We start from the raw sequence: 461373 nt of genomic DNA on the forward strand, positions 1-461373 counted from the left end.
AATCTATATGGTTGCAGACGCCTCCGGCGGCACCACCAAAGAAGCCCACGATTACGCCATGCAGCGCATGATCCAGGCCGGCGTGGTACCGGTGACCTGGCAGCAGGTGCTGCTGGAATGGCAACGGGACTGGAAGAACCGCGACACCTACGACGCCGTAATGGAACTGGTAAAGGAACATTCTGGTGCATATGGCATGGGCGTCGACTACGCCTACACCATGGTGCACAAGGCGCCTGAGCGCGTTCAGCATGGCCCCACCTTGGCGCCTGTCGCTGCATCTGTCTGAGCCATCGCCAGCCCCTGCCCTGGGGGCTGTTCACAGACTTGCGAAGGGTGCGCAGTCGACTGAACCGAGTCAACGAGCCTGGCCTGGAACCTCTGAGGATTTCCAATGCCCAGCGCTGTTCGAGTCAGGCACTCGCATCCTGTTACCTGGATTAATGGATGTGTATGAACAAGGACAAATCTACCGTGCTGGCGACTCTCACACTGGCTTCGACAGGGCAGCTCAAATCCTGGCAGATAAGAACTGCCAAACAACTGATGCTGGACAGGCTGGATACCGGCATTTCAGTGACTGAACTAGCCGAAGCTTGCGCATTGTCGCGTAGTCATTTCTCACGCAGGTTCAAGGCAAGCACCCGGATGTCCCCGCAGCGATGGCTGCGTGAACAGCGGGTCATGAAGAGCAGAGAGTTATTGAAGGCTTCCACGAAGTTGCTCACAGAGATCGCGCTGGAATGCGGCTTCAGCGATCAATCTCACTTCTGCCGTACATTCGTGAAGGCTGAAGGCATGACACCGAAGGCTTGGCAGCAACAAGCAATCTGCCCGATTCCGGTCGTTGCTTGAGACGGTAAGGCATCATCAACGCGCGGGCGAGCCCAAGCAGATTGAGGTGTAACCCCCTTGAAAATCAATTTGTTACAGCTACAGACGATTTTTTAAAAAGTTTGCGCGCTAAATTTTTTAGCGGCAATTTATTGCGCATCGTTATAACGCAAACATTTAAATCGCTAACAGAATCCCCCGAAGACATTCAAAAGTGAGGAAAGCCATGAAAGTTCTCTACACCGCAGTCGCAACCGCAACCGGTGGTCGTGATGGCCGAGCCATCTCCAGCGACAAGAACCTCGACGTGAAACTGGCCACTCCGAAGGAATTGGGCGGTGCCGGTGATGATGCCACCAACCCTGAGCAACTGTTCGCCGCTGGTTACTCGGCCTGCTTCATCGGTGCACTGAAGTTCGTCGCCAGCCAGAGCAAACGCAGCATTCCAGCCGACGCCTCGATCACTGCGCGGGTCGGCATTGGCCAGATCCCAGGCGGCTTTGGCCTGGATATCGACCTGAACATCAACCTGCCAGGCCTGGAGCAAGCCGATGCACAAGCGTTGGTGGAGGCGGCCCACCAAGTGTGCCCGTACTCCAACGCAACCCGTGGCAACGTCGATGTCCGTCTGCACGTCACCGTCTAACTTCCCGCCTCACCAGAAACAGGAGATATGAAATGAACGTTTTGACCAAAACACTCGTTGGCTCGCTCCTTGCCTTGTCGATCGGTAACGCATTCGCTGACTCTGGCGTCGAACACAACACCCAGGCATTCCTCGATGCATTGAACTCAGGCAGTGGTAAACCCATCGAGCAGCTTTCGCCGAAGGACGCCCGCGCGGTACTGACCGGCGCTCAGGCCGGGGTAAAACTGACACTGCCCAAGGTGGATGTCAGCGAGAAGACCATCACCGTCGACGGCCAGGACATCAGCTTGACCATCGTGCGTCCGGCGGGTGTGAAGGGGGCCTTGCCTGTGTTCATGTACTTCCACGGCGGTGGCTGGGTGCTCGGCGACTTCCCGACCCATGAGCGCCTGGTGCGCGATCTGGTCGTCGGGTCCGGGGCAGTGGCGGTGTTCGTCAATTACACCCCGTCCCCTGAAGCGCACTACCCGACGGCGATCAACCAGGCCTACGGGGCAACCAAATGGGTGGCCGAGCACGGCAAGGAAATCAATGTCGACGGTAAGCGCCTGGCGGTAGCAGGCAACAGCGTCGGCGGCAACATGGCAGCCGTGGTCAGCCTGATGGCCAAGGATAAAGGTACCCCGGCCATTAAGTACCAGGTGCTGCTGTGGCCAGTGACCGACGCCAACTTCGAGACAGCGTCGTACAACCAGTACGCCGAGGGGCACTTCCTCACCAAGAACATGATGAAGTGGTTCTGGGACAACTACACCACCGACCCTAAGCAACGTGCCGAGATCTACGCCTCGCCGTTGCGCGCTACCACTGAGCAGTTGAAAGGCCTGCCGCCAGCGCTGGTCCAGACCGCGAGTGCCGATGTGCTGCGTGACGAAGGGGAAGCCTACGCTCGCAAACTGGACCAAGCCGGCGTGCCGGTCACTGCGGTGCGTTACAACGGCATGATCCATGACTACGGCTTGCTGAACGTGGTCAGCCAGGTTCCGGCGGTACGCTCTGCGATGCTGCAGGCTTGCGAAGAGCTGAAAGTTCATTTGAAGTGACCCCCACTCAAGACCGGAGATGTATGCCATGAACTGGTAATCACCGCCGGAAACGAAAAACCCGCTAAAACAGCGGGCTTTTTCGTTCCCGGTGTAGCGTTAGCAGCCCTCCGCCAAGGGCACCTATGGGTCGTAAGCGCTCCTTCTGGAAGGGCAGCTTTTGGCCGTTTTCAGCCTGCCCGCGACCGACTGAAAACGGCCCAAACTGTTCAGTCGTGACAGGCAGAAAACGCCCCAGGCTGTGAAAAAACGCGGGCACAGTCTTGAAGACTGCGTTGCTACGTAAAATTTGTCGGCGCTTGGTTGATCAAACAGACCAAAAATTTTCGTAGAAACGCGATTTTCGTCCCGATCCTGACAGTCAAACCTGCTCTTAGGCCCCATTGTGTGTCCGGGGCCGAGCGGCCAATTGCGAGCGGGGCGTCAAGATGGCCAAGACAACCGCCACGATGAAGAGCGCCGGCACGTCACCTGCCAAATGCCCCATTTGCCCCGGCTGGGTGAACGCCTGGACGGCCATGATTCCTCCGTGTAGGGCGCTAGACCACACGGTGAACCAGATTAGGCTTAGATTGGCCAATGGATCACGTGCGGCCAGGATCAAGAACACGCCAAGTGTGGCGTAGATGCCAACGATCATCATCGGGTAGTCCGAGTGACCGACGTGCCAGGCCCAGCCGGATGGCCAGAACAACATAAGTGGGTAGAGAGCAAGGCACGCGAGGCCAGCCAAAACTAGAACGACGCGCAAATACCTGAGGCGATCGACTACGGTCATGGCGGACTCCTCTTTGGGCCTAACTCTAAATTGACCCCAAGTGGGGTGATAACACCTTCACGGGCTTGGTGGATAACATTCCTTGTTCTGTCGTCTAACCCTGACTAGACCGGGCATTGTGACAGTCGGGTGACCGCTGAAGGGGTTTATACACCATGGATGGAAAGCCCAATCTGCTCAATCAGTTCCGGCAGTAGACCAAGCATAGCTACTCATTAGCAATCGCTCCGTCCACCGGCTGCTTTTGGCCCAGAGAGTGTAAAAACCCTTAGCCGCTTCCACTCCGGAATGTTTTGTCCTACTCAGCCTAGGTCAGACATCAGTTGCTCAGATTCAGTATAAGATTCCGGAGATCAGCAGGCACGGCGACAACGTGGGCTAGAGGCTAGAAATCTGGGGGTTGGATGATTGCAGGCAACGTTTCATATCTTTGTCCGGTTTGTGGATACGCCGGGCTTAAAGAGCCTCCATACGACGAGGTTGGTTGCTCTTCGTTTGGCATGTGCCCGTCCTGCGGTACGCAGTTTGGCTACGATGACGCGACATCTGCTCATGCTGATTTGCGGAAATTATGGATCTCTAAAGGAATGCTTTGGTGGAGCAAAGCTCAAGCGTCGCCGAGTGGTTGGGACCCGGTAAGACAACTACAGGCGGTCGAAAAACGCATCAATGTCTGAGCAAAACACCGCGGTTAGTCCTGCTATGATTTCTGAGGATTTCATCGCAGGGATCGCCCATGAAGCGCTTCATCCATGGTGAACATCGAGGCCAAGGCACCTTACTTCCCGAAAGCCTCGACGACTACGTCAACGATACCAATCCGGTACGCGTAGTCGACGTATTCGTCGATGAACTCGACCTGGTCAATCTGGGTTTTGACGGTGCTATTCCTGCTGACACAGGCCGGCCTGCTTACCACCCTGCAATCCTGCTGAAGATCTACATCTACGGCTACCTCAACCGCATTCAGTCGAGCCGGCGGCTGGAACGAGAAGCTCAACGCAACATTGAGCTGATGTGGTTGACCGGGCGTTTGATGCCGGACTTCAAGACCATCGCGAACTTCCGAAAAGACAACAGCAAGGCCATACGAGGCGTCTGTCGCCAGTTCGTTGTGCTGTGTCAGCAGTTGGGACTGCTTGGAGAAAATCTGGTCGCCATCGATGGTAGTAAATTCAAAGCAGTCAACAACCGCGACCGCAATTTCACCAGCGCCAAACTGAAGCGGCGAATGGAAGAAATTGAATCGAGCATCAACCGTTACCTGGCGGCACTCGATACTGCCGATCGGCAAGAACCTACAGCTTCCGAGCCCAGTGCGGTGCGGCTGGAAGAGAAAATCGCCAAGCTGAACATTCAAATGAAGGAGCTTCAAGCGATTGAAATCCAGCTCAACGAATCGCCGGATAAACAGGTCTCACTGACCGATCCAGACGCCCGCTCCATGATGACGCGCGGCACGGGAATCGTTGGCTACAACGTGCAGACAGCGGTCGATACTCAGCACCATCTGATCGTTGCGCATGAGGTGACCAACGTCGGTTCCGACCGCGATCAACTCAGCTCGATGGCCAAGCAGGCCCGCGAGGCGATGGCGTCAGAGACGTTGTTGGTAGTGGCTGACCGAGGTTACTTCAAAAGCGAAGAAATCCTGGCTTGTTACGATGCAGGTATCACCGCCTATGTGCCCAAGCCGATGACCTCTGGAGCCAAGGCTGACGGGCGCTTCAATAACGATGCCTTCATCTATGACGTGGCAAAGAACAAATACATTTGTCCGGCTGGAGAGGCATTGATTTGGCGTTTTTCTAGCGTTGAAAAAGGCCTGAAGATGCATCGTTACTGGAGTTCGAAATGCCAAGGCTGTGCCTTGAAATCGCAATGTACACCGAGCACGGAACGGCGAGTCCGACGCTGGGAGCATGAAGCAATACTTGAAGAAATGCAGGGCCGGTTGAGCAGCGCGCCGGAGATGATGCGAATCCGAAAACGGACTGTTGAGCATCCCTTCGGGACGCTCAAACAGTGGATGGGTGCAACGCACTTCCTGACGCGAAAGCTGGCCGGGGTGAGTACAGAGATGAGCTTGAATGTGCTCGTCTACAATTTGAAACGGGTCATGAAAATCATCGGCGCTCACGGTTTGATGAAGGCGTTGTTGGCATAAAAAGGCTGATTTGACCCATCCCAGAGGCGGTAAAAACAGCATTGACGTGTTCTAGGTCGCGACCGATGCGACCCGCCGCATTGACCGTGCGATCGCTCAACCAACAAAGGTCGATGTTCCAAGACAATGAGGTCAGAGCGTTTTTACACACTCTGGGCCGGTTGCTGCCTGTTGCGTCCACGGGTTGAATCCACACCCCTTAGCAGTCGTTCGACCTAAGCAAGAACTGACTGATAGAGTTATGTCTTCCCAGTGCGGGCAGTTCGGCTGGATTGATTCTATGGAGTCTGATGATGGGGTTCTCAACAACACTGTGGGAGTGGTACGGCCAGGATGAGTACAGGCGAGTTCTCGCCGTGTGTTAGGCAATCCCTGCCCTTCAATTCCTGGCACTGACCCCGGACTCGCAGCGTAACGCAATCCCATACTGTCCGGCATGTGAAGCCTGGTCCGAAATGATACTGCCGTTGAACGAGGTTCTTTCAATCTGCGGCAACGCGTTACCGACGGAGACCAGAACACGGCTACAAGGCATCTGGAAGCTATGCGATAGCCTTACTGAGGCTTCATTTCACTGTGATGATTGGTTCATATTTGATCATGACGAATGGTGGCCGATCAGAACTGCTGCTGAAGAGCTGGTGAGTCTAATGGAGTTGCTGGAAATCAATCCCTTCCGGGATGACTTGTTATTGGATTGTCGGAATGCTGTTCGCGGAATAAAGCGTTGATCTTTTGAGAAACCCTATTACGGTGTTTAGCGCGTATTTCGCCACACGTCCTATGTGACTGACCGCTTTTGGCCAACCCATTGCAAAGGCCCGCTCCACGGTACACAAGCTGCCGAATTAGCCCAGTCGCCTGCACTGCTAGAATGCACCTGTCTGCCCCATCCCCTGGAGAACCAAGATGATCAGCAAGAACACGATTTGTCTCTGGTATGACGGCACTGCGCTGGACGCTGCGACGTTCTACGCCGAGACGTTCCCGGACAGCGCGGTGGGAGCGGTCCTTCGCGCGCCTGGCGACTATCCGGCGGGCAAACAAGGTGATGTCCTGACGGTGGAGTTCACGGTGATGGGCATCCCTTGTCTCGGGCTGAACGGCGGGCCGGGAGTCAAGCACAACGAGGCTTTCTCGTTCCAGGTGGCGACCGACGACCAGGCCGAAACCGACCGTTTGTGGAACGCGATTGTCGGCAACGGCGGTCAGGAAAATGTATGCGGCTGGTGCCAGGACAAGTGGGGGCTGTCGTGGCAGATCACGCCACGGATCCTGACCGCCGCGATAGCCAATCCGGATCGAGCGGCGGCCAAGCGCGCGTTCGACGCCATGATGGGGATGGGCAAGATCGACATCGCAGCAATCGAAGCAGCTCTGAAGCGTTAACCAGCGCCGGCGGATGCGAGGGCATGCCGACGCGCGGGTTCAGACTAAGCCTGCGGTTGGTGACTGGTCACACAGTGGATACCGCCACCACCGGCGGCGATCGCGTCGATGTTGAGCTGTACCACCTCACGTTCCGGATAGAGTTCAGACAATAGATCAAAGGCCTTGGTATCGGCCGCCCGGTCACCGAACTCGGGCGCAATGATCGCCCCGTTGATGACGAAGTAGTTGATGTAGCCGGCGGCAAAGTCCGGGTTGTTGCGACTGAACTGACTCTTTCGTGGATTGAGCGGTGGCGACACTGTGTGCACCTGCAGCTTGCGGCCGTCGGCATCCGTGGCCTGTTTGAGAATTTCCAGGTGGGCCAGTGTCACGTTGTGGTCGTATGACTCAGGGTCGTTGTCGAGATTGGCGATCACCACGCCTGGCTTGACGAAGCGGGCGTAGAAATCGACGTGGGCGTCAGTGATGTCCTTGCCCTTGATGCCCGGCAGCCAGATGATTTTGCGCAAGCCCAGACGGGCTTTCAGTTCTTGTTCGACCTCGGCCTTGCTCCAGTCGGGGTTGCGGTTGCTATTGATCCAGCTGCTTTCGGTCATGATCCCCGTTCCGTGACCATCGACTTCGATACCACCGCCCTCTCCCACCAACTCGCTGCGCATGTGGCGGGCATCCACGGTGCGGGCAACCAAAGCGGCCAACTGTGCATCCTCGGCATGTCGCTGTTTATTGCCCCAGCCATTGAAGTTGAAATCCACAGCGCCGAGCCCGCCCTCCCCGTCGATGACAAAGTTGGCCCCGGTATCACGCATCCAGATATCGTCGAGTTCGGTGGTGACGTAAGTGATATTGACCGTGCCGCAGTGTTCTTCGGCCAGATCCCGCTCGCGCTCGCGACAAAACACCGTCACCGGTTCATATCGGGCAATGGTGCTCGCGATCAGGCCAATGGCTTCTTGTACATAAGGGGTGAAATCTTTCCAGATAGCCTTCTGCGCGCCAAAAGCGACGAAGGCGCGCTGGTGTTTGTCGGCCTCATCGGGCATACGCCAACGGCCCTGAGTGGCTGCTTGCACGCGCAAAGGTGTCAGGCCCAGTCCGAGGGACGCGACAGCGCCCAAACCGGCAACGATCGAAGCCTGCTTAATGAACTCGCGACGAGTCGACATGGGTTGATCCTTGGAATATGTACTCATTTCACGGTGGCCGTCTTGAACTTGGTCCAGGTTCGCATGCGCGCCCGCATATCGGGCTGGGGAATGTCCTTGCCAGGGATCAGCCGTTCGTACGCGGCCTCGTCGAGATAAATATCCGGGTTGTTGCGCATGATTGCGTCGACGCTCGGACGTGCCTTGGCGTTGGAGGTGGGGTAGCCGGTGAAGTTACTGATCGCGGCCATATTCTCCGGGCGCATGACGAAGTTGATAAACGCATAGGCGTACTCCGGATGTTTGGCGTCAACCGGAATCGCCATGGTGTCCATCCACACCGTAGTGCCTTCCCGGGGAATGCGGTATTGGAACGTGGTTTTCTTGCCCGCGGTATCCGCCGTCCGCTGCGCCTGGGTCATGTCCCCGCTGTAACCCAGCGACAGGCACAAGTTGCCGTTGACCAGATCGGTCACCGGCTGCGACTGGAACTTGCGAATGTATGGCCGTAGCTTGAGCAGCAACTCACTCGCTGCGGCCAGGTCCTCAGGCTTTGCGCTGCGTGGCTCCCGGCCCAGGTAATTGAGCACCACCGCCAACACTTCATCGGGCGAATCGATTATCGAGATACCGCAATCGGCAAACCTGGCGGCCAGTTCCGGTTTGAACAGCATGTCCAGGCTGTTGACCGGGGCATCCGGCATGCGCTGTTTGACCTGCTCGGCATTGTAGGTCAGGCCGATGGTGCCCCAGGTATACGGAACCGTGGCCTGGCTCGAATGCACATAATGGGTACGCAGCTTCTGCAAGCCGGGTTCGATGTCATCCAGAGCTGCGAGCTTTGAGTGGTCCAGCGGCAGCAGACTGCCGGCGCGCATCAAGCGTTCGGCAACGGTATCACCGGGGAAGATCAGGTCATAACCGCTTCCACCGGCGAGCATCTTGGCTTCCAGCGTCTCACTGCCATCCATGACGTCGTAGATCACTTTGATCCCGGTTTCGGCGGTGAATCGGGTCAGGGTGTCCTCGGCGAAATAGTCGGCCCAGTTGTACAGCCTTAAGTTTTTTTCCTCGGCGTGCAGCGATGGCATGACACCGCCAAGTGCCAATCCCAGGGTGCCGATCAACAGCTTTTTGCAAATGCGCATGTCAAATCCCCTGAGTATTCCAGCGTGCATGGATGTGACGACCGTCCTGGCTTAACAGCGCCCCGTACATCTCCGGGCGACGGTCGCGGTAGATGCCCCAGCTCTGGCGTTCTTCGCCCATCGCGGTCAAGTCCAGGCTGTGCACCAGCACACCGGTGCTGTCACGGTCGGCCTCGGCGAGCAATTTGCCCTTGTGGTTGCAGATAAAGGACGAGCCGTAGAAGCTCATCTGCAGGGTCGGATCGGTGGTCGCCACTTCTCGGCCGACACGATTGGCCGCCACGACCGGAAGGATGTTGGCAGCCGCATGACCGCGCATGGTCATTTGCCAGTGGTCCCGTGAATCCAGGGCTGCGCAGCCAGGTTCAGAGCCAATGGCGGTGGGAAACAACAAGACTTGCGCGCCCATCAACGCCAGGCAGCGTGCGGTCTCGGGGAACCACTGATCCCAGCAGATGCCCACACCGATGCGCCCAAACGCCGTGTCCCAGACACGGAAACCGGTATCGCCGGGGCTGAAGTATTCCTTCTCCTGATAACCGATGGCGTTGGGAATGTGGGTCTTGCGATACACACCCAACAAGCGCCCATCGGCATCGGCCACGCTCAAGGAATTGAAGTACGCATTGCCCGCCTTCTCGAACCAGTTCAGCGGCAGCACCACCCCCAACTCCCTGGCCAGTGCGGCAAAGCGCTTGAGTACATGGCTGTCTCGATATTCTTCGGCCAGCGCCAGGTGTTGGTGATTTTGCTCGATACAAAAATACGGTGTGGCAAACAGTTCCTGCAGCAGGATGACCTGGGCGCCCCTGGCCGCCGCCTCACGCACCAACTGTTCAGCCTGATCGAGGTTGTGTTGCAAGTCCCAGGTGCATGGCATCTGAGTAGTGGCAATCGTCAACAAAGTCATGACATCAACCCTCCAGTGGCCAGGCGGGCTGTTGCTGGGTGATGCAGTGCACACCGCCGCCGCCATGCGCCAGATGATTGATCCGCACCGGTACCACTTCGCGCTCGGGGAAAGCCTGAGCCAACACTTTCGCGGCCGCATGGTCGGCATCGATGCCGTAGGCCGGCATGATGATGGCGTTGTTGGCGATGTAGAAGTTGGTGTAGGAGGCACAGAACACTTCGGCGTCGGTGTCCACGGCATCACTCGCTTCATACAACTCGATCAGCTCAAACTGTCGGCCCTGGGCGTCTGTTGCCAGCTCCAAAGCACGACGGTTTTCCCGTACCACCTCGGCGTACACCGAGTGCTTGTCGTGAGTGGCGTCCACCAGTAGCACACCAGGGCGGGCGAAAGCGCACACGCCATCGACATGGCCGTCGGTCATGTCGCCGGTTACATGATCCGGATCACCTGGCAGCCAGATGGTCTTCTTCACCCCCAGCAGACGCGTGAAGATTTCCTCCATCTGCGCCTTACTCATGCCCGGGTTGCGATTGGCGTTGAGCAATACAGATTCGGTGGTGATCAACGTGCCCTCGCCGTCCACATGAATGGCACCGCCTTCGTTACTCAGGGGTGTGCCGAAGCATTGCACGCCTTGGTGATTGAGTGCGCGGCGCGCCAGGCTTTCATCCAGATCATGGGCCGACTTGCCGCCCCACGCGTTGAAGCGCCAGCTCACACCGCCCAACCCTTGTTGCGGGTGGCAGACGAAACTTGGACCGGAGTCTCGACACCAACTGTCGTTCACCGCCAATTCAATCAATTCGATGTTGGGCCCACACAACGCTTGGGCACTGGCGACAGCAGATGGGTCGACGACCATTTTCACCGGTTCGAAACGGGCGATGGCGTTGGCCACACGAGCAAAGTCCTCTTGCACCAGCGCCAATGTGACGCCCCAACCCGACTCCCAGAGTGCCTTGTTGTGCGGCCAGACCATCCAGGTCGCGGCGTGCCGGGCCCACTCTGCCGGCATCCACCAACCACTGTTTCGAATTTCATTCTGCTGCATGACAAAAAGCCCTTTTAGTTAAGTTATTGTGTTCACTAAAACTGCCTTGGCGGTCTTGGCATGCATGCTACGGCTGTAAAAACGGGCAAACAAACGATGGATTTTGTAGATAAATGATTAGAGGAACTTATCAGTATGCTCAAGCACTGGCCGCCTCTCAGCACCCTTCGCGGCTTTGAAGCCGCTGCCCGGCTGGGCAGTTTTCACAAGGCTGCTGCCGAACTGAACCTCACCCAATCGGCAATCAGTCAGCAAATCCGCAGCCTTGAGGCGTACCTTGAACAGCCCTTGTTCTTTCGCAGTGGCCGCAGCGTCAGCCTGACCGATGCGGGTCACGATCTGCTCAGTACCACCCAGGCGCTGTTGCAACAACTGGCCGTCGGCATACGCCGGCTTGGGCAGTATCAGAAACCCAATCAACTGGTGCTCAACACCACTCCGGCGTTCGCCCGTCATTGGCTGCTGCCGCGCCTGGGGGATTTTCGCCGTCAACATCCGGAAGTCGATCTGTGGATTTTCAGTACCGATGAAGTCCCGGACATGATCAGCCAGACCATCGACCTCGCCGTGCGTGACGACATCAGTTCTCAAGCCGAATGCAGCTTCAAGGTGCTGCACGCAGACCGCCTCTACCCGGCTTGTCATCCGAGCCTGTTGGCGGTGCCACGCGAGCAACGCACCACCCTTCATGGCGAGCGAGAAATGGACTGGAGTCACTGGGCAGTAGAAGCCGGCATCGATGTCGGCCAGAAAGATCAGGGGCTGAATTTCTCCGACCCCGGCCTGCTGCTGGATGCCGCGTGCTCGGGGCTCGGTATCGCCCTGGTCAGCCAATTACTGAGTCGGCAGGCGCGCGCCAACGGGCTGTTGCAACCTTTGGTGGAGCAAACCATTCGCGGCCCGAACTGGGCCTTGCTGACCCATCGCGACAGTGAAAACAATGTGCTGGCGCGAAGCTTCAGCGAGTGGCTGCTGAATAATCTGGAGGTTGCAAGTCCGACAGTCTGACGACTGGCGGCGATTTTCACTTCCGTTGCAGCAACCAGTGCAACAACCCGCTTTTCTTGATCTCTACGGGCTTTTGCATGACCACGGCCTGACGGATTTCCAGGCGCTTGTCTTGTAGAGTGCTCAGGGCAGACTTCAAATCGCTGAGGTGTTCCAACTGGTTTTCGAGCGTGGTTTTTTCAATCCTGAAAAGTCGGCCACTGGTGATACTGCGAAACTCCGCTCGCGAAGGACCTGCGGCGAGAATCCCCTCTTCGCCCATGACCTCCCCCGGCCCCATACGCATCGCTTCAATCAGTTTTTCGCCGTCGTGAATCGAGACGGAGACCACCCCGGTACTGATGACCATCAGGCAATCGGCAACCTCACCGATAGCCAGAATCACCTCATCAGCCTGATAGTCCACCGGGGTCATGTCACTGGCGAGCCGTTCACGCTCATCGCTGCTCAGCGAGCGGAAAATACGCACGTCCTCGAGCAACTGGCGTTGACGGTTCCAGGGTTGGTTTTCCTGACCGGCATCCCAGGAGACACCCGCCGCTTCGAGGTGACGGTGGGCGAGGTCGAACATCAGGTTGCACACTTCGGTCTTGTTCTGATCCGACGCTATATAGCCCTTGAGTTCGTACTCGGTGTACTCAAGATGAGAGCTCTTTACCGAAACTTTAGCGGACAACCCGGGCAACAAAGCCTGAGTCCCACGCAAGGTTTTTTCCAGGGCATCAATGACGCGACGCGGACGCACGCTGCTGGGTACTGCAATGATCACACTGACCCCGTGCACATTTCCGGGACGACTGAAATTGATAATTCGCGCTTTCGCTGCCAGAGAGTTGGGGACCACCGCCATGCCGCCCATCTCGGTGATCAGATGCGTCGAGCGCCAGTCAATCTCAACGACCTTTCCCTGGGTGCCATCAATGGAAACCTGGTCATCCAGTTGGTAAGGCTTGGTGGTGTTGATCACGATGCCTGAAAACAGATCGCTCAATGTGCTTTGCACCGCCAGACCGATAATGACCGCCATCGCCCCGGAAGTTGCCAGCAAGCCCTTGACCGGCAGCTGCAAGACATAGGCCGCGGCGCCGACAATGCCGATCAGGAAAATCAACGCCCCCATCAGATCGTAGAGAAATCGAGCATTGTGACCGGCGCGAGAGATCAGGCCATTGCCCAGGATCACGGTCAGTACTCTGGCCGCAAACAGCCACCAGCTGATGCCCAACACCGTGGCGATCAGGTTCAGTACTGGATCCTCCGGCCAGAGTGGTGGCTGCAAGGGGCTGATACCGACAGACAGCATGACCCAGCAGAACAGCACAAAAATACCGACGCGCACACACATCCGCAGGTTGCGCCGCGAGGCACCAATGAACTGCCAGAGCGCCAGTTCAATCACTATCAGGGTGGCGGCGCAGATCAAGGGGTGAGCCTGCAAGAACGTGAACATGGATGATTCTCCTTTATTCCGGCAGTCCCGCTTTGCGTAGACCGTCCACCAGTGTGGCGAGATTCTCCGGCCGGTGGATCGGTAGCCAATCAGAGATATTGCTGAGGCACAACGCAGGATCGAGCTTACGCAAATGGTCCATCGCACGCTGCGCTTCGGCCATCCGTCCGGCAAGCGCATGGCTCGCTGCGAGGATGGCGACGGCCAACAGAAAACCTGGCAAATCCCGAAGTGCTTTCTCCGCCCATGACGACGCCGTATCGAAGCGCCCCACGAAGAGATTCGCGACTGCCATTCCGGCTTGCATTCTGTACAGCTCCGGGTCGAGGGGACTGAACCGCATGGCGTGCGTAAAGTACTCGATGGCTGCATCGGTTTCGCCGTGCCAGAGCCTGAGGAACGCGCCGAGGAACCACGCGGCGGCGAGGTTCGGATTGAGCACGAGTGCCTTGTCCAGCAATGCAATGCCACCCCGCAGGTCGCCGGCAAGATAGCCAAGCGTATGGCCGCTTCTGGTGAGAGCGACCGCATCGCCCTTGTCCAACTCCACTGCCCGGCGAGCAAGTCGGATACCCTCCGCGACCTCCCGCGGGTGATCAGTCATCCAGCGATTGGCTTTGCGCCAACTATGACACCAGGCCGCCATCGCATAGGCCGATGCAAAATCCGGGTCGAACTCTATGGCCCTATGGAAGAGCGGCAGCGCCTGGTCGATGGCCTCCCGGGTGCCATGATGAAGCTTGGCCATTGCGCGCAGATAGTAATCGTAGGCGTCGAGGCTTTCGGTGGGCGTGTGCCTCGCACGTTCGATCTCCGCCCGCTCAAGCTCTGGCGCGATCGCACCAACCACGCTTTCGGTGATCTGGTCCTGCAGTTCGAAGATGTCTCCCAGCACACCTTCGAAACGACCCGCCCAATGGTGAGCCCCGGTTGTCGCATCGATCAGCTGGGCGGTGATGCGCACGCGATTGTTGGCTTTGCGCCAACTGCCCTCCAGCACATAGCGAACGCCCAGTTCGCGACCGACTTGTTTCACGTCCACCGTACGGGTCTTGTAGGTAAAGCTCGAGTTGCGCGCGACGACAAACAGCCAGCGATACTGCGACAGCGCCGCGATGATGTCCCCTACCACGCCGTCGGCCAGGTAGTCCTGCTCTTCGTCCCCGCTCAAGTTCACGAACGGCAAAACCGCGATGGACGGTTTGGCTGGCAGCGCCGGCTCGGATGCAGAGGCTTGAACCGAGGGGGCGGATTCGGTGCCTGGAAGGCCAACGCAATCCAGCGACTTGACGTCGGCGACGAACCGGAATCCCTTGCGGGCCACCGTTCGAATCACACGCTGCTGCTGACCGTTGTCACCGACCGCCTTGCGCACCGCATTGATGTGGCTGGCCAGGGTCGACTCCGAGACGATTCGGCCAGTCCATATCGCATTGATCAGGTCGTCCCGGCTAACGACGTGCTCGCGGTTCTGCGCCAGGTAAACCAGCAGGTCGAAAACCTGGGGCGCAGTGGCAACGACCTGGGAGGCCCGAAGGAGTTCGCGCCGGTCCAGGTCGAGCACGCAGTCATCAAACACCAATAGCATTCAGGGCTCCTGTCCCGTACTCACGCGCCGGGCACATGCCCGTGGTTACCGGCCGACGATTGGCGACCAGGTGACGTGATTTATAACACGGGTTCCTGGACAAATAGCCAAGCCAAATTCAATGGAAACCCAAGGCTTCGACAAAGTATCGCGCCCGGCTGGCGAGCATGCTCCCTACATCGATCACTGCAACGAATTTGATCGACACCCAACCGAGGAGCGGGACATGAAAATTGTCGTTATTGGCGGTAGCGGACTGATCGGGTCGAACATTGTCAGCAGGCTACGTCTCTATGGACACGAGACGGTGGCGGCCTCGCCACGTACGGGCGTGAACACCCTCACCGGCGAGGGGCTGGCCGAAGCGCTTGCCGGTGCCCAGGTCGTCGTCGATGTGGCGAACTCCCCCTCATTTGAAGACCGGGCCGTCATGGAGTTCTTTCAAACGTCCGGTCGAAACCTGCTTGCAGCCGAAGCGGCCGCTGGGGTGGAGCACCATGTCGCGCTCTCTGTCGTAGGCCCCGATCGTCTTCCGCAAAGCGGTTACTTCCGGGCAAAAGTCGCCCAGGAAGCGTTGATCAAGGTGTCGAAGATCCCCTACACCATCCTGCGTTCGACGCAGTTCTTCGAGTTCATCGAAGGCATTGTCAATTCGGGTGCCGACGGCGACACGATTCGCCTCTCGCCTGCCCTTATCCAGCCCATCGCATCGGATGACGTCTCGGCGGTGCTGGCCGATCTTGCGGTCGGGGCACCGGTCAATGGCATCGTCGAGGTGGGCGGCCCCGATCGCTTTCCTCTCGACGAACTGGCACGCAAGTTTCTTGCCGCGCACCACGACAAGCGGCAGGTCATCGCCGACGTGCATGCGCGCTACTTCGGCGATGAGTTGAATGATCGATCCCTGGTCGCGGGCGACGACGCGCACATCGGTCCGACACGCTTCCTGAACTGGCTCAGCCGCACATCGGCTTAAGGACCGCGCCAGTCAGCCAGGCAGGACGCTATCGAATCTCCACCTACGTATTTCTCACACAGAGGATTCACCATGACCCAGCGCATCGATTACCAGAAGCAATCCCCCGAGCTGTTCAAGAAGTTCGTCGAGTTCAGCCTTGCCTTCAAGCAATGCGCCATCGAGGAGTCGCTGCGCGATCTCGTGGATATCAGGGCATCGCAACTCAACGGCTGCGCCTTCTGCGTGGACATGCACGTGAAGGAAGCCACGATCCATGGCGAGCGGCCGCTCAGGATGCACCATGTCGCCATCTGGCGTGAGTCAACGCTGTTCAGCCCACGCGAACGCGCGGCCTTGGCATGGACCGAAATCCTCACCCAGATTCCCGCCCATGGCGTGCCTGATGAGCTCTATGAGCGTGTTCGTATACAACTGTCCGAGAAGGAGATATCGGACCTGACCTTCCTGATCATGTCGATCAACGCCTGGAATCGCATCAACGTGGGCTTCCAGGTCGTGCCCGGCTCGTACGACAAGGCATTCGGCGTAGACAAGTCCGGCCTGTCCTGATCAGGCATCGGCACACAGGCGCAGCCCCGCCAGGGTGCTGCGCCATCTACTAATCGACAACGAGGAACACGCCATGTCCATTTTCAGAACCTTCGCCATAGGGCTCCTGTTGACCACCGGCACCGCCGGCGCACAGGAGGCATTGCCACCGGCGCAGGTAACACCGCTGATGACCAAAGCACTGGCGGACTATCCCGGCAAGGAAGCGGTGATGATCACGGTGGAGTTTCCACCGGGTGGAGGCGATCCCGTGCATCGGCACAATGCACACGGATTCATCTATGTGCTGGAGGGTTCGATTGTGATGGGCGTGCGCGGCGGCGAATCCGTCACGCTGACACCGGGCCAGACCTTCTACGAAGGCCCGGACGACGTCCACACGGTCGGGCGCAACGCCAGTCTCACCAAACCCGCCAAGTTTCTGGTCGTCCTGTTGAAGGACAAGAGCAAGCCCATTTTTACTCCGGTGCACTGACAGCACCGCCCGCACACGCGGCCAGCTGCGTGCTCGGTGACGCCCTGCTCGGCCGACATCATCCGATATCGGCCTGGGGCGATCCCTTCCTCGACAGGACGCTGCAATGACTTCTCAACGGCTGCTTTCACAATTTCGGCAGTGCGCAATCGCAACCCTAGGCGCAGTTTCGCTGGCCGGCTGCATGGTCGGCCCCGACTTCGTGAAGCCTGAAAACGGTCTTCACCAAACGGTGCTAGCGCCCAGACAGGACTACCCAAACGCCGCCCTGACTTCCGACGCCGCAGTGCCCTCCCAGTGGTGGTTGTTGTTCAACGACGCCGTGCTCGCCGAGCTGCAATCACGTGCGCAGGCTGACAACCTCGATCTGCAAATAGCCTCCGAACGCATTGAACAAAGCCGGGCACAACTGGGCATTGCCTCCTCGCAGTTGCTGCCCAGCGTAGCAGCCAACGCCAGCTACGCGCGTGAGGGGCTCAGCGAACATGGCAAGTTCGCCGCCCTGGGAGCGCCTACTGCCCCCGATAATTTCTGGCAACTTGGATTCGATGCCAGTTGGGAACTCGATCTGTGGGGCCGAGCCCAGCGCACGCGCGAAGGTGCTGCGGCGACCCTGGAAGCCACGGTGTATGACCGCGAAGCGGCACGGGTGGCTTTGTCCGCCGAAGTGGCGCGCACCTATTTGCAGTTGCGCGGAACGCAGGCACAACTGGACATTGCGCAGCAAAATCTGAGGATTGCCGAACGCACCCTCGGCCTGGCCGAAAGCCGCGAGCGCAACGGCGTCGCTACGCGCTTCGAAACCTCGTCCGCTCGCGCGCAATTGGCGACGATCAAGGCCTTGGTCCCCGAACTGATCCAGCGTCGCAACGCCCTGATGAATGCGTTGGCGTTGTTGTTGGGAGAACCGCCTCGCGCACTCGATGCGCAACTGCGTGACGCCATGCCCTTGCCTTCGCTGCCGACCCGCGTACCGGTCGGTGTCTCTTCGGAATTGGCTCACCGGCGACCCGACATTCTGCGTGCCGAAGCGCAACTGCATGCCGCGACAGCCGCCATCGGTGTGGCCAAGGCTGATTTCTACCCACGCATCGGTTTGAAAGGAAAAGTCGGTGTGGAAGCTTTTGAAAGCAGCGATCTCGCGAGTTGGGACTCGCGCTTCTTTTCCGTAGGCCCGACGGTTTACCTTCCGATCTTCCAGGGGGGACGGTTGATGCAGCGTCTGGCCCTGAACGAATCACGGCAAAAAACCGCCGCGCTGGCTTATCGGCAAACGGTATTGCGAGCCTGGCATGAAGTGGACAACGCCCTGGATGCCTGGGCGGCACAACAACGCCGGCACGCTGAATTGCTGGATTCGTATGAACAGAACAAGCAAGCACTGCAGTCTGCCGAACGCGGCTATCAGCAAGGTGCTACGGACTATCTGAGCGTACTGACGGCGCAGCTCAATGTGCTTGCCAGCCAAACCAGTCTCAACGACAGCGCGACCAACGCCACGCTCACCGTGGTCAACCTCTACAAGTCGCTGGGTGGCGGTTGGGACCCGCAGGCTGGTATCGATCATCCGACGGCACCTTCATCGGTTGCCCTCGCGTCTCCGGTCGTTTCACCTTCGAAGGCCGACCAATGAACGGAGTCGCATTGTCGCCAGCGCACGTCCCTGCTACCACAACGCCCGTGGCCAATCCCTCGATACGCCCAATGGCAGGTCTCGTCGGGATTTTCATCGCAGCCATGATGGCGGGTTTGAACACCCGCGTCGGCGCATTGGCGTTGGCCGATGTACGCGGTGCACTCGGTTTTGGCCTCGACGATGCCTCCTGGCTGACCACGGCGTACAGTGCCGGGGAATTGATTGCCATGCCCTTTGCGGCGTGGTTCGCCATTACGCTTACGCTGCGTCGCTTCGAACTGTGGATGCTCGGCAGTTGTGCGCTGTTGGCGGTGATCCTGCCCTTCATCCACGATCTGAACCTGCTGCTGACCTTGCGGTTTGTGCAAGGCATTGCCTGCGGCACGACGATTCCGCTGCTGATGATGGCGGCGCTGAAATTCCTGCCACCGCCCATCCGGCTGTATGGGCTGGCGTTGTATGCGATGACCGCGACCTTCGCGCCCAATCTCTCGATCTGGCTGGCCGGGTACTGGACGGATGGGCTGTTTGACTGGCGCTGGGTGTACTGGCAGATCATTCCCCTGACCCTCATCGCCGGATTGTTGGTCGGATGGGGACTGCCTCGGGAGCCCATCCAGATCGCACGCTTTGGGCAGGCCAATTGGTCCGGCATGGCCTGCGGTGTGCCCGCGCTCGGCTTGATCACCGTTGCATTGGATCAAGGCGTACGGCTGGACTGGTTTCATTCGCCCTTGATCACCTTATCGCTGGTGGCCGGGCTGGCCCTGCTGGCCGTCTACCTGCTGACCGAGTGGTATCACCCCTCACCGTTCATCAAACTGCAGATTCTCGGACGCCGCAACCTGGGGCTGGGCTGCATTCTGTTCGTCTGCCTGTTGGTGGTGCTGATGTCCAGCTCACTCTTGCCGGCCAGTTATCTCGGCCCTTTGCAGAACTACCGGCCCTTGCAAATGGCATCGATCGGTTTGATCGTCGCCTTGCCGCAATTGGTCCTGGGGCCAGTCGTGGCGCTGCTGCTGTATCAGAAGCGGGTCGATGCGCGCATCGTGTTCACGTTGGGGTTGTTGTTGATCGCACTGGCATGCTTTTACGGCGCGCAATTGACCTCCGACTGGAACCGCGAGCAGTTCGTCGTGGTGCAAACGCTGCAAGCGTTCGGCCAGCCAATGGCGGTGGTATCGATGCTGTTTCTGGTCACCAGCGTTGTGCAGCCCCCCGAAGGACCTTATGTGTCCGGCACCATCAACACCCTGCGCGCCTTCGGTTCACTGGCCGGTGCGGCAGTGGTCGGACAGCTGATGACCGTGCGCGGTCGTTTCCATGGGGAAATGCTGCTGGACCATGCAGCCCTGGCAGATAACGCCCTGGCGCTTGAGCCGTCCCAATTGATGGACCTCATCGGACAGCAGTCGCAGGTGCTGTCGATCGCCGACGCCTATCGCGTGCTGGGCATTCTGGCGCTGGTATTGATTCCTCTGGTGCTGCGGCTGACCTACATCCCCGCACCCGACGTGCGTGTGGCCTCGCCCTCTTCCTCTTCTTCATCTTCCTCACACGGATAACCCATCATGGCCTTGCCAAAGAAAGCCAGGATCATCAGCGCGGTGCTACTGCTTGCAGTGACGATCGGCGGTGTTCTCTATCTCAATCGCCCCGAATCCAGCGCATCGACCCAGTCCACGGATGATGCCTACGTCCACGCCGACTTCACCACGGTCGCACCGCAGGTGTCGGGAACGGTCGACTCAGTGATGGTCGAAGACAACCAGCTGGTCAAGAAAGGCGATCTGCTTGCGATCATTGACGACCGTGATTTCGTTGCGGCCCTGAACGCGGCGAAGGCCGAGGTCGCCAGTGCCCGGGCCGGCATCGCCAGCCTGCAAGCGCACCTGATTCAGCAGGAAACCGCCATCCGCCAGGCCCAAGCGGCCGTTGCCGCAGATGATGCTGCGCTCAAGCTGGCCAGCGTCAATCAGACCCGTTATCGCAACCTGGCCACCGACGGCTCGGGAACGGTGCAAGCGCGGCAACAGGCCGAAGCGCAACTGAGCATTCAACAGGCCCGTGGGGAAACGAGCCAGGCGGGTTTACAGGCCGCTCGGCAGCAAGTGGATATCCTGAAAGCTGATCTGGAGAAAGCCAGGGCGGCTCTTGCCCACGCGCAAGCCGCACAAGGCACCGCAGAGCTGAAACTTTCCTATACCCGCATCACTGCGCCGATCGGCGGCACGATCGGGCAGAAATCGGTACGTATCGGCGCCTTCGTCAATGCAGGGAAACCCTTGCTGGCGATTGTTCCGCTCGATGCCGTCTATGTCACGGCCAACTACAGGGAGACGCAACTGGCGCGCGTACAAAAGGGTCAAGCCGTGGATATCGAGGTGGATGCCTTGCCCGGCGAGACGCTGCAAGGAACGGTGGACAGCCTGGGACCGGCCAGCGGAGTCACCTACTCCGCCATTGCGCCACACAACGCCACTGGCAACTTCACGAAAATCGTCCAGCGCTTGCCTGTACGCATTCGCATCGATCCCGATCAGCCCGCGGCGGCGAAGCTGCGAGTCGGCATGTCCGTGACACCGAAAATCCGTATCCGGTGATATGACGCCGGCGTGTCTTACAATGCTCCAAAAGCTACTCCCAAGAATGAGAATGACCTTGCAGAGCCTAACCCCGATACCCGCCCTCACCGCCCGCGAAGTCTGCCAACGCCTGCGAGACGCCGCCCTGGAAGTCCTCCCGTTGCGGCGCCTCCACGAACCGAGTGAACCCGGTCAGGTACAGGTCGATATCGAAGGCTGGCGTCTGACCCTCGACTTCGACGGCAACCGCTTGCACCACTGCCAACACTGCCGAAGTCCGGACGGTCGCGAAGGCACGCTCCAGGCCTGGCGTTACGGCACTGACCCGGTCAGTTTGCTGAGCACCTGGGAGTTGGCACAGGTTGAGCGACTATTGAGATAGCGACGCCCCGTCCACCGGCGAGGAGCGAGTTGGAATATTGGCCGTAACGTACTGGATCACCTCTTCAAGCGAGTCTATGTCTGGAGCATTGCTCACTAACGCTTGCGGGCAGCACCATGGGTAATCCAGATGCGATAGCCACTCCATGATGCAGTGCAGATCAGTCGCTGGCAGGGTTTTCATGTGCTCGATGGTGATAGTGAGCCTCTGGACAAGCCCCGACTCGGGGCTGAACTGCCATTCATACAGACCGCAACCGACCCGGGCGTCGCCGGAGTGCTTGTCGGACATGCCGACCAGCCATTTGCACTGAAATGTTTTGGCCTGCGGTTCAGGTGGGTGTCCCAGGCAGAAGGTATAGACGTTTTCGAAGGTCTGGCCGAACCGCCTGACCAGCACATCACCGATAGGCCCAAGGCCTTCGACGTGGGGTGGAAACGAGATGGATCCGGTGCGCACGACCATGTCCAGGATCGCGTCCGGCGCAAAGGCCTGGTCTAACAAATGTGGACGGTTGCCGTCCTTGGCTTTGATGTACTGTCGAATCGATAGTTGAGCAGTGTTCATTGTGTGTCCGTCGCATCCATACTGGGTTGAGAGCCGCCTCATGCGGGGTTCACATGACTATGACACATGAGCCCGTACGCCTTTACAAAGCACTATTTCATAAGTCCGTCACCCGCATACATCGGTTTGATTGCGGCACTGCTTGCGCAATATGCCTGGCTTATTCATCCTGCCTCTAGCTCATAGGCGGCCGTTCAAGGTGGCCATATCCGTTGTCTGACTGCCTCACTACGTGAAGCTGCCTCTGATCAGAAGCGGTATCAAAAGTGCGACTAGCAGCTAGTTATTTGACCCGCATCAATCCTGTTGATGCGCCCGTTGTCCGACCGGGTCCACAGCCAGTTATACACGTCGTATCCGCCTTCGCACTTGCCTTGCTTTCTGCCCTGGAAGTCGAAAGTCCGCCATGCGCCATTCTGATGTGAAGGCATCCCGAGCACTCTTTGAATATCTATATCTGTAGAACCTGGCCATAGGTGATTGGCAAATGACACAGGATGCAACGGTGCCGGTAACGCAGGACAGTCACTGCTCGGCTGTGCAGTCTTGAGTTTTTCGGCGACGACACTGGTCACATAGTGGCTGTCCCCGCCCATCTCGGCATTCGAGATGATCCATATCCGCACGCCGACACTTGGCTGGGTGAAGCACAACCAATACACACTTGCACCTGCATCGCCTCGATGTGCGAGGGTGCCAACGGAAGCTTCGCTCATCACCTGCGCTAGCGTTGTTTTCTCGAATTGAATGACGAACGCCCCAAGTGTAGCGCCTTGCGAAGGGGCCTCCTTCAGAGTGGCCGGCCATTCGATCACATCGAATGGGCCCATGGGCGGTGGAACAGCGGCTGTCGCGCTAAAGGCGATGCTGAACGATCCGAAAAATAGCGATGACCGATTCATTGCGCGCCTCCGTTTGACTACCAACACCTCAGATCTTAGTGAACGCGATGAATTTCTGCCCTTCGCGACCGGCTGCAAACGGCCAAAAGCGGTCCGTGGGGCGCGCCTCGTAATTCCAGGGCCACTCACAATTTTGACTCGATACGACTGACTCACTCGGGCCGGTAGTGGTATCGACTTTCCGACGCAGAATCATCATTCCCGCAGGTACAAGGCGAGTTGCACTGCGGCTCGCGGATGGCCGCCGGCCACCCGCGAGCCAGTGCCATCAAGCCAGCAGCTTAAGCTCGTCTTTACCGTACTTGAGCGATTTCTCGTCTGGAATCATCAGGCCAGTGTGCTCGTTGCGCCCCTGCAGGATGAAGCGGGCGTTCGGGGTGCCCAACTGGGTAGCGGCCTGCTGGCTGTCGGCGCCGATCTCGCCCTTCTTCATGCGGTTGACGATCACCCCCACCGCCGTATCGTTGAAGTCGCGCAACATCCAGGCATCGCCATCGCTGTCGCCAGCCACCAACACCGGGCCATAGCCCTTCTGTTTAACCAGCACGTTCTTGATGCCGACGGTCTTGCCCGGCCCGTAGTTGAAGTGCCAGTCCGGCTGATAACGAGTGGTGTACTTGCCGCCTTCCATCGCCATGCGCAGGCCGATCACGTTCTCAGGCGGCACGCCGTATCCGTAATGAGGATTGCCCGCGAACACGCGTACCACATCGTCGATCGAGGCGGTGCTGACATAGACGTCGATGCCGTTGGCGCGCAGCGTGTGCATCAGGCCGCGGATTTCCTCATGGATGCGGATGCCATGAAAGTGCGTATCCGCCACCACCCCGGCCTTGCCCGGCAACGTGCGTGAGCTCTCGTACTTGACCTTGCGCAGCGCGTCGCCGATGGCGTAGTTGTTGGAAGCCTCGGCCATCGCCTGCAACTCAGCCGTGGTCATGTTCTTGTAGAAATACAGAATCCACTTATAGCCGATCTCCACCGGGTAACTGTCGCAGATCGCGTCGTACATAAAGTAGAGCTTGGCGAGAAAATCCTTGTACTGCTCGCTGGCCTGAATCTCTTCCAGGCTCTTGTCGCCGGCGAGTCCCTTGTAGTTGGCGTGCAACCAGCGGTAATCCGCTTCCACGTCGCTGGCGATGTCTTCCATCTTGACCGGCTTGCCGTCCACCGTGGTGTAGTCCTTCATGAACGCGCCGTTCGGCACGTCCTGACGCACCACCTCAGCGAACTCATCGGGCGTCAGCTTGTACTGCAGATGATTGATCTGGTAGACCAGCAGCGCTTCTTCACAGTCGTTCATGATGCAGGTGTTGTCCCAGTCGAACACCGCGTACGGGCGCTGGTCAGGGCGGTAGGACGCGCTCTTGACGCCGTGCTCATCGATCACCGCCTGCAGACGCTTTTGGTTGAGCGGCGACCAGCGCGCCGGGTCCAGCGCACTTGGTGTGGCCGGGGGCGTGGCGGCTTGCGTTATGCGGGATGACAACAACAGCGGACTGACAACGGAAACGGTGGCGAGGGTGTTCAGAAACTGGCGACGCTGCATGGCATAGCTCCTACTTCTAGATGAGAGGTTGCAACCGAGGCGATGGCGAAAGCGAAAGCGTGTTTCGAAATGCGGACGAGGGGAAGAAACCGCCCGGCCACGAGGCTAGCTCCAAATACACAAAAAAACAATAATGCCTTAACATCGCACAAATATGACGCGCAGGCTGCGCCAGCCCAATGATCATGAGGCCGCGCCAAACTTGACAGCGACTGACGCCCCTCCACAATGCGTGCTCGGACAGCGACTCGAACAGCAGGGACACCCGGTATGTGGCAAGAAGAGCGTTACCAGCGGATCCGAGCACTACTATCGACTTTGCAGCGCGTCACCACCGACCGCATCGTCACGGAGCTGAACGTTTCACGCGAGACGGTGCGACGCGACCTGGTCGCTCTGGAAGAACAGGGGGAGTTGAAGCGGATACACGGCGGCGCCATCCGCGTTGAGGACGAAGCGCCCATCGCCGAGCGGGCGAACATCAACGTCAAATTCAAGCGTGACCTCGCGCGCGCAGCGGTCAGTCTGCTGTCGCACGGACAGACTGTGTTTATCGACGCGGGCACCACCACCGTCATCCTCGCCGAAGAGCTGGCCAAGCTGGGAGGGCTGACCGTGATCACCAACTCGTTCAACGTGGCGCTGCAATTGCGTAATCCCGCTGTGCCAGGCGGCCAGCACAACGAGGTGATCGTACTGGGCGGTTCGCTCGCCGACCGTGCTCCCGCTACGGTTGGCGGCACCACGGTGGCGGAAATTGGCCGCTATCGGGCCGACCTCGCGCTGTTATCGCCCGTCGGCATCGACGCCCAGCGCGGTGCCAGCAACTACGACCACCGCGAAGCCGAAGTGGCGCGCGCCATGGCCGACAATGCCGAAGGCGTGGTCATCCTCGCCGACTACAGCAAGATCGGCGTGGAGAGCCGCGTCGCTTTCTGCCCGCCAGAACGCATCGACGTGCTTATCACCAACCACAAGGCCAGTACCGAAGCGGCGTTCGCCGCACTGAACGCCAAGCTCAAACGTATTGTCCTGGCGTAGCAGTGGCTCGGCGGTTGCAACAGGCATTGACGCAGCGTGATGCTCTAGTGCGTCGACCGGTTGAATCCACAGCCGATTCGGGATCCTGCCAACGTCCGCGATGGGCCGTATGCCGCCCTTCGCAATAAACAGCAATAGCCCAAAAGCAGTCAATTTCGCTCCATTTCGGCTACCCTCACAAAGCGCCACGCAGCAATCACCTTGTGCCAGGCGCCTCGACATTCTTCCGTAAATGCACCGGAGATCTTCCATGCTCAAGCGTACCCTGGCACTGGCCGTCGGCTTGTCCTTGTCTTTTTGCACCCTGCTGGCGCAAGCCGCCGAGACCCTGAAAGTCAGCGCGATTCCCGATGAGGCCCCTACCGAACTGCTGCGCAAGTTCAAGCCGCTTGGCGCCTATCTGGAACAACAATTAGGCATGAAGGTCGAGTTCGTACCTGTCAGCGACTATCCGGCGGTGGTCGAGGCGCTGGCTACCGATCGCATCGATCTGGCCTGGCTAGGCGGCTTCACGTTCGTGCAGGCACGCCTGAAAACCGGCAATGCCATTCCGTTGGTGCAGCGCGAACAGGACGCCCAATTCACCAGCAAATTCATCACCGCCGACCCAGCCGTCAAGTCCCTCGCCGATCTCAAGGGCAAGACCTTTGCCTTCGGCTCGGTGTCCTCCACTTCCGGCAGTCTGATGCCGCGCTATTTCATGCTCAAGGAAGGCATCAAGCCGGAAACGTACTTTAGCCGCGTGGGCTACTCCGGCGCCCATGACGCCACCGTTGCCTGGGTCCAGGCCGGCAAGGTCGACGCCGGGGTGCTCAACGCCAGCGTGTGGGAAAAACTTGTCGCTGCCGGCAAGGTCGATACCACCAAGGTCAAAGTGTTTTCGACCACCCCAGCGTACTTCGACTACAACTGGACGGTGCGCGGAACCCTCGACCCGGCACTGGCAGCCAAGATAAAGGCAGCCTTCCTTGCACTCGATCCGGCGAACCCGAAAGACAAGGAGATTCTGGACCTGCAGGCCGCCAGCCGCTTCATCGAAACCAAGCCTGAGAACTACAAGGGTATCGAGGAAGCCGCACGCGCCGCCGAACTGCTCAAATGACATTGCATCTGACCCAGGTCAGCCTTACCCACGCCAACGGTGTCCAGGCGCTGCGTGGCGTGGATCTGCACATCGGTGCACGCGAACAGGTCGCGATCATCGGCCCGTCCGGCGCGGGTAAGTCGAGCCTGCTCAACCTGCTGGCCACCGCCCTGCGACCGGGCAACGGCGAGCTGCAGGTGCTCGGCGAGCGTGTCTGGCAGCTTTCTGCCCGTCAACGCCAGCGGCTGCGCGCGCGCATCGGCCTTATCCATCAGGCGCCTCCCCTGCCCCCGCGCCAACGCGTGGTCACCGCGGTGCTGGCCGGCAAGCTGGGTCAGTGGGGTCTGGGCAAGAGCCTGCTGAACCTGCTGCATCCGCTGGATGTTCCGGGCGCACGCGCGGCATTGGCCAGGCTGGATCTGAGTGACAAGTTGTTCGCGCATTGCCAGCAACTGTCCGGTGGACAGCTACAGCGCGTAGGCATTGCCCGCGTGTTATATCAAGCGCCCGAGGTGTTGCTGGCCGATGAGCCGGTATCGGCCATGGACCCGGTGTTGGCCCAGCACACGCTTTCGGTGCTGTGCCGCCATGCCCGGGAGCAGAACGTCACCCTGGTCGCCAGCCTGCACGCGGTGGACCTCGCCCTGGCGCACTTTTCGCGCATCATCGGCTTGCGTGATGGACAGATCCTGTTCGACCTTGCGGCCAGCGCCGTCGATCGCGAGCTGCTCGACAAGCTCTACGCCAATGAGCAGTTGCAATCCTCGCCGATTCCTCCGGCTCCCTTGAGTGTGCAGATCCCCCGATGCTGACGTCTGACACCCGCGATCCGGCCGCCCTGCCCCGTCTGCTGCTCACCCTGCTGGCCCTTGCCTTGCTGTGGCCCGGCATCCGCTTCAGCGAGTTGGACCTCCGTGTACTGGCGGCGAGTGATAGTCAGAGCGAGATGGGCCGGTTTGTATCCGCCTTCTGGCCACCGGCCCATGGCGACGAGTTCATCCAGTTGTTGTTGCAGGCCACCCTGCAGACCCTGGCCATCGCCACGGCCGGCATGGCCCTGGCGTTGCTGTTGGCTGTTCCCGCCGGCCTGCTCGCCAGTCGTGCTCTGTCGCTGTCTGCCGCCTCCCGCGCTGGCCACCCGAGCTATTGGGGCCAACTGCTGCGTTGGCCCATACGCGGTTTACTGATCTTCCTGCGCAGCGTGCCGGAAATCGTCTGGGCCTTGCTGTTCGTGCGCGCCGTCGGCCTCGGCCCGACTGCCGGAGTACTGGCCATTGCCATCACCTACAGCGGCATGTTGGGCAAGGTCTACGCGGAAATTTTCGAGTCGGTCGACCAGCGCCCGGTACACGCGCTACTGCAGTCCGGCAGTGGACGGCTTGCTGCCTTTTGCTACGGAATCCTGCCCAATGTCGCTGCGGAACTGCTGTCGTACACGGTGTACCGCTGGGAATGCGCAATCCGCGCCTCGGTGGTGATGGGCTTCGTCGGTGCCGGCGGCCTGGGCCAGCAAATGGATTTGTCGTTGCGTATGTTCGCCGGCGGTGAAGTGGCCAGTCTGTTACTGACGTTCCTCGTCCTGGTGCTGCTCGCCGATCAACTCAGCCGCCTGCTGCGCTGGAGGCTGACATGAATCGCCTGTTCAACCTGGCACTGCTTCTGTGCATCGGCGCAGCGGTCATCGCCTCGTTCAACTACCTGGGCATCGACCTCGGAGAGCTCGGCGGCGCCGGCAACCTGAAGCAGATGGGCGCTTATGCCCAGCGTTTTCTCAGCCCGGACCTGAGCTCGAGCCATCTACAAGCCATCGGCCACGGCGCCCTGGAAACCCTGGCCATGTCGGCCCTTGGCACCCTGCTCGCGGCGGTGTTCGGCCTGTTATTGGCATTGCCCGCAGCCGGGCGCTACGGCTGGCCTTTGCAGAGCGCGTCACGCCTGGTGCTCAACGCCTTGCGCGCGGTGCCGGAACTGGTATGGGCCGCACTGATGGTCCTGGCCGCCGGGCTCGGCCCCAACGCCGGCACCCTGGCCTTGGCCCTGCACACCACCGGCGTGCTCGGCCGGTTGTTCGCCGAAGCACTGGAAAACACCCCTCCGGAACCGGCCGACGCGATCCGCCTGCAGGGCGCCAATGCCGTATGGGCTTTCTGTTACGGCACCCTGCCCAACCTGTTGCCACAGCTACTGGCGTACATCCTGTACCGCTGGGAAAACAACATCCGCATGGCCAGTGTGCTCGGCTTCGTCGGCGCCGGTGGTTTGGGGCAAATGCTCTATGTCAGCCTCAGCCTGTTTCAGGAAGCTCAAGCCAGCACGGTTATCCTGGCGATGTTGTTACTGGTATTGGCTGTCGATACATTGAGCAGCTGGAGCCGTCAGCGTTGGGTCAAGGCCTGAGTGTTTTCGCGGAACGGATATATCTGCCCCCCTACAGCCCTGGGAAACGTCATGCCTGCACCGCTCATCTATTTGATCCATGCCACGCCTCTGTCCATCGCGCCGATAACCGAGGCCTTCTCTCGGCTTTGGCCTGAGGCCAGATTGGCGAATCTGCTGGAAGACTCTCTTTCCCGCGATCTGGCAGACGCCGGTGAACTCACTCCGGCGATGAGCCAACGGTTTTTGAAGCTCGCCACTTATGCCGCTGAGTCAGGCGCAGATGCCATTTTGTTTACCTGCTCGGCATTCGGCGATGCCATTGATTTGTGTAAACGCTCCCTGAGTATCCCGATCCTCAAACCGAACGAAGCCATGATCGAGGAGGCCATTCAACGAAGCCGGAAAATCTCCATCCTGTCGACATTCCCTCTGGCAATCACTTCCATGACCGAGGAGTTTCAAAGCTTCGCGCGGCAACAAGGCGTAGCGAGCGAACTCTCTGCACATGTCTGCCCTGAGGCATTCGACGAATTGCGCAAGGGTAACGCCGATCGTCATGACCAATTGATTACGGATATGGCTCGTACGGTCACAAACGGCGAACTGCTGTGCTTCGCGCAATTTTCCATGGCCCGTGCTGCGCAACAGGCAAGTCAGGCAAGCGGCCTCCCCGTTCTGACCACGCCCGACAGTGCCATCTTGAAACTTCGTAGCCTTCTGGAAGCGTGATGCTTGTGCAAAACATAAAATGAATAAATCGCCCGCGCGCCAACACGGCCGACGGGATCACCGCATCTCCCCTGCGTAACAACGAAAAATCCCGGAAACAGAAAATGTTTCCGGGATTTTTTTGTTCACATCAAGGATTGAGCCAGGAAGTCGGGACCCCTCTCACAATTTGTTACCGCATACCCCAGCCGGGCGTAAAAACTTGCTTGGGTAACAGCCTCACAGGCTGCCTCACCCCCTGCGCTCACCTGCCTGCCAAGCCCATCCCAGAGCGCTGTACGCGTTTTCTCAAACGCCCAATCGGCGAATTGGCCGGGTGATTGCATATGCTTGTCTGTACAAGTACTTGCGTGTGCATAGGACATTTCGCAACGCAGTACACGCGCTCTTGCGGCACAAGCGCTTTCGATGGTCCCTGGGAATAAAATAATGAAAAAAGCATTTCTCACTCTTTCTGCATTGGCTTTGTGTGTGGCTGCCGGTTCTGCGCTGGCCAAGGAGTACAAGGAGTTGCGCTTTGGCGTCGACCCCTCATATGCGCCGTTCGAATCCAAGGCCGCCGACGGCGGCCTGGTGGGCTTCGACATCGACCTGGGCAACGCGATCTGCGCGGAGCTGAAGGTCAAGTGCAAGTGGGTTGAAAGCGACTTCGACGGCATGATTCCCGGCCTCAAGGCCAACAAGTTCGATGGCGTGATCTCTTCCATGACCGTCACGCCGGCGCGTGAGAAAGTCATCGATTTCTCGAACGAGCTGTTCTCTGGCCCGACCGCGCTGGTATTCAAGAAAGGCGCGGCCATCGGCACCGATCCGGCCTCCCTCAAGGGCAAGAAAGTCGGTTACGAGCAAGGCACCATCCAGGAAGCCTACGCCAAGGCCGTGCTGGACAAGGCCGGGGTAGAGACACAGGCCTACGCCAACCAGGACCAGGTGTACGCTGACTTGATCTCCGGACGCCTCGATGCCTCGATCCAGGACATGCTGCAAGCCGAACTGGGCTTCCTGAAATCGCCACCAGGCGCCGACTTCCAAGTCAGCGAGCCGGTCGAAAATCCCCTGCTTCCAGCCAAGACCGCCGTGGGTCTAGTCAAAGGCAACGCCGAGCTCCAGGCCTTGCTGAACAAAGGTATCAAGGCACTGCACGACAATGGCACCTATGCGGCTGTCCAGCAGAAGCACTTTGGCGATCTGAATCTCTACAGCGGCAAATAATGACCCTGCGCCCATTTCCGGATGGGCTCTTTTTTGATTGACGTAGGGCTGCTCAATGCTAGAAAACCTATTGCAGATTCTTGGGCTGTCAGACTTTAGCCTTCAGGGTTTCGGCCCGTTGTTGCTGCAAGGCTCCTGGATGACTGTCAAATTATCCTTTCTGTGCTTGCTGGTGAGCGTTGGCCTGGGCCTGATCGGCGCCAGCGCCAAGCTTTCGAAATCGGCACTGCTGCGCGTCCCTGCGCAGGCCTACACCACGCTGATTCGCGGGGTGCCGGACCTGGTGCTGATGCTGTTGATCTTCTACAGCCTGCAAACCTGGCTGTCCTTGTTTACCGACTTCATGGAATGGGAATACATCGAGATCAACCCCTTTAGCGCCGGGGTCATTACTCTGGGTTTCATCTACGGGGCTTATTTCACCGAAACCTTCCGTGGCGCCATCCTTGCCGTACCGCGAGGTCAGATGGAAGCGGCTACCGCCTACGGCCTGACCCGCGCTCAGCGCTTTCGCCTGGTGGTGTTCCCGCAAATGATGCGTTTTGCCCTGCCGGGCATCGGTAATAACTGGATGGTGATCCTCAAGGCCACCGCGCTGGTGTCGATCATCGGCCTGGCCGATCTGGTCAAGGTGGCCCAGGACGCGGGCAAGAGCACCTATCAGCTGTTCTTCTTCCTGATTCTGGCCGCCTTGATCTATCTGGTGATCACCACCGTTTCGAACTACGTCTTGCGCCGGATGGAAAACTTCTACGCCGCAGGCACCCGGGAGGCCGTTCGATGATCGAGCTACTGCAGGAATACTGGAAACCTTTTCTGTTCCAGGACGGTAATCACATCACCGGACTGGCCATGACCCTCTGGCTGCTCAGTGCTTCGATCTTCATCGGTTTTGTGATGTCGATCCCGCTGTCGATCGCCCGGGTCTCAAGCAATGTCTGGGTGCGCTGGCCGGTGCAGTTCTACACCTACCTGTTTCGCGGTACGCCGCTCTATATTCAGCTGCTGATCTGTTACACCGGCATTTACAGCCTGGCCGCGGTGCGGGCTCAGCCAGTACTGGATGCGTTCTTTCGCGATGCGATGAACTGCACCATCCTCGCCTTCGCCCTGAACACCTGCGCCTACACCACGGAGATCTTCGCCGGGGCGATTCGCAGCATGAACCACGGTGAAGTCGAAGCGGCCAAAGCCTACGGGCTGACCGGCTGGAAGCTGTACACCTACGTGATCATGCCGTCCGCCCTGCGTCGCTCGCTGCCTTACTACAGCAACGAAGTGATTCTGATGCTGCACTCGACCACCGTGGCCTTCACCGCGACCATCCCGGACATCCTGAAAGTCGCGCGGGACGCCAACTCGGCGACCTTCCTGACCTTCCAGTCGTTCGGCCTCGCCGCGTTGATCTACCTGGCAGTCACTTTCTCCCTGGTCGGTCTGTTCCGCCTGGCTGAACGCCGTTGGTTGTCCTTCCTCGGCCCGGCTCACTAATTCAGGATGCTTGTTCATGTACAAACTGACCGTTGAAAACCTGCACAAAAGTTACGGCAACCATGAAGTCCTCAAGGGCGTTTCGCTGAACGCCAAGACCGGCGATGTGATCAGCCTGATCGGCGCCAGTGGTTCGGGCAAGAGCACCTTTCTACGTTGCATCAACTTCCTGGAAACACCCAACGACGGTGCCATGAGTCTGGACAACCAGCCGATTCGAATGGTCCATGACCGCCACGGCATGCGCGTGGCCGACGCCAACGAACTGCAACGCATCCGCACTCGCCTGGCGATGGTGTTCCAGCACTTCAATCTGTGGAGCCACATGACGGTGCTGGAAAACATCACCATGGCTCCACGCCGGGTGCTGGGTGTCAGCAAGAAGGACGCAGAGGATCGCGCCCGGCGCTACCTGGACAAGGTCGGTTTGCCGGCACGGGTTGCTGATCAATACCCGGCGTTTCTCTCGGGTGGTCAGCAGCAACGGGTTGCCATTGCCCGTGCCCTGAGCATGGAACCGGAAATCATGCTGTTCGACGAGCCGACGTCGGCCCTGGACCCGGAGTTGGTGGGCGAAGTGCTCAAGGTGATCCAGGGTCTGGCCGAAGAAGGCCGCACCATGATCATGGTGACCCACGAAATGAGCTTTGCGCGCAAAGTGTCGAACCAGGTGCTGTTCCTGCACCAGGGGCGGGTCGAAGAGCAAGGTGCGCCCGAGGACGTATTGGGCAACCCCAAGAGCGAGCGCCTGCAGCAATTCCTCAGCGGCAACCTGAAGTAACCGGAGCGCCTTCGAGCGATCGCAGGGTCGCTCGAAGGCGCTGGCTCAACCTGATAGTCCATCCCTCCTGCCCTCTGCCGAGCAGCTGGACTCATTCTTCCTGCAGCCCTGCCATACTGTTCAGCATGACCCGTGCAACTTTCCGCTTCTACGAGGAGCTCAACGATTTCCTGCCGGCCGAGCGACGGCGGCAGTCCTTCACTTGCGAGTGCGCGCGAGGGGCGACGGTCAAGCACATGATCGAGGCGCTCGGGATACCGCACACCGAAGTCGAGATGGTGCTGCTCAACGGCGAGTCGGTGGGCTTCGAGCGGGTGATCTTCGACGGTGACCGGTTGGCGGTGTATCCCAAGTTCGAAACGCTGGACATCAGTCCGTTGCTCAAGGTTCGTGCACAACCTTTACGGGTGCTGCGCTTCGTTGCTGATGCGCACCTTGGCGGGCTGGCCAGCCTGCTGCGCATGAGCGGCTTCGACACCCTCTACGACAATGGCTTCGACGATGCCGAGATCGCCGAAATCGCCGCGCAGCAAGGACGCATCGTGCTAACCCGCGACCGCGAACTGCTCAAGCGGCGGATCATCAGCCACGGCTGTTACGTGCATGCCCTGAAACCGTCGCTGCAGCTGCGCGAATTGTACGAGCGCCTCGACCTGGCGCGTAGCGCACGGCCATTCAGCCTGTGCCTCCATTGCAACCTGCCGCTGCACGAGATCAGCCCGGAACTGGCCCGGCCGCAAGTGCCGCCACGCGTTGGCGTCCTCTATTCGCACTTCCTGCGCTGCGATGCCTGCCAACGGATTTACTGGGAGGGCTCGCACTGGCGCGGCATGTGTGCGCTGTTGGCACCTCTACTGGACCGATAGTCGAGCGCATCGGCTCGGTTGCATGGTCAGGGACAACTGGCTTTTGCATCAGATGGATAACGGCCAGAAGCAGTCCTTCGAATGACAGTCAGCGCTGAGAATGAACGGCTTTGCTCGAACGAAAGACCAGGTAACTTGCCACCACCAGCACCCATGCAGCAATACCGCCATACAGCATCACCCAGCCAAACCCATGCGCCAAAGCTGCGTTGGCGACATCGACCGGAATCGTGATCCCTTGGCCAGTCGGCACCAACACGGCAGAGTTGCCGGCCGAAATATTCTCCGCCAGCCATCTCAGTTGCCCATCATCGGGCGAGCCAGACAACTGGTTGCGCAGGGAAGACAGGATACCTTCCACCAAGATGAATCCCATCAGCGCGATATTGATTGCAAGGCTGATCATGCGAGCGCTGATATCGATGCCCGATGCCATGCCGGCACGTTCACTGGGCACCGATCCGGTGGTGGTATTGGTCACAGGTGTATTGGTCAGCCCCAGTCCGATTCCGGCGATCAGACAGCCTGGAAGCATCGTCAGCCAGCTGGCGTGCGCGACACTGCTGCCCCATTTCATCAGCAGGAACCCCAATCCTATGGTGAACAAACCTGCGGGAATCACCACGTCAGGTCGATAGCGCAGCGCCAGCCGTTCACCTAACGGGGGAACAACCAGCGTCGGCAGCGTATAGGCCAGCAGTGCCAGACCGGTGCCGACACTGGCGTAGCCCAGGCTATTTTGAAAGTACAGCGGCAGGTAAATCATGAACGGCCAGAAGCTGAAGTTCATGCCTGCCGACCCTAGCAAGGCACCCGAGAAGCGACGGATGCGCAATACCGAGAAGTCGAACATCGGATCGACATAGCGTCGCTGCGCAACGACAAAGACGATAAAGCTGAGCATTGCCACAACCAGACAAGTGATGGCCGAACCGCTGGAGAAACCCTCCCCCGCGCCCTGGGTGATGAACCAGGAAAGGCCAAACACTGCCAGTGACAGCGAAATAATGCCCAACACATCCAGCCTGCGACGCTGCGGATCACGTGACTCATCGACACCGGCGATCACCAGCACCAGCGCGAGCACGGCAATGGGCGCATGCACCAGAAACACCCATTCCCAACTCGACAACGCCACGATAACGGCGCCGATTATCGGGCCAAACCCCAAACCGATACCGAACACGATTCCCCAGGCACTGAACGCTTTTCCGCGCGCAACTCCCGACTGGAACCGGTGAGACAGCACGGCCACCTGACAGATCAGCATGGCACCACCGGACATACCTTGCAGGAAACGGTTTGCGATCAACACACTGGCGCTTTGTGCCCATCCACAGCCCAGTGAGGTAATGCCGAAAAGCACCAGGCTGATGACAAACACTCGCTTGCGCCCATACCGATCCGCCAATGTGCCGGTGGCCATCAGCACCGTGGTGCAGGCGATGGTGTAGGCATTCATGATCCACTGCATATCTTTGAAATCGCTGTGCAGAACCGATTCAAGAGTCGGCAGGATTGCCGGCACGCTCGAGATTTCCAAGCCGAACATCAGCGACGCCAGGCACACGGCGGCGATGGTGAAAATATCCTTTTGCGAAGAAGAGAACTGCATCGTGATCTTCCAGATCAAGTTGATGGGCACTGGCAAGACCGCTCTGAACGCCGTCAGGAGTAGAGACGCGATAGCCTCGCCAGCGTCACCCGGCACAAGTCCAAGTGACCGGCCGCATTCTGGAAGCAATTAAAAAATGACAGAAATGATTTAATTTCGTAGGTTTTATTAATATTCGTCATGAGTTGACTTAATGGACTTCGACCCAGCTCTGTTGCGTGCTTTTTTCGCGATCAAGGACACCGGTAGTTTCACTCGTGCCGCAGAGCGGCTGCATTTGAGCCAGTCAGCGATCAGTCATCAGATCCGGCGTTTGGAAGAACAGGTCGGTACCACGCTATTGGTACGCACTACCCGACGTTTGACACTGACGGAAGATGGTGAAGATTTTCTGCGCCATGCCGAACAAATCCTCAGAGCACAAGACGCCCTCTCCCGACGTTTCGAAGCGTCGTCGGTATTCGGGGCCGTGCGCTTCGGTGTGCCAGAAAACTTTATCGGCGACGGCCTGCCGCCGTTACTGACTCGGTTCGCCAGACAATTTCCCGCCGTACGCCTGGATGTAACCGTCGGCACCTACCTCGATCTGCGCGCACTGGTTGATGCCGACGGGCTCGATCTGGCCGTGGTCATGGCATTGCCGGGCAGCCAGGCCGGCGGTACCGTGCTGCGCGAAACCCGGTTTGTCTGGGCCGCTGCGCAGAATTTCGAATTTACCGGCGATGCCCCTTTGCCACTGGCGTTTGCCCCAGCACCCTGCTTGCACCGCCAGGTGGCCGTAGATGCGTTGGAGAGTTCCACCGTAGATTGGCGGGTCGCCTTTACCTCTCCAAGTCAACAAGGACTGAGAGCGGCGGTATTGGCGGGACTTGCCGTCACCGCTCTACCGCTGGGCGATCTAGAGCCTGGCATGGTGGTCATTGACGGCCAACATGGCCTGCCACCGCTGCTGGATGCTGATTTCAGACTGATATGGAGTGTCACGGGAAAGACGCCCGCGGCCAATGCATTTGGACAACTGCTGGTGGAGATGTCTGAGTTGCCATCGATCTAGAACAAACTGACTACCATTGGCATTTCAGGTAAGTGCCCTGCTCTTAGAACACTCATTTGCGTAATGAACACCGTCCACAGGACTCGCGAGGAAACACATGATTGATGGTTCCGCCGTTTTGACGGTCTTTTTGGTCTACCTGGCCGGTGTCGTTATCCCTGGGCCAAATTTCGTTGCAGTGGTCCATAAAGCGGTAGCTGCTACACGGTCAGAAGCTCTGGCCTTGGTAGCAGGCATCGTACTGGTCAATTTGTTCTGGTCCACCTGTGCAATTGCAGGTCTCGGGGTTGTATTTGCTGCGCTCCCTTGGGCTGCGCTTGTTGTAAAAGTTCTGGGCGCCGCCTACCTGATGTGGTTCGGATTCCGACTGCTGATCAACGCGGGGAAGAATGCGCTTGGCCCGCTAAATGATTCCGTCGCCGGTAGTTGCCGGCAGTCCTTCATTCAGGGGGTGGTTACCAACATCGGCAACCCCAAGTCCATGGCCTTCTATGCCGCTGTTTTTTCAGCAGCAGCCCCCGCCCACGTTTCACCAGGCACGTTTTTGTCGATGCTGGCAGTTGTCGTGGTGATTTCAATGACCTGGTATGGAATGGTTGCAATCACTCTTTCGCAACCCAAGATTGCGTCCGCGTATCAAGGGAGGAAAAAAGCTATCGATCGACTGTGCGGCGGTTTGATTTTGTCTCTGGGGGTCCGCCAGTTGGTTTAGCAATCCCACGATTGATTCGCACTTCCTGCGCTGCGACGCCCGCCAACGGATTTACTGGGAGGTTCGCACTGGCGCGGCACTGCTGGCACCTCTGCAGGACCGATAGCCGGCTGCGTTGTCAGGGAAAACTGGCTTTTGCATCAGGTAGATAACGGCCAAAAGCAGCCATTCGGCTAGATACTTTCGACCCTTTCCGGTTCCTCGTGTCTGCGAGCTAACGCCATTTCTTAGCGTCCGAGTGAGGGCGGCCCATAGAGCTCAGTTTCCCAGTCTTCAAGAGGTGGCGTTACTTTGAAAGATGGGTCGCAGTATGACCTTAAGTAGTCAGTCGCTCTCCTTTGGGCGTAGGTGAAATTGAGCACGTTGCCTTCACTGTCCATCTCTATCACGTTCGCGAATATCGCGAAAACCATCTCAATTGCACTCGGCTCAGAGCCATAAATGTCGAGGTACTCAACGTTTTCAAGCATGTAATGGCTTCCACTTGCCATGAAGTATGCAAACGTTCGGAGTGCTCCACTGAAATCATTACTTAGCTTCTTCATGTACATTTTCTTTTAGTAAAAATTTTGGATTTAACTGCTTCATAATCAAGCATCTGCTTTTTTGCCGTTTTATTGCGGTCGAGACAGGCCGGAACCGGCCAGAAGCTGTCCCTCCTCTGACAAAATCCCCTACCCCGCACTCAATTCCCACAGCACATCCAGCACATGTTGCGTAGGCCGTTCGATGTCTCGACTACGGTGGGCAATACCCAGTTGCCGCCACAATAAGGGCTTTAATGGCCGCATGACGATCCTGGTATCGGGCAATGGCGTGGAGGCTTCATGCGGCAACAACGTCGCACCATAGCCAGCCGCCACCAGGCTTTTGATCGCATCGTTGTAGTTCAGTTGAATACGCGGCGCAGGCTGCGGCCCACCACTGGCGAACCACTCCGCAGTCAAACGCGAAAGACGAGTGGTGTTGTCATTCAGAATCAATGGCTGAGTGGACAGCCAGTCGGGGGTCACAACCTCCGGGGATTCCCAGCGAGCCGGCAGGAAGGCCATAACCGGGTCCCGTCGCCATGGCTCGATCCGCAAGCCCTTCACCGGGGACTGCGGCAGCGCGACCAAACCGATCTCCAAAGCGCCCTCGGCAAGCTTCTTCAAAGTCTCCTGCGACGTGAGCACCGCGACCTGCACATCGATAGCGGGATGGCGTTGGCTCAACGTCTCCAAAGCGTGCGGCATCAACTGTGCGATGGCCCCCGTGGAGGCGCCTAGCCGCACACGCCCGGCTAATCCCTGTACCTGACGTTCCACGTCCTCAAGCGCTTGCTCCGCATCCGCCAACAGGCGCCGCGCACGTTCCACCAGTGTGTTCCCAATCGCCGAAGGCTGAACGCGCCCACGCGTGCGCGACAACAGCTTGCCGCCCACGCGCGCCTCCAGGTCGGCGATATGCAAACTGACCGTGGGCGGCGCCAAGTGCAGCACACGGGCCGCCTCGGCAAACGAACCCAGGTCGGCAATCGCCACCAGCGTGCGCAGACGGTCCAGGCTGATTTCGCGCATGAGTGACTCCTCGTTCAGAAAAACTGAATTTCATCGTTTATAAATTCAACTTTTCCTATCTTAGCGCCTCACTGAAGATTGGAACTCCTGATTTCCAACGTCCGAGAGCATTCCATGGCAAGTCCCCTTGTATTCATCGATGGCGACCAAGGCACCACCGGGTTGCAAATCCATCAACGCCTACCCAACCGGAGCGATCTGCGGCTTATCACGCTCAGCCGCGAATATCGCAAGGATCCGCAACGTCGCGCCGAAGCCATCAATAACTGCGACATCGCGATTCTCTGCTTGCCCGACCAAGCCGCGCGCGACGCAGTAGCGACCATTGAAAACCCCGCCGTTCGGGTGATCGATGCGAGTTCGGCGCACCGCACCCATCCAGACTGGACCTATGGTTTCGCGCAGATGAATCCGCAGCAGAGCCAACGCATCGCCGCCGCACGACGGGTCAGCAATCCCGGTTGCTATCCAACGGGGGCGATAGGGTTGCTGCGCCCTTTACTGGAGGCCGGATTACTGCCCAAGGATTACCCGATGAACATTCATGCCGTGTCGGGTTATTCCGGGAAAGGACGTGTCGGGGTGGAAGAGCATGAGGGAGAAGGCGCAGCACAGGCGTCGGCGTTTCAGGTCTATGGGCTGGGGCTGGCACACAAACATATTCCGGAGATTCAGCAGCAAAGCGGTCTGACGGAGCCGCCGATGTTTGTGCCGGCCTATGGCGCTTTTCGGCAGGGGATCGTACTGACCATCCCCTTGCAAACCCGGTTGTTGGCGCCAGGTGTGAGTGCGGTGCAGTTGCATGCGTGTCTGATGCGGCACTACGTCGATGCGAGCCATGTACAGGTGATGTCGATGCAGGAGGCTAAAGGGTTGACGTACCTTGATCCTCAAGCACTTAACGGGACTGATGATTTGCGATTGTCAGTGTTTGAGAATGATGAGACGGGGCAGGTTTTGTTGGCTGCGGTATTTGACAATCTTGGGAAGGGAGCCGCTGGAGCAGCAGTGCAGAATCTGGATCTGATGCTTGCAGGAACATGACTCCGATTACCCGCGCGAATTAGCGTGATGCCCTCATCCCGAGCCAGGATTAGAGGTCAGGCCAGGTTCGCACCTGAAGCCGTGAGCCCATTTAACGGTAATACCCAGACTAAAACACCGACTTCAACTTGTAGAGAAAACATCTTGTTTTGGCATAAAAAATCGAGCAAACAGCTCGGACTGCGACTTGATATTTAATTTTGCATAAATGTTACGGCGATGAACCTTTATCGTTTCCACCGAGAGGGAAAGCTTTCCGGCTATCTCTTTATTAGAGAAGCCACTGAGCAACAATCTGAGCACATCGCTTTCGCGCGCTGTTATTTGCGTGCCAAGCTGGGTAATCGTTTCTGGCCATAGAGGTGGTTCAGTGAGATTTTTCTCTACATCAATTTCAAAACACATGCGCTGATGCATTAATGCAGTCACCCACGGCTTGATAATATCAAGCATCGTTATTTGCTCTTGATTAAAACGGACTTTGCTACCCACGGAAATGCATAACGTTCTATCGGCGTCGAGCTGAACGTTGTACTGAGCCTCATCCACAGAGATATATTGTGCAAAATATTGATGATAATACTCAGTTTCAAGAAAGTATTCCGGCGCAATATCCAGCAAATGAAAGAAACCGCTCTGGGGGTTTTCTCGATTAGCTATATAAAATGGATCCAGCAGGTAAAGCCCCTTCACATAGCGATGAATGAACGCGTCTACCTCTTCGACATCCGCGACCTCAGGAAGACTTACAACTTGCACTTGTTGATTGCTAAAGATCAATACAACCCAATTATCGATTTGCACGTATTCGTTTAATATACGAACAAGCGAACTCCAGAATTCTGGACGGTTCAACTGCATGATCAGCTTCCCAATCGATCGGTGCCAAGCCAGGCTATGAAGGTCGAACGGCATTTTCTACCCCTTTAGGGTTAGGGATTCGTAGGTCAGAGATAAGTATTCGTAGGTATTTACTATTCGGTAACGCCCGGTATATTCGCTAGCAGGACTTACGATGGCCATGAGGGCACATCGTCTTGACAAGGATGTTGCATGAGAAAATCACGTTTGCGAACCCTTTTTTCGGCCTCGCTTCTCTGTGCTGGGATGAGCACATCAGTGGGGGCTGTAGAGCCTGGGGTGTATCTATACAACTGGTTCGGGCTTCTCGCACCGGAGACCCCAAAGGAGTTTGAGCAGGCAACCGGCACCAGAGTGCATATGGATGCTTTCGACAGCGCCGAAATCATGCAGAGCAAGGTAATGGCTGGGCGCACGGGGTATGACGTGGTTGTGGCCACCTCCAATGTGTTGCCAAGCCTGATCCAGGCGGGAGTACTTCAGCCGCTGGATCGTAATCAACTGAGTAATTTGTCCCATATCGATCCTGATATCTTGTCCCAGGTCGCGGTCAATGATCCTGGTAATCGCTACGCCGTGCCCTATCTATGGGGCACTACCGGCATTGGCTATGACGTTGACAAAGTCAAAGCGGCATTGGGTGATAATGCTCCGGTGAATAGCTGGGATTTGATCTTCAAAGAAGAAAACATCAGCAAGCTCCAGTCGTGTGGTGTGGCAATGCTTGACTCTCCAAGTGAGATCATTTCGATTGCTTTGCATTACCTTGGGCTCCCCAGCAACAGCAGGAACCCGGATGATTACCAGAAAGCTCAAGCCCTACTGTTAAAAATCCGTCCCTACGTCCTCTATTTCGACTCCTCCCGAATTGACGCTGACCTGGCTGACGGCAATATTTGTGCAGTCGTGGGATGGGCTAATGGTGCCCTTGCTGCGCAGGCCATAAACGAGAAGACCAACACTGGACGCAAGATTACCTACAGCCTTCCTCGCGAAGGAGCGCTGGTCTGGTCGGAAAATCTGGTTCTTCTAAAAGACGCGCCCCACCCAAAGGAAGGCATGGCGTTTATTAATTACATGTTGCGGCCAGAAATTATTGCCAAGACCTCAAACCACACTCTCTACCCTAACGCTAACAAAGATGCCGCTGAGTTTGTCGAACAGAAGTTGCGAGACAACCCCTGGATTTATCCAGACAAAAAGACTGTTGCCACACTTATCCCACTTGAGCCATTGCCATTGAAGCTGGAGCGAATCCGCACACGGATTTGGACCAAAGTGAAGAGTGGTGTGTAATCTGACTTGATTTGTCACCTGTTGCTCCATGCATGTCTTTGTTTTATACGCGGACATGCTGTGAGCAGCAGGCTGAGGCTAATTATGTCCGGAAAGTAAGACGCAAACGCCGATATACAGGGGCGCCAAATTAGTGGGTTAGTGCCTGTTATAGGCTCTTGCCCTGAGCTGGGCTTACCCGGCTTCCTGACATTGACATCTGCGACAGCGCCGATTCAACACCTTATGCAAGAAGAGAACAGTGGATGTTCAGCCCAGCCAATCAGACGCCTTTCAGTTTGACCATCGACGGTTTTGCGCACGATTTTCAAGTACTCGCATTCACCGGAGATGAGGCGATCAGCAGGCCTTACCTCTTCAACGTGGAGCTTGTTAGCGAGCGGTCTGACCTGGATCTCGAAAGCCTCTTCGACGTAGAGGCTTTTCTGACCTTCGACACGAAGGGCAACGGCATCCACGGACGGGTTTATCACATCGCCCAAAGCGGTAAGGATCAGCGTTTGACACGCTACAATCTGGCCCTCGTACCGCACCTGTCCTACTTGCGCCACCGCATCAACCAGAGGATCTATCAACAGTTCTCGGTGCCGAAAATCGTCGCCTTGATACTGGAAGAACACGGGATTGTGGGTGAGGCTTATCGGTTTCATCTGGGGTCGACCTACCCCGAGCGTGACTACTGTACCCAGTACGATGAAACGGATTTGCACTTTATTCAGCGCTTGTGCGAAGAAGAAGGTATCCACTTCCACTTCCAACACAGCGCCCAAGGCCACGTGCTGGTCTTTGGCGATGATCAGGCAGTTTTTCCCAGGATTGGGCAACCCACTGCTTATGGACAAGAGAGCGATAGAGTGGCCAACGAGCCACTGATCAAGCGCTTCAACCTACGCCTGGGGAGAAACGAGCAACAGCCAGGCATGGAAAACGATAACAAGCTGAAGCCTTTCACAAGCCATGAGCACGGCAAGCAGATAAGTCTGCGTGCTATGGAGCGCCGCCACGCGGCTTATCGTCAAGCTGAAGGGCAAGGTGACCAGACCCGGTTAGTCAGTGGCCATGTTCTGAAGATCTCTGGCCACCCGCGCCAGGAATGGAACGACCTATGGTTACTGACTCAGGTCATCCACGAAGGCAAGCAACCACAGGTATTGAGCGAGAACGTCGCCAGTGGCAGCACAGACAACGAGGATGACTTTCATCAGGGTTACCGCAACCGCTTTATCGTTCTTCCGTGGGAGGTGTCCTATCGTCCGCCTTTGGCTCACAAGAAACCTCAGGCACCAAGCAACCACACCGCTGTGGTCATCGCTCTGGAAGACGAGGAGATCCAGGGTGATAGGCGCCTCGGAAGGGTCAAGGTCAAGTTCCCCTGGGACCGCGAAGGTAGATTTGACGACAAGAGTTGTTGTTGGCTGAGGGGGACCTCCAATTGGAGTTGTGAAATGACGCCCCCCCGAACGGGCATGGAAGTCATGGTTACATTTCTCGAAAACGACCCCGACCAACCGCTGATCAGCGGTTGCCTGTGCTGCCGCTAACCGCAAACCCTATAAGGGCAGCAACAGTCAGGTTGAAATAATTACTTAGTCAAGGGCACAAGCCAGCAGGTCGGTGATCCACCGGGCCTGCCGGGCGACGTCCTGCACCTTCTCCTCGGGCACGGCCTGCCGCGCCTTGGCGAAGTTGCTCAGGGTCCGCTGCTTCTCGCGCAACAGGCGCTGCCACTTGATCAGGAATGCCGAGCTGCGTGCCCGCATCTGCAGCGGACCGAAATACAGCTCCTCGGCGGTGTACATCACCGGCCCGGTGCGCTCGGCGACGATGATTTCGTAGTCGAAGCGGTTTTCCCGCAGCACTTCCTCGCAGAGGATGCAGTAACCATTTTCCATCAGCCATTGGCGCAGTGGCTGCTCGCCGCCGTTGGGTTGAAGGATCAGCCGCTCCTGGCCGCTCAGACGTGCCTTGCCGCTGTCGAGGATGTCGCGGATCGTCTCGCCGCCCATGCCGCAGATGCTGATTGCCGTGATCCCGTCTCCCGGCTCGATTGCCGTCAGGCCATTGGCCAGGCGCACGGTGATCCACTGGTCCAGGTCGTTCTCGCGCACGGTGCGTTCGGCCGAGCGAAATGGCGTCAATGCCAGCTCTCCGGCCACCGCCGCCACGATGGCGCCACGGCGCATCAATGCCACAGGCAGGTAGCCGTGATCCGAGCCGATATCGGCCAGGCGCGCACCTGCTGGCACATGTGCCGCCACGCGTTCCAGGCGCATGGACAATGTCTGTTGGTTCAACTGCTGCCCCTTTTCACCACGAGCGTCCGGCACCTTTGACCGGATCGGCCCGCGATTCTGGCGAGCAACGCTGTGCATTTCAAATTTATGCGACCAGGGTCATGGCTCGACCCGCACCTACCGCTTGAGTATCGGCCCAAAGCGACCCCTGGTAATGGACCGCTTTGGGCCGACCTGAGCCCTACTGCTGAGTTGTCCAAACGGCCAGTTCATAGCCATCCGGATCAATGAAGTGGAATCTGCTTCCACCAGGGAACGAGAATATTTCGCGGGTGATAACAGCGCCCAAGGCTCTGAGGCGTTGCTGCGCCTCATCGAGATCATCCGAATACAAAATGATCAAAGGGCCACCAGGTCGAACCGGCTCTCCCGTAGTGAAGCCACCGGTAAGGCGGCCATCACTGAATTCCGTATAGGTCGGGCCGTAGTCGATGAATGTCCAGCCGAACGCACTGCCGTAGAAAGCTTTGCTGCGGGCAATGTCGTCAACATTAAATTCAATATTGTCGATCTGCCGGTCTTTACCACGCACACTCATGGATGCCTCCTTGGCTGATTTCAAAGGAACAATGATATTGCAGCTGTCGGCAAGGAGCAGCCCCCTTCGGCGAAATGCAGACTTTAACGCTGGCACGCGGTTATGATCCGGGATAATCAGGTTCCCTTGGATCCACGCTTATGCCCACCTCGAAAATCCGCCCCTCACCCGCGCCGCTGCTCAAACCAGGAGAGACGGTGGTCTTGTTCGACGGTGTCTGCAAGCTGTGCAATGGTTGGGCGAGGTTCTTGATTCGCCATGACCGCCAGCAGCGCGTGCGGTTAGCGGCGGTTCAGTCCCCCGAGGGACAAGTCCTGCTCGCGTGGGCAGGTTTACCCGTGGATCAATTCGACACCATGGCGGTGATCCGCGACCGACACTACTGGGAGCGTTCGGATGCATTTTTCGAAGTCATCGCCCAGTTACCCGCACTCTGGCGCCCAGTGAACCTGTTGCGCATCTTCCCTCGCATGCTTCGAGATTGGGCATACGACCGCATTGCGCTTAATCGTTATCGGCTCTTCGGGAAATACGACACGTGCCTGTTGCCGGATCCTGATCATGAACAGCGCTTTTTGAAAGCGCCCCTATGAACACCCTCACACGTATTAACTGGATCGCCCGTGGGGGGCTGGCGTTCATGTTTGGCTACCACGGTCTGATTCCCAAGTTGCTGTGGCTGAGCCCTGGCGAGCGAACAATGATCCAGTCTCACGGGATCACTCAGGTTGAGCTGTTCGCCAATATTGCCGGGGTCGCAGAAATTGCGCTGGCCTTATGGATACTGATCGCGCCGCGCAGTGCCTGGCCTCTTGCCGTCGCCGCGACGGCGCTGTTTGGCCTGCTGCTGGATGTAGCAATTTTCAATCCATCAATGCTCAAGGAGGCCTTCAATCCAGTCTCGTTGAATGTGGCGGGACTTACCCTGTGCGCAGTGGCCTGGAACACCAAGACTTGAGCCAGCCGATCCTGCTATCCCAATAGCCCAACCAGTTGCACCGGCGTCATCTTCGTCACCATCATCAGCACAATCACAAACATCCCGACAAATCCGACTACCCCCATCCACCACCATTTTTTGTACACGGATCGGTATTCATCATCGAGTCCGCTTCCGGCCTCAACTGCGCACGACGCCATCAGGTACAGCCGCTTCTGCAACACCAGTACCGGCAGCCAAAGCGAACCCACGCAGAAGAAGATAATCAACGAAGTCAGCACCCACTCCGTGGTCATGGGAAGTCCGGCGAGCCTCATCAGCAGGTAACCCGTGATGATCTGTACAAAGCCTGCCGGCGTGGTAATCCAGGTGTCGAAGCGCACGACCATTCGGGCCACATGCGCGATCACTTGAGGGTTGGCCGTGCGGCTGGCGGCGATCAGGTAGAGGTAGGAGCCCATGCCGAATCCGAACAGGAAAATCGCGGCAATGACGTGGAGGTACTTCAAGCACAGATAGAGCATGTCAGCGGGGCCCGCCAGAGAACTGCACGGACAGGCTCAAATTGTCCGGATCGTTGATCGCTGCCATGTAATCATCGACGGTAATTTCGCCCACGCAAGCCCTGGCACCGGGTTGCGGCACATACCCCTGGGCCATTTTTGCGGCCAAGGCTACAGATGCGCAGCTTGGGATTTGCGGCCCCTTGTCATTCATGGCCGTCAGTTGCACCGTCATGGCCAGCGGTTTCCCGTCAACTCCCCTGCCCTGAACGTCGATGTACATCGCGCTTTTGCCATCGCCGAAACGTTCAAACCGGGTCCCCAGCCGATGCAGTCTGGCGGCCCAAAGGGCATGGTCGCGAACCAGCCCGATCTTCAACGCCTGAGCCAGCAGATAGTTGGCGACACCACCCAGCTTCAAGCCCGCGCCGGCCTTGAAGCTCAGGGTTTGCGCGCCATAGCGGCTGGCGAAAATATCCATGTCCGGCACATCAACGTTGGCCAGCACGCGAGTGCCCAGACGCGGCATCTTGCGCAGCGTCAGATCCTGCCAACCCGACACTTCATGCACCTTGCCATTCTTGAGTTGCCTGATCGGTTTACCTGCGTAGGCGAGTACGCCTTCGACAGTCGACAATCCCGGCATCTTCGCCGAAGAGGAAATGCCATGCTCGATCGAGTCGATACGACTGAAGCGATAGCGCTGCTGATCGATGATGGCTGACGATAGCGTCGGCACCGAACTGCAGCCACTGAGGATCGCCACTCCTGCCTGTTTCGCCAAGGCATCGAGTACGCCAACGCCGTTGACGAAGGTTCGGCAGTCAGACAGGTCGCAGTAGTTCACGCCAGCCTCGATGCAGCTCTCGGCGACCGCATAGGATTGCCCCTGAAACGGGCCGCCGGTATGGATAACCAACTGGATGTCCATCGAGCGCAAAACGGATTTGAACTCAGTGCCCATGGCATTGCCGCACCAACTTTCGGCGACAGTGCCCGATTGGCTCTTCAACTCATCGACTTTGCGCTGCAACTTGTGTGGATCGCGGCCCGAGATCACCAGTTCCACATCTGGCATCACCGCCAAATGCCTGCAAACGATGCTACCGAAGTTTCCGTAGCCACCGACCACCATCACCCTGAACACCATTCAACTCTTCCCTAACTGACAGGCTGCTTTCAGCCAATAATGACTGCTTTATGCCTGTTATGTCAGGCGGCTTCGCTACCCTTCAGTGAGCCTCTCCCCGCACCGACCGTCGAACCTCAGCCTGTATGGCATAAGCCGGCGCCTCCACAGCGTTGAAATCTTGTGTATAGCGCTGGGCAAATCCTTCTACCCCCCATTCCCGAAACTGCTGCACGTGCTTCAGTTCGTGAGCCCAGAGCGCGATGTCCTGTTCTGCGGTTTGAGTGTCCCGGAAGAGGATGATGTCGATCAGCGTCACGGCACCGACGTCGGGGTTTTGCAGCATGGAAGTGGCGGCGCTGAATTGGCCGTTGTCGCTCACTTTGTAGTGCGCGGCATCGAGGACGCTGGGGTCGTACCAGCGCAGCAGTTGCTCCCGGATGTGCGGTGGAATGGGTTGGATCTCGGCGCTGGCTGCTTCAGCGCGTGCCTGGGTCAGCCACAGCGCCAAGGCAGGTGCCGCGACCTGGTAGACGCCATCAGGCATCTGCCCCAAATCTGGCAGGCAGATGCAGCCGTTCAGGCACACTTGTTTCTCGCCAGGTGGGCAGGCGTTAGTCTGGGCTTGCACTACAGGAGTCAGGCCAAGAACAGACAGCGCCACCAAGCATGTAATGATGGGCGGCATCGGACCCTCCAGGGACGGAAGCAGGGCGGACAATCGACGACCCGCATAACTTTAGCGTATCCCTGTCGGGTCTCTTTTCGATGGATGCTTGGGGTCGTTTGCTGCCCGCCCGGAGAAGCCTCTCTCGAGCCTCGCCCTCTCCCCGTCCTAAAGGTTTTGATGGTCAAGCCGATCAGATGAACTCGATACTCAGATACCGACGAAGGACCGTCTCCCCTCGATATTTCTTGGCCTTCGACTACCACGGACATTGTCTCGACCACGTCGCAACAATGTCAAAACCTCGATCCCCTCACAAGATGCATCCGCTATCACGATGAATTACGGGTGCGCCAAGGAGCTGTTTGCAGTGAATCTTCTATTTCGCCTGGCGGGTGTTGCCATCGCTGTGACCCTGGCGGGTTGTGCCCTGCAAGGCAACGGGATGGCCAACTACTATAAGCGCGAGGCTGCCGAGCAGGAGGCGCAAAATCGAGCCATGGCGACCCGAGTACAATCCCGGCCGCTGCCGTTGGATAGCACTTTCAGACTCGACCAAACTGCCGTGCTGACGGTTGACGTACCGGCTGAAGGCACCGAGCCAGCTACCCGGGCCCGGCTTTTCGCGACCTGCGGTTCGTTGACATTGGCGATGGATTATCGACAGGCAAAGAGGTGGAGCAGTCCCTATGTTCTGCCAGCAGACAAGGCGCGGAACATCGCTCAGCAGATGTGCCAAGCGCTCCGAGACAGCGTTTGGAAGCAGCTTCCCGGTGACAGCGAAGACCTTTTGTTATTGGACCCTGGCACCCTGGGCATCGTGAATTCCCGACGCTCGATCTGGGCGGGCATCGACTTCAGGCGCACCCGTCTGGACGAAAGCGAAGGAAAGCCCTACGACCGCCAGTTCGAGCGTGTCGAGGTGGACTGTGCAACCCGCCAGGCCAGCACTCGCCAGGCTTATCGTTTAGGCGATCAGATTTTGCTGCCGCCGCCCGTTAAGCCAATCGACAGTGCATTGGACACTGAACAACGTGCCCGGCTAATTGGCGCCGTGTGCGCCGAGCCCACCAACCTGGCGAAACTCGCCACGCCAGTCACTCGGCAAAAATTGCCGCCGGACATGCGTACACCGGAGCTACCGGCGACATTGTTGACACAGGTCAGCGCCCTACCCCTGGGACAACCGACCCACACGCTCAACCATCTGCAATTCACCTACAACGCTAGCTCTCCGCTCGTGCCGCGCGCCGTGGTCAACGACCATCCAATGGACTTGTATTTGCAATCGGGCCCGGCCCGCGGCATATGGCGCGAGCAAGCGACGGGAGCACTGGGCAGCCAGCGTGTAAGCCTACGCTGGCGTGGGCTGATCGAACTCGCCGCGACGAGCAGCACTGAGCTCGCTGGCAAAACCGACCAGCAAAGCACCCTCACGAACATCGACCTGGATGGTGATTGGCAAAAACTCAAACCTGGGAGTGTTGTCACTTACAGCAAACACTTCACTCAGAGCACCGGCAAACCATTCGTGCAGAAATTTGAGTGTTCGGTAGGCGAATCCCTTCCCGCCACACATACAGTCGCCTCACTGCAAGGCATGGCCCGCAAGGTTACTTGCGTCACCAATAATGCCCTGCAGACAAGTAACGAATACCTCTATCTAGAGGCCTATGATCTGTTCGTGGAAACCGCCGATATTTCTAAACTCATAGTCCAGATCAACACACTCAGGGCGGCAGAATAATGCGCAATCACGGGCGTATTGGGTCGATTGCAGCCCTTCGCAACAGACGTCACCGACTAGAAACGGACCTCAACGATCAATACAAGCAGTAACCGCCACGCAGGTCACGCCCCCTTGCCAACCAGATACCGTGCAGATACTGTCCACTTTATGAATCAGCCACGCATTGCCTCGACCACCACGACCACGACCGCCCAAGGCGGGTCGTGAGAGGTGTCGTGAGCCAATAACGCACGAACTTCAAAGGCCCGCCAGCGATGGACAGGGCCTTTTCTTTTGCCCTTGTGTCGCTGGTCCAAACGCAAGGAAAGCACTATGTACGCACTGTTGATTCTCGATATGCAGGTTGGATTGTTTCATGGTCCGGATAAACCATGGGCTGGCGAAGCGCTGCTGAACACTTTGAATAACCTGTTGAGCAAGGCCCGCACGGCTGGCGCGCCAATTTTCCTTGCTCGCCACGTCGGCCCACCTGGCTCGCCAATCGAACCTGCAAGCCCGTTGGCGCAACTGGTACAGGAACTGCTGCTACAAGGCGACGAAGTAATCTTCGAAAAAAACCGACCCAACGCTTTCGCCATGACTGACCTGGCCGATCGGCTAAAGGCTTGTGGATCTCAAGGTGTGGTTATTGCCGGAATGAAGACCCAGTATTGTGTCGACAGCACCTGCCGCGCCGCACGCGATCTTGGATTCGATGCAGTACTGATCGCCGATGGTCATACCTGCACCGATACCCCTGAGTTGAAGGCCGAACATATCATCGCTCATCACAATGCGACCCTGGCGGGTCCATTCTGTCGCGTCGTTCGCGCTGAGGACTGGCATTTTTAACCGTTTACATCGCCGTGGAAGAAACCGCATCGGCCAACCCAAAACGTACCTTGAGCAAACGCGGCTAGGCGCGTTTACACCGTTATAGTCGATTCTATTGCCGACCGTACTTCCAGGAGCCTTTTCCCAGTGTCTGACATGCCGAGCAACTTCGCCTACACAAAACGCTTCAACGCCGTACTCGCCTACATCGATGCCAATCTTGAAGGTGACTTGTCGGTGAAGACGTTGAGTCATGTGGCGAACTTTTCGGTGTTTCACTTCCATCGACAATTCAGCGCGTTCGCAGGTGTGCCGGTCTCACGTTATGTGCAACTGATGCGGCTACGACGCGCGGCACATCGCCTGGCCTCCCTCGCTGATCACTCGGTACTGGACGCGGCACTCGGTGCCGGCTTTGAAAGCCCCGAGGCATTTTGCAGGGCGTTCAGGCGGGCGTTCGGTATGACCCCGAGTGCGTTCAGGAAGGAACCGAACTGGCAGGTCTGGAATGCGGTATTCGCAATCCCTCATTTTTCCAGGACTATCATCATGCAAGTACGAATCGTGGAATTCCCAGAAGTCAGGGTCGCAGCGCTTGAGCACTGCGGACCACCCGGGCTAGTCAATGAGAGCGTGCGCAAGTTCATCGAGTGGCGCATGCAGAGCGGACAGTCGCCGGTGGCATCGAGTCGCAGCTTTGGCATTCCCTATGGCAACCCCGACACGACACCTGCACAAGCATTCCGCTTCGCCATCTGCGGCGAGATTCACGAGGCTGTGGCGCCGAATGAGTTCGGCGTACGCGAGATCGTCATTCCTGGCGGTCGCTGCGTCGTGGTGCGACATACGGGGTCACCGGATCACATCGGCGAAACGATCTATCCGATTTACCGCGATTGGCTTCCTGCCAGTGGCGAGGAACTCCGTGACCACCCGTTGTTCTTCAATTACCTGAGCGTCTATCCCGAGACGCCGCAGGATCAATGGCAAACTGACGTGTATATTCCGCTTCAATAGCGGAGCAAGCAGCTTTCGACCCTGACGGACATTGACGAGTGTCCGCTCAGGGTTGGCATCCGCATCAACGACGACAGCTTCTTTGCCCGTAACCCAGGGCCTGTTAACGCTTCGCGACAAAGTCAACGAGGGGAAAGCGCAAACCCGCGAAATCCTCGACTGCAGAAAGCCATCCTGACCGGTCGCTTTCCAGTCCCATTGGCAAGTTTTCAAACCCTGTACTACTGTCATCTCGTGCTGGATGCTCGGGATCGCGGACGTTCGATCTCCCCCAAGGTCATGGAATGAAGACCCCATCGTGAACACACAAGTGTTCCAACCGCTGTGCATACGACGTGTACGACGAGCCCAATGGCTCCGGTTCACAGGGAGGTGCTTATGGTGGCTTCAGGTCTAAAGTCTCGGCAGCAAATGCTGAGTATTCACCAATGTATTGATATAAAACATTCTGCTTTTCTCCCCTACCTCCCCTCGCATCCTGGCTCCCTATTTCAGCCCGCTACGTACCAGTAATTGAGCATGCGCAGAGTGCACTGCCTGAGCATGTGCCTAGTGTTGTTGCCTGCCTGCCGGCATGGTTATGGCTGATGACATTCCATTTCCCGGAGGTACTGCTCGAGATGTACAGTCAATACTAGGCACAACCACCTTTTTCATCCCCCAAGGTGGCCCGATTCATGGACCTGTACTGTATGCACTCCCCAAGTACAGCGGGCAATGATGCGAAGAGAAAATGATGAATACTATTAAAGGCAGCGCACCAAAAACCACTATCAAAAAAATACTGCTTTGGATGCTACTACTCGCCACAACATCATACGTCACATCATGCATATTTATTTCAAAACAGAAAAGCATAGCTTTTGAAGCAATCAATATTGGCGATACACAAGGGGTTGTTATCAACCGACTCGGGATCCCTTCTCATGTAGAAAAACCAAGCACTTTATTTACCCGCTACGCATCGCACCACTGTCAACATCCTTGCGTTGAGCGACTATGGTTTGAAAACCGTTTATCCTTTGATATAGAAGCATGGTCGGTAGAACTGGATGAAGGTGGCCGAGTAGTTAAGAAAGCTTATTGGGCATCGCCATAACTGGCCATGTACTGCTCTTTGAAACGCGCTTAATCCTAGTGTAGGAACTGGACCATGAGTCAACTAGAAAAAAGGAGCAAAGTAGGACTCCGTATTGCATTAACTATTGTCTTGTTATTGACATGCATTGTTTTTTTTATTGGCATTGAGCTGTATTCTGGAATTGCACCACAAAAAGCCGTTGGCTACCCCAATTCCGGCCAACTTAAGCTTTATGTATTATTTCCAGCCGCATCAGTTCTTATTAGCGCTTTAATGCTGACCTTCTCAAAAAAGCTGCCGAACTGGTTGTTGATTGTTTTTATACCGATTCAATTCATCGCTATTTTTACGGTTTTTATTTTTTTTGGTGGTGGTGTGTAAGGGCGTCGCTTGTCGGGAAATGGAATTAACGCTACCGCTGGCTGCTGGGGGGGGCGTTTCTGATTCGTGGTCACTAGGTAATGGGTCCGCATCAGGGTTTGGATTCGTTTCTCCACAACTAGGTGCTAATTACAACTACTCCTTCCAGGCTGCATGGAAGATTGGATCAGGATGGTGAGAATGAAGAGTATTGGGCTGTTAGTTTTTATTATATCAATGTGCTTACTGGGAATAATGTGCTTGTTTTTTTCTGAGAAAACGCAAGGCATTATAATCAAGTTGATTGACCGGGCAGGCGCATCAAAAAATTACCCATTCAAGAGCCTGATCAGGTCAAGCAATTATCTATATATTCTTAGATCAGTTGGCGCATTAGCTCTTCTAATGTCTTTTTTCTTAACATGGGGACTGATAAATAACTTATAAAAAAAATACACACAGATGGAGATCACTCTTGGCATCTGCATGGAAATACCCCACCCCGGCGAGCTTCCAGATCAGAAAGCATGTCCGGCCCGGCCATTGGCTTGCCCGCAATTGGTGCGGTGCTAGCGGGCGAAAGTGAGCCATCAAAGTCAGGGTGTAAAAATGACCGACGGAAGCGAACACTTATTTATCGGAAGGCTGGCAATCCTGCCATTTGCCTTTGTTCAGTGGGGCGTTTTGCTTTGGTATGTGAGTTCATTGCGGCGATTACGTGACAATTTTCTGAAAAGATTAATAGGAGGAGCCGTATCTATTGCGACCATTTTCGCAGTGACATTCGGACAAATGGAAGCTTACACAATAATCACTTCTATGCCGCACCCAATGACTGACAACTTTTTCTTTATTGCATTCTCCATCGAGCACGCTGCGTCCATCTTCTTTATCTTCTACACTGTAATTAAAAGACGAAACCACCGAAGGAGAGGGATATACCGATAGCGGCTCACAAGATCAATCTGTAATCAGAGGCAATCTGGCGATACAAAATCTGGGAGGCGAGAGAATGAATGCACTTAAATGCGTCGTGGGAGTACTGGCCTTAGGCTTTTGGTTTTCTTCATTTTTTGCCTGGAATTACTTTGATGCTCACGGACTGAGAACGCCGGATCTTCAAAGTGGAAAAACCTACCCGCTGGATACGCACGGTTCGGTTGTATATCTAACGTCCCATGAGCATTACTTTTTGTACGGTTTGATCATCGCTGGCATAGTGTTTTTCCTGCTCAGCGCTGTTTTTTATTTTGTCGGGAGCAAGCGACCATAGTTTGTTGCCAGTGGACACAATGAAGAAGCACCATGGCGCTAACCAGCAAAATTTCACTCTACGACAGTCGATGGCCCACGCTCTTCCTTAGCGCCACGGTTTATGGGGGTCAGTCTCGACATCCGCTCGCAGTGACCACGTAGAGCCTGGACCAATCGGCTAGTCAGCGTGGCAATGCCGAGCGCCCTCCCTCAGCCCTCCTCGGCAAATGCATCCTTGATAAATGCCTCCAGCTCTTTCTCTTCAAGCAACTCAATAGAAAAATGCCCGAAGCGTTTCGGTAACCAGAGTATGCGTGTCCCACTTGGCGTCTGGAGGTTATCGCGAGACAGCGGCTTGCCGTTTTCATCTTCCGGCTGGACGCCTGCGTCGATCAATTCGTCGTAGGCTGCCTCGATGTCCGGTGTGGAATAGCAGTGCCGGTAGATGGTGCCTTCGCCGTTGGCGTCCATCAGAGCCTTGAGATTTCCGGTAAACGGTTGCACCAGCATAAGGCGCTCCGTACCAAACATGACGATCGCATAGCGCACATGCAAACCGTCGCGCTGCCAATCAAGTGTCTTTGAAATTCTGGCGCTGAAGACACGGGCGTAATACCTGCACGCTTCCTCGAGGTCTTTGACGAGAACATCAACGTGGCTGAACTTTAATTTCAATGGCCCCACCTTCTTCAGATATGCGATTTGATACCGAGATCTCTCCCTATGTATCACAGTGTGTCTGATTAGCCTCTCGATACATGGCTTTTCACTTGGCCTGCGATTCGACACAGGCCAGATACGTCGCCGCGTTCAAATGCAAGCAAGGTTTCGAGGGGATCAGCCAGAACCCCTGGCCAACGGCTTGCAACGGAGATATCACATGAAGATGGCACTGCAGAACAAAACCGGCAAAACCCGCCACCGCCTGCTCGGTTCATCGATCCTCGCGTTTACCCTGTTCGGTATTCTCGGCGCGGCCCACGCACAAACGACCGCCGCGCAGCCAACCGCGATCGATGCTGGCGCCACTCATGCAACACCCTCCCCGTTCGGCCCGCTCAAGCATGTCAACGCCGGCCTGCTGGACGTGGCATACGCCGAAACAGGCCCGGCTAATGGGCCAGTGGTGATTCTTCTGCACGGCTGGCCGTACGACATTCACAGCTATGACGAGGTCGCCCCGTTGCTTGCCGCGAAGGGCTATCGAGTGCTGATGCCGTATGCGCGTGGCTATGGCGATACGCATTTTCTGTCCGATAAAACCGTTCGCAATGGCCAACCGGCTGCGCTGGCCAGTGACGTCATCGACTTCATGGATGCGCTGAAGATCAAACAAGCCGTGCTCGGTGGTTACGATTGGGGCGCACGCTCGGCCGACATCGTCTCGGCGCTGTGGCCAGAACGGGTCAAGGCGCTGGTCTCGGTCAGCGGGTATCTGATCGGCAATCAGGCGGCCGGCAAGAACCCGCTGCCACCCAAGGCTGAATTGCAGTGGTGGTATCAGTTTTACTTCGCCACCGATCGCGGTCGCGCCGGGTACGAGAAAAACACCCACGACTTCGCCAAGTTGATATGGCAACTGGCTTCGCCGAAATGGGCGTTCGACGACGCCACTTTCGACCGCAGCGCCAAGGCGCTGGAAAATCCCGACCATGTCGACATCACCGTGTTCAACTACCGCTGGCGCCTGGGCCTGGTCCAGGGCGAGAGCCGATACGAAGCGCTGGAGCAGAAACTGGCCACGGCGCCTTCCATCAGCGTGCCGACCATCACCCTTGAAGGCGATGCCAACGGTGCGCCGCACCCGGCCCCCGAGGATTACGCCAAGCGCTTCACCGGCAAATACGAGTTCCGGCTGATCAGCGGCGGCATCGGCCACAACCTGCCGCAGGAAGATCCGCAGGCGTTCGCCAAGGCTGTGATTGATGCGGATCACCTTTGAGGTGATCTGAAATCCATGCACTTGCCCCGATGAACACCTTCACAGCAACGGCTCGTTTTATTTAACGAGCCGTTTTAACCAAGGCAGGCGCAACACCGTCTAATCTAAATAGAACACGACCACAAACACGCCTCCAGCCTCTTGATACAGGGGAAACGGGATGATCGGCAAAACAGCACGCCAATGCTCGTCATGGATCCTCCCTTCCCTGCTCGCCATCAACCTGGCCCTGACCGCGGGCTGTGCGGGCAAAACTTCCACGGCCCGCTACTCGGCCTCAAGTACAGACTCAAGCGCAAGCTCAAGTTGCTATGCAAAAGCGCTACCCACTGCTGGCGAGGGCGGCCTGGCCTGGGGCTCGACCCTGGACATGGCTCGCCAAAAGTCCATGGATAATTGCATACGCTATGCCGGCCAATCCGGTGGCACGCCGACGACCTGTCATGTGGTGATGGCGGAGTGCAAAAACTGATAGGAGCGGCAATTAGTACCGATACGTTGCCTGCACTGAAATTCCATTCGCACTGTTTTTGTAATGGGCACTGTATTCCGGTTGAAGACCGGAGTCGTTCGAGTGTGTTACGGAGGCTTTTGAATCCCAGAGATAACCATAGGCAAAGTCGATCGTCAGATCGGGATTCGGCAAATAAGCGCCGCCCAAGGTCACCGCCTGGCGATTGCCGACCGGAACACGCACGCTGCGATCGGCATTTCCAACAGGCGCCGGGTCATAGGCATAGCCTGCGCGTATCAGCCATTGCGGGTTCAATTGATAGGAGGCGCCAACCGCGGTGGACCATGTGTCGTGCCAGTTCATTTGTTCGGCCACATTCCCCAGGCCGGCAGCCTGGCCCATGGCGGAAACACCACTGTTGATTGCCTCGACCTTCTGGATCCGGCTCCAACGCGTCCAGGTGGTCCCCAGGTATCCGGTCCAGCGACTATTGAAATGATGGGTGATGGACGTATCCACTTTTTCGGGCATCGTCAGATCTATCCGGGTGTCATAGTTTCCGTCCAGCGGGATAACGCTCGGGGAGCCGGAAACCTCGGTATGCCCTTTGAGGTGATAGCTCACTTTCGAGTGATAAGTAATCCCCCAACGGGTGGCCTCGCTAAAGTCAACCAGGAGGCCGACGTTGTAGCCAATGGCCGTGTCATCGCCCTTGATGGTGACCAGAGTGTCCTGGCCGTTGTTCAAGGCGCCGGTTGCCATGTAATTCTGAAGCTTTGCATCGAAATGGTTCAGGGTCGGTCCGCCACCAATGGACACGTAATCATTGATCCGATAGGCCAGTGTGGGCTGCAGGGTTATCTCCTTGGTCGTGCTGTAGGAACCATGGTAACGACCCTGAAAAGTGCTCTCGTAGTCATTGATCAGACCACTCGGCGCATACAGGCCCAGCCCCATCGAAAAACGATCATCAAGCGGTGTCGACAGATAGGCGAAGGGCACGACCCCCAAAGGAACCGAATCCCCCTTGTTCGTTCCTGTGGCACTGCTCTGTGCATCACTGATGTCGTCGCTCACCGAGACGATTGCGGCCCCGCCGGAAATCTCACTGCGCCGCAACTTGGTCAGGCCTGCGGGGTTTCCGTAAATGGTGCTGGCGTCCAGCGCCGATGACGACCGTCCCGCATAAGCAGTTCCCGCACTGCTTGCACTTTGTTCGTTGAGACCAATGCCATTGGCGCCGGCAATGGTCGAGGCGCTGAGCAGTGCCATGGCACTGGCGAACTTAATCCAGACAGCACACTTTCGCTGAACAGAAAGACACGGAATCACACGGCTATTCAGTTTCATTTTCCACCTCTGTTTATTGTTTTTGTTGATTGCACGCAGGCAAGGCTTCGCCTTCCTGTGAACTTTTCAGCACCGGTTGGAGTTGAATCGAAGTTGTGTAAAAGACCCTGGCGGAACAGCGCCAGGGCATGGCTGCTGGACTGACAGATGCGAATCAGAGACTCAAGTAAGCCACTCGATCTGGAAGCTGTAGTGTCCCAAGAGCGGCGCCAGGATTTCCTGGTCGGCTCCGGCCCGGATGCAGGCGACAGGCCCACGACGAGTGTCCTGCACGACCTCGACAGCAATATCCGCAAGCCCCAGGCGCCCCGCTTCCTGCTGGACGACTCTGGCAATCTCCCGCTGCTGCAAAGCAGGTTTGAATATCTTGCCCACGGCCGTCAGTGGCAATGCTTCGAGGATTTCAATGCGCTTGGGAACGGCGGCCCGCTCACTGATGTGGAGATGGGCGAACGCCTCCAATTCTTCGGCCTTGCAAACTTGCCCGGGGCGCAACTGAACGTAGGCCACCGGCACCTCCCCCGAGTAGACGTCGGGGCTGCCGATTGCAGCGGCCAGGGCGACGGCGGGATGCGCCTGCAGAACCTCTTCGATTTGCTTGGGATCGATGTTGTGGCCGCCGCGAATGATCAACTCCTTCTTGCGCCCGGTTAGCCAAAAGTAACCCTGCGCATCCTGGCGACCCAGATCACCCGTATTCAGCCAGCGCTGACCGTCGATATCGATCCAGAGGCCCTGGTTATGACGCTCCTCCAGATAGCCATCGAAGAGGTTCGGACCACTGATCGTGATGAGCCCGATTTCATCCACGTTGGCATCGCGCAGGTATTCACCCGCGTCATTGAGCACGACCGCGCGCATATTCTGGTAGGCGATCCGTATCCCGATGGAACCGATGCGGCGCTCGCCATGGGGCGGATTGATTGAGGAAACGCAGGCGCCCTCGGTAAGACCGTAACCTTCAAGGATCTTTAACCCGGTCCGGCGCTCGAACTCTCGCAGAAGCTCAGCCGGCATGGGCGCCGCGCCACACATTGCGTAGCGAAGACTGGACAGGTCGCGACCCTGCCATTCATTTTGCAGAAGTGCGGCATAGACCGTTGGCACGCCGGAAAAGAAGTTGATACCGAAGTGCTCGACCATCTCCCAGAATCGCGGGATCACCCCCTCGCCACGATACCCTTGAGGCGTCCCGAGGATCACATGGTCGCCTTGGGTCCAAGGCATTAGTCCCGTCACCATTTGTCCATTGACATGAAACAGCGGCAGGCCACAAAAGATAACCTGGCCACTCGTGCGAGGTTGCATGTGAGCGGCCATGGCCCATGCATTGAATACTTCCGAGCCATGGGTTCGCGCAGCGATCTTGGGGAGCCCGGTGGTACCACCCGTACAGATGTAGGAAGAGCACTCATCCTGGCGGATTTGTCGACCGCTAATCAGGTGTGTGTGCGGCTGAGTATTCATCAACGATAGCCAATCGTGGATCGCGATACCGCTGTGTAAGTCTCGCTCCTTCAGTGCCATGGCTTGCAGGATCCCGCGCACCGGTTCGGCGACATAGGGCTCCATGCTGACCCAAACGACAGACCTGACCGCGGGCAACTGATCCAGCTGCGAAGCCAGTTTTGGCCACAGATCGCTACCCGGAGTCGGTGCGAGCGTCACCACCACGGAGGCCTTCGCGGCATTCAGCAAGCCGGCCATCTGCTTGGCCTCGAGCAGAGGATTGATCGCCATGACGATGCCAGCCGCCTCCCCGCCCCATATGGTGAAATGGGTTTCCGGCAGGTTGGGCAGGATGAAGGCAAGCACCTCACCCGGTTTGATGCCCAGGTCATGGAAGGCATTCGCCGCGCGGGTGATATCCGCGAAGAGCTGGGAGTAGTTCCACTCGCAGGTGCGCTTGAAATCGGCGGCATTGGCGAAGAAGCTCAGCGCCGGCGCCCGAGGGGTGCACTTGGCGGCCTGCCGCAGCGCTTCATAGGTGCTGGATGCCAGGCCACGCTCCGACAAGGGGACTTGTTCGAGACTTTCGATGTCACTCAGGGTCTGCACTGTCATCAGGCTTCCTCCACGACTCGGTTACGTTGCACGCCGAGGTCGATCACACCATCAGCGCTGCGAATGCGCGCCTCGACCACGTCACCTGGCTTGAGATACTGCATCCGGCTTTCCTGCGCCTTGAGGAACAGCTTCCACTTGGCAGCTTCTGGCATCAGGGCCGCAATCCGCTGTTTGGCAGGCGAAGGAACGGTCAGTGCACAGCCGGCGGGCGTACCGGTGGCAATCAGGTCTCCAACGGCGAGGTCTTGCACGGCGGAGAGTTCGGTAAGGGTTTCGGCGGGGCCGTAAACCAGGTTGGCCGTGCTGTCGTTCTGGCGCACCTGGTCGTTGACCGTCAGGCGCAACTGCAATGCCTTGAGGTAAGGCATGCTCTTGGCATCCAGAAGGCAGAGATACGGGCCGACCGGGCCAAATGTGCGGAAGCTCTTGCCCTTGTAGAACTGCATCTGAGGAATCTGAATGTCACGAGCCGAGTAGTCATTGACGATGACGACGCCTGCGATGAACTCATGCAGATTGGCGTCGGTAACAGCCACAGCGCCGGTGATCGCGCGTTTCATCACCAGCCCCAGTTCGATCTCGTAATCAAGGAAGCGCACGGTGCGCGGCTTGATCAGGTCGCTGTCCGCCGCCACCAGGCAACTGGTCGCCTTGGTGAAGATCATGTTGAATTTCTTCGCATCCGGGTCCATGCCCGACTCGATCATGTGCTGACGGTAATTGGCGCCCTGGCAGACGAACTGCTGGTTACGGGTGATCGGCGACAGCAGTTTCACTTCGCCCTCCGCAAGCTCCGTACCTTTTATTTGAGCAAGGTCGTCGAGGCTGTTCTGGCGAATGAAATCACCGGTGGTTTCAAAAACACCGGGGACAACCGTGATACGGCCCTGGCGTAGCACGCCCCAGTGGATACCGTTCTGAAATTCAAAGCGGACTACGTGTACAGCAGACATTGAAGGTACTCCTGGAGCAGCGTTTGTCCCGCCCGCGGCGGCGCGAGATCTGTGGTGTTGTTCTGTGGAAAGGCTGGCAGCCCTACCCGAACATCCGCATGAGTGTTACCAGCTTGCGAAGGGTCAGGTCGGGGCTGCGTCGCAGATTCCGGATCAGCGCACGCAGCTTGCTCAAACTCATCCTGGGTTTTGTAAAGCTCTTGGGCATGCGCTGCCCCCACTGCGCCATTGCCTCGGGGCTTACGGGATGAATACCCGTAGGCTGTGCGGCCGTGAACACATCCCCGTCGCAGTAATGCTCGTGCTTATCGCCCCAAGGGTCTTGCCAGTAATCGAAGATCTGACTGCCCAGAATGTGCCGGCCAATGCCCCATGAGTGCTCCCAACCGCGCTCGCGCAGGACGCGCTGCCCCATTCCCACCGCATCGGCATCGACAACTTCATAGGCGCTATGGCTATAGGTGGCCATGAACCCTTGTGCTATCGCGAGCGTATGGTGAGCGGCGGGAACTTCACCGAGGTCAAGGCGCATGAAAGTGACGATAGGTGTGCCATCGGGGAGCACCTGCACATCGCTGGGAATGAACCCGAAATGCTTGGTATACCAGGCACAGGTCGCCTGGTAGTCGGCCACTTCGATGACGATGTGACCGAGTCTGAGTACTTCAGGGGGAGCGATCGGCGGACGCTGCGTGGCGTTGACTCGCGGTTGCTCGTGCGCCAGATTCCAGGCAAGAGGCGCTCTGTGTACCAGCGTTTTACCTGGAATCTGCTCACAAACAGCTTCCACGATGAAACCGGAAGGATCGGTCAGTCTGACGTAATACCCCCCACCCGGATGTTCCGATTTCTCGACCGCTGACGCGCCCGGGATTCGCGTCAGTTTCTGCAGATCCTTGAGCGACTGGACTGCCAATCCGAACCCGACAAAACGTGCCTGTTCTGCACGATGGACTCGGTAACAGTATGCAGTGGGATCAGTGGCGCGCAGATAAAGCGTATCGGCGTCCTGCTGACTGACTGTCAGGCCGAAATCGGTCAAAAACCGCGCCGCCTCGTTCAAGTCCGGCCGCTGAAAGATCAGGTGAGTCAGCCCCTGGGCCTTCACCGTCGGCTGCGGATGCCGGGCGGGTTGTTGCGTTGCCAACCGGTGCAATTGGTTTTTGTTGTTCATTGTTCTTGTTTTCCGGGTTTTTAGGGTAAAGCCGTCCCCGCGCCCCTGAAAATCCAGAGGCGTTTAGTTGAATCGGCTTACGAACTAGTCGAGAGAAGGAAGTGTTGGCAGCTCTGTAGTCGCCAGCGCACGAGCCTCCTCTGGTGCCACACCCAATGCCCGCAGCACCAGCTCGGCCGTGTCAGAGCCCGATTCGCGCCACGTTCTATGCCCTTCCAGCACCAGGAAAATCGAGCCCAGCACACTGCTCGATATCAGCGTCAAAACTGAGAGCAATTGCTCCTGCGCAAACGTGTACCGCCCACTGGCAAGTCCACTCAGAAGATCGGTAGTCGCCTGGCTGCTGAACATTTCGCGCAACGAAGCATTGCTCATGGCGAACTTATGGATAAACGCCCCCCAATGGGAGTCCTCATGAGCGCGACGAATGAAGAGTCGAATGCCATTGGCAAGACGCTGAGCCGGATCGGTGAGAGCGTCGAAGCTCTTGTTGACGCGCTCATGCATCTCCCTGGCGAGATGGCTGGCAACTGCCTCGAACAGGTTTTCCATGCTGTCGATGTTGCTGTAGATCGTTCCGCGCGCTACTCCTGCCTCTTGTGCGAGGTCAAGGATGTTCACCTGGGAGGTACCTCTTTCAGCGAACAGGCGGAAAGCGGCTTGATGAATGCGGCGCTGTGTCGGATTCAGGGATTCCACGTTCTCTCTCCAAAATTACCTTATGGCTCAATTGAACACTCGTGTTCAGTCGCAGTCAACAAGGTTTTTTGAATCAAGAACGAATCCATCCAGGAAAACCGTTCTATGCCGCATAAAAACGGATTCCTCGAATGTTTTTTCAAGGTCCACGAAAAGATTTGGAGTTCTATTCACCAACAAAAATGAACATGAATGTTCAGCAGAAGGCCTGGCGAATCGAGAATGACATCAGGGGCTAAGGTAGCGGCTTACCGGCGATTTTCTTGGCTCTGGCCGGTGTTACGCCCAGCGCCTTGAGAATCATCTCGGCGACCAGCAGATCGTGCTCTGCCGCCGCACGCCCCTCGACAACCGAGCGCATGGCTCCGGTTGTGCACGATACGACCATGTCCAGGGCGCCCCCTTCGTCCTCGTAAGCGAAAGTGCCCGCGCGCAGACCGTCACGCAGGTCGCCCAGCACATGGTCAGCCAAGCGCGAACGCATGGCCTGATCGGAATGGATGATGCGCAGCAGTGCGTTAGCCCATTGATGGTCGTAGGCAGCCCGACGGACGAACATGCGCACGCCGATCGAAAGCCGCTGTGCGCCGCAATGCACGTCCGAGCTCAAGGCGGAAATGGCATCGGAGAACTCGGACGCCATGGCGATGCCAACCGCCTCGAGCACTTCGTCGCGCGTTCGAAAATAGTTGTAGATGGTGCCGTTGGATACCGCAGCCTCTGCGGCGACCTCGAGCAGTGCAATCTCCCCCACCTCCTTGCGCGCAACAAGACGCAATGCCGCGTCCACCAGGCCGCGACGGGTGCGTTCACGCTTCTTGTGACCTCGAGTGAGAGGTTCTTGCGCAGTTTCTTCTGAAGGAAAAGTGGGGGACGGCATCTTCACGCTCTTAATCGAGGGGGCTCGTTGATGGTAATGGAAACGCTATCGGCAGTGGAATCGACGCTGGCCATCAGGATCTGGCACTCTCGAACCAGACTGTCTGCCTCTGTGCCGGGAGCGTGGTGCATGATGATACGGTCGGGGCGAATCGCAACGAGCGTGCCTTTGCCAGCCAGCGGCAGGATCTCATGGTTCAGGTCTTCGATGAAGTCGCAACCGCTGTCGGAGCGCTGACCGCAGGGCCCGATCTGCAAGAAGTGACCGCCCATCTTGATCCAGGAAAAGACTTGAGCAGTGCTCAGCAGTGATAACGGGTCAACACCGAACCCGACCAGGGTCAGGTTATGTCCCAGCGCATCGTCACTCAGCTGGATCCGCTGTTGCGTGTTGCGCACCCAGGCCTGGGGAAACAGACTGCCACGAACCAGTTTGTCGCCACGACGATGCTGCATGAACAGACCCTGCTTGAAGATGTTCTTCGACTTGATGTCCAGCTGTTCGAAGTATTTTCTGGACGCGGGCGTCAACGCCAGCGTGCGCATCATGCCGTGGATGAAGAAAGCGGCGACCTTGTTTCTCGGCATCACCAGGCGGCCCATGAGTTTCGCCAGATTGATCATCGCCTGGGCATGGGGACGACGCTCCATGTCATAGGTATCGAGTATTGAAGGCGCGGCTTGCCCGTGAAGGACCCAGGCCAGTTTCCAGGCTAGGTTGGCGCCATCTCGAAGTCCTGCGACGAGACCTTGCCCGACAAAGGGCGGGGTGATGTGGGCCGCATCCCCTGCAAGGAAGACTCGCCCCTTGCTGAATCGGTTGCAGCAGCGCGCGTGGAATCGATACACCGCCTTGCGCTCGATTTCCAGCTCCTGCGGATTGATCCATGGCGCGATCAGCCGGGCGATGCTTTCCGGGCTTTCCGGGCTTTCCAGCTCTTCCCGGGATTCGCCGGGGTGCAGCATGAACTCCCAACGTTCCCTTCCGCCAGGAGCTGGCATGTGCGGTGTCGGGCGCCGTGGATCACAGATAAATTCAACGTGATCAATCGCTGATTGATGCCGGTTCCTGGTATCGACAATCAGCCAATCCTCTGCATAGGTTTGTCCTTCGAATTCCTGGCCAATCAACGCCCTGACCCTGGAACTTGCACCATCGGCACCTATCAGGTATCGGGCGCGAACGGAATGCACATGGCCATCCTGGTCCCGTACGGAGGCCACGACACCCTCCGACTCCTCGACCAGATTCTCAAGCTCGAATCCACCCAGGCTGGTCACTGTCTTCAGTCGGGAGACCTGGTTGCGCATCGCATGTTCAAGGTCGGGTTGATAGAACGTCACCAGTTTGGGATGACCGTCGATGCACCCTGCGGTATTGGCCCGACTGAATTGCCCGAGGACCGGGGAATGCATCTTCACTTCAGGGATAACGATCTTCTCGAAAGCATCCTCCGACAATCCGGCGAGTTGCAGGATGCGAAGCGCCTCGTTGTCCAGGGCAATGGCGCGGGGCATCAGCAGGACCTCATGGGACTTGTCCAATACCAGCGTCTTTACACCATAGCGGCCGAGCAACGCCGCGATTGTCGCCCCTACCGGACCGTTACCGACAACCAGCACGTCGACAGCGGTGGAAGGCAATTCGGAACCTTTCTTGTTGTTGTTCATCTCGAGCCCTTGTTGTGATTGAAGTCGTGAGACACGCAGGTCTCATCGTCAGGCAAGGTGAAGGTATGTAAAATTGAAACATTTTTCAATATTGAAATTCTCGTCATTAATTTTCCGGCACCAGTTTCCGACCGACGAGGCTTGGCTTCCGAGCCGATCAGCGTTGTTATTGGAGTGACCACGTGCCATGCCTCACGGCGCATAACTCTGTTTCAGTTCTCAGGAATCCAACGTGGCACGTCCGCAGTCCCATCCGAACCCGGTCCAGCTCCGCTTCGTCGAGTTCGAACTCGACGAAACCAACGCCTGCTTGTCTCGTAATGGAGAAGCCGTGGCGTTGGCGCCAACGCCCTTCATGCTGCTTTGTGCACTTGCACGCCAGCCGGGATCGCTGGTGACCAAAGATGCTTTGCTGGATGAAGTGTGGGGACATCGGTTTGTCAGCGATTCAGTGTTGAAGACGGCCATCAGCGATCTGCGCAAGGTGCTGGGCGACGACCCCAGGCAGCCCCGCTTCATCGAGACGGTGTCGCGGCGCGGCTATCGGTTCATCGCCGGGCCATCCCCTGCCCCTTCGATACCGTCTGCATCCACGACGGTGCCGGCGGTTGTTGCCTATCCGTCGACACCATTCATTGGTCGCACCGACAAACTCTCAAGACTGCAGCGGGTATGGGAGCGGGCTTGCGGCGGGCAGCGTGCAGTGGTTTGGCTGGCCGGAGAACCTGGGATTGGCAAGACCACGTTGATCGAGCATTTCCTCGCGAGCCTAGGCGGCATCGCCTGTGCCCGCGGCCACTGCGTGGAGCATTACGGCCCCGGCGAACCGTACCTGCCGGTGCTGGAGGCGTTGGCCGATCTGTGCCGCAGCGACCCTGCCCTGCCGGCACTGCTGCGCACCGTGGCGCCGACCTGGCTGCTGCAACTGCCGTGGCTGAGCACAGCGCAAGAGCGAGACGCGTTGCGGCGCGAGCTTGCCGGCATCGGCCCGGATCGCATGCTGCGAGAAATGGGCGAACTGTTGGACCGCTACACGGAGCAGCGACCGCTGCTGCTGGTGACCGAAGACCTGCACTGGAGCGATCGGGCAACGGTCCAGCTCATCGACTATGTGGCGCGGCGACGTGGCCGCGCGCGGCTTATGTGGCTGTCGAGCTTCCGTGTCGCCGAGGTGGTAGCGCTCGAACATCCGCTTAACTCATTGCGCCACGAACTGCGCCAACAACGTCTGTGCGAGGAAGTGGTGCTCGATCCGTTCTCGGAAACCGAAGTCGCTGACTATGTCGCGCTACGTTCGACGTCGCTGGCGCGCGATGAATCCTTCGTGCGTGCCCTGCACGAGCGCACCGACGGTGTGCCGCTGTTCGTGTCGTCAGTCATCAGTGAAGTGATGGACCCTGCGGACGACGACGCCACCATCGAAGCCCGACTGGCGGGAATGGCGGTTCCCGAAAACCTCGCGGCCATCATTGATCACTACATCACCAGGCTCGGGCACGAGCAGCGTGCGCTGCTCTCGGCGGCAGCAGTCTGCGGCGTCGAATTTCGGGTCGAGACGGTTTCGCTGGCCCTCGAGCGCGATCTCGCTTGCGTGGTCGACACCTGCGAGGAACTGGTGCGTGAGCAGATGTGGCTCACGCGGTCGCGGGTCGCCGAACCTGATGAAATGGCGGAGCTGCCCTACTCGTTCCGCCATGCCCTCTTCCGCCAGGTACTGTACGACCGCACGCCGCGCTCGTTGCGCACCCACCTTCATCACCAGGTTGGCGCTGCGCTCGAACACGAACGCATGGCCGGCGTGCCGGTGGCGGCCTCGGAACTGGCGACACACTTCGACCGGGCTCGGCAGCCGATGATCGCGCTGCGTTATTACGCCGAAGCCGCGGAAGCCGCGCTGCTGCACTTCAGCCCGGCCTTGTGCATCGGTCTCACCGAGCGCGCGCTGGTCCTGCTGCGGCAAGCACCGGAAGGGATCGAGCGCGATACGCTCGAAATTACCCTGGCGACGCTGCAGGGCGTATCGGCGTTCCATACGCTCGGTGTCGGCAACGAAGCCAGGAACGCGTTCGAACGCGCGTACACGCGGCTAGCGGAGCTACCCGAACATCCGATGCGCGGGCGCCTGCTGCACGGCTTCGGCTATCTGCTCGGGCTGCGCGGCGACTATGCGCAGGCGCTGGCGGTAGCAGAACGCGCCGAAACCCTCTCGTGCGAGGCGAATGATTCAACACTCATGCTGGTGGCATGCATCGTACAGGGCGAGGTGCATCATCTTCAGGGGCGTACACAAGAGACCCGCCAATGGCTGGAGCGCGCGCTTGCAATCGCCGAGCCGCTGGATATCGGGGCGAACGAAATCTTTGCGGCCGATCCTCAGGTCATGCTGCACGGTATGTTGGCCATAGAACTCGTGCGCTCCGGTCTTGTTGTGCAAGGCCGGGACCACATGCAGCAGGCGCGAACCCGCGCACAGGCGCTTCGCCAGCCCATGACCTGGCTGGTCGCCACCTGGCAAGAGGTGTTGATCGAGGTGCGGATGGGCAACCCTGTGCGGGTGGCAGCGCTGGCTGACGACATGCAGGCGCTGGTCGACGAGTATTCGCTGGCACTGGGGCGCACGGCTTGTCGCTGGTGGCGCGGCTGGGCCGAGGCGCGCAATGGCGCTCCACGTGACGGCTACCGCAGCATCCGCGAAGCCTACGACGAACACACCGGACTCGGCATGCGCTCCGGTGCCAGCGAAGTGCTCGGCTACGCCGCCGAGGCGCTGCTGCTGGCGGGTGATTTAAACGCTGCGCAAGTCGAGCTACAGGAAGCACTGCGAGTGGGGGAAGAACTGGGCGAGCGCGTGTACCTGCCGCAACTGTTGCTGCTGGAGGCAGCGATTGCGCGGATGCAGGGCCGGCTCGATGCCGGCAACACCGCAGCGCGGCGGGCAATTGAGGAAGCGCGCGCCCAGGCGGCACCGGGGCTGGAGCTGCTCGCGCTGGTCGAGTTGTGCGAGCACCACGACGCGGCTGCCGAGGACCGCCAGGTCCTGGCGGCGCTGGTTGAGCAATTGCCCGAAACCGATGGAACCGAGCTGGTGAAACGTGCGCGCTCGCTGCTTCAGGCTGCAAAGCCCGTGAATTAAAGACGCAAAACCTGTGGGAGCGAGCGTGTGTGGCGAGGGGGCTTGCCCCCGTTGGGGCGCGAAGCGCACCCGAATCCAGTCACCGCGATTTTGAGTTAGAAAGCGGCGACCGGTTTTACGACTGCTTCGCAGTCGAACGGGGGCAAGCCCCCTCGCCACAGAGGCAGGCTCCCACAAGGGCTGCAGTGGTCCCGACCGAAGTACGACCTTTCGCTTACGACTCGACCAGGGGGACGGCCTACGCTGTCGTCGAACTTTCTGATCCCCTGGTCTGCAATGAGCCTGAACCCTGAATCCAAGTACCCGAACCGCCGCTCATATGTCGTGAAGCTGCGTAGCGACGCCACGCCCGGGGCGCTCGTGGGCCGCCTCGAAAACCTGGTCACCGGGCGTCAAAGCGAGTTTTCGTCCGCCGAAGCGTTGCTGGAGTCGATTGACTCCGACCTCGCGTCAGCGACCGGCGAGCACGCGGCAGATGCCGACAGCGAATGACACCTCCAACCTGAATCAACACTCGATATGGCGACCGAACGGCGACGCTTCGCTGACGACTTCGCACACACCGGGCCCTACGCTGATGCCACCTCGAATCTACACGAGTCCAATGCGATGCCGCGACTTCCAGTTTCCTTTCCACTGTCCCTCCACACCGGTCGGACGACCTTGCAACGGACCGGGCTCGCCGTTGTAGCGGCCGCCCTTTCCACTTCGATCGCCCTTGCCCTGGCCGGTTGCTCCACGCCAGTCGTCAAGCCGTCGGTCGACCTGCCGAGCAACTACGCCGCGAGCACGGCCTCCGAGATGGAACCCGAGGCAGCGTGGTGGGAGGTCTACCACGACCCGATGCTGACAGATCTGGTGCGCCGGGCAGCGCGCGAGAACCGCGACGTCAAGATTGCCGCCGAGCGTCTGCGCGCCGCGCGTGCCGGCGAAACGGTCAGCCGTTCCTGGCTGTTCCCGAGCGTTGGCGCATCCGCCTCCGGCAGCGATCGCAGCAGCGGCTACAACTCGGCCACGAAACAGGGTTATCCGGATACCAAGACCACCAGTGTGGGCCTGGACGTCTCGTGGGAGCTCGACCTGAGCGGGCGTCTGCGCGCTGGTGCAGCAGCGGCCGACGCCGATGCGCTGGCTGCGGAGCACAGCATGCGCGGCGTGCGCCTGCTGGTGATGAGTGACGTCGTCAGCAACTACTTCACACTGGTCGGCGCGCAGCGCCAGGTCGCGACCCTGCGCGCCATCTCGGCGATGCAGGACGAGACGCTGCGTCTGGTCACCGCGCGCCAGCAGGTGGGGCTGGCATCCGCCTTCGACGTCGAGCGCGCGCAGACCGACGCCTTGTCGGCGCGGGCACAGATTCCGCCGCTGGAAACGCTGGCGGCTATATCGCGCCATCGTATCGCGGTGTTGATCGCCGATCAGTCCTTCAATACCGCGAACATCCAGCCCTCGAACGGCGATGCGGCGGTGCCCGAAGCCAAGCCGGGCCAGCCGGCCGAACTGTTGCAACGCCGACCTGACGTACTGGCGCTGATGGCGCAGCTCGACGCAGCCAACGCGCGCCGTCAGCAGGCCGCGGCCGAGTGGTTCCCGCGGCTCTTCCTCGGCGCGTCCTTCGGCCAACAGGGCCTGACCCTGAACGGCGCGAGTCTCGGCGCTGCGCGCTTCACCAACGTGGCGGGCCTGCTGGCGATGCCGATCTTCAACGCCGGGCGCACGCAAGCGATCAACGAGGCTGCCGAAAGTGCTCAACAAGAGGCAGTGCTGCGTGCCGAAGACGGCATCGTAAAAGCGCTCGAAGATGTGGAGAACGCCCTCGTCACGCTGGCGCAGGAACGGCGCCGCTCCGGGTCGCTGCAATTGGCCGCCGCATCCGCGGAGTCTGCGCAGAACCGCGCCCAGTCGCTCTATAACCGCGGGCAGATCGATCTGCTGCCGCTGCTGGATTCACAGCGAGCGCGTCTGGCGGCTCGCCTGAACGCCAACGAAAGCAACACCCGCCTGCTGCTCGACAGCGTGCAGCTCTACAAGGCTTTGGGCGGAGGCTGGCAGGTGTTCGAACACCCCGCTACTCCCACCGCAACCATCGAAGCCGACCGGCCACCACTTTCCTAAGAATCTGTCGTTTTCCAAAGAGGAACCGCCTTGAAAACCTCCCTTACTGCGGCCGGCGCCCTGGCCGTAGCCGTCATGCTGTCCGCGTGCAGCCCGGAGCAACCCACCGTGCAGGCACCACGACCGGTTCGCACCGCTGAAATCAGCTACGACAATGCCCGCGATATCAGTCGCTATGTCGGCACCGTACAGTCGCGGCACGAAGTCGACCAGGCCTTCCGCGTGGGCGGCAAGGTCGCCCAGCGCAAGGTCGATGTCGGCCAGTATGTGCACGACGGCGACATCCTGGCTGTGCTGGATGACAGCGACTACCGCCTCGCTGAAGACGCGTCGCGACAACAATGGACGGTTGCCGTCGAGCAGACGCACCAGGCCGATTCGGACCGCCAGCGCCTGACCGCGCTGAAGGCTGACGGCTCGGTCAGTGCAGCGGATGACGAGCGCGCGCAGACCAACGCCCAAACCGCGCATGCGACCGCCGAGGCCGAGGCACGAAAGCTCGAACTCGCGCGCAACCGGCTCAAATACACCGTGCTGCGCGCCTCGCGTAGCGGTGTCGTCACAGCTGTGCGCTTTGAGGCGGGACAGGTCGTGGCGGAGGGTCAACCGGTCGTCTCGGTTGCGAATCCGGATGAATCCGAGATCGTCATCGATGTGCCCGAGGATCAGCTGTCGGTCTTCAAGGAGGCGCGTTTCAAGGCTTCGCTGACCAGTGCGCCGAACGAAGTCTTCGATGTCACCCTGCGTGAACTGTCGCCGCAGGCTGCGGCGCAGACGCGCACCTATCGCGCGCGGCTCAAGCCGGTGCAGGCGCTGCCACTGGGCGCCACTGCCACGGTTACCGCCGAGCGGATGATGACAAATGTCTCCGTGGCGGCGGTGCCAGCCACGGCACTGACACAAATCGGCGCCCAGCCAGCGCTGTGGGTGGTCACGCCCGAGGGCAAGGGTCCGGCGGGCATCGTTGAACTGGTGCAGGTGGCGGTGTGGGGCTATCGCAATGACGAGGTGCTCGTCTCCGGACCGCAGGCCGGCGCACTGGTCGTCACCGCCGGGGTGCAGAAGATGTCCTCCGGACTGAAAGTCGCGCTTCCCGGCGCGTCGATTGTTGATGCGAACACCACGCAGCAGGCCGCCCGATGAACAACTTCAACCTCACCGACTGGGCGCTGCGTCACCGCGCCATCGTCCTGTTCATGCTCATCCTCGTCGCGGTGGCCGGTGCCTTCAGCTTCACCCGGCTCGGTCAGCTCGAGGACCCGAATTTTTCCGTGCCCTCCATGACCACCATGGTCATCTGGCCGGGCGCTACCGCCCAGCAGATGCAGGATCAGGTCCTTAACCGCATGGAGAAGAAATTCGAGCAGATCGACAACTTCGAGAAGGTGGTCACCTATGCACGCCAAGGCTACGCGGGCATGACGCTCACCGTGCGCGGCGGCACCTCCAAGGCTGACCAGCGCGAGGCCTGGTATCAGGCGCGTAAAAAACTCAACGACCTGAGCCTCGAGCTGCCTGACGGCGTGATCGGGCCGATCGTAAACGACGAGTACGGCGACGTGTATGGCCTGATGTACGCCGTCAAGGGCGACGGCATCGGTCACGCCGACCTGTCGGACGCGGCCGAAGACATCAAGCGCCAGATGCTGAAGGTGCCGATGGTCAAGAAGATCGACCTCATCGGCAAACAGGCCAAGCGTGTCTACGTCGAGTTCTCGCACGAGCGCCTGGCAGCGCTGGGCATTACTCCGCTGGCCATCGCCGAAAGCCTCAAGAGCCAGAACGCCCTGTTGCCCGCAGGCCAGATCGACACCCGAGGCGACCGCGTGATGGTGCGCGTAAGCGGCCAATTCGCCAGTGAAGAAGCTATCCGCAACGTGCCCATCACTGCGGGCGGTCGACTGATCAAGCTCGGCGACATTGCGACCGTTACCCGTGGCTTCGAAGATCCGCCCACCTACACGGTACGCCACAACGGCCAGCCAGTGCTGATGCTCGGTATCACGATGACCAGCGACGGCAACATCGTGGACCTTGGCAAGGCGATGAATACGGCAGTCGCCAAGATCCAGTCCGAACTTCCACACGGCGTGGAGCTGGAGCTGGTGGCCGACCAGCCCACCACGGTGAAGGACGCCATCCTGGACTTCGGTCATGCGCTGGCCGAGGCGCTGATCATCGTGATCGCGGTGAGCCTGGCCAGCCTGGGCTGGCGCGCCGGCCTCGTGGTCGCGACCACGGTGCCGCTGGTGCTGGGCGGCGTGGCGCTGGTGATGCTGGCGATGGGCTGGAACCTCGAACGTATCTCACTCGGCTCGCTGATTATCGCGTTGGGGCTGCTGGTGGATGACGCCATCATCGCCATCGAGATGATGGTGGCGAAGATGGAAACCGGCATGGACCGCGTGAAGGCGGCCGCCTTCTCCTATCAGTCCACCGCCATGCCGCGCCTGACCGGCGCACTCATCACCGTCGTGGGCTTCCTGCCGATCGGCCTCTCGAAATCCACCACCGGCGAGTACGCCGGAGGCATTTTCTGGATCGTCGGTGCCGCGGTGCTGTTCTCGTGGATCTGCTCCGGCATCTTCACACCGTACTTGGCAGTGAAGATGCTGCCCAACGATTTGGGCAAGCACCAGCACGGTGATTTGTATGACACGAAGTTCTACCGCAGCCTGCGCCGCCTGATCGACGCCGCCATCGAGCACCGCTGGGCGGTCATCGGTGCGACGTTTGGCGCCCTGGTGCTGGCGCTGGCCTGTATCAAGCTAGTGCCGCAGCAATTCTTCCCCAACAGCTCGCGCCCTGAACTGGTGATTGACCTGCGCGTCAAGGAAGGCTCCTCGTTCGCCGCGACGACCGAGCAGGTCAAGCACATGGAGGAAATCCTGGCGAAGGACGAAGACGTGCGTTTCTATACTGCCTACACCGGCGCCGGCGCACCGCGCTTCTATCTCTCGCTCAACCCCGAGTTGCCGAATCCTGGATTTGCCCAGTTCGTTGTGATGACCAAGGACCTGGATGCACGCGAGCGAGTCCGTGCACGGCTGATGACCTCGACCGACCAACAATTCCCGCAGGCGTGGGTGCGGGTGACCCGGCTCGAGTTGGGGCCGCCTGTCGGCTACCCGGTGCAGTTCCGCGTCGTAGGCCCCGATACCCAGGTGGTGCGCCGGATCGCTCGCAATGTAGAGAAGGTGGTGGCGTCCAACCCGAAGGTGCGTGACCTCCAGCTCGACTGGAACGACCCGGTGCGTACGCTGAAAGTGCAGCTTGATCAGGACAAGGCGAGCGCGCTGGGCCTCACGCCGGCCGACGTGTCGCTGGCGACCCAGACCGTGATGAACGGCGCAACCCTGTCGCAGCTGCGTGAGCACGAGGACCTGATCGACATCGTGGCCCGCGCCGTGCCTGAGGAGCGCTTGAACCTCGACACACTCAAAGACATCAACCTCTATACGCGCCAGGGCACGGTGGTGCCACTGTCGCAAGTCGCACAGGTGCGCTCTGAACTGGAAGAGCCGGTGCTGTGGCGCCGCAACCGCGACATGGCGATCACGGTGCGTGCCGACGTGAAGGATGGCGAGCAAGGTGTATCGGTGACGCAGGAGATCCAGCCGTTGCTCAAGGAGATCGAAGCGAAGCTGCCGTCGGGCTACCGCATCGACGTGGGTGGCGCGGTGGAAGAAAGCGACAAGGCCAACAAGGCGCTGCTGGCGGTGGCCCCGCTGATGATGATCAGCATCTTGCTGCTGCTTATGCTGCAACTGCAGAACTTCTCTCGCATGTGGATGGTGGTGCTGACCGCGCCGCTGGGCTTGATCGGTGTGGTGCCGGCGCTGCTGGTGTTCCAGTCGCCGCTGGGCTTCGTCGCGATCCTGGGCATCATCGCACTGGGTGGCATGATCATGCGCAATTCGGTGATCCTGATCGACCAGGTGCAAACCGAGATCGCCGAAGGGCGCGACCCGTGGAATGCCGTGCTGGATGCCGCCATTCACCGGGCCCGTCCGGTGATGCTGACGGCGTTGGCCACCGTGCTTGCAATGATTCCGCTGACGCGCAGTGTGTTCTGGGGACCAATGGCAATTGCGATCATGGGCGGCCTTACCGTGGCGACGCTACTGACGATCTTCTTCGTCCCGGCGTTGTACGCCGCATGGTTCAAGGTGGATCGCCAGACGGCCGCTGACCCCCGGCAGGAACTGGGGGATGCCGCGCTCGCTTCTGAGTGACGAGTGCCCCCGCCCATGTGATGGGTAGCATTGCGATCTTGATCGACCGTTCTGCTACCCATCGAATGCCTGCATTCAATATGCAGGAGCGAACCCTCACCCTCCGCTCAATAGTGTCAGGCGGCACCAGGGACATTCGTTCCCATGCCCGCCGGCAGGAACGGTCGAATTTCATCGATTTCCGCAGCGCTGAGGCGCAACTCCAGGGCTGCAATCAGCCCGTCTACTTGTGCGCGATGGCGGGCTCCGACAATGGCGCCCGTCACGACCGGTTTGCGAAGTACCCAGGCGATGGCGACCGCAGCAGCGCTCACCCCGTGCCTTTCTCCAATACGTGCCATGACGTCAACCAATGCCAGGTTCGCACTCAAACGGGGTTCCTGGAAATCAGCACTTCGGGCCTTGCGCCAATCGTCTTCGGGTAGTTGCGAAATGCGTTCGCGCGTCATGCTGCCGGACAGTAGCCCTGATTGAAGTGTGGAATAGGCAAGCACACCCATCCCGGCCTGCTCGCAGAATGGCAGAACGTCCTGCTCGATGTCCCGCATCAAGGCCGAGTACGGCGGCTGGAGCGAAACGATCTCCGTCACCGCCTGCGCCCGCTTGAGTTGAGCGACATCGAAATTCGATACACCGATCGCGCGGATCTTTCCTTGATCGCGCGCGGCGGCCAAAGCCGAAAGCGCCACTTCAATGCCTTCACTGCTGGCGTCGGCAGGAAAAGCAGGCCAGTGGATCTGATAAAGATCGATCGTCTCGACTTGAAGCCGGCGCAAGCTTGCGTCGATCTCGGCGAGCAAGGATTGAGGGGCCAGTGAATGCGAAATCTTCTTCGTGACCGGGTCCCAGACCAAACTGCCTTTGGTGAACACCAAAGGACGCCGTGACGCCGGCACCCGCCGCAGCAATTGCCCCACCAATTGCTCTGCATGGCCCAAGCCATAAACCGCAGCGGTGTCAATCCAGTTCACGCCGCGTTCGACGGCATATTCAAGTGCGCCCAGGCTGTCCTTGTCATCCTGCGCTCCCCAACTGTACTCCCAGCCGGTGCCGGCGATTGCCCAGGTTCCCAGGCCAATCGGCGAAATCAGAAAATCCGATGATCCAAGACGATTGTTTTGCATAGCGAGCTCTCCACCAATGATGGAGGAAGTATCCGGCAGAGGTCTCATGACGATAAGATAGGTAATCGTATTTGAACTACTGAATAAAACTCATGAGTTATCACCCCGATCTCTCTGAACTCGACGCCTTTGCCGCCGTCGCTCGCCATCGCAGCTTTCGCAAAGCCGCCGACGAGCGTGGCGTTTCAGCTTCCGCGTTGAGTCACGCAATGCGAGCGCTGGAAGCACGTTTGGGCATCAGACTGCTGAACCGAACCACTCGTAGCGTGACCCCGACCGAGGCCGGCCAGCAGCTATTGGCGACGCTGGTCCCGAGCCTGCACCAGGTTAACGATGCATTGGCGCAATTGACCTCAATGCAGGAAGTGCCCGCTGGCAAACTTCGCCTCAACGTGGCGCGCCCGGCGGCTCGCATTGTGTTTGCGAAAGTGCTCGCGCCCTTCGTGGCCAGGTATCCACGTATTCAGTTGGACCTGATCACCGATGATGGATTGACCGATATCGTCAATGAGGGATTTGACGCTGGAGTCCGCTTCGGTGAAAGCCTGGCCGGTGACATGATCGCAGTCCCTGTCGGCGCACCTCAATCGTTCGTGACCGTCGCTGCGGACGCCTATCTGGCCGCGAAGGGAACCGCGCACGTCCCCCGCGACTTGCTCGACCATGCGTGCATTGCCAGGCGTTTTCCCAGTGGAAAACTTTACGCTTGGGAGTATCAAGCCGACGGTCAACCGATACGGTTGTCCGTCACCGGCCCGCTGATTCTGGAAGATGATGCGCTGATGATCCAGGCAGCGAAAGATGGCGCTGGTATTGCCTATGTCTACGAGGAGCTGGTGCGCGACGATCTCCGGAACGGGCATCTCAGAGAAATACTCCAGGAGTGGAAAGCACCGCCAAGCCGATTCTTTCTTTATTATTCCAGCCGGCGGCATGTGCCACCGACCTTGAAAGCGCTCATCGAATTTATCAGAGCGGGCCGAGCTCGCGAGGCTGAGTAGCCGTCGTCAAATCAGAACTTTGAACCCACGATTTTTTCCAACAAACGGAGTCACCTACATGGAAGTCATCAATCAGTTGCAGCCCGCAGAGTGTGCAGGCATGGAAGATATCCGACGCGAAATCGACACCCTTGATCAGGCCGTTATCAAGCTGCTGGGCAAGCGTTTTCACTACGTGCTGGCCGCCTCGAAGTTCAAGACCTCGGTGACTTCGGTGCGCGCTCCGGAGCGTTTCAAGGCCATGCTGGCAACACGACGCGAATGGGCCGAAGCCGAGGGCCTGAGCCCGGATGCCATCGAGAAGATGTACAGCGACCTGGTGAACCACTTCATTGCCGAAGAGATGAAACACTGGGCGGCTCATCAATCCGAAGCCTGACGCTAGTGTCCTGACTGTCCGCCAAGGTCTATTTTTGTCAGCCATGACAGGCTGCGATAGGCCTGGAGCGGACTTGCGCTCGACTCACAGAAATCGCTGATGGCAAAGGAACTGCTATCGGCTGACTCTGTTGAAATACAGGCCAATTACACTGACGAACACTTTCTTCAAACATCATCCCCTATTAATACGTTATTTACCCTTTCACAAAAACTTATTACCCTACTGCATCGCGACAATATTCAGGCGTCATTTAAGTGACCGCTACAACCACCATTCTTCAGAGAGACAGACCCTTAACAGCGCCGACGCGACCGTTACAACCCATGAACAATTCATACGCACTGACGAACGGAGTAAGAATATAAAATAGCCATACAAATCAACAATATAAATCCTAAATAATACTTAAATAAAAACCTCATAAAATCATTAAAAACCATAAGTGACCGACCACGAATATAAAAGTTTCAAACTTTATAATTAAATAAAAACCCACACATAACGCTTTAAAATATTCACCTTTGATGCTAATAATCCGGCAGCTTCCGGGTTTCCAGGCGACGTCCCCTCTCACATGAAGTGAACATCAGCGCTCACGCTGACTATCCCGGCCTTTACTAAACTCAAATAACGCTAGCGTGGCTCAAGTTTCAATATAACTTGGGGCAGCTTTTGTGTTGCGCACTAGAACTGCGCGAGGAAGGCATCATCGTCCGCCATCATTCAAGGCTTAAAGTCCTTTCGATCTTCGGTACCCGTCCTGAAGCCATCAAGATGGCGCCTTTAGTCAAAGCCCTCGCTGCGGAACCTGGCATTCATTCGCAGATATGCATCACCGGCCAACATCAAAGCATGCTTAAACAGGTGCTGGATCTGTTCAACCTCAAGGCCGATTACACCCTCGATGTGATGACGCCGCGCCAGACGCTCAATTCGCTGACCGCGGCGCTTTACGAGGCGATTGATCCCGTGCTGGAAATGGCCCACCCGGACCGGGTGCTGGTACATGGCGACACCACCTCGGCCATGGTGGCCGCGATGGCTGCGTTCCATCGACGCATCCCGGTCGGCCATGTGGAAGCCGGCCTGCGTACCGGTGACATCTACAGCCCGTGGCCGGAAGAAATGAATCGTCGCTGCATCGACCTGGGTGCAGACATGCTGTTTGCGCCGACCCACGAGTCGCAAAAAAACCTGCTCGACGAGCACTTGCAGGGGCGCTCTTTCGTGACCGGCAATACGGTGATCGACGCTTTGCAGATGACCGCGCAGCGCATCGAACAGGACGCTGACCTGCGTGCAGGCCTGGATGAGCAATTCTCGTTCCTGCAACCCGGCCGCAAGGTATTGCTGGTCACCGGGCATCGTCGGGAAAACTTCGGCGAAGGCTTCCTCGACATCTGCAAGGCCCTGAGCCATTTGGCCCGGCGTGCCGACATCCAGATCGTCTATCCGGTGCACTTGAACCCCAATGTCATGGGCCCGGTCACCGAGCAGTTGGGCGACCTGCCCAATGTGCACCTGATCAAGCCACTGGACTACCTGGCTTTCGTGCGACTGATGCAACGGGCACACGTGATCCTCACCGACTCCGGTGGTGTGCAGGAAGAAGCCCCCTCACTGGGTAAACCCGTGCTGGTCATGCGTGACGTTACCGAGCGCCCCGAAGCGGTCGCGGCGGGCACTGTGCGCCTGGTCGGGACCTCGCCGGACTCGATCATCGCGAGTGTCAACGCGTTGTTCGATGACGAGTTGCTGTGGCGTCGATGCTCCCAGGCGGCCAACCCATACGGCGATGGCAGCGCCAGCGCGCGCATCGTCGACGCGCTGATGGGGCGTCCGGTCGATGAGTTCGTCGTCGCTCGGCAGTCATTGCCCAAGTTCCTGCATTACCCGACAGCGGTGCCTGTGCCCGAGGAAAATTACCCGGCTTTCACCTCTCTCTAAACCGAACCGCTCCTCCCCTTATCAGCTCGAGATCTACCTGAATGAAGTCTTCCGTTGCCATCCATACGGGTGCGCTCAGCGCCCTTGCCTGTGGCGTGAGCCTGCTCGCGCTCATGCCGACCTTCGCCTTGGCCGCGGACAGCCCGCTCACCCAGGCGATCAACCGACTCAACGCCGACACTCGGCAGGAGCGTGAGATCCGCTTGAGCGATCTGGGGATCGACGCCCCCATCATCCTGGGTTCCACCGATGCCCGGCGCGAATTGTATTTACCCGTGCCGGCGGGTGTACCACTGACCGATGCCACGCTGAATTTCGACGCCAGCTACCTCAACGGCGAAGGCGGCCGTAACACCTTGCTGCTGTCGCTGGACGGTTATCCGGTGCGCGCCGAAGGGCTCAGCGAAGCTCAAGGTGACGCCAGCGCCACGCTGGGCGTGGACAAGACCGCGCGTGACAGCGGTTCGGTGCGCCTGGGTATTGCCTGGTCGTCGATCGTGTCCCGCGTGTTGTGCGAAGACGAACGCGCCATCGGCAACGTATTGCGTATCGAACCGGACACCCGCCTCAACTACAGCTACGACGCCAGCCAGTTACAGGACGTTGGTGCGGCCTGGACGGCATTACCTGGCAAACCGGGGATCATGGTTGCGCCGGGCACCTTATCCGCCGAAAGCTACGACGCCGCCTGGCGTCTGGGCGTGGCACTGGAACGGATCGGCAAGCACAGCCACATCCTGCCCTTTCCCGCCGTACAGGACAGCGTTGACCTGACCGGCCTGCGCATCCCGGCCGAACTGCAAACTATTCCAGCGTTCGCCAGCCTCAACGGCAAAGGCCCGCACGTCCTGGAGAACCCGGCGCAAATCGGCGCGCTGCTGATGTTGGGGCAAACCCCGAACGTCCAGGCGGATCTGGCCATCAACGACCCGCAACTGCTCAAGGCCGTCAATGAGTCTCTGGATGCGCTGCAAAGTCAGATTCAAGGTCTCGACGCCACCGCAGCCAGCGCCTTCGCGCAATGGCGTGTACGGCATATCAATGCAGGCCTGGCCGCCACCGGCACGGACAATGTGCGACTGGCATTGCTGGGGACACGCCCAGTGCTGACGATCGCGCCGCAAGCGACCGGCAAGGCCTTGGCCTTGTTCAGCTCGGCCTGGAACACACTGGCACGCAGCCGCCAATTGACCGTCAGCGAAGCACAGTTGCCATTGAGCGCCGACGGCCGTGTGGCCTTGTCGCGCCTGGGCGGCAAACCCGGCGCGATCGACGTGCTGGCCAAATCCGACTGGAGCACCTCGTTCCCTCTGGGCAGCGTGGCCTACGACGGACGTCTGCCGGTGAAGGCGGTGATCGATGTGTCCGCCGCACCCGGCGCCTCGGACACCGCGCCGGTGGCCTCGCTGTTTCTCAACGATTATCTGATTGGCGCACAACAGCTCGTGGCCAACGGAGAAAAGCAACGCATTGAAGCGCGGATACCACGTTACGCCGTGGGCTCGACCAACGTGCTGCGTGTGTCGTTCCAGCGCCAGCCGGTCAGTGATCGCTGCCTCGAAACGCCACAAGCCTTCCCGGTCTCGGTGCTGCCGACCAGCCATATCGTGTTGGAAAAGACTGCGCTGGATGATGACTTTTCCGGCATGGCTGCACGCTTTGCCGTGAACGCGCAGATCCTCGTGCCGCAGGCCTACCTCGAACACCCGGCAAGCAGTTTGCCGCAGGTGATTTCGGTGGCTGACGCCGCCGGTGTTTCGCCGCTGCGTGCGCAATTGAATATCAGCGCAGACCCGAAAGTCTCAGTCACGCCAGACAAAGCCTTCCTGGCCTTCGAGTTGCCGATCAAGGACAGTAAAGAGTCGGTGCAGGTCGACGAGCAGGGCCGCCTGCGTATCAATCACAAGGATCAGGTGTTGCTCGACGTGCATCCCCTCAACCACCTGGCTTCGTTGCAAGCCGTGGAAAGCGGCGGCCAGCACGGTCTGGTCTATCGCACACTGGGCACCGACGCCCCCCGCTTCGCCAGGCAGGTTCTGCTGAGTCGCGGCGACGTCGCCATCCTCGGTGACAACGGTACGCTGACCACCTTCGACACCCAGGACCCCAGTGGCAGCCAATTGATCGACCACGAAGAACCCAAGGGGCTGGACGCCTGGCGCACACCGTCGCTGTTGTGGCTGATTCCCGGTGGCATCCTGTTGGTCCTCATCCTGTTGCTGGCCGGCCGTAACGCCCGTCGCAATCGCCAGTAACGGTAACCCTCGATGACGTCGCTTTATTGGCCCTATTGGCTGGCCCACTACTACAGCTTCCTGGAGACCTCGACCATCGTGGTCGCGGTGCTGATTCTGATTTCCAGCCTGGACGATCTGTTCATTGACCTGTGGTACTGGTCTCGTCGCCTGTTCCGCAAATTCACCGTGGGTCGCAAGTACCGGCCGCTGACCGCCGAGCAACTGATGGCCCGGGATGAACAACCGCTGGCAATCATGGTTCCGGCCTGGCTGGAATACGACGTCATCGCGCCGATGATCGAGAACATGGTGTCGACCCTGGACTACCAGAACTATGTGGTCTTTGTCGGCACCTACATCAACGACCAACGCACCATCGATGAAGTGGAGCGCATGCGTCGGCGCTACAAGCAGCTGCATCGCGTGGAAGTCCCGCATGCCGGGCCGACCTGCAAGGCCGACTGCCTGAACTGGGTGATCCAGGCGATTTTCCTGCACGAGAAAACCCACGGCATGACCTTCGCCGGCGTCGTGCTGCACGACAGCGAAGACGTGCTGCACCCGCTGGAATTGCGCCTGTTCAACTACTTGCTGCCGCGCAAGGACATGATCCAGTTGCCCGTGGTTTCGCTGGAGCGCAACTGGTACGAATGGGTGGCCGGCACCTACATGGACGAATTCGCCGAATGGCATGGCAAGGATCTGGTGGTGCGAGAAAGCATGACCGATACCGTGCCATCTGCCGGGGTCGGCACCTGTTTTTCACATCGTGCCTTGCAAGTGTTGGCCGGGGAAACCCAGAACCAGCCATTCAACACCGACAGCCTCACCGAGGACTACGACGTCGGCGCACGCCTGGCCAAGGTCGGTATGAATGCGATCTTCGTGCGCTTCCCGGTGCAGTTTCGCGTGCTGCGCAAATCATGGTTTCGCAAGCCTTACGAATCGACCCTGAAGATGCCGTTGTGCGTGCGCGAATTCTTTCCCGACACCTTCCGCACCGCGTTCCGCCAGAAGGCCCGCTGGACATTGGGCATCGGGCTGCAAGGCTGGGAACAAATGGGCTGGAGCGGCTCGCTGGCCAACCGTTATCTACTGTTTCGCGACCGCAAAGGCGTAGTGACGGCGTTCGTCAGCATCATCGCCTACGTGATTCTGGTGCAGTTGCTGGGCCTGATTGTTTTGCGCCAGAGCGGACTGTGGGACGTGAGTTTCCCGACGCCGTTTGAAACCAACGGTTTTATCCAATACCTGCTGCTGGCCAACGGTCTCGCGCTGGCCTGGCGCATCGCGCATCGCTGCTATTTCACTACCGTGCTATACGGCTGGCAGCATGGTTTGCTGTCCATCCCGCGCATGGTGGTGGGCAACTTCGTCAACTTCATGGCCGCGTCACGGGCCTGGCGCATGTTCCTGGTTGGCAAGGCGCTGAACCGCAAACTGGTGTGGGACAAGACCATGCACGACTTCCCGTCCACCGACCTGGTCGCTGCCGCACCTCGCAAGCTGGGCAGCGTGTTGCTGTCCTGGCAGGCGATCAACGAAACCGACCTGCAAAATGCTCTCGTCGAACAGAAAACCCGGCACATCCCATTGGGGCGGATTTTACTCAGCAACGGCTGGCTGGACGACGAAACGCTCGCGGAAGCCATCGCCTTTCAGAACGACTTGCCGCGGGTGTTCGATGTGGCCGCCAAGGCGCGGGATTCGAACCAGATGCTGGACGATGAATTCGCCCTGCGCTGGCGCGTGGTGCCGCTTGGCTTGAATGCCGACGGCTGTGCGCAAGTCGCCGTGGCCAGCCCACTGCCGGCCGAAGGCCTGCAACAGGTCAGCGACGAACTGGGCAGCGAACCGGTGCAGCTGATTGCCCGGGAGAGCGAAATCGTCGCGCAATTGCGTCAACTGAACGTGCGCGAAGGCCAATCCGTGCCGGATGCCCGAGCTCCATTGCTGGGCGACCTGTTGATCGAAATGGGCCTGCTGGATCGCGATGTGTTCAGCCGCGCGATGTTGCAGTACCGCCCGCAGCATCATGGCCGCATTGGCGACTATCTGGTCGACAGCGGCGTGCTGCCTCGCGCCACCATCGAAAAAGCCGTGGCACGTCAGCACAGCCACTACCCTGCGGAGCTTCCTGCATGAATCGCCCCTTACTGACCCTCATGGCCACGGGGCTGAGCCTGATACCTGCGTTTGCTCATGCCCAGACGCTGCCATTGCCATTGACCGGTCCGGCCTATGTCACCGCCAACGAGGCGTACAGCGCTTACGAGCGCAAAGACTATGACCTGGCCATCGCCAAGGCTCGCGAAGCGCTACGTCAGCGCGCCGATATCCAGCGTTTGAACACGCTGATTGTGCTGGCTCAGCGCGACAAGGACCTGCGTGATCATCCCAGGCGCTACCCGCAATCACGTCAGGCTCCGGGCTTCGGTGCTGCTGCCCAGGCCTTCAAGGCCTATGACCGCGATGACTTCGGCGCTGCTGCCCAGGCCGCACGCAAGGCCATCACTCAGGCGCCCAAACGCATGGACTATCGACTGCTGCTGATCGAGTCCTTGCAGCGCCAACCGCATCTGCAGGAAGCGGATCAAGCCACCACCCAGGCGCTTGCGATGTTCCCGGACGACGACGCATTGCTGACGCGTCGCGCAGCGATTCGTCGTCAACTGGCGGTGCCGCTGGCGGTTCAGGGCTATCGCGCCCTGCAGCAAGGCCATGTGCCGCTGGCCGTGGACCAGGCCAGAAAAGCCGTCGCCTGGGCCCCGGAAATCGGCGCCAACCAGCAACTGCTGATCAGCGCCCTGCTCGCCGCCAACGATTACCCTGGGGCCGAGCAAGCCGCGTCCGCTGCATTGGCACAGGATGACGGGGAAATCGCACCGTGGATTCTGCGCAGCTACGCCCTTGATCGGCAGGGTAAGACTCAAGCCGCTCAAACTGACCTGAAGCAGGCCCTCGCCATCGATGGCCTGCCGCAAGCGCAAGTCCGCAACATTCGTTTCTTCGCCGCCGACGCCGCACTGGCCCATGGCGAGCCTCAGCAGGCGCTCGATGATCTGCAGCCACTGGTCGATGATGAAGGTGGCGAAATAGCCCGCCGACGCAGCGCCGCACAAATAGCGCTGCGGCAGAAAAACAATGGGGATCTGAACACTGTCGCTCACGTCCCTGCTCCGGCCCTGAACTGTCAGGAAACGGCCTTTGGCCTGGTGTGTGATATCTGGCCGGGCAACCAGCGCGACGGCGGAACTGACCTCGCCGCCCAGGCTTACGCGGCCCTGGCCCGCAAGGACTTCGAAACGGCGGTTGCCCAGGCGAACCAAGCCGTCGGCCGCACACCGCAGAACCCGGCGTATCGACGCCTGCTGGTCAGCGCCCTGACCGAGCAGAAGCATGTGCCCGAAGCCATCGCGGCGGCCAGCGATGGTCTCAAGGCCAATGGCGATGACGCCCGGCTGCTGAGCCAGCGCGGCTTCTTGCGTCAACAATCGGGGGACGATACCGGGGCACGCCAGGATTTTACCCGGGCCTTGGCCCTGGGCAGCTTGCCGGCTTACGAAGAGGCCAGTCTGTACGCCGCCATCGGCCAGAGAAGAACTGCGCGCGAACGGCTGCAACAGGCGCGGGACACCGGCGAACTGGAAACGATGAGCGACCTGCAGATCGCCTACTTGTCGGTCCAGGCCGGCGACGATGACCACGCCCGTGAATCGTTTCGCAAGGCCGATGCTGGCAGCCGACTCTCACCGACGGCAACGCAGGATGCCGCCTACAACGCCATGCGGGTCAATGACGATGAGCAAGCCGTCACCTATTTCAAGCGAGTCATCGACGCAAAAAATGCCGGTGAACTCGACACGTCCCCGCAGCAGCTCTTCGACACCCGTCGCGCGGTGGCCGATGTGTCGCGTACCTGGGGCTTGATCAGCACTACCAGTTATCGCGGCAACAGTTCCAGCAGCGGTCTGAGTTCAGCGCCGAGCAGCGGCAGTAACAGCAACGACAGCCTGCAAAACAGCACCGAACTGTCCTGGCGCCCGTTGGGCTATCGCAATGCACGCTTTGTCGAACTCTACGGTCGCGTCACCGACACGCTATGGAGCAAGAACAGCGATTCGGCTAGCGGTATCGATGCCCTGCAAGGCGCCGTTGGTGTGCGGGTCAAGCCGTTCACGGCGCTGAACGTGATGGCTGCCGTTGAGCGCACAGTCCCCTTGGGGTCGTCAGACGTCAACGGTGACTGGCTGGTGCGCCTGGGCTATAGCTCAAGTATCGGGACCGATTTGCGGGTCGATACCTCCAGCTGGTGGACTTCGCAGCTGTTTGCTGAAGGCGGTCATTACATCAATGACTCGCGTGACTATTTCAACAGCGAATGGCAGGTCGGCCGCAGTTACGCCATCGGCGGCGCAGGTTCACACTGGGTGAGCTTCCCCCATGTCGTGGCCGCATTCGACTATGACTCAAAGATGAACAGCGAGACCGATACCGACGGCAGCACGAGCTCATCATCCGGCAAGGCCGCAGGCATCGGCGTCGGCAACAACGTCCGGTACTGGTTCCGCGAAGATGCCTACAACGCCCCACGCTCCTACGTGGATTTTTCTCTGCAGTACCGCGTGAAGGTGCTGGGCGATGACCGCGCTCAAGGCGTGTTCGCTCGCCTGACGTATTCCTATTGAGGACTGGTATGAACGTTCGAGTTTATTTGTGCCTGGGGTTTAACCTGCCCTCGACGTGGGCATATCCCCCGCCCCTGAAAAAGGCAGCCCTGTGAAAATCTTTGGCTATACCGCCAGTCGCGCGACCGTTGTCGCCCTGTTGCTTATCGCTACCCTCGGCGCAGGTTCCGGCATGCTCTACGTGACACACACCAAGGCTCTTGACCCGGGGATTGTCGGCATCGTCTGGCAGCCGGACAACAAGACCGTCGGCATCAACGGCCACTGGGAAAAACTCGGCGCCCATGAGCTGCTGGTGCAATGGACCGTCGTCGACGATCAGGCATTCGTTCCCGGTACCGGCTTGCCCACCGTGCCGGTGTTGCCCGACTGGACCCGTATCGCCAAGGCGCCCTGGGCGCAGGATGTCATTCTCGGGCTGGCCGGTTACTTCAGCGAGAACCGCTCACGGGACAACATCGAGCAACTGGCCGCTGTCTCGGAACGCATCGCCAAATTGCCTACGCCGCTACACGTCACCGGCTGGTATTTCCCGGCCGAAGTCGACCCCAGCTGGACCCGCGCCAAAGAACTGCCCGCCCTGCTGGCCAAGCTGCCGCGACCGTTATGGATCAGTGTTTACGACGGCGCCAACATCGGCCCCGCCGCCACCGCCGATTGGCTCAAGCAATGGCTGCCGGATGACATCGGCGTGTTCTTCCAGGATGGCGTCGGCGTCTACGCCCGCACCGCACCGGTGGCCCGAACCTACGCCGACGCCATGCGCCAGCGCTTGGGCAAGGACCGTGTGCGAATCATCGTCGAAGCCTTTCGCCCCAACTTCGGCGGCGGATTCCGCTCCGCGACCGCGGCCGAACTCAAACCGCAACTCGCGGCCTATGACGGTTATCCGCTCTACCTGTTCGACGGACCGCACTACGTGACGCCTGAGTTGCTGGAGCAACTGGTGCGGTGAATCGCAAAGCAGCCATTTATAACGTCGTGGCTAACCGACGCCTAAAAGATATGAAGCCGACTGAAGCCCCCCCGGTTGAGCCGAAACGAAGCAGGTAGTTTGGAATCGTAATCAGGTAGGTGCTGAATTAGTCCCTGCATTCGGGATCGCCGACTCCCGAGATCGAACCGCATACAATGCCGTAAAGATATCGCGGATATATTTCGGGCGTTCGGAGGCGGGAATTACCGGAAGAAAATCCAGCATGTCGATAATTGATTCATAGGCAAAACGCATTTCACGGTGATAACGCCAACGGGCACCGAATCCGAGGGCTCGCTCCATTGCGACGAACAACCCAGCGAGCGCAGAACACAAAGGTGCCACCCAAGTAAAGTTTGTAGCGGGTAACAGCGTCGCCAGTGTCGTCAACAGCAACACCAGGATAGTGCCGCCGTTAAACATGATCGGATCGGCCAAGACATCATGCAACTTGGCCGCGTCTGTCAATCGCACCTTCAACTGTTGAATCATTTCCGGAGGCAAGTCCGTTACACCGCTTACATCGGGCGCGACGGGCGCTTCAAAATTGGCGTCATCTGGCATACGAAACTCTCCTGAAGGAAGAGATCAATCCGCCCAACGGCAAACTTCTAGGCATGAGGAATTCAACTAACGAGCGAGTATAGATCATGGCATACCGAATGCGATTCCTGGATACCGACAGGCTATGCCCCCCGCCCGGTCCTGTGGCGAGGCAAAATTGGCCGACCCGTCACTGCGGGTTGAAGTGATAGTCTGCGCCTTCCCGGGATTGAATCGAGCAATTATTCAAGTAGTGCTACCAGCAAGGAGAGCGACCTTATGAAGCCCGTCAGAATTCGTACCCTGCAAAGTACTGATGCCGAGGCGTTGCTGGCGTTCGAGCTGGACAATCGCGAATGGTTCGAGCGCCACATTGACGCGCGCGGTTCTGCCTTTTACTCGATGCAGGGCGTCACCGACCACATTGACGCTTATTTAGCTGATTTTGCCGCCGGAACCTGGCACCCATTCGTCATCGAAGATGACGCTGGAAATATAGTGGGTCGAGCGAACCTCAAAGGCATCGATATGACCGAGCGGTCGGCAGAAGTCGGCTACCGGATTGCCCAAAACGCTTGCGGACAGGGACTGGCAACGCTGGCGGTGAGGCATCTGATCCAGCAGGCGCAGTTGCATTGGAACCTTAAACAACTGGTGGCCACCGTATACGCTGAAAATATCGGATCGGCAAAAGTACTCGAACGGTGCGGCTTCTTGATCGAACATGTGTCTCGAGAAGGGGCAGAGCACGAATGTCGGTTTGGTCTTTCGATTTAGCTGAGTGAGTCTCCATCGGCTCCGGAACTTCTCATGCTGATTGTCTGCGCCAAGTGCCGGGTGATGTGCCGAACTGGCGCTTGAATGCGCGACTGAACGCAGCTTCGGACTCGTAGCCAACGGCAAAGCCAATTTGCGCCACATTGCCGCGACCTTCGCGTAGGTGTTGAGCCGCCACGTGCATACGCCAGAGCGTCAGGTATTGCATCGGTGGCTGTCCGACCAATGCCGTGAATCGCTCCGCGAATACCGAGCGCGACATGCCCACTTCAAGCGCCAGGGCTTCTGCAGTCCAGCCCTCGGTTGGACGAGCATGGAGTAGCGCCAGCGCGCGCCCGATATGCGGGTCCCGCAACCCCGCCAGCCACCCGCGCCGCTCAGCGGGAAGGCTTGCGACATACTGGCTGACGGCTTCGACGAATAGCAATTCGGATAGCTTGGCGATGACCGTTGTCGAGCCGACGCGTCCCGCCGCGATTTCACTCACCGCAAAACGGAATGAGCTTTCGATCCAGGTGCCCGAAGCCGTCGCGCGCAGGTCCAGTTTCAATAAGGATGGCAGCGACGAAAGCAACGGACTGAAGGGTGTTTCAGAGCCGAGGAATCCACACAATAACTGCGTGGCCTCACCGCCCCCGCCATACTTGATTCGTGAAATGCCGCCGACTTCCGGCGGCTGAATAACGTCCCTCGCCGGCATGGGCGCAATGCTCAGGTCACTGCCAAAGGAATGGGCGTCATTGCGAGGAAGCAAAACGAGTTCGCCTGCCCCCACGTCGAGGGCGGCACCACCGTTTATTCGTATTTGCATGTGCCCTGCGGCGACAAAATGCGACGCAATGATATGTCGAGGAGCCGTCAGGAACGGTTTGCAATCATCCGCCGAGATTCTGCCGTTGATGCACCAGGGCGCAGTGAGCTCCGCCTCGAGGAAGACCCCTCCAGACAGCCTGATCACACGCAAGACATCAGAAAGCGCATCCAACACTTGCCCGTCCTCTTTTCCGGACTCCGGAGCAGGTATTCAGGCGCATCGGTCATTCACCACCTGAACCGCGATGCCTAGATTAGCACCAACGCGGACTCAGAGATCGATGGTCATTGGCTCCGACGTCAACCGTAATTGCCCCATTCCAACTCGACCAAGGCAGCAGGAGATCTAGATGAACACCATCGCTACCCTACCCGGCTCAGAGTCAGGCAACGCCGCCCGTTATGCTCAAATGGTCAGATCATCGAAAAAAGCCGAATGGCAGATCGATCGCGATTTGCTACAGGACCGGAGCTTCGACTTCTCGCGCAAATTCTTGCCCGATGGACTCTCGCAGATCGACCGTCTGACCTTTCTCGCCGAGGCCGAGGCGTGTCTGCTCAGTCAGATTCAGGGCCGGACCTATGCGTATATCTTTGGCCTGGTCGAGCGGTTTATCAGTGCCAAAATGCTCGATCAAGGTCGAGCCCATGTATTTGACGATCAGCTTGCACTCGAAGCGCTGGTGCGCTTTTCCAACGACGAGATCAAGCACCAGGAATTATTCCGGCGCATGGAGACGATGATTGGTTCGCGATTGCCAGCGGGATATCGTCAAGTTGCCGATCCAAACGATGTAGCGCGTGCGGTACTTGCAGCCAGCACTTGGTCGGTGCTGGCGCTGACCTGTCATATCGAGCTGTTTGTTCAGGCGCACTACGCACAGAGCATCGCACCGCGCGAGGAGTTGTGCCCCCTATTCAAGGATGTCTTCAAATTTCACTGGAAGGATGAAAGCCGGCACGTCGTACTCGATGAACTGGAGTGGAAGGCGGAGCATGCGAAACTGTCGCCAGCCGAGTGTGACCAGGCAGTGAACGATCTGATTGCGCTGGTGGCGGCCGTCGATGCAATCCTGCAGGCACAATCGGCATCCGATGCCGACTACTTTATTCAAAGTGTCTCGCGATCGTTCAGTGTCGATGAGACAGCGCAGATCCATGCCTGCGTGCTGAGCGCCTATCGCTGGCAGTACATTATCTCGGGCGTGCAGCATCCACACTTTGGCCGGCTGCTGACGCGCATGACAACGCCAGCACAGATGTCCAGGGTTCAGACCGCACTGGCCCCCATCATGATCCATTGATCGACAGCGCGCGACCGACCGTTTGTCGGCCGCGCGGCTGTGAACGCGACGGGTAGAAACGGCCAAGCACGGCCTTTCAGGTAATGTGGGAAGTGGCCTGAAAAAGCTGTGGGCTCTGAAGGCAACAAACGGTGGCCGCAACGGTCCAACGCGCGGTTGAACACCAGGTGAGAGCTACCAGAAGCATCACCTGCCGACCGCCACTACCTCTGGGAGAACCAATTGTCAGCTGTCTTTTTGCGTCAAGCTTTCCGGTTATCGGTACTGCTCTTTTCCGTTGGCACTTCGTTCTCTGTTTACGCCTGCCCAGCAGGGCAGTACGAAGCCTGCGTGGTCACTTGTTTTTGTGCTCCAGGCTCCAAAGAGGAAATGGGGCCGATCTTTGAAAGCATGAACAAAATGGCTTCCACTGGATTACAGAGTTGGATTGTGCAATCGCGCAACACCGCGGCAAATGGCGATATTCAGACAATCCCGCTGAATATCCGAGCCCAGCTCGAACCCTACTATGACATTCAAGTGCTTGATTCGGCTCGCTACAAGGTAGGCGATGATGTGGAGCTTAACGCCGCAAACACCATGCTGCAGAATCCCGATGTCACTGCGGTCACCCTGATAGACATCATCGTCTTTCGCAGTGCCGATGATGCACTTAACAATGTCGCGCTGTGGGCGCATGAATTGAAGCACGTGCAGCAGTACCAGCAATGGGGGGTTCGGGAATTTTCCACTCGCTATACCCGTGATTACACAACCGTCGAGGCGCCTGCTTACGAGATTCAAGCCAAGGTAGCCAGAGCGCTAAGAGCCAGCGTGGCCCAGTCGGAACCTCCTCGACATCCTTGATGTTCAAAGGGTTGGGCGTTTGCTCCATAAATGGATCAGTTAAATCCAAAAGCCCATATTTATCCCAAAAACAATAAAGCGGATGATGCGCCTCCAGCCATTTATGTGAGAGCCATCATGAAGCGTGACACCAGCCTGACGTGGCGCCATGTCGATGCACAGAACCTTGACCTAAACGGGATGCGGGTCGCCGTCGTGGGTGGCACCGGTGGCATCGGTCAGGCATTGAGTCGCTTGCTGGCCTCTCGCGGCGCTCGCGTCCTGGTCGTCGGGCAAACCTTTCGTGATGCTGGCACGCAGGGAATCGAATTTCTCCAGGCGGACCTGAGCCTGATGAGTGAGGCTCTGCAGGTCGCCAGGCTGCTGCCGGCGGAATCCCTGGACCTGCTCATTTTCACCACCGGTATCTTTGCCGCCTCCCAACGTCAGGAAACAGCGGAGGGCATTGAGCGCGATCTGGCGGTCAGCTATCTGAACCGCATGGTCATCCTGCGCAGCGTCGGGTCGAAGTTGGGTACAGACAGGCCCACGACCAAGACCAAACCAAGGGTGATTGTCGTGGGGTATCCCGGCACAGGCCAGATAGGGACGTTCGACGACCTCAATGCTGAAAGGTCCTACAAGGCCATGTCCGCGCATATGAACACGGTGGCCGGCAACGAAATACTTGTTCTGGATGCGGTGAAGCGCTACCCGCACCTGGACGTTTTTGGCCTGAATCCCGGCCTTATCAAAACCAGTATCCGCGATAATTTTTTCGGCAAGGGCTCGCTGAAATCGCGCATCGCGGAGGGCCTGATCGGGCTGCTGACACCCACCGCCGAAACTTATGCGAAGAGAATCGTCCCGCTACTGGTTGCCCCTGAGATCGAGGATCGCAGCGGCGCGATGTTCAACAACAAGGGCCAAGCGATCCTGCCGTCTGCAGGCATGACTGAAGCGCACATCAGACAGTTCATGATCGCGTCCGAAACACTGGTTGCCCGGACGGGTATTTCAGTCGCGACCTCTTGATCGCGGAGGCAATCGAGAATGACCGTTCAGGGTCGTTTGACGCCCTACTTCTGAAGGAGAGCTTTCCCATCGCCTGAATCAGGATTAAGGTAGCAATACCTACATAACACGTAGAATTCGCTACATGGAAAATTGGCTAACGTTGATTCTCGGTCTGCCGACCGCCAATGCCACCGAACGCATGCGTGCCTGGCGCGCGCTAAAAGCCTCTGGAGCGGCGGTCTTACGCGATGGCGCCTATCTCTTACCTGATACCGCTGCCTGTCGAGAAGCGCTAACGTCTGTCGAGCGCGACATCTTGGCCATCAATGGCACTGCCTACGTCCTGCCTGTCGTTGATCCTGATGGAGAGCGCTTTATTGAGCTGTTCGACCGTAGCGATGATTACAGCAAGCTACGCGCCGAGATCGAAGCATGCCGGGCACAGCTCAATGCCGAGAATGCGCTGGCCACCACCAAACAAATTCGCAAGCTGCGCAAAGCCTATGAACAGCTCGCCAGCATCGATTACTTTCCAGGTAAACCGAAACAGCAGATCGATTCGGCTTTGCAGGAATTGGAGACAGCGGTCAGCAGAGCGCTGTCTGCGGATGAGCCGCATAGCCGCGACCAGCCAATCACGGCGCTGAGCCTTGGCGACTTTCAAGGTCGTGTCTGGGCAACGCGTAAACGCCCATGGGTCGACCGCCTGGCTTGCGCCTGGTTGATTCGGCGCTTCATTGATCCGCAGGCTCAGATCCTCTGGCTCAACACTCCACAGGACTGCCCGGCAGATGCCTTGGGTTTCGACTTCGATGACGCAACTTTCAGTCATGTCGGCAACCGCGTGACCTTTGAAACCCTGCAAGCCAGCTTTGAACTTCAAGAGCCAGGCCTGAACCGCATCGCTGCACTGGTGCATTACCTCGATATCGGTGGCATTCAGCCGGTGGAGGCTGTCGGCATCGAACGGGTGCTGGCAGGGCTACGCGAAACCATTACCCATGATGACCACTTGCTGGCTGCTGCCAGCGGCATCTTTGATGGTCTGCTCGCCGAGTTTGTGAAAGAGGAACATCCCAATGATTAAGGTTTCCCCATCAGCGGCTGAAGAGGATCTGTCGAGGCCTGAACCGATCAGTTTGCGTGAGGCATTCTGGTTCTGGCTGAAGCTGGGATTCATTAGCTTTGGCGGGCCTGCAGGACAGATCTCGATCATGCACCAGGAGCTGGTAGAGCGGCGGCGCTGGATTTCCGAGCGGCGGTTTCTGCACGCCCTCAACTACTGCATGCTGTTACCAGGGCCGGAGGCTCAGCAGCTAGCCACCTATATCGGCTGGTTGATGCATCGAACCTGGGGTGGGGTGATCGCCGGGGGGCTGTTTGTGCTGCCCTCACTGTTCATCCTGATCGCGCTGTCCTGGATGTACATCGCCTTCGGCGAAGTACCGGTGGTGGCCGGGCTTTTCTATGGAATCAAGCCTGCCGTGACGGCCATCGTCGTGCAAGCGGCCCATCGGATCGGCTCACGGGCATTGAAGAATAATTGGCTGTGGGCAATAGCGGCGGCGTCGTTTACCGCGATCTTCGCGTTCAATGTGCCGTTCCCGCTAATCGTGCTCGGAGCTGCGTTAATCGGTTATGTCGGCGGTCGCCTGGCGCCCGAGAAATTCAGAACCGGAGGCCACAGTGCCGCCAAAAAGTCCTTCGGCCCGGCATTGATCGATGACGACACCCCGTCTCCGGAGCATGCCCGGTTCAGCTGGTTGAAACTGGCACTATTGGCACTTATCGGCGCCGCGTTATGGGCATTGCCAATGGGAATCTTGACCTCACTCTTTGGCTGGGAAGGTACCTTGACTCAGATGGGCTGGTTCTTCACCAAGGCCGCGCTGCTGACGTTTGGCGGTGCTTATGCGGTGCTGCCTTATGTCTACCAAGGCGCGGTCGGTCACTATGGGTGGCTGACGCCGACACAGATGATCGATGGCCTGGCGCTGGGTGAAACCACCCCGGGGCCACTGATTATGGTGGTGGCTTTTGTCGGCTTTGTCGGCGCCTATGTTTCGCAGGTGTTCGGGGCCGATCAGGTGTTTCTGGCTGGTGCCGTCGCCGCCACGCTGGTGACCTGGTTCACCTTCCTGCCTTCGTTCCTGTTCATCCTCGCAGGTGGCCCGCTGGTGGAGTCGACTCACAATGAACTCAGGTTCACCGCACCGCTTACCGGGATTACTGCCGCTGTGGTTGGGGTGATTCTCAATCTGGCGTGTTTCTTCGGCTATCACGTTCTTTGGCCCAAAGGCTTCAGCGGCAACCTGGACTGGCCTTCCGCGCTGATCGCGATTGCGGCGGCGATTGCCTTGTTCCGCTTCAAGCGCGGCGTGATTCAGGTACTGATGGCCTGCGCACTCGTTGGTTTGGCTGTGCACCTGCTGCGCTAAAGCGCGCAATGATCAACTATTCTCTGGCGGGCACCGGGCCTGCCAGATCACCCAGCCTACTGAATTAGGCAGGAGGTGTTCCATGAGGTGGATTACCCGTGAACGACCCAAAATTGATCGCATTGCCTGTCCTTGGCTGATCACCCGTTTTATCGACCCTGAGGCCGAGTTCTTGTACGTGCCCAGCAGAGAGGTTTTGCAGATTGCCGTTGAGAAAAATGCAACGCCTTATGACATTCCGGGCGTTGAGCTTTCCCACGTAGGTGAGCTGTGCAGCTTCGATGCGTTCCTGAAGAAGTACCAGCTCAGTGATCCTGCCTTGCAGCAGTTGGCCGAAATCGTGCGCGGCGCAGATACCTCCCGCCTGGATCTGACGCCGCAATCGGCTGGGCTCTATGCGATTTCGCTGGGACTATCGCAGCGTTATGCCGATGACCACGAAATGCTGGCACATGGTTTGATCATGTATGACGCCCTCTATGCCTGGTGCAAGGAGTGTCAGGGCGAGTCGCATAATTGGCCTCCGCAGATGTGAATGTCGGGCCTGAACTTACTCCTGCCTGACAATATCGACCGAGATCTCCACTGCCGCAATCGTGCCTCTGTTCTCAAGCCAGTGCGTGGTGTTCCTGTCCTCGGGCCAACCCACGCCCGGCCCATAATCCGTGGCGACGCCATTTCGATGGTCGGTGATGGTTCCTTGCAGTATGTAGACGGTGCCGGGTCTGTCTATATGGTTGTGAACCGGCCCGAAGACGCCTCCAGGCTCAATGGTCACCATGCGCATTCTAAGTTGGCGCCCTGCCATGCCTTCGATCTCGGGGCCAAGGTCAACCGTTGCCAGTAACTTCACCGTAACACCTTGCGTTTCGGGTGCCGCCTGTTCGTTGCTCATTGTTCTCTCCTATCTGTACATACGGGGCCTGACTGGAAGTAAAGACCCTGAGAACCGACAGAGGTGTAAATCCGCCCGGCGACGGTCGCCGCCAACCGTCGCTAGACTGCCAAAAGTGGCCGGTGGTCGTGGCATGTCGCTTGTCACCGACGTTTGGCTAAGCTGAATAAATCGGGGGTGAACTGATACCGGAGTGATGGCGGCCATCAGCGGATCTGGATGGGCATCAAGACGGTACTCCCAGAGGAGACGACTATGTATGCGGTGATAAGAACTTACCTGGGTGCTGGAGCAAAGCAGCTTTTCGAGTTTCTGGAAGAGCGCAATACCGATGTCGAAACGGCCCTGCGGACAGTGCCTGGCATCGTAAGCTACACACTACTCAATACGGGTGATGGCGGTACATCAGTGACGGTTTGCACAGACAAGACCGGCACCGATGCAAGCTTGAAAGTCGCGCGCGACTGGATTCAGAAAAATGCTTCGCATATCCAGGCGAAACCGCCGATCGTGACGGAAGGTCCGGTGATTGTGCAGATAAAATAGATTCAACCGATCGATGCAACACACTAAACACTGTGTAAACAGGAGGCGTGTTGCATCGACGGAATACATCACGATCAAAGCTACAACTACCCCATGGGCAAACCCGATCATAGCGCTCTATGATTGAACCCCATGACGACCTCTCTTCCGATCCGCCAACCCTGCCCTCCCGGTGCTTGCATCTGCGAGCGTGAGCAGCTGTTGGAAACTCCCGGCACGGACCTGCGCATCCTGAGCCTGACCCAGTCGGAAGAGAAACGCCTGATCGAACGCCTGGAAAACCTCCAGAGCCTGAGCGACCTGGAGCGTCTGCAACGGCGAATGTATGAGCAGTTGGGTCTGCGCGTGGAGATCGCTCCGGGTTTCAATGAAGTGCGCACCATGCGCGGTATCAATATCACCTTGGGCGAACTGCCGGGCCTGTGCCGCAAAACCCGTCAGTCGATCCCGGCGGCCATTCGCCGAGGGCTGGAGAAACATCCGGAAGTCGCCTACGAGCTGCTCAATGCCAACGACTTGTTGCGTGATGCCTGATGGCTTGCACCGTTATCCCGATACGTTCATTAGAATGCCCTGAAACAGGATCAGCGGTCGTACGCGCGGCACGGTCCGCTGCTATGCCTTCTCATGGGAGAACAGGTTTCAGGCCAGCCAGGACGTAGCTGGAAACTCAGGCGTGACCGTGGCCCCGGCGCCAGCCAGGAACGCGAAGATAAAAGGTGCCAGTCCGTAGCAGGAGGTGGCAGATGTTATTCATGGTCCGTTGGTCCATCAGTCCGCAACAACGTAACAGCGCGATCGAACGCTTTCTCAAGACCGGTGGTGCCCCACCCGCAGGCGTCAGCATGCTGGGGCGTTGGCATGCTGTCGGCGGCTCCAGCGGTGTGGGCATTGCCGAGGCCAGTGATCCGGTGGCGATTCAGAAGTGGGTGCTGGAATGGAGCGACCTCATGAACATGGAAGTCCACGCCGCATTGACCGATGAACAGGTGGCGCCGCTGCTCGCTGCCGCAGTCGGCAAGCAATAGTTGTTGTGGTGAGGGGGCTTGCCCCCGTTGGGCTGCAAGGCAGCCCCAAAATCTCCGATGTCCCAAAGATCTTGTGAGTGCTACGCACTCAAACGGGGCGATGCGGCGTTCCGACAAGCCCCCTCGCCACAGTCTTCTGATTCACTATTTTTTCATCCCTATCCGCCGCCGCATCTCGGCAGTAATTGTCTGCCGGGTTTTCTTCAGGTCGGCCCAGGGCTCATCGCCCACCTCGGCCAGGCGCTCATGCACGGTGTGCAGGTTCCATTGATTAGCCCCCTTGAGCTCAGCCACTTCTTCGCGAAAGATCGGCACCGACACTGGCAGCCCTTCGCGGGTGCGCACGGCGTAGGCGCAGATCGTGGTGGCGCCCAAACCGTTGCGCAGGTAATCGATGAAGATGCGCCCAACCCGATTTTTCGGCCCCGACACCGCGGAAAAACGTTCCGGCAGCAGCTTGGCCATGTGACTGACAATCGCGTGGCTGAAGTCCTTGACCTCGTTCCAACCGTGTTTGCGAGTCAGCGGTACGACCAGGTGAATCCCTTTGCCGCCGCTGGTCTTGAGAAATGCCTTGAGCCCCAGCTCATCCAGCACCGTGAGGGTCAGCCGGGTCGCTTCGACCATGCTCTTCCAGGGCAACGCCGGATCCGGGTCGAGGTCGAGGACGAAGCGGTCGGGTTTGTCCAGATCGACCGACGTGGCGTTCCAGGTGTGCAGCTCCACGGTACTCATCTGCACTGCGCCAATCAGGGCTTCGGCATTGTTGATGACCATCATCGGTTGGCCGGTCAGTGCCTTGTCCAGAGTGACAATGCCGGGTATGGCCAGATTCTCGGCGTTCTTCTGAAAGAACAGTTCGCCGGCGATGCCGTCCGGTGCGCGCACCAGCGCCACCGGCCGGTCCTTGAGTTGCGGCAGAATCCACTCGGCGACACTGGCGTAATACTCCGCCAATTGCATCTTGGTGGTGCCGCTGCTGGCATCGATCACCCGATCCGGATGCGTGATGCGCACCTTGCCCTGCTCCAGGCCGACTTGTGACGGTGCCGCTTGGGAGGTTTTAGTTTTAGTGGTTGAGGTTTTCACGGTTGTCGGACGCTCCTCGGTGATATCGGCGGCAGGCTTGTCCTCGCGCAGCCCATGGAACACGGCCTGGCGCACCGAGCCGTCCTTGGTCATCTCGGCGAAGGCCACTTCCGCCAGCAGAACGGGTTTGAGCCAATGCACACCCTTGGCTTCAACACCGGTGGGCGGGTTGACCACCGACGGTTTTTTCGTCTGCAGCGGTTTCAGTTGTTCGTAAAGACGCTTGAGGCTCGCCTCGCTGAATCCGGTGCCGACCTTGCCCGCATAGCACAATTCCCCGCTGTCACGGTCGTGCAGCCCCAGCAGCAACGCGCCAAAGGCACTGCGCGAGCCTTTGGGATCGGTGAAGCCGACCACGATGAATTCCTGCCGATGCTTGCACTTTAGTTTGATCCAGTCACTGCTGCGCCGGGACACGTAAGGCGAGCCCAGGCGTTTGCCAATCAACCCTTCCATGTGCATTTTACAGGCGCTGTCGAGTAACGCCTCCGGGGACTCGTTGAACGCGTCGGAGAACCGCAACAGCGGGTTTTCATTGGGCTTGAGCACAGTCGCCAGGGCCGCCCTGCGCGCTTCGACAGGGACTTCGCGCAGGTCCACGCCATTGAGATAAGGCAAATCGAACAGGTAGTAAACGATGCTGGCGCTACGTCCGGCATCGAAGGCATTTTGCAGCGCCTGAAAATCCGGAACACCCTGCTCGTCCGCCACCACTATTTCGCCGTCGAGCCAGGCCGATTCCAGGCCCAACGCCGCCAGCGCTGCAGCCTGCTCCGGCAATTTGTGGGTCCAGTCGTGACCGTTGCGGGTGAAGAGTTTGACCTCATCGTGGTCGATGCGCGCCATGACCCGGTAACCGTCGAACTTGATCTCATAGCTCCATTCGCCGTCCGGTGCGGATTCCACCAGTGTCGCCAATTCGGGTTTGAGCAGCTCCGGCAGTTTGGCTTTGCGGGCGCCTGTCAGCTGTGATGATGTATTTCTGCGCGTCCTCGCCGCTGGCTTTTTAACGGGACCGGGTTTCGACTTGGCGACGATGGTGCGATCGCTGAGCACGCTGTCGGGCTCGGCGGCGACCACATCGTAATCGCTTTCGGGCCTGGCCGCGCCGTCCTGATGCTTGATCAGAAACCATTGCTCCTGCTTGCCCGGCATGTGCGTGCGCACGAGGTTCCACAGGCCGCCGAGCTTCTCCCCTTGCAACTCGAATTTCAGCCGGCCCTTGGCGTACGCCTTGGCCGGGTCGTCCTGGGGAATCCATACCCCACGGTCCCAAACGATCACCTCGCCGGCGCCGTAATGCCCTTCGGGAATGGTGCCTTCGAACGTGGCGTAATCGAGCGGATGGTCTTCGACGTGGATTGCCAGGCGCTTGACCTTGGGGTCCAGCGACGGGCCTTTCGGCACGGCCCAACTTTTCAGCGCGCCATCGAGCTCCAGGCGAAAGTCATAGTGCAGGTGCGAGGCATCATGTTTCTGAATGCAGAATTGCAGCGCATGATCCTTCACCGTTTTTTTGCCCGAACGCTTGGCGGCGGCCGGTTCCGGAGTCGCCACAAAGTCACGCATGCGGTTGTAATCGTCCAGGGTCTTGTTCATGGCTTACCGGGTGCTCGCTGGCGGACGCTGAATCGGCACGTCTCTACATCAGCAGAGCGACAGGTCCGGAAAAAAATTCCATCGCCACTGGAATTGCCCGGACAGACGGCTGGGTCTATCGGGATGATCGCTCATAGCCTTGATGCGCAACTTCTTGCGCAGTTATTCGTCCCAAAAACACCTCGACAACGCTGAACGCCAGGTGGATCAAGCCCTCCAGCCGAGTGCGCAACTTCTTGCGCACCACTGCGCAAGAAGTTGCGCACTTTTTCAGGTGATCGCTGCCGAAAAACCTCTCCACGTTTAAAAAATATCCTCAACCACCTGATTTATATGACAAAAAATATTTCTGGCACGCTCCTTGATAACAGTCAGGCACCCACCGGGCGATACCGCCTCCCGGGCACCCTCACTTTTAGCAAGGAGCACATCCATGGCTACACCAGCGTACATGTCCGTTACTGGCGAGAAACAAGGCCTGATCACTGCCGGCGCATTCACCGCCGACTCCGTTGGCAACACCTACCAGGAAGGCCACGAAGACCAGGTCATGGTTCAGGCTTTCAGCCACGACGTGATCATCCCGCGTGACCCACAGTCCGGCCAACCGACCGGTCAGCGTGTACACAAGCCAGTCGTGATCACCAAGGTATACGACAAGTCTTCGCCACTGTTGCAAGCGGCGCTGACCTCCGGCGAGCGCATGAGCGAAATCGTTATCCAGTGGTACCGCACCTCTGCTCAAGGTACCCAAGAGCACTACTACACCACCAAACTGGAAGACGCGATCATCGTCGCCATCAACAACAAAATGCACAACTGCCAGGATCCGTCGAACTCGCACTTCACGCACCTGGAAGAAGTGCAATTCACCTACCGCAAAATCACCTGGACCCACGAAGTATCCGGTACTTCGGGTTCCGATGACTGGCGTGTTCCAGTCGCTTAATCGCGGCTGACGGTTCCAAACATCGGCCAGCTCTGCTGGTCGATGTCATTTGCGCCTTCCAGGAATTTTCGCGTCCGCAAGCGCCCGTTTGGGTGTAGGCGTGCGCCGCAGCACTGCACGAGGAACAAGGGATGTTCGCGCCGGCCAATCAGACTCACTTTGCCCTGACTGTCGAAGGTCTGGAAAACGATCTCCAGGTCCTTGCCCTGCAAGGTCGGGAAGCCATCAGCCAGCCTTTTGTGTTTGAGGTGGAACTGGTCAGTGAGCAGCCGTCCCTGGACCTCGAAACGCTATTGCACAAACCGGCCTTTTTGCAGCTCTCGCCTGACGGCAGCGGCATTCATGGCCAGATCTACCGCGCCGCCCAGGGCGATTCGGGCAAACGCCTGACCCGCTACGCCGTGACCTTGCGCCCGCAGCTGTCCTACCTGGCGCACCGCATCAACCAACGCATCTTCCAGAACCTCACTGTGCCGAAAATCATCGGGATGGTCCTCGAAGAGCACGGCATCCAGAGCAATGCCTACGAATTCAAAGTCGGGGCGATTTATCCCGAGCGCATTTACTGCGTTCAGTACGATGAATCGGACCTGCAGTTCATCCAGCGCCTGTGCGAGGAAGAAGGTATTCACTACCACTTCCAGCACAGCGCCACGGCCCACAAGCTGGTGTTCGGCGATGACCAGACGGTGTTCCCGAAACTCGCGCCCGTGGCCTACCAGCAAGACTCCGGCATGGTCGCCAACGACCCGGTAATCAAGCGCTTCGACCTGCGCCTGGAAACCCGCACCAGCCGCACCACCCGCCGCGATTACGACTTCGAAAAACCGCGCCTGAAACTGGAAAGCGAGAACCGTGGCGACGCCCTGCCCGACCTCGAAGACTACGACTACCCAGGTCGCTTCATCGACCGCGAACGCGGCAAGCACCTGGCCAAACGCGCCCTTGAGCGTCACCGCAGCGACTTCCAGTTGGCCGAAGGTCGAAGCGATCAGCCGTTGCTGGTCAGCGGCCACTTCCTGGCCCTGACCCAACACCCCAAGGCCAAGTGGAACGACCTGTGGCTGCTGACCGAAATCCTCCACGAAGGCAAACAGCCGCAAGTGCTGGAAGAGTCGGTGACCAGCAGCACCACCAACCTCAAAGACGATTTCCACCAGGGCTACCGCAACCGCTTCCAGGCCACCCCCTGGGACGTGCCGAACCGTCCGCCGCTGAACCACCCCAAGCCACGGATCCTCGGCAGCCAGAGCGCCGTGGTCACCGGGCCAAAAGGTGAAGAGATCCACTGCGACCAATACGGCCGCGTCAAAGTGCAATTCCACTGGGACCGCGAAGGCCAGGCCGACGACAAGACCAGCTGCTGGCTGCGCGTCTCCTCCGCCTGGGCCGGCGCCCACTACGGCGGCATCGCCATTCCACGCATCGGCATGGAAGTGCTGGTCAGCTTCCTCGAAGGCGATCCCGACCAACCGCTGATCAGCGGCTGCCTGTACCACAAGGAAAACGTCGTCCCGTACGCCCTGCCGGCGAACAAGACCCGCAGCACCTTCAAAACCCTGAGCTCTCCGGGCGGCGGCGGTTTCAACGAACTGCGCATCGAAGACAAAAAGGGCCAGGAGCAGATCTTCCTGCACGCCCAGCGCGACTGGGACGAAAACGTCGAGCACGACCAGAAAATTCGCGTCGGCAACGAACGCCACGACACCGTCGAGCAAAACAGCTACAGCGAATTCAAGGCCGAAGAACACCACACCGTCTACGCCGACCGCAAAGTCGAAGCCCGCGCCAACGACCACCTCACTGTGGGCGTCAACCAGCACATCAAGGTCGGCACCGGCCAATTCATCGAAGCCGGCCAGGAAATCCACCTGAGCAGCGGCATGAAAGTCGTGCTCGAAGCCGGCAGCGAACTCACCCTCAAGGCCGGCGGCACCTTCATCAAGATCGATGCCAGCGGCGTGACGCTGAGCGGACCGGTGATCAACATGAACTCCGGCGGCAGCCCAGGCAGCGGCACCGGCGCGGCACCGCTGATGCCTGGAGCGTTGAAACAGGCTGATGCGGATAAGGCTGGTGCGGTGTTGACACCGGCTCAAGTCAACACCCTCAAACGCAACGCACCGTTCTGTGAAGAGTGCGAGAAGTGCAAGGCAGGTGCTTGTGCGATCTGATCCGATGACTCCACAAGCGTGGCTGGCTGAACGGCCGTTGCGGACGGGTGAGCGGTTGTACTTGATTGTGAGTGCGGCCAGTGATGCCGAGCCACTGAAGGCCTTCTACCAGCAACATATGGCGCCGGAACTGATTCCGATCTGGAGCGGCACGCCTTACGCCGATTGGCAGCCCGTCATGCCTTACCTCGCCGAGCTGAAACCCAATGCTGGTTTTCTGCAATGGATCACCGAAACCGATGCCCAGGACTGGGGTTGGCTGGCAGTGTCCACCAGTACGCCGGACGTGGTGTTCGAGCACCTGCGCAGTTTGACCCAGGTGCGTATGCCCGATGGGACCGAAGTGTTTTTCCGGTTCTGGGACGGGCGACATATTTACCCGATTCTTGAAGGGCTAGGTGCTGGCGCGGGTGAAGTATTGCCGGTGTTTGACCGTTATCTGATCAATGGCCAGAGCCTGGAAGTGGGGCCGAGGGCCGTACCGCCAGCGAAGGAATGGCCGTGGTGGGAGGTGCCGCAAAAGTTGCTCGATAGTTTGACGGAAAAAGATCACACCACCGTTGTCGACAACCTGATGCAGTGGCTGGGAGAGGACTGCCCGGAACTGTTCTTCGCCTTTCCCGAAAATAACTTGCGCCAAAAGGTCGAGCGCTTCGTTCGCCAACAACCCAATACAGAAGATTTGGCAGAGCGTCTTGCTGCTCAGCTGACAAAGGAAGTCACGTCATGAATACCCCGATTGGTACCTTGGTCCTGCGCGTGCTGGACGCCAAAACCCCTGACGTGAACCTGATTCTCAAAGACTTCAAGAACTGCCTGAGCGATTACAAGGAATGGGCGGATGGCTTCCTGACCGGTTGGGCACTGGATGTCGACCAAACCTTCAAGGTCGGCAATGAAGTCAGCGTGACCAAACGCAAGACCAAAACCGGTAAGGTCGAGACCTACGCGACCTGCCCTCTGGCAGGCGACTTCACGCTGATCCACATGTTCGAGTCAGCACGATTCGTACCGATCGGCAACACACCAGTGAAACTGGAACCCGTCACCAAAGGTACTTTCTACGACGACGTCACCGGCCCCGTTATTGAAACAACGATCGGCCCGAGCGGCATCAAGGTGATCGACGGCTGCAAGAAGGGCCAGATGTATCGCATCACCTTTTTCCCGAACGTATCCCAAAGCAATGTCAAAGCACTCTACGACTCCTACCAGGGAGTGATCGGCAATCTGAACGGCTGGTTGCAAAGTGAATGGTCGAGCAAGTTCCAGCCTCAGTGGGACAGTTACTCGGCTGCTGACCGCGCGGGCCGTTCCGTCATTCTGTTGAAACGGGCGATGGATGGTCTGGAGAAGGCGCTGCTCAGGTTGTGGGATGACATCAAAAGCCTGTTCGAACTGCTCGCACACCCAAAGGAAAACCTCGAAAAGCTGCGCAAGTACCTGTCGGATGTCGAGATCGACAAGCTCTACGCCGCGTCCAAGGAGTCCATTGCTTCGGGTCTGCTGATCCTCAGTGACGAACCATTGATGTTCATTTACGTCTCGGCGATTGTGGCGTGGGTCGGCATGCTGCCACCGCAAGTCATCGTTGACGTGGTGACGGCCATTGCGTCGGAATTCCTGATCAACGTGGTATTGGGTATTTGCCTCACTGGCGGTGCCGGGATCGCGGTGCGGGTGGGGACCAAAACCCTGTCCACGGTCAAGTCCGGCACAGCGCTCAAATACCTTGAAGAACTGGCCGCGAAACTGATGAGTCTAAGCGGCAAGCACAGCCTGCCAGCGCACGCGGAGGTTTCCAAGCCACTGATTGCCAGTGCCAAGAGCGTACCGATGAAGCCGACCAAAACGGCGGCGCTCAAAATCGACGAGGCAGCCGCCAACGGTTCTAAAAATCAGCTGCCGAAGACTACGGATACGCCGAAGCAGGAAGTGAAAGACGCTTCTTCGTTTCCGCGTGGCAAGAAAGAAAAACAGACTACTCTCGCACCAAAGGAAAAGGTCGACGACGCTTCTACTCAGTCGAAAACACCTGACGACAAAAGCGCTGCCTGTGCAAAGAAAACCTGCACCAATGGTTGCCCGGTATCGATGGTTACTGGCGAAGAGCTGCTGACGCTGACCGACGGTGAACTCGGTGGCCTGCTGCCCTTCAGCTGGACGCGCCTCTATCGCACCAGCGCCGCAGAAATCGACTGTGGCCTCGGTTACGGCTGGAGCCATGCCCTGGCGCAACGCGTCGACATCAACGACGGTGAGGTGGTCTGGACCGACCACGAAAACCGCGTCACCACCTTCCCGTTGCCCAGCGTGCAGCGCCCGGCGATCACCAACAGCCTGTCGGAAGCGGCAATTTTCCTTGGCGACGATCCGTCCGAATTGATCCTCACCCAAGCCGGCGAACGCACCCAGTTCTACCACTTCCGCTACAACAGCAAAGGTGCGACGCTGATCGCCATCAGCGACAACTACGACAACCGCCTGCACATCACCCGTGACATTCACGGACGAATCAAACGTGTCGATAACGGCGTCGGTCGCGCCCTCCTCGTGCGTTACGACCGCAAACACATCGTCGCCATCGACTACCAGCAGTTTAGCCCGGCGGATAACCTGGAAGATGCCTGGAGCACTGTCCAGACCCTGGTCACCTATGGCTACGACGCCCAGCACCGCCTGATCGAAGCCAAAAACGCAGCCGGTGAAGCCGAGCGTTATGCCTATAACGAGCAGAACGTCATTCTCGAGCGGCAACTGGCGGGTGGTGCCAGCTTCTACTGGGAATGGGAAAAAGAAGGCAAGTCAGCCCGCTGCATCCATCACTGGGCAAGCTTCTCGCAGATGGACGCGCATTACGCCTGGGATGACAAGGGCAGCGTCACCGTTACCAACGCTGACGGCAGCGAAGAGGTCTACACCCACGACGATCAGGCTCGACTGGTCGCCAAAGTCGACCCGGATGGTGCCGAACACCTGAAGGCCTACGATGACAAGGGCCGTCTGATCGCCGAAAAAGACCCACTCGGCGCCGTCACCGAATACCAGTACAACGAAGCCGGTCGACTGGTTGCGGTGATTCCGCCGGAAGACGCCACCACCACTTACGAGTACTACCACGGCTACGTCCGTGTGGTGAACCGTGGCCCGGCAAAGTGGACATACTGGCGCAACGATCAGGGCGACATCACCGAACAAGTCGACCCGGACGGCAATTCGACCCACTACAGTTACAACCGCCAGGGCCGTCTGCTGGAAATCCGTCACCCCGACGGCAGCCGTCATCAACTGGGCTGGAACAACCTCGGCCAACTGCTCGAAGAACAGCTACCGGACGGCGGCCAGCGCAAATATCGCTACGACGCCTTGGGCCGGCAGATCACCCGTCAGGAAGAAACCGGCGCCATCACCCACTACCAATGGGACGCTGCCAACCGCCTCGCACAAATCACTTTGCCTGGCGGCGCTACGCGCGCATTCACCTACAACGCCTACGGCAAAGTCACTGCCGAACGCGATGAACTGGGCCGCGTCACCCGCTACGAATACGCCGATAACCTGCACTTGGTCAGTCGTCGCATCAATCCGGACGGCAGCCAGTTGCGCTACCGCTACGACAACTCGCGCCTGCTGCTCAGCGAGATCGAAAACGAACGTGGCGAGCACTACCACCTCGATTACTACCCGAACGGCCTGATTCAGCAGGAAACCGGCTTCGACGGTCGCCGCACTGCATACGAGTACGACCTCAACGGCCAACTGCTGAAGAAAACCGAATTCGGCGAAGACGGCAGTGAGTTGGTCACCGAATACCAGCGCGATGCCGCCGGCCGCTTGCTGGTGAAAACCCTGGCCGATGGCGAGGAAATTCACTACACCTATGATGCATTCGGCCGTTTGGTCAACGTCGACGACGGTCATTGGCCCCTCGCCTACGAATATGACCTGCAAGACCGCTTGATCACCGAACATCAGGGCTGGGGCACCACGCGTTACGAATACGACAAACTCGGCCAACTGAACCACTGCCGCCTCCCCGACGGCAGCAAACTCGACTACCGTCACCAACCCGGCGGTCGCCTGAGCAGCATCGACCTCAACGGCTCGCGCCTGACCACGCACCAGTTCAGCGCTGGTCGCGAACAACAACGCCAGCAAGGCTTGCTGCTCAGCCAATACCAATACGACGAACAAGGCCGACTGCAAGCTCACACCGTCAGCCAGCAGGACCGTAACCTGTTTCGTCGTCGCTACGCCTACGACGCAAACGGCAATCTTGCGGGTATCGACGACAGCCGCAAAGGCAACCGCAGCTACCATTACGATCCGCTCGATCGTCTGATCAGTGTGCGCGGAGCTACGCCTGAAAGCTTCGCCCACGACCCGGCGGGCAACCTCCTGGGACAAGGCGACCAGCCGGCCGCGAATCTTGCCAACGTCAAAGGCAACCGCCTGCTCATGCAGGGCGACCGCCACTATGACTACGACGCCCACGGCAACCTGATTCGCGAACGTCGCGGCACCGGGCAGAAACTTGTCACCGAATATCGTTACGACTGCCAACATCGCCTGATCGGTGTCAGCCTCCCCGGCGGCAGCATCGCAAGCTACAAGTACGACGCCTTCGGCCGCCGCATCGCCAAAACCGTCGATGGCCACACCACGGAATTCCTGTGGCAAGGCGAACGTCTCATCGCCGAAAGCGCTGACAACCGCTATCGCAGCTACATCTACGAACCCGGCAGCTTCCGCCCACTGGCCATGCTCGATGGCGAAGGCCCACTTGAAGCCACGCCGTTCTACTTCCAACTCGATCACCTGGGTACGCCGCAGGAACTCACCGACTACAGCGGCGAGATCATGTGGTCGGCGAAATACCGCGCTTACGGCAATCTCGCTACTCTCGATATCGCAGAAATCGAAAACCCGTTGCGTTTCCAGGGCCAATATTTCGATGCTGAGACGGGCTTACATTACAACCGGCATCGCTACTACAATCCGGGCACTGGGCGATATCTGACGCCGGATCCGATCAAGCTTGCGGGTGGGTTGAACAACTACCAGTACGTGCCTAACCCTACGGGGTGGGTGGATCCGTTGGGGTTGAGTTCAACGTGTCCTGGTCCTGATTGCAAGCTGCCCAATAATTCGGCAAATGCAACGAAACCCGACAATATTCCCATGTCCCAGGCTAAGTACGATGAAGTGATTAACCTTGAAAAAGGAAATAGGCCTGCTGACACACGTGAATATCTACCGGAGCATTATGTAAATATGCACGAAGAAGCCTTCAAGCAGCAGGGAGGCTCCTTTGTCGTTATTGACGAATGGATTGAACGCTCTAGTTATCCAACATTCCCTCCTAGAAAATTTGTAGGATTGCCATCAGAGATGGATACCGTGGTTGCCAAATACAAAGCTAGTGGGGGTAACTGGCAAGTGCTCAACAAGGAGCTCAACCTTGGTTCCTCGGACCTTTCCTCCGCCAAAATTTACCTCGTCAAAATCAAGCCTGATGATCCTAGATTTAAATATGAAATTCCAAATGGCAATGAAGCAGGTGCCTATCCAAAAGAATGGGTACCTGGAGGCGAAACAAAAAGCGGAACGAAGGAAGCAGCCCTGATCGGGTCCGAAAAAATCAATCACGGAGCTGACATGAACAAACTTCTGAGCCAATTTGACGACTGGGAACAACTCCAATGATCAGCAACTTTGAAAAAGCGCTAAATAGAGACGAATTCCCAGCCTACTTCAGAGGGGCTGGCGTTTATTTCACGAAAGATCCTGACTGGGGAACTCAGCTACACATCATTAACTGGCAAGGACTTTGCGGCTTTCTAAAAACACAAAAAAGTCCAGAGTCCATATTAGCAAACGCGTTCAAAAAATACGTAGCAACCATTAATAACACCGTAGAAGATGCAAATGATCTTCTCGAAAATATTGGCTGTTATTACTACATGCGAAAAAAGATTCCAGCCCTAGCTGCAAATGGGTTCGATCTAATCCGCGACTTGTCTAGAAATGAAAAGCAGATAATATCTAACTCCATGGGATTCCTGCGTCAAGAACTGAACAAAGCCAACAACGCACAAGACATTGAGCTTTACAATCGGCGAATGACAAAACTTCTAAATGATGGCGGACCAACAAATCTAGAAAATTTATAAGCATAAAATAAGGACAAAGGGACAGATTTATTTTCTAAGCGCTCATGAAAACAAACCTGAGAATCGTCTGGCCGACCTCCCCCTCCTCACGGAGGAGGCGCAAAATTCAAGGTGCGAACTTAGACTTTGCTAGGAGTATGCCAATTGCCTTATCCCGATCTGCAAAATGCTGTTCAACATGCTGGATTCACCGTCACCGAGTTCTCGGATCAGCGAGTATATTTCGGCTGTTGGTCGCTGACCGTCGAAGCTCATGGGTACACCTACTTAATAGTCAACGAAGGACGAGACGGTTGGTTAATGTTTTATCGCATGGGCACCGCAGGAACATTTACGGAACTGGACAAGAAAGTATCGACTTGGATGGACGACTCCGATAAAGCAACTCAATGCCTGATCTGGCTTTCTAGCTACCGTCCTCCCCTACAGCCCCACAAAGTCCGAAATTATTATGTGATTGCCGAAAAGGATCTTGTACCGGAGCAACCCCACAGCGCTGACTGGCCAAAATTGATCGGCTACTGCTACGACGATGACTACTTTTTGTTTTTCGAAGGCAAGGGTCATGGACTGAGTGGGACAGCAGTACCCGCTTGCGAAGGCAAAAAAGCTGAGTGGCGAAAGATATTCGTGGCACTGGACGTCGAGTGGTTTATGAGCTGGCTGGAAACACTGAAGTTCACGTCGGAGGAGGCATTTACCTTAGCGTTAACCAAGAAGACAGGCTCGCTCGGAGTTCGTCGATATTAAAAACCATGGTGGAGACAGATTTGTTTCTACGTGACCATGAAAATAATCTGTCCCCCTTTTGCTTCCGATGCATTGCCATCGACAAGTCACTCCCAAAGAAACCGGATCACCACCCAACAAAGGAATGAACCCTTGGTTACCATTGCACGACCATTCGCCATGCTTCTGGCATTGACCCTTTCTCTTGACGCCGTTGCGCTGTCACTTCGATCAGAAAAGCGCGAAGACGGTGCCACTGTGCTGCTGCTCACCAACGACCCTGCCCCGGAGCACGCACCACAGCTCAACGAAGATCCGGCGATACGGGCCGCCTTGATTGACTTCATCGGTTACGCGACAGGCAGCTACACCAACGATGGCTCGTTGATCGTGACGCAAGTACTGGAATCTCTCGATTCAGAGTTCTCGACGTTTGAGGAAGGTGTGCCTGCCGGGCGCAAGATGCTTACCGCCATGGATGACGGTAACCACGGCGACGAACGCGGCGCGCTGTTGCTGGACGAAAAGGGGCAGTTGATCGCCGTTGGGCTGGTCAATGGGCACTGTACCGTCAAATCACGCACAGAGTCGTTGTCCTGCAATCCCGGTCCAGAAACCGTGCTGACCATCTTCCAGGCGAAAGGCGCCAAGAAGAGCGACGCTGACCCAATCATTGTCTGGAGCAAACAGTTGCCGCCATTGATCGCGTATTGGGCCGAAAGTGAAGATCCCGAAACACGCGCTCGAGCGCAAAAAATTGCCACGGTCGAATACATCACCACTGATCCGAAAAAAGACTCCTGGAACGCCTCGCAATTACCTTCCGACTTCCCGAAGGCGATGCTCCCGTTGCTTCCGAAGAATGCCCATCTGGCGGGCGCCGGCGTCGATGGCGTGTACACCACGCCCGGCATGAAAGGCGCACCGATTTACGGTGACTTCGACGAATTGGCAGGCCGCCCACGACATGATTTCGAGGTCATGCTGAAAACCTATACCGAGTTCTCCGACGTCGTCGAGTTTTACAAACAGAATGCCAAGGGTGCCGAGTTAAGTGCGAACGATGAAAAGGCATTGATTGAAGGCGTTGCGGGTGGTGCCACCTACAAGATCGAGATCAAGGATAACGAGGAAGAAGGAACAGCCATCACCTTTTCCGCATGGAGAAAAGAAGTCTGACTTTCTTTAACTAGATGATCGAACGCAAGACGCAGACTTATTCAAATCTTCGTGACGGGTAATCTGTAGTGGTCAACTAATCCCGGACACGACGTTAAGTTTTTCCTCGGCCCGAGCTGGTGCCAACCCACCATTGAATTGGTGAGGCCGAATCCAGTTGTACCGATGCATCAAGAAGTGGCTGATATCGCGCTTGGCTTCTTGAGTCGTTCTGTAGCCCGTGGTCGGTATCCATTCCGTTTTTAGGCTGCGGAACACGCGCTCCATTGGCGCGTTGTCCCAGCAATTTCCCCGGCGACTCATGCTCTGGCGCATGCGATAACGCCACAATCGCTGACGAAATAGCCGGCTTGCGTATTGCGACCCCTGATCCGAGTGAAACAGCAGACCCGAAGGCCTGCCACGCTGCTCGTAGGCCATATCCAGGGCCTTGATCACCAGTTCAGCGTCCGGCTTTTCCGACAACGCCCAGCCCACCACCCGGCGCGTGCAGAGATCCAGTACGACCGCCAAGTAATGCCATTTCCCCTGGGCCCAAATGTAGGTGATGTCGCCGCACCAGACTTGATTCGGGGCTGGCACATCAAACTCACGGTTCAAGGTATTCGGGATATCGAGTCTTTCTACTGTCGCTCGTTTGTAGGCATGTGAGCCGGGTTGTTTACTGACTAAATCAAGCTCGCGCATCAAGCTGCGCACTTTGAATCGACCAAGTTGTTCACCGTCTTCAAGCATCAGCGACAAGATACTGCGGCTGCCCGCAGCGCTACGACTTTGCGTGAACAACTCGTTCACCCGGCTGCGCAACCGAAGTCGTTCAACATCAGGCGTGCGGCGCCTAAGGCGCTGGGCGTAGTAGCACGAACGAGTGACTTCAAACAGCTTGCACAGCCAATCAACCGGCTCATGGACGCTCAACTGATTGATCAGCGCGTACGCTCGTGATCTTCCGACATCAAGAGCGCGGTAGCCTTTTTTAATATCGATTTTTCCCGTTCAAGCCGGGCAATCCGGGCTTCCAGCTCCTGAATTTTCTGTTGTTCCGGGGTCAATGCTTTGCTCTGCGGCGTAACACCTTGGCGCTCTTGCTGAACCTGATCAACCCAGCGGCGCAGGGCCGACTCGCCGACGCCAAGTGAACGGCTGGCTTCGATGTAGCTGTAGTTTTGCTTGAGCACGAGGTCGGCAGCCTCGCGTTTGAATTCAGCAGAAAAGGAACGGCGTTGTTTGGTCATCTGACACCTCGATCTGGCGAGCATTCTCGCCTAAATGGGTGTCCGGTTTCATTAGACCACTACAAATCTGCCCTTTGCCCAATTTCGTTCAGGTGGTTCGACCATGACTCGATACGGCATCGACTACACGATCCCTCCCTTGCTTGCTCGACACCGCAGCGCCTGTCGAGGTGCTGCATGCTGGACGTAGTCGGACGACGGTTACGGGCGCAGCTTTAATTCAGCCAATAAAAATGGGCGACGCCAGGGTCGCCCATTTTTATATCCGACGTTTAATATCATTCCTCAAATTGATCCACACAGCATTTCGCAAGAGGCTGCTAAAACATCACCTGCAAATTTATTGATACAGGAGCAAAAGCCTTCAAACTTCCACTATATTGGACTCTTCCGCAAAATCTTGACCACCCAAGAAACCCAAAAAACTGGCGCTTCGGTCAAGTAATTTCCACACTGAGAAATATTGGTTTTCAGCCAGTCTTCAATTTATGCTTGAGCTCACAGTATGGAGGCTGTGATGAATGTTCAAACTCAGACGGAAAACATGGGCGTTACTTTTGGTCTACATCGTAGGTGTCAGTGGTTATATCTACTACCTTTACGTCGAGACTCAAGGCATCCTCACTGACAACATTAATAACAAGCTGCTGCATGCCGCGTTGGGCGCTTCGGCCATCCTCGGCGACCGCTACCATGACAATCTGATCGACAAACAGTCGAAAACGGAAGCGCAAGACTGGGATGCCATTCAGCGGCTTTCCAGGTTCAACGAGTCCATGGGCACCGCGTTTGTCTACAGTGTGGTCAAACGCGCTGGGGAAGCCTATCTAGTCAGTTCCAGCGCATCGAAAAAAGAAATTCAAGAGCAGAATTTCGTACGTTTTTTCGATCCTTATCCCGATGCCAGTCAGGCTTTGCTCGACAGTTTTGAGCGCACCGAGCCCACCTGGATCGATTACTCGGATCACTGGGGAGACTTTCGCGCTGTCTTCGTCCCGATGAAGTCCCAGGACGGAACGGTTTATGTAGTGGGGGCGGAGATGACGTTGGCGGATTACTACCACCAACTCAATCAGGACTCCCTGCACCATATCCTCCTTGCCATTCTGGTATTTCTCGCCTTCAGTCTTTTACGCATGCGTGCGCATCTTCAGCAATTGCAAATAAACGAACAGGTATTGAATCAGGCAAAAAATGCCGCCGAGGACGCTGATCGTTCAAAAACCAGATTCTTGGCCACCATGAGTCATGAAATCCGCACCCCCATGTACGGGGTTATCGGCGCGACCGAGTTGTTGGCTGGGTCTGCCCTCACTTCCGAGCAAAATAATCTGGTAAAAACGATTCATACCAGTGGACGAACCCTGTTGTCTCTTATCGACAATATTCTTGACTTGGCAAAAATCGAAGCGGGCAAACTTGAATTGAAGCCTCGTGTATTCGACGTGAGAGTACTGGTTTCATCCAGTATTGAAATGATCCGGCAAAACATTCAGGACAAACCAATAGTCCTTGAGGCCCAGGTCTCACCGGACGTACCGCCGTGGGTCAAAGCCGATAGCGATTGCCTTCGCCAGATATTGATCAACTTGTTGGGCAATGCGGTCAAATTCACCGAAGCCGGACAAGTATCACTCGTGGTCACGACTCGTGGTTACGGCCCTCGAGCGCGCCTCGACTTCTCCATACGCGATACCGGCATAGGTATCCCCTTGGCTCGGCAAAGCAGCCTGTTCAAGCCTTTTACCCAGTTTAAAGGGCCGACCAGTCAACGCTTTACCGGGAGCGGGCTCGGTCTTTCCATTTGCAAGAATCTGGTCGAGGCACAACAGGGGACGTTGTCCTTCACCAGTCAGCCTGGCGTTGGATCGACGTTCTTTTTCTCACTCCCCATGGAGCTTTTTTCAGTTTCGGAGATACCCATCGAGAGCAATCAGGCAGCGGTTGGTTTCGACGCTTCTTTTGCCCAGGATTATCCACTGGATATCCTGCTGGTGGAGAATCATCCAATTAACCAGAAAGTTGCTCTGGCGATGTTACAGGCATTGGGTTATACGCCTGACCTCGCGTCAAATGGCCTGGAGGCGGTCAATCAGTGTATGACATCGACTCCGGATATCATTTTCATGGATATCAATATGCCTGTTATGGATGGATTAGCGGCCATGCGTAAAATCCGCCAACGACCGCTGGGCGATACTTGCTATATCGTTGCTTTCACCGCAAACGCTTTTTCGAGCGAGATTGAACGTTTCAGGGCCGCCGGAGCCAATGATATTTTAACCAAACCGACAAACTTTCAGTCCTTGACCCGAGTGCTTCAACGAGCAGCCAATTACCGACAGCAGCTCCAGGCCGGCACGCGGGGAGTGAATACCATTTCAAGTTGACGCCAGAATCTGGCTGTTGATGGCGTACACCGTATCCTGACCCGGATTGGCTCCATCAGCCAATAAAAATGGGCGACCCCAAGGTCGCCCATTTTTATATCCGAAACTTTTAAACAGCACCTCCCAAAGAAGGTGTTCGCCCAGTGTAATGGCCTGGCAATCCATGCACCGGTAAAGAGCCCTGACACCGGGCGAACGGGAAGGATTTTAATAGAATTTGGCAGATATGTCCTCGTGTACAAACATGAAATTTATGCACGTAATATTTCGTAAGGCCCCGCTTACACAACGTCTACAAACTTCCTAAACGCACCGGTTCGACCATTAAAATTGATTGTTCTTATACAGCTATCCGCACAAGAACAATCAATACGTACAAGTAATGATCAGCTTGGGTGCTGGCAGGCCACTTTCAGCACATCGCTACAGGTCAGCACAACGCTCTACCCTGCTTTCAGATCTTTCAATTTCGCCGAACAGCGTGGCGCCGAGAGTTCCGGGTCAATAACCAGTCATCTCCAGATACCCCTGCCCCCCATGACTGCCGCTCAGCCGCACCGGCCCTTCCCAGTAAGGAATGCGCAAGTCCATCCAGGCTTTGGGGTTGAGGGCGTCGATAGTAATTTCGAGGCGCTTGCCCGGGATGTTGATCGACCAGCGCACAGGCATCGAACGCCCGGCGACCTTGGCGGTGTCTTGCGGTGTGAGGCTGATATCGTCGGCGTGCAGCAACTGCGTCTGCCCCTGAGCGTCGATCCAGGTGCCGGTGAGGTATGGCGCGCCGTCCTTTTGCCGCATGCGGTAGAGCATCACTTGCTCACCGCTGTCCAGGTGCAGGGAGAACCAGTCCCAACCGGTCTGGTTGGCGGTCAGCGGTTGACTGCTCCACTCGCGGTCGAGCCAGGCCGGGCCGTTGACCGTGTAGGTTTTGCCGTCGATTTCGAGGGTGCCGCTGGCCTGGAAAAAAGGCTGGCTGTAGTAGTACGACGCCTGGCCTTGTTCGGATTTCTGGCTGAAGCCTTTGTCTCCCTGAAGTACCAGTGGCCGGGTTGACGTCAGTCGAAGCTGGTAGCTGAACGCCTTGTCGCGGGCGCTGAGTTGCAGGTCTGCCAGTGGGTTTTCGTCGGTGGCCTGACTGCTGAAACGCCAGTCATCGATCCATGCATTGAACGGCTTAAGGATCACTCCGGCCTGGCCGACACCGCCTCGGGCATAGCGTTCGGCGGCATGGTGTGCGGCGGCGGATGTCACGGCCGCGTGGCCCAGCCAGATAGTCTGATTGGCCCAGCCAGGTTGCTCGGGCGTCGCTTTCAAGGCGCTGCGAAACAGCGTCCATTGCGCGCCGAACTCGCGCCCCTGATCGTCCTTGAGGTTGGCGGTGACGTACCACCATTCAATGCGAAAGCCATCATGGGGGCCATGGTCCGCCGGGAAACTGAACACTCGCTCAGGCACCACCGGGGTAAATGCGGCAGCCTGATGGCCGAGACCGGCGAAGCCTTTTTCCGGCGCAGGCGTGTTGTCGCAGCCACTCAGCAACGCCAGTAACAACACGCCGACTTTAATCTTCATGAGCAAACGTCCTCAGCAGATCCGCCGGTTGCGTGCGATATAGCGAATACAACGGCCACGCCGACGCAAGCAACGTGGCGAGCAAGGCCAGGCCCATCAACTGCAACAGTTGCAGTGGAAACACCCGTAGCGGCAAGCGCCAGCCGAAGGCCTGAACGTTGATCACCGTGTCCAGGCACCACGCCAATGCGATGCCCAACGGCAATGCCAGCACCAACGTCAGCACCGCGAGCAACCAGGTCTGCCCGAGGTTGAGCAGCATCAACTGTCGCCGCGTCACGCCCAGCGCCCACAGCGGCGCGAGTTGTCCGAGGCGGCTCTGGCTCTGAGTCAGCAGGCTGATGAACAGCGCCACGCCCGCGACGCAAAGCGTCAGACTGTTGAGTGCGGCGGTGGCGGCGAAGGTGCGCTCGAACACTTGTGTGGACCAACCCTTGAGCCGGGCCTGATCGACGATGCGGCTGTCGTCCAGGGCGAAGCGCGCTTGCAGCGCGGCCAGGAACGCGGGAATCGACGCGGGCTCGATGCGCAGGTTGAAACGGCTGGGTGTCAGCTGCGGCCAGCCGCGCAGCAGGTGATTGATGTTGACCAGCAGATGGCCCTTGGGATTGCCGTAGTCGGCGTAGATCCCGACGATCCGTGGCGACCATGGACCGTTGGGCGTGGCAATGGTCATGTGATCACCCAGGCGCACCTTCAACCGCCGGGCCAGTTGTTCGCTGAGCATCAGCGCGTCGTCCTTGGCCAGTCGTTCCCAAGGGTCGTCGCCCAAGGCCTCCAGCAACGGCCAGTGCTGACGATAGGTCGGGTGATCGATCACGCCGAAGACATCCGCCGGCCAGCCCTGTAACTGAATCGACACTTGCCAGTTGGGTAGCACCGCGCTGACTTGGGGTTGTTGTTTGAGCCATGTGTAAAGCTCTCGGGCCTGGGCCGGATTTTGCGGATTGACATACAACTCGGCGGTCAGGCGTTGTTCGAGCCAGTTGTTGAAGGTCTGGCGGAAACCGGCGGTCATGCTGCCGGCGCCGATGTTCGCCGCCAGCGCCAATAACAGCGCCATCAAGGCCAGGCTCAGGGCCGGCAACTGCTGACGGCAGTCGGCGACAAACCATTGGCCGAGCACTGAATGACTGTGCCGAAGCACCCGGTTGAGCACGCTGTTCAACACCACCGGCAAGGCCAGCGCGGCGCCGATCAACAACGCGGCCATTAGCACGAAGCCACTGCTCAGGCTGTCGCCGAACATCAACGCCAACACCGCGATCAGCGCAGCCATCGCCGCGACCCAACCCTGACGCCGCAACCAGCGCGCGTGGGCCTGATGCCAGGCTTGCGGATCGGCCAGCGCCAGCAACGGCAAACGTGCCGCTCGCAGCAAACTGTTGGCGCCGGCCAGCAACGCGCCGAACAGGCTCAGACCAATACCGCTGAACCACCACAGCGGGCTGAGACTCAACTGTCCCGGCACTTCCGCGCCGTACAAGCCGCGCAAACTGGCGGCAACGTCCGGCAACAGCACGCCGGCCAGCAGGTAGCCGCTGACCACGCCGGCGACACCACCGATCAACGCCAGACCTCCCAGCTCGACGGCGAGGCCGGCAATCAGCATCCGCGCGCTGATGCCGCAGGCGCGCAGGGTTCTGAGCAAGCCTCGACGTTGCTCCAGCGCCAGGCCGATCGCCGCGTGCACGATGAACAGGCCGACCACGAACGACAGAAAGCCCAGGGCATCGAGGTTCAGGTGGAAGCTCTCGGTCAGGCGCGCAAGATTGTTTTCTTCGCCGCTGCTGATGAGCTGGAGTTGGCCCTTGAACTGATCAGGCAGGGTCGCGGTGAAATCCTTGGGCAGCAACAGACGTGACAGTTGATTTGGCAATTGCAGAATCTGCTGGGCGAAGCCGATGTCCACCAGCAACACACCGGGGGCCATGTCGGGTTGGGCACGCAGTGGCGGCAAGGCGATGCCGCTCTCGGCCGTCGGTGTTTCACCTTCGCCCAAGCCCAACGCCTGCAAGGTCTGCGGCGAAATCCAGGTGCTGCCCGGCGCCGTAAAGAACTCGACAACCTGCTCGATCGGTAATGTCTGCCCGGCCACTGCGGAACCGGCCGGCAGCGACACCGGTTCAATGCCCATCAACTGCAAGCGCTGGTCTTCATGGCCCTTGAGCGTCACCCGGCCTCGCAACACGGGCGATACCGGCCAACCTGCGCGACGCAGGTCGATAAACAATTGCTGCGGGAACACCCCGCCGCCGGGCGCACTGAGGCTGGCTTGAGGTTCGCCACCGATCAGCTGACTGGCCCGTGCGTAGCTTTCCCGTGCCTGACTGTTCAGCGCTTGCACGCCGGTAAGCAGGCTGGTGGCGAGCCAGAGCCCGGTCAGCACACTGAAAAATTGCACCGGGTGTTGCCGCCAATGGCTGAGCAGCGCCCGCAATGTCTCGCGAAAAACCCGCACTTCAGCGCTCGTCCGCGCCAGCCAGACGGCCATTGTGCAGCACCACTTTTTCCGCCAGCCGCGCGGCGACCCTTGGGCTGTGAGTGACCATCAGCAACGTCGTCGGGCTGTCGTCGAGCAGCTCCAGCAACAACTTCAACACCTCATCGCTGGTGGCTTCATCGAGACTGCCGGTGGGTTCGTCGGCCAGCAGCAGTTTCGGTTGCGAGGCCAACGCCCTGCCAAGCGCAACTCGCTGTTGTTGCCCGCCAGACAGTTGTTCCGGATAGCGCTGCAACAGATCCACCAACCCAAGACGCTGCACCAGATGCGCCTGCCAACGCGGATCGTGGCGCCCGGCCAGACGCGCCTGAAACGCCAGATTGTCCTCGACCCGCAAGCTGCCGATCAGGTTGAACTGCTGAAACACCAGGCCGATTTCGGTGCGCCGCCAGTGGGCCAATTGGCCTTCGTTCATCTGTTCCAGCCGATGCTCGCCGCTGCGAATGCTGCCGCGATCGACCTTGTCCAGGCCGGCGATCAGGTGCAGCAAGGTGCTTTTGCCACTGCCCGACTCGCCCATCAACGCCAGGCTGCTGCCGGGTTTCAATGAGAGGTCGACGCCTTGTAATACCGGCAAAGGGCCTTGGGGGGTGGCGTAGCTTTTGAAGACGCCCTGGACCGAAAGCATGAGAGGAGGCTCGTTGAAGGCAGTGGGCCTAGGATAGCGGACGGCAGCAGGACCGCGTTATCGTTTATCGCGAGCCTGCTCGCGATAAGGCCAGGCCATTTCATCAAAATCTCACTGCCCCACCGCCACACTCGGCACCACCGGCCCCGGCGTCACAATGCTCTTCAGATCGATGTACTTCCACGCAGGCACAGCGCCGAGCCGCGCATTGAAGCGATAGTTGAAGGTGAAATCATCCGCCGTCGACACACTCAACGGTTTGCCATACACCGCCTCGATCCCCGCCAGGTCATAGCCCATCAACTGCAACAACGTCGGGAAGATGTTGTAGTGACTGGAGCGATCCTTGTTGGCCGGCATTTGCGCCTGCCAGTCCAGGGTCTTCAAGTCGCTGCCCGAAATCACCACCAACGGCACCAACCCCTCTTCCTCCACCGGATCACTGCCGCAGTGAGTGTTGAGCCCCGGGTTCCCTCGCTCATGCAGATCCTGCCCATGGTCCGAGGTGTAGATCAGCAACGCATTGCGCAAGTCCGCCTGGGCGAAAACCCGTGCGAAGAACTCGCCGACATTCCACAGCACGGTATTTTTATAGGCATTGCGGTACAACACCCAATCATCCGGCTGACCGTTGAAGCCATCGCGCTTACCGGTGTCCGCCACCTCGACAAACTGCCCCCGAGGCAATGTCGGGCGGTAGGCCATAAACGCATCCGGGTATTTGTCGTGTACCGGGAAATGCGCGCCGACCTTGTTGATCACCACCAGCTCCGGTATGCCGTCGTTGAGCAGATCGATCAGCTTGGCCGCCGCAGCCATGTCGCGCTCACGCACGCTGGTCTGGTCGAATTGCACGAACTCGTCGATGTCCTGTTTCTCGACATTGTTCATCAGGTTCTGCAAGTTGCCGCCCGTACGCTGGGCATCGATGTAAACCGTGCGCAGCCCGGCTTTTTTCGCGTACTGCCAGATCGACGGCAGTGTGGTGTTGATCCGCATGTAATCGCCACGGGTGCCGCCATAGCGCAACGTGACGTTGGTGTCGGCGCTGCAATTGGCGATGGACGCGGCATAGCCGTAATTGAAGATGTCCACGCCCGGGTGCGCTTCCTTGAGGTTGCTGTGCACACCGAATGGCGTGTTGATGTCCAGGTAATTACCGGAAATGCTCTCGTCGATGATCAGTACGATGTCGTGGTCCACCGGCTGATCGATGCGCGCCAGACTCACCGGCTCGCGCGGGCCGACGGTGTTGTGCAGTGCTTCATAGGTAAACAGATTCAGATAGGCCAACGGCGTGTACATGATCGGCAAGCCACGGGCGCCCTCGCCGGCCCGCACGAACAACACGACACTGAGCAGCAGCACGCCGAGCACCGGTGCCGCCACCAACAGCGCCCCCGGCAATGGTAGCCGTCGACGCGGCTTGAGCCCGATACCCAACAGCAGCAACAAGCCACTGACCATCGCACCGATGATCGCATCGCGGTACTGGTAAGCCGCTTCCTGAATGAACCCGCCGGAATACACCAGCGACACAAAGCTGCTGTAAGTCAGGTAACTGGCGGTCACGTGCGTATACACGTCAAAGAAAATCGCCGAGCCAAACAGCGCCAACGCAAACAAATGACGGACCAGTGTCTGACGAATATAGGCGGTCATGAACAGCGCGATCGTCAGCACCACGAACATCCCGCCATACAGCAACATCGGCAAACCGATGCCCAATGCCTCGAGACGATCGAGGTAATAGTCGTAGCTTTTGAGTAAATACAGAACCAGCAACAGTTCCTTGAAGTATCGGATCATGGTGGATGCAGTACCTCCATGGCTGCCATTGGCCAATGGAAACCAATGATTATCAGCCATTTTCTGACACTAGCACCGAGCCATGAAAGCGCAAGAAATGCCGGTTTTTTGCCAAAAGCGTCAAAAAAACATTAACTCAAATCTGACGCTTCAAAACGGCTGTAACCCTTGTAATACAAGCCTTTCGACCGTTTATCGTTTTCTTGAAACCCCTAAAAACTGCGACAAATCCAGCAACGGCAAGCACTTGATAGCAAATAGCCCGTGAAATCAGGGTTTTCAGCCCGCGCTACCCGTCATTTTGCTGACACGCTTTCCCAAGGCTGGGCTATACCCCTTTTGACAGTCTCATTTCAGTTACATCCACCGTCTTACGAGGCGCGCCAATATGGACGTAAGCGTATTTGGTACGGGCTACGTCGGCCTGATCCAAGCTGCGGCATTGGCTGCTCCCGAGGCGCCACGATCATGAAGATACTCGTCACTGGAGCCGCCGGCTTCATTGGTGCCCATTGTGTGTTGCGGCTGTTGAGCGACGGGCATCAGGTGTGCGGGCTGGACAACTTCAATGACTACTACGACCCGCAACTCAAACATGATCGCGTGGATTGGGTGCGCGAGCAGGTCGGCGATTTCCCCCTCGCAAAAGTCGACCTGGCCGACGCCGAGGCCCTCGACGCACTGTTTGAGTGTGAACAACCGCAAGTGGTGATTCACCTCGCGGCCCAGGCCGGGGTGCGTTACTCCCTGGAAAATCCTCGGGCCTACCTCGACAGCAATCTGAGCGGGTTCCTCAACATTCTCGAAAGCTGCCGTCACCACCCGGTCAGGCACTTGATCTATGCCTCGTCCAGTTCGGTGTACGGCGCCAACCAGCACACGCCTTATACGGTCAAGGACAACGTCGACCATCCGTTGTCGCTGTACGCCGCGACCAAAAAAGCCAACGAGTCGATGGCCCACAGCTACAGCCATCTGTTCGGCATTCCCTGCACCGGTTTGCGTTTTTTCACCGTGTACGGGCCCTGGGGCCGGCCCGACATGTCGCCGATCCAGTTCGCCCGGGCGATCGCCGAAGGGCAGCCGCTGAAACTGTTCAACTACGGCCAGCACCAGCGGGACTTCACCTACATCGACGACATCATCGAGAGCATCGCCCGCCTGATCGAACGCGCCCCCCAGCCGGCACCGGACTGGAACCGCGAGCAACCGGATCCGGCCAGCAGCATGGCGCCATGGCGCATTTACAACATTGGCGGACAGCAGCCGGTAGCGCTCAAGGACTACCTGGCGCTGCTGGAAAAGCACCTCGGGCAAAAGGCCCTCGTCGAGTTGCTGCCCCTGCAACCGGGCGACGTGCTCAACACCTGCGCCGATGCCAGCGATCTGGCACTGGCCACCGGTTTCCAGCCACGGATAGAGCTGGATGAAGGACTCGGACGATTCATCGCCTGGTTCCGTGACTACTACCCACTGCGTAGCGCCCACTCGCCATACATGGCCGGGCTTTAGCGGAGGACTCTATGACTGGACATGAAAAAGGCATGTTGCTCGATCACATGCAGAGTGATAACCGCCTGGATCCCGAGCACCGGATGCGCCTCGACAAGGCGATCCACGTGCAGGGTCACGGCTGGGTGACCGGCCGCAGCGGTGGTCGGTCCTGGACCCTGTCGCGCACCAATCGGGTGCTCGCCTGCCTCGGTGCACTGGTGATTTTGCTGTTGATCTCCCCGGTACTGCTGGGCCTGGCACTGGCGATCAAGTTCAGCAGCCCGGGGCCGGTGATGTTCGTGCAGAAACGCACCGGCTACCGCGGCCGCATGTTCGGCATGTACAAGTTCCGCACCATGGTGGTCAACGCCGAGGAGCTCAAGGAGTCCCTGCGGCATCTGAACAAGCACGGTGCCGACGCCATCGACTTCAAGATCGACAACGACCCGCGGATTACCCCCATCGGCAGCTTCCTGCGGCGCAGCAGCCTCGATGAATTACCCAACCTGATCAATGTGGTGAGCGGCGACATGCGTTTAGTAGGTCCGCGCCCGACCTCGTTCAACGCCCATCGTTACAAGGACAGTCACCTTGCACGCTTGAGCATCTACCCCGGCATGACCGGCCTGTGGCAGATCTCCGGGCGCAGCAATATCGACTTCGACCAGCGCGTTGAGTTGGACCTCACCTACATCGCCGAGCAGAGCCTGTTGCTTGATCTGAAGATTCTGTTGAAAACCCCCTTCATCGTATTCAACGGCCACGGAGCGAGTTAAATGGACGGTTCATCGAATAACAGCCTGACCATCGCCAGCCCGAGCGAGTCCAACCTGACCTCGACCGTGCTCGACCTGGATCTGCGGATCCTTTTTCTGACCGCTGCCAACGCAGGCACGGGCACCACCACCAGTGCCCTGGCGCTGGCCAGCCAACTGGCGTCAATGAGCAACGGCCAAGTGCTGCTGGTGGACGCCAGCCAGTCGACGGGCAACCTCACGCAACAGCTGGGGCTGAGCAAAGAACGCGGCTTTCGCGACCTGCTGTTCAACGACTCTCCGCCGCCGCTGCAGGACTGCCTGGTGACCGTCTCCAGCCTGCCCTTCCACGTCCTGCCGAACGGGCGGCACATCCGCGGTACCGAGCACCTGACCAGCGAACAGCTGATCCCGTTGCTCGAACAGTTGGTCGATCGGTATCGCTTCGTGGTGATCGACGGCGATGCGGTGTATGAGGCCGTCGACACCCTGGTCATCAGCACTTTGGTGGACGGCGTGATCATGGTGGTGCGCGCGGAAGACACCCGCTGGGAAGTGGCCCAGGCCGCGGCCCAACGCCTGACCCAGGCCGGCGCGAAACTGGTGGGCAGCGTCTTCAACCGGCGCAAGTACTACATGCCCAAATGGCTCTACAAAAACCTGTAAGCACCCACCTGAAGGATGAAGTCATGAATGCCAAAGTGCTTGTCCTGCTGTTGCTACCGCTTGCAGGTTGCTCCAGCACCAGTGAAACCCAGAACATGCCGGTGCAGATCCTCACGGCCGAGCCGGCCAACGCCCAGGCCACCGATATGCCCAAGGTCGAACAGACCTTGCGGCCCAAGGACGTGCTGGATGTGATCTTCCACGTCAGCACCAGTGGCTCGGAGGCTTACCGCATTCAGCCCGGTGACCAGGTCGCGCTGAACTTCACCGCGGCCAGCCAGCTCAACGGCACGCAACTGGTGCTGCCCGATGGCACCATCGAACTTCCGGGGGCCAACACCTCGGTGAAAATCGGTGGGATGACCTCGGTCCAGGCCCGGGAGGAAATCCAGCGCGCCTATAACCGCAAAGCCCTGTTCCAGCCCAATCGCAACCAGTTGACCGTGCTGGTCACCAGCCCGCTGAGCAACGAGCAAAACCTCAAGAGCGCCCTGAACCACCCCGCTACCGGCATGAGCCGGGAGATCACCGTGGGCAACGACGGCTATGCGAGTTTTCCGGAAATCGGCTCCGTGCCGCTGCAAGGCATGACCGTCAACCAGCTCGAAACGTTCCTCAATCAACGTTACGCGCAATTGCCGGGGCGGATGACAGTCGACGTCATGCTCAAATCCACATCGGGCAACGAAATCTATGTGCTGGGTGAAGTCGGGCAGCCGGGCTCCTACCCGATTCGCCGCCCGGTCTCGGTGCTCGAAGCGTTGACCCTGGCCCGTGGCACCAGCGTCAAGGCGCGCCTCGATTCGGTGGTGATCATGCGCCGCAACGGCAACCAAGTGCAGGCCGTGCGCTACGACGTGGAGAAAGCCTTGTCCGGTGACGCGTCGCAGATTGCTTACCTGCAACCGGACGACATGCTCTACGTGCCCAAGACCAAACTGGCCAGCGCCGGTGAACTCGCGCGGCAACTGGCGGACGTGGTGTTGTTCCAGGGGGTCGGCTTCAGCTTCGGCTACCGCGTCGACAACAAAGGCAGTAACAACTAACGCTCAGGTGACCGATCATGAACCCAAAGGAAAACTACCTGCATGAGTTCTTCAGGATTTTCTTCGCCAACAAGCGGTTGGTGAAGCGAATCTTCCTGATCTTTGCAGTGATCGCCCTGCTCCTGCCACTGGTGCTCAAACAGAGCTTCGATATCACCGCGCAGGTGCTCGTGCAGTCCAAAAAACTCTCTCAGGGAGACGCCACCACATCCCTGACCCAAGGTGATGCCTCTTTCATTCCGCCGTCACTGGCGGATATGGAAACAGAGAGCAATATCCTGCGCTCGCCGGCCCTGATCCGTCAGACCATCAGCGACCTGCAGGCCAAAGGCGAGTACACGCCCAACCCCGGGGCCTTCAACAAACTGGTGACCGTACCGATCCAGAGTTTCGTGACCAACCCCTTGCGTGAATACGTGATCAACCCGGTGCGCGGCGCGCTCGGGCTTGCAATCGATCCGGTGCGGGACACCACCCTGGATACTTTCACCCAGGAGGCCATCGATAACCTGAAGATCGACACCCTGCCCGGCTCCAACGTGATCTCCATTATCTACAGCTCAAGCGATCCGGCCCAAGGCACCCGGTTTGTCGCAACGATGTTGCAAAACTACCTGGCCAGCCGTCAGGAACTGCAATCGATCGACCTGCCACAGAGCTTCTACGAAACCAAGAAGAAGCAGTATCAGGTGCGGCTCGATGGCCTGGAAGGCACTCGACTGGCGTTGCTCGAAAAGATCGGTGCGTCCGATCCGAAGGAAGAAATCACCTTCCGCCTCAACGCCATCAACACCGAGGAAGAGAACCTGAACCAGTATCAGGATCGCTTGCTGCAAAGCCAGCGCTGGCTCGACTACCTGAAAACCGCGCTGGCGGCGGCCAACAATACCACTCGGCTCAACGACTACACCTTCCCCTTCACCTTCACCACCACGGTGGACAACATTGCCTTCGAAGACCGGGAGATCCGGCAGATCGGTGAGCAACTGACGACTCAAGTCAGCCGCTACATGAACGACCTGGCGGTGTTCCAGCCGGGCAGTGAACCGATGTTGCTGGCCCGCGAGCAAATTACCCGCACCCGCCAGCAGTTCCTGAAAATCGTCAGCAACCGGATTCAGGAACGCACCAGCGACCTGGCCATTGTCACCTCGGTGATCAACCAGAAAACCGCGCGTATCGCCGAGTTCAAAAATCGCATCCACCAGTTGCAAGTGGCTCAGAGCAAGCTGCAGCAGATGGATACCGAGATCAATGCCTTGCACGCGGCGTTCTCCACCTACGCCCAGCGCTTTGCCGAAAGCAGCACCGCTCGCGCGCTGGACAGCGATTTGTCTAACGCCCGGGTGCTCAGCCCGCCGTTCGAACCGAGCGAGGTGGCGTTTCCCAAACCGCTGCTGATCATTCCGTTCGGGATGCTGACCGGTCTGCTGCTGGCGATTGCCTTCGTCTACGTGCGTGAGTTCTTCGATCACAGCTTCAAACATCCAGCGCAAATCACCCATGAACTGGGCTTGCCGGTGCTGTTGGTGATCAACGATCAGGACGTCCTGCCGAACAACCCGCACAAGAACTGGACCGTGCCTAGCCTCATGTATTGGGTGCGCCATTGAACGGGCCGCTCAACGCCAGCGCGCTGCCGATCATGCATTTGATCAGCAGCGGCGGCTTTTATGGCGCTGAGCGGATGTTGCTGGACCATTGCCTGGCGACGCCGGGGCACCACCAGGTGCTGTTTCTGGATGCGCCGCCGGCGCTGATCGACCGGTTCCGCGAGGCCGGGATCGACTGCCGCGCTTTCGCGGGAATTGGGCAATTGCTGGGTCATTTACGTTATCGGCGGGCTGAACATCCGCTGATCAATACGCACAATTTCAAAGGCCTGGTGTTTGGCTGGGTCGGCGCGACATTGTTTGACTTGCCGTTGGTGATTACCCAGCACGGGTTCACCCCGCGCAGTCGCAAGCAACGCTTCTACGGCTGGCTGAGCCTGCAACTGTGCCGCACCGCGTCGGTGAATCGGGTGGTGTGCGTGGCCGAAAGCATCGCGGCGCTGCACCGCAAGGCCAGTGTTCGGAAGGAGAAGCTGCAAGTGATTCCCAATGGTCTGCCAACCGCCAACGGCTTGCTGCCCCACAACGCCAGACACCCGCGCTGGCTGGCGGGCTACGTCGGTCGGCTGACCCATGAAAAAGGCCCGGACCTGTTTCTCGATGCGCTGATTACGCTGTGTCAGCGACATCCGCAACTGGACGCGGTGATGCTCGGCGATGGCCCGGAACGGGAAACCCTGCTGGCGCGAATTGCCGCCGCCGGCTTGCACAACCGCATCACCCTGCCGGGTTACCAGACCGACATGAACCGCTGGTGGCCGCAACTCGATGCGCTGGTGATCAGCTCGCGCACCGAGGGCACGCCGATGATTTTGCTCGAAGCAATGCAGGCCGGAGTGCCAGTGGTGGCATTCAGCGTCGGCGGAATTCCCGATGTGCTGGAGGATCGGCACAACGGTCTGCTGGCGCCCCCCACCGACAGCGTCGCCCTCGCCCGGCAGCTCGACACGCTGCTGAGTGAGCCGGCACTGGCTGGCGAACTGATCGACAACGCAAGACGTACGCAACAGGACCGTTACGACCTGAAGGCCTTGGCCGAACGCTGGTCGCAGCTTTATATCCGTACTGCACGGGAGGCACGCGCGTGATCTTTCCGCTCTCGATCGTCAGTCTGCTCGCCCTGGTCTGCCTCGGTTTGCTGGCCAGCCCTTACCCCTATCTGGCGCCCGGCGCGGTACTGGGCATGGTCGCTGTCGGTGTGCTCTACCGAAAACCCGCCTGGGGGTTATTGGGCATCGCGGCGCTGGTGCCGTTCGAAGGTTTCTTCAAGGGCAACGCGCTGTCGGGCACCAAATTCATCGGTGCGTCACTGGCCCTGGTCCTGATGTTGCAACTGGCCATTCACCAGATTCCGTCCGAGCGCCTGCGCAGCAACATCTGGCGCTACCTGATCGGATTCATGGTGTTGTACGGGTTGAGTATGATCAATACCGACAGCATGGACATGTCCCAAAGTCATCTACGGGATTTGAGCGTCGGCCTGGTGCTGTTTGTGATCACCTTGCTGATTGGCCGTGACTTGAACCTCGATCTGTTCGCCCGGCTGGTGACTCTCAGCGTCGCCGCAACCTCTGTGCTGGCCATGTTCTCCACCAAGTATCAGGACCAGGGCCGTGCTGCCGGGCTGTTGGAAGACGCGAACTCGTTTGCCCTGCTGATCGCCTTCGCCGTGCCGCTGGCCCTGCTGCTGGTGATCCGCGGCCCGAACCTGTTGCACCGATTGTTCTGGGGCGGCTGCTGCATTTTACTGTTGGGCGGCATGACCAAAACCGATTCCCGCTCCGGGCTGGTGGTCCTGTTCCTGAGCTTGATGATCGGCGCCTGGCACTACCGCGCGCAGTTGCCACGCATCCGGCCGCGCCACTTGGGTTTTGCCATGCTCAGCATTGCGCTCGTGATCCCGGTGGGGATTTATTCGATGCCGGCCGGTTACCTCAAGCGCATCCAGTCCTTGAGCGTCTTGAAAGAAGGCGCCAAAAGCCAGGACGAATCCCTCGGCCGCCGCACGTCATACCTTGTGGTCGGCAGCCAGATCATTCGTGAACACCCGTTACTCGGCTCCGGCCCCGGCACCTTCCCGCTGCACTACGCCACCTCCGGGTACGCCAAGGTGTTTTCCGCCAACCGCAAACCCGGCGACTTGTACCGCCGTGCTCACAACACCTACATGGAAATCTTCAGTGAACTGGGGATTCCCGCCGGGCTGTTGTTCGTCGGCATGCTCGGCCTTGGGATGTATAACCTGGTCCGCGCCCGTCAAGCCTGGATGCTGCGACGGGATTGGGAACAGGCTGACCTGATCACCCACCTGGGGATCAGTTATCTGTCGTTGACACTGTTTTTGATGTTCCTCAGCGCACCGAATCACAAGTACCTGTGGATCATGCTCGCCCTGACCTGGGTGTTGCGCCTCAAGGCTGAGGAACGTCCGCCGACGGAGGCCAGGGCATGAACCGCATCAGCATTGCCATCCCGATGTACAACGAGGCCAGACACATCGGCCGCACCTTGCTTGCCGCGAAAAAAGCCGCGCAGGCTGCCGGGATGGAATGCGAGCTGATTGTGGTCGATAACGGCTCCAACGATCAGGGCCCGCACATCGCTCGCCAGCTCGGGGCGCAGGTGCTGGTGCTGCCCGGGCTGCTGATCGGCGCCCTGCGCAATCGCGGGGCGGCGATGGCGACAGGCGAATGGCTGGGCTTCATCGATGCCGACATCGAGATGCCCGAGGACTGGCTCACGCTGTTGTTGAGCATCCAACACGCGGTTCAGGTCGACGTCCTGGGACTGGACCTGCACACCCCGGCCGAAGCCCCGTGGTATGCCAACGCCTGGCAACGCCGCACGTTGCGCCCGAACGATGAAACGGTGAAAGCAGTGCGATGGCTGCCCAGTTCCAACCTGTTGATGCGTCGTCCATGGTTCGACAAGGTCGGCGGCTTCAACGAAAACCTGCGCACCGGCGAAGACAAAGATTTCACCATGCGCCTTTCCCACTCTGGCGCACGCCTGCTGTCCGTCAACCAGAGCGTTGCCCTGCATTGGGGTTACGAGAGCAGTTGGCGCGAATGGCTGGGCAAGGAGTTCTGGCGTCAGGGCAGTCACCTGCAATTACTGCGCAGCCACGGCATGAATCTGCGTTTACTGCGTTTCCCGATGCTGTCGATCATCGCCTGGGTGTTGGATTTCATGGCGCTATCCGCCCTGCTCAACGGTTCCCCCCTACTGGCGCTATTCATGCTGTTCGTCACCAGCCTGCCAGCGCTCGCCCAAAGTCTGCGCCAGAGCCTGATACACCGCGACCTGCGCCTGATGCTGCAACTCTGGGGCCTGCATTGGGTGCGTCTGCACCTGGCGGGTGCCGCGCTCATCCTGAGCCTTTGTCGCTGGAATGCCAGGAGACCCGCCCGTGGCTGAATTCATTTTCTGGTGGTGCCTGTTATTGCCGGTGTACGCCTGGTTCGGCTACCCGCTGCTGCTGACGCTGCTCGCGCCGCTATTTCCCGCGCGCCGTCATGGGCCGGCACAGCCGATGAACGTGAGCATCGTCATCGCCGCGCACAACGAGGCCCAGTACATCGAAGAGAAGTTGCGCATCCTGCTCGCCCAGGATTATCAGGCGCGCTCGCTACAGATCATTCTGGCCAGCGACGGCTCCACCGACGACACCGTGGCCTGCGCCCGCAAGGTCATCGACCCGCGCATCAGCGTGCTCGACCTGCCCCGTCAGGGCAAGGCAGCCACCTTGAATGCCGCCGTTGCCCTAAGCACGGGCGAGATTCTGGTGTTCACCGATGCCGACAACCAATGGTCGACAGACACCCTCGGCCAATTGCTCGCGCCCCTGGCCGATCCACAGGTCGGGGCCTGCGCCGGGCACATGTTGATCCCGGTGGCGGGCCAGGGCCTGAGCCTGGGCGACAGCCTTTATCGGCACTACGAAGGCTGGCTGCGCATGGTGGAAAATCGTACCGGCTGCATGGTCTCCGCCGACGGCGCCCTGCTCGCCCTGCGTCGCGAGTTGTTCCAGAACGTGCCGTCGGAGGTCAACGATGATTTCTTTATCAGTACCTGCGCGCCGGTGGCGCACAAACGCATTGTCTATGTGCCCACAGCCCGGGTGATCGACCAGGGCGTCGATGAGATCGACAAACAATGGCGCCGTCGTCTGCGCGTCACCGTCGGCGGTTTGCAGAGCCTGGCCCAGCGTCGGGAGCTGTTGAATCCCTGGCGCCATGGCTTGTATGCGATTGCGCTGATCAGCCACAAACTGATTCGACGCCTGGCACCGATCCTGTTGCTGCCGTTGTTGCTGAGCAACTTCTGGTTGTGGAACGTCCATGGCTTCTATCGCCTGAGCCTGATCGCGCAACTGCTCGGTTATGCGGTGGCCATCGCCGGCCTGCTGGATGTGCAACACCGTTTGCCCAAACCCTTTCGCCTCGCCGGCTTCTTCCTGGTGACCCTTGCCGGGATGAGTATCGGTCTGTGGCAGTTCCTGCGTGGACAGCGGTACGCGCAGTGGAACCCCGAGCAAAATCGTTGACAGGACCGCGTCATGGCGATCAGACAATTATTAAAACGCACCAGTGGCTGGCTCTATCTCAACTCGCCGGTAGGCCGCCACCAACTGCACGGTGCCGGGGTGATCCTGATGCTGCACCGGGTGCTGCCCAATGACCGCGCCGCCGACCTGCCTCATCGAAATGAACTGTGCGTGGGGCCGAAGGCCTTTGCCCATCTGCTGCTCTGGTTGAAAAAACACTTCGACTGCGTGCCGCTGATGGAAATTCTGCAACCCGGCACCGCCATGTCGGAGCGCCCCAAAGTCGCACTGACCTTCGACGATGGCTGGCGCGACAACGCGCTGAATGCCTTTCCGTTGTTGAAAAGGTATCAGATGCCGGCGAGTATTTTTCTCTCCACCGATTTCATCGGCAGCCGGCAACGCTTCTGGTGGGAAAGCCTGGGGGAAACCCTGTGGCACAGCCACGGTGAAAAAGCCCGGACGCACTTGATTGAATGCCTGCGACAGATCGGGCGACCGTTACCGGTGCTGCTCGATGATCTGGATGTGCAGCGCCGTAGCCTGGCGCTTTTGCATTTTCTGCAAAGCCTGAAAAACCTGCCGCCGGGCGAACTGAACCGGCTCACCAATCAATGCCCTGAAGAGTCGTTGCCCCAGGCCCTGGACTGGCATCAAGTGCGCGCGCTGGAAGCCAGCGGGTTGATCCGCTTTGGCCCTCACGGCGCCAGCCACACGATCCTCACCGAGCTTGACGATCAACACCTGGATGAAGAATTGAGCCGCAGCCGCAATGCACTGTTGAACGGCTGCAACCGGCCGCTGCCGGTCTATTGCTACCCCAATGGCGACCACGATGCGCGGGTGCGCGAGCATGTGGCCGACCACGACTTTGCGTTTGCCCTGGGCACCGCCAGCGGGATTTACCGTGGCGTCGACGATCCATTGGCCTTACCACGGATCGGCATCAGCCAGCGCACGGCACGCAACCCGGAGTTGCTGTCGTGGCGCATCTACCGCGGAGCCCGGCCATGAGTCGCAGCCACTACCTCAAACACCTGGCCCTGAGCATGGGCACCAAACTGGCGATGATCGGCCTGCGCCTGCTGCGTAACGTGTTGCTGGCGCGGATTCTGGGGCCCAGCGAGCGCGGCCTGTTTGCGCTGCTCAGTACCCTGCCCGATTTGATCAGCGCCGCCACCAGCGGCGGGCTGAATTCGGCGGTGGGTTATCAGGCGGCCAAGCAACGGCCCATGGGTTTGCTGCTGAGTCAGGTGCTGGTATTCGGTTGCCTGCTGGCGGGTTTGCTGACGTTGCTGGTGGTGGCGCTGACCCGCGAGTTCGGCAGCGAACTCGATATCACCACACAACTGGGATTGCTCGCCTGGCTGTTGCTGCTGGCGGTGCCGTTGACCGTGCTCAAGAGCGGCCTGCTGACCTTGCACAACGCGTCGGGCGGTGTGGTGGCGTTCAATGCCTTGCGGCTGGTGGAATCGCTGGCGCCACTGCTGCTGTTTATCGCCTTGTTCTGGATGTGGAAAGACGCCGCACTGGAAGCGGCGCTGATCAGTTGGCTGGCCGGCATCAGCCTGGTGGTGCTGGCCGGCTGGGTCTGGCTCAACCGTGCGCAACCCTTGACGTTGCAATGGGACCGCGCCAGCCAGAAAGAACTGTTGCGCTACAGCGCTCGTAGCCATCCCGATTTGTTGTTCCAGCAAGTCATTCTGCGCTCCGATTACCTGTTCATCGGTGCCTTGCTCGGCAGTACGGCATTGGGTCATTACGCCATGGCCAGCGCTGCCGCCGAGTTGCTGCTGATCGTCCCGGAAGCGGTGACCACACCCCTGATGAAACGCCTGCTGCAACAGGACGAAGGCATGGAGCGCCTGACGCCGTTGGCCTTGCGCCTGACCGCCACGGTGATGCTCGGTGCCTGCCTGACCATGGCCGTGATCGGGCAATGGCTGATCGTCACCCTGTTCGGCATTGCCTATCAACCGGCCTACCCAGCCTTGCTGGCGCTGCTGCCGGGGCTGCTCGGTCTTTGCTACGCGAGCATCCTGCGCCTGGACTTGCTGGGCAAGAATCGCCCCGGCACGGTTTCGCTGCTGGTGGGCCTCGGCGCGCTGCTGAACCTGGCCCTGAACCTGTTGCTGATCCCGCTGTATGGCATCGTCGGTGCCGCGGCGGCATCGTCCATCGCCTACCTGGCGGTGACCGTCGCGCTGCTGGTGATGTACTGCCGGTTGAGCGGCGTCCCCTTCTGGCAAACCCTGATCATCCTGCCCAGTGATGTGGCACCGATGCTTCAGATACTGCAACGGAAATCAGCATGAAACCCCTGGTGCTGCTGTTGAGCCTGGGCCTTGGTTTGAGCGCTCAGGCGGCGCCCATGCGCTGGACCGACATTCGCGACGGCAGCCTGTACCTGCAAGCGGATCGCCCCGACACGTTGACCATCCAGTGGGTCCCGGCGTGGCAGGCCGATGCCAACGAAGAACACCTGTACCTGCTCGACGGCAACGGCAACCTGAAGGGCGATCGCCTGATCGCCGCCAATGAAACACGCGGCAAGCAGAGCTGGCCGCTGGCGCCGGGTGCCGCCAGCTATCGACTGGAAATTCCGGGCTACAGCTTCCGCCGCTACACCGTCGAACACGACGAACGCACCGTGGCATTGTTCGCCCCGGCCAAGGTGCATTTCAGCGCCGAAACCCGTGGCGGCGATGAGCTGTATTTCAAAGTCGCACCGGGGGAACACGCGGTGCTGGCCGGCAAATTTCACGGTGGCGTCAGCACTCTGCTGGCCCAACGTGTGGGTGATAACAAACAAGTGTCGCTGATGCTCAAGCCCTATCGCGCCTATTGGCAATTCGATCAGCTCGAACTGCCCGTCACCCAGGACGAACAAGTCTGGCGCCTGCGCCTGCAAGGCAGCGGCAAGGTCGCGTTCTGGCTCGATGGCACGGCAAACCTGTTCGCCCAGAACCCGCAGCAACTCAAGCCGCTGCGCGAGGACGCTGGCCAGGCCCGGCTGACCCTGCATAAAGAGACGCTCGGCCCGACCCCGAACCTGGGCATTTATTTGCCCTACGTGCTGCCGCCGCAATCCAGTTTCGCGGCGCTCGACGCCCTCAAGCCTCAGGCGGGCTCCTATTACAGTTTCGTCGACGTCACGGCGCAAAATCCGCACCACGAAGATGCGTTCCGCCAGCTCTATCAGAACCGCTTCGGCATCACACAGGACATCACGCTGTTGGCCGGCAGCCAGCGTCAGGCCGATCTGCGCGCCGACACCACGAGCAACGCCGGCCTCGACGCCTGGCTCACCGCCACCCGCGCCCTCGGTGGCGGCGGCACTCACTACATCGCGTTCGCCGACGAGCCGAACCTCAACTACTCGAGCTACGCCAACTACCAGGCGATCTTCAACAGCATGGCCAAGCAAGTGCGCAATGACCCGGCCAACGCCAAGGCCGGCATACGTATTGCCATGCCCGCCAGTTCGCGCTTCGTCAACGGCCCGTTCACCGACGATGCCGCCGACAAGCGCGGTATCGACTGGGCGCGGCGCCTGCTGGCCGAGTCCGGCGAGCAGATCGACGCCCTCGCCTGGCATGAATGGATGGTTCGCGACCTGCTGGCGACCCGGGTCTACCGCGACAGCGTGCGCCGCGCTGCCGAACTGGTGGGCCTCGATGCCAAGGGCCGGCCACGCAAGGCCTTGCTGCTGGACCAGACCAACCTGTCCAGCGGCTCAAGCCTGAGCCCCTACGATCAGGAAACCCATTTCGCTTCGCTGTGGTGGGCCTCGGTGGTCATCAACTCGGCGCAGGACGGCTTGCTGGACATGCTCAACTGGTTCCAGGCCGCCGACGAACCGAACTACCCCAAAGGCATGGTGCGGGTGCTGGCCGGCGATCGTTTCGAGCTCAAACCGGTGGGATTGGCTCAACAATTCATCCGGCAGCACTGGCTGAAAAACGTCATGCGCCTGGACAACGACGCCTTCGAAGTCGACGTGCTGGCGATGGCCACCGAACACCAACGCAGCCTGTTGGGCGTCAATAAGGGCGCGCGCTTGCAGCGTGTCGATCTAGCCGGGGCGACCTGCCCGCTGACCAAGGGAGCGCTGGTGTATTTCGGTGCCGACAGCCGCAGTCGCGAAGGCAAATTCAACTGTCAGGACGGTCGCGTCAGCTTCGACCTGCCAGGGCAAACCCTGTTCGCCCTGAGCTGGAGCGCCTCATGAACGTCCATGAGTTATGCGGCGGTCTGAATCTATGATGGCTCGATTCGAATGGCGCACGTCGTTGTGCGCTCCGGACTTTCCAACAGCCGCTTATGAGGGGTTGCGCTGGCGCATGACGGACCACACGCCGTTCAACACCCTCGCCTGGCTGCGCGCATCGGAACAGGCACTGGTTGCCGGGGAGCGCTTGCACGTTCTGCTCGGCTGGCACGGCGATGAATTGGCCTTGTGCCTGCCGTTGGTGGTGTCCGTGGAGCGCTTTGGCGGGTTACCGTTTCGAGTCCTGCATCACCTCGGCTATCCCCTCACCGATCGCTTGGCCCTGCTCAGTTGCCTCGATGCCGAGAGCATGCGCAAGGCGCTGGTGATCATCCGCCGTCGCGTGCCCCACGCGATGCTGCAACTCAATGAATTGTCCGAACCCATCGGCGAGGAAAGTGCGCTGACCACCTGGATGACCCACAGCTCGACTGGCGAACGCCGCCTCAGTTGTCGGGTGCCGGTGCACCTGATCAGCGACGCCGACCACCAGGAGGTATCCGGCGACCCGCGCTACAAACTGCGCCGTGCGCGTAAACGCATCGCGGCCTGCGGTGCCGAGGTCCGGCGGATAACCCCCGACGCCGCCACCATCAGGCCACTGTTGCGGACCCTCGGCAAAGTCGAAGCACTGAGCTGGAAAGGCCTTCAAGGCGTGGGAATTTTCACCAATGACCGCTACCGGCAATGGATCGAGCAAGCGTTCACCGCCCTCGCCGAACTGGGACTGGTGCGAGTGGTGGTGCTGGAACTGGACGGGCGCTGCATCAGCTACCGTATCGGCTTGCTGGAACAGGGCCGGTTGTACGATTACAACCTGGCGTTCTTGCCGCAATACGCCGGCCTGGGCAGCGGTCGCGTGCTGCTCGAAGAGTGGATCCGCTGGGGGCTGGACGACAACTGGCACTGGGTCGACGCCTCGCGGATCAGCCTGGAAAACTCCAGCCATCAACTCCTGGAACGCATGACCGGGCAACTGGAGCACTGGCGCTGGAGTTTCTACTCCTGGCGCCCCAGCGGCCTCACCCTGGGGTTGGCGCTGCGACTCTGGCACCGCATCAAACCCTGGTTAAAAAAATGGCAAGCCAGGCGTGCAGCGGCGCTGGTTACTCCTACGCTTACACCTATACAGGCTCCTATTGTCGCGAAAGACGCTGCACCCACCGAACAAGAAAGAGAGGGCAGCCATGCCTCGCCAAGTCATAGTCAACGCTGACGATTTCGGCCTCAGCCCGAGCGAAAACGCGGTGATACTGGGGGCCTTCCACGCCGGGGTCATCAGTTCCGCGACCGCCATGGCCAACATGCCGGCCTTCGAAGCGGCCTGCGTCCTGGCCCGGCAGCCATTGCTCAAGGGGCGGATCGGGCTGCACTTCAACCTCACGTATGGCCGGCCGTTGAGTCTGTCGATTCTCACACGTTCGACGTTCTGCGACAGCCAGGGTGAGTTCGACCTCAGCCTGCCCCGCCACAGCCTCTGGCTCAACCGCCTGGATCGCGACGCAGTGCTGGAGGAACTCGAAGCCCAATGGCAACGCTGCCTGGACAACGGCCTGCACCCCAGCCACCTCGATTCCCATCAGCATGTGCACAACATCTGGCCCATCGGAGAAATCGTCGCGCGGTTTGCCGCCCGCCAAGGGGTGCCCGTGCGACTGGCACGCGATCTGGGCAGTAATTTGAGTGTGCCCAAGCGAGTGTTCAAGACGTTGCTCAACCATCGCTTGAACAGCCTGTCCGGAGCGACCGCCCAGAACGTCTGCACCCCGGTCGACCTGCGCACCGTGGCAATGCCAATCGACGGCCTGCTGGAAATCGTCGTCCATCCGATCCATATCGGCGCCGACTTTGGCGATGCCTATCTGGACCCGGGCGAGTCGCTGAGCCTTGTGCTGGAACAGCGTCTTGCGGGTGTTCCAAGGGTGTCCTATGCCGTTGTGCCGAGGGCGTCCAAAGAGGAGCCGCACTACCCGACCGAACTGCACCCGTTGAAATCCTGATTTTTCGCCATCGAAAACGTTACCCACCACACCCGGGCTTCGGCCTCGGAGGACTTCATGAGCGCCATCGACAAGATTCGCGAACGCATCAAACAAAAAGGCCTGCTCCACACGCTCCAGTCGCTCTGGAAGCGCTATGTGTACTTCCATCGAGAGTTGCTGTGGCTGGGACGTGATCTGGTGACCCCGGTGGCGCCGCAAAATCTACGGCCCTATTCGGGCTTGCGCCTGGTGAACATCACCCCGGAAAACGCCACCGCGTTCACCAAGTATTACGGTAACCGCGTCAAGGCCATGGCCGAAATCGCCGCCGAGGGTCACACCGGACACATGTACGTGAACGAGGAAGGTGATGCCATAGGATTCATCTGGGGCAGCGCCAGGGACTACTTCGACCGGCACTATTACGGCTGCTGGTTCCGGATCAACCCCGGTGAGTTTTTCGAGTTCGGCGGTGAAATGATCCCGCTCTACTTTGGCACCAGCCTGTCGATGGACGCCCAGTTCAAGCTCTGGGACGCGATGCGGGCCAAAGGCTGCAACAAGATCGTCGACGTCTGCGACACCCGCAACATCCAGGCGATGAAAATGCACATCCGCATGGACTACCAGGAGCAAGGGCGCATCACCCACGTCTACGACCTGTTCGGTCGCTGGCGCTTCTTCCGCGAAACCTACTACAGCGGCTCGCGGCTGACGGCACTGCGCAAACCGGAACAGCAGCCGGTGACGGCGGCGCAGGCGTGATTGGCTTCCGCTCCCACATTTGGCCGCATCTCCCTGTGGGAGCGGGCTTGCCCTAATGCCAGTCAGTTAAACAATTTCAGCCGCGACGCACTCCTTGTAGCAGCTGGCGAAGCCTGCGTTCGGCTGCGCAGCAGTCGTAAAACCAGAGATTGTGGTGCATCAGGCTGACCGCGTTAGTCCGACTCACGACTGCTGAGCAGCCGAACGCAGGCTTCGCCAGCTGCTACAGATTGCATTACGGCTTAACTGACTGACATTAGAGCTTTCCCGCGATGGGGTCAGTTGCCTACACAGTTCAGGGAAAAATACACCCATCACAAAAGAACCAACTGACTCCTCATGCCTGCGCTAACAGATACATTCGCACAGGAATGAGGAGCCAGAAGCATGAATCAAAAATTAACAAACTTCGACATGGCGGCACTGCTCGACAATGACGAAGCCATCAGCGAATACCTCTCTCAGGTATTGGCAGACGGCGACAACGAAGAGTTTCTTCGTGCTATCGGCTACGTGGTAAAGGCCCGCGGCATGACACAAATTGCCAAAGATTCCGGAATGGGGCGCGAAAGCCTGTACAAGGCCTTCGCACCCGGGGCGAAACCACGTTTTGATACGGTTCTAAAGGTCATTCATGCCTTGGGCATTGATCTCTGCGCGCAACCAGGGCACGCGGCAAATCACTCAACGCTCTGAAAATACCCCTGGCACTACGTCGCTCGCTTCACCGCCACCAACGTGTAACACAACGGCAACTGCGCCTTTTGCTGCTGATACTTGTCGTAGAGTTCTTCGCGATTGGAATGCGGGTACTCCTTGAAATGGCAGATCTGCAACCCCGCTTCGACGGCACCGGTGAAGATGGCGCCCAGGGTGTGGACGAACCAGTAGGACGCCGAGGCCTGCTGTTCGACTTTGCCTTCGTAGACGATCGGTTGGTCCTGGACGAAAGGCTCACTGCGAAAATACGAGCTGTCCGGGCGATAGGGATCGGCTGACTCGGGGTCGAACATTTCCAGGAACGGGTGGGTTTCGTAAACCACCAGGCTGCCGCCGGGCTTGAGGGTTTGCGCGACATGGCGCATGAACTCGCCGATGTCCGGCATCCAGTTCAATACGCCGATGGTGATCAGCGCCACGTCGAAGCGTTGGTGCAGCTCTGTCGGCAGGTGATGGATATCAGCCTCGATGAATTCGGGCTGATGAGGCGAACGGGATGCCAGCTCCCGGGCCTGATCGAGAAAGGCCCCGGACTGGTCGACGCCCACTACGCTGCGGGCCCCCAGCGCAAACAGTGAAAGGCTTTCCCGGCCATTGTTGCAGCCCAGTTGCACCACATCCTTGCCGTCGACACCGACCTGTTGGAGCAACCCGGTGAGGGTGTCATCCAGGCAGGAAAAATCGCCATGGCCCACGGCACTCAAACGGGTCTGCCACTCGGGGGTGTCCTTGTGGTGTTGGGCGGAGTCATTCCATGCATCGCGATTGCTGGCGATGGCTTTTTCTTTTGTCGGCATTTCCATTGCACGCTCCAGATTCCGGGCCTTTGATTGACCGGCACGAGTCTAGATCAGCGTCAGGAAAATCCACATCAGGGGTTTGTTGCGATCTTGTAATCAACGATGGCGTGCACCCTCCTATTGGTTCAACCGCTCACGCAAGAACTCGATCAACACCTGCACCGGCCGCGAGGCCTGACGGTGCTGCGGGTAGACCGCCGACAAAGTCAGCGGCTCGGGGCGGAAATCATCCAGTACCGGCACCAGCCGGCCGTCTTCCAGGGCCGAATCGACGATGAAGGTCGGCAAGTACGTGATGCCCATGCCGGCGATGGCCGCGTCCTTGAGCAGTTCACCGTTGTTGACCCGCATCCGCCCGGTGACATTGACGGTCAGCGGTTTGCCCCGCCCTTCGAACCGCCATTGCACCTGGCGACCGTGGCCGTAGGGCAGGCAATCGTGGCTGTGCAAATCCTCGGGTTTGAGCGGCGTGCCACGTTCGGCCAGATACGCCGGGCTAGCGCAGTACACCCGCTCGATGACGGCGATGCGACGGGCGATCAGCGTCGAGTCTTCCAGCACGCCGATGCGCAAGGCCAAATCGTATCCCTCGCCGAGCAAGTCCACCGGCCGATCGCTCAGGTCAACCTCCACGGTGACATCGCGATAACGTTGCAAAAATACCGGCAGCAAACAGCCCAAATGCGCCACGGCAAACGACAACGGTGCACTCAGGCGAATGGTCCCGCGAGGCTCGATGGTCTGGCCGGCGATGCCCTGCTCCACTTGCTCGACTTCACTGAGCAGGCGCAGGGCCGATTCGTAATAACTCTGCCCCAGCGGGGTGACGTCCAGCCGCCGGGTTGAGCGGTTGAGCAGGCGCACGCCGAGGCGCTCTTCGAGTTGCATCAGCCGGCGGCTGACGAACTGCTTGGACAGGCCCAACTGATCGGCCGCCGCGGTGAAGCTGCCGGAGTCCATGACCTGGCAAAAAATACGCATGTCTTCGAACGGGTTCATTGTCACTCTCTGGTTGACAGTTAATCGCTTTATAGCCGCTTTTTCACTTTCCGGCATCTCATTAATCTGTGTTCACGGTGTTGCTGAGGCCTGAACCCCAGCGCCACAGCAGCCCGATCCCAAGGCATAAAAACTCAAACGATTTAAAAAGGATTTGCACATGAACATCAAGAAAACCCTCGCCACTTCCGTTCTCGCCCTGTCCATCGGCAACGCATTCGCCGCCGGCAGCCCCGGTGTCGAACACAACACCCAGGCCTTCCTCGATGCCCTCGCCGCCGGCGGTGGCAAACCGCTGGAACAACTGAGCCCGAAAGACGCCCGCGCGGTGCTGACCGGTGCCCAGGCTTCGGTGAAGGTTGATCTGTCGGGTGTTGAAGTCAGCGACAAGGCGATCAAGGTCGACGGCCAGACCATCAACCTGAAAGTGGTGCGTCCGGCCAAGGTCAAGGGCGAGTTGCCGGTGTTCATGTTCTTCCACGGTGGCGGCTGGGTATTGGGCGACTTCCCGACTCACCAGCGCCTGATCCGTGACCTGGTAGTGGGCTCCGGCGCAGTCGCGGTATACGTCGACTACACGCCGTCGCCGGAAGCGCAATATCCGACCGCCATCAACCAGGCCTACACCGCGACCAAATGGGTAGCCGAGCATGGCAAAGAGATCGGTGTCGATGGCAAGCGACTGGCGGTGGCCGGCAACAGCGTCGGCGGCAACATGGCGGCGGTCGTGGCGCTGATGGCCAAGGAACAGAAAACCCCTGCCCTGCGCTTCCAGCTGTTGATGTGGCCGGTGACCAACGCGCAGTTCGACGACGGTTCGTACCAGCAATTCGCCGAGGGGCACTTCCTCACCAAAGGGATGATGCAGTGGTTCTGGGACAACTACACCACCAACCCGGCCGAGCGTGCGCAGATTCATGCCTCGCCGCTCAACGCCAGCGCCGAACAACTCAAGGGCCTGCCTGCGGCACTGGTGCAGACCGCCGAATTCGACGTGCTGCGTGACGAAGGCGAAGGCTACGCCCGCCACCTCGATGCGGCCGGTGTGCCGGTGACCTCGGTGCGCTACAACGGGATGATTCATGACTTTGGCCTGCTCAATCCGCTGAACCGGATTCCGGAAGTCAAAGCGGCGGTACGTCAGGCTGCGGCTGAGCTCAAGACGCATCTGAACTAAGCCCAACCTCTCGCCACACCTCAGGGTGTGGCGAGTTTTTTTGTGCCCGCTGGAGTGCAATCCATGAGCCTTTTCTCTGCCCACCTGTTGCCTTGGAGCGCCCTGCTGCTGGTGCTCGACGCCCTGCTCTGGCACCTCGTCCCGTTCAAGCATCGCGCGCCAAAGGTCGGTGTGCGGCTGGTGCTGTTTCTGGCGTTCAGCGCGCTGATTATCAACGCTGGCGTCAGCCCGTTGCAGACACCGTTGGTTGCCGATGACCAGGTGGCGCAACTCGGTGCAACGGCGCTGGGGATTATCTGGTGGTTGTACGCCGCACGAGTGCTCACCGAGGTGTTCGGTCTGGTGCTGATGCGTCGCATAGGTCACAGCGGCCGTTTGCTGCAGGACGTGATCGGTGCGCTGGTGTTTCTGGCCTCTATCGTCGCGGCCGCCGGTTATGTGCTCGATCTGCCGGTCAAGGGTCTGCTGGCGACTTCCGGCGTGTTCGCCATCGTGGTCGGTCTGGCGTTGCAGAGTACGTTGGCTGACGTGTTCTCCGGCATTGTGCTCAACACCACCAAACCCTATCAGGTGGACGACTTTGTGGTGATCGATGGCGTCGAAGGCAAAGTGCTGGACATTAACTGGCGCGCCACGCACCTGTTGAGCAGCGCCGGCACGATGGCCGTGGTGCCGAACTCGGTGGCGGCCAAGGCCAAGATCGTCAACCTCAGCCGCCCGAACAACCTGCACGGGGTGTCGATCAGCATCAAGGTGGCGAACCACATCCGCCCACGCCGGGTGCTCGACGCCCTCGACCGCACGCTGCAAGGCAGCAGCAGTCTGTTGCTCTCGCCCGCGCCAAAAGCGGTGCTCAAAGAGGCTGGCGAAGAGATGTCCGAATACGTGGCCAGCGGGTTCATCGCCGAGCTGGGCAAAAAGAGCGACGTGCGCAATCAACTGTTCGACCTCGCCCATCGCCATCTGGAAGCGGCCGGCATCTCGCGGCACCCCGACGGCGTGATCGAACCCTCGACCCGCGCCCGCGCACTGCTCGATGAAGTGAAGATTTTCCGCTCGCTGAGCCATGAGGAACGCGACCGCCTCGCCGAATCGATGGTCGCGCAACAATACGCCGCCGGCGAGGTGGTGCTGGATCTGGCTGAAGTGCCGGACAGCCTGTTCGTGATCGCCACCGGCGTCGTCAGCGCCAGCGTGCCGGACGGCAATGGTTTCACCGAGGCCGGTCGCATGGGGCCGAGCGAAGTCATGGGCGAACAGAGCATCCTGGCCGATACACCGTCGCAGGCGACGTTCACCGCGCTGACATCTTCGATCATCTACCGTCTCGACAAGAACCTGACCCGCCAGTGCATGGAACAGCGCAGCGAAGTGGGCCGGGCGTTGAACAAGTTGCAGGCAGTGCGGCAGCAGAACAGTCGGCAGGCGTTGATGGCCAAACCGGTGCCGATCAGGAAAGGTGGGTTTCTGGGATGGTTGCAGAAGCGCTGATGCAGCGGACATTCGAGCAGCACAAAAAAATGCCCGCACATCGCGGGCATTTTTCTTCAACACCTTACTTGGCGGTGAACTTGGTGTAGCTGTTGATCAGGTTGCGGTAGTTCGGCAGACGCTGGGACAACAGGTTGGCCAGGCCTTCCATGTCGTTGCGCCAGTCGCCTTGCAGCTCGCAGGCCACGGCGAACCAGTTCAGCAGGTGTGCACCCGCCGCCGACATCCGCGCCCACGCCGCTTGTTGCACGGTGGTGTTGAAGGTACCGGAAGAGTCGGTTACCACGAATACTTCAAAGCCTTCGGCAATGGCCGACAGGGTCGGGAACGCTACGCACACGTCAGTCACCACACCCGCGATGATCAGTTGCTTGCGACCGGTGGCCTTGATGGCTTTGACGAAGTCTTCGTTGTCCCAGGCGTTGATCTGGCCTGGACGCTGAATGAACGGCGCGTCCGGGAATTGCTCGCGCAGTTCAGGCACGATCGGGCCGTTCGGGCCTGCGTCGAAACTGGTGGTGAGGATGGTCGGCAGGTTGAAGAACTTGGCGATGTCGCCCAGGGCCAGCACGTTGTTCTTGAATTCGTTGGGCGAGAAATCCTGCACCAGAGAGATCAGGCCGGTCTGGTGATCGACCAGCAGCACAACGGCGTCATCTTTGTTCAGACGTTTGTAAGGAACGTTGCTCATGTGAAACTCCTCGGAGGGTGGTGAGTGAAGCGTCGACCACACATGGTCGACGCTTTTGTTGCAAGACTCAGAACGCGAAGCAGGAACAGCCGAAGGCGCCCCAGAAACCGGCGAAGTCACTCACCGGCACGTTCGACATACGGGCCTTCTCATGGCTGTGGGTATGCACGGCGCACGGGCCGCTGCACTGGTGCACCTGCGCCTGCATTGGCGCGTTCGGCCGCCAGTGTCCCGGAACCTTCGCCACCGGCGACCAATCCGGCAGCACCGGCAGGCTGACAGGCCCGAGTTTTTCGAAGTCGCCGGCGGCGTACACCACCTTGCCGCCGACCACGGTCAATACCGACTCGATCCACTTGATCGCTTCTTCCTCGACGCTGAAGAAGTCCGCGCTCAGTGCTACCAGGTCCGCCAGTTGCCCGACCTTGATCTGGCCTTTCTTGCCTTGTTCCGACGAGAACCAGGCGCTGCCATGAGTGAACAGTTCCAGTGCAGTGGTGCGCGGCAAACCTTCCTCGTACAGCGCCAGACCACCGACGGTACGGCCGCTGACCATCCAGTACAGCGAGGTCCATGGATTGTAGCTGGACACTCGCGTGGCATCGGTGCCGGCGCCGACCGGTACACCCTCGGCCAGCATGCGCTTGATCGGTGGCGTAGCTTCGGCGGCCTGCTTGCCGTAGCGGTCGACAAAATATTCACCCTGGAACGCCATGCGGTCCTGGATCGCAATGCCACCGCCCAGCGCCCTTACCCGCTCGATGTTCTGTGGGGTGATGGTTTCAGCGTGGTCGAAGAACCATGGCAGGCCGTTGAACGGAATGTCGCGGTTGACCTTCTCGAACACGTCGAGCATGCGGCTGATGGATTCGTTGTAAGTAGCGTGCAAACGGAACGGCCAGCGCTGTTCCACCAGATGGCGGACCACCGGTTCCAGCTCCTGCTCCATGGTCTGCGGCAGGTCCGGACGCGGTTCGAGGAAGTCCTCGAAATCCGCCGCCGAGAACACCAGCATCTCGCCGGCGCCGTTGTGCCGCAGGAAGTCGTCGCCTTGGTGCAACTTGACGCTGCCAGTCCAGTTCTGGAAATCGGTCAGCTCTTCTTTCGGCTTCTGGGTGAACAGGTTGTAGGCGATACGCACGGTCAGTTGGTCATCTTTCGCCAACTGCTCGATCACCTGGTAATCGTCCGGGTAATTCTGGAAACCACCGCCGGCATCGATCGCGCTGGTCAGGCCGAGGCGGTTGAGCTCACGCATGAACTGGCGGGTCGAGTTGACCTGATATTCCAGCGGCAGCTTCGGCCCCTTGGCGAGGGTCGAGTACAGGATCATCGCGTTCGGCCTTGCGACCAGCATGCCGGTCGGATTGCCATTGGCATCACGCACGATTTCGCCACCCGGCGGGTTCGGCGTATCGCGGGTGTAACCGGCAACCCGCAATGCAGCGCGGTTGAGCAAGGCGCGGTCGTACAAATGCAGCACGAACACCGGGGTGTCTGGCGCCGCCTGGTTGAGCTCTTCCAGGGTCGGCATGCGCTTCTCGGCAAACTGGAATTCGTTCCAGCCACCGACTACCCGTACCCATTGCGGCGTCGGTGTGCGGTCGGCTTGCTCCTTGAGCATGCGCAACGCATCAGCCAGGGACGGCACGCCTTCCCAGCGCAGTTCGAGGTTGTAGTTCAAACCGCCACGGATCAGGTGCAGGTGCGAGTCGTTGAGGCCAGGGATGACACAGCGGCCCTTGAGGTCGATCACCTGGGTGCCCGAGCCGCGCAGGGCCATGGCTTCGGCGTCGGTGCCGACCGCGACGAAGCGGCCGCCCTTGATCGCTACGGCGCTGGCGAGGGGCTTTTCGCGGTCTACGGTATGAAATTGACCATTGAACAGAATCAGATCGGCGTTCATCGCAGTTCCTTCGTCATCAGTGAAATGAAGCAAAAAAGCGCCGGCTCAGCGCGGCGAATTTGCGTTGGATTCGAGGTGCTCCCGCGGCTGACTGGCCGTCAGCCACGGCGCAAACAAGCGAGTCGCAGCCGGCATGCACACGTACACCACCGACACCACGATGGTCAGGGTGATCAGGAACGTGGCGACCAGGTAGTTGGAGAGAAAAGCGTTGAGTTTGAGCAGTGGCCCCCAGAGCAGCGGCACCAGCAAGGTGTGCGGCAGAATTACCAGCAACGACACCACGGCCTGCTTCCAGCGCGGTGGCGGCGAAGCAGCATCGGCCAGCGGCGCAAACCAGAATTCGTTGACCGGGTTGACCTCGGTCTGGTCGCCGTCGGCCAGCATCGGCGCGGCTTCATCGATCAACGACTGACGTTGCGGCGAATCGAGCCAGTGCTGCATGGCCTCGGTGGAGCAAAAGCGCAGCACGCAGGTGAACATGTCCAGGCCAGCGTTCTTGCCGCGGATCACGTCCACGCCCAGATGCCCTTCCGTGCGCCCCGCTACGCTGACGATGTTGCGCAGCCAGGCTTCATAGGCTGCTTCGAAACCGGCCTTGACCCGGTGCTTGACGATCAGCGTCACGATCTCATCGGACCCCGGCGCTTTTTGAGTTTGGGCTTCAGACATAACGGAGCACTCCGGGCAAACGAACATTGAGCGCCAGCCGTCCAGGCCCGGCGATAAACACAGAGGTGAAGATGATCAACAACAGCCAGCCGAATTGCCCTTCGGCCACACTCCATTGCGGGTGCACGACCAGCAGCGCCACCAGCAGCACAAACAGAATAGGCAAGCACGCCAGACGCGCCAGAACACCAGCGACAATCAGCAGCGGGCACAGCACTTCGGCGAAAATCGCCAGGCTGAGGGTAAGGTGGGCACCGAGGTGGAACGGGTCTTCGATCAGTTGCAGCTGCGCACTGAAGTCCAGCAGCTTGGGCAAGCCGTGAACCCACAGCAGAAACAGACCACCGCTGACCCGCAGAAACAGCAGCCCGACATCCCGCGCCTGTTCATCCCGTTGCGAAGCGTTCATGACTCACCCCTGTTCAATCATTGGATTGAATAGTGCCGCCAAGGGGTAGGGAAAAATTGAATGTACGTGCTCTCTTTGTACCGCGGGAATTGTGGCGAGGGAGCTTGCTCCCGCTGGGCTGCGAAGCGGCCCCAAAACCATTCGACCCAATTGCATCAGGTAGACCGCATGTACAGGGTTTACGACTGCTGCGCAGCCGAGCGGGAGCAAGCTCCCTCGCCACAGGGGTCAGCGTTTGACCTCAGGTCATAGGGCCGGGTTGGCCTTCAGCTCCAGACTGTCCAGCGCCCGATTCACCGCCAACTCGCCGAACATGATGAGCTGCGCGACGCCCAGTATCGTATTGCGCTGCGGCCCCTCCAGAAACCCGGCACAGTCACTGGCGATCACCTTGGCCGAGGCAAAGGACTCGCAGGCATTGGTCAGTAGCTCTTCGATGTTGATGTTGGGAGCGACGGTGTAAATCGTGCTCGGTTTGCGCGGGGGCTTGGGATCGGACGGCTTGAGGTAGTGATCGAGGGCGCGTTCGGCGGCTTCGTGGAGTTTTTTGGGATCGAGGGGATCGTAGGGGGAAACGTCGTCGGTTTCTGGCGGGTTAGGTGTGGCTTTGAACATGGAGAATCTCCGTTATACCTGATGGAACCACCAGTACCTGTCGCTAAACAAGTAAGGGTGGCGGCTGTACGCAGGTTAGCGAACCGAGAGGTATAAGACCCGGCAGACCCGAGGGTCTCCCGCGCACAGCCACCATATCGAAACTGCAGACATGGAATGCCTGCAATATGACGGAGCGCTGTTGCGCTTATACCTGTTCAGGTCGCTAAACCCGATCGCTGATTGGCAGCGATACGGAAACGATAAAGACCAGGCCCAAAGCGCACAAGCCGGCGGATTCTGGCGCAGTCGTAGGCAACGGCGCAAGGATCTGTAGCTTTCATCAAGTAACGATAAACGCCGTTAAACACAACACGCTGAACGCCAAAACCTCCCGCCAGCTCTTCTTCAAGGAATGGCCCGAATGGTGTACTGACGTGCGGCGAAGACCACCGCCGTCGCCGGATTCGGGACCTGATCCATATTGACCCTGAAGTGAATGGACAACGTGCTGCCTTCCGCCAGATCCTTCAAATAGCTGAACAAAACGGTAACGCTGTAGCGGCCGTTCAACACCCAACTTCGATGCACTGCGAAGTTGAGGCCCGTCCACATGGTGAGATTGTGGCTGCCCCCGCTGGCGTTCTGGCCCTCCAAATCCAGCCAGATCGGCTGACCGGAGGCAATAAGCGGCCAAATACCAAACAGGAGAGTTGCCCCAAGTTGCACATCGGCCAGATTCAGCACCGTCGTACCGTTCGCCTGGGTGATCACCGGAGGGTCGAACCGGTCTGCCGGAATAGTCCCGATGTTCAGGACAAGCGGCCGTGAAACCACCGGTGGTGCTGTTCCGCGATCATATTCGAAGCTCACCGTCACCCGTTTGCCCAAGCTGAACGCCAACAGCGTAACGGGCAGCTGGATTATCCTGGGTCGGATGGTAGTGCCGGCCTGAACGGTATTGGTGATGTGTGAGCCCGCCGCGGGTGTTCCTGGCGCAGCCGTCCAGATAACCCTGATCCTGTCATTGGCCTGCATGTTGTAATCCAGGACAGCCGTCAGCCTCGTCAAGGCCGCAAGAGGATCCAGATTGCCGTTATCGGGCGCCTCTGCAATCGTCAACTCCAGGTTTAGCAGCACGACGTCGATCGTCCACGGCGTGGAGCCCCCACCGCCGCCATTCAAGGGCCGGGCGGTGAATACGTGCAGGCCGCCCGTCAACGCAGATACCGCAAGCTCCCAGACACCGGAAACTGCCGTGATCATGCCTATGACGGTCTGCCCGTCCAGTATCTCCAGTGGTTGGCCGGCCATTGCGCTGCCGCTGATCGTCACCTGGGTGGAGTTGGTGGGTCCACCATTGGTTATGTCATCGCCGGCAGAGTCTTTCACCGCCAGGATCATCGGATCCGGCGGTATCGGTCCGCCCGTTTTGACGGTGTACTGTTTCGCTGGAAACTTCACTGCTGAACTTTTGCTCAGGCTTTTGTCCAGTGCCACCCTGAGTTGCACTGTCAGTGCGCTGCCATCCATGAGCAGGTTTAGCGGGGTGGTTGAAAAGATCTGCGAAAAGAAATCGTGGGTGACAAACAACTGGTCGACGGGGGGGTGAGGGGCAATCACGTACTCGACATTGAAAACGCCGCCATCGGCCAATGTTCCAATCAGGCTTACCCAGAAATACTGGCCGACGGCGATCAGCGGCCAACCCTCTATGAACAGGGTGAACGCCGAGATAGAGCTCACGTCCAGCTCGTTGCCATGGCCATTGCCCAATGCTTCCCTGATGATCGGCTGGGGCAATGCGTTCTGCGCGAGAGGCAGCACGTTCAACATCAGCGGCAGCGAACTCACGGCGGGAGCGTTGCCGACCATCAGGTCAAAGATGACCGTCACCGTTTGGCCCAGGTTAAAGGCGACCACCGAATTGCGCAGCGACACGTCTTTAGTACCGGTAGCACCGGCATCGACATAAGCGGTGACGACTGAACCCTCTGGCGAAGTGCCCGGCGCACCTATCCAGCGCACACGGACCCTGGCGCCCGTTATTACGGGAAAGGAGAGACGAGCCGTGAGGTTGTATCGGGCCGCCAGCGGGTCCAGATGAGGGTTACCTTTGGCTTCCACGATAGAGGGAGCCAACAGTCGCGTTTGGGCATCGTTATTGATGGTGTAGTGACGCGGCGCAAACTTCAGTGCTGCATTCTTGTTCAGTTTTTTATCCAGCGCGGCCCTGAAATCCAGTGTCAACGTGCTGCCATGCTTGAGCCTCTTGAGCGGCAACGCCGAAAACGTCTCGGCATGAAAACCGGACTGCAGAAATGCCTGAGTAACTACGCTGTTGGGCGCTATCCAGTATTCAATGTAAAAAGCGCTGCCGTCGTCGTTGATGCCACTCAGGCTCATCCAGAAATACTGCCCGTCCGTTATCAGCGGCCAGCCATTGATGCGCAGGGTGAAATTCGTCAAGAACACCACGTCCAGCACGCTGCCTATGCCATTGTTGGCCGCTTGGGTGATCAGCGGGATGGGCAGAGCGCTCTGCGCAAGCGGCACAATGGTGACCGTCAGCGGCAATGAGGTCGCGATCGGTGTGGTGCCGTTCATGACGACATAAGTCACCGTCACCACGCTGTTCAAGCTATAGGCCACTATCCAGTTGGGCAGCGGGACTTTCCATGGCGCAGTGCCGCCGACCGGAAAGAAGACGGTCGTGAATGAGGCCTCGCTCGGCGCTCCCGGCGCAGCCTCCCAGATCACTTGCAAGCTCTCCCCAGGCTTCATGCGGTAGTTGATGACAACCGTCAGGTTATTGCGGACCAACACTGGGTCAAGTGGCGGGTTACCCGGGTTTTGCTCGAGTTCAGGGTCTGGCAGAGAGTTGGTGAGCGCTGCGGCAACTGGGCTATTCATCATTCGCTCCCTGTGCATGATTGAGGTCGCCCCATGGGCACTGACTCATCACACACCGGTTGGCGACATCGCGCTACTATCAGAAATTACAGGTCAGGAAAAAAACGGATGAACGGTAAGAGCAAAAGCGCTTGCTCGCAGCACGTGTTCTGCCTGTTTACACCGCCGCAATATCCAGCGGCGCCGACATGAACTGACTGATCCGCGATCTCAACCAGCGCTCTGCTGGATCGTTGTCATGCACCCCGCTCCAGGCCATCGACAGCTGCGCCGCGTCAATGGGAAACGGCGGATCTTCCGCGCGCAACCCACACCCCTCCACCAACGCACACGCGGCGTAATCCGGCACGGTGGCGATCATCTCGGTGCCAGCGAGCAACGCGCGCAAACCACTGAATTGCGGCACGCCGAGCACCACGCGGCGGGTGCGGCCGACCTTGGCCAGGTCGAGGTCGATGTTGCCGCTCAGGTCACCGGAGAACGACACCATTGCATGGGGCCGCGCACAATACTCGTCCAGCGTCAGCGGCCCCGGGCGGTCATCGCCGCGCAGGACTTTGCAGGGGATGTCCCGCAGCTTCTTGCGCTTGGCATTGGCCGGCAGATCGGTGGTGTAGCTCACCCCCACCGAGATTTCCCCTGACGCCAGCAACGCCGGCATCAGCAGATAGTTGGCGCGGCGCACCACGACCACGATCCCCGGCGCCTCTTCCTGCAACTGGCGCAGCAACGGTGGAAACAGCCCGAACTCGGCATCGTCCGACAGCCCGATGCGAAACACATCGCAGCTGCTGGCCGGCTCGAACTCCTTGGCGCGGCTGACCGCCCCCGAGATGGTGTCCATCGCCGGTTGCAGCTCCTTGAGAATCGCCAGCGCCCGCGCCGTCGGCTCCATGCCGCGACCGTTGCGCAGCAACAACGGATCGTCGAACAAATCACGCAACCGGCCCAGCGCGGCGCTCACTGCTGGTTGGCCCATGAACAGCTTTTCGGCGACGCGGGTCAGGTTTTTTTCGAACATCAGCGCTTCGAAAATCACCAGCAGGTTCATGTCGACGCGGCGCAGATCGTTACGGTTCATGGGCACGGTTCCCCTTTGTGTTCAGTCAGGCGCAAGTGTGTCGGACTTTACTCGATCATCGGCACTTTCGCCGCTCGTTTATAAGGCCCGTACTCGATCGGTACCCACTGGAAATGCTTGTCCACTGCGGTGATATGGCCGACACCCGGAAACGGTAAATGCGCTGCCGTGACCCAGATCTTGCTGGCCGCCGCATCGCTGAACACCTTGGCACGGCTCTTGATCGCCTGCTGATTGTCGACGTCGAAACGGATCGATACCTCGGGATGCTCGAACTGCACCGCCAGGTTATGCACCAGATCACCCATGAACAGAATGCTCTGGCCTTGGGAGTTGAACCGATACGTGGTACTGCCCGGTGTGTGCCCCGCCTCCAGTTCGGCATCGACAACGCCCGGCACTGGCGACTGCCCGGCAGTAAAGGTCTTGAAGCGGCCCGCCGCGATGTAGGGCGCGGTGGAGTCCTGGGCGATCTTGAAGAATTCCCTGGCACCGGCCGGTGCCTTGACCATGGCCTGAGGGTCAAGCCAGTAATCGGCTTCCGCCTTGGCGGCGTAGACCGTGGCGTTGGCGAACACAGGCTTTTGCTGCCCATCCACCAATCCGCACACATGGTCCAGATGCAAGTGGGTGAGCAGGATGGTATCGACCTGTTCTGGCTTATAACCAGCGGCTTGCATGTTCGCCGACAATTGGCCCGCAGTGGCACCGATGCACTGCCCTGCCCCGGTATCCACCAGAATCAGTTGTTTGCCGGTATTCACCAGAAACGCGTTGAACGCGGTTTGCACCCCCGGCGTTTCAATCGAACGACGAGCCAGCAACGCGCGGATCTGGTCTTGGGTCAGCCCCTCGAGCAGTTTGGGCGACAGGTCGTTGTAGCCATCGAACAACGCCGTCACCTCGTAGTCGCCCACCGCGAGCCGGTAATAACCGGGCACCTGAGTGTTCACCTGAGCTGGCGCCTGGGCCAGGCTGATGCTGGACATCAGCGCCAATGCCAGGCCAAGTCCGCCAAGTGTGCAAACGCGGGATTGCTTCATGAGATCACCCTTGATCGAGCCAGAAAAAGCGGCCCAGTCCAGGCCGCTACACGTCGCCCATCTTGCATGACCGTGCATCCGCACGAATTGCAGCGATGTGCTCAGTTGGCGCACTTTCACCCTTAAGCCTGACTGCGGAATTAACAACGTTTAACTCGCAAGCCAAAGCCCCCGCGACCAAGAATGAAGCCTTCTGCGCAGAGCTCTTTTTCTAGAGTTTTTAGAAAAAGAAACGTGCTGACCCACCGTGCAGTGCACCCGCGCGCGCCCACCGACACGGACATTGGCCATGGCTCTCATTCAGCAAAACGCGATCAAGGCGTGTGCCATTGAAACGCAAAAAAAGACCACGGGAGGCCTTAGCCCCTGGCGTGAAAACCTGGTTAAACAGTTGATCCTCGACCACCTCGGCGAAACCCTGGAAGTGACCGAACTGGCACGGGTCTGTGCCCTGTCGCGCAGTCATTTTTCCCGTGCGTTCAAATGCAGCACCGGTGTTTCACCGCAAGACTGGATCCGACAGCAACGCATTGCCCGGGCCAAACAGTTGATCCGGAACACCGACCTGACCCTGACGCAAATCAGCCTGGAATGTGGCTTCTGCGATCAGGCACATTTCTCTCATATCTTCACCCGCAGCGAAGGCATCACACCGTTTGCCTGGCGCTGCCGTGCGATGCGTGTTCTTCCCTCTCTCAACAGCAAAAGATCGCAGCCTTCGGCAGCTCCGGGTATTCACATCACCTTGTAGGCGCTGATGAACAACAAAGATCGCAGCCCCTCGCCAACCCCCACGGGCGTTCACATAACCCTGTAGGAGCTGGCGCAGCCTGCGATCTTTTGATTTTGATCAGCCCTTGATGAACGCCAGCAGATCTTCGTTGAGTTGATCCTTGTGGGTATCGGTCAGGCCGTGCGGGGCTCCCGGGTAGACCTTCAACGTAGAGCCCTTGACCAGTTTCGCCGAGGCGATGCCCGCCGCTTCGATCGGCACCACCTGGTCGTCGTCGCCATGCACCACGAGGGTTGGCACATCGAACTTCTTCAGGTCTTCGGTGAAGTCGGTTTCAGAGAACGCCTTGATGCAGTCGTACGCATTCTTGTGGCCGGAAGCCATGCCCTGCAGCCAGAACCAGTCGATCATGCCTTGCGAAGGTTTGGCACCCGGCCGGTTGAAACCGAAGAACGGACCGCTGGCCAGATCCTTGTACAACTGCGAACGGTCGACCAAAGACGCCTGACGAATACCGTCGAACACTTCCATCGGCAGGCCGCCCGGGTTGGCCTCGGTCTTGAGCATCTGCGGCGGCACCGATGAAATCAGCCCGGCCTTGGCCACGCGTCCAGTACCGTAGCGACCGATGTAGCGCGCCACTTCGCCACCGCCAGTGGAGAAACCGAACAACACAGCGTTTTGCAGATCCAGATGCTCGATCAACTGCGCCAGGTCATCGGCGTAGGTGTCCATGTCATTGCCGAACCATGGCTGGCTCGAACGGCCGTGACCACGGCGGTCATGGGCGATGACCCGGTAGCCTTTGGAGGCCAGGAAGATCATCTGCGACTCCCAACTGTCGGCGTTTAACGGCCAACCGTGGCTGAAGACGATCGGCTGACCGGTGCCCCAGTCCTTGTAGTAAATCTCGGTGCCGTCTCGGGTAGTAAAGGTGCTCATTACGACTCTCCTGATGCATGGGTTTACGACGATTAACAAGAGGTTTGAGCCAGGCGTTCGGCCAGGCGCGCCACCCGCTCGCCCAAATGTGCGGCGGTACGGCGGTCTTCCAGTGGAGGTGCAAATTCAGGGGATTGTTCGACGTTCGATTGGGCCATCGCCCCCAGCGAACTGCCGAGTCGGTTCAACTGCCCGTCGAACAGGCCCACGCTGCTGCGCGCCGGCAGCAGGTCGAGGCCGACCCAGATCATCGAGTGCTGGGCGGCGAACACTGCCATCTGCAGCAAGGTGTTGAGCTTGTCGCCACACAGGCATCCGGAGTTGGTAAACCCGGCAGCGAGTTTGTCGCGCCAGGGCTGGGCCAGGTAGAACGAGGCGGTGGCCTCCATGAAACCCTTGAAGGCTGCCGAGGCGCTGCCCATGTAGGTCGGGGCGCCGAAGATGATTGCATCGGCACGGTGCAAGCGTTCCCAGTGGTCGTCCACTTCCTCCACCGGAATCAGCCAACAGGTGCTGCCCAAGTGTCGTTCTACCCCCAGGCCCACGGCTTCGGCCATGACCCGGGTGTGCCCGTATCCACTGTGATAGACCACCACCACGTTGCTCATTCCGGCTCCTCCAGAAGTGTTCGTCCTTTTTGCGGCACGCTTTTTGTTGCACTTTCTGTTGCAAAAAGGCCGATACCTTCGGCTACTTGAAGAAATGGATTTTTGAGCGTAGACCGGATCGGTACGAGTTAAACGTTGTTAATTTTCTGCCGTACACCCATGGCCCCGGTGTGCCGTTCACCAGCGCTGAGTCCAATAAATACGGGACCGCCGGGCACTGACGGCAAGGCCGCAGCCGTTGCACCTGCTGCCGAGATGTATGGCGCCACGTTGCGCTGCCGAAAAAACCTCAGGAATATGCCTGGATACCGCGTGATAGACGGATGCAAGCAGGAGTGACCCGTTGACCCTTACCCCCGAACAGGCCATCCGTTTCGGCCCCTACCGGATCTACCCTGGCCAACGCCTGGTGATGGAGGCCGACCAGCCCCTGCGCCTGGGCAGGCAAGCCATGGACATTCTGTTGATGTTGCTGGAGCACGCAGGCCAGGTGGTGAGCAAGCAGCAACTGATCGCGCGGGTCTGGCCCAAAAGCGTAGTGGAAGACTCCAACCTGCGCGTGCACATGGCGGCACTGCGCAAAGCCCTTGGTGACGGTCAGGCCGGCCAGCGTTACATCATCACCGTCGCCCAGCGCGGCTACAGCTTTGTCGCGCCGTTTTCCCTGGAGTCCATCGAACAACATCCCCAAAACGACGCCAATGAACCGGGCGGCCATAACCTGCCGGTGCGCCGGACTCGCATGATCGGCCGTCAGGCGCTGGTCGACAGACTGTTGGCGCAACTCTCGCAGCAGCGTTTCATCACCCTGGTAGGCCCCGGCGGGATCGGCAAGACGACCGTGGCGCTGCGCGTCGCCGAGCAACTGATCGGTCGCTATCGAGACGGCATTCGCCTGGTGGACCTGGCACCGATCAACTGCCCTTTGATGATCGGCGCGCACTTGGCGTCAGCGCTGGGCTTGTCGTTGCATGACGCCGACCCCATAAACGGGCTCGCCACATGCTTGCGCGAACGGCAGATGCTGCTGGTCATCGACAACTGCGAACACCTGATCGATGCCATTGCGTTGCTCAGCGAAAGCATCCTGCGCGCGGCACCCCAAGTGCACATTCTGGCCACCAGTCGCGAAAGCCTGCGGGCCGAAGGCGAATACGTGCAGCGCCTGGAATCACTGGACTGCCCGCCGCCCATCGCCCTGCTCGACCGCGCTCAGGCCCTGACGTTTTCGGCGCTGCAATTGTTTGTCGAGCGGGCGATGGCCAGCCACGACAGCTTCGAACTGAGCGAAGCCGACCTGCCGCTGGCGATTGAAATCTGCCGACGTCTGGACGGCATTCCGTTGGCGATCGAACTGGCAGCGGCGCAGGTCGGCAACCTGGGTTTGAGCGGCTTGCTGTCGCAACTGCAAGACAGCTTTCGCCTGCTCGCCCAAGGCTGCCCGACCACCATGGGCCGCCATCAGACCCTGCGCGCCACGCTGGACTGGAGCTTCGAACTGCTCAATGCCTGCGAGCAGACGTGCCTGCGCCGACTGGGGATATTCCGGGGCGCTTTTACCCTGGAATCGGCGGCTGCCGTGATTGTCGGCCAGTACGTCGAGCCCGATGTGGTGTTTGCCTCGATTACCCAATTGGTGGCCAAGTCATTGCTGAACGTGGAAGTCGGCGATGAAGAAGTGTTCTACCGTCTGCTCGACACCACACGTGGCTATGCGCTGGAAAAACTCGACCAGGCCCAAGAGCTGGCGGACACCCGAGAGCGCCACGCCGAATGCTGCCTGGCCTTGATGCAGCAGGCGCAGAGTGATTGGGAACACACCCAGAGCGAGCGCTGGACCGAGCGTTACGCCCGCAACCTGGACGACATTCGTGCAGTCCTGGATTGGGGCTTGAACGCTCAAGGGCCGCAGGCCTTGGCCATCCGTCTCGCCGCGACCTCGGCACCGCTCTGGCAAGAGCTGTCGCTGCTCAAGGAATACGGCGCGTACGTGCGCAAAGCCCTGGCGTTGCTCGAAACGACGCATCAGCCCTGCCCGCGCTTGACCATGAACCTCAAGCTTGCCCTCGGCAGTTCCTGCTATCACACCCTGGGCAGTAGCGCCGAATCCGTCGAAGCCTTCGTCAGCGCCAAACACCTGGCCGAACACTGCAATGATGTGGCCGGTCAGCTCAAAGCGATTTCCGGGCACCTGGCGGTTGATCTCAGCTGCGGCCACTACCAACTGGCTCTGGAGCAGAGCCGACAATTCGAGCGGTTGAGGCCGCACGACGACGCGGTGACGGCCCTCAGCACCCAACGTTTGCGGGTCCTGGCCCTGCATTTTGCCGGGGATCAGGTACTGGCGCGGGAGAATGCCGAACAGGTCATTCAACGCCTGGCCCAGAGCGGCCAGCTCAACCGCTTCACCCATGGTTTTGGCGTGCAATACGACCAGAGCGTGGCGACCCTGACGATTCTGGCGCGCATTCTCTGGCTGCAAGGGCTTCCGGAAAAAGCCTGGCATACCGCACGACAGGCGCTCGACATCGCGATGCAAATCAATCATGGCACGTCCATCTGCTACACCCTGGCGCTGTCCGGTTGCCTGATCGCCCACTACAACGGCAACACGCCGGTCGCCCGCGAGCTCCTGGCCTTGCTGCTTGAGCAGGCGAAGAAACACTCGGTGTTGCTGTTCTACACCTGGGCCAAACATTACGCGCAGGTGATCGACGGAACTGATGCGCCCTCATCTCCGCGACCAGACACCGGGTTGATCAAGGAAATCATGGTCACTCTGGGCAGCCGTTTCATCGATGATGCGTTGCTGGAGCGGGCCGAAAACGGCGCGGCGGGCTGGAGCACGGCAGAGATTCTGCGGGCCCGGGCCGACGCGTTACTGGCAGAGGATTGCCCGAGCAGTGCTGACGCGGCCGAGGCGGTGCTGCTCAAGGCTTTAGCCGTGGCAAAAACCCAGGGAGCGCTGGCCTGGGAACTGCGCAGCGCCACATCACTGGCCCTGCTGTGGCAGCGTCAGGGCCACTTCCGGCAAGCCCATGAGCTGCTGGCGCCGATTTACCAGCGCTTCACCGAAGGCTTCGCCACACCGGACCTGATAAAAGTCCGGCGGTTACTCGGCGAGTTGCAGCACCACCTGTCCGACTGATGTCCAGTGGGCCCGGCTGATGTAGCGCTCATAACGCAGTTCGAAGGCACGCAAGTAACCGCTGTGTTCGAGCTTCTCCAAAGCGTAGGTGCGCGTGGTATTGAGGAAGCGGTAGCGGGTCACACCGTTACCCTGCTCCACCGACAGCAGCGATGTATTCGCCAGACTCTCCACCACACTGACCAGGCTAGCAGGCAGCAGCATCGCGTCACTGATCACGCCAATCGCCGCGTCCAGCGTAAACGCCATCTTGAACACCGCCAGCCGCTGCAACACGATCTGCTCCAACGGACTCAGCCGTTCATAGCTCCAGTCCAACGCCGCTTTGAGATTCTGATGCCGTGGCACGGCGGTGCGTCGACCTTGGCTCAACAGTTGTAAACAGTTGCCGAGTTGCGCTTGCAACCCCACCAGCGCCAGTGCATCGATTTGCGCCGCCGCCAGCTCAATGGCCAGGGGCAAGCCATCCAGCCGACGACAGATTTCACGCACAGCCTTCAGATCCTGTTGGCGCAAAGCAAACCCTTGCTGACGGGCTCGGGCGCGGCTGACCAGCAGCTGCACCGCTGAATACCCCATGGCCTCGGCCACGCTATATATCGCCGAGGCTGGCGGCACCGTCAGGGCGGGTAACCGCAGCAGCGTTTCCCCCGCTGCTCGCAGCGGTTCGCGACTGGTGGCGAGGATCGACAATCGAGGCGCCGAGGCCAACAGATCGTCCACCACTGTCCTGCAACGTTCGAGCAGGTGTTCGCAGTTGTCGAGCACCACCAAGGCATGCCGTTGCGCCAACGCGTTTGCGCCGATGTCCAGTTCCAGGGTGCGCGACAGATGATCGACAAGCTGCGACGGGTCATCGATGGCCGCCAGGTCAACCATCCAGACACCATCCCGATAGTGCTGCAACAGCAACTCGGCCACGCGCAACGCCACGGTGGTCTTGCCAATGCCAGCAGGGCCGATCAGGGTCATGAAGCGTCGAACCGGCAACTGCCGAACCACGCTGCCGACGATCGAGTCGCGACCGATCACCGGTGTGAGCCGCGCAGGCAGGTTGTGTTGAGGCTTGTGCACGGTTTCGAGCAGCACCGGCGTGCCCGCCCGATCGTGCTGCACCGGGGCGATGAAGCTATAACCGCGCTGGGGAATATTAACGATATAGGGCTGCCCGTTCGGCCCATCGCCGAGCGCTCGACGCAGGGCGGCGATATGGACGCGCAGGTTGATTTCCTCGACCACCGACGTTGGCCAGACGCGGGCAATCAGCGTCTCTTTGCTGACCACCGCACTGGCGTGCTCGATCAGCACCTGCAAAATTTCCAGGGCTCGCCCACCCATGCGCAGCGGCCGATCACCGTCCAGGATCAGCCGCTGATGCGGGTGGAACGCATAGGGCCCGAACCGTACCACTATGTCGCTGTTTATGTTTCTGAGGCTGTTCATGCACGTTCATGCGCTGAAAACCTGGCTCGGCTCAAGGAACTTCAAGCTCCATCGAACCCGCCCATCCAGGCTCCCGCACCTCCAAAAAAAGAGTTCACGGGTATCTTGGCAGGCATGGGTGACGGTACAACGGCCATGGGAGGAGCATCACGGTCATCGCGGTGCGCACAACGGACAACAGCGCGTTAACTGAACTGCTCGCGGTACTGGGTGGGGGTCAGGCCGAGCTTTTCACTAAACAGAAAGCGCATATGGCGCACGCTGCCGAAGCCACTTTTATAGGCCACGGTCTTGAGCGGCAGCTCGCTGGTTTCCAACAGATTCCTGGCGTGATCGATGCGCGCGCTTTGCAGAAACTCCATCGGCGTCATATTCACTTCCCGAGTGAAAACCCTGGCGAAGTGCCGCGCACTCATGTTCACCAGACTGGCCATACGCTCAATACCGAACGCTTCGTCGAGGTGCTCGAGCACATGGTTCTGCACCCGGGTGACTGGCGTTTCCTGGGGGCCCACCGCGGCCATCAACGGACTGAACTGCGCCTGCCCGCCCTGGCGTTTCATCACTACCAGCAGCACTTTGGCCACATCCTGGGCGACTTTCTTGCCGTGGTCCTGGGCAACCACCGCCAGCGCCAGGTCGATGCCGGCGGTGACACCGCCGGAAGTGATGAGGTTGCGGTCCTGCACGAAAATCTGATCGGTCTCGACGATGGCCTTGGGGAAGCCTTTGATCAGTCGTTCGGTGTAATGCCAATGAGTGGTCACGCGAAAGCCGTCCAGCAATCCGGCATGCCCAAGCACGAACGCGCCGGTGCAGATCGACCCGTATCGGTTCGCACGGCTGACGGCACCCTGAAGCCAGTTGAGCAGCGGCGGATGCTTTTCGTTGTAAGCCCCCGGCCCGCCCGGCACCAGCAGCACGTCATAGTGCCCGTTCGCCTGATCGATGTGCAGATCGGCCTGGACGCTGACGCCATTGGAGGCCCGCAATGCGCCCTGCTCGGTGCCGATGGTCAACAGCTCGTATCGGTCCGCCGGTTGCAGATAACGATTGGCGATGGAAAACACTTCCATGGGACCGGCCATGTCGAGCAGGAGAAAGTCTGGGAACAACACCATTGCCACGGTTTTCATGGATTCAAAGTCACTAATAGAGAACTGTTCAATACCACTGCGCCGCCCACAGGTCTGGCGCCCGGCATTATGGCCACATGTAACAACAAGCATACATGAACCCGCTCACATAACTGTCAACCTGCAAGAGACAGTATTTCAATTTTCATCTACTTATTGCACTTAAGCGTAACCATTAACCTTCTCCTCACTCGGACGAATTCACGTCCTGACAGGAGATTTCATAATGCTGACCCTTCGCAAAGCTTCGGATCGCGGCGCGGCCAATCACGGTTGGTTGAAGTCGTTCCATACCTTTTCCTTTGCCAACTACCGCAACCCGCGGGAACAGGGTTTTTCCGACCTGTTGGTGATCAACGACGACCGCGTGGCCGCCGGCAAAGGCTTTGGCCAGCACCCTCACCGCGACATGGAGATTTTCTCCTACGTGCTCGAAGGCGCGCTGGAACACAAGGACACGCTGGGCACCGGTTCGGTGATCCGCCCTGGCGACGTGCAATTGATGAGCGCCGGCAGTGGCGTGGCGCACAGTGAATACAACCACTCATCGACACGCCCGGTGCACTTCCTGCAAATCTGGATCGTGCCCGACGTCAGCGGCGCCAAACCGCGTTATCAGCAAGAGCATTTCAGTACCCAGAAAAAACGCGGCCGCTTGCAGCTGATCATCTCCCCGGACGGGGCCAACGGTTCGCTGAAAGTCCGGCAGGATGCGCGAGTGTATGCCGGCCTGTTCGACGGCAAGGAAAGCGCCACGCTGGAACTGGCCGCCGATCGCTACGCTTATGTGCATGTGGCGCGGGGCAGTGTCGAATTGAACGGTATGCAGCTGCGCGAAGGCGACGGCGTACGGGTTCGTGAAGAACGGGTGCTGACCTTGAGCAATGGCGTGGACGCCGAGGTGCTGGTGTTTGATTTGCGGCCGCAAGAGTTGCCGGAAATGCCGTGATCCCCTTGTTCCAGCGCGCAAAAAAAACGGCCTGATCAAGGCCGTTTATGGGCTCTGATCGCGCCCAACCCTGTGGCGAGGGGGCTTAACCCCGTTCGGCTGCGAAGCAGTCGTAAACCGGTGCATGCGATGTACCTGAAAACATGCAATTGCGGGGGTTTGGGGCCGCTTCGCGACCCAACGGGGGCAAGCCCCCTCGCCACAGATAACGGCGCAAGCAAGCACGCTCGCCAAAGAACGCACAGTTTCACCGCGCACAGGAATACCTAAATCGTCGCCCGCAATTCCCGTGGCGACAGGCCATAGTGTGAGCGAAAGCGCACGGCAAAACGTGAGGCCGAGGCGTAGCCGCTGGCGCCGGCAATTTCACCGATGGGCCGAGAAGTGGTTTGCAACCATTGCAGCGCCGTTGCAAGTCGAACACTTTCCAGAATATTCCTGAAACTGCTCCCCTCATTGGCCAGTTGGCGCCGCAACGTCGACTCACCAAGGTTCAGGTGTTGTGCAACGCTCGCAACCGTCCAGTCGCTCTCAGGGCTGCCCATCAGCAACTGCTGCACACGTTCGCACAGTGGATCATTGCGATCCGTCAGCAGCGGTCCGGCGTGGCCATTGAGGCCCAGGCTGAGCAGAACCGCTTCCCCATAGTGGGTGCGCAATGCATCCGGAGCGTTCGCATTGATGGCGGCCAATAACTGCTCCCATGCCTGCGTCGTATGCCTGTCCAGAGGCACACACAGATCTGTCTTCGGGGCACGGTGACCACTCATGATCTGCCGGCCATATCGACTGCTGAAGTTGCGCAGTGTCGAAGCGGGAAAGGTCACGACATCAGCGATGTAGTGACCATGAAGGCCGGGGAAGTTCGAGATGCCAAGCTCGCGCCCGGCCGGCATAAGGATCAAGTGTTGCGGCCCTGCACGCATCTCCCGGTCATCCCATTGCAACAGCTTTTCCCCCTGCCGCACTCGACACAAGGTGGTCGCGAAGATCGGCACCCGTTGCAAGGTATGAGGCTGCCGCGCCCGGATGACACACGCATCGATAATGTTTTCCCGGTGCTGGATGCCGTCACAAGGGCGCATCGTTCTTAACGTCCGTAAGTTGAAGTGATGGTCGCTTTGGCCAAGGCGTTGGCATTGAGCATATAGCCCACCAAGGCTCCGCTGGCCTGGCTGTCGAGTGGCAGCTTATCGACTTTCAACGCCCATACGGTGAATTGATAGCGATGGGGCTTATCTCCCACAGGAGGGCACGCTCCGCCAAATCCCGGTTGGCCATAATCGGTTCGTCCTTGTACGGCACCGGCAGGCAGGTTCGAACCGACCCCGCTTGGCAGACTTTTGGTTGAAGCCGGTAAGTTGACCACCGTCCAATGCCACCAGCCGCTGCCGGTCGGCGCATCAGGGTCATAGACCGTGATTGCGTAACTTTTAGTCTCCGCCGGGGCGTTGGACCAGGACAGTTGCGGAGACGTATTTCCCCCTTCACAACCGAAACCCTGGAATACCTCGCGACTGGTCAGCGGGCGATTTTCAGCAATATCCTGGCTCGTCAGCGAGAAGTCGGCTGCGTGCCCAGTGAGGACGACCCCCATGGACAATGCGGATAGGATAATTCGAATGTTCATCGTGACCTCATCGGTGTCTTGGCGTGAAGCACGAGTCTAGAGAGAGCGCTGGGCGATTACTGTGCCGAAACGCTCGACCATTGTGCCTGAACGCTCTCTCGATCCAGGCACACCCCGCCGACTCAGACCGGTCCGAAAATGTCCTTCATCGCCGCATACTGCAGCAGCATGATGGTCTTGGCATCGCAGATCTCCCCGCGATAAAACGCCTCAAGGGCGTCGTCGAATTTCCACTCCAGCACTTCCAGTTCTTCGGTTTCGTCTTCCAGCCCACCGCCCTCGCTGACCTTTGAAGACGCGTCGTATTCGGCGATAAAGAAATGCAGTTTCTCCGTGACCGAACCGGGGCTCATGTAGGACTCGAACACCTTCTGCACATGGTGGACGCGATAGCCGGTTTCCTCTTCGGCTTCAGCGCGAATGCGCTCTTCAGGCGCAGCGCCTTCCAGCAGCCCCGCCGCCACTTCAATCAACAAACCATCATGGCCGTTGACGAACACCGGCAACCGGAACTGGCGAGTCAGCACGACAGTTTTTTTCTCGCGGTTGAACAGCAGAATCGCCGCGCCGTTGCCACGGTCGTAGACCTCGCGGCTCTGGCGCTGCCAGTCGCCGTTGTTGCGCAGGTAATCGAACGTGATTTTCTTCAGCAGATACCAGTTGTGGGACAACACCTGGGACTCGATGATGTTGACCCGCTCGGCTGTGTTCGACATGACAATTCATCCTTATTTTCGTCAGAGGGCGTCCATGTTAGGCGAAAACAGAAAAGCCCGGCATGGTTGCCGGGCCTCTTTTTTTAACGCTTTGTCCAATCCTTCAGAACGTGTTGATTCAGAGGGTTGGAGTTACTAGAAATCCAATTGGACTACACGCCAAAGTAACAAATGATTGTGTGCTTCAGGTCAGCGGCCCGAGAGTTCCAAACAAACTACGATCGCGATAGGCTCTCTCTTTGCCATATGGATGTAGCCCATGACCCTGCGAATTGAACTGTCGGAAAACGCCACCCAGGAAGAACGCGAAGCGATCCTCACACCGCTGCGCGCCTACAACGCCTCAAAAGCCGGGCCCACGGTGTCAGAGCAGATTGCCTTGTTGGTGCGCGATGACAACGACGAGATTCTCGGCGGGCTTTATGGCCGAGTGTTTTATCGGTGGTTTTTCATTGAATTGTTGTCGGTACCGGACCAGGCACGGGGACAAGGGCTGGGTTCGAAGCTGATGCAGATGGCCGAAGACCTGGCGCGGGAGAAAGAGTGCATCGGGATCTGGCTGGACACCTTCGACTTCCAGGCGCCGGAGTTTTACAAGAAACACGGCTACAGCGAGCTGGGGCAGATTGCCGATTACCCGCCGGGCCATAAGCGCTTCTTTTTCCAGAAGCGTTTGATGGATTTGTAAGCTTCGGTTTTTGGGGTGCCTTAAAAGATCGCAGCCTCGTTTCACTCGACAGCTCCTACACAGCTCCTACATGGGTTTTGTATTCCCCTGTAGGAGCTGTCGAGTGAAACGAGGCTGCGATCTTTTCTGGATCTTCGATCTTGCTTACAAACAGGTCGCCAACGCCGCCAAACGGCGCTTGGCGACAAAATCATCATGCTGGGCGTAGTAGCTCAAGGCCGTGCCTGAAGCATCGCTGGTCACGTCCACGAAAGATTCGGCCGAACGGGTGTAGACCGTCGAGCCGCCCTTCTTGCCCGGCTGCAAATACGCACCGGCATCGACGCCGAACACCGCCTCGTCCTGCCAGGCAAACTGCACGCACTGGGCGACGACTTTTTCCGGTTTGTCCGAGGTCAGGGTTTTGTACGGGGTTTTGGTGCGGGCGTCGTTCATCGCCGATCCGGCGCAGCCCGCCAGCAAGGTTGCGGCCAGCGCCACCATCAGAATTCGCATTGCGTTCGCTCATCAGGAAAAAGCGGACTTTACCACCGCGGCGCGGCGTATCGTTCTGCTTTACTTCATTTATACCGCGACACCGCGCAACGATTCGCGCACCCTGTCGCGCCGATATCGTCGCATCGCCCATTTTTCAGGAAAGCCATGACACCCAACGCCGAGTTCTACAAACCGTCCACCGACTACGCCGACAAACTGATCAGCCAGATCGGTCAGACGCCGGCCTGGATCGCCAAGCGAATTGGCGTCACCGACAAGCGGATTCGCTACATTCTCGACGGCGAAAGAACCGTCAAAGGCGAAACCACGCCGATCCAAATGACCTACACCGAGCAGTTTGCCCTCGAGTGCCTGGCCGCGGCTGCCAAGGCGAGCAAAAAGCAGTCTTCGTAATCCCCTCAAGGAGTGACCATGGCGGCAACCGAACAGCAACACGAACAGGCGCTGAGAAAATTCCTCGATGAACGCCCTGAGCTGCGTCTTGAGCTAGACAATCTCAATCCCCTGCTCGCCCAGGCCAAAGGCGAGACGATGGCGCAGTACCGCGACGAACGCTTGCATGAAGCGTTCGAAGCCGAGGCCGAGCGCCTGGGTTTGTTTGCCTGGGAGCTGACACTGCAATTGACCGCCGCCACGCCTGAGGATTACCACGCCCAACGCCTGGAGGTGCACAAGGAAGTTGCCGAGATGGCCGGTATGGACTGGCTTGAGTATTGCGAGTTGTATGGGCTGACCAAGTAACCGTCGCAATCTCACCTACCCAAAGCCCTTCGCCGCCCTGCCGATAAAGCTTTATCATGGCCGCAGTTTTGCTGATCGAGTCCGTCATGAAATTCGCCATTGCGCTGTTTTCCGCCGCCCATGCGCCCTCCTCGCGCCGAGCCTTGCTGTTCGCCCAAGCCGCGCTGGCCAGCGGACATGAGATTGTCCGGCTGTTTTTCTATCAGGATGGCGTCTACAACGCGTCCGGCAGTGTGGTCACGCCTCAGGATGAGCAGGACTTGCCGAAACAATGGCGCACCTTTGTCAGCGAGCATCAACTCGATGGCGTGGTCTGCATCGCCGCCGCCCTGCGTCGTGGCGTGCTGAACGAGGAAGAAGCCCAGCGCTATCAGCGTGAAGCGGTCGCAGTGGGCGCGCCGTGGGAATTGTCCGGCCTTGGCCAGTTGCATGACGCGGTGCAGGACGCTGACCGCCTGATCTGTTTCGGAGGCGCGTGAGATGGCTAAATCCTTGCTGATTATCAGCCGTCAGGCGCCGTGGTCCGGGCCGAATGCGCGGGAAGCGCTGGACATTGTATTGGCCGGCGGTGCTTTCGATTTGCCAATCGGCCTGCTGTTTCTCGATGACGGCGTGTTCCAGCTCGCTGCGAAACAGGACGCCAAGGCGTTGCAGCAAAAAGACCTGAGCGCCAACCTGCAAGCCTTGCCGATGTTCGGCGTCGAAGACCTGTTCGTATGCGCTGACAGCGTAGCGGCCCGAGGCCTGGACCCCAAAGGTCTGTCGCTTGAAGAAGCCCGGGTACTGAGCGCCCAGGACATCACCGCCCTTATTGACCGTTACGACCAGGTGATCACCCTCTGATGTCGACTTTGCATGTGTTGTCTCATTCCCCTTTCGGCGACGAGCGCCTGAGCAGTTGCCTGCGCGTGATCGGCCCCAACGATGCGCTGCTGCTGAGTGGCGATGCGGCCTATGCCTTGCAGCCAGGCACCGCGCCATTCAGCTCTTTGCATGCTCGCAACCTGAAACTGTTCGTACTGGCCGAAGACGCACAGGCCCGTGCTGTGCAAGTTCCGGACTGGGCCAGTGCCATTGACTACCCGGCCTTCGTCGAACTGTCGATTCACTATGACAAGGTCAACAGTTGGCTATGAAATCCCTGACCGTTGGCGCCCGCGCCATTGAACTGGACAAGGACGGTTTCCTGGTGGAACTGAGCGACTGGTCTACCGAGGTGGCCACCGCTCTCGCCGCCGCCGAAGACATCGAGTTGAGCCAGGAACATTGGGAAATCCTCGAACTGCTGCGCAGTTTCTACGATGAATTCCAGTTGTCCCCGGCGACCCGCCCGTTGATCAAGTACACCGCATTGAAGCTCGGCCCCGACAAGGGCAACAGCCTGCACCTGAACCGACTGTTCAAAGGCACCCCTGCCAAACTCGCCGCGAAACTGGCGGGCCTGCCCAAACCGACGAATTGCTTATGACCGACTATCCAGCGCTGACCCTCGAAACGCCCGCCGAGCACCCGTTCGCCCAGTTCGTGCGGATCTTGGGCAAAGGCAAACGTGGCGCCCGTGATTTGACCCGCGAAGAAGCCCGCCAAGCCATGGGCATGGTGCTCGACGACAAGGTCGAGGACACCCAGCTCGGCGCGTTCCTGATGCTGTTGCGGCACAAGGAAGAGAGCGCCGAGGAAATGGCCGGATTCACCGAAGCCTTGCGTGAACGCCTGAATCCACCGGCGCTGGCGGTCGATCTGGACTGGCCGACGTACGCCGGCAAGAAGCGGCATTTGCCGTGGTATCTGCTGGCGGCCAAGTGCCTGGCGCAGAACGGCGTGCGCATCTTCATGCATGGCGGTGGCGCACACACGGCGGGTCGGCTGTACAGTGAACAACTGCTCGAGACGCTGAACATACCGTTGTGCCGCAACTGGCAGCAGGTCGGTGCGGCACTCGATCAGGGCGGCCTGGCGTTCATGCCATTGGTGGACTGGGCCCCCCAGCTTCAGCGAATGATCGACCTGCGCAACACCCTGGGCCTGCGCTCGCCGATCCATTCCCTGGCGCGGATTCTCAACCCATTGGGCGCCCGTTGTGGCCTGCAAAGCATTTTCCACCCCGGCTACCAGGCGGTGCATCGCGATGCCAGCGGTCTGCTCGGGGACACGGCAATCGTCGTCAAGGGCGATGGCGGCGAGATTGAGATCAACCCGGACGCCGACAGTCACCTGTATGGCACCACCGGCGGCGAAAGCTGGGATGAAGAATGGCCGCAGCTGTCGAGCCAGCGCCACGTCAAACCGGCGAGCCTGGATCCCGAGCACTTGAAAGCCGTATGGCGTGGCGATGTGGTCGACAGCTACCCGCAGATGGCGCTGATCTCGACCATGGCCCTGGCCTTGCGCGGCCTCGGCCAGCCTCGCGACCAAGCCTTCGAAACCGCCCAGCAATATTGGGACGCCCGGGACCGATCGATTTAATCGATCATAACAGCCCAACCTTTGCGCTTTTTGTTCAAACCTATGCGCATAGACTCCTCTCCAACGCTTATAGGTTGAGGAGTCAGGCACATGGGTTTGTTAGTCGAAGGTCGCTGGCAGGATCAGTGGTACCAAAGCAGCAAGGATGGCGCGTTCCAGCGTGAACAGGCGCAGCGTCGTAACTGGCTGACCGCCGATGGCAAGCCAGGCCCGAGCGGCGTCGGTGGTTTTGCCGCCGAGGCCGGTCGCTATCACCTCTATGTGTCCCTCGCCTGCCCGTGGGCCCATCGCACGCTGATCCTGCGCAAACTCAAAGGCCTGGAAAGCCTGATCGATGTGTCGGTGGTCAGCTGGTTGATGCTGGAAAACGGCTGGACCTTCGATAAAAACCTCGGATCGACCGGCGACAAGCTCGATCATTTCAATTTCATGCACCAGCGCTACACCGCCGATACCGCCGACTACACCGGCCGTGTCACCGTGCCGGTGCTGTGGGACAAACAGACCAACCGCATCGTCAGCAATGAATCGGCGGAGATCATCCGCATGTTCAACAGTGCGTTCGATGACTTGACCGGCAATGACCTGGATTTCTACCCGGCACCGCTGCGCAGCGAAATCGACGCCCTGAACGAACGGATTTATCCGGCGGTGAACAACGGCGTCTATCGCGCCGGATTCGCCACCTCGCAACAGGCTTACGAAGAGGCGTTCGATGAGTTATTTGCTGAGCTGGATCGGCTGGAGCAGCTGCTGGGCGCCAATCGTTACCTGACGGGCGAATACCTGACCGAAGCGGATATCCGATTGTTCACCACGCTGATTCGTTTTGATGCGGTGTATCACGGCCACTTCAAATGCAATCTGCGGCGGATTGCCGATTATCCGAGCCTGTCGAACTGGCTACGGGAGATTTATCAGTGGCCCGGGATTGCCGAGACGGTGGATTTCACCCACATCAAGAACCACTACTACGGCAGCCACAAGACCATCAATCCGACCGGAATTGTGCCGAAAGGGCCGGCGCAGGATTTCAACATGGCACATGATCGGGGGCGGTTGAGCGGGAAAGGGGTTTGGCGCAAGGCCTGAGGCTTGTGCAAGATTTGAGGGCCTCTTCGCGGGCAAGCCTCGCTCCTACAGGTCGATGGAGAACCGTAGGAGCGAGGCTTGCCCGCGAATGGAGCGACTCGGTCTCTAGACCTGCGCCTGAGCCCCTTCGAACCACGCCAGTTTCTCGCGCAGTTGCACCACTTCCCCAACGATCACCAGTGTCGGCGCATGCACTTCATGTTCCGCCACCAGCCGTGGCAGGTCGGCCAGGGTGCCGGTAAATACCCGCTGATTGACCGTGGTGCCCTGCTGGATCAACGCCGCCGGGGTATCGGCCGCGCGACCGTGCTTGATCAACTGCTCGCAGATGATCGGCAAGCCCACCAGCCCCATGTAGAACACCAGGGTTTGCGCCGGCGCAACCAGGTCGGCCCACGGCAAATCGGTGGAACCGTCCTTGAGGTGCCCGGTGACAAACCGCACTGACTGCGCGTAATCGCGGTGAGTCAGCGGAATCCCGGCATACGCCGCGCAACCGCTGGCAGCGGTAATGCCCGGCACGACCTGGAACGGGATGCCATGGGCCGCCAGTTCTTCGATCTCTTCGCCGCCACGCCCGAAAATGAACGGATCGCCACCCTTCAAGCGCACCACGCGCTTGCCGGCCTTGGCCAGATCCACCAGATGCTGGTTGATCTGTTCCTGAGGCACGGCGTGATCGGCGCGGCGCTTGCCGACGTAGACCCGCTCGGCATCGCGACGGCACAAATCCAGAATCGCCGGCGCCACCAGACGGTCATACAACACCACGTCGGCTTGCTGCATCAGGCGCAAGGCGCGGAAGGTCAACAGGTCGGGATCACCCGGCCCGGCGCCCACCAGATAAACCTCGCCAGTGGCTACAGGGGCTTCGCCATTGATTTTGGCCAACATCAAGCGCTCGGCCTCGGCGCCCTGCCCGGCCAGTTGCCGGTCGGCAATCGGTCCCTGGAACACTTCCTCCCAGAACGCCCGACGCTGCTGCACATCCGGAAACAGGCCTTTGACCTGGTTGCGGAAACGCGCCGCCAGACCGGCCAGCTGACCGTAAGTGGAAGGAATCCAGGTTTCCAGCTTGGCGCGAATCAACCGCGCCAGCACCGGCGCATCGCCGCCACTGGACACGGCAATGATCAGCGGCGAACGGTCGACGATCGCCGGAAAGATCACGCTGCACAGGGCCGGCGCGTCCACCACGTTGACCGGCACGCAACGCCGATGGGCATCGGCGGAGACTTGCGCGTTCAGCGGTTCGTCGTCGGTAGCGGCGATGATCAGCCCGCAACCGTCCAGATCCGCCTCGACGTAGCCCCGCACCAGGCACTCGCCACCGCTGCCGGCTACCAGCTCACGCAATTGCGGTTCGATTTCGGGCGCGACCACTCGCAGCAGCGCACCGGCCTCGGCCAGCAGGCGGGATTTGCGCAAGGCAATCTCCCCCCCGCCGACGACCAACACACGACTGCCGCGAAGGTTATGAAACAGCGGCAGATAGTCCATTTAGCCGATGACCTCAAGGCCACCCATGTACGGCTTGAGCACTTCAGGCACGCGGATCGAACCGTCGGCCTGCTGATAGTTCTCAAGTACCGCCACCAGGGTACGACCGACCGCCAGGCCGGAACCGTTCAGGGTGTGCACCAGCTCAGGCTTGCCGGTTTCCGGGTTGCGGAAGCGCGCTTGCATGCGGCGGGCCTGGAAGTCGCCACAGTTGGAGCACGACGAAATCTCGCGGTACTTGTCCTGGCTCGGAATCCACACTTCCAGGTCGTAGGTCTTGACCGCGCTGAAGCCCATGTCGCCGGTGCACAGCGCCAGGGTGCGGTACGGCAGCTCCAGCAGTTGCAGGACTTTCTCGGCGTTGGCGGTCAGGTTTTCCAGCGCTTGCATCGAGGTCGACGGCTCAACGATCTGGACCATCTCGACTTTGTCGAACTGGTGCTGACGGATCATCCCGCGAGTGTCGCGACCCGACGCACCGGCCTCGCTGCGGAAGCACGGCGTGTGCGCCACAAACTTTATCGGCAACAACTTCGAATCGACGATTTCGCCGGCCACGATGTTGGTCAGCGACACTTCAGCAGTCGGGATCAGGTACAGGTCGGCTTCGCCGTCGCGGCTGATCTTGAACAGGTCTTCTTCGAATTTCGGCAACTGACCGGTGCCTTGCAGGGCCGGCGCTTGTACCAGATAAGGCGTGTAAGCCTCTTCGTAACCGTGTTCGTTGATGTGCAGGTTGATCATGAACTGCGCCAGTGCACGGTGCAGACGGGCGATCGGGCCGCGCAGCAGGGCGAAACGGGCGCCGGACAGTTTGGCGGCGGTTTCGAAATCCAGCCAGCCGAACTTCTCGCCCAGGGCCACGTGGTCCTGAACCGGGAAGTCGAAAGTCTTTGGCGTGCCCCAACGGCGCACTTCAACGTTGCCTTCTTCGTCATCGCCGACCGGCACCGATTCGTGCGGCAGGTTCGGAATGCCCAGCAGGATCGAATCCAGCTCGGTCTGGATCGCGTCCAGCTCGACTTTACCGGCGCTCAACTCGCCCGCCATGCGCTCGACATCCGCCATCAGCGGCGCGATGTCTTCGCCGCGCTGCTTGGCCTGGCCGATGGATTTGGAGCGCGCGTTACGTTCAGCCTGCAGAGCTTCGGTGCGGGTCTGGACGGTCTTGCGCTGTTCTTCCAGCGCTTCGATGCGCGCAACATCCAGGGCAAAGCCACGGGATGCCAGGCGGTCCGCTACGTCCTGAAGGTTGCTACGTAACAGTTTGGAATCGAGCATGTCGGTTTCTCGTTATCAAAGTTTGGTCAAGGACAGGCCAGCCCAGGTGGCGAGCAGCCCGCCGAATACGCTGATGGCCGCATAGCCCAAGGCCAGCGGCACTTGCCCGGTTTCCAGCAGGCGCACCGTATCCAGTGAAAAGGATGAAAAAGTCGTCAGCCCCCCGAGGAAGCCAACGATCAACCCGGCGCGTACCGCAAACGATACCTCCGGGCGAATCAAAAACAGGCCGTATAGAACGCCGATCAGCAAACAGCCCACGATATTAACGGCCAGCGTCGCGGTATAGAAGTGCCGCGGCCAATTCGCGTTGATCCAGTTACCGGTGGCGAAGCGCAACAGCGTGCCGGCGACACCGCCGACAGAAACCGCAACGATCAAAGGAATCACTATTTTCTCCGCTGTCGAGGGCTTAAACGGTCAAGCTGCGCGAGGTGGTTGAGCTTTTCGCCGATCTTCAGCTCCAGGCCGCGGGGCACGGGTTGATAGAACCGTTGTGGCTCCAACTCGTCCGGGAAGTAATCTTCGCCAGCGGCGTAGGCATCCGGTTCATCGTGGGCGTAACGATATTCATCGCCATAGCCCAATTGCTTCATCAACTTGGTCGGCGCATTGCGCAGGTGCAGCGGCACTTCCAGCGAACCGTGTTCGGTAGCGCTGCGCATCGCGGCCTTGAAGCCCATGTACACCGCGTTGCTTTTTGGCGCGCAAGCCAGATACGTAATGGCCTGGGCCACCGCCAATTCGCCTTCGGGGCTGCCGAGGCGCTCCTGCACTTCCCACGCCGCCAGGCACAGGCTCAGGGCGCGGGGGTCGGCATTGCCGATGTCTTCGCTGGCCATGCGCACTACGCGTCGGGCCAGGTACAGCGGGTCGCAGCCGCCATCGATCATTCGCGCGAACCAGTACAACGCGCCATCGGGGTTGGAACCGCGCACCGATTTATGCAGCGCGGATATCTGGTCGTAGAAGGCTTCGCCGCCCTTGTCGAAACGCCGACGGGTATCGCCGAGCAGGCTTTGCAGCAGTTCTACGCCGATTTCGCTGTGGTCTTCGGCCAGGTCCGAGGCATTTTCCAGCAGGTTGAGCAAACGCCGGCCATCGCCATCGGCGGCGGACAGCAGCATCTGGAAGCCCTCGTCGCTGAGGGTCAGTTGCCGCTTGCCCAGCCCGCGCTCTTCGGTCAGCGCGCGATGCACCAGCTTGCGCAGGGCGGCTTCGTCGAGGCTTTTGAGCACATAAACGCGCGCCCGGGACAGCAGCGCGTTATTGAGTTCGAACGAGGGGTTTTCCGTGGTCGCGCCGATGAAAATCAGCGTGCCGTCTTCAACGTACGGCAGGAACGCATCCTGCTGGGACTTATTGAAGCGATGTACTTCATCAACGAACAGGATGGTGCGTTTACCGTACTGCCCGGCCTGCTGCTTGGCGACTTCCACCGCCTGACGAATCTCTTTGACCCCGGCCAGCACCGCCGAAACCGTTTCGAAGTGCGCATCCGAGACTTCCGCCAGCAGCCGCGCCAGGGTGGTTTTACCCACGCCCGGCGGCCCCCAGAAAATCATCGAGTGCAGGGCACCCTGCTCCAGGGCTTCGCGCAAAGGCTTGCCGCGAGCGAGCACGTGTTCCTGACCGACGTACTCGTCCAGATTGGCCGCACGCAAACGGGCGGCCAAAGGCTGAGCAATCGGGGCACTGCGAAACAGGTCCATCACGTACTTTTAAAACCTCGAGTCAATTCTCAAGTTTGGCGAACACCCTGTGACAAGAGCAGCTACCTGTGGCGAGGGGGCTTGCCCCCGTCGGGTCGCGAAGCGGCCCCAAAAGCTTTACGACTGCTTTGCAGCTGAACGGGGTGATGCGGCGTTCCGACAAGCCCCCTTGCCACACAAGCCCGCTTCTACAGGTTTACTCCTGGATCACATCGGCACCCTTGGGAATGTCGAACTTGAATTTTGAGGCCGGGATCGGCTCGTTGGCCTTCACGCCGGTGAACAGGATATTGGTGCGCTGGCCGACGCTGTCGATCATCTGCATATCATTGACCAGACCATTGCGGAACGACAGGCGCAGGCTGTCGAACAGGGTGTCCTTGGTTTTCGGCTTCAGGGTGAAGTCGATCACGCCGCCGGCTTCCTTGGCGCTGATGTCGAAGCTCTGGCTGATCTTGGACACATCACCGGACAGCAGCAACGCCGGGGTCTGGGTCAGGCGCTGGTCGAGGGTCTTGATGGTGGCCTGTTCCAGATCCGGGTCCCACAGGGTCACTTTCTTGCCGTCCGATACCATGGTTTGCTCGGCAGGCGCGTTGGTGTGCCAGTAGAACAGGCCCGGACGCTGCAAGGACATTTCACCCGCAGTTTCTTGCAACTGGGTGCCGCTGCCATCGAGGGTCAGCTGGGAGAAGCGCGCGGTCAGGGTCTGGGATTTTTCCAGCAGTTGAGTCAGACGCGCCACGTCCTTGTCGTCGGCGTGGGCCGAGAGCGTGGTCAGAGCCAGTACCGGCAGCAACAGCATGCGGATAAGACGCATGGGAGTCCTCATAAACATTCGTGGGAGTGCGGGCGGCGTCTCACGCCGCCGCCCCTTTCAATACCGGATCAGTCGCGCACCGGGCCAGGGGCCAGGACTTCACGCGAACCGTTGGTGTTCATGGACGTTACGACCCCGGCCATTTCCATGGCTTCGATCATGCGCGCCGCGCGGTTGTAGCCGATTTTCAGCTTGCGCTGAACCGCGGAGATGGATGCGCGACGGCTTTCCAGGACGAACTGCACCGCTTCGTCGTAGAGCGCGTCGGTTTCGGCATCATCTTCACCGCCACCGCCGCCATTTTCAAAGCCGCTACCAGCCTCTTCGACACCGGCGAGGATGTCATCGTTGTACTCCGGCGCGCCGCGCAGTTTCCAGGCTTCAACCACCCGGTGCACCTCGTCATCGGACACGAATGCGCCGTGAACACGAATCGGCAGGCTGGTGCCCGGCGGCATGTACAACATATCACCGTGGCCCAGCAGTTGTTCGGCGCCGCCCTGGTCGATGATGGTCCGCGAATCGATCTTGCTCGATACCTGGAACGCCATACGCGTCGGGATGTTCGCCTTGATCAGACCGGTGATCACGTCCACCGACGGACGCTGGGTCGCGAGGATCAAGTGGATACCCGCCGCACGCGCCTTCTGCGCGATACGCGCAATCAGCTCTTCAACCTTCTTGCCGACGATCATCATCATGTCGGCGAATTCGTCGACCACCACGACGATGGTCGGCAGCTTCTGCAGCAGCGGTGCCTCGTCGTGGATGCTTTCGCGCTTGTACAGCGGATCGCTCAACGGCTCGCCGGCGTCCTGGGCTTCCTTGACCTTGGCATTGAAGCCCGACAGGTTACGCACGCCCATCTTCGCCATCAGTTTGTAGCGCCGTTCCATTTCGGCGACGCTCCAGCGCAAGGCGTTGGCGGCGTCCTTCATGTCGGTGACCACCGGGCACAGCAGGTGCGGGATGCCTTCGTAGATCGACAGCTCAAGCATTTTCGGGTCGATCATGATCAGCTTGGCGTCTTCAGGGCCAGACTTGAACAGAATCGACAGGATCATCGCGTTCACACCCACCGACTTACCGGAACCGGTCGTACCGGCCACCAGCAAGTGGGGCATTTTCGCCAGGTCAGTGATGACCGGTTTGCCGCCGATGTCATGACCCAGGGCCAGGGTGACCGGAGACTTGAAGTTATCGTACTCGGGGGTCGACAAGACCTCGGAGAACCGCACGATCTGCCGGTCTTCGTTAGGGATCTCGATACCGACCGTGGTCTTGCCCGGAATCACTTCCACCACGCGCACGCTGGTCACGGCCAGGGAACGAGCCAGGTCTTTCGCCAGGTTGGCAATGCGGCTGACTTTCACCCCGGCGGCAGGCTGGATTTCGTAACGGGTAATGACCGGGCCCGGATGAATCGAGTCTACCGAGACTTCGACGCCGAATTCCTTGAGCTTGATTTCCAGCAAGTGGCCGACGGCCGCCAGGGATTCAGGCGAATAATTGAGTTGTTTCTTTTCCGCCGGGTCGAGAATCGAAATCGGCGGCAAGGTGCCTTCCACGGCGCTGTCGACGAACAACGGCGCCTGTTTCTCTTTTTCCACGCGCTTGCTCGGAGCGGCCGGTTTGGGCGGCGCGGGAGCAATCACCGGCGGCACCTGCTTTTCACGCTCGGACATGTGCTTGCTCAGGGCCTGCTCGCGCTCGATCAGGCGTTCCTTGACCTTGGCCTGCTCACGCTTGTCGGTGACCGTCGGCGCAACCACGTCATGCACGCGATCGTCGACTTCACGTAGCTGGGCGACCAGTTGCTTGCGTTCGGTACGGGCTGCCCACCAGCGATTGGCCGCGCCCTGAAACAATTCGAACAAATCGAGGGTGATCTTGCCGGTGACGTCCATCACCTTGAACCACGACAGGTCGGTGAATACCGTCAGGCCGAACAGGAACAGCGCAATGAACAGCAGCGTGCTGCCCTGAATATTCAGGGCATTCTTCGCCAGGTCGCCGAGGCTTTCACCCAAAGCGCCGCCCGCGCCGGCCGGCAGACCGGTCGCCGCATGGAAATGGATATGGGCCAGCGCCGCGCCCGACAGCACCAGAAACACCAGGCCGATCAGGCGCCAGGAAAACAGCCAGCCGCTCCACTGCCATGGCTCGTGGCGCTGACGGAAGATCTGATAGGCTTTGATCGCCAGCAATAGCGGGAAAATGTAGGCGAAGTAACCCAGGACCATGAACAGGATGTCGGCGCTGTAAGAGCCGGCAGGCCCGCCGAAGTTCTGTACGTCGTCGATCTTGCTGTTATGGCTCCAGCCCGGATCGTCCTTGCCATAGGTCAACAAGGCCATCATCAGGAACAGGCACAAGGCACCGATGGCGATCAATGCACCTTCCTTGAGCCGGTAGTGCAATTGCTGGCGCCAGAGCGGAACGACTGTTTTAGGTGCTGCGGTGGATTTCTTCAAAACGCTTCTTTTCCTGCGCCCTTGGCGCGTCCATCTGTTGAATGACTATAAAAACTGCCCAATCCAGGCAGGTAAAAAAGTTAACAGTCCCAACCGGGACTACTTTTAACACTGTGCCCCGGCTTTTCGAAATACGGCACGCAGCGCTTTTTTGATACAAACACTGTTACAAGCGGGCATTGTACGGGTTTGTTCGCCCAATGCCATGCTTGAGACCCTTGGTTCCAGCATAGCCAACAGCACAATACGCGCAGTCCAATTTGAGCATGCATTCTCTTTTGTGACAAAGGCTTATGAGGTGTTTTTATGAGTGAAGCGAAGCATTCCCGCCTGATCATTCTGGGTTCCGGCCCTGCCGGTTACAGCGCAGCCGTTTATGCCGCTCGCGCCAACCTCAAACCCGTTGTCATTACCGGCATACAGGCCGGTGGCCAGCTGACCACCACCGTCGAAGTCGACAACTGGCCCGGCGACGTCGAAGGCCTGACCGGCCCGGTGCTGATGGAACGCATGCAGAAACACGCCGAACGCTTCGACACCGAGATCGTTTACGACCACATCCATACCGCCAAGTTGCAACAGCGCCCGTTCGAGCTCATCGGCGACAGCGGCACCTACACCTGCGATGCGCTGATTATCGCCACCGGCGCTTCGGCCCAATACCTGGGGCTGCCATCGGAAGAAGCCTTTGCCGGCAAAGGGGTTTCGGCCTGCGCCACCTGCGATGGTTTCTTCTATCGCAACCAGGTGGTCGCAGTGGTCGGCGGCGGCAACACCGCGGTGGAAGAAGCCCTGTACCTGTCGAACATCGCCAAGGAGGTTCATCTGATTCACCGTCGCGACAAACTGCGCTCGGAGAAGATCCTGCAGGACAAGCTCTTCGAAAAAGCCGCCAACGGCAATATCCGCCTGCACTGGAACCAGAACCTGGACGAAATACTCGGTGACGCCAGCGGCGTGACCGGCGCCCGCCTGCGTCACAGCCATACCGGCGAAACCGCTGAACTGTCGCTGGCCGGCGTGTTCATCGCCATCGGCCACAAACCCAACACCGACCTGTTCCAGGGCCAGCTGCAGATGCGCAACGGCTACCTGCTGGTCAAGGGCGGCAGTGAAGGCGACGCCACCGCCACCGCCATCCAGGGTGTATTCGCCGCCGGCGACGTGGCCGACCACGTTTACCGCCAGGCAGTGACCTCTGCCGGAGCCGGTTGCATGGCTGCGCTGGATGCCGAGAAGTATCTCGATGACATTCCCGGCGTTTGACGGTTAACCTTCTATCTGGCGGGTTTATCGGCCCGCCACCGCCCTCCCCTTCTGCAAGCCCGGATGCCATGCTGACTTGGTTACAACGCAATACCCTGACTTTTCCGCCGCTGGAAAAAGCCATGCGCGACCCCAACGGACTGCTGGCCGCGGGCGGCGATCTGTCCGCCGACCGTCTGATTCAGGCGTATCGCCATGGCTGCTTTCCGTGGTTCTCGGAAGGCCAACCGATTCTCTGGTGGTCGCCGGATCCGCGCACGGTGCTGTTTCCCGACGAACTGCATGTCTCCCGCAGCCTGAATAAACTGCTGCGCCAACAACGCTATCAAGTGACCTTCGATCGGGATTTTGCCGCAGTCATCAGCGCCTGCGCCGCGCCGCGCGAGTACGCCGATGGCACCTGGATCACCCAAGCGATGCAGGACGCCTACGTCGAACTGCACAGGCGCGGCTACGCCCATTCGGTGGAGGTCTGGGACGATGGCGTGCTGGTCGGCGGGCTCTACGGCCTGGCCATGGGACAGCTGTTTTTCGGTGAGTCGATGTTCAGCCGCGCCGACAACGCCTCCAAATATGGCTTTGCCACGCTGGTGCGACATCTGAAAGACTCAGGTTTTGTGCTGATCGATTGCCAGATGCCTACCGATCATCTGCATAGCCTGGGCGCCCGAGCGATTCCCCGCACCGAGTTTGCCGGCTACCTTGCCCGGCACCTGGATCAACCCGGTCGTGCCACCTGGGTTTGCTGAGCGACATTGGCCCGTGTGGCTTACACTTAATGCGGGGAGACGAATTGAGAAAGTCCCCTTATCAAAAGTTTATCCCGAGGGTTGATCATGACCGAGTTGGCGCGTTTGAAGTTCTATGCCACTCAGCCCCACTCTTGCAGTTATCTGCCCGAGGAGCAGGCCACTACGCTGTTCCTCGATCCCAGTCAGCCCATGGATGTGCATGTCTACGCAGATCTGTCGGAAATGGGCTTTCGTCGCAGTGGCGATCATCTCTACCGGCCCCATTGCCAGAATTGCAATGCGTGCGTACCGGCGCGCATTCCTGTAGCGCAATTTACCCCCAACCGCCAGCAGAAACGCATTCTCAAACGCAATGCCGACCTGCAGGTACGCCCGGCCCGACCAACGTTCAGCGAGGAGTATTTCGACCTCTATCAGCGCTACATCGAACAGCGCCACGCCGACGGCGATATGTATCCGCCGAGTCGCGATCAGTTCTCGACCTTCCTGGTGCGTGACCTGCCGTTCTCCCGCTTCTACGAATTTCGTCTCGAAGGCCGACTGGTGGCGGTGGCCGTCACCGACTTGCTGCCCAATGGCCTGTCAGCGGTGTACACCTTCTACGAGCCTGGCGAGGAGCGTCGCAGCCTTGGGCGTTACGCGATTCTCTGGCAGATTGCCGAAGCCGGGCGCCTGGGGCTGGAAGCGGTCTATCTCGGCTACTGGATCAAAAACTGCAAAAAAATGAGCTACAAGACCCAATATCGCCCTATCGAACTGCTGATTAATCAACGTTGGGTCATCCTGAACTAGAACCCCTTGGCTTAAACCCCACTTTTCGGGCACAATGCACGCCGCTTTTGCCTGGCGCAGTTGCACCGGGCCATTCATTGGACACCGAGGGCTTTACTGCATGTCGAAAGAAGACAGCTTCGAAATGGAAGGCACTGTCGTCGACACCCTGCCCAACACCATGTTTCGTGTGGAGTTGGAAAATGGGCACGTCGTAACCGCGCATATCTCCGGCAAGATGCGCAAGAACTACATTCGTATTCTTACCGGCGACAAAGTGCGCGTCGAGCTGACGCCCTATGACTTGAGCAAAGGGCGCATCACCTACCGCGCTCGCTAATCAAGTCAATACAAAACGCCCGGCTATGCCGGGCGTTTTTGTTTGCCTGCGATTTAACGGCCGCCGAAACCCGATTGCGCAGGGGGGGGTGTCGGTGTGTCGGCCAGACAGCAAAAAGGCGCCTTTCGGCGCCTTTTGCTTTGTTGCGGTTAACGTCAGGCCATTTCAGCCGTGGTCTCGTACTCGAAGGTCAGCTCGCCGTCCTTGATGTCGATGTGCACCACACCGCCATGCTCAGCCAGTTCGCCAAAGAGAATCTCCTCCGCCAGCGGACGCTTGATCTTGTCCTGAATCAAGCGCGCCATTGGTCGAGCCCCCATGGTCACGTCGTAACCACCGGCAGCCAGCCAGCTGCGAGCAGCGTCGGTGACTTCCAGCAGCACACGCTTGTCTTCCAGCTGCGCCTGAAGTTCGGTAAGGAACTTGTCCACCACGCTTTTGATGACCTCATGACTGAGGCGACCAAACTGGATAATGGTGTCCAGACGGTTGCGGAATTCCGGCGTGAAGCTCTTCTTGATCACTTCCATCGCATCGGACGAGTGGTCCTGATAGGTGAAACCGATCGAAGCACGCGCTGCAGTCTCGGCACCGGCGTTGGTCGTCATGATGACGATCACGTTACGGAAGTCCGCCTTGCGCCCGTTGTTATCGGTCAGCGTACCGTGGTCCATGACCTGCAACAGCAGGTTGAAAACTTCCGGATGCGCCTTCTCGATTTCATCGAGCAACAATACGCAGTGAGGCTGCTTGGTGATGGCTTCGGTCAGCAGACCGCCCTGGTCGAACCCGACATAGCCTGGAGGCGCACCGATCAGACGCGATACGGTGTGGCGCTCCATGTACTCGGACATGTCGAAGCGAACCAGCTCGACCCCCAACGCCTTGGCCAGCTGACGCGCAGCTTCGGTTTTACCGACACCGGTCGGGCCTGCGAACAGGAACGAACCGACGGGCTTGTCAGGCGACTTGAGGCCGGCACGGGACAGTTTGATCGCGGTCGACAGTGAGTCGATCGCCGCATCCTGACCGAATACCGTGAGCTTCAGGTCACGCTCAAGGTTGCGCAGCAGCTCTTTGTCGGAGCTGGTGACGTGTTTTGGCGGAATTCGCGCGATTTTCGCAACGATGTCCTCGACCTGAGGCACCTCGATGCGTTTCACGCGTTTCTCGACCGGCTGCAGACGCTGATAGGCGCCCGCCTCATCGATGACGTCGATGGCTTTGTCTGGCATGTGCCGGTCATTGATGTAACGCGACGCCAGTTCGGCAGCGGCGCGCAGGGCTTCATCACTGTATTCAATGTTGTGATGGAGCTCGAAACGCCCTTTCAGGCCACGCAGGATACCGATGGTGTCTTCCACCGAAGGCTCCGACACATCGACCTTCTGGAAGCGCCGGGCCAAAGCACGGTCCTTCTCGAAGATCCCGCGGAATTCCTGGAACGTGGTCGAACCGATGCAACGGATATCGCCCGACGACAGTAATGGCTTGAGCAGGTTCGAGGCATCCATGACGCCACCGGACGCAGCGCCCGCACCGATGATGGTGTGGATCTCGTCGATGAACAGGATCGCCTGCGGACGTTTTTTCAGTTCATTGAGCAACGCCTTGAAGCGCTTCTCGAAATCGCCGCGGTATTTGGTTCCGGCCAGCAAAGCCCCCAGATCGAGGGAATACACCACGCTGTTGGCCAGCAGGTCCGGCACCTGATTGTCGACAATGCGTTTGGCCAGACCTTCGGCAATCGCGGTTTTACCCACGCCCGCCTCGCCCACCAGCAACGGATTGTTTTTGCGACGACGCGCCAGGATCTGCGCGACGCGCTCGACTTCGAGTTCACGGCCTACCAATGGATCGATACGACCCTGGCGCGCGAGCTCGTTGAGGTTGCTGGCATAAGCATCCAGAGGATTGCCTGAAGAAGAAGACTCACCGCCCTCGTCGTCCTGCATATCTTGTTCACCTTCAGAGTGATCGCCATGCCCTGGTACTTTGGAAATGCCATGGGCGATGTAGTTGACGACATCAATGCGCGCAACGCTCTGCTGTTTCAGCAGAAACACTGCCTGACTCTCTTGCTCACTGAAGATCGCGACCAGCACGTTGGCGCCAGTCACTTCGCGTTTGCCCGAGCTCTGTACATGAAAGACAGCACGTTGCAGTACACGCTGGAAGCCCAGGGTTGGCTGGGTTTCACGATCCTCGTCATGCAAGGGGATCAATGGCGTGGTGGAGTCGATGAACTCCTGCAGGTCATGCTTGAGTTTGTCGAGGTTTGCGCCGCAGGCACGCAAAACGGTAGCGGCAGCCTCATTATCCAATAGGGCCAGCAGCAGGTGTTCGACGGTCATGAATTCATGACGCTTCGAACGAGCCTCCTTGAAGGCTAGATTGAGGGTGACTTCGAGCTCGCGGTTTAACATAGCTTCACCTCATACCCAAGTGGTCGGCGATTAACCGTCCTTCTCGATTTCACAGAGTAGCGGATGCTGGCTTTCCCTGGCGTACTGGTTGACCTGCATGGCCTTGGTCTCGGCGATGTCGCGGGTAAACACTCCACATACTGCCCGTCCTTCTGTATGGACGGCCAGCATGACCTTGGTCGCCAGCTCGCGATTCAGGTTAAAAAACACCTCGAGCACTTCGACGACGAAATCCATCGGTGTGTAGTCATCGTTGAACAAAACCACCTTGTACATAGGCGGCGCCTGTAAAGCAGGCTTAGCCTCCTGAACAGCAATGCCTGCGGAATCGTCGTCGTGTAAATCAGGGCGATCCTGATTGAATGTTAGTCGAATCTGGCTGATTGCATGCATGGAAAGAAAGGTTCGTCAGTTGTGCAAATACAGTGGTGGGGGCGCCCATCGACGATTTCAACTCCGACTACCCGGTCACCTTGACTATCGGGAAAACGGTGTTACAACCAATAGAGCCCACAGTGGGTAAAAAAGGTCCGCGGAGTCAATCCTGTTTGCAAGATTAGACTGCGGATTAACTGGATGATACTCCAGTGATGGAGTCTGTTGCAGAGGGATATGGGTATGGCTGTCGGTAAGGTGAAATGGTTCAACAATGCCAAGGGGTTCGGTTTCATTAATACCGACGCCAGGGAAGGTCGTGACGAGGACGGAAAAGAAATCGATTTCTTTGCCCACTACTCAGCCATTGATATGAATGGATACAAGACCCTCAAGGCCGGGCAAGCCGTATACTTTGACATTGTTCAAGGCCCCAAGGGGCTGCATGCCGTCAAAATTATGGACAAAGTGGCCATTGACGCAGCAGCCGCAGCAGCCGCAGCAGCAGCCGCTACCAGCAGCCACGCCAAAGCCGTGAGCTGATTCATACCACCCAAGGCATCCAGTCATAAAAAAACCGCCCGACTCGATCACTCAAGCCGGGCGGTTTTATTGCAGCCGCTCTTCGCTTACATGTGCGAGATCAGCGCATCACCGAAGCCCGAAGACGACACCAGTTTGGCACCGTCCATCAGACGCTCGAAGTCGTAGGTCACGGTTTTAGCACCAATGGCGCCATTGGTGCCCTTGATGATCAGATCGGCCGCTTCGGTCCAGCCCATGTGGCGCAGCATCATTTCAGCGGACAGAATCAGCGAACCCGGGTTGACCTGGTCCTTGCCGGCGTACTTCGGCGCGGTGCCGTGGGTGGCTTCGAACATGGCCACGGTGTCGGACAGGTTCGCACCCGGCGCAATACCGATACCGCCCACTTCCGCCGCCAGGGCGTCGGAGAGGTAGTCACCGTTGAGGTTCAGGGTGGCGATCACATCGTACTCGGCCGGACGCAGCAGGATCTGCTGAAGCATGGCGTCGGCGATGGCGTCCTTGACGATGACGTTCTTGCCGGTTTTCGGGTTCTTGAACTGCATCCACGGACCGCCATCGAGCAGGGTCGCACCGAATTCTTCGGCCGCCACTTCGTAGGCCCATTCCTTGAAGGCACCTTCGGTGAACTTCATGATGTTGCCTTTGTGCACGATGGTCAGCGAGTCGCGGTCATTGTCGACCACATATTGCAGAGCCTTGCGCGCCAGACGCTTGGTGCCTTCCAGGGAAACCGGCTTGACGCCGATACCGCAATTCTGGTCGAAACGGATCTTGGTGACGCCCATTTCTTCTTTAAGGAACTTGATGACCTTGGTCGCTTCCGGCGAACCGGCCTTCCATTCGATGCCGGCATAAATGTCTTCCGAGTTTTCGCGGAAGATGGTCATGTCGACGTCGCCTGGTTTCTTGACCGGGCTCGGTACGCCTTCGAACCAGCGCACTGGACGCAGGCACACATACAGGTCGAGTTGCTGGCGCAGCGCCACGTTCAGGGAACGGATGCCACCGCCGACCGGCGTGGTCAGAGGGCCCTTGATGGAAACCACGTAATCCTTGACCGCGTCCAGGGTTTCCTGAGGCAGCCAGGTGTCCTGATCGTAAACCTGAGTCGCTTTCTCCCCGGCGTAGACTTCCATCCAGGAAATTTTGCGCTCGCCGCCGTAAGCCTTCTTAACAGCAGCATCGACAACCTTGATCATGACCGGGCTGATATCAACACCAATACCATCGCCTTCAATGAAGGGGATGATCGGGTTGTTAGGAACATTGAGAGAATGGTCCGCGTTGACGGTGATTTTTTCGCCGACGGCTGGAACCTGAATCTTCTTGTATCCCATGCTGAACTCCATTGTTTGGATTGAACATCTGGCTTGTCCCGAGCGTACCCCAGTTGAATCGGCGCGCAAACCCTATGTTCCGTCCATCTGCCGCAAAGCTGCACAGTTCGCGACCTACAAGCCTGAAAGTAAAGGGAAAAGCGCCAAACTCAAGCACGCCATACAAGGCTACTCCCCACACCTGCCTGCGACCTTTAGACCAATGGACGAGAATCGTTGCATATGAACCATCGGCAGATTGCCAGCTACCTATGTATAATGCCGCCGCTGACCACAGAGTCACGACGGCCGATCTCTCTATTACGAGACTCCGGGCCCGAAAAAGCAGGATTGTTACCGCAGTCCACCCGCTTGACGCTCGACCGATGCACCCAACATCACAGCAAAGAAACCTCGACATTCGGCTCATGGATGACTTTGAACGAACGCGCTTACCCGGCGCCCCTCGAGTTTCTGTGCACGCTTTAGCAAAGAAGAGAGAGTTAATCCGAATATGCCCACCCGCTCGAAGATCATCTATACCTTCACCGACGAAGCCCCAGCCCTCGCCACCTATTCACTGCTGCCTATCGTAGAGGCCTTCACCGCCTCCGCTGATATCGCCGTTGAAACCCGCGATATCTCTCTTGCAGGGCGCATCCTGGCCAGCTTCCCCGAGCAATTGGGTGACAAAGCGGTAGCCGACCACCTCGCCGAACTGGGCGACCTGGCCGTTACACCTGAAGCCAACATCATCAAGCTGCCGAACATCAGCGCTTCGGTTCCGCAACTGCAGGCCGCGATCAAAGAGCTGCAAGCCCAGGGCTATGCACTGCCGGACTACCCGGAAACCGTGACCAGCGACGCCGACAAAGAAGCCAAGGCCCGCTACGACAAGATCAAGGGCAGCGCCGTAAACCCGGTTCTGCGTGAAGGCAACTCCGATCGTCGTGCACCGCTGTCGGTCAAGAACTATGCGCGCAAGCACCCGCACAAAATGGGCGCCTGGGCCAAGGACTCCAAGTCCCACGTGGCTCACATGAGCACCGGCGATTTCTACGGCAGCGAAAAAGCCGCCCTGATCGACGCCGCTGACGCCGTTAAAATCGAACTGATCGCTCAAGACGGCACCACCACCGTCCTGAAAGAAAAAACCACCGTACAAGCCGGTGAGATCCTCGATTGCGCGGTCATGAGCAAAAACGCGCTGCGCAGCTTCATCGCAGCCGAGATCGAAGACGCCAAGGCCAAAGGCGTGCTGCTGTCGGTTCACCTCAAAGCCACCATGATGAAGGTCTCCGACCCGATCATGTTCGGCCAGATCGTTGCCGAGTTCTATAAAGACGCACTGGCCAAGCACGCTGACGTGCTGGCGCAGATCGGCTTCAACCTGAACAACGGCATCGGCGACCTGTACGCTCGCATCAAGGCTTTGCCTGGCGATCAACAAGCGCAGATCGAAGCGGACATCCAGGCGGTCTACGCCGTTCGCCCTTCGCTGGCTATGGTCAACTCCGACAAAGGCATCACCAACCTGCACGTGCCGAGCGACGTCATCGTCGACGCCTCGATGCCAGCAATGATCCGTGACTCCGGCAAGATGTGGGGCACCGACGGCCAGCTGCACGACACCAAGGCCGTGATCCCGGATCGCTGCTACGCCACCATCTACCAGGCGGTGATTGAAGACTGCAAGGCAAACGGCGCCTTCGATCCGACCACCATGGGCAGCGTGCCAAACGTTGGCCTGATGGCGAAAAAAGCCGAAGAGTACGGCTCGCACGACAAGACGTTCCAGATCAAGGCCAACGGCGTTGTTCGTGTCACCGACAGCAAAGGCACCCTGCTGCTGGAACAGTCGGTTGAAGCCGGCGACATCTTCCGCATGTGCCAGACCAAAGACGCACCGATCCAGGACTGGGTCAAACTGGCCGTCAACCGTGCTCGCGCAAGCAGCACTCCGGCGATTTTCTGGCTGGACCCAATGCGCGCCCACGACGGCGTAGTGATCGAGAAAGTTCAGGCTTACCTGAAGGATCACGACACTTCTGGCCTGGACATCCGCATCATGTCGCCAGTCGAGGCGATGAAGTTCACCCTGGAGCGTACTCGCTCCGGCCTCGACACCATTTCGGTGACCGGCAACGTATTGCGCGACTACCTGACTGACCTGTTCCCGATCATGGAACTGGGCACCAGCGCCAAGATGCTGTCGATCGTTCCGCTGATGAATGGCGGCGGTCTGTTCGAAACCGGCGCTGGCGGTTCGGCACCGAAGCACGTTCAGCAACTGCTGGAAGAAAACTTCCTGCGTTGGGATTCCCTGGGCGAGTTCCTGGCCCTGGCCGCTTCCCTTGAGCATTTGGGTGTGACTTACAACAACCCTAAAGCGCTGGTGCTGGCCAAGACTCTGGATCAGGCCACTGGCCAGTTCCTCGACAACAACAAGTCGCCATCGCGCAAAGTCGGCAACATCGACAACCGCGGCAGCCACTTCTACCTGGCGCTGTACTGGGCTCAGGCCCTGGCCGCCCAGACCGAAGACGCTGTACTGCAAGCGCAGTTCGGCGAGCTGGCCAAAACCCTGACCGCGAACGAAGCAACCATCGTTGCCGAGCTCAACGCCGTTCAGGGCAAGCCAGTGGACATCGGCGGTTACTACCACGCCAATGCCGAGCTGATCAGCAAGGCCATGCGCCCGAGCGCAACCTTCAACGCCGCGATTGCTGCGCTGGTTTAAGGTTGTAAGGATGCAAGGAAGCCCCGGCCCAGTGCCGGGGTTTCTGTTTGTGGCACACGCAACCTTTGTAGCACCCCATAATGAATCGAGGACATTTCATGGATTGGCTACCCCACATCACCGTCGCCACCATCGTCGAAGACAACGGTCGCTTCCTGATGGTCGAAGAATCCAAACACGGACGAACGGTGCTCAATCAGCCCGCCGGTCATCTGGACCCGGACGAAACCCTGATCGAGGCCGCCGTACGCGAAACCCTCGAAGAAACCGGCTGGGACGTCGAGCCAACCGGCGTAATAGGCATTTATCTCTACACCGCCCCGAGCAACGGAGTGACCTATCAACGCGTCTGCTTCACCGCCAAAGCGCTGAAACACCATCCCGATTATCAATTGGACGACGGTATTGTCGGCGCAAAATGGCTGACGCGTGACGAACTGCTGCAACAGCGCGCAAACTGGCGCAGTGAGCTGATCATCCGCTGCATCGATGATTATCTGGACGGTAAACACTTCAGCCTCGAGCTGATCCGCCCTTCTCTTTAGCCTTGCAGGCTTGAGCCTGCTAGAATCGCGTCCTTTTTCAAGACACTCATTAAATCCCTATGCGTGATCCAGCCCCTTCTGCCACACAAAAGAAGCGCGTCATTGTCGGTATGTCCGGCGGCGTGGACTCTTCCGTTTCCGCTCTCCTGCTGATCGAGCAGGGTTATGAGGTGGAAGGCCTGTTCATGAAGAACTGGGAAGAAGACGATGGAACGGAATACTGCACCGCCATGGATGACCTGGCGGACGCACAGGCCGTGTGCGACAAGATTGGCATCAAGCTGCACACCGCCAACTTCGCCGCCGAGTACTGGGACAACGTGTTCGAGCACTTCCTGGCCGAATACAAGGCCGGCCGCACGCCGAACCCGGACATCCTGTGCAACCGCGAGATCAAGTTCAAGGCGTTCCTCGACTACGCCATGATGCTCGGCGCCGACCTGATCGCCACCGGCCACTACGTGCGTCGCCGCGACATCGATGGTCGCACCGAACTGCTCAAGGGCCTGGATCCGAACAAGGACCAGAGCTACTTCCTGCACGCCGTCGGCGGCGAACAGATCGCCAAGACGCTGTTCCCGGTCGGCGAGCTGGAAAAACCCGAAGTGCGCGCGATTGCCGAGAAACACGACCTGGCCACCGCGAAGAAAAAGGATTCCACCGGAATCTGCTTTATCGGCGAACGCCGCTTCAGCGACTTCCTCAAGCAATACCTGCCGGCCCAGCCCGGCGAGATCAAGACCACCGACGGTGAAGTCATCGGCCGTCACCATGGCCTGATGTATCACACCATCGGCCAGCGGCAGGGTCTGGGCATCGGCGGCCTGAAAGACGCCGGTGAAGAGCCATGGTACGTGCTGATCAAGGACCTGGAACACAACGAGTTGATCGTTGGCCAGGGCAATGACCACCCGTGGCTGTTCTCCCGCGCCCTGCTCGCCTCGGACATCTATTGGGTCAACCCGATCGATTTGACCGAGCCGCGCAGGCTGACCGCCAAGGTGCGTTATCGCCAGAGCGACCAGCCTTGCACCCTGGAAAAGACCGCCACCGGCTACCGCGCCACCTTTGATGACCCGCAACGCGCGGTCACTCCGGGCCAATCCGTGGTGTTCTACGACGGTGAAATCTGCCTCGGCGGCGGCGTGATCGAAGTGGCCGAACCCTGGACCAGCAAGGTCCAGCGTTCATGAGCCCGACTCAGGAGCAACTGACGGCCCTGGGCGGCGTGTTTCTCGCCGCCGTGCTGGTCGACAAGATAGCCAAGACCGGCCAGACCAACGAAGCCGGCCTGACTTGCATGCTCGGCAGCCTGTTGATTCGCGACCCCAAGGACACTCTGGAAGTGTACGGCGGCGACGACATCAATTTGCGCGAAGGCTATCGCGCATTGATCGGCGCCCTGGAACGCGACCCCAGTACCCTTCAGCGTGAACCACTGCGCTATGCCCTGGCGATGCTGGGGCTGGAGCGCCAATTGGCCAAGCGTAATGACATGCTGGACGTGATCGGCAAACGCCTGCCGCAGATTCAGTCCCAGGTCGAACACTTCGGCCCGGCCCACGAAAACGTGATCGCCGCTTGCGGTGCGCTGTACCAGGACACCCTGAGCACCTTGCGCCAACGGATTCAGGTGCATGGCGACATGCGCAACCTGCAACAACCGAGCAATGCCTCGAAAATCCGCGCACTGTTGCTGGCCGGGATTCGTTCGGCACGCCTGTGGCGGCAGTTGGGCGGTCATCGCTGGCAGTTGGTGATCAGCCGACGCAAGTTGCTTAAAGAGCTTTACCCGCTGATGCGCAGCAGCTGAACCGCGCCCGCAATACCGTTTTGTAGTCAGTAACGCGTAATACGCCGGTCAGTTGGCAACGGACCGGCGGATTTTTTTCATGTATGATACGCGCCCCATTTCGTTGCCCGACTGTCCGAGAACACCCCATGCAGCTCTCTTCGCTCACTGCGGTTTCCCCTGTTGACGGCCGCTACGCCGGCAAAACCCAGGCCCTGCGCCCAATTTTCAGCGAATACGGTCTGATCCGTGCTCGCGTTCTGGTTGAAGTGCGCTGGCTCCAGCGCCTGGCCGCTCACCCTGCCATCAGCGAAGTGCCGGCGTTCTCCGCCGAAGCCAACGCGGTGTTGAACACCCTGGCGGAAAACTTCTCTCTGGAGCACGCCGAGCGTGTCAAAGAGATCGAGCGCACCACCAACCACGACGTCAAAGCCATTGAATACCTGCTTAAAGAGCAGGCGGCCAAGCTGCCGGAACTGGCCAAGGTCAGCGAGTTCATCCACTTTGCCTGCACCAGCGAGGACATCAACAACCTGTCCCACGCCCTGATGCTGCGTGAAGGCCGTGATGACGTGATGCTGCCGCTGATGCGCCAGACCGCCAACGCCATCCGCGAACTGGCCATCCGTTTCGCAGACGTGCCGATGCTGTCGCGCACCCACGGTCAACCGGCATCGCCGACCACCCTGGGCAAAGAACTGGCGAACGTGGTTTACCGTCTGGAGCGTCAAATCGCTCAAGTCGCTGCCGTTCCGCTGCTGGGCAAGATCAACGGCGCCGTCGGCAACTACAACGCTCACCTGTCGGCCTACCCTGAGATCGACTGGGAAGCCAACGCTCGCGCCTTCATCGAAGACGAGCTGGGCCTGGGCTTCAACCCGTACACCACGCAGATCGAACCGCATGACTATATCGCCGAGCTGTTCGACGCGATCGCGCGCTTCAACACCATCCTGATCGACTTCGACCGCGACATCTGGGGCTACATCTCCCTGGGTTATTTCAAACAGCGCACCATCGCTGGCGAAATCGGTTCGTCGACCATGCCGCACAAGGTCAACCCGATCGACTTCGAAAACTCCGAAGGCAATCTGGGCATCGCCAACGCACTGTTCCAGCACCTGGCGAGTAAACTGCCAATCTCCCGCTGGCAGCGCGACCTGACCGACTCCACCGTACTGCGCAACCTCGGTGTCGGCTTCGCCCACAGCGTGATCGCGTACGAAGCCAGCCTCAAAGGCATCAGCAAACTGGAGCTCAACGAGCAAAAGATTGCCGCCGACCTGGACGCTTGCTGGGAAGTATTGGCCGAGCCAATCCAGACCGTGATGCGTCGCTACAACATCGAAAACCCGTACGAGAAGCTCAAAGAGCTGACGCGCGGCAAAGGCATCAGCCCTGAAGCACTGCAAACCTTCATCGACGGCCTGGACATGCCAGCCGCCGCCAAGGCTGAGCTGAAACTGCTTACCCCGGCCAACTACATCGGCAACGCTGTGGCACAAGCCAAACGCATCTGATCGACCGCTCTACCCGTTTGAGACGCCCGGCGCCGCCGGGCGTTTTTATTCCCGTCTGAAAAGTGCATTTTTTCAATAGGTTACACATGAATCCTGATATTCCTCTTCAACTTCTGGGCGGCATCACGGCACGGGAATTCCTGCGCGACTACTGGCAGAAAAAACCCCTGCTGATCCGTCAGGCGATTCCTGATTTCGAAAGCCCGATCGACGCCGACGAACTGGCCGGCCTGGCGCTGGAAGAAGAAGTCGAATCGCGCCTGGTGATCGAGCACGGCGAGCGCCCTTGGGAATTGCGCCGCGGCCCGTTCGCCGAAGACGAATTCAGCAAACTGCCGGAACGCGAATGGACTCTGCTGGTGCAAGCCGTCGACCAATTCGTGCCGGAAGTTGCCGAACTGCTGGAAAATTTCCGTTTTCTGCCGAGCTGGCGCGTCGACGACGTGATGATCAGCTTTGCCGCCCCGGGTGGTAGCGTCGGTCCGCACTTCGATAACTACGACGTGTTCCTGCTGCAAGGCCACGGCAAGCGCAACTGGAAAATCGGCCAGATGTGCGATTCCGAGAGCCCGCTGCTGCAACACGCCGACCTGCGCATCCTCGCCGATTTCGAAGCCACCGATGAGTGGGTGCTGGAACCGGGCGACATGCTCTACCTGCCGCCGCGCCTGGCTCATTCTGGTGTGGCTGTCGATGATTGCATGACCTACTCGGTCGGCTTCCGCGCCCCGAGCGCCGCTGAAGTGCTGACCCACTTCACCGACTTCCTCAGCCAGTTCCTGACGGACGAAGAGCGCTACACCGACGCCGACGCCCTGCCGGCGGTCGATCCCCATCAGATCCAGCACGATGCCCTCGATCGCCTCAAAAGCCTGCTGGCCGAGCACATGAGCGACGAGCGCCTGCTGCTGACCTGGTTCGGCCAGTTCATGACCGAGCCGCGCTACCCGGAACTGGTGGTCGGCCCGGAAGAAGTCGAAGAGCAAGACTTCCTCAGTGCGCTCGAAGAAGGTGCCGTGCTGATTCGCAACCCGAGTGCACGTCTGGCCTGGTCGGAAGTCGACGACGACCTGCTGCTGTTCGCCAGCGGCCAGAGCCGTTACCTGCCGGGCAAGCTGCGCGAGCTGCTGAAAATGATCTGCGCCGCCGACGCCCTGCATATCGATAACCTCGGCCCATGGCTGAGCGACGAAGACGGCCGTGGCCTGCTATGTGAACTGGTCAAGCAGGGCAGCCTGGGGTTTGCCGATGAATAAGATTCACGTACGTGTCGCAGACTGGCAAAAGGACAACGCCGAGATCCGGCGCATTCGTGAAGCGGTATTCGTCGCCGAGCAATCCGTTCCGCCTGAACTGGAATGGGATGCCGATGACGCCACAGCGGTGCATTTCCTGGCCTTCGAAGGCGACTTTCCGATCGGCACCGCCCGCCTGTTGCCCGACGGTCACATCGGCCGGGTGTCGGTACTGAAAGACTGGCGCGGCATGAAGGTTGGCGATGCGCTGATGCAAGCGGTGATCGGTGAAGCCGAGAAGCGCGGGCTGAAGCAGCAGATGCTGAGCGCGCAAGTGCAAGCCACGGCGTTCTATGAGCGCCTGGGTTTCAGCATGGTCAGTGAGGAATTCCTGGAAGCCGGGATTCCCCATGTAGACATGGTGCGTCACTCGACTTGATTCCCTGTGGTGAGGGGGCAAGCCCCCTCACCTCACCACAAATACATATCAAGAACACCACAAAACGCCCCGCCATTCTCGGATGCCGGGGCGTTTTGCTGTCTGTGATTCAACTCGCACCACGCCAGGCCGACAAACTGGCAATATCATCAAGACTTTGAAAGCGGAGATAACGGATATGTCCCTACGCACCCTGCTCACCACGCTGCTGCTGACCTGCAGTTTTTCGGTCATGGCCGCCACCGAGATCGTGCCCCTGAATTACCGCACCAGCGCCGACCTGCTGCCAGTGGCGCAGGATTTCATCGGCAAGGACGGCAAGGTCAGCGCCTACGGCAACCAACTGATCGTCAATGCCGACCCCGGCAAGATCGACGAACTCAAGGCCTTCCTCGCGCAACTCGACACCGCCCCCAAACGCTTGCTGATCACCGTCGACACCAATGAAAACAACTTTCAGGGCGATCAGGGCTACTCGATAAATGGCGCCGCACCGAATCAGACCCGCATCATCAATCGCAGCACCGACAGCCGTGAAGGCGGTATCCAGCAGGTTCAGGCCAGCGAAGGCGCACCGGCGCTGATCCAGGTCGGCCAAAGCGTGCCGCTCACCAGCACCCAGACCGACAGCTACGGCGACCCGCGCAGCCAGACTGAATACCGCAATGTCACCCAGGGTTTCTACGTCACCGCCAGCGTCACCGGCGACATCGTTCATCTGGCTATCAGTACCAACCGTGACCGGATGAGCCAGGAACGTCCCGATGTAGTGAACGTGCAAAGTACCGACACAACTGTCAGCGGCCGACTGGGCGAGTGGATCACCCTGGCCGGCGTGAATCGTCAGACTCAGGCCGACAAACAGGGCCTGACCCGCAGCTACTCGACTCAGGGCCGGGATGACATGACTTTGCGGGTGAAAGTCGACACCTTGGACTAAAGCACCAAAAACTGACTGATTAGTCGTATTAGACCAAAGATGTAGTGCTTGAAAAAAAGCACTACAAAACGTTTGACGAGCCAAAAAAGCAAAGGCATGATGGCCTCGCTCCCGCTAATCAGAGGCCCTGGCAAGGGCTTTCGAGTCGCTGTTCGCACCCTACCCCGCGAACCGATTCGTGTCTGTACCGCCCACAAGGTGTGTTTGACGAGGTTGCCGACTGGAACGAAGTTGTCCCGAGGGACGGAAGCGTAATTAGGTAACCCGGCTCCACACTGAAGTTCGCACCAAGGCCCACGACGCCCGAATGCGCTCGCCAGTTCGCCCTTACCTGCTCACTTCCCCTCGAGCCCATCGTTCATCCCGTCGCCATCCCCGCCAAACCCGACTTGACCGCCTAAGCTTCTGGTCAGCGAGCAGCCTCTTACGCCTGATTTGCGTAGTGGGCAGGAGCAGGAATTTTCCACCCCAGACCTATGCGACGAGGTTTATCTCCATGGCACTGACACGCGAACAGCAAATTGCAGCCCTCGAAAAAGACTGGGCTGAAAACCCACGCTGGAAAGGCGTGACTCGCGCTTACTCCGCTGCTGACGTCGTCCGCCTGCGTGGCTCGGTTCAACCTGAGCACACCTTTGCAAAAATGGGCGCCGAGAAGCTCTGGAATCTGGTTACCCAGGGTGCCAAGCCGTCCTTCCGCCCTGAGAAAGATTTCGTCAACTGCATGGGCGCCCTGACCGGCGGCCAGGCTGTGCAACAAGTCAAGGCCGGCATCCAGGCGATCTACCTGTCGGGCTGGCAAGTAGCCGCGGACAACAACTCCGCCGAATCGATGTACCCGGACCAGTCGCTGTACCCGGTGGATTCGGTTCCAACCGTGGTCAAGCGCATCAACAACTCGTTCCGTCGTGCTGACCAGATCCAGTGGAAAGCCGGCAAGAACCCGGGCGACGAAGGTTACATCGACTACTTCGCACCGATCGTGGCTGACGCTGAAGCCGGCTTCGGTGGCGTACTGAACGCCTACGAGCTGATGAAGAGCATGATCGAAGCAGGCGCCGCCGGCGTTCACTTCGAAGACCAACTGGCTTCCGTGAAAAAATGCGGCCACATGGGCGGCAAGGTACTGGTTCCGACCCAGGAAGCTGTACAGAAGCTGACCGCTGCCCGTCTGGCGGCTGACGTTGCCGGTACACCGACCATCATCCTGGCCCGTACCGACGCTAACGCAGCTGATTTGCTGACGTCCGATTGCGACCCGTACGACAAACCATTCGTGACTGGCGAACGTACTCAGGAAGGTTTCTACAAAGTGCGTGCCGGTCTCGACCAGGCCATCGCTCGCGGCCTGGCCTACGCGCCGTACGCCGACCTGATCTGGTGCGAAACCGCCAAGCCGGATCTGGACGAGGCTCGTCGCTTCGCCGAAGCGATCAAAAAGGAATACCCGGACCAACTGCTGTCGTACAACTGCTCGCCTTCCTTCAACTGGAAGAAAAACCTGGACGACGCGACCATCGCCAAGTTCCAGCGCGAACTGTCCGCCATGGGTTACAAGCACCAGTTCATCACCCTGGCCGGCATTCACAACATGTGGCACAGCATGTTCAACCTGGCGCACGACTACGCCCGCAACGACATGACTGCCTACGTGAAGCTGCAAGAGCAAGAGTTCGCCGACGCCGCGAAGGGCTACACCTTCGTGGCTCACCAGCAGGAAGTGGGCACCGGCTACTTCGACGACATGACCACCGTGATCCAGGGCGGCACGTCTTCGGTAACCGCGCTGACCGGTTCGACCGAAGAAGAACAGTTCCACTGATCTGCTTCGCTTAAACAAACGGCCCTTGCGGACCGAATAAAAAGCTAACCGCAAAGCCGCTCATCTGACGCCCCGACTGGTTCGGGGCGTTTTTTTGCCTGCGATTCCTTGAACACCGCAAAACCCTGTAGGAGCTGTCGAGTGAAACGAGGCTGCGATCCCTTGATCTTGCTTCTGAAAAAGCGCCAAAAGATCGCAGCCTCGTTTCACTCGACAGCTCCTACAAGGGGGAGCGCCGGCAACCTGCGCAAAAACCTTGATCCAGAGCAGTTTCACGATCAGGAAAACAAGGTAAAACCACCCCGCGCGCTACTTGCAGTAACGCGCATATAAGACAACTTCCCGAACCGCTGCCCACTAAACAGTTTGAAAACCACACCAAATAACATTGATTATCATTTAGCGACAACTATGTTCGTTACATTCCCTACAAAACATATTTGACAAAACCCCCGCTAATGCCCGGACCGCATGGGCTACAGGGCTTTGGAGGTGCGCCATGTCCTTATTCCAATAAATAATTTCGCTATAGGAATTTTACTTGCAGGGTGTTTAGCCATAAAATCAGTGGGATTGATTGCTGCGACATATCGTCACTGCCATATTTCTTTATCAAGCTCAGAGACCTTTGCTCTCTGTTAAGGATTACCAGCATGCCCGAAGCGACCGGACTCATGGCCCACAACTGGGGCTTTGCCATTTTCCTTCTGGGTGTCGGCGGCCTTTGCGCCTTCATGCTCGGCGTCTCCAGCCTCCTCGGGTCAAAAGCCTGGGGCCGCAGCAAAAACGAACCGTTCGAGTCCGGCATGCTACCTACAGGTGGCGCCCGCTTGCGGCTCTCAGCCAAATTCTATCTGGTCGCGATGCTCTTCGTGATCTTCGATATCGAAGCCCTCTTTCTCTTTGCCTGGTCTGTGTCCGTCCGCGAAAGCGGCTGGACCGGATTCGTCGAAGCTCTCGTTTTCATAGCAATTCTGTTGGCAGGTCTTGTCTACCTATTTCGAGTGGGCGCCCTTGACTGGGCTCCGGCAGCTCGTCTTAAGCGGCAAGCGAAGCTGAAACAATGAGGCTTTGGCAATGCAATACAATCTCACCAGGATCGACCCCGATGCTCCTAACGAGCAGTATCCGATTGGCCAACGGGAAACCGTTTCCGATCCGTTAGAAGATCAAGTTCACAAAAACATTTTCATGGGCAAGCTCGAAGACGTGCTCAACGGCACGATCAACTGGGGGCGCAAGAACTCCCTGTGGCCGTATAACTTCGGTCTTTCGTGCTGCTACGTGGAAATGACCACCGCCTTCACGGCGCCCCACGACATCGCGCGCTTTGGCGCCGAGGTCATCCGGGCATCGCCGCGTCAGGCGGATTTCATGGTTATCGCCGGTACCTGCTTCATCAAGATGGCGCCGATCATTCAGCGTCTCTACGAGCAGATGCTCGAACCTAAATGGGTCATTTCCATGGGTTCGTGCGCCAACTCCGGTGGCATGTACGACATCTACTCCGTCGTTCAAGGGGTGGACAAGTTCCTGCCCGTGGACGTCTACGTGCCTGGCTGCCCACCCCGCCCTGAAGCTTTTCTGCAAGGCTTGATGCTGTTGCAGGAGTCGATTGGCCAGGAGCGTCGCCCACTTTCCTGGGTCGTTGGCGATCAAGGCGTTTACCGCGCCGAGATGCCTTCGCAAAAGGAACAGCGCCGCGAACAGCGTATTCAGGTAACCAACCTGCGCAGCCCCGACGAAGTCTGATCCAGCTCTGCTTCTTTTATAGAACGAGAAACTGGCTTCATTCTTTACGTTGACCGAAAGCGATAAATAACCATGACTGCAGGCAGTGCTCTGTACATCCCGCCTTATAAGGCAGACGACCAGGATGTGGTCGTCGAACTGAACAACCGTTTTGGCCCAGAGGCGTTCACCGCCCAGCCTACCCGCACCGGCATGCCGGTGCTTTGGGTTGCCCGTGCCAAACTCGTCGAAGTCCTGACTTTCCTGCGCAACCTGCCCAAGCCGTACGTCATGCTCTATGACCTGCACGGCGTGGACGAGCGTCTGCGCACCAAGCGTCAAGGGCTGCCAAACGGCGTCGACTTCACTGTGTTCTATCACTTGATGTCGATCGAACGTAATAGTGACGTAATGATCAAGGTCGCCTTGTCCGAGAGCGACCTCAACCTGCCGACCGTCACCAGCATCTGGCCGAACGCCAACTGGTACGAGCGTGAAGTGTGGGACATGTACGGCATTCACTTTGCCGGCCACCCGCACCTGAGCCGCATCATGATGCCGCCGACCTGGGAAGGTCACCCGCTGCGCAAGGACTTCCCGGCCCGTGCCACCGAGTTCGATCCGTTCAGCCTGACCCTGGCCAAGCAACAGCTCGAGGAGGAAGCCGCGCGCTTCAAGCCTGAAGACTGGGGCATGAAGCGTTCCGGCCCGAACGAGGACTACATGTTCCTCAACCTGGGTCCGAACCACCCTTCGGCCCACGGTGCGTTCCGTATCATCCTGCAGCTGGACGGTGAAGAGATCGTTGACTGCGTACCGGACGTCGGCTACCACCACCGTGGTGCCGAGAAGATGGCCGAGCGCCAGTCCTGGCACAGCTTCATTCCGTACACCGACCGTATCGACTACCTCGGCGGCGTGATGAACAACCTGCCGTACGTGCTCTCGGTCGAGAAGCTGGCCGGCATCAAGGTGCCCGAGAAGGTCGACGTCATCCGCATCATGATGGCCGAGTTCTTCCGGATCACCAGCCACCTGCTGTTCCTGGGGACTTACATCCAGGACGTCGGCGCCATGACTCCGGTGTTCTTCACCTTCACCGACCGCCAGAAGGCGTACACGGTGATCGAAGCCATTACCGGTTTCCGCCTGCACCCGGCCTGGTACCGCATCGGTGGTGTCGCCCACGACCTGCCGCGCGGCTGGGAAAAACTGGTCAAGGATTTCGTCGAGTGGATGCCAAAGCGTCTGGACGAATACCAGAAAGCCGCACTGGACAACAGCATCCTGCGTGGCCGGACCATCGGCGTTGCCGCCTACAACACCAAGGAAGCCCTGGAATGGGGCGTCACCGGTGCCGGCCTGCGTTCGACCGGTTGCAATTTCGACCTGCGTAAAGCTCGCCCCTACTCCGGCTACGAAAACTTCGAATTCGAAGTCCCGCTGGCGGCCAATGGCGATGCCTACGACCGTTGCATCGTTCGCGTCGAAGAAATGCGCCAGAGCATCAAGATCATCGAGCAGTGCCTGCGCAACATGCCGGAAGGCCCGTACAAGGCGGATCACCCGCTGACCACGCCGCCGCCAAAAGAGCGCACGCTGCAGCACATCGAGACCCTGATCACGCACTTCCTGCAAGTTTCGTGGGGCCCGGTCATGCCGGCCAACGAATCCTTCCAGATGATCGAAGCGACCAAGGGCATCAACAGTTATTACCTGACGAGCGATGGCGGCACCATGAGCTACCGCACCCGGATTCGTACCCCAAGCTTCCCGCACCTGCAGCAGATCCCTTCGGTGATCAAAGGCAGCATGGTCGCGGACTTGATCGCGTACCTGGGTAGTATCGATTTCGTTATGGCCGACGTGGACCGCTAAGCATGAACAGCCCGCTTATCCAGACAGACCGTTTCGCCCTCAGCGAAACCGAGCGCTCGGCCATCGAGCACGAGCTGCATCACTACGAAGACCCGCGCGCGGCGTCGATCGAAGCCCTGAAGATCGTTCAGAAGGAACGTGGTTGGGTGCCTGACGGCGCGCTCTACGCCATCGGCGAAATCCTCGGCATCCCGGCCAGCGACGTTGAAGGAGTGGCTACTTTCTATAGCCAGATCTTCCGTCAGCCAGTCGGCCGTCACATCATCCGCGTCTGCGACAGCATGGTCTGCTACATCGGCGGCCATGAATCGGTGGTCAGCGAAATCCAGAGCAAGCTGGGCATCGGCCTGGGCCAGACCACCGCCGACGGTCGCTTCACCCTGCTGCCGGTCTGCTGCCTCGGCAACTGTGACAAGGCGCCGGCGTTGATGATCGACGACGACACATTCGGTGATGTGCAGCCTGCCGGCGTTGCCAAATTGCTCGAGGGCTACGTATGACCCTGACTTCCTTTGGTCCTGCCAACCGCATCAAGCGTGTCGCAGAGACTCACCCGCTCACCTGGCGCCTGCGTGACGACGGCGAAGCCGTATGGCTCGACGAGTACCAGGCCAAGAACGGTTACGCCGCCGCACGCAAGGCCTTCGCCGACATGGCCCAGGACGACATCGTCCAGACCGTGAAAGACTCCGGCCTCAAAGGTCGCGGCGGTGCAGGCTTCCCCACTGGCGTGAAGTGGGGCCTGATGCCCAAGGACGAATCCATCAACATCCGCTACCTGCTGTGCAACGCGGATGAAATGGAGCCGAACACCTGGAAAGACCGCATGCTGATGGAGCAACTGCCCCATCTGCTGATCGAAGGCATGCTGATCAGTGCTCGCGCGCTGAAAACCTACCGTGGCTACATCTTCCTGCGTGGCGAATACACCACCGCCGCCAAGCACCTGAACCGTGCCGTGGAAGAAGCCAAGGCAGCAGGTCTGCTGGGCAAGAACATCCTGGGCAGCGGCTTCGATTTCGAGCTGTTCGTCCACACCGGTGCCGGGCGTTACATCTGCGGTGAAGAAACCGCACTGATCAACTCCCTCGAAGGCCGCCGCGCCAACCCGCGCTCCAAGCCGCCCTTCCCTGCCGCCGTGGGCGTGTGGGGCAAGCCGACTTGCGTGAACAACGTTGAAACCCTGTGCAACGTGCCGGCAATCATTGCCGACGGCGTGGACTGGTACAAATCGTTGGCCCGCGAAGGCAGCGAAGACATGGGCACCAAGCTCATGGGCTTCTCCGGCAAGGTCAAGAACCCGGGCCTGTGGGAATTGCCGTTCGGCGTTACCGGTCGCGAGTTGTTCGAAGACTACGCCGGTGGCATGCGCGACGGTTACAAGCTCAAGTGCTGGCAGCCAGGCGGCGCCGGTACCGGCTTCCTGTTGCCGGAACACCTGGACGCACAAATGTACGCCGGCGGCATCGCCAAAGTGGGCACCCGTATGGGTACCGGCCTGGCCATGGCGGTGGACGACAGCGTCAACATGGTGTCCCTGCTGCGCAACATGGAAGAGTTCTTCGCCCGTGAATCGTGTGGTTTCTGCACCCCATGCCGTGACGGTCTGCCGTGGAGCGTCAAGCTGCTGCGCGCGATCGAGAACGGTGAAGGGCAAGCCGGCGATATCGAGACCCTGCTGGGTCTGGTCGGTTTCCTCGGCCCAGGCAAAACCTTCTGTGCTCACGCACCGGGTGCCGTGGAGCCGTTGGGCAGTGCCATCAAATACTTCCGTCCAGAGTTCGAAGCCGGCATCGCGCCTACCCGCGCCGTCGTCCCGCCTCTGGCAAAGCCGATCGTAGTCGGCGCTTAACGCTTTAAAAAAGGCGAACGGTCCGTGCCGTTCGCCTTTCGTCCGATGACGCCTTTCGAGGCTGTTTGGATTTGGACGGATAACAAGATTCCATTAGCCACGCCCGCTGACACCGGGCCAACGAAGAACTTTGAACCATGGCCACTATCCACGTAGACGGCAAAGAGCTCGAAGTCGATGGGGCAGACAACCTGTTACAGGCATGTCTGTCGCTAGGCCTCGATATCCCTTATTTCTGCTGGCACCCAGCCCTTGGCAGCGTTGGCGCTTGCCGCCAGTGCGCGGTCAAGCAGTACACCGACGAGAACGACAAGCGTGGTCGGATCGTCATGTCCTGCATGACCCCCGCCACCGACGGCAGCTGGATCTCCATCGACGACGAAGAAGCGAAAGTGTTTCGCGCAAGCGTCGTTGAATGGCTGATGACCAACCACCCTCACGACTGCCCGGTCTGTGAGGAAGGCGGTCACTGCCACCTGCAAGACATGACGGTGATGACCGGCCACAACGAGCGCCGTTATCGCTTCACCAAGCGTACTCACCAGAACCAGCAACTGGGCCCGTTCATTTCCCACGAAATGAACCGCTGCATCGCCTGCTACCGCTGCGTGCGCTTCTATAAGGACTACGCCGGCGGCACCGACCTCGGTGTGTTTGGCGCCCACGACAACGTGTACTTCGGTCGCGTTGAAGACGGCACCCTGGAAAGCGAGTTCTCCGGCAACCTCACCGAGGTCTGCCCGACCGGTGTGTTCACCGACAAGACTCACTCCGAGCGCTACAACCGCAAGTGGGACATGCAGTTCTCGCCGAGCATCTGCCATGGCTGCTCCAGCGGTTGCAACATCTCCCCGGGCGAGCGTTACGGCGAACTGCGCCGCATTGAAAACCGCTTCAACGGTTCGGTGAACCAGTACTTCCTGTGCGACCGTGGCCGTTTCGGCTATGGCTATGTCAACCGCAAGGATCGCCCACGTCAGCCACTGCTGGCCAACGGCGCGAAACTGAGCCTGGACGAAGCACTGGATAAAGCCGCCGACCTGCTGCGCGGTCGCAACATCGTCGGTATCGGTTCGCCACGCGCCAGCCTCGAAAGCAACTACGCGCTGCTCGAACTGGTCGGCGCCGAGCACTTCTACTCCGGTATCGAAGCCTCGGAGCTGGAACGCATTCGTCTGGTCATGCAGGTGCTCAAAGACAGCCCGCTGCCGATCCCGAACATGCGCGACATCGAAGACCACGATGCGATTTTCGTCCTCGGCGAAGACCTGACCCAGACCGCTGCGCGTATGGCCCTGGCCCTGCGTCAATCGGTCAAGGGCAAGGCCGAAGACATGGCCGACGCCATGCGCGTTCAGCCATGGCTCGACGCCGCGGTGAAGAACATCGGCCAGCACGAACTGAACCCGCTGTTCATCGCCAGCCTGGCTGAAACCAAGCTCGACGACATCGCTGAAGAATGCGTTCACGCCGCACCGGACGACCTGGCCCGCATCGGTTTCGCCGTGGCTCATGCCCTCGACGCCAGCGCACCGGCCGTTGAAGGTCTGGACACCGAAGCTCTGGCGCTGGCCAAGCGCATTGCCGACGCCCTGCTCGCCGCCAAGCGTCCGCTGATCATTGCCGGTACCTCGCTGGGTTCCAAGGCGCTGATCGAAGCGGCGGCGAACATCGCCAAAGCCCTGAAGCTGCGCGAGAAGAACGGTTCCATCAGTCTGATCGTGCCGGAGGCCAACAGCCTCGGCCTGGCCATGCTCGGCGGCAACTCGGTCGACGAAGCGCTGCAAGCCGTGATCGACGGTAAGGCCGACGCCATCGTCGTGCTGGAAAACGATCTGTACACCCGTACCGACAAATCCAAGGTCGATGCTGCCCTGAACGCCGCGAAAGTGGTGATCGTGGCGGACCATCAGAAGACTGCCACCAGCGATCGCGCGCATCTGGTACTGCCAGCGGCCAGCTTCGCTGAAGGCGACGGTACGCTGGTCAGCCAGGAAGGCCGCGCCCAGCGTTTCTTCCAGGTCTTCGACCCGACTTACCTCGACGCGAGCATTCTGGTTCACGAAGGCTGGCGCTGGCTGCATGCCCTGCGTTCGACCCTGCTGAACCAGCCGATCGACTGGACCCAACTGGACCACGTCACCGCTGCCGTTGCTGCAAGCACGCCGCAACTGGCGCGTATCGTCGATGCCGCACCGTCCGCCGCATTCCGGATCAAAGGCCTGAAACTGGCGCGCGAACCGCTGCGTTACTCCGGTCGTACCGCCATGCGCGCCGACATCAGCGTGCACGAACCGCGTACCTCCCAGGATAACGACACTGCATTCTCGTTCTCGATGGAAGGTTACTCGGGCTCCGCCGAACCGCGTCAGCAAGTACCTTTCGCCTGGTCTCCGGGCTGGAACTCGCCGCAAGCCTGGAACAAGTTCCAGGACGAAGTCGGTGGTCACCTGCGCGCTGGCGACCCGGGCACTCGCCTGATCGAAAGCACTGGTGATTCGCTGAACTGGTTCGCCAGTGTTCCGCGTGCGTTCAACCCGGCTCCAGGCACCTGGCAGGTCGTACCGTTCTTCCACCTGTTCGGCAGCGAAGAAAACTCTTCCAAAGCCGCGCCAGTGCAAGAACGCATCCCGGCCGCCTACGTGTCGCTGGCCAAGTCCGAAGCCGATCGCCTGGGTGTCAATGACGGTGCCCTGCTGAGCTTGAACGTTGCTGGTCAGACTTTGCGTCTGCCGCTGCGCATCAACGAAGAGCTGGGTGCCGGTCTGGTCGCATTGCCTGCAGGTATCGCCGGCATTCCACCAGCCATCTTTGGCAAATCCGTTGACGGTCTGCAGGAGGCAGCGCTATGACCTGGTTCACTCCTGAAGTGATCGACGTAATCATCGCGGTCCTCAAGGCCATCGTGATTCTGCTCGCCGTAGTGGTTTGCGGCGCGCTGCTGAGCTGGGTCGAGCGTCGTTTGCTCGCCCTCTGGCAGGACCGTTACGGTCCGAACCGCGTCGGCCCGTTCGGCGCGTTCCAGATTGCGGCCGACATGATCAAGATGTTCTTCAAGGAAGACTGGACCCCGCCGTTCGCCGACAAAGTGATCTTCACCCTGGCACCGGTCGTGGCCATGAGCGCCTTGCTGATTGCCTTCGCGATCATCCCGATCACCCCGACCTGGGGCGTGGCGGATATCAACATCGGCATCCTGTTCTTCTTCGCCATGGCGGGTCTGTCGGTCTACGCGGTGCTGTTCGCCGGCTGGTCGAGTAACAACAAGTTCGCCCTGTTGGGCAGCTTGCGGGCCTCGGCACAAACCGTGTCGTACGAAGTGTTCATGGGCCTGTCGCTGATGGGCATCGTGATCCAGGTTGGCTCGTTCAACATGCGCGACATCGTTGAATACCAAGCGCAGAACATGTGGTTCATCATTCCGCAGATCTTCGGTTTCCTGACCTTCTTCATCGCTGGCGTCGCCGTGACTCACCGTCACCCGTTCGACCAGCCGGAAGCGGAACAGGAACTGGCCGACGGTTACCACATTGAATACGCCGGCATGAAATGGGGCATGTTCTTCGTAGGTGAGTACATCGGCATCGTGTTGATCTCGGCGCTGCTGGTTACGCTGTTCTTCGGTGGCTGGCACGGCCCGTTCGGCCTGCTGCCGCAGATCCCGTTCATCTGGTTCGCACTGAAAACCGCGTTCTTCATCATGTTCTTCATCCTGCTGCGCGCCTCGATTCCGCGCCCACGGTATGACCAAGTGATGGACTTCAGCTGGAAGTTCTGCCTGCCGCTGACCCTCGTCAACATGCTGGTGACCGCTGCGATCGTGTTGCTCAACACGCCCGCCGTCGCGGCTCAGTGAGGATAGAGAATCATGAAGTACATTTTTGACATCGTGCATGGCTTCTTCACCCAGCTTCGCAGCCTGGTGATGATCTTCGGCCACGCCTTCCGCAAGCGCGACACGCTGCAGTACCCGGAAGAACCCGTGTACCTGCCGCCGCGTTTCCGTGGCCGTATCGTCCTGACCCGCGACCCCGACGGCGAAGAGCGTTGTGTAGCCTGCAACCTGTGCGCCGTGGCGTGCCCGGTGGGTTGCATCTCGCTGCAGAAAGCTGAAACCGAAGACGGTCGCTGGTACCCGGACTTCTTCCGCATCAACTTCTCGCGCTGCATTTTCTGCGGCCTCTGCGAGGAAGCCTGCCCGACCACCGCGATCCAGCTGACACCGGATTTCGAAATGGCCGAGTTCAAGCGGCAGGACCTGGTTTACGAGAAAGAAGATCTGCTGATCTCCGGTCCCGGTAAAAACCCTGACTACAACTTCTATCGTGTTGCAGGTATGGCGATTGCCGGTAAGCCAAAAGGCGCCGCGCAGAATGAAGCCGAGCCGATCAACGTGAAGAGCTTGCTGCCTTAAGGAAGAACGATGGAATTCGCTTTCTATTTCGCATCGGGTATCGCTGTTGTGTCCACGCTTCGCGTGATCACCAACACCAATCCCGTGCACGCCCTGCTCTACCTGATCATTTCGCTGATCGCCGTGGCCATGACGTTCTTCGCCCTTGGCGCACCGTTTGCCGGTGTACTGGAAGTGATCGCCTACGCCGGCGCCATCATGGTGCTGTTCGTGTTCGTGGTGATGATGCTGAACCTGGGCCCGGCCTCGGTTCAGCAGGAGCGCGTCTGGCTCAAGCCCGGTATCTGGCTGGGTCCGGTCGTACTCGGCGGCCTGCTGCTGGCTGAACTGCTGTATGTACTGTTCAGCCACTCCAGCGGCCAGGCCCTCGGCCACACCACCGTAGACGCCAAGGCCGTGGGCATCAGCCTGTTCGGTCCTTATCTGCTGGTGGTCGAACTCGCCTCGATGCTGCTGCTCGCCGCAGCCGTCACGGCGTTCCACTTGGGCCGCAACGAAGCCAAGGAGCAATGACGATGCCTGCTATCCCTTTGGAGCATGGTCTGGCGGTCGCCGGCATCCTGTTCTGCCTCGGTCTGGTCGGCCTGATGGTCCGGCGCAACATTCTCTTCGTGCTGATGAGCCTGGAGGTCATGATGAATGCCTCCGCACTGGCGTTCATCGTTGCCGGTAGCCGTTGGGCGCAGCCGGATGGACAGATCATGTTCATCTTGGTGATCAGCCTGGCAGCCGCCGAGGCCAGTATTGGCCTGGCGATTCTGTTGCAGCTGTATCGCCGCTTCCACACTCTCGATATCGACGCTGCCAGCGAGATGCGCGGATGAACCTTCTCTATCTGACTTTCCTGTTCCCCCTGATCGGTTTTGTGCTGCTGGCGTTCTCCCGGGGACGCCTCTCGGAAAACCTCTCGGCGCTGATCGGCGTCGGCTCCATCGGCTTGTCGGCGATCGTCGCGGCTTATGTGATCTGGCAATTCAACGTTGCACCGCCCGAGGGTGGCCACTACACCCTGGTGCTGTGGCAATGGATGGCGGTGGAAGGCTTCACGCCGAACTTCGCCCTGTACCTGGATGGCCTGTCCGTGACCATGCTCGGCGTGGTGGTGGGCGTGGGTTTCCTGATCCACCTGTTCGCGTCCTGGTACATGCGCGGTGAAGCCGGTTACTCGCGCTTCTTCGCCTACACCAACCTGTTTATCGCCAGCATGCTGTTCCTGGTCCTGGCCGATAACCTGCTGTTCGTGTACTTCGGCTGGGAAGGCGTGGGCCTGTGCTCGTACCTGTTGATCGGTTTCTACTACAGCAACCGCAACAACGGTAATGCGGCACTCAAAGCCTTCATCGTGACCCGCGTCGGCGACGTGTTCATGGCCATCGGCCTGTTCATCCTGTTCCAGCAACTGGGCACGCTGAATATCCAGGAACTGCTGGTCAAGGCGCCTGAGCACTTCAAGGCCGGCGACTTCTGGATCGTTCTGGCGACCCTGATGCTGCTGGGCGGCGCTGTCGGTAAATCCGCGCAACTGCCGCTGCAAACCTGGCTGGCGGATGCGATGGCCGGCCCTACTCCGGTTTCGGCACTGATCCACGCCGCGACCATGGTAACCGCCGGTGTCTACCTGATCGCCCGTACCCATGGCCTGTTCGCACTGGCGCCGGATATCCTGCACCTGGTAGGTGTCGTGGGTGGCGTGACGCTGGTGCTGGCAGGTTTTGCCGCACTGGTTCAGACCGACATCAAACGTATCCTCGCCTACTCGACCATGAGCCAGATCGGCTACATGTTCCTGGCCCTGGGCGTCGGTGCATGGGATGGCGCGATTTTCCACCTGATGACCCACGCCTTCTTCAAGGCGCTGCTGTTCCTTGCATCCGGTGCGGTGATCGTTGCCTGCCACCACGAGCAGAACATCTTCAAGATGGGCGGCCTGTGGAAGAAACTGCCACTGGCCTACGCCAGCTTCATCGTCGGCGGCGCGGCCCTGGCGGCCTTGCCTCTGGTGACCGCGGGCTTCTACTCCAAGGATGAAATCCTCTGGGAAGCGTTCGCCAGCGGTAACGAAGGCCTGCTGTATGCCGGTCTGGTCGGTGCCTTCATGACCTCGCTGTACACCTTCCGCCTGATCTTCATCACGTTCCACGGTGAAGCGAAGACCGAAGCCCATGCCGGTCACGGCATTGCTCACTGGCTGCCGCTGTCGGTGCTGATCGTACTGTCGACGTTCGTCGGCGCGATGATCGTTCCACCGCTGCACGGTGTGCTGCCGGAAAGCGTCGGCCATGCCGGCGGCGAAGCCAAGCACAGCCTGGAAATCGCTTCGGGCGCCATCGCCCTGTCCGGTATCCTGCTGGCCGCGCTGCTGTTCCTCGGCAAGCGCCGCTTCGTCACGGCCATCGCCAACAGCGGCATCGGCCGCTTCCTTTCGGCCTGGTGGTTCGCTGCCTGGGGCTTCGACTGGATCTACGACAAACTGTTCGTCAAGCCGTACCTTGCGATCAGCCACATTCTGCGCAAAGACCCGCTCGACCAGACCATCGGTCTGATCCCGCGTATGGCCAAAGGCGGTCACACCGCCCTGAGCCGCACCGAGACCGGTCAACTGCGTTGGTATGCCGCCTCGATGGCTGCTGGTGCCGTGCTGGTAATCGGCGCCGTCGTGCTGGTAGCGGTCTGACTATGAACCTTGCGAACTTGCGAAAGGAAACGAGCCCGTCATGATTCTGCCATGGCTAATCCTGATCCCCTTCATCGGCGGCCTGCTGTGCTGGATGGGTGAGCGCTTCGGCGCCACCCTCCCCCGCTGGATTGCGCTGATCACCATGTCCCTGCTGCTCTCCCTCGGCCTCTGGCTGTGGGCCAACGGTGACTATTCATTTGCACCAAAACCTGGCGCCGATCCGACCTGGGCGCTTGAGTTCAAACACGTCTGGATCCAGCGCTTCGGCATCAACGTGCACCTGGCCCTCGACGGCCTGTCGCTGTTGATGATCCTGCTGACCGGCCTGCTGGGTGTCCTCTCGGTACTCTGCTCCTGGAAAGAGATTCAGCGTCATGTGGGCTTCTTCCACCTGAACCTGATGTGGATCCTGGGCGGTGTCGTTGGCGTGTTCCTCGCCCTCGACCTGTTCATGTTCTTCTTCTTCTGGGAAATGATGCTGGTGCCGATGTACTTCCTCATCGCGCTCTGGGGTCACAGTTCTTCGGACGGCAAGAAAACCCGGATCTACGCGGCGACCAAGTTCTTCATCTTCACTCAGGCTTCCGGCCTGATCATGTTGGTGGCGATCCTGGGCCTGGTACTGGTCAACTTCAACGACACCGGCGTGATTACCTTCAACTACGCCGATCTGTTGAAAACCAAGATGTCGCAGACCACCGAGTACATCCTGATGCTCGGCTTCTTCATCGCCTTCGCGGTCAAGCTGCCCGTCGTACCGTTCCACTCCTGGTTGCCTGACGCTCACGCCCAGGCACCGACTGCGGGCTCCGTGGACCTGGCCGGTATCTTGCTGAAGACTGCTGCGTACGGCCTGCTGCGTTTCGCCCTGCCGCTGTTCCCGAATGCCTCGGCCGAGTTCGCGCCGTTCGCCATGACCCTGGGTCTGATCGGGATCTTCTACGGTGCGTTCCTGGCCTTCGCGCAAACCGACATCAAGCGACTGATTGCCTTCTCGTCCGTTTCCCACATGGGCTTCGTGCTGATCGGCATCTACTCCGGCAGCCAACTGGCGCTGCAGGGCGCGGTCATGCAGATGCTGGCTCACGGTCTGTCGGCTGCGGCACTCTTTATCCTCTCCGGTCAGCTGTACGAGCGCACTCATACCCGCGATATGCGCGAGATGGGTGGCCTGTGGTCGAAGATTGCCTACCTGCCAGCCCTCAGCCTGTTCTTCGCAGCGGCGTCGCTGGGCCTGCCGGCGACCGGTAACTTCGTCGGTGAGTTCCTGATCCTGATCGGCACCTTCGCCAGCGCGCCATGGGTCACCGTGATCGCCACGTCCGGCCTGGTATTCGGCTCGGTCTACTCGCTGATCATGATCCACCGCGCCTACTTCGGCCCGTCGAAATCCGACGCGGTGCTGCATGGCATGGACGGTCGCGAACTGATCATGGTGGTTGGGCTTGCGGCACTGCTGCTTTACATCGGCGTGTACCCGCAACCGTTCCTCGATACCTCTGCCGCGACGATGCATGGCGTGCAGCAGTGGCTCGGCTCCGCCTTCACTCAACTCGCTTCGGCCCGGTAAGAGCGCTATGGAATTCACGACTCAACACTTTATCGCGCTTGCGCCGTTGTTGATCACCAGCGCCACGATCATCGTGGTGATGCTGGCTATCGCGTGGCGCCGCAACCACTCGCAAACCTTCCTGCTGTCGGTGGCAGGTCTTAACCTGGCCTTGCTGTCGATCCTGCCAGCCCTGAAAGTCGCGCCACTGGCCGTGACTCCACTGCTGCAGATCGACACCTTCGCCTGCCTGTACATGGCGCTGATCCTGGTCGCCACCCTCGCCTGTGTGACCCTCGCCCACGCCTACCTGGGCGATGGCGGTACGGGCTACCCGGGCAACCGTGAAGAACTTTACCTGCTGATCCTGATGTCCGCCGCCGGTGGCCTGGTGTTGGTCAGCGCGCAGCACCTGGCCGGTTTGTTCGTCGGTCTGGAACTGCTCTCGGTACCGGTCTACGGTTTGGTGGCTTACGCCTTCTTCAACAAGCGTTCGCTGGAAGCCGGCATCAAGTACATGGTGCTGTCGGCCGCCGGTTCCGCGTTCCTGTTGTTCGGCATGGCCCTGCTCTACGCCGAAGCCGGCAGCCTGAGCTTCAACGGCATCGGTCAGGCCCTGGCGGCCACCGGCCTGCCTAGCCCGATCGCGCAACTGGGCCTGGGCATGATGCTGATCGGCCTGGCGTTCAAACTGTCGCTGGTACCGTTCCACCTCTGGACCCCGGACGTTTACGAAGGGGCTCCGGCACCGGTGGCAGCGTTCCTGGCCACGGCCTCCAAAGTGGCTGTGTTCGCGGTGATGGTGCGTCTGTTCCAGATCTCGCCAGCGGCGAGCAGTGGCGTACTGAGCAACGTGCTGACCATCATCGCCATCGCGTCGATCCTGTTCGGTAACCTGCTGGCACTGACCCAGAGCAACCTCAAGCGTCTGCTGGGTTACTCCTCCATCGCGCACTTCGGTTACCTGCTGATCGCCCTGGTGGCGAGCAAGGGCCTGGCCGTGGAAGCCATCGGCGTGTACCTGGTCACCTACGTGATCACCAGCCTCGGCGCGTTCGGTGTGATCACCCTGATGTCCTCGCCGTACAGCGGCCGTGACGCGGATGCCCTGTACGAATACCGTGGCCTGTTCTGGCGCCGTCCGTACCTGACCGCCGTCCTGACCGTGATGATGCTGTCCCTGGCCGGTATCCCGCTGACCGCGGGCTTCATCGGCAAGTTCTACATCATCGCCACCGGCGTCGAATCGCACCAATGGTGGCTGGTCGGCTCCCTGGTACTGGGCAGCGCCATCGGCGTTTTCTACTACCTGCGTGTGATGGTCACCCTGTACCTGATGGAACCGAACCTGCGTCGCCACGATGCGCAACTGCACTGGGAACAACGTGCAGGCGGCGTGATGCTGCTGGCGATCGCCGTACTGGCGTTCTTCCTCGGCCTGTACCCACAACCGCTGCTGAACCTGGTTCAACAGTCGGGGTTGGCGGGTTGATCGCTTAAGCGATACTCGGTAGAAAACAGAAACGGCACCTTCGGGTGCCGTTTTTGCGTTTGTGGGATTTGTTACCGCTGCCCTCCCCTCCTTCTGCAATCCCCGAAACCTCGCGCGGGAATGTCCGTTTCGTCCTACATCCAGCACTGCGCACTTGGCTCTATCTTGAATGACTGGCTGGATCGATAAATCAACGCGAGAAATAACAATGAACCGTGACATCGTCGTTCCGTTGGCCGAAGCAAAAAACAATCTGTCCAAACTCGTCGATGACGCAGCCGCCGGGCAGATCATCACGATTGCCAAACATGGTCGGGCCCTTGCACGTCTGGTTTCGGTAGGAAAACCCTACGGCCAGCGTATCGGTGTGATGAAAGGCAAACTGGTGCTTCCCGAAGACTTTGACGCCTCACTGCCGGACGACATGCTCGATGCTTTTCAAGGCACTCAAAAATGAAGCCGTCACAGTTTCTTCACCATGGGAACGCAGGCCAGTTGAAGACCGGAGGGGGAATGGTAAACCGCAGTTTTCTCCCCAATGTAACCACAGCGTCGATAAAAATCGGCGGCATTCAAAGTCGCATCCAGACGAACTTCCACCAGGCCAAGATCCCGCGCCAGATCTTCGAGAAAGCTCACGATGCGCTTGCCCAAGCCTCGCTGCATAAAGTCAGGATGTATAAAGATTGCACCGATTTCGCGGTTCTCCAGATCCAGCATGCCTGTCGCCACGGGCTCACTCTCAACGCACCCCAGATAGAAGTACTTTTCCATGAGTGCGCAGTAACCGTCCTCAGCTGCCCCCGATGTCCAGGTCAGCATTTGCTTCTCGGTATAGGCACCGATGCATTGATGCCGGATGGCTAGCAGCCGTATGTCGAATGCAGTCTGGGCGTCGCTTTGGGTGGCTTTTCTAATTTCGAACATATCACTCTCCATCAGCCATGTGAGACGGAGAATCAAAAAGCCCCGTCCATCTCTGGCGGGGCTTTGGGTAACACGTCAAATGCCAAGCACGTATGACCTTATGGCCCGCCGGAAGCGGTCATAGAGGAACACATCATGTTCATTCGGCGTTGATCATTCATCGGCAGATAGTGCTGTGGATGATCCGATGAGTCAATTGCGAAGTCCCCTTTCCCCAGCATTACTCGAAAACTCTCACCGGCCTGGTCGCTTCGTCCTACAGGCGTTTTTACGACCGGGGTCTACCTTGAAAACGGGGAACGAAAAGGATGGCTTCGATGCCTTGACCTATTCGATTATCGAGACAACACTATACGCAGGTGACGTACAGAACATGGATGCTCTTTTTATCGAATTACCTGCGTTTCAGAAACACCGAGACGATTACCTGGATGACGATCTGTTCCGCAGCTTTCAGTTGGAGCTGCTAAAAAACCCCGAAGCGGGCGATCTCATTGAAGGCACGGGCGGGCTGCGAAAAATCCGCTTTTTCGATCAACGTCGGGGTAAAGGCAAGCGCAGCGGGCTTAGGGTGATTTATTACTGGTGGTCAGGTTTCGATCAATTCTGGCTGTTCACCGTGTATAGCAAAAACGAGCAAGACGACCTGTCGCCGTCCCAGAAAAAACTTTTCAGACAAACGCTGGATAGAGAAATCAACACGAGAACCCACTATGAAACGTGACATTTTTTCCGAACTGATGGAAGGCCTCGAAGCCTTGGCCGACGAGCGCCAAGGCAAGGTCACGCTGCGGACCCACAAGGTCAAGCTACCGAAACTGGTACCCATCACTGCCGAGGAAGTGGTGGCCATCCGTCAACAGCTCAATCTTTCCCGGTCGGTGTTCGCCATGTATCTACGCACCAACACCCGAACCCTCGAGAACTGGGAACAAGGACGGGCAACACCAAATGCCCAAGCCACGACACTGATCCGCTTGGTTGAACGCTTTCCGCAGACGATCGAACAACTCGCAGCGCTGACCTGAACGTGCAGGGTTGTCATTCCACCCACATGACGAAATTGTAATTCCCCCATCACCTTGGCGTTATCCGCAGCTTGCAACGATGTCACCCGGCGACCATGCCGGCGGGCCCTTGCCCGTCGAACAATAAAACCCACGCCGAAGCACGTTCCCGTTCTGCCGAACCCAAGGAGTGATTGATGGTTAACAATACAAAAATGTCGATAGCCGCTTTAGTTGTGGTTGTCGGCTCCGGGCCGTCCATGGTGTTTGCGGAAGAAAAACCCGAGGGGTTTATCGAGGGCAGCAGCCTGACGGTGCTCAACCGCAACTTGTACTTCAATCGTGATCACCGTGACGGCCAGTCGAGTCCCACCGGCAATGGTTATTCCGAGGCCTGGGCACACGCGGTTATCAGCAAGTTCGAATCCGGCTTTACCCAAGGCACCGTCGGGGTCGGTGTCGATGCGTTTGCGATGATCGGCTTGAAACTCGATACCGGTGACGGGCGCAACGGTGGCCGTAGTTCTTTCGACGTGTTGCCGGTCGACAGTGATGGCAAAGCGCGGGATGAATACACCAAGGTCGGTGGCGCCGCCAAAGTGCGCGCCTTCGATACGGTGGTGAAGGTCGGCGATGTGTTCCCCGCCAACCCGGTGGTTGCGGCGGGTGACTCCCGACTGTTGCCGGAAAGCTTCCGGGGTGTCACGGCCACCAACACCAGTATCGAAGGTCTGTCGGTACAGGGCGGTCGCCTGCATGCGATGAGCCAACCGGTGTCCAGCAACATGCGCGAAAACTTCGCGACCTTCTACGCCGGTCCAGTCAATTCGCCGTGGGTCGGCTATTTCGGTGGCGACTACACGCTGAACAAAAACCTCAGTTTCAGCCTGTATTCCAGTCGCCTCAAGGATGCCTGGAATCAGTACTACGCCGGCACCGCGTGGACTTATCCGCTGTCGGACGACCTGTCGCTGTTCGGTGGCCTGAACTATTACAAGGCGGTCGACGAAGGCAAACAACTGCTCGGCGAGTTCGACAACAACATCTGGAGCGGCCGCGTCGGAGTGAAACTCGGCGCCCACTCCGTTGCGTTATCGCACCAGCGCAATAACGGCAACGACGACTTCGATTACCTGCGCCAGTCTGACTCGATCTTCCTCGACAACTCCATCCAGTACAGCGACTTCAACTCGCCCAAGGAACGTTCGTGGATGGTGCGTTACGACCTCGACATGAACAGCTATGGCGTGCCGGGTTTATCGTTCATGACCCGTTACGCCCGCGGCACCGACGCCGACTATTCCAACGCCAACGCCGTGTACATGCGCCGCGATGCCGACGGCAACCCGCTGACTGACCAGAAGCGCTGGGAGCGCGACATCGAAGTCAAATACGTGGTGCAGAGCGGCTCGCTGAAAGACATGTCTCTTCGTCTGCGCCAGGCCACAACCCGCGCCACGGCGTTTGAGTCGGATCTGGATGAAGTGCGGGTGATTGTCGAGTATCCGCTGGCGATTCTCTGACTTCGCGGCTAATGCAAATTCACCTTTAGAAGCTCCTTGCTCCTTTGGTAAGAGGTGAATTTTTTGGCGCCCTTCGGGGCGCCTTTTTTATGCGCGTAGATTGAGCACTGTAGGAGCTGCCGAAGGCTGCGATCTTTTGACTTTGATTTTAAAGATCAAAAGATCGCAGCCTTCGGCAGCTCCTACAGGGATTGCGTTGCGGGAGGGTTACTCAGCCGGCTCGACGTTATCCAATGCCTGATTTACCGCCAGCTCCCCTAGCATCACCACTTGAGCAATGCCCAGAAGAGTCTTGCGATGGGTCCCTTCCAGTAGCGCGGCGAAGTCACCGAGCATGACCGTGGCCGAGGACAACGATTCGCTGGCATTGGCCAGCAGGGATTCGGTATCGGCTTTGGGATTGGCGAAATACATCTGGTTGGGGGTGTAGGGCGTGGCCATAACGTGGGCGGTAGGGTTCAGGTAGTAATCGAGCGCACGTTCGGCAGCTTCGTGGAGTTTTTTGGAGTCGATGGAGGCGTAGGGAGATGTTGGGTCGGTGTCCGTAGCTGTGCTTGCTTCGGGAGGGTTTGGTGTTGGTTTTTTCATGGTGAAACTCCACTGAAAGTTGGAGCTGCCCCATTCGGTTTCCGGACGAAGAGGTGGCAGCTGTACGCAGGTTGGAAACCCGGGCAGCGGCGACCCGGTCGACCCGAAGGTCTCCCACGCACAGCCGCCATAACGGAGTGCACACATTCAAGGTGCGCAAGGATACGTCATGAAAGGCGTGTTGGCGCCACTGTTACTGATCGGGGTTTCCAGACCCGGTCGCTGAATTGGCAGCGACGTGCACAGGCTAGAGAGCGGGCGTCCGACGGACAACCTGAAAACATTGTGGGAAGCGTCTGTACTTGCGCCACATCCGTTAAACATACCGAATTGAAATACTCAACGTAGGTTGGAGGCCCTCTGTGCCCTCACCCGCCCTGTCGGCGGCAATCGCCTGCCACGGTGTATTTGATCGTATTGAGTTGGCCCTTTGAATCTTCATAGGTCATGGCAGTAGGCACCACGGCACAAGCAACTTGCGGCCGCACAACGCTCACCACTTTCACCACATCCAGTTTCATCCCGTATTCGTAGTCTTTCACCACTGGCGCAGGTTTGCCCTGGTTGGCCGCGTACTGCTCCATGGCTTTGACGTTGGCACTGAGCGCCCTCTCAAACGTCCGGTCACCGCCGCCTTCTGCCAGCGCATTCAACGACATCGCCATCACACCGACGAACGCCATCAACTTAAAAACTTTCATATCCAATACCTTCAAATCGAGGCTCAAAAAAAAGCCCACCATCGGCCTTCGATGACGGGCTAGTTCAGGTGCGACACGCTTACAAGTCTTTGGTCTTGTCGTCCTTCTTTTCATTCAACACGACGGGGTTACGCGCCTGTTCTTTGGCGACAAACGCCTCCACCGAGCGGTCATTGGCCGCCATCATTTTCTCAAAGACTCTGTCGCCGCCACCTTCAGCCAAAACAACAGAAGACATCACCAACGCCGCTGCAAACGCACTCAGTTGTACAAATTTCATGCTTGATTCCTCATTTAATTAACTAACGAGGTCAAGGTAACAATCCGAACCTTTCATGACGGTGGCGCGCAAATTACATATCCGTTATGTAACCTGAAAGGCACCTGTGGCGAGGGAGCTTGCTCCCGCTGGGTCGCGAAGCGGCCCCTCCTTCACCCAAAAAAGAAGGAGCCTGCTGCGCAGTCCAGCGGGAGCAAGCTCCCTCGCCACAGATAGTGGTATGTCTGAAACATTGGTTTAGGGGGTGGGAGTTACTTCCTCATCCCGCCGATGCGCCAACTGATACAGCGCCGGCAATATCAGCAGCGTCAGGATGGTCGAAGACAGAATCCCGCCAATCACCACCGTCGCCAACGGTCGCTGCACCTCTGCGCCGGTACCGGTTGCGAGGGCCATGGGAATGAAGCCCAGGGACGCGACCAGCGCCGTCATCAATACCGGGCGCAGACGTGTGAGCGCACCCTCATTGATTGCATCAGCGAGCGAACGCCCCTCCTCCCGCAAATTGCGGATAAACGCGATCATCACCAGGCCGTTGAGCACCGCAACCCCCGACAGCGCAATAAACCCCACGCCCGCCGAGATCGACAGCGGAATATCCCGCAACCACAACGCCATGACGCCACCCGTCAACGCAAACGGAATCCCGGTGAACACCAGCAAGCCGTCCTTGAGGTTGTTGAACATCATGAACAGCAGCCCGAACACCAACAGCAAGGCCACCGGCACCACGATCTGCAGGCGCTTGGCCGCCGATTGCAGTTGCTCGAACTGACCGCCCCACGTGGTCCAGTAACCCGCCGGCACCTGCACATCACGCTCGATGACCTCGCCCGCCTCGGCGACAAAAGATCCAATGTCACGCCCACGCACGTTGGCGCTGACGATCACCAGCCGCTTGCCGTTTTCGCGGCTGACCTGATTCGGCCCGAGCACTAGATCAAGGCTGGCGACGTCCTTGAGGGCGATGAAGCCAATCTGATCAGCCGCGCCATTCAGGGGCGCTGGCACCGGAATCAACAGTGCCGACAAACCTTCGATGTCCTTGCGCATGGCATCGGACAAACGCACCACCATGTCGAACCGCCGATCGCCTTCATACAGTGTCCCGGCCTGACGCCCGCCGACCGCCACCGCAATGGTGTCTTGCACGTCACCGACGTTGAGCCCGTAACGCGCCGCCTTGTCGCGGTCGATGTTGATGGTCAGCACCGGCAGGCCAGTGGTTTGCTCGACCTTGACCTCGGACGCGCCGTTGACCTTCTGCATGGCGGCGGCGATCTTCGCCGCCGTGGCGTTGAGCACGTCCATGTCATCCCCGAAGACCTTGACCGCGACATCGCTGCGCACGCCGGAGATCAGTTCATTGAAGCGCAACTGGATCGGCTGCGACAGTTCATAGTTGCTGCCCGGCAGCGTCGCGGCGGCTTGTTGCAGTTCGGCCATCAGTGTTTCGCGGGACTTGCCCGGATCCGGCCACTGCACCTTCGGCTTGAGCATCACATAGCTGTCGGAGATGTTCGGCGGCATCGGGTCGGAGGCGATTTCGGCGGTGCCGGTACGGGCGAACACACGCTCGACTTCGGGCACCTTGTTGAGGATCAAGGTCTCCAGACGCTGCTGCATATCCACCGATTGCGTGAGGCTGGTGCCCGGCACGCGCAAGGCTTGCAGGGCAAAATCGCCCTCACTGAGGCTCGGCACAAACTCGCTGCCCATGCGGCTGGTGAGCACGCCGCTGAGCACAATCACAGCCAGCGCCGCCCCCACCGCCATGGCGCGATGGGACATCACCCACGCCAGCGCCGGCGCATAAACGCGACGCGCGCCGCGCATGACCACGCCCTCTTCTTCCTTGACCTTGCCGGTGACAAACAGCGCGATGGCCGCCGGCACAAAGGTCACCGACAACAGCATGGCGCCCAACAGCGCGATGACCACCGTAAAGGCCATCGGGTGGAACATTTTTCCTTCGACACCGCTCAGGGCGAAGATCGGCAGGTACACGACCATGATAATCAACTGGCCGAAAATCAGCGGCCGCCGCGCTTCTTTGGCGGCCGCGAATACTTCGTGGAAACGCTCGGAACGGCTCAGTAAACGCCCGTGATGCTGCTGCGCATGGGCCAGCCGTCGCAGGGTGTTTTCGACGATCACCACCGCGCCGTCGACGATGATGCCGAAGTCGAGGGCGCCTAGGCTCATCAGGTTGGCGCTGACTTTGTTGGTGAACATGCCGGTGAAGGTGAACAGCATCGACAGCGGAATGACCATCGCGGTGATCAACGCCGCGCGAATGTTGCCCAGGAACAGGAACAGAATCGCGATGACCAGAATCGCCCCTTCCACGAGGTTTTTCTTCACCGTGGCGATGGCCTTGTCCACCAGGTGCGTGCGGTCATACACCGGCACCGCGACCACGCCTTTGGGCAGGGAACGGTTGATCTGCTCAAGCCTGGTCGCCACTGCCTGGGAGACGGTCCGGCTGTTTTCGCCGATCAGCATGAACACCGTGCCCAGTACCACTTCGCGACCGTTTTCGGTGGCGGCACCGGTACGCAGTTCGCGGCCGATGTCTACGGTCGCGACGTTCTTGATCCGGATCGGCGTACCGTCGACATTGGCCATCACGATATTGGCGATGTCGTCGGTGCTCGCCACTTGCCCGGGCGCACGAATCAGCAGTTGCTCGCCGCTGCGCTCGATGTAACCGGCGCCAACGTTGGCGTTGTTGCGCTCCAGCGCCGTGACCAGATCGGTGAGGGTCAGTTTGTACGCCGCCAGCCGTTTCGGGTCGGGGGCGATCTGGTATTCCTTGGCGAATCCGCCGATGGTGTTGATCTCGGCCACACCGGGCACGTTGCGCAATTGCGGCTTGATGATCCAGTCCTGAATCACCCGCAGGTCGGTCGGCGAGTAGGCGGTTCCGTCGTCCTTGAGCGCACCTTCCTGCGCCTCCACCGTCCACAGGAAAATCTCGCCAAGCCCGGTGGAAATCGGCCCCATCAGCGCTTGCGCACCCTCGGGCAATTGCTCCCTGGCGATCTGCAAACGCTCATTGACCAATTGCCGGGCAAAGAACAGATCGGTGCCGTCCTTGAAGATCACCGTGACCTGCGACAGCCCCGAACGCGACAGCGAGCGGGTCTGCTCCAGCGCCGGCAAACCGGCCATGGCGGTTTCAATCGGGAAGGTGATGCGCTGCTCGGTTTCCAGCGGCGAGAACCCGGCCGCGCCGGTGTTGATTTGCACCTGGACGTTGGTGATGTCGGGCACGGCGTCGATCGGCAGCTTTTGATAACTGGCGATGCCGAGGCCGGCCATGAGGAGAACGGCGAGCAGCACGATGATGCGCTGCTCGATGGCAAACTGGATCAGGCGTTCGAACATGAGAACCTTCCGGTCGAGGTTGACGGATCAGTGGGAGCCTTCAATGAGAGTGCTCGGCCGAGGCTTTGCCCAATTCCGATTTGAGGACGAAGCTGCCGGCACTGGCGACTTGCACGCCCGGCTCCAGCCCTTGGGTGACTTCCACCAGACCGGCCGCGCGACTGCCCAACTCCACCGCTTGCGCCTTGAAGCCGTCATCGGTGCGCACGAACACCGTGGGTTTGTCCTCGACGGTCTGGATCGCGGTCTCGGGTACGGCGACCCTGGCTTGGCGACTGTCGGTCGCCACCAGCGCGTTGACGAACAGGCCGGGGCGCCACGAGCCTTGCGGATTTTCCAGGGTCACGCGGACCATTGCAGTGCGGGTCTGTTCACCGAGCAAACTGCCGACGTAGGCCACGGTGCCGGCGACTTCGGCATTGAGTTCCGGGGCGCTGACGGTGACCGGTTTGCCCACTCGCACCTTGTTCAGATCCTTGGGCGAAACGCCGAACGTCACCCACACTCGCGACAGGTCGGAGAGCGTAAACGCCGCCGTGGTTTCATCGACCACCTCCCCCGGCGTCAGGTGTTTTTCCACCACCACACCGTCGAACGGCGCGCGCAGTTCATAGCGATTGCCGCCGGTGGCGACCACGCTGCCACTGAGCACGCTGATTTTTTGTCGCGCATTGGTCAGGGCAATTTCGGCTTCTTCCAATGCCTGGCGTGCCTGAAGGAAATCCTGCTCGGCGGAGATCTTGTCCTGCCACAGTTTTTTCTCGCGTTCGTAGGTGGTGCGCGCCAAGGTCAGGCGACGCTGCGCGGCAGCCTGTTCGCTGCGCTGATCAGAGATCTGCTGACTGGCGATCACCGCCAGCAACTGGCCCTTCTTCACCGACTGCCCAAGATTGACCGACACCGACTCGACCACGCCGGGCACCCGAGGCACCACGTGCGCAGTGCGGTCTTCGTCAAAGCGCACTTCGCCGGGGAACGGCAAGCCGAGGCTGATGTTCTGCGCCCGCGCTTCGGCCAGTTGAATGCCCGCCGCGGTGATCTGTTCGGCGCTCAGTTCCAGGTGCCCTTCTTCTGCATGTTCGCCGTCGGCTGCTGCGCCTTCTTCAGCGTGATCCGCGTGCTCCGCCGCTTCATCGGCGTGCGCGTCGATGGACGCATCGCCCGGCCACATCGAGCCAATACCAATGCCCAGCGCCAACGTCGCCGCAGCCACCACGATCAGTTTTTTTTCCATGGAAACTCCTCTGCGCCATGCCATCGCGCAGTGATTTGAAAGATGAAATTCAAGGGCTGACGGTGAGGTCGCCGAAGATGCGTTCGATGCGTACTCGCGCGTCCGTCGCCTCGCTGACGGCCTGGATGTATTGGCTGCGGGCGCTGATCAGGGTGCGCTGGGCGTCGAGCACGTCGAGGAAGCCGAACTTGCCCATTTCGAAGCCGCGCGTGGCGCTGTCGACCGCACTTTGCGCGGCGGGCAGGATGGTCTGGTTGAACGCTTCGACTTCGCCGTTGGCGGTCTGCCATTGCTCAAGGCTGGTCTGGATTTCCGTGCGCAAACGCAGCTCGGTGGCGTTGCGCAGATCCCGCGCCTGATCGCTGCGCCGGGCTGCCGCCAGCACGTTGCCCTGGTTGCGGTTGAACAGCGGAATCGGCATCGACAGCCCGACCACGTTGACCCGCTCGCGCTCGGTTTCGTTGTATTGACTGCCGATGCTCACAGTCAGATCTGGAATGCGCTGCGACTTCTCCAGACCCAATGAGGCTTCGCGCTGATCGATCTGCAATTTGGCCAGACGCAGTTCGGCGGTCTCGTTCAGGCGCTCCAGCAATCGGCTCGCCGGCGGCACGGTGGGCATGCTTTGCGTGGCCGCTTGCACGGTGGTCGAGGCTGGCAACGGTGCGCCCATGACCTGCGCCAATTGTTGATAGGCGTTGGCCTGATCGCGTTCGGCGCGGCTCAGCTCCAGGCGCACTTCCAAGAGTTGCACTTGCGCCCGAGTGCCTTCGACCGGCGATGATTTACCGGCCTCGATGCGTCCTTGGGCGACGCGCAAACCGTGTTCGGCGAGTTGCAGCGACTGACGCGACAACTGCAAGCGTTGTTGCGCGGTCCGGGCGCTGTTGAACGCCTGAATCACATCGGCGCGCAAGGCATTGCGCTTGCGCTCCCATTCGATCCCGGCGGCGTCCTGCGCGCGGCTGGCGACGTCGATCCGTGCGCTACGTTTGCCGCCCAGTTCGATCGGTTGGCTGAGCATCAGCGTGGTGGTTCGCGAATCGCGCCGGGTGTCTTCAGCCTCCCATGACACTTCGGGGTTGGGGATCAGACCGGCCTGTTTGCGCTCACCCTCGGCGATGCCGATTTCCCACTGCGCAGCCGCCAGATCCGGGTTACCGGCGAATGCTGTTTGCAGGGCTTGATCGAGGGTCAGGGTCGATGCATGCACAAGACCCGTGCCGGCCAGCAATACAACGCTGGCCGTCACTGTCCTCGCTGTTTTTTTCAGGCGTGATCGCGCCGTCCGTTCTTTTAAACCGGGCAATGGAAGACTTCCTTTATTCAAGAATCTTTGATGCCGCCACGGTAGGGTTTTGAACTTATCGGCAAGGTGACTGGAACATTACAAATCCGTTATCCGCGGCATGTAGAAGTTGTTTTGATTTAGGATGCGAAGTGCGAAAGACGACATAGCAATACATGGAAACAAATACGCGGTAGTTATCTGCCAAACAGCACTTGCCTGAATGTGGCGCATGGGCATTCGGGTTTGCTTGCTGCGACAGGCTGTCGCAGATCGCCATATTCAGGGCTCAAGACCCAGCATTTCAGTTGACCCTGTAGCCACTACAGCCTTTACCTTGCACGCCATCACACAGGAAAACCGCTGTAGGAAACCAGCAACTCACAACCCCCAGCCATTATTCAAATCCGTCCGGAAGCCCCTACAAAAACAACAACTTTCCCGGCCACCTTAATTAAATATCCATTAAATAAAAGTGGTGATAGATCATGCGAATCCTTGTCGTCGAGGACGAGCTTAAAGCTGCCGAATACTTGCATCAGGGACTGACGGAAAGTGGTTATATCGTTGACCATGCGGCCACCGGCGCCGATGGACTGCATCTGGCGCAACAGCAGGCGTATGACCTGGTGATTCTGGATGTGAACCTGCCGGAACTCGATGGCTGGGGCGTGCTGGAACAATTGCGTCGCACCCATTCCACCCGAGTGATGATGCTCACCGCGCGCGGGCGTCTGGCCGACAAGATTCGTGGTCTGGATCTGGGTGCCGACGATTATCTGGTCAAGCCATTCGAGTTTCCGGAATTGCTGGCGCGGGTGCGCACGCTGATGCGCCGCAGCGAAAACATCCCGGTGCCGCAGGTGCTCAAAGTTGCCGACCTGGAACTTGATCCGGGCCGTCACCGCGCCTTTCGCGGCGAGCAGCGCATCGACCTGACCACCAAGGAGTTCGCCCTGCTGCATCTGCTGATGCGCCAGTCCGGCGAGGTGCTCACCCGTACCCAGATCATTTCGCTGGTGTGGGACATGAATTTCGACTGCGACACCAACGTGGTCGAAGTGTCGATCCGGCGTTTGCGGGCGAAGATCGACGACCCGTTCGACAGCAAACTGATCCACACCCTGCGCGGCGTCGGCTATGTCCTGGAGGCGCGGGAATGAAGCCGGCCAGCCTGTCGATGCGCCTGGGCCTGACGGTGAGTATTCTCGGCGCGCTACTGGTGGTGTTCCTGGCGATCCTTGCCTACTTTGCCCTGACCCATGAGTTGAACACGTTATCCAGAAACAGCCTGGCCCAGAAGGTGGAACAGGTGGAACACAGCCTGTCGCTGTACGCCGATCCCGCAGAAATTCGTTCGGCGCCGCACATTCTGCTCGATCAGGTCATGGGCCATGACAACCTCACCCTGACGATTTATGACCGCAGTAACTTGCGCACGCCTCTGTTGAAATCCGGCTCCGGCATGGCCGACCCGCGCCTTGAACGCAAGGCAGTACTGGCTGCCGACGAACCACTGGCGTTCTCCGACGGTACCGACGATCAAGGCAAGCACTACCTGACGGCCTCTCGGTTGGTCCGCATCAAGGACGGCACCCGCGTCCCGGTGCTGCTGTCGATGGACGATGCCCACAATCAGGCGTTGCTCAGCGCCTATTTGCGCTCGACGCTGATTGCTTTGCCATTGCTGCTGATCTTCATCGGCCTCAGTGCCTGGGCCGCCGTACAGCGGGGGCTGATGCCGTTGCGCGAGTTTCGCAAAGTGGCGGCGATGGTCTCGACGCAAGACCTCGACCATCGGTTGTCGGTGCTCGACATGCCCCAGGAACTCAGTGAACTGGCCCGGGGGATCAACGTCATGCTGGATCGCCTCGACAATGGTGTGCAGCAGTTGTCGCAGTTCTCCGATGACCTGGCCCATGAACTGCGCACGCCGATCAACAATTTGATGGGCAAGGCACAAGTGACGCTGTCCCGGGAACGCACGGCCGAGGCGTACAAAAACGTCTTGGTGTCCTGCACCGAAGAACTGGAGCGCGTCGCGCGGATTGTCTCGGACATGCTGTTTCTGGCGCAGGCCAGTAACCCGGCAGCGCTCACGTCCTTCGAGCCGGTCGCCCTGAAAGAAGAAGCCGAGAAAGTGGCCGACCTGTTTTCCTTGTCGGCGCAAGACAAGCGCATCAGCCTGAGCGTGACCGGCGCCAGCGCGCGGGTATTGGGTGACCGCCTGATGATTCAACGGGCGATCTCGAACCTGCTGTCCAACGCCCTGCGCCACTGCCCGGCCGGGCAAACGGTTTCGCTACACATTGAGCAAGAGGCGACTCAGGTTTCGCTGCGGGTCAGCAACCCTGGCGCGGGCATCGAAGCGCAGCATCTGCCGCACCTGTTCGACCGCTTTTACCGGGTCGACAGCAGCCGCTCCCGCTCGCAAGGCAGCACCGGACTGGGCCTGGCCATCGTGCGCTCGATCATGAGTTTGCATCAGGGAGTGGCCGAGGTTGAAAGCCTGCCCGGTGCGATGACCGTGTTCAGACTGGTTTTCCCCAAAGACGAAAATGCAATGTAGGTCACCGCAATACCTGGCGGTGGGACAGGCACAAAGTAAAACGGCACCTTTCGGTGCCGTTCGCGTTTCACATGACAGACAATTACTTACGCGCATCCGCCCATGATTTCAGCAGTTCGTTGTAGCTCACAGTTTCACCCTTGGGCTTCTCGTTGGCCAGTTTCGGCTTCGGTGCGCCCGGTTGGTCGAACCAGTATTGCGCGTCGCGTTCCGGGTTCATTTTCGGCGCGCAAGTGGCCTGGGCCTTGGAGCGTTCCAGACGGGTCATGATCGCGTCCTGATCCTTGGCCAGACCATCGAGCGCCTGTTGCGGGGTTTTCTCGCCGCTGGCGGCTTCGGCGATGTGGCTCCACCACAACTGCGCCAGACGCGGATAGTCCGGCACGTTGGTGCCGGTCGGGGTCCATTGCACCCGCGCCGGGCTGCGATAGAACTCGACCAGGCCACCGAGCTTCGGCGCCAGGTCGGTCATGGCTTGAGAGTTGATGTCCGACTCGCGGATCGGTGTCAGGCCGACGATGGTTTTCTTCAGCGACACGGTTTTCGAGGTCACGAACTGCGCGTACAGCCAGGCCACGAGTTTCTGTTTCTCAGGCGTGGACTTCATGAATGTCCAGGAGCCCACGTCCTGATACCCAAGCTTCATCCCCTCTTCCCAATACGGCCCTCGCGGCGACGGCGCCATGCGCCACTTCGGCGTACCGTCGGCGTTCACCACCGGCAGGCCCGGTTTGGTCATGTCGGCGGTGAACGCGGTGTACCAGAAAATTTGCTGGGCGATGTTGCCCTGGGACGGCACCGGGCCGGATTCGGAGAAGGTCATGCCCGCCGCTTCCGGTGGCGCGTACTTCTTCAGCCAGTCGACGTATTTGGTGGTGGCAAACACCGCTGCCGGGCCGTTGGTATCGCCTCCGCGGGTCACGCTGGAGCCGACCGGATGGCAGTCTTCGACACGAATGCCCCACTCATCCACCGGCAAACCGTTGGGCAAGCCCTTGTCACCGCCGCCGGCCATGGAGAACCAGGCATCGGTAAAGCGCCAGCCCAGGGACGGATCTTTCTTGCCGTAGTCCATGTGCCCGTAGACCCGCTTGCCGTCGATTTCCTTGACGTCTTCGCTGAAGAATTTGGCGATGTCTTCATAGGCAGACCAGTTCACCGGCACGCCCAGTTCATAGCCATACTTTTCCTTGAACTTGGCTTTCAGGTCCGCCCGCTCGAACCAGTCGGCGCGGAACCAGTAGAGGTTGGCGAACTGTTGATCGGGCAATTGATAGAGCTTGCCATCGGGCGCGGTGGTGAAGGAGGTGCCGATGAAGTCCTTGATGTCGAGGGTTGGCGAGGTGAAGTTTTTACCTTCATTGGCCATCAGGTCGGTAATAGCTTCAGTCTTGCCGTAACGGAAATGGGTGCCGATCAGGTCCGAGTCGTTGACCCAGCCGTCATAGATGCTCTTGTCCGACTGCATCACGGTCTGCAGCTTTTCCACCACATCGCCTTCTTGCAGCAGGTCGTGGGTGACTTTGATCCCGGTGATCTCGGTGAAGGCCTTGGCCAGCACCTTGGACTCGTATTCATGGGTGGTCAGGGTTTCCGAGACAACCTTGATGTCCATCCCGCGAAACGGCTCGGCCACCTTGATGAACCACTTCAATTCCGCGAGTTGCTGATCGGCCGTCAGGGTGGACGGTTTGAATTCGCCGCCGATCCACTTCTTCGCGGCGTCTTCGTAGGCATCAGCCCAGGCCGATGCGCTCAAACCGCTGAGTGCCAGCATGGCTGCCAGTGAAATGCTATGTCGCAGCTTATTGTTTTTATCGAACATAAGACCTCCTTTATGGGTTTCGGAGCAACATTGCCGAGCGATTCGACTAGCCCCAACGCATCACAGCCAACAGCCACACCAGGGACAACGCGAACGCTATCCAGATGCTCCAGTCGGTGACGCCGATTACCAGCAAATGCAGGTAGGCGCTGCCGAGAAGACCGATAAACAGCCGATCGCCACGGGTGGTGGTAATCGGCAGAAAACCTTTTCGAAGAATGCTTGGCGAACGCAACTCCCAAGTCGTCATGCCCACCAGGATCAAGGCTATGACGCCGAAGAACGCCGCCGTCGGGCTGGTCCAACTCATCCATTCCATCATCAGTTCCTCATACCCGGCCCAGGGCAAAGCCCTTGGCCACGTGGTTGCGAACAAACCAGATCACCAGCATGCCCGGCAGGATGGTCAACACCCCCGCCGCTGCCAGCACGCCCCAGTCGATGCCGGAGGCCGAGACCGTGCGGGTCATCACCGCGGCGATGGGTTTGGCGTTCACCGATGTCAGGGTTCGCGCCAGCAACAGTTCGACCCAGGAAAACATGAAGCAGAAGAACGCCGTGACACCGATCCCGGAGCCGATCAGCGGAACGAAAATCTTCACGAAGAACTTGGGAAAGCTGTAGCCATCGATGTAGGCGGTTTCGTCGATTTCCTTGGGAACGCCAGACATGAAGCCCTCAAGAATCCACACTGCCAGCGGCACGTTAAACAGACAGTGAGCCAACGCCACCGCGATGTGCGTGTCGAACAAGCCGATCGAGGAATACAGCTGGAAGAACGGCAGCAGGAACACCGCCGGCGGTGCCATGCGGTTGGTCAGCAGCCAGAAGAACAGGTGCTTGTCGCCGAGGAAGCGATAGCGCGAAAACGCATACGCCGCCGGCAACGCCACGATCAGGGAAATGATTGTGTTCATGCTGACGTAGTACGCCGAGTTGAGGTAGCCGGTGTACCAGCTCGGGTCGGTGAAGATCACCTTGTAGTTGGCGAAAGTGAAATCCTGGGGAAACAGGGTCAGGCCGCCGAGGATTTCGGTGTTGCTCTTGAAGGACATGTTCAGCAGCCAGTAGATCGGCACCAGCAGGAACAGGATGTAGACCAGCAGTGGAATCAGCTTTCTCTTGCTCATGGCAGGCCTCACCGATTGGCGTCAGAGTGAGTCATGGCGGTGTAGAACAGCCACGACACCAACAGGATGATCAGGAAGTACACCAGCGAGAAAGCCGCTGCCGGGCCGAGGTCGAATTGCCCTACGGCCATTTGGGTCAAGGTCTGACTCAAGAAGGTCGTGGCATTGCCCGGACCACCACCGGTCAGCACGAACGGCTCGGTGTAGATCATGAAACTGTCCATGAACCGCAGCATCACCGCGATCAGCAGTACGCTCTTGAGCTTGGGCAACTGGATGTGCCGGAACACCGCCCAGGCCGACGCCCGATCGATCCGTGCCGCCTGGTAATACACGTCCGGAATCGCCCGCAGCCCGGAGAAACACAACAACGCCACCAGCGACGTCCAGTGCCAGACATCCATCACCAACACCGTGACCCAGGCGTCCATGGTGTTGGCCGCATAGTTGTAGCTGATGCCCATGCCGTTGAGGCTGGACCCGAGCAAGCCGATGTCGGCCCGGCCGAAAATCTGCCAGATGGTACCGACCACGTTCCACGGGATCAGCAGCGGAATCGCCAGGATAATCAGCACCAGCGACGACCAGCGGCCCTTGATCGGCATGGTCAGGGCGATGGCAATGCCCAACGGAATTTCGATCAACAACACGCAGGCGGAATAGATGAACTGACGCAGCAGCGAGTCATGCAACCGTGGGTCGAGCAGCACCTGTTTGTACCAGTCGGCGCCGACGAAATAGCGGCTGGACTGGTCGAAGATGTCCTGCACCGAGTAGTTGACCACGGTCATCATCGGGATCACCGCACTGAACGCCACCAGCAGGAACACCGGCAACACCAGCCACCAGGCCTTGTTGTTCTGCACCTTGTTCATGGCTGCACCTCGTTAATGGCTTTCGCTTCCAGCAAATAATCATCGGCATAAACCATCAGCCATTGCCCCGGGAAACTGATGTACGCCGTGCCGTCGGGCACCGGTTTGTCTTCGGCCAGGCGTACTTTCAGCAGAACGCCGTCGAGGTTCAGGGTCATGATTTTGTAGGTGCCCAGGTCCTCGACGTGTACGACCTTGGCCCGCAACGCGTCATCAAAGGCCTCCTCCCACACATGAACGAACTCCGGACGGATGCCGACCTTCAGGGTTTTCCATTGGCTGTCGGCGATGCGTTTCTGCATCGCGTCGGACAATGGCAAATGAGTCCCGGCAAAACCGACACCGCCGGCCTGCGGCTGGACGTCGATCAGGTTCATCCCCGGGCTGCCGATGAAATAACCGACAAAGGTGTGGCTCGGCCGTTCGAACAATTCCCGTGGCGTACCGAACTGCACGATCTGCCCGCCGTACATCACCGCGATCTTGTCGGCGAAGGTCGAGGCTTCGAGCTGATCGTGGGTGACGTAGACCATGGTGATGTTGAACTGCTCGTGGATCTGCTTGAGCTTGCGCCGCAGCTTCCACTTCAGGTGCGGGTCGATCACCGTCAGCGGTTCATCGAAGAGGATCGCCGACACGTCATCGCGCACCAGCCCACGGCCCATGGAGACTTTCTGCTTTTCATCGGCGGTGAGGTTACGCGCCTTCTTGTGCAGCAACGCCTGAAGGTCGAGGACTTCGGCGATTTCATGCACCTTGCTGAAAATCTTCGCTTCGACCATGCCCTGATTGCGCAGCGGGAAAGCCAGGTTGTCGAACACCGTCATGGTGTCGTAGACCACCGGAAACTGGAAAACCTGGGCGATGTTGCGCTTTTCCGGGGTCAGTTCGTTGACCACTTTACTGTCGAACAACACCTGGCCCTGGGACGGGCTGAGCAACCCGGAAATGATGTTGAGCAAGGTCGACTTGCCGCACCCCGATGGCCCGAGCAGCGCATAGGCGCCGCCCTGTTCCCAGACGTGGTCCATCTCGCGGATCGCGTAATCCTCGGGGCCGGTCGGTGTGTGGGTGTAGCTGTGGGCAAGGCTCTGCAAACGGATTTCGGCCATCAGGCAACCCTCGCAATACGGCGACCGGGCGCCTGGACCAGCCGCCCCTGCATGTCGAACACAAACAGTTTATGAGTCGGGATATAGATGCGAATCGGCGCATCGACGTCGTATTCGTGCACCCCCGGCAAGTGCAGCACCAACAGGAAATACTCGTTGCGCACATGGAGGAAGGTTTCCGAACCGCTGATCTCGGCCACCTCGACGGTCACCGCCAGTTCCAGATCGTCGTCGTTGCTCGGCACCAGCGAGATATGGCTGGGACGCACGCCGAAACGGAACTCGCCCTCGCCCACCGGACGCAGATCGACGTTCAACGGGAAGTGCACGAAATTGGCGAAACTGACTTCGTTGCCGGCAATGCGCCCCGGCATCAGGTTGATCGGTGGCTCGGAGAACAACTCCGCCGCCAGCACGGTTTGCGGCTGGTGATACACCTCGGAGGACTTGCCGCTCTGAATCACCCGGCCTTCGTGAAGAATCGTCGTGGTGCCGCCCAGCGCCAGGGCTTCGTTGGGTTCGGTGGTGGCGTAAATCGCGATGGTATTGCGCGCCTTGAACAGCTCGCGCATTTCCTGGCGCAGCTCTTCGCGCAGCTTGTAGTCGAGGTTGACCAGCGGCTCGTCGAACAGAATCAGCTCGGCGTCCTTGACCAGCGCCCGGGCCATGGCCGTGCGCTGCTGCTGGCCGCCGGAGAGCTCCAGTGGATGGCGCTGGAGAAACTTCTCGATGCGCAGCATCTTCGCGGTTTCCAGCACTTTGCTCTGGATCAACTCATTGGCAACGCCGCCCTGACGCAGCGGCGAGGCGATGTTCTCGAACACCGTCATGGTCGGGTAATTGATGAATTGCTGATAGACCATCGACACGTTGCGCAAACGCACCGGGCGCTGGGTGACGTCGACGCCGTTCATCAGGATGCGACCGCTGTCGGGCTTGTCCAGACCGGCCATCAGGCGCATGAGGCTGGTTTTGCCGGACAGCGTGCGACCGAGCAAAACGTTGAACGATCCGGGTTCGAAATTAAGGCACGCATCGTCGATCCAGGTCTGGCCTTCGATGGTGCGGCTGACGTGTTCCAGGATTAGTGACATGGCTCGGCCTTTTTTTATTTTTTGAGTCAAGCGACCGGAGCTACATAGCGACATCCGTGCCAAAAATCTCAAGCGTTTGATTTTGCTGGAAATTCCTTCAAACAAGCTAAAAATCGCATTCGTTGCTGAACAGAAATGAACAACCACGAATGAACAATTGAACAGTTCAACGATTGACAATGAACAAATGTGAACAACACTCTACGGATGCTTTAGCAAGACGATTACTCGAATCCCCCACATCCTGTGTAGCAGCTGGCGAAGCCTGCGTTCGGCGACGCAGTCGTCGTAAGACCTGTTTGCGTGGTCGTCCTGATACACCGCGACGCCTGATTTCACGACGACTGCGTCGCCGAACGCAGGCTTCGCCAGCTGCTACATGAAGCGTGTTACTCATAACAAAAATAATAATGCCCAGAGATCGACCGCCATGGCCGTACCTGTCTCAAAGCGCTCCCACGATGCCATCATCCAGGACTCCTGGTCCCGCTGCCGCGCGTTCGGGCTCGATCATCAGAGCGCTCCGGCGTTCGATCAGCTGCCGGCAGACGGCATCGCCCACTTGCTGGAGAGCCAGCATTCCCTGGTGCAAACCACCCATCAGGAAGTCCTGCCGTATTACGAAAACATCCTCAGCAACTCCAATTGCCTGATCATGCTCGCCGACAATCACGGCCAGGTGCTGACGTCGTGGGGCACCCAGCGTTTCATCGAGCCGAGCCTGACCCGCGGTTTCAGCGTCGGCGCCAGCTGGATGGAGCATTGCAGCGGGACCAATGCGATCGGCACCGCGTTGGCCTGCGAGCAGGCCGTGCACATCGAGCACGATGAGCATTTCCTCAAGGCCAACCGCTTCATGACCGGTTCCGCCGCGCCGATTTTCGATGCCGAGCGCAAGGTGATCGCGGTGCTGGATGTGTCCAGCGACAGCTACCTGCCGCCCTCCCACACCCTGGGCATGGTCAAGATGATGAGCCAGACCGTGGAGAACCGGCTGATCCTCAACCTGTTCCACGGCCAGCATTTCCAACTGACCTTCAACACCGGGCTGAACAACCTCGACAGTCAATGGGCCGGGCTGTTGATCTTCGATGAAACCGGCCAGGTGCTGTCGGCCAATCGCCGGGCCGACAATCTGCTGGGCATCAGTCTGTCGCGGGTCAGCGTCGAAAGCCTGTTCAAAGTTTCGTTGATGGAGCTGCTGAATCAGCCGGACGGCCTGCCGTTTTCCCTGCAAGCATCAGGAAGCAACCGTTTCCAGTGCGTGCTGAAACGACCGAAACAGGCGTCGATTCAGGCGCGGCTGTTTGCAGAAAAAAAGAGCACTGAAACGAAAAGCCCTGAAATAAAGTGCACTGAGCCCGCCCTGGCAGCACCCGCCGCAATCAGCCTCAACACCCTGCACTTCGGCGACAGCCGCGTGGAAAAAGCCGTGCGCCAGGCCGAGCGTTTGCTGGAGAAGGACATTCCATTGTTGATCCACGGGGAAACCGGGGTCGGCAAGGAAGTCTTCGTCAAAGCCCTGCACCACGCCAGCTCACGCAGCAAACAACCATTCATTGCCGTCAACTGTGCAGCGATCCCCGCCGAACTGGTGGAGTCCGAGCTGTTTGGCTACGAGAAAGGCGCGTTCACCGGCGCCAACCAGAAAGGCAGCATCGGGCTGATCCGCAAGGCCGACAAAGGCACCCTGTTCCTCGATGAAATCGGCGACATGCCGCTACCGACCCAGGCACGGCTGCTGAGGGTGTTGCAGGAACGTTGCGTACAACCGGTGGGCAGCAGCGAGTTGTTCCCGGTGGACATCCGGATCATCTCGGCGACCAACCGCTCATTGCGCGAGCAGGTGCAGTTGGGGCGGTTTCGTGAGGATTTGTATTACCGCATCGGTGGTTTGACCCTGGAACTGCCACCGCTCAGGGAACGCAGCGACAAGCAGGCACTGTTCAAGCGCTTGTGGGAACAACACCGCGAACCGTCGCAGTGGGCCGGGTTGAGCCCCGAGGTGTTGGAACTGTTCAGCCGCCATCCGTGGCCGGGGAATTTGCGCCAGGTCAGCAGCGTGATGCAGGTGGCGTTGGCCATGGCCGAAGAGCAACCCGTGCGACCGGAGCATTTACCGGATGATTTTTTTGTCGATCTGGAAATGGAGCCGGTGGATACGCCGGAGCCGATAGCCGTTGATTTGAATGATGCCGAGGCATTGAATCGGCAGTTGCAGGCGGCCGGGGGGAATATCTCCCATTTAGCCCGCAGGCTCGGGGTTAGCCGGAATACCCTTTACAAGCGATTGCGCCAGACAGGCGACTGATTGATCGTTCCCACGCTCCGCGTGGGAATGCAGCCCGGGACGCTCTGCGTCCCATGCCGAAGCGGACGCGGAGCGTCCATTGAGGCATTCCCACGCAGAGCGTGGGAACGATCAATCAGAGCGCGGGACGATCATCAGTCAGCCAGACGCCAGGTCGTGCCGCCCTTGCCGTCTTCCAGCACCACGCCCATGGCGGTGAGCTGGTCGCGGATGCGGTCGGATTCGGCCCAGTCCTTGTTCGCGCGAGCGGTCAATCGCGCCTGGATCAGTGCGTCAACCTCAGCCGCATCAACCCGCCCTTCGGCACCGGCCTGCAGGAAGTCATCGGCCTCAAGCTGCAACACACCCAGCACACTGGCCAGCTCTTTCAAACGCGCCGCCAAACCCGCCGCAGCAGCCAGATCGCTCTCGCGCAGACGGTTGATCTCGCGGACCATCTCGAACAGGACGGCGCAGGCTTCCGGCGTGCCGAAGTCGTCGTTCATCACCTGGGTGAAACGCTCGACGAAGGCTTCGCCACCCGCCGGTGCCACTTTCGGCAAGCCTTTCAACGCATGGTAGAAACGCTCGAGGGCGCCCTTGGCGTCCTTGAGGTTGTCTTCCGAATAGTTGATCGCGCTGCGGTAGTGGCTCGACACCAGCAGGTAACGCACGACTTCCGGGTGGTACTTGTCGAGCACGTCGCGAATGGTGAAGAAGTTGTTCAAGGACTTGGACATCTTCTCGCCATTGATGCGAATCATGCCGCAATGCATCCACGCGTTGGCGTAGGTCTTGCCGGTGGCCGCTTCGCTCTGGGCGATTTCGTTTTCGTGGTGCGGAAACTCGAGGTCGCTGCCGCCGCCATGAATGTCGAAGGTCTCGCCCAGGCAGCAGGTGGACATCACGGAGCATTCGATGTGCCAGCCCGGACGACCGTCGCCCCACGGCGATGGCCAGCTCGGTTCGCCCGGCTTGGCGCCTTTCCACAGCACGAAGTCCAGCGGGTCCTGTTTCGACTCGTCGACTTCGATTCGTGCACCGATACGCAGGTCTTCGATCTTCTTGCGCGACAGCTTGCCGTAGCCCATGAACTTGGCGACGCGGTAGTACACGTCGCCATTGCCCGGTGCGTAGGCGTAGCCCTTGTCGATCAGGGTCTGGATCATCGCGTGCATGCCCGGGATGTGATCCGTGGCACGCGGCTCCATGTCCGGCTTTTTGATGTTCAGGCGCGCTTCATCTTCGTGCATCGCCGCGATCATGCGCTCGGTCAGCGCTTCGAACGACTCGCCGTTCTCGTTGGCCCGATTGATGATCTTGTCGTCGATATCGGTGATGTTGCGCACGTAGGTCAGGTCGTAACCGCTGAACCGCAACCAGCGGGTCACCAGGTCGAACGCGACCATGCTGCGGCCGTGGCCCAGGTGGCAGTAGTCATATACGGTCATCCCGCAGACGTACATGCGCACCTTGTTGCCATCCAGCGGCTTGAAGACTTCTTTGCTCTTGGTGAGCGTGTTGTAGATCGTAAGCACTTTAATTTCCTTGAATCACTGGCCCCACGAATCACGCAGGGTCACGGTACGGTTGAATACCGGAGCGCCCGGTTTCGAGTCCTTGATATCCGCGACGAAGTAACCTTCGCGCTCGAACTGGAAACGGTCTTCCGGCTGTGCGTTGCCCAACGAGGGTTCAGCACGACAACCGGTGAGGACTTGCAGTGAGTCAGGGTTGATGTTGTCCAGGAAACTGGCGCTGTCTTCGGCCTTCTCCGGGTTCGGAGAACGGAACAGACGATCGTACAGACGCACTTCGCACTCGACGCTGGCCGCGGCCGGCACCCAGTGGATCACGCCTTTGACCTTGCGACCTTCAGGGTTCTTGCCCAGGGTTTGCGGGTCGTACGAGCAGCGCAGTTCGACGATGTTGCCATCGGCGTCCTTGATCGCTTCGTCGGCACGGATCACGTAGCTGCCGCGTAGACGCACTTCGCCGTTCGGCTCCAGGCGCTTGTAGCCTTTTGGCGGCTCTTCCATGAAGTCATCGCGGTCGATGTAGATTTCACGGGCGAACGGCAGCTTGCGCACGCCGAGTTCTTCTTTCTGCGGATGACGTGGCAGTTCGAGATTCTCGACTTGGTCTTCCGGGTAGTTGGTGATCACGACTTTCAACGGACGCAGCACGCACATGGCGCGCGGGGCATTCGCGTCCAGGTCCTGACGGATGCTGAACTCGAGCATGCCGAAGTCGACCACGCCATCGGAACGGTTGGTGCCGATCATGTCGCAGAAGTTGCGGATCGACGCCGGGGTGTAGCCGCGGCGGCGGAAGCCCGACAGCGTGGACATGCGCGGATCGTCCCAGCCGTTGACGTGTTTCTCGTCCACAAGCTGCTTGAGCTTGCGCTTGCTGGTGATGGTGTAGTTCAGATTCAGACGGCTGAACTCGTACTGACGCGGGTGCGCCGGTACTGGCAGGCTGTCGAGGAACCAGTCGTACAGCGGACGATGGCTTTCGAACTCCAGGGTGCAGATCGAGTGGGTGATGCCTTCGATGGCGTCCGACTGACCGTGGGTGAAGTCATAGTTCGGGTAAATGCACCACTTGTCACCGGTCTGGTGGTGATGGGCATGACGAATGCGGTACATGATCGGGTCGCGCAGGTTCATGTTCGGCGAGGCCATGTCGATCTTGGCCCGCAGCACGCGTGCGCCGTCCTTGAATTCGCCGGCCTTCATGCGGGCGAACAGGTCGAGGTTTTCTTCAACCGAGCGGTCGCGGAACGGGCTGTTCTTGCCCGGCTCGGTCAGAGTGCCGCGATATTCCTTGGCCTGTTCAGGGGTCAGGTCGTCGACGTAGGCCTTGCCGGCCTTGATCAGCTCTACCGCCCAGTCGTGCAACTGGTCGAAATACTGCGAGGCATAGCGCACTTCACCGGACCATTCGAAGCCCAGCCATTTGACGTCGCTTTCGATCGCGTCGATGTATTCCTGGTCTTCCTTGGCCGGGTTAGTGTCGTCGAAACGCAGGTGCGTGACGCCGCCGAACTCCTGGGCCAGGCCGAAGTTCACGCAAATCGACTTGGCGTGACCGATGTGCAGGTAGCCATTGGGCTCAGGCGGGAAACGAGTAACGATCTGCGTGTGCTTACCCGAGTCCAGGTCCGCCTGGATGATCGGGCGCAGGAAATTGACCGGCACGGCAGGGCCGGTCTTGGAATTCGAGGTAGGGTCGACAGTGGGCTTGCTCATAGGATCCTTGAACGTACAAGTGCGCGGCCAGTTGGCCAAATCAAAGCGGCTGTTATAAATCAAAGGGGCTTATCATAGCCGATGCTGTCAAGTGGCTGACAGAGCAGGCCGGCAATCGGTTGCATTTAATCGGCCGGCGATGAAAAACAGCCTCGAAATTCACGCCCGGCACGCTAAACTGCGCACCTTGGCCGACACTGGCCGGACCGGTTGAGGGCCAAAGCGCCCTGAAACCCACGAATTTCTATAAAGAGTACTGATCATGACTCAAGTCAAACTGTCTACCAACTTCGGCGACATCGTCCTGGAACTGAACGCTGAAAAGGCACCGCTGACCGTTGCCAACTTCATCGAATACGTCAAGGCCGGTCACTACGAAAACACCGTTTTCCACCGCGTCATCGGTAACTTCATGATCCAGGGCGGCGGTTTCGAGCCAGGCATGAAAGAAAAGAAAGACAAGCGCCCAAGCATCCAGAACGAAGCCGACAACGGCCTGCCGAACGTGAAGTACAGCGTGGCCATGGCCCGCACCATGGAGCCGCATTCGGCTTCCGCCCAGTTCTTCATCAACGTGGCTGACAACAGCTTCCTGAACCACAGCGCCAAGACCGTTCAGGGTTGGGGCTACGCCGTATTCGCCAAAGTAGTTGAAGGCACCGACGTCGTCGACAAGATCAAAGGCGTGGCCACCACCTCCAAGGCCGGTCACCAGGACGTACCTGCAGACGACGTGATCATCGAGAAAGCCGAGATCATTGAGTGATACTGCTGATTTCAGACTTGCATCTGGAAGAGGAGCGCCCGGACATTACCCGGGCGTTTCTGGATTTGCTCGCTGGACGCGCCCGCTCGGCGAGTGCGCTGTACATTCTGGGCGACTTTTTCGAGGCGTGGATTGGCGACGATGCCATGACAGCCTTCCAGCGTTCCATCTGCCAAGCCCTGCGGAACTTAAGCGACAGCGGCACGGCCATTTTCCTGATGCACGGCAATCGCGACTTCATGCTCGGCAAGGCCTTCTGCAAAGCAGCCGGCTGTACCTTGCTCAAAGATCCGAGTGTCGTGCAGTTTTACGGCGAGCCGGTGCTGTTAATGCACGGCGACAGCCTCTGCACCCGCGACGTCGGTTATATGAAGCTGCGACGCTATCTGCGCAACCCGATCACCCTGTTCATCCTGCGCCATCTGCCCTTGGGCACCCGGCATAAACTGGCGCGCAAGCTGCGCAGCGAAAGCCGTGCGCAGACGCGGATGAAGGCCAATGACATTGTCGATGTCACGCCGGAAGAGATTCCGCGGATCATGCAGCAATATGGTGTGAAAACCTTGATCCACGGCCACACCCATCGCCCCGCCATCCACAAGTTGCAGATTGGCGCGCAGGCGGCCAAGCGTATTGTGTTGGGGGATTGGGACCGTCAAGGCTGGGCGTTGCAGGTGGATGAGCAAGGGTTTGCGTTGGCGCCGTTTGATTACGTTACGCCATAAAAACCTAAGATCAAAAGATCGCAGCCTCGTTTCACTCGACAGCTCCTACATTGACCACGTTAGGCAATGCACCTGTAGGAGCTGTCGAGCGGAGCGAGGCTGCGATCTTTTAACAGGCGCCACCAAATCAATGCCCTGCCGAAGCCGGCCCCGCCTTCGCCGCAAACGGCGGTTTCGCCAGCCACACCAGCAGAATCAACCCCATGAACGCCCACCCCAGCAACGTGAAGTAATCCATGGTGGAGAGCATGTACGCCTGACTGGTCAGCACATGATCCAGCTGCGCGTAGGCCGGGTTGCCCGCCCCGCCCAGCGTGTTCAACGCCTCCCGGGTCGCCGGCTCATAGGTGGTGATGCTTTCACTCAGATACGCATGGTGCTGATCGGCCCGGCGAATCCAGATCCAGGTGGTCAACGACGCCGCAAAACTACCGCCCAGGGTCCGCAGGAAGGTCGCCAGCCCCGCACCGTCGGCAATCTGGCTCGGCGGCAGGTCCGACATCAAAATGCTCAAGGTCGGCATGAAGAACAGCGCCACGCCGATACCCATGAACAGCTGTACCAGAGCGATGTGCTGGAAGTCCACTTCGTTGGTAAACCCGGCGCGCATGAAACAACTCAAACCGATGCACAGGAACGCGCCACCGGCCAGCAGTCGCAGGTCGAACCGGTGCGCATACTTGCCGACAAACGGCGACAACACCACCGGCAGAATACCGATCGGCGCCACCGCCAATCCGGCCCAGGTTGCGGTGTAGCCCATCTGGGTTTGCAGCCATTGCGGCAGGATCAGGTTGATGCCGAAGAACCCGGCGTAACCACCCACCAGCACAATGGTGCCGATGCGGAAGTTGCGGTAGGCGAACAGCCGCAGGTTGACCACCGGGTGTTTGTCGGTCATTTCCCAGATCACGAACACCGCCAGCGCAATCACCGAAATAGCCGCGCCGATGATGATGAAATTCGACTCGAACCAGTCCAGGTCATTGCCCTTGTCGAGGATCACCTGCAACGCGCCGACGCCAATGATCAAGGTGATCAGACCCACGTAATCCATCGGCTGGTAACTGGTCTCCACCGGACGCGCCTTGAGCTGCTGGCGCACCACCATCACGGCGAAAACCCCGATCGGCACGTTGATAAAGAAGATCCACGGCCAGCTGTAGCTGTCGGTGATCCAGCCGCCGAGGATGGGGCCGGCAATCGGCGCCACTACCGTGACCATCGCCAGCAACGCCAGGGCCATGCCGCGCCTCGCGGGCGGATAGACCGCGATCAACAGCGTCTGGGTCATCGGGTACAACGGCCCGGCCACCAGGCCTTGCAGCACCCGAAAGCCAATCAGCTCCGGCATTGAGGTCGAGATACCGCACAGAAACGACGCCAGTACGAACAGCATCGTCGCCCACAGAAACAGTTTCACCTCACCAAAGCGCCGGCTGAGCCAACCGGTCAGCGGCAGCGCGATGGCGTTGCTCACGGCAAACGAGGTGATTACCCAGGTGCCCTGCTCCGAACTCACGCCCAGGTTGCCGGAAATCGTCGGCAAGGCCACGTTGGCGATGGTGGTGTCGAGCACCTGCATGAACGTCGCCAGCGACAGGCCGATGGTGCTGAGCACCAGGCTGGGCGGCGAGAAAGAGGCGTTATGGCTCATCGCGAATCCTTTGGAGCTGAATTTTTTGGAGCGGGATTGGCACAGCGCCTGTTACTGACGCAGCTGACCTTGTGGGAGCAAGCTTTTGTGGCGAGGGAGCTTGCTCCCGTTGGGTCGCGAAGCGGCCCTAGAAGATGGGACTGCTGCGCAGTCCAACGGGGCGATGCGGCGTTCCGACAAGCCCCCTCGCCACAAAAGCTCGCTCCCACAGGGTCGGTGTGATGGCGAATCAGCGGTGCGCGGTTTTGCTGACCGCGGCGCTGTTGTCGTGGATCAACTGGGTGATCATCGCATCGGCTTCGGCCAACTGACGGTCGTAGATGCCGGTGCTGAATGAAGCCTTTTGCGGCGGCTGTTGCGCCAGCACCGGACCGCTCTGGTCACGCAGGTTGACATCAACCTGAGTCGACAGGCCGACCCGCAACGGGTGCTTGGCCAGCTCTTCGGCGTTGATATGAATCCGCACCGGCACCCGCTGCACGATCTTGATCCAGTTACCGGTGGCGTTCTGCGCCGGCAGCAAGGCAAACGCGCTGCCGGTCCCGGCGCCGAGACTGTCGATGGTGCCGCTGTATTTGACGTTGCTACCGTAGAGATCGGCTTCAATGTCCACCGGCTGACCGATGCGCATGTCACGCAGTTGGGTTTCCTTGAAGTTCGCATCAATCCACAGCTGATCCAGCGGTATCACCGCCATCAGCGCGGTGCCCGGCTGGACACGCTGACCGAGTTGCACGGTACGTTTGGCGACATAACCGGTGACCGGCGCGATCAAGGTGCTGCGGGCATTGTTCAGGTACGCCTGACGCACTTGCGCAGCGGCGGCCATCACGTCCGGGTGCGACGACACCACGGTGTCATCGACCAGCGCGCTGGTGGTCTTGAGCTGTTGTTGGGCGTTGGCCAGGGCGTTCTGCGCCGAGGTCAAGTCATCACGGGCGTGGGACAGTTCTTCCTGGGAAATCGCCCCGCCGGCGGCGAGGTTTTTCCGCCGATTGAAGTTCTCCTGAGCCTTTTGCACTTCGGCCTGCTGCGCATTGACCTGGGCTTTCATGCCGTCGACGTTACTGTACAAACCGCGCACCTGGCGCACAGTGCGGGCCAGGTTGGCCTGAGCGCTTTGCAGACCGACTTCGGCGTCGTTCGGGTCGAAGTTGATCAGCACCTGGCCTTCGTGGACCAGATCGCCGTCGTCGGCGCCGATGCTGACCACGGTGCCGGTAACCAGCGGAGTGATTTCCACCACGTTGCCGTTCACGTAGGCGTCGTCGGTGCTTTCGCTCCAGCGACCGAAGAATTGGTGATAACCCCAGACGCTGGCTCCGGCGAGGATCACCAGGATCGTCAGGACAAACAGCATCACTTTGCGCTTGCGCGGGTTGTTCGTGCCTTGAGTGTCGTCAGGGGTTGTATCTGCAGTGGCCATGACAAGTACCTTGAATTAGTTGTGCTGCGTGGCTGGGGATGCGTTGGCGGCGGTCAGGGTTTCGCCCTGAAATCCGCCACCCAGCGCTTGCATCAGTTGGATCGACAGGTCGATCTGCTCGGCATTCAGGTTGGCCAGCTGACGCTGGGCCTGGAGCAATTGCTGCTCGATGCTGAGCACATCGAGGTAGTTGCCGATGCCGGAACCGTAGCGCTGAACCACGGTGTTGTAAGAATCCCGGGCGATGTCGGTGGCGTGTTGCTGGGCACCGATTTGCCGGCCGATATCGTGCAACTGGTTGATGGTGTCGCTGACATCGCCTAAAGCTTTCACCAGGCTTTTGTTGTACTGCGCCACCGCGAGGTCGTAATCGGCGTCGCGGGAATCGAGGTCGGCACGCAGGCGGCCGCCGTCGAAAATCGGCACCGAGATCGTCGGCGCGATGTTGAAGAAGCGACTGGCGGAACCGAACATCGCATCCCCCAGCAACGACTCGACACCGGCCGCCGCGCTCAGGTTGAGGTTGGGGTAGAACCGGGTCTTGCTCGCCGCGATGTTTTTGCTCGCGGCTTCAACCCGCCAGCGTGCCGCCACCAGGTCCGGGCGACGACCGAGCAATTCCGCTGGCAACACCGATGGCAACGCGACGGCGCTGGCCTGAAGGACTTTCGGCCGGGCGATTGCGTTACCGCGATCCGGACCTTTGCCCAACAGCACCGCCAAGGCGATTTTCGCGCTTTGCAGGCGTTTCTCGGCGTCGATCAGGCTGGCTTCGGCGCTGGCTTCAAGGCTTTCGGTTTGCTGGAACTGGTACTGACTGTCGATCCCCGAGCTCAGGCGACGCTGGCTGAGGTCGAGCATTTGTTTGGTGCGCTTGAGGTCTTCGCTGGCCAGGTCATGGATGATGTGCGCCTGCCCCAGATCGCTGTAGGCACGGGCGACGTCGGCGGACAAGGTCAGTTGCGCGGCCTGCTGATCGACCTCGGCGGCGCGAGCCTGGCCCAACGCGGCTTCCCAGGCATCGCGCTGGCCGCCCCAGAGATCGAAGGTGTAATTGAAGCTGGCGCCGAGATTACGCACGGTGGAGTAAGTGCCACCCTGCCCGCTCGGGTCTTTGTCGCGGGCCAGACGCGAACGGCTGACACCGGCGTTGGCATCGAGGGTGGGCATCCGCGCAGCATCGGCGGCATAGGCGGCAGCACTGGCCTGGTGAGCGCGGGCGTCGGCGATTTGCATGTCGGGGCTGTCGTGCAGGGCTTCGCGGATCAGGCCGTCGAGCTGCGGGTCGCCGAGGCTTTTCCACCAGTCGCTTTTCGGCCATGCGGCGGGTGTCAGGGTCACGCCATTGAGCGACTGCCCGGCCTTGAGGTTCTTCGCATCGAGGCTGACGCCTTCGGTGCTCAGGCCACTGTAACTGGCGCAACCGGCGACGCTCATGGCCAACAACACCAGGCTCAGTCCGGTACGCAGGCGTTTACTGTTCATTGCCACCTACCCGCAGCAAGGTGATCGAGTCACCCGCCGCTACCAGGATTTTCTTCAGGATGTGTTCCAGGGCTTTCAATTCTTCCGGGGTGATGGCACCGGCCAGTTCATTCATGGCATCGGCGCCGATTTCCGGCAGACGGTCAGTCAACTGTTGACCTTGTTCGGTCAGCACCAGTTGCACCTGACGGCGGTCTGCCTCGGAGCGTTGGCGGGCGAGGAAACCTTTCTGTTCCAGACGATCTAGCATGCGGGTCATCGAACCACTGTCCAGCGACAGGTGGCGGCACAGCTCGGCCGGGGTATCGACACCGAACTGGGCCATGATGATCAGCACTTTGAACTGCGCGGCGGTGATGCCGTGGGGTTCCATGTGCGTGTCGATGATCCGGTCCTTGAGCAGCGCGGCGCGGCCGAGCAAGAGGCCAAGATGGCAATTATGGAAATCGTATGAGGAGAAATGTTTCATCTGACCACCAATTAGCTGCCTAGGCAGTGAATGTATGTCGAGATATTACTGCTTAGGCAGCCAATGTCAACGCAATAGTTAGGATGCTTTGTATTTGACTGATAAATGGTGGGACTGAAAGCAAAAAGATCGCAGCCTTCGGCAGCTCCTACGGGATCGCGTACACCCTTGAATATGGTGAGAACGCTTCTGTAGGAGCTGCCGAAGGCTGCGATCTTTTGATCTTGGGGGAGTTAGAAATCCCGCTTGTAGAAGATGTCCAGCGAACTGGCCACGCCGCTGGCGGCTTCGAGGTAGACCTTTTTGCTCAGCTTGTAACGCAAGGCGATGGTGTTGGCCGGTTCGAACACGCCTACGCCATAACGCAGGCTGAGCTTCTCGGAGATGTTGCCGCTGGCGACCACACTGGTGGTGTTGCCGCTGCCTTGGGTATCGAGCTGGAAGTCCTGAATGCCCAGATCCTTGGCCAAACCGCTGGTGACCCCGGAGCTGCCCATCAAACCCAAACCGAGGGCGGCCTGGGCGAGCATGTTGTTGTCTTCACCGGTGGTACTCAGCGGACGCCCCAGCACCAGGTAGGACAATGCCTGCTCCTGACTCATCGCCGGCTCGGAAAAGATCTGCGTGGTCGGCTGTTCGGCACTGCCGCTCAAGCGAATGCCGGCAATCACGTCGTCGGTCTGGCGAATCGCCTCGATGTCCAGGTACGGCTGATCGATGGGACCGGCAAACAGCAAGCGGGCCCGGCGCACCGTCAGGCGCTGGCCGTAGGCGCGATAACGCCCGTCGTTGAGCCAGAGTTCGCCGCGTGCGTCCATGTTGTCGCCAATGTGCACATGACCTTGCAGGTTGGCGGTCAGGCCAAACCCGGCAAAACTCAGTTTTTCCTCACCGACCACCACGTCGATGTCCATCGCCATGGCCATCGGCGGCTTGCCCTCTTCGGTCTGCTGACCGACGATCACCGTGTCGTCGGAGACCTTGACCGTCGACGGCGGCAGTTCGCGCACGGTGATTTCGCCCTTGGGCACCAGCACCTTGCCGACGATCGCCAGTTTGTCGTCCTTCATGGAGATCTTCAGGTCCGGCGCGACTTCCAGCTTGGCATAAGGCTCGACCGTGACCGGCAATTGCGAACCTTTGAGCGCCAGATCCACCACCAGCGCCTGGCCCCAGGCAATGTTGCCGTTAAGGCTGCCCTGCCCGGTCTTGCCGCTTTTCCAGCCGCCGCTCAACTGAACGGTTTCGCCGACAATCACGGCTTGAAGTTGCAAGGCTTCCAAATCCATCGGTAATTCAGAGCCGGATATTTCACCGTCGCGCAGCTCAAGGTTGCCGTTGACCAGCGGCGCCAGCAACCCGCCAGACAACGTGCCGCTGCCGTTCAAATGCCCGGTGAGTTTCTCGACCATCGGCACAAACGGCCGCGCCACCGACAAATCCAGGCCATTGAGGCGGAATGAGCCGGTCAGCGGTTTGTTCTTCGGCAACGGGTTGATCTGCGCCTGGAGCATCAGCTCACCAAGCTTGCCACCGACAAAGCTGAGGTCGGTGTCGATGCGTTTTGGCGTGAGTTTGCTGGTGAGTTTCAGGGTCTGGTAGGGGAAATCCAGCCACTGATCCTTTTCCTTCATGCGCAACGTGCCGCCGCTGGCATCGACGCTGATCTGGCCGTTCGGGCCGCTGGCCGGCAAGTCCAGTTGCAGGTCGGCGTTGAGCCGGCCCTGCCAGGCAAAATCCTTCGGCAGCCATTGCGCCAGGCTGTCGATCGGGAACTGCTTGAGGTGGTAACGCAGCTTTGGCTCGGGCATCAAGCGCTGGTCTTCGCCACACAGGCTGGCCGGGCCGGACATCCAGCAATGGGCGCCGAAGTTGATTTTACCGTCCGCCAGTCGTTCAAGCTTTGCCGGGGTCTGCAGCTTCCAGTCCTGACCACCGGCCTGGATATCGCCACTGGCCAGACGCCCGCGCCAGTTACCTTTATCCAACGCGCCGTCGAGACCGAGCGCCAGTTTCAGCTTCGGCCCTTGCAGGTCGAGGGTCAGTTTCTGGTTTTTGATGTCGCCCTGGCCGCTGGCGGTCAAGGTGCCCAGTGACGTGTCGCCAGTCTGGATGCCGCTGCCCTTGAGGTCGATCTTCGCCCGTTGGGCGCTGTCGAGGGTGGCGTCGAGATTGAGGCTTTGCAGGCGGTTGTCTTCGAAGACCAGTTGCGTGCCTTGCAGGTCGAGTTTGCCTTGCGGTGCCTTGAGCGTGCCGGCGACATTGACCCGACCATTGAGCTGGCCGCGCAGTTGCGGCCAGAGTTGGGCCAGACGCGGCATTTTGATGTCGATCTGGCCGGCGAGTTTCTGTTGCAGGCTGCCTTGGCCATTGATGCTGTTGTCACCCAGGCGAACCTGCAATGCGCTGAGGTTCCATTGCTCGCCGCCGCCATCGGCCTTGGCTTGCAACACCGCCGGCTGCCCGCGCAGTTTGCCTTTCAGGTCCAGGTCGGCGGTCAGGCTGAGCCTGTCGTTTTTCATCTCGCCTTTGCTGCGCAACGGGCCGGCCAAGGTGCCCGGCAATTCCGCGAGCCAGTACGCCGGGTTGATCGCCGAGAGATCCAGCGCGGTATCCCAGGCGATGCCGTCGGCAAATTGCAGGCTCAGGTGCCCTTCGGCCTTGCCCTGCCCGGCTTCGAGCTTGAATTGCGGTAGATGAATTTGGCTCAGGTCGCCGCTGAACGGGCTGTTCAGGCTGAACGCCCCGGCCGGACCATCCAGTGCGGCCTTGAAGTTACCTATGTAATTGCCGTCGGTGTAGGAGACTTCACCGTTGAAGCTGCGCAGTGCCACTTGCGGCTCGTCGATCAGCGGATAGAGGCGGTGCCAAGGGAAATCCAGCCAGTCGATTTTCGCTTCGGCACTGAAGCCTTTGCTCCAGTCCAATTGCCCGGTGAGCTTGAGGCTTTGTTTGTCGCTGGCCGTCAGGTCGAGAGCGGCGATCTGCGCGCCCTTGGCGTCGACCTTGCCTTGCAGCAACAACGCGACCGGGCCTTGTTCGGCGGGCAACGTGGCTTTGCCCAGCAACTGGTAGCCGTTTTTCAGGTCGCCGTCGCCGGTGAGTTCCAGTTGATTGAGTTGCAGGGTGTCCGGTAGATCGGCGCTGGCCTTGAAGCCGTCAGCGGTGATGCGCACTTTTGCCGGCAGGTTTTCCACCAGCGGCTGCAATTCGCCAGTCAACTGCCCGTTCAGGTAACCGCTGCTGTCGGCTTTCAGGTTCAGGGTTTTCAGCAGGTCACCGTCGACCTTCAAAGCCAGGGCCCAGGGCTCGGTGCCGGGTGCCGGCAAGGTCAGTTTGCCTTCGGCGGTCAGCGGCCAGTTGCCGCTCGGTTGCAACAGGCCGGACAGGTTCAGGCTCAGTTCATCCCGCTGCAAGTGCACCGAGTCGATCTGCAAACCCTTTTCGGTCCAGTGCGCCGCCAGTTGCAGGCCTTTGAGCTCTTCGCTGCCATTGAACAGCAGACGGCCGACCTTGACGTCACCCAACTTGATGGCCAGCGGCAATTTCAAATCCGGAAGGCTGATCGGCCCGCTGCTTTGCTCTTCTGCGCCGGGCGGGAATTGCAGGCTGACCTGCTCGGCCTGCAACTGCTCGATGCACAGCGTCATGCGCGTCAGGCACAGCGGCGACCAGGCGAAAATCGCCTGGTTCAGCTCAACCCGGCTGTTGTCCTGCTGCCACAGCAGATGGTCGGCGCTCCACTGTCCACCCAAACGGCCCTGGAAATTCTCCACGGTCAAACCCGGCACCAACCCGAGCGCCCAGCGACTGCCCGTCGCCGTACCCAGCACGATGATCAAGGCCAGCACGACCAGCATCAGCAGCGCCGGGATCGCCAGCAGCGCTATTTTCAAACCACGCTTCACAGCTCAGGCCCCATGGAAAAGTGCAGTCGAATGCCGCCGTCGTCGTCCATCGCGTGGGCCAGATCGAGGCGAATCGGCCCCACCGGCGAAACCCAGCGTAAGCCAATACCGACGCCGGTCTTCAGGTTCGGCAATTCAAGGGTGTTGAAGGAGTTGCCCTGGTCGATGAAGGTTGCGACCCGCCACTTTTCGGCGATGGAGTATTGATATTCGACGCTGCCGGCCACCATGTAGCGGCCACCGATACGGTCGCCCTCGGAGTTCTCCGGGGACAGGCTCTGGTAGTCGTAACCGCGTACGCTCTGATCGCCACCGGCGAAGAAGCGCAGAGACGGCGGCACCGACTTGTAACCGTTGGTGGCGCTGCCGCCGACCTGCACCCGACCGAGGAAGCGGTGTTTATCGAAGACCGTGGTCAGGCCTTTGACCAGTGCCGTGCCGTAGATAAGGTTGGTGTCCGAACCCAATCCTTCCTTGGCCACCTTGGTTTCGAATTGCAGGCGATAGCCGTTGTGCGGGTCGATGCGGTTGTCGCTTTTCAGGTACGAATAGCTCACGCCGGGCATCAGCAAGGTGCTGAGCCCCGAGTCGTCACCGAGTGTGTATTCCTCGCGTTGCCATTTAAGCGACACCACCCGCTGCCAGCCGCTGGGCAACTTGCTGTGCCATTCGGGGCCGAGGGTCAGCAATTTGCTGCGGGAGTCGGTGCCAGCGATATCTTCATATTGATAGCCAGCGGCCCAGCGCAGTTTGTCGGTCAGCGGTGGGTCCAGGGGAATGTCGTAAAACACCCCGACGTTCTGCCGCGGTGCTGATAGTTCGGCTTCCCAGCCATAGCTGTCGCCTTGCGGGTTGACCCAGTGCCGGGTCCAGTTGGCCTTGATTCGCGGGCCGACGTCGGTGGAAAACCCCAGGCCCAAGCCCATGGTCCGAGGCTTGCGAGTGTCGAGCTTGACCGCCACCGGGATCACGTCGTCCTTGGACGCGGTGGGCGCTGCGTCGACGCGCACGCCTTCGAAATAACCGCTCGATTGCAGCGCCTGATTGAGCTCGGCGATCAGTTCGGAGTCATAGGGCGTACCGGCCTTGAACGGCACCATGCGTTGCAGCAGGTCTTCGTCGAACGGCGTGTCGCCTTCAAAACTGACTTTGCCCAGCGCATAACGCGGCCCGCTGTCGTAGATCAATTCGATGTCGGCGACGCCCGCGCGCGGGTCCACCAACAGCTTCTGGCGGGTGAAGCGCCCACTGAAGAAGCCGAAGCGCGAGGCCTGGTTCTGGATCATCCGCTTGGCGTCTTCATAATGACCATGATTCAGCGCTGCGCCGGGTTTCAGCAGGTCGCTCTTAGGCACACGAAAGGATTTAAGCGAGGCGGCAGGACCGTCGACACGTATCGTGACGTTACGCAAATGGATTGGCTCGCCGGGATCGATGTTCAGCACCAGGCGCGGCGTCTTGCCGCCCTTCACGTCGCTGTCGATTTGCGGCTGGTAATACCCCAAGGCCTGGGCGGCCTTGCGCGCCTGTTCTTCGGCGCCGCGACTGAAGCGCAGCAAGGCTTCTTCATCGCGATCGCCGAGGCTACCGATATAGCCCTCTATATTGGCCTTCAGTTCATCGTTGGACGGTTTGATCCGCACATCCAATTCACTTTGCGCCAGCGCCGCGCAGCTGGATAACAGCATCAACAGGCCGCTGGTCATTCTTCCTGGAACATTCATAGGCGCGGATGCTATCACGAGCTTGGGAGCCTGATAGAGCCGGACTTGTCCCAAAAGTTCGGCGATTACGCTGTTGCTGTTTGTAACACCTGCGGGTTGGCGTGGAAAAACACGTGCTCACGAATCGGTCCTACGGCCACTTCGCCGATTTCCTCATAGCCCTGACGCTTATAGAACTCCAGATAGCGAGGATTCCCGGTGTCGAGGATCACGCCTTGGGAGTGCTCATCGACCGCGCACCAGTTGTGCACCGCTTGCAGCAACTGTTCGCCAAAGTGCTTGCCCTGGAATTGCGGGTGAACCCCCAGCAATGGCAGGACGTGCACCGAGTCGGACGGCACGCACGCCATCACGGCGGCGTGGTAATCGAGGTAGCGTCGGGTACAGCGAAACCCGGTGCTGAGCACCATCCGCAGGCGCCAGGCCCAGCTTTCGGTGATGCCCAGGCGGCGTTGCGGCGGCGCGATCAGGGCGATGCCGATCAAGCGGTCATTCACCAGCAGGCCGATGGCCGGTAAATCCTGCAGAAAGTGCTGTTTGATCAGTTCGCGCACCGTCGCCCGGACCCGCTGCTCATAACCGGGGCGTTCGGCTTCGAACAGATAGCCGAACGTCGGCTCGTGCCGGTACGCCTGGTACAACAGGGAACGCGCTTCGCGGGAATAGCCGCTGTCGAGCATGTGAATATCGGCGATGGCGGTCGAGGTTTCGGGCATAACGGCGGATCTCCCTGGGGCACAGCTCAGATGGCTGCGCTCTTCTTGGTACGAGCCTTGGGGTGGCTTCACAGTTCCCCAGACAGGTATAGACCAAGCGAGGAGCTTCATCGACTGGGTTTGCCCGCGCCAACACATCTCTGACAGGACACAACGAATCCCCTCACCCCAAAGCTGGCCCCATTCCTACATGTCAGCTAGCATCGCACTTTTGCCAGGACTGCCGACCATGAAGATCGTCTCCTTCAACATCAACGGGCTGCGCGCTCGCCCGCATCAGCTGGCGGCGCTGATTGAGAAACATCAACCAGACGTGATCGGATTGCAGGAAACCAAGGTCCATGACGACCAGTTCCCCCTGGCCGAGGTTCAGGCGCTGGGTTATCACGTGCATTTCCATGGGCAAAAAGGCCACTACGGCGTCGCCCTGCTGTCGCGTCAGGAGCCGATTGCGCTGCACAAAGGTTTCGCCACCGACGAAGAAGACGCCCAGCGGCGCTTCATCTGGGGCACGTTCGCCGACGCCAATGGTGTGCCAGTGACCATCATGAACGGCTATTTCCCACAGGGCGAAAGCCGCGATCACCCCACCAAGTTCCCGGCCAAGGAACGTTTCTACAGCGATTTGCAACAATTGCTGGAAAGCCAGTTCAGCAACGACCAGCCGATCGTGGTGATGGGCGATGTGAACATTTCCCCGGAAGACTGCGACATCGGCATTGGCCCGGACAACATGAAACGCTGGCTGAAAACCGGCAAATGCAGCTTCCTGCCCGAAGAACGCGAATGGATGGCCCGCCTGAAGAACTGGGGTCTGGTGGACAGTTTCCGTCACCTGAACCCGGACGTTGCCGACCGTTTCAGCTGGTTCGACTACCGCAGCCGCGGTTTTGAAGATGAGCCCAAGCGCGGGCTGCGGATTGACCTGATCATGGCATCCAACGGGTTGTTGCCTCGGGTCAAGGACGCGGGCGTGGATTACGAACTGCGCGCAATGGAAAAGCCTTCCGATCACGCGCCGATCTGGCTTGAGTTGAGCTAAGAGCAAAAGATCGCAGCCTGCGGCAGCTCCTACATGGGCTCGGCATACATCCTGTAGGAGCTGCCGCAGGCTGCGATCTTTTGATCTGTCATCGTTCAGAAACCTTACTGACTTATTCTCCCGGCACTTTCTTTGGCTTATTAAGGTGCCGGCATGACCCTGCGCGTGTTGTTCCTGCTGCTCGGCGCCGTGCTGCCGTTGACGGTGTCGGCCGGCGATTTGCCGACACCCGAACACGGCCCGGTGCTGCGCATCCAGGGTTCCAACACCATTGGCGCGGCGTTGGGGCCGGCGCTGGTCGAGGGGCTGATGCATGAGCAGGGTCTGTTCAAGGTGCACCGCGAAGCCCCGGACAAAGCCAACGAACAACGCATCGTCGGCGAAACCGCTCAGGGCCGTCGAGTCGAGGTGGAAGTCGCGGCCCACGGTTCCAGCACCGGATTCAAAGCCCTGAAAATCGCCTCCGCCGATCTTGCGGCCTCGTCACGGCCGATCAAGGACAGCGAACGACTGGATCTCGAACCGCTGGGCGACCTGAAAAGCCCGGTTGCCGAACAAGTCATCGCCATCGACGGGCTGGCCATCATCCTTCATCCGCACAATCCGCTGAAGCAGCTCAACACCGAGCAACTGGCACGAATTTTCAGCGGCGAAACGAAAACCTGGGAAGAACTCGGCGGCAGCGGTGGGACAATTCATCTTTACGCGCGGGATGACCAATCAGGCACCTACGACACGTTCAAGGAGTTGGTCCTCAGCCTGCATGGGAAAATGCTGAGCGGCAACGCGAAACGCTTCGAATCCAGTGAGCAATTGTCCGACGCGGTGAGTCTGGACCCGCAAGCCATCGGCTTCATCGGTTTGCCTTATGTGCGCCAGGCCAAGGCCGTGGCCATTGTCGATGGCGACTCCCAGGCCATGCTGCCGCTCAATAGCCTGATCGCGACGGAAGATTACCCGCTGTCCCGTCGGCTGTTCTTTTACCTGCCGCCGAACGGGAAAAATCCCTGGGCCAAGGCGCTGGTGAAGTTCGCCCAGAGCAGCAATGGCCAGGCGATTGTTGCGGCCAATGGTTTTATCGCGCAAACCGTTCAGGCCATGGCCGTCACACCGAATGCGCTGATGCCCGAGGGTTATCAGGCACTCAGTCGGCATGCCCAGCGGCTGACGGTGAATTTTCGTTTCGAAGAAGGCAGCGCGACGCTGGACAACAAAGCCCGCCAGGACCTGTCGCGGGTGCTCGACTATATAAAGCAGCACGACAAAACCAATCGGCAGGTGACGTTGGTAGGGTTTGGCGATGCCAAGAGCGACCCCGCACGGGCCGACCTGCTGTCGAAACTGCGGGCCATGGCGGTGCGGCGAGAACTGGTGAAAAGCGGTGTGGTGTTTCGCGAGATTCGCGGTTTTGGCGCCGAGATGCCGGTGGCGGCCAACAGCGGGGATGAAGGGCGGATCAAGAATCGGCGGGTTGAGGTTTGGGTGCATTGAAGTAAGCACCAAACATTGTGGCTTGGGGGGCTTACTGTGGCGAGGGGGCTTGCCCCCGTTGGACCGCGAAGCGGGCCTCAAACCGGCCACCGCATTTTTCCTGGAAAGACGCGGTGTACAATTTACGACTGCTGCGCAGCCGAACGGGGGCAAGCCCCCTCGCCACAGGACTCAGTGCCCGCTGCGCATCATTTCCTTAGGTACGTACTTGCCAATCTCGAACTTGCCAATCGCCGCGCGGTGCACTTCGTCCGGGCCGTCGGCCAGGCGCAGGGTGCGTTGCATGGCATACATGTAGGCCAGCGGGAAATCGTTGGACACCCCTGCCCCGCCATGGATCTGGATCGCCCGGTCGATCACCCGCAATGCCACGTTCGGTGCAACCACTTTGATCTGTGCGATCTCGCTCTTCGCCACTTTGTTGCCGACGGTGTCCATCATGTACGCCGCTTTCAACGTCAGCAGTCGCGCCATGTCGATCTCCATCCGCGAATCGGCGATTTTGTCGATGTTGCCGCCCAAACGCGCCAGAGGTTTACCGAACGCGGTGCGGTTGACCGCCCGTTTGCACATCAGCTCCAGCGCGCGTTCAGCCATGCCGATCGAACGCATGCAGTGGTGAATTCGGCCCGGGCCGAGGCGACCTTGGGCGATTTCGAAGCCGCGTCCTTCGCCCAACAGGACGTTTTCGTACGGCACCCGGACATTTTCGAACAGCACTTCGGCGTGTCCGTGAGGCGCGTCGTCATAACCGAACACTGGTAGCGGACGCACAATCTTCACGCCGGGCGTATCCACCGGCACCAGAATCATTGAGTGCTGCGCATGGCGCGGGGCATCCGGATTGCTCAGGCCCATGAAGATCAGGATCTTGCAGCGCGGATCGCAGGCCCCTGAAGTCCACCATTTCTTGCCATTGATCACCCACTCATCGCCGTCACGCACCGCACGGGCGGCCATGTTGGTGGCGTCGGACGAGGCCACGTCAGGTTCGGTCATGGCGAACGCCGAGCGGATCTCGCCGCGCAACAGTGGTTCGAGCCAGCGCTGCTTCTGCTCTTCGTTGGCGTAACGCACCAGCACTTCCATGTTGCCGGTGTCGGGCGCCGAGCAGTTGAACGGCTCAGGGCCCAGCAACGAGCGGCCCATGATTTCCGCCAATGGCGCGTATTCGAGGTTGGTCAGGCCGGCACCCAGTTCGGACTCAGGCAGAAACAAATTCCACAGGCCTTCAGCCTTGGCCTTGAGTTTGAGCTCCTCCATGATTGCCGTCGGCTGCCAGCGATCGCCCTCGGCGACCTGGCGTTCGAACACCGCTTCGGCGGGGTAAACGTAGGTGTCCATGAACGCAGTCACGCGCTCACGCAGTTCCTGGACCTTGGGCGAATAAGCGAAATCCATGGCAGCTCTACCTTTTTATCTGGGGTTCAGAGGAGTTGTTCAGGTCATGCAATCGATGCTAGAACAGCTACGAAAATTTACCTAACCTATTCTCGGCGTGTATTAACATTCATCACCGATATATGATCGGCTGATTGCCAAGGCCAAAACCGCCCCTACAACAAGAGAGCCGCGTAATGAATCTGAGCAAGGTCGACCTCAACCTTTTCATCGTCTTCGACGCGATCTACACCGAAGCCAACCTGACCCGCGCCGGGCAGATTGTCGGCATTACGCAACCGGCGGTGTCAAACGCTCTGGCCCGCCTGCGCGAAACCTTCAACGACCCGCTTTTCGTGCGCACCGCCCAGGGCATGGTGCCGACGCCGATGGCGCAGAACATCATCGGCCCCGTGCGTAACGCCCTCTCCCTGCTGCGGGTGTCGGTGCAGGAAAGCCGCATCTTCAACCCGTTGCAGGCGGTCAAGACCTACCGCATCAGCATGACCGACCTCACCGAAGCGGTGATCCTGCCGCCGTTGTTCCAGCGCCTGCGACGCTTGGCGCCAACGGTGATCATCGAAAGTTTCCTGTCCAAACGCCGCGAGACCACCAAGGAACTGGCGGCCGGACGTCTGGATTTCGCAGTGGATGCGCCGCTCAACACCGATCCGCAGGTGCGTCACGTCAAGTTGATGGAAGACCGTTATGTGTGCGCCATGCGCAAGGGCCATCCGCTGGCGGGCAAAGAGAAATTCACCCTCGACGATTACCTGTCCCTGACCCACATCCATATCTCCAGCCGCCGCAGCGGCCTGGGCTATGTCGACCTGGCCCTGGGCAAAATGGGCATCCAGCGCAAGATCGCCCTGCGCTCCCAGCATTACCTGATGGCGTCCCAGGTGTTACAGCAGACCGACATGGTCATGACCGTGCCGGAACGCTTCGCTCGTCGCCATGATTTGTACTCGGTGAACCTGCCGGTCAAAGAAGTTCCGCCGGTGGAAACCCACCTCTACTGGCACGAAAGCACCGACCAGGACCCGGCCAACCGCTGGATGCGCGAGCAGATGATCGAGTTGTGCCAGCAGGTCACGGCGCACGAGAAGAAGCTGGATACGGTGTAGGACGTTACCGTGTCATTGTTCTTCGCGGGCAAGCCCGCGAAGACGCCGGTGATACCAACGAAGATCCATGCCCCTTGACGTAAACGTCAACCTGACATTAGCTTAGCGCCATGACCTTTTTCGAGCGCTTCCATGAGCAGCCAGACCTATAGCATTTCCGACCTCGCCCGCGAACTCGACATCACCACCCGGGCCATTCGCTTCTATGAAGAGCAAGGCCTGCTCAGCCCCGAACGTCGCGGTCAGGAACGCATTTATTCGCCCCGTGACAAGGTCAGCCTGAAGCTGATCCTGCGGGGCAAGCGCATTGGTTTTTCCCTGGCCGAATGCCGCGAGCTGATCGAGCTCTATGACCCCTCCAGCGGTAACACCAAGCAATTGCACAGCATGCTGGCGAAAATTGCCGAACGTCGGGAACAACTCGAGCAGCAACTGCTGGACATCGAACAGATGAAGCTGGAACTCGACACGGCCGAAGAGCGCTGCACCCAGGCGCTGGAGCAAACGATCAAGAGCCAGCAGCTCGTGTAGGAGCTGTGAACATTCATACAATCTCAACAGGTCGATTCCCATGTCCCTCCCCACCCACGTACGCCTGGTCGAAGTCGGCCCCCGTGACGGTCTGCAAAACGAAGCCCAACCCATCAGCGTCGCGGACAAGGTGCAATTGGTCGATGCGCTCACCGCCGCTGGCCTCGGCTATATAGAAGTCGGCAGTTTCGTCTCGCCCAAATGGGTGCCGCAAATGGCCGGTTCCGCCGAGGTCTTCGCACAGATCCAGCGCAAGCCTGGCGTGACTTACGGCGCCCTCGCCCCCAACCTGCGGGGCTTTGAAGACGCTATCGCCGCCGGGGTCAAGGAAGTCGCCGTGTTCGCCGCAGCGTCCGAAGCGTTCTCCCAGCGCAATATCAATTGCTCGATCAGCGAAAGCCTGGAGCGCTTCGTGCCGATCATGGACGCGGCCAAACAACACGGCGTCAGCGTGCGCGGTTACGTGTCCTGTGTGCTGGGCTGCCCCTATGAAGGTGACGTCAAGCCTGCGCAAGTCGCCCGAGTCGCTCGCGAGCTCTATGCGATGGGCTGCTACGAGGTTTCGCTGGGAGACACCATCGGCACCGGCACCGCTGGCGCGACCCGCAAGATGTTTGAAGTGGTTTCGGCCGATGTGCCACGGGAAAAACTGGCCGGGCACTTCCACGACACCTATGGCCAGGCCATGGCCAATATCTACGCCAGCCTGCTGGAAGGCATTTCGGTATTCGACAGTTCCATCGCCGGCCTTGGCGGCTGCCCGTACGCCAAGGGCGCCAGCGGTAACGTCGCCACCGAAGACGTGGTTTACCTGCTCAACGGCCTGGGCATCGAGACCGGGATCGACCTGGACGCCTTGATTCGCGCCGGCCAGCAGATTTGCGCGGTGCTGGGGCGCCCTACCGGTTCTCGCGTGGCCAAGGCTCGCAGCGCACAGTGACAATGTGGATGTGTCCGGGTGTTACCGCGTGTTCTGGAACGTGGGGCGGAAACGAGTAACACGGAAACAAATTGTCAGGTTTGGTACGGATGAAAAAATCTCACAAAATTCAAATCATTGATTTTAAAGGACTTTTCAAAGTTGGCACGGCTTCTGCTATCTCTATGGCATAACAAGAATAAAAAGCTGCAAACCAATAAAAATAAGACGTAACGACTCTGACATAACAAGAACAACACGGCAGAGACGCAGCTAACAGATTTTTTTGGAGAAGGTGTGCTTTTCAGGGTGCTTTTCGGAGTAACCCGCAACCGGGCAGAGAACAATAAAACTACCTTCAGGTAGCTCCCGAACTGGTTGGATCGCTTGGCGAAAAAGTAGATCAGCGCTCAAAAAAATACGTTTGCTCTTGATCCCGGATGGGGATCGACAAAAACAGCGGTAAAGGGCCACGGTTGCCAAAAACAACAACAGACCGCCCCTCAATAATAAAAAAAGAGCACGTAACGACAAAATTAAAGGGGAGCTTCGGCTCCCCTTTGTGCTTTCCTGCTTTCCTGCTTTTCTATTTTTCTCGACCCTCATGTGGAAGCAGGCTTGCTCGCTCCCACACTGGTTATGTGTCAGGCGTTTTTGCTGCGCAGCTCCTCGATGCTGATCTCGCGCATCCGAAACTTCTGGATCTTGCCGGTCACGGTCATCGGAAACTCCTCGACGAACTTGAAGTAACGCGGCGTCTTGAAGTGCGCGATACGCTCCTTGCACCAGGCCTGCAACTCCTGTTCGGTGGCGCTGTGGCCGGGATGGAATTTGATCCAGGCGACAATCTCTTCGCCATACCGGGAGCAAGGAATGCCGATCACTTGCACGTCTGCAACTGCCGGATGGGTGAAGAAGAACTCTTCCAGTTCCCTCGGGTAAATATTCTCACCGCCGCGAATGATCATGTCCTTGTTACGCCCGGCGATGCACACGTAGCCTTCGTCGTTCATGCTCGCCAGATCGCCGGTGTGCATCCAGCCAGCGTCATCGATAGCCTCGGCGGTGCCTTGCGGGTTGTTCCAGTAGCCGAGCATCACGCTGTAACCCCGAGTGCACAGCTCGCCAATGGTGCCGCGTGGCACCAGATTGCCCGCCTCGTCTATGATCTTGCTTTCCAGTTGCGGCTGGGTGCGGCCGACCGTGGTGACGCGTAATTCCAGGTCGTCTGCCGGACCGGTCTGCAAAGACACGGGGCTGGTTTCCGTCATGCCGTAGGCAATCTGCACTTCGCTCATGTGCATTTCGCTGATAACCCGACGCATCACCTCGATCGGACACGTCGCCCCGGCCATGATCCCGGTGCGCAGGCTCGACAAATCAAATTCGGCGCGCTTGGGCTGATCGAGCATGGCGATGAACATGGTCGGCACGCCATAAAGCGCGGTGGCTTTTTCTTCGGCGACGGTGGTCAGGGTCAACAGCGGATCGAAGGCATCGTTGGGGTAAATCATGGTGCTGCCGTGGGTGACGCAGCCGAGGTTGCCCATGACCATGCCGAAGCAGTGATACAGCGGCACCGGAATCACCAGCCGATCATCGGCGGTCAGGCCGAGGCTTTCGCCGACCATGTAACCGTTGTTGAGGATATTGTAGTGGCTGAGGGTCGCGCCCTTGGGGAAACCGGTGGTGCCGGAGGTGTACTGGATGTTCACTGCCTGGTCGAAATGCAGGCTGTCCTGGCGTTCGTGCAATTGCTCGATCGACACGCTGGCCGCCAGATCGGCCAATTGCGACCACGGCAGGAAACCCGAGGGTGGCTGCGCATCCAGACTGATGACCCCGCGCAACTCCGGCAGCCGTTCGCTCTGCAAGCGGCCGATGGATTGCTCCGCCAATTCCGGCACCAACCCTTGCAGCATGCCGTGATAGTCGGAGGTCTTGAAGGCCCCGGCACAGACCAGCCATTGGCAGCCGGATTGCTTCAATACGTATTCGAGTTCTGAACTGCGATAAGCCGGGTTGATGTTGACCAGGATCACGCCGATTTTCGCACTGGCGAACTGGCTGATGCACCACTGGGCGCAGTTCGGGGCCCAGATGCCGAGCCGATCACCGGTTTGCAAACCCAGCGCCAGGAATGCTCTGGCGTGCAGATCAACAGCATCCGACAGCTGCTGCCAGGTGTAACGCAGTTGTTGGTGGCGCACGACCAGCGCCTCCCCGTTCGGGTATTGCGCGACGGTGTTATCAAACGCCTGGCCGATGGTCATCGCCAGCAAGGCTTTGTCCTGGGAACCACGGGTATAGCTGCGCTGCGGGTTTGCACTGGGTTGATCCATGACGACCCCTATTGTCTTTATTAATGGGCTGTACCGGCGACCTGTAGGAGCCGGCTTGTGTGGCGAGGGGGCTTGCCCCCGTTGGGCCGCGCAGCGGACCCAAGATCTGCGAGCGCTGCGCACTCGAACGGGGGCAAGCCCCCTCGCCACAGTCTTTCAGAACTGGCTCTACTCTCGCTCAAGTTGACGTTAACGTAAAGGGTGATTGACAGCCATTCGTCACAGGCTTACGTTAACGTAAAGGTGAGAGCTGAATCACTGCCCTCCCCACCCTACAAAAAAGCCAAAAGGTGCCCCATGAGCTACCCATCCCTGAACTTTGCCCTCGGTGAAACCATCGACATGCTGCGCGATCAGGTTCAGTCCTTCGTCGCCAAAGAGATCGCCCCGCGCGCCGCTCAGATCGACATCGACAACCTGTTCCCGGCCGACCTGTGGCGTAAATTCGGCGACATGGGCCTGCTGGGCATCACCGTGCCGGAAGAGTACGGCGGCGCCGGCCTGGGTTATCTGGCGCACGTGGTCGCCATGGAAGAAATCAGCCGTGGTTCGGCGTCGGTCGCCCTGTCCTACGGCGCGCACTCCAACCTCTGCGTCAACCAGATCAACCGCAACGGCACTCACGAACAGAAAAGCAAATACCTGCCGAAACTGATCAGCGGCGAACACATCGGTGCCCTGGCCATGAGCGAGCCTAACGCCGGTTCCGACGTGGTCTCGATGAAGCTGCGCGCCGACAAACGCGGCGATCACTACGTACTCAACGGCAGCAAGACCTGGATCACCAACGGTCCTGACGCCAACACCTACGTGATCTACGCCAAGACCGACCTGGAAAAAGGCCCGCATGGCATCACCGCGTTCATCGTCGAACGCGACTGGAAAGGTTTCAGCCGCAGCAACAAATTCGACAAGCTCGGCATGCGCGGCTCGAACACCTGCGAGCTGTTCTTCGATGACGTCGAAGTGCCGGAAGAAAATATCCTCGGCGTACTCAATGGCGGCGTGAAAGTGCTGATGAGCGGCCTCGACTATGAGCGCGTGGTGCTTTCTGGCGGCCCGACCGGGATCATGCAAGCTTGCATGGACCTGATCGTGCCGTACATCCACGACCGCAAACAGTTCGGCCAGAGCATCGGCGAATTCCAGCTGATCCAGGGCAAAGTCGCCGACATGTATACCCAACTCAACGCCAGCCGCGCCTACCTGTATGCGGTGGCCCAGGCCTGCGAGCGCGGCGAAACCACCCGCAAAGACGCCGCCGGGGTGATCCTCTACAGTGCCGAGCGTGCCACGCAAATGGCCCTCGACGCGATCCAGATTCTCGGCGGCAACGGCTACATCAACGAATTCCCGGCCGGTCGTCTGCTGCGTGACGCCAAGCTGTACGAAATCGGCGCCGGCACCAGTGAGATCCGTCGCATGCTGATCGGTCGCGAACTGTTCAACGAAACCCGCTAAACGGAGCTGTCCATGGCTATCCTGCATACCCAGCTCAACCCCCGTTCGGCGGAGTTCGCGGCCAACAGCGCGGCGATGCTCAAACAGGTCGACGCCCTGCACACCCTGCTCGCGCAAGTGCAGCAAGGTGGTGGCCCGAAGGCGCAAGAACGTCACACCTCGCGGGGTAAATTGCTGCCCCGTGAGCGGATCAATCGCCTGCTCGATCCGGGCTCGCCGTTTCTCGAGATCAGCCAACTGGCGGCCTACGCGGTGTACGGCGAAGACGTTCCCGCCGCAGGCGTGATTGCCGGGATCGGCCGGGTGGAAGGCGTCGAATGCATGATCGTCGCCAACGATGCCACCGTGAAAGGCGGCTCGTATTACCCGCTGACCGTGAAAAAACACCTGCGCGCACAAACCATCGCCCAGCAGAATCGCCTGCCGTGCATTTATCTGGTGGACTCCGGTGGCGCCAACCTGCCGCGTCAGGATGAAGTGTTCCCGGACCGTGAGCACTTCGGGCGGATCTTCTTCAACCAGGCCAACATGAGCGCCATGGGCATTCCGCAAATTGCGGTGGTCATGGGCTCTTGCACCGCCGGGGGCGCCTACGTTCCGGCGATGGCCGACGAGGCGATCATGGTTCGTCAGCAGGCCACCATCTTCCTCGCCGGCCCACCGCTGGTGAAAGCCGCGACTGGTGAAGTGGTCAGCGCCGAAGACCTCGGCGGGGCCGATGTGCACTGCAAGATTTCCGGGGTCGCCGACCACTACGCCGAAAGCGATGAACATGCTCTGGCATTGGCCCGGCGCAGTGTGGCCAACCTCAACTGGCGCAAGCTCGGCGAACTGCAACAACGTACGCCGATCGCGCCGCTGTATAGCAGCGACGAGTTGTACGGCGTGGTCTCGGCCGACGCCAAGCAACCGTTCGATGTGCGCGAAGTGATCTCACGACTGGTGGACGGCTCGGTGTTCGATGAGTTCAAGGCGCTGTTCGGGACGACTTTGGTGTGCGGCTTCGCCCACCTGCACGGCTACCCGATCGCGATCCTCGCCAACAACGGCATCCTCTTCGCCGAGGCCGCGCAGAAAGGCGCGCACTTCATCGAACTGGCCTGCCAGCGCGGCATTCCGTTGCTGTTCCTGCAGAACATCACCGGGTTCATGGTCGGCCAGAAATACGAGGCCGGCGGCATCGCCAAGCACGGCGCGAAATTGGTGACCGCCGTGGCTTGTGCCAAGGTGCCGAAATTCACCGTGATCATCGGCGGCAGCTTCGGCGCCGGTAACTACGGCATGTGCGGCCGGGCCTACGATCCACGCTTCCTGTGGATGTGGCCGAACGCGCGGATCGGCGTGATGGGCGCCGAACAGGCGGCGGGTGTGCTGGTGCAGGTCAAGCGCGAGCAAACCGAGCGCAGCGGGCATCGTTTCAGCGCCGAGCAGGAAGCCGAGATCAAGCAACCGATCCTCGATCAGTACGAAGAACAGGGTCACCCCTACTACTCCAGCGCCCGGCTATGGGACGACGGCGTCATTGACCCGGCGCAGACCCGCGACGTGTTGGCCCTGGCCTTGTCGGCGTCGCTGAACGCACCCATCGAACCGAGCCGCTTCGGCGTGTTCCGGATGTGATCTGGAGAAAACCATGAGCGACTTCAACACCCTCGAGCTGCAGACCGACCCGCGTGGCTTTGCCACCCTGTGGCTCAGCCGGGAAGAAAAGAACAACGCGTTCAACGCCGAAATGATCCGCGAACTGATCCTCGCGCTGGACAAAGTGTCGGGCGATGCCAGCCTGCGTTTTCTGCTGATCCGCGGGCGCGGCAAGCATTTCAGCGCCGGTGCCGATCTGGCCTGGATGCAGCAATCGGCCGAACTCGATTACCACACCAACCTTGATGACGCCCGGGAACTGGCGGAGTTGATGTACAACCTCGCCAAACTGAAAGTCCCGACGCTGGCCGTGGTGCAGGGCGCGGCGTTTGGCGGCGCGCTGGGCCTGATCAGTTGCTGCGACATGGCGATTGGCGCCGACGACGCGCAGTTCTGCCTGTCGGAAGTGCGCATCGGCCTGGCGCCAGCGGTCATCAGCCCGTTCGTGGTGCAAGCCATCGGCGAGCGCGCGGCGCGGCGTTATGCCTTGACTGCCGAACGTTTCGGCGGGCAACGGGCTCGGGAAATCGGCCTGTTGTCGGAGAGCTATCCCGTCGCCGAGCTGGAGCAAAAGCTTGAACAGTGGATCGACAACCTGCTGCTCAACAGCCCGGCAGCCATGCGCGCCAGCAAGGATCTGCTGCGTGAAGTCGGCAACGGCGCGCTGACCCCGGCGCTGCGGCGCTACACCGAGAATGCCATCGCCCGGATTCGCGTCAGCCCGGAAGGCCAGGAAGGCCTGCGCGCCTTCCTGCAAAAACGTTCGCCCACCTGGCAAGCCGAAATCACCCTCAAGGAGCCGCGTTGATGAGCGCACCTGTTCTCACCACCCTGCTGGTGGCCAACCGTGGCGAAATCGCCTGCCGGGTGATGCGCACCGCCAAGGCTCTGGGCCTGACCACTGTGGCCGTGCACAGCGCCACCGACCGTGACGCCCGGCACAGCCGCGAAGCGGATATCCGCGTCGACCTGGGCGGTAGCAAAGCCGCCGACAGTTACCTGCAAATCGACAAACTGATCGCCGCCGCGAAAGCCAGCGGTGCTCAGGCGATTCATCCCGGTTATGGTTTTCTCTCGGAAAACGCCGGGTTCGCCCGGGCGATTGAAGCGGCTGGCCTGATCTTCCTCGGCCCGCCCGCCTCGGCCATCGACGCCATGGGCAGCAAGTCTGCGGCCAAAGCCTTGATGGAAACCGCCGGTGTGCCGCTGGTGCCCGGTTACCACGGCGAAGCCCAGGACCTCGACACCTTCCGCGATGCCTGCGAACGCATCGGTTATCCGGTGTTGCTCAAGGCTACGGCGGGCGGCGGCGGCAAAGGTATGAAAGTGGTCGAGGACGTCAGCCAACTGGCCGAAGCCCTGGCCTCGGCGCAGCGTGAAGCGCAATCGTCGTTCGGCGATTCACGGATGCTGGTCGAGAAATACCTGCTCAAGCCACGTCACGTGGAAATCCAGGTATTCGCCGACCAGCACGGCAACTGTCTGTACCTCAACGAGCGTGACTGCTCGATTCAGCGTCGGCATCAGAAAGTCGTCGAAGAAGCACCCGCTCCAGGCCTGAGCCCGGAACTGCGTCGGGCCATGGGTGAAGCCGCCGTGCGTTCGGCTCAAGCGATCGGTTATGTCGGCGCCGGCACCGTGGAGTTTTTGCTGGATGCGCGCGGTGAGTTCTTCTTCATGGAAATGAACACGCGCCTGCAAGTCGAACACCCGGTGACCGAGGCCATTACCGGCCTCGACCTGGTGGCCTGGCAGATTCGTGTAGCCCGCGGCGAAGCGCTGCCGATGACACAGGATCAGGTGCCGCTGATCGGCCATGCGATCGAAGTACGGCTGTATGCCGAAGACCCTGGCAACGATTTTCTGCCGGCCACCGGGCGCCTGGCGTTGTACCGCGAATCCGCCGAAGGGCCGGGGCGTCGTGTGGACAGTGGCGTCGAAGAAGGCGACGAGATTTCGCCGTTCTACGACCCGATGCTCGGCAAGCTGATTGCCTGGGGCGAAGACCGTGAACAGGCGCGGCTGCGATTGCTGAGCATGCTCGAGGAGTTTGCCATTGGCGGGCTGAAGACCAACATCAACTTCCTGCACCGGATCATCGCCCACCCGGCGTTTGCCGCCGCCGAACTGGATACCGGTTTCATTCCGCGTTATCAGGAACAACTGCTGCCAGCACCTTCGCCGCTCAGTGATGAGTTCTGGCAAGCGGCGGCCCAGGCGTTTGCGCAAAGTCAGCCGTCTGTGTTGCGCGCCGATGATCCGAGTTCGCCGTGGGCCTTCAACAATGGTTTCCGTGCCGGGTTGCCGACAGAAATCACCCTGCATTTGAGTTGCGAAGGGCAAGACCGGGCGCTGACCCTGGGCAATGCCGACATGCATACCGCACGGCTCAAGGGTGAATACCTGCTGACCGAGCACAGCGGTTTGCGCCGTCAGCACCGGGCCATCCGGCGTGGCGATGCACTGTATCTGCAATGGGACGGCGAGTTGCGCCGCATCGAGTCGTTTGACCCGATCGGCGCCGTCGAAGCCAGTCACAGCCATCAGGGCGGGCTCACCGCGCCCATGAACGGCAGCATCGTGCGGGTGTTGGTGGAGGCTGGGCAAACGGTCGAAGCCGGGGCACAACTGGTGGTGCTGGAAGCCATGAAGATGGAGCACAGCATTCGTGCGCCCCACACCGGGGTAATCAAGGCGTTGTATTGCCAGGAAGGCGAAATGGTCAGCGAAGGCAGTGCATTGGTGGAGTTGGAACAAGCGTGAAATGAAGATCGGTCCTACGCGTTGCGAGGACCGATCCGATTAGAATTTGGCAGTCGCCTGAACCACCACGCCGATGATTCGGCATTCCTCGGTGTAAAGGGCTTTCGGATAGGTCGGATTGAGCGGGACCAGGTAACGCTGCCCGCCCTCTTCGATCAGCTTGCGAAAAACTGCCTCGGCACTGCCGGGCCATTGAGCGATCACCAGTTTGCCAGGCTCCGGCACGATAGCCGGGTCGACCAGAATCAGCATGCCCTCGGCAATGCTCGCACCCGTGGGTGCCGTCATCGCATCGCCGACCACCACCAGCCAGAACGCCGCGCCCTGTGCGTGGTAATCGGACAGCTCGAAACGTGGCTTGCTGACAGCCAGCGAGTTGCCGTAGGTCGATAGCTCTCCGTCGCGCACCTCCCCGGTTTCCCGCCAGTCGCTGACCGGGTAGCGAAAGTACGGGTTGTACTTTTGCGTCAGACAGATCTCCTCATCCTCTGAGGGCAGCGGCTCCCTGATCACCATCGCCACTTCCAGATAGTCCATGCCGAGCGCCCGCAAGACACGATTCATCTCTGCGATGCCGGGCTGACGACGTTTATTGAGCCAGTGGCCGACGCCACCCTGGGACATCCCGATGCGCTCGGCGAGTATTTCCTGAGTGACTTTGAGTTCACTCATTTTGGCCTTGACCAATTCAATCCATTTATCCATGTGCGGCACGATACGTGGGGTACTCCGACCATCAAAACACAAATTGTAGTATTAAAACTGAAGACACAAATACAGTACGTACTAAGCTGGGCTCACGGATTTGAATTTCTCACGGAGCTCGCCATCGTCATGACCATCCCCAGCAATACCCTGCCCGACATGCAAATCGACACCAGCCTCACCTCGCCAAAAGGCTCTGCCGCCGCGCAGCGGGCACTGGACTATTACTTGAAACCAGCTGTGTCAGAAGCGGCCAGCGAAGAACGCTTCTTTGATGTGAACCGTAACATCAGCAGCGAAGAGGCGCTGGTCCATGCTTCGGATCTGCTGCGGTGCGCCGTTGCCACCGCGCATGAGTCAGCCAACCAGCTGCAGGGCGCAAGCCGGGATCTGGCGTTTTCGACGGTGCACATGATCGACATGGCCAAGGCGATGGTCGACCGGGCCCTGGAGGGCAATCAGAACAATTGAGGCGGGAGCGTATTGGAGGAGGACAAGAAAATTTTTCCAATCGCGCAGGTAGAAACATTTGACTTGCAAATGATAATGATTATTATTGCATCAGCTGGTCGCGAGATCAGTCGATAGACCAAGAGACCTTAGGTCGGACTCCTGGACTATCTCCTCATCAGGCTAATCACGGTTTTTGACCCGGCTTTTTGCCGGGTCTTTTTTTTGCCAGTTCATCTGGCTTTGGCTTCAGGCTAATGAAGTCTGTAGGTGCTGCAAAATTCGATTGGCGCGGATGATATCAAAAGAATATCTACTGCCAAGAGAAGCCCGGCAGCACTGGGCCAAACTAACGAAAAATAGCACTTGAGAATCAATTGCGCAGTCTCTAAGCTGCATCGGCGTCAAGGAGGACGCCCCCCCTTCTACACCCCCGTAATTTCCCCCGGTTTCTCCCCCTCTTGCGTGTAAAGTAGCAGCCATAAAAATCGTATTCAGGAATTGATTATGGCCGGGGCTAAATCTTCTTTCGACATCAGCGCTAACTTCGACAGCGGCAACATTGATGTGCTGGACATCAGCAATCCTCTGCAAGCATTGCTGGCCATCAGGCCAGACACTCGCAGCCAGCATTTCCAGTGGTTCCATTTCAAGGCCAGCGGCCTGCATGTTGGTCAGGAGCATTGGTTTCGTCTGAACAACGCCAGCAAGTCCTCATACAACAAGGCCTGGGATGGTTATCAGGCGGTGGCGTCCTACGACCACGTCAACTGGTTCCGGGTGCCGACCATCTTCGAAGGCGACTGCCTGCGTTTCAGCCTTGAAGCCACTGCCACCCATGCCTGGTTCGCCTACTTCGAACCCTACAGCCGTGGCCGTCACGACTGGCTGATCGAACAGGCACAGACCAAGGCTGGCACCGAACTGTTGGCCACCGGCAAGAGCGTTGAAGGTCGTGACATCCAGTTGTTGCGCAAAGGGACTGGCGCCGAAGGTCAGCGCAAGGTCTGGATCATCGCCCAGCAACACCCCGGCGAACACATGGCCGAATGGTTCATGGAAGGCGTGATCGAGCGTCTGGAGAAACACGACGATCCGGTACTGAATAAGCTCCTGGCCAGCGCCGACCTGTACCTGGTGCCGAACATGAACCCGGACGGCGCCTTCCACGGTCATTTGCGCACCAATGCCATGGGCCAGGACCTGAATCGCGCCTGGCAGAACGCCAGCCAGGAAATCAGCCCGGAAGTGCTGTTCGTTCAGCAGCAAATGGAAAAGTATGGCGTCGACCTGTTCCTCGACATCCATGGCGATGAAGAAATTCCCTACGTGTTCACCGCCGGTTGCGAAGGCAACCCCGGCTATACACCGCGGATCGAAAAACTCGAAGAGCGCTTCCGCAGCCATCTGAAGCACCTGACCAAGGACTTTCAGACCAAACACGGCTACACCCGCGACGAACCGGGCAAAGCTAACATGACCCTGGCCTGCAACAGCGTCGGTCAGAAATTCGATTGCCTGTCCTTTACCATTGAAATGCCCTTCAAGGACAACAACGACGCGCCGAATGCGCTGACTGGCTGGTCTGGTAAGCGCTCGAAGCAGTTGGGCAAGGATGTGCTGACGACCATTGCCGACATGGTCGATACCCTGCGTTGATTATTTGAGATCAAAAGATCGCAGTGTAGGAGCTGCCGCAGGCTGCGATCTTTTGATCTTTTGATCTTTTGATCTTTTACTCAACCGGAACCCGCACACAATCCTGGGGCCCCAACAGCCGCCCATCCTCGGCGCGCAATTCCAGCGGCCGCACCGGTCGACCGTTCTCACGATCGACAACCCGCGAATGCGCCTCCCCCACCTCATAGAAAAACGCCTCGCCCCACTGCCGCAACCCGATGATTAACGGGAACAAGCCTTGGCCCTTCTCCGTCAGCACATATTCCTGATACGCGCTGCCATCCGACGCCGGCACCAGATCGAAAATCCCGTGGGCCACTAATGTGCGCAGGCGTGCCGAAAGAATGTTCTTGGCCATGCCCAGATTGCGCTGGAACTCACCGAAGCGTCGCAGGCCATCGAACGCATCGCGCACGATCAATAGCGACCACCAATCCCCAATCGCATCCAGTGAACGGGCGACCGGGCATTCGGCGCCTTCCATGCTTGTACGTTTAACCATGACCGCGTCCGCCGGCAACCAATGTGGTTGCAATATAAAACCAGACTCCTTACCGTACAACTGGTTTTATATTGAAACCACACAAGGAAGCCTGTGATGAAACCTGACCACCCGTTAAGCGGCGCCGTGGTGCTGCTGTTTGCCGTCGCCTGCGGCCTGGCCGTCGGCAATGTGTATTACGCACAACCATTGCTCGATGCCATGGCCGAAGCCTTCGCCATGGACCCGGCAACCATCGGTATCGTCATCACCCTCACTCAGATCGGTTATGGCGTGGGCCTGTTGTTGCTGGTCCCTCTGGGAGATCTGCTCAACCGTCGCCGATTGATCGTCTTGCAAACCCTGCTGTCGGCACTGGCCTTGTTGATGATCGCGTTAGCGCCGAGCAGCACCTGGCTGTTGCTCGGCATGGCGCTGACCGGGCTACTGGCGGTCGTGACGCAAGTCCTGGTGGCCTACGCCGCGACGCTGGCCATCCCGGCGCAACGTGGACGTGTGGTAGGCGTGATCACCAGCGGCATTGTCGTCGGCATTCTATTGGCACGAACGGTAGCCGGCGGCATGGCCGACCTGGCTGGTTGGCGCTCGATTTATCTGTTGTCCGCCGGGTTGACCCTGGTGATGGCGCTGCTGTTGTTTCGTGTGCTGCCCAGGCACGAAGACGCGCGACCGAATAGCGCTTACGGCGCGCTGATCGGCTCAGTCTTCACGTTGTTCAAGGAAGAACCGGTGTTGCGTCAACGGGCCATCCTTGCCCTGCTGACGTTCGCCAGTGCCATGGTGCTGTGGACCCCTTTGGTATTGCCGTTGAGCGCCCCGCCGCTTTCACTGTCCCACACCGAAATCGGGCTGTTCGGGCTGGCCGGGGCTGCCGGCGCACTGGCCGCGGCTCGCGCCGGGCATCTGGCCGATCGTGGCCTGGGTCAATGGACCAGCGGACTGTCGTTGTTGCTGATGCTCGCCTCATGGCTGCCCATCGCCCTCACTCAGTCCTCGCTGTGGGCGCTGCTGCTCGGGGTGATTACGCTGGATCTGGGTTTGCAGGCCGTCCATGTCACCAGCCAGAGCATGATCTACAGCGTGCGCCCCGAAGCGCAAAGCCGACTCACCGCCGGCTACATGCTGTTCTATTCGATCGGCAGCGCCTTGGGCTCGATCGGTTCGACGGCGATGTATGCCTGGGGCGGCTGGATCGCGGTGTGCTGGCTGGGTGCGGGCATCAACGCCGTAGCGTTGATCTATTGGTGGCTGACGCTCGCCGCCAAAACACCCAACACCTGTGGCGAGGGAGCTTGCTCCCGCTCGGCTGCGCAGCAGTCGTAAATCGATCAGACGCAGGAGCGTCTGACCAACCGCATTTGGGGCTGCGTTGCAGCCCAACGGGGGCAAGCCCCCTCGCCACAGTTATCGGCAGTCCCCCGACTCATCCACGGTCCCTGCCCCGCAACATGCTGTCCAGCACCTCATCGCGGCGCACCCAACTGTGAAACAACGCCGCCGCCAGGTGCAGCAGCACGGTCAGGAACAGTAGATACGCCAGATACCTATGTGCCTTGCGCAGGAATGCAAACACCTGCGCATTCGCCGGCAGGATCGACGGCAGTTGCAACGAGCTGCTGAGCATCACCGGATCGCCAGCCGCCGAAATCATCGCCCAGCCCAGCAGCGGCAAAATCAGCATCAAGGCGTACAGCAAGACATGCGAAGCCTTCGCCGCGAGCACCTGCCAACCCGGCAGGTTCGTCGGCAGCGGTGGTTGCCGGGTCGAAAAACGCACGGCCAGACGCACAACCACCAACAACAGAATCGCAATGCCCAAAGGCTTGTGCAGGTGGATCAACCACTCATGGCGCTCGGACACCGAGGCCACCATGCCCGCTCCAATAAACAACATCGCGATGATCATCAACGCCATCAGCCAGTGCAGCAGTCGCGCCAGGGGTGCGAAATGATTCGGTTGAGCGCTCATTGTCGAGACTCCTGTTTGGCGTTGGGCAATTGATTTACTTCGCTGGTGCGACGCAGATAGGAACTGGCGTAACCCGCTGAACGAGCGGCGAGCAACGGGTCGTCGGAACCTTCGATACCGCTGGGCAATACCAGTGGGTCGTAGTTGATGTCGCGGCACTCGCCATTGAGTTGCGGCTGGGTGCTTTCGAGCACCAGAGTGCCGGCGTTCACAACTTTTCGGTCGCTGGGCCAGGCCTTGCTCGCGTCGTTGACCGGGTCCCCAGAGTTCGCCAGGGTAATGTTCAACTGCCAACGCAGCGGTCCTGCGGACAAACGCTGAACCAGATCCTTCTCCAGAAAGTCAGCGCCCTCCGGTGCCGTCGCGCCCGCCCCATCCTGAGCAACCGGGGTCATGCTCCAACGCACCGCTTGCCGCTGCCCCGCTGCGTTCACCAGGTAAAACGCATTGACGCTGTTATACGTCTCGGTCGCATAACTGGCAGAAGGTTTGGCGGTCTTGATCCAGGCAAGAAACGGCGCGGTTTCCGGGTGAGAACCGAAGAACGCCGGCACCGCCGCAGGGTTCGGTTTGCCGGTGGCCGGGTCCGGTGACTGCGCCTGTTGCAGCTGATAGAACGCCTCGGGCGTGCCCACCGGGAACACCGGCATGCTGTTCATCCCGGTGCGCCACTGCTGACCGTTGGCCTGGGTAAAGCGCAACGCCAGGCTGCGGATCGGCACGCTGTTGTCCGGCGCGTAAGGGTTGCCGGCAGGCAGCGCGAAACGCCCGACCACCGGGGTCCGCGCTTCATTGAACACTTGGGCGCTGGAATACTCGCGCACCTGGCCGCTGCTCTCGAAATGCCCGATCACGCACACCCCTTTGGCGTGGTTACGACGGAACCCCGGGTGCACGCCGTTGTTTTTCTCCAGCACATTGATCAACGCTTTCGGCGTCAGGCGCTGTGGGTCGAGTGTGCCGTTGACGTAGGCAAAAGCCCCGGCCAGCGCGGCGACCACCACGGCAATGCCGGTCAGGCGCAACGTCAGGCTCGCGGTGCTCAGGGGCGGCCGAGATGGCCCTGATGTAGATGAGCGATCAACCATGAAAGTCTCCGGGGCCGTAGGCCACAGGGGGAAAGAGCTATGAGACGAACGTCACGTAGGATTATTCCCCCTGAACTGTAGTTTCTTTCAAAGCACCGCTAGCGACGAATCCTCAAGGTTGGTCAAACCGGGTTAAAACTCGGCTCACGCTTCTGCAAAAAAGCCTGCATACCTTCCTGTTGCCCCTCCGTGGCAAACAAACCATGAAACACTCTTCGCTCGAAAAGAAGGCCCTCACGCAGCCCTGACTCCAGCGCCCGGTCCACTGACTCGCGCGCAGCGAGTGTGGCGGTTTTAGCGAAACCGGCAATGATCTGCGCTGCGGCCAAGGATTGCTCCAGCAGATCGCTGGCAACGATTACCCGCGACACCAACCCTGCCCGCTCGGCCTCTTCGGCCGACATCGAGCGTCCGGTCAAAATCATGTCCATGGCCTTCGACTTGCCTATCAGGCGTGTGAGACGTTGGGTCCCGCCCATTCCAGGCATCACTCCCAACCTGATTTCCGGTTGGCCAAAACGAGCGTTATCCGCAGCAAAGATCAGATCGCACATCATGGCCAACTCACAGCCACCACCGTATGCATAACCGGCAACAGCGGCCAGCTTGGGCGTACGTAACGCGGCAAAGGCTTCCCAATCGGCGAAATAATCCTCATGGACCATGTCCAGGTAAGACTTTCCGTACATCTCCTTGATGTCGGCGCCAGCCGCAAAAAAATCTGCCGTCCCGGTGATCACGAAACAGCCGACTCCGGGGTCGCGGTCCAACCGTTGCAACGTGTCCAGTAGTTCGCGCATCAGGGCCGAACTCAAAGCATTCCTGGCCTGCGGGCGATTAAGACGAATCAATACGACTCGATCATGACGTTCGATCAATGTGTGCATGGTGATCTCATTAAATAGATGTGAAATGTTTGAATGACAAAACGCTCTTGGCACACTTCAGGAATCCCAGATTGCGCCATACGCCGGAATGCCCCGCCCTTCCATTTCCTCAACCACTCGCTGGGTGAGCGTCTGGTTCGAAATGCAGATCACCGCCTCGGCACCGAACGAGCGAACCGCGTCATAAGCCAGTTGCACAAGGTCTGGCTTGCCGAGCACATCGGTGTCCCAGATCAAGGCATCAGGATTGGCCCGCAGGATCTCTTCCACCAGTTCGTCACCGTAGGTTTTTCGCGGGCTGCGGGTCGACCAGACCAGCCGTATCGGTACTTGCCTGGCCAACAAATGGGGCAACACCGGGCCGATGCCGCTGCCCGTGGCGATGTACACCACCGATTTGAACAGGGTTTCGATGTGCGCCACGCCAGCGGTGGTAATGCCTTTGACCCAGACATGCGTCGGCATTTGCTCGATGAACTCGCCGGTCCAATCACCTGCCCGGGAAATGATCAGGCGAAAACCCGCTTCACCCGGTGCGGGAATATTGGCAAAGGAATGCCACTCCATCAGCGGGTTGAGACTGATGGCGTTGGAGGAGCCGGCAAACGGCGTGACATGGTCAAAACGGGCTATTACCGCATGAGAAGAAGGCCTGATCAGTTGCACCGGTACTTTGCGCAGACGAAACCATGGCAAGGCGATGCTGAACGTCAACACAATCAGCATCCAGAATGCCACCGACGTCGACAGCGCCTCGCTCACGGAGGCCTGCGGGCTCTGGTCCCGGGTAAACAGAACGCTCCATACCCAGAACAGGGCAAGTGCGGTCCACCCACCAAAGCGGTGCATTCGCTCGAAGCCGTTGTGAAAACGCCCGCGAATCCGCGGGTGAGCCATGACGGCCACCAGCAGCAAGATCCCCAGTAACCCGGTGCTCACCCCGAGCAGCGCCAGGGAAACGCCGCCCAAGCTTTCAGTCCAATGCCAGGCCAGGGAGCCGATCAACACCGCGAACCAGCCAATCGCCGCCAGCGCCCCGCCACTGTGCAAGCCGCCGAAGTGGTAAACCTTGGCCAGTGAGCGGCGTATCGCAAGCGGCCAGGAAGTGGGCGCCCGGGTTGCCAGCCAGAACAGCAGATTGATGATGTACTGCTGGCGAATCAAAATCGCCAGCGACAGATTCGCCACCACCAATCCCGACAGCGCCTCAAGGACTATCCCCGTGGATGTCCACCACTGCCCGGCGGTCAACCCATGCGCCAGTGCCGCGATATTGAGTGCAAGCACCAGGGCTAGCAGGCGGTTGTAATGCGAAAATATCGGCAACGTCCCCAATCGCCGCCACAGTACGCGCTTGACCGGCAGTGCGGTATCCGGATTCCCCCCCTTCATGCGCTCACCCCTTGCCGGGTCGTCGCGTCAGCCTGGTGCGTCATCGCCCACTCCAGCAGCAAGCGTTTGTCGACCTTGCCGCGTGAGGTCAGCGGAATGTGCTCCACGGCGAGGATCAGCGAAGGGACGCAATAATAGGCAAGCCGCTCTTCACAGCGCCGTCTTGCATCATCGATGTCCGTGGTAACGGGATAGACGAAGGCCACCAGATGGCGACTGTCGAGTTTCAACGTGACCGCCCGCTCGCAGCGATCAGATGACTCCAGAACCGTAGAAACAGAGTCAAGCTCCACCCGAAACCCTCTGACCTTGACCTGGTCATCGACACGTCCCAGGTGTTCCAGTTCGCCGTTCGCTGTCCAACGCCCCAGATCACGTGTGCGAAACATCATCCGGCCCTGCCCCAGAAACGGATCGGGCCGATAGCGTTCGGCGGTCAGCGTCGGGTTACTCAAATAACCGGCGGTCACACAGTCGCCACCCGCCCACATCTCACCTTGCTCACCCGCCTGACAGAGCTGGCCCGCCTCATCCAGCACGTACACCGTGTTGTTGGGCGTGGGTTTGCCGATCGTCAATGCACCTGCGCCCCTGTAATGCTGCATGGTGTTGACGATCGTGGTTTCGGTCGGGCCGCAGGCATTGTAAAAAGTGCAGAACGAGGACCAGCGATCAGCCAGGGGCTGCGGGCATGGCTCCCCGGCAAGGGCCACTACCTTGACTTGCTGACACCGCAATGGATCGAGTGTGCCGAGTATCGAAGGCGTAGCGATCAGCACATCGCATTGTTCGGCCGTCTGGGCGATGTCCTTGCCACGGATCATCAAGGTCGCACCATGAGCCAGACACCCGAGTATTTCCCAGGCCGCCATGTCAAAGGCGATGTTAAGTATCTGTCCGACCTTGAGCCCAGGCCGCATGCCGAGATTGCCAGGGGCTGTCAGCAAAATATTGCACACATTGCGATGGGTCACCCGAACCCCATTGGGCAGGCCGGTGGTGCCGGAGGTGAATAGCACGAAGCACAATCGATCCGGGCTCGATGACAGCGAACAGGCCACATTCAGGTCATCAGCGGGTGTTGACGCAACCTCCATGAACTCATCGAGGCAAGTGCAGTGTTGCTGCGACGTCAGAGGAATTCGCGACTCGAGGCTCGACAGTGTCAGCACCACTCGCGTCGAGGCCACGTCCATGATGTGGCGCAATTGCGCGGCGGGAGTAATCCCTACGTGCTGAGGGATGTAGGCAGCACCCACTTTCAATGCGGCCAACATTCCCACCAGCATCGGGATCGAACGCTCCACAAACAAGGCCACGTGATCACCCGGGGCGACGCCCTGCTGACGCAACAGCGTGGCCAGTCGGTTGGCCTGCCGGTTCAGCTCACCATAGCTGATGGTTTCGCCCTCACAATGGGCGGCAATGCCCTGAGGTCTGGCGGCGGCTTGCGCCTCGACGGCGTGATGGATCAGAAGATACTCAGGCTCAACCGTCGGCCCTCGACCGAATTGTGGCCACGCGTCATGGGTGTTGTTGTTCGGAAGCAGCGAACAAATCGATGCCGACTCAAGGGGAATTTTGCACTCTTGCATAAAAAAAATTCTCTTCAGGCTCAATATTTACGTTCAAGCACGGGTGGTTCTGCGCAGCCTGATGAGAGGCTGGGCTGACTGCCTGAGCTTGCTGCATGGGTTGAGCCGCGAAGTTCGATGCCATTACATGGATTACAAACCCCTCAGAAATCTCCTACACAAATAAGTAATAGTTTTCCCCGACGAAGGAATAAACCACGGTGGCCGGCGTCCTTCTTGTCAGTGCCATTCATCACAGCCAGAGAACACGCCTTTTCCATGAACAACATCGACGGACAATTGCGTGAAATCATTCCCAGGCTGCGGCGCTTCGCCGTGTCGCTGACGCGCAACCCCAGCAGTGCCGACGATCTGGTGCAGGCAAGCCTGGAACGAGCGCTGTCGAATTGGAGCGCTAAACGTCCGGAGGGCGACCTGCGGGCCTGGCTGTTTTCGATTCTTTATCGGCAGTTTCTCGACGCCCACCGCCGATCCCGGCGGTATGCGCGGATGCTCGAATTCTTTACCGGGCGCGACGATGCGCAGCCTTCGGTAGAACGCACGGTAATCGCCCAATCGACCCTGCAAGCCTTCGATCAGCTCAGCACCGAACAGCGCGCGCTGCTGCTCTGGGTGTCGGTGGAAGGCTTGAGTTACAAGGAGGTCGCCGAGATTCTCGACGTCCCCACCGGCACCGTAATGTCGCGCCTGTCCCGCGCGCGCCAGGCCTTGCGCCAGCTCAGCGACGGCGAAATCACCCGCCCTTCCCTGCGGAGACTCAAATGATCAGCATGCCGCCCAGCGAGCGTGACCTGCACGCCTACGTCGATCACCAACTCAGCGATGCCGACCGACATCAGGTGGACACTTATCTGGCCAGCAATGCCGAGGTGGCCGCGCAAGTGCGCGCCTGGCAGCAGGACGCCCAGCAATTGCGCGCGGCCCTGAGCGGCGCCTTGCAGCAACCGGCCAACCCGCAACTTGACCCGGCGCTGATTCGCCAGCGCCTCAAACGCCAGTCGCGCCGTCATCTGGCCAGTGCCGCGGTGTTGTTGATTGCGGTCAGCGTCGGCGGATTGGGCGGTTGGCACGCGCGGGAGATGACTCTGGTCAGTCCCCCACTGCCGATGGCCGATGCGATGCAGGCCTACCGACTGATTGCCCAGCAAGGCATCCTGCCGGCGGATTACCAAGTCAGCGACGATGGCGACATGCAAGGCTGGCTCGACCGCTATTTCAGCCAGGCCCATCGTCTGCCGAACCTGGCGGGGGCTGGCTACAAACCGGTCAGCGGCCGTTTGCTCAGTACCGAACAAGGGCCGGCGGCGATGGTGGTCTACGAAGATCAGGGCGGCCACAAAGTCAGCTTCTACGTCCGGCCACCGGGGCCGAAAAACTTCCTCCTGCCCCGTGGCAGCCGCAGCGACGGCGAACTGCAGGCCGAGTATTGGTCGGATGCCGGGTACAACTACGCGATGGTCAGCCCGAGTGACACACCGGCGGCGCAGATGCTCAAGCAGACACTGAAGTTCTGATCCGGGTTGTGGTCACCCCTGCCCAAACACCTGCGAAGGCCTGCGCAACAGCGGGTCGAACGGATTGATCCGCGGCCCGATCAACGCCGCTTCGCGCTTGAGCATTTCCACCACGGTCGGCAAACGATCCGGCCCCAGGCGATCACTGATCGTGGCCACGCTCAACGCCGCCACTGCCCGGCCGTCGCGATCGAGGATCGGCACCGCTACGCCGGCCATGCCTTGCAACACGCCGGTGTTGCGCCCGGCGTACCCGAGCGCGCGCACATTCTCGACTTCCGAGCGCAGGAACACTTCGTCATACAGGTGAAAATCCTTGAGCCGCGGCAAGTTGTAGTGAATCACCGTGTCGCGTTCCTCTTGCGGCAGGAATGCCAGAATCGCCAGGCTGCCCTGACCCACGCCGAGCGCCACCCGCCCGCCGATGTCACCGGTAAATGTGCGGATCGGAAACGGCCCTTCACTGCGGTCCAGACAAATCGCATCAAAGCCGCTGCGCGCCAGTAAAAACAGCGAATCACCCAACGATGCCGATAACCGCAGCAATGCCGGCCGCGCCAGTTCGCGCAGGTTGTTGGTATTGCCGGCGCGGGCCGCCAAGGCAAAAAACTCCAAGCTCAGGCGATAGCGCTTGCTGCGGGCGTCCTGTTCGACCATGCCCTCGTCCATCAGGCTGCGCAGCAAGCGGTGGGTAGTCGGTTGCGACAAACCGATGCGCTGCGCCAGTTGCGTCACGCGTTCGCCGCCCTCGACGGTGTCACCCAGGCTGCGCAGCACCGCAAACAGTCTTGAGACCGCACCGACACCGACTTCATTTTTGTTTTCATTCCGATCAGTGGAATCTGACATTTGATTTCTCATCAATAAATTTACTCACTGAATAAAACTGAAAATAGTCATCGCTTCAGTGAAATAGGTTATTGAGCCCATCCTATTCTTCGTCCTACTCTGCGTCCATACAGGGGCGATTCGAACAACAACGGCAGCCGACACACGTCGAGCGCCAACACCCCCCGCAACATCTTTTCGTATCTGCCCATACAAAAAAGCGCGCCGTTGGCGACGCATAACAATCTCAGGTGGAGCGCAGTCATGGCCTTTGTGCAGCTTGAAAACCTCGGCAAACGATATGGCGAGATCGACGCAGTCGTCGCCACCAACCTGTCGGTGGAAAAAGGCGAGTTCGTCTCACTGCTCGGCCCCTCCGGCTGCGGCAAAACCACCACCCTGCAAATGATCGCCGGCTTCGTCGAAGTCAGCAGCGGGCGGATTGTGCTGGACGGTCGCGACATCACCCACGCCAAACCCGCCAGCCGAGGCCTGGGCGTGGTGTTCCAGAGTTACGCACTGTTCCCGCACATGACCGTGCAAGACAACGTCGCCTTCGGCCTGCGCATGCGCAAAGTGCCCAACGGTGAGTTGCAGCAACGGGTGGACCGGGTGCTGAAACTGGTTCGCCTGCACCAGCACGCCGAGCGTTATCCACGGGAGCTTTCCGGCGGCCAGCGCCAGCGTGTTGCACTGGCCCGGGCGTTGGTGATCGAGCCGCCGGTGTTGCTGCTCGACGAACCGCTGTCCAACCTCGACGCCAATTTGCGCGAAGAGATGCAGTTCGAAATCCGCCGCATCCAGCGTGAAGTCGGGATCACCACGCTGATGGTCACCCACGACCAGTCCGAAGCACTGTCGATCAGCGATCGGGTGGTGGTGATGCAGGCCGGGCGCATCACCCAGATCGACGCCCCTTACACCCTCTACGAACATCCGCGCACCGAGTTCATTTCCGGGTTCGTCGGCAAAGCCAATCTGCTGCCCGGTGAGCGAGATGGCGCCGGTGTGGTTCAGGTGTGCAACACCGGCAACGGCGAACTGTCGTTAAGCCTGCGCCCGGAAAAAATCGATCTGCGGGAAAAAGGCCATGGTCGTCTGCAAGGCAAGATCGCCAGCCGCTTCTTCCTCGGCAGCCAGTGGTTGTACGGCGTAACAACAACCCTGGGCGAACTCTGCGTGGTGCGTCGCAACGACGGCTCGGCGCCACTGGCCGAAGGCACGGCGGTCGGCCTCGACTGGGACGCGGCACTGCTGCGGGTGCTGAGTGCCGACGAGGTGTCGGCATGAATACGCTCGCCGCCATCCGCCAGGGACGCCAAGGGTATGTGTTGTCGGCGCCGGCCCTGGCGTTGTACGTCGGCCTGCTGGCAATCCCGCTGCTGCTGACGCTGGTGTTGTCGTTGAACGTCTTCGACTACAGCGCGGGGATCAACAGCGACGCCTACACCTTCGCCCACTACAGCAGCCTGCTGGGCGATCCGTACTTCTACGAGATCTTTCTGCGCACGATGTGGATCAGCGCCCTGACCACCCTGCTCTGCGTGCTGATCGGCGTGCCCGAGGCCTACATCCTCAGTCGCATGGGCGCACCGTGGCGTTCGATTTTCCTGATTCTGATCCTCACGCCGCTGCTGATTTCGGTGGTGGTGCGGGCGTTCGGCTGGAGCCTGTTGCTGGGCGCCGACGGGCTGGTCAACCAGACCTTGCAAGCCTTCGGTGGCTCGCCGATGAAGCTGCTCTACACGCCGTTCGCAGTGGTGATCGCGCTGGTCCACGTGATGCTGCCGTTCATGATCATTCCGGTCTGGACCTCGCTGCAAAAACTCGACCCGGCCGCCGAGCAGGCTGCGCTGTCACTGGGCGCCAGCCACTTCACGGTGATACGCAAAGTGGTGTTGCCGCAGGTCATGCCCGGCGTGCTCTCCGGCACCTTGATCGTGTTCGGCCTTGCGGCCAGCTCCTTCGCCATTCCCGGACTGCTCGGCGGACGCCGGCTGAAGATGGTCGCCACGCTGATCTACGACCAGTACCTGTCGGAGCTGAACTGGCCGATGGGCGCCGCGATTGCCGTGGCCCTGCTGTTGCTCAACCTGCTGATCATGCTGTCGTGGAACCGGATGATCGAAGGCCGCTACAAGAAGTCATTGGGATAATTCGTCATGTCCAGAAACGGTCCTTTCGCCCTGCTGTTCCATGCCCTGGTGGTGCTGTTCATGCTCGCGCCGCTGGTGGTGGTTTGCCTCGTCGCCTTCACCCCGGAAAACACCCTGAGCCTGCCGACCACGGATTTCTCCCTGCGCTGGTTCCGCGCCGTGTTCGAACGCGCGGACTTTGTCGATGCGTTCTACAACAGCCTGATCCTGGCCTTCAGCGCGGCCAGTCTGGCGACGCTGATTGCGGTGCCGGCGGCGCTGGCGATCACCCGCTTCGAGTTCCCCGGACGGGACTTTTTCAACGCCCTGTTCCTGTCGCCGATCATCATTCCGCACCTGGTGCTGGGGGTGGCGTTGCTGCGCCTGTTCGCGCTGATGGGCGTCAACGGCAGCTTCGCCTGGCTGATCTTCGCGCATGTGCTGGTAATCACGCCGTATGTGTTGCGACTGGTATTGGCGTCGGCCATCGGCCTGGACCGCAGCGCCGAACACGCCGCGCAATCCTTGGGTGCCGGACGCTTCACGCTGTTCCGGCAAATCACCTTGCCGATGATTCTGCCGGGGGTCGCCGGTGGCTGGCTCCTGGCGTTCATCAACAGTTTTGACGAGGTCACGTTGTCGATCTTCGTCACCTCGCCGGCCACGCAAACCTTGCCGGTGCGCATGTACGTGTACGCCACCGAATCCATCGATCCGATGATGGCGGCGGTGTCGGCCCTGGTGATCGCGCTGACCGCGCTGACGATGATTCTGCTCGATCGGGTCTACGGCCTGGATCGGGTTCTGGTGGGTAAACAATGAGGGCGCCATGGCTCTGCTGAAACGACTGGCCGAAGGCGACCGCCCGGCCCTGGACTTTACCCTCGACGGCGTGCCTGCCAGTGGCTTGCTCGGCGACACCCTGCTGACCGCTGTGCTGACCTGCAGCGAACACCTGCGCGGCAGCGACTTCAGCGCCGAACCCCGCGCCGGCTTCTGCCTGATGGGCGCCTGCCAGGACTGCTGGGTACGCCTGGGCGATGGCCGCCGGGTGCGGGCCTGCTCGACGCTGCTTGAGGCCGGCCAGCAGGTCCGCCGCGAACCGGGGCGTTGCGTATGACATCCATTTATCCGGCGTCCCCAAAAGATCGCAGCCTTCGGCAGCTCCTACGCCGTACGCGATCCCCTGTAGGAGCTGGCGAAGCCTGCGATCTTTTGATCTTTAATGTCGTGGGGTTTGTATGAAGCCCGTCATCATCGGCGCCGGCCCCGCCGGAATCCGTGCCGCACAAACCCTCGTCGCCCACGGCGTGCGCCCTATTCTGCTGGACGAAGCAGCTCGCGGTGGCGGGCAGATTTATCGGCGGCAACCGGCGAACTTCAAGCGCTCGCCCGTCAAGTTGTATGGCTTCGAAGCCCCCAAGGCCAACGCGCTGCATCAAACCATCGACGCACTGCGCGAACAACTCGATTACCGCCCCGACACGCTGGTATGGAACGCCGAGGCCAACGCACTCGACACCTTGCACGAGGGCCGTGCCATACGTGTGGCGTTCTCTCGGGTGATTGTCGCCACGGGTGCCACCGACCGGATTCTGCCGGTGCCGGGCTGGACGTTGCCGGGGGTGTACAGCCTCGGCGCGGCGCAGATCGCCTTGAAGTTTCAGGGCTGTGCCATTGGTGAACGCGTGGTGTTCGCCGGCAGCGGACCGTTGCTGTACCTGGTGGCCTATCAATACGCCAAGGCCGGTGCCAACGTGGTCGCGGTGCTCGACAGTTCACCGTTCAGCGCTCAGGCCCGCGCCCTGCCCGGTCTGTTGTCGCAGCCGGCTACCCTCGCCAAAGGCCTCTATTACCGCACCTGGCTGACCACCCACGGCATCCCGGTGCATCAGGGCGCCAGCCTGTCAGGCATCGATGGCCAACAGCGTGTGCAATCGCTGAACTGGCGCAACGCAAAAGGCCAACATCGAATCGACTGCGACGCCGTCGCCTTCGCCCATGGCCTGCGCAGCGAAACCCAACTCGCCGACTTACTGGGCTGCGAATTCGCCTGGAACCCGCTCAACCGCGCCTGGCTGCCACAGCGTGACAGCGCCGGGCGCAGCAGTGTCGCCGAGGTGTACCTGGCGGGTGACGGCGCCGGCATCATGGGCGCCGACGCGGCGGAAATGGCCGGCGAACGGGCAGCCCTCGCCTTGCTTGAAGACAGCGGTTACCTGCTCCCGCCGCAACGTGCCACCCAGCTGGAACAGTCGCTGAAAGAAATCGGCAAGTTCCGCCAGGGTCTTGAGCGTGCCTTTACCTTCCCCGAAAGCTGGGCCACCGACGCTGCGGATGACCTGATGATCTGTCGCTGCGAAGAAGTACACGCCGGCGACATCCGCCAGGTAGTGCGCGAAGGTCATTGGGAGATCAACCGGGTCAAGGCCCATTGCCGGGTCGGTATGGGTCGCTGTCAGGGTCGGATGTGCGGGGCCGCCGCAGCGGAAATCATTGCCTGCGAAAGCCAGCGTTCGGTAGCCGACATCGGTCGGTTGCGGGCTCAGGCACCGATCAAACCCTTGCCGTTCGGTCTGGAGGTCGAGCCATGATCGAAGTCGAGGCAGTCATCATTGGCGGTGGCATTGTCGGGGCCTCCGCCGCCCTGTTTCTGAGCAAGGCTGGCCGACGCGTAGCGCTGCTGGAACGGGATTTTTGCGGTTCGCATTCCAGCGGCGTGAACTATGGCGGCGTGCGTCGTCAGGGCCGGCCGCTGTCGCAATTGCCGTTGTCGCAACGGGCCCACGAAATCTGGGGACAGCTGCCGCAATTGATCGGCATCGATGGCGAGTACCAGCGCAGCGGCCACTTGAAACTCGCCCGCAGCCTCAACGACCTGCACGCCTTGCAGGACTACGCCGCCAGCAGCCAAGGGTTCGGCCTCGATTTGCAACTGTTCGACCGCAGTGAGTTGCGCGCACGTTTTCCGTGGGTCGGAGACGTCGCGGTCGGTGCTTCGCTGTGCCCGGACGATGGCCACGCCAACCCGCGCCTGGTGTCTCCGGCGTTTGCCCAAGCGGCACGTCGGCATGGCGCGCAGGTGCATGAGCAATGTGCAGTCACGGCGGTGGAACACGATGGTCAGCGCTTTCGCGTCAGCACTCAAACCGGCCTCGAGCTACACGCGCCCTGGCTGCTGAACTGCGCCGGCGCCTGGGCCGGCAGCCTTGCCGCGCAATTCGGTGAAGCGGTGCCGATGCATGCCGGTCACCCGGCGATGCTGGTCACCGAACCGTTGCCGCTGGTGATGAATGCCAGCACCGGCGTCGAAGGCGGCGGCATCTATGCCCGTCAGGTCGCGCGGGGCAACTGTGTGTTGGGCGGCGGCCAGGGCTTTGCCCTTGATAGTGCCCGCGCCCGGCCTGGTCAGAGCGCGGTGATCGAGATCCTGCGTCAGGCCGTCGAGCTCTACCCGTTTCTTGAAGGCGCCCAGGCGATTCGCACCTGGAGCGGCACCGAAGGTTATTTACCCGATCGTCAACCGGTGATCGGCCACAGCAGCACCCAACCCGGTCTGTTGCACGCGTTCGGCTTTGCCGGCGCGGGCTTTCAGATCGGGCCTGCGGTGGGCCAGGCGCTCACCGAGATCATCTGTAGCGGCGCGTCAAAGACGCTGCTGGATGCGTTTTCCATCACCCGGTTTCACTCCATCTCCGTAGCTTGATAGAGGAAGGTCGCGCCAATGAATAACCTCAAACGCACTGCACTGCTCGGTTTGTCCTGCATGAGCGCCCTGCTCACGGTCACTCAGGCCCACGCCGAGCCGACGCTTTACCTGGGCATGAACGGCGGGACCATGGAGCGGCTCTACGCCGACAAGGTGCTGCCGGTTTTCGAGAAAGCCAATAACGTCAAAGTGGTGATCGTGCCGGGGACCTCGGCCGATATCCTGGCCAAGGTCCAGGCCAGCAAAGGCAACCCGCAATTGCACGTGATGTTCCTCGACGACGGCATCATGTACCGCGCCATTGCCATGGGCCTGTGCGACAAACTCGAAGACAGCCCGACCCTGGCGCAGATTCCGCCCAAGGGCCGCATCAAGGATCAAGCGGTGGCGGTCAGCCTCGGCGTTACCGGGTTGGCGTACAACACGCGGCTGTTCAAGGAAAAAGGCTGGAACGCGCCGACCTCCTGGATGGACATGGCCGACCCGCGTTTCAAGGACAAACTGGTGTTCCAGTCGATGGCCTCCTCGACCTTCGGCCTGCACGGTTTCCTGATGTTCAACCGGATTCAGGGCGGCAGCGAAACCAACGTCGAACCGGGGTTCAAGGCCTGGCCGAACACCGTCGGGCGCAACGTGCTGGAGTACATTCCGAGCTCGGCGAAAATCTCCGAAATGCTCCAGACCGACGAAGCGGCGCTGTTCCCGTTGACCCCGACCCAGGTCACCGCGCTGAAACTCAAGGGCATGCCGGTGGAATATGCCCAGCCGAAGGAAGGCTCGGTGGTGCTCAACGTGGCCGAATGCGCCATTGCCAACAACACCCAACCGGAACTGGCGCAGAAACTCGCAGCCTTCTTGCTGACACCTGAAGCACAGGCTGCGGCGCTTGAAGACGGCGATCAGATTCCGTCGAACCCGAATACGCCAACCAGCGACAAGACCCGCGGTCAGGTCGAGGCGATGAAGCACTATCTGGAAACGGCGATTGCCATCGATTGGGATCAGGTCAACGAACAGCGCCCGGCGTGGAATGACCGGTGGAATCGCAGTATCGAGCGTTAACCTCGAAGATCAGGTGAGAGGGCTTTTGTGGCACGGGAGCTTGCCTGTGGCGAGGGAGCTTGCTCCCGTTGAACTGCGCAGCAGTTCCTTTTTTGGGGCCGCTTCGCAGCCCAACGGGAGCAAGCTCCCTCGCCACAAAAGCCTTCTCGACACAAAAGCTTGGTCGGCAGCAGTGGAAGGGAAATTACCCACTTGGTTAAACTACGCCGCCGCGGCTCAGGGGGAGCCGGCCTGAAGATTACGGGGTGACATCACATTGGCCGTACGACCGCCCAACCGTCCGCAACTCACACCACGCTGGTCCGCGCTACGCCGTTTTTTCGGCAAGGCATTCGCGGCGCCAACCAGTGGCAGCGCGCAAGGCCGGGTGATCCACGACTACTTCCGCCACAAGGCCCATGTTCAGGGCTATACCCTCAGCCACAGCCAGTTGCGCGTGATCGACTGCATGGCGCAGCACGCGTCGGCGCTGCCGGGGTCATCGGCGCCACTCCCCGGGCTTTACCTCCATGGTGCGGTCGGGCGCGGCAAGAGCTGGCTGCTCGACGGTTTTTTCCAGGCCATCCCCGTCACGGCAAAACAGCGCCTGCACTTCCATGAGTTTTTTGCGCAATTGCACCAGGGCATGTTCAGCCATCGCGATCAGCCCGATGCGCTGGCAACCACCCTCGACGAACTGCTGCAAGACTGCCGGGTGCTGTGTTTCGATGAATTCCACGTGCATGACATCGGCGATGCGATGCTCATCACCCGGCTGTTCAAGGCGCTGTTTCGCCGGGGGATTCTGCTGCTGGTGACCTCAAACTACCCGCCGGAAGGTTTACTGCCCAACCCGCTTTACCATGCCCGTTTCAAACCGGTGATCGACCTGATCAACACGCGCATGCAGGTGATGGAAGTCGGCGGCCCCCATGATTACCGCAGTCAGGCGCGACCCCATGCGCAGCAGCTGTTTACCCAGGGCCAGTACGTCTGGCCGGCCACGGTGAGCCAGCGTCAGGCGCTGCACCTGCTCGAACACGACGCACCACCCATTCGGCTGCCCGTCGGGACACGACACCTACAAGCCCGATACTGCGAAGGGCGAACCATCGGCTTCACCTTCGCCGACCTGTGCGAACACCCCACCGCCGTCATGGACTACCTGGAACTGTGCCGGCGTTTCGACCGCTGGATCATCGACAAACTGCCCAGCCTCGCCGACTGTTCAATCGCCGCCCAACAACGCTTCATCAACCTGATCGACGTCTTGTACGACCAGGACAAACACCTGATTCTGCTCGGCCACCAGTCATTGCGCGAATGCCTGGATGGCGATGCCATCGACCTGGCGCGCACGCGCAGCCGGCTGGGGCAGTTGCTGGAGGTCAGGGAACTCGCCTGACAGCCACCACCACTTTCCCGCTATCATGTCGCCCATTTCCAGGCCCCCGCGCCTTCCCTCAGATCAATAGCGAACCTGCCTATGCACACCCTCGCACAACTGCGCGCCGGCCAACTGTCGGGTATCACCCGCCTGGACCTGGTCTGTGGCCTGACCGAATTCCCCCGGGAAATCTTCGACCTGGCGGACTCGCTGGAAGTGCTCAACCTCAGCGGCAACGCCTTGCGCAGCCTGCCGGACGATCTGCACCGCCTGACCCGTTTGCGCGTGCTGTTCTGCTCGAACAATCAGTTCACCGAACTGCCCTCCTGCCTCGGCCAGTGTACGGCGCTGACGATGATCGGTTTCAAGGCCAACGCCATCGAACACGTGCCGGCCGCCGCCCTGCCGCCGCTGTTGCGCTGGCTGATCCTGACCGACAACCGCATCACCGATCTGCCCACCGAACTGGGCGAGCGCCCGCACCTGCAAAAACTCATGCTCGCCGGCAACCGGCTACAGCGTTTGCCCGAGAGTCTGAGCCACTGTCATCGACTTGAGCTGATCCGCATTGCCGCCAATCAGCTCACCGAGCTTCCCGAATGGCTGCTGAGCCTGCCGAGCCTGACCTGGCTGGCGTACGCCGGTAACCCATTGGAAACCGAAGCCGATGCGGCCGCACTTGAAGCCACGACGAGCATTCCCTGGTCCGAGCTGAGCCTGGAGCAGAAACTCGGCGAAGGCGCGTCGGGGGTCATTCATCAGGCGTTGTGGGAGCAGACAAAACAGGTCGCGGTAAAACTCTACAAAGGCGAAATGACCAGCGACGGCTCGCCGTTGCACGAAATGAACGCCTGCATCACCGCCGGCATCCACCCCAACCTGATCCGGGTCGAAGGGCGGATCGTCGGGCATCCGCAGGCGCAGGCCGGGCTGGTGATGCAACTGATCGATCCAAGCTACCGCAACCTGGCCAGCCTGCCGAGCCTGGCGTCGTGCTCCCGCGACATCTATGCCGACGACACCCGGTTCAGCGCCGGCGTGGCCATGCGCATCGCCAGTGGCATCGCCTCGGTGGCCGAACACCTGCATCGCCAAGGCATCACCCACGGCGACCTCTATGGCCACAACATTCTGTGGAACGAACATGGCGATTGTCTGTTGGGGGATTTTGGCGCGGCATCTTTCCATGCCACCTCGGACAGTCTCGAAAGCCGTGCGCTGCAACGGATCGAGGTACGGGCGTTCGGGATTTTGCTGGGAGAATTGCTGGAGCGGATCGACTCGGGGTTGAGCGCTGAACAGCGGGTCGCGTTAGAGGATTTACAACAGCGCTGCTGTCAGCCGGATGTGTTGGCACGACCGGGGTTCAGTGAGGTGGTGCGGGAGATGGCCGCGTTCAACTAGCGGCAAAAGTAGAACCTGTGGCGAGGGGGCTTGCCCCCGTTGGGTTGCGAAGCGACCCCTAAAGCGACGGCTGCTGCGCAACCGAACGGGGGCAAGCCCCCTCGCCACAAGCAAGCCCCCTCACCACAAGCAAGCTCCCTCACCACAGGTTAAATCACAACGGTCAGAACCGCTTAACCCGCCAACCCGACAAACATGTCTTGCACGTCATCGTGGTTATCGAGGCCTTCGAGGAACGCTTCGACTTCTGCCATCTGCTCGTCGCTCAAGCCGCTCACCGGGTTCTTCGGCTGATAACCCAACTTGGCCGACAACACGGTGAAGCCTTGCTCCGGCAGCGCTTTCTGTACCGCATCCAGGTCCGCAGGGTCGGTCAGGAACAGCGTCGCGCCGTCTTCGCCCGGCTCGAAATCCTGGGCGCCGGCTTCGATCGCGGCCATTTCCGGATCGGCGTCAGGGCTGTCCGGGGACGCCTCGATCATGCCGACGTGGTTGAAGTCCCAGGCCACCGAACCGGAAGCGCCCAACTGGCCCTTGCGGAACGCGACGCGGATTTCAGCGACGGTGCGGTTGATGTTGTCAGTCACGCATTCAACGATCAGCGGCACCTGATGCGGTGCGAACCCTTCATACGTCACGCGATGGTATTGCACGGTTTCGCCGAGCTGGCCGGAGCCTTTCTTGATCGCGCGTTCCAGGGTTTCGCGAGGCATCGAGGCTTTTTTTGCCTGTTCGACCACCAGACGCAGGTGTGCGTTGGTGGCGGTATCGGCACCGTTGCGCGCAGCAATGGTGATTTCCTTCACCAGTTTGCCGAAGATCTTGCCCTTGGCGTTGGCTGCCGCTTCTTTGTGTTTAACCTTCCACTGTGCGCCCATTACTCACTCTCTTGATCTGTGGCGCCGAGACATCTATTGGCCGACGCGTAGCGCAAGTTTATACGGCCTAAAGATGCCAATCGACCAAAAATTCCAACATCTTCAGCCGATGACCGATCGACATCTTCAACAGTGTTTGTAGGGCAATTCTGAAAAGTCGATTTGCGGTGACGCTTCAGGGCTGTGGTTTCGTACCCTCTGCGCCCGTTCTCCATGGCAGAAGCGCATTCGATGCACAACGACAAGGAAAGTCCCTACACCTTGACACTCCTCGACGGCGGCCTGAGTTTGCAGGTGTTGCAGTTCAATGGCCGCGAAGGCCTCAACCTGCCCTATCGATTCGACATCGAGGTGATCGGCCTCGCACCGGCGATGAACCTGGACCGGTTGCTGCAACAACCGGCGTTCCTGAGGCTGTCGGCCGACCAAGGCATTCACGGCGTGATCCACAGCGTCAGTCGCGAACATCGCGGCCCGCATCGGGTCGGCTACTCGCTGGTGCTGGCGCCTCATGTCCAACGACTTCAGCTGCACAGTTCGCGTCGGGTATTTCATCGTCTCAGCGTGCCGGCGATCGTGCGTCAGTTGCTGGAGAAGCATCAGCTGCCCGAGCACAGCTATCGCTTCGACCTGACCTGCGGCCACTACCCGCTGCGGCCCTTTTGCATTCAGTACGATGAGAGCGATCTGGCCTTCATGCAGCGGCTGTGTGAAGAAGAAGGCATCCACTTCCACTTCGAACATCAGCATGACGGGCACGTGCTGGTCCTGGCCGATGACAGCCTGAGTTTCCCGCAGGAACCGCTGCTGATGCCGTTCCATGCCGATGTGTTCAACGACCCGCTCTTGCCGGCGATCAGCGAACTGTTCCAGCGCCATGACCCGGCCCCCGCCCCGGCACAATGGGATGCCAGAAACCGCGGCGCGCACCTGATCGGCGACGGTGCGGCCAACCACCCGCTTGCCGGAACGGGCCCGGTTACGGCAAGACCTGCGCCCGAACAGCTTCATCGCGAACAGCTCGGCCGCCGCTTGCTGGAACGCCTGCGTTGCCAGCATCGGCAGATTCACGGCCAAAGCACCCAGAATGAGTTGCGCAGCGGACGAATCGTACAAGTGGCGCAGCACCCGCTCTCGAGTTTCAACGATCAGTGGCTGCTCACCGACATCCAGCACCAGGGGCAGCAGCCGTCGATTCTCGTCGAAGACAAGCCCGGCCATGACATGGCCCGGCGCTACAGCAATCGTTTCACCGCCATTCCCTGGTCAACGGTATTCAGGCCGGCGCTCAAACAGGTCAGGCCGAGCATCCCGGGCTATCAGACCGCCAGGGTGCTGGGCCCCGTCGGGCAACCGGCGGCACTCGATGAGCAAGGCCGAATACAGGTCTGCTTGTGGCCGAAACCGGGGTTCGAGGCGGATGAGTCCGTTGGACTCTGGCTACCGGTCGCCCTCGCAGCACCGGACGGTCGGATCGATCCGTCCAGGCTGCCCATGGCCGGCACCGAAGTGTTGGTCAGTTTTCTCGACAGCGACCCGGACCGGCCGGTGTTGTGTGCCGGCATGAGCAACCTCCAGCCTTCCCGGCCCGCTCCCGAACCACGCCGCGATGCGCATCTACTGCTCGATTGGCTGATCAACCGCTCGGATCTGATGCCGTGACGCCTTTGTCGATTACCGGAGAGGGTTCGCGAGCCCCGTAGGAGCTGCCGAAGGCTGCGATCTTTTGACTTTGCTTTTAAATGCGAAGATCAAAAGATCGCAGCCTTCGGCAGCTCCTACAGAGGCCCCACGATCAACTCAGATTTGGTGCCAACCCAAAAAAAGCCTGTATCAAGCGCAAATCCCGCCGCCGCTCCATGCAGCCGATCATGTGCCGATTGACCAGCCCCTCGCCAATGATCGGCACCGCCGCCACCCGTGGGTCGTGGCTGACTTCCACCGACGACACCACGCCCACGCCCAACTCGGCGGCCACTGCCTCGGTCACGGCCTCGCGACTGTCCAGTTCCAGCAACACCCGAGGACTGACCCCGGCTTGAACGCACGCCTCGTCGAACGTGCGCCGGGTAATCGAACTCGGCTCGCGCAACACCATGATCACCTGGTCCAGCGCCTTGAGCGGCAGCCCTTTCGACTTCTGCGCCCACGGATGGCCAACGGGTACCAACGCGCAAATCCTCGACTCGCTCAACCCTTGCAGATGCAACCCTTTGCGCGGCTCGACTTCGGTCAGCACCGCCACATCCGCATGCTCCGACAGCAGCGCCGCGAGGGTTTCCTGGGCATTGCCCAACCGCAGGTTCACGGCGATCCCCGGATAACGCGCACGCAGGCTGGCGAGCATCGGCATGACCATGTGCGGGCCGTCCGCCGCCACTTCCAGGCGCCCGGTGAGTAGCTGCCGGTTGGCCTCCAGCATCGCCTGCGCTTCTTCGGCCAGGCCGAACATCGCCCGGGTGATCGCCGCGAGTCTGGTGCCCTCTTCCGTCAGTTCGACGCGCCGCGCGGTGCGGCGCAGCAAGGTGATCTGGTAGTGCTCCTCCAGCGCCTTGATGTGCCCGGTGACCGCCGGTTGGCTGATGAACAGGCGCGCTGCGGCACGAGTGAAGCTGCCCTCGCGGGCCACGGCGTCGAAGGCGCGCAGCTGGAACAGGTTCATGAATAACTCTCGCTGATGGTTGGCATAACAACAAACAATTTGATTGATAGCACTCCGAATTGCAATTTATGCCCCGTAGTTTCATCCCACTGAGCTTTTGCAAGGACACAAGAATGCGTACTGCCGAGCCCATCCTGCTCACCCCCGGCCCATTGACCACATCGCCGCGCACCCGTCAGGCGATGATGGTCGACTGGGGTTCATGGGATGACCGCTTCAACCAACTGACCGCCAGCCTGTGCGAGCAATTGCTGGTGATCATCAACGGCGGCGACAGCCACCACTGCGTGCCCCTGCAAGGCAGCGGCACGTTCGCGGTCGAAGCGGCGATCGGCACGCTGGTGCCCCGGGACGGCAAAGTCCTGGTGCTGATCAACGGCGCCTATGGCAAGCGCCTGGCGAAGATCTGCGAAGTGCTCGGCCGTTCGTTCAGCACCTTCGAAACCGCCGAAGACCAACCGACCACCGCCGCCGACGTCGACCGCCTGCTGCAGGCCGACGCCAGCATCACCCACGTTGCATTGATTCACTGCGAAACCAGCACCGGCATCCTCAACCCGCTGGCGGAAATCGCCCACGTCATCGAGCAGCACGGCAAACGCCTGATCATCGACGCGATGAGCTCGTTTGGCGCCCTGCCGATCGATGCGCAACAGGTGCCGTTCGACGCTCTGATCGCCGCCTCGGGTAAATGCCTGGAGGGCGTGCCGGGGATGGGCTTCGTTTTCGCGCGCAAAAAAGCGCTGGCGAACGCCGCCGGCAACTCGCACTCGCTGGCGATGGACTTGTTCGATCAGCACAGCTACATGGCCAAGACCGGTCAATGGCGCTTCACCCCACCGACCCACGTGGTCGCGGCGCTGCACGAAGCCTTGCTGCAATACAACGAAGAAGGTGGTTTGCCGGCCCGGCATCAGCGCTACACCAACAACTGCCAGGTGCTGCTCGATGACATGGCCAAACTGGGCCTGCGCAGCTTCCTGCCCGCCGCGATCCAGGCGCCGATTATCGTCACGTTCCACGCGCCGAAAGACCCTCGCTATCAGTTCAAGGAATTCTACGAACGGGTCAAGGCCAAGGGTTTCATCCTCTACCCCGGCAAACTGACCCAGGTCGAAACCTTCCGCGTCGGCTGCATCGGCCACGTCAACCAGGCCGAAATGCACGCAGCGGTGGCGGCTGTCGCCGAGGTGCTGCGCGAGATGGAAGTCATCGACATCTGATCCACCACGATCTGGATCACAATTCCCCAAGACAGGATATGAGACATGAACTACAGCAACCCAACCAAACTGCAAGCCGCCATCCTCGACTGGGCCGGCACTGTGGTCGATTTCGGCTCCTTCGCCCCGACACAGATTTTCGTCGAAGCCTTCGCCGAGTTCGACGTCCAGGTTTCCATCGAAGAAGCCCGTGGGCCGATGGGCATGGGCAAGTGGGACCACATCCGCACCCTGTGCGATCAACCGTCAGTTGCCGAGCGCTATCGCCAGGTGTTTGGCCGTACGCCGACCGACGATGACGTCACCGCCATCTACCAACGCTTCATGCCGCTGCAGATCGAAAAAATCGCCGAACATTCGGCGCTGATTCCGGGCGCCCTGGACACCATCGCCAACCTGCGCCAACAAGGGATCAAGATCGGCTCGTGCTCCGGCTACCCGAAACAGGTCATGGACAAAGTGGCGGAACTGGCCGCCACCAACGGCTATGTCGCTGATCACGTGGTCGCCACCGACGAAGTGCCCAACGGCCGCCCATGGCCCGCTCAGGCCCTGGCCAATGTGATTGCGCTGGGCATCGACGACGTCGCGGCCTGCGTGAAGATCGACGACACGGTGCCGGGCATTCTCGAAGGTCGCCGTGCCGGCATGTGGACCGTGGCGTTGATCTGCTCCGGTAACGCGCTGGGTCTGGACTACGAAGGTTATCGCGCGCTAAGCAGCGACAAACTGGCCAGCGAACGCAAGCGCATTCATGCCCTGTTCGAAGGCTCGCGACCGCACTACATGATCGACACCATCACCGACTTGCCCGAGGTGATCGCCGACATCAACAAGCGCCTGGCCAACGGCGAAATGCCGCAAACCAACTGATTGCACCTCTCGCCTCATAAAAAAGCGCCAGTTCCTTTGATGGAGCTGGCGCTTTTTTGTGGTCGATCACTTGATTTAGAGCATTGAACGGCCCATTTGCCTCGGGCAAATCCTGCGAAACAGGATTACAGTTAGTGCACGCCGTCGAACAAGAACGGTGACTTCAGACCAGAATTGTGAGGAAACACCGTATGCCCTGGAAGAATTCCGAATCACGCTACAGCACCGTATCGATCGCGTTGCACTGGTTGATGCTGGTTCTGTTAATACTGGTCTACGCCTGTATCGAATTTCGCGGGATCTTTCCCAAAGGCAGTGGCGGCCGAACGCTGATCAAGGAAGCGCACTTCATGCTCGGCCTGACCGTGTTCGCGTTGGTCTGGTTACGGTTGTTCGCCCGCAGCCTCGGGCCAGCGCCGCAGATCTTCCCGGCCTCGCCTCAGTGGCAAAGCGTGCTCGCCAAGCTGATGCACTGGGCACTGTATATTTTCATGATCGCCGTGCCGGTTCTGGGTTGGCTGACTACCAGCGCCGAGGGGCATCGGGTGATGTTCTATGGCGTTGACCTGCCATTGCTGATCGAAGAAAACAAGCCGCTGGCCAAGCAATTCCAGGGCTGGCATGAGCTCGGCGCCACCATCGGTTATTGGCTGATCGGGCTGCACGCCGTGGCCGGGCTTTACCACCACTATGTGGTGCGCGATAACACCCTGCTGCGGATGATGCCTAAACGCGGTTAGTCGCGACCACCTTGTTCGAATCCCCGGCGGCCCTGCAAGCCGCCGGTATGGATGAAGATCAGACGCGTGCCCTGAGGAAATTTACCGGCTTCGACCTGTTGCTTGAGTGCCATGAGCGCTTTGCCGGTGTACAGCGGTTCGAAAAGAATGCCGCTGGCCTGTTCGGTCTGCTCGATGAATGCAAGCAGCTGCGGATCGACTTTGGCAAAACCGCCACGGCTGGCGTCCAGCAGTTCATACAAGGGATCGACCCAACCGGCTTCCTGCACAATCATCTCGACCTGCTGCGCCACGCCATGATCATCGGGCACCGCCAACGCGCCATACACCGGGTGTTCACCCGCCTCGGCCAGCACCAGACCGGCCAGGGTCGTGCCCGTTCCGCAGGCCAGCCACCAGCCGTCATAGTTGCTCCAGCCCAGACCACTCAGTTGCTCGCGGGCCTGTGCCACCAGCTGCATGCAGCCCTTCGCCCCACGCAAGCCACCACCCCCTTCCGGCACCGGTTGCAGCTCGGGATACTGCGCCCGCCACGGCTGCCAGAAACCCGGTTCGTGCCGCGCCCGATAACCGCCATAACCCAGCCAGTGCAACTGCATGCCGAACGCCTGCAAGTCCGTTACTGTCGGGGTGTCTTGCGGGGGCCCGCGCAGCAAACCGACGGTGGTGAACCCGAAGCGCTTGCCCGCCGCGGCCAATGCGTGGAGATGGTTGGAGTGAGCACCGCCCAGGCTGATAATGCCTTGGGCGCCGTTCTGGTCGACGGCTTTCAGGTGTTCGCTGAGTTTGAACCACTTGTTGCCGCTGATCAGCGGGTCGATCTGGTCCAGACGCAGGATGGCGACGTCGATGCCGGCCGTGGTGAGCCAGTCGAGGTGAAGGGGTTCGAGGGGGGCTTGGGGGAGCCAGTCGGCAGGAGGAAAAAGCATTGATGCGTTACGTTCTGACGAAAAACAGGAGTCTATCAGCCAGCACGAACCCTGTAGCAGCTGCCGAAGGCTGCGTTCGGCTGCGAAGCAGTCGTCAATCCTGACACCTCGGTTTATCTGGAATACCGCGATGGCTGATTTTGCGACTGCTGCGCAGCCGAACGCAGGCTGCGCCAGCTGCTACAAGGGATAGCTGCGAACGTTAGAGTTCAGCCGCCAACCGCGAACCCTGGTTGATCGCACGCTTGGCATCCAGCTCCGCCGCCACGTCCGCGCCGCCGATCAAGTGCACGTTCTGCCCGGCCGCAACCAGACCGTCGTGCAACTCGCGCAATGGGTCCTGCCCGGCGCAGATCACGATGTTGTCCACCGGCAGCACCTGCGGTTCGCCGCTTTCGCCGATGCGGATGTGCAAGCCTTCGTCGTCGATCTTCAGGTACTCGACGCTGTTGAGCATTTGCACCTTTTTGTTCTTCAGACCGGTTCGGTGAATCCAGCCAGTGGTCTTGCCCAGGCCATCGCCGACCTTGGAGGTCTTGCGTTGCAGCAGGAACACTTCACGAGCCGGCGCATGCGGCGCAGCCTTGATGCCCGCGACACCGCCACGCGCTTCAAGGTGCGTATCGATGCCCCACTCCTTCCAGAACGCTTCGCGGTCCTGACTGGTGGCCACGCCTTCGTGCACGAGGAATTCCGACACGTCGAAACCGATACCGCCAGCGCCGATTACCGCGACGCGTTTGCCCACCGGTTTACGCTCGAGGATCACGTCCAGGTAGCTCAACACCTTGGCGTGCTCGACACCCGGAATCGCCGGAACCCGTGGCGCGATGCCGGTAGCGAGGATGATTTCGTCGTAACCGCCCTCGACCAGCTGCGCCACGTCCATACGGGTGTTCAGGCACAGCTCGACGTTGCTGGTCTGCAACTTGCGGTTGAAGTAGCGCAGGGTTTCGAAGAACTCTTCCTTGCCCGGCACGCGCTTGGCGATGTTGAACTGGCCGCCGATTTCACTGGCCGAATCGAACAGCGTCACCTGATGACCGCGTTCGGCGGCCACGGTGGCGGCGGACAGCCCCGCAGGACCGGCGCCAACCACGGCGATTTTCTTGATCTGCTGCACCGGCAGGTAATTGAGTTCGGTTTCATGGCAGGCCCGCGGGTTCACCAGGCAACTGGTCAACTTGCCGCCGAACGTGTGATCCAGGCAAGCCTGGTTGCAACCGATGCAGGTATTGATTTCATCGCCACGGCCGGCCGCCGCCTTGTTGACGAAGTCCGGGTCGGCGAGGAACGGCCGCGCCATCGACACCATGTCGGCATCGCCTTCGGCCAGGATCTGCTCGGCGACTTCCGGGGTGTTGATGCGGTTGGTGGTGATCAGCGGAATACTCACCGAACCACGCAGTTTCGCCGTGACCTTGCTGAACGCTGCACGGGGCACCTTGGTGGCAATGGTCGGAATCCGCGCTTCGTGCCAGCCGATGCCGGTGTTGATGATGGTCGCGCCCGCCTGCTCGATGGCCTTGGCTAACTGCACGATTTCTTCCCAGGTGCTGCCGCCTTCCACCAGGTCGAGCATCGACAGGCGGAAGATAATGATGAAGTTCGGGCCGACCGCTTCGCGCACCCGACGGACGATTTCCACCGGCAGGCGCATGCGGTTTTCGTAGGCGCCGCCCCAGCGGTCGGTGCGATGGTTGGTGTGGGCCGCGAGGAACTGGTTAATGAAATAACCTTCGGAACCCATGATCTCGACACCGTCGTACTCGGCTTTTTGCGCCAGGGTCGAGCAGGTAACGAAATCGCTGATCTGCTTCTCGATGCCTTCCTCGTCCAGCTCTTTAGGCTTGAACGGGTTGATCGGCGCCTGGATCGCGCTCGGCGCCACCTGTTTCGGGCTGTAGGCATAACGCCCGGCATGCAGAATCTGCATGCAGATCTTGCCGCCCGCCTCGTGCACCGCGCGGGTGACGATCCGGTGTTTGAGCGCTTCTTCCTCGGTGGTCAGCTTGGCGGCGCCGGAGTAAACCCCGCCCTCATCGTTCGGGCCGATACCACCGGTGACCATCAGGCCTACGCCGCCACGGGCACGCTCGGCGAAGTACGCGGCCATGCGTTCGAAACCGCCGGGTTTTTCCTCGAGGCCCGTGTGCATCGAACCCATCAGGGTACGGTTGCGCAACGTGGTAAAACCCAGGTCCAGCGGGGCCAACAGGTGCGGGTAATGAGCGGCGGCCATCGGTAACTCCACATCGAACGATCACGGAAAATTTGCAGGAGCTCTTCGGCCCCCGTCAGTCATGTTCGACAGACTAAGAGTCGCACCGCTGTCACTCAATGACCGTAACTGACAACTTATTGATCCAAATGCGCAGCGCCCCTTGGCAAGCGCAGGCATGGGCCCTACCCTAGTCGCGAACCCTGCACACGGCCGCTGACTGTTTTCCATGCGCAAACTTCTGTACCTGACCCTCTCCATGGCGTTGATCGCCGTTCTGACGACCTACGCGATGTGGGCCGCGGACCGTCCGGTGGGTCATTACCTGTCGGACCTGCGCATCAATCTCGCGGTCGATCAGGGCACGCCCGCCGATCGTGGCAATCTGCTGGGCATCCAGCCCGAACTGTTCCCCACCGACTATCAAAGCCCTGAACGCCTGCGCCGCAAGCTCGCGGCCTATTTGCAGAAGGCCCAGGACCAGGGCCTGCTGAATGAAAAAACCATCGTCGTACTGCCTGAACATATCGGCACCTGGCTGATGGTCAGCGGCGAGAAAGACGAGCTGTACCAGGCCACCACCCTCAAGGAAGCCTTGAACTGGCTGGCGGTGAGCAACCCGCTGCAGTTCATCCGCGCCCTGATCACCGCCGAAGGCAGCAACCGTCTCGACGACGCGCACTTGCGGATGAAAGCCAAACGCATGGCCAAGGATTACCAGGCGCTGTTCGGTGGCCTGGCGAAAGAATTCCACGTGACCCTGGTGGCCGGTTCCATCGTGCTGCCCGAGCCGAGCGTCAGCGACGGCACCCTGCACATCGGCCACGGCGCGCTGTACAACAGCAGCGTGGTGTTCGGTCGCAACGGCCTGCCAATCGGCCAGCCCCAGCGACAAGTGCACCCGACGTTCGCTGGACGTGGCACGCTCCAAGGCAATTCCGATCATCCGGTCAACGTCGTCGACACCCCGGCCGGACGCCTCGGCGTGCTGATCGGCAGCGACAGCTGGTACCCCGACAACTACCGCAAACTTGACGACCAAGGCGCGCAACTGGTGGCGGTCCCGGCGTTCGTCGTCGGACGTGGGTCTTGGGATCAACCGTGGCGCGGCTATAAAGGCCTGCCCGCGCCGGGCTCTGTCAGCCTCAAGGCCGGTGAACTCAGCGAAGGTCAGGCCTGGCAGCGGCTAACGCTGATCGCCCAACCACCGGGCAGCCAGAGCATCGCCGGCATGAGCGTGTTCCTGCGTGGTCAGTTCTGGGACAAGAGCAGCGCCGGTCAAAGCTTCCTCAGCAGCAACGGACAGCATTTCGCCGACGGCGATGCCCACGGCGCGCAATTGCTGAACCTCTGGTTGTAAGCGATGAAACCGCAGCCGATGCGCCTCGGGGATCTGTCGGTGGGCTTCGTCCATAGCCTGGCCGACGCCGTGCGCAGCCATGGCCTGGACCCACAACCGCTGCTCGAACAGTACGGCCTCGACGCCGCGCGACTGGCCGAAGCCGGCGCCCGCCTGTCGATCCCGCGCTACATGCGCCTGGGCCACGGCGCCATTCAACTGACCGACGACCCGGCGCTGGGTTTGCGCATGGGCCAGCTCAGTCGCCTGAGTCAGGCCGGCCTCGCCGGCGTCACCGCCGCCCAGGCCCCCACCGTGCGCGAAGCGGCGCGCTGCCTGATTCGTTTCGAAGCGCTGTACGGCTCCAACTATCGCGGCCAGTCGAGCTTTCACGAAGACGCCCAAGGCGCCTGGCTGCGGTTCTATTCGATCAGCCCCTACAACGCCTACAACCGCTTCGTGGTGGACTCGATCATCGCTGGCTGGTTGCAGCAATTGTCCAGCGTGAGCCCTGCCCCGCTGCGCGCCGAACGAATCGAGATCGAATTTGACGCTCCGGATTACCGTGATGCCTATGCCGTACTCGGCGACTGTCCGATCCAGTTTGGCGCCGAACAGAATCAACTGCGCCTGAGCCTGGATAGCCTCGCCCAGCGCAACCCGGAGCACTGCCCGAGCACCTGGCGGCACCTGCTGCAACTGTGTGAACGGGAACTTGAGCAACTGACACGTACCCGCAGCCTGCGTGAACGCATCACTCAGTTGCTGGGCCCGTTGCTCAATGGTGGCCGGGAACCCGACCTGGAAGAAGTGGCGGCACGCCTGAAGCTGCCAACCTGGACCTTGCGCCGCAAACTCGCCGAGGAAGGCACGCAATTTCGTGCAATTCTCAACGATACACGCCGCGACCTGGCCATGACCTACATCCGCGACACTGAACTGGCGTTCGGCGAAATCGCCTACCTGCTGGGGTTTGCCTCAGCCGAAGCCTTTCAGCGCGCCTTCAAACGCTGGAATGGCCAGACGCCCGGCGAGTTTCGCCGCAGTCATCGTCAATCCGCGTAATTGTAATTACAGCTCAGTAGCGTCTTCGGCCGGTTCCAGTGGGTCCAGTTCAAACGCCTGATACTCGAGCAGTTCTTCTTGATAATCGTCCATTATTAAACCCCCATCGCTTGTTGAAAAAACCGTCTGAATAAATGACCAACGCCTTGAGCATAAAGTGCCCGCATGAAAGAAAAATGACGCGGGCACGACACTGCGTCGCTACTGAATAAAACGTAGCAGGTGGTCAGGAATTTATCACTGGATTTTTCGATACGGGCTGTGGGAAAACAGCCCGACTTGATGTGGATCAGTCTTGAAAGACGTTACGGGAGCGGTATCGTCTGACCCGCCCCCATAACAAGCAAACCCATTACTGGCCGGAGACAGGTATCGCCGAAATCGGCTCGGTTGGCGGCGGCAGAGTGCTCGAGTCCGCTACTGGAGTGACCGTTTCCGTGGACGACGTCGGCTCGGTGCTCTTGGTCGGGGTAATCGGCGCTGTTTCAGCAGGCGGCGCAACAGGCTCCGAAGTGGCAGGCGCGGCGGCAGGTGCGGGCTCGGCTGCCGGCGCTGGCGCAGGTTCTGCCGCCGGTGCCGGGGTTGGCGCCAACTGAGCCGGTGCAGCCTTGGCTTCAGGCACCCCAAGTTCGGTTTTCGGCTTCTCGACGATGTGCGCGGCCTTCTTCGCTTCCGGCGGCAGGAACAATTCGACCAGAGTAAAGAAGCGTTCATAGAACTTGGCCGAAGACACGGTTTCGCTGGCGACCTTGACCATCGAATCGTCAGACGAGCCGATCGGCATCGATACCGACCCCAACACGCCGACGCCGAGGCTGGCGGAGTTGTTGGTCTTTTTCAGCGCATAGCGGTCCTGCAGGGCGTTGGCGAACATGGTCGCATGATGCCCCTCGCTGCCGTCATCGGCGCAGACCACACTGAAGCTGATCTCCATATGGGTTTCGCCGGTCTGCTGGAAGCTCTTGTGTCCACTGACCAGTTTCGGATCGCTGCTGGTGATGATGTAACCCTGGCTGAGCAAGGCCCGACGGGCGGCTTCGCAGGTTTGTGCATCGGTCACCGGGTAGCTGCGCGAAAACGTCCCGGAGTCGTCGAAGTTCTCATGCTCATAGACAGCGGCTTTCTTCGACGAACAACCGGCAGCGGCGGCCAGCACCAAGGCTAGCCCGACAACACGCATGGGAATTGATTTAAACATTGAACATCCTGAGAAAAACGGTTCGGGGCGTATTGTGCAACAGATCGATGCTTAGCGGAGTATCGATTGTGTCTAAAAAAGGCTACAGACTCATTGACCGTGATATCAGGAGAAAGTCCCGCCGGAGCAAAAATCAAAAGATCGCAGCCTGCGGCAGCGCCTAAAGATGACCGCGATCCCCTGAAAGCGCTAGCGCAGGCTGCGATCTTTTCGTGTCCCCCATAAAAAAAACCCCAACCTTTCGGCTGGGGTCCTTTATGTCGCGCAAAGCTCAGTCAGGCATCAGAAACGCTTGATCTCAGCTTCACGCTCCAGCAGCTTGCGGTAGGCCGCGAAGTCTTGCTGGCCAATGCGCGAGGCGAGGAAGCGACGGTATTGAGCCTTCTCTTCTTCGGTCGGCGCAGCGCCTTCATTCACGCCGTTCAGACGCACGACCACCAGGCTACCATCGGCCAGGGTCACGCTGCTGAAGGTCGGCTTGTCCTTGGAGACTGGCTTGGGCATGCGGAACAACGCTTGCAGCACGGTTGGGTCGACCCCTTCCTGAGCGCGAGTCGCGGTTGCGGTGACTTTCCAGTTCTGACCATCGATCGCCTTGTCCAGTGTGGTCTTGCCATCACGCAAGCTGGCGATCAATTGATCGGCCTTGGTCTTGGCGGCGGCACTGGCGTGCTCCTTGGTCAATTGCACGCGGATGCTGGCAGCCACGCTTTCCAGTGGCAGTTGCTCAGGCTTGCGGTGCTCCTTGGCGCGCAGCACGATCACGGTTTCCGGATCCAGTTCGATGGCGGTGCTGTTGGCACCCTCATCCAGGACTTCAGGACTGAATGCAGCGGTCACCACGGCACGATTAGCCGCAACGCCTTCGCCACCTTCACGGCCGAATGGCGCGGACGTGTGAACGGTCAGCTTCAGGTCTTGTGCCGGCTGGGCCAGATCAGAGGACTCGAACGAGGAATCTTCCAATTGCTTGGTCGCTTCGACGAAACGCTGCTCGACTTGCTGGGTTTTCAACTCGCGGGTCAGCTTGTCTTTCAGGCTGGCGAACGTTGGCACTTCAGGCGCTTCGACACCCAACAGTTTGATCAGGTGGAAACCGAAGTCAGTGCGAACCGGCTCCGAGACCTGATCCTTGGCCAACGAATACAGGGCTTTTTCAAACGCTGGATCGTAGACGCCCGGACCTGCAAAACCGAGGTCACCGCCGTTGTTCGCCGAACCTGGATCCTGGGAGAACTCCTTGGCCAGGGCCTCGAAACTCTCGCCTTTGGCCAGGCGCGCCTGAACTTCTTCGATCTTGGCCTTGGCTTGCGCCTCGGTCACCTTGTCGTTCACTTCGATCAGAATGTGCGCAGCCCGGCGTTGCTCGGACAGGTTCGCGGTTTCTTTCTGATACGCCGCTTGCAAGTCTTCGTCCTTGACGCTGACCTGATCGAAGAAGGATGCCTTCTTCAATTCAAGGTAATCGATGACCACCTGATCCGGCGTCATGAACTCCTTGGCGTGTTCGTCGTAGTAGGCCTTGACCTCATCGTCGGTCAGTTTCACTGCCGCCGGGTCTGCCTTGATGTTCACGGTGGCGAAATCGCGGGTCTGTTTTTCCAGACGGGCGAAGGCCAACACCTGTGCATCGGTGACGAAACCGCTACCGGCCAGGCCAGCGCGCAGCTGACCGATCAGCATTTCCTGAGCCAGCATCTGACGGAATTGCAGACGGCTGTAGCCCAGTTGACGGATCACCTGGTCGAAACGCTCGGGGCTGAACTTGCCGTTCACCTGGAATTCAGGCGTTTGCAGGATCACCTGATCCAAAGCAGCTTCGGAGAAAGCGAATTTCGATTTTTCTGCGCCTTGCAGCAGCAGTTTGCGATCGATCAAGCCTTTGAGGGCCGATTCGCGCAGCATTTTTTCGTCGAGCAAGGAAGCATCGAAATCCTTGCCCAGCTGTTGCATGAGCTGACGGCGTTGCATATCGACCGCCTGGCTCAGCTCGTTCTGGCTGATTTCTTCGCCGTTGACCTTGGCCGCGTCATTTTTGTGCGTCGTGGCCTTGAAAATAGCGTCGAAACCGGTCAAAGCCATCAGTGCAACGATGACCCCGATAATGGTCTTGGCAATCCAGCCTTGTGAATTGTCCCTGATATTCTGCAGCATGCGTCCCCCAGAAACGGTTGAACTTCAAAATTAGGCAACCGTGGAGCGTGGGTAGAATCCGGATAGAAGAAAGGCGCATCCGAGGATGCGCCTTCTCGTAACTGGCGGAGCGGACGGGACTCGAACCCGCGACCCCCGGCGTGACAGGCCGGTATTCTAACCGACTGAACTACCGCTCCGCTGCCAAGTCAGGAATGACCCCGACCCGGATAGGCAAAAACCTGAATCGAACTTAGTTGACAGCTTCTTTCAGTGCTTTACCGGCTTTGAAACCTGGCTTTTTGGCTGCTGCGATTTCCAGCGTCTTACCGGTCTGTGGGTTACGACCGATGCGAGCTGGACGATCAGTCACGGAGAAAGTACCGAAACCAACCAGAACAACAGAATCACCAGCCTTGAGAGCGCCAGTGACGGATTCGATTACAGCGTCCAGCGCACGGCCAGCAGCAGCTTTCGGGATATCAGCGGATGCAGCGATAGCATCAATCAGTTCCGACTTGTTCACTCTAAGTCCCCTTATATCTATTTGAGTTTGATTCTAAGTTTTTTGGTGAAAGCAAAAAAAACGAGTGCTGAATGGCCTACAGACACTTAAGAGCCGCTTTATAACAAGGGCTCTAAAAAACTGTCAAGGAAGCCCCCCAGGCAAATGCGTACTAATGCGTGCTAATTCTTTCCTTAGAGTCAGACTCGCGTTTGTCATCCTTTGCAACGATCTCCGGAACCACATCCGGTAAGGGTTCCGGCGCGTATTGCAGCGCAATTTGCAGGACCTCGTCAATCCATTTAACGGGTTTAATCTGTAGATCTTGCTTGATGTTGTCAGGAATTTCCTTCAGATCGCGTACGTTCTCTTCAGGAATGATCACCGTCTTGATTCCGCCACGGTGAGCAGCCAGCAGTTTTTCCTTCAAGCCACCGATCGCCAGCACCTGACCACGCAAGGTGATTTCGCCGGTCATGGCGACGTCCGCTCTTACAGGAATGCCAGTCAATGCCGACACCAGGGCCGTGCACATGCCTACACCGGCGCTAGGGCCGTCTTTCGGGGTCGCCCCTTCAGGCATGTGGATATGCGTGTCGCGCTTCTCGTGGAAGTCCAGGGGAATCCCCAGGCTCTTCGCACGGCTGCGGACAACGGTCAGGGCTGCGGTGATCGATTCGACCATCACGTCACCCAGAGAACCGGTCTTGATCAATTGGCCTTTACCCGGCACGACTGCGGCTTCGATGGTCAGCAATTCGCCGCCCACCTGGGTCCACGCCAGGCCGGTGACCTGACCGATCTGATCCTGCTGTTCAGCCAGGCCGTAACGGAATTTACGCACGCCCAGGAAGTGTTCCAGCATCTCGGCAGTCACCTTCACCGAGAAGCGTTTTTCCAGAGCATGCTCTTTGACCGCCTTGCGGCAAACCTTGGCAATCTGGCGCTCCAGCCCACGTACACCGGCTTCGCGGGTGTAGTAGCGGATGATGTCGCGGATCGCTTCGGCGTCGAATTCCAGCTCGCCTTTCTTCAGGCCGTTGGCAGCAATCTGCTTGGGCGAAAGGTATTTGACGGCGATGTTGATCTTCTCGTCTTCGGTGTAACCCGGCAGACGAATCACTTCCATCCGGTCCAGCAGCGCCGGTGGAATATTCATCGAGTTGGAGGTGCACAGGAACATCACATCGGACAGGTCGTAGTCGACTTCCAGATAGTGATCGTTGAAGTTGTGGTTTTGCTCGGGGTCGAGCACTTCCAGCAACGCCGACGCCGGATCGCCACGCATGTCGCTGCCCATTTTGTCGATTTCATCGAGCAGGAACAGCGGGTTGCGGACACCCACCTTTGTCATCTTTTGAATCAATCTTCCTGGCATCGAACCGATATAAGTCCGGCGATGACCACGAATTTCCGCCTCATCACGCACGCCACCGAGGGCCATGCGGACGAATTTGCGGTTGGTGGCATGCGCAATCGACTCCGCCAGAGAGGTTTTACCCACCCCCGGAGGACCGACCAGGCACAATACCGGGCCGCGAATCTTCTTCACGCGCTTCTGCACGGCGAGGTATTCGAGGATCCGCTCTTTGACTTCTTCCAGACCGTAGTGGTCGGCGTCGAGAATGTCTTCGGCACGGGCCAGGTCCAGGCGCACTTTGCTCTGGGCTTTCCATGGCACTTGAACCAGCCAGTCGATGTACGAACGCACCACGGTCGCTTCCGCGGACATTGGCGACATTTGCTTCAGCTTGTTCAGTTCGGCCTGAGCCTTGGCCAACGCATCTTTCGGCAGACCGGCGGCATCGATGCGCTTTTTCAGCTCTTCGATTTCGTTGTGGCCTTCGTCGCTGTCACCCAGCTCTTTCTGAATGGCCTTCATCTGCTCATTCAGGTAGTACTCGCGCTGGCTGCGCTCCATTTGCTTCTTAACGCGGCCGCGAATGCGCTTTTCGACTTGCAGCAGATCGATCTCGGCATCCAGCAACGCCAGAACGTGCTCGACCCGGACCGACAAATCGATGATTTCGAGGATTTCCTGCTTCTGCTCGATCTTCAGGGCCATGTGCGCGGCCATGGTGTCGACCAGGCGACCTGGCTCGTCGATGCTGTTGAGCGACGACAGGACTTCAGCGGGGACTTTCTTGCCCAGCTGCACATATTGTTCGAACTGAGCCAGCAGGCTGCGGACAAACACTTCCGATTCGCGCTCAGGGGCTTCGGTTTCGTCGATCAGCGAGACTTCGGCACGGCAGTGGCCGTCGACTTCGCTGAAGCGCTCCACGGCGCCCCGCTGCTCGCCTTCGACAAGAACCTTGACGGTGCCGTCAGGCAGCTTGAGCAGCTGCAGAACGGTAGCAATGGTGCCTACGCGATAAAGTGCTTCTTCACCGGGATCGTCGTCAGCAGGATTCCGCTGAGCCAGCAGAAGGATCTGCTTGTCGCCCGTCATCGCTGCCTCGAGAGCTTCGATGGATTTCTCGCGCCCCACGAACAGCGGGATAACCATGTGCGGATAAACCACGACATCACGCAATGGCAGGAGAGGCAATTCGATGGTCGTCTTCATGATTTCGCCTCTACGGCGGCCATAAGGCCGTAAACAGATGGAAGTAAGCTTGAAACCAAGATGGGGGCTGTTTTCAAAAAAAACAAGCGGATAAAAGAATCACTTAAAAATCAGAGCTTACGGTAGCGCCCGCATTTATCCCGGCGCATCCAGAAATTCAGGTTAGCTGCCCCGTCTCCCACAATAGCAAAGGGGCCCGAAGGCCCCTTCTTTATTCCAGCAGTGTGACGCTTAAGCGTCTGGCGCTGCCTTGGCAGTCGGCTCACTGTTCTCATAGAGATACAGAGGCTTGGACTTGCCTTCTATAACGCTTTCGTCGATCACTACTTTACTCACCTCGGACTGCGAGGGGATTTCATACATAGTGTCGAGCAATACACCTTCGAGAATCGAGCGCAGGCCACGGGCACCGGTTTTGCGTTCCAGGGCACGTTTGGCGACCGATTTCAGCGCGTCGGCCCGGAATTCCAGGTCCACGCCTTCCATCTCGAACAGCTTGGCATACTGCTTGGTCAGAGCATTTTTCGGCTCGGTGAGAATCTGCATCAGCGCAGCCTCATCAAGCTCGTCCAGCGTGGCAAGTACTGGCAGACGACCGACGAATTCCGGGATCAGACCGAACTTGACCAAATCGTCAGGCTCGACTTCACGCAGGGATTCACCGACTTTCTTGCCTTCTTCCTTGCTGCGCACTTCTGCGCTGAAACCGATGCCACCCTTGGTGGAACGGTTTTGAATAACCTTTTCCAGACCGGAGAACGCACCGCCGCAGATGAACAAGATGTTACGGGTGTCGACCTGAAGGAATTCCTGCTGCGGATGCTTGCGACCACCTTGAGGCGGAACGGAAGCGACCGTGCCTTCGATCAACTTGAGCAGGGCCTGCTGCACGCCTTCACCGGAAACGTCCCGGGTGATCGACGGGTTGTCAGACTTGCGCGAGATCTTGTCGATCTCATCGATGTAGACAATGCCCATCTGGGCTTTTTCTACGTCGTAATCGCACTTCTGCAGCAGTTTCTGAATGATGTTCTCGACATCTTCCCCCACGTAACCTGCCTCGGTGAGGGTGGTTGCGTCGGCGATGGTGAACGGAACGTTCAGCAAGCGGGCCAGGGTTTCGGCCAGCAGGGTTTTACCCGAGCCTGTCGGGCCGATCAGCAGGATGTTGCTCTTGCCGAGTTCGACGTCGTCATTCTTTTTGTCACGCTGGTTCAGACGTTTGTAGTGGTTGTACACCGCTACGGCCAGAACCTTTTTCGCGCGCTCCTGACCAATCACGTACTGATCAAGGATGCCGCTGATTTCTTTAGGCGAAGGCAATTTATGCGCGCTGCTTTCGGCCTGGGCTTCCTGCACCTCCTCGCGGATGATGTCATTGCACAGGTCGACGCACTCGTCGCAGATAAAGACCGAGGGGCCGGCAATCAATTTGCGCACTTCATGCTGGCTTTTGCCACAGAAGGAGCAATAGAGCAGCTTGCCGTTGTCCTCGCCGTTGCGGGTGTCAGTCATTCGTTCGATCCAAATCCGATAGGCTTGCAACACAAGATGAAGGCTATTGCGGGCTTTTTCAAGCCCGCCGGTGTCGGACCTGCCGACCAAGCCTGTTTTGGGCTGCTTATTTTAAACAGGGCGCTGGCTGATCACTTCGTCGATCAAGCCGTACTCACGCGCAGCTTCTGCACTCATGAAATTATCGCGATTGGTATCGCGCTCGATTTCTTCAAGAGTGCGACCGCTATGCGCGGCCATCAGCGTGTTGAGACGCTCGCGGATAAACAGGATCTCCTTGGCATGGATTTCGATATCCGACGCCTGCCCCTGGAAACCGCCCAGTGGCTGGTGAATCATCACACGCGAGTTCGGCAGGCAGTAACGCTTGCCGGGGGCACCGGCGGTCAGCAGAAATGCGCCCATGCTGCATGCCTGACCGATACAGGTGGTCGACACGTTTGGCTTGATGAACTGCATGGTGTCGTAGATCGACATGCCCGCCGTTACCGAACCGCCCGGGGAGTTGATATAGAGATGGATGTCCTTGTCCGGGTTTTCCGCTTCAAGGAACAGCAGTTGCGCACAAATCAGGTTAGCCATGTAGTCCTCTACCGGACCAACCAGAAAGATCACTCGCTCCTTGAGAAGACGCGAGTAAATATCATAGGCGCGCTCGCCACGAGCAGACTGCTCGACAACCATCGGGACCAGGCCGCCTGCGGCCTGGATATCTGAGTTCTGCTGAATATACGAATTACGGAACATGCTCTGCAGTCACTCCCAAATAGTTATGTCTTGAATACGCATAAGCCAGCACGAAGGCTGGCTTATGGTGTGTGCTTCTTACCGCAAAAACGATCAGTCGGCTTGTGGAGCTTCTACCGGCTTGACTGCTTCTTCGTAAGAGACCGATTTGTCGGTCACGCTAGCTTTCTGCAGAACAGTATCCACAACTTGCTCTTCCAGCACAACCGAACGGACTTCGTTCAGTTGCTGGTCGTTCTTGTAGTACCAGGACACAACCTGCTCAGGCTCTTGGTAGGCCGAAGCCATTTCCTGAATCATCTCGCGAACGCGGGCTTCGTCAGGCTTGAGGTCGAATTGCTTGACCACTTCAGCCACGATCAGACCCAGCACGACGCGGCGCTTGGCTTGCTCTTCGAACAGCTCGGCCGGCAGTTGGTCAGGCTTGATGTTGCCACCGAACTGCTGAACAGCCTGCACGCGCAGACGGTCGACTTCGTTGGACAGCAGAGCCTTGGGCACTTCGATCGGGTTGGTGGCCAACAGACCGTCCATCACCTGATTCTTGACCTTGGATTTGATCGCCTGACGCAGTTCGCGCTCCATGTTCTTGCGAACTTCGGTGCGGAAGCCTTCCAGACCGGTTTCCTTGATGCCGAATTGAGCGAAGAACTCTTCGGTCAGCTCTGGCAGTTTAGGCTCGGAAACGGTGTTCACGGTCACGGTGAACTCAGCAGTTTTGCCTGCCAGGTCGAGGTTCTGGTAGTCCTCTGGGAAGGTCAGGTTCAGAACGCGCTCTTCGCCGGCTTTAGCGCCAACCAGACCGTCTTCGAAACCAGGGATCATGCGGCCGGAACCCAGCACCAGCTGAGTACCCTTGGCAGAACCGCCTGCGAACACTTCACCGTCGACCTTGCCGACGAAATCGATGTTCAGCTGGTCTTCGTTCTGGGCAGCGCGATCGGCCACTTCAAAACGGGTGTTCTGCTTGCGCAGGACTTCCAGCATCTTGTCCAGATCGGCGTCAGCCACTTCGGCGCTCAGGCGCTCGACGGTGATGCCTTCGAAACCGGCAACGGTGAACTCAGGGAACACTTCGAATACAGCTACGTATTCCAGGTCCTTGCCCGCTTCCAGGGTTTTAGGTTCGATCGAAGGCGAACCAGCCGGGTTCAGCTTCTGCTCGACGACAGCTTCGTAGAAGGAAGACTGGATCACGTCGCCCACAGCTTCTTGACGCGCATCAGCCCCGAAACGCTGACGGATCACGCTCATTGGCACTTTGCCTGGACGGAAGCCAGCGATCTTGGCCTTTTGGGCAGTCTGCTGCAGACGCTTGTTGACCTGAGTCTCGATGCGCTCAGCCGGCACGGTGATGCTCATGCGGCGCTCAAGAGCAGAAGTATTTTCAACAGAAACTTGCATGGATATTCCTCGTTGCACAGACGTTAGCCGGCCGTTTCCGACCCCAGAATCAAGGGCATGCATTCTAGTGGGTCAAACTCAAGAAGTCACCCTACTGAAAACGGGTAAAAAAACAGCAGGCAATTTATAGGCGGGGACAAACGGTTGTGCCTCGCCCTGTTAGCAAATACAGCCAATCAAGCCAGGGCTCTGCACCCACCTTCCTATATATAGAAGGATTCGGCAATCCGTCCCTGACAGCCAACCCCACGAGGGGATCGGCGGGCAAATCGAGCATCATCGAGAAACATAAATACGACGAAGCGACCTGCCCCTGCGGCCCACAACCTGCAGCCGCCGACACTCAAACCACTGAAACAAAAAAGGCGCCAGACTGTTAAATCTGGCGCCTTTCGGAATATGGGGTGGACGATGGGGATCGAACCCACGACAACGGGAGTCACAATCCCGTGCTCTACCAACTGAGCTACGCCCACCATATTGCGTGACAAAGAAGCCAAACAACTTCTTTGTTGAACCTCAATCATGCCAAGCGGCATGAGTGAAGCTTTATTTGGTGCGGATGAAGAGACTCGAACTCTTACGCCTCGCGGCGCTGGAACCTAAATCCAGTGTGTCTACCAATTCCACCACATCCGCAGTTGAAGCTGTTAAAGCAAAGGCGCCAGACTGTTAATCTGGCGCCTTTCGAAATATGGGGTGGACGATGGGGATCGAACCCACGACAACGGGAGTCACAATCCCGTGCTCTACCAACTGAGCTACGCCCACCATATCGCGCTACTTGTGCCAATGCTGCCTAATGGCGCACCCGGCAGGACTCGAACCTGCGACCATCCGCTTAGAAGGCGGATGCTCTATCCAGCTGAGCTACGGGCGCCTTGTTAATCTGTACCCTTGAAGGACTACAAACTAAGTGCTTTTCAGTCTTGCGAAACCGTAACTCCGCTCGACCTTCTTAACCAGTGCTAGGCTGTGCCCGACAAGTGCGACGAATAGTATAGAGCCCCCTGAAGGTCGTCAAATCCTTTTTGAAAAAAATTCATTTAATTAAAGGAGTTAGGGGAATTTGCAGACCAAGCGCCTTTGCCCTCACCTCATGACATGCGAGAATGCGCTCTCTTTTTTTCCCCTCTCGATGGTTAATCACGCGCAATGACTGCACAACTAATCGACGGCAAATCGATCGCCGCCAGCCTGCGCCAGCAGATCGCCAAACGAGTTGCCGAGCGTCGCCAGCAAGGCCTGCGCACGCCCGGCCTCGCGGTGATCCTGGTCGGCAGCGATCCTGCCTCTCAGGTTTATGTCTCGCACAAGCGTAAAGACTGTGAAGAGGTCGGCTTCCTATCCCAAGCCTATGACCTGCCTGCCGACACCACCCAAGCAGCGCTGACCGATCTGATCGATCGCCTGAACGACGACCCGGCAATCGACGGCGTTCTGCTTCAGCTGCCGCTACCTGAACACCTGGACGCCTCCAAATTGCTGGAGCGCATTCGTCCCGACAAGGACGTCGACGGTTTCCACCCTTATAACGTCGGTCGCCTGGCGCAGCGTATTCCGCTGCTGCGCCCGTGCACACCCAAAGGCATCATGACGCTGCTGGAAAGCACCGGCGTCAATCTTTACGGGATGGACGCGGTCATTGTCGGGGCTTCCAACATTGTTGGTCGTCCGATGGCGATGGAACTGCTGCTGGCCGGCTGCACCGTGACTGTCACCCACCGCTTCACCAAGGATCTGGCCGGCCACGTCGGTCGCGCCGACCTGGTAGTGGTTGCCGCCGGCAAGCCGGGCCTGGTCAAAGGTGAGTGGATCAAGGAAGGCGCGATCGTGATCGACGTCGGCATCAACCGTCAGGAAGACGGCAAGCTGGTCGGCGACGTGACTTACGAGTCGGCCCTGGCCCGTGCCGGCTGGATCACTCCGGTACCGGGTGGCGTCGGCCCGATGACCCGCGCCTGCCTGCTGGAAAACACGTTGTACGCCGCCGAAACACTGCACAGCTGAGTTCACTCTCACCCTGCTGCACTCAAAAGAACCCCGCCCATCGCGGGGTTCTTTTTGCCTGTAGCAAACAGCTCGATCACAGAGGTCGGACAACTGCAAAGCCAAATAGTAAAGAAAGAGTTACAGCATTAAATATTCTTCACTTTTACCCCCTCTCTTACAGGCGCCTATGGCTTTCCTGGCACATACTCCTAAAATGCGACGTTTTTAAGAAACAGCCCGTTACAGAACGGCATATCCACCCTTTATGAGTCTGCCAGCGTGAAAATCCGTCTTTCCATCCTGAGCCTAGTTTTTGCAGTTACAGGGACTTTCATCACGCCAACGGTCAACGCCGCTGAAACCACCGCGGCGCCACGAGACAATTCACAACTGAAGATCGCGTCCGGCAGCGCTTTGCTGATGGATCTGCAAACCAACAAAGTCATCTATGCCAGCAACCCTGATGTCGTCGTACCCATCGCGTCCGTCAGCAAACTGATGACCGGCCTGGTGGTCGTGGAAGCGCGGCAGAACATGGACGAATACATTCCCGTCAACATCAGCGACACCCCGGAAATGAAGGGCGTGTTCTCCCGGGTCAAACTCAAAAGCGAATTGTCGCGCCGCGAGATGCTGCTGATCGCCCTGATGTCATCGGAAAACCGTGCCGCCGCGACGCTGGCGCATCACTATCCGGGCGGTTATGTCGCGTTCATTGCCGCCATGAACGCCAAAGCCAAGGCGCTGGGCATGACCAGCACCCACTTCGTCGAACCGACGGGCCTCTCCCCGCGCAACGTGTCCACCGCCCGCGACCTGAGCAAACTGCTGATCGCCGCGCACAAGTACCCGCTATTGACCGAGCTGAGCACCACCAAGGAAAAAACCGTCAGTTTCCGTAAACCCAACTACAGCCTGGGGTTCCACAACACCGACCATTTGATCAACAAGCCGAACTGGGACATCAAGCTGACGAAAACCGGTTTTACCAACGAGGCCGGTCACTGCCTGGTGCTGGTGACCAGCATGGGTAACCGTCCGGTTGCGCTGGTGATTCTCGATGCCTTCGGCAAGTACACGCACTTTGCCGATGCGACACGGATTCGTAGCTGGGTCGAAACCGGCAAGAGCACCAACGTGCCGTCCGTCGCCCTGCAATACAAGTCAGAGAAGAACCTCAAACATCGCCAGAGCGGTGTGGTTGAAGCCTCGAAATAAGGTCGAAACACCCGCCAACGAAAGCCCCGAATAATCGGGGCTTTTTGTTGGCGGGCGGTTTGTTGGCGGGCGGTTTTCGTCCGGCGGTCAATCATTGGGCAATGGCATCTGATCGTCATCCGGAATGCCATCCCCGGCACTCGGGTCTCGCCAGCCCTGTGGATGCTTCGTCGGCACCACCATCGGCCTGGCCAAGGGATCCCTTAACGGGCTGTCTGGGTCCATCACCGGGTCCACGTCCGGCTCAAGGGTTGTTGGAACACTGTCGGGAGAGTCTGGATGTTTGTCATCGAAGCTCGAATCGGTAGACATATGCACCTCTCACTAAGACTTGGGCCTCAAATTACCGAGTGGGTCGTAAGGCTTGGCCGGCTTCTTCTTGCCCTCCTCACCCGGCTTTATGTCCCTGGGCGCCCTGGCAGGTCCGATGGGGTCGACCTGAGGATCAGCAACGTCCGGAGAATCGGGGTCAAACCCCAACTCATTATCGGACGAATGCTCGGACGAGTGCGGGCCGTCGGGGGTATTGGGATGAGCCATGGGCGCCTCCTGGTCACGACCCGGCGAGAATCCGGGCCCTTTATATAAGAGACCAAAAACGCTGAGTCGTGCCTTGCAGATGACGAGCGGAAACTACTGCGCGGTCAGCGCCTTCTTCGCCCTGGCTGCCGCTTGCTCCTGACCAGATTGGGCAAGATCGTTCGCCGCTTTCAGCCAGCGCTGCTGATCGACGTTGGCCGGAATCTGGTCCGGCTTCTGGATCAAAACGGCCCAACCGCCTGCATTCTCGAGCGCCGACTCAAAGGCGCTGAACCCCATCAGCAACCGACGATCCATCCCGGTGCGCAGCAACACGGTCTGCTTCTGACGGTTGTAACCGGCAAGAATGGCGTATCGCGGCCCGGCCCAGAACGCCGAGCCTTCAGTAATGCGCACCATCACCGGATAACCGGCCGCGACCTGGGTCAGCAGCGCCGGCAATTGGCTGTCGAGGGGATAGACCACCATCCCGTATTCGCGGGCGAGGTTTTGCATGTTCTGCTGCAACCGGTCTTCGGCACCCGGTAAATTCAGGGGCTTTTCGAGCAACCCCGGAGTTATCACGATGTCCTGTTGGGACAACAGGCTGGCCAGCACTTGAGGCCCGCTCTGATAACTTTGCCCGCGGTAGAACGTACCGCTGAGTTCGACACGCTCCGGCAGACGCTTGATCTCAGGCGCTACGCTCCCCGCGCAGCCAGCCAGGCCGGCAACGCAGCCAACGATCAGTGCCAAAGATCGAATTCGAGAAAATACCCGCACCATCATCACTCTCTTGTTCAGACGCCAGGCGATCACGCAGCCGGCTTGGCCGTCGATCATAGGATGCCGCGCGACAGCGGTATAGCCTTAACCGGCAGTTGTTTGCATTTGATAGAGCGAACGGGTTGATGACAGGCGACCTTTGGTCAATAGCCTGAAACACAGCAACGGCTAGACTGTCCTTTACCAAGGAAGAGTGTGCGCCCGCGGCAGGGCAAAGAGGAGGCACTGATGAGCCTGACAATGACCATTGTGATGTTGATTTCCGGCTGGCTGGCAGTGGCCGCCGCCATGTTGTGGGGCGTATTGCGCATTACCCGTCGGCACCATCACCACCCGGTTCAATCGGCGCCCGTGGCCAAAACCGATAAACCGGCTACACACCCCATCACCGCGCACTGACTGGCGCTTTTCAGTCGTACAAACAAAAAACGGCCACCTGGACTCTCGCGAGTTCAGGCGGCCGTTTCGTTTATCGGCGATTAAGCTTCTGCGGCAACGCGCCTCTGTTTGGCCCGCCGCGACAGCATGTTCAAGCCTTCGATCGTCGCCGAGAACGCCATGGCCGCGTAGACATAGCCTTTCGGTACGTGGGCGCCGAAACCTTCGGCGATCAGCGTCATGCCGATCATGATCAAGAAGCCCAGCGCCAGCATCACCACCGTCGGGTTGTCGTTGATGAACTTGGCCAACGGGTCAGCAGCCAGCAACATCACCAGGACCGACACCACCACCGCGATGATCATGATCGGCAAATGCTCGGTCATGCCGACAGCGGTAATGATGCTGTCGATGGAGAACACCATGTCCAGCATCAGGATCTGACCGATGGCGGCGGCAAAGCCCAGGGTCACGGTCGAGGTGGCCGACGTCGGATCTTCCGGCGACGGGTCCATGCTGTGATGAATCTCGGTGGTCGCCTTCCACAACAGGAACAGGCCGCCGGCGATCAGGATCATGTCCTTCCAGGAGAACGCGTGGCCGAGAATGTCGATCACCGGTTCAGTCAACTGGACGATGAACGCGATGGTGCTCAACAGCGCCAGGCGCAAGATCAACGCCATGCCGATACCAATACGCCGCGCCTTCTGGCGATGCTGTTCGGGAAGCTTATTGGTGAGGATCGAGATGAAGATCAGGTTATCGATGCCGAGCACGATTTCCATCACCACCAACGTGGCCAGGGCGACCCAGGCGGTGGGGCTTGCAGCGAGCTCTAAAAGGTATTCCATGGGTCAGTCCTGACTCGTTGTAGACGGTTTAGATTTCCTGGGACGAAGAGTCGGTTTTGCCCGTCTCTTTGGCCGGTTGTTCTTTCTTGCCGATCAGGCCGCTCGTGGCCTCGCTCAACGCTTGTTCGGCGGCTTTGTGGGTATCGTCAATCGCCTGTTTGGCGCTTTCGGCGGCCTTGCCCATCAATTGCTGAGCACTTTTCTCGGCCTGGTCGCAACCGGCCAACACCAGTAAAGAGGTGATCAGCAGCGCGGTGGTTTTAAGCTTCATGATGCTTTCCTCGATAGAACAGACAGAACCCGAAAGGCGATCCGTCGATAGCGAGGCAGTCTAAAGAGACAAATACTTCAGGAAAATTCGTATTTTCAGCGGTTATACTTCGGTTTTTACGAATCGACATGTGTCGTATGTATGCTTGTAGGAGCTGTCGAGTGAAACGAGGCTGCGATCTTTTGATCTTGTTCGTTAAAAACAAAAGATCGCAGCCTCGTTTCACTCGGCAGCTCCTACAACAGCTCCTACAGATGATGGGAACAAGGGATCTCACCAACATGCTCAATTATCGACAGCTGCATTATTTCTGGGTGGTGGCCAAGACCGGCAGCATCGTGCGCGCCTGCGAGCAGTTGAACCTGACGCCACAGACCATCAGCGGGCAGATTTCCCTGCTCGAACAAACCTATGGCGTTGAATTGTTTCGCCGGGTCGGGCGGCAACTGGAACTCACCGAAGCCGGGCGTCAGACCCTGCCCTACGCCGAGCAGATGTTTCAACTTGGGGGCGAGCTGGAACTGATGCTGCGGGCGCAGCCCAATGAGCAACAGATTCTGTTTCGGGTGGGCGTCGCCGACGTGGTGCCCAAATCCATCGTCTATCGCCTGATCGCGCCGACCATGGAGTTGAGCGAGCCGCTACGCATCACCTGCCGCGAAGACAAACTGGAACGATTGCTCGCCGACCTGGCGATTCAACGCCTCGACCTGGTGATTTCCGACAGCCCGATGCCCTCGCATCTGGACATCAAGGGCTACAGCCAGAAGCTCGGCGAATGCGGTATCAGCTTCTTCGCCACCGCTGAACTGACGGCGCGATACGGCCAGGATTTCCCCCGCAGCCTGCACGGCGCCCCGCTGTTGATTCCCGGGCCGGAAACCGTGGTGCGCAGTCGCTTGCAACGCTGGTTTGCCGAACAGCAGATCCAGCCGCGAATCGTCGGCGAGTTCGACGACAGCGCTTTGATGCAGGCTTTCGGCCAATCCGGTAGCGGGATATTCATCGGCCCGAGCGTGATTGCCGACGAGGTGAAACGCCAATGCGGCGTGGAGTTGATCGGCCAGACCGACGCGGTGCGCGAGTCGTTCTACGCCATTTCGGTGGAACGCAAGGTCAAGCACCCCGGCATTGTCGCCATTACCGAAGGTGCCCGACGCGAGCTGTTCACCGAGATGTGAAGCCTCAGGCGCAGATTTCGCGAGGCTTGAAGGTCATCAGCGCCATGGCCAGGAGAATCGAAACCAGGATAAAACCGGCTGCGGCGAAACCCAGTCCGCCCAGGCCCACACTGTCGATCACCCGGCCGCCGACCATGGCGCCCAGGCCGATCCCGAGGTTGGCCCCGGCAATGTTCAACGACGCCGCGAAGGCCGGCGCTTCAGGCGCCGCCTTCATCAACCGCACATGACTGACCAGGAACAATGCCGCCTGGGTCACACCCCAAATCCCCATCGCCGCCGCCAGCCCCAGTGGCGAGTGAATGTTCGGCACCAGCGTCACCATGCCGGCAATCATGAATGCGCAAAACGTCATAGAAGCGATCAGCGGGTGACGATCCACCGCGCGACCGCCCAGCGAGTTGCCGATCAGCCCGACCGCGCCGAAGCCCATCAGGCACCAGCCGACCACGGTGCCGTTGAAACCGGCGAGGCGTTCAAGAATGTCGGCCAGGTAGGTGTAGGCGGTGAACATGCCGCTGAACACCAGGATCGACAGCAGTACATGACCCAGCATCAGCGGGCTGCGCAGGATCTTGAACTGCGAACGGAAACTCACCTGATGCTGGTGCAGGCTGGTTTTCGGCAAATAGATAAACAGCAACAGCGCCTTGGCAAACGCAATCACCGCCAGAATGCCGAAAGCACTGCGCCAGCCGAACGCATCGGAAATCAACGTGCCGACCGGAATGCCGAATACGGTGGCGCAGACGATGCCGAAACCAATCTTGGCAATCGCCCGCCCGGCGTAGTCCGGGCCGACAATGTCCACCGCGGTTTCACTGGCCAATGCCCAGAACACCGGCAACCCCAGCGCGGGAATCAACCGGGCAATGGCCATCACCCAAATGTTCGGCGCAAATGCCGCCAGCGTGTTGGCTAGGCCGAACATGATCAACACGCTGATGAACAGTTTGCGTCGTTCAAACCTTGCGAAATACGCCGTCAGGAACGGCCCGAACGCGGCCACGGTGAACGCGAACAAGGTCACCAGCAAACCCGCTTGAGGAATGCTGACGTCCAGGTCACGGGCGATTGCCGGCAACAGGCCGACGATGATGAATTCCGTGGTCAGCACCGTGAAACCGGCGGCGGACAACAGAAGAATGGGCAACAGCATGCAGAACTCCAGGAAAACGACGACACCAGCGACAGCCCGAAGGCCCACTGGCAGAACTAGAAAATGAGGATGGCGAAGCTTAACAGAGTGTTTCCGGGCGAAGTTGCACGAACCTGCAAATCGCGTTGAACAATCGGGTGGCAGATCGTCACAGGTCTGAAGGATCGCGGCTACGCTGTGATAAAGTCCGCGACCCGCGAGATTGACACCTTGCTCATCGGCCATTGATTGGCATTGATGTGGCGACCCCTTCGGTTCCCTCCATGTGGCCTGCCCGGCTTTTTGCTGCATGAGCCGAGGAACCCTGCACCCTAATAAAATCAGAGATACCGTTATGACCGCTTCATCCCCTTCTCTTTTTCAACGCCTGAAACGCAGCAGCCTGGTCACGCAAATCATCATCGGCCTGATCGCCGGGATTGCCCTGGCCCTGTTCGCGCCCGAGGTGGCGAAGTCCACCGCCTTCATTGGCAAAGTATTCGTGTCGGCGCTCAAGGCTGTCGCGCCGATTCTGGTGTTCGTGCTGGTCATGGCTTCGATTGCCAACCACAAACACGGTCAGGAAACCCATATCCGGCCGATTCTGTTTCTGTATCTGCTAGGCACCTTCGCCGCAGCCGTGGTGGCGGTGATCGCCAGTACGTTGTTTCCGTCGAGCCTGGTGCTGTCGACCCAGGACGTTGCGGTCACCGCGCCGGGCGGCATCAGCGAAGTGCTGCAAAGCCTGCTGCTCAGCGTGGTCGACAACCCGGTCAGCGCACTGATGAACGCCAACTTCATCGGCATTCTGGCGTGGGCGATCGGCATGGGCGTTGCGATCCGCCATGCCGGCGAGACGACGCGCGAAGTGCTGGGCGATTTGTCCAATGGCGTGACCGTGATCGTGCGCCTGGTGATCCGTTTTGCGCCGTTGGGGATCTTCGGTCTGGTGGCTTCGACCCTCGCCACTTCCGGTTTCGGCGCGTTGATCGGTTACATGCACCTGCTGGCGGTGCTGCTGGGCTGCATGCTGTTCGTGGCGCTGGTGATGAACCCGGTCATCGTGTTCTGGAAGCTGCGTCGCAACCCGTATCCGCTGGTACTCACCTGCCTGCGCGAGAGCGGCATCACCGCTTTCTTCACCCGCAGCTCGGCGGCGAACATTCCGGTCAACCTGGAGTTGAGCAAACGTCTGGGCCTGCACGAAGACACCTATTCGGTGTCGATCCCCCTCGGCGCGACCATCAACATGGCCGGCGCAGCGATCACCATCACCGTACTGACGCTGGCCGCCGTGCACACCTTGGGCATTGCCGTGGATATTCCGACGGCGATTCTGCTCAGCATCGTCGCGGCGATCTGTGCCTGTGGCGCTTCGGGCGTGGCTGGCGGTTCGTTGCTGCTGATTCCGCTGGCGTGCAGCCTGTTCGGCATCCCGAGCGAAATCGCCATGCAAGTGGTGGCGGTCGGTTTCATCATCGGTGTGTTGCAGGACTCGGCGGAAACCGCGCTGAACTCCTCAACCGACGTGCTGTTCACCGCGGCGGCGTGCCAGGGTGAAGAGTTGAAGGCGCAGCGTTTGGCCTAAAAAAGCCAAGATCAAAAGATCGCAGCCTTCGGCAGCTCCTACAGGGTGTACGCCGATCCAACGTAGGAGCTGCCGAAGGCTGCGATCTTTTGACGATAGTCGCAGCAATGACAATCAACCTGCAAAAAAGCCCGCCAAGGCTTACACCTTGGCGGGCTTTTTTGTACCTGGGTGGTTTAGAACGCGCCCATGTAATCGCGCTTGCCCACTTCCACACCGTTGTGACGCAGCAGCGCGTAGGCGGTGGTGACGTGGAAGAAGAACTGCGGCAGACCGTAGCTCAGCAGGTAAGCCTGGCCAGTGAAGCGCTTCTCTTTAGGAGTGCCAGGACGGGTCACGATTTCGATGCCTTCCTTGCCGTCGATCTGCTCGGGTTTGATCTCGCCGATGAAGGCCAGGACCTTGGCGATCAATGCTTGCAGTTCGGCGAAGGTGGTTTCTGTGTCGTCGTATTTCGGCAGTTCGACTTCAGCCAGACGCGCCGAAACGCCCTTGGCGAAATCAACGGCGATCTGCACCTGACGTACAAGCGGGAACATGTCCGGGTACAGACGGGCCTGCAGGAACGCGTTCGGGTCGATGTTTTTCGCGGTAGCGTGGGCTTCAGCCTTGCTCAGGTTGTTGCTCAGGGCGTTGAGCATTTGCTGGAAAACCGGAACGGAAGCGGCGTACAGGGAAATAGTCATGGCAGTCTCGTGTGGTGACGGGAGTAAAAAACGTGGAGCGATTATAGCCATGCCGGCGCGCCCTGCGACTTGTCTTTTATCCAGCAAGGATTAGGCTAGGCGGCTCGACTGCCTAGGGAAAAGCGCGATGAGCACTGAACAAGAGACGACCTTCGACGAACCGCGGCTCAACAGCACGGAAATCCGCATTCTGGGCTCGTTGATCGAGAAACAGGCCACCAGCCCGGAAACCTATCCGCTGACCCTCAATGCCCTGGTGATTGCCTGCAACCAGAAAACCAGCCGCGAACCGGTGATGAACCTCAGCCAGGGCCAGGTTGGCCAGAGCCTGCGGGCCCTTGAAGGTCGCGGCTTCACCCGGCTGGTGATGGGCAGCCGTGCCGACCGCTGGGAACATCGGGTCGACAAGGCGCTGGAACTGGTGCCAGCACAGGTGATTCTGACGGGGCTGTTGTTCCTGCGCGGCCCGCAGACGGTCAACGAACTGCTGACCCGCAGCGGCCGCATGCATGACTTCGAAGATGCCGAACAGGTGGTGCATCAACTGGAGCGCTTGATCGCCCGAGGCCTGGCGCTGTTGATTCCGCGCCAGGCCGGCCAGCGCGAAGATCGTTACATGCATGCGCTGGGCGATCCGGCGGATATCGAAGCGATCCTTGCGGCCCGACAGAACCCGGCGGAACGTGGCACCGGTGGCGGCGTGTCGGTTGAGCGAATCGAAGAGCTTGAAGCGCGAATCGCGGCACTGGAAGAACGCCTGGCGCGCCTCGAATAAAGCCCCGGTATCGGCCGTAGCAGCTGCCGAGCAGCGCGAGGCTGCGTTCGGCGGCGCAGCCGTCGTGAATTCATGCTATGCGGTGTTTCAGGGTAACCGCGTATATAGGGTTTACGACGGCTTCGCCGCCGAGCGCCGCCTCGCGCTGCTCGGCAGCTGCTACAGGAACGTGTTCAACGTTGAATGACTACTCCCCATCCCAATAATCCACGCCATCGGCCTGCCTCGCGACGGCAACGAAGCCTGACGCATTGCCCTTGGCATCGACTTTGAAGTCGTCCATCACCACGTATTTGCCGGAGTCCGGGTATTCGCAAATGTCCGGTGATTGCTGGCTGCTGACCGCCAGATAGCGCAACTCGCCCTGGCTGTTGTTGATGATCTGGTGCGCGGTTTCAGGACCGCCCGCGGGGCAGGCGATCACGTCCCCGGCGCGAATCGGGAAGCGTTCGGCGCCAAGGCGAACCTCCCCTTCCCCGGCCACGATGTAGAACATCTCCTCGTTGACCCGATGACTATGAAACGGACTGCCGCGCATGCCAGGCTCCAGGGCGTACAACCGATAACCCAGCTTTTGCGCGCCCAGTTGCTGGCCGATGCGGGCCTGGCGTTGCTGATAGCGGTTGGCGGCTTCACCGGTGGGGGCAAAACCTTCGGGCAGCGGTACAAGTTCGACCTGATCCAGGTTGAGAATGGCGGGATGCATGAGAACCTCGGTCTCGGTGACGGGAGAGCAAGTCTTCGCTTGCTGGCGAGCAGTATAGGCCGGGATTTTCACGGCAATGGCGGGTGACCGAGTCGCGGCAATCGCGGGCAAGCCACGCTCCCACAAGGTCAGCGCAGAACCTGTAGGAGCGTGGCTTGCCCGCGAAGGGGCCAGTACAGCCAACACATTTGGGGATGATCAGCTCCGGGCAAACGCCACGGCCTTCTGAAACTGCTCATCGGTCGGTCGCACGCCGGTGTACAACACGAACTGTTCCAGCGCCTGGATCGCAATCACTTCGAGCCCGGTGATCACCCGTTTGCCTTCGGCACGAGCACGCACGATCAGCGGTGTTTCCGAGGGGATCGCCACCACATCGAAGACCGTTTCGGCGGTAGCAATGGCTTCAGGGGGAAACGCCAGTTGATCGGCTTCCGGGCCGCCGGTCATGCCGATTGGCGTGACGTTGATCAGCATCTGCGGGCGTTGAGCGCCCAGTTCCGCCTGCCATTGGTAACCCAGCGATTCAGCCAGGGCACGCCCGGCGCGTTCGTTACGGGCCACGATCAAGCCGTTTTTGTAGCCGCCATCGCGCAAGGCGCTGGCCACGGCCTTGGCCATGCCGCCGCTGCCGCGCAGGGCGAAGGTCGAATCCTTGGGCACCTGGTGGGTTTCAAGCAACTGGGCGACGGCGATGTAATCGGTGTTGTAGGCCTTGAGGTGGCCGTTGGTGTTGACGATAGTGTTGATCGATTGAATAGCCTCGGCCGATGCATCCAGCTCATCGACCAGCGCGATGCAGGCCTCCTTGAACGGCATCGACACGCCGCAACCCCGAATGCCCAACGCACGAATACCGCTGACAGCCCCCGTCAGGTCCTGGCTGCTGAAAGCCTTGTAGTAAAAATTCAGCCCCAGTTGTTCGTACAGATGATTGTGAAACCGCAGGCCGAAATTGCCGGGGCGCCCCGAGAGTGACATGCACAACTGGGTGTCTTTGTTGGGGTTCATCTGCATCCGAATCTCTCCTTCAATAGCACTTTCAGATGGACGGAATTAACAATTCCACCCGATTGTGGTCGATCATAAGGGTATGTCTGTACCAGACAGCACCGTAAAGAAACCGGTACAGACCTTACACAAAATTTACCCAACGGCTGTGCTGATTTTCAAAAAAACGCTGTCTTAGAAGTATCCCCGCGACAACTTGCGTCTATTGCAGACGCGAGCGCCGGGTCGAAGAACCGAGGACTTATCATGATCCGTAAAATCCCCACAGTAGCCTTGCTGATCGGTGCTCTCGCTATCGCAGGGCAGGCAGAAGCAGGTGGTCGTGGCTGGGAAGGTCCGGCTGTGTTTGGTGCGATCGTCGGCTCGGCAATCATCGGCTCGGCAATCATTGGTCGCGACCGGCCGGTGTATGTAGAACAACCGGTTTATGTTCAACCTCAACCGGTCTACGTACAGCCACCGCCTGTCTACTATCAACCGGCGCCGGTCTACGTCCAACAACCGATGTACTACCGCCCGGCACCGATTTATTACGGTCCACCACGCGGCTACTATGGCCCACCGCGCGGTTACTATGGCCATCCCCATGGTTATTACCGTGACGACCGCTGGTAACAAGACTCATCAGGCCCCGCCTCAACAGCGGGGCCTTTTTTGTGGCCGCAGGGTGAGCGAAGTCTGAATAAATCTCGTCAAGGTCGCTGTCGGGACAGTACCGGCAGGTAAAGTTGGTCATATTTATGTCATCACAGGCCCGCAAGCTTGATCTGTCCATAAACAACAGTTTGATAAAAACAAGGACGACGCCATGCCCACACAAAACCCGCACCGCATTGTCGGCTTGTGCACTTCCAGCAAGGTGTACAACGCACTGACCGAGCTCAAGCACCTGGAAGGCCATCGCAGCGCCAAGTTTCTCTCGCTGCTGACGCAAAACCTGGTGCGCAAAGGCCTGCTCAATGAACAGGAAGTCATGCATATGCTCGATCAAGTCGTGGACTGACCGCCAACACTCACCGGCATCAATGACGACTATCGAAAGCGTTGATTGTCCGTTCAAGCGTCCGATCCGTAAGGTAGCCCCATAGATTGATGGAGGTACTTATGGCTCAGGTTCAGATTATGTCCGTTATCGGCAGCGCCGTTCCCGCACAACTCAGAGCGCTGGGATTGCTCGCCTGCTGGTATCTGGTGCAGGACGGCGAACCGATCAGCGGTCCGCTCACTTCGCTTCCCGACGCCCAGGCCCTGTCGCAACGCATCGGTTCAGGCCAGCTCAGCGCTTAAGGCAGCTGAACCCGCTGTTTGGTATCGACGAAAATCGCCCAGCTCGACATGAACAATGCGGCAATCAACGGGCCGATGACAAAACCGTTCAGGCCGAAAATCGCCAGGCCGCCGAGGGTCGAGATGAGAATCAGGTAGTCGGGCATTTTGGTGTCCTTGCCCACCAGGATCGGTCGCAGGACATTGTCCACCAACCCGATCACGAACACCCCGAACAACGCGAGCACCGTGCCCTGCCAGATCGCACCGCTGAGCAGGAAGTACGCCGCCACCGGCACCCAGACGATGCCCGCCCCCACCGCCGGCAACAACGACAGGAATGCCATCAACACCGCCCAGAGCAGCACGCTCGGGATATCCAGAAACCAGAAAATCAACCCGCCCAACGCCCCTTGCGTGATCGACACCAGCAAACTGCCCTTCACCGTGGCCCGCACCACCCGATTGAATTTGAGTTGCAAGCGACGCTTCTGGTTATCTTCCAGCGGTATCGCCGCGCGTACTTTGCGCGCCAGTTCGGAGCCGTCCCGCAGAAAGAAAAACAGCAGATACAGCATGATGAAAAAGCCCACCACGAAATCGAACGTCCCCTGGCCAAAACTGAACGCCTGGGACGCCAGAAATTGACTGCCTTGCATCATGCTCTTGATGATTTTCTCGCGAAGCCCGCTCAGCTCACCCATGCCGAAACGATCGAGCAAGTGCTGAAAGTACAGCGGCAGGCTGTGCTTGAACTGCGACACATGCCCGGCAATGTCCAGTTCGCCGCTTTCGATTCGGCCATAAAGCGCCGCGCCCTCCTGAACCAGCAAGGTACTGATGATGATTACCGGCAGGATCGCAATCAGCACACACAGACTCAAGGTGCACAGGGCCGTCAGGTTGCGTGACCAACCAAATTTCAGCTGCAATTGATGCTGCAAGGGCGCAAACAGAATGCCGAGGATGGCCGCCCAGAACACCGCACCGTAGAACGGCAGCAGAATCCAGACGAAGGCAACGGTCACCACAGCCAGCAAGACCATCAGCGAAGTGTTCTGGAGCTTCGTTTCGTTCATGTCCGGTCCATGCCAATGCGCAGAGGCGAAAATTCGCGTCCTTATGTTTAGTCCGCCACGGTTGGCGCGAGTGCCATCTGTTTGTTGGTCAAGCATAGATCCAGATCAATAAACCCCGCGTGCAGGCCGCTTACCCTTGCCGGCTTTTGCGATCGACACTGCCATGACTTGCGCCATGCCACTCATCCCCCCGGAACTGCTCGCCCCTGCCGGCACCCTGAAAAACATGCGTTATGCCTTCGCCTACGGTGCCGATGCGGTATACGCCGGCCAGCCGCGCTACAGCCTGCGGGTGCGCAATAACGAATTCGATCACGCCAACCTCGCGCTCGGCATCAGCGAGGCCCAGGCCCAGGGCAAACGCTTCTATGTAGTGGTGAACATCGCCCCGCACAACGCCAAGCTGAAAACGTTCCTCAAGGACCTGGAGCCGATAATCGGCATGGCGCCGGACGCGCTGATCATGTCCGACCCCGGCCTGATCATGCTGGTGCGCCGACACTTCCCGCAGATGCCGATCCACCTGTCGGTGCAAGCCAACACGGTGAACTGGGCCAGCGTCGAGTTCTGGCAGCAACAGGGCTTGAGCCGGATCATCCTGTCCCGCGAACTGTCGCTGGAAGAAATCGCCGAAATCCGCCAGCACGTCCCGGCGATGGAGCTGGAAGTGTTTGTGCACGGCGCGTTGTGCATGGCCTATTCCGGGCGCTGCCTGTTGTCGGGCTACATGAACAAGCGTGACGCCAATCAGGGCAGCTGCACCAATGCCTGCCGCTGGAAATACTCGGCGACACCGGCCAGCGAAAATCAACTGGGTGAAATCGTCCAGCACCACTCACCCGAACCCACCCTGGGCCTCGGCACGCCGACCGATCAGGTGTTCCTGTTGCAAGAGGCCAATCGCCCCGGCGAACTGATGCCGGCATTCGAGGATGAACACGGCACCTACATCATGAACGCCAAGGACCTGCGTGCCGTCCAGCACGTCGAGCGCCTGACACAGATGGGCGTGCATTCACTGAAGATCGAAGGCCGGACCAAATCGCATTTCTATTGCGCGCGCACCACCCAGGTTTACCGCCGCGCGATCGACGATGCGGTGGCTGGCCGGGTGTTCGATCGCAGCTTGATGACTGATCTGGAGTCCCTCGCTCAGCGCGGCTACACCGAAGGTTTTCTGCGCCGGCACGTGCATGACGAATACCAGAACTACCAGAACGGCAGCTCGGTTTCAGAGCGCCAACAGTTCGTTGGGGAGTTGACCGGCGAACGCCGTGACCGGCTGGCCGAGGTGCGGGTGAAGAATCGTTTTGGCCTGGGCGATCACATGGAATTGATGACGCCCAAGGGCAACTTCCACTTCGACCTGCATCAACTGCAGAACCTTAGAGGCGAGACGATAGAAGTGGCGCCAGGGGATGGGCATACGGTGTATTTGCCAATTCCGGATGCGGTGGATTTGCGGTTTGGATTGTTGATGCGCGATGTTGGTGTGAGTTAAGAAACCTGAGCGACGAGCCCCCCCTAAGCACTGACGAATCAGCTGCCGCCCGCCGAAAAGCGGTCGCGGCTGTTGGTCAGGTGCAACCACATCGCCGCCCGCGCAGCATCCGGATCCTGGCGCTTGATGGCGTTGAGAATCGCCTCGTGTTCGAGGTTGGCGAGTTGCCCCAGCTTGCTCAAATCCGCTGACCCGCGCTCGGCGGCATTGACGCGGGTGCGGGGAATCATCGCATTGCCCAAGTGCTGCATGATCTCGGTGAAGCACACGTTGCCGGTGGCTTCGGCGATCAGCAGGTGGAAACGTTTGTCGGCCTCGACGCAGCTGTCGTTGTTGGCCAGCAAACTTTGATAGTCATCCAGCGCTTCACGCATCTGCGCCAATTGCTGATCGGTGCGACGCACCGCTGCCAGCGCGGCGGCCTGGGTTTCCAGGCCCATGCGCAACTCCAGAATACTGCGCACGCCCAGCGCGGTATCGACATTCAGCCGCAACCCCTGCTCCGGTGCGCGCTCGATGACAAAGGTGCCGATGCCGTGACGGGTTTCCACCAGCCCTGAAGCCTGCAATTTCGAAATCGCCTCGCGCACCACCGTGCGGCTGACCCCATGCTCCTGAACAATCGAGTTCTCCGAAGGCAGCTTATCCCCCGGCAGCATCTGGCCGAGCAGGATGCTCTGGGTCAGCTTGGCCACCAGGTCATGGGCCAGGTTGTGAGCGCGCTTTCGGGCGGGTGCGTCGATCTCTTCTTGCATGGTGATTATCCGTAAAGCAGGGCTACCCGGATCGTAGCACCGGAATCGCCTGGAATCTTCAGAAAACAGCACCAAACTTGTATGACAACACTCAACAAATTGACCACTCCAACACCATCAAAGCCCCGCGCCCGACCACAAAAAGCATAGAAACCACCAAACAAATAGCCATTTTATTGGACCAAAGCGCTTGTCGAATCAAAAAAACCAGTTGTATGATGTCTATCAACAACGCAACATCCAGCCACACCCCGCATAAAAATAACGAGTGGGAGAAAAACAAGTGAATACATCCATACCAGGGATGCACGATGGCGCTGATTCGGTCCTGAAGTCCGCCATCTCGAAAGTGAAACGCCACGTCCTGCCGCTGTTCGTGATCATGTTCATCGTCAACTACATCGACCGCGTGAACATCGGCTTCGTCCGCGCCCACATGGAACATGACTTAGGGATTGGCGCTGCCGCCTACGGCCTCGGTGCCGGTCTGTTCTTCATCGGTTACGCGCTGTTCGAAGTCCCCTCAAACATCCTCCTGCAAAAAGTCGGCGCGCGAATCTGGCTGACCCGCATCATGCTGACCTGGGGCCTGGTGGCCGCCTGCATGGCGTTCATCCAGAACGAAACCCACTTCTACATCCTGCGTTTTCTGCTCGGCGTGGCTGAAGCCGGGTTCTTTCCCGGGGTGATCTATTACTTCACCCGCTGGTTGCCCGGTGTGGAACGCGGCAAGGCGATTGCGATCTTCCTCAGCGGCTCGGCGATTGCTTCGCTGATCTCCGGCCCGCTGTCGGGGCTGCTGCTGCAAATCAACGGTTTGGGCATGCACGGCTGGCAGTGGATGTACTTCATCGAGGGCATGTTCTCGGTCGGGTTATGCGTGTTCGTCTGGTGCTGGCTGGACTCCAAACCCCACGACGCCAAATGGCTGACCCTGGCTGAACAGGACGCGCTGGTCAAAGCCATCGATGACGAACAACTGGCCCGCGAAGCCGCGACGCCGATCAAACCGTCGCTGGGCACACTGCTCAAGGATCGCCAGATCATTCTGTTCTGCCTGATCTACTTCTTCATTCAATTGACTATCTATGCCGCGACTTTCTGGCTGCCAAGCATCATCAAGAAAATGGGCGACCTGAGCGACATCCAGGTCGGCTTGTTCAACTCGATTCCGTGGTTGCTGTCGATCGTCGGCATGTACGCCTTTGCCTCGCTGTCGGGCAAATGGAAGCACCAGCAAGCCTGGGTCGCCACTGCCCTGCTGATCGCTGCGGCGGGGATGTTCATGTCCACCACCGGCGGGCCGATCTTCGCCTTTGTTGCGATCTGCTTCGCCGCACTGGGTTTCAAATCGGCTTCGTCACTGTTCTGGCCGATTCCCCAGGCGTACCTGGATGCGCGGATCGCTGCCGGCGTGATCGCGCTGATCAACTCGGTGGGCAACCTCGGCGGCTTCGTGGCGCCGACCACTTTCGGTTTGCTGGAAGAGCACACCGGTTCAATCCAGGGCGGGCTCTACGGCCTGGCCGCCACCTCGATCATCGCCGCGATCATCGTCTTCGCCGCGCGCAATAAACCGAAACCCGTACCGGCCGTTGCACTGGGCAAACCAGCGCCGAATCACGCTTGAACATTGGTTTAAAGGACAAAAAATGAACCCACAAGAAGCCGCAAAAGCCCCGATCATCACCAGCATGCAGGTTGTGCCGGTGGCCGGCCACGATGGCATGCTGCTCAACCTGAGCGGTGCCCACGGCCCGTTCTTCACCCGCAATATCGTGATCCTCAAAGACAACGCCGGCCACACCGGCGTCGGCGAAGTACCCGGTGGCGAGCGCATTCGCCAGACCCTGGAAGACGCGCGCGCACTGGTGATCGGCAGCCCGATCGGCACTTACCAGAAGATCCTCAATCAAGTGCGCCAGACCTTCGCCGATCGCGATGCCGGCGGTCGCGGTTTGCAGACGTTTGACCTGCGTATCACCATTCACGCGGTCACCGGCCTGGAAGCCGCCCTGCTCGACTTGCTTGGCCAGCACCTGGACGTGCCGGTCGCCGCTTTGCTCGGCGAAGGTCAGCAGCGTGATGAAGTGAAAATGCTCGGCTACCTGTTTTACGTCGGTGATCGCAACGAAACCAATCTGGCTTATCGCGATGAGCCGGATGCCGACAATGACTGGTTCCGCGTACGTCACGAAAAAGCCATGAGCGCCGACGCCGTGGTGCGCCTGGCGGTCGCCGCTCACGCCCGCTATGGCTTCAAGGACTTCAAACTCAAGGGCGGCGTGTTGAGCGGCGACGAGGAAATCGAAGCGGTCACGGCCCTCGCCGAGCGCTTTCCAGATGCGCGCATCACCCTCGATCCGAATGGCGCCTGGTCGCTCAAGGACGCGATCCGCCTGTGCCGGGATCAGCATCACGTTCTGGCTTATGCCGAAGACCCGTGCGGGGCGGAAAACGGTTACTCGGGCCGTGAAGTCATGGCCGAGTTTCGTCGGGCCACGGGCCTGAAAACCGCGACCAACATGATCGCCACCGACTGGCGGGAAATGGGCCACGCGATCCAGTTGCAGTCGGTGGACATTCCCTTGGCCGACCCGCACTTCTGGACGATGCAGGGCTCGGTGCGGGTGGCGCAGATGTGCCATGAATGGGGCCTGACCTGGGGCTCGCATTCCAACAACCACTTCGATATTTCCCTGGCCATGTTCACCCACGTCGCGGCCGCCGCGCCGGGCGAGATCACGGCCATCGACACCCACTGGATCTGGCAGGACGGCCAGCGCCTGACCAAGGCACCGCTGCAAATCGTCGACGGCTGCGTGCAAGTACCGAAAAAACCTGGCCTGGGGGTTGAGCTGGACATGGATCAACTGGCCAAGGCCCATGAGCTGTACAAAAGCATGGGGCTCGGCGCGCGGGACGACAGCGTGGCGATGCAGTTTCTGATTCCGGGATGGAAGTTCGATAACAAGCGGCCGTGCCTGGTGCGCTAAACCTCTGGAAACACCGCTCCCACAAGGAGTGGTGTTCACACTATTTCATCTGGGCCGCTTGCAGCAGCCAGCCCCGGAACACCGCCATCGCCGACGTTTCGGGGCGCGACTGCAAGCGGGTCAGCCAGTAGCTGCCGGTGGTGATCCCGATGGCGAACGGTTGCTCGATTGCGCCCGCCGCCAGTTGCCGGGCAAACATCAGCGGCGGCGCCAATGCCACACCTGCACCTTGCAACGCAGCCTCCATCATCGCCAGAGAGGAATCGAAGACGATGCTCCGGGGCAGCACGGCATGGGCCGAAAGACCGGTCGCCTGAAACCACTCCGGCCACTCATCCGTGCGATAGGAGCGCAACAGTGTTTGTTGCAACAGATCCTCTGGCGCCTGCAATTGCCGGGCGATCTCCGGCACACAGAGCACCGACAGTGGTGCCTCGATCAACCGCACCGCTTCAATTCCATGCCACGCCCCCGCACCAAAGCGAATGGCGTAATCCAGACCTTCAGCGGCCACGTCCACCCGGTTGTTATTAGTCGACAGGCGCAAATCTATGTACGGATGTTTCTGCTGAAAATCCGCCAATCGCGGCAACAGCCAACCGACCGCGAACGTCCCCACGGCGCCCACCGTCAACACTTCACGAAAATGCCCACCCTCGAAACGCTCCAGGGTTTCGGCAATCCGGTCGAAGGATTCGCGCAATACCGGCAACAGCGTTTCACCTTCGCTGGTCAGCATCAGGCCGCGGGGCAGGCGTTTGAACAAAGTCACGTTAAGCTGGGCTTCAAGACTTTTGACCTGATGGCTCACCGCCGCCTGCGTGACGCACAACTCCACGGCCGCCCGGGTGAAACTCAAATGGCGCGCCGAAGCCTCGAAAGCACGCAACGCATTCAGCGGCAAATGAGGTCGAATCATGCCAGCCCCCAAAATTTTCTAATGGCTCATCCGAAATATCGTCGTTTGCCGGTCTTCGCCAAACTGCCTAGATTTGGCTCGCCCAACAGCGGACCGCCTTGAAAGACCGCTCGGAGTGTAGCGGTTAACACCACGAACAATCATGGACAGCGTCTCAATCATGCGTAAAAAAAATCAGAAGAAACTCATATCCTACAGCGCTTTCGCACTTCTCCTCGGTGCCAGCCACAGCTTTGCTGACGAGCGCATCGAAACCATCGTTAAAGCCGCCATCGAACCGGTGATGCAGCAACAGAAGATCCCCGGCCTCGCGGTCGCAATCACCGTCCATGGTCAGCCGCATTACTTTAACTACGGCGTGGCCTCGAAAGAAAACGGTAATGCCGTCACCGAAAACACCCTGTTCGAGATCGGTTCGGTGAGCAAAACCTTCACCGCCACTCTCGCCGCCTATGCCCAGGCGAGCGGCAAACTGTCCTTGTCGGACAACGCCAGTCAGGTGCTGCCAGCCTTGCGCGGCAGCGCGTTCGACAACATCAGCGTGCTGCAACTCGGCACCTACACCGCCGGCGGCCTGCCCCTGCAATTCCCCAGCGAGGCAGACCATCAGGACAAAATGCTCGGCTATTTCAAGCAGTGGAAACCCACCTACGCCGCCGGCACTCGTCGCCAGTATTCAAACCCCAGCCTTGGGCTGTTCGGTTATCTTGCAGCCCAAAGCATGGGGGCTCCGTTCGATGAGCTGATGGAAAAAACCTTGTTGCCGAAACTCGGCCTCAAGCACAGCTACCTCAAGGTGCCGCAGGATCAGATGGGGCTTTACGCCCAGGGTTACAGCAAGGATGACAAACCTGTGCGGGTCGAGCCGGGTGCGCTGGATTCCGAAGCGTACGGCGTGAAAACCAGCGCCACAGACCTGCTTCGCTATGTTGAGGCAAACATGAATCCCGCGTCGCTGGAAAAGCCTTTGCAGCAAGCGATCGCCATCACTCATACCGGTTACTACACGGTTGGTGGCATGACTCAAGGGCTGGGGTGGGAGCTCTACAACTACCCGGTGAAGCTCGACACATTGCTGGCTGGCAACTCGTCGCAGATGGCGATGGAGGCTCATGAAGTCCAGTGGCTGACCCCACCGCAACCTCAACGCGACACTGTGCTGATCAACAAAACCGGCTCAACCGGCGGCTTCGGCGCCTACGTTGCTTTTATCCCGGCGAAGGACATCGGCATCGTGATCCTGGCCAACAAAAACTACCCGAATCCGGAGCGGATCAAAATCGCTCACAAAATATTGAGTGCGCTGGCCGATTGATCCCAGTAACCCGACAAGCCCCCTCGCCACAGGGTTACCTCACAATGGATCACCAAGTTTCAGATTTCCGTTGGCAAACAAAATGGGCGACCTGTTGGGGTCGCCCATTGGGGTAAGCCTTCTCACCACTACTCAACTCAATTCAATCATCCGGTTGCTCAGCTGGTTTGGCAGGCTTCGCCGGTTTGCCTTTGGTACCTTTAGCACCTTTGACCGGTGCGACTTCAGCCACCGGCGCTGGCACCGGTACCGTTGCTTCCTTCTCGGCCGTCGGCAGCTGGTCGACGGTGTTGAATATCTCTTTCAACTCGACCGCATCCGACTGCTCAAGCTTCTTTTCGCCATCCTTGCCGATCAGGATGATTTTGCTCTTCGCGCCGGCGCCCAGTTTGAGCGAGCGGATCAGCGCCATCGTCGATTGCGGGTCGAGGTCTTTGCCGTCCCGTTGGCCCATCGTATTGATCACGGTGTACAGCACCATGTTTCGATCGGTGAAGCCCTTGCGGTTGGCAGAGTCGTCCAGTGATTTTTTCAGGTTGAGCCAAACCGGGTCCACCGAACTGGGCGCGATGACAATCAGGGGTCGAGCCCGGCCCACGTCTTTAACCAGAGGGGAATCGTCATCGGCGGCGAATGAAGGACCGACGAAAGCCAACAGGGTAGCCAGGGTCAAAGACCTGATGAGCATGCGCATCTCCTTTTGATATCCACGCTCTAATGATTGCGCATCGCGGTGATCGTTCCGGGCGATGCACCGCGATTGTGTTCCGCCTTGCCCAAGCTTAGGTCAGGGCGGTCATTGCGCAACAGCCTGAGCTAATCTCATAGCTGATTCATCGTGAGGGTTTATCCATGAGCGCTCAGCTGAACCACACCATCGTCTGGTGCCGTGACAAACAGGTTTCGGCACGCTACCTGACCGACCTCCTCGGCCTGCCTGATCCCGAGCCGTTCGGGCCGATGCTGGTGGTCAAGTTCGATAACGGGGTGTCGCTGGATTTCTACAACAACGACCCGCCCATCGCGTCCCAGCACTATGCGTTCTTGATTGGTGACGACGACTTCGATGCGGCCTTCGCTCGCCTGCAGGCGATCAAGCAGCCGTGGTGGGCCGACCCCGGTAAGCAGCGGCCCAACGAGATCAACGATTACGCCGGTGGCCGGCGGGTGTATTTCGATGACCCGGACGGGCATCTGCTGGAGATTTTTACTCGGGAAGCGGTATCGGATCAGAACGCCAGTTTGTAGCCGATCAGCACCAGCATCGTCGCCAGGCACGGACGCAGCAGTTCGTCGGAGATGCGCCCGGTCAAATGGCTGCCCAGGTAAATCCCTGGCAGCGAACCAACCAGCAAGAAGCCCAGGACGTGCCAGTCCATGTTACCCATGCTCGCATGGCCGAGGCCGGCGACCAGGGTCAGGGGCACCGCATGGGCGATTTCGGTGCCGACCAGGCGACGAGTGGGCAGCAGCGGATACAGGATGAACAGCGCAACGGTGCCCAGGGCGCCGGCGCCGATGGAAGTCAGGGCCACCATGGTGCCTAGCACCAGACCGGTGATCACGGTCAGTGCATTCAACCGGGAGCCGCTGGGGTTGTATTGGCCACCCGCCCGTTTGTGAGCGAAATCGAGCAAGCGTTTCTTGAAGAAAATCGCCAGCGCCGTGGCGAACAATACGAAGCCCAGCGCCTGTTTGATGACGGCGTTCATCGCCTCGGGCGAGGTTTGCAAAGTGCTCAGGAACCACAGCGTCAAGGCTACCGCCGGCACACTGCCGAGGGTCAGCCAACCGGTGATCGCCCAGTCGATGTTCTTGTTCTTGCGATGAACCAGCACACCACTGGATTTGGTAATGGCCGCGTACAGCAAGTCCGTGCCCACCGCCGTGGCCGGGTTTACGCCGAACCACAGCAGGATCGGCGTCATCAACGAACCGCCCCCAACACCGGTCATGCCGACAATAAAGCCGACCACCAGACCCGCTACGACCAACCCGAAATTACCGAAATCCATTAATACGCCCAGAAATTCGCAGGAAACAAACCGGTCAGCAGCATAGCGATTTTTCTTATAACCACATATATCGATGCGGTCTATCGTTATGCCAATTCACCGATTTGAAACAGCGACTTCCCCCTCAATACCAACCCCACAAGAATTGCGCTTTATCCGACATCTCACTGCACCGGCAAAAAATTCAGGAACAGCAGACTCTGGGCGTAGTTCAGGCCGATCCGCCGGTACCGCTCGTCGAGCATCTGGGTCAGCAGGTCCAGTCGCGCGACGATTTTGCCGAACTCCACGGCAAAGCTCAGGTTGCTGCCCTCCTCCGAGATTTCGTTGGAAAACAGCAAGGGCTCGCCTTGCCTGTTTTGCCGCTGGCTCAAGATCCAGGTGGCTTTTTCGATGTTGCGCGCAGCATTGCTGACGAAGGTCGGGTTGAGCGCATCCGTCATGTAGAACTCCAGTCGATTGCCATGGGCCGTCACCAGCATGCTGCCGATGGCATAGATGAACGCGCCGACCCGGTCACCGAGGAATTCCGGGCTCATGGCAAAGCTCAGCGCCGCGAGGTCTTTTTTGCCGCCGAGGGTGGGCAGCGGCTCTTGCTGTTCGATGGCCATGCGCACCTGCTTTTCTGCGGTGCCGACATCGAGGAAGCCGGATTTTTTCAGCTCCTGCGGGTTGCGCAGGTAGAGCTTGTTCATCAGCAGGTAGAGGCTTTCGAGGTTGTCGCGCATCGTCAGGGTCGCCATGCGGTCGACGCTGGTCTGGAGGAATTCCTGGGGTTTGCCATCGCGAAACTGGCTGATGACATCGTTGCCCGGCTGATGGCTGCAACCACTGGCGAGGAGCATCGACAGGCTTATCAGCAGCAAGCAATGACGGCGAATGTGCAGGGTAAAACGGGGTAAAACTCGAGCCATGGGTTCTTGAACTTGGGCATGGGCCGGCGGTGGGGATCGCCGCAGGCTGCCCAAGGATAGAACCGTGAAAGCTGGAAAAGTGCAGTGCCGGTGGTCCGTAAGCGCTGGTCACCCTGAAAGCGCCCCTCATTAGTAATGCTTTTTAATTGCATTACTCAAGACATAGACTATAAATCCTTCCTTGATCGCGCTAAAGCACGATCATTAGTATGACTACTTCTTAAAAACAACAAAAAGGAAGGTCAACCATGCTTCAATCCCGACACCTGCTCTCCGGCCTCGGACTCTCCCTGATGATCGCCACCCTCTCCGCTCACGCCACTGGTTTGTCCAGCGAACAAAAAGCCTTCGGCAAAACCAATGACGGCACACCCGTCGAGCAATACATTTTGCGCAACAGCCATGGCCTGCAGGCCACGGTCATTACCTACGGCGGGATTCTCCAGTCGCTGAAAGTGCCGGACAAAAACGGCAAGCTCGACGATGTGGTGCTCGGCTTCGATGACGTACAGAGTTATCAAAGCGGCAAGGCGTTCTTCGGCGCGACCATCGGCCGCTTCGGCAATCGCCTGGCCAACGGCGCCTTCGAGCTGGATGGCAAGCGCTTTCAAGTGCCGCTCAACGACGGCAGCAATTCGCTGCACGGCGGGGCTCAAGGTTTCGACAAGCGGGTGTGGAAAGCCGAACCGAGCAAGGGCAAGGATTCGGTGGGTGTGACGCTGACGTACCTGTCCTCGGATGGCGAAATGGGTTTCCCCGGCAACCTGAAAACCGAGGTCACCTACAGCCTCACCGAGAACAATGAGCTGCGCATCGACTACAAGGCCAGCACCGATAAGCCCACGGTGCTGAACCTGACCAACCACAGCTATTTCAACCTCGCCGGCGCGGGTAACGGCGATGTGCTGAAGCAGTTGGCGACCTTGCACGCCGCCCGTTACACGCCAGTCACCGGCAAACTGATCCCCACCGGTGAGCTGGCCCCGGTCGCCGGCACGCCGATGGACTTCACTCAACCGACCGCCATCGGTCAACACATCAAGGCCGATCACCCGCAGTTGAAATTCGCCGAACCGAAACACGGCGGTTTTGACTTCAACTGGGTGCTGGATGCCAAGGGCGACCTGGGCAAACTCGCCGCCGATGTCAGCGATCCGCAATCCGGCCGTCGCTTGCAGCTCTATACCACCGAACCTGGCGTACAGTTCTACACCAGCAACTTCCTCGACGGCTCGGTCAAGGGCAAGGCCGGCAAGATTTACCCGCATTGGGGTGCCTTTACTCTGGAAACCCAGCATTATCCGGACTCGCCGAACCAGCCGAGCTTCCCGTCCACGCGGCTGGATCCGGGCAAGACCTATGCCCAGACCACGGTGTTCAGGTTCTCCGCCCGGTAGATCAAAAGATCGCAGCCTTCGGCAGCTCCGATATCGCGGGTACACCCCGCCCCCGCGGGCTGCGATCTTTCATGATGGCACGGAACCACCCTGCTATTTTGCTGCCAACTGTAGTATCGATCGGACTTCGATAAGGAGGATTCATGCGGACTCTTGGGCTGGCCGGCAGCCCTGTGCCGGTCATCGGCCAAGGCACCTGGCACATGGGAGAGGAACGCTCCCGACACACCAAGGAAGTTGCAGCGCTGCGCCTGGGCATCGAGTTGGGCATGACCCTGATCGACACCGCTGAGATGTACGCTGAAGGGGGCGCCGAAGAGGTGGTGGGTGAAGCCATCACAGGCCTGCGCGACCAGGTTTTTCTGGTCAGCAAGGTCTACCCCTTCAACGCCAGCCGCAAAGGCATCCCCCAGGCCTGCGAACGCAGCCTGCGGCGGTTGAATACCGATTACATCGATCTGTACCTGTTGCACTGGCGCGGCGAGTATCCCCTCGAGGAAACCGTCGAAGCCTTCGAGCGCCTGCGCGAAGACGGCAAGATCGGCCGTTGGGGCGTGTCCAATTTCGACCTGGACGACCTGGAGGAACTGGCCTCACCGGCCTGCGCGACCAATCAGGTGCTGTACAACCTGGAAGAACGCGGCATCGAATTTGATCTGCTGCCCTGGAGCCAACAGCAAAAAATGCCGGTGATGGCTTACTGTCCGATCGGCCAGGGCGGGCATATGCTGGCCAATCCGACGCTCAAGCAGGTTGCCGCCCGTCACCAGGCGACACCTGCGCAGGTAGCGCTGGCATGGATTCTGCGTCAGAACGGGGTGATCGCCATCCCCAAAGCGGTCCACCCCGAGCATGTGCGGCTCAACGCGCAAGCGGCACAATTGCAGCTTGAAGTCGGGGATCTGGAGGCGCTGGACCAAGCGTTTCGCGCGCCACAACGCAAGCAGCGGTTGGCCATGGTCTGAGCCATCGCGGAGCTATCAGAGGGCATCGGCATGAGAAGTACCGATCAGCTCGACTCTTTCAACTTGCCACGCTTTATCCAGGCACAGGATCCTGTGTTCGAGTGGGTTCAGGATGAACTGCGCGCCGGCCAGAAGCGTCGGCACTGGATGTGGTTCATCTTTCCGCAGTTTGCCGGGTTGGGTGACAGCGAAATGTCCCGCTACTTTGCCATTCACTCCAGCGAGGAAGCTGTGGCGTACCTGGAGCATCCGCTACTGGGTCCGCGCTTGCGCACCTGCACGCAATTGGTGCTGGACGTTCCTCAACGTTCGATCACCAAGATTTTCGGGCACCCCGACAACCTCAAGTTTCATTCATCGATGACGCTGTTCGCCCAGGTTTCGCCAAAAGGCAGCCTGTTCCATCAGGCGCTGGATCAGTACTTTCACGGCATACCGGATGACTGGACGCTGTCGCTGCTGGACTCAAAACAGGCCCAACTGCCCCCCAATCAGCGTTGAGAAATCGTCATCCACGAACGGCAGGATGGCATCCGCCACCGGTTGCAGCTGCCGGGTGACGTAATGGTCGTAGTCGATCGGCGCGCTGCGCACTTCCAGCGGCTCGGGGCCGGCGACCGTGATCACGTAGCTGATCCAGCCGCCGTTGTGATATTGCCGTGGCCGCCCCTGTTGATCGTTGTAGTCATCGGCGATCCGCGCGGCCCGCACATGGGGCGGCACATTGCGTTGATAGTCATCCAGGGGCCGACGCAGGCGTTTGCGGTAGATCAGGCGCTCATCGAACTCACCGGCCAACGTCTTGCGCACATAGTCACGCACGTAATCCTGATAGGGCTTGCGTTTGAAGATGCGCAGGTACAACTCCTGTTGGAATTGCCGGGCCAGCGGCGACCAGTCGGTGCGCACGGTTTCCAGGCCTTTGTAGACCATCTCGTCGGTGCCATCGGCACGGGTAACCAACCCGGCATAGCGCTTCTTGCTGCCCTCCTCGGCACCGCGAATGGTCGGCATCAGAAAGCGTTTGTAGTGGGTTTCGAACTGCAACTCCAGGGCACTTTCCAACCCGTACTCCTGCTTCACATGCTCGCGCCACCATTGGTTGACGTGGTCCACCAGCGCGTGGCCGATCTGCGCCGCTTCGGCCTGACCATGGGGGCGACGCAGCCAGACGAAGGTCGAGTCGGTGTCGCCATAGATCACCGCATGGCCCTGAGCTTCGATCAGTTGGCGGGTACGCAACATGATCTCGTGCCCGCGCAAGGTGATGGATGAGGCGAGTCGCGTATCGAAGAAGCGGCAACCACTGGAACCGAGGACGCCATAGAAGGCATTCATGATGATCTTCAGGGCCTGGGACAGCGGCGCGTTGTGTTCGCGCTTGGCGGTTTCACGGCCTTCGGCAACCCGGGCGACGATGGCCGGCAGGCAATGCCGGGTCCGTGAGAAACGGGCACCGCGAAAACCCGGCACCGATTCGCTGTCGTCGGGATGCTTGAGCCCTTCGATCAAGCCCACCGGGTCGATCAGGAAGGTGCGGATGATCGACGGATAGAGGCTTTTGTAATCGAGCACCAGCACCGATTCGTACAGCCCCGGTTGCGAGTCCATGACAAAACCACCGGGGCTGGCCTGCGGTGGTTTATTGCCAAGGTTCGGTGCGACGAAGCCCTGACGGTGCATCAGCGGCATATACAGGTGAGTGAAGGCCGCCACCGAGCCACCGCTGCGGTCCGCCGGCAAACCGGTGACGCTGGCGCGCTCCAGCAGGAAGGTCAGCAACTCGGTCTTGGCGAAAATCCGCGTCACCAGTTCGCAATCCTTGAGGTTGTACTTGGCCAGGGCCGGTTTGTCTTCGGCGAACATACGGTTGATTTCGTCCATGCGCTGGTACGGGTTGTCGATCGACTTGCCTTCGCCCAACAGGGTTTGCGCGACGTTTTCCAGACTGAACGAGGGGAAGCTCCAGGTCGCCGAACGCAGTGACTCGATGCCGTCGATGATCAACCGGCCGGCAGCCGAGGCGAAATAATGATTGCCGCTGCCGTGCTCGCGCCACTGCATTTCTTCGCCGCCACGCCCCAGCTTCAGCGGCACCGCCAGGCGGCGAGCATGTTCGTGCAGTACGCGCAGGTCGAACTGCACGACGTTCCAGCCGATGATGGCGTCGGGGTCGTGCCGGGCGAACCACTCATTGAGTTTTTTCAGCAGCAGGGTTCGCGAATCGCAGTATTCGAGCTGGAAATCCACCCCGTTGTCATCACCATTGGGCGACCCGAGCATATACACCTGACGCTCGCCGCAGCCTTCCAGGGCGATGGAGTACAACTCGCCCTGGGCGGTGGTTTCGATGTCCAGCGAGACCAGCCGCAGGTTCGGCCGGTAGCCGGGGGCGGGTTTCATTTGCGCGTCGAGCAGCAGGCCGTCGGCACCGGGTGTGCCGCCGAACAAAACCGGCGCGGTGATGAACCGCTCCATCATGTAGCGTTCCGGCGGGCGGATGTCGGCTTCGAATACCTCGACGCCTGATTTGCGCAGCGCGGTTTCCAGGCGCATCAACTGGCCGTGCTGCTGGCAATACAGTCCGAGCACCGGGCGGTGCTCGAAGTCCAGCAGCGCCAACGGCCGCAGTTCGACGTTCTTTTCGCCGCGCAACACCGCTTCGGCTGGCTCGCGCATGGCCTGTGGAATGAACGCGACCGACGGTTGATGCGGCAGGCGGATGCGCCGGGGACCGGCATCGGTCGCCAGCCAGAATTCGACTTCGGTGCCGGCCGGGGTATCGCGCCAATGCCGGGTCAGGACGAAGCCCTGCTGTAAATCCACCACTGCAACCTCAACGATCTGATTCAAGTGGTGATTCTACGCGTGATCGCCGGCTAAGCCGTAATGCGATCCGTAGCAGCGGGCCAAGCCTGCTGCTACAAAGGGAAAGCCCCCTCGTCACACATCTGTATGTACCGGACTTTTACAAAGAAAAATCACTGAATGACGCTATTTGCGTGTTATCTGCCGCTTTGCGCCTTGCTCTGTGAGCCTGTCTCTACGATTCTTCAAGGACAACGACAACACCCGAGAAGCCGTCATGAAAACCGTCGCCCAGTTGCTCAAGTTAAAGGCCCAACAGAATCAGGCAGTCCACACCATTGCGCCTCATCAAATGGTGCTGGAAGCGCTGATGGTGATGGCCGCAAAAAACGTCGGCGCGTTACCGGTCCTGAAAGATGGAAAGGTCGTCGGCATCATCAGTGAGCGGGACTATGCGCGCAAACTGGTGCTCAAGGGGCGCTCCTCCGTCGGCACACCGGTCAGCGACATCATGGTGTCGCCGGTGATCACCGTGGACACCCATCAAACCGTCGAAACCTGCATGGGCATCATGTCCGACAAACGCCTGCGGCACTTGCCGGTGGTGGAGGACGGTGAGCTGATGGGCTTGCTGTCGATCGGCGACCTGGTCAAGGAAGCCATTGCCGAACAGGCTGAACTGATTCGGCAGCTGGAGCAGTACATTCGCGGCGAGTGATCCCACACTGTGCGAGGGGGCTTTTGTGGCGAGAGGCTTTGTGGCGAGGGGGCTTGCCCCCGTTCGGCTGCGAAGCAGTCGCAAAGCTTTTAGGGCCGCTTCGCGACCCAACGGGGGCAAGCCCCCTCGCCACAAAAGCTCCCTCGCCACAGACAAGCCCCACTCCCACAAAGGCTCGTTCCCACATTGGTTTGATGTGTTCCTATGGCCAATGCCGCGAGAAGACCGGCGCCAATACCGGGTGGCGGTCGAAGCGTTCGAGCCAGGCGAAGAACCCCGGCCGCGCAACGCGCAAGTGTTCCCGGGTACCCGCCCACCGCGTCACCACCGCCGCCAGAATATCCAGCGCGCCCGGCTTGCCATCGCCCAGGTACAGCTTGCCGGCGAATTGATCGGCAAACACCTCCCAATTCCAGTGCAGGCGCCGGCGGGCACCGGCCATGAGGTTTTGCCGGGACGACTCGTCCGCCTCGCCCAGCCAGCGCTCGGGGTAATCGATGATACCGATGGCGCTGTAGCAATTGCTGACGATGTACACCAGACCATGAATCACCTGATCGCGCTTGATCGGATTTTCCGGCAACAGGTTCGACTCCGGGAACGTAAGGCCCAGGTGAATCAGGATGGCCGCACTCTCGGCAAGAACGCCGCCATCGGGCAGTTGCAGAGTGGGAACCTGCTTGAGCGGGTTGAGCTTCTCCAGCGCATGCACCGCCTCCGGGGACGATGATACGTCGATGAAGCGATAAGGAACCTCGCACAGTTCCAGCGCGGCTTCGATGGCGGCCGCACCCGAATTCTGATACCCATAGAGCTGGTACATGACTAAATCTCCTCTGCGACTCTCTCTTTGTAGCAGATGCCAAAGACTGCGCGCGAACCATGTGGGTGGGAGCTTGCCCGGTTACCCTCCCGCGCGTTTCATACAGCGCTGATAGCGCTCGTCGACCCGCTTGGCAAACCACGCCGTGGTGAGTTTTCGGGTGATTTTCGGGCTTTGCAGCACGATCCCCGGCAACACCGCCCGGGGTAATGGCCGGCCTTCGGCCTGTTCGGCCAAAGCGAAGACGCGTTGATAGAGCGTGGTGTCCTCAAACTGAAGACTTTTACCCTCCTCCAGCTGATCCCGAATGGTCGGGTTGCGCATGTCCAATTGCTTGCCGAGGGTGCGCACCGCCAGTTCCGTGGTGCCGGGCATGATCGAGTCGTAGCGCACCAGATCACCATCCAGCGCCAGCGGGATACCCGTCGCACGACTGACCGCGTTCTGAAACGCCGCATTGCGGCTGGCGTACCAACCGGCATTGAAATCGGCGAAGCGATACAGCGGCTGCTTATAGCTCACCGGATAACCGAGCAAGTGGGCGATACCGAAATACAGGCCACCGCGACGGGTGAACACTTCGTGACGAATCGAGCCGTTCACCGGGTAGGGATAATCCCGCACATGCTGCTCGGCAAAGTCGATGCTGACCTGCATCGGCCCGCCAGTGTGTACCGGGTTGAAGCCGCCGAACAAGGTCCGGCCCATGGGCACCATGCCGATGAAGTCATCGAAAATCGCGCTGAGCTCTTTTTCGCTGCGCGCGGCACTCAGTCGGTCGCTGTAGCTTTTGCCGTTGGGTGAACGCACCTGCAAGGCACCGCTGACCAGCAAGCTGGGAATGTGGGCCTTATCGGCGCGGCGGTCGATTTCATCCCGGGCGATCTTGCCCAGGCCTGGCACCAGCGGGTCAGCCTGAAACGTCGACTCCTGCTCAGCGACCGCAAGTACCGAACACAGGTTTTGCGTGGTCGGCGAAATCTTTTGCGCGGCAAACGCTGCGTAGATATCCGTGGCCCAGCCCTGGCGGTCGACCGTTTTGGCCGGCAGCAGGCTGACGATTTCGGCCTTGACCTCGGCAGGCTTGCGGGCCGGCGGTTCCTGGGGGCGCTGAGTGCCGCAACCGGCCAGTACCAACAGCGCGGCCACGCTCATGATCAATCGATTGGCTTGCATGGTGCTCCATCAAATCCGTTGAGCCGGGTTAACCATACGATCAATGGCATGGCGCAGGCTATGACTATGCCGCCCTCTCCCTGTTCCGTAGCAACTCGTTCGCCGTAGCCGCTGTCGAGCCTGCGAGTGCCCCCCGGTTGAACCATACTTGATCCACACACCGAGGAGGACAGGCTCATGAACCGTAGCGATGTGCTGATCATCGGTGCCGGCCCGACCGGGCTGGTCCTGGCACTGTGGCTGAGCAAGCTGGGGATTGGGGTGCGGATTATCGACAAGACCTCGGCCCCCGGTACTACCTCACGCGCGTTGGCAGTACAGGCCCGAACGCTGGAGCTGTATCGCCAGCTCGACCTCAGCGACGCCGTGGTGCAGAACGGCCATAAAGTGTGCGCCGCGAATTTCTGGGTCAAGGGCGAACCGGTCGCGCACCTGCCGCTGAGCGCCATCGGCGAGGGTTTGACGCCCTATGCGTTCCTGGAAATCTATCCGCAAGACGAGCACGAACAACTGCTGATCGAACGCCTGGAGACCTTTGGCATTACGGTGGAGCGCAACACCGAATTGCAAAGTTTCGAGGAAACCGGCGACGGCATCACCGCAACACTGCGCTTGCCCGATGGCCAACAGCAAACCTGTCAGGCCTGTTACCTCGCTGGCTGCGACGGCGCCCGCTCGATCGTGCGCAAATCCCTGGACACCGATTTCCCAGGGGGCACCTACCAGCAGATTTTCTACGTGGCGGATGTGCAGGCCCGCGGCCCGACGTTCAACGGTGAATTGCATGTGGACCTCGACGAAGCCGACTTTCTCGCCATTTTTCCTTTGTCCAGCGAAGGTCGTGCCCGACTGATCGGCACGGTTCGCGACGAACGCGCCGAGCGCGCCGAAACCCTCCAGTTTGCAGACGTCAGCAGACGGGCCATCGAGAATTTAAAGGTGCAGATCGATCAGGTGAACTGGTTCTCGACCTACCGCGTGCATCACCGGGTAGCGGATCACTTTCGTACCGGACGCGCGTTTCTGTTGGGTGACGCTGCCCATGTCCACAGCCCGGCGGGTGGCCAGGGCATGAACACCGGGATTGGCGATGCGATCAATCTGGCCTGGAAGCTCGCGGCGGTGTTGAGCGGCAGCGCCACGGCCAAACTGCTCGACAGTTATGAAACCGAACGCATCGCCTTTGCCCAGCGCCTGGTGGCCACCACTGATCGGGTGTTCAATTTCGTCACGGCCGATGGGCCAATTGCCGACGTAATGCGCATGCGCGTGGCGCCCTTTTTGATCCCGAAAATGATCTCGTTCGAGGCGGTCCGGGAGTTCATGTTTCGCACGGTGTCACAGACCACCCTCAACTATCGCGGCATGCCGTTGAGTGAGGGCGTTACCGGCCATATTCACGGCGGTGATCGCCTGCCCTGGGCCCACGACGATGAAGGGGACAACTTCGAATCGCTGAAATACCTGACCTGGCAGGTGCATGTGTATGGCGAAACCAGCGACGAGATGATCGCCTGGTGCAGCGCGCATCACCTGCCGTTGCAGGTGTTCGACTGGCGACCGGTGTTTGAAACCGTGGGACTGGCGCGCAACGGGTTTTACCTGCTGCGCCCCGATACCTATGTGGCGATCGCCGATTACAGCGCCGATCCGAAGGTGATCGAACGGTATTTCCGCGATCATGGGATACGGCCTTTTATCGTCTGAAGATCAAAAGATCGCAGCCTGCGGCAGCTCCTACAGGATCGATGTTTACCCGCAATATTGCGGCGAACGCATTCAATGTAGGAGCTGCCGAAGGCCGCGATCTTTTGATTGTTTAGATCCCGGCCAGGGCCAGGTCCATTGCGAAGTAGGTGAAAATCAAATCCGCCCCCGCCCTTTTGATCGCCCCCAGACTCTCACGCACGACGCGATCTTCATCGATCGCCCCAGCCTGGGCGGCGAATTTGATCATCGCGTATTCACCGCTCACCTGATACGCCGACAACGGCAGACGCGAGGCTTCGCGGATGTCGCGGATGATGTCCAGGTACGCGCCGGCCGGCTTGACCATCAGCGCGTCGGCGCCTTCCTGTTCGTCCAGCAACGACTCACGCATCGCTTCACGACGGTTCATCGGATTCATCTGATAGCTTTTGCGGTCACCCTTGAGCGCACTGCCGCCGGCTTCGCGGAACGGGCCATAAAGCGCCGAGGCGAATTTGGTCGAATAGGCCATGATCGCGGTCTGGCTGAACCCCGCTGCATCGAGCGCCCGGCGAATCGCCTGGACCTGCCCGTCCATCGCCGCCGACGGCGCGATCACATCGGCGCCGGCCCGGGCGGCGGCCACGGCTTGTTTGCCGAGATTGATCAGGGTCTGGTCGTTATCAACTTCGTGCTGGTGCAACACGCCGCAATGGCCGTGGTCGGTGTACTCACAAAAACAGGTGTCGGACATCACGATCATTTCCGGCACGGCGTTTTTGGCGATGCGCGACATGCGCGACACCAGGCCGTTATCGTTCCAGGTGTCGCTGCCGTTGCTGTCCAGATGATGAGACACGCCGAACGTCATCACCGACTTGATCCCCGCCCGGGCGTAACGCTCGATCTCGCCGGCCAGTTTCGACTCAGGAATGCGCATCACCCCGGGCATGCTCTTGATCGGCACGAAATCGTCGATTTCTTCCTCGACGAAAATCGGCAGCACCAGATCGTTCAAGCTGAACTCGGTTTCCTGGAACAAGCTGCGCAGGCTCGCATTGCGGCGCAGACGGCGTGGACGTGCTTCGGGGAACTGACTGGACATGGACCTTCCTGAAGAGACGAAATTCGTAGGGCGCAAAGCTTATGCCCTGCAAGGTGCGGGACACAAACCTCGATCGCTCAAGACAACGTTACCGCGGCGGCAACAATCGCCCGCATCGAATACCGCCTGCTCTCACAGGTTAGATCGTCAGCGTTCCGGTAATACACGTCACTACAGCACCACCAATCCAGATCTCATCCCCCACCTGCTCCACCCGAATCCGCCCGGCGCGGCCCATGGTCAGGCCCTGACTGACGACATAAGACGCCGGAGCCAGCCCTTCGCTGAACAACCATTGAGCGATCCCGGCGTTCAGGCTGCCGGTGGCCGGGTCTTCCGGCATGCCGTCGCCGGAGATGAATGCACGCACTTCGAACTGCGCGTCAGCACCATCATTCTCGGGGTGCCATGGCGCGATGACACCGACGGCGAGGCCGAGCAACTGTGCATGATCCGGCTGCAAGTCCAGAATCTGCTGGCGGTCCGCGACCATCACCGCCAGCCAACCGGCACCGTTGTCGACCCATTGCGTGCGCACAATCGCCCCCGGCGCCAACCCCAGCCCCTGCCGTACGCGCTCGACCAGCCCGGCGTCCACCGGGCCGGACCTGAGCAGCGGTGGCGCGAGAAACGCCAGCTCCGTCCCCTGCCGACGCACCCGCACCAGGCCGACACCACACTCCTGAATAATCTCCTCACCCTTGGGCACCCCACCGGCCTCGAGCCAGGCATGGCACGTGCCCAACGTCGGATGACCGGCGAACGGCAACTCTTGCAGGGTGGTGAAGATACGTACTCGATAGTCGGCCCGGGGGTCTCGAGGTTCGAGCACGAACGTGGTTTCGCTGAGGTTGGTCCAGTTCGCGAACGCCGCCATGCGTTCATCGCTGAGCTTGTCTGCGCCGAACACCACCGCCAACGGGTTGCCCTTGAGCGCGACGGGGCTGAAAACATCTACTTGCTTGAAATCGAATGCGCTCATTGCCTGCCTTGGTGATGAAGGATTCAAAGGGATTGCCTGGGGATTTCCAGACCGCGAATTACCGCCGGTCTTGCCAGGAAACGCTCCAGCACGCGGGTGACGTTGGGGAAATCCTGGATGCCGACCAGGTCGCCGGCCTCGTAGAAGCCGATCAGGTTGCGCACCCACGGAAAAGTCGCGATGTCGGCAATGGTGTAGCGCTCGCCCATGATCCAGTCGCGCCCTTGCAGACGGCCATCGAGGACCTTGAGCAAGCGCTTGCTTTCATCGACGTAGCGATCACGCGGACGCTTGTCTTCGTAGTCCTTGCCGGCGAATTTGTTGAAAAAACCGAGCTGGCCGAACATCGGCCCGATACCGCCCATCTGAAACATCAGCCACTGAAGGGTCTCGTAACGCGCTGCCGACTCCTGGGCCAGCAGTTGCCCGCTCTTGTCGGCGAGGTAAATCAGAATCGCCCCGGACTCGAACAGCGCCAGCGGTTGGTCGCCCGGGCCGTGGGGGTCGAGGATCGCCGGGATCTTGTTATTGGGGTTCAGCGACAGAAACTCAGGGGACAGCTGATCCTGGGTGTCGAAGCCCACACGATGCGGCTCGTAGGGCAGCCCGATCTCTTCGAGCATGATCGAAACCTTGACGCCATTGGGCGTTGGCAAGGAATAGAGCTGAATCCACTCCGGGTACTGGGCCGGCCATTTTCGAGTGATGGGGAATGCAGACAAATCGGTCATCGGGAGCTTCCACGGGAAAATCGGAGTGAAGATCATAAGGGGGACGGGGCCAAGATGTGTACTGTGTCCATGAATCCGAAACATCCTGTCGATAACCTTCCCCCCAATCCGTTCAAGGTTGCCGCTAAAGTGTCAGGCACCTCGCTCGGATCGAAGCTCGAATCGAACCAAAAGGGCTTCATCGGACTCTGAGCATTGCCCTGTTAGAAATGGGCCGGGTCAACGACATGGAAAACACCCTATGCTAGGAGCTTGAGGTGTCAATGTTTGTCAGCCTTAACCAAATGCGCTGAAGATCACCTATTCGATGATGAATCCTTTGAAATTCACCAACCGCTTCAAACATCGTGCTTATATCTTCCTGCCCGCTCTGTTGGCGGCCAGCGCGTTGCTTTTGTCGCTGGAGTCCAGTGTAAGCCGCGCCCAGCCGGTGGACGGTACACAGACGCTGGTGTTTTTGCGTCACGCGGAAAAACCGGCCGGCGGCCTGGGTCAGCTCAATTGCCAGGGACTGAACCGCGCCATCGACCTGGCCACCTTGCTGCCGGAAAAATTCGGCAAGGCCAACTACGTGTTTGCCGCCAACCCGACGCGCAATGTCGAGGAAGGCGAACTGGATAACTCCTACAGTTACATCCGCCCCCTGATGACCATCAGCCCCAGCGCGATCAAGCTCGGCTTACCGGTGAACATCGAATTTTCGGCCAACGACACCAGCGACCTGGCCGATGAACTGCTTCGCGACAAGTATCACAACTCGATCATCTATACCGCCTGGTCCCATGGCTACCTGCCCGAGCTGATCAACAAGGTCGCCGGGGAAGCCGTCGGCTCAGAACAGCGCATCACCGATGACTGGGCATCCAGCGACTATGACTCGCTGTACGTGCTCACGCTGACCTGGCACAACGGCAAGGCCAGCCTGCAGAGCCACAGCTACAAGCAAGGGCTCAATAACGGCCCGGAGAGTTGTCCGACGTAAGCGGTCGGGCACCTGCTGGCCCCATCGCGAGCAAGCCCGCGAAGGGGCCAGCAAAAACAACATCACCCCCGCTGCTTACCCCGCTCCCGCAAATATTCGAGAACCGCCCCCCGATCCCCGACAAACTCGATCCGCGCGCCCTTCTTCTCCCGCTGAAACACATACATCGGGTCGTAATACTCACGCAGCAACCCTTCGATCCAGCCCCGGTGCAAGTCCACCGCGCCGCTATTGGCCTGTTCCGCCAGCGCATCTTCCATCAAGGTCAGCATCCGCCGATGACGTTCGCCGCCCAGGCGTTTCTGGACATTGTTCAGGCTCGCCAACATCCGCTCGGAAAACAGCGTGAAGCCTTCATCGCCATACACCTCGGTGAACTCGGCGCATAAATCCACCACGTAATCGCGCAGGATCCGCTCGACGCGCCCTTCCAGGCTGTCTTCCAGCCAGACCATCGGAAACTGCTGCATGCCCTGATACAGCGGCAACGGTAGCGCGCAACTGCCGATCGCGCGGCTCTCGTCTTCGAGCACAAACTGCCCGATACCGCTGGCACGCTTTTTCAGCACGTCCACGGCCAGGCGGTTTTCAAAGTCGATGTTGGAGGGTTGGCCAGTGGCGCGTTTGCCGAAGCTGGAGCCGCGATGATGGGCGTGACCTTCAAGGTCCAGCGCGTTGCTCAATTGCGTGAGCACCTCGGTCTTGCCGGTGCCGGTCATGCCGCCCAGCAAAACGAAATCGCACTGGGCTACGGCCTGGTCGAGCGTGTCGAGCAAGAAGGTGCGCATGGCCTTGTAGCCGCCACCGACCCGCGGATAGTCGATGCCCGCTTCGTCCTTGAGCCACTGCTGGGTGATCTGCGAACGCAGTCCGCCGCGAAAACAATACAAATAACCATCCGGATGCGCCCGGGCAAAATCGGCCCAGGCCTGGATGCGCTCGGCCTTGATCGCGCCGGCCACCAATTGATGCCCCAGCGTGATGGCCGCTTGCTGACCGTGTTGCTTGTAGCAAGTGCCGACCCGTTGCCGCTCGTGGTCATTCATCAGCGGCAGGTTGACCACGCCGGGGAATGAGCCTTTGAGGAATTCGATCGGCGCGCGCACATCCATCATCGGCCGGTCGTTGAGGAAGATGTCGCGGTAATCGGTGAAGTCTCTGGACATCAAACCACCTCAACCGCGTGGGTCTGTCGCTCAACCAGTTCGCCGATCGGCTGAAGGGCCAGCCCAAGTTCGGCCGCCACCGCCAGGAACGCTGCGTCGCCTTCGGGCGTGACTGCAATCAGCAAACCGCCGCTGGTCTGCGGGTCGCAGAGCACGCGTTTATGCAACTCCTGGAGCCGGCCGACCTTGCTGGCGTAGCTGTCGAAATTGCGCAGCGTGCCGCCGGGCACGCAGCCCTGATCAAGGTAATACTCGACGCCCGGCAGGCGCGGCACACGGTCATAGCCGATGCGGGCGGTCACGTTGCTGCCGTCGGCCATTTCCACCAGATGCCCGAGCAGGCCGAAACCGGTGACGTCAGTCATTGCGGTCACGCCGTCGAGCTTGCCGAAACGGCTGCCGGGTTTGTTCAGGGTGCACATCCAGTCGCGGGCCAGGCCGATGTCGGCATTGCGCAACTTACCCTTCTTCTCGGCGGTGGTGAGGATGCCGATGCCCAAGGGTTTGGTGAGGTAGAGCAGGCATCCGGCGGTGGCGGTGTCGTTGCGCTTCATGTGGCGCTTTTCCACCAGTCCGGTCACGGCCAGGCCGAAGATCGGCTCAGGTGCGTCGATGGAATGGCCACCGGCCAAGGGAATTCCCGCTTCATCGCAGACCGACCGACCGCCGCGAATCACTTCCCGGGCAATCTCCGGCGCCAGCACATTGACCGGCCAGCCGAGGATCGCAATCGCCATCAACGGATCGCCGCCCATGGCGTAAATGTCGCTGATGGCGTTAGTGGCGGCGATACGGCCGAAATCGAACGGGTCGTCGACAATCGGCATAAAGAAGTCAGTAGTCGATACCACGCCGCGCTCTTCATCGATGGCATACACCGCCGCGTCATCGCGCGAGGCATTGCCAACCCAGAGTTTCGGGTCCAGGTTCTGCGCCCCGCTGCCGGCCAGAATCACCTCCAGTACCTGGGGCGAAATCTTGCAGCCGCAACCTGCGCCGTGGCTGTATTGGGTCAGACGAATCGGCTCGCTCATGGGATGCACCTTGTGAAGTCAATGCCCAGGATTCTACAGCAACCCCCATTTGTAGGAGCCGCAATAAGTGATCCATTGTGGCGGGGGAGCTTGCTCCCGCTCGGGTGCGAAGCACCCGCAAACCTGGCGGACAGGGATTCCCAGAAACACCGCATGCAAGGTTTTGGGGCTGCTGCGCAACCCAGCGGGAGCAAACTCCCTCGCCACAAAAGCTCAGGCCACAGATCAGGTGACACCACTTTGGTGCATGTCCTGTCCAGATCCCCTTCGCCCCGAGTTCCATTCGTTTTACCTATCCTCCCGTAATCCTTGACCGAAAGGACAGCAAAACCGCCAATTCCTCCGGCTTTTCAGCGCTTTGAGAAAATTGGTATAGCTTGTGCAAACGTTTGCGAGTCGCCGATACCGGCCTGTTCACCACTTAAACCGCACAAGCCCGCACCATCGGGCCTTCGATACGCACGAAAAGGGACTTTTAATGCATTGCACCTCCAGTCGCGTGACTTGCTCGCGCACGTTTGCTGTTTCCTTGCTGTTGGCCAGCGTTACAGGACTACTCAGCAGCTCCGCGTTGGCCCAACCGGCCACCACCGAAGAATCCGCCCAGGGCGAAGCCCTCAGCCCTGAAGCCAACCCACCGAAAAAAGGCGCGTACCTGTCGGACTGGTTCAATCAGGACCTGACCGTCATCGGCAGCAAGGACATCAGTTTCGGCCCGCAACCGGCCGACGATATTTACCTGGAGTACGAATACTTCGGCCGCAAGGGGCCGTTCGAGTTGTACGGCTACATCGACATTCCGAAGATCTTCGACATCGGCAACAGCCATGACAAAGGCGTGTGGGATCACGGCTCGCCAGTGTTCATGGAGCACGAACCGCGGATTTCCATCGACTACCTCGCCGGCCGCAGCCTGGCCGTCGGGCCGTTCAAGGAATGGTACGTGGCGTTCGACTGGATCTACGACCACGGCAGCAACAGCGCCAATCGTGCCAACACGCTGTACAGCGGCCTCGGCACCGACATCGACACCCATTCGCGGGTCAACCTGTCGGCCAACTTCTACGGTCGCTACCAGTGGGAAAACTACGGCGCGAGCAACGAGTATTCGTGGGACGGCTACCGCGCCCAGCTCAAATACATCGTGCCCATCAGCAGTTTCAGCAACGGCGCTTCGTTGACCTACATCGGTTTCACCAACTTCGACTTCGGCTCCGATCTGCACAAAGACAACCCGGCCCGCACCGCCAATGCCACCGTGGCCACCAACGTGTTGCTCTACGCCTTCACCCACTTGCGTTTCACCCTGGTCGGCCGTTACTTCCACAACGGCGGCAACTGGGAGGACGGCAGTGAGTTGAATTTCGGCGACGGCGACTTCCGCGCCCGTTCCAACGGCTGGGGTTACTACGCCGGTGTCGGCTATCAGTTTTAAGGCTCATTTGAATCAGGAGGTTTTATGAAGGCAATGACGCGTCTTTCCCTGTCTGTCGGTTTTGCGGCAAGCACCCTGCTCTCTTCCTCTGCCTGGGCGGTAGAAGCGCCGATCCAGCCGAAAGTGATGCTGATCACCATGTTCGCTCCCGAGGCGCAGAACTGGATCGATCGCCTGGAACTCAAGCAGGAAGTGCGAGTACCGGGCCTGTCCGCCGAGTACCCGAACATTCGCTGCAACACCGAACAGGTGTGCCTGATGGTCACCGGCATGGGCCAGACCAATGCGGCGGCCTCGACCCTGGCCCTGGCGCTGTCGCCGAAATTCGACCTGCGCAAAAGTTACTTCCTGATCGCCGGGATTGCCGGCATCAGCCCGAAACACGGGACCATCGGCACCACCGCGTGGGCGCACTACCTGGTGGAGTTCGGCACCCAGTGGGAACTGGACTCCCGGGACGCGCCGAAAGACTGGCCGACCGGTTACCTGGGCATCAACACCAAAGGCCCGAACGAAAAACCGCCGCTGGATTACAAGACCGAAGTCTTCGAACTCAATCCAAAGTTGCAGGCCAAAGCCTTCGCCCTGAGCCACAAAGTCGAACTGAGCGAGAGCAAGGAATCGGCGGCGTGGCGCTTGAAGTATCCGTCGGCCCCGGCCAATCAGCCGCCGGTGGTGACCCAGTGCGACACGCTGGCGGGCAATACCTGGTTTTCCGGGACGCGCTTGAGTGAGCGGGCGGAAGTCTGGACAAAATTGCTGACCAACAACGAAGGTGTCTACTGCACCACTCAGCAGGAAGACAACTCCACCTACGAGGCACTGCTGCGGGCCAGTCGCGAAGGTCTGGTGGATGTCCGCCGTTTGGCGGTGGTACGCGCCGGTTCCGACTTCGACCGGCCGGCGCCGGGCCAGAGCGAAGTGGATAACCTGCTCAAATACGCCGATCAGGGCGGGTTTGTGCCGGCACTGGAGAACCTGTACCGCACGGGGAATCCGTTGGTGCAGGAGATTTTGCAGAATTGGTCGGCTTGGGAGAAAGGTGTGCCTGAAGCCTGATCTGATAGGTGGGAGCGGGCTTGCCCGCTCCCACATTTGATCCGGGGTGTATTTCCAGTTGCATCCATTTCAAGGCAACAAAATCACCTTGTCGCCACTGCCCTGATTCACCTCGGCATACCGTTCCAGCCCCTCGGCCAACGGCGATTCAACTAGCCCTTCCGGCAACGGCAACAGGCCCTGATCGAAAAAGCTTCCGAACTGTTCGAGCATCGCCGCACACGCCTGAACCCCGTACAGCAACGAATTGATCCCCACCACCGAACCGCCCTTGCGATACAGCGCCAGGGCCGGCAATTGCACATGCCCATCCGCCGGTGCGGCGATGATTGCGATTCGGCCGAACGCGGCCAGCGCCGGGACCGAGGCCGGTAGCCAGAAACCGGTGGTGTCGAAGATCACGTCGGCGCCGCCGGCATACACAGCGTTGACCTGTGCGCCCAGGTCCTCAGGCTTATCCAGTTGCAGCGTCTGATAACCCTGAGCCTGCAAATCCTTGACCTGTTCCGGCCGCCGCGCCGCCGCCAGCACCTGGGCGCCCCGGACTTTGGCCAGCGCCAATGCTGCGCTGCCCACCGCCCCGCCGCCGATCACCAACAACCGCGTTCCGGTCGTGACAAGACTGCGTTCCAGCGCATCCCACGCCGTGGTGTACGGCACACCGAGGCTGGCAGCCTGGGCAAAGCTCAGATGCGTCGGCTTCAGCGCCACGCCATTGGCCGGCAGTTTGACGAATTGCGCGTGGGAACCGTCGGCAAAGAAGCCCAGCTCCCGGCCGGTGCCCCAGACTTCCTGGCCGATCAGCGCCTGCGGGCCTTCGACGACGATACCGGCGAAATCACGCCCGGGAATCCGCGGCAACGTGGTGTAGGGAAAGCGCCCCAGTACGTTTTTCACATCACTGGGATTGAGCCCCGCCGCCTTGATCTGGACCAGCACTTCGTCAGCGCCGGGAACGGGGGTGGGCACCTCAACGTAGCGCAGGGCCGAGAGGTCGCCGGTTTTGTCGAATTGCAGTGCTTTCATGGGCATTTCCACCAAATGGATAAGAGGTTTCAGGAGATCCAGCCCGCCACCAGTTGCCGGCCCAAGGGCCACAACTGCTCACCGGCGAGCATGCCCAGCAGACCCACCAGCGCGATGGCCGGTGGTGCGGGGGAACGAAAATCCAGCGCGCCATAGAGCAGGCCGACGCCCAGACCGATACCCAACGAGATAAGGTAGTTCATGACAGACTCCGTGGCATAAGGGGGTATGCGCAGAGTCTAGAGAGAGGTCGCCACGGGCATCGGCCAAGTACTTCTGAATGTCGGCCAAAGCGCTTTTGACGCAGCGCCGCCCCGTTGCTGGCTCACGCAAAACTGCGAAGGCGCGACGCCCAGTTCCCGGCGGAACATGTCGCTGAAGCTGCTCGGCGAATAACCCAGCTCCCGGGCAATCGCGCTGACCGGTACGCCCTGAATCAATTCGGCCGCCGCGGTCGCCAGTTGCACCTGCCGCCGCCATTCGGCGAAGCCCATGCCCAAACCGTCCTTGAACAACCGCGCCAGGGTACGCACGCTGGCACCGGCATTTTCGGCGTGCTGCTCGAAGGGAATGTCCAGCGACGGTGAGGCCATGACCGCCTGGCACAGGTTCATCAGTCGCCGGTCGGAATCGTCCGGCAGCGGTATTTTCAGCAATGAACGTCGGGCGCGCTTGAGCTCCAGCAAGGCCAGGCCGACCAGCGCATCGTAGTAATCCGGGGCACCGTCGTCGCCCTGCTCCACCAGCCCGACGATCAGTTCGCGCAGCAAGCCGCCGACTTCAATCACTTGCACACTGTCGTCCAGTGTCGCCGCCAATGACGGCCGCAGGTAGATGTTGCGCATCTGCAAGTCAGAGACCACGCGAATCCCGTGCGGCACACCCGGCGGCAGCCAGACCGCCCGTTGCGGCGGCACCACCAGTGCTTCATGGGGTGTCTCGACCCACATCACACCGCTCATCGCGTACAGCAACTGGCCCCACACATGTTCGTGAGGCTCGATATACAACCCACGCGGGTAAGTACGTGCCAGCGGTTGCACCGGCACATCGGTATCACTTAAATCAGGGGGTGCGGCCTTGGCCATAGGCTAGGATCATTGAGGGGCGGAAAGGCTCCATGGTAGCGAGGCGTGCAGCGTGTCGCCAGTCACTGTAACCGACTGACAATCCGACTGAATTTTTCGCGCGCCTGGCGATCCTTCTATTACAACAGGGAGGAATACAGGTTTTATGAACAACGCAAAACTTTTCGTCATTGAATACACACTTCATGGCAAGCCCAAGTCTTTCATCATCCGCCAGGACAAAATGGACAACGCAGAAGCCTGGCACTGGGCAAGTTGCGACGCCGGCATAGGCCGGATCCCGCGTTTTGGCCGTGAGCGGGTGCAAAAGACCAGCAAACCAGTGGCGGAAAAATTCGGCGTCGAGAACGTGACCTGGCGGCCGACGAGTTGAGCTTTGAAAGGGAGGGTGAATATTCAAACTGAAAGTGGAGCCGCAGCGGCTCCACTTTTTTTGGGTGAACGGTCAGTGCTTAGCGCACTTGCAGCCTTTGGTGGAACATTCTTCGCCGTGTTCGTGATGTTTGGCGCAGCCTTCGCAGCAATAGTGCTTGCCGTGACGCACGATGGGGTGATCGCCCAGTTTGCAGGAGCATTTCGGGCAGTCGCAGGTACCGTCGTTCATGAGTCTGACTCCATGGTTATGGTCGTCCGGGTGCGACGGATGCGCACCGTAATACCAGTGTAGGAGTTGGAGCCAGCCCTGCCCCGCTCACCGCATCAAATACGGAATTGCCCGACCAATTGCCCCAGGCGCTGACCGAGATCGGCCAGGCTGCGCGAGGTTTGTGCGCCGCGCTGGGTCTCGTCGGCGACGCTGTCCACCGCCACGGCGATCTGGTGCACGCTGCGGTTGATCTCTTCGGCCACGGCGGTTTGCTCTTCGGCGGCGCTGGCAATCTGCGCGTTCATCGAGTTGATGGTGCCGATCAACTGGGCCATGGCATCCAGCGACGCCCCGGCCTCGTTGGCCTGGGCCGACGTGCCGTCGCCGGCCTCGCTGGAGCGGCGCATGGACTCGACCGCCGATTGGGTGCCGGCCTGCAAGCGGTCGATCATGCCCTGGATTTCCTGGGTACTGATTTGCGTGCGACTGGCCAGCGCCCGCACTTCGTCGGCAACCACCGCAAAACCACGTCCGGCCTCACCGGCACGGGCAGCTTCAATGGCGGCGTTGAGCGCCAGCAGGTTGGTCTGCTCGGCAATCGAACGGATCACCCCGAGCACGCTGACAATCGACGACACGTCTTTTTGCAGGCTGTCGAGGGACACGCCGCTGCTGCGAATGTCGTTCACCAGTGCATGAATCTTCACGATGCTGCCGGCCACCACGCGCTTGGCGGCCTGGCCTTCTTCGTCGGTCTGCTGGGCAGCGACCGCGGCGTTTTGCGCGCTCTTGGCCACTTCCTGGGCCGCCGCCGACATTTGGTTGATCGCCGTGGCCACCTGATCGGTCTCGTGACGCTGGCGCTCCATGGCCTGATCCGAGCGTTGGGCCTGATCGGAAACCTGATTCACCAGCCCGGTCAGTTGCGAGGTCATTTCGGTGATCTGCCGCACCAGGCCGTGGATCTTGTCGACGAAACGGTTGAACGAGCCGGCCAGTTCGCCGAGTTCATCCTGGCTGGTGATGGTCAGGCGCCGGGTCAGGTCGCCCTCGCCCGCCGCGATGTCGTCGAGGTTGGCTTTCATCAGGTTCAGCGGACGCAGAATGGTATTGGCCAGCAGCATCCCGGCCGCGGCGATCACCAGCAGCACCACCACGGCAATCCCGACAATGCTCAGCACCACGCCTTGCATGCGTTCCTGGACCTTGGTCTCGACCAGCGCCACTTGCGCTTCGATGCCGTCGAGGTTGACCGCGGAGCCGACCGCCATGTCCCACTTCGGCAGGTATTCGGTGTAGCCGAGCTTGGGCACCAGCACTTGGCTGTTACCGGGCATCGTCGAGCTGTATTGCAGGTAGTGGGTCCCGTCCTTGGCGACTTTCACCAGATCGCGGTTAACGTAGACGCCGTTCGGGTCGCGGTTGTCCTTGAAGCTCTGGCCCACGCCTTCGGGGCTGTTGGCCCTGAACAGGCGCACGGTGTTGGAGTCGTAGCCGAAGAAGTAGCCGTCCTTGCCGTAGGTGATGCTCGACAACAACTTGATCACCTGCGCCCGCGCCGCGTCATCGCCGGGGGCGGCCACGTCGTAGAGCGGCTTGATCGTGGTCATAGCCACGGCAACGTAACTTTGCAGGGTCGCTTTGGCGTCGTTGAGCAGGCGCTGACGGGTTTCCTCGACTTCCTTGCGGGCCTGTTCCTGCAGGATGAACAGCGTGGTCAGACTGATGACCAGCGCAAAGAGCAACACCGGGAGGACGGCAAGGGACAGGACTTTGGCCTTCAGGCTCATGCGCATGACGTTCACTCTTTTGATTTTGTTGGCGTGGTTAAAGGCTATAACGGCACGCCAGATCAAAAGTTGAACGCGGTCCTACAAGGTAGAGTGGTTACAGAACCATCGCCGCCACCCAACCGAACGCCAGCAACGGCAGGTTGTAGTGCAGGAAGGTCGGGACCACGGTGTCCCAGATGTGGTGATGCTGGCCGTCGATATTCAGACCGGAGGTCGGGCCCAGGGTCGAGTCCGACGCCGGTGAACCGGCATCGCCCAACGCGCCGGCCGTGCCGACGATGCACACGATGGCGATCGGGCTGAAGCCCAGTTGCACGCACAACGGCACGAAAATCGCCGCCAGAATCGGTACCGTGGAAAACGACGAGCCGATGCCCATGGTCACCAACAGGCCCACCAGCAGCATCAACAGCGCCCCGATGCCTTTGCTGTGGTCGATCCACGAGGCCGAGGACTCCACCAGTGTCTGCACATGACCGGTGGCTTTCATCACTTCGGCAAACCCGGACGCGGCGATCATGATGAAGCCGATCATCGCCATCATCTTCATGCCTTCGGTGAACAAGTCGTCGGTTTCACGCCACTTGACGATGCCCGACGCCGAAAAGATCAGGAAGCCCACCAGCGCCCCGATAATCATCGAGTCCAGCAACAGCTGAATAATGAACGCCACGACAATCGCCAGACCGGCGACCATCAGGCTCAAGGGGTTGTACTGCACCGCGACCTGTTCGACTTGCTCGATCTTTTCCAGGTCGTAAACGCGCTTCTTGCGGTAGCTGATGAAGGCTGCCGCGAGGCCAAACACCATGCCCAGTGCCGGAATGCCCATGGCATGGGTGACGTTGATGCCGCTGATGTCCACTCCGCTACGGGCGACGTTGGCCAACAGGATTTCATTGAGGAAGATGTTGCCGAAGCCCACCGGCAGGAACATGTACGGCGTGATCAGCCCGAAGGTCATCACGCAGGCGATCAACCGCCGGTCCAGTTGCAGTTTGGTCAGCACATATAAAAGAGGCGGCACCAGCAACGGGATAAAGGCGATATGAATCGGCAAAATGTTCTGCGAGGCGATGGCCACCACCCAAAGCAGGCCGATCAGCAGCCATTTGACATTGCCGCCACCGTTGGCGTGCTGGCGATCGACCATGGCCAGGGCTTTGTCCGCCAGGGCGTGGGCCAGGCCGGACTTGGCAATGGCCACCGCAAATGCGCCGAGCAAGGCGTAGGACAACGCCACCGTCGCCCCGCCACCGAGGCCGCTGTTGAAGGCTTTGAGGGTCGCATCGATCCCCAGGCCACCCGTCAAGCCACCCACCAGCGCGCCCACAATCAGCGCGATTACCACATGCACGCGGGACAGGCTGAGTATCAGCATGATGCCGACCGCGGCAATTACTGCATTAATCATCGTTACCTCAAGGCAAGCGGAAAGAGTCCGTCCGGCAGTGCGCACAAGCGCCGCCAGCGGATTGAAGAGAGGGTTTTATTAGAGGGCGCGCACTGTGCCGGACCGCTGCCGCCTTGTCAAAGGGGGCTCTGTGGCGAGGGGGCTTGCCCCCGTTGGGTCGCGAAGCGGCCCCCTATATTCCTGCAGACACACTTGGTTGCCTGGATTCGCGACTGCTTCGCAGCCGAACGGGGGCAAGCCCCCTCACCACAGGCTCCCTCGCCACAGAGGTTGCAGTGATCGGGATTGGTTATTCAGCCTGCGACATAAAGAAAGCCAAATCACGGCCGCTACAGTGCAAAGTCTCAGATATTTATCGAATAAAAGGACGTTCCCATGTCGCTCAGACACCTTTCCATTCAATGGAAAATCACCCTGTTGGCCGGGCTGTGCCTGGCGGGCATCGTGACCCTGCTGGTAGGGCTTTCGCTGTATCGCATGGAGCACAGCTCGGCACTGGTGAAAGCCTCGAGCATGGAAATGCTCACCGAAGCCGCCCAGGCGCGCATTGAGTCCCAGGGTGAGGTCCAGGCGCTGGGGATTCGCCAGCAGTTCATGGACGCCTATCAATATGGCCATGGCTTTTCGCGGCAGGTGCTGTTTTTGCGCGATCAGGCCGAGAAGCGCTTTCTCGATGCCTTCGACCTGCGTGAAGACCTGACCCGGCAGGTCAAGTCGGCCCTGCAGGCCAACCCGGACCTGCTTGGCCTGTCGCTGGTGTTCGAGGCCAATGCGCTGGACGGCAAGGACAATCTGTTCGCTGGGCAGACGGAGTTGGGCAGTAACGACAAGGGCCGTTTCGCCCTGTACTGGTCGCAACCGACGCCCGGCAAAGTGACCTCCATGGCCCTGCCGGAAAGCGACATGGCCGACACCAGCACCGGCCCCAGCGGCGAACCGGCCAACGCCTGGTTCACCTGCCCACGCACCACGCTCAAGCCTTGCGTGATCGAACCCTACTTCTATGTGATCGACGGCCAGAACGTGCTGATGACCAGCATCGTGTTCCCGTTGATGGTCAACGGCAAAGTCATCGCCTCGCTGTCGGTGGACATCAACCTCAATAGCCTGCAAGCGATCAGTCAGAGCGCCAGCAAGAAACTCTATGACGGCCAGACCAGCGTCAGCATCGTCAGCCCGGTCGGTTTGCTGGCCGGCTACAGCCCGGACGCCAGCAAGCTCAGCCAGCGCCTCGACGCCGTGGACACCACCAACGGCGCCGAACTGCTGCGCCGGCTCACTGCCAGCAGCAAGACCGAGAGCCTGCACAGCAACCAGCAACTGAAAGTGCTGTCGCCGTTCCAGCCGATTCCCGGTGGCAAATCCTGGGGCGTGTTGCTCGACGTGCCGGAGAAGGTGCTGGTCGGCCCCGCCGAAGCGTTGAAAAAACAACTCGACGACAGCAACACCGCCGGCACCCTGGTTGAACTGTGCCTGGGTGTACTGGCGGCGCTCGTCGGTTTGTTACTGGTGTGGCTGATGGCCCGCAGCGTGACCAAACCGATCCTCGGCGTGGCCCGCATGCTGGAAGACATTGCCAGCGGCGAAGGCGACCTGACCCGGCGTCTGGCTTACGACAAAAAGGATGAGCTGGGCCAGTTGGCCGGTTGGTTCAACCGCTTCCTCGACAAGCTGCAACCGATCATCGCCCAAGTGAAACGCTCGGTGCAGGACGCCCGCAGCACGGCAGACCAATCGTCCGCCATCGCCACCCAGACCAGCGCCGGCATGGAACAGCAATACCGCCAGGTCGACCAAGTGGCCACCGCGTCCCACGAAATGAGCGCCACCGCCCAGGACGTCGCCCGCAGCGCCGCGCAGGCGGCACAAGCAGCACGCGACGCCGATCAGGCAACCCGTCAGGGTTTGACCGTGATCGACCGCACCACCACCAGCATCGACCATCTGGCCGCCGACATGAGCGCAGCCATGGTGCAGGTTGAAGGCTTGGCAGCGAACAGCGAGAAAATCGGTTCGGTGCTGGAGGTGATACGCGCCATTGCCGAGCAGACCAACCTGCTGGCGCTGAACGCTGCCATCGAAGCCGCCCGCGCCGGTGAGGCCGGACGCGGTTTCGCCGTGGTCGCCGATGAAGTGCGCAACCTGGCGCGACGCACTCAGGAATCGGTGGAGGAAACCCGTCAGGTGATCGAGCAGTTGCAGGGCGGTACTCAGGAGGTGGTGAGCTCGATGAACAGCAGCCATCGCCAGGCTCAGGGCAGCGTCGAGCAGGTGGGTCAGGCGGTGACGGCGTTGCGGCAGATTGGTGATGCGGTGACGGTGATCAGCGATATGAACCTGCAGATTGCCAGTGCGGCGGAAGAGCAAAGCGCGGTGGCCGAGGAAATCAATAACAACGTGGCGACCATTCGGGATGTGACCGAATCGCTGTCGGGACAGGCCAATGAGTCGGCGCGGGTGAGTCAGTCGCTTAACAGCCTGGCGAATCAGCAGCAGAGCTTGATGGACCAGTTTCGCGTGTGACCTGACACCTGTGGCGAGGGAGCTTTTGTGGCGAGGGGGCTTGCCCCCGTTCGGCTGCGCAGCAGTCGTAAACCTGCCAGCTCGGTCTGTCTGATTACACCGGAGTGAATGGTTTTGGGGCTGCTGCGCAGCCCAACGGGGCGATGCGGCGTTCCGACAAGCCCCCTCGCCACACCTTCAGTCCTCCGTTAGCGTTTGGGCAGTTCGATCATCACTTTCAACCCGCCCCACTCGCTTTCCTCCAGCCTCAACACCCCGCCCCACGTGTCGACGATGTCGCGCACGATGCCCAATCCCAATCCATGCCCATCGGTCTGTTCATCAAGCCGTGTACCGCGGCTGAACACCTGATCGCGCTGGTCTTCGGGAATCCCCGGCCCATCGTCTTCCACGCTCAACTGAAAACTTTCAGCCGTTTCAACCACGCTTAACCGAACCTCGGCATCCGCCCATTTGCAGGCGTTATCCAGCAGGTTGCCCAGCAACTCCAGCAGATCTTCGCGATCCCACGGCAGTTGCAAACCGGTCGGTGCTCGGTAGCTCAAGTCGAGGTGTTCGCCGTGAATCATGTTCAACGTGGCCAGTAACCCCGGCAGCTCGGCATCGCAATCAAACAACGCCCCCGGCAGCGCATCGCCGGACAACCGGGCGCGGTTGAGTTCGCGATTGAGTCGCTGCTGGACCTGCTCCAGTTGCGCTTGAATCACCTTGCGCAGCTGCGGGTGCGCATCGAGCTTCTCGCTGGAAGCCAGGCTCAACAACACCGCCAACGGGGTTTTCAACGCATGCCCCAAGTTGCCCAAGGCATTGCGCGAGCGCTTGAGGCTATCTTCGGTGTGGGCCAGCAAATGGTTGATCTGCGCCACCAGCGGCTCCAGCTCCACCGGCACGGCTTCGTCGAGTTGCGAACGCTGGCCCTGCTGCAACTGGGCGATTTGCTCGCGGGCCTTTTCCAGCGGGCGCAAGGCGCGGCGCACGGTGATCCGTTGCAACAGCAAAATCAGCAATAGCCCCGCCAGCCCCAACCCGAGGCCGACTTGTTGCATGCGACAGAAACTCTCACGCACCGGCGTGTAGTCCTGGGCGACGCTGATGGAAATCGCCTGGCCCAGCCGCCGGTAGTCCGAACGCAGCACCAGCAACTGTTGCCCTTCCGGCCCCAGTTGCAGGTTGCTGTTCAGGCCCGGGTGTTCGAGCCGCGGCAGGTCCTGATCCCATAACGAGCGGGAGCGCCAATGGCTGTCGGCAAAGTCGATACGAAAATAGTGCCCGGAAAACGGGCGCTGATAGGCCGGCGACAGATGTCGCTCATCCAGCTGCAACCCCTGCGGGCCACGCACCAGCGCCACCAGCAGGTTTTCACTGTCGTTGCGCAACCCGGCTTCGAGGTAGCGCTGCAAACCCATTTCGAACAGCCACAGGCTGGTTTGCGCCAGCACCAGGCCGACGATCACCATCACACTGATCAGGCCCAGGCTCAAGCGACGCTGGATCGACCTCACTGGGCTTGCCCGCCGAACAGGTAACCCTGACCGCGACGGGTTTCGATCACGCTGCGGCCGAGCTTGCGGCGCAGGTGGTTGACGTGGACTTCGAGCACGTTGGAATCGCGCTCGGTTTCACCGTCGTAGAGGTGTTCGGCGAGGTGGCTTTTGGAAAGGATCTGTTCGGGGTGCAGCATGAAATAGCGCAGTAGGCGAAATTCGGCGGCGGTGAGCTGGATGTCGGCGCCGTCGCGGGTCACGCACTGACGACCTTCATCCAGGTTCAGCCCGGCAGCCTTGAGCGTCGGCTGATTGGCCTGGCCGTGGGAGCGGCGCAGCAATGCCTGAATGCGCAGGTGCAGCTCTTCCGGGTGGAAGGGTTTGCTCAGGTAATCGTCGGCGCCGGCCTTGAGGCCTTCGATCCGCTCGGCCCAGGAATCGCGCGCCGTGAGGATCAACACCGGCGTCGCCAGGCCACCGGCCCGCCATTGCGCCAGCACCTCGAGCCCCGGCAAACCCGGCAGGCCGAGGTCGAGGATGATCAGGTCATAAGGCTCGCTGCTGCCCTGGTACACCGCATCGCGGCCGTCGGCCAGCCAGTCCACGGCGTAACCCTGCCGGTTGAGGCCGGCCATCAATTCGTCGGCCAGCGGCACATGGTCTTCCACCAGGAGCAAACGCATCGATCAATCTTCCTTGTCTTTCAGCAGGTGGCCGGTGGTGGCATCGACGTCCAGCTCGCGCACCACGCCTTCGGCGGTCAGCAGCTCGACTTCATAAACATAGACATCGTGTTTTTCTTCAAGCTCGGCTTCCAGCAACTTGGCCCCGGGATAGCGGTCCAGTGCTTGCTGCAAGAGCTGCTCCAGCGGCAGGATCACGCCCTGTTGGCGCAGGCGCAGGGCTTCGTCCTGATCCAGGTCGCGGGCCACGGCCACCGAGCAAAAAGCCAGAAGCATCAGCACCATGCGACTGCTGGCGCGCCGATTCAAAAAAAGCACCTTCATTACGTATCCTGATGATCCTTGAGGACCTGCCCGTTGACCGCATCCAGTTCCAGGTCCCACTCAATGCCCTGCGGGTCACGCAGTTCCACCTGGTATTTGTACTTGCCGTACTCTTCTGCAAGCTCGGTGCCGGTGATGGTCGAGCCGGGGTGTTTGGCCAGAGCGGTGGCGTTGAGCTTCTCGAAAGACACAATGGTACCAGCGTCGCGCAGTCTCAGGGTTTCGTCGGGGCCCAGGTCGCGGGCATGAGCGAGGCTAGCGGTCAGGCAAATGAGGGACGCGGTGAACAGGGCAGTCAGGATTTTCATGGGGTGGCTCCATATTTTCTTATGTGTTGCCTACGGAGCGACCTTAGCGATTCGAACTTAACTGAAACTGAATTGCCATCATTGGGAATAGCTGATGCATTCCCCGTAGGAGCTGCCGAAGGCTCGGGCCGCGATCGGACGATCTTTTGATCTTTGGCTGCGTCATAAACGCCAAAAATCAAAATCAAAAGATCGCAGCCTTCGGCAGCTCCTGCATTGATCGGGGACAATCGCAGCCCAAGAGGTGCTTATAATCCCTGCTTGCCAGACATCGAGACCGGTATGACCGCTATCCACATCAAGTTCCCTTCCCTGACCCTCAAGGCCGGCCCGCGTGCTCTGGCGCGCATCCGTGCCAACGGCTTGAGCGCTGCCGATGTGGGCACGTTGCCGGGCGCCGCCGGTGGCCCGAAAGCGCTGGGGATTCAGGGTCTGGACCTGGCGCTGTTTGGCGAATGGCTGCCGGCGGCGCCCCGGGAGCGTTCGCTGATCGGCGCCTCAGTGGGTTCCTGGCGGTTCGCCAGTGCCTGCCTGCCGGATGCCGCCGAAGGCATCCGCCGCCTCGGCCATCTGTACACCGAGCAGAACTTCGCCAAGGGCGTGACCATGGCGCAGATCAGCCAGAGCTCGCGGCGCATGCTCGATGACCTGCTCGACGGCCGCGATGCCGCGATTCTGGATAACGCCCACTACCGCCTGAACATCATGGTGGTCAAAAGCCACGGCCTGTTGGCGGACGATCATCGCGGCCGGTTGGGGCTGGGCCTGTCGTCAGTGATCGCCGACAACCTGCGCGGTCGCGCACGGCTGTCGCGGCATTTCGAGCGGCTGATCATCCACGACCCGCGCCAGGCGCCACCGGTCAACGCGCTGAATGATTTCCCGTCACGCTTCATCTCACTGAATGCCGGCAACCTGCGCCAGGCCCTGCTCGCCTCGGGTTCGATCCCGATGGTCATGCAAGGCGTACGCGACTTGCCGGGCGCAGGCGCAGGGACGTTCCGCGATGGTGGTCTGCTGGACTATCACCTCGACCTGCCCTATAGCGGCAACGACATCGTGCTGTATCCGCATTTCACCGACCGGGTGATCCCCGGCTGGTTCGACAAGACCCTGCCGTGGCGCCGTGCCTGCCCCGGGCGCTTGCAGGATGTTCTGCTGCTGGCACCGTCGAAGGAATACCTGGCACGCCTGCCCTACGGCAAACTGCCGGACCGCAACGACTTCAAGCGCTTCATAGGCGATGCCCCGAGCCGACAGAAGTATTGGCGCGCAACGATGGATGAAAGCCGTCGCCTGGGCGATGAGTTCCTCGAACTGACCGCCAACGGTCGCCTCGGCGAGCGCTTGCTGACCCTTTAGTCAGTGTTTTGCCCGGAGCTCTGGTAAACTCGCCACCTGCCCACATCGCCGCGGCGATCGCCACCTGAAAGAGCTGAACATCACTGTGGAAATCTTCAAAGAATTTACATTCGAATCCGCCCATCGCCTGCCCCACGTACCGGACGGCCACAAGTGCGGTCGCCTGCACGGTCATTCGTTCAAAGTGGCGATTCACCTGAGCGGCGACCTCGATCCGCACACCGGCTGGATCCGCGATTTCTCGGAAATCAAAGAGATCTTCAAGCCGCTGTACGAGCGTCTGGACCACAACTACCTGAACGACATTCCCGGCCTGGAAAACCCGACCAGCGAAGTGCTGGCCAAGTGGATCTGGAATGAGTTGAAGCCGTTGTTGCCGGAACTCAGCGCGATCCGCATCCACGAGACCTGCACCAGCGGTTGCATCTATCGCGGTGAGTAAGCCGATCCCAGGCACGGACGCTCCCGCAAAGGGAAATGCGTTTCGTCAGTGAATAGAGAAACAGCCTTCAATGGCTGTTTTTTTATGCCTATGCTTTTGGGCTCGCACACGCCAAGAGGACGCACCCATGACTGACTGGCCGCTGGCTCAGACCTATCGTTTCAACGGGCACTCCGTTCGCTACGCCGTACGTGGCGACGGTCCGCCGCTGGTGTTCGTGCATGGCACGCCCTTCTCTTCTCATGTGTGGCACCGGATCGCGCCGCACTTCATCACCACGCACCGGGTGTATTACTTCGATTTGCTGGGTTACGGGCAGTCCGCACAGCCGGACGGCGATGTGTCGCTGGGCGTACAGAACCAACTGTTGGCGCAATTGCTGGAGCACTGGGGCCTGGAACGGCCAGACGTGGTAGCCCACGATTTCGGCGGCGCCACTGTGTTGCGCGCGCATCTGCTCGATGGCAAGGATTACCGCAGCCTGACGCTGATTGACCCGGTGGCGCTGTCGCCCTGGGGTTCGCCGTTCGTGCAGCATGTGCGTCAGCATGAAGCGGCGTTCAGCGGGCTGCCTGATTACATTCAACGGGCGATTGTGCCGACCTATATTCGTGGCGCGATCAAGCGCGAGATTTCCGATCAGGAGCTGGCGCCTTACGTGCAGCCCTGGCTGGGTGATTCGGGGCAAGCGGCGTTCTATCGGCAGATCGCGCAGATGGATGAGCGTTATACCCGCGAGGTCGAAGCGCTGTACCCGACGATTCGCTGCCCGGTGCAGATTCTCTGGGGGGAAGACGATCAATGGATTCCCATTGAACGCGGGCGGGCGTTGCATCAGATGATTGCGGGGTCGCAGTTTCATCCCGTTGCGAATGCCGGGCATCTGGTGCAGGAGGATGCACCGGAGGCGATCATGGCGGCGATATTGCGGTTTTTACCGTTGGCACAGAACGCCTGATCGACGGAGACCCTGTGGCGAGGGGGCTCGCCCCCGTTGGGTTGCGAAGCAGCCCCCTATATGCCTACAGACACACCGGGTTGCCTGGATTAGCGACTGCTGCGCAGCCGAACGGGGGCAAGCCCCCTCGCCACAAGGTTTTGTGACTACCTGATTGCTGCGTCCCAATTTGAACCACAGCCGCACTGCTTTCGTGCCCCTCTTCAGGCTAAATCCGCCGGCTCGGCTATAAAGAACAACACCCTCGCGCCATTGGCACGAGCACTGCAACACCCTCGCGTCCTCCATCCAGCAAGGAATGCCACATGACGCAGAACGATCCGGGCAATGATTACCCCCTCAGCGAAGTTCCGATGCACGCCCGCAAGGGGCTCGCCTCCACGGCCATGGTGCTGCTGGGTTTTACCTTCTTCACGGCGACCATGTTTGCCGGCGGCAAGCTGGGGGTGGCGTTCAGTTTCGGCGAGATGCTGGCGGTGATCATCGCCGGCAACCTGCTGTTGGGAATCTACGCAGCCGGGCTTGGCTACATCGCCTTCAAAAGCGGCCTCAATTCGGTGTTGATGGGCCGTTTCTGCTTCGGCGAAGTGGGCAGCAAGCTCAGCGACCTGATCCTCGGCTTCACCCAGATCGGCTGGTACGCCTGGGGCACCGCGACCGCAGCCGTCGTACTCGGCAAATATTTCGAACTGAGCGAAAGCACCGTTCTGGGGCTGATGGTGCTGTTCGGCCTGGGCTTTTGCGCCACGGCGTATATCGGCTATCGCGGGCTGGAGATTCTGTCGTACATCGCCGTACCCGCCATGATGTTGCTGCTGATGCTGTCGATGTGGGTCGCGACGGTGAAGGTCGGCGGGCTCGAGGGTTTGCTCGCCGTGGTGCCGACGGCAACACTGGACTGGTCGACCGCGATTACCCTGGTGTTCGGCACCTTTGTCAGTGGCGCGACCCAGGCGACCAACTGGACACGTTTCTCCCGTTCGGCGCGGGTCGCGGTGCTGGCAAGCCTGATCGGTTTTTTCATCGGCAACGGCCTGATGGTGTTGATCGGTGCCTACGGCGCGATCGTCTATCAGCAACCGGACGTGGTCGAAGTCCTGTTGCTGCAAGGCTTCGCCATGGCCGCAATGGCGATGTTGCTGCTCAACATCTGGAGCACTCAGGACAACACCATCTACAACTTCGCCGTCGCCGGCTGCAACCTGTTGCGCACCGGCCGGCGCAAAACCGTGACCCTGGCCGGCGCGGTGATTGGCACGCTGCTGGCGCTGCTGGGCATGTACGACATGCTGGTGCCTTACCTGATTTTGCTGGGCACGGTGATTCCGCCGATTGGCGGGGTGATCATGGCGGACTTTTTCTTCCGTTACCGTGGACAATATCCACGCCTGGCCGATGCCCGGTTGCCGGCGTTCAACTGGCCTGGCCTGAGCGCTTATGCGGTCGGCACCGTCGCGGCATTCAGCTCCCCGTGGATCGCGCCGCTGGTAGGGATTGCCACTGCCGCGCTAACGTATGTGTTATTGACCGGCGTACTGGGTGCCCGTACCGCCGAAGCACCACTACAAGATCTCTAAAAGGACTCGCCTGATGCACATCATCAACGCCCGCCTGCGCAACCAAGAAGGCCTGCATGAGTTGCACCTGGAAAACGGCCTGATACACAGCATCGCCCGGCAAACCGAAGCCCCGTCACTGGGGCCGGATGACCTGGACGCCGGCGGTAATCTGGTGGTGCCGCCCTTCGTCGAACCGCACATTCACCTCGACGCCACCCTGACTGCCGGCGAACCGCGCTGGAACATGAGCGGCACGCTGTTCGAAGGCATCGAGTGCTGGGGCGAGCGCAAGGCCACCATCACTCAGGAAGACACCAAGACCCGCGCCAAAAAAACCATCCAGACCCTCGCCGCCCACGGCATTCAGCACGTGCGCACCCACGTCGATGTCACCGACCCGGAACTGATCGCGCTCAAGGCGATGCTCGAAGTCCGCGAGGAAAGCCGCCACCTGATCGACCTGCAAATCGTCGCGTTCCCCCAGGAAGGCATCGAGTCGTACCGCAACGGGCGCGAGCTGATGGAAGAAGCTATCCGCCTGGGCGCCGATGTGGTCGGAGGCATTCCGCATTTCGAATACACCCGGGACCAGGGCGTAAGCTCGGTGAAGTTCCTGATGGACCTGGCCGAACGCACGGGCTGTCTGGTGGACGTGCATTGCGACGAAACCGACGACCCGCACTCACGCTTCCTTGAGGTACTGGCCGAAGAAGCCCGCAGCCGCGACATGGGTTCGCGCGTCACCGCCAGCCACACCACGGCGATGGGCTCCTACGACAACGCTTACTGCGCGAAACTGTTTCGCTTGCTCGGGCACTCGGGGATCAGTTTTGTTTCTTGCCCGACCGAAAGCATTCACCTGCAAGGCCGCTTCGACAACTTCCCGAAACGCCGTGGCGTGACTCGCGTGAATGAGTTGCTCGAAGCGGGGATGAACGTGTGTTTCGGTCAGGACTCGATCGTCGACCCGTGGTATCCACTGGGCAATGGCAACATCCTGCGGGTGCTCGAGGCCGGTTTGCACATCTGCCACATGCTCGGCTATCGCAATTTGCAGAGTGCGCTGGACCTGGTCACGGACAACAGTGCCAAGGCGATGACCCTGGGCGATCGCTATGGTCTGGAACGGGGCCGGCCGGCGAATCTGCTGATTCTGTCGGCGGACAGCGATTACGAGGTGATTCGCAGCCAGGGTCTGCCGCTGTATTCGATTCGCGGGGGCAAGGTGTTGATGAAGCGGCAGATGCCGGTGGTTGAGTGGGCGGATCGGCTCTGAATCTTCGCTGACCGTTTGGGCGCCATCGCGAGCAGGCTCGCGATGACGGTCTCAAAATCACCCCATCAACCGCGCCGTCCCAAACAACCTGACCCGACTCAATTCGCCCTCCCGTTCTTCCAGCAGAATCGGTGCCGTGCCGCCGGGCATGACCACCTTCACTTCCCCGGCCGCCACCCAACCCACTCGCCACGCCGCGCACGCCACCGCACTGGCGCTGGTGCCCGACGACGCGGTCGGCCCTTCGCCACGCTCGAACACCCGCGCAACGATTCGCCCTTCGGACTCAAGCATCGCCCATTGCAGGTTCACCCCGGCCGCACACGGCTGCCCTGCCCCGGCTGGCGTGGCGTAAGCGATGCGGGTCAACCCTCCAGACAACTCCGGGTCACGCATTTGCGCGTTGCTCGGCAAGGCATCGGTGCCTGTCACTAACGTCACACAATGGGGATTACCGATGCGCACGAACTGGCTGCGGTTCCAGGCAGGGTCGAGCGTCGACAACGGCCGCACGTGACTGACATCGCACCCGTTCAACACCACGGTTTCGACCCCTTGCGCACCCACCGCTTCAGGCCCGAACGAAGGCTGCCCCAAGTCCAGCCAGAACCCTTGCACGCCATCGATTTCGGCGGGTTTCACCGAAGTCGCCACTGGCGAGAGCGCATCGCGCTTGTCGTGATGAACCCTGAGCAAGCAAGCCTCCTCCCTCGGCATCAGCCCTTGTTCACTCAGGGCTTGGGAAAAAATCGTCAGGCCATTGCCACTGCGCTCGGCCAGGCTGCCGTCGGTGTTGACGATCAGCAGGTCAAACGGCGGCGAAGATTGAAACGGCCCCACCAGCAAGCCATCGCAACGATGCGCCTTGCTGCCGGGCGGTTGTGTCCCGGGAGCCCAGCCGCAGAATGCCTCGATGGCCGACAACGCCCAGGCCTCACGGGTTTGCGCCGCCTGGCTGGCCAGTTCAGGCAGGTCGATACCGCTGCGGCGCAGGGCGTCAGGCGCCACGACCACGTAGATATTGCCTCGAGCATCGTACATCCGCGTCATGGCGCCCCCCCTATGAACAATTGATGCGTCGACAATATCGCGAAACAGCGGCTGGCTGTGCAAGGATGTCACCCTGCCTGACTGCTGCCCCCACCTGAACGTGGTGATCGAACCCTTTGCGGTTGTTCACTGTCCTTTGGGGACGCGACGTTTTTTGCCAAGGATCGATATGACCAGCCTCAACACCCAAGCCGCCTTCGTCCCCGGACGCCTGGAACAGATGTCCACGCGCATCGCCTTCTTCATCGCCGGTTTCGGCATCGCGGCCTGGGCGCCGCTGGTGCCTTACGCCAAGGCGCGGGCCGGGCTGGATGAAGGCACCCTCGGGCTGTTGCTGTTGTGTCTGGGGGTGGGTTCGATTCTGGCGATGCCCATGGCCGGGATTCTGGCGACGCGTTTCGGCTGCCGTCGGGTGTTGAGCGGCGGCACCTTGTTGATCTGCGCGGCGCTGCCGCTGTTGGCGACGGTGTCTTCGATTCCGGCATTGATCGCGGCGTTGTTCATGTTCGGCGCCGGCCTGGGCACGGTGGATTCGACGGTGAACCTGCAAGCGGTGATCGTCGAGCGGGCCAGCGGCAAGACCATGATGTCGGGTTTTCATGGGCTGTTCAGCCTCGGCGGGATCGTTGGCGCGGCGGGTGTCAGCGCCCTGCTCGGTTTGGGCTTTTCGCCGCTGGGGGCGATGTTGGTGGTGATCGTGATTCTGGTGCTGGCATTGCTTAAAGCCGCGCCGCACTTGCTGCCTTACGGCAGTGAAAGCTCCGGCCCGGCATTTGCCGTGCCCCATGGCATCGTGCTGTTTATCGGCGGGATGTGCTTCATCGTGTTCCTGGCCGAAGGTGCGGCGCTCGACTGGAGCGCGGTGTTCCTGACGCAGGAACGCGGGATCGACACCGCGTATGCCGGGCTGGGTTATGCAGCATTTGCGCTGACCATGACCGCCGGGCGATTGACCGGTGACGCGATTGTCCGGCACCTGGGCGCCACGCGGGTGATTCTGTTCGGCGGACTGATGGCCGCGGCAGGATTGTTTCTGGCGACCTTCACACCGGGATGGCAAGCCGCACTGCTCGGTTATGCGCTGGTCGGTGCCGGTTGTTCGAACATCGTGCCAGTGCTGTACACCGCCGTGGGCAAGCAGACGGTGATGCCGCAAAGCATCGCGGTGCCGGCCATCACGACCCTGGGTTATGCGGGGATTCTGGCGGGACCGGCGGCGATCGGTTTCGTGGCTCATGGCAGCAGCCTGAGCTTCGCGTTCGGTCTAATGGCGGTGCTGCTGGTGGCGGTGGCGATTGGAGGGAAAGTGCTGAAGGTCTAACGCTCAGCAGCACGAAAAACGACAGGAGGTCGCATTTTTCGCCGTTTTACTATCAGTTCTGACAGTAGACACGTTTTGGCTGCGGATCGCACCATGAGTTGAATATCCCAGACGGGTGAACTTCTCATGAACACGTTCAACCTCAAGGTACTGCTGGTTTTGTTGCTGCTGATGGGCGCGAACGGTTGCAGCAAATCGCCGCTTACCCAACATGACTGGGGCGAAGGCATTGAAAATTTCGCACCGGCACGTCTCTTGTCCAATGCTAATGGGCGATACGACCATTGGCAGTCCATCGCCAGGGTCAAGGTTGATGGAGACCGGATCTGCAGCGGCAGCCTGATCGATACCCGTGGAGCAAACGATGATCGCAGCGGCCCAGCGTATGTGCTCACCTCAGGTCATTGTGCAAAAGGTAATGTCGGTCGGTTTGTCGTGAACGAGCCTGCTACCGGACAGGTGACTTTCAATTTTTTCCAGGACACGATTCCACAACAAAAAAACTACCCTATCAGCAGAATCGCCTGGAGCACCCTGCGTGGCCAGGACATTGCGCTGCTGGTACTCGATCGCACCCTCGGCCAAGTGATGAACGACGGCATCCAGCCCTTGAAAGTTGCGAGCCATGCCCTGACCGAAGGCACCGATACTCTGGCGGTTGGCGCCGCTGTCGATGGTTTCATCCAGCGCTCGGCATGTCCGCAGGAACACCGCGCAGGAATTCTCGAAGCCGGGTGGATTTGGGTGGATCAAATCAGCAATCAATGCCTGGGGGTCATCAATGGAATCTCTGGCTCTCCACTTCTGAATCGCTACACCAACGAAATCGTCGCGGTGATTGGCACCACCACGCGCGACAGCGGGCGATCGCGATGCAGTATCAGCGCACCTTGCGAAGTGATCGAAGGCATGCCCAATAAAGCGCAAGACACCAATTACGCGACGCCCACCAATGGCCTGGACACCTGTTTTATCGGGGGGCGCTTCGTCGGGAACCGCGAGTCCTGTGTACTGGGGCCCGTGTCGGAATTCGGCTCGAACTACGGCGATAGCTTCCTCAAGCAGCCCCGCGATGCACAGGGAAACTACCTGCCGTTGTTGTGGGAGCTTCGTTTTTCGAGCGATCAACCCTTCTTTCGCTTCAAGTACACGCGCACTGTCAAAAATTGTGCGGATATCAGGGATTACAGTGAGGTGCGTACCACTGACCCGGGCGGCGATAACGAATTACGCAATGAACTGCGCCAGGGACCCGGGCTGTATTTCTTGTGCGTGATGGGGCAAAACCGTCAGGCGGGACCACCCGGGAAATGGGATGCGCGAAACGCCAGGATTTACTGGCGGTGGGCATTGGCAGAGCCAACTCAAATGGCGCCGATATTCCACATCACGAATCAAGGTAAGGGCGTATTTTCTGTAACGCCTTTTCAGGTCACGCCCGATCTGGATGTGACAAAGCATCAGTACAAGATCGGTACACCGGCAACCATTGATTGCCAACAAGCCGAGGGGTATAGGCCGGTCAGGCCGCCCCTGCTGGATTTTGAAGTGGACACGACCGACGGCGAGAAAAAAGTCTGCCTCAAGACCGTGGACATGGCAGGCAACCCTTCGCCTGTCATCGACTTCCGACTGCCAGACGCCGCCCCGTAAGCCTGTGTTGACACCTATCAGAAACTGATCGGCAACCCGGAATTGCCGACCAGTCACTCATCAGAACCCGACGCTGGCCTGCACAAAGAACGTGCGTGGTGCGCCGACGTACATCCCCGAGTTGTTGTCGCTGGAACGGGTGAAATACTGCTTGTCGAAGATATTTTTCACCCCGGCGCCGACTTTCAGGTTCGACAATTGCGAACCGAAGTCATAACCACCGCGCACGTTCCAGGTCACGTAACCCGGAATGTCACCGTACTGCCCGTCTGCGGAACCTTCGGTGATGTAGTTGCCGCTGAAGCTGCCATCGGCGTTCACACCGGTCCCCGGTGAACGCTGTTTGGACTGGGCAAAGGCATCGAGGTTGTAGGTCCAGCGGTTGATGTCGTAACGCAGCCCGGCGGTGGCCACCTGACGCGAGTAGAACGGCAGATCACGGCCCTTGAAACCCGGGATCTCGCCTTCATACGTGGCGCGGGTGTAGGTGAAACCGGCGTTGGCGGTCAGGCCGTCGAGCATCGGGTTGAGCGCCGACATGTCGTAATGCAGCGACGCTTCAAGGCCCTGGTGCTTGGTCGCGCCGAGGTTGGTCCAGCCCACGTCGTTGCTGATGTATTGCAGTTCGTCATCGAAGTCGATGTAGAACAGCGTCACTTCCCCGCCCCACACGTCATCGTTGTAGCGCGTACCGATCTCGTAGGTCTTGGCCTTTTCCGGGCTCAAGCCGTTGGCGGTGTTGTCACCCGAACCACCCTGGCCGAGCTGGAAATATTGCAGGCTGCCGAACGAGGTTTCGTAGTTGGCGAACAGTTTCCAGGCGTCAGACAGGTGATACATCACGCTCAAGGCCGGCAGCGGTTCGTTGCTGTCGATGCTGCGGCGTTTTTCCTGCACGCGTTTGCCAGCGGTGTCGAGCACCGGCCTGTCGTGCCATTCGGTGCTGATGCTTTCAAAACGGATGCCGGGGGTCACGGTCCAGCTGCCGACATCGATCTTGTCATCGATGTAAACGGCGTGGGCTTCGGTGCCGCCGGTGCGGTCCTGGAACACATGGCCATCGGACGTTTTGCTGACCACTGGCTGATTGTTCACCAGCGCCAGACGGCTCGACTCTTCGTGCATGCCTTCTTTCAGGTAACGATAACCGACGCTGGCTTCCTGCGTGGTCGGGCCCAGGTCGAACACATGGGACACTCGCGGCTCGATGCCGAAGGTGTAGTAAGTGCGTGGATAAGAGCTGAGGGTTTTCTGGTCGCGAGCGGCGATGGTGCTGCCACGGAAGCTGTCGGAATAGTAGGTCAGCACTTCGGCCTGGGTCCGGTCGTCGATCTGCCGCGCCCACTTGAACGACACGTCCTTGCGGCGGCCGCTGAAGTTGTCATGGTCGCGGTCGGACTGGAACGGATCGGCGTCGTACTGCTTCTGCGTCAGGCCGCCGGGCATGTCGGCGCTGGCATCGTAGTAATGGAAATTGAGGCTGAAATCGTCCTGATCGGTGGGCGCCCAGTGGGTCTTGAGGATCACGTCGTCGATGTCGTTGCCGTTGTTGCTTTTGCGATAACCGTTGCCGTTCACCCCGGAATACAACAGCGCCACGCCCAAGCCGTTATCGGCGGTGCCGCCGAGAAACGCGGTGTCGATGTGTTTCCAGCCACCGCGCTGGGTGGTTTCCAGGGTGGTGCCGATTTCACCGGTGGCTTTCTCCGGGATCGCGCGGGTGACGAAGTTGATCACGCCACCGACGTTCTGTGGCCCATAACGCACGGAACCGGCGCCACGCACCACGTCGATGCTGTCGAGGTTGCCGGAGGAAATCGGCGCCATCGACAGCTGTGGCTGGCCGTAAGGGGCGAAGGCAGCCGGCACGCCGTCGATCAGCACGGTGGAGCGTGGCGACAGGCGCGAGGTCAGGCCGCGCACACCGACGTTCAGGGAAATGTCGCTGCCGCCAGTGCCGTTGGCGTCCTGCACTTGCACGCCGGGAACACGCCGCAATACGTCGCCGACATTCATGGCGCCCTGCTCGACCATCGCTTCACGGCGGATCACCGTGCGCGCGCCGGGATGGTTTTGCACCACAGCGGCATTGGCATCGCCGAGCCAGTCACCAACCACCTTGATGTCGGTCACGCCCAATTCCAGCGGGCCATTTGAGGCGGAAGTCGGGGCCGGCATCAGCGTGACCGAACCTTCATCGATCTGGTATTGCAGACCGCTGCCTTGCAGCAATTGGCGCAAGGCCTGTTCCGGCGAGAGGTTGCCGTCGACTGCCGGGGCCTGTTTGCCGGCCACCAGTTCCGGGCTGAAAAAAACCTGCAGCGAGGTTTGTTGGCCCAACTGACTCAAGGCCTGGCCCAGTGGCTGCGCCTGAATATGAATGGCATCGGCAGCAAACGCCTGGGGCAGCGCCGAGCTGACCGCCAGGGCGAGAGCGAGGGGCAGCCAGGATGATTGGTTATTCTTAGCGGTGGTTTTCTTCACGTCGAACGTTGTCCTGTGGATCGCAAGAGTGTGCGTCTGTTAATGCAAACCAGTTGCAGTTGGACAAGAAGACGAAGAACTCGAAAAAAACCTGAATCTATCGGGAGATTATTTCCTGGCTGCCGTCACCGAGGGTGCGGATGGCCACCGGCAGAATGCTCGGCAAGGCCTTGAGCAGCGCGTCGGTGTTGTCGGATTTGAACACGCTGGTCAGGCGCAGGTTGCCCACTTGGGCACTGCCGACCGTCAGCGGTTTCTCTCGATAGCGCGACACTTCCTCGGCCACTTCGCTGAGGCTGGCGTTGTTGAACACCAGTTTGCCGCTGCGCCATGCGGTCAGCTCCGCAGGATTGACCGCATAAGCAGCGGTCACTTTGCCCTGGGCATTGATGCAAGTGCCGAAGCCGGCGGTAAGGCTGACGAAATCGTCGCCGCTCCCTTGAACCCTGACCGTGCCCTGCTCCACCGCGACCCGGGTTTCGGCGCTGTCGCGGCGCACATCGAACCGGGTGCCGGTGACCGTGACCTTGCCGCTGCCCGCCTCGACCACGAACGGTCGACTGCTGTCGTGCTCGACGCTGAACATCACCTCGCCTTGCATCAACTCGATGCCGCGACGGTCCTTTTCATAGCGCACCTGCACCCGGCTGCGGCTGTTCAGATCAATCACCGAACCGTCCGGCAACGCCACATGACGACGCTCGCCAAGGGCCGTGGAATATTCAGCCGTGTAGGTCGCCGGAGGGTTCAAGCCGCTGAACAGCCCCAGGCCGAGCACCACCGCCAACACGCTGGCGGCCACCGCGTAACGCACCAGCGGACGACGTTTACTGCGCACCGCCGGGGTTTCACACAAGGCGTGCAGACGCTTGGCCGGCAATCGATCGGCCGCCACCCACAGGTTCTGGAGTATCTGATATTCGTTGCGATGCTGAGGGTGTTCGTCCAGCCAGCTCTCGAAGCGGCGCTGCTCTTCGGCGCTGGCGGCAGGTTCCTGCAAACGCACAAACCACCGCGCCGCGTCGTCGCGAACCGTTGTTTGCCCGCACGCACAATCACGAGTATCCATCATGGCTGTGCCCCGTCCAGACGATCACGCAGATGCCGCAGGGTGCGGATCATATACTTTTCCACCATGTTCCTGGACAGCCCCAGGCGCTCGGCGATTTCGGCCTGGGTCAGGCCTTCGATCTTCTGCCAGACGAACACCTTGCGGCAGTTGAGCGGCAACTCGGCGAGCGCCCGCTCGATGGAATCCGCCAACTGGATCGCGTGCATGAAATGCTCCGGGTCGCCGGACGACGACACACTGTGATCGATCGCCTCCGACTCCATGGCGCCCCGCCGATCCTCACGCCGATAACCGTCCACCGCGATGTTGCGCGCGGTCTGGTGCAAATACGCCCTAGGTTGCTGCACCGCCGCCGAATCGGACTCGAGCACCCGCACGAAGGTGTCATGGGCCAGGTCCTCGGCCTGCTGACGATTTCTCAGGCGACGGGTCCAGGTGCCGATCAACTCTTCGTAATACTCGAAAAAGCCGGGTCTGCGGGGCAGCTTGGGGGTCATTGCGGCGTGCTGTGGGGGGGAGGTGCGAATAGTAATGCTTCCTATTAATGCCGGCAAATCATTCCTCCCCCACATCGACTCCCCAGATTGGTTCGTGGAAGTGCCAGACGACCGGTAGCAAAAATCCATTGCCACAAAATATTACTTGCATCATATTACACTTGTAATAAAGCGCCGTTTCCCACAGGTATTTGTCCATGACCAGCATGCCCAGCCTTGAACCCGACCTTGCTGTCGCAGTGAACCCACCCAAGCCTCCCCTGTTGAAACGGCTGGTGCTGCTGACGGCAGCCATCGCAGCCCTGGTGTTCATCGGGCTGTACGCGAACCATTGGTGGACTGCCGGGCGCTTCATCGAAGAAACCGACGATGCCTACATTGGTGGCGACGTCACGGTAATCGGCCCGAAAGTCGCCGGCTATATCGAAGAAGTGCTGGTGACCGACAACCAGAGGGTCAAGGCCGGCGATGTGCTGATCCGGATCGACGCCCGTGACTATCGCGCCAACCTGGCCAAGGCCGAAGGCGCGGTGGCCGCTGAAGAAGCGCTGCTCGCCAACCTCGACGCCACCGAACAACTGCAACACGCGGTGATCGGCCAGGCCCGCGCCGGCATCGATGCTGCGGGCGCCGAAACCGCGCGCTCGCGGGACGACAATGCCCGCTACAAACGCCTGGTGGGCAGCAATGCCGTCTCGGTGGAAAGCGCGCAACGGGCCGACGCCACCTTCAAGACGGCCCAGGCGCAGAGTGCCCGGGCCCAGGCCGAACTGCTGGCCGCGCAACGCCAGTTGAACGTGATCGAAACCCAGAAACAACAAGCCCGTGCCGCATTGGTACAGGCGCGGGCCGAGCGTGATCTGGCGCAGTTGAACGTCGGCTACACCGAGTTGAAAGCCCCCGTCGACGGCGTGATCGGCAATCGTCGGGCGCGGGTCGGCGCTTATGCCCAGGCCGGTTCGCAACTGTTGTCGTTGGTGCCGGCCAGCGGATTGTGGGTCGATGCCAATTTCAAGGAGGATCAGCTAGCGCGGATGACGCCGGGCCAACGTGTGATCGTGCATGCCGACGTGCTCAAGGGGCGTGAATTCCACGGGCATCTGGACAGCCTCGCGCCGGCCAGCGGTTCGCAGTTCAGCGTGCTGCCACCGGAAAACGCCACCGGTAACTTCACCAAAATCGTCCAGCGGGTGCCGGTGCGGATCCTGCTCGACCCGGCGGATGGCGTACTCGGTCATCTGCGTCCAGGCCTGTCGGTGACGGCCGAAGTGGACACCCGCGCCGAGCCTGAAGCGCAAACCCCAACCGTGGCCCGCGCGCCATGAGCCGCGCCCTTGCCGCCCCCGCGCAACCGTTCAACGCCGCCAACATGGCGACGGCGACCAAGGTGTTCGCCTTCGCCACGATGTGCATCGGCATGTTCATTGCGCTGCTGGATATCCAGATCGTCTCGGCGTCGCTGCGTGACATCGGCGGAGGGCTCTCGGCCGGCACTGACGAAACCGCCTGGGTGCAGACCAGTTACCTGATCGCCGAAATCATCGTGATTCCGCTGTCGGGCTGGTTGTCCCGGGTGTTCTCGACCCGTTGGCTGTTCTGCGCCTCGGCGATTGGCTTCACCCTGGCCAGTCTGCTCTGCGGCGTGGCCTGGAACATCCAGAGCATGATCGCCTTCCGCGCCCTGCAAGGGTTTCTCGGTGGCTCGATGATTCCGCTGGTGTTCACCACCGCCTTCTTTTTCTTCACCGGCAAGCAACGGGTGATCGCCGCCGCAACCATCGGCGCAGTGGCCTCGCTGGCGCCGACGCTGGGGCCGGTAATCGGTGGCTGGATCACTGACATTTCGTCCTGGCACTGGCTGTTCTACATCAACCTGGTGCCGGGGATTTTCGTCGCGGTGGCAGTGCCGATGCTGGTGAAAATCGACCAGCCGGAATTGTCGCTGCTCAAAGGCGCCGACTACCTGAGCATGCTGTTCATGGCGGTGTTTCTCGGTTGCCTGGAATACACCCTCGAAGAAGGCCCGCGCTGGAACTGGTTCAGCGACAGCACGATTCTGACCACCGCGTGGATCAGCGGCCTGGCCGGATTGGCCTTCATCGGTCGAACCTTGCACGTGGCTAATCCGATCGTCGATCTGCGCGCCTTGAAGGACCGCAACTTCGCCCTCGGTTGTTTCTTTTCGTTCGTCACCGGGATCGGCCTGTTCGCGACGATTTACCTGACGCCGCTGTTTCTCGGCCGGGTGCGCGGCTACAGCGCGCTGGACATTGGCCTAGCGGTTTTTTCCACCGGGGTGTTCCAGATAATGGCGATTCCGCTGTATGCCTTTCTGGCCAATCGCATCGACCTGCGCTGGATCATGATGACCGGCCTTGGGCTGTTCGCCCTGTCGATGTGGGATTTCAGCCCGATCACCCATGACTGGGGGGCTAGAGAATTGATTCTGCCGCAGGCCTTGCGCGGGATCGCGCAGCAACTGGCGGTGCCGCCGGCGGTGACCCTGACCCTTGGCGGGTTGGCACCGGCGCGGCTCAAACATGCTTCGGGATTATTCAACCTGATGCGTAACCTCGGCGGCGCAATGGGGATCGCTGCGTGCGCGACCATCCTCAATGACCGCACCAACCTGCACTTCACCCGGTTGGCAGAGAACCTCAACAGCACCAACGAAGCACTCAATCAGTGGCTGTCCCAGGTCGGCCATAACTTCGCCGCCCTCGGCCAGAGCGGTGACATCGGCGTCACCGCCAGCCTGCATCAACTGTGGCTGCTGACCTACCGCGAAGCGCAGACGCAAACCTACGGCGACGCGTTCCTGATGATCATGGTCTGTTTCATTCTCGCCACGGCGATGGTGCCCCTGATGCGCAAGGTACAACCACCAGCCGCGCCGAGTGCCGATGCTCATTGAGCCTGGCGGCACTTCAAAAAATCAGGCCTGAGGCATCTTGCGGAAACCCACAGCCAGGCGGTTCCAGCTGTTGATGGTGGAAATCGCCACAGTCAGGTCGACCATTTCCTTGGGGCTGAACTCGGCGCTGAGCAGCGCATAGTCTTCGTCCGGCGCGTGGGTCAGGCTCACTTGGGTCATGGACTCGGTCCAGGCCAGTGCGGCGCGCTCGCGATTGGTGAAAAACGGCGCCTCGCGCCAGGCTGTCACGGCGAACAGCCGACGTGGCGTTTCCCCGCCCTTGATGGCATCGGCAGTGTGCATGTCGATGCAGAAGGCACAACCGTTGATCTGCGACGCGCGCAGCTTGACCAGTTCGATCAGCGACTTTTCCAGCGGTAGTTTCGAGACCGCGGTTTCCAGGGCCATCATGGCCTTGAGGGCGTCAGGGGAGGCGGTGTAGAAATCGATACGGGTTTGCATGGCGAGCTCCAATCACAATGGGTGTTGGCGCTACGTTAATGCGGACCTGCGGTTGAACAAATAGCCAATTATTGGGAAGTTGAGGATGCCAATAGACCAGAAGACTTCAGTGATGGTACCGACGCCTTCGCGAACAGGCTCGCGAAGGCGTCGGTACAGGCAATCAACCTATCAGTGGCTACGGCTGCGCAACCACTGCAAAAACCCCTTCTTCGCCACCACCTTGGGTGTTTCCTGCATCAGCGTCTGAGCCGTATGCATACGGAAATCCAGCAAGGCTTTCATCGCCTCATTGATGTCATGACGCGCATCCAGGCACGGCTTGAGGTATTCCTTCTCGATGCGATAAAGCGTGCAAAAGGTCTTGGCCGTAAAGTCGGCGAGCGCCGATTCATCGGAAAGAACCCCGGCCTCGCCAATCACCTCTCCCGGCCCCATGCGCGCGGCTTCGAACTTGGTGCCGCCGCGGTTCAGGGCTACCGACACCACTCCGGACTCGATGATGAACAGGTGATCGCTGACCTCCCCCGCCGGCAGGATCATTTCGCCGGCGCGGAAGGTTTGTAGCGTCATGTTCTGGCTGAAGGTTTCTTTCTCTTCCTGACGCAGAGTCGAGAAAATGTTCGAGCTGTCCAGCAGCGCCCGCGGCCGAGACAAGGCAGCAGGCGCGTTAGGCTCGACGCTCGACAACAGGCTGATACCGGATGCCTGCAAATGCCGGAACGCCAGGTCGAACAACTGATTACGCACCATGCGTTTCTGATCCATGGACACCACGAAACCGCTGATTTCGTATTCCACGCCAGTGCTGCCGGAGCTTTTCAACGCCACGTTCGGCGCCGGTTTGCTCAACAGAAAACGGCACCCCTGCATGGCCCGTTCCAATGCATCGACCACTTTTTGCGGACGAGCATGGGGGCTCACTTGCAGGCTGATCGAGACACCGAAAATGTCGCTTGGGCGGCTGAAGTTGACGATCTTGGCCTTGGCCGCCAGGGAGTTGGGAATCACCGCCATGCTGCCTTGCGCGGTTTGCAGGCGCGTGGCGCGCCAGTCAATGTCGGTGACCCGGCCTTCGGTGCCATCGATGGAGATCCAGTCATCCAGTTGATAGGGTTTGGTGGTGTTCAGGACGATCCCGGAGAACACGTCGCTGAGGGTGCTTTGCAGGGCCAGGCCGACGACGATCGCCAACGCACCGGACGTCGCCAGCACGCCCTTGACCGGCAACTCGAGCACGTATGCCAGTGCGGCGATGACCGCGATCAGGAAAATCACCGCGCCGAGCAGGTCCTGCAACAAGCGCCCGGTGTGCCCGACCCGTTGCATCATCACCGCACCGAGCAACACCGTCAGGGTGCGCGCCGCGTACAGCCACCAACCGATCTGCAAACCGGTTGCCGCCAGGTGCAACGGCACATTATCGGCCCAGGGCGCCGGCGCCATGGGGTTCAAGCCTTCGTTGAACAGCAGCACGCTGAACAGCGAGAAAATCACCAGCCGCGCGGCCAGTTTCCAGTTGCTGCCGCTGGCCGTGATCAAACGCCACAACACCAGATCGATCAGGATCAGGATCAGCGCGCTAAGCAACGGGTGATTGGTGAGCAGTGACAGCATCAAGCAACTCCAACAAAGGCCAATGGCGTGAAGATCTCACAGATTGTAGGAGCTGGCGAAGCCTGCGATCTGCAAAACACCACAAAGCCGATGTGGGAGATACCAGGTTGCAGAGCAACCCACTACTGCGTCGTATTCAACCGCTCATCCGGCCGAACCGGCCCGACTGGAAGTCGCTGAAGGCCTGATGGATTTCCTGCTCGGTGTTCATTACAAACGGGCCGTGGCCGACGATGGGCTCGTCGATCGGCTCGCCGCTGAGCAGCAGCACGACTGCATCGTTGTCGGCTTCGAGGCTGAGCTGATCACCGTTGCGTTCGAACAACGCCAACTGCCCGTCACGCACCAGTTCCTGACCATTGACCTGAACCGTACCGCGCAGCACCACCAGTGCGGTGTTGCGTCCTTCATGCAGATCCAAGGTCAGCAACTTGCCGGCGTTCAAGCGCACATCCCATACGTCGATCGGCGTGAAGGTCCGCGCCGGGCCTTTGTGACCGTCGAACTCACCGGCAATCAAGCGCAGGCTGCCGGCATTGTTTTTCAGCGGGATACGCGCAATGTCGCCGTCGAGAATCGTCTGGTAACCGGGCTCGGCCATCTTGTCCCTGGCCGGCAAGTTGACCCACAGCTGCACCATTTCCAGGGTGCCGCCGGTTTTGGCGAAACCTTCGGAGTGAAACTCCTCATGAATGATCCCCGAGGCTGCGGTCATCCATTGCACATCGCCGGGGCCGATCTTGCCGCCGCTGCCGGTGGAGTCACGGTGTTCCAGCTCGCCCTTGTAGACGATCGTCACGGTCTCGAACCCGCGGTGCGGATGCTGACCCACGCCACGACGCTCGGTGGTCGGAGTGAATTCGGCGGGGCCTGCGTGATCCAGCAGCAGGAACGGGCTGATGTGTTTGCCCAGGTTGTCGTAGGAAAACAGCGTGCGAACCGGAAAACCGTCGCCGACCCAATGAGGTCGTGGACTGGTGTAGATACCGATGATGTTTTTCATCTTGGCCTCTGAATCTGTTGTGTGACGCGATGGATAAAGCTTAAAACCATGACCTTTGGCGCACTAGACTGCAAAAATCAGCCTCATCGTTCTATCTGGAGAACGATGGAGGAAGATTTTTTGATCTTCCAACAGCCCATTCATGACTTGCGGTAAACAGTGCTTTGCCAAACCAGCGGTTTTTCTCAAGGGTGCAGCCGGGGATACTCCCGCCCATTCCCACTGCAACCCCTGGAGTCATTGATGTCTATTCCCGCATTCGGTCTTGGTACGTTTCGCCTGCAAGGCCAAGTGGTCATCGATTCGGTAAGCGCCGGTCTTGAGCTGGGTTACCGGGTCATCGACACCGCGCAAATCTACGAAAACGAAGCCGAGGTCGGCCAGGCTATCGCTGCCAGCGGCATTGCCCGTGAAGAGCTTTTCATCACCAGCAAAATCTGGGTCGCCAATTACGCCAAAGACCGATTGATCGACAGCCTCAAAGAGAGCCTGGATAAGCTGCAAACCGACTATCTGGACCTGACCCTGATCCACTGGCCGTCGCCGGAAGATCAGGTGCCGGTCGAAGAGTTCATGGGGGCGTTGCTCGAGGCCAAACGACTGGGCCTGACCCGTCGGATCGGCGTGTCCAACTTCACGGTCGACCTGATGAAGCAAGCCATCGCTGCGGTCGGCGCCGAGAACATCGCCACCAACCAGATCGAGCTGCACCCGTACCTGCAAAACCGCAAGGTCGTCGAATTTGCGCAAAGCCAGGGCATCCAGATCACCTCTTATATGACCCTGGCCTATGGCGAAGTGCTGAAAGATCCGCTCATCCAGCAGATCGCCGATCGCCTGCAGGCGACACCGGCCCAAGTCACCCTGGCCTGGGCCATGCAACTGGGGTACGCGGTGATCCCCTCTTCCACCAAACGCACCAACCTGCAAAGCAATTTGCACGCCTGCACCCTGACCCTGAACGACGCCGACATGGCGCTGATCGCGGGCCTGGATCGCGGCCAGCGGCTGACCAGCCCCAACGGCATTGCGCCGCAGTGGGATTGAGTTTCAGCCCTGACTTAAATCTTGGCTCAAGCGTTTATCCAGCGATGACATCGCGCGCTGCAACTGATCGACAGCTTCCTTGAGCAGCACCGGATCTCCCCCGTTGATGACAAGCTCCAGTTGCTCGCAGCCCTCGATCAAGCGCTGTGCCCGAACCATGCGCGCACCGCCCTTGATGCGGTGCGCCAGGTCGAACAGCACACGGTGATTGCCATTGGCGTGCGCCTGGAGCAAATCATCCAGGTCCGTCCGGTTGGTCTGCGTCACTTCATGCAAAAGGCGATTAAGGAGTGTGCGGTCTGCACCGACGTATTGCTCCAGGCCACTCAGGTCCATCTCGGGCGTAGATGGTTCGTCGATGTGCTCTGGCGCCTGACTGGCAAACCTGGACGCCAGCCAAGCGTGCAAATCCGCCAGCAGGATGGGTTTGAACAGGCAGTCGTCCATGCCTGCCTCCAGACAGCGCAACTTCTCCTCGGGCCGCGCATTGGCGGTAAACCCCAGAATCAGCGTTGGCGACAATCCCTGGGCGCGCTCTTCATCGCGTATGGCACCGGTCAGTTCATAACCACTGAGCTTGGGCATATTGCAGTCGGTGACGACCAGATCAAAGCCATGCTCACGCCACAGTTCAAGCCCCCGTGTGCCCTCTTCGGCCTCCAGAACATGATGCCCCAGGTGGCTCAGTTGTCGTGAAAGCAACAATCGATTGGCCGAGTGATCGTCGACCACCAGAATCGTCAGTGACCGCGTCGGCGCCTGCAACCCGATATCGCCCCCCACACTAGAAGGCAACGGTTGCAATGCGATCAGCTCAAGGTTGATGTCGATCCGCGTGCCTTGCCCAGGAACGCTGTCGAGTTGCAACCGCCCGCCCATCATTTCGCACAGCGTGCGACTGATCACCAATCCCAGGCCAGAACCGCTTCGGGCTGACTGTCGGCCGTTATCGGCCTGGATAAACGGGCTGAACAATCGTTGGCGGTCGACGGTGCTGATGCCAATGCCGGTGTCTTCAATGCGTACGCTGACCGCCAGATGCCCCGCCGTAACGGGCGCTACCCGCAGCGTCAGGCTCACCTCCCCCTCATGGGTGAACTTGATGGCATTGCTCAGCAGATTGGACAGCACCTGTTTGAAGCGTGTGGGATCGATCAACACATCACAGTCACTGTGTTCGTCCAGATCGATTCGCCACGCCAGCTCTTTCTGCCGTGCCAGGCCTTCAAAAACCCGACACACCGATTCCACCAGCCCCCGCAGATTGGCGCGCTCAGGGGTCAGGGATAAATGCCCTGACTCGATACGCGCGATATCCAGGATGTCGCCGATCAGCGCCAGCAATTGTTGGCCGGCACTGGACGCCACCTCAATGGCAGAACGGTCGATGACGCCTTCATCCGCGCGCATCAGGGCCAGTTCAAGCATGCCGATCAGCGCGTTCATCGGTGTGCGGATCTCATGACTCATGGTCGCCAGAAAGGTGGTTTTGGCGCGATTGGCGTCGTCCGCCACGTCCTTGGCGTCCTGCAATTGCTGCAACCATTGCTGGCGCTGGCGAATCTGTCGGCGCTGCCAGGCAATCCAGACCAGGGCGAGCAACAGCAAGGCGCCAGCCACGGTAAAGGCCTGAAGAATGCCCTGGCGATGACGCAGCCAATAGCTGTCATCCACCACCACGTCATGGCTCCAGCGCGCCACCAGATCGTCCATTTCCTGCGGCGAAATACTCAGCAATGCCTTGTTCAGAATCGAGTGCAGCTCCAGCGCATCACTTCCAGTCGCCAGAGCGATGCGTGCCGGTTCATCGCCCACAGTACTGCTGATGCGCAGACGCCCGCCGTAATACCGGGCAATCAGGTAGCGGGTCATGAACAACGAACTGAGCGCGGCATCAGCTTCCCCCTTCATGACCATTTCCAGGCCTTGGGCCGGGCTTTGCACATCCAGCATCCGCACCTGCGGTGCCCTGGCAAGAATGAATGCGCGCATTGGATGACTGTGATAGATCGCCAGGCGTTTGCCGGCCAGATCCTCCAGAGTTCTCGGGCTGCCGGGGGTGACTGCACTGACCAGCGTGTATGGATTGGTGACGTAAGGGCTGGTAAAACGCAGCCCGGCCACACCTTCAGTCGTGGGGATGAGCGCCGGCAGTATGTCGATCTCGCCAGCCTTGAGTCGCTGGATCTGCTCGTCCAGGGATTGGCCCCGCTGCACGTCAAAGTTCAAACCGCTACGCTGGCTGATCAGCGTCAACAATTGCGCGGTCAACCCGCTGAATCGCCTTTCGGCATCATAGAAAGTCAAAGGCGCAAAGTCCCCGACCACTCCGACGCTCACCGTCGGATGCCGAGCACGCCATTGCTGCTCACTGGCGCTCAGACTCACTCGCTGCAGACCCAGCCGATTGGCACGGCCGGCACTCCATCGTTGCTCGATGGCAGAGCGTTGCTCCATCGGGATCGCCGCCAGCGCCTTGTCGACAATGTTTTTCAGGCGCGTATTGTCCCGCGCCAATGCGAAACCGAACGGGTTGGCGTCAAGGCCGGATGGCCCCATCAACTGAACGTTATTGTGGTAGTTGTTGTTGATCAGGTAATTGGCACTGATAAGATCCCCGAGATACACATCATCCTGCCCATATGCCACGGCTCCGAGTGCATCGAGCGGCGATGAGTAACGTTGCAGATCAGCCTTGGGATAGAAGGCTTTGACGGTCTGCTCCGGCAGATAGTCGGCGACCATGGCAATGCGTTTACCAGCCAGATCCTCGGGCATGCGCTCGTCCAGTCTGGTGACCAGCATCGGCTGATCTTCGGCATAGGCGCTGGTTCGATTCAGTTCGGGATCGGCGGCCTCGAAGCTGTTGGAGGTTCCCAGCAGATCCAGGTCTTTGCGTTTGAGTGCCGCCATCGCTGACTCGCGTGTGCCATAGCGCAGCACCTCGACGTTGACGTGCAGCAGTTGCGCAAGCAGCCCGACGTAATCGGCGGTAATGCCCTCCAGTTCATCGTGATTGCGCGTCAATTCGAAGGGCGGGTAGTCCGGCCCCGTTACTCCGACGCGCAACACCCGCTTGCTGATCAGCCAATTGCGATCATCCACATCCAGCTGGACAGCGTTGCTCTCCACCGTGGAGCGCCCCAGCAGACGCAATGACCTAGGCTCGTCGGCTACCGCGACCAGGGCCTGCGATACAAGACACAGCATCAACACCCACAGGAAGATGCGCACGGTCGGGTTCACTCAGATCAGCTTATTGCGCTTGGCGAAATCGCGCAGGTGCACCGCTGCATTCACCCCCAGTTTTTCGATCAAGCGGGTCTTGTAGGTGCTGACGGTCTTGTGACTCAAGTGCATAAGCTCGGCGATAGCCTTGTTACTCATGCCCTGGGCCAAATACCGCAGGATTGTCAGTTCACGGTTGGAAAGTTTGTCGATCATCTCTTTTTCGCTGCGTTGCCGGGGGTCCTGCGATCCCGCAGGCAACCGCGCGAAAAAGGTGTAACCGGCCATGACGGCGTGCACGGCTTTTTGCAATTGTTGCAAGGAGCGGGTCTTGGCGACATAAGCCATGGCCCCGGCGCGCATGCAACGCTCTTGAAAAAACAGCGGATCCAGGGAAGTAAAAACCAGTACCAGACACGACAGGTCACTGGCCTTGATCCGTTCCAGCAGATCCAGCCCGTCGCCTTCGGACATGACCAGATCCAGCACCACCAACGTGGGTGAATGCTCACGGATCATCGACAACGCCTCGCTACCGCTGGAAGCCTCGTAAATCCGTTCGAAACCCTCATTCACCAATACGATTTTGACTGCGGTACGTACCACCGGATGATCGTCCACAATCAGCGCTGACTTCATGGCAATTCCTTGTGCAAAAACTCAACGATTGCCCGCCGCTAACCGCCGGGATAGACGCAGCGGCTGCGCAATGACTTTGCACGGAATGCTGGAAGAATGTACCTGTCAGAAATGATAGTACCGACGAACGGCAACCCGGGACTCAACCGATCCGTTGTCGATTCCGCTCGTGATCCAGACTCGGTGCAGCTTCACACGCAGGCGGATCGATGAGCGCCATCAGCCGTCGGATGGACGCTAAATCCGGCAGCGTCGTGTGGTCATCGTAGATCAAGGAGTAATGAACCTGAGAGTTATCGAGGAAGAACCCAGGCAGGTCCAACGCCCCATCCGCCAATGAGGCATTGACGACCACCAGGTCGAACGGCTCGCAACCGTACTCCACCAGGTTCAGCATATCTGCAAGGCTGTGCACCGGTGCCACCCGGTAATAACCGAGCTGATTGAACAACCGCTCGGTTTTCAGCCGGTGAAAATGCTGTTCGTCGGCGATCAGGATGCGCAAGGCTTTATTGGTCATCGCGGGCCTCCAGGTCAATGGCTGATGAGTGAGGCGGCAAGGCTACGGAAGACTCGGGGAGCGCTCTGTAGGACTTTTCCTAAAAATAGAGGGTTCTGTCCGACTTGAAGATCAAGAGATCGCAGCCTGTGTAGGCGCTGCCGAAGGCTGCGATCTCTTGATTTTTATTGAAGCAAGATCAAAAGATCGTCCGAACGCGGCCCGAGCCTTCGGCAGCTCCTACGTTTGGCAGCATTACTGCCAACCAAACCTGCGGATGTAGAAGCCTTTCACCGCCTGGGTCAGTGCCATGTACGCCAGCAGAATCACCGGCAGGAACACGAAATACAGCGACGGCAGCGCCTGCAGTTTGAAGTAGTGCGCCAGCGGCCCCATCGGCAGGAAAATCCCCACGGCCATGATGATGCCCGTCATCACCAGCAGCGGCGTGGCGGCGCGGCTTTGCAGGAACGGGAGCTTCGGCGTGCGGATCATGTGCACGATCAGCGTCTGGGTCAGCAGCCCGACCACGAACCAGCCAGACTGGAACAGGGTCTGGTGGTCCGGGGCGTTGGCATCGAACACGTACCACATCAAGGCAAAGGTGCTGATGTCGAAGATCGAACTGATCGGGCCGAAAAACAGCATGAAGCGCCCGACGTCCGCCGGCTGCCAGCGTTGTGGTTGTTTCAGCATGTCTTCATCGACGTTATCGAACGGGATGGCGATCTGCGAAATGTCATAGAGCAGGTTCTGCACCAGCAGGTGCATCGGCAGCATGGGCAGGAACGGAATGAACGCACTGGCCACCAGCACCGAGAACACATTGCCGAAGTTCGAGCTGGCGGTCATTTTGATGTACTTGAGCATGTTGGCGAAGGTCCGCCGCCCTTCCAGCACGCCCTCCTCCAGCACCATCAGGCTCTTTTCCAGAAGGATGATGTCCGCCGCTTCCTTGGCGATGTCCACCGCGCTGTCCACCGAAATGCCGATGTCGGCAGTGCGCAGGGCTGGCGCATCGTTGATGCCGTCGCCCATGAAACCGACCACATGGCCGTTGCCCTTGAGCAGGCGGACGATGCGTTCCTTGTGCGACGGCGTGAGTTTGGCGAAGACGTTGGTGGTCTCCACCGCCACCGCCAGCTCGGCGTCGCTCATGCGCTCGATGTCGTTGCCCATCAGCAGGCCTTGCTGCTCCAGCCCGACTTCGCGGCAGATTTTCGCGGTCACCAGTTCGTTGTCGCCGGTCAGCACTTTCACCGCCACACCGTGCGCGGCCAGGGCCTTGAGTGCCGGCGCGGTGCTTTCCTTCGGTGGATCGAGGAAAGCCACGTAACCGATCAGCGTCAGCGCCTGTTCATCGGCCAGGCTGTAAGTGTCGCGGCCCTCGATCATCGGCCGCGCCGCCACCGCCACCACCCGCAGGCCTTCGGCATTGAAGGCGGCGGTGACCTGGCGAATCCGTGCCAGCAATTCATCGCTCAGCGCCTCGTCGGCATCGCCGTGGCGCACCCGGGTGCACACCGCCAGCACTTCTTCCACCGCACCTTTGCAGATCAGCAGATGCGGCTGATCACGCTCGGCCACCACCACCGACATGCGCCGACGGGTGAAGTCGAACGGAATCTCGTCGACCTTGCGAAACGCCGTGCCGACTTTCAGTTCACGGTGGATTTCCACGTGCTCCAGCACGGCCACGTCCAGCAGGTTTTTCAGGCCGGTCTGGTAGTAGCTGTTGAGGTAGGCCATTTCCAGCACGTCATCGGAATCGTTGCCCCAGACATCGACGTTGCGCGCGAGGAAGATTTTGTCCTGGGTCAGCGTGCCGGTCTTGTCGGTGCAGAGCACGTCCATGGCGCCGAAGTTCTGGATCGCGTCGAGACGTTTGACGATGACTTTTTTGCGCGACAGGAACACCGCGCCCTTGGCCAGGGTCGAGGTGACAATCATCGGCAACATTTCCGGGGTCAGGCCCACGGCGATCGACAGCGCGAACAGCAACGCTTCGGTCCAGTCACCCTTGGTGAAACCGTTGATGAACAACACCAGCGGCGCCATGACGAACATGAAGCGGATCAGCAACCAACTGACTTTGTTGACCCCGGTCTGAAACGAAGTCGGCGCACGATCGGTAGCGCCGACCCGCTGCGCCAGCGCGCCGAAATAGGTGTTGTTGCCCGTGGTGAGAATCAGCGCCATCGCCGTGCCGGACACCACGTTGGTGCCCATGAACAGGATGTTGTCGAGGTCCAGCGGGTTGTGGGTGCGGTTGTCTTGCTGACGAGGGAATTTTTCCACCGGCATCGATTCACCGGTCATCGCGGCCTGGCTGACGAACAGGTCCTTGGCGTTGAGCACTCGGCAATCGGCAGGAATCATGTCACCGGCCGAGAGCACGATCAGGTCACCCGGCACCAGTTGCTTGATCGGCAATTCGAGGCGTTGCGCACCGTTGTTCGCCACCTCCCGACGCATCACCGTGGCGGTGTTGCTGACCATCGCCTTGAGCGCGTCGGCGGCCTGGTTGGATTTGGTTTCCTGCCAGAAACGCAGCAAGGTCGAGAGCACCACCATCGAGAAAATCACGATGGCGGCTTTCATGTCTTCGGTCAGCCAGGAGATCACCGCCAGCAACGTCAGCAGCAGGTTGAACGGGTTTTTGTAGCAGTGCCACAGGTGCGTCCACCACGGCAGCGGTTGCTCGTGCTCGACTTCGTTGAGGCCGTACTGTTCGCGCAGCGCATCGGCCTCGGGTTCAGTCAGGCCGTCAGGGTGGCTGCCGAGGTTATCCAGCAATTGGCCGGTGTCGCTGTTGGCGGCGGCGACCAGGGTTTGCGCGAGCGTCGGCGGGACTTCACGGCTGACCGTGGTGTCGATGAAGCTTTCCAGCAACGCCAGTCGACGGAAGTGCCGGGCGATGTGACGGTTTCGCAGGAATCCGGCGAAGAATTCTTTCAGCCAGGTCAGGTTCATGGCAGTGCCCCCCAGGGTCAGCCGGGAAACCGTCGAGCAGGCGTGTCGAGGCGCTGCGATGACGACACGGGGTCGAACATCACACGCTGTTCAGCGTCGATGAGAGGACGTCGGGAGTCGGGCCAAACCGGCCACGATCGGGATGCCGCTGCTCGCTTTACGGCGAGACAACGGCACAAAAAGGCTGCGCGTTATCTTGCCGGGAAAATGCCGGTTACCGAGACCGGCCGACAACTGTCACTCGAACAAGTACCCACTGTGGGTCTCCGCTAATTGATGAAAACGCGCGAAGCTTACGCCGCGATACCTAGAGAGTAAACGCTGCACAGGGGTGTGATGGGGGGAATCGCAGGGTTCTTCAGGAAGGGTTCAGGATTGGTTTTTTTCCGGCCATGAAAATCAAAAGATCGCAGCCTGCGGCAGCTCCTACAGAATTTGTGTCCACCCGATATTTCATGGGTGTACGCGATTCCACGTAGGAGCTGCCGAAGGCTGCGATCTTTTCGAGGCCCCCTTATCAGCTAGCTGTAGCCAACAACAAATCCCTCACCGACCGGCCATGCCCACGGGATTTGCCATGGTCATACAACGAGCCGGCGATTTCATCGGCGCGGATCGGCAGGATCGACAGCAAGGTGTCGCTCAAGCCGTGGCTGGCCTGGCAGAAGCCCTGCATGTAGATACCGGCCTTGCAACGCTCGTCGGTGATCAGCCTGTAGTTGCGATCGACCTCGAAATCACCCAGGTATTGTTCCAGCGGCGCCAACAACTTTCGGTGCATCTGACGCTCGTAACCGGTGGCCAGCACCACGGCGTCGTAGCGGTGAACCGTGACTTCACCGGTGGCGTTGTTGCGCATCGCCAGCTCGATACCGCGTTCGGTGGCGGTGGCTTTTTCGATAGTGGTCAGGGTGCGGAACGCATGGCGCGCGATGCCCGAGACTTTCTGCCGGTAGAAGATCCCGTAGATGCGTTCGATCAGGTCGATGTCCACCACCGAATAGTTGGTGTTGTGGTACTCGTTGACCAGACGTTCACGTTCGCTGCTGGCCTGCTGGAACACCAGGTCGGTGAACTCCGGCGAGAACACTTCGTTGACGAAGGGGCTGTCATCGGCCGGTTTCAGGGCCGAACCGCGCAGGATCATGTCCACCTGCACCGACGGGAAGCTGTCGTTAAGGTCGATGAAGGCCTCCGCCGCGCTCTGCCCGCCGCCGATGATCGCGATGTTCATCGGTTGGTTGTTCAGGCATGGCTGCTCGGCCATGCGCTCCAGGTACTGGGAATGGTGGAACACCCGACCGTCATCCTTCAGTGCCTTGAACGCTTCGGGAATCCGCGGTGTACCGCCGGCGCTGACCACCACCGAACGGGTGGTGCGCACATGCTGCAGCCCCTGAGTATCACGCGAGATCACCCGCAACGCCTCGACCTGCTGGTTGTGCAGCACCGGCTCGATGGTCAGCACTTCCTCGCCGTAGCGGCTCTGCCCGGTAAATTGCCCGGCGACCCAGCGCAGGTAGTCGTTGTACTCCATGCGGCACGGATAGAAGGTGCCGAGGTTGATGAAGTCCACCAGACGACCGTGGTGCTTGAGATAGTTGACGAAGGAATACGGGCTGGTCGGGTTGCGCAGCGTCACCAGGTCCTTGAGAAAAGAAATCTGCAGTTCGCTCTGGGTGACCAGGGTGTTGCCGTGCCAGCGGTAGTCCGCCTGCTTGTCGAGAAACAGCACATCCAGCTCGCCCTGGCTCGGCCCGCGCTCTTGCAGGGCGATGGCCAGGGCCAGGTTCGAAGGGCCGAAACCAACGCCGATCAGGTCGTGAACGATGGGCGATGCAATTGCCTGTGTCATTTCCAGTGTCCTCTGGATAAACCCCGCAGCTGCGGGGATAAAGCCTGGGTGACCTGACCGGCCTTTGGCGGCAGCAGATCGTCTGTTGAATAGGAACGAGGACAATGAAAAAAAATTTAACGAGGCCTGATTTAAGCGACATCCCACTGGCGCATGCGTACCCGGCAATGCTTCATGGCGTTAACGATGTGCTTTTCCACCAGCGCCTTGGAAATCCCCAGGCGTTCGGCGATTTGCGGGTGTGACAGGCCTTCGATCTTGCGCAACAGAAAGCTCTCGCGACACAGCCGTGGCAACTCCGCCAGCGCGCGCTGGAGCATGTCCAGGCGCTGACCGTGATCGAGGCTGTTGTGGGGCGAAGGGATGAAGTAGCGTTCTTCGCTGTCGAGCACGTCCAGGGACTCGACCTGTCGCAAGGCATTGCGTCGATGGTCGTCGATCACCAGGTTGAGCGCGGTGCGATAAAGGAACGCCCGGGGTTGCTCGATCGGCGTGTCGCTGGAACGCTCCAGTACCCGCAGATACGCGTCATGCACCACATCTTCGGCCACCTGGCGGTTGCCTAGCCTGGCGTTCAGGAAACACACCAGCTCGCGATAGTAGTTTTCCAACATGACTCCCGGCCGCACGGGGTGCGGTTTCTATCCTTGAACCAGATCCGCCATCGCCCAAATAGGCAGTGGCACGATGATGGCGATTTCGAGTGTGTAATTTATAGTAATTCTCATATAGATTTAAAGCGCTGTTTCTATTTGCCTGCTAAATAGTGCTGTCCTATACCTTTGACTTTGTCTGTCACTCAAAGCCTCAACGCTTAAATTCCCCACCCCGTCCCTCGTCTACAGGACAGCTCCCCGTGGCTGTTGGTCCTCCGACAGCGTTCAGCTGTCGCCAGGTTTGGCACGCCTGCTGAATGACGGGCCGAATCCTATTGGCCGGAACCCTGCATGAAACGTCCCCGTCACACCCGACGCGCCCTGCTTGTTGCCCTTTGTCTGATCCCCGTTATCGCCATCGCGGCCTGGCAGGTTTTGCCAGCGGGTCGTGACCGCTTCGCTACGGTCCAGGTCGCGCGCGGCGACATTGAAAGCAGCGTCACGGCACTGGGAACCCTGCAACCGAGGCGGTATGTCGATGTCGGCGCCCAGGCCTCCGGGCAGATCCACAAGATCCATGTGGAGGTCGGTGACGTGGTCAAGGAAGGCCAGTTGCTGGTGGAAATCGACCCTTCCACCCAACAGGCCAAACTCGACGCCGGGCGTTTCTCCATCGACAACCTCAAGGCGCAGCTGCAGGAACAACGGGCACAACACGACCTGGCCCGGCAGAAATATCAGCGCCAGCAGAACCTCGCCGCCGGCGGCGCGACACGCGACGAAGATGTGCAAACGGCCCAGGCCGAACTGCGCACCACTCAGGCGCGCATCGACATGTTCGAGGCGCAGATCCGTCAGGCCCAGGCCAGCCTGCGCAGCGATCAGGCCGAACTTGGCTATACGCGCATTTACGCGCCGATGAGCGGAACGGTCGTGGCCCTCGATGCCCGCGAAGGCCAGACCCTCAACGCCCAGCAGCAAACGCCGCTGATCCTGCGCATCGCCAAACTGTCGCCGATGACGGTCTGGGCCGAGGTCTCGGAGGCTGACATCGGCCACGTCAAACCCGGCATGAGCGCCTGGTTCACCACGCTCAGCGGCGGTAACCGTCGCTGGAGCAGCACGGTGCGGCAGATTTTGCCGATACCGCCCAAACCACTGGATCAGACCAGCCAGGGCGGCGGCAGTCCGGCCAGTTCCAGTAAAAGCGGGACGGCCCGCGTGGTGCTGTACACGGTGCTGCTGGACGTCGACAACGCCGACAACGCGCTGATGGCGGAAATGACCGCCCAAGTGTTCTTCGTTTCCAATCAGGCAAACAACGTCCTTACCGCTCCGGTCGCGGCGTTGCAGGGCGGCCCGCAAGCGGACAGTCAAACCGCTCGGGTGGTCGCCCAGAACGGCAGCATCGAACAACGGACTGTGCGCACCGGCATCAGCGATCGCCTGAAGGTGCAGATCCTCGACGGACTGGCCGAAGGCGATCACCTGTTGATCGGCCCCGCCGACGGCAGCGGAGGTTGAATGCAAACGCCTCTGATCGACCTGCAGGACATTCGTAAATCCTACGGTGGCGGCGACGCGCCTGAAGTTCATGTGTTGCGCGGCATCGACCTGTCGATCCACGCCGGGGAATTCGTAGCGATCGTCGGCGCTTCCGGCTCCGGCAAATCGACGCTGATGAACATCCTCGGCTGCCTCGACCGGCCAACGTCCGGCGAGTATCGGTTCGCCGGCGAAAATGTCGCGGCACTCGACAGCGATGAGCTGGCCTGGCTGCGCCGCGAGGCCTTCGGTTTCGTGTTTCAGGGCTACCACCTGATTCCGTCCGGCTCGGCTCAGGAAAACGTCGAGATGCCGGCAATCTACGCCGGCACCCCAGCGGTCGAACGCCACGCCCGCGCCGCCGCCCTGCTCGACCGTCTGGGCTTGGCCGAACGCACCGGCAACCGTCCGCACCAGCTCTCCGGCGGCCAGCAGCAACGGGTGTCCATCGCCCGCGCATTAATGAATGGCGGCCACATCATCCTCGCCGACGAACCCACCGGCGCCCTCGACAGCCACAGCGGCGCCGAGGTCATGGCACTGCTCGACGAACTGGCGAGCCAGGGCCATGTGGTGATCCTCATCACCCACGACCGCGACGTGGCGGCGCGGGCCAAACGCGTGATCGAGATCCGTGACGGCCTGATCATCAGCGACAGCGCCCGCGACAACCCCGCCGTGCAGGCCTCGGCCAATCCCGGTGCGTTGCAAGCGGTGGATTTGCGCAAGCGGCTGAGCGAAGGCAGCGAGGCCACCGGAGCCTGGAAAGGTGAATTGGTGGATGCCGTACACGCGGCCTGGCGGGTGATGTGGATCAACCGTTTCCGCACCGCCCTGACGCTGTTGGGGATCATCATCGGCGTCGCCTCGGTGGTGGTGATGCTGGCCGTCGGCGAAGGCAGCAAGCGTCAGGTCATGGCGCAGATGGGCGCGTTCGGCTCGAACATCATTTACCTCAGCGGCTCCGCTCCCAACCCGCGCACGCCGCCCGGTATCGTAACCCTGGATGACGTCGCGGCGCTGGCCAGCCTGCCGCAGGTCATGCGGATCATGCCGGTCAACGGCGCCGAAGCCGGGGTGCGCTTCGGCAACCTCGACCACCTGAGCTACGTCGGCGGCAACGACACCAACTTTCCGGCGATCTTCAACTGGCCGGTGGTCGAGGGCAGCTACTTCACCGAGGCCGATGAACGCAACGCCGCAGCGGTCGCGGTGATCGGCCACAAGGTGCGCAGCAAGTTGCTCAAGGATGTCGCCAACCCCATCGGCCAATACATCCTCATCGAAAACGTGCCCTTTCAGGTCGTCGGCGTGCTTGCGGAAAAAGGCGCCAGTTCCGGCGACTCCGACAGTGACAACCGGATTGCCGTGCCCTACTCGGCCGCCAGTGTCCGGTTGTTCGGCACCCACAACCCCGAATACGTGGCCATTGCCGCGGCCGATGCGCGCAAGGTCAAAGAGACCGAAAAGGCCATCGAGCAGTTGATGCTGCGCCTGCACGACGGAAAACACGATTTCGAACTGACCAACAACGCCGCGATGATTCAGGCCGAGGCGCGCACGCAAAATACGCTGTCGCTGATGCTCGGTTCGATTGCGGCGATTTCTCTGCTGGTGGGCGGCATCGGCGTGATGAACATCATGCTCATGACCGTGCGCGAACGAACTCGCGAGATCGGCATCCGCATGGCCACCGGCGCCCGTCAACGCGATATTTTGCGTCAGTTCCTCACCGAAGCAGTGATGCTCTCGGTGGTCGGCGGGATCGCCGGCATTGCCCTGGCGCTGATCGTCGGCGGCGTATTGGTGCTCAGCAAAGTCGCTGTGGCCTTTTCCCTGGCGGCGGTCATCGGCGCCTTCGCCTGCGCACTGATCACCGGCGTTGTCTTCGGCTTCATGCCGGCCCGCAAAGCTGCCCGGCTCGACCCGGTCACGGCCCTTACCAGTGAATGATCGATCTATGAAACCGCAACTGAGCCTGTTGACCCTTTGCCTGGTACTCGGCGCGTGCAGCCACCCGGCTGCGCGCCCGGACAGCGGCATTCCACCACCGTCGGCCTGGCAATCGCCACACGATGAAAGTGCCTCCCGGACGAGTCGACAATGGTGGACGCAGTTCGGCAGCCCGCAGCTTGATCGCCTGATCGAACAGGCCCGCGTCGGCAGTTATGACCTCGCCGCCGCCATCGCTCGGGTGCATCAGGCCCGGGCCGACACGGTGATTGCCGGCGGCTCGCAGTTGCCGGAGATCAAGGCCGGCATGAACGCCAACCGCCAGAAATTGCTGCGCGGCAGCGGCTATAGTCAACTCGATGCCGACAGCAGCAACAAGGCCGTGGACTACTTTGACGCCAACCTCAGCGCCAGTTACGAGATCGACTTCTGGGGCGGCAAACGCGCGTCCCGGGACAGTGCGCAGTTCGGGCTGCGCGCCAGCGAGTTCGATCAGGCCACGGTTGAATTGACCTTGCTCAGCGGGGTGGCCAACAGCTACACGCAAGCCTTGTCGCTGGATGAACAAAGTCGCATTGCCGGGCTGAACCTGGCCAACGCGCAGAACGTTTTGAAACTGGTGCAGACTCGCTTCGACTCAGGCTCGGCCACCGCACTGGAACTGGCGCAACAGAAAAGCCTGGTGGCGGCGCAACAACGGCAACTGCCGCTGATTCGCCAGCAAGCCGAAGACGCCCGGATCAGCCTCGCCGCCCTGCTCGGCCGGCCGGTTCAGCAACTACCACCCAGTCAGGAATCCTTTGATCAACTGCAGTGGCCAGCGATCGGTGCCGGGCTGCCCAGCGAATTGCTCAGCCGCCGCCCGGATATCGCCCGCGCCGAAGCGCAACTGGCCGCCGCCCAGGCCAACGTCACGGTCGCACGCGCCGCCATGTTGCCCGCCGTGACCCTCAGCGCCAACATCGGCTCGGGCGCCAACACGGCCAGCGATATTCTGCGCAGCCCGTTCTACAACCTCACCGCCGGGCTGGTCGCGCCGATCTTCAACAACGGCCGCCTCGGCGCCGAGCGCGACAAGGCCACGGCCCGCCAACAAGAACTGCTGGAAGCCTACCGAGGCGCAATCATCAATGCTTTTGCCGATGTCGAAAAAGCCCTCAACAGCATTCGCGGCCTGGATGAGCAGCGGCAGTGGCAACGCGAAGAGCTGAACCAGGCCCAGGCCGCGTTCAACATTGCGCAAAGCCGCTATCAGGCTGGGGCCGAGGATTGGCTGACGGTGCTGGAAACGCAGCGCACGCTGTATGCGGCGCAGGATGCGAATGTGCAACTGCGGTTGTCGAGGGTGCAGGCGAGCATCGCGCTGTACAAGGCGTTGGGTGGGGGGTGGCAGGTGCTTTGATCGAGGTTATCTGTCACCCAAAACTATGTGGCGAGGGAGCTTGCTCCCTTGCCACAAGTGCCTGGCTTACGACCTCAGCGGCTTGACCTTCAGATTCCGCGCATACCACGGCCGTTGCGGCACTCGCCGGAACAAATCCGCGAGTTTCTTTTCATCCGTGCCGAAGGTAATGCGCAGCGCCAGCTTCATGGTTTCCGGGTCCATTTCCACCGACTTGCCGACCTGCAATCCCGGCGTGGTGCTGCAACCGTGGGTGCTCGGGCCGAGCCATGGATCATCGACTTCAACCCAGCGTCCCGGGGCGAACCAGGGCACGCCATTGACCTCAAGCCGACTGAGTTCACCCGGATGGAAACGCTCGTGGGCGCGGAACCAGTCTTCCAAACGATCGTCGATCCAGCCATGGAAATGCCAGAACACCGGGTTCACGTGGGATGAAAACGGGTCACCGAGGAAATCGTTTTCCGGCGCATACCAACGCGCGGCAAAGTCCGCCGGATCCCTGGCGAAAGGCACCGGCTGACCGTTGGAAGGATCGCGTGGCACCGAGGCCCAGCGCATGTGCAGCCAGTCATGCAGCCCCAGCTCGATCTCCGAACCGAACTGCCCCAGGGTCAGCTTCGACAGATAACGCGGGTCGCGGTAACGGGATTCCCACACCTGAAAATTGCTGTGGTAGGTCTCGGCAGTCTTGATGTCGCTGACCCACTGGGTGTACTCGGTGTCTTCGGCGGCCAGCCAGGTAGGCGGCAGCGCCGTGCCATCGTGATTGTCGAAATAGCGGGCGAAGCCCTGACGGTCGCGCTCAAGCTCCGGCTGCGGCATCGGGAAGCTCGACCAGGACGGCAGGTCCTGCATCGAACGCGCCGTGCCGAGCATGTGTCGGTGCATGAAGAAAAAGTCGACCCCCGAGCCATTACGGTCTTTGCGCGGCCCCCGGGCATCGCGCTCATTGCCTCGCGGGCCCGGCTGCCAGCCGATGCCGCGCAAGGCGCCCTGTTGGTCCTTGGAGAGTTTGTGCCATTTGTCCCGCGAGGCGTGCCAGAGCTGGTGGAACAAGCGGTGTTCGGCGGATATCAGCCACGCCAGCAACGGCGGATTCAGACCGACACGCTCACGGGCTTCGGGAAACAGCCGTTTGCGCGCGACAAAGCGATTGTCCAGTTCCGGCAAACCGAGCGGGCGATCCAGACGCAGAATCCGCCCGCTGAGCGTGCCACTGCCGGCATTGCCGAAATCGGCCCAGACCTCATCGAGCGTGACCGCCAGCTCATAAGTCGGTGCGCCGTTGGCCGATTGCCGATCGATCAGGCGCCAGTACAGCTGGCTGGCGTCAGGCGACACCAGGTCGCCGATCAGCCGGTAACGCGGCTCGGCTGCGCTGCGTAACTGCTGCGCGGTATCGAGGCAACCACGCAAACCGCGGCCGCGCTGGGCGATGTCGAGAAACAGCTCCAGCCCGTGCTGCGGTAACCCGTCGAGGCCCGCTTGCGAACCTTCGAAACGGATATCCCAGATCCCCCGCAGCGAGTTGGCCAACTGCTGACCCGCGGTGTCCGCCAGGTCGACCGTCGCTTCGCCGGGGGTGATCGTCGGGTCCGGCTTCGTCCATTCGCGATGCCCATAATAAGCCGCAGGCACGGCAGCGCCAGTCAGCGCCAGGCCTGCCATGAACCATCGTCGAGAAATCGTCATTGCCCTACCTGTGTCAGCCATGAAGCAGGCTTTATCCAAGCTAGAACGTTTGTTGCCGCTACAAATTTATGGGGCCTTAAAAGATCGCAGCCTTCGGCAGCTCCTACAGGTGTACGCCGTGCATTTGTAGGAGCTGCCGAAGGCTGCGATCTTTTGCAAGCCACCTAAATTCCCTGGCCAGCCACTCGTTCCTCCCAGATAGCAAAGGCCCCTGCGCCTGCACCGGGGCGGCGAACCTGACAGAGATGGCAATGACAAAACCACGTTCGAAAAAGGCTCTTTACATCGGCCTGCCGCTGGCCCTGGCGATCAGCGCCGGCGCGGGCTTCGCAGTCTGGTATTACGGGTTCAAGGACAACCCCGGTTACCCGATCAAGGTCATGCAACAGGCCGACGAGTTGCACGAGCGCATGCTCTCCTTCGACAGCCACATCACCCTGATGCAGAACTTCGGCACCCAGGGCAACGAAGCCGATAAGGATGGCGAGGGCCAGTTCGACCTGGTCAAGGCCAACCGCGGACGCCTGTCCGGCGCGGCCCTGACGATTTTCGGCTGGCCGGAACTGTGGAATGGCGCCAACGCGCCGCACAAGCCCACCGCCGGTTTTGTCGAAGAGGCACGCAACCAGCAGGAGATCCGCTACAAGATTATTTCCGGGATGGTCCGCGACTTTCCCAATCAGGTCGCCATTGCCTACACCCCCGACGATTTCCGTCGTTTGCACGGCGAAGGCAAGTTCGCGATTTTCATCAGCATGCTCAATGCCTACCCGCTGGGCCACGACCTGAAGCTGCTGGATCTGTGGGCGGCACGCGGCATGCGCATGTTCGGCTTCAGCTATATCGGCAATAACGACTGGGCCGACTCTTCGCGTCCCTTGCCGTTTTTCAACGATTCGCCGGATGCCCTCGACGGCCTCTCGGACCTGGGCAAGCAAGCGGTGCATCGCCTGAATGACCTGGGCGTGATCATCGACGTGTCGCAAATGTCGACCAAGGCCCTGGAGCAAGTCGCGCAATTGAGCCGCACGCCGATGGTCGCTTCGCACTCGGCGCCACGGGCGATGGTCGATATCCCGCGCAATCTCAGCGACAAGGAAATGCAGCTGATCAAGAACAGCGGTGGCGTGGTGCAAGTAGTCGGCTTCTCTCAATACCTGCGCCCGCTGACCCAGACCACCCAGGACAAACTCAACGAACTGCGCAAAGAGTTCGACCTGCCGCCCCTGCCGAACCTCGCCATGGCATTGATGCCGGGCGACCCGGTCATCGCTGCCTGGCCCGAGAAAAAATTCGGCCAGTACGCCAGCCGTCTCTACGCAATTCTTGAAGAAGAACCCAAAGCCAGCCTCAAGGACCTCGGTGACGCCATCGATTACACGGTGCGAAAAATCGGCATCGATCATGTCGGCATCAGCTCCGACTTCAACGAAGGAGGCGGCGTCAAAGGCTGGGAAAACGTCGGCGACATTCGCAATGTCACGGCGGAACTGATCTCGCGCGGCTACTCCGAAGCAGACATCGCCAAGCTCTGGGGCGGCAACTTCCTGCGAGTCTGGGATCAGGTACAGAAAGCCGCCAAGCCGGCGCTGATTTCACAACAAGGCACGAGCACACCATGAGCGATCGTCGCACTTTTCTGAAACAGGCCGGGATCCTCGCCGCCGGCCTGCCCTTGACTGCCGGCCTGGACAACGTCGCCAACGCCACACCACTGCCCTCGCTGCCTGGGGACAAATGGGCGCAACTGCGGCAACTGTTCGACCAGGAACCGGATTACCTGCATTTCTCCAACTTCCTGATCACCTCGCACCCAAAACCTGTGCGTGAAGCGATCGAGATGCACCGTGCCGCCCTCGATAAAAACCCCGGGCTGGCGATGGACTGGGACCTGGGCGTGATCGAGCAGCGTGAAGAAGAGGTGCGTGTCTGGGCCGGTCGCTACCTGCAAGCCAATGCCAGACAGATCGCCTTGACCGGCAGCACCACCGAAGGCCTGGCGATGATTTACGGCGGCGTTCATGTGCGCCCCGACCAGGAAATCCTCACCACCGCCCACGAGCATTACGCGACCCACACCATTCTCGACTTGCGCACTCAGCGGGACGGCACCCGGGTGCGCAAGATCAGGTTGTTCAAGGATCCGCAGACGGTGTCCAAAGCGGAGATCCTTGCCTCGATCGACCAGAACATCAAACCCGAAACCCGTGTGCTTGGCATGACCTGGGTGCACTCCGGCAGTGGCGTGAAACTGCCGATCGCCGACATCGGTGCGTTGGTGGACAAGCACAACCGCGGCCGTGCCGACCAGGACCGCATTATTTACCTGGTCGACGGCGTGCACGGTTTTGGTGTCGAGGACTTGAGTTTTCCCGCCATGAACTGCGACTTCTTCATCGCCGGCACCCACAAATGGCTGTTCGGCCCCCGTGGCACCGGCATCGTTTGCAGCCGCAGTGAACAGGTCAAATACGTCACGCCGATCATCCCGACCTTCTCCGAAGCCACGGCGTTCTCCACCACCATGACACCGGGCGGCTACCACTCGTTCGAGCACCGCTGGGCACTGAACGAAGCCTTCAAGCTGCATTTGCAATGGGGCAAGGCCGATGTTCAGGCGCGTATCCACGCGCTGAACAGCTATATGAAAAAACGCCTGCAAGCGCACCCGCAGATCGAACTGGTCACGCCCCTGAGCCCCGAGCTGTCATCCGGTTTCAGCTTCTTCCGGGTCAAGGGCCAGGACAGCGACAAGATCGCCGCCTGGTTGATGCAACACCGCGTGATCGCCGATGCCGTGGAGCGCGACGTCGGCCCGGTGATCCGCACGGCACCGGGGCTGCTCAACACCGAAGCTGAAGTCGACCGCTTCATCGCGTTGCTCGGCAAACAGCTCTGATCGCCAGCCCCATGGTTAATGTCGTAATGCGATCTGTAGCAGCTGGCGAAGCCTGCGTTCGGCTGCGAAGCAGTCGTGAATCCGGCTAACGCGGTCTACCTGACGCACTGCAGTTTCTGATTTTACGACTGCTTCGCAGCCGAACGCAGGCTTCGCCAGCTGCTACAGAGATTTGTGTCGCGGCGGAAGTTGCCCCCCTGATTCCTTTCAACTTTTTATCGAGAGCAATGATGAACAGTGAGCTGCGTAGCTTTTCCCTGAAGACGCTCCCCGCACTGGCCTTCGCCGCCGTGGTTGCAGGCCTGCTGCCCGGCGCCGCTCAGGCTGCCGCACCCGCCCAGCCCGGCAAGGTGTTCAAGGACTGCAAGGACTGCCCAGAGATGGTCGTGCTGCCCACCGGGACCTTCACCATGGGCACCCCGGACAATGAGGTGGGTCGCGAGCCCGACGAAGGTCCGTTGCACCCGGTGACCTTCGCCAAACCGCTGGCCATCAGTCGCTTTCAGGTGCTGGCCGGCGAGTGGGACGCGTACCTGCGCGACAGCGGTTACGTCATGCCCGACGGCGACACCCGGCCAGGCCGCGAGTGCAAGGCTGGCGTGCCGCGCTATGAACGTACGGCCAGGCATCCGGCGGTGTGCATGAACTTCCCCGAGGTCAATGCCTACGTGGCCTGGCTCTCGAAGAAGACCGGCAAACACTATCGACTGGTCAGCGAATCGCTGCGTGAGTATGCCGCCCGCGCAGGCAGCAGCGGCCCGTTCCCCTTCCCGTTCGATGAAGGCAAGGAATACAGCATCGCCAAACACGCCAACACCTACGGCGCCGCCGATGGCTACAACTTCACCTCTCCGGCGGGCAGTTTCCCGGCCAACGCCTTCGGCGTGTACGACATGCACGGCAACGTCTACGAGTGGACCGCCGATTGCTACAACGACAACTACGTCGGTGCACCCAGCGATGGCAGCGCCTGGTTGACCGGCGAATGCACGGCCCGGCGCATTCGCGGCAATGACTGGGGCGAAGCTCCGGTGTTCTCGCGTTCGGGCAACCGTAATGCCACCTACCCCGACACCCGTGGCGACTGGATCGGTTTTCGCGTCGCGCGGGATCTTTGAGGCTCCCACCTGCTGTCGCATGACCTGCAACAAACCCGTGCGCGGCTAAATCGTCGCCCACGGGTTTCGTCTTTTAAGCAGCCAAACTCTTGAACCTTTGCCCTTTAGCGGCACTTGAAGCGGAAACTTCCATGACCTCAAAATCCCGCGGAGCCTTCAGTGAAGTCCTCGGCCTGCTCAGGCCTTTCCGGGTCATCGTTGTGGTGTCGATCATGCTCGGCATGCTCGGCGGCCTCAGCATCACCGCGTTACTGGCGACCATCAATGACGCGCTGAACGCCGCCGCCACCCCGTCAACCCGAGTGTTGGCAACCTTTATCGGCCTGTGCGCGGTGGCGTTGCTGACGTCGATCCTGTCGGACATCGGCACCAACCATGTCGGGCAACACATCATTGCCGGGCTGCGTAAATCCCTGGGGGAAAAAGTCCTGTTGGCACCGATCGAACAGATCGAGCGCTTCCGCAGTTATCGACTGATTCCGGTGCTGACCCATGACGTCGACACCGTCAGTGATTTCGCCTTTTCCTTCGCGCCGCTGGCCATTGCGTTCACCGTCACCCTCGGCTGCCTGAGCTACCTGGCCTACCTGTCGTTGCCGATGTTTGCCTTGTTGCTGGTGGCCCTGGTGATCGGCACCGCGCTGCAATACGTGGCCCGGACCAAGGGCATCAAGGGTTTCCAGGCGGCTCGCGAAGCCGAGGACGAACTGCAAAAGCACTACAGCGCGATTGCCGCCGGCGCCAAGGAACTGCGTATCCATCGTCCGCGCCGCCAACGCATGTTCAGCCAACGTATCGAAGGCACCGCTGATTTCATCTGCAACACGCACATCCGCGCGGTCAACACCTTCGTGGTGGCCAAGACCCTTGGCTCGATGCTGTTTTTCGTGGTGATCGGCCTGGCGCTGGCCCTGCAATCGCTGTGGCTGGGCACCGATAAAGCGGTGCTCAGCGGGTTCGTGCTGGTGCTGCTGTACATGAAAGGCCCGATGGAATACCTGGTCACCACCCTGCCGGTGGTCAGCCGCGCCAACATTGCGTTCAAGCGCATTGCCGACCTGGCGGAGCAGTTTTCCTCGCCGGAACCGCACCTGCTGCTCAGTGACAAAGACGCGCCGAAACCGGTGGTCGAACACCTTGAAATGCGCGATGTGCATTTCGCCTTCCCGGCGGTGGACGGCAGCAAGCCCTTCGCCCTCGGACCGGTCAACCTGTCCATCGCTCAGGGCGAGATCGTGTTTATCGTCGGCGAGAATGGCGGCGGCAAGACCACGCTGATCAAGTTGTTGCTGGGGCTGTATGCGCCCCAGGGCGGGGAAATCATCCTTAACGGTAAGCCGGTCCTGGCGCATAGCCGCGACGACTATCGCCAGTTGTTCACCACGATTTTCGCCGACTACTACCTGTTCGACGAATTGGTGCAAGGCGAGCAGAACGTTCCCGAAGACGCCAACCGTTACCTGGAACGCCTGGAAATCTCGCACAAGGTCAGCATCCGCGATGGCGCCTTCAGCACCACCGACCTGTCCACCGGCCAGCGCAAACGCCTGGCCCTGTTGAACGCCTGGCTGGAAGAACGCCCGGTGCTGGTGTTCGACGAGTGGGCGGCCGACCAGGACCCGGCCTTCCGGCGCATCTTCTACACCGAGCTGTTGCCGGAACTCAAATACCTGGGCAAGACCATCATCGTCATTTCCCACGACGACCGTTACTTCGATGTCGCCGACCAATTGGTGCGAATGGAAGGCGGCAAGCTCGTCGCGCAAAAAAAACCGTTGGCGACCGCCTGAACGATCCACCGCCGACTACGAGAGCCCCGATGAACGACTTGATCGATGATGATGTACTGGCGCTGTTGCTGGCCGATGCCGGTGATCAACCCCAAGGGATAACCGCCCGCGCCAACCAGCGCCCGGCGCCGCTGTCTTTCGCCCAGCAGCGGCTGTGGTTTCTCCAGCAACTGTCACCGGACAACGCCGCCTACAACCTGCCCCGTGTCATGCGCATCACCGGCCCCCTGGCGCCCCGGCGGCTGGAAACAGCCCTGAACAAGGTGCTTGAGCGTCACGATATTTTGCGCAGTGCCTTCGTCGAAATCGATGGTTGCGCCATGCAGGTGGTCGATGCGCAGGCAACACTGGTGCTCGGCCATGAAGACCTGTCAGGTTTGTCGGACGAAGCCCGCACCAATCGGATCGCGCTACGTATCGAGACCCAGGCCGGCACGCCGTTCGACCTGCGCCAGGCGCCGCTGATGCGCGCGACCTTGCTCAAGATCGGCACCGAAGAACAGCTGTTGCTGATGAACATGCACCACATCGTCTCCGATGCCTGGTCCAACGCGATACTGATGCAGGACCTGAACCGTGCCTTCGCGCAGGCCAGCGACGCAGACGCCCCGCCGCTGCCACGTCCGGCGATTCAATACGCCGACTACGCCGCCTGGCAACGCGGTGACTACCTGCATAGCGCAACCTGCGCCAACAGCGCCGACTACTGGCAAAACTACCTCGGCACTCCGTTGCCGACCCTGGATATGCCGGTGGATTTCCCCCGCAGCGCGCAACACCGCCATCCGGCCGGCCAGCATGAGTTCGAACTGCCGGGGTCACTTTCGGCTGCCCTGAACCGCTTCTGCCAGCAACAGGGCCTGACGCCGTTCGTAGTCGCGCTCGGGGCCTGGCAACTGTTGTTGAGCCGTTACAGCGGTCAGCAGGACTTTACCGTCGGCGTGCCGAATGCCACGCGCAATCGCAGCGAAACCCAAGCGCTGGTCGGCTTCTTTGTCAGCAGTCAGGTGTACCGCGTACGCCTTGATCCGTTGCTGTCCGCCAGCGATTTCCTGCAGCGCCTGCGCCGTGAATCCCTGGCGGCGCTGGACCACGCGGATTACCCGCTGGAGTTGAGTTTCGATGCCCTGCAATTGCAGGCCAGCGCGCAAGCCAATCCACTGTTCCAGGTGCTGTTCAACTGGCGTGCCGACAGCGCAGAGCCGGCGCACATCGATCTGGACGGACTGACGCTGGAGTTCCTTGACGCGGGGTCGAGCCAGGCCAAATTCGATGTGTCACTGGACGTCACGTACTCGCCACACGGCGTGGCAGCGAGCCTGGAATACAGCCGCGATCTCTACACCCCTGTAACCATCGAGCGTCTGGCCCGGCACTGGCAGAATCTGCTACAGGCACTGGTCGATGATCCTGATCGCGCGCTCGGCGACCTGCCGTTGCTGGGCGAGGATGAGCGACAGGTGCAGTTGCAGCAGTGGAACCCGCCCGTGTCGGCCCAACCCGAGGAAGGCGTGCATCAATTGTTCGAACGCCAGGCGCTGGCCACACCGCACGCGGTGGCGCTGATCTGCGACGATCTTCAGCTCAGTTACGCCCAGCTCAACGCCGCCGCCAATGGTCTGGCCCACGCCTTGATTGCACAGGGTGTCGGACCGGAAGTGCTGGTGGGCATTGCCGTGGAGCGTTCGGCGCAGATGATCATCAGCCTGCTGGCGGTGCTCAAGGCTGGCGGCGCCTATGTCCCGCTGGATCCCGATTATCCGCAGGAACGCCTGGCCTGGATGATTGAAGACAGTGGCCTGAGCGTGTTGCTGAGTCAGCGTTCGCTGCTTGGTCGGCTGCCATCGATGCCCGGCGTCCAGCGACGCTGCGTCGACGACATCGATGTCCGGGGGACGCTGCCCGCACTTGACCCGCCCTGCCGCACCACCGGCCAAAACCTCGCCTATGTGATGTTCACGTCCGGCTCTACCGGTCGTCCCAAAGGGGTCGGCATCACCCAGGCGGCGTTGACCCGTCACGCCCAGGTGGCGCTGGAGTTTCTCGGCCTGACCGCACAGGACCGGTCCCTGCAGTTCGCCACGTTCAACTTCGATGCCTTTGTCGAGCAGCTTTACCCGGCGTTGATCTGCGGCGCCTCGGTGGTGCTGCGCGGGCCGGATATCTGGGACAGTGAAACCTGGTACCGCGAACTGCTCGACAAACAGTTCAGCGTCAGCGACCTGACCACCACCTACTGGAACATGCTGGCCAAGGACTTCGCCGCTGCCGGTCAGCGCGACTACGGTGCACTGCGGCAAGTGATCGTCGGTGGCGAAGCGATGCCACCGGAGGGCGTGGCGGCCTGGGGCAAGGCCGGCCTTGGGCACGTGAAGCTGCTGAACACCTACGGGCCGACGGAAACGACAGTCAGCGCCACGGTGCTGGATTGCAGCGACTACGTGACAGGGCAAATCGCCCTGCCCAAAAGCATGCCGATCGGCCAGCCTCTGGCCGGACGGGCGATTTACCTGCTCGATGCCGGCGGCCAGCCAGTGCCGGTGGGCGTCGTCGGTGAACTGGTGATTGCCGGCGACCTGCTCGCACGCGGCTACTTCAAGCGACCTGAGCTCACGGCCGAGCGCTTCATCCCCGACCCGTTCGATGTTCAGGGCGGCGGTCGTCTCTATCGCACCGGCGATCTGGCGCGCTATCGCGCCGACGGTGTGATCGAGTATGCAGGCCGGCTGGATCACCAGGTGAAGATCCGCGGATTCCGCATCGAACTCGGGGAAATCGAGTCATGCCTGCTGCAATCGCCGCAGGTCCGCGAAGCGTTAGTAGTTGCCCGGGAAGGCGCGGTGGGTTTGCAGTTGGTCGGCTATGTCGTGGCCCAAAGCGACTCGCTGAGCGAGCAGCAACAACTCGACCTGCGCGAAACCCTCAAGGCTGAGCTCAAGGCCAATCTGCCGGACTACATGGTGCCCAACCATCTGCTGGTACTGGCCGCCATGCCGTTGAGCCCCAACGGCAAGCTCGACCGCAAGGCCCTGCCGCAGCCCGACCTCAGCCAGACGCAGCGGCACTTCATTGCTCCTGAAACGCCCCTGGAAAAGGCGCTCGCCGAACTCTGGCAAGAAGCGTTGCAGGTCGAGCGTGTCAGCCTGGACGACAACTTTTTCGAACTCGGTGGCCATTCGATTCTGGCCATTCAATTCATCTCGACCCTTAACGCGCGCCTGGGCATCAAACTGGCGCTGCAACACATGCTGGCTCACCCCAATGTCCAGGCACTGGCCAGATTCATCGCCCTGGAGCATCAGCAGCATGTGCAATGCGTGGTCGAACTCAATGCCTCGACAGCGTCGGCACCGCCACTGTTCTGCCTGCACCCCAGCGGCGGTATCGTGTTCTGTTATCAGCCGCTGGCGAAAAAACTCAGTGCCCATGCCCGGACCTTCGGCGTGATGCACAAAGGCTTTGCCGACAAAGACTCGAACGCACAGAGCTGGGCGCAGATGATTGCCGACTACAGCGCACAGATCGTCGAGAAGCAGCCCCACGGTCCCTATCGATTGATGGGCTGGTCATTGGGTGGCGCGATTGCCATGGACGTCGCCGCCCACCTGGAACGCCAGGGCAAGGAAGTGACCTTCCTCGGCCTCGTCGACACCACTCTGCCGGAACGTGACCTGCCTGCCGACCTGCCGCGCAAGCCTCTGGAAGAAGACAACCCGAACCACCTCAGCGTGGAAAACGAACTGCTGGCGGCACTGGAAGTATTCAACCTGATGTTCGCGCATCTGGAACCGGCGGCGGCGAGCTTCATCGCCCGGAACCCGACGGCCGACCTCAAGGCCTTCTATCGCTGGGCCAGCGAACAGACGGCCACCGGCGAGCAAGAGATGATCGCGACCCTGGAAGGTATCAAGCAGGAGATCATGAACGCCCAGGCCTATGCGATTCACGATCGCCTGGTGGACGCGTTCAATGCCTTCTCGCTGCCGCTGCTCAAGGTCAAGGCCAGTTGCTGGTGGTCGCTGTCGCATAAAACCCTGGAGCAAGTGCTGTATTCGGAACAACTGCTCATGGCCCACAACGTGACAGGCCAATTGCACACCTCGATCCACTCACCACTGCCGCACCGCAGCATGATCTACAGCGAGTCGCTACTGGAGTCGTTTACCGAAGTGTTCCTCGGCTGCCAGGGCGAGTCATGTAGCTGACCAAGCGACGGCAAACAAAAACGCAGAAGCCATGGCTTCTGCGTTTTTGTTTGTGCTTCCGGCAATACCGTAGCAGCTGCCGAGCAGCGCGAGGCTGCGTTCGGCTGCGAAGCAGTCGTGAAATCAGGCACTGCAGTCTGTCAGATACACCGTGCATTTAGGGTCTACGACTGCTGCGCAGCCGAACGCAGCCTCGCGCTGCTCGGCAGCTGCTACAAGATTAGCCCGCGCCCCTGGTAAAAGGGCGCGGACCGGGACTTTGACGCTAGTGCAAAGGACTCAGAACTGCGGTGTGTATTTCACGCTGAACATCACGTTGCGTGGATCACCGTAGTTGTTGTTGCCGTTGATCTGGTTGTAGGCCGCTGCGAAGTAGGTCTTGTCAAACAGGTTGTTGGCGTTCATCGCCAGCTCGATTTCCGGGGTGAGCTGGTAACCGACGCGGGCATTCCACACGGTGTAACCCGGAACGTTGACGGAGTGGTCGAAACCTATCGTGTGGGTTTGTGCGGTAAAGCCCAGGCCTGTACTCACACGGCTCCAGTCGCCGCTCAACTGATAATTGCCCCACACACGCAGCATGTGTTTAGGCGTCCACCAGCTGAAGATTTTGCCTTCGTTGTCAGGGTCGTCGAGGTATTTGGTGGTGTTGTAGGTGTAGCCGGCAAACAGTTGCAGATTGTCGATCACTTCGCCGCTGATTTCGGCGTCCAGACCCTGGCTGCGCACTTTGCCCGATGCCGTCGAGCAAAACCAACCGTCGCAGGTTTGCGCACCCTGCGTATCGAGAACGGCACGGTTTTCCTGGTCGTAACGGAACAGGGCCACGGAGGTATTGATCCGGCCATCCATCAACTCGCCCTTGAGACCAATCTCGTAGTTACTGCCGATAATCGGTTTGAGTACCGCGCCGGCGGTATCGCGTTCGGTCTGCGGTGTATATACGTCGGTGTAACTGGCGTAGACCGCCCATTCGCGGCTCAGGTCATAGACGACACCGGCATAGGGCGTGACTTCCCCGGTTTCGGTGGCGGTACTTTTTGGATCTTCTGTAATGCCGGTCGCGGTCTGGGTCGAAGACTTGTAATTGTAGTCGTACCAACTGACGCGCGAGCCGAGCACCAGGGTCAGGTCTTCAACAGGCTTGACCCGCCAGCTGCCGTACAGGCCTTTCTGGCGGATGTCGTATTGGCTGGGAGTCCCACGACCACCGGGGCTATTGATCAAGCCTTCGTAGCTGATCTCCGGACGGTTGTGATCAATGTCGAAGATATTGTCGGAGCTGTCATTGAAGGTTCGGGCGTATTTGTCGTCCGAGGTGTATTTGGAATAGTTGCCGCCCACCATGATTTCCTGCGGCATGGACAAGGCTTCGAACTTGCCGGTGAGGTTCATGTCCAGAGCGACTTTGGTGGAGTCCATGTCCGTCACGAAGTCCGCGTATTGCACGCCGCTGCCATCGGGATTGATGCCATCGCCGGTGGATTGCACCCGCTGGTTCTTCGCCTTGTTGGTTTCCGTCATGCGCACGGCGCCGATCTTGAAGGCCCAGTCGTCGTTGAAACGGTGTTCCAGATCGGTGTAGAGCGTGGTGACGTCGATATCCGAATGGTTCCACTTCGCCCCGGTGTACGTGCTGCGCGGCAGGTCGATGGGTTTACTGTCGGAGTAACGCGGGAAGCCGCGGACATTCGAGCGCGATTCGCCGTCGGACTGGCTGACCGCCACGCCCACGGTGGTGGCTTCGCTCAGATCGAAGTCCAGCGCGCCGTACAGCGAGGTGGTCTTGTACCATTCGGAATCAACGAACGTGTGGGTGTCGTCCTGATCGGCCACGAAGCGTCCACGAATGGTGCCGTTCTGGTTCAACGGCCCGCCGGCGTCCAGTTGCAGACCGTAGTGATCCCAGGAGCCGGCCTTGCCGGTCAGGGTCACGGTCGGTGTGGCCTGACCGCGCTTGCGCACCAGGTTGACTGCGCCACCCGGGCTGCCGGTGCCTTGCAGCAAGCCCGACGCACCGCGCAGCACTTCCATGCGGTCGAAGAAAATCAAGTCCTGCGTGGCCCAATTGCCCAGCGCGTAAGTGTTGCGCGGGATCGGCACACCGTCGTACTGCCAGTCATCGATCTGGAAACCGCGCGAAGAGAGGATCAAACCTCTGCCAACGCCTTGGGCACCAACCAGTCCGGTGGTCTTGTTGGCCGCGTCCTTGAGATCGACGATTTCCTGATCATCCATTTGCTTGCGGGTCATCACCGTGACCGACTGCGGGATTTCCTTGAGGGTGTGGGTGCCCTTGCCGATGGTCACGGCATTCGAGGTGTAGGAATTCGAACCTTCGGTGGTCGCGCCCACCTGTTGCGCGTTGATGGTGGTAGCGCCCAGTTCCAGACCCTCGGTCGAACTGCCGCGTACCACCATCAGCGTGTTGCCTTCAAAGCTGTAGTGCACGCCCGTGCCCTTGAGCAATTGGGCAATCGCCGCTTCGCTGCTCAACTTGCCGCTGACGCGTGTGCTGCGCAGGCCGGCCATGTCATCGGCGCTGTAGATCACCTGCTGATTGGTCTGCGTGCCAAACGCCTGCAGCGCCTGGGGCAAAGGCTGGGCAGGAATGTCGAGGGTGAAGTCTTCGGCGTGGACCTGCGCGCTGAGCGGCAGCAGGCAAGCCATGCCCAGGCCGGCCAACGAGCGACGCGAGCGCAGGGTTCGGGCAATGACCAAGGCCTTGAACAGAGGTTTCAACTCATGAATTGCTGACATCGTGCTCTCTATTTTTAATTGAAATGGATAGGATCCATGGGCAACCGAGTGCCCTGCCGCTGCCTGGACCTGTGAACCGCCTGGATCGGCTGCCATCTCGGGCAACACGTCGCAAGTCGATGACCGGCCCCTCCCCGGGCTCGATCGTTTGTCCGGGCAGCGGTAAAAATGTGTACGGCTGGGAAAAACTGAACCCTGTGGCTACCCTGCCCGGCTCGATTTATCTGCTTACGTAAGTAAGACGCAGCACCGTGCAAAAACCGGAATGAGTTTATTTATCATTTGCGCAAAAATTCAAAAAAAAGGCCGACGCATTGGGCGTCGGCCTTTTTTTCTGCTACTTCAACCGTTTTGTGCAGCCTTGGCGTTCTGCAGTTGCCGGGCTTTTTCGGTGAGCAACGCTTTTTCTTCGGGGCTCATGTTGTCCAGACGCAACCGCGCCTGGGCGATTTTCTCCAACTGACCCGGACTGCTTTCTCGGGAGCGCAACGCCGCCGCCAGACCCGCCACGGTCGGATGGTCAAACACCACGCCCGGCTGGATTTCGCACTGCAACAACTTGCGAATGCCGGCCACCAGTTTGATCACCAGCAAGGAATGGCCCCCGGCGGCGAAAAAATCCCGGTCGATGCCCAGACGCCCAACCCCCAGCAACTGCGCCATGCGCGTCACCAGCAATTGTTCAAGAGCATCGCGGGGCTGCATGCCTTCATCGTCAGCCGAGGTGGACGCGAGTTGTTGCAAGGCCTTGCGGTCAACCTTGCCGTTAGCCAGTCGCGGGAAGCTGTCGATCAACTGCAAGTGCTGCGGCAGCATCACACTGGGCAGACGCAGCGCCAGTTCGTCGCGAACGGCATCGAGCAAAGTCGCCGAAGGCGCCTGATGCGGCACGATGAACGCGAGCATCCCGTCTTGTGCGGACGGCCCCGGCAACACCAGTGCTTGCGCGACCTGCGGCACACGCAGTAACTCGGCTTCGATCTCTGCCAGTTCGATGCGAAAACCCCGTACCTTGATTTGCTGATCGCGCCGACCGTGCAACGCAATCGCCAGATCCGGGCGATAGCGGGCCAGGTCGCCGGTGCGGTACAGGCGCTCCTGCGGATTGAACGGGCTCTGGATGAACACTTGCGAATCGGCCTCGACATTCACGTAGCCACGACACAACTGCGCGCCGCCGAGGTACAACTCGCCCAGCACACCGACCGGTGCCAGTTGCAGGTTATCGTCGAGTACAAACACCTGATTGTTGCCCAACACCCGGGACAGCACGCCGGCGTCAGGCACAGCCGCCTCCAGATCCAGCGGATGAACCAGCACGCCAACCGTGGCCTCGGTCGGGCCGTAGTGATTGAACACCCGGCAATCACTGCGCAAACCGGCGATCCGTTGCACCAATGCCTGGGCAATCGGCTCACCGCCCAGCACCAGCGTGCGCGGCAGTTGCGCGCGTTCGCTGTCGAGCAGCGCGGCCAGGTGCGACGGAACGATCTTCAGGCAATCGATGGCTTGCCGTTGCAGGAAGTCGGCAAACAAATTGCCGTCCTGCATTTGCTCATCGCTGGCCACATGCAGCGCGGCGCCGTTGAACAAGGCGCCGAACAGCGCCGTGTTGCCCAGGTCCGCCGCCACCGTGGAGGTGAAACCAAACTGCTGGCATTGATCCAGCCCCAGGGCCTGGCTGACGTGAGCGGTGTAATTGAGCAATTGCCGGTGCTCGATGACCACGCCTTTCGGCATACCGGTGGAGCCGGAGGTGAACAGCACGTACGCCGCCTGATCGCCCTGTGTATCGTGGGTGATGGCCGACGTGCTCGCCGGGGTCGATTGCAGCACACGATCCACGGTCGCCAGAGGCAACGGATAATCGTGCCATTGCGCGATGTGCCCGGCGTCCACCAGCAGCAACGCAGCGCCGGCCTGTTCCAGCATCAAGGCTTGACGGGCTTGCGGCCATTGCGGGTCCAGCGGCAGGTACGCGGCGCCGATGCGCCACGCCGCGAGCATGGCGATCACCAGCTCCGCCGAGCGTGGCAAGGCCAGCGCGACGATAGCCCCCGGCGCCATGCCCTGGGCTTTTAATGCCTGGGCCAACACCTCGACCTTCGTCTGCAACTGCCCGTAACTCAGGCGTCGATCGCCGTCAGTCAAGGCGATGGCTTGCGGCGTGGTCCGGGCCCAGTCGGCAATGCGCTGCGGCAAGAACCGGCTATCGACCCGTGCTCGCGCTGGCGGGTTTATCGACAGCAAGCGCTGTTGTTCGGCGGCTCCCAACACGTTCAGTTGACCGAGTTCGGCGTGAAGATTGGCAACGATGTTTTCGAGCAATACGCGCAGCTGCTCCAGCAACCCTTCCATCGCCTGAACCGAGTAACGGGACGGGGTGTAATGCAGGTGGAACCCGTGGGCGCTGCCCGCCTCGTCCGTTTCCAGTTCAAGCATTAATTCAAACCGTGCTTCGCGCACCGCCAAACGCGGAGTCCATTGCAGATCAGCGGACGTCGCGGCTTGCATGGCCCGGCACACGGCAAAACCATAGGCCGGGCGAGCCGCCGTCGGCGCCAGTTCAGGCGACCAGTATTCCTGCCACGTACGGTGCTCATCCAGGCGCGCCGCCAACTCCGCCACCCAAGTGCTGAATGCTGCATTCGCCGTCAGTGACAGGTTCAGCGGCAGGGTTTTCTCGAACACGCCCACGGCATTACTGAAGTATTGGTAATCTTCGCGACTGTCATGCCGCACCCCGACCAGCACCTGTTGATGCCCGCTGAGCCGACCCAGCAACAGCCACCAGGCCGCTTGCAGCACCACACTCGGCGATTGCTCCAACGCCCCGACCACTTGCTGCAAACCGCTGCGCAGTGCCGGATCGAGCGTGAGCGCCAGCGATTCAGTGGCCGACGACAATCCAGGATTCGCGTTGCGATAGGCCAGCCACGGAGTACTCAAATCGGGATCGGCGCCTTGCAGGTGTTCCTGCCAGTAAGTACGTGCGCCGGCCGCGTCTTCGTCGAGCACCACTTCACTGCGCCATTCCAGGTACTGGGTGAATTCACCGGTCTCTTCGTCGTCCGCCGCCGACTGTTGCCCATAGGCCCGCACCAATTGCTGATACAGCAACCGCACGCCGCTTTGATCGAGGCTGTGCCGGGCCAGGCCCAAGACCAATTTCCATTGATCATCGGCCAGGCGATAGAGCACCGCTTGCGCGCCTTCGGATTCACCGACGACAAAAGCACGTTCCGCCCATTCGCTGAGCTGAGCCTGAATACCGGCCGGGGTATCGACCCGCGCCTGCACGCTCAGCGGGTAGCGCTCCGCCCCCCCGACGAACTGTCGGACACCATGGAATCCCGGCGCCTTGCCCAGCCGCGCAACCAGCATCGGCTGTTGCGCCAGCAAGCGATCCAGTGCGTTTTGCACCCGCTGCGGATCGAGGGCGCCGCGGATCTCGATCTCCAGGAAATGCAGCGCATCACCACAGGCCGGGGCCTTGGGCAACTGCTCCAGCCACCGTTGCTGTTCAGGCGTCAAGGCGTAACCCAGGTCCTGCTGGTCCATCGATACCTCGTTCATGCTCCGGTTTCCTCGGTGTTCATTTCGCGTTCAAGGGCGCTGCGGTCGAACATGTCGCCCATGGCCACGACAATCTTGCGCGGGCCTTCGAACGGGTCACGGGCGTGGGCCACCAGCATATTGTCCAGCAGGATGGCGTCGCCTTTTTGCCAGTCGAAACGCACCGCGCATTCTTCGTACAAGTCACCGATGCGTTGCATCACTTCGTCTTCGATCGGCGTGCCGTCGCCGTAGAACACGTGGCGCGGCAAGCGGTCCAGGCCGAACATCGACAACAGGTCTTCCCGCACGTCCGGCTCCAGCCAATAGATGTGATGCAGTTGCACCTGGTTGAAGAACGATTTGGCGCCGGTCACCGGGTGACGAATGATGGCCGGGCCTGGGGTGCGGGTTTGCAATTCGTTGTTCTCGAGCCAGCGCCATTCGATGCCGCCGGCCCGGCAACGGGCCTCGACTTCGGCACGGTCTTCAGTCTTGAAGAAGTGCTGCCAGGACACGTCGAGGTTGTCGGTGAAGGTGCGCACGTAAAGCAGGCCTTTTTCCTCGAACCTGTCGCGCAGGTCCGCCGGCAGTTTTTCGTACATCAACCGACAATCCACCACCGGAGTCGCACCGCCAATGGGCGCGGCTTGCTCGCAATAGAACATTTGCTTGCGCGGCCAGCGGTCCTGATGGGAGCTCTCGTTGTGGAACAGGATCATCTTGCGTTCCGGGTACGGCGTGGAGCGGTAGGTGTTCTTGCCGCCCTCTTTCTTCGGCAGATCGCCGTACTGGCCGTAAAGCCCTGGCTGGATCGCTTCGGCAAACGCCTCGAAGCCCTGAATGCCGTCCAGTTCGAAACCACGGAACAGAATCCCGGCGTGCCTGGCGAGTTTTTCTTCGATCAGCGGCCGGTTGTTGTTGATCCACTCGATCAAGTCCAGATGCGGCTCATTCGGTTCCAGCAGCAGCGGGAACGGCTGTGGCGCAGCGATCAGCGATTCGCGGATCGGCGTCGGTCGGGCCTTGGCCGCCGGGGCGGCGCCGCGCTTGAGGAACTTACCGAGTTTGTCGGCCTTGGGTCCGGGGACGGCAGGCTTGGTGGCCACCGCTAAATTGTCGACTGGCATGCTGATAGCTCCCAATTGAATGTCCTGATCAGCGACGATCTGTTCCAACAGGGCTATCCAGGCCTTCACCAGGTACTGGATGCGCTCGTGTCCGAACAAGGTTGTGGCGAATTGCCAATTACCCAGCAATTGCCCTGCTTCATCGTCAACGAACAACGCCATGTCGAATTTAGAATGGGTCTCCAGCGCCGGCAGCGATTCCACGCTCAAACCGCCGATGGCCTGGGTGCGTCCCGGCAGGTTGTTCATCACGAACAACACTTGCACCAGCGGGTTCATGCCCTTGTGCCGCGGCACGTCCGAGGCGTCAACGATCATGTCGAACGGCAGGTCCTGATGCTCCAGGGCACTGAGTAGGGATTCCTGGGTCTGGCCCAGGAATCGGGCGAACGGCGTGGTGGCGTCGAACTGCGAACGCAACGGCAAGACGTTGACGAAGAAGCCGATCAACCGTTCAAGCTCCGGCTGTTCACGCCCGGCCACGTCGGCGCCGACCAACACATCCGCAACGCCGCTGACCTGGTGCAACAACACCTGGAACGAGGCCAGCAGCGTGCTGTACAGCGTGACGCCCGCGTCCATCGACAACTGGCGCAAGGCCGTGCTGAGTGGCGTGGTGAGCTGGAACTGCACCGAGTCACCCGCATAGGACGGTGTCAAGCCACGGGGGTTGTCCGATGGCAACTTCAGTTGCCCGTCATAGCCCGCGAGCCGCGCTTTCCAGTACTCGGCCTGACGCGCCAGCACGCCTTGCTGTTCCAGCTCCTGCTGCCACAGCGCGAAGTCGGAATACTGCACCTCCAGCGCCGGCAACGGGGTCAGGTCACCGGCCTTGGTGCGGTGGTAAATCTGCACCAGTTCGTTGACCAGCAAGCCCATCGACCAGCCATCGGAAATGATGTGGTGCATCGCATACAGCATCACATGCTCGGTCGGCCCCAGGTGCAGGATCCGCCCACGCAACAGCGGTGCGTGTTCCATATCAATCGGCGTGCGCGCGTTTTCCAGTGCCGCTTGTGCCACCCATTCTTCCTGGGCACTGCGGGACAGACCGGACAAATCGATCACCGGGAAATCCAGTTCAACCTGCTCGGCGATCACGGCAATCGGGTCACCTTCATCGTCCTGGGTATACGCGGTGCGCAGTACTTCATGGCGGCGCACCACCTCGGCGAAACTGCTGATCAGCCGTTCCACCGACAACTCACCACGCAAACGCAAGGCCATCGGCATGCCATAGGCCGCGGTGCCGCCGGACAATTGCTCGGCGATCCACAAGCGACGCTGCACCAGCGACAACGGTGCGCTGTGCCGGCTGTCATGGGCCTTGAGCACCACACCGTGGCCGTTCGGCTCAGGTGTGCCCTGCTGCCGCGCGATCCACTCCGCCAGGTCCTTGAGTCGCGGATGGCTGAACAGGTCGCGCAGGCTCAAGGTACAGTCCGTGAGTTTGCGCAGGCGCGAGACCGCTTGCGTCGCGAGCAGGGAATGCCCGCCCAGTTCGAAAAAGTGATCGTCGCGGCCGACCCGGTCCAGTTCCAGTACGTCCTGCCAGACCGTGGCGATCTGCTGTTCCAATGCACCTTCAGGCGCGACAAAGTCCGACGCCAGCAGACTGGCATCGACGCCCGGCAAGGCCTTGCGATCGATCTTGCCATTCGGGCTCAGGGGCAGGCATTCGAGGAACAGTACATGGGCCGGAACCATGTAATCCGGCAGGCTGGCCTTCAGGCGTGCCTTGATGTCACCGCGCAACGCCGCCAGCGTGGACGAATCGGCACTGGCTTGCGCCGGATCGTCGAACACCACGTACGCCACCAATTGCTGACCGATGGCGCCCGGTTGCGCCACCACCAGTGCCTGACGCACCGCAGGAACCCGCAGCAGATGGGTTTCTATTTCACCGAGCTCGATGCGCAAACCACGAATCTTCACTTGATGATCGACCCGCCCGACGTACTCGATCACGCCGTCGGCGCGATAACGCGCGAGGTCGCCGGTGCGGTACACGCGGCCACCGCCCAGTGGATCGAACGGGTCGGGAATGAAGCGCTCGGCGGTCAATTCCGGGCGCTGGAAGTAGCCCCGTGCGAGCAGCTCACCGCCAATCACCAGTTCACCGACCACACCGGCCGGCGCCGGCTGGCCCTGGGTGTCGAGTACATGAATCGCCCGGCCGCCCAACGCCCGGCCAATAGGCATGGTCACCGGCAACGGGTTGCGGCCGGACACGTAGTCGCTGCAATCGAGCAGCGTGGCGCTGACCGTGGCTTCGGTCGGGCCGTAGGTGTTCAGCAGGCGCACATGACCCAGCCCGGCCCGGCCCCAGGCGGCAACACCTTCCGGCGGCATGGCTTCGCCACCGACGATCACCTGGCGCAACGCGCCATAGTCACGATGACCCGCCGCCGCGAGGTCCTTGGCCAACATATTCCAGTAGGCAGTGGTCAGGTCGCTGACGCTGAACTGCTTGTCGAGCAATTCGCGATACCAGGTTTCGCTGTCCCAGATGTCCGGCCCGCGCAGCACCACCGAGGCACCGCAAATCAGCGCCGGGTAAAGCTGCTCGACAAAGGCATCGAAGTTGAACGTGGCAAATTGCAGCGAGCGGTCCTGCGGCGTGAGCCCGAGGAAATCCAGGGCCACCCGGGCATGACGGGTCAGCGCCGATTGAGTGATGCCAACGCCTTTCGGGCGCCCGGTGGAGCCCGAGGTGAACATCACATACGCCAGGTTTTGCGGGCCACTGCGCTGCGGCAGATTGTCGGTCCGGGTAGGGTAATCCAGTTGATCCAGGCGCAGGACGGTCACACCCGCAGCTTCTGGCAACTTCGGCGCGAGGTGGCTTTGGGTCAACAGCACGCGCAGACCGCTGTCCTCGATCATCGCGCTCAGTCGCTCGGCCGGGTACTCCGGATCCAGCGGTACGTAGGCGCCACCGGCCTTGAGCACCGCCAGCAGGCTGATGATCATCTGCGTCGAACGCTCGACCGCAATGCCCACCAGCACTTCGGGGCCGACGCCGTGTTGCAGCAGCACGCGGGCCAATTGGTTGGCCTGGGCATTGAGCTGGGCATAACTCAGGCGTTGCTCGTCGAAAATCAGCGCCCATGCGTCCGGCGTGCGTTCGGCTTGCAGCTCAAACAAACGCTGCACGCACACCTCATCGACCGGTAGCGCCAGCGGCTCGCGCACAGCGGTCGAGACCAGGGCCAGATCGCCCACGGCACTGGCGGCAGGTGCCTCGACCATCTGCAACAGCAGGTGCGCGAGATGCCCGGCCAGTTGTTCAATCGCGGCGTCATCGAACTGCTGACGATCGAAACTCAGTTGAAACGACAACTCGGCGCCGAGGTTTGCCGACAAGGTCAACGGGTAATTGGTTTGTTCGAAGTTACCCACTTCACCGAAGCGCAGATCTTGCGGTGCGCCCTGTTGCAGGGCTTCGGAGATCGGGTAGTTCTCGAACACCAGTATGTTGTCGAACAGGGCTTCGCCGCCCTGCCCGGCCCAACGCTGGATGTCGAACAGCGCGGTGTGTTCTTGCTCACGCAAGGCCAGGTTCTGCGCCTGCACCTGTTGCAACCACTGCGCCAGCGGCTGTTCGGCCCGAGGGCTGGCGACCACCGGCAAGGTGTTGATGAACAGGCCGATCTGCTGTTCGACCCCGGCCAGTTGCGCCGGACGTCCGGACACCGTGGCGCCGAAGCTGACCGTGTCCAGCCCGGTATAGCGTTGCAACAGCAGCAACCAGGCGGCTTGCACCAGGGTGTTGAGGGTGACTTTCTGTTCCCGCGCCAAGCCATTGAGCCCGGCGGTCTGCGCCTGGTCCAGGGTCAGGAAGTGCTCGCCTTGAGCGGTGTTGGCCGCATCGCTGCCGGTCCACACCAGCGCCTTGGCCAACCGGGTCGGCTCATCGAACGCGGCCAACTGGCCCTTCCAGAAACCTTCGGTGACCTGCGCGTCCTGTTGCGTCAGCCATTCGATGTAGTCGCGATAACGCCCCGCCGTGTTCGCCGGCACCTGGCCGCTGTAGCGTTGCAGCACTTCCCCGAGCAGCTGCGAATTGCTCCAGCCGTCCATCAAGATGTGATGGCTGGTGTAGATCAGGTGAAAACGCGCGGTGTCGAGACGCACTACCGTCAGGTTCAGCAACGGTGCGGCGGCAAGGTCAAAACCCTGCTGGCGCTGCGCGGCCGCCAGTTCGCTGAGCGCCATGGCCACATCGCTCCGGGCGCGCCAGTCATGGAAGGTGAACGGCACGGCCAGTTGCTTGTGGATCACCTGCAACGGACGCTTGAACTCGCCGTCCCAGACAAAACTGCTGCGCAGCACATCGTGCGCATCCATTGCCGCTTGCCAGGCCTCGCGGAAACGCTCGACGTTCAAGCCTTCGACGTCCACGCACAGCTGATTGATGTAATCGCCGGCCTGCTGCTCGTAGAGGGTATGGAACAGCATGCCTTGCTGCATCGGTGACAGCGGGTAAATGTCTTCGACCTGGCGTGGCGTCACGGGCAACGCATCGAGCTGGCGTTGCGTCAACCCGGCCAGCGGGAAGTCCGACGGCGTCAGGCCCTGATGCCGAGCCTCACAGCAGTGCTCGATCAACAGCCCCAGTTCCTGCGCATAAGCCTGCGCCAATCGGGCGATGGTCGACTGATCGAACATCTGCCCGCTGAACGTCCAGCCGATACTCAATTCGCCGCCATACACCCGGCCATTGAGGGTCAGCCAATTGTCCAGCGGTGCCAGCGGACTTTGCTCCGCGCCCGCCGATTCGCTGGCCGGGGTGAACAGTGCGCCCGCCTCGTCGCCGAACCCGGCATCGAACTGGCCGAGGTAGTTGAAGGTAATGCGCGGCACGGGCAAGGCTTGCAGCGCCTGGCGGGTGCGGTCGTTGCCCAGGTAGCGCAACGCGCCAAAGCCCAGGCCTTTATCGGGGATCGCCCGCAGTTGTTCTTTGATCGTCTTGATCGAGTCCTGCGGCGTGCTCGCCGGGGTCAGCCGAACCGGGAACAGACTGGTGAACCAACCCACGCTACGGCTCAAATCGAGTTCGTCGAACAGCGCCTCGCGACCGTGGCCTTCGAGCTGGATCAGGGTCGAGGCGTCGCCCGTCCAGTCCGCAATCACCCGCGCCAGCGCCGTCAACAACAGGTCGTTGACCTGCGTGCGATAGGCCGCCGGTGCCTCCTGCAACAGCTGGCGGGTCTGCTGTTTGTCCAGGCGGGTGTGCACATGCAAGGCGTGGCGGTTGTGCAACTCGCCCTGCGGTCGATCGCAGGGCAAGTCATTGCGCGCATCCTGCAATTGCCCTTGCCAGAACCTCAGCTGAGCCTGCATCGCCGGGCTGTCGGCGTGTTGTTGCAAGCGTCGCGCCCAGGCCTGGGTGGCGCTGGTCTTGGCCGGCAATTTGAGCGTTTGGTCCGCCTGCAACTGCTCGTAGGCTTGTTGCAGGTCTTCGAGCAGAATCCGCCAGGACACGCCGTCGACCACCAGGTGATGGATCACCAACAGCAGACGCTGACTGCCATCGGCCATGTTCGCCAGCACCGCGCGCAGCAGATTACCGTTCGCCAGTTCGAGGCTGCGCTGTGCCTGTTCGCCCAACTGTTCGAGTGCCGCCGCATCGGCGACATCGGCGGTCCACAGCAGCGGCGACTGTTGCCAGAGCGCCTGTTGCTCGGCCGGGGAGCGATGCTGCGCGGTCCATTTATTACCCTGACGGGTGAACGCCAGACGCAACGCGTCGTGATGGCTGACCAGTGCCTGCAACGCACGCTCCAGGTGTTGGGCGTGCAGCGGTTTGGCTGGCTTGAGCAGCACCGACTGATTCCAGTGGTGCGGCTCGGCCATCTCGCGCTCAAAGAACAACTGCTGGAATGGCAGCAACGGCGTATCGCCAGTGACCGGGCCCTGGTCGATGCGCAAGCCGCTGTCGCCGACCTTCGCCACCGCCGCGAGGCTTTGTACGTTCTGGTGCAGGAACAGGTCTTTGGGGCTGAAATGAATCCCCGCCTGACGCGCCCGGCTGACCACCTGGATCGAGATGATCGAATCGCCGCCCAGCTCGAAGAAGTTGTCGCTGATTCCCACCTGCGGCCGACCCAGCACGCTTTGCCAGATCTCCACCAGCGCTTGTTCGATAGCGCTGGTCGGTGCGGTGTAAGCCTTGCTGCTGGCCGTGGTGTCGGCCTTGGGCAACGCCTTGCGTTCCAGTTTGCCGTTGGGACTGACCGGCATTTTTTCCAGCCACAGCCAATGCTGCGGGACCATGTAGTCCGGCAATGTCTGGCTCAGGTGTTCCTTGAGGCTGCGCTGCAAGGCGTTGCGAGTTTCGTCGTCGGCGTGCAGCAATGCGTCGCGGGCCGGCACCACATACGCCACCAGCAGCGTGCCGTCCTGGGCGATCACCACGGTTTCACGGACTTCGGCGTGTTCGGCCAGGCGCGCTTCGATCTCGCCCAACTCGATGCGCAAGCCACGGATTTTCACCTGATGGTCCATGCGCCCGGCGTATTCGATCACCCCGTCGGCGCGATAACGCGCCAGGTCGCCAGTGCGGTACAGACGCTGGCCGTCACCGAACGGGCTGGTCGCGAAGCGCTCCGCCGTGAGCGACGGGCGACGGTGATAACCCCGGGCCAGGCCTTCGCCGCCCAGGTACAACTCGCCAACCACGCCCACCGGCACCGGCGACAACTCGTGATCGAGAATGTAAGTGCCCAGGTTGGCGATCGGCTGGCCGATCGGCACGCTGTCGCGCCCTTCCTCGATGCACGTCCAGTGCGTGACGTCGATGGCCGCTTCCGTCGGGCCATAGAGGTTGTACAAACCGGCATTCGGCAGCTTGGCAAACACTTGCTGCTGCGCATCCACTTGCAGGGCTTCACCACTGCAGACGATGCGGGTCAGGCTGCTGCACTGGCCCACCGAAGGGTCTTGCAGGAACGCCTGCAACATCGACGGCACAAAGTGCAGCGTGGTGATGCGTTGCGCGGTGATCAATTCGATCAACTGCGCCGGATCACGATGAACACCCGGCGCAGCCACCACCAGGGTCGAACCGGTCAACAGCGGCCAGAAGAACTCCCAGACCGACACGTCAAAACTGAACGGCGTTTTTTGCAGCACACTGTCCGTGGCGTCGAGCCGATAGGCCTGTTGCATCCAGCACAGGCGATTGACCAGTGCCGAATGACGGTTGCCCGCACCTTTGGGTTTGCCAGTGGAGCCCGAGGTGTAGATCACATAAGCGAGGTTTTCGCCGTCGAGGTCAATGCCAGGGTTGGCGTCGCTGCGGCCTTCCAGCCAGTCACCGTCCTGATCCAGCACCAGGCTGCGAATGTCGGCCGGAATCGGCAATTGCTCAAGCAAATGGCTCTGGGTCAGCAACAATTGGATGCCGCTGTCTTCAAACATGTAGGCCAAACGTTCCTGCGGGTACTCCGGGTCCAGCGGCAAATAAGCACCGCCGGCCTTGAGAATCGCCAACAGGCCCACGACCATTTCCACCGACCGCTCGACCGCGATGCCCACCAGCACATCCGGGCCGACACCCTGCTCGATCAGCACGTGAGCCAGTTGGTTGGCGCGGCCATTGAGTTCGGCGTAGCTCAAGCGTTGCTCGGCAAACACCAGCGCACACGCCTGCGGGGTTTTACCGACCTGTTCTTCGATCAGCGCCTGCACGCTGCGATGCAACGGGTAGTCGACGGCGGTGGCGTTCCAGTCGACGACTGTCAGTTGTCGCTCGCGGTCATCGAGCAACGCCAATTGCCCGACCGGACGGTGGATGTCCTCGACCAGGCCCTGCAACAGGTTCAGCCAATGCCGGCCCATGCGCTCGATGGTCGATGGCTCGAACAAATCAGTGGCGTAGGTCAGCGAGGCGTGCAGGCCTTGCGGGTTATCACTGGTGTCCAGGGTCAGGTCGAACTGCGCGGTGCGGTGTTCCCAACTGAGGTTTGCCAGCTCGATGCCCGGCAACGATTCGGCCAGCGTTGAGGCCGCTTCGCTGCGATGGTTGAACATCGCCTGGAACAGCGGGCTGTGGCTCAGGTTGCGTTGCGGTTGCAGCGCATCGACCAGTTGCTCGAACGGCAGGTCCTGATGCATCTGCGCCGCCATGGCCGTCTGCTTCACCTGTTGCAGCAATTGCGCGCCCGTCAGCTGGCCGTCGAACTCGGCGCGCAGCACCTGGGTATTGACGAAGAAGCCGATCAGACGCTCGGTTTCCAGGCGGTTGCGGTTGGCAATCGGTACACCAACGCGGATATCGGCCTGGCCGCTGTAGCGATGCAGCAAGGTCTGGAACGAGCCGAGCAACAGCATGAACAGCGTGACGCTTTCACGCCGGGCCAAGGCCTTCAGGGCATTGCTCAGGGATTCGTCGAGGGTGATCGGCAGACGCGCCCCGCGAAAACTTTGCTGCGCCGGACGCGGATGATCCAGTGGCAGCTCCAGCAGCGGCTGTTCGCTGCCGAGTTTTTCGCGCCAGTAGGCCAACTGCCGATCCCGTTCGCCGGCGGCCATCCATTGACGCTGCCACACCGCGTAGTCGGCGTACTGCACCGGCAATGGCGGCAGTTCAGCCGGCCGGCCTTGGCTGATCGCCGCATACAGGGCCATCAGGTCATCGATCATCACCTGCAACGACCAGGCGTCGGAGACGATGTGGTGCAGGGTCAGAATCAGCACGTGATCCTGCTCGCCCACCTGCAGTAGAACGAAGCGCACCAACGAGCCGTCGAGCACATCGAACGGGCGTTGCGTCTCCTGTTCGACGAAGACCCTGATGCTCGCTTCATCGCTGGCAGCCAGACGTTGCTCGACAAAACTGATGCGACCTTGCGGGCGGATCACCTGCCAGGTGTGGCCATCTTCCTCGACGAATGCCGTGCGCAAACTTTCGTGGCGCTCCACCAACGCCTCGAAGCTGCGTTGCAGGGCGTTTTTGTCCAGCTCGCCGCGCATCCGCAGCGCAGTCGGGATGTTGTAGGCGGCGCTGTCGGGGTCCATTTTCCACAGGAACCATTGGCGTTCCTGGGCAAAGGACAGCGCCAGCGGTTGGTTACGGTCAACCCGAGTCATCGGCGGCGACTGCTCGCCCGGTTCGGCGCCCAGTGCCTGGACGAAATCCTCCAGGGTGCTGTGCTCGAACAGGCTGCGCAACGGCACCTGGATGTCCAGCACCCGCCGCACCCGCGACACCACTTGGGTCACCAGCAGAGAGTGCCCGCCCAGCTCGAAGAAGTTGTCGGTGAGGCCCACGCGGTCCAGCTTCAGCACGTCCTGCCAGATGGCGGCGACTTGCTGTTGCCGTTCGCTCTGCGGCGCGACATACCGCGCCTGCAACTGGCTGGCGTCCACCGCCGGCAACGCCTTGCGATTGAGTTTGCCGTTAGGCGTCAGCGGCAGGCTGGCGAGGAACAGCACATGCGCCGGAACCATGAATTCCGGCAGGCATTCCTTGAGCCGCGTCTTGAGTTCATCGCGCAGACGCAGTTGATCGTCGGCGGCATCGAGGTCCAGTTGCGGTGCGACCACATAGGCCACCAGTTGCTGGCTGCCCAGGGCTTCCTGCGCCAGCACCGCCACTTCGCGGACCGCTGGCTGCTCCAGCAGACGCGCTTCGATTTCACCCAGTTCGATGCGGAAACCGCGGATCTTCACTTGATGGTCAATGCGCCCCATGTATTCGAGTACGCCGTCGTGACGATGGCGCGCCAGGTCGCCGGTGCGGTACAGCCGCGCGCCGTTGCCGAACGGGTCGGGCAGGAAGCGCTCGGCGGTCATTGCCGCACGGTGGTGATACCCACGGGCCAGGCCGTCTCCACCGATCAGCAGTTCACCAATCGAGCCCGCCGGGTTCGGCGCCAGATCGTCGCCCAAAATGTACAGCGTGGTATTGGCAATCGGTTTGCCGAGGTACGGCTGGCGCTGCTCGCGGGTCAACTGCCAGGCCGCCGACCAGATGGTGGTTTCGGTCGGGCCATAAAGGTTCCAGACCTGCCCCGCCAGACCGAGCATGCGCTGGGCCAGGTCATCGGCCAGCGCTTCGCCGCCGCAGAGGAATTTACAACCCTGGAGGATGGGCGCCTGTTCGTGGTCGAGCAACATGCGCCAAGTCGACGGCGTGGCTTGCACCACCGTGACCTCCTGTTGCCGGATCATCTCCAGCAGCGCTTGCGGATCCTGCGCGGTTTGCTTGTCCACCAGCACCACGCGGGCACCGCTGAGCAGCGGGCCGTAGATTTCCAGGCCGAAAATATCGAACGAGAACGTGGTAAGCGACAGCATGCGGTCCCGGGCATCAATGCCCGGCGCCTTGACCATGCTCACCACGAAATTCACCAGCGCCTGATGGCGCACCATCACCCCTTTAGGCTTGCCGGTGGAGCCGGAGGTGTAAATCGCATACGCCAGGTGTTCACCGCTGAGCGATACCTGCGGATCAGCTTCGCTGTAACCGCGGGCGTGTTCGCCTTGCGGGTCGAGCAACAGGGTTTGCACGCCGGTCGGAATCGGCAAGTGCCCGGTCAAATGCGCCTGGGTCAGCAGCAGTTGCAGACCGCTGTCCTCGATCATGTGCGCCAGACGGTCTTCAGGGTATTGCGGGTCCAGCGGCACGTAGGCACCGCCCGCCTTGAGAATCGCCAACAGTCCGATCAGCATTTCCAGGCTGCGGTCGATGGCGATACCGACCAACTGATCCGGGCCGACGCCCAGTTCGATCAGCCGATGGGCCAATTGATTGGCCTGGCGATTGAGCTGGGCGTAGCTCAGCGATTGCCCGTCGAACACCAACGCCGTGGCCTCTGGCGTGCGCAGGGCCTGGGCTTCGATCAATTGATAGATGCAGCGGTCAGTCGGGTATTCGGCGGCGCTGCGGTTCCAGTCGACCAGCACCTGCTGTTTTTCGGCTTCATCGAGCAGGGCCAGTTCGCCCACCCGCTGCTGTGGATCGGCAACCAGGCTGCCCAGCAGGTTTTGCCAATGCCGTGCCAGCCGTTCGATGGTCGCGCCGTCAAACAGGTCGGTGGCGTAGGTCAGTTGTGCGCCGAGGCCCTCGGGGCCGTCGAACGTTTCCAGGGTCAGGTCGAATTGCGCAGTGCGCGATGGCTGATGCAAGTGGCGGATCGTCAGCGCTGACTCGCCGGTGCCCTGGCGGCTTTGGCTGGCGCCGGTGCTCTGGTGGTTGTACATGACCTGGAACAGCGGGCTGTAGCTCAGGCTGCGTTCCGGCTGCAAGGCCTCGACCAATTGCTCGAAAGGCAGGTCCTGATGCGCCTGGGCGGCCATCGTGGTCTGCTTGACCTGGGCCAGCAGCGTGCTGAACGTGGCCTGAGCATCGAACTCGGTCTTGAGCACCTGGGTGTTGACGAAGAAGCCGATCAGCCGCTCGGTCTCGACCCGGTTGCGGTTAGCAGTGGGCACGCCGACGCGGATGTCGGCCTGGCCACTGTAGCGATGCAACAAGGTCTGGAACGACGCCAGCAACAGCATGAACAGGGTGACGTTTTCGCTTTTGGCCAACGCCCTCAGGAGCTCGCCCAGTGCCGGCGGCAATGCCAGTTCATGACGGGCGCCACGCAGGCTCTGCACCGCCGGGCGCGGGTAATCGGTGGGCAATTCCAGCAGCGGATGTTCGCCGCCCAAGTGCGCCTGCCAATACTCCAGCTGCCGCTCGCGCTCCCCGGCTTCCATCCAGTGCCGTTGCCAGATGCCATAGTCGGCATACTGGATCGACAGTGGCGGCAAAGCGAGTTCGTGGCCCTGGCGGTAAGCGCTATACAGTTGCAGCAGTTCATCGACCATGACCCGCATCGACGCGCCATCCGAGGCGATGTGGTGCTGGGTCAGGGTCAGCACATGCTCCTGCGCGCCAAGGCGCAAGAGGCTGACGCGCAGCAGCGGCCCGTTGATCAGGTCGAACGGCTGCCCGGTCTGTTCGGCGACGAACGCTTGAATCTGCGCCTCTGGCGGCAGGGCATCGGGGCTTTCATCCAGTTCATGCACGGCGACGGTCAGGTTCATGTGCGGATGAATCACTTGCACCGCTTGCTCATCCTGCTGCCGGAACGTCGTGCGCAAGCTTTGATGACGGGCAATCAGCGCATTGAAACCGCGCTCGAGCGCCGCCACGTCAAGCTCACCCTGCAATTGCATGGCACTGGGGATGTTGTAGGCGGCGCTGTCGGGGTCCATCTGCCAGAGGAACCACTGGCGCTCCTGAGCAAAAGACAGCGGCACCGGATCGAACTGCGACTGTGTTTCGGGAATCGGCAGGTTCGCCGGCGAAACGCCCTCCTCGAGCATCTTCTGCAGATAGACCCTGCGCTTGTCGAGCGGCAAAGTAATGAAGCGCCGGGCGATCTTCAAAGCGACATTGGTATCCATCAAGCTTCCTCCATTTCGTCAAGCAGGGCGTCCAGCTTGCTCAGTTTCAACGTATCGACCTGCTCACCTGCGGTTGCCAGACTGCTGACGAAATCCGTGAGTACGGGGTGTTGAAAAATCAGTTGTGGGGTCAGTTTCAAGCCCAGTTCCAGTTGCAGGCGTGAAACCACATTGACGGCCAGCAACGAGTGGCCGCCCAGTTCGAAAAAGTGATCCAGCAGGCCGACACGCTCGACTTGCAGTACGTGCTGCCAGATCGCCGCGACCTGCTGCTCCCGCTCGCTCTGCGGGGCGACATAACGCACCTGCAAATGACCGCCCTCCACCGTCGGCAACGCCTTGCGGTCGAGTTTGCCGTTGGGCGTCAGCGGCAATTGTTCGAGGAACAACAGGTGCGCCGGGACCATGAATTCCGGCAGGGACGCCCTGAGCCGTGTCTTGAGTTCATCGCGCAGGGACTGCTGATCGTCGGCGGCATCGAGGTCCAGTTGCGGCGCAACGACGTAGGCCACCAATTGCTGATTGCCCAGGGCTTCCTGCGCCAGCACCGCCACTTCGCGGACCGCGGGCTGCTCCAGCAGGCGCGCTTCGATTTCACCCAGCTCGATGCGAAAGCCGCGGATCTTCACTTGATGATCGATTCGGCCTCGGTACTCGAGCACGCCATCGGCCTGATAACGGGTCAAATCGCCGGTGCGGTACAGGCGCTCGCCGTTGCTGGCGAACGGATTCGGCACGTACTTCTCGGCGGTCATGCCCGGCCGCCCCAGGTAACCCCGGGTGATACCGGCACCGGCCAGATACAGCTCGGCCGACACGCCCAGCGGCACCGGCTGCAAGTCGGCATCCAGCAGGTAACTGGCGGTGTGCTTCAACGGCCGACCAATGTTGGCGCTGCCACCCGCCTCGCGACGGGTCCAGGTGGAATAGGTGGTGTCTTCCGACGGACCGTAGAGGTCGTAGACATGCGCCACGGTCGGTTGCTGATACAACGCGTCGACCAGCGACTGCTTCAGCGGCTCACCGGCGAGGTTGATGATGCGCACGCCCGGCGGAATCTGCCCGGCACTGTGCAGCGCATTGATCGCCGACGGCACGGTGTTGATCAGGCGCACCTGATCCCGCGCCGGCAATTGCGGCAGCTCTAGGGCATTGCGGGCGATGATCAGCGAGCCACCATTGGCCAGGGTGACAAACAGCTCCCAGACCGACAGGTCGAAACACACCGAGGTCGAGGCCAGTACACCCTGAATGTCGTCGCGGTTGTACACCGATTGCGACCAGTCGATCAGCGCCAGCACGTTGCGATGGGCGATGGCCACGCCTTTGGGCTTGCCGGTGGAGCCGGAGGTGTAGATCACATAAGCGAGGTTATCCGGCGTGATACGGGTGACCGGTGCGCTGCTTGGGTAAGTGGCCAGCCACGACTCGGCGCTGTCCATCAACAACACTTGTGTCTCGGCAGCGATGCTCAATGTTGCCGCAATAGCCTGCTCGGTCAGCAGCACCAAAGCGCGGCTGTCTTCGAGCATGTAGGCCACGCGGTCGGCTGGATAATCCGGGTCCAACGGCACATAGGCGCCGCCAGCCTTGAGCACCGCCAGCAGCGCTACCAGCAGGCTGTCGGAACGCGGCATCGCCACGCCAACGCGGACTTCCGGGCCCACACCCAATTCGATCAGCTTGTGGGCAAGTTGGTTGGCGCGGCTGTCGAGTTCGGCGTAAGTCAGTTGTCTGGCCGCGAAGGTCACCGCCAGCGCGTCCGGTTGGGCGGCGACCTGGCGGTCGATCAACTGGTGAATGCACAGCTCCTGGGCGAAACTTTCGTCAGCTGGGTTCCAGTCCAGCAACACTTGTTGCTGCTCGGTTTTATCCAGCAACACCAGCTCGCCGAGGCAGCGTTCACCGGCGTCGATCATCTGGCTCAACAAGTGCTGCAAATGAGTCGCCAATCGCGTCACTGTCGTCGGCGCAAAACTGCCGCGCTGATAGCTGAAGTGCATCGACAGTTGCGTGTCGAGGCTCACCAGCAAGGTCAACGGATAGTTGGTCTGCTCGCGACTGGCCACCGGACCAAAGCGCAGCCCTTGCGGGGCTCCCTGCTCCAGGGCCTGGGCAATCGGGTAGTTCTCGAACACCAGAATGTTGTCGAACAGCGCTTCACCGCCCTGCCCGGCCCAGCGCTGGATATCGAACAGCGCGGTGTGTTCGAACTCGCGCAACGCCAGGTTTTGCCCTTGCACCGCTTGCAGCCAACCAGTAAGCGATTGCTCGGCCCGAGGGCTGGCGATCACCGGCAAGGTGTTGATGAACAGCCCGATCTGTTGCTCGACACCCGGCAAGTCGGCCGGACGACCAGCGACCGTCGCGCCGAAGGCCACGGTGGTTTTGCCGGTGTAGCGTTGCAGCAACAGCAACCAGGCCGCCTGCACCAGCGTGTTGACGGTGACTTTCGCGGCCCGGGCGAACTCGCCCAGACGCAGAGTCAGATCGGCCTCCAGCACCTGGAAATGATCGCCATAACCTTGGCTGTCGATAGACGCTTGAGGTTTCGCGACGGTCTGGGCCAAGCGCGTCGGCTCGTCCAGCGCGTGTAGCGCCGGGGTCCAGAACGCTTCGCTGGCCGCCGAGTCCTGGCGTTGCAGCCAGGCGATGTAATCACGGTAACGTCCGTTGTGTGCGCCGTTGAACTGGCCGCTGTAACGCTGCAGCACTTCGCCGAGCAACTGCGAGTTGCTCCAGCCGTCCATCAGGATGTGATGGTTGGTGTAGATCAGGTGATGACGGTGGTCGTCGATGCGCGCAATCACCAACCGCAACAAGGTCGGTGCGCTCAAGTTGAGGGCTTGGCGTTCCGTGTCGGCGAGCGTCTGCAAGGCCTGATCGCGCTGCGGATGGGCGCGTAAATCGTGCAGGCTGTAAGGCATCTGCGCGTGCTTGCAGACCACCTGCACCGGGTTTTCCAGTTCGCCCTGCCAGACAAAGCGCGTGCGCAGAATATCGTGGGCCTCCACCGCCGCTTGCCAGGCCTGATGGAAACGCTCGGGGTCGAGCCCTTCCACATCCAGGCGAATCTGGTTGATGTAATCGCCGGTGGTTTCCTCGTACACGGCATGGAACAACATGCCCTGCTGCATCGGCGACAGCGGATACAGGTCTTCGATCGATTGCGGCGCCAGCGGCAAGCCGTCAAGTTGGGCCTGGCTCAAGCGCGCCAGCGGGAAGTCCGACGGGGTAACCCCGTGCTGCCCGACCTGGCAGCAATGGGCGATCAGCGCTTGCAGTTCCAGTGCGTAATCGTCGGCCAGCGCTTGAATGGTCGACTCATTGAACCGTTCGCGGCTGAAGGTCCAGCCCAAGTTCAGTTCACCGCCATACACCTGACCATTGAGGGCCAACTGGTTGGCCAATGGCGCACGAGCATCCAGTTCATCGCCGGCCGCGTCGCTGCACGGAACGAACAAGGCGCCGTCGGCTTCGGTGAAGCTGCCGTCGAACTGCCCCAGGTAGTTGAAGGTCAGGCACGGCACCGGCAATTGGCTGAGGATTTGACGTGCAGCGTCGTCACCCAGATGGGCCAGCGCACCAAAACCGAGACCCTTGTTCGGGATCGCGCGCAGCTGTTCCTTGATCTGTTTCAGCGAGCCACCGAGGTCCACGACCGGCGTCAGTTTCGCCGGGTACAGGCTGGTGAACCAGCCGACGGTGCGGGTCAGGTCAACGCCGTCGAACAGCTCTTCACGGCCATGACCTTCGAGCTGGATCAACGCGCTGTCGGTCCCGGTCCAGCGCACCATGACGCGGGCCAGGGCGGTCAGCAGCAGGTCGTTGACCTGAGTGCGATACGCCGCCGGAGCGTCTTGCAGCAGTTGCCGGGTCAGTTCCTTGTTCAGTTGCGTGCGCACCGTCAGTGCATGCTTGTTCTGCTGCCCGCCCTCGGGATTGTCCACCGGCAACGCCACGTCGGCGCCGTGTAACTGCTGTTGCCACCAGGCCAGTTCGCTGTGCAGTTCAGCACTGCGGGCGTAGGTTTGCAGGTGCTCGGCCCAGACCTTGGCCGCACTGGTTTTGGCCGGCAATTGCAGGGGCTCGCCGCTCAACAACTGACGGTAAGCGGTTTGCAGATCGTCAAACAGAATCCGCCACGACACGCCGTCCACCACCAAATGATGGATCGCCAGCAACAGGCGCTGAGTGCCGTCATCGAGATTCGCCAGCACCGCGCGCAGCAGCGGCCCGTGTTGCAGGTTCAGGCTGCGTTGCGCTTCGTTGGCCACCGCTTCCAGCGCCGTGGCGTCGGCAACGTCGACCGCCCAGAGCAACGCCTCGGTCTGGCTGCCCGGCGCACGGTACTGTGCCTGCCAGCCCTCGACCTGTTCGACGAAACTCAAGCGCAAGCCATCGTGGTGAGTAACCAGTGCGCCCAACGCCTGCTCAAGCAGCGCAGCCTCCAGAGTTTTCGTCGGCTTGAGCATCACCGCCTGATTCCAGTGCTGACGCTCGGGGATGGCCTGCGTGAAGAACACCTGCTGCACTGGCAACAACGCCAGTTCGCCGGTCACCGGCCCTTGATCGATGACCTGAGCCTGCTCACCCAACCGCGCCACCGTGGCCAGTGCCAGGATGGTCTGGTGCTGGAACAGGTCTTTTGGCGTGAAGCGGATTCCCGCCTGACGAGCACGGCTGACCACTTGAATCGAGATGATCGAATCGCCGCCCAGTTCGAAGAAGTTGTCGCTCAAACCAACCTGATCGAGTTTCAGCACGTCCTGCCAGATCGTCGCCAGTTGCTGCTCCAGAACACTTTGCGGCGCCACATAAGCTTGCTGCAATTGGCTGACGTCCGGCTTGGGCAGGTTCTTGCGGTCGAGTTTGCCGTTGGGGGTCAGCGGCAGGCGCTCAAGCAGCCGCAAATACGCCGGGACCATGTGCGCCGGCAGCGCGACTTTAAGTTGCTCGCGCAGGCTGTCGGCGAAATCAGCCCGTTCGGCATTGAACACATCGGTGACCACAAAAGCCACCAGGCGCTTGCCGCTGCCGGCGGTGCCTTCCTGAGCGACCACCACCGCTTCGCGCACGCCATCGAGGGCTTGCAGGCGCGCTTCGATTTCCCCCAGTTCGATGCGGAAACCGCGAATTTTCACCTGGTTGTCGATGCGATCCAGATAATCGAACGTGCCATCGGCACGCTGCCGCACCAGGTCGCCGGTGCGGTACAGCAAGCCACCAACCGCGCTGAACGGATCGGCAACAAACCGCTCAGACGTCAGGCCGGGACGGTTCAGGTAACCCCGGGCCAGGCCGGTGCCGCCCAGGTACAGCTCACCGGCCATGCCTTGGGGCAGCAGGTTCAGGTCGGCGTCCAGCACGTAAGCGCTGCGGTCCCCGATGCGACTGCCGATCGGCGCGTAGGCTGCGCCGCACTGTACGTCGTGCCCGGCCTTCCAGATCAGCGGCGTGACCACGGTTTCGGTCGGGCCGTAGCCGTTGATGATGTAGTCCGGATCGAGCGCACGCTTGACCCGCTCGAAACTGGCGTTGGGCACGGCATCGCCGCCGAAGCAGTAGATCCGCACCTTCGGCGGGTGGCCTTCACGCTCGGCGTGTTCGGCCAGTTGCTGCAGGTAGACCGGCGGGAACGCCACCACCGTCACGCCGTGTTCGCGCATGGCGTTGTAGGTCTGTTCCGGGGTCCACAGGCTGTCGTCGCGAATCAGCAGCGAAGCGCCGTGAGTCAGGCTTGTCAGCCAACGCTCATGGGCACCGTCGAAGGCGAAGGACATGAAGTGGAATTCGCAGTCGCTGTCACGCATTTCATAGCGTTCGCCGATGGCCTGGCAATGCATCGCCAGCGGGCCATGGGCGACGCTCACGCCTTTGGGGTTACCGGTGGAACCGGAGGTGTAGATGACGTAAGCGAGGTTCTGCGGATCAAGCTGCACCTTGGGCGCAGTGAGGGATTGGCTGCGCAGATCGAGACGGTCGAGCTCCAGCACCGGGACCGAATCATCCACCGGCAACTGCGCCGAAACCAACGAATCGCTGAGCAACAACGCCAGCCCCGAATCCTCGATCAGATAGGCCAGGCGTTCGCGCGGGTAGCTGGTGTCCAGCGGCACGTAGGCACCGCCGGCCTTGAGCACCGCCAGCAGCGCGACGATCACCCCTTCGCTGCGTGGCAAGGCCACGCCGACCCGGGTTTCCGGGCCGACACCCCGGGCGATCAGCGCATGGGCCAACTGATTAGCGCGTTGGTCAATGTCTCCATAGCTGAACCGCTGGCCGGCGAAGATCACCGCCGTGCGTTCCGGGCGCAGGGCGGCGAGTTCGGCGATGCGCTGGTGCACGGCGACGTTCACCGGGTACGGCTGCGGCTGGTTATTGGCCTGTTGCTGCGCCCGTTCGGCGGCGCTGGCCAGGGCGATTTCACCGAGGTTGCGTTCAGCCGACTCGGCGAACTGCTCCAGCAGTTGCAGCAGGTGCGCACTGATGCGTTCGATCGCCGGCGTTGCGAAATGCGCCCGGTCGAAGCTGTAATGCAGCGCTAGGGTCTGGCCCAATGTCACGGCGACGCTCAACGGATAATGGGTTTGCTCAAGGTTGGCGACATCGCCGAACACCACGCCTTGCTCCGCGCCCTGTTGCAGCGCCTGGGCAATCGGGTAGTTCTCGAACACCAGAATGTTGTCGAACAGCGCTTCGCCGCCCTGCCCGGCCCAGCGTTGAATGTCCGCCAGCGGCGTGTGTTCGAACTCGCGCAGGCTTAGGTTTTGCGCCTGTACCGCTTGCAACCAGTGGCCGACGCTTTGGTCCGGACGCGGCGCGCCGATCACCGGCAAGGTATTGATGAACAAGCCGACCGCTTGCTCGATGCCGGGCAAGTCTGCCGGGCGCCCGGCCACCGTGGCGCCGAAGGCCACGGTTTCATGACCGGTGTAGCGTTGCAGCAATAACAGCCACGCGGCTTGCACCAAGGTGTTGAGGGTGACTTTTTGTTGCCGGGCAAAGGCTTCAAGGCCTTGGGTGCGACTGACGTCCAGGGTCTGGAAGTGATCGCCATGCCCGCTCAGGGTTTCGTTGTCGGACATCACCCGCGCCAGTCGGGTCGGCTCTTGCAAGGAGGCCAACGGCTCGCGCCAGAAGTCCTGGCTCAGTTGCCCATCCTGACGCTGCAACCAAGCGATGTAATCGCGATAGCGTCCGCCGGTAGCTATCGGCGGGCGACCGCTGTAACGCTGCAAGACTTCGCCGAGCAGCTGCGAGTTGCTCCAGCCGTCCATCAGGATGTGGTGATGGGTGTAAATCAGCTGCCAGCTATCGGCTGCGGTGTGCACCAACACCAGTCGCAGCAATGGCGCCTGGCTCAGATCGAATCCTTGTTGGCGCTCGGCATCAGCCAGTTCATTCAAGGCCTGAAGCTGATCGCCACGCTCACGCCAGTCGAGCACGGTGAACGGCAACTGCACCTGTTTGTGGACGATCTGCACCGGTTGCTCCAGTTCGCCCTGCCAGACAAAACCGGTGCGCAAGATGTCCTGAGCATCGAGCGTGGCCTGCCAGGCGGCGCGGAAACGCTCGGGCTCGATGCCTTGCACATCCACCCGCAACTGATTGATGTACTCTCCCGCCGCCTGCTCGTACAAGGTGTGAAACAACAGCCCCTGCTGCATCGGCGACAGTGGATAGAGGTCGTCGAGTTGGCCGACGGCCACCGGCAGTGCATCGAGTTGCGCCTGGGTGATGCGCGCCAACGGGAAGTCCGACGGCGTGGCCTGTGGCGCTTCGAGGGTGCAGCAATGCTCGATCAAACCGTTGAGTTCGACAGCGTATTGATCAACCAGCTGCTGGATGGTCGCGGTGTCGAACATCTCGCGGCTGAAGCCCCAGCTCATCGACAGCTCGCCGCCGTACACCTGGCCTTCGACCGTCAGCCAGTTGGCCAGCGGTGCCGACGGATCCTGGGCTGCGCCGCTGCCTTCGCTGGACGGCACAAACAACGCCGCATCGTCGAACTGACGGTCGAACTGCCCAAGGTAGTTGAAGGTGATGCGCGGTTGCGGCAAGGCCGCCAGCGCGGCGCCAATCTGTGGCTCGGCCAGGTAGCGCAGCGCGCCGTAGCCCAGACCTTTGTCCGGCACCGCGTGCAGTTGCTCCTTGACCGTTTTGATCGATGCGCCGAGGTCGCCGGCCGGGCTCAGGTTGACCGGGAACAGACTGGTGAACCAGCCGACAGTGCGGGTCAAATCGATGTCGTCGAACAGGTCTTCGCGGCCATGACCCTCGAGCTGGATCAGCGTGCTGCTCTGCCCGGTCCAGTGGCACACGGCCCGCGCCAGCGCGGTCAGCAGCAGATCATTGACCTGCGTGCGATACGCCGCCGGCGCCTGTTGCAGCAGTTTGCGGGTTTGCTCGGCGTCGAAGGTCAGTTCGACTTTCTGCTCGAAACGGTTTTGCAGCGCGCCGTCAGGGCGGTCGCACGGCAAGTCGTTTTGCGCTGCATCGCGCAGTTGCGCCTGCCAATAATCGACGCTGTGCTGGAACGTTGGCAGATGGCTTTGCAGACGCGCCACCCAGCGCTGGTATGAACTGGTTTTCGTCGCCGTCGTCAGCGTCGAGCCGTCGCGTGCCTGGCGATAGAACTGCTGCAGATCCTCCAGCAATACCCGCCACGACACACCGTCCACCGCCAAGTGGTGAATCACCAGCAGCAGCCGCTGAGTGCCATCGGCCATCTGCACCGACAACGCTCGCAGCAACGGGCCGTTGCCCAGATCAAGACTGCGCTGGGCTTCATCGCACAGGGCATTCAGCTCTTCGAGCGATTGCGCCGAGCGTTGCCACAGCAACGACTCAACAGTCGCTGCGTCATAGGCCTGCAGCCAACCGGCATCGGTCTGTTGATAACGCAGACGCAACCCATCGTGATGCTGGAGCAACCGCGCCAACGCTTGATCCAGCGCCCCGGCATCCAGCGCTTCGCGCGGCACCAGCAGCAGCGACTGGTTCCAGTGATGACGCTCAGGAATGGCTTGCTCGAAGAACCAGTGCTGCACCGGGCTCAGGGCTACCGCGCCAACAGCCGGACCTTGATCGATCAGGTTTTGCTCACCGCTGCGGGCCACTTGCGCCAGGCTGCGCAGGGTCTGGTACTGGAACAGGTCTTTGGGGCTCAACAGGATGCCCGCCTGACGCGCGCGGCTGACCACTTGCATCGACACAATGGAGTCGCCGCCCAGCTCAAAGAAGTTGTCTTCCAGGCCGACGGTGTCGATGGCCAGGACGTCCTGCCAGATCGCCGCCAGGGACTTTTCCAGGGCCGTGCGTGGCGCCACGTGTTCACGTTGCTGCTGGGTGCCGTCGACCGCAGGCAAGGCCTTGCGGTCGAGCTTGCCGTTGGGGGTCAACGGCAATTGTTCGAGGAACAGCAGATACGCCGGGACCATGTAGTCCGGCAAATGTTGGCGCAGCGCAGCTTTCAGGGTTTCGCGCAGGTTCGCTTGAGCATCGGCATTGTCCGCCAACACTGCTACATCGGTGGGCACGATGTAGGCGACCAGTTGTTGACCGCTAACGCCATCCTGGGCCAGCACCGCCAGTTCGCGTACCGCGTCCTGCTGCAACAGCCGCGCTTCGATTTCACCCAGCTCGATCCGGAAGCCACGAACCTTGACCTGATGGTCGATGCGACCGACGTATTGCAACGCGCCGTCGACCTGATAGCGGGTCAGGTCACCGGTGCGATACAGACGCTCGCCGTTGCTGGCAAACGGGTTCGGCACGTATTTCTCGGCGGTCATGCCCGGTCGCGCCAAGTAACCCCGGGTGATGCCCGCGCCGGCCAGGTACAGCTCAGCCGATACGCCCTGCGGCACCGGTTGCAGATCGGCGTCGAGCAAATAGCTGGCGGTGTGCTTCAACGGTCGGCCAATGTTGGCGCTGCCGCCGGACTGGCGGCGGGTCCAAGTGGAATAGGTGGTGTCTTCCGATGGACCGTAGAGGTCGTAGACGTGCTCGATGGTCGGCTGCTGATACAACGCCTCCACCAGGCTTTGCTTCAGCGGTTCACCGGCGAGGTTGATGATGCGCACGCTCGGCGGAATCTGCCCGGCACTGTGCAGCGCATTGATCGCCGATGGCACCGTGTTGATCAGGCGCACCTGATCGCGGGCCGGCAGTTGCGGCAGCTCCAGGGCGTTACGAGCGATGATCACCGAACCACCGTTGGCCAGTGTGACAAACAACTCCCACACCGACAGGTCGAAACACACCGAGGTCGAGGCCAGCACACCTTGAATGTCATCGCGGCTGTACACCGATTGCGACCAGTCGATCAGCGCCAGCACGTTGCGATGGGCGATGGCCACGCCTTTGGGCTTGCCGGTGGAGCCGGAGGTGTAGATCACGTAGGCGAGGTTATCCGGCGTGACGCGAGTGACTGGTGCGCTGCTTGGGTAAGCGGCCAGCCATGGCTCGGCGCTGTCCATCAACAACACTTGTGTCTCGGCAGCGATGCTCAATGTTGCCCCAACGGCCTGCTCGGTCAGCAGCACCAATGCACGGCTGTCCTCAAGCATGTAGGCCACGCGGTCGGCCGGGTAATCCGGGTCCAGCGGCACGTAGGCGCCGCCGGCCTTGAGCACCGCGAGCAACGCCACCAACAGACTGTCGGAACGCTGCATCGCCACGCCGACCCGCACTTCCGGGCCCACGCCCAACTCGATCAGCTTGTGGGCGAGTTGGTTGGCGCGGCTGTCGAGTTCGGCGTAAGTCAGTTGTCTGGCCGCAAAGGTCACCGCCAACGCGTCCGGCATGGTCGCGACCTGTCTGGCGATCAGCTCATGAATGCACAGATCATCGGCGAAACCTTCGTCAGCGCGGTTCCAGTCATGGACGATGCGTTGGTATTCCTCGGCTTCAAGCAATGGCAAATCGCTGATGCGCTGCTGGCTGTCGTTGACCATGCCGTGCAGCAAATGGGTCCAGTGCCGCGCCATGCGCTCGATGGTCGGCGCATCGAACAGATCATTGGCATAGGTCAGCGCGGCATGCAGTGTGCCGGCCTTTTCATACGTATCCAGCGTCAGGTCGAATTGGGTGGTGCGCCCTTCCCATTCGATCACGCCCAGCTCCAGGCCCGAGGCGGTGGTCACCGTGGAAATGTCCGCCACTTGCGGCTGATGGTTGTACATCACCTGGAACAACGGCGTGTGGCTGAGGCTGCGCTCCAACTTCAACGCTTCCACCAGCCGCTCGAATGGCAAGTCCTGATGGGCCTGGGCGCCGAGGGCAGTTTCCTTGATGTCACTGAGCAAATCGGCCACGCGGGTCTGGCCGTCGAGCCGGGTGCGCAGCACTTGGGTGTTGACGAAGAAACCGATCAGGCCTTCGATTTCGCCGCGATTGCGGTTGGCGATCGGCACGCCGACGCGGATGTCGGTCTGCCCGGTGTAACGGTGCAGCAACGCGTTGAACGCACCAAGCAACAGCATGAACAAGGTGATGTTGTGCTTCTGCGCGGTGGCTCGCAGTTGCTCGGCCAGTGGGCCGTCGACGCCGAACTCGTAACGCGTGCCGCGATAGCTGGGCATCGCCGGGCGCGGGTGATCGGTGGGCAGCTCCAGCACCGGATGCTCGAAGCCCAATTGGGCTTGCCAGTATTCCAACTGCCGCGCCTGCTCCCCGGCCTCCAGCCAGCGGCGTTGCCACAAGGCGTAGTCGCTGTATTGAATCGGCAACGGCGCGAGCTGCGGTTGCGCGCCGGCATCATGGGCGTCGTAGCAGCGGATGAACTCGTCGATCAGCACGTTCATCGACCAGCCATCAGAAACGATGTGGTGCAGGGTCAGCAGCAGCACGTGCTCCTGCTCGGTGAGTTTGAGCAGCTTGACCCGCAGCAGTGGCCCGACGGCCAAATCGAACGGCAGCAACGATTGCTGCTGGGCGGCCTCGGTCACGGCCTGTTCGCGCTCAAGGGTTGGCAGCGCGCTGAAATCGACCTGCTCGATCACCAGCGGCGCATGGGTCGGCGCTTGTTGCAGGGACTCGTCGGCCTGGCGCTGGAACACCGTGCGCAGGGTTTCATGACGCGCCACCAGGCTGGCGAACGCCTGCTCCAGGGCCGGCAGGTTCAGTTGCCCAGTCAGGCGCACTGCGCCCGGCAAGTTGTAGGCGCCGCTGTGCGGGTCCAGTTGCCAGAGGAACCACATGCGCTGCTGGGCGTAGGACAGCGCTTGCCGGTCTTCGGCCTCGACCCCTTGCGGAATCGGAAAACGGGCGAAGTCCACGCCCTCCTTGTGCAAGGCCGCAAGGAACATCTGGCGCTTTTCCAGGGGCAACCCGATAAACCGGCGAGCAAGTTTCAAGGAGTCTTCAGCATTCATTTCTTAGCATCCGGATCAGTAGGCAGGAAGCACAAAGGCACGTCGTCCCTATGAAACGAATGCAGACCGGAAAAATTAGCGTTTGAGAACAAGTATCAGGAAGGGAGGTCGAAGCGGCTGGAATCGGCGGTGCGGCGAAGAAATGACGGCCGAACACAGACCTGTGGCGAGGGAGCTTGCTCCCGCTCGGCTGCGCAGCAGTCGTAAACCGGCGAATGCGGTATTCCTGACACAGCGAGGTCGCAGGTTTTAGGGTCGCTTCGCAACCCAGCGGGAGCAAGCTCCCTCGCCACAGAAATCACCAAACTGAAGCATCGTGTTAACCGACAGCCGCCAAGGCATGCCGCCGATGATGCCCCCCCAGCTGATCCTTGATCAGCCGCAGCACCTTGGCTTCGTGTTCATGAATGAAGAAGTGCCCACCGGCCAGCATGTCCACCGAAAAACTGCCGTGGGTTTCCTTGCTCCAGCCGATCAACTGTTCGGTGGTGGCCTTGTCGGCCTTGCCACCCAGCACATGCACCGGGCACTTGAGCAATGGCCGCTGTACCGGCTGAAAACGCCCGCACAATAGAAAATCCGCGCGCAGAATCGGCAGCGTCAGGCTCATCAGCTCTTCATTGGCCAGCACCTCTTCGCTGGTGCCATTGAGCGTTCGTAGCTGCTCGATCAACTGCGCATCGGTTTTCGGCTCGGCAAAACCACGGTCGTAATCGGCCCGCATCGTCGGCGCCGCCGTTCCCGAGGCAAACAGCGCCACCGGTTCCGGACAACCCAACGCACGGAAGGCGTGGGCCAGTTCACACGCGAGCAAGGCGCCCAAGCTATGACCAAACAAGGCATAAGGCGCCTTGAGCGTCGAACGCAACTCCTTGGCCAATTGCATCGCCAGCGCGCGCATGTCGGTGTGCAACGGTTCGCCGAACCGTGCGCCCCGCCCCGGCAGCTCCACCGGTTGCAACTGCAGCCACTGCGGCAACTTGCGCCGCCAGCGACTGTAGACCATGGCACTGGCGCCAGAATACGGCAGACACAGCAGGGTCAACTTGGTCACCACGTTTACCTCAAAAAGTCGTCTGTATGGGAAGACGACCCACGAGGGGCGAAAATTAGTCGGCGCCGGTAAATCCCGCCAGGGAGAAAGCGTCGAATTATTGGTTGAGTGTGAACGCCGGTTCGTCGCCAAATGAACTCTCTGTGGCTTAAACCAGTCAGCTGGTTAGGCCCTCGAATCCCGGAGTTCTGCGGCAATGGCTGATCATTCCGAACGACAAAGCGCGATCGACGCCCACGGCATCATTGGCGACATGCGCAGCGCGGCGCTGGTCAACGACAAGGGCAGCGTGGACTTTTTCTGCTGGCCGGAATTCGACAGTCCGTCGATCTTCTGCTCGCTGCTGGATACCCCCGATGCCGGCATTTTCCAACTGGCCCCGGACCTGCCCGACGCCCGCCGCGAGCAGATTTACCTGCCCGACACCAACGTTTTGCAAACCCGCTGGCTCAGCGATAACGCAGTGGTCGAAGTCATCGACCTGCTGCCGATCGGCGACAGCGAGGATGATTTGCCGATGTTGATGCGCCGGGTGCGCGTGGTCAGCGGTCAAGCGACGATACAGATGCTCTGCAACCTGCGTCATGACTATGCGCGAGCTCACACCAAGGCCCGGGCGCGTGGTCGGAGTGTGTATTTCGAGGCCTCCGGTCAGCCACCCATGCAGCTGTGTTCGGATCAGCCCTTGCGCGTCGAAGGCAATGCGGCGATAGCCGAGTTCACCCTCGAACAGGGCCAGAGCGCCGAGTTTCTGCTCGGCGGCGTTGACGATCCGCGCTTCAAGGAAGGCGCCGCTGCACTGTGCCTGGAGCGCACCCTGAAGTTCTGGCGCGACTGGATCGGCCAGTCCAATTACCGCGGGCGATGGCGGGAAATGGTCAATCGTTCGGCCCTGGCGCTGAAGCTGCTGACCTCGCGCAAACACGGCGCCATCCTCGCCGCCGCCACCTTCGGCCTGCCGGAAACACCCGGCGGCGCACGCAACTGGGACTACCGCTACACCTGGATCCGCGACGCCTCGTTCACCGTCTATGCCTTCATGCGCCTGGGCTTCGTCGAGGAAGCCAACGCCTACATGCGCTGGCTGCGTGGCAGGGTCAGCGATTGCCACGGTAAGCCGATGAAACTCAACATTCTCTACGCCATCGATGGCCGCCAGGAGTTGCCGGAAACCGAACTTGCGCACCTGTCCGGCCATGGCGGCGCGACGCCGGTGCGCATCGGCAATCAGGCGTACGAACAAATCCAGCTCGACATCTTCGGTGAGCTGATGGATGCGGTGTACCTGGTCAACAAGTACGGTGAAGCGATCTCCCATGAGGGCTGGAAACACACCGTGGAAGTGGTCGATCAGGTCTGCGAAACCTGGCAGCAAAAGGACGTTGGCATCTGGGAAATGCGCGGCGAGCAGCATCATTTCCTGCACTCGCGACTGATGTGCTGGGTGGCGCTGGATCGGGCCATCCGGCTGGCCTCCAAACGCTCGCTGCCCGCCCCGTTCGCCCGTTGGGACCAGACTCGTCAAGCGATCTACGCCGACATCTGGAGCAACTTCTGGAACGAAGAGCGCGGGCATTTCGTCCAGCACATCGGCGGCACCGGCCTCGACGGCTCGATGCTGCTGATGCCGCTGGTGCGCTTCGTCAGTGCCAAGGATCCACGCTGGATCGCGACCCTCGAAGCCATCGAAAAAACCCTGGTGCGCGCGGGCATGGTCTACCGCTACCGCAACGACGACAGCCAGATCGACGGCCTGCCCGGCACCGAAGGCGCCTTCGCCGCCTGCTCGTTCTGGTACGTCGAATGCCTGGCCCGCGCCGGCCAGGTGGAAAAGGCGCATCTGGAGTTCGAGCAATTGCTGCGGTACGCCAACCCGCTGGGGCTGTACGCCGAAGAGCTCGACAGCCACGCCCGACACCTGGGCAACACACCACAAGCACTGACGCACCTGGCGCTGATCAGCGCGGCGAGCTTTCTGGATCGGAAGTTGAGTGGGGAGAAGAACTTCTGGCAGCCTTGAGGCTGAGGTGCTGGCTTCGCTGTAGGAGCGAGGCTTGCCCGCGAAAGGGCCACCAGCCTCAACACATGGCTTGCTGCTCCCGTTCCTCAACTACAACCGTCAAAACTCGTCGGAAATATCCACTTTTACGACACTTTTTGTAGGATCAAGACCTACCCGCGATGAACTTAAACACGCACCGCCAGCCACTATTGACCTCCCGTGGCGAGGGGGCTTGCCCCCGTTGGGTCGCGTAGCGGCCCCTCGAATGCTCAACCACATTCCTCCAGAAGCACCGTATTTACTGGCTTAGCGACTGCTACGCAGCCGAACGGGGGCAAGCCCCCTCGCCACAAGAGTGTGTAGGCCAATCGCCTACATTCACTAAACAAACCAGCCCAATCAACACCTGGTAACTGATTCCTACATCCGGAAATACCTTGTTGCCAGCGCCTATATCCATCCCTACCATCCACGCTCAACGGGCACAGCGGAGCTGTCCAACAAAACCCGAATTCAAGGAACCAGAATGACCCAGCGCATCCATCGCAGCATCGATACCCCACTCCGATCAGGCCTGAACCGGACTGAACTATGGGAGGGCCACGACAAAGGCCTGATCAAATGCTGGGAGATCGGTCGCCAACGCGCCGCCCGCTTCCCCGACCTCGCCCGACAATGCCTAACCGGCGAACTCCCGGTGCTGGGTTGGAAAGGTGGCGTCAGCCGCAGCCTGAAGAAACTCGAAAAATACGGATCCCTCAAATACCTCGCCCAATGGCAGGGGTTGCGCGGGGAAGATCTGGATATTGATCTGAGCGCAGAACGGGCGCTGACCTGTTCCAGGACCAAAATGGTCGTGACGTATACGCCGGACCGGTCGAAGTACTTCAATCAGATGGACGTGGAAGCCTGAGGAAAGGGCCCGGGTCGATCTGAATCAGCCGTTGATAGACAGCCTATGGAGCATCGAATGCAGACCCAACATGTCCTGACGCCAAACCTCGATATTGCCTGCGAAACACACGGCCCCAGCACCGGCGACCCGATCATTCTTCTGCACGGCTTCCCCTACTCCCCCCGCGCCTACGACGAAATCGCCCCAACCCTCGCTGCGAAGGGCTACCGCGTCATCGTCCCGTACCTGCGCGGCTACGGCCCGACCCGTTTCAACGCCCCCGACACCCTGCGCTCCGGCCAGCAAGCCGCCCTCGCCCAGGATTTGCTGGACCTGATGGACACTCTCGCCATCAAACAAGCCGCGCTGTGCGGTTACGACTGGGGCGGTCGGGCGGCGTGCATTGTCGCGGCGCTAAGGCCAGAGCGGGTGCGCTGCCTGGTGACCGGGGACGGTTACAACCTGCAGAACATTCCCCGCTCCACCGAGCCTCTGGATCCGCAGACCGAACATCGTCTCTGGTATCAGTATTACTTCCACACCCCACGCGGCGTGGAAGGCTTGACCCAAAACCGCCGGGCCCTGTGCGAACTGCTCTGGCGCCTGTGGTCGCCGACCTGGGCGCAAAATGTCGAACGATATCCCTTGAGCGCGCCAGCCTTCGATAATCCGGATTTCGTCGACGTAGTAATTCACTCGTACCGGCACCGGTTCATGTATGCGCCCGGCGACCCGGCGCTGGAGTGGATGGAAGAAGCGTTGACCCGACAACCGGCAATCAGCGTGCCGACGATTTCCCTGTGCGGCGCCGATGATGGCGTGGGCCCCGCGCCGGACATCGATGAAGACGCCGAGCATTTTACCGGCCCTTACGAACGCCGAGTGTTGGCGGGCGTCGGGCATAACATTCCCGAGGAAGCACCCGAGGCGACGCTCAAGGCAATACTGGATCTGCTGGAGGACTGACGGAAAACCGCTCGCGATAAGCCTGCGGTGTCACGCCCATGGCCCGCAGAAAACTGCGGCGCAGGGTCTCTTCGCTACCAAACCCGCATTGCACCGCGACCCGTTTGATCGGTACGCCGGTGTCGCTGAGCAGTCGTCGCGCGGTCTCGACCCGAATCAGCTCAATGGCCCGCGCCGGGGTCTGGCCAGTGTCGGCGCGGTAGTGACGGACGAAGCTGCGCTCGCTCATTCCGGCCTGCAAGGCCAAGGTCGGAATGCCGAGGTCCTTGGTGAGGTTTTCGCTGATCCAGGCGTGAAGCTCGTCGAATCGGTTGCCTTCTTTCTGCAACGACAGGGTCACGCTGAACTGCGACTGGCCCCCCGGACGCTTGAGAAACACCACCAGTTGCCGAGCGACTTCGAGGGCCATGGTTCGGCCGAGATCCTGTTCGACCATGGCCAGCGCCAGGTCAATGCCTGCGGTAACCCCGGCCGAGGTCCAGACCGGACCGTCGTTGATGAAGATCGGGTTGGGTTCGACCTGCAGTTTGGGATGCTGCTGCGCCAATTGCTCGCAGCGGGTCCAGTGCGTCACCACCCGTCGACCATCAAGCCAGCCGCTGGCCGCCAGCAAAAACGCCCCGGTGCACACCGACGACACCCGCCGGCAATCTCGCGCATGCTCACGCACCCACGCCACCAGCGACACGTCCTGCGCTGCCGCGTAAACGCCCCAGCCACCGGCAATGATCAAGGTGTCGCTGCCCCGATCCGGCAGCGGCTCCGCCAACAGCGCCAACCCCGCCGACGACATCACTGCCCCGCCACCGCTGGCAATCACTGACGGCGCATAGGGCGGCGGCAAACCTTGCTGGCGGGCAATGTCGTTGGCCGAGGCAAACACCTGCAACGGCCCGGTGACATCGAGCACTTGCACGTTGGCAAAGGCCAGCACATGAATGGTTTTCGGGTGGCTTGGCATGTTTGGCGTAATTCGTGGGGTTATTGGCGTATTCGCCAAATCCTACGAGCCTACAGTGAAGCCGTCCACCCCAATCAGGAGAAAAACGCCATGACGTTGCAGATCGGTTTACTGTTGTTTCCACAGGTTCAACAACTGGACCTGACCGGCCCTTATGACGTGCTGGCCTCGCTGCCGGACGTGAAGGTGCATCTGATCTGGAAAGACCTGGTGCCCGTCACCGCGAGTACCGGGCTGGTGTTGAAACCGACCATCACCTTCGACGATTGCCCGCCGCTGGATGTGATCTGCATTCCCGGAGGTGGCGGCGTCGGCCCATTGATGGAGGATGAACAAACCCTGGCCTTCATCAAGGCTCAGGCCGCGACGGCGCGGTATGTCACCTCGGTCTGCACCGGTGCCCTGGTGCTTGGCGCGGCGGGGTTGCTCAAGGGCAAGCGCGCCACCACTCACTGGGCGTATCACGAATTGCTCGGGCTGTTGGGGGCGATCCCGGTGAAGGATCGGGTGGTGCGCGACGGCAATCTGCTGACCGGTGGCGGGATCACCGCAGGCATCGATTTTGCCCTGACCCTGGCCGCTGAATTGTTCGATAAGGACACCGCGCAACTGGTGCAATTGCAGCTGGAATACGCCCCGGCACCGCCGTTTGCGTCGGGCAGCCCCGAAACGGCGCCAGCCAGCGTGCTGGAGGAAGCCCGTAAACGCGCTGCCGGGTCGTTGAAATTACGTACGGAAATCACCGAACGTGCAGCGGCGAAACTCGATCTCCAGTGAAAGAGATGGCCGCGGGGGGCTATCCCCCCGCAGTCAGTCATTCAGGCCGGGAATCCGTCGCGGAAAACCTCGCTCAAGCATTCGCCGCACGCCGGCCATTCGGCACAAACAGCTCGAACGAGTCATCGCCATAAGCCCGCTCCACTTTAGCGATCACCACTTGATAACCCGCATACCACTTGCGGTACTGACGCTTGGCCTCCAGGTGTCTGGGATGGCTGGCGAATTCCCGGATAGAAGCTTCGTCCTGCCAGTAGTAACTGGCGTTGACCAACTCACCATCGGCCGAGCACCAGGACTGGGTACCGACGAACCCTTCGATGCTGATCGCGACTTCGTCGATCAACGTGCTCAACCGGTTGAACTCCTCGTCTCGTTGCCCGGGTTTGTAGATAAACGATGCGATGTACATGCAGAGGTTCCTTTTCAGTGAATGAGTCAGGCCGGACGTGTCATCAGGGCCAGCCGGACGGCGAGCAACAGCAATACCGCGGCCAGCCCCAATGACTGCCATCTGGCGAATGTCGACGTGCTGGAAATACGCCGGCTGACCGTGCTGCCGAAAACCCCGAGCAGGGTGTGAAACACGCCACTGACCAGGGTCAGCACCATGCCCAGCAGCACCAGCTGTACGGCAATCGAGCCTCGTTGCGTGTTAACGAATTGCGGCAGGAACACCATGAAAAACAGCAAGGCCTTGGGGTTCAACAGGCTGTTGAGCATCGCCCGGATCAGCAGGGTCTTGAGCGGCACCTGCGCAACATCCGACATGCCGCCGGCCGATGGCTTTTGCAACGCCTTGAGCGCCAGCCACAGCAGGTACAAGACACCGGCATAACGGATCAGGTCGAAGGCCGGCGGCCAACTGGCAACCAGTGCCGTAACGCCCATCGCGGTCAGCGCCGTCAGGATCAGATCGGCCAGGCCAATGCCCAATCCCGACGCCACACCACCGCGCCAGCCATAACTGGCGCCATGGCTGATCACGAAGGCCATGTTCGGTCCGGGTGACAGCAACAACAACATCACCGCGCCGACGAAAATCGATAAGGTCGCAAGGTCAATCACAGCGCAGTCTCCCTCCTGGAAAGCCTGTAGGTTAGAGCGCCAATCTGATACAAACAAAAAATTGATCCAGATACAAAGAGCCCTCACCCATGACCCGTATTCGCTACAAACGCCTGGTGGATCAGTTCGCCGGGAAGATTCGCAGCGGTGAACTGCCACCCGCCACGCAATTGCCGACCATTCGCGCATTGATGCAGCGCGAACGGATCGCCCTGGCCACGGCATTGCGGGTCTATCACGAGCTGGAAGCGATCGGCCTGGTGGTTGGCGAAATCGGTCGTGGCACCTTTGTGCGCGACACGTCCTTGCCACGCGGACTGGGTCTGGAACAGCAACCACTGGGCGTCGGCATGGTGGACCTGACCTTCAATTACCCGTCGGTACCCGGCCAGGACGAGTTATTGCGCGAGGGTTTGCGAGCGATTGCCGCCTCCGGGGATATCGATGCGCTATTGCATTCCGCGCCTCAGGGCGGGCGGCCGCATGAACGGCAGACGGCGGCCCGGCATTTACGCAATCGGGACATTCGAGTGGGGGGCGATCAGGTTCTGATCGTCAACGGCGCCCAGCAAGGTCTTGCCGTGACGCTGATGGCACTGCTCAAGCCGGGAGATATTCTGGCCCTCGACGCCCTCACCTACCCCGGCCTGAAAACCCTGGCCCAGGCCCATCGGCTGGACCTCGAAGCCCTGCCGCAAATCGCCGGACACACCGACCTCGACGCCCTGGAAGCACTGTGCAAGCGGCGCCCCGTGCGGGCGCTCTACAGCATGCCGACGATGCACAATCCGCTGGGGACGGTGATGTCCATCGCCGACCGTGAGCGCCTGGTGCAATTGGCCGAACGCTACGACTTTCTGATCATCGAAGACGGCGCCTATGCCTTCCTCGCAGAACCGGCACCCAAACCGCTGTTTACCCTGGCCCCGCAGCGCACGCTGTACATCAGCGGCCTGTCGAAAAGCGTTGCCTCAGGCCTGCGCATCGGTTTCATCGTTGCACCGAAAGCGATGATGCCGGCGCTGGAACAAGCCATTCGCGTGTCGACATGGAGCACCCCGTCGCTGACCGTCGCGCTGGCCTGCCGCTGGATCGATAGCGGCGAAGTCGACAACCTCGAAGAGCAAAAGCGCCTGGACGCCCGGCAGCGACAGAACCTGGCTCGGCAAATCCTGAAAAATTGCGAACTGGTGGCGCATCCCGCGTCCTACTACCTCTGGCTCAGATTGCCCGAAGGCTTGCGGGCCGAAACGGTGGTTGCCGAGCTGGAACGTAAAGGCGTGCAGGTGACCAGCGCCGATCCCTTTGCCACGACCACTCATGTGCCTCCTGCACTGCGGGTGGCCATGGGATCGATCAGCCTCGACGTGTTGAAGCGCGCCTTGGAGACTCTGCGTGCAGTCGTGGACATCTGACGGACTTTTCTGACACCCATAAAAAAACCCGCCTAAGCGGGTTTCTCAAGACCATTACGACATCCTGTCGGTAGCCATCCTGGCGTATGGTCGATCATCCGTGATCCTGAACACGTCCTGTGTTCAGTTGATGGATCCAGATTAAACACATCGATGAAGCTTCAAAAGACGACATAACAGCGGCTGCGTGTAAGCCATTGACCATTCAGCGCCTGAAAGCAGCCCCTGTAGCAGCTGCCGAAGGCTGCGTTCGGCAGCTGCTACTAGCACGGGTACAGGTACGGGAGATCGGTCGCAGTTTCCTGCAGACGAAAAAAAACCCGCCGAAGCGGGTTTTCCCAAGACCATATCGACTCCCTGTCGGCAGCAATCCTTGCTTATGGTCGATCATCCGTGACCCTGAGCACTTCCTGTGCTTCAGTTGATGGGGCTAGATTACGCTTCGGATCCAATCAGCAATAGACGATATAGCTACTACCACGTGTAAGACATTCGCTATAGCCGCCCTTCCGAAAACCCTTAGACGTATCAACCATCACGGGCCGAAGCCGCGAATTTCGCGGCTTGCAGCCATCAACTTCCCTGACGCTCGTGGGCCTTGGTGTTTTCTGCCAGAAACTGTTCGATGTTGTTCATCTGCTCATCCCAGCCACGGCTGTCCATGCGGAAAGCCTTGAGCCTGCGCGACTGGGGAACGTGATCGAAACCGGACTCGACGACCGTCAACAGCGTGCCTTCGTCCATGTCCTGGAGTTCGAATTTCACCAGCGTGGTGGGCTCCTGAGAGTAATCGACTTCCGGCTCCACCGCATACGGGTGCCAGCGAAACGAAAACACCCGCTCCGGCTCGACCCGCTCCACCAGTACATTCCACAACAAGTGCTCATAACCAGGATACGTAATCTGCCCCTGGGTCCACTCGCCGGCGACAAAGCGCTTGCCTTCGAGTGCCACGCCGAACCATTGTCCGAACATTTCGGCATTGGCCAGCATGCGCCAGACCCGCGAGCGCGGCGCCTTGAGCAGGATCTTCCTTTCGATGCGATCTGATGCTGGGTTCATAAGTCACCTCCTGTATTGAACAGTAGGCCCGTAAAGACCAGAAGACCAACCTAAAAGTTGTATCAAACGGCTGATGCAATCAACCGTACCTGAAATATTCGGCCTCGATTTTGGCCATAAGTTCTGGTTTGAAAGGCACAGTCAACGGATTGAAACTGCTAACGTTTGCAACGACGTGCAACCTTACAAGGAAGATTCATGCAGCCTTCACTCACGGAGCGTTATCGCGCAACCCTGTTTGGGCTTGCTTGCGCAGATGCTATCGGCACCAGTGTCGAATTCCAGCCACGCGGCTCGTTCGAGCCCCTGACCGATATGGTTGGCGGCGGCCCGTTCAATCTGAAGCCGGGGCAATGGACCGATGACACATCCATGGCACTTTGCCTGGCTGAAAGTCTGCTGAACAAAAAAGGTTTTGATGCGGCTGACCAGATGGGCCGTTACCTCAACTGGTGGCAATGGGGTTACCAGAGTTCGACCGGCGAATGCTTCGACATTGGCATGACCGTACGTGACGCGCTGGTTCGTTATCAGAAAACCGGTCAGCCATTCGCAGGCTCCTCCGATCCCGACACGGCGGGCAACGGTTCGCTGATGCGGCTGGCGCCGGTAGTCTTGTACTACTTTCCCGACCGCGACCGGATCAGGACGTTTTCCGTAGACAGTTCGCGTACTACCCATGCCGCGCCGGAGGCACTTGAATGCTGTCAGTTGCTTGCCGAACTGCTCCGCAAGGCATTGCTAGGCGCCACCAAGCCGGATTTGCAGCGCCTGCCAGAGACAATATTCCTGGAACCAAAAGTCATGGCCATCGCCCGAGGCGACTACCTCGACAAGTCCAAAGACGATATCCGGGGCAGCGGCTACTGCGTTGCATCACTGGAAGCGGCCTTGTGGTGCTTTCACCACACTGACAGTTTTGCAGCCGCCATCCTCGAAGCCGCGAACCTGGGTGACGACGCCGATACCACTGCCGCCATCGTCGGTCAGTTGGCCGGGGCTCACTATGGTGCGCAGGCCATCCCTGAAGGCTGGCTGGCGAAGTTGCACAGGCGCGCTGACATCCAGGTTTGTGCGGACCAGTTACTCGCGGCTTCAGGCGCCCTTTCTACAAGCTGAAGCCTGCGTCTTCGCTACACTGCAACCTCCTCTTTTCAATTGTCACAGCGAGAATTCCCATGCACCCACGCTTGCTCCTGGCACTGACGCCGCTGCTGTTCACCCCTCTTGCGCATGCCGTCGACTGCGACAACGCCACCGACCAGACGACGATGAATCAGTGCGCAGCGCAGCAGAACAAGGCCGCCGACAAGGAGCTGAATGCGCTTTACCAGCAGATCACCACGCGATTGAAGGACAGCCCTGACGCCAAGAAGCTGTTGGTCGGTGCCCAGCGCTCATGGATTGCGTTTCGCGATGCCGAGTGCAAGTTCTCGGCGTCCGGAGTGGAGGGAGGCAGTGTTTACCCGCTGATCTATAGCAACTGCACCACGGCGCTGACCAAGGCGCGGGTCGAAGCCTTCAAGACTTACTTGAAGTGTAAGGAAGGGGATTTGAGTTGCCCGGTGCCTGAGGCGTGATGCGGCGGCGTTCTTGATGCCGCCGCGTGCCAGCTTAACGATCACTATAAAAATCAATCAGTTACTTGAAATAACTGGCTTATGGGCGCGTCTGAACGAGATCGCCCGCGTCTAATATCGCGATACCTGTTGCAGTGTGAGACAAGCATAGAGGCCCCCGGCCGGAACACTTCATCGCCCGGCGATTGACGATGCTGCAGTGCAGGCGCGAAATGTGGGTTCACCGATTGCCAGTCAGAGGGTAAGAACATGGCAAGCATAACGGTCCTGGCGGGGGACTTTCTGCAGGGTGATGGAGAGTACACAGACGGCGTTTTCACGCTCAGGACGTCGCTTCACCCGTGGCCCGGCATCACCCTCCCGCTCTCATTGTTCAAGAGTGTAGAAGTGGCCAACGAGGATTCGATCAACAACATCAAGGATGTCATCGGCTTCGGCGTGGCGGGGGCCATGTTGCTGGGGCCTATCGGCGCAATTGCCGGCTTCATGTTGGCTGGCAAGGAAACCGAGGTAACCTTTCTGGCCACACTCAAGGATGGAAGAAGGTTGCTGGCGGCTGTAGACAACGACACGTTCGATGAGATTTCCCGAAAAATCCCGTCCTGACATGACAGACGCACGCCGCACCATCGACAGGTGCGGCGTGACATCGGTTCAGCTGTAGAACGTCGGGTGAACGCCTTTGTGAGCCTCGATTTCCAACCGCATATCAGCCACCAGCGATGCAATTGCATGGGGACTGTCCAGTGTCCATACCGGTACGTGAGTGGCCACCAGATCCACTTTGCCGGTCATGCAATCGCAGACCCGAATCGTCAGGAACTGGTCTGCCTCCATGCTACAGGTGCACACGGCGGGCAGAAAACTTTGCTCGATGATGTTTTGGATTTCCAGGGGTGATAGGAACATCGCTACCTCCCTCACGCCAGATGGATGCCGGGCAAATGCTCCGTCATTTCACCCTTTAGCCTGAAAATTCTAATCCTCATTAGCGGGTGTCTCAAGGCTGTGACAGGTTGCTCGTCGTCTCATCGGGCTGTCGCGATTTGCGACACCTCCAAGCGAGTCGCCCGCCCCCTCGCATCACTCAAAACCCCGCTGTCACTGAGCTATCAGCCCCTTCCCGACACTTGGCACAGCCATTGCCAAACAGTGAGCAAGCCCCCGTTTTCACGCACAACAAGAGGTCTTGCCATGCCCCTCCCTTATCTGCTTCCCGCCACCTCGGCGTTCATCCAGCGCGCACCGCGCATGCTCATTGGCGGTGACTGGGTCGAGGCCGCCCGACGGCCAGACCATGCCCCTGCGCCAAGGGTGATGTCTTGCAGGCCGCTGCCCTTGAGACGGTCGGCGCGACCTTCGACGGCGAGGATGGTGGCGTCGGAATTGGCGAGGATGATCAGCCCTTCCTTGCCTTGGCGATCGGCCAGATAGTCGATGGCCGGCATCGCCGCATCGATCAACAACCGATTGCTAGCCAGCAGCCCGTCGAGACTGGCGCTCGAGAGTGTCGAGCTTAGCCTTTCAATACCCGCGCCAACGTCGACTTCACTTTGCCCATGCCATCATGCAGTGCCTGTTCAATCTCGGCCATGGTAATGACCGCCGTCGATTTGCCCGCCGCGGGGTTCACCACCAGCGCCAGACAGGCATAGTCCAGTTCCAGTTCACGCGCCAATGCGGCTTCTGGCATACCGGTCATGCCGACGATATCGCAACCGTCACGTTCCAGCCTCGCGATTTCAGCAACTGTTTCCAGACGTGGCCCTTGAGTGCAGGCGTACACGCCATGGCTGCTGTAGCCGACGCCTTCAGCCGCCAACGCCGCGATCAATTGCTGACGCAGGGGTTCGCTGTAGGGATAGCTGAAGTCGATGTGTGTAACGTGTTCCAGGTCATCGGCGAAATAGGTGTGTTCGCGACCGCTGGTGTAATCGATCAATTGATGCGGCACGCAGAAATGCCCGGTGCCCATCGCGGCATGAATCCCGCCCACGGCGTTGACCGCGAGAATCGCTTCGGCACCGGCCTGCTTCAAGGCCCACAGATTGGCGCGGTAGTTCACCTGATGCGGCGGGAAGCGGTGTGGGTGGCCGTGACGTGCGAGAAACAGCACTTCCTTGCCGGCGTACTCACCGATCTGCACCTCGGCTGAAGGCGCACCGTAAGGGGTGTCCACCGCCAATGACTGGCGAATGCTCAGGCCTTCGAGTTGAGTCAGGCCGGTGCCACCGATAATCGCGTAAACCGTCATAACGAAAAGTCCTTAATCAATCAATTGAGCTTCTTTGAGCGCGCCGACGGCCGTCAGCCAGCGCGGGTCTTGACGGTATTCGGTGCTGGCGTACGCCTGCCCACGCATCCGCGCGATACGCGCCGAAGGCTTGACCTTCAACCGCTGGGCGGCACTCAAAGCCAACTCGGCAGCCGCGCGGTCGTTGCACACCAAGCCCATGTCGCAACCGGCGGTCAACGCCGCTTCGATGCGACTGGCGGCATCGCCCACCACGTGTGCACCGGCCATCGACAGGTCGTCACTGAAGATCACGCCATCGAACTGCAGCTCGCCGCGCAGGATGTCCTGCAACCAGCGACGGGAGAAACCGGCAGGCTGGGAATCGACTTGTGGATAAATAACGTGGGCCGGCATGACGGCGGCCAATTGCTTGCTCAATCGCGCGAATGGCACCAGGTCGTTGGCGCGGATTTCGTCAAGGCTGCGTTCGTCGTTGGGAATCGCAACGTGGGAATCGGCCTCGGCCCAGCCATGACCGGGGAAATGCTTGCCGGTGGCAGCCATCCCGGCGCTGTTCATGCCACGGATGAATGCACCGGCGAGCAAGGCTGCGCGCTCGGGATCACCTTCGAACGAACGAGTGCCGACAACGGCACTGCGTTGGTAGTCCAGGTCCAGCACCGGGGCGAAGCTCAGGTCGAGACCGACCGCGAGCACTTCGGTCGCCATGATCCAGCCGCACTGCTCGGCCAGGTATTCGGCATTCGGATTGTCGGCGATGGCGCGCATGGCGGGCAGTCGCACGAAGCCCTGACGCAGCCGTTGAACCCGACCGCCCTCCTGGTCCACCGCCAGCAGCAGATCAGGACGAATGGCGCGGATCGCGGCGCTCAACTCGCGTACCTGACGCGGGTGTTCGATGTTGCGGGCAAAAATGATCAGGCCGCCCACTTCGGGCTGGCGCAACAATTGGCGATCTTCAGACGTCAGCCAGGTACCGGCGACGTCCACCATCAACGAGCCTTGCAGGCCAGCAGTCATAGAAGTTCCTTGATTACGATAAACCCGGCTCGCACGAATTCGCCGCCATGGGCTGAGCCCGGCAGGTCGGCGATATCAATGAGGGGGTTCAAAACGAGAGTCGGCATGGGCGGCTAGCTTAGCGGATGTCAGCTGCCGCGCCCACCCGTGTGCGGTTAAACCTTGGCGGCCACCGGGGTCGATTTGCTGCGTGGACGCAACTGTGCGGTAGCCATGGCGGTGTCGGTGACGCCGGTTTCGGCACGCATGCCCGCAGCCAGGAATGGCACCATCAGACGCATCACTTGCTCGATGGAAGTGTTGACGCCGAAATCGGTCTCGGCAATCGCGCGCAAGGCCTTGATCCCCGACATGCTGAACGCCGCGGCACCGAGCATGAAGTGCACGCGCCAGAACAGTTCAATCGGTGGAATGCGTGGCGCGGCTTCGTTGACCAGCAGCATGTAGCGGCGGAAAACCTTGCCGTACATATCTTCCAGATAACGACGCAAGTGCCCTTGGCTCTGACTGAAAGCCAGCCCCAGCAAACGCATGAAGATGGACAGGTCGTTGCCGCTGCGTGGTTGCACCACCAGGGCTTGCTCGACGAGGATCTCCAGCAATTCTTCGAGGGTCGGTTTGTTCTCGGGTTTGGCCTGACGGCGCTCCAGCTCTTTATCGAGACTGAGGCAGAACGGCCCGAGAAAACGCGAGAAGACCGCTTGAATCAGCGCCTTCTTCGATCCGAAGTGATAGTTCACCGCCGCCAGATTGACACCGGCCTTGCTGGTGATCAGACGCAACGAGGTTTCAGCGAAACCTTTTTCCGCGAACAATTGCTCGGCAGCATCGAGAATGCGTTCAACGGTTTCCGACTGGGCCATGGCTACTCCGCCTGACAAACACTTGTTTGAAACATACGTTTCAGCCCAGGCCTTGTCAAGTCTGGCGGGTTCGTTTTGGGAATGGTCGGTCAGCTATTTAACCATACAACACTGGCGCTTCAATCGGCGAGCTGAATGACCGTCCAGCGGCCGGCAAAAAAAGGGGCATTGCCAAGACCGGTTCACTGTATATAATCCCAGTCACTGTATAAAAAGACAGAGCGATCAATATGCTAAAGCTGACGCCACGCCAAGCAGAGATTCTGGCCTTCATCAAACGCTGCCTCGAAGACAACGGCTACCCGCCGACCCGCGCGGAAATCGCTCAGGAACTGGGCTTCAAGTCGCCCAACGCGGCGGAAGAACACCTCAAGGCACTGGCCCGCAAGGGCGCGATCGAGATGACCCCGGGCGCCTCCCGCGGCATTCGCATCCCCGGCTTCGAAGCCAAGGCCGACGAATCTACCCTGCCGATCATCGGCCGAGTGGCAGCGGGCGCTCCGATCCTCGCCCAGCAGCACATCGAAGAATCCTGCAACATCAACCCTTCGTTCTTCCACCCTCGCGCTGACTATCTGTTGCGGGTCCATGGCATGAGCATGAAGGACGTCGGCATTTTCGACGGAGACCTGCTGGCCGTCCATACCACCCGCGAAGCCCGTAACGGTCAGATCGTGGTGGCGCGGATTGGCGATGAAGTGACCGTCAAGCGCTTCAAGCGCGACGGCAGCAAAGTCTGGCTGATTGCCGAAAACCCTGAATTCGCCCCTATCGAAGTCAACCTGAAAGATCAGGAACTGGTGATCGAAGGCTTGAGCGTCGGCGTGATTCGCCGCTAAAGGAGGCTTTATGCAGTTCCCACACACTTCACAGCAAGCCCAACTCCCGTTGTTCGAGGCGTTCATGGCGCAGCCGCTGGCGCCGATCCTGAAAGACGTGGTCGAGTCGCCCTGGAGCGCCGAGCCCGAAGTCTTCAGCGAGCTGTCATTGCGTGGCGCGGCCGGGAACTGCCTGAACCTTCTGGCACCCATCCTCAGGGAACTGAGTCAGGACCAGGACGCTCGCTGGCTGACTCTGATCGCCCCGCCCGCCAGCCTGACCCAAGCCTGGCTGCGAGACGCCGGCCTGAACCGTGAACGCATTCTGCTGCTGCAACCACGCGGCACGCAGAGCGCTCAACAGCTGACCTGTGAAGCTTTGCGACTTGGCCGCAGCCATACGGTCGTCAGCTGGCTAAACCCGTTGAGCACATCGTCGCGGCAACAGC

383 protein-coding genes, 5 tRNA genes and 4 pseudogenes (2 of these 392 running past the window's edge) are annotated in these 461373 nt (G+C 59.9%); 219 read left to right on the top strand and 173 right to left on the bottom strand.

From position 1 onward, the window contains the following. The 4 genes from ACEN9A_RS17925 to ACEN9A_RS17940 form a co-directional block, all read left to right on the top strand. Nucleotides 1-289 carry the final stretch of a hydrolase gene (locus ACEN9A_RS17925; RefSeq protein WP_008020170.1) on the top strand. 398 nt of this gene lie to the left of the window's left edge, so 289 of the gene's 687 nt are visible here — the last part of the coding sequence; its start codon lies beyond the left edge, outside the window; the stop codon is at nt 287-289. A gap of 164 nt (nt 290-453) precedes the next feature. Beyond that, nucleotides 454-855 carry a helix-turn-helix domain-containing protein gene (locus ACEN9A_RS17930; RefSeq protein ID WP_258669009.1) on the top strand — a complete coding sequence of 134 codons (402 nt, stop codon included), beginning with the start codon at nt 454-456 and terminating at the stop codon, nt 853-855. Nucleotides 856-1060: 205 nt separating this feature from the next. Continuing rightward, nucleotides 1061-1480, top strand: a complete 420-nt coding sequence (locus ACEN9A_RS17935; RefSeq protein WP_258669011.1) for an organic hydroperoxide resistance protein — start codon at nt 1061-1063, stop codon at nt 1478-1480. Between the two features lie 32 nt (nt 1481-1512). Beyond that, nucleotides 1513-2526 carry an alpha/beta hydrolase gene (locus ACEN9A_RS17940; RefSeq protein WP_258669013.1) on the top strand — a complete coding sequence of 338 codons (1014 nt, stop codon included), beginning with the start codon at nt 1513-1515 and terminating at the stop codon, nt 2524-2526. Nucleotides 2527-2899: 373 nt separating this feature from the next. On the opposite strand, the gene ACEN9A_RS17945 is transcribed toward ACEN9A_RS17940, so the two are convergent. Beyond that, nucleotides 2900-3304: a DUF6632 domain-containing protein gene (locus ACEN9A_RS17945; protein WP_258669018.1), complete on the bottom strand. Its 405-nt coding sequence runs from the start codon at nt 3302-3304 to the stop codon at nt 2900-2902. Between the two features lie 736 nt (nt 3305-4040). Here ACEN9A_RS17945 and ACEN9A_RS17950 point away from each other — a divergent pair. Together ACEN9A_RS17950 and ACEN9A_RS17955 are read left to right on the top strand one after the other, a co-directional pair. Then, complete coding sequence (locus ACEN9A_RS17950) at nt 4041-5471, top strand: IS1182 family transposase (protein WP_258669020.1); 1431 nt, start codon at nt 4041-4043, stop codon at nt 5469-5471. A 909-nt stretch (nt 5472-6380) separates the two neighbouring features. Further along, nucleotides 6381-6860: a VOC family protein gene (locus ACEN9A_RS17955; protein ID WP_258669023.1), complete on the top strand. Its 480-nt coding sequence runs from the start codon at nt 6381-6383 to the stop codon at nt 6858-6860. A 44-nt stretch (nt 6861-6904) separates the two neighbouring features. Here the strand turns inward: ACEN9A_RS17955 and ACEN9A_RS17960 are convergent, their stop codons facing one another. The 4 genes from ACEN9A_RS17960 to ACEN9A_RS17975 are packed head-to-tail and all read right to left on the bottom strand — an operon-like array spanning nt 6905 to nt 11123. Continuing rightward, the gene (locus ACEN9A_RS17960) at nt 6905-8029 is read right to left on the bottom strand and encodes an agmatine deiminase family protein (RefSeq protein ID WP_258669024.1); all 1125 of its coding nucleotides are present in this window, start codon (nt 8027-8029) and stop codon (nt 6905-6907) included. A gap of 23 nt (nt 8030-8052) precedes the next feature. Next, entirely contained in the window at nt 8053-9156 is a 1104-nt protein-coding gene (locus ACEN9A_RS17965; RefSeq protein WP_258669025.1) for an extracellular solute-binding protein, read from the bottom strand. Nucleotide 9157: 1 nt separating this feature from the next. Continuing rightward, nucleotides 9158-10066: an N-carbamoylputrescine amidase gene (gene aguB / locus ACEN9A_RS17970; RefSeq protein WP_258669026.1), complete on the bottom strand. Its 909-nt coding sequence runs from the start codon at nt 10064-10066 to the stop codon at nt 9158-9160. A 4-nt stretch (nt 10067-10070) separates the two neighbouring features. Further along, nucleotides 10071-11123 carry an agmatine deiminase family protein gene (locus ACEN9A_RS17975; protein ID WP_258669027.1) on the bottom strand — a complete coding sequence of 351 codons (1053 nt, stop codon included), beginning with the start codon at nt 11121-11123 and terminating at the stop codon, nt 10071-10073. Nucleotides 11124-11258: 135 nt separating this feature from the next. Between ACEN9A_RS17975 and ACEN9A_RS17980 the strand changes: the two genes are divergently transcribed. Next, nucleotides 11259-12131, top strand: a complete 873-nt coding sequence (locus tag ACEN9A_RS17980) for a LysR substrate-binding domain-containing protein (RefSeq protein ID WP_258669030.1) — start codon at nt 11259-11261, stop codon at nt 12129-12131. A 16-nt stretch (nt 12132-12147) separates the two neighbouring features. Here ACEN9A_RS17980 and ACEN9A_RS17985 read toward each other — a convergent pair whose 3' ends face one another. Further along, a complete protein-coding gene (locus tag ACEN9A_RS17985) occupies nt 12148-13581 on the bottom strand; it encodes a mechanosensitive ion channel family protein (RefSeq protein ID WP_258669031.1) in 1434 nt (477 codons plus the stop codon). A gap of 13 nt (nt 13582-13594) precedes the next feature. Then, on the bottom strand, nt 13595-15169 hold the full coding sequence (locus ACEN9A_RS17990; protein ID WP_258669032.1) for a winged helix-turn-helix domain-containing tetratricopeptide repeat protein: 1575 nt from the start codon (nt 15167-15169) through the stop codon (nt 13595-13597). Between the two features lie 226 nt (nt 15170-15395). Between ACEN9A_RS17990 and ACEN9A_RS17995 the strand changes: the two genes are divergently transcribed. From ACEN9A_RS17995 to ACEN9A_RS18025, 7 genes are all read left to right on the top strand, one after another. Then, the gene (locus ACEN9A_RS17995) at nt 15396-16145 is read left to right on the top strand and encodes an SDR family oxidoreductase (protein ID WP_258669033.1); all 750 of its coding nucleotides are present in this window, start codon (nt 15396-15398) and stop codon (nt 16143-16145) included. A 72-nt stretch (nt 16146-16217) separates the two neighbouring features. Beyond that, the gene (locus tag ACEN9A_RS18000; RefSeq protein WP_258669036.1) at nt 16218-16697 is read left to right on the top strand and encodes a carboxymuconolactone decarboxylase family protein; all 480 of its coding nucleotides are present in this window, start codon (nt 16218-16220) and stop codon (nt 16695-16697) included. 73 nt (nt 16698-16770) lie between these two features. Then, nucleotides 16771-17172 (top strand): cupin domain-containing protein, encoded by a 402-nt coding sequence (locus tag ACEN9A_RS18005; protein WP_019580213.1) that lies wholly within the window; start codon nt 16771-16773, stop codon nt 17170-17172. A 106-nt stretch (nt 17173-17278) separates the two neighbouring features. Continuing rightward, nucleotides 17279-18805 carry an efflux transporter outer membrane subunit gene (locus tag ACEN9A_RS18010; protein WP_258669041.1) on the top strand — a complete coding sequence of 509 codons (1527 nt, stop codon included), beginning with the start codon at nt 17279-17281 and terminating at the stop codon, nt 18803-18805. Between the two features lie 71 nt (nt 18806-18876). Further along, nucleotides 18877-20373, top strand: a complete 1497-nt coding sequence (locus ACEN9A_RS18015; RefSeq protein ID WP_258669042.1) for an MFS transporter — start codon at nt 18877-18879, stop codon at nt 20371-20373. A 6-nt stretch (nt 20374-20379) separates the two neighbouring features. Next, nucleotides 20380-21411, top strand: coding sequence for an HlyD family secretion protein (locus ACEN9A_RS18020; protein ID WP_258669044.1), 1032 nt, complete (start codon nt 20380-20382; stop codon nt 21409-21411). Nucleotides 21412-21487: 76 nt separating this feature from the next. Beyond that, a complete protein-coding gene (locus tag ACEN9A_RS18025) occupies nt 21488-21775 on the top strand; it encodes a DUF7693 family protein (RefSeq protein WP_495688592.1) in 288 nt (95 codons plus the stop codon). Here ACEN9A_RS18025 and ACEN9A_RS18030 read toward each other — a convergent pair. From ACEN9A_RS18030 to ACEN9A_RS18040, 3 genes are all read right to left on the bottom strand, one after another. Continuing rightward, a complete protein-coding gene (locus tag ACEN9A_RS18030; protein ID WP_258669046.1) occupies nt 21764-22342 on the bottom strand; it encodes a hypothetical protein in 579 nt (192 codons plus the stop codon). The two genes, ACEN9A_RS18025 and ACEN9A_RS18030, sit on opposite strands and share 12 nt — an antisense overlap. 272 nt (nt 22343-22614) lie before the next feature. Further along, nucleotides 22615-23244, bottom strand: a complete 630-nt coding sequence (locus tag ACEN9A_RS18035) for a hypothetical protein (RefSeq protein ID WP_258669048.1) — start codon at nt 23242-23244, stop codon at nt 22615-22617. Nucleotides 23245-23512: 268 nt separating this feature from the next. Then, complete coding sequence (locus ACEN9A_RS18040) at nt 23513-24793, bottom strand: haloacid dehalogenase-like hydrolase (RefSeq protein ID WP_258669050.1); 1281 nt, start codon at nt 24791-24793, stop codon at nt 23513-23515. Nucleotides 24794-25063: 270 nt separating this feature from the next. Here ACEN9A_RS18040 and ACEN9A_RS18045 point away from each other — a divergent pair, with 270 nt between their 5' ends. The 11 genes from ACEN9A_RS18045 (at nt 25064) to ACEN9A_RS18095 (ending at nt 34376) form a co-directional block, all read left to right on the top strand. Beyond that, entirely contained in the window at nt 25064-25834 is a 771-nt protein-coding gene (locus tag ACEN9A_RS18045; RefSeq protein WP_258669053.1) for a DeoR/GlpR family DNA-binding transcription regulator, read from the top strand. Nucleotides 25835-26084: 250 nt separating this feature from the next. Continuing rightward, nucleotides 26085-26936, top strand: coding sequence for a putative selenate ABC transporter substrate-binding protein (locus ACEN9A_RS18050; RefSeq protein WP_019580195.1), 852 nt, complete (start codon nt 26085-26087; stop codon nt 26934-26936). Next, entirely contained in the window at nt 26933-27730 is a 798-nt protein-coding gene (locus tag ACEN9A_RS18055; RefSeq protein WP_028941348.1) for a phosphonate ABC transporter ATP-binding protein, read from the top strand. The genes ACEN9A_RS18050 and ACEN9A_RS18055 overlap by 4 nt, the downstream gene beginning before the upstream one ends. Beyond that, the gene (gene phnE / locus ACEN9A_RS18060; protein WP_019648577.1) at nt 27724-28551 is read left to right on the top strand and encodes a phosphonate ABC transporter, permease protein PhnE; all 828 of its coding nucleotides are present in this window, start codon (nt 27724-27726) and stop codon (nt 28549-28551) included. The genes ACEN9A_RS18055 and phnE (ACEN9A_RS18060) overlap by 7 nt, the downstream gene beginning before the upstream one ends. After that, nucleotides 28548-29315: a phosphonate ABC transporter, permease protein PhnE gene (phnE, locus tag ACEN9A_RS18065; RefSeq protein WP_258669057.1), complete on the top strand. Its 768-nt coding sequence runs from the start codon at nt 28548-28550 to the stop codon at nt 29313-29315. Before phnE (ACEN9A_RS18060) ends, phnE (ACEN9A_RS18065) begins: the two co-directional genes overlap by 4 nt. Nucleotides 29316-29366: 51 nt before the next feature. Next, nucleotides 29367-30026, top strand: coding sequence for an aspartate/glutamate racemase family protein (locus ACEN9A_RS18070; protein ID WP_258669060.1), 660 nt, complete (start codon nt 29367-29369; stop codon nt 30024-30026). Between the two features lie 429 nt (nt 30027-30455). Continuing rightward, a complete protein-coding gene (locus tag ACEN9A_RS18075) occupies nt 30456-31238 on the top strand; it encodes a transporter substrate-binding domain-containing protein (protein ID WP_258669063.1) in 783 nt (260 codons plus the stop codon). A 55-nt stretch (nt 31239-31293) separates the two neighbouring features. Beyond that, nucleotides 31294-32022, top strand: coding sequence for an ABC transporter permease (locus tag ACEN9A_RS18080; RefSeq protein ID WP_258669065.1), 729 nt, complete (start codon nt 31294-31296; stop codon nt 32020-32022). Beyond that, nucleotides 32019-32729 carry an ABC transporter permease gene (locus tag ACEN9A_RS18085; protein WP_258669067.1) on the top strand — a complete coding sequence of 237 codons (711 nt, stop codon included), beginning with the start codon at nt 32019-32021 and terminating at the stop codon, nt 32727-32729. The genes ACEN9A_RS18080 and ACEN9A_RS18085 overlap by 4 nt, the downstream gene beginning before the upstream one ends. A 16-nt stretch (nt 32730-32745) precedes the next feature. After that, nucleotides 32746-33510, top strand: coding sequence for an ABC transporter ATP-binding protein (locus ACEN9A_RS18090; protein ID WP_019580188.1), 765 nt, complete (start codon nt 32746-32748; stop codon nt 33508-33510). Nucleotides 33511-33635: 125 nt separating this feature from the next. Next, the gene (locus ACEN9A_RS18095) at nt 33636-34376 is read left to right on the top strand and encodes a Mut7-C ubiquitin/RNAse domain-containing protein (RefSeq protein ID WP_258669069.1); all 741 of its coding nucleotides are present in this window, start codon (nt 33636-33638) and stop codon (nt 34374-34376) included. An 88-nt stretch (nt 34377-34464) separates the two neighbouring features. Here ACEN9A_RS18095 and ACEN9A_RS18100 read toward each other — a convergent pair whose 3' ends face one another. Further along, nucleotides 34465-35991 (bottom strand): MFS transporter, encoded by a 1527-nt coding sequence (locus ACEN9A_RS18100; RefSeq protein WP_064618602.1) that lies wholly within the window; start codon nt 35989-35991, stop codon nt 34465-34467. Nucleotides 35992-36184: 193 nt separating this feature from the next. On the opposite strand from ACEN9A_RS18100, the gene ACEN9A_RS18105 reads away from it, so the two are divergent. The 3 genes and pseudogenes from ACEN9A_RS18105 to ACEN9A_RS18115 form a co-directional block, all read left to right on the top strand. Next, on the top strand, nt 36185-37045 hold the full coding sequence (locus ACEN9A_RS18105; protein WP_258669072.1) for a LysR family transcriptional regulator: 861 nt from the start codon (nt 36185-36187) through the stop codon (nt 37043-37045). A gap of 97 nt (nt 37046-37142) precedes the next feature. Next, nucleotides 37143-37757, top strand: a complete 615-nt coding sequence (locus tag ACEN9A_RS18110; protein WP_258669074.1) for a LysE family translocator — start codon at nt 37143-37145, stop codon at nt 37755-37757. Between the two features lie 16 nt (nt 37758-37773). Then, nucleotides 37774-37863: pseudogene (locus ACEN9A_RS18115) on the top strand (Mut7-C RNAse domain-containing protein); the annotation flags it as partial. A 121-nt stretch (nt 37864-37984) separates the two neighbouring features. Here ACEN9A_RS18115 and ACEN9A_RS18120 read toward each other — a convergent pair. Continuing rightward, on the bottom strand, nt 37985-38302 hold the full coding sequence (locus tag ACEN9A_RS18120; protein ID WP_009048737.1) for a DUF7677 family protein: 318 nt from the start codon (nt 38300-38302) through the stop codon (nt 37985-37987). A 129-nt stretch (nt 38303-38431) separates the two neighbouring features. Next, the gene (locus ACEN9A_RS18125; protein ID WP_111455132.1) at nt 38432-39316 is read right to left on the bottom strand and encodes a LysR family transcriptional regulator; all 885 of its coding nucleotides are present in this window, start codon (nt 39314-39316) and stop codon (nt 38432-38434) included. A gap of 114 nt (nt 39317-39430) precedes the next feature. Here ACEN9A_RS18125 and argC point away from each other — a divergent pair, with 114 nt between their 5' ends. After that, on the top strand, nt 39431-40360 hold the full coding sequence (gene argC, locus ACEN9A_RS18130) for an N-acetyl-gamma-glutamyl-phosphate reductase (RefSeq protein ID WP_258669094.1): 930 nt from the start codon (nt 39431-39433) through the stop codon (nt 40358-40360). A 123-nt stretch (nt 40361-40483) separates the two neighbouring features. Here argC and ACEN9A_RS18135 read toward each other — a convergent pair whose 3' ends face one another. Next, nucleotides 40484-41275 carry a response regulator transcription factor gene (locus tag ACEN9A_RS18135; RefSeq protein ID WP_258669097.1) on the bottom strand — a complete coding sequence of 264 codons (792 nt, stop codon included), beginning with the start codon at nt 41273-41275 and terminating at the stop codon, nt 40484-40486. Between the two features lie 138 nt (nt 41276-41413). On the opposite strand from ACEN9A_RS18135, the gene ACEN9A_RS18140 reads away from it, so the two are divergent. Continuing rightward, a complete protein-coding gene (locus ACEN9A_RS18140; protein WP_258669100.1) occupies nt 41414-42517 on the top strand; it encodes a polyamine ABC transporter substrate-binding protein in 1104 nt (367 codons plus the stop codon). Nucleotides 42518-42762: 245 nt separating this feature from the next. Further along, nucleotides 42763-44058, top strand: coding sequence for a type VI secretion system tip protein TssI/VgrG (gene tssI, locus ACEN9A_RS18145; protein ID WP_258669103.1), 1296 nt, complete (start codon nt 42763-42765; stop codon nt 44056-44058). 45 nt (nt 44059-44103) lie between these two features. Here the strand turns inward: tssI and ACEN9A_RS18150 are convergent, their stop codons facing one another. Together ACEN9A_RS18150 and ACEN9A_RS18155 are read right to left on the bottom strand one after the other, a co-directional pair. Continuing rightward, complete coding sequence (locus ACEN9A_RS18150) at nt 44104-44811, bottom strand: tRNA (adenine(22)-N(1))-methyltransferase (RefSeq protein ID WP_309475215.1); 708 nt, start codon at nt 44809-44811, stop codon at nt 44104-44106. 181 nt (nt 44812-44992) lie between these two features. Further along, nucleotides 44993-45349 carry a VOC family protein gene (locus ACEN9A_RS18155; RefSeq protein WP_258669108.1) on the bottom strand — a complete coding sequence of 119 codons (357 nt, stop codon included), beginning with the start codon at nt 45347-45349 and terminating at the stop codon, nt 44993-44995. A 140-nt stretch (nt 45350-45489) separates the two neighbouring features. On the opposite strand from ACEN9A_RS18155, the gene ACEN9A_RS18160 reads away from it, so the two are divergent. Then, nucleotides 45490-45942, top strand: coding sequence for a thiol-disulfide oxidoreductase DCC family protein (locus ACEN9A_RS18160; RefSeq protein WP_258669110.1), 453 nt, complete (start codon nt 45490-45492; stop codon nt 45940-45942). Further along, the gene (locus tag ACEN9A_RS18165) at nt 45939-46307 is read left to right on the top strand and encodes a DoxX-like family protein (RefSeq protein WP_258669112.1); all 369 of its coding nucleotides are present in this window, start codon (nt 45939-45941) and stop codon (nt 46305-46307) included. The genes ACEN9A_RS18160 and ACEN9A_RS18165 overlap by 4 nt, the downstream gene beginning before the upstream one ends. A gap of 14 nt (nt 46308-46321) precedes the next feature. Here the strand turns inward: ACEN9A_RS18165 and ACEN9A_RS18170 are convergent, their stop codons facing one another. The 3 genes from ACEN9A_RS18170 to ACEN9A_RS18180 form a co-directional block, all read right to left on the bottom strand. Next, entirely contained in the window at nt 46322-46813 is a 492-nt protein-coding gene (locus tag ACEN9A_RS18170; RefSeq protein ID WP_258669114.1) for a DUF2269 family protein, read from the bottom strand. A 1-nt stretch (nt 46814) separates the two neighbouring features. Further along, nucleotides 46815-47942, bottom strand: a complete 1128-nt coding sequence (locus ACEN9A_RS18175) for a saccharopine dehydrogenase family protein (protein ID WP_258669125.1) — start codon at nt 47940-47942, stop codon at nt 46815-46817. 82 nt (nt 47943-48024) lie between these two features. After that, nucleotides 48025-48609 carry an eCIS core domain-containing protein gene (locus ACEN9A_RS18180; protein WP_258669131.1) on the bottom strand — a complete coding sequence of 195 codons (585 nt, stop codon included), beginning with the start codon at nt 48607-48609 and terminating at the stop codon, nt 48025-48027. 349 nt (nt 48610-48958) lie between these two features. Between ACEN9A_RS18180 and ACEN9A_RS18185 the strand changes: the two genes are divergently transcribed. The 6 genes from ACEN9A_RS18185 to ACEN9A_RS18210 all read left to right on the top strand — a co-directional run bounded on the left by ACEN9A_RS18185 (nt 48959) and on the right by ACEN9A_RS18210 (nt 54882). Further along, nucleotides 48959-50335 (top strand): hypothetical protein, encoded by a 1377-nt coding sequence (locus ACEN9A_RS18185; RefSeq protein ID WP_258669133.1) that lies wholly within the window; start codon nt 48959-48961, stop codon nt 50333-50335. A gap of 315 nt (nt 50336-50650) precedes the next feature. Beyond that, nucleotides 50651-51169: an isochorismatase family protein gene (locus tag ACEN9A_RS18190; RefSeq protein WP_258669136.1), complete on the top strand. Its 519-nt coding sequence runs from the start codon at nt 50651-50653 to the stop codon at nt 51167-51169. A 129-nt stretch (nt 51170-51298) separates the two neighbouring features. After that, a complete protein-coding gene (locus ACEN9A_RS18195) occupies nt 51299-52168 on the top strand; it encodes an AraC family transcriptional regulator (RefSeq protein ID WP_258669138.1) in 870 nt (289 codons plus the stop codon). A 736-nt stretch (nt 52169-52904) separates the two neighbouring features. Then, entirely contained in the window at nt 52905-53267 is a 363-nt protein-coding gene (locus ACEN9A_RS18200) for a hypothetical protein (protein ID WP_258669143.1), read from the top strand. 54 nt (nt 53268-53321) lie between these two features. Then, entirely contained in the window at nt 53322-53630 is a 309-nt protein-coding gene (locus tag ACEN9A_RS18205) for a hypothetical protein (RefSeq protein WP_258669147.1), read from the top strand. Nucleotides 53631-54621: 991 nt separating this feature from the next. Beyond that, nucleotides 54622-54882, top strand: a complete 261-nt coding sequence (locus ACEN9A_RS18210; protein ID WP_258669149.1) for a hypothetical protein — start codon at nt 54622-54624, stop codon at nt 54880-54882. 191 nt (nt 54883-55073) lie between these two features. Here the strand turns inward: ACEN9A_RS18210 and ACEN9A_RS18215 are convergent, their stop codons facing one another. After that, on the bottom strand, nt 55074-55538 hold the full coding sequence (locus tag ACEN9A_RS18215; protein WP_258669151.1) for a VOC family protein: 465 nt from the start codon (nt 55536-55538) through the stop codon (nt 55074-55076). Between the two features lie 205 nt (nt 55539-55743). On the opposite strand from ACEN9A_RS18215, the gene ACEN9A_RS18220 reads away from it, so the two are divergent. Next, complete coding sequence (locus ACEN9A_RS18220; RefSeq protein ID WP_258669153.1) at nt 55744-56805, top strand: alpha/beta fold hydrolase; 1062 nt, start codon at nt 55744-55746, stop codon at nt 56803-56805. A 160-nt stretch (nt 56806-56965) separates the two neighbouring features. Next, complete coding sequence (locus ACEN9A_RS18225; RefSeq protein WP_258669155.1) at nt 56966-57277, top strand: hypothetical protein; 312 nt, start codon at nt 56966-56968, stop codon at nt 57275-57277. A gap of 12 nt (nt 57278-57289) precedes the next feature. Here the strand turns inward: ACEN9A_RS18225 and ACEN9A_RS18230 are convergent, their stop codons facing one another. The 7 genes from ACEN9A_RS18230 to mhpA form a co-directional block, all read right to left on the bottom strand. Further along, nucleotides 57290-58609 carry an outer membrane protein transport protein gene (locus ACEN9A_RS18230; protein ID WP_258669158.1) on the bottom strand — a complete coding sequence of 440 codons (1320 nt, stop codon included), beginning with the start codon at nt 58607-58609 and terminating at the stop codon, nt 57290-57292. A gap of 162 nt (nt 58610-58771) precedes the next feature. Next, on the bottom strand, nt 58772-60673 hold the full coding sequence (locus tag ACEN9A_RS18235) for an acyl-CoA synthetase (protein ID WP_258669160.1): 1902 nt from the start codon (nt 60671-60673) through the stop codon (nt 58772-58774). Beyond that, complete coding sequence (locus ACEN9A_RS18240; protein ID WP_258669163.1) at nt 60673-61629, bottom strand: fumarylacetoacetate hydrolase family protein; 957 nt, start codon at nt 61627-61629, stop codon at nt 60673-60675. Before ACEN9A_RS18240 ends, ACEN9A_RS18235 begins: the two co-directional genes overlap by 1 nt. Before the next feature lie 82 nt (nt 61630-61711). After that, nucleotides 61712-62803, bottom strand: a complete 1092-nt coding sequence (locus ACEN9A_RS18245) for a VOC family protein (protein WP_258669164.1) — start codon at nt 62801-62803, stop codon at nt 61712-61714. 84 nt (nt 62804-62887) lie between these two features. Beyond that, nucleotides 62888-63502, bottom strand: a complete 615-nt coding sequence (locus ACEN9A_RS18250) for a TetR/AcrR family transcriptional regulator (protein ID WP_019580165.1) — start codon at nt 63500-63502, stop codon at nt 62888-62890. 235 nt (nt 63503-63737) lie between these two features. After that, entirely contained in the window at nt 63738-64382 is a 645-nt protein-coding gene (locus ACEN9A_RS18255; protein WP_258669168.1) for a TetR/AcrR family transcriptional regulator, read from the bottom strand. A gap of 2 nt (nt 64383-64384) precedes the next feature. Next, entirely contained in the window at nt 64385-66052 is a 1668-nt protein-coding gene (mhpA, locus tag ACEN9A_RS18260; RefSeq protein ID WP_258669171.1) for a bifunctional 3-(3-hydroxy-phenyl)propionate/3-hydroxycinnamic acid hydroxylase MhpA, read from the bottom strand. Between the two features lie 232 nt (nt 66053-66284). Between mhpA and ACEN9A_RS18265 the strand changes: the two genes are divergently transcribed. The 5 genes from ACEN9A_RS18265 to ACEN9A_RS18285 all read left to right on the top strand — a co-directional run bounded on the left by ACEN9A_RS18265 (nt 66285) and on the right by ACEN9A_RS18285 (nt 75535). Next, nucleotides 66285-69185: an AAA family ATPase gene (locus ACEN9A_RS18265; RefSeq protein ID WP_258669174.1), complete on the top strand. Its 2901-nt coding sequence runs from the start codon at nt 66285-66287 to the stop codon at nt 69183-69185. Between the two features lie 276 nt (nt 69186-69461). Continuing rightward, nucleotides 69462-69677, top strand: coding sequence for a hypothetical protein (locus ACEN9A_RS18270; RefSeq protein ID WP_258669177.1), 216 nt, complete (start codon nt 69462-69464; stop codon nt 69675-69677). Nucleotides 69678-69794: 117 nt separating this feature from the next. Next, on the top strand, nt 69795-71300 hold the full coding sequence (locus ACEN9A_RS18275; RefSeq protein WP_258669179.1) for an efflux transporter outer membrane subunit: 1506 nt from the start codon (nt 69795-69797) through the stop codon (nt 71298-71300). A 30-nt stretch (nt 71301-71330) separates the two neighbouring features. Next, nucleotides 71331-72443, top strand: coding sequence for an efflux RND transporter periplasmic adaptor subunit (locus tag ACEN9A_RS18280; RefSeq protein WP_258669181.1), 1113 nt, complete (start codon nt 71331-71333; stop codon nt 72441-72443). Then, a complete protein-coding gene (locus tag ACEN9A_RS18285; protein ID WP_258669183.1) occupies nt 72440-75535 on the top strand; it encodes an efflux RND transporter permease subunit in 3096 nt (1031 codons plus the stop codon). The genes ACEN9A_RS18280 and ACEN9A_RS18285 overlap by 4 nt, the downstream gene beginning before the upstream one ends. Nucleotides 75536-75651: 116 nt before the next feature. On the opposite strand, the gene ACEN9A_RS18290 is transcribed toward ACEN9A_RS18285, so the two are convergent. Further along, the gene (locus ACEN9A_RS18290; RefSeq protein ID WP_064618683.1) at nt 75652-76659 is read right to left on the bottom strand and encodes an aldo/keto reductase; all 1008 of its coding nucleotides are present in this window, start codon (nt 76657-76659) and stop codon (nt 75652-75654) included. Between the two features lie 92 nt (nt 76660-76751). On the opposite strand from ACEN9A_RS18290, the gene ACEN9A_RS18295 reads away from it, so the two are divergent. From ACEN9A_RS18295 to ACEN9A_RS18325, 7 genes are all read left to right on the top strand, one after another. After that, the gene (locus tag ACEN9A_RS18295) at nt 76752-77660 is read left to right on the top strand and encodes a LysR family transcriptional regulator (protein ID WP_258669186.1); all 909 of its coding nucleotides are present in this window, start codon (nt 76752-76754) and stop codon (nt 77658-77660) included. A 58-nt stretch (nt 77661-77718) separates the two neighbouring features. Next, the gene (locus ACEN9A_RS18300) at nt 77719-78039 is read left to right on the top strand and encodes an isochorismate lyase (protein WP_258669192.1); all 321 of its coding nucleotides are present in this window, start codon (nt 77719-77721) and stop codon (nt 78037-78039) included. A 711-nt stretch (nt 78040-78750) separates the two neighbouring features. Further along, nucleotides 78751-79989, top strand: a complete 1239-nt coding sequence (wecB, locus tag ACEN9A_RS18305; protein WP_258674197.1) for a non-hydrolyzing UDP-N-acetylglucosamine 2-epimerase — start codon at nt 78751-78753, stop codon at nt 79987-79989. 41 nt (nt 79990-80030) lie between these two features. Next, entirely contained in the window at nt 80031-82244 is a 2214-nt protein-coding gene (locus tag ACEN9A_RS18310) for a hypothetical protein (protein WP_258669201.1), read from the top strand. Nucleotides 82245-82256: 12 nt separating this feature from the next. Then, nucleotides 82257-84371, top strand: coding sequence for a glycosyl transferase family protein (locus ACEN9A_RS18315; RefSeq protein WP_258669203.1), 2115 nt, complete (start codon nt 82257-82259; stop codon nt 84369-84371). Beyond that, nucleotides 84368-86914, top strand: a complete 2547-nt coding sequence (locus ACEN9A_RS18320) for an NfrA family protein (protein WP_413387319.1) — start codon at nt 84368-84370, stop codon at nt 86912-86914. The genes ACEN9A_RS18315 and ACEN9A_RS18320 overlap by 4 nt, the downstream gene beginning before the upstream one ends. 172 nt (nt 86915-87086) lie before the next feature. After that, a complete protein-coding gene (locus tag ACEN9A_RS18325) occupies nt 87087-87869 on the top strand; it encodes an alpha-amylase family protein (protein WP_225609300.1) in 783 nt (260 codons plus the stop codon). 111 nt (nt 87870-87980) lie between these two features. Here the strand turns inward: ACEN9A_RS18325 and ACEN9A_RS18330 are convergent, their stop codons facing one another. Then, nucleotides 87981-88454 (bottom strand): hypothetical protein, encoded by a 474-nt coding sequence (locus tag ACEN9A_RS18330; protein ID WP_018925608.1) that lies wholly within the window; start codon nt 88452-88454, stop codon nt 87981-87983. 258 nt (nt 88455-88712) lie between these two features. On the opposite strand from ACEN9A_RS18330, the gene ACEN9A_RS18335 reads away from it, so the two are divergent. Then, nucleotides 88713-89210 (top strand): GNAT family N-acetyltransferase, encoded by a 498-nt coding sequence (locus ACEN9A_RS18335; RefSeq protein ID WP_258612336.1) that lies wholly within the window; start codon nt 88713-88715, stop codon nt 89208-89210. 31 nt (nt 89211-89241) lie between these two features. Here the strand turns inward: ACEN9A_RS18335 and ACEN9A_RS18340 are convergent, their stop codons facing one another. Then, nucleotides 89242-90198 (bottom strand): AraC family transcriptional regulator, encoded by a 957-nt coding sequence (locus ACEN9A_RS18340; protein WP_258669215.1) that lies wholly within the window; start codon nt 90196-90198, stop codon nt 89242-89244. Nucleotides 90199-90373: 175 nt separating this feature from the next. Between ACEN9A_RS18340 and ACEN9A_RS18345 the strand changes: the two genes are divergently transcribed. The 6 genes from ACEN9A_RS18345 (at nt 90374) to ACEN9A_RS18370 (ending at nt 96142) form a co-directional block, all read left to right on the top strand. After that, nucleotides 90374-91327: a diiron oxygenase gene (locus tag ACEN9A_RS18345; RefSeq protein ID WP_258669217.1), complete on the top strand. Its 954-nt coding sequence runs from the start codon at nt 90374-90376 to the stop codon at nt 91325-91327. A 222-nt stretch (nt 91328-91549) separates the two neighbouring features. Next, on the top strand, nt 91550-92173 hold the full coding sequence (locus ACEN9A_RS18350) for an eCIS core domain-containing protein (RefSeq protein WP_258669219.1): 624 nt from the start codon (nt 91550-91552) through the stop codon (nt 92171-92173). Between the two features lie 30 nt (nt 92174-92203). Beyond that, nucleotides 92204-93187, top strand: a complete 984-nt coding sequence (locus ACEN9A_RS18355) for a Rossmann-fold NAD(P)-binding domain-containing protein (RefSeq protein ID WP_258669224.1) — start codon at nt 92204-92206, stop codon at nt 93185-93187. 124 nt (nt 93188-93311) lie between these two features. Continuing rightward, entirely contained in the window at nt 93312-94256 is a 945-nt protein-coding gene (locus ACEN9A_RS18360) for a chromate resistance protein (RefSeq protein ID WP_258669231.1), read from the top strand. After that, nucleotides 94249-95607, top strand: a complete 1359-nt coding sequence (gene chrA, locus ACEN9A_RS18365; RefSeq protein WP_258669234.1) for a chromate efflux transporter — start codon at nt 94249-94251, stop codon at nt 95605-95607. The genes ACEN9A_RS18360 and chrA overlap by 8 nt, the downstream gene beginning before the upstream one ends. 82 nt (nt 95608-95689) lie before the next feature. Beyond that, on the top strand, nt 95690-96142 hold the full coding sequence (locus ACEN9A_RS18370; RefSeq protein ID WP_258669237.1) for a chromate resistance protein ChrB domain-containing protein: 453 nt from the start codon (nt 95690-95692) through the stop codon (nt 96140-96142). Between the two features lie 15 nt (nt 96143-96157). Here ACEN9A_RS18370 and ACEN9A_RS18375 read toward each other — a convergent pair whose 3' ends face one another. After that, nucleotides 96158-96502: a cupin domain-containing protein gene (locus tag ACEN9A_RS18375; RefSeq protein ID WP_258669239.1), complete on the bottom strand. Its 345-nt coding sequence runs from the start codon at nt 96500-96502 to the stop codon at nt 96158-96160. Nucleotides 96503-96757: 255 nt separating this feature from the next. Between ACEN9A_RS18375 and ACEN9A_RS18380 the strand changes: the two genes are divergently transcribed. The 3 genes from ACEN9A_RS18380 to ACEN9A_RS18390 all read left to right on the top strand — a co-directional run bounded on the left by ACEN9A_RS18380 (nt 96758) and on the right by ACEN9A_RS18390 (nt 98076). Next, nucleotides 96758-97048, top strand: a complete 291-nt coding sequence (locus tag ACEN9A_RS18380; protein ID WP_258669241.1) for a hypothetical protein — start codon at nt 96758-96760, stop codon at nt 97046-97048. 132 nt (nt 97049-97180) lie between these two features. Beyond that, a complete protein-coding gene (locus tag ACEN9A_RS18385) occupies nt 97181-97582 on the top strand; it encodes a hypothetical protein (RefSeq protein ID WP_007937009.1) in 402 nt (133 codons plus the stop codon). Between the two features lie 212 nt (nt 97583-97794). Then, entirely contained in the window at nt 97795-98076 is a 282-nt protein-coding gene (locus ACEN9A_RS18390) for a DUF3303 domain-containing protein (protein ID WP_007937010.1), read from the top strand. Between the two features lie 144 nt (nt 98077-98220). Here ACEN9A_RS18390 and ligD read toward each other — a convergent pair whose 3' ends face one another. After that, entirely contained in the window at nt 98221-100764 is a 2544-nt protein-coding gene (gene ligD, locus ACEN9A_RS18395; protein ID WP_258669257.1) for a DNA ligase D, read from the bottom strand. A 433-nt stretch (nt 100765-101197) separates the two neighbouring features. On the opposite strand from ligD, the gene ACEN9A_RS18400 reads away from it, so the two are divergent. The 7 genes from ACEN9A_RS18400 (at nt 101198) to ACEN9A_RS18430 (ending at nt 111968) form a co-directional block, all read left to right on the top strand. Beyond that, nucleotides 101198-101713: an Hcp family type VI secretion system effector gene (locus tag ACEN9A_RS18400; protein WP_007900657.1), complete on the top strand. Its 516-nt coding sequence runs from the start codon at nt 101198-101200 to the stop codon at nt 101711-101713. A gap of 131 nt (nt 101714-101844) precedes the next feature. Next, a complete protein-coding gene (locus tag ACEN9A_RS18405; protein ID WP_258669264.1) occupies nt 101845-103887 on the top strand; it encodes a type VI secretion system Vgr family protein in 2043 nt (680 codons plus the stop codon). Nucleotides 103888-103891: 4 nt separating this feature from the next. Further along, nucleotides 103892-104617, top strand: a complete 726-nt coding sequence (locus tag ACEN9A_RS18410; RefSeq protein WP_408981094.1) for a DUF4123 domain-containing protein — start codon at nt 103892-103894, stop codon at nt 104615-104617. Further along, nucleotides 104614-109593, top strand: a complete 4980-nt coding sequence (locus ACEN9A_RS18415; protein WP_258669270.1) for an RHS repeat-associated core domain-containing protein — start codon at nt 104614-104616, stop codon at nt 109591-109593. The genes ACEN9A_RS18410 and ACEN9A_RS18415 overlap by 4 nt, the downstream gene beginning before the upstream one ends. Next, nucleotides 109590-110060, top strand: coding sequence for a hypothetical protein (locus tag ACEN9A_RS18420; protein WP_258669272.1), 471 nt, complete (start codon nt 109590-109592; stop codon nt 110058-110060). Before ACEN9A_RS18415 ends, ACEN9A_RS18420 begins: the two co-directional genes overlap by 4 nt. A 144-nt stretch (nt 110061-110204) precedes the next feature. Then, nucleotides 110205-110810: a hypothetical protein gene (locus ACEN9A_RS18425; RefSeq protein ID WP_258669274.1), complete on the top strand. Its 606-nt coding sequence runs from the start codon at nt 110205-110207 to the stop codon at nt 110808-110810. A gap of 159 nt (nt 110811-110969) precedes the next feature. After that, complete coding sequence (locus ACEN9A_RS18430) at nt 110970-111968, top strand: hypothetical protein (protein ID WP_408981128.1); 999 nt, start codon at nt 110970-110972, stop codon at nt 111966-111968. Nucleotides 111969-112040: 72 nt separating this feature from the next. Here ACEN9A_RS18430 and ACEN9A_RS18435 read toward each other — a convergent pair. Then, nucleotides 112041-113203 (bottom strand): IS3 family transposase gene (locus ACEN9A_RS18435; protein WP_230175655.1). Its coding sequence is split into 2 segments (ribosomal slippage): nt 112041-112948 and nt 112948-113203, totalling 1164 coding nucleotides; the frame shifts between segments, so codons are not numbered across the junction. Between the two features lie 521 nt (nt 113204-113724). On the opposite strand from ACEN9A_RS18435, the gene ACEN9A_RS18440 reads away from it, so the two are divergent. Beyond that, nucleotides 113725-115593, top strand: coding sequence for an ATP-binding protein (locus ACEN9A_RS18440; protein ID WP_258669282.1), 1869 nt, complete (start codon nt 113725-113727; stop codon nt 115591-115593). A gap of 501 nt (nt 115594-116094) precedes the next feature. Here the strand turns inward: ACEN9A_RS18440 and ACEN9A_RS18445 are convergent. From ACEN9A_RS18445 to ACEN9A_RS18460, 4 genes are all read right to left on the bottom strand, one after another. Next, nucleotides 116095-117165: a lipocalin-like domain-containing protein gene (locus ACEN9A_RS18445; protein ID WP_258669285.1), complete on the bottom strand. Its 1071-nt coding sequence runs from the start codon at nt 117163-117165 to the stop codon at nt 116095-116097. After that, nucleotides 117155-119626 carry an ABC transporter permease gene (locus ACEN9A_RS18450; protein WP_258674198.1) on the bottom strand — a complete coding sequence of 824 codons (2472 nt, stop codon included), beginning with the start codon at nt 119624-119626 and terminating at the stop codon, nt 117155-117157. Before ACEN9A_RS18450 ends, ACEN9A_RS18445 begins: the two co-directional genes overlap by 11 nt. A 1-nt stretch (nt 119627) precedes the next feature. Next, nucleotides 119628-120296, bottom strand: coding sequence for an ABC transporter ATP-binding protein (locus ACEN9A_RS18455; protein ID WP_258669287.1), 669 nt, complete (start codon nt 120294-120296; stop codon nt 119628-119630). 111 nt (nt 120297-120407) lie between these two features. Continuing rightward, a complete protein-coding gene (locus ACEN9A_RS18460) occupies nt 120408-122105 on the bottom strand; it encodes a sulfatase-like hydrolase/transferase (RefSeq protein WP_258674199.1) in 1698 nt (565 codons plus the stop codon). 468 nt (nt 122106-122573) lie between these two features. Between ACEN9A_RS18460 and ACEN9A_RS18465 the strand changes: the two genes are divergently transcribed. The 16 genes from ACEN9A_RS18465 (at nt 122574) to ACEN9A_RS18540 (ending at nt 139938) form a co-directional block, all read left to right on the top strand. After that, nucleotides 122574-123617, top strand: a complete 1044-nt coding sequence (locus ACEN9A_RS18465) for an NAD-dependent epimerase (RefSeq protein WP_258669289.1) — start codon at nt 122574-122576, stop codon at nt 123615-123617. 11 nt (nt 123618-123628) lie between these two features. Continuing rightward, on the top strand, nt 123629-124375 hold the full coding sequence (locus tag ACEN9A_RS18470) for a sugar transferase (RefSeq protein WP_258669292.1): 747 nt from the start codon (nt 123629-123631) through the stop codon (nt 124373-124375). After that, entirely contained in the window at nt 124376-125020 is a 645-nt protein-coding gene (locus tag ACEN9A_RS18475) for a CpsD/CapB family tyrosine-protein kinase (RefSeq protein WP_019648520.1), read from the top strand. It abuts the gene before it with no gap. A 23-nt stretch (nt 125021-125043) separates the two neighbouring features. After that, nucleotides 125044-126066 (top strand): polysaccharide biosynthesis/export family protein, encoded by a 1023-nt coding sequence (locus tag ACEN9A_RS18480; protein WP_019648519.1) that lies wholly within the window; start codon nt 125044-125046, stop codon nt 126064-126066. A 17-nt stretch (nt 126067-126083) separates the two neighbouring features. Continuing rightward, nucleotides 126084-127679, top strand: a complete 1596-nt coding sequence (locus ACEN9A_RS18485) for a GumC family protein (protein ID WP_019648518.1) — start codon at nt 126084-126086, stop codon at nt 127677-127679. 32 nt (nt 127680-127711) lie between these two features. Next, complete coding sequence (locus ACEN9A_RS18490; protein WP_258674200.1) at nt 127712-128767, top strand: glycosyltransferase family 4 protein; 1056 nt, start codon at nt 127712-127714, stop codon at nt 128765-128767. Continuing rightward, nucleotides 128764-130131, top strand: coding sequence for an O-antigen ligase family protein (locus ACEN9A_RS18495; RefSeq protein WP_258669296.1), 1368 nt, complete (start codon nt 128764-128766; stop codon nt 130129-130131). Before ACEN9A_RS18490 ends, ACEN9A_RS18495 begins: the two co-directional genes overlap by 4 nt. After that, on the top strand, nt 130128-131096 hold the full coding sequence (locus ACEN9A_RS18500; RefSeq protein ID WP_258669299.1) for a glycosyltransferase family 2 protein: 969 nt from the start codon (nt 130128-130130) through the stop codon (nt 131094-131096). The genes ACEN9A_RS18495 and ACEN9A_RS18500 overlap by 4 nt, the downstream gene beginning before the upstream one ends. Further along, nucleotides 131089-132225: a glycosyltransferase gene (locus ACEN9A_RS18505; protein ID WP_028941302.1), complete on the top strand. Its 1137-nt coding sequence runs from the start codon at nt 131089-131091 to the stop codon at nt 132223-132225. The genes ACEN9A_RS18500 and ACEN9A_RS18505 overlap by 8 nt, the downstream gene beginning before the upstream one ends. Before the next feature lie 12 nt (nt 132226-132237). Continuing rightward, nucleotides 132238-133239: a polysaccharide deacetylase family protein gene (locus tag ACEN9A_RS18510; protein WP_258669302.1), complete on the top strand. Its 1002-nt coding sequence runs from the start codon at nt 132238-132240 to the stop codon at nt 133237-133239. Next, complete coding sequence (locus tag ACEN9A_RS18515) at nt 133236-134540, top strand: oligosaccharide flippase family protein (protein WP_064618743.1); 1305 nt, start codon at nt 133236-133238, stop codon at nt 134538-134540. Before ACEN9A_RS18510 ends, ACEN9A_RS18515 begins: the two co-directional genes overlap by 4 nt. Beyond that, on the top strand, nt 134537-136456 hold the full coding sequence (locus ACEN9A_RS18520) for a hypothetical protein (RefSeq protein ID WP_258669304.1): 1920 nt from the start codon (nt 134537-134539) through the stop codon (nt 136454-136456). The genes ACEN9A_RS18515 and ACEN9A_RS18520 overlap by 4 nt, the downstream gene beginning before the upstream one ends. A gap of 31 nt (nt 136457-136487) precedes the next feature. Continuing rightward, nucleotides 136488-137711 carry a GNAT family N-acetyltransferase gene (locus ACEN9A_RS18525; protein ID WP_258669306.1) on the top strand — a complete coding sequence of 408 codons (1224 nt, stop codon included), beginning with the start codon at nt 136488-136490 and terminating at the stop codon, nt 137709-137711. Then, nucleotides 137683-138495, top strand: a complete 813-nt coding sequence (locus ACEN9A_RS18530) for a ChbG/HpnK family deacetylase (RefSeq protein WP_019648509.1) — start codon at nt 137683-137685, stop codon at nt 138493-138495. The genes ACEN9A_RS18525 and ACEN9A_RS18530 overlap by 29 nt, the downstream gene beginning before the upstream one ends. 57 nt (nt 138496-138552) lie before the next feature. After that, entirely contained in the window at nt 138553-139242 is a 690-nt protein-coding gene (locus ACEN9A_RS18535) for an N-acetyltransferase (RefSeq protein ID WP_258669309.1), read from the top strand. 387 nt (nt 139243-139629) lie between these two features. Beyond that, nucleotides 139630-139938 carry an addiction module antidote protein gene (locus ACEN9A_RS18540; RefSeq protein WP_019648507.1) on the top strand — a complete coding sequence of 103 codons (309 nt, stop codon included), beginning with the start codon at nt 139630-139632 and terminating at the stop codon, nt 139936-139938. Between the two features lie 14 nt (nt 139939-139952). Here ACEN9A_RS18540 and ACEN9A_RS18545 read toward each other — a convergent pair whose 3' ends face one another. Both ACEN9A_RS18545 and ACEN9A_RS18550 read right to left on the bottom strand, forming a co-directional pair. Continuing rightward, nucleotides 139953-140765, bottom strand: coding sequence for a class I SAM-dependent methyltransferase (locus tag ACEN9A_RS18545; RefSeq protein WP_258669310.1), 813 nt, complete (start codon nt 140763-140765; stop codon nt 139953-139955). Nucleotides 140766-140879: 114 nt separating this feature from the next. Further along, nucleotides 140880-141761, bottom strand: a complete 882-nt coding sequence (locus ACEN9A_RS18550; protein WP_258669313.1) for a LysR family transcriptional regulator — start codon at nt 141759-141761, stop codon at nt 140880-140882. Nucleotides 141762-141921: 160 nt separating this feature from the next. Between ACEN9A_RS18550 and ACEN9A_RS18555 the strand changes: the two genes are divergently transcribed. Further along, entirely contained in the window at nt 141922-142938 is a 1017-nt protein-coding gene (locus tag ACEN9A_RS18555) for an alpha/beta hydrolase (protein WP_019648504.1), read from the top strand. 63 nt (nt 142939-143001) lie between these two features. Beyond that, a complete protein-coding gene (locus tag ACEN9A_RS18560; protein ID WP_258669315.1) occupies nt 143002-144429 on the top strand; it encodes a mechanosensitive ion channel family protein in 1428 nt (475 codons plus the stop codon). Nucleotides 144430-144493: 64 nt separating this feature from the next. Here the strand turns inward: ACEN9A_RS18560 and ycaC are convergent, their stop codons facing one another. The 8 genes from ycaC to ACEN9A_RS18600 all read right to left on the bottom strand — a co-directional run bounded on the left by ycaC (nt 144494) and on the right by ACEN9A_RS18600 (nt 153738). Then, nucleotides 144494-145120, bottom strand: a complete 627-nt coding sequence (ycaC, locus tag ACEN9A_RS18565) for an isochorismate family cysteine hydrolase YcaC (RefSeq protein ID WP_028941293.1) — start codon at nt 145118-145120, stop codon at nt 144494-144496. Between the two features lie 67 nt (nt 145121-145187). Beyond that, the gene (locus tag ACEN9A_RS18570) at nt 145188-147026 is read right to left on the bottom strand and encodes an amidohydrolase (RefSeq protein ID WP_258669318.1); all 1839 of its coding nucleotides are present in this window, start codon (nt 147024-147026) and stop codon (nt 145188-145190) included. A 45-nt stretch (nt 147027-147071) separates the two neighbouring features. Continuing rightward, nucleotides 147072-147698, bottom strand: coding sequence for an antibiotic biosynthesis monooxygenase (locus ACEN9A_RS18575; RefSeq protein WP_018925556.1), 627 nt, complete (start codon nt 147696-147698; stop codon nt 147072-147074). Next, nucleotides 147691-148107, bottom strand: a complete 417-nt coding sequence (locus tag ACEN9A_RS18580) for a DoxX family protein (protein WP_064618759.1) — start codon at nt 148105-148107, stop codon at nt 147691-147693. The genes ACEN9A_RS18575 and ACEN9A_RS18580 overlap by 8 nt, the downstream gene beginning before the upstream one ends. 246 nt (nt 148108-148353) lie before the next feature. After that, nucleotides 148354-148722, bottom strand: a complete 369-nt coding sequence (locus ACEN9A_RS18585) for a DUF6124 family protein (RefSeq protein WP_258669320.1) — start codon at nt 148720-148722, stop codon at nt 148354-148356. A gap of 387 nt (nt 148723-149109) precedes the next feature. Then, a complete protein-coding gene (locus ACEN9A_RS18590; protein WP_413387337.1) occupies nt 149110-151614 on the bottom strand; it encodes a hypothetical protein in 2505 nt (834 codons plus the stop codon). A gap of 157 nt (nt 151615-151771) precedes the next feature. Further along, nucleotides 151772-152695 carry a LysR family transcriptional regulator gene (locus ACEN9A_RS18595; RefSeq protein WP_019648497.1) on the bottom strand — a complete coding sequence of 308 codons (924 nt, stop codon included), beginning with the start codon at nt 152693-152695 and terminating at the stop codon, nt 151772-151774. Nucleotides 152696-152742: 47 nt separating this feature from the next. After that, nucleotides 152743-153738: an MBL fold metallo-hydrolase gene (locus ACEN9A_RS18600; RefSeq protein WP_258669326.1), complete on the bottom strand. Its 996-nt coding sequence runs from the start codon at nt 153736-153738 to the stop codon at nt 152743-152745. A 289-nt stretch (nt 153739-154027) separates the two neighbouring features. Here ACEN9A_RS18600 and ACEN9A_RS18605 point away from each other — a divergent pair, with 289 nt between their 5' ends. Continuing rightward, nucleotides 154028-154489 carry a helix-turn-helix domain-containing protein gene (locus ACEN9A_RS18605; protein ID WP_258669335.1) on the top strand — a complete coding sequence of 154 codons (462 nt, stop codon included), beginning with the start codon at nt 154028-154030 and terminating at the stop codon, nt 154487-154489. Nucleotides 154490-154588: 99 nt separating this feature from the next. Here ACEN9A_RS18605 and ACEN9A_RS18610 read toward each other — a convergent pair whose 3' ends face one another. Together ACEN9A_RS18610 and ACEN9A_RS18615 are read right to left on the bottom strand one after the other, a co-directional pair. After that, the gene (locus ACEN9A_RS18610; protein ID WP_258669338.1) at nt 154589-155413 is read right to left on the bottom strand and encodes an alpha/beta fold hydrolase; all 825 of its coding nucleotides are present in this window, start codon (nt 155411-155413) and stop codon (nt 154589-154591) included. A 32-nt stretch (nt 155414-155445) separates the two neighbouring features. Then, nucleotides 155446-156021 carry a flavodoxin family protein gene (locus ACEN9A_RS18615; protein ID WP_019648494.1) on the bottom strand — a complete coding sequence of 192 codons (576 nt, stop codon included), beginning with the start codon at nt 156019-156021 and terminating at the stop codon, nt 155446-155448. A gap of 343 nt (nt 156022-156364) precedes the next feature. Between ACEN9A_RS18615 and ACEN9A_RS18620 the strand changes: the two genes are divergently transcribed. Then, nucleotides 156365-159169, top strand: a complete 2805-nt coding sequence (locus ACEN9A_RS18620) for an ATP-binding protein (protein WP_258669342.1) — start codon at nt 156365-156367, stop codon at nt 159167-159169. On the opposite strand, the gene ACEN9A_RS18625 is transcribed toward ACEN9A_RS18620, so the two are convergent. Continuing rightward, the gene (locus tag ACEN9A_RS18625; protein WP_258669345.1) at nt 159134-160612 is read right to left on the bottom strand and encodes an ATP-binding protein; all 1479 of its coding nucleotides are present in this window, start codon (nt 160610-160612) and stop codon (nt 159134-159136) included. The two genes, ACEN9A_RS18620 and ACEN9A_RS18625, sit on opposite strands and share 36 nt — an antisense overlap. A gap of 185 nt (nt 160613-160797) precedes the next feature. Then, complete coding sequence (locus tag ACEN9A_RS18630; RefSeq protein ID WP_258669348.1) at nt 160798-161748, bottom strand: GlxA family transcriptional regulator; 951 nt, start codon at nt 161746-161748, stop codon at nt 160798-160800. Nucleotides 161749-161974: 226 nt separating this feature from the next. Between ACEN9A_RS18630 and ACEN9A_RS18635 the strand changes: the two genes are divergently transcribed. Further along, nucleotides 161975-162697 carry a pirin family protein gene (locus tag ACEN9A_RS18635; RefSeq protein ID WP_258669351.1) on the top strand — a complete coding sequence of 241 codons (723 nt, stop codon included), beginning with the start codon at nt 161975-161977 and terminating at the stop codon, nt 162695-162697. Nucleotides 162698-162963: 266 nt separating this feature from the next. On the opposite strand, the gene ACEN9A_RS18640 is transcribed toward ACEN9A_RS18635, so the two are convergent. From ACEN9A_RS18640 to ACEN9A_RS18650, 3 genes are all read right to left on the bottom strand, one after another. After that, complete coding sequence (locus tag ACEN9A_RS18640; RefSeq protein WP_258669354.1) at nt 162964-163782, bottom strand: helix-turn-helix transcriptional regulator; 819 nt, start codon at nt 163780-163782, stop codon at nt 162964-162966. Nucleotides 163783-163787: 5 nt separating this feature from the next. After that, nucleotides 163788-164327: a kinase inhibitor gene (locus ACEN9A_RS18645; protein WP_026331779.1), complete on the bottom strand. Its 540-nt coding sequence runs from the start codon at nt 164325-164327 to the stop codon at nt 163788-163790. Nucleotides 164328-164449: 122 nt separating this feature from the next. Beyond that, nucleotides 164450-165043 carry an NUDIX domain-containing protein gene (locus tag ACEN9A_RS18650; RefSeq protein WP_018925541.1) on the bottom strand — a complete coding sequence of 198 codons (594 nt, stop codon included), beginning with the start codon at nt 165041-165043 and terminating at the stop codon, nt 164450-164452. A gap of 259 nt (nt 165044-165302) precedes the next feature. Between ACEN9A_RS18650 and ACEN9A_RS18655 the strand changes: the two genes are divergently transcribed. Further along, nucleotides 165303-165731: a GNAT family N-acetyltransferase gene (locus ACEN9A_RS18655; RefSeq protein ID WP_258669356.1), complete on the top strand. Its 429-nt coding sequence runs from the start codon at nt 165303-165305 to the stop codon at nt 165729-165731. A 144-nt stretch (nt 165732-165875) separates the two neighbouring features. Here ACEN9A_RS18655 and ACEN9A_RS18660 read toward each other — a convergent pair whose 3' ends face one another. After that, nucleotides 165876-166226: a hypothetical protein gene (locus ACEN9A_RS18660; protein WP_007941140.1), complete on the bottom strand. Its 351-nt coding sequence runs from the start codon at nt 166224-166226 to the stop codon at nt 165876-165878. Nucleotides 166227-166373: 147 nt separating this feature from the next. On the opposite strand from ACEN9A_RS18660, the gene ACEN9A_RS18665 reads away from it, so the two are divergent. The 8 genes from ACEN9A_RS18665 (at nt 166374) to ACEN9A_RS18700 (ending at nt 170528) form a co-directional block, all read left to right on the top strand. Further along, entirely contained in the window at nt 166374-166622 is a 249-nt protein-coding gene (locus ACEN9A_RS18665) for a hypothetical protein (protein WP_007941139.1), read from the top strand. Nucleotides 166623-166640: 18 nt separating this feature from the next. Further along, nucleotides 166641-166970: a DUF6388 family protein gene (locus ACEN9A_RS18670; RefSeq protein ID WP_258669359.1), complete on the top strand. Its 330-nt coding sequence runs from the start codon at nt 166641-166643 to the stop codon at nt 166968-166970. Between the two features lie 86 nt (nt 166971-167056). Further along, nucleotides 167057-167449: a sulfurtransferase complex subunit TusD gene (gene tusD / locus ACEN9A_RS18675; protein ID WP_258669362.1), complete on the top strand. Its 393-nt coding sequence runs from the start codon at nt 167057-167059 to the stop codon at nt 167447-167449. A 1-nt stretch (nt 167450) separates the two neighbouring features. Continuing rightward, complete coding sequence (gene tusC, locus ACEN9A_RS18680) at nt 167451-167813, top strand: sulfurtransferase complex subunit TusC (protein ID WP_028941281.1); 363 nt, start codon at nt 167451-167453, stop codon at nt 167811-167813. Next, complete coding sequence (gene tusB, locus ACEN9A_RS18685; RefSeq protein WP_258669365.1) at nt 167813-168106, top strand: sulfurtransferase complex subunit TusB; 294 nt, start codon at nt 167813-167815, stop codon at nt 168104-168106. The genes tusC and tusB overlap by 1 nt, the downstream gene beginning before the upstream one ends. Beyond that, nucleotides 168103-168438, top strand: coding sequence for a TusE/DsrC/DsvC family sulfur relay protein (locus ACEN9A_RS18690; protein ID WP_258669380.1), 336 nt, complete (start codon nt 168103-168105; stop codon nt 168436-168438). The genes tusB and ACEN9A_RS18690 overlap by 4 nt, the downstream gene beginning before the upstream one ends. After that, nucleotides 168435-169436: a glycosyl transferase family protein gene (locus tag ACEN9A_RS18695; protein ID WP_258669383.1), complete on the top strand. Its 1002-nt coding sequence runs from the start codon at nt 168435-168437 to the stop codon at nt 169434-169436. Before ACEN9A_RS18690 ends, ACEN9A_RS18695 begins: the two co-directional genes overlap by 4 nt. A 90-nt stretch (nt 169437-169526) precedes the next feature. Then, entirely contained in the window at nt 169527-170528 is a 1002-nt protein-coding gene (locus tag ACEN9A_RS18700) for a glutathione S-transferase family protein (protein WP_258669386.1), read from the top strand. Nucleotides 170529-170633: 105 nt separating this feature from the next. Here ACEN9A_RS18700 and cysG read toward each other — a convergent pair whose 3' ends face one another. The 6 genes from cysG to ACEN9A_RS18730 form a co-directional block, all read right to left on the bottom strand. Further along, entirely contained in the window at nt 170634-172028 is a 1395-nt protein-coding gene (cysG, locus tag ACEN9A_RS18705; protein WP_258669394.1) for a siroheme synthase CysG, read from the bottom strand. Beyond that, complete coding sequence (gene serS, locus ACEN9A_RS18710) at nt 172029-173309, bottom strand: serine--tRNA ligase (RefSeq protein ID WP_258669397.1); 1281 nt, start codon at nt 173307-173309, stop codon at nt 172029-172031. A 15-nt stretch (nt 173310-173324) separates the two neighbouring features. Further along, the gene (gene crcB / locus ACEN9A_RS18715; protein ID WP_007941127.1) at nt 173325-173699 is read right to left on the bottom strand and encodes a fluoride efflux transporter CrcB; all 375 of its coding nucleotides are present in this window, start codon (nt 173697-173699) and stop codon (nt 173325-173327) included. Continuing rightward, a complete protein-coding gene (locus ACEN9A_RS18720) occupies nt 173699-175021 on the bottom strand; it encodes a replication-associated recombination protein A (RefSeq protein ID WP_258669400.1) in 1323 nt (440 codons plus the stop codon). Before ACEN9A_RS18720 ends, crcB begins: the two co-directional genes overlap by 1 nt. A gap of 196 nt (nt 175022-175217) precedes the next feature. Next, nucleotides 175218-175841 carry an outer membrane lipoprotein periplasmic chaperone LolA gene (gene lolA / locus ACEN9A_RS18725; protein WP_018925528.1) on the bottom strand — a complete coding sequence of 208 codons (624 nt, stop codon included), beginning with the start codon at nt 175839-175841 and terminating at the stop codon, nt 175218-175220. Nucleotides 175842-175909: 68 nt separating this feature from the next. Further along, nucleotides 175910-178315 carry a DNA translocase FtsK gene (locus ACEN9A_RS18730; RefSeq protein ID WP_019580089.1) on the bottom strand — a complete coding sequence of 802 codons (2406 nt, stop codon included), beginning with the start codon at nt 178313-178315 and terminating at the stop codon, nt 175910-175912. Between the two features lie 306 nt (nt 178316-178621). On the opposite strand from ACEN9A_RS18730, the gene trxB reads away from it, so the two are divergent. The 4 genes from trxB (at nt 178622) to infA (ending at nt 181444) form a co-directional block, all read left to right on the top strand. Continuing rightward, the gene (trxB, locus tag ACEN9A_RS18735) at nt 178622-179581 is read left to right on the top strand and encodes a thioredoxin-disulfide reductase (protein ID WP_018925527.1); all 960 of its coding nucleotides are present in this window, start codon (nt 178622-178624) and stop codon (nt 179579-179581) included. A gap of 68 nt (nt 179582-179649) precedes the next feature. Continuing rightward, entirely contained in the window at nt 179650-180330 is a 681-nt protein-coding gene (aat, locus tag ACEN9A_RS18740) for a leucyl/phenylalanyl-tRNA--protein transferase (RefSeq protein ID WP_018925526.1), read from the top strand. Between the two features lie 87 nt (nt 180331-180417). Further along, the gene (locus ACEN9A_RS18745; RefSeq protein WP_018925525.1) at nt 180418-181125 is read left to right on the top strand and encodes an arginyltransferase; all 708 of its coding nucleotides are present in this window, start codon (nt 180418-180420) and stop codon (nt 181123-181125) included. Between the two features lie 100 nt (nt 181126-181225). Then, the gene (infA, locus tag ACEN9A_RS18750) at nt 181226-181444 is read left to right on the top strand and encodes a translation initiation factor IF-1 (protein ID WP_002553999.1); all 219 of its coding nucleotides are present in this window, start codon (nt 181226-181228) and stop codon (nt 181442-181444) included. A gap of 155 nt (nt 181445-181599) precedes the next feature. On the opposite strand, the gene clpA is transcribed toward infA, so the two are convergent. Beyond that, nucleotides 181600-183870 (bottom strand): ATP-dependent Clp protease ATP-binding subunit ClpA, encoded by a 2271-nt coding sequence (clpA, locus tag ACEN9A_RS18755; protein WP_019648478.1) that lies wholly within the window; start codon nt 183868-183870, stop codon nt 181600-181602. A gap of 30 nt (nt 183871-183900) precedes the next feature. Further along, nucleotides 183901-184263: an ATP-dependent Clp protease adapter ClpS gene (gene clpS, locus ACEN9A_RS18760; protein WP_015094394.1), complete on the bottom strand. Its 363-nt coding sequence runs from the start codon at nt 184261-184263 to the stop codon at nt 183901-183903. Nucleotides 184264-184488: 225 nt separating this feature from the next. On the opposite strand from clpS, the gene ACEN9A_RS18765 reads away from it, so the two are divergent. After that, nucleotides 184489-184788 carry a cold shock domain-containing protein gene (locus ACEN9A_RS18765; protein WP_309475216.1) on the top strand — a complete coding sequence of 100 codons (300 nt, stop codon included), beginning with the start codon at nt 184489-184491 and terminating at the stop codon, nt 184786-184788. A gap of 86 nt (nt 184789-184874) precedes the next feature. Here the strand turns inward: ACEN9A_RS18765 and icd are convergent, their stop codons facing one another. Next, nucleotides 184875-186131, bottom strand: coding sequence for an NADP-dependent isocitrate dehydrogenase (icd, locus tag ACEN9A_RS18770; protein WP_019580084.1), 1257 nt, complete (start codon nt 186129-186131; stop codon nt 184875-184877). Nucleotides 186132-186624: 493 nt separating this feature from the next. On the opposite strand from icd, the gene ACEN9A_RS18775 reads away from it, so the two are divergent. The 23 genes from ACEN9A_RS18775 to ACEN9A_RS18885 all read left to right on the top strand — a co-directional run bounded on the left by ACEN9A_RS18775 (nt 186625) and on the right by ACEN9A_RS18885 (nt 213193). Continuing rightward, nucleotides 186625-188850: an NADP-dependent isocitrate dehydrogenase gene (locus ACEN9A_RS18775; protein ID WP_258669405.1), complete on the top strand. Its 2226-nt coding sequence runs from the start codon at nt 186625-186627 to the stop codon at nt 188848-188850. A gap of 98 nt (nt 188851-188948) precedes the next feature. Beyond that, nucleotides 188949-189395 (top strand): NUDIX hydrolase, encoded by a 447-nt coding sequence (locus ACEN9A_RS18780; protein WP_018925520.1) that lies wholly within the window; start codon nt 188949-188951, stop codon nt 189393-189395. Nucleotides 189396-189454: 59 nt separating this feature from the next. Next, nucleotides 189455-190588, top strand: coding sequence for a tRNA 2-thiouridine(34) synthase MnmA (gene mnmA, locus ACEN9A_RS18785; RefSeq protein ID WP_413387350.1), 1134 nt, complete (start codon nt 189455-189457; stop codon nt 190586-190588). Next, the gene (gene hflD, locus ACEN9A_RS18790; RefSeq protein ID WP_007940860.1) at nt 190585-191208 is read left to right on the top strand and encodes a high frequency lysogenization protein HflD; all 624 of its coding nucleotides are present in this window, start codon (nt 190585-190587) and stop codon (nt 191206-191208) included. Before mnmA ends, hflD begins: the two co-directional genes overlap by 4 nt. A gap of 128 nt (nt 191209-191336) precedes the next feature. Beyond that, complete coding sequence (gene purB / locus ACEN9A_RS18795) at nt 191337-192707, top strand: adenylosuccinate lyase (protein WP_007940861.1); 1371 nt, start codon at nt 191337-191339, stop codon at nt 192705-192707. 86 nt (nt 192708-192793) lie between these two features. Then, nucleotides 192794-193963: a ribosomal protein uL16 3-hydroxylase gene (locus ACEN9A_RS18800; RefSeq protein WP_258669426.1), complete on the top strand. Its 1170-nt coding sequence runs from the start codon at nt 192794-192796 to the stop codon at nt 193961-193963. Beyond that, nucleotides 193956-194381, top strand: coding sequence for a GNAT family N-acetyltransferase (locus ACEN9A_RS18805; RefSeq protein WP_019580080.1), 426 nt, complete (start codon nt 193956-193958; stop codon nt 194379-194381). Before ACEN9A_RS18800 ends, ACEN9A_RS18805 begins: the two co-directional genes overlap by 8 nt. A 178-nt stretch (nt 194382-194559) precedes the next feature. Beyond that, nucleotides 194560-195321 (top strand): secretin N-terminal domain-containing protein, encoded by a 762-nt coding sequence (locus ACEN9A_RS18810; RefSeq protein ID WP_019648473.1) that lies wholly within the window; start codon nt 194560-194562, stop codon nt 195319-195321. A 496-nt stretch (nt 195322-195817) separates the two neighbouring features. After that, nucleotides 195818-197143: an isocitrate lyase gene (gene aceA, locus ACEN9A_RS18815; protein ID WP_007940867.1), complete on the top strand. Its 1326-nt coding sequence runs from the start codon at nt 195818-195820 to the stop codon at nt 197141-197143. A 653-nt stretch (nt 197144-197796) separates the two neighbouring features. Beyond that, nucleotides 197797-198210 carry an NADH-quinone oxidoreductase subunit A gene (locus ACEN9A_RS18820; protein ID WP_007940868.1) on the top strand — a complete coding sequence of 138 codons (414 nt, stop codon included), beginning with the start codon at nt 197797-197799 and terminating at the stop codon, nt 198208-198210. Nucleotides 198211-198220: 10 nt separating this feature from the next. Next, on the top strand, nt 198221-198895 hold the full coding sequence (locus tag ACEN9A_RS18825) for a NuoB/complex I 20 kDa subunit family protein (protein ID WP_007940869.1): 675 nt from the start codon (nt 198221-198223) through the stop codon (nt 198893-198895). A gap of 72 nt (nt 198896-198967) precedes the next feature. Beyond that, complete coding sequence (nuoC, locus tag ACEN9A_RS18830) at nt 198968-200752, top strand: NADH-quinone oxidoreductase subunit C/D (RefSeq protein WP_019648471.1); 1785 nt, start codon at nt 198968-198970, stop codon at nt 200750-200752. A 2-nt stretch (nt 200753-200754) separates the two neighbouring features. Further along, on the top strand, nt 200755-201252 hold the full coding sequence (nuoE, locus tag ACEN9A_RS18835; RefSeq protein ID WP_007940871.1) for an NADH-quinone oxidoreductase subunit NuoE: 498 nt from the start codon (nt 200755-200757) through the stop codon (nt 201250-201252). Then, entirely contained in the window at nt 201249-202604 is a 1356-nt protein-coding gene (gene nuoF / locus ACEN9A_RS18840; protein WP_258669446.1) for an NADH-quinone oxidoreductase subunit NuoF, read from the top strand. The genes nuoE and nuoF overlap by 4 nt, the downstream gene beginning before the upstream one ends. A gap of 137 nt (nt 202605-202741) precedes the next feature. Further along, a complete protein-coding gene (nuoG, locus tag ACEN9A_RS18845; protein ID WP_258669450.1) occupies nt 202742-205456 on the top strand; it encodes an NADH-quinone oxidoreductase subunit NuoG in 2715 nt (904 codons plus the stop codon). Continuing rightward, entirely contained in the window at nt 205453-206460 is a 1008-nt protein-coding gene (gene nuoH, locus ACEN9A_RS18850; protein WP_018925509.1) for an NADH-quinone oxidoreductase subunit NuoH, read from the top strand. The genes nuoG and nuoH overlap by 4 nt, the downstream gene beginning before the upstream one ends. Nucleotides 206461-206472: 12 nt before the next feature. Next, nucleotides 206473-207018 (top strand): NADH-quinone oxidoreductase subunit NuoI, encoded by a 546-nt coding sequence (nuoI, locus tag ACEN9A_RS18855; RefSeq protein ID WP_007940875.1) that lies wholly within the window; start codon nt 206473-206475, stop codon nt 207016-207018. Between the two features lie 9 nt (nt 207019-207027). Then, a complete protein-coding gene (gene nuoJ, locus ACEN9A_RS18860; RefSeq protein WP_018925508.1) occupies nt 207028-207531 on the top strand; it encodes an NADH-quinone oxidoreductase subunit J in 504 nt (167 codons plus the stop codon). Between the two features lie 2 nt (nt 207532-207533). Then, on the top strand, nt 207534-207842 hold the full coding sequence (gene nuoK, locus ACEN9A_RS18865) for an NADH-quinone oxidoreductase subunit NuoK (RefSeq protein ID WP_007940879.1): 309 nt from the start codon (nt 207534-207536) through the stop codon (nt 207840-207842). After that, nucleotides 207839-209692, top strand: a complete 1854-nt coding sequence (gene nuoL / locus ACEN9A_RS18870) for an NADH-quinone oxidoreductase subunit L (RefSeq protein WP_018925507.1) — start codon at nt 207839-207841, stop codon at nt 209690-209692. Before nuoK ends, nuoL begins: the two co-directional genes overlap by 4 nt. 40 nt (nt 209693-209732) lie before the next feature. Next, a complete protein-coding gene (gene nuoM, locus ACEN9A_RS18875) occupies nt 209733-211265 on the top strand; it encodes an NADH-quinone oxidoreductase subunit M (protein WP_018925506.1) in 1533 nt (510 codons plus the stop codon). A 7-nt stretch (nt 211266-211272) separates the two neighbouring features. Continuing rightward, the gene (gene nuoN, locus ACEN9A_RS18880) at nt 211273-212736 is read left to right on the top strand and encodes an NADH-quinone oxidoreductase subunit NuoN (protein ID WP_007940882.1); all 1464 of its coding nucleotides are present in this window, start codon (nt 211273-211275) and stop codon (nt 212734-212736) included. 169 nt (nt 212737-212905) lie between these two features. After that, on the top strand, nt 212906-213193 hold the full coding sequence (locus tag ACEN9A_RS18885) for a type II toxin-antitoxin system Phd/YefM family antitoxin (RefSeq protein ID WP_258669455.1): 288 nt from the start codon (nt 212906-212908) through the stop codon (nt 213191-213193). A 5-nt stretch (nt 213194-213198) separates the two neighbouring features. Here ACEN9A_RS18885 and ACEN9A_RS18890 read toward each other — a convergent pair whose 3' ends face one another. Next, nucleotides 213199-213663 carry a GNAT family N-acetyltransferase gene (locus ACEN9A_RS18890; protein ID WP_258669459.1) on the bottom strand — a complete coding sequence of 155 codons (465 nt, stop codon included), beginning with the start codon at nt 213661-213663 and terminating at the stop codon, nt 213199-213201. 373 nt (nt 213664-214036) lie between these two features. Between ACEN9A_RS18890 and ACEN9A_RS18895 the strand changes: the two genes are divergently transcribed. From ACEN9A_RS18895 to ACEN9A_RS18905, 3 genes are all read left to right on the top strand, one after another. Next, nucleotides 214037-214387: a toxin gene (locus ACEN9A_RS18895; RefSeq protein ID WP_007940886.1), complete on the top strand. Its 351-nt coding sequence runs from the start codon at nt 214037-214039 to the stop codon at nt 214385-214387. Next, a complete protein-coding gene (locus ACEN9A_RS18900; protein ID WP_007940887.1) occupies nt 214377-214691 on the top strand; it encodes a helix-turn-helix domain-containing protein in 315 nt (104 codons plus the stop codon). Before ACEN9A_RS18895 ends, ACEN9A_RS18900 begins: the two co-directional genes overlap by 11 nt. Before the next feature lie 176 nt (nt 214692-214867). Continuing rightward, complete coding sequence (locus ACEN9A_RS18905) at nt 214868-216193, top strand: OprD family porin (protein ID WP_258669463.1); 1326 nt, start codon at nt 214868-214870, stop codon at nt 216191-216193. 207 nt (nt 216194-216400) lie between these two features. Here the strand turns inward: ACEN9A_RS18905 and ACEN9A_RS18910 are convergent, their stop codons facing one another. From ACEN9A_RS18910 to ACEN9A_RS18935, 6 genes are all read right to left on the bottom strand, one after another. Further along, complete coding sequence (locus ACEN9A_RS18910; protein WP_258669466.1) at nt 216401-216781, bottom strand: DUF6124 family protein; 381 nt, start codon at nt 216779-216781, stop codon at nt 216401-216403. Nucleotides 216782-217149: 368 nt separating this feature from the next. Next, nucleotides 217150-217482, bottom strand: coding sequence for a DUF2790 domain-containing protein (locus ACEN9A_RS18915; protein ID WP_258669469.1), 333 nt, complete (start codon nt 217480-217482; stop codon nt 217150-217152). A 79-nt stretch (nt 217483-217561) separates the two neighbouring features. Continuing rightward, a complete protein-coding gene (locus ACEN9A_RS18920; protein WP_018925500.1) occupies nt 217562-217762 on the bottom strand; it encodes a co-regulatory protein PtrA N-terminal domain-containing protein in 201 nt (66 codons plus the stop codon). A gap of 237 nt (nt 217763-217999) precedes the next feature. Beyond that, complete coding sequence (locus tag ACEN9A_RS18925) at nt 218000-221152, bottom strand: CusA/CzcA family heavy metal efflux RND transporter (protein WP_258669489.1); 3153 nt, start codon at nt 221150-221152, stop codon at nt 218000-218002. A gap of 40 nt (nt 221153-221192) precedes the next feature. Beyond that, a complete protein-coding gene (locus ACEN9A_RS18930; protein ID WP_258669492.1) occupies nt 221193-222386 on the bottom strand; it encodes an efflux RND transporter periplasmic adaptor subunit in 1194 nt (397 codons plus the stop codon). A gap of 49 nt (nt 222387-222435) precedes the next feature. Continuing rightward, nucleotides 222436-223695: a TolC family protein gene (locus ACEN9A_RS18935; protein ID WP_258669495.1), complete on the bottom strand. Its 1260-nt coding sequence runs from the start codon at nt 223693-223695 to the stop codon at nt 222436-222438. A 467-nt stretch (nt 223696-224162) separates the two neighbouring features. On the opposite strand from ACEN9A_RS18935, the gene ACEN9A_RS18940 reads away from it, so the two are divergent. Both ACEN9A_RS18940 and ACEN9A_RS18945 read left to right on the top strand, forming a co-directional pair. Then, nucleotides 224163-224837, top strand: coding sequence for a heavy metal response regulator transcription factor (locus tag ACEN9A_RS18940; RefSeq protein WP_007940896.1), 675 nt, complete (start codon nt 224163-224165; stop codon nt 224835-224837). Next, nucleotides 224834-226243, top strand: a complete 1410-nt coding sequence (locus ACEN9A_RS18945) for a heavy metal sensor histidine kinase (RefSeq protein ID WP_258669499.1) — start codon at nt 224834-224836, stop codon at nt 226241-226243. The genes ACEN9A_RS18940 and ACEN9A_RS18945 overlap by 4 nt, the downstream gene beginning before the upstream one ends. A gap of 82 nt (nt 226244-226325) precedes the next feature. Here the strand turns inward: ACEN9A_RS18945 and ACEN9A_RS18950 are convergent, their stop codons facing one another. The 6 genes from ACEN9A_RS18950 to ACEN9A_RS18975 are packed head-to-tail and all read right to left on the bottom strand — an operon-like array spanning nt 226326 to nt 232279. Continuing rightward, the gene (locus tag ACEN9A_RS18950; RefSeq protein WP_413388239.1) at nt 226326-228068 is read right to left on the bottom strand and encodes an ABC transporter substrate-binding protein; all 1743 of its coding nucleotides are present in this window, start codon (nt 228066-228068) and stop codon (nt 226326-226328) included. Nucleotides 228069-228114: 46 nt separating this feature from the next. Next, on the bottom strand, nt 228115-228387 hold the full coding sequence (locus ACEN9A_RS18955) for a DUF2160 domain-containing protein (RefSeq protein ID WP_026345728.1): 273 nt from the start codon (nt 228385-228387) through the stop codon (nt 228115-228117). Nucleotides 228388-228397: 10 nt separating this feature from the next. Beyond that, nucleotides 228398-229198 (bottom strand): carbohydrate ABC transporter permease, encoded by an 801-nt coding sequence (locus ACEN9A_RS18960; RefSeq protein ID WP_007940908.1) that lies wholly within the window; start codon nt 229196-229198, stop codon nt 228398-228400. 8 nt (nt 229199-229206) lie between these two features. Further along, complete coding sequence (locus ACEN9A_RS18965) at nt 229207-230073, bottom strand: carbohydrate ABC transporter permease (RefSeq protein ID WP_064618816.1); 867 nt, start codon at nt 230071-230073, stop codon at nt 229207-229209. Further along, complete coding sequence (locus ACEN9A_RS18970; protein ID WP_258669506.1) at nt 230070-231185, bottom strand: ABC transporter ATP-binding protein; 1116 nt, start codon at nt 231183-231185, stop codon at nt 230070-230072. The genes ACEN9A_RS18965 and ACEN9A_RS18970 overlap by 4 nt, the downstream gene beginning before the upstream one ends. Continuing rightward, nucleotides 231185-232279, bottom strand: a complete 1095-nt coding sequence (locus tag ACEN9A_RS18975; RefSeq protein ID WP_018925486.1) for an ABC transporter ATP-binding protein — start codon at nt 232277-232279, stop codon at nt 231185-231187. Before ACEN9A_RS18975 ends, ACEN9A_RS18970 begins: the two co-directional genes overlap by 1 nt. A 430-nt stretch (nt 232280-232709) precedes the next feature. Between ACEN9A_RS18975 and ACEN9A_RS18980 the strand changes: the two genes are divergently transcribed. Then, nucleotides 232710-234590, top strand: coding sequence for a sigma-54-dependent Fis family transcriptional regulator (locus ACEN9A_RS18980; RefSeq protein ID WP_258669507.1), 1881 nt, complete (start codon nt 232710-232712; stop codon nt 234588-234590). Between the two features lie 134 nt (nt 234591-234724). Here the strand turns inward: ACEN9A_RS18980 and cysS are convergent, their stop codons facing one another. Both cysS and ACEN9A_RS18990 read right to left on the bottom strand, forming a co-directional pair. Then, complete coding sequence (gene cysS, locus ACEN9A_RS18985) at nt 234725-236107, bottom strand: cysteine--tRNA ligase (protein WP_258669508.1); 1383 nt, start codon at nt 236105-236107, stop codon at nt 234725-234727. A gap of 15 nt (nt 236108-236122) precedes the next feature. Then, complete coding sequence (locus tag ACEN9A_RS18990) at nt 236123-237823, bottom strand: glutamine--tRNA ligase/YqeY domain fusion protein (protein WP_258669511.1); 1701 nt, start codon at nt 237821-237823, stop codon at nt 236123-236125. 262 nt (nt 237824-238085) lie between these two features. Here ACEN9A_RS18990 and ACEN9A_RS18995 point away from each other — a divergent pair, with 262 nt between their 5' ends. Together ACEN9A_RS18995 and lpxH are read left to right on the top strand one after the other, a co-directional pair. Beyond that, entirely contained in the window at nt 238086-238589 is a 504-nt protein-coding gene (locus tag ACEN9A_RS18995; protein WP_258669514.1) for a peptidylprolyl isomerase, read from the top strand. After that, nucleotides 238586-239314 (top strand): UDP-2,3-diacylglucosamine diphosphatase, encoded by a 729-nt coding sequence (lpxH, locus tag ACEN9A_RS19000; protein WP_258669516.1) that lies wholly within the window; start codon nt 238586-238588, stop codon nt 239312-239314. Before ACEN9A_RS18995 ends, lpxH begins: the two co-directional genes overlap by 4 nt. Nucleotides 239315-239441: 127 nt before the next feature. Here lpxH and ACEN9A_RS19005 read toward each other — a convergent pair whose 3' ends face one another. From ACEN9A_RS19005 to ACEN9A_RS19035, 7 genes are all read right to left on the bottom strand, one after another. Beyond that, the gene (locus ACEN9A_RS19005) at nt 239442-240971 is read right to left on the bottom strand and encodes a DHA2 family efflux MFS transporter permease subunit (RefSeq protein ID WP_258669536.1); all 1530 of its coding nucleotides are present in this window, start codon (nt 240969-240971) and stop codon (nt 239442-239444) included. A gap of 229 nt (nt 240972-241200) precedes the next feature. After that, nucleotides 241201-242397, bottom strand: a complete 1197-nt coding sequence (locus tag ACEN9A_RS19010; RefSeq protein ID WP_258669540.1) for an HlyD family secretion protein — start codon at nt 242395-242397, stop codon at nt 241201-241203. 15 nt (nt 242398-242412) lie between these two features. Beyond that, nucleotides 242413-243882, bottom strand: coding sequence for an efflux transporter outer membrane subunit (locus ACEN9A_RS19015; RefSeq protein ID WP_258669545.1), 1470 nt, complete (start codon nt 243880-243882; stop codon nt 242413-242415). Further along, nucleotides 243872-244351, bottom strand: a complete 480-nt coding sequence (locus ACEN9A_RS19020) for a MarR family winged helix-turn-helix transcriptional regulator (protein ID WP_018925477.1) — start codon at nt 244349-244351, stop codon at nt 243872-243874. The genes ACEN9A_RS19015 and ACEN9A_RS19020 overlap by 11 nt, the downstream gene beginning before the upstream one ends. A gap of 233 nt (nt 244352-244584) precedes the next feature. Continuing rightward, on the bottom strand, nt 244585-248259 hold the full coding sequence (locus ACEN9A_RS19025; RefSeq protein WP_258669549.1) for a translocation/assembly module TamB domain-containing protein: 3675 nt from the start codon (nt 248257-248259) through the stop codon (nt 244585-244587). After that, nucleotides 248256-249983 (bottom strand): autotransporter assembly complex protein TamA, encoded by a 1728-nt coding sequence (locus tag ACEN9A_RS19030; protein ID WP_026345727.1) that lies wholly within the window; start codon nt 249981-249983, stop codon nt 248256-248258. Before ACEN9A_RS19030 ends, ACEN9A_RS19025 begins: the two co-directional genes overlap by 4 nt. Nucleotides 249984-250048: 65 nt before the next feature. Further along, nucleotides 250049-250699 carry a GNAT family N-acetyltransferase gene (locus ACEN9A_RS19035; protein ID WP_018925466.1) on the bottom strand — a complete coding sequence of 217 codons (651 nt, stop codon included), beginning with the start codon at nt 250697-250699 and terminating at the stop codon, nt 250049-250051. A 229-nt stretch (nt 250700-250928) separates the two neighbouring features. Between ACEN9A_RS19035 and xthA the strand changes: the two genes are divergently transcribed. Beyond that, a complete protein-coding gene (gene xthA / locus ACEN9A_RS19040; RefSeq protein WP_258669554.1) occupies nt 250929-251741 on the top strand; it encodes an exodeoxyribonuclease III in 813 nt (270 codons plus the stop codon). A 153-nt stretch (nt 251742-251894) separates the two neighbouring features. Next, entirely contained in the window at nt 251895-253232 is a 1338-nt protein-coding gene (locus ACEN9A_RS19045; RefSeq protein ID WP_258669557.1) for a substrate-binding domain-containing protein, read from the top strand. Nucleotides 253233-253403: 171 nt separating this feature from the next. On the opposite strand, the gene ACEN9A_RS19050 is transcribed toward ACEN9A_RS19045, so the two are convergent. After that, entirely contained in the window at nt 253404-254633 is a 1230-nt protein-coding gene (locus ACEN9A_RS19050) for an acyl-CoA dehydrogenase (protein ID WP_008014296.1), read from the bottom strand. 176 nt (nt 254634-254809) lie between these two features. Here ACEN9A_RS19050 and ACEN9A_RS19055 point away from each other — a divergent pair, with 176 nt between their 5' ends. From ACEN9A_RS19055 to ACEN9A_RS19065, 3 genes are all read left to right on the top strand, one after another. After that, nucleotides 254810-255739, top strand: a complete 930-nt coding sequence (locus ACEN9A_RS19055; RefSeq protein ID WP_018925462.1) for a LysR family transcriptional regulator — start codon at nt 254810-254812, stop codon at nt 255737-255739. A gap of 132 nt (nt 255740-255871) precedes the next feature. Further along, the gene (locus ACEN9A_RS19060) at nt 255872-256270 is read left to right on the top strand and encodes a MerR family transcriptional regulator (protein WP_007904077.1); all 399 of its coding nucleotides are present in this window, start codon (nt 255872-255874) and stop codon (nt 256268-256270) included. 40 nt (nt 256271-256310) lie between these two features. Then, nucleotides 256311-257210: a hydroxymethylglutaryl-CoA lyase gene (locus ACEN9A_RS19065; RefSeq protein ID WP_018925461.1), complete on the top strand. Its 900-nt coding sequence runs from the start codon at nt 256311-256313 to the stop codon at nt 257208-257210. Between the two features lie 623 nt (nt 257211-257833). Here the strand turns inward: ACEN9A_RS19065 and ACEN9A_RS19070 are convergent. Then, nucleotides 257834-259531, bottom strand: coding sequence for an AMP-binding protein (locus ACEN9A_RS19070; RefSeq protein ID WP_258669561.1), 1698 nt, complete (start codon nt 259529-259531; stop codon nt 257834-257836). 297 nt (nt 259532-259828) lie between these two features. Between ACEN9A_RS19070 and ACEN9A_RS19075 the strand changes: the two genes are divergently transcribed. The 4 genes from ACEN9A_RS19075 to ACEN9A_RS19090 are packed head-to-tail and all read left to right on the top strand — an operon-like array spanning nt 259829 to nt 265396. Then, complete coding sequence (locus ACEN9A_RS19075; RefSeq protein WP_007940933.1) at nt 259829-260992, top strand: isovaleryl-CoA dehydrogenase; 1164 nt, start codon at nt 259829-259831, stop codon at nt 260990-260992. A 12-nt stretch (nt 260993-261004) separates the two neighbouring features. Next, nucleotides 261005-262612 carry a carboxyl transferase domain-containing protein gene (locus tag ACEN9A_RS19080; RefSeq protein WP_018925459.1) on the top strand — a complete coding sequence of 536 codons (1608 nt, stop codon included), beginning with the start codon at nt 261005-261007 and terminating at the stop codon, nt 262610-262612. 13 nt (nt 262613-262625) lie between these two features. Then, complete coding sequence (locus tag ACEN9A_RS19085) at nt 262626-263441, top strand: gamma-carboxygeranoyl-CoA hydratase (protein ID WP_258669574.1); 816 nt, start codon at nt 262626-262628, stop codon at nt 263439-263441. After that, entirely contained in the window at nt 263441-265396 is a 1956-nt protein-coding gene (locus ACEN9A_RS19090) for an acetyl/propionyl/methylcrotonyl-CoA carboxylase subunit alpha (RefSeq protein ID WP_258669577.1), read from the top strand. Before ACEN9A_RS19085 ends, ACEN9A_RS19090 begins: the two co-directional genes overlap by 1 nt. A gap of 39 nt (nt 265397-265435) precedes the next feature. Here the strand turns inward: ACEN9A_RS19090 and ACEN9A_RS19095 are convergent, their stop codons facing one another. After that, nucleotides 265436-266101, bottom strand: a complete 666-nt coding sequence (locus tag ACEN9A_RS19095) for a LexA family protein (protein WP_258669590.1) — start codon at nt 266099-266101, stop codon at nt 265436-265438. A gap of 129 nt (nt 266102-266230) precedes the next feature. On the opposite strand from ACEN9A_RS19095, the gene ACEN9A_RS19100 reads away from it, so the two are divergent. Together ACEN9A_RS19100 and ACEN9A_RS19105 are read left to right on the top strand one after the other, a co-directional pair. Further along, nucleotides 266231-266572, top strand: coding sequence for a DUF6124 family protein (locus ACEN9A_RS19100; RefSeq protein WP_019580038.1), 342 nt, complete (start codon nt 266231-266233; stop codon nt 266570-266572). Between the two features lie 486 nt (nt 266573-267058). Further along, on the top strand, nt 267059-268210 hold the full coding sequence (locus ACEN9A_RS19105) for a M14 family metallopeptidase (protein ID WP_019580037.1): 1152 nt from the start codon (nt 267059-267061) through the stop codon (nt 268208-268210). 76 nt (nt 268211-268286) lie between these two features. Here ACEN9A_RS19105 and ACEN9A_RS19110 read toward each other — a convergent pair whose 3' ends face one another. Continuing rightward, a complete protein-coding gene (locus ACEN9A_RS19110) occupies nt 268287-268733 on the bottom strand; it encodes a winged helix-turn-helix transcriptional regulator (RefSeq protein WP_258669597.1) in 447 nt (148 codons plus the stop codon). Nucleotides 268734-268829: 96 nt separating this feature from the next. Here ACEN9A_RS19110 and ACEN9A_RS19115 point away from each other — a divergent pair, with 96 nt between their 5' ends. Then, complete coding sequence (locus ACEN9A_RS19115) at nt 268830-270056, top strand: MFS transporter (protein WP_258669602.1); 1227 nt, start codon at nt 268830-268832, stop codon at nt 270054-270056. 100 nt (nt 270057-270156) lie between these two features. Here the strand turns inward: ACEN9A_RS19115 and ACEN9A_RS19120 are convergent, their stop codons facing one another. From ACEN9A_RS19120 to ACEN9A_RS19140, 5 genes are all read right to left on the bottom strand, one after another. Further along, nucleotides 270157-270702 carry a cytochrome b gene (locus ACEN9A_RS19120; RefSeq protein WP_258669605.1) on the bottom strand — a complete coding sequence of 182 codons (546 nt, stop codon included), beginning with the start codon at nt 270700-270702 and terminating at the stop codon, nt 270157-270159. After that, nucleotides 270699-271790 (bottom strand): catalase family peroxidase, encoded by a 1092-nt coding sequence (locus ACEN9A_RS19125; protein WP_258669609.1) that lies wholly within the window; start codon nt 271788-271790, stop codon nt 270699-270701. Before ACEN9A_RS19125 ends, ACEN9A_RS19120 begins: the two co-directional genes overlap by 4 nt. 122 nt (nt 271791-271912) lie before the next feature. Then, nucleotides 271913-272677: an enoyl-CoA hydratase-related protein gene (locus tag ACEN9A_RS19130; RefSeq protein ID WP_309475218.1), complete on the bottom strand. Its 765-nt coding sequence runs from the start codon at nt 272675-272677 to the stop codon at nt 271913-271915. Between the two features lie 57 nt (nt 272678-272734). Then, on the bottom strand, nt 272735-274069 hold the full coding sequence (locus tag ACEN9A_RS19135; RefSeq protein WP_258669612.1) for a ferredoxin reductase domain-containing protein: 1335 nt from the start codon (nt 274067-274069) through the stop codon (nt 272735-272737). Beyond that, nucleotides 274066-275664: an amino acid adenylation domain-containing protein gene (locus ACEN9A_RS19140; RefSeq protein WP_258669615.1), complete on the bottom strand. Its 1599-nt coding sequence runs from the start codon at nt 275662-275664 to the stop codon at nt 274066-274068. The genes ACEN9A_RS19135 and ACEN9A_RS19140 overlap by 4 nt, the downstream gene beginning before the upstream one ends. A 258-nt stretch (nt 275665-275922) precedes the next feature. Between ACEN9A_RS19140 and ACEN9A_RS19145 the strand changes: the two genes are divergently transcribed. Together ACEN9A_RS19145 and ACEN9A_RS19150 are read left to right on the top strand one after the other, a co-directional pair. Further along, nucleotides 275923-276429 (top strand): RNA polymerase sigma factor, encoded by a 507-nt coding sequence (locus ACEN9A_RS19145; protein WP_019648429.1) that lies wholly within the window; start codon nt 275923-275925, stop codon nt 276427-276429. Continuing rightward, nucleotides 276426-277178, top strand: coding sequence for an anti-sigma factor family protein (locus ACEN9A_RS19150; protein WP_019648428.1), 753 nt, complete (start codon nt 276426-276428; stop codon nt 277176-277178). The genes ACEN9A_RS19145 and ACEN9A_RS19150 overlap by 4 nt, the downstream gene beginning before the upstream one ends. 12 nt (nt 277179-277190) lie before the next feature. On the opposite strand, the gene ACEN9A_RS19155 is transcribed toward ACEN9A_RS19150, so the two are convergent. Further along, complete coding sequence (locus ACEN9A_RS19155; protein ID WP_018925445.1) at nt 277191-278027, bottom strand: IclR family transcriptional regulator; 837 nt, start codon at nt 278025-278027, stop codon at nt 277191-277193. A gap of 243 nt (nt 278028-278270) precedes the next feature. On the opposite strand from ACEN9A_RS19155, the gene ACEN9A_RS19160 reads away from it, so the two are divergent. From ACEN9A_RS19160 to ACEN9A_RS19200, 9 genes are all read left to right on the top strand, one after another. Then, nucleotides 278271-279296, top strand: coding sequence for an ABC transporter ATP-binding protein (locus ACEN9A_RS19160; protein ID WP_258669645.1), 1026 nt, complete (start codon nt 278271-278273; stop codon nt 279294-279296). Then, nucleotides 279293-280162 (top strand): ABC transporter permease, encoded by an 870-nt coding sequence (locus tag ACEN9A_RS19165; RefSeq protein ID WP_019648426.1) that lies wholly within the window; start codon nt 279293-279295, stop codon nt 280160-280162. The genes ACEN9A_RS19160 and ACEN9A_RS19165 overlap by 4 nt, the downstream gene beginning before the upstream one ends. Before the next feature lie 6 nt (nt 280163-280168). Beyond that, nucleotides 280169-280963 (top strand): ABC transporter permease, encoded by a 795-nt coding sequence (locus tag ACEN9A_RS19170; protein WP_019580025.1) that lies wholly within the window; start codon nt 280169-280171, stop codon nt 280961-280963. Between the two features lie 7 nt (nt 280964-280970). Further along, nucleotides 280971-281261: a (2Fe-2S)-binding protein gene (locus ACEN9A_RS19175; RefSeq protein WP_258669651.1), complete on the top strand. Its 291-nt coding sequence runs from the start codon at nt 280971-280973 to the stop codon at nt 281259-281261. 121 nt (nt 281262-281382) lie between these two features. After that, a complete protein-coding gene (locus ACEN9A_RS19180) occupies nt 281383-282735 on the top strand; it encodes an FAD/NAD(P)-dependent oxidoreductase (protein ID WP_258669654.1) in 1353 nt (450 codons plus the stop codon). After that, the gene (locus ACEN9A_RS19185) at nt 282732-283847 is read left to right on the top strand and encodes an NAD(P)/FAD-dependent oxidoreductase (RefSeq protein WP_258669656.1); all 1116 of its coding nucleotides are present in this window, start codon (nt 282732-282734) and stop codon (nt 283845-283847) included. The genes ACEN9A_RS19180 and ACEN9A_RS19185 overlap by 4 nt, the downstream gene beginning before the upstream one ends. Nucleotides 283848-283865: 18 nt before the next feature. Beyond that, a complete protein-coding gene (locus ACEN9A_RS19190; RefSeq protein WP_258669658.1) occupies nt 283866-284912 on the top strand; it encodes an ABC transporter substrate-binding protein in 1047 nt (348 codons plus the stop codon). Between the two features lie 256 nt (nt 284913-285168). Further along, on the top strand, nt 285169-286296 hold the full coding sequence (gene zapE, locus ACEN9A_RS19195) for a cell division protein ZapE (RefSeq protein WP_258669668.1): 1128 nt from the start codon (nt 285169-285171) through the stop codon (nt 286294-286296). An 81-nt stretch (nt 286297-286377) separates the two neighbouring features. Then, nucleotides 286378-287682: a leucine-rich repeat-containing protein kinase family protein gene (locus ACEN9A_RS19200; protein WP_258669672.1), complete on the top strand. Its 1305-nt coding sequence runs from the start codon at nt 286378-286380 to the stop codon at nt 287680-287682. A 173-nt stretch (nt 287683-287855) separates the two neighbouring features. On the opposite strand, the gene ACEN9A_RS19205 is transcribed toward ACEN9A_RS19200, so the two are convergent. Further along, nucleotides 287856-288560, bottom strand: a complete 705-nt coding sequence (locus ACEN9A_RS19205) for a YebC/PmpR family DNA-binding transcriptional regulator (RefSeq protein ID WP_007940960.1) — start codon at nt 288558-288560, stop codon at nt 287856-287858. Nucleotides 288561-288791: 231 nt separating this feature from the next. On the opposite strand from ACEN9A_RS19205, the gene ACEN9A_RS19210 reads away from it, so the two are divergent. Beyond that, on the top strand, nt 288792-290222 hold the full coding sequence (locus ACEN9A_RS19210) for a type VI secretion system Vgr family protein (RefSeq protein ID WP_258669675.1): 1431 nt from the start codon (nt 288792-288794) through the stop codon (nt 290220-290222). 133 nt (nt 290223-290355) lie between these two features. On the opposite strand, the gene ACEN9A_RS19215 is transcribed toward ACEN9A_RS19210, so the two are convergent. Continuing rightward, complete coding sequence (locus tag ACEN9A_RS19215; protein WP_258669678.1) at nt 290356-291222, bottom strand: LysR substrate-binding domain-containing protein; 867 nt, start codon at nt 291220-291222, stop codon at nt 290356-290358. A 113-nt stretch (nt 291223-291335) separates the two neighbouring features. On the opposite strand from ACEN9A_RS19215, the gene ACEN9A_RS19220 reads away from it, so the two are divergent. From ACEN9A_RS19220 to ACEN9A_RS19230, 3 genes are all read left to right on the top strand, one after another. Next, nucleotides 291336-292445, top strand: coding sequence for a 2-aminoethylphosphonate--pyruvate transaminase (locus ACEN9A_RS19220; protein ID WP_258669681.1), 1110 nt, complete (start codon nt 291336-291338; stop codon nt 292443-292445). Between the two features lie 45 nt (nt 292446-292490). Next, entirely contained in the window at nt 292491-293318 is an 828-nt protein-coding gene (gene phnX, locus ACEN9A_RS19225) for a phosphonoacetaldehyde hydrolase (protein WP_019648415.1), read from the top strand. 191 nt (nt 293319-293509) lie between these two features. Beyond that, nucleotides 293510-294058, top strand: coding sequence for a cytochrome b (locus ACEN9A_RS19230; protein WP_019648414.1), 549 nt, complete (start codon nt 293510-293512; stop codon nt 294056-294058). Here ACEN9A_RS19230 and ACEN9A_RS19235 read toward each other — a convergent pair. Beyond that, nucleotides 294055-294987: a 1-aminocyclopropane-1-carboxylate deaminase/D-cysteine desulfhydrase gene (locus ACEN9A_RS19235; protein WP_258669691.1), complete on the bottom strand. Its 933-nt coding sequence runs from the start codon at nt 294985-294987 to the stop codon at nt 294055-294057. The two genes, ACEN9A_RS19230 and ACEN9A_RS19235, sit on opposite strands and share 4 nt — an antisense overlap. Nucleotides 294988-295189: 202 nt before the next feature. After that, nucleotides 295190-297229 (bottom strand): oxidoreductase, encoded by a 2040-nt coding sequence (locus tag ACEN9A_RS19240; RefSeq protein WP_019648412.1) that lies wholly within the window; start codon nt 297227-297229, stop codon nt 295190-295192. 208 nt (nt 297230-297437) lie between these two features. Here ACEN9A_RS19240 and ACEN9A_RS19245 point away from each other — a divergent pair, with 208 nt between their 5' ends. After that, the gene (locus tag ACEN9A_RS19245; RefSeq protein WP_258669699.1) at nt 297438-298568 is read left to right on the top strand and encodes a carbon-nitrogen hydrolase family protein; all 1131 of its coding nucleotides are present in this window, start codon (nt 297438-297440) and stop codon (nt 298566-298568) included. A 3-nt stretch (nt 298569-298571) separates the two neighbouring features. Next, nucleotides 298572-299612, top strand: a complete 1041-nt coding sequence (locus ACEN9A_RS19250; protein WP_019648410.1) for an AraC family transcriptional regulator — start codon at nt 298572-298574, stop codon at nt 299610-299612. Nucleotides 299613-299964: 352 nt separating this feature from the next. Here the strand turns inward: ACEN9A_RS19250 and ACEN9A_RS19255 are convergent, their stop codons facing one another. The 12 genes from ACEN9A_RS19255 to ACEN9A_RS19310 form a co-directional block, all read right to left on the bottom strand. After that, entirely contained in the window at nt 299965-300810 is an 846-nt protein-coding gene (locus ACEN9A_RS19255; protein WP_026345724.1) for a DUF2242 domain-containing protein, read from the bottom strand. 282 nt (nt 300811-301092) lie between these two features. After that, nucleotides 301093-302964 carry a SurA N-terminal domain-containing protein gene (locus ACEN9A_RS19260; protein WP_258669704.1) on the bottom strand — a complete coding sequence of 624 codons (1872 nt, stop codon included), beginning with the start codon at nt 302962-302964 and terminating at the stop codon, nt 301093-301095. A 102-nt stretch (nt 302965-303066) separates the two neighbouring features. Continuing rightward, nucleotides 303067-303143, bottom strand: a tRNA-Asp gene (locus ACEN9A_RS19265). Between the two features lie 53 nt (nt 303144-303196). Continuing rightward, entirely contained in the window at nt 303197-303469 is a 273-nt protein-coding gene (locus tag ACEN9A_RS19270; RefSeq protein WP_002552737.1) for an HU family DNA-binding protein, read from the bottom strand. Between the two features lie 151 nt (nt 303470-303620). Beyond that, nucleotides 303621-306017: an endopeptidase La gene (gene lon / locus ACEN9A_RS19275; protein ID WP_258669706.1), complete on the bottom strand. Its 2397-nt coding sequence runs from the start codon at nt 306015-306017 to the stop codon at nt 303621-303623. A 231-nt stretch (nt 306018-306248) separates the two neighbouring features. Next, on the bottom strand, nt 306249-307532 hold the full coding sequence (gene clpX / locus ACEN9A_RS19280) for an ATP-dependent Clp protease ATP-binding subunit ClpX (protein ID WP_019648407.1): 1284 nt from the start codon (nt 307530-307532) through the stop codon (nt 306249-306251). A 111-nt stretch (nt 307533-307643) separates the two neighbouring features. After that, on the bottom strand, nt 307644-308279 hold the full coding sequence (gene clpP, locus ACEN9A_RS19285; RefSeq protein WP_007940402.1) for an ATP-dependent Clp endopeptidase proteolytic subunit ClpP: 636 nt from the start codon (nt 308277-308279) through the stop codon (nt 307644-307646). A 93-nt stretch (nt 308280-308372) separates the two neighbouring features. After that, nucleotides 308373-309683: a trigger factor gene (tig, locus tag ACEN9A_RS19290; protein WP_019580008.1), complete on the bottom strand. Its 1311-nt coding sequence runs from the start codon at nt 309681-309683 to the stop codon at nt 308373-308375. Nucleotides 309684-310083: 400 nt separating this feature from the next. Continuing rightward, nucleotides 310084-310159 (bottom strand) — tRNA-His (locus tag ACEN9A_RS19295). 78 nt (nt 310160-310237) lie between these two features. Continuing rightward, nucleotides 310238-310322, bottom strand: a tRNA-Leu gene (locus ACEN9A_RS19300). Nucleotides 310323-310378: 56 nt separating this feature from the next. Continuing rightward, nucleotides 310379-310454, bottom strand: a tRNA-His gene (locus ACEN9A_RS19305). A gap of 32 nt (nt 310455-310486) precedes the next feature. Next, nucleotides 310487-310563, bottom strand: a tRNA-Arg gene (locus ACEN9A_RS19310). Nucleotides 310564-310838: 275 nt separating this feature from the next. Between ACEN9A_RS19310 and folD the strand changes: the two genes are divergently transcribed. Then, nucleotides 310839-311693 carry a bifunctional methylenetetrahydrofolate dehydrogenase/methenyltetrahydrofolate cyclohydrolase FolD gene (gene folD / locus ACEN9A_RS19315; protein WP_019648405.1) on the top strand — a complete coding sequence of 285 codons (855 nt, stop codon included), beginning with the start codon at nt 310839-310841 and terminating at the stop codon, nt 311691-311693. Between the two features lie 261 nt (nt 311694-311954). Continuing rightward, nucleotides 311955-312893 (top strand): D-alanyl-D-alanine endopeptidase, encoded by a 939-nt coding sequence (pbpG, locus tag ACEN9A_RS19320; protein WP_258669714.1) that lies wholly within the window; start codon nt 311955-311957, stop codon nt 312891-312893. 87 nt (nt 312894-312980) lie between these two features. Here the strand turns inward: pbpG and ACEN9A_RS19325 are convergent, their stop codons facing one another. From ACEN9A_RS19325 to ACEN9A_RS19335, 3 genes are all read right to left on the bottom strand, one after another. Beyond that, entirely contained in the window at nt 312981-313205 is a 225-nt protein-coding gene (locus ACEN9A_RS19325) for a hypothetical protein (protein ID WP_019580005.1), read from the bottom strand. Nucleotides 313206-313217: 12 nt separating this feature from the next. After that, entirely contained in the window at nt 313218-313433 is a 216-nt protein-coding gene (locus tag ACEN9A_RS19330) for a DUF6021 family protein (RefSeq protein ID WP_019580004.1), read from the bottom strand. A 93-nt stretch (nt 313434-313526) separates the two neighbouring features. Next, complete coding sequence (locus tag ACEN9A_RS19335; RefSeq protein WP_018925417.1) at nt 313527-314255, bottom strand: cysteine peptidase family C39 domain-containing protein; 729 nt, start codon at nt 314253-314255, stop codon at nt 313527-313529. A gap of 171 nt (nt 314256-314426) precedes the next feature. Here ACEN9A_RS19335 and ACEN9A_RS19340 point away from each other — a divergent pair, with 171 nt between their 5' ends. After that, nucleotides 314427-314597, top strand: coding sequence for a hypothetical protein (locus ACEN9A_RS19340; protein ID WP_019648402.1), 171 nt, complete (start codon nt 314427-314429; stop codon nt 314595-314597). A gap of 80 nt (nt 314598-314677) precedes the next feature. Here the strand turns inward: ACEN9A_RS19340 and ACEN9A_RS19345 are convergent, their stop codons facing one another. Next, a complete protein-coding gene (locus ACEN9A_RS19345; protein WP_018925415.1) occupies nt 314678-315427 on the bottom strand; it encodes a TerC family protein in 750 nt (249 codons plus the stop codon). A 28-nt stretch (nt 315428-315455) separates the two neighbouring features. After that, entirely contained in the window at nt 315456-315698 is a 243-nt protein-coding gene (locus ACEN9A_RS19350; protein WP_258669723.1) for a hypothetical protein, read from the bottom strand. Between the two features lie 281 nt (nt 315699-315979). Between ACEN9A_RS19350 and nhaR the strand changes: the two genes are divergently transcribed. Then, the gene (nhaR, locus tag ACEN9A_RS19355) at nt 315980-316879 is read left to right on the top strand and encodes a transcriptional activator NhaR (RefSeq protein WP_258669727.1); all 900 of its coding nucleotides are present in this window, start codon (nt 315980-315982) and stop codon (nt 316877-316879) included. 4 nt (nt 316880-316883) lie between these two features. Here nhaR and ACEN9A_RS19360 read toward each other — a convergent pair whose 3' ends face one another. Continuing rightward, nucleotides 316884-318038 (bottom strand): MFS transporter, encoded by a 1155-nt coding sequence (locus tag ACEN9A_RS19360; RefSeq protein ID WP_138867944.1) that lies wholly within the window; start codon nt 318036-318038, stop codon nt 316884-316886. Between the two features lie 334 nt (nt 318039-318372). Here ACEN9A_RS19360 and sstT point away from each other — a divergent pair, with 334 nt between their 5' ends. Next, the gene (sstT, locus tag ACEN9A_RS19365) at nt 318373-319605 is read left to right on the top strand and encodes a serine/threonine transporter SstT (RefSeq protein ID WP_019648399.1); all 1233 of its coding nucleotides are present in this window, start codon (nt 318373-318375) and stop codon (nt 319603-319605) included. Between the two features lie 176 nt (nt 319606-319781). Here the strand turns inward: sstT and ACEN9A_RS19370 are convergent, their stop codons facing one another. Beyond that, a complete protein-coding gene (locus ACEN9A_RS19370) occupies nt 319782-320291 on the bottom strand; it encodes a DUF1993 domain-containing protein (protein WP_007901777.1) in 510 nt (169 codons plus the stop codon). A gap of 127 nt (nt 320292-320418) precedes the next feature. Between ACEN9A_RS19370 and ACEN9A_RS19375 the strand changes: the two genes are divergently transcribed. Beyond that, nucleotides 320419-321066, top strand: coding sequence for a YceH family protein (locus ACEN9A_RS19375; RefSeq protein ID WP_019648397.1), 648 nt, complete (start codon nt 320419-320421; stop codon nt 321064-321066). A gap of 187 nt (nt 321067-321253) precedes the next feature. Here ACEN9A_RS19375 and ACEN9A_RS19380 read toward each other — a convergent pair whose 3' ends face one another. Continuing rightward, on the bottom strand, nt 321254-321772 hold the full coding sequence (locus ACEN9A_RS19380) for a cupin domain-containing protein (RefSeq protein ID WP_019648396.1): 519 nt from the start codon (nt 321770-321772) through the stop codon (nt 321254-321256). Between the two features lie 198 nt (nt 321773-321970). After that, nucleotides 321971-322789 (bottom strand): shikimate 5-dehydrogenase, encoded by an 819-nt coding sequence (locus ACEN9A_RS19385; RefSeq protein WP_258669741.1) that lies wholly within the window; start codon nt 322787-322789, stop codon nt 321971-321973. Between the two features lie 240 nt (nt 322790-323029). On the opposite strand from ACEN9A_RS19385, the gene ACEN9A_RS19390 reads away from it, so the two are divergent. From ACEN9A_RS19390 to ACEN9A_RS19400, 3 genes are all read left to right on the top strand, one after another. Further along, complete coding sequence (locus tag ACEN9A_RS19390) at nt 323030-323398, top strand: hypothetical protein (RefSeq protein ID WP_019579997.1); 369 nt, start codon at nt 323030-323032, stop codon at nt 323396-323398. A 193-nt stretch (nt 323399-323591) separates the two neighbouring features. After that, nucleotides 323592-323786 (top strand): hypothetical protein, encoded by a 195-nt coding sequence (locus tag ACEN9A_RS19395; protein WP_007940421.1) that lies wholly within the window; start codon nt 323592-323594, stop codon nt 323784-323786. 101 nt (nt 323787-323887) lie between these two features. Continuing rightward, complete coding sequence (locus ACEN9A_RS19400; RefSeq protein WP_258669746.1) at nt 323888-324070, top strand: hypothetical protein; 183 nt, start codon at nt 323888-323890, stop codon at nt 324068-324070. Here the strand turns inward: ACEN9A_RS19400 and ACEN9A_RS19405 are convergent. After that, nucleotides 324067-325128, bottom strand: coding sequence for an AI-2E family transporter (locus ACEN9A_RS19405; protein WP_258669760.1), 1062 nt, complete (start codon nt 325126-325128; stop codon nt 324067-324069). The two genes, ACEN9A_RS19400 and ACEN9A_RS19405, sit on opposite strands and share 4 nt — an antisense overlap. Nucleotides 325129-325303: 175 nt before the next feature. Here ACEN9A_RS19405 and trhP point away from each other — a divergent pair, with 175 nt between their 5' ends. Then, nucleotides 325304-326629, top strand: a complete 1326-nt coding sequence (gene trhP / locus ACEN9A_RS19410) for a prephenate-dependent tRNA uridine(34) hydroxylase TrhP (RefSeq protein ID WP_258669763.1) — start codon at nt 325304-325306, stop codon at nt 326627-326629. Between the two features lie 38 nt (nt 326630-326667). On the opposite strand, the gene ACEN9A_RS19415 is transcribed toward trhP, so the two are convergent. Next, nucleotides 326668-327384, bottom strand: a complete 717-nt coding sequence (locus ACEN9A_RS19415) for a FadR/GntR family transcriptional regulator (RefSeq protein ID WP_258669767.1) — start codon at nt 327382-327384, stop codon at nt 326668-326670. Nucleotides 327385-327667: 283 nt separating this feature from the next. On the opposite strand from ACEN9A_RS19415, the gene ACEN9A_RS19420 reads away from it, so the two are divergent. Next, a complete protein-coding gene (locus tag ACEN9A_RS19420; RefSeq protein WP_258669781.1) occupies nt 327668-329014 on the top strand; it encodes an MFS transporter in 1347 nt (448 codons plus the stop codon). A 22-nt stretch (nt 329015-329036) separates the two neighbouring features. Continuing rightward, the gene (gene gudD / locus ACEN9A_RS19425) at nt 329037-330380 is read left to right on the top strand and encodes a glucarate dehydratase (RefSeq protein ID WP_258669793.1); all 1344 of its coding nucleotides are present in this window, start codon (nt 329037-329039) and stop codon (nt 330378-330380) included. Between the two features lie 40 nt (nt 330381-330420). Here the strand turns inward: gudD and ACEN9A_RS19430 are convergent, their stop codons facing one another. Next, nucleotides 330421-331299, bottom strand: coding sequence for a LysR family transcriptional regulator (locus tag ACEN9A_RS19430; RefSeq protein ID WP_258669794.1), 879 nt, complete (start codon nt 331297-331299; stop codon nt 330421-330423). Between the two features lie 160 nt (nt 331300-331459). On the opposite strand from ACEN9A_RS19430, the gene ampC reads away from it, so the two are divergent. Continuing rightward, entirely contained in the window at nt 331460-332614 is a 1155-nt protein-coding gene (gene ampC, locus ACEN9A_RS19435) for a class C beta-lactamase (protein ID WP_309475219.1), read from the top strand. Nucleotides 332615-332756: 142 nt separating this feature from the next. Here the strand turns inward: ampC and ACEN9A_RS19440 are convergent, their stop codons facing one another. Continuing rightward, a complete protein-coding gene (locus ACEN9A_RS19440; protein ID WP_019579989.1) occupies nt 332757-333302 on the bottom strand; it encodes a DUF4174 domain-containing protein in 546 nt (181 codons plus the stop codon). A 164-nt stretch (nt 333303-333466) separates the two neighbouring features. On the opposite strand from ACEN9A_RS19440, the gene ACEN9A_RS19445 reads away from it, so the two are divergent. Further along, the gene (locus ACEN9A_RS19445; RefSeq protein WP_007939410.1) at nt 333467-333862 is read left to right on the top strand and encodes a VOC family protein; all 396 of its coding nucleotides are present in this window, start codon (nt 333467-333469) and stop codon (nt 333860-333862) included. Here the strand turns inward: ACEN9A_RS19445 and ACEN9A_RS19450 are convergent. Together ACEN9A_RS19450 and ACEN9A_RS19455 are read right to left on the bottom strand one after the other, a co-directional pair. Further along, nucleotides 333844-334629 (bottom strand): sulfite exporter TauE/SafE family protein, encoded by a 786-nt coding sequence (locus ACEN9A_RS19450; RefSeq protein WP_019648385.1) that lies wholly within the window; start codon nt 334627-334629, stop codon nt 333844-333846. The two genes, ACEN9A_RS19445 and ACEN9A_RS19450, sit on opposite strands and share 19 nt — an antisense overlap. A 164-nt stretch (nt 334630-334793) precedes the next feature. Continuing rightward, complete coding sequence (locus ACEN9A_RS19455) at nt 334794-335543, bottom strand: hypothetical protein (protein WP_026345722.1); 750 nt, start codon at nt 335541-335543, stop codon at nt 334794-334796. A gap of 248 nt (nt 335544-335791) precedes the next feature. Here ACEN9A_RS19455 and ACEN9A_RS19460 point away from each other — a divergent pair, with 248 nt between their 5' ends. From ACEN9A_RS19460 to ACEN9A_RS19470, 3 genes are all read left to right on the top strand, one after another. Further along, nucleotides 335792-336940, top strand: coding sequence for an aldose epimerase family protein (locus ACEN9A_RS19460; protein ID WP_258669837.1), 1149 nt, complete (start codon nt 335792-335794; stop codon nt 336938-336940). Nucleotides 336941-337083: 143 nt separating this feature from the next. Further along, nucleotides 337084-337905, top strand: a complete 822-nt coding sequence (locus tag ACEN9A_RS19465) for an aldo/keto reductase (RefSeq protein ID WP_258669845.1) — start codon at nt 337084-337086, stop codon at nt 337903-337905. Nucleotides 337906-337935: 30 nt separating this feature from the next. Next, complete coding sequence (locus tag ACEN9A_RS19470; RefSeq protein ID WP_258669850.1) at nt 337936-338406, top strand: DUF1810 domain-containing protein; 471 nt, start codon at nt 337936-337938, stop codon at nt 338404-338406. Here ACEN9A_RS19470 and ACEN9A_RS19475 read toward each other — a convergent pair. After that, nucleotides 338371-340731 (bottom strand): DNA polymerase II, encoded by a 2361-nt coding sequence (locus ACEN9A_RS19475; protein ID WP_258674202.1) that lies wholly within the window; start codon nt 340729-340731, stop codon nt 338371-338373. The two genes, ACEN9A_RS19470 and ACEN9A_RS19475, sit on opposite strands and share 36 nt — an antisense overlap. A gap of 259 nt (nt 340732-340990) precedes the next feature. On the opposite strand from ACEN9A_RS19475, the gene ACEN9A_RS19480 reads away from it, so the two are divergent. Continuing rightward, nucleotides 340991-341431, top strand: coding sequence for a CBS domain-containing protein (locus ACEN9A_RS19480; protein ID WP_007939416.1), 441 nt, complete (start codon nt 340991-340993; stop codon nt 341429-341431). Between the two features lie 202 nt (nt 341432-341633). On the opposite strand, the gene ACEN9A_RS19485 is transcribed toward ACEN9A_RS19480, so the two are convergent. Both ACEN9A_RS19485 and ACEN9A_RS19490 read right to left on the bottom strand, forming a co-directional pair. After that, on the bottom strand, nt 341634-342254 hold the full coding sequence (locus ACEN9A_RS19485; protein ID WP_019648379.1) for a glutathione S-transferase N-terminal domain-containing protein: 621 nt from the start codon (nt 342252-342254) through the stop codon (nt 341634-341636). Between the two features lie 81 nt (nt 342255-342335). Beyond that, the gene (locus ACEN9A_RS19490) at nt 342336-343430 is read right to left on the bottom strand and encodes a DUF1615 domain-containing protein (protein ID WP_258669856.1); all 1095 of its coding nucleotides are present in this window, start codon (nt 343428-343430) and stop codon (nt 342336-342338) included. A 177-nt stretch (nt 343431-343607) separates the two neighbouring features. On the opposite strand from ACEN9A_RS19490, the gene ACEN9A_RS19495 reads away from it, so the two are divergent. After that, the gene (locus tag ACEN9A_RS19495) at nt 343608-345137 is read left to right on the top strand and encodes an FAD-dependent monooxygenase (protein ID WP_019648377.1); all 1530 of its coding nucleotides are present in this window, start codon (nt 343608-343610) and stop codon (nt 345135-345137) included. 112 nt (nt 345138-345249) lie between these two features. Here ACEN9A_RS19495 and hemB read toward each other — a convergent pair whose 3' ends face one another. From hemB to ACEN9A_RS19510, 3 genes are all read right to left on the bottom strand, one after another. Then, on the bottom strand, nt 345250-346224 hold the full coding sequence (hemB, locus tag ACEN9A_RS19500) for a porphobilinogen synthase (RefSeq protein ID WP_258669860.1): 975 nt from the start codon (nt 346222-346224) through the stop codon (nt 345250-345252). Between the two features lie 139 nt (nt 346225-346363). Then, nucleotides 346364-347206 carry a PhzF family phenazine biosynthesis protein gene (locus ACEN9A_RS19505; protein WP_258669884.1) on the bottom strand — a complete coding sequence of 281 codons (843 nt, stop codon included), beginning with the start codon at nt 347204-347206 and terminating at the stop codon, nt 346364-346366. Between the two features lie 23 nt (nt 347207-347229). After that, nucleotides 347230-347937 (bottom strand): glutathione binding-like protein, encoded by a 708-nt coding sequence (locus ACEN9A_RS19510; protein ID WP_019648375.1) that lies wholly within the window; start codon nt 347935-347937, stop codon nt 347230-347232. Between the two features lie 307 nt (nt 347938-348244). Here ACEN9A_RS19510 and ACEN9A_RS19515 point away from each other — a divergent pair, with 307 nt between their 5' ends. Next, entirely contained in the window at nt 348245-348919 is a 675-nt protein-coding gene (locus ACEN9A_RS19515) for a hypothetical protein (protein WP_019648374.1), read from the top strand. 62 nt (nt 348920-348981) lie between these two features. On the opposite strand, the gene mnmH is transcribed toward ACEN9A_RS19515, so the two are convergent. Both mnmH and selD read right to left on the bottom strand, forming a co-directional pair. Beyond that, on the bottom strand, nt 348982-350085 hold the full coding sequence (gene mnmH / locus ACEN9A_RS19520) for a tRNA 2-selenouridine(34) synthase MnmH (RefSeq protein ID WP_258669890.1): 1104 nt from the start codon (nt 350083-350085) through the stop codon (nt 348982-348984). Then, entirely contained in the window at nt 350085-351119 is a 1035-nt protein-coding gene (selD, locus tag ACEN9A_RS19525) for a selenide, water dikinase SelD (RefSeq protein WP_019648372.1), read from the bottom strand. Before selD ends, mnmH begins: the two co-directional genes overlap by 1 nt. 478 nt (nt 351120-351597) lie before the next feature. On the opposite strand from selD, the gene ACEN9A_RS19530 reads away from it, so the two are divergent. Continuing rightward, complete coding sequence (locus ACEN9A_RS19530; protein ID WP_111454117.1) at nt 351598-352554, top strand: nucleoside-specific channel-forming protein Tsx; 957 nt, start codon at nt 351598-351600, stop codon at nt 352552-352554. 24 nt (nt 352555-352578) lie between these two features. Continuing rightward, on the top strand, nt 352579-353613 hold the full coding sequence (locus tag ACEN9A_RS19535) for a purine-nucleoside phosphorylase (protein WP_258669908.1): 1035 nt from the start codon (nt 352579-352581) through the stop codon (nt 353611-353613). Between the two features lie 69 nt (nt 353614-353682). Here ACEN9A_RS19535 and ACEN9A_RS19540 read toward each other — a convergent pair whose 3' ends face one another. From ACEN9A_RS19540 to ACEN9A_RS19550, 3 genes and pseudogenes are all read right to left on the bottom strand, one after another. Then, on the bottom strand, nt 353683-354639 hold the full coding sequence (locus tag ACEN9A_RS19540) for a quinone oxidoreductase family protein (RefSeq protein ID WP_018925381.1): 957 nt from the start codon (nt 354637-354639) through the stop codon (nt 353683-353685). A 29-nt stretch (nt 354640-354668) separates the two neighbouring features. Continuing rightward, the gene (locus tag ACEN9A_RS19545; protein WP_007933035.1) at nt 354669-354842 is read right to left on the bottom strand and encodes a DUF1427 family protein; all 174 of its coding nucleotides are present in this window, start codon (nt 354840-354842) and stop codon (nt 354669-354671) included. Between the two features lie 111 nt (nt 354843-354953). Beyond that, nucleotides 354954-355727 (bottom strand): annotated as a pseudogene (locus ACEN9A_RS19550) (AraC family transcriptional regulator); the annotation flags it as partial. A 145-nt stretch (nt 355728-355872) separates the two neighbouring features. On the opposite strand from ACEN9A_RS19550, the gene ACEN9A_RS19555 reads away from it, so the two are divergent. Further along, a complete protein-coding gene (locus ACEN9A_RS19555; protein WP_018925379.1) occupies nt 355873-356100 on the top strand; it encodes a DUF6555 family protein in 228 nt (75 codons plus the stop codon). A 72-nt stretch (nt 356101-356172) separates the two neighbouring features. Here the strand turns inward: ACEN9A_RS19555 and ACEN9A_RS19560 are convergent, their stop codons facing one another. From ACEN9A_RS19560 to ACEN9A_RS19570, 3 genes are all read right to left on the bottom strand, one after another. Continuing rightward, nucleotides 356173-356331, bottom strand: a complete 159-nt coding sequence (locus ACEN9A_RS19560; RefSeq protein ID WP_086945083.1) for a metallothionein — start codon at nt 356329-356331, stop codon at nt 356173-356175. Between the two features lie 95 nt (nt 356332-356426). Continuing rightward, nucleotides 356427-358109: a methyl-accepting chemotaxis protein CtpM gene (gene ctpM / locus ACEN9A_RS19565; RefSeq protein WP_019648368.1), complete on the bottom strand. Its 1683-nt coding sequence runs from the start codon at nt 358107-358109 to the stop codon at nt 356427-356429. Nucleotides 358110-358200: 91 nt separating this feature from the next. Then, nucleotides 358201-359517 carry a Na+/H+ antiporter family protein gene (locus ACEN9A_RS19570; protein WP_167331173.1) on the bottom strand — a complete coding sequence of 439 codons (1317 nt, stop codon included), beginning with the start codon at nt 359515-359517 and terminating at the stop codon, nt 358201-358203. Nucleotides 359518-360114: 597 nt separating this feature from the next. On the opposite strand from ACEN9A_RS19570, the pseudogene ACEN9A_RS19575 reads away from it, so the two are divergent. Together ACEN9A_RS19575 and ACEN9A_RS19580 are read left to right on the top strand one after the other, a co-directional pair. Beyond that, nucleotides 360115-361185, top strand: a pseudogene (locus tag ACEN9A_RS19575) (cache domain-containing protein); the annotation flags it as partial. A 102-nt stretch (nt 361186-361287) separates the two neighbouring features. Next, nucleotides 361288-362043 carry a methyl-accepting chemotaxis protein gene (locus ACEN9A_RS19580; protein ID WP_408981129.1) on the top strand — a complete coding sequence of 252 codons (756 nt, stop codon included), beginning with the start codon at nt 361288-361290 and terminating at the stop codon, nt 362041-362043. 188 nt (nt 362044-362231) lie between these two features. Here the strand turns inward: ACEN9A_RS19580 and ACEN9A_RS19585 are convergent, their stop codons facing one another. Genes ACEN9A_RS19585 through ACEN9A_RS19600 form a run of 4 tightly spaced genes read right to left on the bottom strand, consistent with a single transcriptional unit; the run spans nt 362232 to nt 364842 of the window. After that, on the bottom strand, nt 362232-363545 hold the full coding sequence (locus tag ACEN9A_RS19585) for a sensor histidine kinase (RefSeq protein ID WP_258669917.1): 1314 nt from the start codon (nt 363543-363545) through the stop codon (nt 362232-362234). Next, nucleotides 363542-364210, bottom strand: a complete 669-nt coding sequence (locus ACEN9A_RS19590) for a response regulator transcription factor (protein WP_019648365.1) — start codon at nt 364208-364210, stop codon at nt 363542-363544. The genes ACEN9A_RS19585 and ACEN9A_RS19590 overlap by 4 nt, the downstream gene beginning before the upstream one ends. Before the next feature lie 3 nt (nt 364211-364213). After that, a complete protein-coding gene (locus ACEN9A_RS19595; protein WP_258669921.1) occupies nt 364214-364534 on the bottom strand; it encodes a PepSY domain-containing protein in 321 nt (106 codons plus the stop codon). Next, a complete protein-coding gene (locus ACEN9A_RS19600; protein WP_258669926.1) occupies nt 364534-364842 on the bottom strand; it encodes a PepSY domain-containing protein in 309 nt (102 codons plus the stop codon). The genes ACEN9A_RS19595 and ACEN9A_RS19600 overlap by 1 nt, the downstream gene beginning before the upstream one ends. Before the next feature lie 282 nt (nt 364843-365124). Between ACEN9A_RS19600 and ACEN9A_RS19605 the strand changes: the two genes are divergently transcribed. The 5 genes from ACEN9A_RS19605 to codA all read left to right on the top strand — a co-directional run bounded on the left by ACEN9A_RS19605 (nt 365125) and on the right by codA (nt 370439). Then, the gene (locus tag ACEN9A_RS19605; protein ID WP_258669940.1) at nt 365125-366204 is read left to right on the top strand and encodes a patatin-like phospholipase domain-containing protein; all 1080 of its coding nucleotides are present in this window, start codon (nt 365125-365127) and stop codon (nt 366202-366204) included. Nucleotides 366205-366289: 85 nt separating this feature from the next. Then, on the top strand, nt 366290-366646 hold the full coding sequence (gene queD, locus ACEN9A_RS19610; RefSeq protein WP_007933061.1) for a 6-carboxytetrahydropterin synthase QueD: 357 nt from the start codon (nt 366290-366292) through the stop codon (nt 366644-366646). A 127-nt stretch (nt 366647-366773) separates the two neighbouring features. Further along, nucleotides 366774-367604: an alpha/beta fold hydrolase gene (locus tag ACEN9A_RS19615; RefSeq protein ID WP_258669942.1), complete on the top strand. Its 831-nt coding sequence runs from the start codon at nt 366774-366776 to the stop codon at nt 367602-367604. Between the two features lie 305 nt (nt 367605-367909). Continuing rightward, nucleotides 367910-369181, top strand: a complete 1272-nt coding sequence (gene codB / locus ACEN9A_RS19620; protein WP_258669945.1) for a cytosine permease — start codon at nt 367910-367912, stop codon at nt 369179-369181. Between the two features lie 13 nt (nt 369182-369194). Continuing rightward, on the top strand, nt 369195-370439 hold the full coding sequence (gene codA, locus ACEN9A_RS19625; RefSeq protein WP_258669948.1) for a cytosine deaminase: 1245 nt from the start codon (nt 369195-369197) through the stop codon (nt 370437-370439). Between the two features lie 57 nt (nt 370440-370496). Here the strand turns inward: codA and ACEN9A_RS19630 are convergent, their stop codons facing one another. After that, nucleotides 370497-371489, bottom strand: a complete 993-nt coding sequence (locus ACEN9A_RS19630) for a diaminopimelate epimerase (protein WP_258669952.1) — start codon at nt 371487-371489, stop codon at nt 370497-370499. A 169-nt stretch (nt 371490-371658) separates the two neighbouring features. On the opposite strand from ACEN9A_RS19630, the gene ACEN9A_RS19635 reads away from it, so the two are divergent. After that, the gene (locus ACEN9A_RS19635) at nt 371659-372810 is read left to right on the top strand and encodes an MFS transporter (protein ID WP_258669957.1); all 1152 of its coding nucleotides are present in this window, start codon (nt 371659-371661) and stop codon (nt 372808-372810) included. Between the two features lie 126 nt (nt 372811-372936). Next, a complete protein-coding gene (locus ACEN9A_RS19640; RefSeq protein WP_019648356.1) occupies nt 372937-374463 on the top strand; it encodes a trypsin-like peptidase domain-containing protein in 1527 nt (508 codons plus the stop codon). 60 nt (nt 374464-374523) lie between these two features. Here the strand turns inward: ACEN9A_RS19640 and ACEN9A_RS19645 are convergent, their stop codons facing one another. From ACEN9A_RS19645 to ACEN9A_RS19655, 3 genes are all read right to left on the bottom strand, one after another. Beyond that, nucleotides 374524-376947, bottom strand: a complete 2424-nt coding sequence (locus ACEN9A_RS19645) for a TonB-dependent siderophore receptor (protein ID WP_258669961.1) — start codon at nt 376945-376947, stop codon at nt 374524-374526. 97 nt (nt 376948-377044) lie between these two features. Further along, on the bottom strand, nt 377045-378019 hold the full coding sequence (locus tag ACEN9A_RS19650; RefSeq protein ID WP_258669965.1) for a FecR family protein: 975 nt from the start codon (nt 378017-378019) through the stop codon (nt 377045-377047). Next, nucleotides 378016-378516, bottom strand: a complete 501-nt coding sequence (locus ACEN9A_RS19655) for a sigma-70 family RNA polymerase sigma factor (protein ID WP_258669969.1) — start codon at nt 378514-378516, stop codon at nt 378016-378018. Before ACEN9A_RS19655 ends, ACEN9A_RS19650 begins: the two co-directional genes overlap by 4 nt. A 197-nt stretch (nt 378517-378713) precedes the next feature. On the opposite strand from ACEN9A_RS19655, the gene ACEN9A_RS19660 reads away from it, so the two are divergent. Continuing rightward, entirely contained in the window at nt 378714-379841 is a 1128-nt protein-coding gene (locus ACEN9A_RS19660) for an HlyD family secretion protein (RefSeq protein ID WP_258669971.1), read from the top strand. Beyond that, entirely contained in the window at nt 379838-381430 is a 1593-nt protein-coding gene (locus tag ACEN9A_RS19665; protein ID WP_258669976.1) for a DHA2 family efflux MFS transporter permease subunit, read from the top strand. The genes ACEN9A_RS19660 and ACEN9A_RS19665 overlap by 4 nt, the downstream gene beginning before the upstream one ends. Nucleotides 381431-381451: 21 nt before the next feature. On the opposite strand, the gene ACEN9A_RS19670 is transcribed toward ACEN9A_RS19665, so the two are convergent. The 3 genes from ACEN9A_RS19670 to ACEN9A_RS19680 form a co-directional block, all read right to left on the bottom strand. Further along, on the bottom strand, nt 381452-381892 hold the full coding sequence (locus ACEN9A_RS19670; RefSeq protein ID WP_258669979.1) for a carboxymuconolactone decarboxylase family protein: 441 nt from the start codon (nt 381890-381892) through the stop codon (nt 381452-381454). 171 nt (nt 381893-382063) lie between these two features. Continuing rightward, nucleotides 382064-383509: a mechanosensitive ion channel family protein gene (locus ACEN9A_RS19675; protein WP_258669982.1), complete on the bottom strand. Its 1446-nt coding sequence runs from the start codon at nt 383507-383509 to the stop codon at nt 382064-382066. A 136-nt stretch (nt 383510-383645) separates the two neighbouring features. After that, nucleotides 383646-384512, bottom strand: coding sequence for a pirin family protein (locus ACEN9A_RS19680; protein WP_018925360.1), 867 nt, complete (start codon nt 384510-384512; stop codon nt 383646-383648). Between the two features lie 243 nt (nt 384513-384755). Here ACEN9A_RS19680 and dkgB point away from each other — a divergent pair, with 243 nt between their 5' ends. Next, the gene (dkgB, locus tag ACEN9A_RS19685) at nt 384756-385559 is read left to right on the top strand and encodes a 2,5-didehydrogluconate reductase DkgB (protein WP_258669986.1); all 804 of its coding nucleotides are present in this window, start codon (nt 384756-384758) and stop codon (nt 385557-385559) included. 3 nt (nt 385560-385562) lie between these two features. Here dkgB and ACEN9A_RS19690 read toward each other — a convergent pair whose 3' ends face one another. The 6 genes from ACEN9A_RS19690 to ACEN9A_RS19715 form a co-directional block, all read right to left on the bottom strand. Next, the gene (locus ACEN9A_RS19690) at nt 385563-388805 is read right to left on the bottom strand and encodes an ATP-binding protein (RefSeq protein WP_258669989.1); all 3243 of its coding nucleotides are present in this window, start codon (nt 388803-388805) and stop codon (nt 385563-385565) included. Further along, the gene (locus ACEN9A_RS19695) at nt 388806-389426 is read right to left on the bottom strand and encodes a response regulator transcription factor (RefSeq protein ID WP_258669992.1); all 621 of its coding nucleotides are present in this window, start codon (nt 389424-389426) and stop codon (nt 388806-388808) included. 142 nt (nt 389427-389568) lie between these two features. Continuing rightward, nucleotides 389569-389946: an ANTAR domain-containing protein gene (locus tag ACEN9A_RS19700; RefSeq protein ID WP_258669995.1), complete on the bottom strand. Its 378-nt coding sequence runs from the start codon at nt 389944-389946 to the stop codon at nt 389569-389571. 234 nt (nt 389947-390180) lie between these two features. Further along, nucleotides 390181-392898 (bottom strand): magnesium-translocating P-type ATPase, encoded by a 2718-nt coding sequence (gene mgtA, locus ACEN9A_RS19705; protein WP_258670003.1) that lies wholly within the window; start codon nt 392896-392898, stop codon nt 390181-390183. Between the two features lie 517 nt (nt 392899-393415). Then, nucleotides 393416-394753, bottom strand: coding sequence for a lysine N(6)-hydroxylase/L-ornithine N(5)-oxygenase family protein (locus ACEN9A_RS19710; protein WP_258670006.1), 1338 nt, complete (start codon nt 394751-394753; stop codon nt 393416-393418). 131 nt (nt 394754-394884) lie between these two features. Next, complete coding sequence (locus tag ACEN9A_RS19715) at nt 394885-395367, bottom strand: sigma-70 family RNA polymerase sigma factor (RefSeq protein ID WP_309475220.1); 483 nt, start codon at nt 395365-395367, stop codon at nt 394885-394887. 333 nt (nt 395368-395700) lie between these two features. Between ACEN9A_RS19715 and ACEN9A_RS19720 the strand changes: the two genes are divergently transcribed. Genes ACEN9A_RS19720 through ACEN9A_RS19730 form a run of 3 tightly spaced genes read left to right on the top strand, consistent with a single transcriptional unit; the run spans nt 395701 to nt 400249 of the window. Then, entirely contained in the window at nt 395701-396873 is a 1173-nt protein-coding gene (locus ACEN9A_RS19720; protein ID WP_258670009.1) for an efflux RND transporter periplasmic adaptor subunit, read from the top strand. Beyond that, complete coding sequence (locus tag ACEN9A_RS19725; RefSeq protein WP_258670012.1) at nt 396874-398847, top strand: MacB family efflux pump subunit; 1974 nt, start codon at nt 396874-396876, stop codon at nt 398845-398847. Nucleotides 398848-398854: 7 nt separating this feature from the next. Next, entirely contained in the window at nt 398855-400249 is a 1395-nt protein-coding gene (locus ACEN9A_RS19730; RefSeq protein ID WP_258670014.1) for an efflux transporter outer membrane subunit, read from the top strand. Between the two features lie 66 nt (nt 400250-400315). Here ACEN9A_RS19730 and pvdP read toward each other — a convergent pair whose 3' ends face one another. Then, entirely contained in the window at nt 400316-401944 is a 1629-nt protein-coding gene (gene pvdP, locus ACEN9A_RS19735; RefSeq protein WP_413386167.1) for a pyoverdine maturation tyrosinase PvdP, read from the bottom strand. Between the two features lie 251 nt (nt 401945-402195). On the opposite strand from pvdP, the gene pvdM reads away from it, so the two are divergent. The 5 genes from pvdM to ACEN9A_RS19760 all read left to right on the top strand — a co-directional run bounded on the left by pvdM (nt 402196) and on the right by ACEN9A_RS19760 (nt 411956). Next, a complete protein-coding gene (gene pvdM / locus ACEN9A_RS19740; protein ID WP_019648337.1) occupies nt 402196-403566 on the top strand; it encodes a pyoverdine-tailoring dipeptidase-like protein PvdM in 1371 nt (456 codons plus the stop codon). After that, entirely contained in the window at nt 403563-404843 is a 1281-nt protein-coding gene (pvdN, locus tag ACEN9A_RS19745) for a pyoverdine-tailoring periplasmic protein PvdN (RefSeq protein ID WP_258670020.1), read from the top strand. Before pvdM ends, pvdN begins: the two co-directional genes overlap by 4 nt. 230 nt (nt 404844-405073) lie before the next feature. Next, a complete protein-coding gene (gene pvdO / locus ACEN9A_RS19750) occupies nt 405074-405961 on the top strand; it encodes a dihydropyoverdine dehydrogenase (RefSeq protein ID WP_258670023.1) in 888 nt (295 codons plus the stop codon). 131 nt (nt 405962-406092) lie between these two features. Continuing rightward, nucleotides 406093-407751 carry a cyclic peptide export ABC transporter gene (locus ACEN9A_RS19755; RefSeq protein WP_258670049.1) on the top strand — a complete coding sequence of 553 codons (1659 nt, stop codon included), beginning with the start codon at nt 406093-406095 and terminating at the stop codon, nt 407749-407751. A gap of 29 nt (nt 407752-407780) precedes the next feature. After that, nucleotides 407781-411956, top strand: coding sequence for a non-ribosomal peptide synthetase (locus ACEN9A_RS19760; protein WP_258670063.1), 4176 nt, complete (start codon nt 407781-407783; stop codon nt 411954-411956). 279 nt (nt 411957-412235) lie between these two features. On the opposite strand, the gene ACEN9A_RS19765 is transcribed toward ACEN9A_RS19760, so the two are convergent. From ACEN9A_RS19765 to ACEN9A_RS19785, 5 genes are all read right to left on the bottom strand, one after another. Continuing rightward, on the bottom strand, nt 412236-414716 hold the full coding sequence (locus ACEN9A_RS19765; protein WP_258670066.1) for a TonB-dependent siderophore receptor: 2481 nt from the start codon (nt 414714-414716) through the stop codon (nt 412236-412238). Between the two features lie 342 nt (nt 414717-415058). Beyond that, complete coding sequence (locus ACEN9A_RS19770) at nt 415059-418292, bottom strand: non-ribosomal peptide synthetase (protein ID WP_258670069.1); 3234 nt, start codon at nt 418290-418292, stop codon at nt 415059-415061. Further along, entirely contained in the window at nt 418289-431806 is a 13518-nt protein-coding gene (locus ACEN9A_RS19775; protein ID WP_258670087.1) for a non-ribosomal peptide synthase/polyketide synthase, read from the bottom strand. The genes ACEN9A_RS19770 and ACEN9A_RS19775 overlap by 4 nt, the downstream gene beginning before the upstream one ends. Continuing rightward, nucleotides 431806-444186, bottom strand: coding sequence for a non-ribosomal peptide synthetase (locus ACEN9A_RS19780; RefSeq protein WP_258670092.1), 12381 nt, complete (start codon nt 444184-444186; stop codon nt 431806-431808). Before ACEN9A_RS19780 ends, ACEN9A_RS19775 begins: the two co-directional genes overlap by 1 nt. A 319-nt stretch (nt 444187-444505) precedes the next feature. Continuing rightward, entirely contained in the window at nt 444506-445243 is a 738-nt protein-coding gene (locus ACEN9A_RS19785) for a thioesterase II family protein (protein ID WP_258670095.1), read from the bottom strand. Between the two features lie 193 nt (nt 445244-445436). Between ACEN9A_RS19785 and ACEN9A_RS19790 the strand changes: the two genes are divergently transcribed. From ACEN9A_RS19790 to ACEN9A_RS19800, 3 genes are all read left to right on the top strand, one after another. Beyond that, complete coding sequence (locus ACEN9A_RS19790) at nt 445437-447260, top strand: glycoside hydrolase family 15 protein (protein ID WP_258670098.1); 1824 nt, start codon at nt 445437-445439, stop codon at nt 447258-447260. A 508-nt stretch (nt 447261-447768) separates the two neighbouring features. Beyond that, nucleotides 447769-448155 carry a hypothetical protein gene (locus ACEN9A_RS19795; RefSeq protein WP_258670101.1) on the top strand — a complete coding sequence of 129 codons (387 nt, stop codon included), beginning with the start codon at nt 447769-447771 and terminating at the stop codon, nt 448153-448155. A gap of 57 nt (nt 448156-448212) precedes the next feature. Then, on the top strand, nt 448213-449103 hold the full coding sequence (locus ACEN9A_RS19800) for an alpha/beta fold hydrolase (RefSeq protein WP_019648325.1): 891 nt from the start codon (nt 448213-448215) through the stop codon (nt 449101-449103). Here ACEN9A_RS19800 and ACEN9A_RS19805 read toward each other — a convergent pair. Continuing rightward, the gene (locus ACEN9A_RS19805; RefSeq protein ID WP_019648324.1) at nt 449072-450064 is read right to left on the bottom strand and encodes a GlxA family transcriptional regulator; all 993 of its coding nucleotides are present in this window, start codon (nt 450062-450064) and stop codon (nt 449072-449074) included. The two genes, ACEN9A_RS19800 and ACEN9A_RS19805, sit on opposite strands and share 32 nt — an antisense overlap. Nucleotides 450065-450154: 90 nt before the next feature. Between ACEN9A_RS19805 and inhA the strand changes: the two genes are divergently transcribed. Further along, nucleotides 450155-450841, top strand: a complete 687-nt coding sequence (gene inhA / locus ACEN9A_RS19810; RefSeq protein ID WP_258670106.1) for an isonitrile hydratase — start codon at nt 450155-450157, stop codon at nt 450839-450841. 73 nt (nt 450842-450914) lie between these two features. Here the strand turns inward: inhA and ACEN9A_RS19815 are convergent, their stop codons facing one another. Beyond that, on the bottom strand, nt 450915-451253 hold the full coding sequence (locus ACEN9A_RS19815) for an antibiotic biosynthesis monooxygenase family protein (protein ID WP_019648322.1): 339 nt from the start codon (nt 451251-451253) through the stop codon (nt 450915-450917). A gap of 26 nt (nt 451254-451279) precedes the next feature. Further along, entirely contained in the window at nt 451280-451909 is a 630-nt protein-coding gene (locus ACEN9A_RS19820) for a LysE family translocator (RefSeq protein WP_258670108.1), read from the bottom strand. 89 nt (nt 451910-451998) lie between these two features. On the opposite strand from ACEN9A_RS19820, the gene ACEN9A_RS19825 reads away from it, so the two are divergent. Beyond that, a complete protein-coding gene (locus ACEN9A_RS19825) occupies nt 451999-453324 on the top strand; it encodes an aminotransferase-like domain-containing protein (protein ID WP_258670111.1) in 1326 nt (441 codons plus the stop codon). Nucleotides 453325-453897: 573 nt separating this feature from the next. Here ACEN9A_RS19825 and ACEN9A_RS19830 read toward each other — a convergent pair. Next, a complete protein-coding gene (locus ACEN9A_RS19830) occupies nt 453898-454386 on the bottom strand; it encodes an SRPBCC family protein (RefSeq protein WP_018925328.1) in 489 nt (162 codons plus the stop codon). A gap of 198 nt (nt 454387-454584) precedes the next feature. Between ACEN9A_RS19830 and ACEN9A_RS19835 the strand changes: the two genes are divergently transcribed. The 3 genes from ACEN9A_RS19835 (at nt 454585) to ACEN9A_RS19845 (ending at nt 456572) form a co-directional block, all read left to right on the top strand. Beyond that, nucleotides 454585-455505 carry an ADP-ribosylglycohydrolase family protein gene (locus tag ACEN9A_RS19835; RefSeq protein ID WP_086945118.1) on the top strand — a complete coding sequence of 307 codons (921 nt, stop codon included), beginning with the start codon at nt 454585-454587 and terminating at the stop codon, nt 455503-455505. A gap of 59 nt (nt 455506-455564) precedes the next feature. Next, on the top strand, nt 455565-455966 hold the full coding sequence (locus ACEN9A_RS19840) for a lysozyme inhibitor LprI family protein (protein ID WP_018925326.1): 402 nt from the start codon (nt 455565-455567) through the stop codon (nt 455964-455966). 249 nt (nt 455967-456215) lie between these two features. Then, nucleotides 456216-456572, top strand: a complete 357-nt coding sequence (locus ACEN9A_RS19845) for a hypothetical protein (protein WP_018925325.1) — start codon at nt 456216-456218, stop codon at nt 456570-456572. Nucleotides 456573-456620: 48 nt separating this feature from the next. On the opposite strand, the gene ACEN9A_RS19850 is transcribed toward ACEN9A_RS19845, so the two are convergent. From ACEN9A_RS19850 to ACEN9A_RS19870, 5 genes and pseudogenes are all read right to left on the bottom strand, one after another. Next, nucleotides 456621-456875 (bottom strand): DUF1652 domain-containing protein, encoded by a 255-nt coding sequence (locus tag ACEN9A_RS19850; RefSeq protein ID WP_018925324.1) that lies wholly within the window; start codon nt 456873-456875, stop codon nt 456621-456623. A 383-nt stretch (nt 456876-457258) separates the two neighbouring features. Next, a pseudogene (locus tag ACEN9A_RS19855) lies at nt 457259-457471 on the bottom strand (sigma-54-dependent Fis family transcriptional regulator); the annotation flags it as partial. Between the two features lie 11 nt (nt 457472-457482). Beyond that, nucleotides 457483-458220 (bottom strand): S-methyl-5'-thioinosine phosphorylase, encoded by a 738-nt coding sequence (locus ACEN9A_RS19860; RefSeq protein ID WP_007991412.1) that lies wholly within the window; start codon nt 458218-458220, stop codon nt 457483-457485. Nucleotides 458221-458232: 12 nt separating this feature from the next. Next, nucleotides 458233-459243 (bottom strand): beta-N-acetylhexosaminidase, encoded by a 1011-nt coding sequence (nagZ, locus tag ACEN9A_RS19865; RefSeq protein ID WP_258670118.1) that lies wholly within the window; start codon nt 459241-459243, stop codon nt 458233-458235. Nucleotides 459244-459398: 155 nt separating this feature from the next. Continuing rightward, nucleotides 459399-460106 (bottom strand): TetR/AcrR family transcriptional regulator, encoded by a 708-nt coding sequence (locus ACEN9A_RS19870; RefSeq protein WP_019648307.1) that lies wholly within the window; start codon nt 460104-460106, stop codon nt 459399-459401. A gap of 230 nt (nt 460107-460336) precedes the next feature. Here ACEN9A_RS19870 and lexA point away from each other — a divergent pair, with 230 nt between their 5' ends. Further along, the gene (gene lexA, locus ACEN9A_RS19875) at nt 460337-460945 is read left to right on the top strand and encodes a transcriptional repressor LexA (protein WP_007933171.1); all 609 of its coding nucleotides are present in this window, start codon (nt 460337-460339) and stop codon (nt 460943-460945) included. 10 nt (nt 460946-460955) lie between these two features. After that, nucleotides 460956-461373: the 5' portion of an SOS-induced cell division inhibitor SulA gene (gene sulA, locus ACEN9A_RS19880; protein ID WP_007933172.1), read on the top strand. 56 nt of this gene lie beyond the right edge of the window; the window shows 418 of its 474 coding nt (coding positions 1-418); it begins with the start codon at nt 460956-460958; its stop codon lies beyond the right edge, outside the window.

It is taken from the genome of Pseudomonas sp. Pseusp18, assembly GCF_059506005.1.

Bases quoted from the DNA above. Each gene is read 5' to 3' on its own strand.
- ACEN9A_RS17930 (WP_258669009.1), top strand. From the start codon at position 454: ATGAACAAGGACAAATCTACCGTGCTGGCGACTCTCACACTGGCTTCG.
- ACEN9A_RS17935 (WP_258669011.1), top strand. From the start codon at position 1,061: ATGAAAGTTCTCTACACCGCAGTCGCAACCGCAACCGGTGGTCGTGAT.
- ACEN9A_RS17940 (WP_258669013.1), top strand. From the start codon at position 1,513: ATGAACGTTTTGACCAAAACACTCGTTGGCTCGCTCCTTGCCTTGTCG.
- ACEN9A_RS17945 (WP_258669018.1), bottom strand. From the start codon at position 3,304: ATGACCGTAGTCGATCGCCTCAGGTATTTGCGCGTCGTTCTAGTTTTG.
- ACEN9A_RS17950 (WP_258669020.1), top strand. From the start codon at position 4,041: ATGAAGCGCTTCATCCATGGTGAACATCGAGGCCAAGGCACCTTACTT.
- ACEN9A_RS17955 (WP_258669023.1), top strand. From the start codon at position 6,381: ATGATCAGCAAGAACACGATTTGTCTCTGGTATGACGGCACTGCGCTG.
- ACEN9A_RS17960 (WP_258669024.1), bottom strand. From the start codon at position 8,029: ATGTCGACTCGTCGCGAGTTCATTAAGCAGGCTTCGATCGTTGCCGGT.
- ACEN9A_RS17965 (WP_258669025.1), bottom strand. From the start codon at position 9,156: ATGCGCATTTGCAAAAAGCTGTTGATCGGCACCCTGGGATTGGCACTT.
- aguB (WP_258669026.1), bottom strand. From the start codon at position 10,066: ATGACTTTGTTGACGATTGCCACTACTCAGATGCCATGCACCTGGGAC.
- ACEN9A_RS17975 (WP_258669027.1), bottom strand. From the start codon at position 11,123: ATGCAGCAGAATGAAATTCGAAACAGTGGTTGGTGGATGCCGGCAGAG.
- ACEN9A_RS17980 (WP_258669030.1), top strand. From the start codon at position 11,259: ATGCTCAAGCACTGGCCGCCTCTCAGCACCCTTCGCGGCTTTGAAGCC.
- ACEN9A_RS17985 (WP_258669031.1), bottom strand. From the start codon at position 13,581: ATGTTCACGTTCTTGCAGGCTCACCCCTTGATCTGCGCCGCCACCCTG.
- ACEN9A_RS17990 (WP_258669032.1), bottom strand. From the start codon at position 15,169: ATGCTATTGGTGTTTGATGACTGCGTGCTCGACCTGGACCGGCGCGAA.
- ACEN9A_RS17995 (WP_258669033.1), top strand. From the start codon at position 15,396: ATGAAAATTGTCGTTATTGGCGGTAGCGGACTGATCGGGTCGAACATT.
- ACEN9A_RS18000 (WP_258669036.1), top strand. From the start codon at position 16,218: ATGACCCAGCGCATCGATTACCAGAAGCAATCCCCCGAGCTGTTCAAG.
- ACEN9A_RS18005 (WP_019580213.1), top strand. From the start codon at position 16,771: ATGTCCATTTTCAGAACCTTCGCCATAGGGCTCCTGTTGACCACCGGC.
- ACEN9A_RS18010 (WP_258669041.1), top strand. From the start codon at position 17,279: ATGACTTCTCAACGGCTGCTTTCACAATTTCGGCAGTGCGCAATCGCA.
- ACEN9A_RS18015 (WP_258669042.1), top strand. From the start codon at position 18,877: ATGGCAGGTCTCGTCGGGATTTTCATCGCAGCCATGATGGCGGGTTTG.
- ACEN9A_RS18020 (WP_258669044.1), top strand. From the start codon at position 20,380: ATGGCCTTGCCAAAGAAAGCCAGGATCATCAGCGCGGTGCTACTGCTT.
- ACEN9A_RS18030 (WP_258669046.1), bottom strand. From the start codon at position 22,342: ATGAACACTGCTCAACTATCGATTCGACAGTACATCAAAGCCAAGGAC.
- ACEN9A_RS18035 (WP_258669048.1), bottom strand. From the start codon at position 23,244: ATGAATCGGTCATCGCTATTTTTCGGATCGTTCAGCATCGCCTTTAGC.
- ACEN9A_RS18040 (WP_258669050.1), bottom strand. From the start codon at position 24,793: ATGCAGCGTCGCCAGTTTCTGAACACCCTCGCCACCGTTTCCGTTGTC.
- ACEN9A_RS18045 (WP_258669053.1), top strand. From the start codon at position 25,064: ATGTGGCAAGAAGAGCGTTACCAGCGGATCCGAGCACTACTATCGACT.
- ACEN9A_RS18050 (WP_019580195.1), top strand. From the start codon at position 26,085: ATGCTCAAGCGTACCCTGGCACTGGCCGTCGGCTTGTCCTTGTCTTTT.
- ACEN9A_RS18055 (WP_028941348.1), top strand. From the start codon at position 26,933: ATGACATTGCATCTGACCCAGGTCAGCCTTACCCACGCCAACGGTGTC.
- phnE (WP_019648577.1), top strand. From the start codon at position 27,724: ATGCTGACGTCTGACACCCGCGATCCGGCCGCCCTGCCCCGTCTGCTG.
- phnE (WP_258669057.1), top strand. From the start codon at position 28,548: ATGAATCGCCTGTTCAACCTGGCACTGCTTCTGTGCATCGGCGCAGCG.
- ACEN9A_RS18070 (WP_258669060.1), top strand. From the start codon at position 29,367: ATGCCTGCACCGCTCATCTATTTGATCCATGCCACGCCTCTGTCCATC.
- ACEN9A_RS18075 (WP_258669063.1), top strand. From the start codon at position 30,456: ATGAAAAAAGCATTTCTCACTCTTTCTGCATTGGCTTTGTGTGTGGCT.
- ACEN9A_RS18080 (WP_258669065.1), top strand. From the start codon at position 31,294: ATGCTAGAAAACCTATTGCAGATTCTTGGGCTGTCAGACTTTAGCCTT.
- ACEN9A_RS18085 (WP_258669067.1), top strand. From the start codon at position 32,019: ATGATCGAGCTACTGCAGGAATACTGGAAACCTTTTCTGTTCCAGGAC.
- ACEN9A_RS18090 (WP_019580188.1), top strand. From the start codon at position 32,746: ATGTACAAACTGACCGTTGAAAACCTGCACAAAAGTTACGGCAACCAT.
- ACEN9A_RS18095 (WP_258669069.1), top strand. From the start codon at position 33,636: ATGACCCGTGCAACTTTCCGCTTCTACGAGGAGCTCAACGATTTCCTG.
- ACEN9A_RS18100 (WP_064618602.1), bottom strand. From the start codon at position 35,991: ATGCAGTTCTCTTCTTCGCAAAAGGATATTTTCACCATCGCCGCCGTG.
- ACEN9A_RS18105 (WP_258669072.1), top strand. From the start codon at position 36,185: ATGGACTTCGACCCAGCTCTGTTGCGTGCTTTTTTCGCGATCAAGGAC.
- ACEN9A_RS18110 (WP_258669074.1), top strand. From the start codon at position 37,143: ATGATTGATGGTTCCGCCGTTTTGACGGTCTTTTTGGTCTACCTGGCC.
- ACEN9A_RS18120 (WP_009048737.1), bottom strand. From the start codon at position 38,302: ATGAAGAAGCTAAGTAATGATTTCAGTGGAGCACTCCGAACGTTTGCA.
- ACEN9A_RS18125 (WP_111455132.1), bottom strand. From the start codon at position 39,316: ATGCGCGAAATCAGCCTGGACCGTCTGCGCACGCTGGTGGCGATTGCC.
- argC (WP_258669094.1), top strand. From the start codon at position 39,431: ATGGCAAGTCCCCTTGTATTCATCGATGGCGACCAAGGCACCACCGGG.
- ACEN9A_RS18135 (WP_258669097.1), bottom strand. From the start codon at position 41,275: ATGCCGTTCGACCTTCATAGCCTGGCTTGGCACCGATCGATTGGGAAG.
- ACEN9A_RS18140 (WP_258669100.1), top strand. From the start codon at position 41,414: ATGAGAAAATCACGTTTGCGAACCCTTTTTTCGGCCTCGCTTCTCTGT.
- tssI (WP_258669103.1), top strand. From the start codon at position 42,763: ATGTTCAGCCCAGCCAATCAGACGCCTTTCAGTTTGACCATCGACGGT.
- ACEN9A_RS18155 (WP_258669108.1), bottom strand. From the start codon at position 45,349: ATGAGTGTGCGTGGTAAAGACCGGCAGATCGACAATATTGAATTTAAT.
- ACEN9A_RS18160 (WP_258669110.1), top strand. From the start codon at position 45,490: ATGCCCACCTCGAAAATCCGCCCCTCACCCGCGCCGCTGCTCAAACCA.
- ACEN9A_RS18165 (WP_258669112.1), top strand. From the start codon at position 45,939: ATGAACACCCTCACACGTATTAACTGGATCGCCCGTGGGGGGCTGGCG.
- ACEN9A_RS18170 (WP_258669114.1), bottom strand. From the start codon at position 46,813: ATGCTCTATCTGTGCTTGAAGTACCTCCACGTCATTGCCGCGATTTTC.
- ACEN9A_RS18175 (WP_258669125.1), bottom strand. From the start codon at position 47,942: ATGGTGTTCAGGGTGATGGTGGTCGGTGGCTACGGAAACTTCGGTAGC.
- ACEN9A_RS18180 (WP_258669131.1), bottom strand. From the start codon at position 48,609: ATGCCGCCCATCATTACATGCTTGGTGGCGCTGTCTGTTCTTGGCCTG.
- ACEN9A_RS18190 (WP_258669136.1), top strand. From the start codon at position 50,651: ATGTACGCACTGTTGATTCTCGATATGCAGGTTGGATTGTTTCATGGT.
- ACEN9A_RS18200 (WP_258669143.1), top strand. From the start codon at position 52,905: ATGAATACTATTAAAGGCAGCGCACCAAAAACCACTATCAAAAAAATA.
- ACEN9A_RS18205 (WP_258669147.1), top strand. From the start codon at position 53,322: ATGAGTCAACTAGAAAAAAGGAGCAAAGTAGGACTCCGTATTGCATTA.
- ACEN9A_RS18210 (WP_258669149.1), top strand. From the start codon at position 54,622: ATGAATGCACTTAAATGCGTCGTGGGAGTACTGGCCTTAGGCTTTTGG.
- ACEN9A_RS18220 (WP_258669153.1), top strand. From the start codon at position 55,744: ATGAAGATGGCACTGCAGAACAAAACCGGCAAAACCCGCCACCGCCTG.
- ACEN9A_RS18225 (WP_258669155.1), top strand. From the start codon at position 56,966: ATGATCGGCAAAACAGCACGCCAATGCTCGTCATGGATCCTCCCTTCC.
- ACEN9A_RS18230 (WP_258669158.1), bottom strand. From the start codon at position 58,609: ATGAAACTGAATAGCCGTGTGATTCCGTGTCTTTCTGTTCAGCGAAAG.
- ACEN9A_RS18235 (WP_258669160.1), bottom strand. From the start codon at position 60,673: ATGACAGTGCAGACCCTGAGTGACATCGAAAGTCTCGAACAAGTCCCC.
- ACEN9A_RS18240 (WP_258669163.1), bottom strand. From the start codon at position 61,629: ATGTCTGCTGTACACGTAGTCCGCTTTGAATTTCAGAACGGTATCCAC.
- ACEN9A_RS18245 (WP_258669164.1), bottom strand. From the start codon at position 62,803: ATGAACAACAAAAACCAATTGCACCGGTTGGCAACGCAACAACCCGCC.
- ACEN9A_RS18255 (WP_258669168.1), bottom strand. From the start codon at position 64,382: ATGCCGTCCCCCACTTTTCCTTCAGAAGAAACTGCGCAAGAACCTCTC.
- mhpA (WP_258669171.1), bottom strand. From the start codon at position 66,052: ATGAACAACAACAAGAAAGGTTCCGAATTGCCTTCCACCGCTGTCGAC.
- ACEN9A_RS18270 (WP_258669177.1), top strand. From the start codon at position 69,462: ATGAGCCTGAACCCTGAATCCAAGTACCCGAACCGCCGCTCATATGTC.
- ACEN9A_RS18275 (WP_258669179.1), top strand. From the start codon at position 69,795: ATGCCGCGACTTCCAGTTTCCTTTCCACTGTCCCTCCACACCGGTCGG.
- ACEN9A_RS18285 (WP_258669183.1), top strand. From the start codon at position 72,440: ATGAACAACTTCAACCTCACCGACTGGGCGCTGCGTCACCGCGCCATC.
- ACEN9A_RS18290 (WP_064618683.1), bottom strand. From the start codon at position 76,659: ATGCAAAACAATCGTCTTGGATCATCGGATTTTCTGATTTCGCCGATT.
- ACEN9A_RS18295 (WP_258669186.1), top strand. From the start codon at position 76,752: ATGAGTTATCACCCCGATCTCTCTGAACTCGACGCCTTTGCCGCCGTC.
- ACEN9A_RS18300 (WP_258669192.1), top strand. From the start codon at position 77,719: ATGGAAGTCATCAATCAGTTGCAGCCCGCAGAGTGTGCAGGCATGGAA.
- ACEN9A_RS18310 (WP_258669201.1), top strand. From the start codon at position 80,031: ATGAAGTCTTCCGTTGCCATCCATACGGGTGCGCTCAGCGCCCTTGCC.
- ACEN9A_RS18315 (WP_258669203.1), top strand. From the start codon at position 82,257: ATGACGTCGCTTTATTGGCCCTATTGGCTGGCCCACTACTACAGCTTC.
- ACEN9A_RS18320 (WP_413387319.1), top strand. From the start codon at position 84,368: ATGAATCGCCCCTTACTGACCCTCATGGCCACGGGGCTGAGCCTGATA.
- ACEN9A_RS18325 (WP_225609300.1), top strand. From the start codon at position 87,087: ATGCTCTACGTGACACACACCAAGGCTCTTGACCCGGGGATTGTCGGC.
- ACEN9A_RS18330 (WP_018925608.1), bottom strand. From the start codon at position 88,454: ATGCCAGATGACGCCAATTTTGAAGCGCCCGTCGCGCCCGATGTAAGC.
- ACEN9A_RS18335 (WP_258612336.1), top strand. From the start codon at position 88,713: ATGAAGCCCGTCAGAATTCGTACCCTGCAAAGTACTGATGCCGAGGCG.
- ACEN9A_RS18345 (WP_258669217.1), top strand. From the start codon at position 90,374: ATGAACACCATCGCTACCCTACCCGGCTCAGAGTCAGGCAACGCCGCC.
- ACEN9A_RS18355 (WP_258669224.1), top strand. From the start codon at position 92,204: ATGGATCAGTTAAATCCAAAAGCCCATATTTATCCCAAAAACAATAAA.
- ACEN9A_RS18360 (WP_258669231.1), top strand. From the start codon at position 93,312: ATGGAAAATTGGCTAACGTTGATTCTCGGTCTGCCGACCGCCAATGCC.
- chrA (WP_258669234.1), top strand. From the start codon at position 94,249: ATGATTAAGGTTTCCCCATCAGCGGCTGAAGAGGATCTGTCGAGGCCT.
- ACEN9A_RS18370 (WP_258669237.1), top strand. From the start codon at position 95,690: ATGAGGTGGATTACCCGTGAACGACCCAAAATTGATCGCATTGCCTGT.
- ACEN9A_RS18375 (WP_258669239.1), bottom strand. From the start codon at position 96,502: ATGAGCAACGAACAGGCGGCACCCGAAACGCAAGGTGTTACGGTGAAG.
- ACEN9A_RS18380 (WP_258669241.1), top strand. From the start codon at position 96,758: ATGTATGCGGTGATAAGAACTTACCTGGGTGCTGGAGCAAAGCAGCTT.
- ACEN9A_RS18385 (WP_007937009.1), top strand. From the start codon at position 97,181: ATGACGACCTCTCTTCCGATCCGCCAACCCTGCCCTCCCGGTGCTTGC.
- ACEN9A_RS18390 (WP_007937010.1), top strand. From the start codon at position 97,795: ATGTTATTCATGGTCCGTTGGTCCATCAGTCCGCAACAACGTAACAGC.
- ligD (WP_258669257.1), bottom strand. From the start codon at position 100,764: ATGAACAAGACCCTGGACGATTACAACCGCATGCGTGACTTTGTGGCG.
- ACEN9A_RS18400 (WP_007900657.1), top strand. From the start codon at position 101,198: ATGGCTACACCAGCGTACATGTCCGTTACTGGCGAGAAACAAGGCCTG.
- ACEN9A_RS18405 (WP_258669264.1), top strand. From the start codon at position 101,845: ATGTTCGCGCCGGCCAATCAGACTCACTTTGCCCTGACTGTCGAAGGT.
- ACEN9A_RS18410 (WP_408981094.1), top strand. From the start codon at position 103,892: ATGACTCCACAAGCGTGGCTGGCTGAACGGCCGTTGCGGACGGGTGAG.
- ACEN9A_RS18415 (WP_258669270.1), top strand. From the start codon at position 104,614: ATGAATACCCCGATTGGTACCTTGGTCCTGCGCGTGCTGGACGCCAAA.
- ACEN9A_RS18420 (WP_258669272.1), top strand. From the start codon at position 109,590: ATGATCAGCAACTTTGAAAAAGCGCTAAATAGAGACGAATTCCCAGCC.
- ACEN9A_RS18430 (WP_408981128.1), top strand. From the start codon at position 110,970: ATGCTTCTGGCATTGACCCTTTCTCTTGACGCCGTTGCGCTGTCACTT.
- ACEN9A_RS18440 (WP_258669282.1), top strand. From the start codon at position 113,725: ATGTTCAAACTCAGACGGAAAACATGGGCGTTACTTTTGGTCTACATC.
- ACEN9A_RS18445 (WP_258669285.1), bottom strand. From the start codon at position 117,165: ATGAAGATTAAAGTCGGCGTGTTGTTACTGGCGTTGCTGAGTGGCTGC.
- ACEN9A_RS18455 (WP_258669287.1), bottom strand. From the start codon at position 120,296: ATGCTTTCGGTCCAGGGCGTCTTCAAAAGCTACGCCACCCCCCAAGGC.
- ACEN9A_RS18460 (WP_258674199.1), bottom strand. From the start codon at position 122,105: ATGATCCGATACTTCAAGGAACTGTTGCTGGTTCTGTATTTACTCAAA.
- ACEN9A_RS18465 (WP_258669289.1), top strand. From the start codon at position 122,574: ATGAAGATACTCGTCACTGGAGCCGCCGGCTTCATTGGTGCCCATTGT.
- ACEN9A_RS18470 (WP_258669292.1), top strand. From the start codon at position 123,629: ATGACTGGACATGAAAAAGGCATGTTGCTCGATCACATGCAGAGTGAT.
- ACEN9A_RS18475 (WP_019648520.1), top strand. From the start codon at position 124,376: ATGGACGGTTCATCGAATAACAGCCTGACCATCGCCAGCCCGAGCGAG.
- ACEN9A_RS18480 (WP_019648519.1), top strand. From the start codon at position 125,044: ATGAATGCCAAAGTGCTTGTCCTGCTGTTGCTACCGCTTGCAGGTTGC.
- ACEN9A_RS18485 (WP_019648518.1), top strand. From the start codon at position 126,084: ATGAACCCAAAGGAAAACTACCTGCATGAGTTCTTCAGGATTTTCTTC.
- ACEN9A_RS18490 (WP_258674200.1), top strand. From the start codon at position 127,712: ATGCATTTGATCAGCAGCGGCGGCTTTTATGGCGCTGAGCGGATGTTG.
- ACEN9A_RS18500 (WP_258669299.1), top strand. From the start codon at position 130,128: ATGAACCGCATCAGCATTGCCATCCCGATGTACAACGAGGCCAGACAC.
- ACEN9A_RS18510 (WP_258669302.1), top strand. From the start codon at position 132,238: ATGGCGATCAGACAATTATTAAAACGCACCAGTGGCTGGCTCTATCTC.
- ACEN9A_RS18515 (WP_064618743.1), top strand. From the start codon at position 133,236: ATGAGTCGCAGCCACTACCTCAAACACCTGGCCCTGAGCATGGGCACC.
- ACEN9A_RS18520 (WP_258669304.1), top strand. From the start codon at position 134,537: ATGAAACCCCTGGTGCTGCTGTTGAGCCTGGGCCTTGGTTTGAGCGCT.
- ACEN9A_RS18525 (WP_258669306.1), top strand. From the start codon at position 136,488: ATGATGGCTCGATTCGAATGGCGCACGTCGTTGTGCGCTCCGGACTTT.
- ACEN9A_RS18530 (WP_019648509.1), top strand. From the start codon at position 137,683: ATGCCTCGCCAAGTCATAGTCAACGCTGACGATTTCGGCCTCAGCCCG.
- ACEN9A_RS18535 (WP_258669309.1), top strand. From the start codon at position 138,553: ATGAGCGCCATCGACAAGATTCGCGAACGCATCAAACAAAAAGGCCTG.
- ACEN9A_RS18540 (WP_019648507.1), top strand. From the start codon at position 139,630: ATGAATCAAAAATTAACAAACTTCGACATGGCGGCACTGCTCGACAAT.
- ACEN9A_RS18545 (WP_258669310.1), bottom strand. From the start codon at position 140,765: ATGGAAATGCCGACAAAAGAAAAAGCCATCGCCAGCAATCGCGATGCA.
- ACEN9A_RS18550 (WP_258669313.1), bottom strand. From the start codon at position 141,761: ATGAACCCGTTCGAAGACATGCGTATTTTTTGCCAGGTCATGGACTCC.
- ACEN9A_RS18555 (WP_019648504.1), top strand. From the start codon at position 141,922: ATGAACATCAAGAAAACCCTCGCCACTTCCGTTCTCGCCCTGTCCATC.
- ACEN9A_RS18560 (WP_258669315.1), top strand. From the start codon at position 143,002: ATGAGCCTTTTCTCTGCCCACCTGTTGCCTTGGAGCGCCCTGCTGCTG.
- ycaC (WP_028941293.1), bottom strand. From the start codon at position 145,120: ATGAGCAACGTTCCTTACAAACGTCTGAACAAAGATGACGCCGTTGTG.
- ACEN9A_RS18570 (WP_258669318.1), bottom strand. From the start codon at position 147,026: ATGAACGCCGATCTGATTCTGTTCAATGGTCAATTTCATACCGTAGAC.
- ACEN9A_RS18575 (WP_018925556.1), bottom strand. From the start codon at position 147,698: ATGTCTGAAGCCCAAACTCAAAAAGCGCCGGGGTCCGATGAGATCGTG.
- ACEN9A_RS18580 (WP_064618759.1), bottom strand. From the start codon at position 148,107: ATGAACGCTTCGCAACGGGATGAACAGGCGCGGGATGTCGGGCTGCTG.
- ACEN9A_RS18585 (WP_258669320.1), bottom strand. From the start codon at position 148,722: ATGTTCAAAGCCACACCTAACCCGCCAGAAACCGACGACGTTTCCCCC.
- ACEN9A_RS18590 (WP_413387337.1), bottom strand. From the start codon at position 151,614: ATGAATAGCCCAGTTGCCGCAGCGCTCACCAACTCTCTGCCAGACCCT.
- ACEN9A_RS18595 (WP_019648497.1), bottom strand. From the start codon at position 152,695: ATGAACCGTAACGATCTGCGCCGCGTCGACATGAACCTGCTGGTGATT.
- ACEN9A_RS18600 (WP_258669326.1), bottom strand. From the start codon at position 153,738: ATGAAGCAATCCCGCGTTTGCACACTTGGCGGACTTGGCCTGGCATTG.
- ACEN9A_RS18605 (WP_258669335.1), top strand. From the start codon at position 154,028: ATGGCTCTCATTCAGCAAAACGCGATCAAGGCGTGTGCCATTGAAACG.
- ACEN9A_RS18610 (WP_258669338.1), bottom strand. From the start codon at position 155,413: ATGAGCACCTTTACTACCCGAGACGGCACCGAGATTTACTACAAGGAC.
- ACEN9A_RS18615 (WP_019648494.1), bottom strand. From the start codon at position 156,021: ATGAGCAACGTGGTGGTGGTCTATCACAGTGGATACGGGCACACCCGG.
- ACEN9A_RS18625 (WP_258669345.1), bottom strand. From the start codon at position 160,612: ATGAACAGCCTCAGAAACATAAACAGCGACATAGTGGTACGGTTCGGG.
- ACEN9A_RS18630 (WP_258669348.1), bottom strand. From the start codon at position 161,748: ATGAAAACCGTGGCAATGGTGTTGTTCCCAGACTTTCTCCTGCTCGAC.
- ACEN9A_RS18635 (WP_258669351.1), top strand. From the start codon at position 161,975: ATGCTGACCCTTCGCAAAGCTTCGGATCGCGGCGCGGCCAATCACGGT.
- ACEN9A_RS18640 (WP_258669354.1), bottom strand. From the start codon at position 163,782: ATGCGCCCTTGTGACGGCATCCAGCACCGGGAAAACATTATCGATGCG.
- ACEN9A_RS18645 (WP_026331779.1), bottom strand. From the start codon at position 164,327: ATGAACATTCGAATTATCCTATCCGCATTGTCCATGGGGGTCGTCCTC.
- ACEN9A_RS18650 (WP_018925541.1), bottom strand. From the start codon at position 165,043: ATGTCGAACACAGCCGAGCGGGTCAACATCATCGAGTCCCAGGTGTTG.
- ACEN9A_RS18655 (WP_258669356.1), top strand. From the start codon at position 165,303: ATGACCCTGCGAATTGAACTGTCGGAAAACGCCACCCAGGAAGAACGC.
- ACEN9A_RS18660 (WP_007941140.1), bottom strand. From the start codon at position 166,226: ATGCGAATTCTGATGGTGGCGCTGGCCGCAACCTTGCTGGCGGGCTGC.
- ACEN9A_RS18665 (WP_007941139.1), top strand. From the start codon at position 166,374: ATGACACCCAACGCCGAGTTCTACAAACCGTCCACCGACTACGCCGAC.
- ACEN9A_RS18670 (WP_258669359.1), top strand. From the start codon at position 166,641: ATGGCGGCAACCGAACAGCAACACGAACAGGCGCTGAGAAAATTCCTC.
- tusD (WP_258669362.1), top strand. From the start codon at position 167,057: ATGAAATTCGCCATTGCGCTGTTTTCCGCCGCCCATGCGCCCTCCTCG.
- tusC (WP_028941281.1), top strand. From the start codon at position 167,451: ATGGCTAAATCCTTGCTGATTATCAGCCGTCAGGCGCCGTGGTCCGGG.
- tusB (WP_258669365.1), top strand. From the start codon at position 167,813: ATGTCGACTTTGCATGTGTTGTCTCATTCCCCTTTCGGCGACGAGCGC.
- ACEN9A_RS18690 (WP_258669380.1), top strand. From the start codon at position 168,103: ATGAAATCCCTGACCGTTGGCGCCCGCGCCATTGAACTGGACAAGGAC.
- ACEN9A_RS18695 (WP_258669383.1), top strand. From the start codon at position 168,435: ATGACCGACTATCCAGCGCTGACCCTCGAAACGCCCGCCGAGCACCCG.
- ACEN9A_RS18700 (WP_258669386.1), top strand. From the start codon at position 169,527: ATGGGTTTGTTAGTCGAAGGTCGCTGGCAGGATCAGTGGTACCAAAGC.
- cysG (WP_258669394.1), bottom strand. From the start codon at position 172,028: ATGGACTATCTGCCGCTGTTTCATAACCTTCGCGGCAGTCGTGTGTTG.
- serS (WP_258669397.1), bottom strand. From the start codon at position 173,309: ATGCTCGATTCCAAACTGTTACGTAGCAACCTTCAGGACGTAGCGGAC.
- ACEN9A_RS18720 (WP_258669400.1), bottom strand. From the start codon at position 175,021: ATGGACCTGTTTCGCAGTGCCCCGATTGCTCAGCCTTTGGCCGCCCGT.
- lolA (WP_018925528.1), bottom strand. From the start codon at position 175,841: ATGCGTCTTATCCGCATGCTGTTGCTGCCGGTACTGGCTCTGACCACG.
- trxB (WP_018925527.1), top strand. From the start codon at position 178,622: ATGAGTGAAGCGAAGCATTCCCGCCTGATCATTCTGGGTTCCGGCCCT.
- aat (WP_018925526.1), top strand. From the start codon at position 179,650: ATGCTGACTTGGTTACAACGCAATACCCTGACTTTTCCGCCGCTGGAA.
- ACEN9A_RS18745 (WP_018925525.1), top strand. From the start codon at position 180,418: ATGACCGAGTTGGCGCGTTTGAAGTTCTATGCCACTCAGCCCCACTCT.
- infA (WP_002553999.1), top strand. From the start codon at position 181,226: ATGTCGAAAGAAGACAGCTTCGAAATGGAAGGCACTGTCGTCGACACC.
- clpA (WP_019648478.1), bottom strand. From the start codon at position 183,870: ATGTTAAACCGCGAGCTCGAAGTCACCCTCAATCTAGCCTTCAAGGAG.
- clpS (WP_015094394.1), bottom strand. From the start codon at position 184,263: ATGCATGCAATCAGCCAGATTCGACTAACATTCAATCAGGATCGCCCT.
- ACEN9A_RS18765 (WP_309475216.1), top strand. From the start codon at position 184,489: ATGGCTGTCGGTAAGGTGAAATGGTTCAACAATGCCAAGGGGTTCGGT.
- icd (WP_019580084.1), bottom strand. From the start codon at position 186,131: ATGGGATACAAGAAGATTCAGGTTCCAGCCGTCGGCGAAAAAATCACC.
- ACEN9A_RS18775 (WP_258669405.1), top strand. From the start codon at position 186,625: ATGCCCACCCGCTCGAAGATCATCTATACCTTCACCGACGAAGCCCCA.
- ACEN9A_RS18780 (WP_018925520.1), top strand. From the start codon at position 188,949: ATGGATTGGCTACCCCACATCACCGTCGCCACCATCGTCGAAGACAAC.
- mnmA (WP_413387350.1), top strand. From the start codon at position 189,455: ATGCGTGATCCAGCCCCTTCTGCCACACAAAAGAAGCGCGTCATTGTC.
- hflD (WP_007940860.1), top strand. From the start codon at position 190,585: ATGAGCCCGACTCAGGAGCAACTGACGGCCCTGGGCGGCGTGTTTCTC.
- purB (WP_007940861.1), top strand. From the start codon at position 191,337: ATGCAGCTCTCTTCGCTCACTGCGGTTTCCCCTGTTGACGGCCGCTAC.
- ACEN9A_RS18800 (WP_258669426.1), top strand. From the start codon at position 192,794: ATGAATCCTGATATTCCTCTTCAACTTCTGGGCGGCATCACGGCACGG.
- ACEN9A_RS18805 (WP_019580080.1), top strand. From the start codon at position 193,956: ATGAATAAGATTCACGTACGTGTCGCAGACTGGCAAAAGGACAACGCC.
- ACEN9A_RS18810 (WP_019648473.1), top strand. From the start codon at position 194,560: ATGTCCCTACGCACCCTGCTCACCACGCTGCTGCTGACCTGCAGTTTT.
- aceA (WP_007940867.1), top strand. From the start codon at position 195,818: ATGGCACTGACACGCGAACAGCAAATTGCAGCCCTCGAAAAAGACTGG.
- ACEN9A_RS18820 (WP_007940868.1), top strand. From the start codon at position 197,797: ATGCCCGAAGCGACCGGACTCATGGCCCACAACTGGGGCTTTGCCATT.
- ACEN9A_RS18825 (WP_007940869.1), top strand. From the start codon at position 198,221: ATGCAATACAATCTCACCAGGATCGACCCCGATGCTCCTAACGAGCAG.
- nuoC (WP_019648471.1), top strand. From the start codon at position 198,968: ATGACTGCAGGCAGTGCTCTGTACATCCCGCCTTATAAGGCAGACGAC.
- nuoE (WP_007940871.1), top strand. From the start codon at position 200,755: ATGAACAGCCCGCTTATCCAGACAGACCGTTTCGCCCTCAGCGAAACC.
- nuoF (WP_258669446.1), top strand. From the start codon at position 201,249: ATGACCCTGACTTCCTTTGGTCCTGCCAACCGCATCAAGCGTGTCGCA.
- nuoG (WP_258669450.1), top strand. From the start codon at position 202,742: ATGGCCACTATCCACGTAGACGGCAAAGAGCTCGAAGTCGATGGGGCA.
- nuoH (WP_018925509.1), top strand. From the start codon at position 205,453: ATGACCTGGTTCACTCCTGAAGTGATCGACGTAATCATCGCGGTCCTC.
- nuoI (WP_007940875.1), top strand. From the start codon at position 206,473: ATGAAGTACATTTTTGACATCGTGCATGGCTTCTTCACCCAGCTTCGC.
- nuoJ (WP_018925508.1), top strand. From the start codon at position 207,028: ATGGAATTCGCTTTCTATTTCGCATCGGGTATCGCTGTTGTGTCCACG.
- nuoK (WP_007940879.1), top strand. From the start codon at position 207,534: ATGCCTGCTATCCCTTTGGAGCATGGTCTGGCGGTCGCCGGCATCCTG.
- nuoL (WP_018925507.1), top strand. From the start codon at position 207,839: ATGAACCTTCTCTATCTGACTTTCCTGTTCCCCCTGATCGGTTTTGTG.
- nuoM (WP_018925506.1), top strand. From the start codon at position 209,733: ATGATTCTGCCATGGCTAATCCTGATCCCCTTCATCGGCGGCCTGCTG.
- nuoN (WP_007940882.1), top strand. From the start codon at position 211,273: ATGGAATTCACGACTCAACACTTTATCGCGCTTGCGCCGTTGTTGATC.
- ACEN9A_RS18885 (WP_258669455.1), top strand. From the start codon at position 212,906: ATGACTGGCTGGATCGATAAATCAACGCGAGAAATAACAATGAACCGT.
- ACEN9A_RS18890 (WP_258669459.1), bottom strand. From the start codon at position 213,663: ATGTTCGAAATTAGAAAAGCCACCCAAAGCGACGCCCAGACTGCATTC.
- ACEN9A_RS18895 (WP_007940886.1), top strand. From the start codon at position 214,037: ATGGATGCTCTTTTTATCGAATTACCTGCGTTTCAGAAACACCGAGAC.
- ACEN9A_RS18900 (WP_007940887.1), top strand. From the start codon at position 214,377: ATGAAACGTGACATTTTTTCCGAACTGATGGAAGGCCTCGAAGCCTTG.
- ACEN9A_RS18905 (WP_258669463.1), top strand. From the start codon at position 214,868: ATGGTTAACAATACAAAAATGTCGATAGCCGCTTTAGTTGTGGTTGTC.
- ACEN9A_RS18910 (WP_258669466.1), bottom strand. From the start codon at position 216,781: ATGAAAAAACCAACACCAAACCCTCCCGAAGCAAGCACAGCTACGGAC.
- ACEN9A_RS18915 (WP_258669469.1), bottom strand. From the start codon at position 217,482: ATGAAAGTTTTTAAGTTGATGGCGTTCGTCGGTGTGATGGCGATGTCG.
- ACEN9A_RS18920 (WP_018925500.1), bottom strand. From the start codon at position 217,762: ATGAAATTTGTACAACTGAGTGCGTTTGCAGCGGCGTTGGTGATGTCT.
- ACEN9A_RS18925 (WP_258669489.1), bottom strand. From the start codon at position 221,152: ATGTTCGAACGCCTGATCCAGTTTGCCATCGAGCAGCGCATCATCGTG.
- ACEN9A_RS18930 (WP_258669492.1), bottom strand. From the start codon at position 222,386: ATGGAAAAAAAACTGATCGTGGTGGCTGCGGCGACGTTGGCGCTGGGC.
- ACEN9A_RS18940 (WP_007940896.1), top strand. From the start codon at position 224,163: ATGCGAATCCTTGTCGTCGAGGACGAGCTTAAAGCTGCCGAATACTTG.
- ACEN9A_RS18945 (WP_258669499.1), top strand. From the start codon at position 224,834: ATGAAGCCGGCCAGCCTGTCGATGCGCCTGGGCCTGACGGTGAGTATT.
- ACEN9A_RS18950 (WP_413388239.1), bottom strand. From the start codon at position 228,068: ATGTTCGATAAAAACAATAAGCTGCGACATAGCATTTCACTGGCAGCC.
- ACEN9A_RS18955 (WP_026345728.1), bottom strand. From the start codon at position 228,387: ATGGAATGGATGAGTTGGACCAGCCCGACGGCGGCGTTCTTCGGCGTC.
- ACEN9A_RS18960 (WP_007940908.1), bottom strand. From the start codon at position 229,198: ATGAGCAAGAGAAAGCTGATTCCACTGCTGGTCTACATCCTGTTCCTG.
- ACEN9A_RS18965 (WP_064618816.1), bottom strand. From the start codon at position 230,073: ATGAACAAGGTGCAGAACAACAAGGCCTGGTGGCTGGTGTTGCCGGTG.
- ACEN9A_RS18970 (WP_258669506.1), bottom strand. From the start codon at position 231,185: ATGGCCGAAATCCGTTTGCAGAGCCTTGCCCACAGCTACACCCACACA.
- ACEN9A_RS18975 (WP_018925486.1), bottom strand. From the start codon at position 232,279: ATGTCACTAATCCTGGAACACGTCAGCCGCACCATCGAAGGCCAGACC.
- ACEN9A_RS18980 (WP_258669507.1), top strand. From the start codon at position 232,710: ATGGCCGTACCTGTCTCAAAGCGCTCCCACGATGCCATCATCCAGGAC.
- ACEN9A_RS18990 (WP_258669511.1), bottom strand. From the start codon at position 237,823: ATGAGCAAGCCCACTGTCGACCCTACCTCGAATTCCAAGACCGGCCCT.
- ACEN9A_RS18995 (WP_258669514.1), top strand. From the start codon at position 238,086: ATGACTCAAGTCAAACTGTCTACCAACTTCGGCGACATCGTCCTGGAA.
- ACEN9A_RS19005 (WP_258669536.1), bottom strand. From the start codon at position 240,971: ATGAGCCATAACGCCTCTTTCTCGCCGCCCAGCCTGGTGCTCAGCACC.
- ACEN9A_RS19010 (WP_258669540.1), bottom strand. From the start codon at position 242,397: ATGGCCACTGCAGATACAACCCCTGACGACACTCAAGGCACGAACAAC.
- ACEN9A_RS19015 (WP_258669545.1), bottom strand. From the start codon at position 243,882: ATGAACAGTAAACGCCTGCGTACCGGACTGAGCCTGGTGTTGTTGGCC.
- ACEN9A_RS19020 (WP_018925477.1), bottom strand. From the start codon at position 244,351: ATGAAACATTTCTCCTCATACGATTTCCATAATTGCCATCTTGGCCTC.
- ACEN9A_RS19030 (WP_026345727.1), bottom strand. From the start codon at position 249,983: ATGAATGTTCCAGGAAGAATGACCAGCGGCCTGTTGATGCTGTTATCC.
- ACEN9A_RS19035 (WP_018925466.1), bottom strand. From the start codon at position 250,699: ATGCCCGAAACCTCGACCGCCATCGCCGATATTCACATGCTCGACAGC.
- xthA (WP_258669554.1), top strand. From the start codon at position 250,929: ATGAAGATCGTCTCCTTCAACATCAACGGGCTGCGCGCTCGCCCGCAT.
- ACEN9A_RS19045 (WP_258669557.1), top strand. From the start codon at position 251,895: ATGACCCTGCGCGTGTTGTTCCTGCTGCTCGGCGCCGTGCTGCCGTTG.
- ACEN9A_RS19050 (WP_008014296.1), bottom strand. From the start codon at position 254,633: ATGGATTTCGCTTATTCGCCCAAGGTCCAGGAACTGCGTGAGCGCGTG.
- ACEN9A_RS19055 (WP_018925462.1), top strand. From the start codon at position 254,810: ATGAATCTGAGCAAGGTCGACCTCAACCTTTTCATCGTCTTCGACGCG.
- ACEN9A_RS19060 (WP_007904077.1), top strand. From the start codon at position 255,872: ATGAGCAGCCAGACCTATAGCATTTCCGACCTCGCCCGCGAACTCGAC.
- ACEN9A_RS19065 (WP_018925461.1), top strand. From the start codon at position 256,311: ATGTCCCTCCCCACCCACGTACGCCTGGTCGAAGTCGGCCCCCGTGAC.
- ACEN9A_RS19070 (WP_258669561.1), bottom strand. From the start codon at position 259,531: ATGGATCAACCCAGTGCAAACCCGCAGCGCAGCTATACCCGTGGTTCC.
- ACEN9A_RS19075 (WP_007940933.1), top strand. From the start codon at position 259,829: ATGAGCTACCCATCCCTGAACTTTGCCCTCGGTGAAACCATCGACATG.
- ACEN9A_RS19080 (WP_018925459.1), top strand. From the start codon at position 261,005: ATGGCTATCCTGCATACCCAGCTCAACCCCCGTTCGGCGGAGTTCGCG.
- ACEN9A_RS19085 (WP_258669574.1), top strand. From the start codon at position 262,626: ATGAGCGACTTCAACACCCTCGAGCTGCAGACCGACCCGCGTGGCTTT.
- ACEN9A_RS19090 (WP_258669577.1), top strand. From the start codon at position 263,441: ATGAGCGCACCTGTTCTCACCACCCTGCTGGTGGCCAACCGTGGCGAA.
- ACEN9A_RS19095 (WP_258669590.1), bottom strand. From the start codon at position 266,101: ATGGATAAATGGATTGAATTGGTCAAGGCCAAAATGAGTGAACTCAAA.
- ACEN9A_RS19100 (WP_019580038.1), top strand. From the start codon at position 266,231: ATGACCATCCCCAGCAATACCCTGCCCGACATGCAAATCGACACCAGC.
- ACEN9A_RS19105 (WP_019580037.1), top strand. From the start codon at position 267,059: ATGGCCGGGGCTAAATCTTCTTTCGACATCAGCGCTAACTTCGACAGC.
- ACEN9A_RS19110 (WP_258669597.1), bottom strand. From the start codon at position 268,733: ATGGTTAAACGTACAAGCATGGAAGGCGCCGAATGCCCGGTCGCCCGT.
- ACEN9A_RS19115 (WP_258669602.1), top strand. From the start codon at position 268,830: ATGAAACCTGACCACCCGTTAAGCGGCGCCGTGGTGCTGCTGTTTGCC.
- ACEN9A_RS19120 (WP_258669605.1), bottom strand. From the start codon at position 270,702: ATGAGCGCTCAACCGAATCATTTCGCACCCCTGGCGCGACTGCTGCAC.
- ACEN9A_RS19125 (WP_258669609.1), bottom strand. From the start codon at position 271,790: ATGGTTGATCGCTCATCTACATCAGGGCCATCTCGGCCGCCCCTGAGC.
- ACEN9A_RS19130 (WP_309475218.1), bottom strand. From the start codon at position 272,677: ATGCACACATTGATCGAACGTCATGATCGAGTCGTATTGATTCGTCTT.
- ACEN9A_RS19135 (WP_258669612.1), bottom strand. From the start codon at position 274,069: ATGAAGGGGGGGAATCCGGATACCGCACTGCCGGTCAAGCGCGTACTG.
- ACEN9A_RS19140 (WP_258669615.1), bottom strand. From the start codon at position 275,664: ATGCAAGAGTGCAAAATTCCCCTTGAGTCGGCATCGATTTGTTCGCTG.
- ACEN9A_RS19145 (WP_019648429.1), top strand. From the start codon at position 275,923: ATGAACAACATCGACGGACAATTGCGTGAAATCATTCCCAGGCTGCGG.
- ACEN9A_RS19150 (WP_019648428.1), top strand. From the start codon at position 276,426: ATGATCAGCATGCCGCCCAGCGAGCGTGACCTGCACGCCTACGTCGAT.
- ACEN9A_RS19155 (WP_018925445.1), bottom strand. From the start codon at position 278,027: ATGTCAGATTCCACTGATCGGAATGAAAACAAAAATGAAGTCGGTGTC.
- ACEN9A_RS19160 (WP_258669645.1), top strand. From the start codon at position 278,271: ATGGCCTTTGTGCAGCTTGAAAACCTCGGCAAACGATATGGCGAGATC.
- ACEN9A_RS19165 (WP_019648426.1), top strand. From the start codon at position 279,293: ATGAATACGCTCGCCGCCATCCGCCAGGGACGCCAAGGGTATGTGTTG.
- ACEN9A_RS19170 (WP_019580025.1), top strand. From the start codon at position 280,169: ATGTCCAGAAACGGTCCTTTCGCCCTGCTGTTCCATGCCCTGGTGGTG.
- ACEN9A_RS19175 (WP_258669651.1), top strand. From the start codon at position 280,971: ATGGCTCTGCTGAAACGACTGGCCGAAGGCGACCGCCCGGCCCTGGAC.
- ACEN9A_RS19180 (WP_258669654.1), top strand. From the start codon at position 281,383: ATGAAGCCCGTCATCATCGGCGCCGGCCCCGCCGGAATCCGTGCCGCA.
- ACEN9A_RS19185 (WP_258669656.1), top strand. From the start codon at position 282,732: ATGATCGAAGTCGAGGCAGTCATCATTGGCGGTGGCATTGTCGGGGCC.
- ACEN9A_RS19190 (WP_258669658.1), top strand. From the start codon at position 283,866: ATGAATAACCTCAAACGCACTGCACTGCTCGGTTTGTCCTGCATGAGC.
- ACEN9A_RS19200 (WP_258669672.1), top strand. From the start codon at position 286,378: ATGCACACCCTCGCACAACTGCGCGCCGGCCAACTGTCGGGTATCACC.
- ACEN9A_RS19205 (WP_007940960.1), bottom strand. From the start codon at position 288,560: ATGGGCGCACAGTGGAAGGTTAAACACAAAGAAGCGGCAGCCAACGCC.
- ACEN9A_RS19210 (WP_258669675.1), top strand. From the start codon at position 288,792: ATGCACAACGACAAGGAAAGTCCCTACACCTTGACACTCCTCGACGGC.
- ACEN9A_RS19215 (WP_258669678.1), bottom strand. From the start codon at position 291,222: ATGAACCTGTTCCAGCTGCGCGCCTTCGACGCCGTGGCCCGCGAGGGC.
- ACEN9A_RS19220 (WP_258669681.1), top strand. From the start codon at position 291,336: ATGCGTACTGCCGAGCCCATCCTGCTCACCCCCGGCCCATTGACCACA.
- phnX (WP_019648415.1), top strand. From the start codon at position 292,491: ATGAACTACAGCAACCCAACCAAACTGCAAGCCGCCATCCTCGACTGG.
- ACEN9A_RS19230 (WP_019648414.1), top strand. From the start codon at position 293,510: ATGCCCTGGAAGAATTCCGAATCACGCTACAGCACCGTATCGATCGCG.
- ACEN9A_RS19235 (WP_258669691.1), bottom strand. From the start codon at position 294,987: ATGCTTTTTCCTCCTGCCGACTGGCTCCCCCAAGCCCCCCTCGAACCC.
- ACEN9A_RS19240 (WP_019648412.1), bottom strand. From the start codon at position 297,229: ATGGCCGCCGCTCATTACCCGCACCTGTTGGCCCCGCTGGACCTGGGT.
- ACEN9A_RS19245 (WP_258669699.1), top strand. From the start codon at position 297,438: ATGCGCAAACTTCTGTACCTGACCCTCTCCATGGCGTTGATCGCCGTT.
- ACEN9A_RS19250 (WP_019648410.1), top strand. From the start codon at position 298,572: ATGAAACCGCAGCCGATGCGCCTCGGGGATCTGTCGGTGGGCTTCGTC.
- ACEN9A_RS19255 (WP_026345724.1), bottom strand. From the start codon at position 300,810: ATGTTTAAATCAATTCCCATGCGTGTTGTCGGGCTAGCCTTGGTGCTG.
- ACEN9A_RS19260 (WP_258669704.1), bottom strand. From the start codon at position 302,964: ATGCTGCAGAATATCAGGGACAATTCACAAGGCTGGATTGCCAAGACC.
- lon (WP_258669706.1), bottom strand. From the start codon at position 306,017: ATGAAGACGACCATCGAATTGCCTCTCCTGCCATTGCGTGATGTCGTG.
- clpX (WP_019648407.1), bottom strand. From the start codon at position 307,532: ATGACTGACACCCGCAACGGCGAGGACAACGGCAAGCTGCTCTATTGC.
- clpP (WP_007940402.1), bottom strand. From the start codon at position 308,279: ATGTTCCGTAATTCGTATATTCAGCAGAACTCAGATATCCAGGCCGCA.
- tig (WP_019580008.1), bottom strand. From the start codon at position 309,683: ATGCAAGTTTCTGTTGAAAATACTTCTGCTCTTGAGCGCCGCATGAGC.
- folD (WP_019648405.1), top strand. From the start codon at position 310,839: ATGACTGCACAACTAATCGACGGCAAATCGATCGCCGCCAGCCTGCGC.
- ACEN9A_RS19325 (WP_019580005.1), bottom strand. From the start codon at position 313,205: ATGTCTACCGATTCGAGCTTCGATGACAAACATCCAGACTCTCCCGAC.
- ACEN9A_RS19330 (WP_019580004.1), bottom strand. From the start codon at position 313,433: ATGGCTCATCCCAATACCCCCGACGGCCCGCACTCGTCCGAGCATTCG.
- ACEN9A_RS19335 (WP_018925417.1), bottom strand. From the start codon at position 314,255: ATGATCGACGGCCAAGCCGGCTGCGTGATCGCCTGGCGTCTGAACAAG.
- ACEN9A_RS19340 (WP_019648402.1), top strand. From the start codon at position 314,427: ATGAGCCTGACAATGACCATTGTGATGTTGATTTCCGGCTGGCTGGCA.
- ACEN9A_RS19345 (WP_018925415.1), bottom strand. From the start codon at position 315,427: ATGGAATACCTTTTAGAGCTCGCTGCAAGCCCCACCGCCTGGGTCGCC.
- ACEN9A_RS19350 (WP_258669723.1), bottom strand. From the start codon at position 315,698: ATGAAGCTTAAAACCACCGCGCTGCTGATCACCTCTTTACTGGTGTTG.
- nhaR (WP_258669727.1), top strand. From the start codon at position 315,980: ATGCTCAATTATCGACAGCTGCATTATTTCTGGGTGGTGGCCAAGACC.
- ACEN9A_RS19360 (WP_138867944.1), bottom strand. From the start codon at position 318,038: ATGCTGTTGCCCATTCTTCTGTTGTCCGCCGCCGGTTTCACGGTGCTG.
- sstT (WP_019648399.1), top strand. From the start codon at position 318,373: ATGACCGCTTCATCCCCTTCTCTTTTTCAACGCCTGAAACGCAGCAGC.
- ACEN9A_RS19370 (WP_007901777.1), bottom strand. From the start codon at position 320,291: ATGACTATTTCCCTGTACGCCGCTTCCGTTCCGGTTTTCCAGCAAATG.
- ACEN9A_RS19375 (WP_019648397.1), top strand. From the start codon at position 320,419: ATGAGCACTGAACAAGAGACGACCTTCGACGAACCGCGGCTCAACAGC.
- ACEN9A_RS19380 (WP_019648396.1), bottom strand. From the start codon at position 321,772: ATGCATCCCGCCATTCTCAACCTGGATCAGGTCGAACTTGTACCGCTG.
- ACEN9A_RS19385 (WP_258669741.1), bottom strand. From the start codon at position 322,789: ATGCAGATGAACCCCAACAAAGACACCCAGTTGTGCATGTCACTCTCG.
- ACEN9A_RS19390 (WP_019579997.1), top strand. From the start codon at position 323,030: ATGATCCGTAAAATCCCCACAGTAGCCTTGCTGATCGGTGCTCTCGCT.
- ACEN9A_RS19395 (WP_007940421.1), top strand. From the start codon at position 323,592: ATGCCCACACAAAACCCGCACCGCATTGTCGGCTTGTGCACTTCCAGC.
- ACEN9A_RS19400 (WP_258669746.1), top strand. From the start codon at position 323,888: ATGGCTCAGGTTCAGATTATGTCCGTTATCGGCAGCGCCGTTCCCGCA.
- ACEN9A_RS19405 (WP_258669760.1), bottom strand. From the start codon at position 325,128: ATGAACGAAACGAAGCTCCAGAACACTTCGCTGATGGTCTTGCTGGCT.
- trhP (WP_258669763.1), top strand. From the start codon at position 325,304: ATGCCACTCATCCCCCCGGAACTGCTCGCCCCTGCCGGCACCCTGAAA.
- ACEN9A_RS19415 (WP_258669767.1), bottom strand. From the start codon at position 327,384: ATGCAAGAAGAGATCGACGCACCCGCCCGAAAGCGCGCTCACAACCTG.
- gudD (WP_258669793.1), top strand. From the start codon at position 329,037: ATGAACCCACAAGAAGCCGCAAAAGCCCCGATCATCACCAGCATGCAG.
- ACEN9A_RS19430 (WP_258669794.1), bottom strand. From the start codon at position 331,299: ATGATTCGACCTCATTTGCCGCTGAATGCGTTGCGTGCTTTCGAGGCT.
- ampC (WP_309475219.1), top strand. From the start codon at position 331,460: ATGCGTAAAAAAAATCAGAAGAAACTCATATCCTACAGCGCTTTCGCA.
- ACEN9A_RS19440 (WP_019579989.1), bottom strand. From the start codon at position 333,302: ATGCTCATCAGGTCTTTGACCCTGGCTACCCTGTTGGCTTTCGTCGGT.
- ACEN9A_RS19445 (WP_007939410.1), top strand. From the start codon at position 333,467: ATGAGCGCTCAGCTGAACCACACCATCGTCTGGTGCCGTGACAAACAG.
- ACEN9A_RS19450 (WP_019648385.1), bottom strand. From the start codon at position 334,629: ATGGATTTCGGTAATTTCGGGTTGGTCGTAGCGGGTCTGGTGGTCGGC.
- ACEN9A_RS19455 (WP_026345722.1), bottom strand. From the start codon at position 335,543: ATGGCTCGAGTTTTACCCCGTTTTACCCTGCACATTCGCCGTCATTGC.
- ACEN9A_RS19460 (WP_258669837.1), top strand. From the start codon at position 335,792: ATGCTTCAATCCCGACACCTGCTCTCCGGCCTCGGACTCTCCCTGATG.
- ACEN9A_RS19465 (WP_258669845.1), top strand. From the start codon at position 337,084: ATGCGGACTCTTGGGCTGGCCGGCAGCCCTGTGCCGGTCATCGGCCAA.
- ACEN9A_RS19470 (WP_258669850.1), top strand. From the start codon at position 337,936: ATGAGAAGTACCGATCAGCTCGACTCTTTCAACTTGCCACGCTTTATC.
- ACEN9A_RS19480 (WP_007939416.1), top strand. From the start codon at position 340,991: ATGAAAACCGTCGCCCAGTTGCTCAAGTTAAAGGCCCAACAGAATCAG.
- ACEN9A_RS19485 (WP_019648379.1), bottom strand. From the start codon at position 342,254: ATGTACCAGCTCTATGGGTATCAGAATTCGGGTGCGGCCGCCATCGAA.
- ACEN9A_RS19490 (WP_258669856.1), bottom strand. From the start codon at position 343,430: ATGCAAGCCAATCGATTGATCATGAGCGTGGCCGCGCTGTTGGTACTG.
- ACEN9A_RS19495 (WP_019648377.1), top strand. From the start codon at position 343,608: ATGAACCGTAGCGATGTGCTGATCATCGGTGCCGGCCCGACCGGGCTG.
- hemB (WP_258669860.1), bottom strand. From the start codon at position 346,224: ATGTCCAGTCAGTTCCCCGAAGCACGTCCACGCCGTCTGCGCCGCAAT.
- ACEN9A_RS19505 (WP_258669884.1), bottom strand. From the start codon at position 347,206: ATGAGCGCATTCGATTTCAAGCAAGTAGATGTTTTCAGCCCCGTCGCG.
- ACEN9A_RS19510 (WP_019648375.1), bottom strand. From the start codon at position 347,937: ATGACCGATTTGTCTGCATTCCCCATCACTCGAAAATGGCCGGCCCAG.
- ACEN9A_RS19515 (WP_019648374.1), top strand. From the start codon at position 348,245: ATGATGAATCCTTTGAAATTCACCAACCGCTTCAAACATCGTGCTTAT.
- mnmH (WP_258669890.1), bottom strand. From the start codon at position 350,085: ATGTCCAGAGACTTCACCGATTACCGCGACATCTTCCTCAACGACCGG.
- selD (WP_019648372.1), bottom strand. From the start codon at position 351,119: ATGAGCGAGCCGATTCGTCTGACCCAATACAGCCACGGCGCAGGTTGC.
- ACEN9A_RS19530 (WP_111454117.1), top strand. From the start codon at position 351,598: ATGCATTGCACCTCCAGTCGCGTGACTTGCTCGCGCACGTTTGCTGTT.
- ACEN9A_RS19535 (WP_258669908.1), top strand. From the start codon at position 352,579: ATGAAGGCAATGACGCGTCTTTCCCTGTCTGTCGGTTTTGCGGCAAGC.
- ACEN9A_RS19540 (WP_018925381.1), bottom strand. From the start codon at position 354,639: ATGAAAGCACTGCAATTCGACAAAACCGGCGACCTCTCGGCCCTGCGC.
- ACEN9A_RS19545 (WP_007933035.1), bottom strand. From the start codon at position 354,842: ATGAACTACCTTATCTCGTTGGGTATCGGTCTGGGCGTCGGCCTGCTC.
- ACEN9A_RS19555 (WP_018925379.1), top strand. From the start codon at position 355,873: ATGAACAACGCAAAACTTTTCGTCATTGAATACACACTTCATGGCAAG.
- ACEN9A_RS19560 (WP_086945083.1), bottom strand. From the start codon at position 356,331: ATGAACGACGGTACCTGCGACTGCCCGAAATGCTCCTGCAAACTGGGC.
- ctpM (WP_019648368.1), bottom strand. From the start codon at position 358,109: ATGCGCATGAGCCTGAAGGCCAAAGTCCTGTCCCTTGCCGTCCTCCCG.
- ACEN9A_RS19580 (WP_408981129.1), top strand. From the start codon at position 361,288: ATGGAACAGCAATACCGCCAGGTCGACCAAGTGGCCACCGCGTCCCAC.
- ACEN9A_RS19590 (WP_019648365.1), bottom strand. From the start codon at position 364,210: ATGCGTTTGCTCCTGGTGGAAGACCATGTGCCGCTGGCCGACGAATTG.
- ACEN9A_RS19595 (WP_258669921.1), bottom strand. From the start codon at position 364,534: ATGAAGGTGCTTTTTTTGAATCGGCGCGCCAGCAGTCGCATGGTGCTG.
- ACEN9A_RS19600 (WP_258669926.1), bottom strand. From the start codon at position 364,842: ATGAAAATCCTGACTGCCCTGTTCACCGCGTCCCTCATTTGCCTGACC.
- ACEN9A_RS19605 (WP_258669940.1), top strand. From the start codon at position 365,125: ATGACCGCTATCCACATCAAGTTCCCTTCCCTGACCCTCAAGGCCGGC.
- ACEN9A_RS19615 (WP_258669942.1), top strand. From the start codon at position 366,774: ATGACTGACTGGCCGCTGGCTCAGACCTATCGTTTCAACGGGCACTCC.
- codB (WP_258669945.1), top strand. From the start codon at position 367,910: ATGACGCAGAACGATCCGGGCAATGATTACCCCCTCAGCGAAGTTCCG.
- codA (WP_258669948.1), top strand. From the start codon at position 369,195: ATGCACATCATCAACGCCCGCCTGCGCAACCAAGAAGGCCTGCATGAG.
- ACEN9A_RS19630 (WP_258669952.1), bottom strand. From the start codon at position 371,489: ATGACGCGGATGTACGATGCTCGAGGCAATATCTACGTGGTCGTGGCG.
- ACEN9A_RS19635 (WP_258669957.1), top strand. From the start codon at position 371,659: ATGACCAGCCTCAACACCCAAGCCGCCTTCGTCCCCGGACGCCTGGAA.
- ACEN9A_RS19640 (WP_019648356.1), top strand. From the start codon at position 372,937: ATGAACACGTTCAACCTCAAGGTACTGCTGGTTTTGTTGCTGCTGATG.
- ACEN9A_RS19650 (WP_258669965.1), bottom strand. From the start codon at position 378,019: ATGATGGATACTCGTGATTGTGCGTGCGGGCAAACAACGGTTCGCGAC.
- ACEN9A_RS19655 (WP_258669969.1), bottom strand. From the start codon at position 378,516: ATGACCCCCAAGCTGCCCCGCAGACCCGGCTTTTTCGAGTATTACGAA.
- ACEN9A_RS19660 (WP_258669971.1), top strand. From the start codon at position 378,714: ATGACCAGCATGCCCAGCCTTGAACCCGACCTTGCTGTCGCAGTGAAC.
- ACEN9A_RS19665 (WP_258669976.1), top strand. From the start codon at position 379,838: ATGAGCCGCGCCCTTGCCGCCCCCGCGCAACCGTTCAACGCCGCCAAC.
- ACEN9A_RS19670 (WP_258669979.1), bottom strand. From the start codon at position 381,892: ATGCAAACCCGTATCGATTTCTACACCGCCTCCCCTGACGCCCTCAAG.
- ACEN9A_RS19675 (WP_258669982.1), bottom strand. From the start codon at position 383,509: ATGCTGTCACTGCTCACCAATCACCCGTTGCTTAGCGCGCTGATCCTG.
- ACEN9A_RS19680 (WP_018925360.1), bottom strand. From the start codon at position 384,512: ATGAAAAACATCATCGGTATCTACACCAGTCCACGACCTCATTGGGTC.
- dkgB (WP_258669986.1), top strand. From the start codon at position 384,756: ATGTCTATTCCCGCATTCGGTCTTGGTACGTTTCGCCTGCAAGGCCAA.
- ACEN9A_RS19695 (WP_258669992.1), bottom strand. From the start codon at position 389,426: ATGAAGTCAGCGCTGATTGTGGACGATCATCCGGTGGTACGTACCGCA.
- ACEN9A_RS19700 (WP_258669995.1), bottom strand. From the start codon at position 389,946: ATGACCAATAAAGCCTTGCGCATCCTGATCGCCGACGAACAGCATTTT.
- mgtA (WP_258670003.1), bottom strand. From the start codon at position 392,898: ATGAACCTGACCTGGCTGAAAGAATTCTTCGCCGGATTCCTGCGAAAC.
- ACEN9A_RS19710 (WP_258670006.1), bottom strand. From the start codon at position 394,753: ATGACACAGGCAATTGCATCGCCCATCGTTCACGACCTGATCGGCGTT.
- ACEN9A_RS19715 (WP_309475220.1), bottom strand. From the start codon at position 395,367: ATGTTGGAAAACTACTATCGCGAGCTGGTGTGTTTCCTGAACGCCAGG.
- ACEN9A_RS19720 (WP_258670009.1), top strand. From the start codon at position 395,701: ATGAAACGTCCCCGTCACACCCGACGCGCCCTGCTTGTTGCCCTTTGT.
- ACEN9A_RS19725 (WP_258670012.1), top strand. From the start codon at position 396,874: ATGCAAACGCCTCTGATCGACCTGCAGGACATTCGTAAATCCTACGGT.
- ACEN9A_RS19730 (WP_258670014.1), top strand. From the start codon at position 398,855: ATGAAACCGCAACTGAGCCTGTTGACCCTTTGCCTGGTACTCGGCGCG.
- pvdP (WP_413386167.1), bottom strand. From the start codon at position 401,944: ATGACGATTTCTCGACGATGGTTCATGGCAGGCCTGGCGCTGACTGGC.
- pvdM (WP_019648337.1), top strand. From the start codon at position 402,196: ATGACAAAACCACGTTCGAAAAAGGCTCTTTACATCGGCCTGCCGCTG.
- pvdN (WP_258670020.1), top strand. From the start codon at position 403,563: ATGAGCGATCGTCGCACTTTTCTGAAACAGGCCGGGATCCTCGCCGCC.
- pvdO (WP_258670023.1), top strand. From the start codon at position 405,074: ATGAACAGTGAGCTGCGTAGCTTTTCCCTGAAGACGCTCCCCGCACTG.
- ACEN9A_RS19755 (WP_258670049.1), top strand. From the start codon at position 406,093: ATGACCTCAAAATCCCGCGGAGCCTTCAGTGAAGTCCTCGGCCTGCTC.
- ACEN9A_RS19760 (WP_258670063.1), top strand. From the start codon at position 407,781: ATGAACGACTTGATCGATGATGATGTACTGGCGCTGTTGCTGGCCGAT.
- ACEN9A_RS19765 (WP_258670066.1), bottom strand. From the start codon at position 414,716: ATGTCAGCAATTCATGAGTTGAAACCTCTGTTCAAGGCCTTGGTCATT.
- ACEN9A_RS19770 (WP_258670069.1), bottom strand. From the start codon at position 418,292: ATGAACGAGGTATCGATGGACCAGCAGGACCTGGGTTACGCCTTGACG.
- ACEN9A_RS19775 (WP_258670087.1), bottom strand. From the start codon at position 431,806: ATGGATACCAATGTCGCTTTGAAGATCGCCCGGCGCTTCATTACTTTG.
- ACEN9A_RS19780 (WP_258670092.1), bottom strand. From the start codon at position 444,186: ATGAATGCTGAAGACTCCTTGAAACTTGCTCGCCGGTTTATCGGGTTG.
- ACEN9A_RS19790 (WP_258670098.1), top strand. From the start codon at position 445,437: ATGGCTGATCATTCCGAACGACAAAGCGCGATCGACGCCCACGGCATC.
- ACEN9A_RS19795 (WP_258670101.1), top strand. From the start codon at position 447,769: ATGACCCAGCGCATCCATCGCAGCATCGATACCCCACTCCGATCAGGC.
- ACEN9A_RS19800 (WP_019648325.1), top strand. From the start codon at position 448,213: ATGCAGACCCAACATGTCCTGACGCCAAACCTCGATATTGCCTGCGAA.
- ACEN9A_RS19805 (WP_019648324.1), bottom strand. From the start codon at position 450,064: ATGCCAAGCCACCCGAAAACCATTCATGTGCTGGCCTTTGCCAACGTG.
- inhA (WP_258670106.1), top strand. From the start codon at position 450,155: ATGACGTTGCAGATCGGTTTACTGTTGTTTCCACAGGTTCAACAACTG.
- ACEN9A_RS19815 (WP_019648322.1), bottom strand. From the start codon at position 451,253: ATGTACATCGCATCGTTTATCTACAAACCCGGGCAACGAGACGAGGAG.
- ACEN9A_RS19825 (WP_258670111.1), top strand. From the start codon at position 451,999: ATGACCCGTATTCGCTACAAACGCCTGGTGGATCAGTTCGCCGGGAAG.
- ACEN9A_RS19830 (WP_018925328.1), bottom strand. From the start codon at position 454,386: ATGAACCCAGCATCAGATCGCATCGAAAGGAAGATCCTGCTCAAGGCG.
- ACEN9A_RS19835 (WP_086945118.1), top strand. From the start codon at position 454,585: ATGCAGCCTTCACTCACGGAGCGTTATCGCGCAACCCTGTTTGGGCTT.
- ACEN9A_RS19840 (WP_018925326.1), top strand. From the start codon at position 455,565: ATGCACCCACGCTTGCTCCTGGCACTGACGCCGCTGCTGTTCACCCCT.
- ACEN9A_RS19845 (WP_018925325.1), top strand. From the start codon at position 456,216: ATGGCAAGCATAACGGTCCTGGCGGGGGACTTTCTGCAGGGTGATGGA.
- ACEN9A_RS19850 (WP_018925324.1), bottom strand. From the start codon at position 456,875: ATGTTCCTATCACCCCTGGAAATCCAAAACATCATCGAGCAAAGTTTT.
- ACEN9A_RS19860 (WP_007991412.1), bottom strand. From the start codon at position 458,220: ATGACGGTTTACGCGATTATCGGTGGCACCGGCCTGACTCAACTCGAA.
- nagZ (WP_258670118.1), bottom strand. From the start codon at position 459,243: ATGACTGCTGGCCTGCAAGGCTCGTTGATGGTGGACGTCGCCGGTACC.
- ACEN9A_RS19870 (WP_019648307.1), bottom strand. From the start codon at position 460,106: ATGGCCCAGTCGGAAACCGTTGAACGCATTCTCGATGCTGCCGAGCAA.
- lexA (WP_007933171.1), top strand. From the start codon at position 460,337: ATGCTAAAGCTGACGCCACGCCAAGCAGAGATTCTGGCCTTCATCAAA.